Source organism: Streptomyces sp. NPDC005863 (assembly GCF_042871345.1).
GTDB lineage: Bacteria > Actinomycetota > Actinomycetes > Streptomycetales > Streptomycetaceae > Streptomyces.
The window spans coordinates 1-328500 of sequence record NZ_JBIAII010000006.1 but is presented as its reverse complement, the minus strand read 5'-3'; the positions used below and the strand labels follow the sequence as shown (position 1 = coordinate 328500).

The following is a 328500-nucleotide window of genomic DNA, read 5'->3' as shown; positions in this document are numbered from 1 at the left end:
AGCCGTTCCGCCCCCCCTCCCGGCCACCCGGGGCCTTATAGGCCTAAAACCGGGCCCTGGGGGGGCGCGGGCGGGGGGGGGGGGGCCCGGGGCGGGGGGGGGCCCCCCCCCCGGGGGGGGGGGGGGGGGCCCGCCGCCGTGCGTGAACCGGCTGTCGCCTGCTACTTCGCGACGAAGCCGAGCGCCATGTACTCCTTCTCGTCCTTCGAGAAGGGCTTGCTCAGCAGCTTCTTGCCGAGGAACAAGTGGCCGTTGCCGTAGAGGAGTTCGTTGGACTTCGGGACCATGCCGCTGATCGCGTCGGTGACCGTCTGGGTGCCCGGGGTCTCCAGGAGCTTGGTCTCCTTCATCGTCTTGCCGTCGAGCGAGACGATCTGGGCGCCCTTCTGGTAGCTGTGCGTCTTGTACGCGATGACGTTGCCGCCGTCCATGCGGACCGGGAAGATCTCGCCGTTCTCGCCCGCGACGACGCGGTCGCTGGTCGGCTTGCCGGTGGCCAGCGAGAAGGAGACGATCTCGTTGGTCCGGTTGTAGCTCTCACCGCTGCCGTCGTGCTGACGCGTCGGGACGTAGAGGCGGTCGTTGCCGACGGCGATCGCACGGCAGTCGTTGACCATGTTGACGCCGCAGTCGTGGTCGTACTTGCCGTCCTCCAGCGCGATCTTCGTGCGCAGCTTGCCGTGCTCGTCGAGGGAGAAGACGTCGGTCGCGCCGGACGCGGTGATCTCGGTGGTGTCCTGGCCGAAGACGACCGGGTTGGTCGAGATGATCTTCGCGTTGTCGACGCCGGGCGCGATCGGGTACGTCCACTTCTCGCTGCCGGTCTTCGGGTCGAGCAGCTGGACCTTCAGCGTCTCGTCGCCGTACGTGCCGCACTTGCGGACCGCGACGAGCTGGTCGCCGCCGGCGTAGCCGACGTCCTCGCACTTGCCGACCTTGGGCTTCCACAGGCTCTTGCCCTTGACGTCCCAGGCGGCGCCGCCGCTGGACGTGCCGGCGCCCGCGGCGATGGTGGTGCCCGAGATGGTGACTTCCTTGAACGTCGCCTTCATGCCGTTGGTCTCGGCGGACTCGGTCCAGAGCTTTTTACCGGACTTCAGGTCGACCGCGGAGACGTTGCTGCACTGCTCGTAGTCGCCCTTCTTGTTCCGCTTGGCCTCTTCGGTGACGACCGCGGCGATGCCGTCGTCGGTGACCTCGGGCGACATCGCGCAGGCCATGCCGGAGAGCGGGATGGTCCACTTCTTCTTGCCGGTGTCCGGGTCGTAGCCGTTCAGCTCGTTGATGCCCGCCTTGGCGTAGACGTCATCGGTCAGCACCGAGCCGGTGGCGTTCCAGATCTGGTCCTTGGGGATCTTCGGCTGGGGCAGCTGCATGACCACCTTGGCCGAGGTGCTGGCCGGGGCCTTCTCCTTGGCAGAGCCCTGGCCGGGCAGCCCGCCGCCCTTGCCGTCCTTGCCGCCCTTGCCGTCCTTGCCCTTCTCGCCCTGCGCGGTGGGCTTCTTGGGGTCGTCGTCCTTCGTCGAGGCGTAGAAGACGCCGCCGCCGACGATCAGCGCGATCGCGACGACCGCCGCGATGATGATCGTCGTCTGGCCGCTGATCTTCTTGCCGCCGCCGGAGCCGCCGTCGCCGGGCTGCGGCGGGGTCGGCATGGTGGGGGGCTGCTGGTAACCCTGCTGGTAGCCCTGCTGATACTGCGGGTAGCCCTGCTGGGTCTGCGGGTAGCCCTGCTGGGTCTGCGGGTAGCCCTGCTGGACCTGCGGCTGGGCGGGCTGGGTCGGGTAGGCGTAGCTCTGCGGGGGCGCCGGCGGCTGGGGGGCCGGGGGCGCCTGCGGGTAGCCGTAGTTGGGCTGGCCCGCCGGCTGACCTGTCGGCTGTGCCGGAGGTGCCGGGGGCGCGGGCGGGGCCGCGGGCGGCGGGGCCTGCGGGGGCTGGGGGGCCTGCGGGTAGCCGTAGCCGGGGCCGGGCGCCTTGCCGAAGCCGCCGGGCGGGGGGTCCTGCGGGGCGCCGAAGCCGCCCTGCGGGGGCTGGTTCGGGGGCTGCTGCGGTGGCTGGGGAGGCTGAGTCATGACGTCGTCTGTTCCTTGGGGAGGAGAGCGGTCGAGAGGGGGCTGACGCGAGCGGGGGCCGAGCGGATCACTTGCCGTAGGCGAGCATCAGCTTCGCCTGGCCGGAGGTGCTCATGATGTTGGTGGTGGAGATGTAGAAGCGCCCGTCCACGTAGTCGATGTCCTTCGAGTAGAAGCCGCTCTCGATCTTCGACGTGCCCTGCGGGTGCTGCAGAAGGGTCTCGGGCTCGTGCGAGCCGGAGATCTTGATGGAGACGACGCGGCCGCCGGCGTCGTACGACGGCTTGACGTACGCGATCAGCGCGCCGTCCTCGGTCTTCATCGGGACCATCGCCTCGTCCACCGGCGACTTGACGCGCCAGGCCTCCTTGCCGGTGGCCAGGCTGATCGCGACGATGTCGTTCGCGCCGCTCTTCGCCTCGGTCGGCAGGTAGAGGTACGAGTCGTCGGCCACCGCGCCCAGGCAGCCGTTCAGTTCACCGTCGAGGAACGAGTAACCGCACTCCGGGGCGAACTTGTCCTTGGAGACGACCTGCGAGCGCGTCGTGTCGCTGTTCGCCTTCAGGACCGTGATGTTCGACCGGTCCTTGTCCTCGTTCTTGAGGTACACGACCGTCGGGCTCACCGAGTAGAGCTTCTCGATGCGCCAGCCCTTGGGGAACTTCTTGGTCCACAGGGCCTTGCCGGTCTTCGGGTCGAGCTGCTGCAGCTCCTCGTGCTGGGTGGGGGTGCTCGCCCCGCAGGACAGCGCCATGAGGAGCTTTTCGCCGCCGGCGAACCCGTTGGGGTAGCAGCTGCCCTCGTCCTTCCTCTTCGCGATGTAGAGCTGCTTGCCGTCGCTCATCCGCAGCGCCGTGCCGGACTGTTCGCGGCCGACCATCACCACGTCGCCGACGAGCGCCAGCTGGCTGGAGAGCGAGGAGTCGAACAGGCCCTGGTTCTTGACCGGCTTGCCCCAGCCCTTGTCACCGGTCTTCAGGTCGACGACCTGGAGCTGGTTGCACTCGGCGCCGGACTGCGAGCCCTCCTTGTACGCCACGACGATCTTCTTGTCGTCGGTGGCCGACTGGGTCGCCGCGCAGATCTTCTCCGGGAACGTGATGGCGTCCCAGGCGATCTTGCCGGTCTTCACGTTGTACGCGAGGAGCTGCTTGTACGCGGCCTTCACCACGATGTCGCCGTCGATCCACATGCCGGGGGCGTCGCCGCCGGAACCGGGGACCTTCGGCGCCTCCTTGTACCAGAGGACCTTCGCCTCGCCGGCCCGGCGGCCCGCGTTGAGGTCCTCCTTGCCCTCGTGGCCGTCGCCGCTGCCGTTGCCCGGGTTGACCGGGGCGGACGCGTGCGGCTCGGGGTCCTTGTTCTTCGCCTGGGACTTCTTGCCGCCGCCGCTGTCGTCGTCACCGCCGACGACGGCGTAGGTGACACCGCCCGCGACGAGCAGAGCGGCCACGGCCGCGGCGACGACCAGCACGAGCTTGTTGCGCTTCTTGCCGTCGCCGGGCGGCGTGCCGGGACCGGGCGGCATGCCGGGCCCGGCCGGGAACTGCGGCTGGGTGGGCGGCTGCTGCGGGTACCCGTACTGCGGCTGGGCGGCGTAGGGCCCCGGCTGGGCCGGCTGCGTCGGCTGGTTGTACGGGCCCGGCTGCTGCGGCGAGGCGTAGGGACCCGGCTGGGCCGGCTGGGTCGGCGGGTTGTACGGGCCCGCGGGCGGCGGGGTGGCGGGCGGCGGATTCTGCGGGTAGCCGTAGCCGGGCTGCGGCCGCGGTGGATCCTGCGGAGCTCCGAAGCCGCCGGGCGGCGGCTGGTTGGGCGGCTGAGACATCAGCGCTTCCCCCTTCACTGATTTTCGGCACGCCAAATGGTGCTGAGGGCAGCCTTTCTATCACCCTGGCGCCCTATCACACGGGGCCGGTCCTGTCCCTGTTCCCAAGGGAGAACCGGCCCGTGACGCCTCCGTTATGGGAGCTCCACGGGAGCTCTACGCGTCCTCCGCAAGCTCCAGCCAGCGCATTTCCAACTCCTCGCGCTCACCGATCAGTTCACGGAGTTCGGCGTCCAGTTTGGCCACCTTCTCGAAGTCCGTGGCGTTATCGGCGATTTGCGTGTGGAGCTTGGCCTCCTTGTCGGAGACCTTGTCCAGCTGCCGCTCGATCTTCTGCAGTTCCTTCTTGGCGGCGCGGGCCTCGGCGGCCGACACGGTCTTCCCCGCGGAGGACGCCGTGGACGCCGCGGGCGCCGGCTGCGCCGCGGCGGGAGCGGCCGTCTGCGCCATCCGCTGCCTGCGCTCCAGGTACTCGTCGATGCCGCGCGGCAGCATCCGCATGGTGGCGTCGCCGAGCAGCGCGAACACCTTGTCCGTGGTGCGCTCGACGAAGAACCGGTCGTGGGAGATGACGACCATGGAGCCGGGCCAGCCGTCGAGCACGTCCTCCAGCTGCGTCAGGGTCTCGATGTCGAGGTCGTTGGTGGGCTCGTCGAGGAAGAGGACGTTGGGCTCGTCCATCAGCAGCCGCAGCAACTGCAGCCTGCGCCGCTCGCCGCCGGAGAGGTCGCCGACCGGCGTCCACTGCTTCTCCTTGTTGAACCCGAAGGTCTCGCAGAGCTGGCCCGCGGTCATCTCCCGGCCCTTGCCGAGGTCGACCCGCTCGCGCACCTGCTGCACGGCTTCGAGCACCCGCAGCGTCGGCTTCAGCTCGACGACCTCCTGGGAGAGATAGGCCAGCTTCACCGTCCTGCCGACGACGACCTTGCCGGCCGCGGGCTGTACGTCGCCGTCGCTGCGGGCGGCGTCCGCCATGGCGCGAAGCAGCGAGGTCTTGCCCGCGCCGTTCACCCCGACCAGGCCGATCCGGTCGCCCGGACCGAGCTGCCAGGTCAGATGCTTGAGCAGCAGCTTCGGGCCGGCCTGGACGGACACGTCCTCCAGGTCGAAGACGGTCTTGCCGAGCCGCGTCGTCGCGAACTTCATCAGCTCGCTGGTGTCCCGCGGCGGCGGCACGTCGGCGATCAGCTCGTTGGCCGCCTCGATGCGGAACTTCGGCTTGCTGGTGCGGGCCGGGGCGCCGCGCCGCAGCCAGGCCAGCTCCTTGCGCACCAGGTTCTGCCGCTTGGTCTCCTCGGTGGCGGCGATGCGCTCACGCTCCGCGCGCGCGAAGACGTAGTCGGAGTACCCGCCCTCGTACTCGAAGACGGAGCCCTTCTGCACGTCCCACATGCGGGTGCACACCTGGTCGAGGAACCAGCGGTCGTGCGTCACACAGACGAGCGCCGAGCGGCGCGTGCGCAGATGCTGGGCCAGCCACGAGATGCCCTCGACGTCGAGGTGGTTGGTCGGCTCGTCGAGCACGATCAGGTCCTGCTCGGCGATGAGCAGCTTGGCCAGCGCGATGCGGCGCCGCTCGCCGCCGGAGAGCGGGCCGATGACGGTGTCGAGCCCCTGCGGGAACCCCGGCAGGTCGAGCCCGCCGAACAGCCCGGTCAGCACGTCCCTGATCTTGGCGCTGCCCGCCCACTCGTGGTCGGCGAGGTCGCCGATGACCTCGTGCCGGACGGTGGCGGCGGGGTCAAGCGAGTCGTGCTGCGTCAGCACGCCGAGGCGCAGCCCGCCGTTGTGCGTGACGCGCCCGGTGTCCGCCTCCTCCAGCTTGGCGAGCAGCCGGATCAGGGTGGTCTTCCCGTCGCCGTTGCGCCCCACCACGCCGATCCGGTCGCCCTCGGACACGCCGAGTGAGACGCCGTCGAGCAGGGCACGGGTGCCGTACACCTTGCTGACAGCCTCGACATTGACGAGATTGACGGCCATTTCTCTCCTGACAGGGGGGATCGATCGATCCTCCAGCGTAGTCGCCCGCGGGGACGGGCTCCGGCCCGCTCCGGGGTACGGGGTCGCTCACTCTTTGTGATGACGGATCAAGGAACCCGCGGCTACGGTTGAGGGCGGGCCGCAGAATCCCGTCCATGGGAGGAACCATGACCGCCGAGCCGATTCCCGAACCGTTCTCCGAGTCGGCGTCCGACACCCGGTGGCCGGTGCCGCCACCGGAGGGCTGGACCGTGGACGACCTGCGCACGCTGCCCGGCCTCCCGCCGCACACCGAGCTGATCGACGGGAGCCTGGTCTTCGTGAGTCCGCAGCGCTACTTCCACAGCCTCGCCATCGACCTGTTGGTGAACGGGCTCCGTGGCACCGTGCCTGCGGACTTGCGGGTGGGGCGGGAAATGACGGTGGTCATCGATCGCCACAACGGCCCCGAGCCAGACATCAGTGTCGTCCGCAAGGAAGCCGTCGTAAGCCGTAGCCAGACGTCCTTCCCCGTAGCCGATGTCCTGCTGGCGGTGGAAGTCGTCTCCCCCGACTCGGCGGCACGCGACCGCGACAGCAAACCGCTCAAGTACGCCGCCGCCGGCATCCCCCACTTCTGGCTGGTGGAAATGGCAGGCCAGGACGATCACCCAGTCGTCCAGGTATACGAACTCGGCACGGCGTCCGGCACGTACGCCCTCACGGGCATCCACCACCATCACCTGAAGGTCGCCGTCCCGTTCGACATCGACATCGACCTCACCGCCATCGACCTGCTCTGACCCGGGCGCTCAGAGCAGGACCGCTCCCGGCGCCGGGGCCTGGGCGACGCGCGCGGTGCGGCACGTGCCGGACGCCGTCAGGGCGTCGGCCACCTTGCGGGCGGCGGCGGCGTCGGCGGTGAGATACGCGGTGGTCGGTCCCGAGCCGGAGACGAGCGCGGCCAGGGCGCCCGCCGCCGTACCGGCCGCGAGGGTGTCGTGCAGCCGCGGGAAGAGGGAGAGCGCGGCGGGCTGCAGGTCGTTGGTGACGCTCGCGGCGAGCGCCCGGGCGTCGCCCGTGCGCAGCGCGTCGAGCAGCGCGGGGGACGCCTCGGGCGCGGGCGCGCAGGGGGTGAGCCGGTCGAACTCGCGGTACACAGCGGGTGTGGAGAGCCCGCCGTCGGCGACGGCGAAGACCCAGTGGAAGGTGCCGCCGACCTCCAGCGGCGTCAGCTGCTCGCCGCGCCCGGTGCCGAGCGCGGCGCCGCCGACCAGGCTGAACGGTACGTCGCTGCCCAACTCGGCGCAGATGTCGAGCAGTTCGCCCCGGGACGCCCCGGTCCCCCACAGCGCGTCGCAGGCCACGAGCGCGCCCGCGCCGTCCGCGCTGCCGCCGGCCATGCCGCCCGCGACGGGGATGTCCTTCTTGATGTGCAGGTGCACGGCGGGCTCGACGCCGTGCCGCGCGGCGAGCAGTTCCGCGGCGCGGGCGGCGAGGTTCGTGCGGTCCAGGGGGACCTGGTCGGCGCCGGGGCCCTCGCAGGTGATCCGGAGCGTGTCGGCGGGGGCGACGGTGACCTCGTCGAAGAGGCCGACGGCGAGGAAGACGTTGGCGAGGTCGTGGAAGCCGTCGGGGCGGGCGGCGCCCACCGCCAGCTGGACGTTGACCTTCGCTGGCACCCGTACGGTCACGCTCACGCGGCGGCCTCCTTGTGCTCCGCGATGCGGGCGAACTCCTCGACGGTGAGGGCCTCGCCGCGGGCCTGCGGCGAGACCCCGGCGGCGACGAGGGCGGCCTCGGCGGCGGCCGCGGAGCCGGCCCACCCCGCAAGGGCGGCCCGCAGCGTCTTCCTGCGCTGCGCGAAGGCGGCGTCGACGACGGCGAAGACCTCGCGCTTGGACGCGCTGGTCTTCACCGGCTCGGCGCGGCGCACCAGCGACACGAGGCCGGAGTCGACGTTCGGCGCGGGCCAGAAGACGTTCCGCCCGATGGACCCGGCGCGCTTGACGTCCGCGTACCAGTTGGCCTTCACGGAGGGCACGCCGTAGACCCGCGAGCCGGGCCCGGCGGCGAGCCGGTCGGCGACCTCGGCCTGCACCATCACGAGCGTGCGCTCGATGGTCGGGAAGGTGTCGAGCATGTGCAGCAGGACGGGTACGGCGACGTTGTACGGGAGGTTCGCGACCAGCGCGGTCGGGGCGGGCCCCGGCAGCTCCCCCACGAGCATGGCGTCGCTGTGCACGAGCCCGAAGGAACCGGCCTTCTCGGGCAGCCGCGCCTCGACGGTCGCGGGCAGCGCCCCGGCCAGCACGTCGTCGATCTCCACGGCGGTGACGTGGGCCGCGGTCTCCAGCAGGGCCAGGGTCAGGGACCCGAGCCCCGGGCCGACCTCGACGACGACGTCGTCCGGGCGGACCTGCGCGGTGCGGACGATGCGGCGCACCGTGTTGGCGTCGATGACGAAGTTCTGGCCGCGCTGCTTGGTCGGGCGTACGCCCAGGGCAGCGGCCAGTTCGCGGATTTCGGCGGGGCCGAGGAGGGCGCCGTGCTCAGTGCTCACGGCACAAGGTTACGGGTCCTGGCCCCTGGGCCTCGCGCGGTCCTTCGCCCCCCTGGGCGGGTGGGTTCTGCCTCGTCTTTGGGTGCGCGTCCGAACAGGGCCGCCGCTGCGCGGCGGATGCCTCCCGCCCACCCGCCCGTTCACCCCGCGACGCCGGGTTGGAGTAGGGGCGGGTGGGTGGGGATGGCTGTGCGCCGGGGGTGGGCACGTGGGGGCGGGCGGGTGGGGATGGCCCGTGCGTCCGGCTGGGCGGGTGCGCGGTGCCATGGGGGCTGGGGTTACAGCCTGCGGCCGCAGTGGGGCCAGGGGGTTGCTCCTCGTTGTACGTAGAGTTTCTTCGCCCGGAACGTCTGTTCCGATGCCGACGCGTCCTGGGGGCGGCCCGAGCCGCCCAGTGCCTGCCACGTCCGCGTGTCGAACTGGTACAGGCCGCCGTACGTGCCGGACGGGTCCACCGCCGCGGGCCTGCCGCCCGACTCGCAGTGGGCGAGGCCACCCCAGTTGAGGCCGTCCGCCCCCGCCACCGACGACGGCATCCGCTTCGTGCCCACCTTCACGATCCGCTTCTGCGGCTCCCGCACCACTTCCGTCCGCACCCGCCGCGGCTTCTGCTTCACGCCGTTCACGGACCGCACCGTGTACGTGACCCGCCGCACCCCCGGCCGCCCCGCCTGCGCCACGACCTCCGTGCCGCGCAGCACCGTCGCGTCCTCGGTCTTCTCCACCTCGAAGGGGATCGGCTCCTCGCGGACCTCCTTCGTCCCGGTGATCCGCATGACCGTCACGGTCTGCCCGTCGCGCGGAAAGCTCTCCGGCGCCACCGACGTCGTGTCCTGGCCCCGCAACGTCACCCCGGCCTCGGCGACTGCGTCCCGCACGCTCGCCGCGTTCGTGCGGATCGTCCGCTCCCGCCCGTCCGCCATGATCGTGACGGTGCGTTCGGTCAGGACGTCGAGGGCGAGCCCGTCCCGGTCGATGCGCCGGGAGCGCGAGGCCGACAGCTGCGCGCCCTCCGCCCGCACCCCGAGCTGCCGCAGCGCCCCGTCCACGGTCCGCGCCGTGGTCCACACCTTGCGCCGCTGCCCGTCGAGGGTGAGGTGGACGGGTCTGCCGTACCGGACGGCGATCTCGTCGCCGCTGGCGAGCGTCGTCGCCGACGCGGGCGCCACGATGTCGTGCGTGCCGACGTCCACGCCCTCGTCGGCGAGGAGTTCGCCGACGTCGTCCGCGAAGGTGTGCAGCGTGCGGGGCTTGCCGTCGACGATGAGTTGCACGGCCTTGTCGTTGGCGACGAACGCGGAGGTGCCGCCCGCGAGGAACGCGACCACGAGGGCCTGCGGCACCAGCTTGCGCATCGCCTCTGGCGGCCGCATCGCCTCGGACGGCCGCGGTGCCTCGCCCCGCTGCGGCCCCGCGGGAACGGCGCGCCCGCCTGCCCTGCGCCGGCGCGCGGCCCGCCCCTCCGACGCGGGCCTCCCGGACTGCCGGGGAAGCCGCCCCCCGACGGCTTCATCCGCGTCGGCGTCGACACCGGCGCCCACGTCGAGAAGGGTGGCCTCGTACGGCGCCGAGCCCTGGTACGGGCCGCCGCCCCCGTACACCTCGCCCGGCTGCGTCACCTCGCGCCAGGGCGCCTCGTACGTAGGCGCCCCGTACGCCGGCGCCGCGTAGGCCGGCACCGCATACGTCGGCGCCTCGTACGTAGGCAACGCATACGTCGGCTCCGCATAGACCGCCGACTGACGCGGCGATGGCTCGAAGGGCGGCTCAAAGGGCGGCTCGTACGTCTCGTACCGCGCATTGCTCACGACGACGCTCCAGGGGTCCGTACCGGGCGGACAGAACCTAGCGGAGCCACCGTCACTCTCCAAAGCAACGCGACTACACAGTGTCGTCGCGTTGACCCGAGCCGTGCCACGGGAGCGGCCGGCGCCGCCCCGTACCGTTATCGGTCAGTAAGCAAACGCGCGCGCCGTGTTCGCCGAGACGGCCGTGGCCATGGCGTCCTCGTCGATGCCCCGCATCTCGGCCATCGCGCGCAACGTGACCGGAATGAGATACGGCGCGTTGGGCCGTCCGCGGTACGGCGCGGGCGTGAGGAACGGCGCGTCCGTCTCGACGAGCACGAGTTCGAGCGGCGCGACGGCCAGCGCGTCCCGCAGATCCTGGGCGTTCTTGAAGGTGACGTTGCCTGCGAAGGACATGAAGTAGCCGTGTTCCGCGCAGACTCGGGCCATCGCGGCGTCGCCGGAGTAGCAGTGGAAGACGGTGCGCTCGGGGGCGCCCTCCTCCTTCAGGATCCGCAGCACATCCTCGTGCGCCTCGCGATCGTGGATGACCAGCGCCTTGCCGTGCCGCTTCGCGATCTCGATGTGCGCGCGGAAGGACCGCTCCTGCGCGGCCATGCCCTCCGGCCCGGTGCGGAAGTAATCGAGGCCCGTCTCGCCGACGCCGCGCACCTGCGGCAGCGCCGCGAGCCGGTCGATCTCGGCGAGCGCCGCGTCGAGCGCGGCGTCGCCGCCGGCCTCGCGCGCGCCCTGCCGGGACCAGCCGTCGGGGTCGCCGAGGACGATGCGGGGCGCCTCGTTGGGGTGCAGGGCGACGGTCGCGTGCACGCTGTCGTGCGCCGCGGCGGTCTCGGCCGCCCACCGGGAGCCGCGGACGTCGCAGCCCACCTGCACGACCGTGGTGACGCCCACGGACGCGGCCTTGGCGAGGCCCTCCGCCACCGAGCCCGACTGCATGTCGAGGTGGGTGTGCGAGTCGGCGACCGGGACCCGGAGCGGTTCGGGCAGCGGCGGGGGGACGTCGGCGTTCTTCGAAGGCATGCCTCGATCCTACGAAGCCTCCGGTCCTGCGAAGCCCCCCCGCACCCGGGACCGCCCGGTCTCAGTGCGCCTTGCGGTGCTGGAACGGGTGGAGCAGGTCGGAGAGGTGCCAGTGGTGGTCGGACGCGGGCGCCGCGGTGGCGCCCCCGGCGGCGACCACGTCCGCGTCGACGTCGGTGTCGGGATTGGCCTGCTTGCCCACGTGCTTGCCCTCGTGCTGGCGCCGCATCATGTCGAGGACCGAGGACACCTGGCCCGCCCGCATGATCCGCACCACGTGGCCACCGCAGTTCGTGCACGTGGGCCGGGTCAGCGGAGAGGGCACGCGCGAGCCGTCCGCCAGGTACGTCACGAACGCGTGGCCCGAGGCGTCCACGTGGTGCTCTATCTCGTACGACTGCTCCCAGCCGTGCCCGCACCGCATGCAGGCGAAGGCGTACGACTCGTGAACGACGTTGGTCGCCGTGGTGGGGTGGCCCGTGTCTGCGATGTCACTCATGCCAGCTGCTCCTCTTGCCCGAGGGACAAGCACTGCCGGGTCCGGGGATTATCCCGGCCGGAAGCGTGGGGACGGGTGCGTCCCTTCAACCAGTGGACGCCTTTCCCGGAGCGAGCGCATCAGACCTGTCGAGCATTGGAGCCGTTTTGGCCTTTCCATAGGAAAGGCGCCTGGTGCGCGGCCCGCGCTTTGCCTTTCACGATAGTCCTTTGCCTTCCGATGGGCCGCCCCGATCCGCATTCTTTGCCGCCACGACGGCATCGAAGACCTCGCGTTTGGGAAGCCCCGCGTCGGCGGCCACCGCGGCGATGGCCTCCTTGCGCCGCTCGCCCGCCTCCTCGCGCACCCGCACCCTGCGCACCAGCTCCTCGGGGCCGAGCTCCGCCCCGCTCTTCTCCGGCGCGCCCTCGACGACGACGGTGATCTCACCGCGTACGCCGTCGGCCGCCCACTCGGCGAGTTCCTTCAGGGAGCCGCGCTTGACCTCCTCGTACGTCTTGGTCAGCTCGCGGCAGACCGCGGCCCTGCGCTCCTCGCCGAACGCCTCGGCCATCGCGGCGAGCGTGTCGTCGATGCGGTGCGGGGCCTCGAAGTAGACGAGGGTGCGGCGGTCCTCGGCGACCTCGCGCAGCCGGGAGAGGCGCTCGCCCGCCTTGCGCGGCAGGAACCCCTCGAAGCAGAACCGGTCCACCGGGAGGCCGGAGAGCGCCAGCGCCGTGAGCACGGCGGACGGTCCTGGCACCGCGGTCACCCGTACGTCCCGCTCCACGGCGGCGGCGACGAGCCGGTAGCCGGGGTCGGAGACCGACGGCATGCCGGCGTCGGTCACCAGCAGCACCCGCGCGCCGCCGGTCAGCGCCTCGACCAGCTCGGGTGTGCGCGCCGCCTCGTTGCCCTCGAAGTAGGACACGACCCGGCCGCCGACCTGCACCCCCAGCGCCTGGGTGAGCCGGCGCAGCCGCCGGGTGTCCTCGGCCGCCACGACGTCTGCCGCCGCCAGTTCGGCGGCGAGCCGCGGCGGGGCGTCGGCGACATCGCCGATGGGGGTGCCTGCCAGCACCAGGGTTCCGGGGGAATCAGCGCTTCCTGTCACGGATCCATCCTCGCAGGGGCCGGGGGGCGGGACTCGCACAGTCTGGTTCCCTACGATGGCGCGGTGACCAGTACCGCGTCTTCCCCGGACACCCGCGAGGGCCAGGCAGCCGAGGAGCAGCAGCCCTCGTGGCAGCGGCGGCTGCGCCGATTCGGTCATGCGGAGCGCGCCCGGGACGACGTCACGGCCCGTCTCGTCCCCGGATACGCGGAGCCGAGCCCCCGGCTGTGGCTGACGCTCGGCCTGTCCGAGCCGTTCGCCGACCGCCTTGTGCGGTGGTCCGGCTGGGCGGGGCCGCTGCTGATCACGCTCGTCGCCGGGATCACCCGGTTTCTGAACCTCGGCAATCCGAAGGCCGTGATATTCGACGAGACGTATTACGCGAAGGACGCCTGGGCGCTCATCCACCGCGGCTTCGAGGTCAACTGGCCGGAGAAGGTCAACGACGACGTCCTGCGGCAGGGCGGTGACATCGCGATCCCGCACGACGCGGCGTACGTGGTGCATCCGCCGGTCGGCAAGTATGTGATCGGTGTCGGCGAGTGGCTGTTCGGTTTTGATCCGTTCGGCTGGCGGTTCATGACGGCGCTGCTCGGCACTCTCTCGGTGCTGATGCTCTGCCGGATCGGGCGGCGGCTGTTCCGCTCCACGTTCCTCGGCTGTCTGGCGGGCGCGCTGCTCGCGGTGGACGGCCTGCACTTCGTGATGAGCCGTACCGCCCTGCTCGACCAGGTCCTGATGTTCTTCGTGCTCGCCGCGTTCGGCTGCTTCCTGATCGACCGGGACAAGGCGCGGGCCCGGCTCGCCGCCGCGCTGCCGGTGGACGCCGACGGCCGGGTGCGGCCCGATGTGCGGGTCGCGCAGACGCTGCGGCTGGGGTGGCGCCCCTGGCGGTGGGCGGCCGGGCTCTGCCTCGGCCTCGCCTTCGGCACCAAGTGGAACGGCCTGTACGTGATGGTCTTCCTCTGTCTGATGACGGTCCTGTGGGACGTGGGCGCGCGCCGGGTGGCCGGCGCGGTGCGGCCCTACCGTGCGGTCCTGCGCCACGACGTGCTGCCGGCGTTCGTCTCGACGGTGCCGGTGGCGCTCGTCACGTACGTCGTGTCCTGGCTCGGCTGGATCCTCTCGCCGACGGACGGCTCCGGCGGCTACTACCGCAACTGGGCGGTGACGGACGGCAAAGGCGGCGGCTGGACCTGGCTGCCGGACTGGGTGCGCAGCCTGTGGCACTACGAGCACGCCGTCTACGACTTCCATGTGGGCCTGTCCTCGCCGCACACCTACCAGTCGAATCCGTGGAGCTGGCTCGTCGACGGCCGGCCCGTCTCGTACTTCTACGAGTCGCCGCTGCCCGGCAAGGACGGCTGCCCCTCGGACACCACGGAGAAGTGCGCCCGCGAGGTCCTCGCGCTCGGCACCCCGCTGCTGTGGTGGGTGGCGGCGCTCGCGCTGGTCTACGTGGTGTGGCGGTGGGCGTTCCGCCGCGACTGGCGGGCGGGCGCGATCCTGTGCGCGGTGCTCGCGGGCTATCTGCCCTGGTTCTTCTACCAGGAGCGCACGATCTTCTACTTCTACGCGGTCGTCTTCGTGCCGTTCCTGTGTCTGGCCGTGGCGATGCTGGTGGGCGCGCTGCTCGGGCCGCCGGGTTCGGGCGAGGGGCGGCGCGTGGCCGGCGCGGCGGCCTCGGGCGTCCTCGTCCTGCTGATCCTGTGGAACTTCATCTATTTCTGGCCCATTTACACCGGCACCGCGATTCCCATCGATTCCTGGCGGTCACGCATGTGGCTGGACACATGGGTGTAGTCGATACATGGGTGTAGGGCACACCTTGGACACCGTCGGATAACGACCGTCCCGTACGTACCTTCTCCCCCTTAGGGTTCAGGCGAACGCCCCCGCCGGAATGCATTTCGGCGGGGCTCCTGGGGAGGGGGCGCATCGTGCGCAAGGGAATAAAGGCCGCGCTGGTCGGCGGGGTCTTCACCGCGATGGTGGGGACCGCGGGGTACGGCGCGTACAACCTCGTGAACGGCCTGTCGGGGGGCGGCGGTTCGGGGGGACCGGGCTCCGCCGAGGTCAAGACGGGCCCGGTGTCGAGCGATGAAGTGCGTCAGACGGCCGGGAAGTTCCTCGCGGCGTGGGCCGACGGCGACGCCGGGGGCGCCGCCGGGTACACCGACAACAGCACGGCGGCGACCACCGCCCTGACCGGCTTCCGCGAGGACGCGCACCTGACGAAGGTGAAGATCACCCCGAAGCGGGCGTCCGGCGACAGCGTGCCGTTCTCGGTGTCGGCGACGGTGTCGTACCGGGGGAAGAGCAAGCCCCTCGCGTACGACTCACGGCTGACCGTGGTCCGCGGCAAGACCACCGGGCGCCCGCTCGTCGACTGGCAGGCCTCGGTGGTCCACCCCTCCCTGCGCAGGGGCGACACCCTCGTGACGGGTGAGGCCACCGCGCCGCCCATCGAGGCGGTGGACCGGGCCGGCGTCGTCCTGCGCAAGAAGGACTACCCCTCGCTGCGCCCGATCCTGGACAGCCTGCGCGCCAAGTACGGCGAGCGGGCGGGCGGCAAGCCGGGCATCGAGCTGTACGTGCAGCACGAGGACCAGGACGCCGGGTCGCGCACGCTGCTCACCCTCACCGAGGGCACCCCGGGCAAGCTGCCCACGACGCTGAGCGCCGGGGCGCAGAAGGCGGCGGAGCGGGCGGTGCTGCGCAGCGACAACTCGTCGGTGGTCGCGGTGAAGCCGAGCACCGGTGAGATCCTCGCGGTCGCCAACAACCGTGAGGACGCCTTCAACGCGGCGTTCGAGGGCAAGGTGGCGCCCGGCTCGACGATGAAGATCCTCACCGCGGCGATGCTCATCGACAAGGGCGTCACCAAGGCGAGCGGGCCCGCGCCGTGCCCACCCACCGCGACCTGGCAGAGCCAGACCATCCACAACCTCAAGGGCATGGCGCCGAACGAGTCCGCGACGCTCTCGGAGAGCTTCGCGCGCTCCTGCAACACCGCGTTCGTGAAGCTCATCGACGAGGACGGCATCACCGACGAGTCGCTGACCGAGGAGGCGCAGAACAACTTCGGCCTCGGCCAGGACAACTGGAAGGCCGGCGTCGTCACCAGCGACGGCACGGTCCCCGCCTCCACGGGCCCCGACCGGGCGACCAACGCCATCGGCCAGGGCGAGGTCCTGATGAACCCGCTCAACATGGCGTCGGTGACGGCGACGGCGATGACGGGCACCTTCCACCAGCCGGTGATCGTGCCGAAATCCCTGGACGACCGTGAACTGGCCACCGCGCGGGGCCTGCGCGCCTCCACCGTCGCGCAGCTGCGCCAGATGATGCACCGCACCGCGGTCAGCGGCACCGGGGCGCGGGCCATGGCGGGGCTCGGCGGCGACATCGGCGCGAAGACCGGTTCCGCGGAGGTCGACGGGCAGGAGAAGTCGGACAGTTGGTTCACCGGTTACCGGGGTGACGTCGCCGCGGCCGCGATGGCGCAGCGGGGCGGGCACGGCGGTGACGCGGCGGGCCCGATCGTGGCGGCGGTGCTGGGCGCAGGGTAGACGGTCCGCCGGGCCGGTGCCCGGGCGGACGGCGAAGTGGTCGGGTGCTTCCCCGTACGCCTCTAAGGTGGCCTTCCGGTGCGGAGCCGGGGGTTCTGGGGAACTGCGGAGGGTTTGTGGGCAAGCGAAGGCGCGCCGCCGAGCGCAAGGGCGTCGGCGGCGTCAGAAACACGAAGGTGCACCCGGGTGTGCTCGGCGGGGCGGCGGCCGTGGTCGTGGTCGGCGTGGGGGCCGCCGCGTTCGCGCTCTCCGGGGGCGCCGGCTCCGACGGGGACGGTTCGAGCGTCGACGAGAAGCAGGTCGCGACGGGCCCGCCGACGGCGGCCGAAGTCCGCACCACCGCGCGGGCGTTCCTCACCGCGTGGGCCAAGGGCGATGTGGCGCGGGCCGCGGCGCTCACCGACGACCGCGCGGCGGCGCTGACGTCCCTGACCTCGTACCGCAAGGACGGCCACCTCACGAAGCCCCGGCTGACCCCGGGCAGGCGGGCGGGGGCCACGGTGCCGTTCAAGGCGGCGGCCACGGTCTCGTACGAGGGAAAGACCAAGCCGCTGTCGTACGCGTCCGAACTGACCGTCGTGCGCCGCAAGAGCGACGGCAGGACGCTGGTCGGCTGGCAGCCCTCGGTCCTCCACCCGGAGCTGAAGCGGGGCGACCGGCTGGTCACCGGGGAGGCGGGCGACCCGCCGATCAAGGCGGTGGACCGGGACGGCGGCGCGCTGACGGCGGCGAAGTACCCGTCGCTGGGCACGGTGCTGGACGGGCTGCGCGAGAAGTACGGCAAGAAGGCGGGGGGCAAGGCGGGCGTGGAGCTGCGGGTGGTACGGGCGGACGCCGACGGAAAGTCTGCGTCGACGTCGGACTCCGCCTCGAACTCGGCCTCGGACTCGGCCGCGGCGAAGAAGAAGGACGACGCGAAGGCGCTGCCCGACAAGACGCTGCTCACGCTGTCGCCGGGGACGCCGGGCACGCTGAAGACGACGTTCAGCGGGTCGTTGCAGGCGGCCGCGGAGCGCGAGACGGCGAAGCGGCAGCGGGCGTCCGTCGTGGTGGTCAAGCCGAGCACCGGCGAGATCCTGGCGGCCGCCAACTCCAATCCGGGCGGCTTCAACACGGCCTTCCAGGGCTCGATCGCGCCCGGCTCCACGATGAAGGTCATCACCTCGTCGCTGCTCCTGGAGAAGAAGCTCGCCGGGGTCGACAAGAAGCACCCGTGCCCCAAGTACGTGACGTACGGGGGCTGGAAGTTCCAGAACGACGACAAGTTCGAGATCAAGGGCGGTACGTTCCGCGCGAGCTTCGCCCGGTCCTGCAACACGGCCTTCATCAGCCAGGCCGAGAAGCTGGAGAACGACTCCCTCACCCGGCAGGCGCAGGAGGTCTTCGGGCTCGGCAGGGACAACTGGTCGATCGGCGTGTCGTCCTTCGACGGCGCGGTGCCGGTGCAGAGCGACGCGCAGATGGCGGCGTCGTTGATCGGGCAGGGCGGGGTGCGGATGAATCCGCTGAACATGGCGTCGGTGGCGGCGACGGTGAAGTCCGGCAAGTTCCGCCAGCCCTACCTGGTCTCGCCGGACGTCGACGACCGCGAACTGGCCACCGCGCCGCGTGCGTTGTCGGGCTCGACGGCGGCGTCGCTGCGGGAGCTCATGCACTACACGGCGGTCGCCGGCACGGCGGTCGAGCCGATGTCGGGGCTCGGTTCCGACATGGGCGCGAAGACCGGCTCCGCGGAGGTCGACGGCCAGAAGAAGCCGAACGGCTGGTTCACGGCGTACCGGGGTGACCTGGCGTCGGCGGCGGTTGTCCAGGAGGGCGGCCATGGGGGGGACTCGGCGGGGCCGGTGGTACGGGCGATGCTGTTGGCCGGAGGCTGAGGGGTCCCGGGCGGCGCCTTCGGTGCCCCGGAGACGTTGAAGGTCACCGGGGCCGCCCGGGGTTTTGCGAAGTGTGGCGCCTCCGGGCCGGCAGTAAAGGGCGCCCTTCGGGCGTCGGCTTCGCCGATTCCGCTGCGCTCCACCCTTGACTCCCGTCCCTCCACCGCGACTTGACCTTCGACCCGGACGGCCAGGGGTGAGGCGGCGGGGTCTGGGGGTTGGGTCATCACGTTTCGCTGCCGGGTGCGGACCGGTCCAACGTGTGCCGACGCCACGGTGCGAGCTCGGCCCACGGCCGGCGTGGTCGGGTCATCGGCTCTCGCTGCCGCGTGCGGACCGGCCCATCGTGGGCGCGGCCACGGTACGAGCGCGGCCCACGACCAGTCTGCTCAGGTCATCCGCTCGCGCTGCCGGGTGCGGCCCGCCCTATCGTCGGCAGAGGCGACGTTCGATGCGCTGGCCGGGGGCAGAGGTCGGCCGCCCCCGGGGGGTCTGTCACCTACTTTGGAAAAGTTGCGAATGAATATGCCGCACGCCCCCCTCCCACACCCCAAGCGCCCCCGGAACCGGACAGTCCACCGAGGGGGATGAGGTGGGTGGGTGCTCTGCGGGAGGTGGGATTGGCGGGGCTGCCGGGATCTGGTGGCGCACGAGGTGTGTGGGGCGAATGGGTTCGGTGGCGCGCCACCGGGCCCGGCGGAGGGGCAGAACCCGCCCGCCTACCACCGGTCCGACGGCGCGCGGGGCGCGGCAGGGGGGCGCGCGGAGTTCCACTTCGCAACTTTCCCAAAGTAGGTGCCAGACCCCCAACAGAGTTCTCGTGTGGGACGAACGAAGGGGTTCGGTAGGGCCACCGGGTTCGGCGGAGGGACCGGATCCTGCGATCGGGCACCCACCAGGCGGCGCGCGGGGTGTGGCAGGGGGCGCGCGGGCTTCTGCTTCGCAACTTTCCCAAAGTAGGTAACCGAGGGGGAAGGGATGGAGCGCGGACGGGCCTGGCGTCAGGAGGCGGGCTTACGTCCCCGGGGGCGCATCCGGTCTGGCGAGGGGGCGCGCGGCGTCTCGATTCGCAACTTTGCCGAAGTAGGTACCCGACCACGAGAACCCGCCCCGCGCCCCCGCCCCCTCGACCGCGACAGCCAGACACGAGGCCCCCGACCACCGCACCCGGCCACGGAGGCTGATGGCCCGCGCGGCGTGGCCGGGCGGCTGGCCCACCGTGGCCGCCGCCCGCGATGAGCCGGACCGCACCCGCCAGCGCAAGCCGATGGCCCGGGCAGCGATGCCGCGTGGACGGCCGAGCCGCAACCCTGGCCCGCGCCCGCGATGGGCCGGACCGCACCCGGCGGTGAAAGCTGATGGCCCGAGCAGCGTGGCCGCGTGGCTGGCCGAGCGCGCACCGGGGCGTCGGCGCACGATGGGCCGGTCCGCACCCGGCAGCGAAAGGTGGTGACCCGACCACACCGGCCGTGGGCCGAGCTCGCACCGGGGCCTCCGCCCACGTTGGGCCGGTCCGCACCCGGCAGCGAGACGTGATGACCCATCCCAGCAGAGCCCGCCGGCCCCACCCCTGGCCGTCCGGGTCGAAAGTCAAGCTGCGGTGGAGGGACGGGAGTCAAGGGTGGAGCGGAGCGGAATCGGCGGAGCCGACGCCCGAAGGGCGCCCTTTACTCGCGGCCCGGAGGCGCCACACTCCGCAAAACCCCGGGCGGCCCCGGTAAGAATCGAAGGCACCGGCCCAGCGAAGGGTGACCTCCAGGCCCCACCCCTACCGTGGCCCATGCCGACCGACCCCGTCGAACGGCTCGCTGCGGTAGCGCCCTTTACCGGCGGGCCGGAGCCGCCACGCTCCGCAGAACCCCGGGCAGCCCCGGTCGGAATCGAAGGTGCCGGGTCGCCGAAGACGCCGGACCCGTCCGCTCTGCGGATACACGGTCGCGTGCCCCGTACACAGACCGCTAGCGTGCCCCGCATGAGTGACAGCACAACCCCGCCACCCACCACCGCCGCCCACCCCCGCTTCGCCGAGGCCCTGCTCCAGTTGGGGCTCGGTGACCTGATCGCCCGGGTGCGCCGCTTCCCGGAGCAGACCCGTACCGCCCAGGAGGCCGCCGCGGCCATCGGCTGCGAGCTCAGCCAGATCTGCAAGTCCCTGATCTTCGCGGCGGACGGCGTCCCGGTCCTGGTCCTGATGGACGGCGCGTCGCGCGTCGACCTCGACCTCGTGCGCCGCGAGCTCGGCGCCGAGAAGGTCACCCGCGCCAGGGCGGACGTCGTCCGCGAGGCCACCGGCTACGCGATCGGCGGCGTACCGCCCTTCGGTCACGCCACCCGCACCCGCGTCCTCGCCGACCGCTCCCTCCTCCACCACGAAGTGGTATGGGCGGCGGCCGGCACGCCCTACGCCGTCTTTCCGATGGCCCCCGAGACGCTGGTCGCCCACGCCGGCGGCACCCTCGTGGACGTGCGCGAGACCGCCGAGTGACCCCGCTGGTCGCGGCCGCGGTGCTGCTCGCCGCCGTCACCCACGCCAGCTGGAACGCGATCGCCCACCACATCACGGACAAGCTGGTCGGCTTCACCCTCATCTCCGGCGGCGGCACGCTGATCGGGCTGCTCCTCGCCCCCTTCGTCCCGCTCCCGGACGCCGCGGCCTGGCCCTACCTGGTCCTCTCCGCGGCCCTGCACGTCGGCTACTACGCCCTGCTCATGACGTCGTTCCGGCTCGGCGACTTCGGCCAGGCCTACCCCATCGCCCGCGGCACGGCCCCCCTCGTCGTCACGGTCCTCGCGGCGCTCTTCGCGGGCGAGGTCCCCGACGGCTGGCAGGCGGCGGGCGTCGCGGTCTCCTCCGCGGGCCTGACCGGGCTCGCCCTGTGGGGCATACGGGGCACGGGCCGCCGCCCCGACTGGGCGGCCATCGGCGCGGCCCTCGCGACGGGCGTCTCCATCGCGGGCTACACGGTGGTGGACGGCCTGGGCGTACGGGCCTCCGGCTCCTCCATGGGGTACATCGCGTGGCTGATGGTCCTGGAGGGCATCACGGTCCCGCTGTACGCGGCGTACCGCTGGCGCGGCGAACTGATCCCGCGCCTGCGCCCGTTCGCGGCGGTGGGCCTGCTCGGCGCGGCGCTCTCGGTCCTGGCGTACGGCCTGGTCCTGTGGGCCCAGACGCGAGCGGACCTGGCCCCGGTCTCGGCGCTGCGGGAGTCCTCGATCATCGTCGGGGCGGCGATCGGCGCGATCTTCTTCAAGGAACGGTTCGGGGCGCCGCGGCTGGTCGCGGCGGGGCTGATGGTGGCGGGGATCGGGCTGATGCTGCACGCCGGGTAGCGAGGGCAGCGGGGGCGTCTTCGGCGTCACACCGACGCGCGGGCGTCACACCGTCGCGCGCAGCGCCCGTACCAGCGCCTGCGCCCTGGGGTCCGCCGTCACCCCCTTGTTCATGCCGTTCGTGACGTAGCCGAAGGCCAGCCCCGACTCCGGGTCCGCGAAGCCCAGCGCGCCGCCCCGGCCGGGGTGGCCGAAGGAGCCGGGGGACAGCAGCGGTGCGGCGGCACCGTGCAGCATGTAGCCGAGGCCGAAGCGGGTGCCGACGACCAGGACACGGTCAGGCCCGGCCGACGCCTCGCCGCGTGCCAGCGCCACCGTCTGCGGCGTGAACAGCGCGCGGCCGCCGTCGACTTCACCGGTCAGGGCCGCGTAGAAGCGGGCGAGGCCGTCCGCCGTAGCGACGCCGTTGGACGCGGGCAGCGCCGCCGCCCGGTAGGCGGAGTCGTTCTCGTCCGGCAGCGGGTCGATCGCCGCGAAGGCGCGACGGGTCAGCGAGGCGGGATCCTCGTACGCCTGCGCCACGTTCCGCTTGGGGCGGACCCGCAGGCCGCCCGGCGCCGCGGGCGGCTCGATCCGGCCGAGGCGGCCGACCCGCCCCGCCTCCGCTTGCGGCAGCCCGACCCACAGGTCGAGACCGAGCGGGCGCGCGACCTCGGCGGCGATCCACTCCCCCACGCACCGGCCCGTCACCCGCCGCACCAGCTCACCGGTGAGCCAGCTGTACGTGTGCGCGTGGTAGCCGTGGTCCTCGCCCGGCGTCCAGAAGGGGGCCTGTGCGGCGACGACCGCGGCGGCGAGGTCGGGGTCGTACGCCTCGCCGGGCGTCAGCGGCCGGTCCAGGGCGGGGACGCCCGCGCGGTGTGCGAGGACGTGCCGGATCAGGGTTCGTTCCTTGCCGCGCGCCTTGAACTCCGGCCAGTACGCGCCGACCGGCGCGTCCAGGTCCAGCTCCCCGCGCTGGTGCAGCAGGAGCAGCGCGGCTGCCGCGACACCCTTGGTGGCCGAGCGGACGATCTGCGCGGTGCCGGACTCCCACGGCGCGGCACCGGCGTCGAGATCCCCGTCGACGTCCTTCGCGCCGCCCCACAGGTCGACGACCTTGCGCCCGTCGCGGTACACGGAGACGGCGGCGCCGCGCTCGCCGCGCTCGGAGAAGTTACGTGCGAAGGCGTCCCGGACCGCCTCGTATCCGTCGGCCACCGTGCCGCGTATGAAATCGCCCATGAAAAGGTCAACCCCCGACAACAGCCACCGATTCCCTACCGGCTGACCTTACCGACCTTGGGATCAAAGCCGAAGGGCAGTTCCAGTCGATGCGCACGCATCAGGTCGTCGTCGGCGAGCAGGTCGCCCGTGGCCCCGTCGGCCGCGATGGCCCCGTCGCTGAGGATCAGGGCGCGGGGGCAGAGCTCCATGGCGTACGGCAGATCGTGCGTGACCATCAGGACGGTCACGTCCAACGACCGCAGAATGTCCGCCAGTTCGCGCCGCGACGCGGGGTCGAGGTTGGAGGAGGGCTCGTCCAGGACGAGGATCTCCGGCTCCATGGCGAGCACCGTGGCGACCGCCACCCTGCGCCGCTGCCCGAAGGAGAGGTGGTGCGGCGGCCGGTCCGCGAACTCCGCCATGCCGACCTGAGACAGCGCCTTCATGACGCGCGCCTCCAGCTCCGGACCCCGCATCCCCGCGGCCGCGGGGCCGAAGGCGACGTCCTCGCGCACGGTCGGCATGAACAGCTGGTCGTCCGGGTCCTGGAAGACGATGCCGACCCGGCGCCGGATCTCCGCCATGTGCCGCTTGCCGACCGGCAGCCCGGCCACGGTGACCGTGCCGGCGCCGCCGGTCAGGATGCCGTTGAGGTGCAGCACGAGGGTCGTCTTGCCCGCGCCGTTCGGCCCGAGCAGGGCGACGCGCTCGCCGCGTCCGACGGTGAAGTCGACGCCGAAGAGCGCCTGGTGGCCGTCGGGGTAGGCGAAGGCGAGGCCGGCCACTTCGAGCGAGGGCGCGGAGGCCGGCGAGGGTGCAGGGGTCACAGGGTCCATCCCAACAGGCAGACGAGGAGGGCGGTCAGCGGCAGGGCCAGCGCGTACGTCCACTGCCCCCGGGAGGCGGTCACCTCGTCGATGACCGGCATCGATCCCGCGTAACCGCGGCTGACCATGGCCAGGTGCACCCGCTCGCCCCTCTCGTACGAGCGGATGAAGAGCGCGCCCGCGGACTTGGCGAGGACGCCCCACTGCCGCACGCCCCGCGCCGCGAAGCCGCGCGACTCGCGGGCGATCTTCATGCGGCGCATCTCGTCGGTGATGACGTCGCCGTAGCGGATCATGAACGAGGCGATCTGGACGAGCAGCGGGGGGAGCCGCAGCCGCTGCAGGCCGAGGAGCAGCGCGCGCAGCTCGGTGGTGGCGGCGAGCAGCACCGACGCGGCGACGCCGAGCGTGCCCTTGGCGAGGACGTTCCAGGCGCCCCAGAGGCCGTTGACGCTCAGCGAGAGGCCGAGCACGTCGACCCGTTCGCCCTGGGCGACGAAGGGCATCAGGACGGCGAACGCCACGAAGGGGATCTCTATCAGGAGCCGCTTGAGCAGGAAGCCGGCCGGGACACGGGCGGCGTAGGCGACGACGCCGAGCAGTACCGCGTACAGACCGAACGCCCACATCGCCTCGCGCGGCGTGGAGACCACGACGATCACGAAGCAGAAGACGGCGGCGAGTTTGGTGTGCGGGGGCAGCGCGTGCACCGGTGAGCGGCCGTGCCGGTAGAGCCGGTGGGCGTGGCCCGCACCCATGTCAGGCCTTCTCGGAGGTGACGCTCTCGGGCACGGCGGCCGGCGAGGTGTCGTTCGTACGGCGTCGGCGCAGCGCCCAGAAGATCCCCGAGCCCGCGGCGACCGTGACGCCCACGCCGATCACGCCGGCCAGGCCGCCGGAGAGGCGGGCGTCGGCGATGTCCTTGACGCCGTAGTCGGCGAGCGGGGAGTCCGCGGCGGCGTGGTCCTCGGCCTTCTTGTCGATGCCCTTGTCGTGGGCGACCTTCTCCAGGCCGTCGGGGGAGGTCGCGGCGTAGAAGCTGACGAAGCCCGCGAGGACGAGGGAGGCGACGATGCCCGCGATCCACACCGGGCGGGCCGAGCGGGCGGCGGCCGGGACCGGGGCCGGCTCGGCGGCCGGCGCGTCCACCAGCTCGCCGCCGACCCGCAGCTTCAACGGCTGAGTCAGGCCCCGCGCCCCGTACACCAGGTCGGGCCGTACGGCGATGACGGCGCCGACGGTGAGCGCAGTGATGGCGGCCTCGCCGATGCCGATGAGGACGTGCACGCCGACCATGGCGGTGGCGACCTTGCCGATGGAGACGTCGGTCGTGCCGCCGAGGGCGTAGATCACGGTGAAGGCGACCGCGGCTGCGGGCACCGAGAGCAGCGCGGCGACGAAGGAGGCCACGGTGATCGAGCGGCGCTTCCTGGGCAGCACCTTCACCAGGCCGCGGAAGACGAGGTAGGCGACGACGGTGGTGACGATCGCCATGTCGGAGATGTTCACGCCGAGCGCGGTCAGGCCGCCGTCGGCGAAGAGCACGCCCTGCATGAGCAGGACGACGGAGACGCAGAGCACCCCGGTGAAGGGCCCGACGAGGATCGCCGCGAGCGCGCCGCCGAGGAGATGTCCGCTGGTCCCGGCCGCGACCGGGAAGTTCAGCATTTGCACCGCGAAGATGAAGGCCGCGACCAGACCGGCGAGCGGGGCGGTCCGCTCGTCCAGCTCGCGCCGCGCCCCCTTGAGGCTGACGGCCACGGCCGCGGCCGCGACGACCCCGGTGGCCGCGGACACCGGGACATTGATGAACCCGTCGGGGACATGCATGCGCTCGCTCCTGGGCAGGGGCCCCTGGACAGGGCAGATCGCTCGTGAACCGTTCAATGATAGGGCCTTGTTGCAAACGGTTTGCAAGAGCACTGCGGTCCCGAATCGGCTACGCCTCCGCCGGGGGCGATATGCCGGACATATGGGACATTGGTGAGGAAGGTCCCGGGTCACGCACCCGGCTGGATGAGGAGTCCGAGGAGTTCAGTGATGTCCGCAGTCGAGCAGTACGCACGCGCCCACCTCGTCACGGACTCCTCCGAGGGCCACCGCGCCGTCCCCGTCATGCTGCACTACGACCCGGAGGCCGACCCGCACGCGGTGCGGATCGGCCTCCCCGGTGCGCCGCAGCGGGTCTGCGACCGGGCCCTCCTGGAGCAGGGGCTGCGGGCCCCGGTCACCGCCGACGGCGTGCACGTCTGGCCGTGCGGCCGGGTCCAGACGGTCGTGGAGTTCCACGCCCCGGACGGGGTGACGGTCGTCCAGTTCGACGCGTCGGCGCTGATCCGCTTCCTGCGCCGCACCCACGTGGCCGCCACCCCGGTCACCCACTAGGGCGAGCCGCCCCGGTCGGGCTAAGTGGGCGCCCTTGAGGTCAGACGCGTGCCGGCTCGCGTTCCGTCTCGGCGGACCTCGCGTCCTTCTCCGCCTCCGTGCGCAGGCCCTCGCCCTCGACGTCCACGTTCGGCAGCGCGCGGTCCAGCCACTTCGGCAGCCACCACGCCTTCTTGCCGAGCAGCGCGAGGACCGCGGGGACCAGCGCCATGCGGACCACGAACGCGTCGAAGAAGACCGCGATGGCGAGGCCGAAGCCGATCATCTTGACCATCTGCTCGGACGAGCCGATGAAGCCGGCGAACACCGCGATCATGATGACCGCCGCCGCCGAGACCACCCGGGCCCCGTGCCGGAAGCCGGTCACGATCGCCTGCCCGGACCGCTCCCCGTGGACGTACGCCTCCCGCATACGGGTCACGAGGAACACCTCGTAGTCCATCGCGAGGCCGAAGACGACGCCCACCATGAAGATCGGCATCATCGACATGATCGGGCCGGTCTGCTCGACGCCGAAGAGCGAGCCGAGCCAGCCCCACTGGAAGACCGCGACGACCGCGCCGAGGGCCGCGAGGACCGAGAGCAGGAAGCCGAGGGCCGCCTTGAGCGGGACCAGGATCGAACGGAAGACGACGATCAGGAGCAGGAACGCCAGGCCCACGACCAGTGCCAGATAGGGCAGCAGGGCGTCGTTGAGCTTCTGCGAGACGTCGATGTTCATGGCCGTGGTGCCGGTGACCATGATGTCCGCGCCGGTGTCGGACTTGATCTTCGCGCCGGTGTCGCGGATCGAGTGGACCAGGTCCTCGGTCTCGATGCCGCTGGGCTTGGAGGACGGGACGACGCTGATGATCGCGGTGTCGTCGGTCTTGTTGAACACCGGCTCGGCGACGGTCAGGACGTCGTCCAGCTCGGCGATCGTCTTCTTGATCTCGCCGGCCGCGGCCTTCGGGTCGGCGACACCCTTGAGGTCGTTGACCACCATCAGCGGGCCGTTGAAGCCGGGGCCGAAGCCCTCGGAGACCAGGTCGTACGCCTTGCGCTGGGTCGTGGACGTCGGCTGCGCGCCGTCGTCCGGCAGGCCGAGCTCCAGCTGCGAGACCGGCAGCGCCGCGGCGCCCAGGCCCACGATGCCGACGAGCAGCACGGCGATCGGGCGGCGGACCACGAAGCGGGCCCAGCGGGTGCCCATGTTCTGCTTCGGCTCGGCGCCGTTCTCCGCGCCGGCCTTCTCCGCGGCCGCCTTCTCCGCGGCCGCCTTCTTCTTGCCGCCCCCGAAGAGCCTGCTCTTCTCGCCCATCGGCATGACCCGCTTGCCCGCGTACCCGAGCAGCGCCGGGATGAGGGTGAGCGCGATGAGGACGGCGATGACGACCGTGCCGGCCGCGGCGAAGCCCATCTTGGTGAGCATCGGGATGTTCACCACGGCGAGGCCGACCAGCGCGATGACCACGGTGAGCCCGGCGAAGACGACCGCGGAACCCGCGGTGCCGACCGCGCGGCCCGCCGCCTCCTCGCGGTCGCGGCCGTCGGCGAGTTCGCCGCGGTAGCGCGAGACGATGAAGAGCGCGTAGTCGATGCCGACCGCGAGGCCGATCATCATGGCGAGCGTCGAGGTGGTGGTGCCGAGGTCGAGCGCGTTGGCGAGCGCGGTGATCGACGAGACGCCGATGCCGACCCCGATCAGCGCGGTGAGCAGCGGCAGACCGGCCGCGATCAGCGAGCCGAAGGTGATGATGAGGACGACCGCCGCGATGGCGATGCCGATGATCTCGGTGGCCCCGGTCTCGGGCATGGCCTGCAGCGCGTCGCCGCCGACCTCGACCGTGAGCCCGGACTCCCGCGCCTTGTCGGTGGTCTTCTCCAGCGCGTCGCGGTCGTCGTCGGTCAGCTCCATCGAGGTGACCTTGTACGAGACGGAGGCGTACGCCGTCGAGCCGTCCTTGCTGACCGTCTTGGTCTCGAACGGGTTGTCCGCGCGGGCCACCTGGTCCGAGCCGGACTTCAGGGCGGCGACGGTCTTGTCGATCTCGGCCTTGTTGGCCTTGTCGGTGACCTTCTGGCCGTCCGGCGCCTTGAAGACGACGCGGGCGCTCGCGCCGTCGGCGCTGGCATCGGGGGCGCGCTTCTCCAGGAGGTCGAAGGCCTTCTGGGCCTCCGTCCCGGGTATGGAGAAGGAACTGGAGGCGGCGGTGGGCGCGGACGCGGCGCCGACCCCGGCGAGCGTCAGGAGCGCCACCCATATCAGGGCGACGAAGTGGCGTCGCCTGAAGGCGAGTTTGCCGAGTTTGTAGAGGAAAGTGGCCACGGGGGCGTACTCCCGGTCAGGTCGTGGTGTCCGGATTGGGCAGAAGGGATCGGCCCGACGACTTGAGCGGCGACGTCAGGTGCGGGTGTTGCGGGTGTTGCGGGTGGGTCAGACGCCGAGGGCGGGGAGAATCACGGCGTCGATGTACGCGGCGAGGAAGGCTCGGTCGACCGGGCGGTCCTCGATGAGGTCCCGGGCCGCGAAGCCGCCGACCATCATGTGGACGACGAACTCGAGCGCCGGATTGTCCGCGGCGACTTCGCCGCGCTCCACCGCTCTGCGCAACAGGTCGTTGAGGCCGGTGAGCTCCGGCTCGATGAGCAGGTTCCGCAGCGCCTGGTGGAGTTCGGGGTGGTCGTGGACGGCATGGAACAGACCCCGCATCAGCGCGGCGTCCTTCTCCATCTGGCAGTCGTCCGAGCGGGCCACCATCTCGTTCAGGTCGCCGCGCAGCGTGCCGGTGTCGATGTCCGCGAGGGACGCCGGCTTGTTGTGCCGCAGCGCCTTGGCGATCAGCTCCGGCTTGCTCCCCCACTGGCGGTAGAGGGTGGCCTTGCTGGAGCGAGTGCGGGCGGCGACGGCGTCCATGGTGAGGGCCTCGTAGCCGACCTCACGGAGCAGGTCGAGCACGGACCCGTACAGCTCGGCCTCGCGCTCGGGGGTGATCCTGGTGCGCCGCGCCGCGGTCGTATCGGTCACGGTCTCCACCTCCTGCTCGCCACTGCCCGGTACCGCCTCGGAACGAAACGGTTTCGTACACCACGACTGTACGCCCGCCCCCGAGCGAAACGAAACCGTTTCGTACGTGTGCTGCGTCACGCCCCCCGTTCCTCCCGGCGCATGCCGTTTTCACCCTCGGCACGAGTTGCCGCCGCCTGCGGAGCGGAAAAGCATGGTGAGGTGACCGACGCGCGCGACGATGCCCAGGACGACCGCTCATACCTGCGTTTCCCGCACCTCAGCGGCGACCGCCTCTGCTTCGCCGCCGAGGACGACCTGTGGGTGGCGCCCCTCACCCCGGAGGGCTCCCCGGCCGGCCGGGCCTGGCGGCTCACCGTCGACCGTACGAAGGTGAGCCACCCCCGCTTCTCGCCGGACGGCCGCCACATCGCGTACACGACCTGGCGCAGCCTCGACCCGGAGATCCATCTCGCGCCGGTCGACGGCGGCCCCGCCCGCCGCCTCACCTACTGGGGTAGCACCGACACCCGGGTCTGCGGCTGGTCCCCCGACGGCGACATCCTCGCCGTCTCCTCGCACGGCCAGCCCTTCTCGTACTTCTGCTGGGCCTACAGCGTGCCCGTCGACGGCTCCCCCGGCGGCAAGCTGCCCTGGGGCCCGGTCTGGGACATCGCGGTCACCGACTCCCTCGCCGAGGGCGCCGGTGGCGCCGACGACACCAACGCCGCCGCCGCCGACGCCGACGCCGACCGATGCGAACGCAAGACGCTGCTCCTGACCGGCAAGCCGCCGCACGAACCCGCCGCCTGGAAGCGGTACCGGGGCGGCGCGACGGGCCGGCTGTGGATGCACGGGCAGCAGATCCTCGGCGACCTGGACGGCCATCTGGACTCCCCGATGTTCGTGTCCGGCCGGATCGCCTTCCTCTCCGACCACGAGGGCGTCGGCAACCTCTACTCGTGTCTGCCCGACGGCACCGACCTGCGCCGCCACACCGACCACGACACCTTCTACGCCCGCCACGCGGCGTCCGACGGCACCCGTGTCGTCTACCAGTGCGCGGGCGACATCTGGCTGGTCGACGGCCTCGCCGCGGACTCCGTGCCGCGCCGGCTCGACGTGCGGCTCGGCGGGCCGCGGGCCGGGCGGCGGGTCTACCAGGTGCCGGCCGCCCAGCACGTCGACTCGATCTCCGTGGACACGACGGGCCGGGCCAGCGCCGTCGTCGTGCGCGGCTCCCTCTACTGGCTCACCCACCGGGACGGCCCGGCCCGCACCATCATCGACACCCCGGGCGTACGGGTCCGTCTCCCGGAGATGCTCGGCACCAGCGGGCAGGTCGCCTACGTGACCGACGCCGAGGGCGAGGACGCCGTGGAGATCTCCTGGCTGCCCCGGGTCAGCGGCGACCGCAGGCCACGCAGGCTCGCGAGCGGCCGGCTCGGCCGGGTCCAGGAGCTCGTCGCCGACCCCGACGGCCGGCGGCTCGCCGTCGCCTCGGACGACGGCCGGCTGCTCCTCATCACGGTGTCCGACGGGGCGGACGGGGCGGAGGAGGCCGACGGGACAGACGAGGCGGGGGGCGCCGAGGGTGAGGTCACCGAGTTGATCCGGTCCCTCAACGGGCCCGTGCGCGACCTCGCCTTCTCTCCGGACGGCACCTGGCTGACCTGGTCGCACCCGGGCGTCGGCCGCTCCCTGCGCCAGATCAAGCTGGCCCGCATCGAGGGGCCCGGCTCCCGCGTCGTCGTCGACGTCACCAACGGCCGCTTCGAGGACGAGAACCCCGTCTTCACCCGTGACGGCCGCTATCTCGCCTTCCTCTCCTGGCGCGGCTTCGACCCCGTCTACGACGTGCACACCGGCGACCTGTCCTTCCCGCTCGGCTGCCGCCCCTACCTCGTACCACTGTCGTCGGCGACCCCGTCGCCCTTCGCGCTGCTGCCCGACGGGCGCCCGGCCGCGGGCGGTCTCGACCCGGCCGACGGCGGCGCGGGGTACGGCACCACGACGGTGGAGGTGGAGGGGCTGGAGTCGCGGGTCACGCCGTTCCCGGTCGCCGCGTCGAAGTACTCGGCGCTGCACCCCGTCAGCGGCGGCGGCCTGGTCTGGCTGCGCTGGCCGATCTCGGGCGCGCTCGGCGAGACCTTCGCCAACCCGGCCGACACCTCGGGACGCCCCACCCTCGAACACTTCAGCATCACCAAGACGAAGAAGTCCCAACTCGTCGACCACCTCGACTGGTTCGCGCTCAGCGGCGACGGCTCACGGCTCGTCGTCGTCGACGAGGGCGACCTGAGCGCCGTGCCCTCCACCGAGGTCGGCGACGGCGACACGACCGTCTGGATCGACCTGCGCCGCATCCTGCACGAGGTCGACCCGGCTGCCGAGTGGCGTCAGGCGTACGAGGAGGCGGGCCGCATCATCCGCGCCTACTTCTGGGACCCGGGGATGTGCGGCATCGACTGGGACGCGGTGCTCGCGCAGTACCGGCCCCTGGTCGAACGGGTCGCGTCGCCCGACGAGTTCGCGGATCTGCTGCGCGAGGTCCTCGGCGAGCTGGGCACCTCCCACGCGTACGTCACGGCCGCCCGCCGCAACGAGGGGCCGCCGCACTACCAGCGGGCCATGGGGCTGCTCGGCGCCAACCTCGTGCACCGGGACGAGGGGTGGATGGTCAAACGGATCCTGCCCGGCGACTCCTCCGACTCCAAGGCGCGCTCCCCGCTGGCCGGCGCGGGCATCCGGGAGGGCGCGGTCCTCACCCACATCGACGGCCGCCCGGTCGACCCGGTGACCGGCCCCTACCCGCTGCTCTCGGCGGCGGGCGGCACCACGGTCGAGCTCACCTTCCGGCCCGCGGAGGGCGACGGCAGGCCCCGCCGGGTCGCGATCGTGCCGCTCATCAACGAGCGCCCGCTGCGCTATCAGGACTGGGTGGCCAAACGCCGGGACGTCGTACGGGAGTTGAGCGGCGGCAAGTGCGGCTATCTGCACATCCCCGACATGGGCGGCTCGGGGTGGGCCCAGTTCAACCGGGACCTGCGCATGGAGGTGGACCGGCCGGCGCTCATCGTGGACGTGCGGGGCAACGCGGGCGGCCACATCAGCGAGCTCGTCATCGAGAAGCTGACCCGCAAGATCCTCGGCTGGGACCTGACGCGCAACGCCGTGCCGGTGTCGTACGCCTCGAACGCGCCGCGCGGCCCCGTGGTCGCCCTCGCCGACGAGGCGACGTCCTCCGACGGCGACATGATCACCGCCGCGTTCAAGCTGCTCGGCCTCGGACCGGTCGTCGGCCAGCGCACCTGGGGCGGCGTGGTCGGGATGACCGGGCGGCACCGGCTCGGCGACGGCACGGTGATCACGGTGCCGATGAACGCGGGGTGGTTCGACGCGTACGGGTGGAGCGTGGAGAACCACGGCGTCTCCCCGGACCTGGACATCCTGCGGACGCCGCTTGACTGGGCGGAGGGGCGGCACGCGCAGCTGGACGACGCGGTGCGGCTGGCGCTCGATCTGCTGGAGCAGCGGCCCGCGGCGACGCCGCCGGACCGCTCCGATGTGCCGGACCGGCGGCGGCCTCCGTTGCCGCCTCGGTGAGGGGGCGGCCCCTTCGCCGCGTCTGCGCCCCCTGCGCCGTTGCGCTCACGCGTCGCCGCTTCGCGGCGTCTTACCCACCCACCCGCCCCTCTGTCCCGTCCCGTCGGCCCGCACCGGGGCGGGCTCCCGCCGCGACCACTCCACCTGCGCCGTCCCGCTCACGCGTCGCCGCTTCGCGGCGTCTTACCCACCCACCCGCCCTGAATTCGCCTCGCGCGCCCTCTCGTCCGCCGAACCCCCCGCCCCCACCAACCCCGTCGAAACCCCCGCCAGCCTCGGTTCGAAGCGCTGCATCTCCCTGCGGCCCACCGAGCCGATGATCCCCGGCAGGTAGCCGCGGACACCCTGCATGCCCCGCAGCCACCACTGCGCGTACACATGGCCGGCGCGGCGTTCGATGCCCGCGACGATGCGGTCCACCGCCGGGCCGAGGGGGTACGTCTTGTTGGACGGCCACGGCAGCCGCTGGCGCAGCTCCCGCATCACCTCGTCCTGGTCCGCGCCCCGCACCATGTCCGTGTCGGTCCAGGAGAGATAGCCGACGCCGACCTTGACGCCCTTGTAGCCGACCTCGGCCCGCAGCGCGTGCGCGTACGCCTCCACGCCCGACTTCGACGCGCAGTACGCCGTCATCATCGGCGCCGGCGTGATCGCGGCGAGCGAGGCGATCTGCAGGAGGTAGCCGCGGCTCTCCATCAGGACGGGCAGGAAGGCGCGTCCCGTCACCGCGCTGCCGATGAGGTTGACCTCGATGACGCGGCGCCACGCGTCGGGGTCGGACTCCAGGAACGGCCCGCCGCCGGCCACGCCGGCGTTGGCGACGACGATGTCGACCTTGCCGAACCGCTCCTTGACCTCACCGGCCACCCGCGCCATCGCCGCGTGGTCGGTGACGTCGGCGTACCAGTGGCCGGACTCGGTGTGCAGCCGCTCCGACACCTGCTTCAGCTCGTCCGGCTCCAGGCCGACGAGGGCGACCTTCGCGCCGCGCGCCGACAGCTTGCGCGCGAGCAGTTCCCCGACGCCGCGCGCCGCTCCGGTGACGACCGCGACCTGTCCCTCCAGGCTGACCCTGCTCATGCGCCCTCCTTGACCTGTACGTACGTTGCGACGAGTTCGGTGATCCGCGCGGTGACGGCGTCCGGCGCCTCGATGGGCGTCATGTGGCCGACGCCGGCCAGCTCGGTGAGGCCCACGCAGTGCGGCAGCGCGGCGGCGATCCGGCGCGCGTGGACGACGGGGGTGAGCCGGTCCGCCGTGCCGGCGACGACGGCGGTGGGCGCCTGCAACTCCCCCACCGCGACGTCCAGTTGGAGCGCTTCCAGCACGCCGGACCAGCCGTGCCGCACGATGCGGGGGCAGGCGTGCACGATCCGGGCGCACGCGTCGACCTTGTCCGGCGCGGCGCCGGGGCCCATCGTCGCGTACTTGAGGATCCGCCGGGCCATCGGCGTGACGGGCCCGAGCGGCGCGCGCGAGCCGAGCACCGACCGGGTGATCCGGGTCCGCACCCGCCCGGCGCGCAGCAGCGGCACCACCGTCGCCTCGGCGACCAGCGCCGAACTGCCCGTGCTGCACAGCAGAACCGCCGCGGTGCGCTCCCGCACCGCCTCCCGCCCACCGGCCGCCATGATCGTCATGCCGCCCATCGAGTGGCCGACGAGCACGGCCTTCTCGCCCGGCGCGAGCGTCGCCGCGAGCACCGCCTGGAGGTCGTCGGCGAGCGCCTCGGTGCTGTACCCGTCGGCCTCCGACGGCGCGGCGCTGCGCCCGTGCCCGCGCTGGTCGTACGCGATGACGCGGTGGTCGAGCGCGAGCGCGCGGATCTGCGCCGCCCAGAAGGCGGTCGAGCAGGTCCAGCCGTGGGTGAGCAGCACCGCGGGCGCGCCCTCGGGGCCGTGCACCTCGACGTGGACGCGGGAGCCGTCGGCGGAGACGGCGGTCAGTTCGCGGGTGGCGACGGGCGGCGCGTAGGGGCCGCTGATCGCGTGGGTCAGGCGGCTCATGCCCCGGCCTCGACCTTCTCGGTCCCGGGCTGCTTCTTGGCGCCGGAGCCGGTTGCGGCCTCCAGCGGCTTCGGGGGCCGCAGCACCTCGTACTCGGAGAGGTCGACGCGGCGGGTGGCCGCCCGGAACTCGGTGGTCGTGCCGGGCCACACCGTGGTGTTGACCCCGTTCTCGTCGAGGTACCAGCTGTTGCAGCCGCCGGTGTTCCACACGGTGCGCTTCATCCGCTCCTGGACGCGGGTGTTCCAGGCGGTGACGGCGGCGGGGCGGGCGGCGAGCGCGGCGCGGCCCCCGAGCACGTTCAACTGCCGCAGATAGTCGGCCATGTAGTTCAGCTGGGACTCGATCATCAGGATCATCGAGGAGTTGCCGAGCCCGGTGTTCGGGCCGATGATCGTCATCCAGTTGGGGAAGCCGGCCGCGGTCGCGCCGCGCAGCGCGTTCATGCCGTCCTTCCAGGTCTCCATGAGGGAGAGCCCCTCGTCGCCGACGACCCGGTCGGCGATCGGCATGTCCGTCACATGGAACCCGGTGCCGAAGATGATCGCGTCGACCTCGGTCTCGGTGCCGTCGGCGGCGACCACGGTGCTGCCCCGCACCTCGGTCAGGCCGCTCGCGACGACGTCGACGTTGGGCTTGGCGAGCGCCGGATAGTAGGTGTTGGAGAGCAGGATGCGCTTGCAGCCGATGCGGTACGTGGGCGTCAGCTTGGCCCGCAGCGCCGGGTCCTTGATGGCCCGGTACATGTTCCGCTTGGCGATCCTCTCGACCATGCCGAGCTCGTTGGGCCGCTTGGTGAACGCCTGGACCTGCAACTCCCTGATGCCCCACAGGAGTCCGCGCCGGGCCTGGGTGGTGAACGGCAGCTGGCGGTGCAGCCAGCGCTCGGCGCCGGTGATGGCGCGGTCGGCGCGCGGCATCACCCACGGGGGCGTGCGCTGGAAGAGGGTGAGCCTGCCGACCTTCTTCTGTATCTCGGGGACGATCTGGATCGCCGAGGCGCCGGTGCCGATCATCGCGACGCGCTTGCCGCGCAGGTCGTAGTCGTGGTCCCAGCGGGCGGAGTGGAAGACCTTGCCGGGGAAGGCGTCGATGCCGGGGATGTCCGGGGTCTTGGGGTCGGAGAGCGGCCCGGTGGCGGAGACGACGACGTCGGCGGTGAGGGTGCCGCGGCTGGTCTCGATCTCCCAGCGCAGCTGTCCGGCGTCCCAGCGCATCAGCTTCACCTCGGTGTCGAGGCGGAGGTGCGGGCGCAGCCGGAAGGTGTCGGCGACGTGCTCCAGGTACTCGCGGATGCGCTCCTGGCCGGAGAAGGTGCGCGGCCAGTCCGGGTTGGGCGCGAAGGAGAAGGAGTACAGGTGGGAGGGGACGTCGCAGGCGCAGCCGGGGTAGCTGTTGTCCCGCCAGGTGCCGCCCACCGCGCCGGCCCGCTCCAGGACGACGAAGTCGGTGATGCCCTCACGGCGCAGCCGCACGGCGGCCCCGAGGCCACCGAAGCCGGATCCGATCACCGCCACTCGTACGTGCTCGTGCTCGCGCCCCTGCTCAGGGCTCCGCTCGCGCTCGGCCATGCCGCCGCCTCCCGAAGTACACGACTCTGCCAGTAACCACTGGCGCAATGGGAGCGTAGAACACCCGCGTACTGATGAGTAGGGGTCGGCCGGCGAAACTTACCGGCGGTACGACATAGGCTTCCCCCGTGGCAGAGCAACCGGAAGGCGCAGGCGGCGTACGCGAGTACCGCATGGCGGAGCTGGCCAAGGAGGCCGGCATCACCGTGCGCACCGTGCGCTTCTACCGCGAGCGCGGGCTGATCCCGCCGCCGCGCCGCGAGGGCCGCATCGCCTGGTACGACGAGCACCACCTGGCCCGGCTGCGCACCATCGCCGCCCTCCTGGAGCGCGGCCACACCCTGAACGGCATCGCCGAACTCGCCGACGCCTTCGACAAGGGCCGCGACGTCGGCGAACTCCTCGGCCTCGGCGAGCCGACCGAGGAACAGCCCGTCCGCCTCACCCCGGAGGAGCTCGCCGACCACTTCGCGGGCGAGGTCACCCCGGAGAACCTCGTCGCCGCCCTCGACCTCGGCTACCTCGGCACGGACGGCGACGAACTGGTGCACATCAGCCGCCGCCTCCTGGACGCCTCATCCACCCTGGTACGCAAGGGAGTTCCGCTCGCCGCGGTCCTGGAGGCCGGCCAGCGGGTCCGCGAACACGCCGACGCGCTCGCGGAGTTGTTCACCACCGTGCTGCGCGAACACGTCCCCACGACGGCCGAGATGGACATCGAGGAGCTCCGCCCGGTCGCCAAGGCCGTGGTGGAGGCGGAGCTGTCGATGGCGCTGGACCGCCGCGTCAAGAAGGACTGAGCCGCGCAAGGGCTTACGGAGGGGCCCACGGAGGGGGTTGCGGAGGCGTTTGCGGAGGCGTTTGCGGGCGGATCAGCGCGGCAGCCACCAACGGGCCTTGTAGATACCGCCGTTCACGTATTTGTACGAGCTCTCGGGCCGGTGGACGCCCACCGTCGTGGTCCACCAGGTCTCCTCCAGACCGCTCTCCGGCACGGTGGTCAGGACCTGCCCGGTGCGCGGGTCGTCACCGACCGTCTTCACCGACTTCCGCGAGATGGTCTCGTGCCCGGCGAAGTCCTGCCGGAAGGTCCCGTCGCGCGTCTCGTACTGGAACACCGCGGCACTGGCCGTCACCCACAGCCGCCCCGGCCGCCCCGCCACCGGGAAGAGGTCGTGCCCGCCCGGCGTCTTCCCCGGCGTAGCGACCGGCAGCCCCACCGCGGAGCGCCGGACCAGCTCGGGCCGCCCGGCCGCGCCGCCCACCTCGTACGACACCAACTCGTCGTCGCCGAGGGCCCACAGCACCCCGCGCCCGTCGTCCCAGTGCAGCCCGTGCGCGCCCTTGAGCTCCGCCTCCGTGTACCGCGCGGACCGCGGGCCCCGCGACGCCGCGTACAGCCGGACCCGCGCGCCCGTGCTGCACGCGACGGCCACGTCGCCGTCGGGCAGCAGCTCGGCGGTGTGCGGATTGAACAGGTCGTCCCCCGGCCCGATCGCCGTGCCCCAGTACCGCCGGCCCGTCGGGTACTCGACGACGGCCACGAACCCGAAGGACGCCGTGGTCAGCACGTACGGGCGCTTGCGGCGCAGCCGCACCCTGGCCTCGCACGGGTAGCGCCAGCTCTCCTCCGGGAGCAGGTCCCGGTAGCGCGGGTCGCCGAGCGGCGAGAACTGCCACCGCACCGGGGACGGGTCGACCGCCGGGTCCCAGACGCGGCGGCGCGGGTCGAGCACGAGGAGCCGCCGGCTCGCCTGCTCGGTCAGCAGCACGGGCGGCGTACCCCGGGGGACACTGCCACCGCCACCCGCGCCCCCGCGATCCGCTCCGTACGCCCCGGCGACCGGCAGCGCCGTCGCGATCCCCGCACCCGCGGCGCCCAGCAGCATCGCGCGCCTCGACGGCATGGCAGACATGAAGTCCCCCCGAACCCTAGGGAGTTGGACATGACGCGACCGCAATCTGCCATGCCTTCGGGGCCCGGGACAGCCCTCTGCCGGACTTTATGACCGTGCGCCGCATCCGCCGCGGACGCCGCGCACGGCAGGGGCCGTCAGAGGTCGTAGACCACCGTCACGGGCGCATGGTCGCTCCACCGCTCGCCGTGGCTCGCGGCCCGCTCCACGTACGCCTTCACCGCGCGCTCGGCGAGCCCCGCCGTCGCGACCTGGTAGTCGATGCGCCAGCCCGTGTCGTTGTCGAAGGCGCGCCCGCGGTAAGACCACCACGAGTACGGGCCCTCGACGCCCGGGTGCTGCCGGCGCACGACGTCCACGTACTCCGCGAAGACCTCGTCCAGCCAGGCGCGCTCCTCGGGCAGGAAGCCGGAGTTCTTCTTGTTGCCCTTCCAGTTCTTGAGGTCGGCCTCCTGGTGGGCGATGTTCCAGTCGCCGCAGACGACGACGTGCCGCCCCTCGGCGGCGGCCCGCGCCTTGAGGTCCTTCAGATACACGAGGAACTCGGCCATGAACCGGATCTTCTCGTCCTGCCGCTCGGTGCCGACCTCGCCGGAGGGCAGATACAGGCTGGCCACGGTGACGCCCGGCAGATCGGCCTCGACGTACCGGCCGCTGCCGTCGAACTCCTGCGACCCGAAGCCGACCCGCACCCGGTCCGGCTCACGCCGCGTGTACAGCGAGACGCCGGCCCGGCCCTTGGCGGCGGCGGGCGCGTGCAGCACGTGCCAGCCCTCGGGCTCGCGCACCTCGTCCGGCAGCTGGTGCGGCTCGGCGCGCACCTCCTGGAGGCAGAGCACGTCGGCGGAGGTGTCGGCGAGCCACTCCACGAAGCCCTTCTTGGCGGCGGCGCGCAGGCCGTTCACATTCACGGAGGTCACAGTGAGCATCCGGGCACGATACCGGCACACTGGATGACCGAGCCCCCACCCGTATCGCATAGAAGTACGATGGAGCGCATGACTATCCAAGCCCGTGAGGCCACCGCCCCCGTCGAGCTGCGCACCGTCACCTTCGCGCACCCCGACGCGGTCCTGCTCAACGACCGCGTCCAGCTCGAATACGCCGAGCGGTACGGCGACGAGGGCGACGTCACACCCCTGGACCCGACCATGTTCGAACCGCCGCGCGGCCACTACCTCATCGCGTACGACGAGCACGGCACCGCCCTGGCCACGGGCGGCTGGCGCAGCATGGACGAGGACGGCGAGGGCTACCGGGACGGCGACGCCGAGCTGAAGCGGATGTACGTCACTCCGGAGGCGCGCGGTCTCGGCCTCGCCCGCCGGATACTCGCGGAGCTGGAGGCGGACGCGAGGGCGGCGGGCCGCGTCCGCATGGTCCTGGAGACGGGCGCCAAGCAGCCCGAGGCGATAGCCCTCTACACCTCCAGCGGCTACACCCCCGCCCCGGCGAAGTTCGGCCACTACCGCTTCGACGACCTGAGCCGCTGCTACGCGAAGCAGCTCTGATTCGGGCAGCTCTGATTCGGGCAGCTCTGATTCGGGCAACTCTGATCCGGCGGGCGCCGACCATCGGCCCTGCTACTCGCCCGCGCCATACGCCCACCCGCGCCGTACGCCTACCCGCCCCGTACCGCCGAGCGCAGGTCGAACTCCGCCAGGGCGCCGCCGCCCGGCGGATTGCTGAAGCGCAGGCCGGCGCAGGCCCGCCTTCAGGACCTGCGCCTGGCCCTGCGCGATCGTCAGGCCGAGCCCGAGGCCGACCCCCTTCTCCCCGCACCCGCTCCGGAACCGCTGCGGGCCGCCGGAGAGCAGGGACTCCGGAAAGCCGCCCCCGGAGTCCCGCACCCGCACCACACCGCCGTCGACCTCGACGGCCACCGGCGCCGCCCCGTGCCGCAGCGCGTTGCTGACGAGGTTGGCGATCACCCGCTCCACGCGGCGCGGATCCGTCACCACCTCCACGTCCCGCACGACGTCGACCGTCACCCCGCAAGCGCCGGAAGCACCGGCCGCACCGGCCGCCGCCGACCGCCGCACCAGCGCCCCCAGTTCACGGCGCTCGGCCGCGACCTGCTCCCCCGCCCCGTCGAGCCGGGCCACCTCGATGACGTCGTCGACCAGCTCCCGCAGCCGCTGCGCGGACTCGCGCACCAGCTCCGAGGGGCGCCCCGGCGGCAGCAGCCCGGCCGCCGTGACCATGCCGGCCACCGGCGTGCGCAGCTCGTGCGCGATGTTCGCCGTCACCTCGCGCTCGGCCTGCAGCCGCGCCGCGAGCGCGTCGGCCATGGTGTTCACCGCGGCCGCGAGCCGGGTGATCTCGTCCTTGCCGCGCAACGGCAGCCGCGCCGTCAGATCGCCCTCCGCGATGCGCGTCGCGGCCCCCGCCTTCGCCCGCAGCCGCCGCCCCAGCCGGGTCGCGACGACCAGCCCCGCCACACAGGCGAGCGCCGTCCCGAACCCGCCGGAGATCCACAGCACCCGGTCGACGTCCCGCACCGTCTCCGCTTCCCTGTCGTAGGGCCGCTTCAGCGCGACGACCTCCTTGCCGTACTTGCTGGCCGCCCAGAGCTGCGGCACCCGCCCCGTCCGGTCCAGGTAGACGCCCCAGTTCCCGTTGGCCACGGCGCCCGCGAGCGGTCCCGGCAGATCGGGCGGGTCGACGAGGGTGCGGTCCCCGTCGATCCCGGCGGCGTGGTCCTGCACGGCGGTCTGCAGCCGGTCGCCGATCTGGGTGCGCGCACCGGCGTACTGCGCCTCGACGGTGCGGTGGTGGACGAGGAGTCCCATCACGACGGACACCAGCGCCGCGGTGCCCGCGATGGCGATACCGATCTTGGTGCGCAGACCCATGCCGACCCCGCTCACACGTCCGGGACGGACAGCCGGATCCCCTGGAACTGCACGTTCACCGCGGCGGCCGGCAGCTCCTCGGGGTCCTTCGGCTCAACGGCGGCCCGCCGGTAGTACGCCACGTGCTCCTGCCGTTCGAGACTGCTGAGCGTCAGCGTCGCGTCGTACGGCTTCTTCGCGCACCCGGGCAGACACCAGGCACCGCTCAGCTTCCCGGTGGCGTGCGCGGTCGGGCCGCCCCAGTCCCGCCAGCTCAACTCGGTGAGCGCCACGTACTCGGTGAGCGCCACGGACGCGGGCTGCTGCAGCGGCTGCCCCATCGCGTCGGCGAGATAGACGGGGCCGGCCACCCGCGAGGGCAGCAGCGCGGGCCCCTCCACCCGCAGCCCCCGGGGCTCGGCGCACCCGGCCACCAGCAGGGCGGCAAGTGCGGTGCCGCACACGGCGGCACCCCTCGAAGGGGACAACATGGGTCAAATGTATCCGTAGCGCGGCAATCCACACCCGGGGTCGACCGAAGGGGGACCGCGGGGGGCCACGGGGGCGCGGGCGGGGCGCACAACGCAAAGATCCCGCCCAGTTCGATGAACTGGACGGGATCTCATGTGCAGTGGACCTGTGGGGATTTGAACCCCAGACCCCCTCGATGCGAACGAGGTGCGCTACCAGACTGCGCCACAGGCCCTTGCAACGAGTGAAACTCTAGCATCCCGATCGGGGTGCTCGGAAATCCGGTCCTGGCTGGTCAGCAGGGGCAACCTCACGGCGCCTCACTCGTTGGCCGCGCGCGGCCGTCCGCCGTCCTCGTACTGGTCGAAGAGCGGCGTGCGGCCGCGCTCGCGGGCCCGTCGCGCGGACGCGGCCCGGCGCCGGTCGCTGCGGCCGCCGCCGGCGTCCGCACCCTCCGCCCCGTCGATGTCGTCCGCCCGCTCGGCCGGCAGCTCACGCTCGGCCGCGCGCTCGGCGGAACCCTCCGCGGTGCTGGAGCGCGCCGCGCTCCAGGTGTCCGGCGAGCTCAGGTCGACGCTGCCGGTGGCGCGCGGGGCGACCGGCGCGGTCACGTACGTCGGCAGCGGCACCGGGACCGGGTCCCAGCTGTCGCCGCGGCCGGGGCCGCGCTGCCGCTCGCGCTGCTGGTCGACCCACTCGGCGTGGTCGGTCTGCTCGACGAGGGCGCGGCGGTCCGCGGCGAGCGCGGACAGACCGGTCTCCGTCTCGGGCCCGGGGCCCTCGTCCGCCGTCTCGTCCACCGGCTGCTCCGCTCCCGCGGGCCTGCGCCGGGGCTGGCGCTCGCGCAGCCGCTGCGCGGCGACCTCGGCCCTGCGCCGGTCCATCGTGTACGTGAAGCGGCGCCGCTCCTGCCCGCGCAGATAGACGATGTACGCGCTCAACAGCACGGCGGGCGCGGCGGGCGCCCACAGGAAGGCGAGCCCGCCGACCCCGGCGACGATCGCGCCGACCGTGAAGGCGAGGAAGAGGAGGACCGTCGTCCGGCGGCGCCGCGCGAGGACCTTGGAGCGCCGGGCGCGCGCGGCGGCCTCCGCCGACGCGGCACGCTGGGCGGGCGTCGCCGCCCGGCCCGGAGCCTTGGACGAACCGGTGGCCGGCCCTGCGGCCGAGGCCTGGACCGAGGCCTGACCCGGTGCCTGGACCGGGGACTTGGCCTGCGACTTGGCCTGATGAGGCTTGGCCTGGGACGCGGCCGACACCCTGGCACGGGCGGCCGGGGCGGCTTCGCGCTCACGTTCGGGTTCGTGCTCACGTTCGGGTTCGCGTTCGGGCGCCCGGTCCGCCCGGAGCTCCGTCCCGGACGCGGGCGCGACGAAGGACCGGACGTCCACCGAGCCGGTGACGCCGTCCGGGTCGTCGCGCGACTCCCCGTCCTCGGGAGAGCGCGCTTGCAGGTCCTTGGCGTATCGGCGCTCCATGCCCGCCCGTCCGGACAGCAGCCGGATGGCGGTGCTGAAGCGTTCCGTCGGACGGGCTTCGTTCAGCTCGTCCTGCCTACGGAGCCACATCGGCACCAAGTAGGCGGCCCAGGCCCCGACGATGACTGCGTAGATGAGGCCGCTGCTGCTCACGCTCACACGGTAGAGGGGTTTCCGTGAGGCCATCTGCCAATTGAGCCGGTGTGTCGCACGATCCGGCTGATATCTCGAACTTTTTTTGCGACTGATGCGATCAACAGGCCGCCGTCGGTGTGAAATTAATGCCTGAGACAAGACTCATACGCGTCTCGGACGGTCGATCGTCGACCAATTTCGAACATACATTTCATTTATGGCGGCCGGGAGGGGTTCTAGGCCGTGTTCCGAGGTCGCGCCTGGTGCCAGCGGCGCAACAACCCTTCCGGTACCTCTTCGGCCGTCAGCGCGAAGACGAGATGATCGCGCCAGGCTCCGTCGATGTGGAGATAGCGGGGCCGGATCCCTTCCTCGCGGAATCCGAGTTTCTCCACGACCCGCCGGCTCGGCGCGTTCTCGGGGCGAATACAGACCTCGATACGGTGCAGCCCGACCGAGCGGAAGCAGTGGTCGACGGCGAGGGCGACGGCGGTCGGCATGACCCCGCGGCCCGCGACGGACTCGTCGACCCAGTACCCCACGTGGCCCGAGCACATCGAGCCCCAGGTGATCCCGGCGACCGTCAACTGCCCGACGAGCCGCCCCTGGTACTCGATGACGAACGGCAGCATCCGGCCCGCGCCCGCCTCCGCCCGCAGATGGCGGACCATCTGACGGTACGTGGGACGGTGCACGATGGGGCCGCTCGGCGTGGGCGGCGGGATCGTGGCCTCCCAGGGGCGCAGCCAGTCGCGGTTGCGCCGGTTGACCTCGCGCCAGGCCCGCTGGTCGCGCATCTTTATGGGACGCAGGACGACGTCACCGTCCGTCAGCTCCACGGGCCAGGAAGGGCTGTTCAGCTCGCACCCCCCGGCGGAGGACTGGGGTGGTCGCCGCCGCGCAGCTGGTCGACGGCGTGCCGCAGGAGCGGCTCCAGGACGGCGAGACCGTCCCGTACGCCACCGCTGGAACCCGGCAGGTTCACGATGAGCGTGCCGCCCGCGACCCCGGCGAGCCCGCGCGAGAGGACGGCCGTGGGCACCTTGTCCCTGCCGTACGCGCGGATCGCCTCGGCGATGCCCGGCACTTCGTGGTCGATGACGCGGCGGGTGACGTCTGGGGTGCGGTCGGTGGGCGAGATGCCGGTGCCGCCGGTGGTGAGGATGACGTCGTAGCCGGCGGCGACGCCCGCGCGCAGCGCCGCCTCCACGGGGTCGCCGTCCGGGACGACCTGCGGCCCGTCGACGGCGAAGCCGAGTGCGTCGAGGCCCTCGGCGAGGATCGGGCCGCCCTTGTCGGCGTAGACCCCGGCGGCGGCGCGGTTGGAGGCGGTCACGACGAGGGCGCGATAGGGCGCGGGCCCGGCGCCGGTGGCCGTGGTGGCGCGGTCCTGGCTCATGCCTGCTCCCCCTCGCGCGTCCAGTGCCCCGACTTGCCGCCGGTCTTCTCCTCGACGCGTACGTCGGTGATGACGGCGCCCTTGTCGACGGCCTTGACCATGTCGACGACCGTGAGGGCCGCGACGCTCACCGCGGTGAGGGCCTCCATCTCGACGCCCGTGCGGTCGGTGGTCTTCACCGTGGCGAGGATCTCGACGGCGTCGTCCGCCACGGAGAGGTCGAGCTTCACTCCGGAGACGGCCAGCGGGTGGCAGAGCGGGATGAGGTCGGGGGTGCGCTTGGCGCCCATGATCCCGGCGATCCGCGCGGTGGCCAGGGCGTCGCCCTTGGGCACGCCCTCGCCGCGCAGCAGTTCGATCACGCGCGGCGAGACCCGTACGCGACCGCTGGCGCGGGCCGTGCGCGCGGTCACGTCCTTGGCGGACACGTCGACCATGCGGGCCGCGCCCGCCTCGTCGATGTGGGTCAGTCGCTGCTGCTCAGGGGCTCCGGGGGTATCCCCCCGGGAAATCGCGGTCATGTGCTTGGCGCTCCCGGTCCGGGCCCCGCGCGGTGCGGCGCGCGGGCCTGTTGTGCGCGACACGGTACCCCGCGGCCGGCCTGTTCAGCCGAGCAGGACCACCTCGACATCCGCGCCGGGCTCCACCGACGTGGTGTCCTCGGGGACGACGATCAGCGCGTCCGCGTGCGCGAGGGCGGCGATCAGATGCGAGCCGGTGCCCCCGACCGGCGTCACCCGCCGCGCCTGCGCGTCGTACCGCCCCCGCAGGAACTGACGGCGGCCGGCGGGCGAGCTCAGCGCCTTGTCCACGAGCAGCTCCGCGCGCGTGGTGGGCCGCTGGACCTCGGGCAGGCCCATCAGGGTGCGGATCGCGGGGCGCACGAAGAGCTCGAAGGAGACGTACGAGGAGACGGGGTTGCCCGGCAGCGCGAGCAGCGGGGTGTGGTCGGGGCCGATGGCGCCGAACCCCTGCGGCTTGCCCGGCTGCATGGCGAGCTTGCGGAACTCCACGCCGCTGCCCGCCCCGATGCCGCCCTCGGCGTCCGGGTCGCCGATGGAGCTCAGGGCCTCCTTGACGACGTCGTACGCGCCGACGCTGACGCCGCCCGTGGTGACGATGAGGTCGGCGCGGATCAGCTGGTCCTCGATGGTGGAGCGCAGCGTCTCTGCGTCGTCGGCGACGGCTCCCACGCGGTAGGCGATGGCCCCGGCGTCGCGGGCGGCGGCGGTCAGGGCGAAGCTGTTGGAGTCGTAGATCTGACCCTCGGCCAACTGCTCGCCGGGCTGGATCAGTTCGCTGCCGGTGGACATGACGACCACGCGCGGGCGGGGGCGGACCTTCACGGTGCCGCGGCCGATGGCGGCGAGCAGGGCGATCTGCGGGGGTCCGAGGACGGTGCCCGCGGTCAGGGCGCGGTCGCCGCTCTGCACGTCGCTGCCGCGCGCGCGGACGTGCGCGCGGGCCTCGGCGGGGCGGTGCACGGCGACCTCGCCGGACGCGCCCTCGGGTGCGGCGCTGTGGGCGCGCATGCCGGAGACGGGGCCTTCGCCGAGGCCCCCGTCGGTCCACTCCACGGGGACGACGGCCTCGGCGCCGGGGGGCAGCGGGGCGCCGGTCATGATGCGGGCGGCCTGGCCGGCGCCGACGGTGGGCTGCCGGCCCGCGCCCGCGGCCACGTCGCCGATGACGGTGAGGACGGCGGGGAACTCCTCGCTGGCGCCCGCCACATCGGCGACCCGGACCGCGTACCCGTCCATGGAGCTGTTGTCGAAGGGCGGCAGCGAGACGGGCACCGTGACGTCCTCGACCAGGACACAGCCCTGGGCGTCGAGGAGTTGGAGCTCGATGGGTTCGAGCGGGCGGACGGTCTCGAGGATGTCGTCCAGATGCTCGTCCACCGACCAGAACGGCTGCCGGTCGGTGGTCGGTGTCGTCGTGCTGCTGCTCAAAGTGCTACATCTCCTCGGTGACGTAACGGCGAAGCCAGGCCTTGAAGTCCGGGCCCAGATCTTCACGTTCGCACGCGAGTCTGACAATGGCACGCAGATAGTCGCCGCGGTCGCCGGTGTCATAGCGGCGGCCCTTGAAGACCACGCCGTGCACCGGGCCGCCGACCTTCTCGTCGGCCGCGAGCTGCTGGAGGGCGTCGGTGAGCTGGATCTCGCCGCCGCGGCCCGGCTCGGTCTTGCGCAGTATGTCGAAGATGTGGGGGTCGAGGACGTACCGCCCGATGATCGCGTAGTTCGAGGGGGCGTCGGCCGCGTCGGGCTTCTCGACCAGGTCGGTGACCTTGACGACGTCGCCGTCCTCGGTGGCGTCGACCGCCGCGCAGCCGTACAGGTGGATCTGCTCGGGGTCCACCTCCATCAGGGCGATGACGCTGCCGCCGTGCCGCTCCTGGACCTCGACCATGCGGGCGAGGAGGGGGTCGCGGGGGTCGATGAGGTCGTCGCCGAGGAGGACGGCGAACGGCTCGTGACCCACGTGCGGTGCGGCGCACAGGACGGCGTGACCGAGCCCCTTGGGGTCGCCCTGGCGTACGTAGTGCATCGTCGCGAGGTCGCTGGACTCCTGGACCTTGGCGAGGCGGGCCTCGTCGCCCTTCTTCAGGAGGGCCGACTCCAGCTCGTAGTTGCGGTCGAAGTGGTCCTCCAGGGGGCGCTTGTTGCGACCCGTGATCATGAGGACGTCATCGAGGCCCGCGGACACGGCCTCCTCGACCACGTACTGGATCGCCGGCTTGTCTACGACCGGCAGCATCTCCTTGGGGGTCGCCTTGGTGGCGGGCAGGAAGCGCGTGCCCAAGCCCGCCGCGGGGATGACCGCCTTGGTGATCCGGGGGTGGGGGGGGTGAGACTCAGTCATGCGGCCACCATATCCGGTGCGTATGTGCGGAATCTGTGGGTCCGGATAATTCGGCGGCATATGTGCCGATCAGGAAGGAAAGGGGAGATCTCCATGAACGGAACCAGTGGTACCGAGCCCGAGGGCCAGCCAACCAAGCGCACGTTGCGGCGCGACTTCCTCGCGGTGAGAAGCGGGTTGACTGGGGATGACGCGCAGAAGGCGGCCGCGGTTCTCGCCGAGCGCGCACTGGAACTCCCGGAGCTCGCCGGCGCGCACACCGTCGCGGCGTATGTCTCCGTGGGCGGCGAGCCCGGCACCCGCGCCCTGCTCGACGCCCTCCACGCGCGCGGGACCCGCGTCCTGCTGCCGGTGTTGCTCCCCGACAACGACCTGGACTGGGGCGGGTACGAGGGTCCTGGCTCGCTGGCCCGCGTACAACACGAGCGGAAGATGGCGCTGTTGGAGCCCTCCGGGGCGCGGCTCGGGCCCGACGCCGTCCTGACGGCGGACGCCGTGCTGCTGCCGGGGCTCGCCGTCGACACGCGCGGCATGCGGCTCGGGCGCGGCGGCGGCAGTTACGACCGGGTCCTCGCCCGGCTGGAGCGCGCGGAGGCCGATCCGGCGCTGGTGGTGCTCCTGTACGACTCCGAAGTGGTCGCCCACCTCCCCGCGGAGCCGCACGACCGTCCGGTGCACGCCGTGGTGACGCCCTCCGGGGTACGGCGATTCCGCTGAGGGAGCCTGCCCGAGGGGGCCGGGGCCGAGGGAGCCGAAAGGGCCCTCCACGCGCGCGTGGAGGGCCCTTTCAAGTGCTGTCGTGGGCGGCCGTCAGGGCCGCAGCACCAGCGTGTCGCTCGTGCTGCCGTCGACCGCTTCCTTGTTGAAGGCCCACGGCAACAGTTCGCCCTTGGCCCACTTGTCCGTCTGGTCGGTGTAGTGGGCGTTGTACGCGTGCCCCGATGCGCCGGTGAGGTTGATCCACTTGGACTTGTCGAGGTCCTTGAGGTTGACCACCATCCGCATGGAGGGCACCCAGATCACTCCGTAGCCGCCCGCCGCGTTCCAGCCGGTCGCGTTGACCGCGGCCTCGCCGCCGCCGAGGTTCCACGGGCCGCGGTTCAGGACGAACTGCAGCCAGCCGGGGCCGTCGGTGCCGAGCGTCTGGTTCTTCAGCGTGAGCCGGTGCAGACGGCCCCAGCTCCAGGTGTCGACGTCCTTGCCCAGCTTGGCCGTGAGGTCCCAGCGCGCGTCCTCCAGGGCCCGCTTGAACAGCTGGTCGCGGTTCTTGGTCTCCGCGTCCGTGCGGGTGGCGGGCGCCTTCCACCAGTCGTTGGTCCGGTCGTCGATGATCCTGCGGACCACCTCGTAGTAGCGGTCGCCGCCGTCGGGCTGGGCGGAGTCCGCGTCGCGCTCACCGCACTCGCGCACCTTCTCGCCCTCGTCGGCCGGGCCGGTGTTGCCGGCCGGCTCCACGTTCAGGCACTGCCCCTTGACGCGCAGCTCCTTGGGGAGCTTGTTGCCGAAGGCCAGCTTCAGGATGTTGCGCCAGACGGAGTTGAAGTACGCGGCGGCCGCCGAGTCGGCGTCCTGGGTGTAGTCCCAGCCCTCCAGGAGCTTCTGCGCCTCGCGTACGTACTTGTCCTTGACGTCGATCTTCAGCAGCTTGGGCACGAGCAGCTTGGCGATCTCGCTGCTGTTGTCCATCTGCATGAGGCGCATGTCCTCGGTGGAGATCTTGCCGCCGTTCTTGATCTTCGACTGGATGAGGTCGTCGATCCGCTGGCTGCGCGCCCCGTAGCCCCAGTCCGAGGTGAGCTTGTACGGGTACTTGTCCTCGTCGACCACGGCCTGGTTGGCGGTGACGATGTAGCCGCGCTTGGGGTTGTACTCGTAGGGCAGCGCGCCCTGCGGGATGTAACCGGTCCAGCGGTACTCCGGGTCCCAGCCCGGCGCCGGGAGCGAGCCGTCGCCCTTGCCGCGGGTGGGGATCTTGCCGGGCGCCTGGTAGCCGATGTTGCCCTTGGTGTCGGCGTAGATCAGGTTCTGCGACGGCACCTCGAAGGAGGCGGCCGCCTTGCGGAACTCCGTGAAGTTCTTCGCGCGGTTGAGCTGGAAGACGGCGTCCATGGACTTGCCGGGGGACAGCGCGGTCCAGCGCAGCGCCACTCCGTAGCCGTCGCCCCGGTCGGGCGCGGCGCTGTCGACGCCGGCCTTCTTGCCGACCTTGACCAGTTCGTCGTCGCGGTCGGAGATGAGCGGGCCGTTGTTGGTCTCTCGGACCGTGATCTTCTTCGACGCGCCGCCGGCGACCTTGATGGTCTCCTCGCGCGTGGTGAACGGCTTCACCTTCTCGCCGTACTGGTACCCGTCCCCGGTGAACTTCTCCAGGTAGAGGTCCGTGACGTCGGCGCCGAGGTTCGTCATGCCCCAGGCGATGTCCTGGTTGTGGCCGATGACCACGCCCGGCATGCCGGAGAAGGTGTAACCGGTGACGTCGTAGCCGCACTTGTCGGAGACCGCGCGGCAGTGCAGACCCATCTGGTACCAGACGGAGGGCAGCTGCGGGGCCAGGTGCGGGTCGTTGGCGAGGAGCGGCTTGCCGGTGATCGTGTGCTTGCCGGAGACGACCCAGGAGTTCGAGCCGATGCCGTTGCCGTTCGGGCCGAGGATGGCCGGGACCTCGTCCAGGGCGTCGGAGAGGCCGGAGAGCTGCGAGTTCATCCCGGAGGGCGCCTGGGTGCCACCGGCGACGCCGGAGCCCGCCGTGCCGCCGCTGGTGCCCGATCCCGACCCGGTTCCGGTGCCGGACTGGGTGTTGGTTCCTGTTCCTGTTCCGGTACCCGTACCGGTGCCCGTACCCGTTCCGGAGCCCGTCCCCGTGCCCGTACCGGTACCCACGCCGGATTCGGTGCCCTCGGGGTCGTACTCCTTGGTGGCGGCGCTGTAGGCGCCCTCCTGGACGATCGGCTTGTTCCGCTTGTACGGGTACTCGGGGTACAGGTCCTTGATCTGCGACGGGCCTAGGCGGCTCGTCATCAGGGAGCGGTCGATCTCGTCCTGCATGTTGCCGCGCAGGTCCCAGGCCATGGCCTTGAGCCACGCCACGGAGTCGACGGGCGTCCACGCCTGCGGCGCGTAGTCGTTCTCGAAGCCGAGCGCCGCGTACTCGACGGAGATGTCCTTGCCGTCCTTGCCGTCGAGGTAGGCGTTGACTCCCTTGGAGTACGCCTGGAGGTACTTCTTCGTCTCCGGCGAGAGCTTGGAGTCGTACTCCTTCTGCGCCACCCGGTGCCAGCCGAGCGTGCGCAGGAACTCATCGGTCTTGACCTGGCCCTTGCCGAACATCTCGGAGAGCCGCCCGGAGGTCATGTGACGACGGACGTCCATCTCCCAGAAGCGGTCCTGCGCCTGGACGTAGCCCTGCGCCATGAACAGGTCGGCGTCGGAGTCGGCGTAGATCTGCGGGATTCCGTTTCCGTCCCGCTTCACGTCGACGTTGCCGTCCAGGCCGTCGAGCTTGATCGACCCCTTGGTCTGCGGGAAGGAGGCGCGCACGGTGCTGACGCTCCAGTACGCGCCGAAGCCGATGCCTCCGACGATGGCCAGGACCAGGACGATCACGACGAGTCGGGCTCGGCGCCCCTTCTTCTTGCCGGACTTATGACCGGAAGAGGCGGTGGTGTTGGAGGGCATCGCTGTCCTTGCTGTCCTTACGCGAGCGGCAGGGCGGGCTTGGCGGGCTGTGCTGTCGACTTGGGCGGCTCCGAGAGCGCTGGAGCAACCATAGGCGCAGGGCGTTGCGGCTCCGGACGCGGAGTCAGGAACCCGGCCCTCCTGAGATCGAATAGTCATTCGACCGCGTCAAGAAAGCGTTAACAATTAGGTAAGGTAACGAAGTACCAGGATCCGCAGGATCCACGGAGGAAGGAACGGCCCCTGACTGTCCATCACCTCAACCAGCTCCTGCTCGTCTGCTCGCTCGTCCTGCTCGTCGCGGTGGCGGCGGTCCGCGTCTCGTCGCGCAGCGGGCTCCCCAGCCTGCTCCTCTACCTGGGCATCGGCGTCGCCATGGGCCAGGACGGCGTCGGCGACGTCCACTTCGACAATGCCGAACTGACCCAGGTCATCGGCTATGCCGCGCTGGTCGTGATCCTCGCCGAGGGCGGCCTCGGGACGAAGTGGAAAGAGATCAAACCCGCCCTGCCCGCCGCTGCCGTCCTGTCGACGGTGGGCGTCGCGGTGAGCGTCGGCGTCACCGCCGCGGGCGCCCACTACCTCGTCGGGCTCGAATGGCGCCAGGCGCTGATCATCGGCGCGGTGGTCTCGTCCACGGACGCGGCGGCGGTCTTCTCGGTGCTGCGCAAGGTGCCGCTCCCCTCGCGCGTCACGGGCGTCCTGGAGGCGGAGTCGGGGTTCAACGACGCCCCTGTGGTGATCCTGGTGGTGGCGTTCTCCACGGTGGGCCCGGTCGACGACTGGTACGTACTGCTCGGCGAGATCGCCCTGGAGCTGGCGATCGGCGCCGCGTTCGGCCTCGCGGTCGGCTGGCTCGGCGCGTACGGCCTGCGGCACGTGGCGCTGCCCGCCTCCGGCCTCTACCCCATCGCCGTGATGGCGATCGCCGTCACCGCCTACGCCGCGGGAGCCATGGCGCACGGCAGTGGCTTCCTCGCCGTCTACCTCGCCGCGATGGTGCTGGGCAACGCCCGGCTGCCGCACTGGCCCGCCACCCGCGGCTTCGCCGAGGGGCTCGGCTGGATCGCCCAGATCGGCATGTTCGTCCTGCTCGGCCTGCTGGTCACCCCGCACGACCTGCTCGACGACACCTGGCCCGCGGTCCTCATCGGCCTGGTCCTGACCGTGGTGGCGCGGCCCCTGGAGGTCGTGCTCAGCCTGTTGCCGTTCCGCATGCCCTGGCAGGAGAAGGCGCTGCTGTCCTGGGCCGGCCTGCGCGGCGCCGTGCCCATCATTTTGGCGACGATCCCGATGGTCAGCGACGTCGAGGACAGCCAGCGGATCTTCAACATCGTCTTCGTCCTGGTCGTCGTCTACACCCTCATCCAGGGCCCCACGCTGCCCTGGCTGGCCAGGAAGCTGCGGCTGGGCGACTCCTCCGAAGCCGCCGACCTCGGCGTGGAGTCCGCTCCCCTGGAGCGACTGCAGGGGCACCTGCTGTCGGTGGCCATCCCCAAGGGCTCGCGCATGCACGGCGTGGAGGTCGGCGAGCTGCGGCTGCCCCCGGGCTCGGCGGTCACGCTGGTCGTGCGGGACGGCGAATCGTTCGTGCCGCTGCCGACCACGGTGCTGCGGCGCGGCGACGAGCTGCTCGTGGTGGCGACGGACCCGGTGCGGGACGCCGCCGAGCGGCGGCTGCGCGCGGTCGGCCACGGCGGCAAGCTGGCCAGTTGGCTGGGAACCGACGGAGAAAAGCACCAATCGTAGGTGGCGGGGGTCTCATCGGCTGCGATCACACGGCCAAATGGGACCCTCCCCTGTACGATGAAGGCACCTGATCGAACCAACTCTGCCTGAAGCAGAGCTGGCGCGACCGTATGGCGGCCGGTGACGCCCTCGCAGTGGGCCCCGGCATCTACCGCAGTTCCGCGCAAGAGGACAGCTCTCGGCACCGTCTCCCGCACAACGGGAGGACGCGCTACCAGGCGGCAGAAAGGCACGGGCCGTGGCATCCACGGTCACCGAATCCCGCCCCGGCTACGGACAGCTGCTGCGCACCCCGCGCGCCTGGACGTTCCTGCTGCCCGGCTTCGCGGCGCGTCAGCCGTTCGCGATGCTGACCATCTCCATCGTCCTGCTCGTCCAGCACACCACCGGCTCGTACGGTGCCGCCGGCGCCGTCTCGGCCGCCACCGGCGTCTCCATGGCGCTCTTCGCGCCCTTCAGCGGCAAGCTCGCCGACCGCTTCGGCCAGCGCGCCGTGCTGCTGCCCGGCGTCCTCGTGCACTCCGCGTCCGTGGTCACCCTGACGGTCCTCGCGCTCTCCGACGCGCCCCTGTGGGCGCTCTTCGTGGCCGCGGTGCCCGCGGGCGCCTCCACGCCGCAGATCGGCCCCATGGTGCGGGCCCGCTGGGGCGTCAAGCTCCAGGACTCCCCCCTGGCCACGACCGCGGCCGCCTTCGAGTCGGTCACCGACGAGCTGACCTTCGTCCTCGGCCCGCTGGTGGCGACCGCGCTGTGCACCACCGTCGACCCCTCCGCCGGCCTGCTCACCGAGGCCGGGCTCACCCTGGTCGGCGGTCTGCTCTTCGCCGCGCAGAAGAGCACCCAGCCCAAGCCGTCCGCGCACGACGACGGGCACGCGCGCGTGGAGCACGTTTCCGCACTGCGCGTCCCCGGCATCCGCGTCCTGATCGCCACCTTCCTCGGCATCGGCGCCGTCTTCGGCGGCATGCAGGTCTCGCTGGCCGCCTTCACGGAGTCCATCGGCGAGCCCGGCCTGAACGGCGTCCTGTACGGCACGTTCGCGGCGGGCAACATGCTCTCCGGAGTCGTCTGCGGCGCCATCGCCTGGAAGGTCTCCCCGCAGCGGCGCCTGCTCGTCGGCTACACCGCGCTGACCCTGATGGCCGCCGGCCTGTGGGCCGCGCACTCCGTGCCGCTGCTCGCCGGCCTCGGCCTGCTGGTCGGCGTCTGCATCGCGCCCGCGCTGATCACCGGCTACACGCTGGTCGACAAGCTGGTCGCGCCGACCGGCCGCACGGAGGCCTTCACCTGGCTGACCGGTGCGGTCGCGCTCGGTCAGGCGGCGGCCGTCACGGTCGCCGGTCAGCTGGAGGACCGCCTCTGGGACGGGGCCGGATTCCTGGTCCCGCTGGGCGGCACGGCACTGGCCCTCGCGGTCCTCGTGTCCCTCCGTTCGCGGCTCGTCCCCAAGGCCTCGGGCCGCACCGTGGCACGTGGCGTCGGTCACCGCGTGCCGGTGACGGTGGACTGATCCCGCGGAATAGGTCACTATGGAGCGTCGTTAGCACTCATCGAGTGAGAGTGCCAGGAGGAAGCAAGTGCCGACGTACCAGTACCAGTGCACCGAGTGCGGCGAAGGCCTCGAGGCGGTGCAGAAGTTCACCGATGACGCCCTGACGGAGTGCCCCAACTGCAACGGACGCCTCAAGAAGGTGTTCTCGGCAGTCGGCATCGTCTTCAAGGGCTCCGGTTTCTACCGCAACGACAGCCGCGGCTCGTCGTCGAGCAGCACGCCGTCGACCTCGTCGTCGAAGTCCGCCTCGTCCTCCTCCTCGGCGGACTCGAAGGCTGCTTCGTCCTCCTCGTCCTCGGATTCCAAGTCCTCCGGCTCCTCCTCGTCGACGTCCACGTCGTCGAGCTCGGCCGCCTAGGACTCGGCGCACGCTCCTTCGTACGACCCCGCCGTCCTGTGACGGCGGGGTCGTCGGCGTTCCCCGCCCCGGCTGCCGTCCCCGGTTACTGTGCGGCCATGGTGAACACGGCGAACCCCGCGCGGGCCGAGATCGGCGTGATCGGCGGCTCCGGCTTCTACGCCTTCCTCGACGACGTGACCGAGATCCAGGTCGACACGCCCTACGGAGCCCCGAGCGACTCCCTCTTCCTCGGGCAGCTCGCGGGCCGGTCCGTGGCCTTCCTGCCCCGCCACGGCCGCGGCCACCATCTGCCGCCGCACCGCATCAACTACCGCGCCAACCTGTGGGCGTTGCGCTCGCTCGGCGTACGGCAGGTGCTCGGACCCTGCGCGGTCGGCGGGCTGCGGCCCGAGTTCGGGCCCGGCACGCTGCTCGTGCCCGACCAGCTCGTGGACCGCACCCAGGCGCGCGCCCAGACGTACTTCGACGGGATCCCGCTGCCCGACGGGAGCGTCCCCGACGTCGTGCACGTCTCGCTCGCCGACCCCTACTGCCCCGCCGGGCGTGCGGCCGCGCTGCGTGCGGCACGCGGCCGTGACTGGCGGCCGGTGGACGGCGGGACGCTCGTCGTGGTCGAGGGGCCGCGGTTCTCGACCCGGGCGGAGTCGCGCTGGTACGCGGCGCAGGGCTGGTCGGTGGTGGGCATGACCGGCCACCCCGAGGCGGCGCTCGCCCGGGAACTGGAGCTCTGCTACACGTCGTTGACGCTGGTCACGGACCTGGACGCGGGCGCGGACACCGGTGAAGGCGTCTCGCACGACGAGGTGCTCCGGGTGTTCGCCGCCAACGTGGACCGGTTGCGGGGCGTCCTGTTCGACGCGGTGGCGGCGCTTCCGGCGGAGGAGGAGCGGCGGGGCTGCCTGTGCGCCGGGGCGCTGGGCGGGATGGATCCGGGGATTCCGCTGCCGTGAGGGTGCCCGCGGGGCGCTGAGGGCCCTGGCTGAGGGAGCGGGGAGGCCGCGGACTCGGGGAGCGAGGTGGCAGCGAGGGCTGCGGAACTTCCCCTTCGGGTGAGGCGGTTGTCCACAACCGGTGGGTAGTCCACGGGCGTCAGCGGGAATCGGCGCGGACCTGCATCGTGAGAGCGCAAGCCCAGTTCCTCGCACCGCAGGCGGTGGTCGTCGTGACGCTCGTTCCTCCTCAGACCCGGCCGGCAGACGGCTGCCCGGTCCCTCCCTTCCCTCCCGTGCGGGTGCGCGGCGGGCATCCGCGGCTGCGCCGGCTGCTGCGGCACAGACGGCGGGCCCTGGCGGTGGGGCTGGCGATGACCGCCGCGGCCCTCGCGGCCGGCACGCCTCGCTCTTCGGCGCCGGACCCCGCCCAGCAGGCCGCGGCCGCGGTGGGACCGGTGCGGGAGCGAGGGGTGGCCGGGGACGCGTCCGGTGGTCTCGCGGGGCGGGCGACAGTGACCGCCCCGGTACGGATCGCGGACGCGGACGCCGTGCGCCTGCTGCGCCCCGGCGACCGGGTCGACGTGATCGCGGCCGACGGTTCGCCCGGCGGTGGTGCGGAGCCGCGCGTGGTGGCGGCCGACGCGCGGGTGGCCGCGGTGCCCGAGCCGACCGAGGGCCCCGCCGAGAGCGGCGCGCTGGTGGTCTTCTCGGTGCCGGGCCCGACCGCGGCGCGGCTCGCCGGAACCGCGGCGACGACCCGGCTGGCGGTGACCCTGCGGTGAATGACCTCGGGATGAACGCCGTCGCGATGCATTCGAAGGTTCGCGATCGCACTGACAGCCTGTCAAGTAATCCGTTGGGGAGGTCCAATTGGACAGGTCGGCCCGGGTCTGACGTAGGTTGCGAAGTTGTTTGTTCCGCAACCCGCACATGCAACGAAAGGCCTCGTGGTGAGCGAGAAGAAGGAACCGGGCGTCTGGGACGGCTTCAAGGCCTTCCTGATGCGCGGCAATGTCGTCGACCTGGCGGTCGCGGTGGTCATCGGCGCCGCGTTCACGAACATCGTGAACTCGGTGGTCAAGGGTGTCATCAACCCGCTCGTCGGCGCCTTCGGCACGAAGGACCTCGACCACTACCACTCGTGCCTGAAGTCGCCCTGCAACATGAACGACGCGGGCGAGGTCACCAAGGGCATCCCGATCATGTGGGGTTCCGTGCTCAGCGCGGTCCTGAGCTTCCTGATCACCGCGGCCGTCGTGTACTTCCTGATGGTGCTGCCCATGGCCAAGTATCTGGCGCGGGTGGCGGCCAGGCGGGCCGAGAAGGAGGGCACCAAGGAGGTCATGGAGATCACCGAGTTGGAGGTGCTCAAGGAGATCCGCGACGCCCTGGTGGCGCAGCGCGGCACGGGTCACCGCGAGGAGTAGCGCGGCGAGCTGAACGGGGGGCCGAACGGGGAGCGGCGCGGGGGCCGGCGCGGGCTCAGAGGTGGTGGGGCGGCTTCTCGTCGAGGAAGCGCGCGAGGTCGGCGGCGCTGTCGCGGCCGGTCTCGGCCCGCTCGCCCCACCCTCGGTCCGTGTCGTCCGAAGACTGCTGCGACAGCGGGTCGTCGAAGATCAGCGCGTTCCCCGGCTGCTTCTTCGGGTCCTCGGGGGTCTTCGGCTCTTCCGGATCTCGCGGTTCGGGGGCGGGGGCGGGGCTCATGCCTCCAGGGTACGCCGGGGTCACGGACGGCTTCCGCGAGCAGCCGCCGTCAGACGGCCTTGAGGCCCTGAGCTGCGAAGATCTCCTTGGCATCGGCCACCTGCGCCGGGGTGGGCGAGGGGGTGTCGCGGAGCGTGAAGTCCTTGCCGAGCGCGTCCCACTTCGCCTCGCCCAGCTTATGGAAGGGCAGCACGTCGACGCGCGAGACGTTGCCGAGCGAGGCGGCGAAGCGGGCGACGCCCTCGATGTTCGCCGGGTCGTCGGTCAGTCCGGGGACGAGGACGAAGCGCACCCAGGCCTCCTTGCCGAGGCCGGCCAGCCGGTGGGCGAAGTCGAGGGTGGGCCGCAGGGGACGCCCGGTGACGTGCTGGTACGTGACGGGGTCCCAGGACTTGATGTCGAGCAGGACCAGGTCGGCGTCGCGGAGCAGCGCGTCGGTGGCGCGTGCGCCGAGGAAGCCGGACGTGTCGAGTGCGGTGTGCAGGCCCAGTTCGTGCTTGAGGCGGTGCAGGAGTTCGCCGGTGAAGACGGGCTGCAGGAGGGGTTCGCCGCCGCTGACGGTGGCTCCTCCCCCGGCGGCGGCGATGAACCGGGTGTACTTGGCGGCCTCGGCGATCACGTCGTCGGCCGTGGTCCGCTTGCCGTCGCGCATCCGCCAGGTGTCGGGGTTGTGGCAGTACAGACAGGACAGCGGGCACCCGGCGAGGAACGTGACGAAGCGCGTCCCCGGCCCGTCCACACCGGTGGACAGGTCCCAGGAGTGGACCGAGCCGGTGACGGGGCGGTGGGTGGCGGCCGCCGCGGGGGTGGCCGCGTCCTCGTCGCCGCCGCGGGGGCGTACGGGGATGTCGGTACCGAGCAGAACAGCCATGACGGAACTCCTGGACTACTGGCGGAGCGTGGTGTGCGCGGCGCCCGGGGCCGGGGTGAGGGCCCGGCCCCGGGGCCGCGGATCGGGGGCGGCCCCCTGGTGGGGGCCGGGGGCTCAGAGGGAGCCGTGGAAGGTGCGGTTGATGACGTCGAGCTGCTGGTCACGGGTGAGCCGGATGAAGTTCACCGCGTATCCGGAGACCCGGATGGTCAGCTGCGGGTAGTTCTCCGGGTGCGCCATGGCGTCCTGCAGCGTCGCCTTGTTCAGCACGTTGACGTTCATGTGGAAGCCGTCGCTCGCCATGAAGCCGTCCAGGACACCAGCGAGGTTCGCGGTCCGCTCCTCGGGGGTGCGGCCGAGCGCGTCCGGGGTGATGGTGTTGGTCAGCGAGATGCCGTCCTCGGCGTCGTCGTAGTCGAGCTTGGCGACCGACATCGCGGAGGCGATGTAGCCGTGCTCGTCGCGGCCGTTCATCGGGTTGGCCCCGGGGGCGAACGGCTCGCCCGCGCGGCGGCCGTCGGGGGTGTTGCCGGTCTTCTTGCCGTAGACGACGTTCGAGGTGATGGTCAGCACCGACTGGGTGTGCACCGCGTCGCGGTAGGTCGGGTGCTTGCGGACCTTCTCCATGAAGTCGTGCACGATACGGCGGGCGATGTCGTCGGCGCGGTCGTCGTTGTTGCCGTAGGCGGGGTAGTCGCCCTCGATCTCGTAGTCGACGGCGAGGCCCGTCTCGTCGCGGATCACCTTCACCTTGGCGTGCTTGATCGCCGAGAGGGAGTCGGCGGCGACCGAGAGGCCCGCGATGCCGCATGCCATGGTGCGCAGGATCTCCTGGTCGTGCAGCGCCATCTCGATGCGCTCGTAGGCGTACTTGTCGTGCATGTAGTGGATGACGTTGAGGGCGTGGACGTACGTCTTGGCGAGCCAGTCGAGCATCCTGTCGTAGCCGCGCACGACCTCCGCGTAGTCCAGGTACTCGCCCTCGATGGGGGTGAAGCCCTCGACGATGGTCCGGCCGGACTTCTCGTCACGGCCGCCGTTGATCGCGTAGAGGAGGGCCTTGGCGACGTTGACGCGGGCGCCGAAGAACTGCATCTGCTTGCCGACGGCCATCGCCGAGACGCAGCAGGCGATGGCCGTGTCGTCGCCGTACTTGGGCCGCATCAGCTCGTCGGACTCGAACTGGATGGCCGAGGTGTCGATGGCGACCTTGGCGGCGAACTCCGCGAAGCCCCGCGGCAGTCGCTGCGACCAGAAGACCGTCAGGTTCGGCTCGGGGGCCGGACCGAGGTTGTAGAGGGTCTGCAGGGCACGGAAGGTGGTGCGCGAGACGAGCGGGCGGCCGTCCTCGCCGATGCCGGCCATCGACCAGGTGACCCAGGTGGGGTCGCCGGAGAAGCCCTCGTTGTACTCGGGGGTGCGCAGGAAGCGGACGATGCGGAGCTTGATGACGAAGTCGTCGATGAACTCCTGGGCCCCGGCCTCGGTGAGGCGGCCCGCCTCGATGTCGCGCTGCAGGTAGATGTCGAGGAAGTTGTCGATGCGGCCGATCGACATGGCCGCGCCGTTCTGCTCCTTGACCGCGGCGAGGTAGGCGAAGTACAGCCACTGGATGGCCTCGCGGCCGGTGGTGGCGGGCTGTGCGATGTCGTAGCCGTACGACATCGCCATGGCCTTCAGTTCGTTGAGCGCCTTGATCTGCTCGGAGATCTCCTCGCGGCCGCGGATGACGTCCTCGGTCGCCCACCGCTCGCCGAGGGCGGCCTTGTCGGCCTCCTTCGCGGCGATCAGGCGGTCGACGCCGTAGAGGGCGACGCGGCGGTAGTCGCCGATGATGCGGCCACGGCCGTAGGCGTCCGGCAGGCCGGTGATGATGCCGGACGAGCGGCAGGCACGGATCTCGGGCGTGTAGGCGTCGAAGACACCTTCGTTGTGGGTCTTGCGCAGGTGGGTGTAGACGTCCCTGACCTCGGGGTCGGCCTCGTATCCGTAGGCGTTGAGTGCGCCTTCGACCATGCGCCAGCCGCCGTTGGGCATGATGGCGCGCTTGAGCGGGGCGTCGGTCTGCAGGCCGACGATCAGGTCCCGGTGGTCGGCGGCGGTGCCGTCGACGTAGCCCGGCTTGAAAGCGTCGATGCGCGAGGGGGTCTTCACGTCCACGTCGTGGATGCCGCGCTCGATCTCCGTGGGGAACATCGCGAGGAGCTTCTGCCAGACCCCGGTGGTGCGTTCGGTCGGGCCGGCGAGGAAGGAGTCGTCCCCTTCGTACGGGGTGTAGTTCTGCTGCACGAAGTCGCGGACGTCGATGGCGTCCCGCCACAGACCGCCCTTGAAGCCCTCCCAGGCCTCGCCGTTCACTGTCGTTTCCGCAGGAGTGGCAGTCATGACGCGCACCTTCCGTATCGCTTCTTCGCTACGCCTCCATTCCACTCCTGTTCACCCCGACAAAGGGGCCGCAATGGTCCTCCTTCGGGGGACGGAGGTCCCTTTCCGTGGCGGGGAAATGCGTCCACACCCCCGCTGAGCTGGTGTTTCTTTCGGGACTTTGGACCCAAGTTCGCTTGTGAACACATTCACAAGAATTTCCCCGAAATCCCGTGGTACGCACCGGAAGGGTCGAAGACACCGCACGAAACGACAAAAAGAGGGCGGGCCGAGTGCTCCCACACTCGGCCCGCCCGGACCGTGTCGCTCACGCCTCCCGGGGCGTCAGCTCGGCGACTCCGCGCCCTTGCGGGCGTAGCACCACCAGGTGACCGCGATGCAGCTGACGTAGAAGGCCACGAAGCCCCACATCGCGCTGGTGACCGCGAAGTTGGCGAACATCGCCGGGATGAAGAAGAAGCCGTACGCGGCGATGGCGGAGGTGAAGCCGGTGACGGCGCCCGCCTCCATCTCCGACTGCTTCAGCGCCTTCGTGTACTCGGGCGTGCCCTCGGTCAGGCCCTTCAGGTGCTGGTTGCGGAAGATCACCGGGATCTGGCGGAACGTGGAGCCGTTGCCGATGCCCGAGAAGAAGAACGCGCACAGGAAGCAGGCGAAGAAGCCCCAGAAGTTGCCGCTGCCGCCGCCGGCGGGCAGGAAGTTGATCACGCCGATGATCGAGAGCGCCATGCCGACGAACGAGATGATGGTGACCCGCGCGCCGCCGATCTTGTCCGCGATCCAGCCGCCGGCCCAGCGGGCCAGCGCGCCCACGGCCGGGCCCATCCAGGCGTAGGTGGCCGCGGAGTAGGCCGCGTCGATCGGGGTGAACGTGGTCTTGATGAGCATCGGCAGGGCAGCGGCGAAACCGATGAAGGAGCCGAAGGTGCCGACGTAGAGCCAGGTCATCAGCCAGTTGTGCTTGCGCTTGAAGATGATCTTCTGCTGGCTGAAGGGGGTGGAGGCGACCTTGAGGTCGTTCTGGCCGAACCAGGCGACGACGGCCAGGATCACCAGGACAGGCACCCACAGGAACGCGGCGTTCTGCAGCCAGACCGGTGTGCCGTCGGCCTTGTGCTGGGCCGAGCCGACCGCGATGACCGAGCTGGTGATGACGATCGGGGTGAGCAGCTGGACCACGGAGACGCCGAGGTTGCCGAGGCCGCCGTTGATGCCGGTGGCGTTGCCCTTGTCCTTCTTCGGGAAGAAGAAGCCGATATTGGCCAGAGACGAGGCGAAGTTGGCGCCGCCGATGCCGCACAGGGCCGCGATGGCGATCATGACGCCGTACGAGGTGTCGGGGTTCTGGACCGCGATGCCGAGCCAGATCAGCGGGACGACCAGGACGATCGTGGAGAGCGCGGTGAACCGGCGCTGGCCGATCATCGGGCCGAGGAAGGTGTAGAGGATGCGGGCCGTGCCGCCGGTCAGGCCCGGTACCGCCGTCAGCCAGAACAGCTGGGAGGTGGAGAAGCCGAAGCCGACGTCCTTGAGGTTGGTCGCGGTGACCGACCACACCTGCCACACCACGAAGGCGACGAGGAGGGCGGGCACCGCGATCCACAGGTTGCGCGCGGCGACCCTGCGGCCGGTGGACTTCCAGAAGAGTTCGTTCTCCGGCTCCCAGTCGGTGATGGTCTTGCCGGGCCGGTACTGCGCGGGGTCGTACGAGGTGCCCGTCGGCGCGGTCCGCGTCGCTTGGGCGGCAGGCGATCTCATGTTGGTTCCCAGTTCGCTCAGGGTCCCGACCTTGCTCCGGGGCCTGACACATCCACGATCACGCGCGCGGGCTCGCGGCAGCAGAGGCGTAGGGCACGTTGTGGGCAGGCCAAAGAGGGGGAAGGTGCCGGGACTTCAGGCCCCGTCCCCGCAGGCTCGATGCCATCCCAAACCCGGTGCCGCCCCGAAGGCTCACCGTGCGGGCGTCGCACCCCGGTTGCCGGCGAGCGGGGGTGGTACGCCTACCTCATGACCTCTGAGCCCCACTCCGCGACGCCCTCCGACCCCGCGCCGCCCTCCGACCCCACCCCCGCCCCCGGCTCCCTCACCGACGTAGCCGGGCTTCGGGTCGGGCATGCCACGTGGGCCGGGGGCGGGCGGCTCACCGGGACCACTGTGGTCCTCGCGCCCGAGGGCGGTGCCGTCGCCGCCGTGGACGTGCGCGGCGGCGGGCCCGGCACCCGAGAGACGGACGCCCTGGACCCGCGCAATCTGGTGCAGCGCGTCGAGGCCGTCGTCCTCACCGGCGGCAGCGCGTACGGACTGGACGCCGCCTCCGGGGTGATGGGGTGGCTGGCGGAGCGGCACCGGGGCGTGCGGGTCGGCCCGGATCCGTCCCACGTCGTCCCTGTCGTCCCGGCCGCCTGCGTCTTCGACCTGGGGCGGGGCGGCGACTTCGGGGCGCGGCCCGACGCGGGGGCCGGCCGGGCGGCGGTCGAGGCGGCCGCGCGCACGGCGGAGTTCGACCCCGTCGAGGAGGGCAACGTCGGCGCGGGCACCGGCGCGGTGGTCGGCAGGTTCAAGGGCGGTGTCGGCAGCGCGAGCGTCCGCCTCGACTCGGGGGTCACGGTCGCCGCGCTGGTGGTGGCGAACGCCGCGGGCGCGGGGGTCGATCCGGAGACGGGCGTGCTGTACGGGAGGTACTTCGCGGGGCGGCGGGTGGCCTACCCCGCACCCGAGGTCCACGCGGCGGCGACGCGGCGCCTCGACGAGGCCGCGGCGGCGAACGGGGCGCCGCCGTTGAACACCACGCTGGCCGTCGTCGCCACGGATGCCGAACTCACCAAGGCCCAGGCGCAGAAGCTGGCCGGCACCTCGCACGACGGCATGGCGCGGGCGGTGCGGCCCGTCCACCTCCTCAACGACGGCGACACGGTCTTCGCCCTCGCCACCGGGGCGCACGCCCTGCCCGCCGAACGCCCCCTCGCCCTCAACGAGATCCTCGCCGCGGGCGCGGACATGGTGACGGCGGCGATCGTGCGGGCGATGCTCGCGGCCGAGTCCGTGCGGACGCCGGGCGGCACCTTCCCCGCGTACCGCGACCTCTACGCAGACGAAGCCGAGGGGGTGGTGCAATAAGAGCTGCAATACGGGCAAATCCCCTTCACTCGGCGCCCGTTGAGGCCCCGCGGAGTCCCCGAGATGTGCCCACACTCACACCGTGCCGCGGGAACCTCTGACCCGCACAGGTCGCTCTTTACTCGTACTGGATCAGAACGTACTGGATCAGAACACGTACTTGGAGCAGCCCGTGACAAGGTCGGTCATAGTCAACCCCCGGCGCCGTGCCCTGCTGGCCGCCACCGCGCTCGCCGCCGTGGGCGCGCTGACCCTGTCGGCCTGCGGGGGTGACGCGGACGCCAAGGACGACAAGCAGGGCGGGGCTTCGGCCGCCAAGGGCGCCGACATCACCATCTCGTCGAAGGACGGCGCCACCGACGCCTCGATCAACGCCACCGGCGTCAAGGTCGCCGGCGGCAAGCTGACGAGCGTGAAAATGACGTCTGTGACGTCCGGCACCGCGGTCGAGGGCACCATCTCCGGCGACGGCACCAGCTGGAAGCCCAAGTCCCAGCTGGAGCGCGGCACGAAGTACAAGGTGACCGCCGACGCCAAGGACGCCAAGGGCAACGCGGCGACGGAGAACGCGACGTTCACGACGGTCTCCTCGGCCAACAGCTTCATCGGCACCTACACGCCGGACGGCGGCGCGACCGTCGGCGTCGGCATGCCGGTCTCCTTCACCTTCGACAAGGCGATCACGGAGAAGAAGGACGTCCAGTCGCACATCACGGTGACGTCGAGCAGCGGCCAGCAGGTCGTCGGCCACTGGTTCGGCAACCAGCGACTGGACTTCAGGCCGGAGGAGTACTGGAAGGCCGGCTCCAAGGTCACGATGAAGATCGACCTGGACGGCGTGAAGGGCTCGAACGGCGCCACCGGCGTGCAGAACAAGACGGTCACCTTCACGGTGGGCCGGGCGCAGGTCTCCACCGTCGACGTCCAGGCCAAGAAGATGACGGTCGAGCGGGACGGCAAGGTCATCAAGACCGTCCCGATCTCCGCGGGCAGCCCGTCGAACCCGACGTACAACGGCAAGATGGTCATCTCGGAGAAGTTCACCCAGACCCGGATGAACGGTGACACGGTCGGTTTCGGCGGCGAGTACGACATCAAGGATGTGCCGCACGCGATGCGCCTGTCCTCGTCGGGCACGTTCATCCACGGCAACTACTGGGGTTCGCCCTCGATCTTCGGCAGCGCCAACACCAGCCACGGCTGCGTCGGCCTGCAGGACGCGCGGGGTGCGGGCGACCCGAACACCCAGGGCGCCTGGTTCTTCAGCAACTCCCTGATCGGTGACGTCGTGACGGTCAAGGGCTCCCCCGACAAGACCGTCGCCCCGGACAACGGCCTCAACGGCTGGAACATGTCCTGGAGCGAGTGGACCGCGGGCAGCGCGAGCTGACCCGAACCGCCTGCGAGACCGGGCGGGCACGCCTGTGACCTGGGCGGCAATGCCTCGGCGGCGTCCCCCAACTGAGCGAGCCACGCGGGAACTTCCCGCGTGGCTCGCGCGTTTTCCCGTTCCCGGGCATGATGTCCGACCCAGGGGCTACGGTATGCACTCACCAGGTGACATGTAGCAACGCCGGGAGAAGCCTTGAGCGTTCCGTACGACACTTATGACACCGCGTACGAGCCACCCGAGTCGCCCGAACCACACTCCCCGGAGGAACACCTCGAGCGACTCCTCGGCCGTGCGATGAACTCCTTCGACCTGCCGGACGAGGTCGTCGCGCGCCTCGAATCGGCGCTCGCGCACGACAGTTCGCTGCACTCGGCTCACCACAGCTCGGGCCTGCACCGCGAGACGTACCGGCACACCTGGCTGCTCACGGACGCGTCGGTGCTCACGCTCTGGGAGCTGGTCCACAACACGGCACCGGGCGGCCCGCCGACGCACGAGATCTACACCGACGAGGAGGAGGCCGGCGTCGCCACGTCGCGGCTGCCGCTGCCGCCCGATCCGCCCGCGTGCGGCCGGCCGGTCGTGCTCCAGCCCCCGGCCGACCCCGGCCCCCGGCACACGTACGTGCCGGACGGCTCGGCGGACCACGCGCGCCGGCTGCTGCGCCGCGCCGAGAACCCCGACGCGGACCGGCCGGGCACGAGCGTCGAGCGGCTGCTGCGTACGGCGTTCGCGCACCAGATCACGCAGGCCTTCGGCCGCCCCTGCCTGGCCGGCGAGATCCGGATGTGCTTCTCGCTCTACGAGCACGCGTTTCTGCTCTTCGACGGCGGCGAGACCAGCCTGTGGGAGGTCGAGCACACCCTCACGCCCGACGGGCGGCACAGGTGTGAGGTGTACGACACCGAGGCGGCGGCCCGCGCCGCGATGGAGCGCAGGGCACGCGCCTGGACCCAAGAACACGGACGGGAGCGGGGACGGGAACGGGGGCGGGGCCAGGGGCAAGGGCGGGGACAACGGCGGGCGGCGGAGGCGTAAGGGTCGGCCGCGGCCGCGGAACCCGGCGGGGCCTGCGGAGTCGGCAGAGCGGGCAGAGCCGGCAGCACCCAGGCTGGACCGGCACGCCCCGTGGCGTCAGGCTCGCCCGCGGCCCTCGCCGAACTGCCGTACCAGACCGGCGAAGGCGTCCCGCTCGTCCGCCGTGAGCTCCACGGTCTCCGCGCGCGGCGGCCCCTGCTGGACCGGCAGCGCGTGGAGCGGCTGCGCCTGGCCCCACCCCTCCACGTCGAGGCGTTCGAACCGCTCGAACCGGTCGAACCCGCCCGAACGGCCGGGCCGCTCCCTGCGCATCACCCGCACCAGGCCGACGGCCCAGACCGCGGTCGCCACGGCGAGCACGGCCACGCCTATCTGCTGAATGGTCGATACATCCTGGAGCATGCGGCCCAGTAGACAACAGGGGCGGGGGCTTACGACAGGGGGTAATAGGACTTAGGTCCCGAAGTGACGCAAGTCGCACACTCCGGATTCCCGAGTTCCGCACTCCCCTGGGCCTCTTGAGGGCCTTTTGATGGTCTTTTGAGGCCCAGGGGGCATCGCTCACCCGGCCATCGATCAGGCCGTCACGGACTCCCGCTTCCCGTCGGGTGCCTCCCCGAGCGGGGCGCCACCCTTCGGCTCCACGCCCACTCCCTCGCCCGAAGGGGCCGTCTTCCTGGCCCCCTTGAGCAGCACGACCACGGCCGTCGAGACACCGACACCCGCGGCGACGGCGACCAGGTACAGCAGCGGCTGGCCGATCAGCGGGACCACGAAGACGCCGCCGTGCGGGGCCCGCAGTGTGCAGCCGAACGCCATCGACAGGGCGCCGGTGACCGCGCCGCCCGCCATGGACGCCGGGATGACGCGCAACGGGTCGGCCGCCGCGAACGGAATCGCGCCCTCCGTGATGAAGGAGGCGCCGAGGAACCAGGCCGCCTTGCCGTTCTCCCGCTCGGTCTTGGTGAAGAGGCGGCCGCGGACCGTCGTGGCGAGCGCCATGGCGAGCGGCGGGACCATGCCGGCCGCCATCGCCGCGGCCATCACCTTCAGGGATCCGTCGGTCGGGTGGGTGAGGCCGCCGACCGCGAAGGCGTAGGCCACCTTGTTGAGCGGGCCGCCGAGGTCGAAGCACATCATCAGGCCGAGAATCACGCCGAGGATGATCGCGTTGGCCCCGGTGAGCCCCTCCAGCCAGTCGGTCAGCGCGCTCTGCAGGGACGCGATGGGCTTGCCGACGACGAGGAACATCAGGAAGCCGACCACCGCCGAGGAGATCAGCGGGATCACCACCACCGGCATGATGCCGCGCAGCACGGCCGGGATGCGGACACGCTGGATCCCCATGACGACGGCGCCCGCGAGCAGACCCGCGGCGAGACCGCCGAGGAACCCGGCGTCGATCGTTACGGCGACCGAACCGCCGACGAAACCGGGCACGAGGCCCGGCCGGTCGGCCATCCCGTACGCGATGTAGCCCGCGAGGACCGGGACCAGGAAGGCGAAGGCGAGCCCGCCGATCTGGAAGAGCAGCGCGGCCCAGCTGGTGTGGTCCGTCCAGATGAAGTGTTCGGCGACGGACGGGGCCTTGTCGATCTTCCAGCCGCCGATGGCGAAGCCGAGGGCGATGAGGAGGCCGCCCGCGGCGACGAACGGCACCATGTAACTGACGCCGGACATCAGCCATTTGCGCAGCTTGGTGCCGTAGCCGTCCTCGGCGTCGCCGGCGTGGTCGACGGGGGCCGTGCCGGTGGGGGCGGTCGTCTCGCCGCGCGCCGCCTTCTCCCGTACCTCCGCGATGAGTTCGGCGGGACGGTTGATGCCGGCCTTCACGCCCACGTCGACGGTGGGCTTGCCCGCGAAGCGGGGCTTGTCGCGTACGGGGACGTCGTGGGCGAAGATCACCGCGTCCGCGGCGGCGACGACCGCCGGGTCGAGGCGGGTGAACCCTGCCGAGCCCTGCGTCTCGACCGTCAGCTCGACGCCGGCCTCGCGGGCGGCGTTCTCGAGCGACTCGGCGGCCATGTAGGTGTGCGCGATGCCGGTGGGGCAGGAGGTGACGGCGACGATACGGAAGGGGGGTGCGGGGGCGCCGAGCCCCCCGGTGCCGGGCCCCTCGGCGTCGGGCTCGGTGCCGTCGCCGTCCTCATCCCGCCCGGCGCCGGGGCTCGCCTCGCCCCGGATCAGCGCCGCCGCCTCCTGGGCCGTCGAGGTCGACCGCAGCGCCCCGGTGAACTCCGCGTCCATCAACTGCCGTGCCAGCGAGGAGAGGATCGTCAGGTGGGCGTCGTCCGCGCCCGCCGGGGCCGCGATCAGGAAGATCAGGTCGGCGGGGCCGTCCGGCGCACCGAAGTCGATGCCGCGCGCCGCGCGCCCGAAGGCGAGGGTCGGCTCGGTGACGTGGGCGCTGCGGCAGTGCGGGATGCCGATGCCGCCGTCCAGGCCGGTCGGCATCTGCGCCTCGCGGGCCGCCACGTCGGCGAGGAACCCGTCCAGGTCGCTGACACGCCCGAGGGCCACCATGCGCTCGGCGAGCGCACGCGCCGCGGCTTCCTTGGTTCCGGCGGACAGGTCGAGTTCGAGGTCGACCAGGTCCGCGGTGATCATCTCGGTCATCGCGGGCTCCTTCGCACGCGTATCGCCCGGGGGGCGGGGGCTGGGGCTGGGGCAGGGGCTGGGGTTGAGGGGAGGACGGTGGCAGTCGGCAGGGCGGAGGCATCGGCAACGGACCGCAGGGGCGCCCTCACGAGCCGGCTCCCGTCACCGCGCGGTCCAGCGGGACTTCGGCCGTCACGGTGACCACACCCGGGACGAGGTCCACCGGCGCCGGCATCACGCCGCCCGGCAGCTGAACCACGGCTGACCCGTGCGCCACAGCCGAGGCGAACCCGAGCAGCCCCGGTGACCGAAAGGAACGCGGCAGCGGACCGCACCGACATCCGCGCCCTCACGAGACCGGCTCCCTCAGCGCGCGGTCCAGTGGGACCTCCGCCGTCACCGTGACCGCGCCCGGCACCAGGTCCGCCGGTGTCGGCATCGCGCTGCCCGGCAGTTGGACCGCCGCGGCTCCGTGCGCCACGGCTGAGGCGAGCGCCAGCGGGCCCGTACCGCCCGCGATCAGGAAGCCGGCCAGGGAGGAGTCGCCGGCGCCGACGTTGCTGCGGACTGTGTCGACGGGTGCGCTCGCGAAGTAGGCGCCCGTCTCGTCGACCAGGAGTTGGCCGTCGGCGCCGAGGCTGGCGAGGACCGCGCGGGCGCCGAGGCCCCGCAGCTCCTCCGCGGCCTTGACCGCGTCGCCCACCGTGGCGAGCGGACGGCCGACCGCACCGGCGAGCTCCTCGGCGTTGGGCTTGACCACGTCGGGGCGTTCGGCGAGCGCGGCGAGCAGCGCGGGGCCCGAGGTGTCGAGGGCGATCCGGGCACCGGCCGCGTGCGCGCGGGCCACCAACTCCGCGTACCAGGACGGCCGCAGGCCGCGCGGGAGGCTGCCGCAGCAGGCGATCCAGTCCGCACCCGCCGACCGCTCGCCCACGGCGCTGAGCAACAACTCCCGCTCGCCGTCGGACAGTTCGGGGCCCGGCGCGTTGATCTTCGTGAGCGTGCCGTCCGGCTCCGCGACCGCGATGTTGGAGCGGGTCTGCCCGGCCACCGGCACCGGGGCGACCTCGATGCCCTGCTCGTCCAGGAGTTGGGCGACGAGCGCGCCGGGCGCGCCGCCCAGCGGAAGCACGGCGACCGTCCGCACGCCCGCCGCCGCGACGGCCCGCGAGACGTTGACGCCCTTGCCGCCCGGGTCCATGCGGTCGCCGGTGGCGCGGACGACCTCGCCCCGGTCGAGCGCGGGCACCTCGTAGGTGCGGTCCAGGGAGGGGTTGGGGGTGACGGTGAGAATCATGCGGGTACCGCTGCTGCTTCCTGGTTCGTGCGCGTGCGCGTGCTCGTACTCGGGGTGGTGCCATTGCTCGTACTCGTACGCGTACTCATGCGCGTACGACTTCCGTGCCCGCCGCCTCGATCTCGGCCGCCTCGTCCTGGCCCAGGCCCGTGTCGGTGATCAGCAGGTCCACGTCGGTGAGGTCGCCGAAGCGGGCGAAGTGTTCCTGGCCGTGCTTGGCGGAGTCGGCGAGCAGTACGACGCGGCGGGCCGCGGCGACCGCCGCCCGCTTCACGGCGGCCTCCGCGAGGTCGGGCGTGGTGAGGCCACCCTGCGCCGAGTAACCGTTGGCGGCCAGGAAGAGGACGTCCGCGCGGATCTCCCCGTACGCCCGCAGCGCCCACGCGTCGACCGCGGCGCGGGTGCGCTGCCGGACGCGGCCGCCGATGAGGTGGAGCTGGATGCCGGGGTGGTCGGCGAGGCGCGCGGCGGTGGGCAGACCGTGGGTGACCACGGTGAGCGTCGACTCCAGCGGGAGCGCCGCCGCGAGCCGCGCGACGGTCGAGCCCGCGTCGAGGATGACGCTGCCCTCGGCGGGCAGCTCGGCGAGGGCGGCGCGGGCGATGCGGTCCTTCTCGTCGGCGGCGGTGCCCTCGCGCTCGGCGAGGTCAGGCTCGAAGTCGAGCCGCCCGGCCGGTATGGCGCCGCCGTGCACGCGGCGCACGAGTCCGGCCCGGTCGAGGGCCTTCAGGTCGCGCCGGATGGTCTCGGCCGTGACCCGGAACTCCTCGGCCAGCGACAGCACGTCGACCCGCCCGCCGTCACGCGCCAGGCGCAGGATCTCCTGCTGTCGCTCCGGTGCGTACATGTCCGTTTGCCTCCGCCGAATGTCCGAGCATGTGGTTTCACGCGCAGAGTACGGCTGGGATACGGGAAAGTAAACGGGTTCGGACCCTCATCGGACACAAACGGACTTTCGTACGGTGGGCGGGGCCCCCTTGGACCTCACCCGAGGCCGACGTAAGTCCCCTCGTAGCGGGAGGTTCCGTAGGGCCGGCCCTACGGCCACCGGAACCCGTCGAGCGCGCCGAGGCACCGCTCCGCCAGCGCCGCCGGGCCTCCCGCACCCCGCGCCGGCTCCTCCCCCGCAGCCCAGCTCTCCACCGCGACCCGCACGGCCGCACTCGCGACGCCCGCCGCGAGCCGCAACACCATCCCCGCCTCCCCCGGCCCGGGCAGCTCCTCCGGCCCGGGCAGCTCGGCCCCTCCCGCCTGTTCCGCCCCTGCGGCCCGTTCCGCCCCTGCCGCCCGTTCCGCGAGGACCGCCAGAAGTGTCTGCTCCGAGGCGTGGCAGGCGTCCGCCCAGACCGAGCGGAGCGCCGCGCTCCGCTCCGACATGCGCAGCAGCGACCGGACCCAGTCGAGGGACTCCACCGCCGCCGCGTCCCCGGCGCCCAGCGCGTCGGCCACCGCGTGCCGCAGCGCGTCCGGAACCGGCAGATCCGCCGGCGCCCGGCGCACCGCCTCGGCCCACTGCTGCGCGCCCGCGGCGAAGAGCGGGGCGACCGACTCCTCCTTGGTGGCGAAGTAGCGGTAGAAGGTGCGCGGCGCGACGCCGGCCGCGCGGGCGATGTCCTCGGCGCGGGTGGCCCGCAGCCCGTCCGCGACGAAGAGCGCCGCGGCGGTGCGGGCGATCTCCAGGCGGGTCTCGTTCTTACGGCGCTCCGTCAGCGAACTTGCAGGCATGCCTGGCAGGTTATGCCAGCGTCCCCTACCGGGCGGTGACGTCACGTACTGCCCGTATGGCAGAATCTGCCACCATCATCCGCGGGACGGGTGTCAGCGGCCCTCCCAACTGGATGGCGCTCTCGCAACGGGGCGGTGCTTCCCTTGTGGGGCAGTGCTCTCGCGGCGAAACGGCGCCGGAGCGCTGCTCTCGCAATGGGTCGGGCGCTCCCTCAGCGGAGCACTGCTCTCGCAGCGGGACGGCGCTCTGCCAGCAGAGCAGTGCTCCCCCAGCAGAGCACCGCTCTCCCCACGGGACAGCACTCCCCCGCTGGACGCAGTCGGCCCCTCACCGGGCAGGCCGCGGCCACGAGGACGCGAAGGTACGCACGCCCCCGCGGCTCACGCACCCCGCGCCTCTTCTGCAACAAGGACCTCTTCAAGCGCGCCCGCGTCACCGCGCCCCGCTCCTGGGCCGAACTGCGCGACGCGGCGCGGGCGTTGAAGGCGGCCGGCGTGCCCACCCCCTATGGGCTGCAGCTGGGCCCGGAGGCCGCCGAGGACGAGGCGCTCGCCTGGCTCCTTGCCGACGGCGGCGGCTACGCGGGACTCACCGGCTACGACTTCGCCACCCCCGGCAACATCGCAACCCTGACCTGGCTCCGCGACCACCTGGTCCGGCCCGGGCTGGCGGGCGCCGACCCCAAGTCGCTGACGAGGACGGACGCGTACGCCCAGTTCCTGCGCGGGAAGATCGGCATGATGATCGCGCACCCGGTCCTGATGGGCGCCGCCGACAAGGCCCAATTCCCGTACGCGCACGCCCCGTTCCCCGAGAAGACCGGTGGGGCCGCGCCGCCGGTGGGCCTCAACGACTGGCTGATGGCGTTCCGGCGGAACGGGCGGCGCGAGCAGTGCGGCGCGTTCCTGGGCTTCCTCTACGGCCGCAAGTCCGCGCTGGAGTACGGCGGCAGCCGAACCGCGCTGCCGGTGACGAGTTCGGCGGCGCAGGCGCTGCGCGAGAATCCGGAGCAGCGGCCGATGCGGGAGTTCATCGACCAGATGCCGCAGGCACGGTTCCAGCCGACGAACCTCGGTTCGTGGCCCAAGGTGAGGAGCGCCCGTCCGCCGGCACATCGGCGAGGCGGTGGCGAAGGGCGGTGACCCGAGGGCCGTCCTGGAGGCCCTGGACACGACGGCGACCCGGGCGGAGCTCTGAGGCTCCCCACCGGGTCGCGGCCGATCCACCGACTGCCCCTGACCGTGACCGTCGAACCCCTGGCTCAAGAGGTCAACGCGGGCTCCTTCTCGGGCAGTTCGTCCTGCGACGGCTCCTCGCCGGCACCGCCCTCGACATGCTGCCGCGGCTTCGCGGGCAGCGCGAACATCAGCAGGAAGATGACCACGAGGACGCCGGTCACCCACCACAGGGCGTTCTGGAAGCCGTCCGCGTACTCGGCGGGAATTCGGTACGGCGCGACCCGCTCGTCGATCACTCCGAAGAAGGCGACCGAGACCAGGCCGAGGCCGAGCGCGTTGCCCATCTGCTGCACGGTGTTGATGAGACCGGAGGCCGAACCGGCGTGCTCCTGCGGTACGTCGGAGAGGACCGCGTCGGTGATCGGGGCCACGATCAGGCCCATGCCGACACCCATCACCACGAGGGGCAGCGCCATCTGCCAGGGCGCGATGTCCGCCCCGTACCGGTCGGCCTCCCAGATGTAGAGGAGCACGCCGGCCGCCATCGTCAGGGCGCCGGCCTGCAGCACCTTGCGCCCGAAGCGGGGCACGAGCTTCTGCACGGAGAGCCCGGCCGCGGCCGAGACCGCGATGGAGAACGGCACCCCGGTCAGACCGGCGCGCAGCGCGCTCCAGCCGAGGCCGACCTGCATGTACAGGGTCCAGACCAGGAAGAAGATGCCGAGCGCGACACCGAACACGGTCTGCACCGCGATGCCCGCCGCGAAGCTCTTCACCTTGAACAGCGACAGTTCGACGAGCGGCGAACCGTCCTTCGCGGCCTTCCGCTTCTCGTACGCGACGAGGGCGCCGAAGACGACGAAGGCGCCGCCCATCATGACGTATCCCCACACCGGCCAGTCCAGCTCGCGCCCGCGGGTGAGCGGGTAGAGCAGCATCAGCAGGCCGAGCGTGACCATGACGACGCCGACGAGGTCGAGCTTGAGGGCCCGGGGCGCCTTGGACTCGGTGATGAACTTCCGGCCGAGGATCACGCCCGCGACGCCCACCGGCAGGTTGATGAGGAAGATCGGCCGCCACTCCAGGCCGAAGATGTTCCACTCGGTGAGCAGCGCGCCGAGCAGCGGCCCGGAGACCGCGCCGAGGCCGACGACCATGCCGAAGAGACCGAAGACCTTGCCGCGCTCGTGCGCGGGGAAGGTGGCGTGCACGATCGAGAGGACCTGCGGCACCATCAGCGCGGCCATGCCGCCCTGGAGGATGCGCGAGGCGACCAGCATCTCCGGGTTGGCCGCGAAGCCGCAGAGCGCGGAGGCGACGGTGAATCCGGTGATCCCTATGAGGAAGAGCCGCTTGCGGCCGTGGATGTCGCCGAGCCGTCCGCCGGTGATGAGGCCGGCGGCGAAGGCGAGCGCGTACCCCGCGGTGATCCACTGGATCTGGCTGAACGAGGCGCCCGTGTCCTGCTTGATGGACGGGATGGCGATGTTGACGATCGTGACGTCGACCAGGTCCATGAAGGCAGCGGTCATCACGATGGCCAGGGCGAACCAGCGCCGCCGGTCGCCGGCGGCCACCGGCGTCCCGGGTACGGAAGTGGGGCTAGGTGAAGTCATGCCGGTCAGGCTAGAGGCCATATAGGCCAGTCCATGACCTATATCTCCGGCATCCTGAACGTATGACGACGACGGACGGTACGGCGGCCGGCACCGACACCCCGGCCCGGCTCTTCCAGCTCCTCTCGCTCCTCCAGACGCCCCGCGAGTGGCCCGGCGCCGAGCTCTCCGAGCGGCTCGCGGTCAGCAGGCGCACGGTGCGGCGCGACATCGACCGGCTGCGCGACCTCGGCTATCCGGTGCGGGCCAGCCAGGGCGCGGCCGGCGGCTACCGCCTCGTGGCGGGCAAGGCCATGCCCCCGCTGGTCCTGGACGACGAGGAGGCGGTGGCCATCGCGGTCGGCCTGCGGGCCGGGGCGGGCCACGCGGTGGAGGGTGTGGAGGAGGCGTCGGTACGGGCGCTGGCCAAGCTGGAACAGGTGCTGCCCGCCAGGCTGCGCCACCGGGTCTCCGCGCTGCAGATCGCCACGACGCCGCTGACCAGCGGGGACGGGGCGAGTATCGCGCCGGAGACGCTGACCGTGATGGCGTCGGCGGCGGCCGGGCACGAGCGGCTGCGGTTCGCCTACCGGTCGGGCGACGGTACGCAGTCGCGCCGGCTCACCGAGCCGTACCGGCTGGTGTCGACGGGGCGGCGCTGGTACCTCGTGGCGTACGACATCGACCGCGAGGACTGGCGGACGTTCCGGGTGGACCGGGTGAGCGAGCCCTTCGCGACGGGCGCGCGGTTCGCGCCGCGGGAGCTGCCGAAGGGGGACGCGGCGGAGTTCATCCGCGACGCGATGTGGCGCGGGCGGCAGACGCACGACCTGGACATCACCTTCGCGGCGCCCGCGGCGTTCGTCATCGCGCGGCTGCCCTCGGCGCTCGGCCCGGTGGAACCGCTGGACGAGCACAGCTGCCGACTGCGCTGCACGGCGTCGGACTCCGTGGAGTGGCTGGCGGTCCGCCTGGCCGTCATGGACTGCGACTTCACGGTGCACGGGCCACGGGAGCTGAGGGCCTGCATCACGGACATGAGCACCCGCCTGACCCACTCGCTCAGGCCACACGGGCAACAAGGGCGGGCGGGTGGGTAAAACGCGCGAAGCGCGACGCACTCGCAAAAACGGCGTACCAGGACGTGGCAGACAGACCCCCGGCGCCGGGGGCCCGACACCGGGGCAGGAGGAGTGACCGCACAAGGCCGGCCGCCTAGGCCGCCGCGTCGAACCCCGTGTCCCGCGCCAACTTCTTCAGTTCGAGCAGCGCGTGCTTCTCTATCTGACGGATCCGCTCACGGGTAAGCCCGTGCTCCTTGCCGACCTCCGTCAGCGTCCGCTCGCGGCCGTCCTCGATGCCGTACCGCATCTTGATGATGGAGGCCGTGCGCTGGTCGAGGCGGCCGAGGAGGCTGTCGAGCTCCTCGCTGCGCAGCAGCGAGAGGACGGACTGCTCGGGCGAGACGGCGGAGGTGTCCTCCAGGAGGTCGCCGAACTGGGTGTCGCCGTCGTCGTCCACGCCCATGTTCAGCGAGACCGGGTCGCGCGCCCAGTCCAGGACGTCCGTGACGCGGGCGGGCGTCGAGGACAGCTCGGCGGCGATCTCCGCGGGCTCCGGATCCCGGCCGTTCTCCCTGTTGAACTCGCGCTGCACGCGGCGGATCCGGCCCAGCTCCTCGACCAGGTGGACGGGGAGGCGGATGGTGCGGGACTGGTCGGCGATGGAGCGGGTGATGGCCTGGCGGATCCACCAGGTGGCATAGGTGGAGAACTTGAAACCCTTGGCGTAGTCGAACTTCTCGACCGCGCGCACCAGGCCGGCGTTGCCCTCCTGGATCAGGTCCAGCAGGGGCAGGCCGCTGCGCGGATAGCGGCGGGCGACCGCGACGACCAGGCGGAGGTTCGACCGGATGAAGACGTCCTTGGCCCGCTCGCCGTCGGCGACCAGCGCCTGAAGCTCCTCGCGGTCCGCGGTCACCTTGCTGTCCTCGACCTCGCCGGCCAGGATCTTCCCCGCGTACACCCCCGCCTCTATGACCTGGGAGAGCTCCACTTCCTTGGCTGCGTCCAACAGTGGCGTACGCGCGATCTCGTCGAGGTACATGCCGACCAGGTCGCGGTCGGCGATCTCCCCGCCTACGGCGCGAACACTGCGTGCCGCGTCGGTCTCGCCGGAGGCGGACTTACGACGGGCGACGGCACGGGTTGCCATGCGTGCTCCCTTGCGATCTATGGGGTTCCTGGTCGGCCCACTGGTGGGGCCTCTGTGGTGGATGGCACACCCTCGGGTGCCCGGCATCCGATGGAAACAACGACTGGAATCAGGACAGAATTCCCAAGCCGCGCATCTTTTTTCCTGACGGTGCAGTACCCTGTGGCGCCACATGGGAGGCCAGATGCCGTCGGAACGCACGGAGGTGCAGGTCAGGCCGGGCGATGAGGCCGACCTCGAAGCCCTGACGGACCTCTACAACCACTACGTGCGTGAGACGGCCGTCACCTTCGACACCGTCGTCTTCCGTCCGGAAGAGCGCCGCCCTTGGCTGCTCTCCCACCCCAAAGACGGCCCGCACCGTCTCTTGGTTGCTCAGGGGTCGGATTCCGGTCTCCGCCCCTCTCGGGTGCTCGGTTACGCGACGAGTAGTCCTCTCCGTCCGAAGTCCGCGTACGCCACCTCCGTGGAGGTCAGCGTGTACTGCGCACCCGACGCCGCGGGCCGGGGCGTCGGCACCCTCCTCTACCGGGCGCTTCTCGACGCCCTGGCCGGCGAGGACCTGCACCGCGCGTACGCGGGCATCGCCCTGCCGAACGAGGCGTCGGTCCGTCTGCACGAGCGCTTCGGCTTCCGGCACATCGGCACGTACGGGGAAGTGGGCAGGAAGTTCGGGCGGTACTGGGACGTCGCCTGGTACGAGCGGCCGCTCGGTCCGGGGACCTAGGGCGCGAACTAGGTCGCGAACCAGGCCGCGGACTAGGTCGTGCGGCCCGTCAGGATGCCGGTTTCTCGGACCCGCGCCCGATACGTGCGACCGCCCGCGGCGCCTACCGTCCCCGCATGACCGACACCACAGGCACCCTCGACGAAGCCCTGCAGCGGCTGCACGCCTCCGGGCCCGAGCGGCTGGGGCGGCTCACCAACCACGCGCCGATGGCCGTCGAGGCGCTCACCGCGCGCGGGCAGGCCGGCGCCGTCCACCGGTGGCTCGATCTCTACGCCCCGAAACTGGAGGACTTCCCCGCCTCCGTCGAGCCGGTCACCGACGCAGGCTGGCGGGCCGCGCTGGGTGATCCGCGCCGGGCCGCGGACTGGATCGCGTACTTCCGCCGGAAGCTGGCGGCGGAGCCGTGGCGTGACGTGCTCGCCACGTGGTGGCCCCGGCTGCTGCCCGGCCTGTACGGGGGGTCCACGCATCCGGTGATCCGGGTGGGGCATGCGGTGCGGGCCCTGGAGCAGGGTGCTGGGCAGGGCTCGGAGCAGGGTGACCTCACCGGGCCGCGGCTCGCCGAGCTCGCGCACGGGCTCGGCTACTGGGCGGCCCGGCACCGGCCGCTCGGCGCCCTCGCCCCGTTGCCGGGCGCCCTCAGCGCGGCCGACGCGCTGGAGGCGGTGCCGCCCATCGCCGAGCGCGCGGCCGGCAGCTTTCCGGAGCGGCTCGGCCGGGTGGGCGCGCTGCCGCGGTGGGGCTCCGCGGTGACGGACCCCGAGGAGGCGCGGCGGCTGCTCGCCGAGCTCGTCCGTGCGGCGACGCACCGGTACGCCACGCACGGGCACGGCGAGGAGACGATGCTGGTGCACGCGGCGACGGCGCCCAACGCCGTGCTCCGCGTGCTTCCCGCGTTGCCGCGCGGGTTGTGGGTGCCGAGCCTGCGGGCGGCTTGGACGGCGTCGGCTGCCGTCACCGCCATGTACGCGCCGGATGAGGCCGTCGCGTACGAGCCCTCCGGTGACCTCGTCGCCGAGGAGGTCTTCGCGCGGGCGCTCGCTCATGGGGACGAGCATGTGATCAAGTTCGCGGACACGGCGTTGGATGTCGGCGATCAGCGGGCGCTGGGGGCGGCCCTATGGGCGGTCGAGCTGAGCGTGCCGCTTCGCTGAGGGTGGCGGTTCTTCGTCGTGCGGGGTGGTGTGTGGCCGGTCGCGCAGTTCCCCGCGCCCCTGGCCGCACCGCCGCCCGGCGACGTCATCCCCCTGCCCCACCGGGCCGTTTTTCGCCTGCGGGCCGTGTGTGGCTGGGCGCGCAGTTCCCCGCGCCCCTGGCGGCACCACGGCGTCCGGCGACGTCATCCCCTGCCGCACCAGGCGGTTTTGCACCTGCGGGCCGTGTGTGGCTGGGCGCGCAGTTCCCCGCGCCCCTGGCCGCACCACCGCGCCCGGCGACGTCATCTCCCCCCGTACCCCCTCAGCCGAACTGCACCGATCTCTTCGCCAAGCCCATCCAGAAGCCGTCGATCACGCTGTGCTGGGCGGTCAGGTCGCCCGTCGCATCCGCCGCGCCCAGGGTGACGAAGAGGGGGGCGAAGTGTTCCGTGCGCGGGTGGGCCAGGTGGGCCGCCGGGGACGTGTGGGCGAAGTCGAGGAGGGCGTCCACGTCGCCCGACTCCAGGGCCTCGTGGCCCCACGCGTCGAACTCCGCCGACCAGGCGGGGACGCCGCCCTGCCGCAGCGCGGCCAAGTTGTGCGTGAAGAAGCCGCTGCCCACGATCAGTACGCCCTCGTCCCGCAGCGGGGCGAGCCTGCGGCCGATGTCCATGAGGCGGCGCGGGTCGAGGGTCGGCAGCGACATCTGGAGCACCGGGACGTCCGCGTCCGGGTACATCTCCACCAGCGGGACGTACGCCCCGTGGTCGAGCCCGCGGTCCGGCACGTCCTGCACCGGCGTGCCGGGTGCGTGCAGCAACTTCCGTACGGAGGCGGCGAGTCCGGGCGCGCCGGGCGCCGCGTACGTCACCTCGTAGTAGCGCTCGGGGAAGCCCCAGAAGTCGTACACGAGGGGCAGCGTCTCGGTGGCGGACAGCGCGAGGGGGGCCTCCTCCCAGTGGGCGGAGACCATCAGGATCGCGCGGGGCCGCGGCAACCGCGCCGACCAGGCGGCCAGCTCGCCGGGCCACACCGGGTCGTCGGCGAGCGGCGGGGCCCCGTGGCTGAGGTACAGGGCAGGCATGCGGGTCATCGCGCACCTCATCCTCTGGCGTGAAGTCTCGCTTGGAGACCTATGAGTCCTACTGCTTACTTGAAGTCTCAAGTAGCTTCACTGGCAACCGTACGCCTGGTTTGTTCAATGTTCAAGGACAGGCCTCGTACAGTGGGGTACATGGATACGGCAGCGACCTCTTCCCCGGCCGACGAGCCGCGCTGGCTGGACGGCGACGAGCAGCGCGTCTGGCGGGCCTACCTCCAGGCGACCACGCTTCTCGACGACGTCCTCGACCGGCAGTTGCAGCGCGACGCGGGCATGCCGCACATGTACTACGGCATATTGGTCCAGTTGTCCGACGCCTCCCGGCGGCGGCTTCGGATGACCGAACTGGCCAAGATCATGAAAATCACCCGGTCCCGTCTCTCGCACGCGGTCGCCCGCCTGGAGAAGAGCGGCTGGGTCCGGCGCGAGGACTGCCCGTCGGACCGGCGCGGCCAGCTGGCGATCCTCACCGACGAGGGGTTCGAGGTGCTGCGCAGGACCGCACCCGGCCACGTCACCGCCGTCCGCCAGGCCCTCTTCGACCGGCTCACCCCGGAACAGCAGAAGTCCCTCGGCGAGATCATGACGATCGTCGCCGAGGGACTTCAGCCGAAGGAGGCCGGGGCGGACCTCCCCTGGCTCCGCTAGGTGCTGCCCACGAAGCTGCCCACGAACCGGGTCAGTGCGCCAGCACCGGCACCTTGACCTCGTCCTCGACGCCGTCCTGCGACGAGGCCGAGGAGTTGCCGCCCTGGGCGCCGGTGGTGATGAACGTCGCGGCGATCAGCGCGGAGACCGCGAGGATGCCGACCGCCCACCAGATGGCGCTGGTGTAGCCCTCGACCATGGCCTGCGCCTGGAGGAGCCTGGGGTTGGAGGCGGCCAGGGACGCGTGGTCCGTGAGGTACGCGGTGGTCGCCGACGCGGCGATGGTGTTCAGCAGGGCCGTGCCGATGGCGCCGCCGACCTGCTGCGAGGTGTTGACCATCGCGGAGGCGACACCCGCGTCACGGGCCTCGACGCCGTGCGTGGCAAGGGACATCGCCGGCATGAACGCCGTACCCATGCCCAGACCCAGCATCAGCTGCGCGGGCAGGATCAGACCGGCGTACGAGGTGCCGATCTCCAGCTGCGTCAGGAGCAGCATGCCGAGGGCGGCGAGCAGGAAGCCCGGGGCCATCAGCAGCCGCGGCGGGACGCGGGTCATCAGGCGGGCGCCGATCTGCGTGGAGCCCGTGATCATGCCGACGATCATCGGCAGGAAGGCGAAGCCGGTCTTGACCGGCGAGAAGCCCTTGACGATCTGCAGGTAGTACGTGAGGAACAGGAACAGGCCGAACATCGCGATGACGGCGAGACCGAGCGACAGGTAGACGCCGCCGCGGTTGCGCTCGGTCAGGACGCGCAGCGGCAGCAGCGGCGACTTGACCTTGCCCTCGGTGAGGACGAACGCGGCGAGCAGCACGGCCGACGCGACGAACATGGCGATGGTCACGGAGTCGGACCAGCCGGCGGACTCGGCGCGGGTGAAGCCGTAGACCAGCGAGACCAGGCCGAGGGTGGAGAGGACCACGCCGGGGATGTCGAGCGGCGAGCGGTTGCGGCCGCCGGCCGGCTCACGGATGACGAAGTACGCGCCCAGGGCGGCGATCACCGCGAACGGGATGTTCACGAAGAAGGTCCAGCGCCAGTTCAGGTACTCGGTGAGGAAGCCGCCGAGGATCAGGCCGACGGCGCCGCCGCCACCGGCGATCGCGCCGTAGATGCCGAAGGCCTTGGCGCGCTCCTTGGCGTCGGTGAACATCACCGCGAGCAGCGAGAGGGCGGCGGGCGCGAGCAGCGCGCCGAAGACGCCCTGCAGGGCGCGGGCGCCCAGCATCATGGCCTCGCCGGTCGCGGCGCCGCCGAGCGCGGAGGCCGCGGCGAAGCCGATCAGGCCGGTCACGAAGGTGCGCTTGCGGCCCCACAGGTCGGCGATGCGGCCGCCAAAGAGCAGCAGACCGCCGAAGGCGAGCGCGTAGGCCGTGATGACCCACTGGCGGTTGCCGTCGGATATGCCGAGGTCCTGCTGGGCGGAGGGCAGCGCGATGTTCACGATGGTCGCGTCGAGCACGACCATCAGCTGCGCGAGAGCGATGAAGACCAGCGCTCTCCAGCGGTTGGCGTCGGGCCCGGTGCCGGGCTTCAGAGCGGTTTCGGACATGGGAGTAGCCACCTAGCGGTACGGAGTGGTGAAGAACGAACGACGTACGGGATGAAGCGGTGAAGCGGGTGAGAGTCGGGGGCGGGCGGGTCAGTCCTGCCGGAGGTCCTGCAGGGTCGCCGCCTCCCCCGGGAGGTCGGAGCGGGCGGGCGCCATCAGGCCGTCGAGGAACAGCTGCAGATGGCGGTGGATGAAGCGGTCCATGCTCGGGCAGGCCGTGCCGGGCAGGGGCCGGGTGAGCTGGGAGAGGGCGACCATCAGGTCTCCGACGGCGATGTCGGTGCGCAGTTGCCCGGCCGCGCGGGCCCGCTCCATGAGGTCTTCGATGGACCGCTCCAACTGCTCGCGGGCATCGAGGAGTTCGGGGTGGAAGGGGTCGAATTCGGGCGAGAGGATCGGGCACATGGCGCCGATCCGCTCCTCGGCCGCGGCGTGCACGAAGGTGCGCAGCGCGCCGTACGCGTCACCCTCGTCGGCGTCCGCCGTGGCGATGCCCTGTTCGGCTAGGGCCGTGACGCGCTCCATCACCGTGCGGACGACCTGGCGGACCAGTTCGCCGCGGTCGGCGAAGTGACGGTAGACCGTGGCGTTGCCGACGCCGGCCCGGCGCGCGACCTCGTCGAGGGGTACGTCGGCCCCGTACTCCACGAACATCTCGCGCGCCGCGGCGACGATCCGCTCCCGGTTGCGCAGGGCGTCGGCCCGCGGGCGGGTGGCGCGGCGCTGCGGCGCGGTGGCGGTGTCCACGGCTGCTCCTCGGTCGGTGGGTCTTCGTCCGGGGCCCCGCTGGGTCCCGGCTCCGGCGATCCGGGGAGTGCTTCCCCGTTTCGCGCGGACACAGGTCTAAACGGGGAGACAGTCCCCGGATATTTCCCGTCACCCACCTGGATCCATGTGAGCCGGGTCACACCTGTTCCGGCGAGAAACCCACGATCGGTCGCACCCAGCGAGCGCACGCGCACCCCCCGGCAGAGGGTGATCGGACAGGGTGCAGCCAGGACCGGCGGCTGCCGCGGAGCGGAAGGCCACGCATGCAGCAGCCGACCTGGCGACACATACGCAGCGCCGCCCTCGCCTCCTTCTCGGCGTTCGCCCTCGCGGTCACCACGTCGGCGAGCACCGGCCGCCTGATGGAGAAGTCGCCCAGCGCGGCGGGACCGGTGGCCCTGGCCCGCGGCGCCACGCTCGCACCCTGCATGATCAGCGGCGCGATGGGCGTGCAGATGTCGGAGGGCGTGCCCACATCGCCCGGCTACGCCCGCTCCACCGGCACCGTCCGGGCCCTGAACCTCATGATCGACTTCTCCGACGCACAGGGCCGGGGCAGCGCCCTCGACCGGCTCGCGGAGTTCTTCCCGCAGACGTCGAAGTGGTTCAGGACCAGTTCGTACGGGCGCCTCGACTACCGCCCCGAATCCCCGATCAAGCACTGGCTGCGGATGCCCAAGAGCTTCGCGAAGTACGGCATAGAGCGCGGCGCCCCCTTCGACCCCGGCTACCGCACGCTCGTCGAGGACATCGTGGCGACCGCCGACCCGGACGTGGACTTCCGCTCGTACGACCTCGTGAACATATTGATCACCCCGAACGCGGGCCCCTCCGCCCTCGACACCGTCCTGTCGGTGACCTTCGCGGGCAACCACGAGGCCCCCATCGCGGACGGCGTGCCCGTCTCCAACGCGTCGTTCGTCTACAGCCGCCAGGACGACGGCTCGGGCAGCTACGGCGAGACGGGGTACCGCGTCCTGCCCCACGAGAACGGCCACGTCTTCGGCCTGCCCGACCTCTACACCCAGGAGGGCGGCGGCGCGGCGGGGCACTGGGACATCATGAGCGAGGACTGGGGGGCCAACAACGACCTGGTGGCCTGGCACAAGTGGAAGCTGGGCTGGCTCGACGACGACCAGGTCAGCTGCGCCGCGAGCTCCGGCACGACCGAGCACGTGCTGTCCCCGCTGTCCCGCACCGGCGGTACGAAGCTGGCGTTCGCCCCGCTCGACGAGAAGGCGGGGTTCGCGATCGAGGCCCGCACCGAGGGCGGCAACGACGAGGCGGTGTGCAAGCCGGGCGTCCTGATCTACCGGGTGGACGCGGAGGTCGACACCGGCCACGGCCCGGTCACGGTGTCGGACTCCAAGCCCGACAGCGGCGGCTGCACGCACCGCCCCAACGTGCACGCGGAGCTGTCCGACGCGACGTACGGCGTCGGCGAGACCTTCACCGACCGCAAGACGGGGATCCGGGTGACGGTGGCGGGCGTGAACGACGCCGGCGAGTACCGCGTGCACGTCACGCGGCCGTAGCGTCGCGTGCACGTCACGCGGCCGTAGCGTCCCCGCGGATGTGCGCCCCCGGTACGGTCTGCCGGACCTGGCGCAGGAACGCCGCGTTGCTCGGGGTCTTCGCGAGCTGTTCGAGCAGCGCCTCCAAGGAACTCTGCCCGTCCCGGCCGCGCAAGGCCCGGCGCAGCCCGCGCATGGCCGTCAACTCCTCGCCGGGCACGAGCAGTTCCTCGCGCCGGGTGCCGGAAGGGGTGACGTCGACGGCGGGGTAGACGCGGCGCCCGGCGATGGAGCGGTCGAGCCACAGCTCCATGTTGCCGGTGCTCTTCAGCTCCTCGAAGTAGTAGTCGTCGGCGCGCGATCCGGTCTCCACGAGCGCCGTCGCGAGCAGGGTGAGGGAGCCGCCCTCCTCGGCGAGCCGGGCGGCGCCGAAGAGCCGCTTGGGCCCCTGCACGGCTGAGGCGTCGACGCCACCGCTGAGGGTGCGGCCGCCGCTGGAGGCCGCGTTGTTGTACGCGCGGCACAGCCGCGTCAGCGAGTCGAAGAGCATGACGACGTCCCGCCCGTCCTCGACCATGCGCCGGGCGCGCTCGACGGCGAGTTCGGCGAGGGCGATGTGTTCCTTGGCGGGCCGGTCGAAGGTGGAGGCGAGCACCTCGCCGCGGACCGAGCGCCGCATGTCGGTGACCTCCTCGGGCCGTTCGTCGAGGAGGACGACCATGAGGTGGCACTCGGGGTGGTTGCGGGCGACGGCGGCGGCGATCTGCTGGAGCAGCACGGTCTTGCCGGTGCGCGGCGGGGCGACGATCAGCCCGCGCTGCCCCTTGCCGAGGGGCGCGACGAGATCGACGAGCCGCCCGGCGACGGGCCCGCCGGGCATCTCCAGGTGGAGCCGTTCGCGGGGATGCAGCGGGGTGAGGTCGGCGAAGCGTGGCCGGCCGCGCAGGGCGCCGACCGCCCGCCCGTTGACCCGCTCGGCCCCGGCGATCACGCGCGGCCGCCCCACGACGCCCTCGACGAAGTCGCCGGTGCGCAGCCCGAGTTGACGGATGACGGCGGCGGGTACCTGCACGTCATGAGGTCGGGGCAGGCAGTCGGACTCCCGGAGGGACCCTCGCCCGTCGCGCCCGACGTCGAGAACTCCCGTACAGGCAATGGCAGTTGCAGGTGATTCAGTGATGGTCATGAGAGGTGTGCCCTTTCGCGGACAGGCGGGCCCGGCGCGGGTCGGCACATGACCACGCCCCGCAACGACGGACGAAAAGAGAACTGCGTTTCAACAGCAGAGGAAAAAGGACCGAAGCGACGGTCCGGCAGATCCCGACAGAGGCCGGGAGGCACGGGCGCCCGAGACGGGGCGTACACACGTACCACTCGCAAGGTAACACAGGGAACCGCGAAAGACCCCCGCCCTAACCCACCACCAACGACCCACCAGACCGATAAGTTAGGTTAGGCTCACCTAACGAGTTGGGAGAGGCACCATGCCCGAGCACATACCGAACGCGTCACCCACAGACGAGTTCGCCGGGCGCACGGCGCTGGTGACCGGCGCGGGCCAGGGCATCGGCGCAGCGGTCGCCACCGCCCTCGCGGCACGGGGCGCACACGTCGTCGCCACGGACCGTGCAACGCACGGCATCAACGAACTGGCCCACGCCACAGGCGAGTCGACCGGCACGGTCACCCCCCGAGTCATGGACGTAACCGACGCGACCACCGTCAGCACCGTCATCACCGACATCGTCCGCGACCACGGCGCACTCGACCTCCTGGTGAACGTCGCAGGCATCCTCCGCAGCTCCCCCGCGCTAGAACTGACCGACGCAGACTGGGCCGAGACCTTCGCCGTCAACGCCACCGGCGTCTTCCACACCTCCCGCGCGGCCGCGGCACACATGACGGCGCGCGGCTCCGGCTGCATCATCACCGTGGGCTCCAACGCCGCGGGCATCCCCCGCACGGGCATGGCCGCGTACGCAGCGTCCAAGGCAGCGGCGACGGCCTTCACCAAATGCCTCGGCCTGGAGGTCGCCCGCAGCGGCGTGCGCTGCAACGTCGTGGCCCCCGGCACCACGGACACCGCGATGCAGCGCGCCCTCTGGCCCGACGCCACGTCCCCCGAACCCCCGCCCGGCGTCCTGGACGGCGACCTCAAGACGTACCGCACAGGCATCCCCCTGGGCCGCATGGCCACCCCCCAGGACATAGCCGAGGCAGTCCTGTTCCTGTCCTCGGACCGCGCCCGCCACATCACACTCCAGGAGCTGTACGTGGACGGCGGAGCAACCCTGCGCTGAAAAGCAACCGCCCCACCGAGCCGCACCCGCCCACGCTCGGGAGGGGACGCGGGGGTATGTGCGCACGGAGCACCGAGCACACGGTGGCCTCGTTGCCCACGAGGCGTGGCGAACAGTGGATGGCGAGTACGCACATACCCCCGCGGCCCCGCACCCAAAAGCGAACCCAAGGCGCAACGGACGCACCCGCAGCCAAGACAGAAACCCGCCCCGCACCCGGAACCCGCACCCACACCCGCCCCGGGACCCGCACCCGCACCCGCACCCGCACCCAAGATTGGAGCCCCCGTGCCGACCGCACCCGAGGTCGCCCCACCCGCCCAGACCCCCGAGCACCCGCACCCGCACTCGCACCCCCACCCCCACCCCGTCGCAGGCGCAGCCACCGCGCTCCTGGCCGCCTACACCCCGCCCGCCCGCTTCCTGGGCACCCCCACCCGCACCCTGCTCACCACCGGCGTACACGCGGAAGTCCCGCACGACGAGAGACCGTTGCCGCACCGCGTCACCGCCACCCTGACCGCCGCACACCGCGCCGGAGTCGCGGACCCGTACGTCATCGGCGCGGTCCCCTTCGACCACACCGCCCCCGCCGCCCTCACCGTCCCCGAAACGTCGCACACCGCGCCCCCGCTCGCCGCGGACCCCCTGATCGCCCTGCCGACGGAGACTCCGGACGCGACCGGCTGGCGCATCCGCCCGGTCCCCGCTCCGGAGGAGTACCGCGCGGGCGTGGCCGCCGCGGTGGACCGCATGTGGCGCGGCGACTTCAGCAAGGTCGTCCTCGCCCGCACCCTCGAACTCACCGCGCCCGCCCCGCTGGACCTCCCCGCGATGCTCCAGCGCCTGGCCCGCCGCGACCCGGCCGGTTACGTCTTCGCGCTGCCCACGGCCCCCGGCCGTACCCTGATCGGCGCCAGCCCCGAACTCCTCGTCTCGCGCCGCGGCCACAAGATCGTGGCGAACCCGCTCGCCGGCTCGGCGCCCCGCAGCGCCGACCTCGCCGAGGACGTGCGCAGGGCGGCCGCCCTCCTGGAGTCGGCCAAGGACCTGCACGAGCACGCGGTCGTGGTGGACGGCGTGCACCAGGCGCTGGCCGCCCACTGCACGGAGCTGACCGTGCCGGCCCGCCCCACCCTCGTCCGCACCGCGACGATGTGGCACCTGTCGACCACGGTGACCGGCACGCTCACCGACCCGGCCGTGTCCGCGCTGGAACTGGCCTGCGCCCTGCACCCCACCCCCGCGGTGTGCGGCACGCCGACGGCGACCGCGCGGGAGGTGATCCGTGCGACGGAACCGTTCGACCGCGGTTTCTTCACGGGTGTCGTCGGTTGGGGCGACGCGAAGGGGGACGGCGAGTGGGTGGTGACCATCCGCTGCGCGGAGGCCGGGGAACGGAGTCTGCGGCTGTACGCGGGCGCCGGCGTGGTCGCCGCGTCGGATCCTGAGGCGGAGACGGCGGAGACGGGCGCGAAGTTCCGTACGTTCCTGAACGCGGTGGGAGCGACCCTGTGAACGCGTACACCCCCGAAGCCCCCACCTGGCCCGAGGAGTTCGCGTCCCGCTACCGTGCCGCGGGCTGGTGGCGCGGGGAGACCTTCGGCCAGATGCTGCGCGAGCGCGCGGCCGACCACCCCGACCGCGTGGCGATCGTGGACCCGGCGGGCCCGGCGCCACGCCGCTGGACCTACGCCGAGCTCGACGACCGGGCCGACCGCCTGGCGGCGGGCCTGCTGGCCCGAGGGATCGCCAAGGGCGACAAGGTGGTCGTCCAACTGCCCAACATCGCCGAGTTCTTCGAGACCGTCTTCGCCCTGTTCCGCATCGGCGCGCTCCCGGTCTTCGCGCTGCCCGCGCACCGCGAGACGGAGATCCGCTACTTCTGCGAGTTCACGGAGGCCGCGGCGTACGTCATCCCGCAGGAGCTCGGCGGCTTCGACCACCGGGGGCTCGCGGCGAAGCTGGTGGACGAAGTCCCCACGCTGCGGCATGTGTTCGTGGCCGACGGCGACCCGGGACCGTTCGAGGCGCTGTCGGACGTCACCGCCGAACCGGCCGGGATCACGGATCCCCCGGCCCCATCCGACCTGGCGTTCCTCCAGCTCTCCGGCGGCAGCACGGGCGTACCGAAACTGATCCCGCGCACCCACGACGACTACATGTATTCGTTGCGCGGCTCGAACGGCATCTGCGCGGTCGACGAGGACAGCGTCTACCTCGTGGCGCTGCCCGCCGGGCACAACTTCCCGCTGTCGTCACCGGGTTCGCTGGGCGCGCTGTACGCGGGCGCCCGCGTCGTGCTCTGCCCCCGGCCGGGCCCCGAGACCGCCTTCCCCCTCATCGAGGCCGAGGGCGTCACCCTCACGGGCCTGGTCCCGCCGCTCGCCCTGCTCTGGACGGATGCGGCGACCACCACCCCGTACGACCTGAGCAGCCTGGAGGTCCTCCTGGTGGGCGGCGCGAAGTTCAGCGAGGAGGCGGCGCGCCGGGTGAAGCCGGCGCTGGGCTGCACGCTGCAGCAGGTCTTCGGCATGGCGGAGGGCCTGGTCAACTACACGCGCCTGGACGACGACACGGAGACGATCGTCACCACGCAGGGCCGCCCGATCTCGCCGGACGACGAGATCCGCGTCGTCGACGACGAGGACAACGACGTGCCGACGGGCGGGACGGGGCATCTGCTCACCCGCGGCCCGTACACGATCCGCGGCTACTGGAAGGCGCCGGAGCACAACGCGCGTTCCTTCACGGCGGACGGCTTCTACCGCACGGGCGATGTCGTACGCCGCACCGAGACCGGCCACATCGTCGTCGAGGGCCGGGCCAAGGACCAGATCAACCGGGGCGGCGAGAAGATCGCGGCCGAGGAGGTGGAGAACCATCTCCTCGCCCACCCGTCCGTGCACGACGCCAACGTGGTCGCCGAGCCCGACCCGTACCTGGGCGAGCGGACCTGCGCGTACGTGATCCTGCGCGCGGACGCGGAGCCGCTGAAGCCGGTCGCCGTCAAGAAGTTCGTACGCGAACGGGGCCTCGCCTCCTACAAGGTGCCGGACCGGGTGGAGTTCGTGACGGCGTTCCCGCAGACGGGGGTCGGCAAGATCTCGAAGAGGGACCTGCGCGCGGCGTCGGCCCGCACCCCCGCGTCCGCCGCGCCTTCTCCGTCCACCGTATCCACCTCGTCCATCCCGTCCATCCCGTCCTCGTGCTCCTCCCCCTCCTCCCCCGCCCCATCCGCCTGACCGGAACGGAACACCCCACCACCATGGCCCTGCCCGCCATCACGCCCTATCCGATGCCGTCGGCCGACGCGCTGCCGGCGAACCGCGTCGACTGGAAGGTCGACCCGTCCCGCGCCGTCCTCCTCGTACACGATCTGCAGAACTACTTCCTCTCCGCGTACGACCGGACGGCCTCACCCGTACCCGAACTGCTCGCCAACGTCGCGGAGTTGAAGCGGTCGGCGACCCGGCTCGGCGTGCCGGTCCTGCACACCGCGCAGCCGGGCGGCCAGACCCCCGCCGAGCGCGGACTCCAGCAGGACTTCTGGGGTCCCGGGCTGCCCGACGACGCGCACGCGGCGGCCATCGCGGCCGAGATCGGCCCGGCGCCCGCCGAGACGGTCCTCACCAAGTGGAAGTACAGCGGCTTCGTCCGCACGGACCTGCTGGAGCGGATGCGCGAACAGGGCCGCGACCAGCTGGTGATCACCGGCGTCTACGCCCACATCGGCGTGCTGATGACGGCGTGCGACGCGTGGATGCAGGACATCGAGGCGTTCGTCGTGGCCGACGCGGTGGCGGACTTCTCGGCGGACGACCACGCGATGGCGCTGCGCTGGGCGGCGGGGAAGTGCGCGGTGGTGACGACGGCGGGGGCGGTGTTCGGGGCGGGGGTGTAGGGCGGCTCGCGTCGAGGGGGTCGCTCGGCTCGGGCCGGCTCGGGCTCCCCTTCGACGCCCCCCGACGGACCCGACGCGGTCAGCCCGCGCAGACGTCCGACGCTCGCCCGGCCCGGAGGCCGGCGCCGGACCCCGCCCCGTCGAGGGCAGCGGTCAGCGCGTCGAGCCGGGCTCGCAGGTCCCTGACCTCCCCCAGGGACAGCCCCGTGGCCTCGGCGATGGCGCGGGGCACGGCCCGCGCCTTCTCGCGGAGCGCGACCCCGTCGTCGGTGAGCCGGACGGTCACGGACCGCTCGTCCTCCGGGCTCCGCCGCCGCTCCACGTGGCCGGCCGCCTCCAGGCGCTTGAGCAGCGGCGAGAGCGTGCCGGAGTCGAGCCGCAGCCGCTCCCCGATCCTCTTGACGGGGAGCTCGCCGTGCTCCCAGAGCACGAGCATCACCAGGTACTGCGGGTAGGTGAGCCCCAGATCCTTGAGCGCGGTGCGGTAGACGCCGTTGAAGGCGCGGGCGGCCGCGTGCAGCGAGAAGCAGATCTGCTCGTCGAGCCGCAGAAAGTCCTGCTCGTCCCGTACACCGTCGCCGCTCGACCCGGCCTGTGCCTTCTCCATGAGGCCAGGCTACCTCGACGCCCCATTCAGTTGTGCACAACTTAATTGCGTGCTCTACTTCTCGTACGCACCACACAACGACGTACGCACCACACACCGACGTACGCAGCACACAACGAGGAGAGGGACACCATGGACGCGCTGTACACCGCCGTGGCCACCGCCAACGGGCGCGAAGGCCGTGCCGTCAGCTCGGACGGCCAGATCGACCTGCGGCTCGGCTTCCCCGTGGCCCTGGGCGGCGACGGCCAGGGCACCAACCCCGAGCAGCTCTTCGCCGCCGGGTACGCCGCGTGCTTCGCGAGCGCGATGGGCAACGTCGCCCGGCAGGAGAAGATCGACGTCACGGACGTGTCGGTGACCGCCGAGGTCAGCATCGGCAAGGACACCGACGGCGGCTTCGGCCTCGCCGTGGTCATGCGGGCCGAGCTCCCGGACCACCTGCAGGGCCCCGCGGGCGAGGAGCTCCTGCGCAAGACGCACGCGTTCTGCCCCTACTCCAAGGCGACCCGCGGCAACATCCCGGTGGAGCTCGTCATCGAATAGCGGGCGTCACGGGGTACGGGGGTACGGGCGTGAGCCCGCGGGTCACGAAGCCTCGCTCAGCGCCAGGCCCGACCCGGTCCCGAGCCCCGGCCCCGCGCCCTCGTCCGGGGCGACGCGCCAGACGCGGGCCAGCTCGGAGAGTGGCACGCCGAGCACCTCGCTGAGGCGGACGACGGTGCCGAAGGCCGGCGTGGGCAGCCGGCCGGTCTCGATCTTGCGGAGGGTCTCCGGCGAGATCCCGGCCGCGAGGGCCACGTCGACGGGGCTGCGCCCGGCCCGGGCGGCGCGCAGCGCGGCCCCGAGGCGTCGGCCCGCCTCGATCTGTTCGGGGGCGAGCGGGTGGCGAACCATGCGGACAGGGTAGGGGCGCCCGTCTTCGACCGGCAACCGTCCGGCCCCTCGGCGCCCCCTGGTATAAATATACCGGCCAGCAGCCGACCACTCATGGCCGGACACACCTCGGGGAACAGAGGACCGCAGTGATCGAACACAAGTCGCCCAGGGACATCGAGCGCATGCACGTGACCGGCCGGTTCGTCGGCCAGGTCCTCGAAGAGCTCGGCGATCTCGCCGCGGTGGGGGTCGACCTGATGGACCTGGAGCACCACGCGCGGCGCCGCATCGAGGAGCGCGGCGCGGTGTCCTGCTACTGGGACTACGCCCCGTCGTTCGGCAAGGGCCCGTTCCGCAACGTGGTGTGCCTGTCGGTCAACGACGCGGTGCTGCACGGACTGCCGCACCCGTACAAGCTGCGCGACGGCGATGTGCTGACCATGGACATGGCCGTGACCATCGACGGCTGGTCGGCGGACTCGGCCCACACCGTCATCGTCGGCACGCCGGCGGCGGAGGACGTCCGGCTGATCGAGGCCACGGAGGTCGCCCTCGACTCCGCGATCCGGGTCGCCCGCCCCGGCAACCGCATCGGCGACATCTCGGCGGCGATCGGCGCGGTGGCCGCGGAGTACGGCTACCGGGTCAACCTGGAGTTCGGCGGCCACGGCATCGGCCGCACGATGCACGAGGACCTGCACATCCCCAACGACGGGCGTGCGGGGCGGGGTTGGAAGCTCCGGCCGGGCCTCACCATCGCGATCGAGCCCTGGTTCGCCCGCGGCACCGACAAGATCGTGTACGACCCGGACGGCTGGACCATCCGCTCGGCCGACGGTTCCCGCACGGCCCACTCGGAGCACACGGTCGCCGTCACGGAGGACGCCCCGCTGATCCTGACGACCCGCCCGCGCCGCCTCGCGGAGGAACAGGGCACGGCCACCGCCCCCAACTCCCGTACACCGTCGTCCTGAAGCACGACAATGGCGAGGCCCGCGCGAGGACCGTACGAAGGACGTACGAGGCCGTGCGGGGAGAGGGCAGGGGACGAAGTGACTGGGAACGAGCGCCCGTCGGACGTGCCGGACAGGCTGAACACCGGGATCGCCCACAACGCGCGGGTGTGGAACTACTGGATCGGCGGCAAGGACCACTACGAGGTCGACCAGCAGGTCGGCGACCAGGTCGCCACGATGTTCCCGGTGATCCGGGACGTCGCGCGGGCGGACCGCGAGTTCCTGGGCCGCGCGGTCCGCTTCCTGACCGCGGAGCGCGGGGTGCGCCAGTTCCTGGACATCGGCACGGGGCTGCCGACCCTGGACAACACCCATGAGATAGCGCAGCGGGTCGCCCCGGAGTCCCGCATCGTCTACGTGGACAACGACCCGATCGTGCTTGTCCACGCCCGCAGCCTGCTGGTCGGCACGCCGCAGGGGGCGACGGACTACATCGACGCCGACATCCGCCGCCCGGACGACGTCATCGCGGGCGCCTCGTCGACGCTCGACCTCGAACGCCCCGTGGCCGTGATGATGTTGGGCATCCTCAACTTCGTCACGGACACGGACGAGGCACGGGACATCGTGCGCCGCTTCATGGCCGCGGTCCCCTCCGGCAGCTTCCTCGTCCTGACCCATCCGACCACGGACGCCGACCTCGACGGCGAGGGCAACGTGGAGGCCATGCGGTTCTGGAACGAGAACGCCACCCCGCCGATCACCGCCCGCACCCGCACGGAGATCGCCGCGTTCTTCGAGGGCCTGGACCTCCTGGCGCCGGGCCTGGTCTCCTGCTCGCACTGGCGCCCCGACGGCGGCTCCGCCCCGACGCTCCCCCAGTTCGGCGCCGTGGCGGTGAAACCCTGAGGCCCGCGACGACCCCTAGTACCGGTCGTCGTCGTAGTCCGTGGTGTCCTGGCCGTAGGAATCGTCGTCCGCGGGCAGCGGCGGGAGCACCATGTCCCGCTGCAACGGTCCCGGGTCCTGCTGGCGTTGGTAGCGGTGCATGCGGACCCGCAGATGCATCTTCCGCTCCTGCACCCTCAGCCGACGCCGCTCACGCCGCCCGGCGTCGTCGTCGTCCAAGTCCTGGATGAGGCGCCGGTTCTCGAAGTAGTCACGCTCCTGGCCGGCCACGTCCTCCCCGGGCGAGGGGGCGTCCTCGTGGTCACCGTCGTCATCCGAGTGGGCAGTCATACGGCTCACGGTACCGGCTGCCCCCGACGCCCACATGTGGTGTCCGCCACTGCGGCCGTGCCGCGGTGGCGGCCGCGTGGGCCGCCACCGCCGTGCTCAGACGACAAGGCGTCCCGCGGCGGAGTCCCGCGCGGAGCGCGACCTGCGCAGGTCACGGGTGACCACGGCCTTCTGCAGCCAGCGGTCGGTGCCGTCGTACCGTGCCGTGAAGGCCCGACGGCCGTGCACGGCAAGGTAGTTGTCGACGACCAGCAGGTTGCCGGCCTCCACCACCACGTCCTGCTGCGCGCGCTCCAGCTCCGTCACCAGCTCCTTGAGCGCCCGCTCCGCCTCGGCGTCACCGTCGACGCAGCGCATGAAGAACGGGTCGATGCGCAGGTACGGGGAGTCCGCGGCGCCGAAGAGCACGGCGACCGGCGTGGGGTCCTCCCGCATCGCGCGCACCCGCAGCAGCCCGGGGTCGTTGGGCCGCTGAACGGCGAGCTGACGCAGGTGCTCGTCGTCGGGCAGGATGTAGAACCGCTGCTCGGACAGCACCTGCCGGGCGTCCGCCGAAAGCTCCACGTCCCGGACCGAGGCCAGGGTCGTCGGCACCCGGTCGTGATTGCGGACGCCGAAGAGGGCGAGATAGTCACAGCGGTAGGGGTGGAACGCGTCCTCGGTGTGCCATTCGAGGAGCACATCGCTGCCGTGCCCGCTCTGCTCGCCCTCCTCGCCGGCGATGGGCAGCACGTTCTGGATCAGCCGCCCGGACTGCAGGGTGGGCCAGCTGAACACCTCGCCGAGGCACTCGCCCATCAGCGCGAGGAAGAGCTCCTCCCTGCGGGTGCGGCCCGCGGCGGCGGCCTCCGCCCAGTTGCGGGGCGTCGGGCCGACGGCGTCGTCGTCGACACCGAAGCCGCGCAGCATGAACGCGGCGGCCGCGTCGTTGCGCCGGAACTCCTCCAGGAACCGGCGCAGTCCGACCGGTACCCGTGCCACCAGCTCCCAGGCACTGTCGTAGAACGCCGGGTCGCCCGGATCGTTCCGTGCCACGTCCGGTGCGTCGAGCAACCGGTGCAGGGAGGATATTTCCTCGGTGGACAGGTCGTAACTCAAAATGCCGTGGTACTGACTCATGAAATTCTCGTTTCTGGTCTCGTGCGCGCCCACGCCACAGCTACTTTCCCGCTGCGCCGTCTTCCGTTTCCCACCACGCGATGTGACGGTCGAGGGGGGCTATCGGCATGACCGCCTTGAACATGTCGTTCGGCACATTGGCCAGTCGCGCGTCGTACGGTTTGCCGACCGCGGCGAAAGCACGCTGGATTCCCACGCGTTGCCGGTCGATCGCTTTGGCCTGCCGCTCGAACGTGCTGCAGGGTTGCACCAGGAAATAGGTCCGCTGATCGCCGTACGTGTACCGGGGCGAGGTCTCCGGATAGCAGGGGGCGAAGGACACGACGAAGAACAGTTCGCCCTCGATCATCGCGTACCAGCGTTCGTCGGGCCGCGGATCTTCGGGGATGTAGACGCTGACGAACATCTCGTCGAGCGTGGTGTAGAAGCACCGCGTCAGGTCCACCAGGGCGTCCAGCGTGCCGCCGAGGGACGGGTCCTCGAAGGTGAGGATCATGCCGTCCTTGGAGAGCTCGGCGGCGGTGCGGAAGAATTCCGCTATGACCTCCCGGTGCTCCTTCAGCTCACTCTTGACGTCGGCGGTCTTGATGGTGATTCCGGGGCCCATCTTCGACGGCTTGGCGAAGGGGCAGTACGTCTTCTGGGTGATCTCCTCGAAGCTCATGCGGAAGTCTCCACCTTCACTGATGCACGAACAGGTGTCGTGGCCCGGCAGCCGATGACGTAGAACCACCAGCTGGCCACGACGATCGCGATCAGGACGTAGAACATGACGACCGGCGCGAAGTGCTGGAGGAGGAAGCCGCACAGGATCGGGCCCAGGGAAATGCCGATGTGAATGAGGTTCTGTGCGCCGAAATAGCTGCCGCGCAGCTTCTCGGGCGCGATGGAGTCGATGAAGGTGAACTCGGCGGGCACCACGACGACCTCGCCGAGACTGAAGACCGCCACGGCGACGACGAGGACGATGGCGTTCGTGGAGAGCGACATCGCGAGCAGCCCGACGACGAAGGCGGCGCTACCGATGGTCAGCCACCTGAGCAGGGTGTCCTGCTTCAGCCGACTGCCGAGGACGTACTGGGAGGCGATGACCACCACGGCGTTGGCGGCCGAGATGTAGGCGACCAGCTCATAGGCGGTGGCGCGGTCCTCGACCATGATGAGGTACTGCGACATGAAGGTCAGCAGCGGCCCGTACGCCACGATGCTGAGAATGCCGCCGATGGTGAAGTACATGAGGCGGCGGTCCGTCCCCATCACCTTCAGGACCTGGCGGAACTTGGGGGTCTCCTCCTCGCTCTCCTCTTCGACCCGTTCGGGTACCGGCTCCGCGGCCGGCTCCTCCACCGCGGAATCCGTCTTCTCACCGACGGCGGTCAGGAACCGCTGGCGGAAGAGAATGAGGGGCAGCAGGGAAGCACCGATGATGCCGACACTGAGGACGAACGGGCCGCCGGATCCGACCGCCACCGCGGCGACGCCCAGGAAAGGACCCACCGCCGCGCCGATGTTCTGCAGCGAATAACGCAGCGAGAACACCTTGGTGCGATTCTCCGGCGGCACCAGATCGGAGAGCAGGGCGCTGCCCGCGACCCCCATGGTCGAGGAGGCGACATTGGTGAGCAGCAGCACGGCCGTGACCGTGAACGGATCGTGGATCACCGTGAGGCTGAGATAGAGCAGGATGATCACGATGTCGAGGACGATGACCAGGTTGATCTTCGTGACCCGGTCCGCGAGATAGCCGCCGTACACACTCGCGATCGTGCCGACGAGTACGCTGCCACCGATCACATAGCCGATGGTCGAACCGCTCATGCCCACCGTGTCGTACAGGTAGATGGGCATGTAGGCGAGGATCGCGAAGAAACTCAGGCTTCTCGCGGCATTGCAGGCCAGCAGGACCTTCATCGCGAACGGAAGTTCGCGGACCATTGTCAGAAAGTTCTTCATTCGTTTCCTGCCGCGATCGATTCGAGCGTACCGATGAGGGACTCCTTGAGCGCACTGATCTGGTGGTCGTCGAACACCTCGGGGTGGTATCCGACGGTGATGTCGAGTTCCCGGCCCGGAATCACCGTGATGCTGAGCGGGTAATGCGGGAGCCCTCTCGTGTCCTGCGGGTTCTGCGCCTGTTCCCGCACCCGCAGTCCGTCGGCGCCGGTCTCCTCCAGGGTCCCCGCGGGGTAGTTCTGGAAGACGTAGCAGGCGTCGAACAGTTCACCCGCCCCCACCAGCCGCTGGATCTCGGAGAGTTCGAGGGAGCGGTGGGGCAACGTCTCCAGCTGCGCCTCGTGCACCCGGGCCACGGTGTCACCGAGCGGTTCGCCCGGCCGGCCGTTCACCCGCAGCGGCACGGTGTTGAGCAGGAGCCCGACCATGGACTCGATGCCGTCGAGGTCCACGGGCCGTTCGGAGACGGTGTTGCCGAACACCACGTCGTCGCGTCCGGTGAGCCGGCCGATCGCGAGACCCCACGCGGTCTGGACGGCCGAGCTGAGCGTCACCCCGGCCCGCGCGCACCGCAGTTGCAGCGCGCCGGTCAGCTCCGCAGGGACCGTGACACCCGTGGCGCGCAGCGCGACATCCGGCGACGGCTTGGCCGCACAGACCCGGGTCGGCCCGTCGACGCCCGCCAGATAGCCGCGCCACGCCGCGACCGCGGCCTCGCGGTCCCACGCCGCGAGCCACGCCAGGTAGTCGCGGAAGGGCGGTGCCTTCGGCAGCTCCTCGCCGCGGTACAGGGCGAAGAACTCCTGCCACACCAGCAGCGTCGACCATCCGTCGAGCAGCATGTGGTGGTCGCTGACGAGCAGCCGGTGCCGCTCGGCGCCCAGGCGCAGCAGGGTGAAGCGCATCAGCGGGGCCACCGCGAGGTCGAAGCGCAGGCCCAGGTCCGCGGCGAGGATCTCCGCCTCCGCGCGCTCCTGCTCCGCGGGGGTGAGCCCGGACAGATCGTGCACGGTCCAGGGCACCTCCACCCGGTCGCACACCACCTGCATCGGGGCCTGCGAACCGCGGTGGATGAACGCGGCGCGCAGGTTGTCGTGCCGCATCAGGAGCGCGTGCGCGGTCCGCCGCAGCCGCTCGGCGTCCAGCGGCCCGTCCAGGTCGAACACGGTCTGGCTCTGGTACGGGTCGGGGCCCTCGCCGGTGACCGCGGTGTGCAGCAGGAGCCCCTGCTGTAGAGGGGCGAGCGGCAGGATGTCGCCGAGGCCGGGGTAGTCGGCCTCCAGCTGGTTGATGGCCGGCTGCCTGACGTCGACGAGCGTGACGTCCGAGGGGGTCAGTCCGCCGAGCTCCGGGTGGTCCGCGAGGTCGGCCAGCGCGCCCAGGAAGAGCGTCCACCGGTCGGCGAGCGCGCCCACGGCGGCCTCCGTGAACCGGGTGGCGTCCCAGTGCCACACGGTCTCCAGGGCGGTGCCGTCCGCGTCCGGCCGGACATCGACGCGCAGGGCGTGGCCCGCGCCGCCATCGTCCCCGGCCCCCGGCACGCCGTCGCCGTCGCCGTCATCGGCCGCACCGGCGGGCAGCAGCCTCAGGCACACCTGGGACGCCCCGTACGCCGACAGCCGCCGCGCGGCCTCCGGGTCGGCGAGCAGCGCCGGATAGCCGCGGCCGCCGTCCGGCACCGCACGCACCTGCTCCTTGACCCGCTTCAGGACGCGCGCCAGGTACGGCGGCTCGGCCAGGGCCTTGTCCAGGTCCGGGGCTCCCGGGTTGAGACGTACCGGATGCGCGCGCCGCGGCGTCGCCGTGGCCACGTCCAGCCGCAACCAGGCCCCCGCCTGCGGGAGATACGTGCGGCGCCACTCGATGAGCACGGGCGCGAGCGCGGCCAGTGCGATGTGTTCGGGGGCGCAGCGGTAGAGGTGCGGCAGGCCGGTGAGCAGCTGCTCGGCGTCCCGGCCGGCCACGCGCCGGGCGATACGACCGCGGCCCGGGGCGAGCGGGGCGCCGGACACGGGGTGCTCGGACACCGGGTGCTCGGACACGGGGTGCTCGGACACCGGATACGCCGGGTCGGGCGTCCCGAGGATCTTCTCCCAGGCGTCCACGTCCACGGCCGCCTCGTCGTCCGCGGGGCGCGCCTCGGCGTTCTGCGCGGCCCGGGCCACCAGGGCCTCGACCGTCTGGTCGTGGAAGACGTCGCGGGGCGTGAGCAGGAAGCCCTCCGCGCGTGCCCTGCTGACGAGTTGGATGGACCGGATGCTGTCGCCGCCGAGGTCGAAGAAGCGGACGTCGGCGCCGGCCTCCGCCAGGCCGAGCACGTCGGCGAAGAGCGCCGCCATCGTCTTCTCCCGCGGTGTGGCCGGCGGCCGTCCCGCCCCGGATCCGAAGTCGGGCGCGGGCAACTGCCGCATGTCCAGCTTGCCGTTGGGCGTCAGCGGCAGCGTGTCCAGGACGACGACGGCGGCGGGCACCATGTGGGCCGGAAGGCGTCGTGCCGCGTGGCGGCGCAGTTCGGTGGCGAGCCCGTGCTGCCCGCTGCTCGCGTCGTGCGCCGGGGAGACCACGTAACCGACGAGCTGCTGATGGCCCGGGGTGTCCTCGCGGACGACGACGGCGGACCGGGTCACCTGCGCGTGGTCCTTCAACACCGCGTCGATCTCGCCGAGTTCGATGCGCATCCCGCGGATCTTGACCTGGTCGTCGGCGCGGCCGACGAAGTCCACCACCCCGCTCTCCCCGTGCACACGCCAGCGCGCCAGGTCGCCGGTGCGGTACATCCGCGCGCCCGCGGGCCCGAACGGGCAGGCCACGAACCGCTCGGCGGTCAGGCCCGGCCTGCCGAGGTAGCCGCGGGCCAGACCCGCGCCGCTGATGTACAGCTCACCGGTGACGCCGGGCGGCACCGGACGCAGCGCGGCGTCCAGGATGTACACGCCGGTGTTGCTCAGCGGGCGGCCCACCGGCACCGACGCGTCCTCGAAGCCGTCCGGGCCGCTGCCGCACTCCCAGTACAGGGTGTCGACGGTGGCCTCGGTCGGCCCGTACGCGTTGATCATCCGGCGGCCCGGCGCCCAGGCGGCGGCCAGTGCGGGCAGGCAGGCCTCGCCGGCGACCATCACGTTGCCGCACTCCGCGAGCGCGTCCTCGGCCATGCCGCCGAGGATGGTGGGCGAGAAGGTGATGTGCGTCGGCCGGTATCTGGCCATGACCTCGCGCTGCCGGTCGGCGGAGAGCAGGTCGTCGGGCGAGGTGAGCACGACCGTCGCGCCGGCCAGCAGCGTGCAGCACAGCTCGCAGAAGGTCGGGTCGAAGTTGATCGAGGAGAACTGCAGGAACCGCGAGCCCTCCTCCAGGCGGAACCGCTCCAGGTAGCTGAGGGCGAGGTTGGGGATGCCGCGGTGCGTGACCGCGACGCCCTTGGGGCGCCCGGTGGAGCCTGAGGTGTAGATGACATACGCCAGGTCGTCGAGGCGCAGCTGCGCGCGGCGGTCCGCGTCCGTCGGCGCGTCCGTGCGGCAGCGCGCCACCTCGTCCAGCGCGGCCGGATCGTCGAACTCCAGGCGCGGCACCCGGCGCGCCTCCTCGGGCAGCTTCGCGACGACGTCGCCCGTGGTCAGGAGCATCCGGGGCGCGCTGTCCGCGACCATGAAGGCCAGCCGGTCCGGCGGGTAGTCCGGGTCGAGCGGCAGATAGACGCCGCCCGCCTTGAGGATGCCGAGGAGCGCGGGCAGCAGCTCGGGGCGGCGCCGCATCGCGAGGCCGACCACGTCGTCGCGGCCGACGCCGCGGGCGATCAGCCAGTGGGCGATCCGGTTCGACCGGCGGTCGAGGTCGGCGAAGGTCAGCTCGGTGTCCTCGTGGACGAGCGCGACGGCGTCGGGGGTACGGGCCACCTGGTCGGCCAGCAGCTGCGGGTAGGTCGCGCCGGACAGCTCATGGCCGGTGTCGTTCCACTCCCGCAGGATCCGGTGCTCCTCGGCGGGGCCGAGGACGTCGACGGAGGTCAGCGGGCGGGCCGGGTCGTCGGTCACCGACCGCAGCACCCGCAGCAGCCGCTGCGTCAGGGCCTCGGCGGTGGCGCGGTCGAACAGGTCGGTCGCGTACTCGATCTCGGCGCCGAGCCCGTCGGGGCGGCCGTCGGCGGTGAACCGCTCGGTCAGCTCGAAGGTCAGGTCGAACTTCGACGTGCGGGTCGCCACCACCTCGTGCGCGGCCGTCAGCCCGTCGAGGCGCCACTGCGGGGCCACGTTGTTCTGCAGGACCAGCAGGACCTGGAAGAGCGGGTGGTGGCTGGTGCCGCGGGCCGGGTTGAGGACCTCGACGAGGTGCTCGAACGGCAGGTCCTGGTGCTCGTACGCGGCCAGGTTGGAGCTCCTGACCCGGGCAAGCAGCTCGGTGAAGGCCGGGTCGCCGGAGGTGTCGGTGCGCAGCACCAGGGTGTTGACGAAGTAGCCGACGTTGTCGTCGACGGCGCGGTCGCCGCGCCCGGCGAGGACGCTGCCCAGCGGGATGTCGGTGCCCGCGCCCAGCTTGGTCAGCAGGGTCGCGAGGGCCGCCTGGAGGACCATGAACAGGCTGACGCCCTCGCGCCTGGCCAGCTCCGCGAGACGGCCCGCCAGCTCCGCGGACACCTCGAAGGGCAGCACGTCACCGCGGTACGTCGCCGTGGCGGGGCGTGGCCGGTCGGTGGGCAGCTCCAACAGCTCCGGTGCACCCGCGAGTTGCGCCCGCCAGTAGCCGACCTGCCGCGTCATGAGGCTGTCCGCGTCGTCGGCCGAGCCGAGCAGTTCGCGCTGCCACAGCGTGTAGTCGGCGTACTGGACGGTCAGCGGCGGCGCCGTGGGGGCCGTGCCCGCGCGGTGGGCCGCGTACGCGTCGCAGAGGTCGCGCACCAGCGGGGCCAGCGACGCGCCGTCGCTGGCGATGTGGTGGACGCACAGCAGCAGCACGTGTTCACCGGCGCCGGTGCGGAACAGCTCCACGCGTACCGGGATGTCGGTGGTGAGGTCGAAGAGGTGACCCGCCGCGATGTCGAGGGCGGCCGGCAGTTCCTGGTCCGTGATCTCGTGCACGGCGAGGTCGGCGGCGGCCGCCACGGCGGGGTCCGACGCGTCCACCACGACCTGTTCGGCGCCGGCGGGCCCGTCCGCGAACCGGGTGCGCAGGCTCTCGTGCCGCCGCAGCAGGTGGGCGACGGCCGCGCGCAGCGCCGCCGGGTCGAGCTCGCCGGTCAGCCGGACCGCGACGGGCAGGTTGTAGGTGGCGCTCGGCCCTTCCATCCGGTGCAGGAAGTACAGGCCGCGCTGGGCGTACGACAGCGGCAGCGTGGCCCCGCGGTCCATCGCCCGCAGGGCGGGCCGGGCCTGCTCGGCGTCGGTGAGCCGCAGCGCGAGGGCCGCGGGGGTGGGCTCGTCGAAGACCGTACGGATCGGTATCTCGACGCCCAGTTCGGCCCGGACGCGGGAGACGAGACGGGTGGCCAGGAGCGAGTTGCCGCCGAGGTCGAAGAAGCCGCTGTCGGCGCCGACGCCGTCGAGCCCCAGCACCTCGCCGAACAGCGCGGCGACGGCCCGCTCCTGCGGGGTGCCGGGAGCGCGGCCCGCGGCGGCGGTGGAGAAGTCCACCGGCGGCAGGGCCTTGCGGTCGACCTTGCCCGCAGGGGTCAGCGGGAAGCGGTCGAGCACGCCGATGCCGGCGGGCACCATGTACGCCGGGAGCCAGGCGCCGAGGGCGTGGCGCAGCTCGTCCGCCGTGGGGGTGTGGCCGGCCGCCGGTACGACGTACCCGGTCAGCCGGGCCGGTCCGGGGCCGTCCTCGCGCATCACCACGCGCGCCTGGGCGACCTGCGGGAGCCGGCGCAGCGCCGCCTCGATCTCGCCGAGCTCGACGCGGTAGCCGCGGATCTTGACCTGCTCGTCGACGCGGCCGACGAAGTCGACGGTGCCGTCCGCGCGTTGACGCACCAGGTCCCCGGTGCGGTACATCCGGCTTCCGGTGCCGCCGAACGGGCAGGCCACGAACCGTTCCGCGGTGAGGGCGCCGCGCCCGTGGTAGCCGCGGGCCAGGCCGTCACCGGAGAGGTACAGCTCGCCCGTCTCGCCGTGTGCCACCGGCGCCAGACGGTCGTCGAGGATGTGGACCCCGGTCTTCCACAGCGGGGTCCCGACGGCGACGGGCTCCCCGGCGACCACCGGTGCCAGGAGCGACCAGATGGTGGTCTCGGTCGGGCCGTAGAGGTTCCACACCGCGGCCGTACCCGTGGCGAGGAAGTCGGCGAGATCCTGCGGCAGGGCCTCGCCGCCGCACAACAGGCGCGCGGCGCCGGACAGTTCGGCGGGCTGCCAGCCCGCCTCCCGCAGCAGCTGCCACAGCGCAGGGGTGCCCTGCACCAGCGTGGGCCCGGCCTCGGCCAGGTACCGGCGCAGCGCCACCCCGTCCACGGCGGTCTCGCGCGGCACCAGATGCACCACGGCGCCGTTCACCAGCGGCAGGTACAGCTCAAGCCCCGCGATGTCGAAGGAGATCGAGGTGGTGGAGAACACCACGTCGCCGGAGTGCACCTGGAACCGGTCCGAGAGGCAGTCCAGGAAGTTCGTCAGGGAGCGGTGCGTGACGACGACGCCCTTGGGGCGTCCTGTCGAGCCCGAGGTGTAGATGGTGTAGGCGCCGCGGTCCGGCTCGTATGCGGTACCGGTACCGCTACCGGCACCGGCACCGTCGGGCGGGCCGTCCACGTACAGGACCGCGCCCGCGCCCGTCACGACCGGGCCGTCGAACGCGGCCGCAGCGGCCTCGGTGGTGAGCAGCGCGCGCGGCGCGGCGTCGGCCACCATGTACGCGAGGCGGTCCGGCGGGTAGTTGGGGTCAAGGGGCAGGTACATCGCCCCGGCCTTGAGCGTGCCGAGGAGCGCGGCGACCAGGTCGGGGGAGGTCGGCAGGAGCACCCCGACGACGTCCTCCGGGCCGACGCCGCGCTCGCGGAGCCGGTGCGCCACCCGGCTGGCCCGCTCGTCGAGTTCGCCGTACGTGACGACGGTGTCCCCGGCGATCAGGGCCGGCGCGTGCGGGGCGTGCGCGGCCCGCTCCTCGAACCGGCCGACGAGACCGGTCGCCGGCGCCGCACCCCTGGCATCGGCGTCCGAGCGCCGCACTTGCGTGGTCATGAAGCCACTTCCCCCGACGCGACGCCCCGGCGCACGGGCGCCAGGTCCGTCCAGTTCCGCTCGATGTGCTCGGCGCAGGCCGTCTTCGGGCCGGGACCGAAGACGGTGTTCCAGCCGGCCGGTACGTCGGCGAAGTCCGGCCACAGGGAGTACTCGCCGGCGGTGTTGCGCAGCACGAGGTACACGCCGGCGGCGTCCTCGAACGGGTTGGTGGCTGTACTGTCCATGCTGCTCAGTTCTCGCCCAGGTAGTCGATGGTGCGGGCCGCGAGGTAGGAGGCCTCCTCGATGCAGAGCCGCTGGCCGTAGAACTCGGAGTCCAGGACCTCCGCCGTCAGCTCGCCCTTGATGACCGAACGCCAGTCGTCCAGCGTGTAGTTGTCCTTGGCGAGCAGCATGAGCAGGTCGACGTCGGCGGGCTCGGGACGGTACGCGGCGAGCGCCTGCGAGGTGTTGATGAAGGAGGTGTAGAGGCGGCGGCAGAACGCCTCGGCCCGGTCGTCGAAGCCCAGACCGGTGCCGAACATCGCGGCGGCCGAGTTGCGCAGCGCCACTTCAAGGTCGGCGTTCTCCGGCGTCATCCCGGGGAACTGCTCCGTCGTCCCCGACATGCGCAGGACACCCTCGTAGAAGTCCACGAGCAGCTCGTCGTCGGACATCACGCTGGCCGGGTTCAGTTCGAGGTAGCCGTCGACCACGACCGTCCGGCCGATGCTGAGCCCGCGGTCGGCGGCCATGCGGCCGAGTTCCACGCAGATCGCGCCGCCGGCGCAGGAGCCGAAGAGGTGGAACTCGTCCTCGCCGAACTCGTCCTGCAGCACGTCCGCGTAGAGCTCGGCCAGGCCCTGGATGTCGTCCGGCACGTCCGAGGCGCCCTCGACAAGCAGGGGCGACTGCAGCCCGTAGCAGGCGCGGTCCGCCCCCAGCTCCCGGATCAGCCGGCCGTAGCCGTCGACCATGCCGTGCCCGGCGTGGACGAAGACGATCGGCGTGCGCGAACCCTGGTTGCTCATCCGGATCAGCGCGTGCTCGGCGTTGGCGGCCTGCGGCTGCGCCTTCTCCGCGCTCAGCGCGGCGATGGACTGGAACCGCATCAGGTCGCCCATGTTGAGCTGCCAGCCGAGGCGCTGGTTGATCTGCTCGATGGTCGCGAGGGCCGTCAGCGAGTCGCCGCCGGCCTGGAAGAAGTTGTCGTGCACGCTCACGTCGTGCTTGAGCGTGGTGCTCCAGATGTCCAGGAGTATGTGTCGCACCAGGCTCGGTTCCACCGGGCCGGCCGACGGGTTGGCGGCCGTCTCCGCTGCGGTCATGTGCGGTGTCCTTTTCGGAAGTCTCGCGGGGCGGTTGACTGGGAGGGGCCCTAGGCCAGTACGGGTCCGGGGCCGATCCGGTGCGACAGGCTGCGCCGCCCGTCCAGATGGACGTAGACCCGGTGGAGCCAGCGGTCCTTGCCGTCGTAGCGCGGGGTGAACTCGGTGCGCCCGTGCACCACCAGGCGGTTGTCGAGGAAAGCCATGTCGCCCGGGCGCAGCACCAGCTTCGACGCCACCTCGGTCAGTGCGTCGCCGAGCCTGCCCAGCGCCGCGGCGGCCTCGTCGTCAACGGCCCGGGTCGCGTTGAAGTCGACCTGGATGTCCGGGTCGTCGGCCGAGCCGTTCAGGACGCGGTGCGCGACGGTCGCGTCGCCCGAGCGGAACGACGGCGGCGCCTCGGTGACGAACCGCGGCTGGCGCAGCACCGCCAGGTCGGCGTCGTCGAGCAGCACCCGGGCCCTGCGGATGGAGGAGAACGAGGTGCCCGCCGTGCCCTCGTGGTCGCTGCGCAGGCACAGCAGCCCGATGAGGTCCGGCCGGTGCGGGTGGAAGGCGTTCTCGTTGTGCAGTTCGAGCTCGACGGAACCGGCGTTGCTCTGCGAGTCGGCGAGTGCCGGGACCGGCACGACGTTGTGCACCAGCGCGCCGTGCTTCTCGTTGCGGAAGGCGAACACGTCGCCGAGCTGCTGGCCGATGAGCATCGCCGTCGCGGCCGGGACGGTGGCCCTGCGCTCCACCGAGTCCGGCACCGACGGGGTGTCGGGCAGCTTCTCCGCGTCGACGGGAAGGTTCCCGATCAGCAGGGTGCCGCCGAGGCCGGGCTCGGTGCGGAAGGTGCGCAGGGCCTCCAGCAGCCGGACCGGGAGGCGGCAGCTGTACTGCCGTACGCGCGCCAGCCATCGGGGATCGTCGACCGGACCGACGGCCGGAGCCCGGCGCAGCTCCTCCGCCAGGGCGTGCACCTCGGTGCGTTCCCGGTCGGTCAGGGTCAGGCTCGACTGCTCGATGTCCTCGGGGGTTCGGTGATCCAACACGTGCAAGGGCATGTCTGGTCCTTTGGGCGTTTCCGCAGCCTCGCTGCGACACGTCGCGCCGCGTTCGTGCGCGGGCTCTGGCCGTCACGGTCCGCCGCGGCGGCCTACTCGTTGCGTACGGCGGTCATCTCCTGCTCGATGAGGTCGCGCAGCGCCCGGGGAAAGCGGAGGAACTCCCAGTGGTCGCCCTCCAGGACGTGCAGCGTGGCATCGGCGCACTCGTCCCAGCCGGGCCAGACCTCGGCCCGGGGCACGACGGCGTCCTCGGTCCAGGCGATCACCGATACGGGGACGTCCCTGCTGGGGAGCGCCTCCGCCCGGTAGCCGCGCTGCAGCCGCACGTCGGAGAGGAGCGTGTCCGCCGCCATCTCGACGAATTCGGGGGGCAGTCGGTACCCGAGCGCCGTGCTGCGTTCCTCGATCTCGGCGGCCATGTCGACCTCGTCCAGATCGACGAAGTTCAGCTTGCCGTAGAGCCCCCGGTGCGGGGCGCCCCACCCGGAGGCGAAGATCCGCCGGGGCGCCGGCAGGCCCTGCTTCTCCAGATGGGCCGCGGTCTGCAGCAGGAACGGCACGGCACCGCAGTGCCCGATCAGCGCGTACGGCCGGTCGAGCCGGTCGGCGATCTCCGCCACCAGGCCCTCGGCGAACTCCTGGTGGCTTGCGACGTTCTCCTCGCCGAACCGGTTCTCGCGGCCCGGCGGCTGCACGGCGCAGAACCGGCCCGCGCCGAGCTCGCGCGGCCACGCCTTGAACGACGAGGCCCCCGTGCCCGCGTACGGCACGCCGAAGACCAGGTAGTCCCCGTCGTCCGGCACGGGCTGCAGGGTCCAGCGGGTCATGACGGTCATGCCGCGGTCACCCCGACGGGCACGCTCTTGTACTCCAGCATGAAGTTCGACCGGAGCCGGACCGTCGGACCTGCCGGGACCAGCCTGCCGGGCCGCTCGCGCAGGCCCTGGAGCAGGGCGGCGAGTGCGGTGCGGCCCATGGCGGCGCCGATGCAGTGGTGCGGTCCGCTGGCGAAGCCGACGTGCCGGTTGGGCGTGCGGCCGAGGTCGAACCGGTCCGGGTCGGGGAACTGGTCCTCGTCGCGGTTGGCGGACGCCGTCCACAGTGTGACCGAGTCGCCCTCGGCCATCTCGACGCCGCGCACCACGACCGGCCTGGTGGTCTGCCGCTGCACGTACGAGGCGGTGGACGTCCAGCGGACGAACTCCTCCAGGCCGGTGCCGACCAGCTTGGGGTCCGCCCGCAGCCGCTCCCACTCGGCCGGGTCGTCCATCAGGGCGAGCAGGCCGCCGCTGGCGCTGTGCTGGGTCGTCTCGTTGCCGCCGATGGCCAGGTTCATCAGGTTGAACAGGAGCGAGTCCTCGTCGAGTTCACGCTCCCCCGGCTCCGGCTTGAGCAGGATGCTCACCGCGTCCTCGCCCGGGTTGACCCGGCGGTCGGCGATCAGGTCGAGGAAGAAGTCGAAGATGTCCGCCTGGGCGGTCGCGAGCCGCAGCCCCTCGTGGTCGATGCCGAGGCTGTGCTCGTGGTCCCGGTAACCGATCATGGTCTGGGTGAGGCGCAGCAGGTGCAGCGCGTCGGCGTGGCCGATGCCCAGCTGGGCCATCAGTCCGCCGGCGGGCAGCTCGCGGGCCACGTCGGCGGCGAAGTCGCCGCCGCCGTCCTCCCACATCTTGTCCAGCGAGACGGCGACCCGCTCGCGGACCGTCTCCGTGACCCGCTCGATCATCTTCGCGGAGAACACCCGGTGCATGCGGCGGCGCAGCTGCCGGTGGCGCTGCGCGTCGGAGGTGACGAGCATGCGCCCGGACGCGGTGTCGACCTCGTTGCGGAACGAGCCGCCGATGACGGTGCCGTGCTCCGAGCTGAACGTCTCGGTGTCCCGGAAGGCCATCAGCACGTCGTCGAACTTGGTCAGGGCCCAGAACCCGCCCTCGGGCGTGGGGTTCCAGTGGACCGGGGCCTCCTTGCGCAGCCGCGCCCACAGCTCGTGGGGGTCGCCGGTGACGAAGGCCTCGGTGTCGTTGAGGTCGACGTCGGGGGCCGGACTCAGCATCTGCGTCATTCGCCCTGTCCCTTGCTCTGCGCCGCGTCGACGGCGAGCGCCATGTCGGAGAGCACGGTGCTGCCCAGCACGTCCTGCAGGCTGATGCCCTTGGCCTGGTCGCGGCTGATGCGCCGGCTCATGCGGAAGGCCAGCATCGAGTTGCCGCCGAGCTCGAAGAAGTCGTCGTTGACGCTGATCCGCTCGGTGCCGAGCAGCTCCTCCCAGACCTCGGTGAGGTAGCGCTCGCTGTCCGTGCGCGGGGCCACGTAGTCGCTGCGGCGCCGGTCCCGGTCGGCAAGGAGCGAAAGGAGCGCCGCCGTGTCGCGCTTGCCGTGCGGCGTCGACTGGATCTCCGGCACCTGGACGAACTCGGAGGGCACCTGGTAGTCCGGGACGGTCGCCTCGGCGTACGCGCGCACCTCGGGCATGGTGGTCCTGCCCTGCGGCACGACGAACGCGACGAGCCGCTTGTCCTGGCCCTCGCCCTGCGGCAGCACGGCGGCGTCGAGGACGCCGGAGCAGGCCAGGAGCGAGCGCTCCACCTCGCGCGGCTCGACCCGGTAGCCGCGGATCTTCACCTGGTCGTCGTTGCGGCCGAGGTAGTCGAGGACGCCGTCGGGGCGCTCGCTGACGAGGTCGCCAGTGGCGTACATGACGGATCCGGGGGTGCCGAACGGGTCGGGCAGGAACCGCTCGGCGGTACGGGCGGGATCGTGCAGGTAGCCGCGGGTCACGCCGGCTCCGCCGATGTGCAGCTCGCCCGGCGTGCCCTTGGGCACCGGCTGCAACCGCGCGTCCAGGACGTGGAGTTGGACGCCGGCGAGTCCGGCGCCGATGGGCACGCTCGTCGCGTCCGGCGCGACCTCGGCGATGGTGTACGCGGTCGCCGCGGTGGTGCCCTCGGTGGGCCCGTACAGATTGACGAGCTGCCCCTTGAACTTGCTGGCGAGCACGTCGCGGCAGGCGGCGGGGCGGACCACGTCGCCGCCGGTCTGCAGCACACGGAGCGAGGAGAAGACGTCGGCGTCCTCGGCCGCGATGTGGTTGAAGGCCATGGTCGGCGAGAGCAGCGCGGTGATGCGGCGGCGGCGCAGCTCGCGGCCCGGGTCGCCCTTCACCAGGTCGGGCACCGAAGGCATCATCACGATCTCGGCGCCGAACCAGAACGAGCTCCACAGCTCCCAGTGGAAGGTGTCGAAGGAGATGTTGGCGATCTGGGCCACCCGGTCGGCGGGGCTGAGCTCGGGCAGCAGCGGGTTCACCGCGAAGTGCACGAGGTTGTGGTGCTCGACCACGACGCCCTTGGGGGTGCCGGTGGAGCCGGAGGTGAACAGCACGCACGCCGCGTCCTGCGTCGCGGGCTCGGGCAGGTCGGCCGCCGGTGCGGCGGTCCGGGCGCGCTCGGCGTCGTACTCCCAGACCAGGGTCGGCACATCGGCGCCGAGCTGCTCCCGCTCGCCGGGCCCGATCAGGGTGACCCGGCCGTCGGCGGCGCGGAGCATGAGCTCGCGGCGGGCCTTGGGGTAGCGCAGGTCCACGGCCACGTAGGCCGCGCCGGCCCGCAGGACGCCGAGGATGTTGATGATGAGGTCGACGTCGCGCTCGCGGTGGATGCCCACCCGGTCCTCGCGGCGCACCCCCTCGGCGATGAGCCGGTGGGCCAACTCTGCCGAGGCGCGGTCGAGTTCGGCGTAGGTGAGGCGGCGGCCCGAGTCGTCCGACACGGCCGGGGAGTCGCCGTGCTCGGCGGCCGACCGGGCGAAGAGCTCGGTGAGGGTGAGAGGGGTGGCCGGTCCAGGCCGGTCAGCTGTCTTCACGGTGTGCGCGTTCCTCCTCATGCGGGGATACCGTCTGCGATGACCTGAAGCAGGTCCGCTGGTGCCGATCGGTGGGTGGAGTCGTCCCCCGGCAACAGGACTTGGCGCACGTTTCCGTACGCCTCCCACTCGTCCATCTCCTCGGGACGCATGTGGGTGTCACCGGTCCAGGAGATGGTGGTGACGTCCAGGGGGGTGCTGTCCGGGCCCGGGGGCTGGTAGCCGCAGGTCAGTTCGATGTCCGCGCGCAGCACCATGATGGACAGTTCGAGCAGTTCGGGCGGGGGCGTGGGCTCGCCGCGCAGTTCGCAGCCGTACCGCAGCTCCGCCATGTACTCCTCGTCCGTGGTCTCAGGGGTGAAGGGGCCCGAGCGGCCGCCGCCGAAGTAGCCGCCGCGGTGCGGGGCCAGACAGGAGGAGGCGAAGAGCTGGACGGGCAACGGGCCGCCGCGGGAGGCGAGTTCGACCGCGAGGCCGTAGCTCAGGCGCGCCCCGAAGCAGTGCCCGAAGAAGGCGAAGGGCTTGTCCAGGTACGGCTGGAGCGCGTCGGCCGCGTCCTTGACGAACTCCTCCATGGACGTGTGCGCCGGCGCGGTGATCCGGTTCTCACGGCCCGGGAGCTGTACGGGGCAGATCTCGACGTCGTCGATCCGGGTGGGCCAGTCGCGATAGGCGGAAGCGCCCATTCCGGCCACCGGGAAGCAGAACACCCGGGCCCGCGCATCGGGGTCGATATTGCGGACGAGCCATTTGCGGCCGCCCTCCCGGGTGCTCAACTCTGCACCCGGCCCACACCGGCCGGGCGCGAGTCCACCCAATTCTGTGAAATCCATTCCAAGCAACTGGTTTTGTCGCCGCGGTGTCCGGTCTCGCTCCAGCCGGTGGGCACGGAAAGCCCGGCGGGCCAAATGCTGTGCCGCCCTTGTTCACTGCGCACGGTCAGCCATGCGGCGCTCTCCGCCGCATCCAAGGAGGTTTCGCTCATCATTGCTCCGGTCGGGATAAAGGTGGGTGAGCTCGAGGATGGTGGCCCTGCCTGGTGGAGCCCGGAAATCCAAACTAGAACCCGCCGTTGACGGGCACCGGCACCTCATGAGGCAGAACGGAGGCAACTAGGGGGCGCCCGACTTACCCCCTTTTGATGGGCGGTGCGACGTCGGTGGCGGCGTCGGCCACCGCACCGGCACTCGGCTGCCGCTTTCCCCTCGCTCCGGAATGAATGAGTCCGGCTGAAGGGGAATCCTGGTGATCGTCGGGGCGCGTACGCGGGCAGGCTTCGCCTACCCCGTGATCGGCCGATGAGTCGGGCGGACTTCCGGGTTCGGTCCGGAATTCACATTCTTTTGTGGCCGACGACGGGGAAATGCGTCATCCCTGCGATGAAAATCGACCGCAGATGCTGCGTCTCCCCCACGACCTCGATCGAACTGAACCGCTGGAGCAGTTCCTCGAAGAAAACGCGCAGGGTCACACGGGCCAGCGGCGCGCCGATGCAGAAGTGCGGTCCGAAGCCGAAGGCGACCTGGCGCTTGGCGCCGTCGCGCGTGATGTCGAACGTGTGCGGGTCGGGGAACCGGGACGCGTCGCGGTTGGCCGAACCGATCCACGCGACGACCGCCCCGCCGGCCGGCACCGTGCCCCCGGCGATCTCGACGTCCCGCACCGCGTACCGCATGAAGTTGCACGCGGACGACGTCCAGCGCAGCCCCTCCTCGACGAGGTTGGGGACCAGGGACAGATCGGCCGCGGCCTTCGCGTACTGCTCGGGATGGTCGATGAGCGCCTGCACCGTGCCCGAAATGGTGTACGGAGTGGTGATATTGGCGCCCAGGAGGATGCTGTAGCCGTCGAGGGCGATCTCCTCGTCGGTCAGCGGCGCGTCGCCCGCGCGGACGCTCATCAGATGGTCGAGCAGGCTGCCGTTCTCCTCGTCGGCCCCGTCCGACCTGCGCCGCTTGACCCACTGGGTCACGTAGTCGACGAGCTCGTGGTGGGAGATGGCCAGCGTCGCCGCCTCGCTGCCCAGCTTGAAGTGCGGGTCCGAGGGGGCCATCACCATCGAGGTCAGCTGGACCAGTTCGTCCCAGTCCTTCTCCGGGATGCCCAGGAGCGGGCCCGTGACGATCGCCGGCAGGCGCTGCACCTGTTCGCCCAGGTCGAAGGGGGCGCCGTCGAGGGCGGGTGCGAGGAACCGTACGACCGCGCGCCGGATGCCGTCCTCCCAGGACCTGACCGCCCGCGCGGTGAGCTTGGGGGCGATCGGCCTGCGGACCTCGGTGTGCCGGGGCGGGTCGGTGGAGGTCAGGAGCACGCCCGCCGCCACGTCGTCCTGTCCGAGGTGGGTGATCACCGTGCCGCGCTCGGAGGTGAACTCCCGGTGGTCGCCGAGGACGCGGCAGACGTCGTCGTAGCGGGTCACCGACCAGAACTCGCGGCCGTCCGGCAGGGTCTGGTGGTGCAGCGGCGCCTTCTCCCGCATCGCGTCCCAGATCAGGTGCGGGTCGCCCGAGGTGAAGAGGTCCAGGTCGAGGAGATCGACGGCGTCGAGGTCGATGTCGCGGCCGGCGCCCGGCGTCAGCCTCACGTCAGCGCCTTCGCCCGCTCGATCAGCTCGGCGACCCGAGCCGGCGTCTGCGCGAGATAGAAATCGCGCACGGACAACTGGACGCCGTACTCCTGTGACAGCCGTTCAAGGATGCGGATACCGATGAGTGAATTCCCGCCGATCTCGAAGAAGTTGTCGTTCACCTCGACTTCGTGATCCTCGATGAATTCTCCCCATAGCTTTGCGATTTCCTGTGCCAGCGGTGACGATTCCATTGCCTGTATTTCCTTCCATGGCCGACTCACTGCCATTGCAGTCGTCAGGGAGATGTGCGTCGCCTGCCGGAGGGATCAATTCCCGAGAAGGACCGAACAGGCCGCTGCGTCCGGCGTTATCCGCCCGAGGCGGTCGCGACGCACGTTGAATGATCGGGGAAACCGAGCGCGAGAAGTGATCGCGCTTCGAGATACCAGGCAAGGTGTTGCCCCGCTGGCACGACAGTACGCAGAGCGACGACCGTTGTCCAGGGTGTTGATAAAGCCAGGTGGCCGCCGGTAAGTTGGGCGACCTCAGTGACCTGCCGCCTCGCAGACAGAGGCAAAGACGTCGCCTTTCGGGGGAAAATGCGACGGAGTGCGCATTCGCGATGGTTTTGCCTTCAATGGCAAGGGACACACCAGCGAGGACCTTTGAATTCGTCACAGAACCACGACGAGTGCACGAGAGCGGTGGACCAGCAGGCGTCGCCGAGTCTCGGGTCTGTACTCAAAGCAGCACGCAGGCGCATCGGCGTCACCCAGAGTCAGCTCGCCGACCTGTCGTCCGTGAGCGTCCGGGCGATTCGCGATCTCGAACTCGATCTCACCCAGAACCCGCGCAGGGAAACCCTCAGGCTGCTGCTCGACGGCCTGCGGCTGACCGGCGCCCAGCGGGCCAGAGTCGAGGAAGCGGCCGCGGGGCCGTTCCCTCGCGGGATGCTGGACTCCCTGGCCCCGCCGCCCGCCGCGCTCGGACCGATCATCGGCCGCGAGCGCGACATCGAGGCCCTCACCGACCTCATCGAGCTCGGCGGACACCGGCTGATCCGTGTGGTCGGCATGGCCGGTGTCGGCAAGTCCCGGCTCATCCAGGAGGTCGCCGGGGCCATGCACGCCTCCGCCCAGATGCCGGTGGTCTGGGTCGAACCCGACGCGGGACCGGCGGGCAAGCCCGCGGATCCCGTGCGGGACCGCATCACCGCCCTGCTCGGCGGCGACCCCGAACTCGACTATCTGGCAACGGCCTTCGGCACCAACGACGTGCTGCTCGTGCTGCACGACGTGACCGTGGGCCCCGGCCCGGAGGCGGCGCTGCGCCGTCTCCTGGAGCAGTGCCGGGGGCTGCACGTCCTGTGCGAGGCCCGGGAGGGCTCGCAGTGGGGCGCGGGCACCGATCATCCCGTCTTCCCGCTGGCCGTGTCGGAACGGCCGGTCAGCATCGCGGGACGTGAACCGACCTCGGCCGTCAGCCCCGCCCTGCAGCTGATGCTCTCGCGCCGCAGCTCCCTGGAGCGCGAGGCGCTGGCCGACAGCCGCACCGCGGCCGCCCTGGCCGGCATCTGCCACAGCCTCGACGGCATCCCGCAGGCGATCGAGGCCGCCGCCGCCTGGCTGCTCCTGTACGAGCCGGCCCAGCTCCTGGACCTGGCGCGGCGCGATCCGTTCAAGCTCGCCACCTCGCCCGGCAACGACTCGGGCGATCTGCGGTCGGCGCTGGAGCGTTCCGTCAACGCGCTCGACCCGCGGGACGCCGACATCCTGCACCGGCTCGCCACCCAGCCGCATCCCTGGACCATGGCCCAGGCCTTCGCCTGCCTGGGGCACGTCGGGGACTCGGCGCTCAGCGCGATCCATCTGCTGTGCACCCGGGGCCTGGTGCGCCCGTCCGGCTGGGACGCCGGCGGCACCCCCAGGTTCACCGTCCTCAACATGGTCCGCCCGCTGCTGGCCGAGCGGACCGCGCCGACGGTCCCCGCCGTGGTGGCCGCGTCCACCGCATGAACAGGGAGCCCGTGTCCGGGCCTCCGTTCGTCCCCCTCACGGGGCGGACGACGAGGCCCGGACACGGGCTCCTGTGGTTCTTCGGGTCTTATGACTCTCGGGGGTCGAGTGCGGAGATTCCTCAGTCGACGGTGGGGCCGGCCTCCGCCGGAGTCGCGTCGTCCAGCGGCCGCAGGAAGCGGCGCTCGTAGCGCTTGACGCAGCCGGTGGCGCGGGCCAGTTCGAAGGCCGCCCGGCACTCCGGGTCCTCGAAGCTGGCGTTGCGGTACACCTCGTACGCGGCGAGGCTCGGGAACGAGAAGAGCGCGTAGGCGATGTCGCTGTCCCCCTCGCTCGGCAGGAAGTAGCCGTGGTGGACGCCGCCGAGGCGGTTGACGAGCCGCACCCACCGACGGCCGTACTCCTCGAAGTCCTCCAGCTTGTCGGTGTCGATCTCGTACTTCAGGTGCACGGTGATCACGTCTGTGCGGTCTCCTTGACCTTGTCGATGTCCTCGGCCATGTACCGGGCCAGGCTCTCCGCCTGCTCGAACAGATAGAAGTGCCCGCCGGGCAGCGTGCGAAAGCGTACGGGCCGGGTGCAGTACGACTGCCAGTCGTCGATCAGCTCGGGCTTGTTCAGCTCGTCCTCCACCCCCATGAAGACCGACATCGGCACCGAGACGGGCGGCCCCGCCGCGTACTCGTAGGTGTCCACCAGGTGGAGGTCGCCGCGCAGGATGCCGACCATCCAGTCCGCCATGTCGGGGTCGTCCAGCATCTCCTCGGGGGTGCCGCCCAGCCGCCGCATGAAGTCGAGCAGGCGCTCCGACGGCCACAGGTCGCGCCGCTCCGAGAAGTACTCGCTGGCCAGTTGGGGCGCCGGCATCGCCGACACCCCGAACCAGACGGGTGGTTGGGCGGAGCGCTCCAGTTCACGGATGAGTTCGTACCCGATCAGGGCGCCCATGCTGTGCCCGAACACCGCGTAGGGGCCGCTGACTTCGTCCAGGATGGCGGGCGCGAGCAGCTTGACGGCTTCCGCCGCGTCCTGGCAATGCGTCTGGTCGGAGGCCGTGCCGCGGGCCGGCAGGTCGACGGCGCGCAGCCGCCAGCCGGGCGGGAAGGCCCGGGCCAGCGGCATGAAGCCGACCGCGGAACCGCCGGCGTGATGAAGGAAGTAGCAGGTCAGTTCCTCGGCCGTCCCGTCGGACGACGTCGCGGGACGCTTCCGGAGATCTCTGAACATCGTTGTTTCGCCTATCTCATGGGGCCCGTCCACCTCGACGGTGCCATGGCGGGGCGCCCCGGTCGAGACCGGGGCCCCCGCGCTGTCAGAGGGACGCCCGGTTGACCGCGGAGGCGACGGCGCGCACGGCCGCCCCGGCCTCGTCGGCGTGGCGGCCGACGCCCCAGACGCTCTCGCCGCCGATCTCGCACTCGGCGTAGACGACCACCGAGGAGTCGTCGGCGGCGGGCTGGACGCTGAGGGACCGCGCCACCACGTCCGTCCCCGCGCCCCGCAGCGCCTCGGCGAACGTCTCACCGCAGTCGGCACGGAAGGTGCGGGCCGCTCCGTCCAGCTCCACCTCGACCACGCCGGCCGCCGCCCCGGTCACCCGCAGCCGGGCGCCCTCCGTCAGGAACTCCCGGGTGAACAGCTCCCACACCTGCGCCGACCCGACCTCGGCTGCGCTGGCCTCGCTGTAGCTCTGGACCAGGCGGGAGAACTCCACCTGGAGGCGGCGCGGCAGGTCGAAGCCGCGCTCCGTCTTGAGCAGGTACGCGACCCCGCCCTTGCCCGACTGGCTGTTGACGCGAATGATCGCCTCGTAGGAGCGGCCCGCGTCCTTCGGGTCGATCGGCAGGTAGGGAACGCCCCACGGGACCTCGCCGACGGGCGTGCCGGCGCGCCGCGCCGCCTGCTCCATCCAGTCGAACCCCTTCTTGATCGCGTCCTGGTGGGACCCGGAGAAGGCCGTGTACACCAGGTCGCCCGCGTACGGGTGGCGGGGGTGGACCGGCAGCTGCGTGCACTCCTCGGCGACCCGCCGGATCGTCTCGACGTCAGAGAAGTCGATCATCGGGTCGACGCCCTGCGAGAAGAGGTTCAGGCCGAGGGTCAGCAGGTCCACGTTGCCGGTGCGCTCGCCGTTGCCGAACAGGCAGCCCTCGACCCGGTCGGCCCCGGCGAGGAGCGCGAGTTCGGCGGCGGCGACCCCGGTGCCGCGGTCGTTGTGCGGGTGCACGGAGAGGCTGATGTGCTCGCGGCGGCTCAGGTTGCGGTCCATCCACTCGACCTGGTCGGCGAACTCGTTGGGCAGGGTGCACTCGACGGTCGCCGGCAGGTTGATGATGATCGGGCGGCCCTTGGCGGGCTGCCAGACGTCCATCACGGCCTCGCAGATCTCCAGCGCGTAGTCGGCCTCGGTCGCGGTGAACGACTCCGGCGAGTACTCGAACAGGAGCTCTCCGCCGATGTGTTGCTGGGCGAGCTTGGTGATGAGCCTGACCGCCTGCACCGTCAGGTCGAGGATCCCCTCGCGGTCCGCGCCGAACACCACCTGGCGCTGCAGCGGCGAGACCGAGTTGTACAGGTGGACGATGGCGCGCGGGGCGCCCCGTACCGACTCGAAGGTGCGCTCGATCAGTTCGGTCCGTGCCTGCACGATGACCTGGATCGTCACGTCGTCGGGGATCAGGTCCTGCTCGATCAGCTCGCGCACGAAGTCGAAGTCGACCTGGCTCGCCGACGGGAAGCCGACCTCGATCTCCTTGTAGCCCATGGCGACGAGCTGCCGGAACAGCCGGTGCTTGCGCGCCAGGTTCATGGGCTCGGGCAGAGCCTGGTTGCCGTCGCGGAGGTCCACCGAGCACCACAGGGGCGCCGTGCGGAGTTTGCGCGTCGGCCACCGGCGGTCCGGCAGGTCCGGGGCGCCGAAGGGCTTGTAGCGGTGCACCGGCATGCCGCTGGGCTGCTGCACGGTGCCGGTCAGGGAGGTGGCGGCCTCGGTGGCGGGCCGTCCTGCAAGTGTGCTTGACATTGTCGGTCCTCTGCCCGAATCGGAAAGAAATGTCTGTGCATTGAGGGGTGTCGCCCGGGATGCCGGCCTGGGGCGCGTCGCGGGCGCCCGGCCTGGTGTGTGTCGCGAGTTGCTCGCCATGCACGACGAAGCTCGACCTTAAAAGGGCCGGGGCCCCGGGATCGGCAGCACCAGGGGCGACCGGGCGGCGACTTCCCTGCCGTGGCCGCCGGTTGGGCCCCGCGAGAGGCCTCGGGCATCAGGAGACGGCGGCCGCGGTGTGGTCCGGCGGCACGTCGCGCAGGCGGCGCAGCGGCGAGAAGAGTACCCAGAGGCCGCCGAGGCTCGCGCCGACGACGCCGACCCACAGGGTGGGGCGCAGCCCGATCCAGGTCGCGAGCGCGCCTCCGACGAGCGCGCCCAGCGGGATGGTCCCCCAGACGATCCACCGCACGGCGGCGTTCATCCGGCCGAGCAGCTCCGGCGGGCAGAGCTGCTGCCGGTAGGTGACCTGCGCGGTGTTGTAGACGATGGCGCCGAAGGTGAAGGCGAACCAGCCGATCCCGAAGAAGACGACCCGCCAGCCGTTGTACGCCAGCGGTACGAGGTAGGAGGGGACGCCGCAGGCGAGCGGCGCCAGCCAGATGATCCGGGCGGAGCCGACCCTTCGGGCGAGGCGGCCCGCGAGCAGTCCGCCGAGGACGCCGCCGACGGGTCCGAGGGCGAGCAGCAGACCGGCCTGGCTGGAGGAGAGTCCCAGCTCGCGCACGAGGAAGGGGATCTCCATCGCCGAGGCCATGTGGGAGAAGAGGTTCACCGTGGCGGTGCAGGCGACGATGCGGCGCAGCACCGGGTGCCGGACCACGAAGCCGAGGCCTTCGCTCATCTGCTCGCGGAAGGTCGTCCGGGGACCGTCCGGGCGGGCCGGCTTCGGCTCCGGGGTCCTGATCAGGAACAACGAGACGGCGGACACGAGGAACGACAGCGCGTCGGCGACCAGCGCCCTGGCCCCGCCGATGGCCGCGACGAGCACGCCCGCCACCGTGGGCCCGAGCGTGGCGGCGGCCGAACTGGTGGTGCCCAGCTTGCCGTTGGCGTCGATCAGCTGTTCCTTGGTGACGAGCGCCGGCACATAGCTCTGGTACGCGACGTCGAAGAACACCGTCAGGGAGCCCGTGACGAGCGCCACCACGCACAGGTGCGTCAGCGTGAGCGTGTCCAGGTACCAGGCCACCGGCACCGTCGCGACGACCGCCGCGCGCACCAGGTCGCACCACATCATCAGCCGGTGCCTGGCGACCCGGTCCACGATCACGCCGGCCGGCAGCGCGACGAGCAGGAAGGCCAGTGTGCCGAGCGCGGTGAGCAGGCCGACCTCGAAGTTGGAGGCGTCGAGCGCGGTGATGGCGAGGAACGGCAGCACGAACGGTGTGATCATCGAGCCGACTTCGCTGACCGTCTGGCCGCCCCACAGCAGCATGAAGTCGCGGTGGCGCAGCAGGGAGGGGCGTGCGGTGTCGGCGGCGGGCTCGGCCTCGGTCACGGCATCAGTCCGATGGGTCGTAGGGGCTCGGCGACGGCGGCGGCGAGCAGGGTGGTGTACCGCGCGGCGAGCCGCCGCGCGGTGGTCTCCTGGAAGAGGTCCGCGCTGTACTCCAGGCGTCCCCGGCAGTCCGCGCCGTCCTGGACGAGCGAGAGGGACAGGTCGACCTTGGCGGTCCGGGTGTCGCCGAACTCCCTGGTCACCCGGCAGCCTTTCAGCCGCAGTCCGGGCGCGGCCACCCGCTGGAGGCTGAACATCAGCTGGAACAGCGGATTGGCGCCGGGGTCCCGCTCCGGGTTCAGCTCCTCCACCAGGAGTTCGAACGGCATCGCCTGGTGGGCCAGGGCCGCCCGGCTCTCGTCGCGGGCCCGCAGCACCAGGTCGCGGAAGCTCGTCCCGTCCGGCACGTCGAACCGCTGCACGACCGTGTTGCCGTACATGCCGATCAGCGCGAACTGGCTCTCCCGGCTCCGCAGCGCCACGGGCGCGCCGACGACGACCTCCGGGGCGCCGCTCTCCTCCCGTACCAGCGCGACGAACGCGGCCAGCATCACGACGTACGGCGTGGTGCCGCAGGCCCGTGCCAGCAGGCCCGCCCCGGCGACGGTCCCGGGCCCGATCGTCACCGGCACGTGGGCGCCCGCGAAGCTCCACACCGCGGGGCGCGGGTGGTCGGCCGGGATGCTCGCCAGCGGCGGCAGGCCGGCCAGGTGCTTGGTCCAGTGCTCCCGCGCCCGGTCCAGGGCGGTCCCCTCGACCTGGTCCGCCTGCCACCGGGCGAAGTCCGCGTACTGCTCGGTGAGCTCGGGCGGTTCGGGGACGCGTCCCGCCGCGAACGCCTCGTACAGGAGCGAGAGTTCGCTCTCCAGGACGGTGAGCGACCAGCCGTCGCACGCGATGTGGTGGAGCGTCAGGCAGAGCACGTGCCGGTCGGGCGCGACGGTGAGGAGCAGCGGCCGCAGCACCTCACCGGCCGCCAGGTCGAACGGCCGCCGCGCCTCGGCGGCGGCGAGCCGCTCCGCCTCGCCCGCCGGGTCCTCGTGCCCGGTCAGGTCGACGCGCGGCAGGCGTACCGGCTCCGCGGGCCCGATGACCTGGCGCACGGTGCCGCGGGACATCCGGTAGCCGGTCCGCAGCACCTCGTGCCGTCGGACCAGCTCGGTCAGGGCCGCTTCGAGGGCCGGGGCGTCCGGCTCCCCGTCGATGCGGTGGACGACGGGGACGGAGTAGGCCGGGCTGTCCGGGTGGAGCCGGTCGAGGATCCACAGCCGCTTCTGCGCGTACGAGACCGGGGGGTCACCGGTCACGGGACACCTCGGCGGGCGCCGCGCCGGACAGCCCGGCGGACACCTCGGCGGCGAGCCGCTCGATCGTCGGGTCGTAGACGTACGCGCCCAGCTCCACCCGCACCCCGAAGCGGGCGTTGACGCGGGACAGCAGCCGCATCGCGAGCAGCGAGTGGCCGCCGAGCGCGAAGAAGTCGTCGGTGACGCCGACCGAGGGCAGGCCGATCAGCTCGGCGGCGATCGCGGCGAGCTCCCGCTCCAGGTCGGTGCGGGGGGCCACCGCGGCCGTGTCCTCGCCGTCCACCGGCACCGGCGGCAGCGCCGCCCGGTCCACCTTGCCGGTCGTCGTCAGCGGCAGCGCGGGCACCACCGCGAAGGCGGACGGGATCATCCACTCCGGCAGCGTCGCGGCCAGGAACTCCCGCAGGCCGGTGGGCGTCCGGCCGGGCTCGGCGGGGGACACATGGGCCACGAGCCGCGCCTCGCCCGAGGAGCGGTCGGCGACCACGGCGACCTCGCGGACCTCCGGGTGCTGGCCGAGGACCGCCTCCACCTCGCCCGGCTCGACCCGGAAGCCGCGGATCTTCACCTGGTCGTCGATCCGCCCCAGGTAGTCGAGCCGCCCGTCCGGCAGGACCTTCACCAGGTCCCCCGTGCGGTACATCCGGGCGCCGGGCTCCTTCGCGTACGGGTCCGGCAGGAAGCGCTCCTCGGTCAGGTCGGGCCGTCCCGCGTACCCCTGAGCCACGCCCGGGCCGCCGATGTACAGCTCGCCCGTCTCCCCGGCGGCGACCGGCTCCCGGTCCTCGCCGAGCACATAGCAGTCGGTGTTCGCGATGGGCAGGCCGATCGGCACCGAGCGGGCGTCCTCGGGGAGTTCGGTCAGCTCGCCGCAGACCGCGTAGGTGGTGGCCTCGGCCGGGCCGTAGCCGTTCACCAGGCGGGCGGGGCGTACGGCGGGGTCAGCGGCGAGCAGGCGGCGCACGGCGGTGACGCTCAGCGCGTCGCCGCCGACCATCAGGGTGTGCAGCCCGGCGAAGGTGTCCGGCCGGTCGGCCATCACGGTGGTGAAGAGCGCGGAGGTCAGGAACATGGTGGTGATCCGGTGCTCCGTGAGCGCCGCGGCCAGCGCGAGGGGCGAGAGGACCGTCGCGGTGGGGATCACGACGACCGTGCCGCCGTTCAGGAGCGCCCCCCACACCTCGAAGGTGAAGACGTCGAAGGAGGAGTTGGACACCTGGGCGATGCGCTGGTGGGGGCCGAACTCCAGGTAGTCGGTGTCGCGGACGAGCCGCAGCACCGAGCGGTGCTCGATGACGACGCCCTTGGGGCGGCCGGTGGATCCCGAGGTGAACAGGATGAACGCGGGGTCGCGGGGCCCGGTCGCGGCCTGCGGCAGACCGGCCGGGTCCTGCCGGAGCCCGGCCTCGCGCAGCTCCTCGGCGGTGACCGTCACGGCCGCCTCCGCGGTCGCCAGCATGTACTCCTTGCGCTCCGCCGGGTACTCCGGGTTGATCGGCACATAGGCGCCGCCCGCCTTGACGATGGCGAGCACCGCGGTGACCAGTTCGTGGCCGCGCTCCAGGAGCACGCCCACCCGGGACCCGTCCCGCACGCCCCGCTCACGCAGCAGCCCCGCGAGCCGGTCGGAGCGGGCGTCGAGTTCCGCGTACGAGAGGGTGTGGGCGCCGTCCACGACGGCGGGCGCGTCCGGTCCCGCCTTGACCTGTGCGGCGAAGGCCGCGGGTATGGACGTGTCGGCCGGGTAGGGGGTCACGGCCCCGCGCAGGATGCTCACTTGCTCTTCTCCAGTTCGCTGTCGAGGGACTCGGCGTGGGTGGTGGCGCGTTCGCGCAGCTCGTCGTCGTACCGGATGCGGCCGCCGGGACCGGCGAGGCGGGGCGAGGCGACGGCGGTCCTGCGGATCATCGTGACGCTGTTCTGCCGGAGCTTGTGCGCTTCGAGGAGGTTGAGGACCTCCAGCTCGCCGGGCCTGGCCCGTTGCAGTCCGGCCAGATAGCGCAGGATCGCCTCGCCCTCCGGGTAGGTCATCAGGTAGTGCAGGACCACCACACCGCCGGCCGGGTTGACCCGGTCCAGGAAGTGGTCGAGGAAGTACAGGCAGTCCCACGCGTCGACCCAGGCGAAGTCGATGGGCGCGAAGTCCTCGGGCAGCGCGGCGTCGGCCTCGCGCAGCGCCGCGTCCACGAAGGTGACCCGGCCGGTGAGCCCCAGCTCGTCGAGGACGTCCTCGACCTGCCCGGCCGACGACTCCGGGATCGACCGGTCGTCCACGGCCACGAACCGCGGCCGGTACGGCTCCAGGTAGGCGGCGGGGGCGGCGAGCGCGGGCTCCGCGCGCAGCCAGTCGTCGTCCAGCGGGGTGCCGGCGCGCAGATACGGGCGGGTCTTGGCGGCGAGCTGCCGTGACTCCTCGGCGGCCTGCTCCTGGGCGTCGGCCAGGGCGGCCGCGAGGAACGGGGTGGTGTAGCCGGAGCCGACCTCGAGGACCCGGCGGGGCCGCGTCATCCGGATCAGCCCGGCCAGGAAGGGGGCGACGGCCTCGGTGCCCATGCCGGGCACCCGCAGCCGGGCGACGGCCCGCGCGAAGGCGGGGCTGTCGACGGTCGTGCCGGTCCGCTCAGCCATGGGAGTGCTCCGCCGCGTTCAGGTCGGCGATCCGTTCCAGGCCCTTCATGACGGTCCCGGGCGGCAGTCCGAAGTCGATCAGGCAGGCGATCTCGTCCACGCCGATCCCGCGCAGCCGCTCCACCGCGCGCGCCGCGGTCTCCGGCGAGCCGAGCAGCCCGCAGTCGTCGACGTAACGGTCGAAGGAGCGCTGCACGATGAACTCCACGTCGGCCTCGTGCAGTTTGGCGGGGTCGATGCGGCGCCTGCCGTCGAACCCCGAGCCGAGGAGCAGCCCGAGCGAGCCGCGCAGATAGCGCAGGAGCGGTTCGCGCACCAACTCCCGTACGTGGTCCGCGTCGTCGTCCAGATAGGTGTGCACCATCAGGACCACGTGCCGGCCGCCCGCCGCGCGGTACTCGGCGATCTTGTGCGCGAGGTCGTCCAGGTCCTGGCCGAGCAGATGGGTCAGGACGCCCGCGCCCATGGCCCCGGCGGCCCGGAAGGTCTCCACGCTGCCCGAGCTGGTGATCCAGGTCGGCAGTTCCGGCTGTACGGGCCGGGGGTGGACGGACACCTCGCGCTCGGTACCCGCCCCGTCCGGGAAGGCGAGCGGGGCACCCCGCCAGAGCTCCTGGACCTGGCGCACCTGGTCGGCCATCAGCCGGCGGCGGTCCGCGTACGCCTCCGGGCGCAGCGCGAAGTCGGCGGCGTGCCAGCCGGACGCGAAGGAGATCCCGACGCGGCCGCCGGAGAGGTTGTCGACGACGGACCACTCCTCGGCGATGCGCAGCGGGTGGTGCAGGGGCGCCACGACGCTGCCCGCCCGGATCGCCACGCGCTCGGTGACGGCGGCGACGGCCGCCCCGGTGACGGCCGGGTTCGGGTACAGGCCGCCGAAGGGGTGGAAGTGCCGCTCCGGCGTCCATACGGCGGCGAGGCCGTGGGCGTCCGCGAACCGGGCGCCGTCGAGCAGGAGTTGGTACCGGGGCCCGGCGAACTCCTCGCTGTCGCTGGCGAAGTAGAAGAGGCTGAAGTCCATGCCGGGCCGTTGCGCGGCCGGGGTCCGGGCCGGGGCGGGGGGTTCAGGCGAGTGCGCCATCGTTGACCTCACTGACGATGCGGCGGAGCGCGCCGCGGTCCACCTTGCCGTTGGCGTTGCGGGGCAGGGAGTCGAGATGTTCGAAGCGGCGCGGCACCAGGTGGATCGGCAGCGTCGCGCGCAGCGCGCGGATCAGCTCCATCCGCCCGGTGGCGCGCCCGGTGTAGCAGGCCACCAGATCGGTGACGCCGTCCCGGCCGATGCCGAGCACCACGGCCTCCGTCACCGCGTCGAGGCGCCGCAGCGCGGCCTCCACCTCGCTGGGCTCGACCCGGTAGCCGCGGATCTTCACCTGGTCGTCGAGCCGGCCCCGGTGGACCAGCTGCCCGTCCTCGACCCGGACACGGTCGCCGGTGCGGAAGTACCCGTCGGCCGTGAACCGGCCCTCGTCGTCGCCCGGGTCCAGATAGCCGTCGAACCGCTGGGGCCCGCGCACCCACAGCTCGCCCGTCTCCGGGACGACCCGGTGCTCCAGGCCCGGGTAGATCCGGCCGATGGGCACGGTGCCGTTGGAGGTCACCGGCCACCGCGCGGGGTCTGCCGGCAACCGGAACTCGGCGCAGGCGACGGTGAGTTCGGTCGGCCCGTAGAGGTTGTCGAGGGTGGCGTCCGGCGCCACGGCGTGCCAGGCCCGCGCCTGGTCCAGGGTGAGCTGTTCGCCGCAGAAGACGCTGTGGCGCAGGGCCGCGGGGCGTCCCGCGGCGAGCTGCCCGAATCCCGCGCTCACCGAGACGGCCGAGGGTACCGAGAACCAGTGGGTCAGCCCCCGGCCGCTCAGGTAGTCGACCGGGGCGAACAGCTCGGCCCGTGACGGCACCACGAGCGTCGCCCCGCCGCCCCAGGTGACGAACAGGTCGTACACCGACAGGTCGAAGGTCAGCTCGAAGGTGTGCGACATGCGACAGCCCGGGCCGACCCCGTACCGCGCGATGTTGTGGGCCAGGAACGGCAGCACCTGGCGGTGCCGGATCGGGATGCCCTTGGGCCGGCCGGTCGTGCCGGAGGTGAAGAGCAGATACGCGGGACGGTCCGGATCCGGCGCGTACGGCGTGAGCCGCCCCTCCGGCGCCGCCGCCCGGACCCCGTCGTCGTCGAGGAGCAGTACGGGGCGCTCGCCCGCCCACTCGGTCCCGCCACGTGCGACGGCGGCCGCCTCCGCCACGACCACGTCGACGCCGGCCGTCTCGCAGATGCCCTGATTCCGCGGAGCCGGATAGTCCGGGCCCAGGGGTACGACCGCGGCGCCGAGCCGCAGCGCCGCGAGGTAGCCCGTGTACGCGACGAGGCTGCGGGCGGCGAGCAGGCCGACGCGCTCCACCGTGCCGTGCGCGGCCGCGATCTTCTCCGCGAGAGCCTCGGCGCCCCGCAGCAGCTCGCGGTAGGTCACCGCGCCGCCTGCCGCGCCACCGTCTGCCGTACCGCTCTCCCCCGTACCGCTCTCCCCCGTACCGCTGTCCGGGAACTCGACCGCGGGGGCGTCCGGCAGCCGTGCGGCGGTGGCCGCGAACACCTCGTACAGGCTGCGGGTCATGCGCCGCTCCGCAGGAACTCCGCCTGCCGCCGCACGGTCGGATGCTGGAAGAGGTCGGTGGCGCGCAGCTCGCCCGGCGTGAGCTCGTTCAGCTGCTCCCAGAGCAGGAGCAGCAGCAGCGAGTTGCCGCCGGCGTCGAAGAAGCCGACGTCCAGGGGTATCTCGGTCTCGTCGTAGCCCAGGGTCTCGGCCCAGGCCGTCCGCACCGGGCCGATCAGCTCGTCCGCGTCGCTCACGTCATGCCTCCTGTCGCCGGCCGGCGCCGGTCAGCGCTGAAATCCTGGTGTCCGGGGCCGCGGTCACCGCGGCGAGCAGCCCCTCGTACCGCTCGGCGGCCCGGGCGACGGTCGCGGCGTCGAAGAGGTCCCCGTCGTACTCCCAGATGAGCTCGACCGCCTGGGTCGTGGCCTGGCCCCGCTGCCCGATCGACTGCTCGGCCCGCGGGATCGCGATGATGTTCAGGTCGAACTTGGCGCTCTTGTTGCTGACGCCGGGCACGACCTCGATCTCCAGGCCGGGGATCCGCACGGCGCGCGTCGGCGAGTCGTGGAAGGCGAACAGCACCTCGCACAGCGCCTGGCGGCCCGCCACCCGGGGCGGCCGCAGCGCCGCCACCACCCGGTCGAAGGGCAGCTCCTGGTTCTCCAGGGCGCCGAAGGTCGTCCTGCGCACCCGGCCGAGCAGTTCGCGGAAGGTCGGGTCGCCGCGCACGTCGGCGCGGAGCGCCACGGTGTTGACCAGCATGCCGAACATGCCGTCGACCTCGGGCCGGGTGCGGGCCGCCATCCCGGTGGCGACGCAGAAGTCGTCCTGCCCCGACCAGCCCGCGAGCAGTACCTCGAACGCGGCGAACATCACCGTGAACAGCGGCACCCGCTCCCGTGCGGCGAGCGCGCGCGCCGCGTCGGCCAGCTCGCCCGGCACCGTGAAGCGCGGCGCGTCACCGGTGAACCGGCGCACCGGGGTGCGGGGCCTGTCGGTGGGCAGGTCGAGGAAGTAGGGCACGCCGTCGAGCTGCTCGCGCCAGTACGCGAGCTGCTTGTCGGCGTCCGGCCCTTCAAGCCAGGACCGCTGCCAGACCGCGTAGTCGGCGAACTGCACCTCGGGTTCGGGCAGCGGCGAGGGCTCGCCGTTCACGTACGCCTGGTAGAGCACGCACAGTTCGTCGACGAAGAGGTTGAACGCCCAGCCGTCGTGCACGAGATGGTGTTCCTGGTGCAGCAGCACATGCCGCTCGTCGGCGGTCCGCAGCAGCCGCCACTTCACCAGCGGCAGCTGCTCCACCGGGATCTGCTCGGCGACCGCGGCCCGGATGACATCGGCCTCGTCCGCCGCGCCGGGTCCGCGCAGGTCCTGGACCGGCAGCTCGACCTCGTAGGGCGGGTGGACCACCTGGACCGGGCCGTCGGGGCCGTCGGAGAAGGTCGTGCGGTAGGCCTCGTGCCGCCGCACCACCTCGGTGAGGGCGGCGGCCAGGGGCGCGGCGTCCAGCTGCCCGGTGAACACGATCTTCGCCTGGAACTGGTAGGCGAGCATGCCGGGCCGCAGCTGCTGCATGAACCAGAGCCGTTCCTGCGCGCTCGACAGCGGCAGGGGCGTGGTCCCGTCGCGCGGCACCGGACGGATCTCGGTCATGTCGTTCATGCGTGCTCCTTCGTGGCTGCTGACGGGTCCTCGGCGAGCGCGGCCCAGTCGACCGCCGCACCCGCCACCCACAGCCGGCCGGTGGCGGCGAGCAGCAGCTCCCACTCCGTACGGCTCTCCAGACGGCCCGGCAGGGTCTGCACGACCGAGGCCAGGGCGTTCGACGGGCGGTCCGGGTGCCCGAGGGCGAGCCGGTTGAGCGCCTGGCCGGGGCCGAGCTCGACGAGCTGCGGGTCCGGCAGCCGCCAGATCTCGGCGAGCTCGTCCGAGAAGCGCAGCGTCCGGGAGAGCTGACCGGCCCAGAAGGCCGGGCTCGTCGCCTCCTCGGCGCGCAGCCAGGTTCCGGTCACGTTGGAGAGCAGCGGGACCTGCGGCGGGGCGAGCGGCACGGCGGCGAGCAGCTCCTCCAGGGGTCCGGCCAGCACCCCGGTCATCGTCGAGTGGTAGGCGTGCGCGGTCGCGAGCCGCTGGGAGGGCAGCCCCGCCCCGGTCAGCCGACCGACGGCCGCGTCGACGGCGTCGGCCGGGCCGGAGAGGACCGTCTGCTGCGGGCCGTTGAGCGCGGCGAGCGACAGCGGCCCGGGGAGCAGCCCGTCCAGCGGCCCGGCCAGGGCCTCCGGTGCGGCCGCGACGGCGAGCATCGCGCCCGGCGGCAGCTCGTCGACGAGCCGCGCCCGCCCGGTCACCAGGCCGAGGGCGTGCTCGACGGGGAACACCCCGGCCAGGCACGCGGCCGTGTACTCGCCGACGCTGTAGCCGGCGAGCGCGGCAGGCGGGGCGCCGAGCGAGGTGAGGGCGCGGGCCAGGGAGTACTGGAGCGCGAACATCAGCGGTTGCGCCACGACCGTGCGGTGGATCTCCTGCGGCGCCGTGTGCCGGTCGAAACCGCCCGCCGGGGCGGGGCTGCCGGGAAGCTCGGGTTCGGGCGGGAAGAGGACGGGGTGCAGGTCGAGGCCGTGTTCGTCCGCGAGCACCCGGAAGCAGCGGTCGAGCTCCTGCCGGAACACCGGCAGACACCGGTACAGGCCGGCGCCGAGCCCCGGGTACTGGTCGCCGACCCCGGAGAACAGGTACACCCGGGAGGTCTCTTCGCCGCCGCCGGTGAACACCCGCCGCAGGTCCCGCTTGCGCAGCCACCGCGCGGCGTCGCGCGGCGAGTCGGCGAGGACGGCGCGCCGTGCCGTGCCGGGCTCCGCCGGGGGCGCGGGCACCGCGGGCAGCCGCGCGAAGGCCGCGTCGTCCATCGCGTCGAGACGGTCGGCGAGGTCGTCCGTGGCCCGCTCCAGCAGCTCCGCGGTCGGCGCGCACAGCGTGAGCAGCCGCGGCGATACGGGTGTGGGTATGGATGCCGGTTGCGGCGAGGGTTCGCGTACGGTCACGGCGCCACCGCCGCCCGTACGGATTCCGGCCAGTTCGCCGGGTCCAGACCGTGCCGGCACAGGAACGCGTAGGCGAAACGCTCCAGGCCGAACCCGGCGCATCCGGTGAAGACCGGCTCGCCCGTCTCTCCGGCGATCCCGAAGGACCGGCCGAAGAACTGCTCGTGGTAGTTGAACGAACCCACGGAGACGTCGCGTTCACCGTCGAGCGGCAGCCGCAGCTCGTACTTCAGCTCAAGGAGCCGCTGCGACCAGGCGCGCGCCGCGGTCGTGTCGTTGAGGAAGAACGGATCGCCCGCCACCTCGCACCGCCCGCCCAGGCCGAGCGCGTCCACCAGCTCGTACGCACGCTCCATGAGCCTGCGACGCGCGTCGAGGACGAACTCCGGCGTCCCCAGGAAGACGATCTCGCGGATCGTGAAGTCCCACAGCCGCTCCAGGGAGCGCCGGTAGCGGGACTCGTTGCGGAACGACTTCCCGCGCGCGGTCACCACCATCGACGGCCGCGGCAGCGGGCCATCCGCGAACTGGTGGTAGGTGTGGAAGCACATGGTGGGCGGCAGACAGTGGTCGTGGCCGCCGCTGTGCGCGGTGAGCGCCGCCTGCAGGCCGCCGCCGGACGCGAGGTCGTCGAGGAAGCCGCGGTAGCTGTCGACGTCGCCGTGCAGCCGCGTCACGGTCATCACCATCTGCGGGAACGACTCGAAGTAGCCGGTGCGGCGCAGCGCGTCGGCGGTGATCAGCGTCGGGTAGCGGAACTCCTGGGCGCCGAACTCCTCGGCGACCAGGGCGCGGAGCAGCGCGTCCAGGTGGTCCATCAGCGACAGGACGGGCTCGCCGACGCCGATCTGGCCCGCACCCGCCTCGACGGCCGCGCCGCGCGCCACCAGCTCGTCGTACACGTCCTTGGCCGGCCCGGTGTCGGCGGCGCGCCAGACCACCTTGGGCTCCAGGAAACGCTGCCCGAGCAGGTCGTTCGCGGTCACCAGGTTGAGCTTGCGGGCGAGCTCGGCCGGGTCGGCCGGGGCGCTCCCCTCGGGGCCGTCGAGTTCCACGTCCACGGCGGTGATGTCGCCGGACGCGTCCGAGCGGACCAGGGAGAAGCCGGTGATCGTGTCGGAGACGAAGTAGACGCGCTGGGCCAGTTCCTGGGCGAGTTCGCCGGGCAGCGCCGGTTCCAGAGCGAGCCGGATGTTCGTCACCGCGACTCACCCCCGGACCCCGGCCCACCCGCGACCGGCCTGCCCGCAACCGGCCCGCCCGACAACGCCCCGCTCACGCCGAGGAGTTCGGCGAGGATGCCGCGCTGCACGGAGTTGGACCCGGCGTAGATCGGCCCGGCGAGCGCGTCGCGCAGCTCGCGCTCAAGTCCGTACTCTTCCAAATAGCCGCGGGCGCCGTGCAGTTCGACGGTGGCCCGCGCCGTCTCGACCAGGCCCTCGCTGATGAAGATCTTGGCCATGGTGGCCTCCTGGAGAGCGAGGCGGCCCTGCCGCTTCAGCCAGCCGACCCGGTAGAGCAGCATCCGCGCCAGTTCGAGACGGATCTTCATGTCCGCGATGGGGTGCGACACCGCCTGGAAGGTCCCGAGCGTCCGGCCGAACTGGCGGCGGGAGTTGGCCTGCCGCACCGAGGTCTCCAGGAGCCGCTCCATGGCGCCCACGTGCGGGGCGAACATGAAGGAACGCTCCCACTCGATGGTCGAGGTGAAGACCGGATAGCCGGCGCCCTCGTGGCCGAGCAGGTTCGCCGCGGGCACGTGCACGCCGTCGAACTCGACGACGCCCATCGGGGTGGTCCGCAGCCCCATCTTCGGCATCTCGCGCTTCTTCACCACGCCGGGCATGTCCGCGATGACCAGGAACGCCGACAGCTGGTCCTGCCGGCCGGGACCCGCACCCGTACCGGTGCGGGCGATCGTGACGTAGACGTCCGCCACCGGGCCGTTGCTGATGAAGCACTTGGTGCCGTGCAGCCGGTAGCCGTCGCCGTCGCGCTCCGCCGTGGTGGTCATGGCGAGGATGTCGGAGCCCGCCTCAGGCTCCGAAAGGGCGTGCGCGCCGACGAGCGAGCCGTCGCACAGGCCGGGCAGGAAGCGCCGCTTCTGCTCGTCCGTGCCGTGCAGCAGCAGATAGATCACGCAGCCCCAGAGGTGGTTGTTCACCGCGAACACCAGGCCGTTGTCGGGGCAGGCGTAACCCAGCGCCTCCAGCGCCATCATCGTGGTCAGCGGGTCGAACCCGCGGCCCCCGTACTCCTCGGGCACCGGCCAGCCCAGCACGCCGAACTCGGCGCACCGCCGCCAGTCCTCCCGCGGGAAGCGGGCGCCGCGGTCGGCCTCGGCCGCGTCACGGCCGAGCTCCGCCCGGGCGAACGCGATGATCTCCCGGCGCAGCCGCAGCTGTTCGGGCGTCGGCTCGACGATCACGCGCCGCCTCCGGCGAGCGCCTTCTTGTGCTCCACGAACTCCGATATGGCCGTGATGGAACGGAAGTTGGTGAAGGCGAGGTCCTCACCGGCGACGGCCAGACCGTAGGTCCGCTCGACCCACATCACCAGCTGCACCGCGAAGAGCGAGTTCACCAGACCCGAGGCGAACAGGTCCTCGTCGTCGTCCACCTCGACGCCGTGCACGTGCTCGGCGAGGAACTCCCGGATCAGGACCTTGTCGTCCTCGGTCGTCACATCAGCCATGGGTCACTCTCCCGACTCGTAGGAATGGAAGCCCTGTCCGGTCTTGCGCCCGTGGAGACCCGCGTCGACCAGCCGGGTGAGCAGGGGGCAGGGGCGGTACTTGGGGTCGCCGAAGTTGTCGTACAGGACCTTCAGGGACAGCAGGACGGTGTCGAGACCGATGAGGTCCGCGGTCTCGAGCGGCCCCATGGCGTGCCCGAAGCACTCCTTGAAGAGCCGGTCGACGTCCGCCGCCGTGGAGACACCTTCGTGGAGGAGGAAGACCGCCTCGTTGATGGTGAGCATCGCGACGCGGTTCGTCACGAAGCCCGAGGAGTCCTCCACCAGGACGTGCCCCTTGCCGACCCCGTCGAGCAGCGCCCGGGTCCGCGCGATCGTGGCGTCCGACGTGTGGTGGCCGCGGATCAGCTCGACGGTGGGCTTGAGGTGCGCCGGGTTCATGAAGTGCATGCCGATCACGTGCTCCGGCCGGCCGGTGAGCCCGGCGACCCGCGTGATCGGAATCGCGGAGGTGTTGACGCCGAAGGGCACGCCGGGGCGGCAGAGGGCGTCGAGCTCGGCGTAGAGGGGCCGCTTGACGTCCCAATCCTCGGTGACGTTCTCGACCAGGAAGTCCACGTCCCCAAGCCGCTTGAGGTCCACGGTGAAGTCGATCCGCCCGGTCACCTCCAGCGGTTCCCGTACGGGAGTCCCGGGGCGGACCAGCGGAGCGAACCGTACGTTCCGCGCGATCTCGTCCCGTGCGGATGCCAGGGCGGCCTCCGTTACGTCCACCAGCACGACCTCGTGCCCGTGTTCCGCGAACAGCTCGGCCACGCCGCGCCCCATCGTGCCGGCGCCCACCACCCCTATGCGGTCCACCCGTTGCTCCCCCTCATGTCGTCTTATGCAGTCGGTGTCGGTATGGCTTCACGGAGGGTGCGCAGGAGATCGTCGCGCCCCTGCCCTCCGCGGAAGTAGAAGTGCCCGCCGGCCGCGACCGTGAGGTCGGTGGCGGCGCTCGTGTGCCGCGCCCACTGCTCACGCCAGGGCGCGTACGCCTCCTCGCGGCCGGCGAGGACGGTGACCGGCCGGTCCAGCGGCGGCTCGGAGCTCCCCGGCACGTACCGCTCCAGGAGCGCGTAGTCGGCCCGGAAGCACGCGAGCGCGTGCGCGCGCAGGTCGGCGTCGGCCCGCAGATGGTCCATGGGCTCGCCCGTGCCGCGCTCGATCGCGTCGAGCAGCTGGTCGTCCGACAGATCGCGCACGGGCCGCGCGACGGGCGGCAACGGGGGTGCGGGACAGGAGGAGACGATGAGCCGTTGCGGCAACTCCCGGTTGCGCGCCTGGAGTTCGCGTGTGACCTCAAGGGCGACGAGGGCGCCCAGACTGTGACCGAAGAAGAGGAACGGGCGTTGGACCGGCCCACCGTCGGGGTTCTCGAAGTCGACGGCCGAGACGAGGGCGTCCACCAGGGCGTCCATCCGCGTGTGCGCCGGTTCGGCCTGGCGGGTGGTCCTTCCGGGCAGGTGTACGCCCCGGACCTCGACCCCCGGCAGGTCGTCGGACCAACGGACGTACTCGCCCGGCAGCCCGCCCGCGTGCGGGAAGCAGTAGAGGACGGCGACGGCGTCCGGACGGCGGTGCCGGCGGACGGTCCACCGCGTCACGGCCTGCGGCCGGGGCCGGAGGCGAGCCTCGCCTCGATCAGCGCGGCGAACTCCTCCGCCGTGGGTGCCGTGATCAGCTCCTTGGGCGCGAGCTCCACCGGGTACGTCTCGCGGATCCTGGCCACGAGGCGGGTCGCGATGAGGGAGTCGCCGCCGAGGTCGAAGAAGCTCTCGTCGGGCTCCACCTCGGGGAGATCGAGGATCTCGGCGAAGTACTTCGCGATGAGGTCGTACGTGACTTCGCCGGCGGGCGCGGATGCCGGGGGCGCGACGGGTGTGGCGGGTGTGGCGGGTGTAGCGGGTGCGGTGGGCGGGGCGGCTGCGGCGGGCCGGTGGGGCCGGTGGGGCCGTTCCACCGTGAACAGCCGGCGCTCGAAGGGGTACGTGGGCAGGGCGACCTTGCGGGGGCGCCGGCCCCGGTGCAGGGCCGCCCAGTCGACGGCGGCACCGGTCAGCCAACGCCGCCCAAAGTCGACGGGATCGCCCTGCGACTCCTTGTCCTCCCCGGACGCCCCGGCCACCCCGGCCGTCCCGCCCGACGGCCAGACCATTCTGGGGGCGGTGACGAGCCGCTCGGGGTCCTCGCCCGCCAGCACGCGTACGGCGTCCGCGACGTCCCGTACCACCGCGATCCGCCGGTACGGGAGCTCCCGCCGCCCGGTCTGCAACGTCCAGGACACATCGGCGAGTACGGTGCCGGGCTCGGCCCGCAGCCGCCCCGCGAGCCGGTCGGTGACGGCGTCCAGCGCGGCAGCGGACTTCGCCGAGAGCGGCAGCACGTACGGACCGCGCGCGCTCGGCGTCCCGCTCGGCTCCGCTTCGGCGGGGGGCTGTTCCAGGACGACATGGGCGTTCGTACCGCCCACGCTGAAGGAGCTCACGCCGGCCCGGCGCGGCACGCCCGCCGGCCGCCAGTCCTCGGCGCGGGCGACCACGCGGAACGGGCTGTTGGCGAAGTCGATCTCCGGGTTGGGCTCGGTGAAGTGCAGGCTGGGCGGGATGACCCCGTGCTTGAGCGCGAGGACGGTCTTGATCAGACCGGCGACGCCGGCGGCGGCATCGGTGTGCCCGACGTTGGTCTTGACGGAACCGATTCCGCAGTAGCCGAGGCGAGGGTTGCCGCGGTCGTCGCCGCTGTCACCGTCATGACCGCTCTCGCTCGCGCTGTCGCGGCGGAAGGCTTGGGTGAGGGCGGCGATCTCGACGGGGTCGCCGAGCCGGGTGCCGGTGCCGTGGGTCTCCACGTAGGTGCAGGACTCCGGTGTCACGCCCGCCACCCGCTGGGCGCGTTCGATGACCGCGGCCTGACCGGCGACGCCCGGGGCGGTGAAGCCCATGCGGTCGGCGCCGTCGTTGTTGACCGCCGTCCCGAGGATCACGGCGTCGACGCGGTCGCCGTCGGCCAACGCGTCCGCGAACCGCTTCAGGACCACGACGCCGACGCCGTCGCCGCCGACAAGCCCGGTCGCGGCGGCGTCGAAGGCCCGCAGCACGCCGTCCGGCGCCTGGATGCCGACCTCGTCGGAGCCGCCGACACCGGACGGCAGCCGCACGGTGACGCCACCGGCGAGCGCCAGGTCGCAGTCGCCGGTCAACAGCCCCTGGACGGCGGCGTGCACGGCGACCAACGAGGTGGCGCAGGCGGCCTGCACGGTCATCGTCGGACCGGTCAGACCGAGCCGGTGGGCCACCCTGCTGCACAGGAAGTCGGGCCCGTTGGCGACGCGTATCTCCCAGTCGGAGGCGGCCGACGCAGCCGATTCCGAGGGGCGCTCGGCCCGGTCCGCCTTGAGCAACTGCGCGTACGCGTTCTCGCCGCCGCCCCCGTAGACGCCGACCGCTCCGGTCACCCGCTGCGGATCCTGGCCTGCGTCCTCGAGCGCGGCCAAGGCGCTCTCCAGGAAGAGTCGAGCCTGTGGGTTGATGATGCGGGCCTCGCGTGGCGAAATACCGAAGTAGTCGGCGTCGAACCACTCGGGATCGTCGATGAGCCCCCGCGCCGCGACCCCGTCGGGACCACTGATTCGAGTGATCGAATCCTTGCCGTCGAGCAGATTCCGCCAGAACGCCCCTGGGCCGTCCGCGTTGGGAAACTTGCAGGTCATACCTATGACCGCGATCCGTCTGTCCACCGTAATCACGGGGCCCCGCCTCTGTTCGGTGTTCGGCTCGGCGAGCTTAACCAGCGCCCTGACGGGTCACAAGGGTTGACTCGACGCACGGGAGGGAGTAGGCGGGGAGCGGGGTTCGGGGGGCTGGAAATCACTGCTGGCGGCGGCGACTTGCTGCTCCGAGAGGAGTGGCGCGGCCCAACTCGGCGCGCGGGCGCGGTGGTTTCCTCGGGGCCGGCGGAAGGGCAGCCCGAGAACCGCCCCATCAACCGGCGTAGGTTGTCCGGGTGATGCACGACGACGCCGGCACGGCCTGCCACGCGGCCCCGAGAGAGGTGCGAAGCCCGCGCCCAGTCGCGGGGGCCGGTACCTGGGCCGAAGCCCCCCGGGACTTCGACCCGGAGCGCCTGCCGACGGCAGCGACGACCGGTGGCCGCCACCACTGGGAACCGCGCCTCTGGGTGGCGCGGGTGGACACGTTCCGGCCCGACCTCTCGGTACTCGACGCCGGGGAACGGGAGCGGGCGCGGGCATTCCGACGCGAACGGGACCGTTCGCTGTACGAAGTGGCCCACGTGGCACTGCGGCAGCTGCTGGGCGCGGAGCTGGACGTCGATCCGGCCGGGGTCCGCCTGGCGAGAGCGGACTGCCCGGGCTGCGGCGGTCCGCACGGACGCCCGATCGTCGACCCCCGCCACCACCCACTGGACCTGCACTTCTCCCTCTCCCACGCGACGGACACGGCACTCATCGCGCTGGCCGGCCGCCCGGTAGGGGTGGACGTGGAGGAGCTGCCGTCACCGGAGGTGGTGTCGGAGGTCGCCACAGCCCTGCACCCCCAGGAGTCCACGGAACTCGCCGCCCTGCCGCCGTCCGCCCGCCCGGCGGCGTTCGCCCGCTGCTGGACGCGGAAGGAGGCGGTGCTCAAGGGAACCGGCGAGGGCCTGTCCGCCGGAGCGGCGACACTACGGGTGGGCACGGACCCCCACCCACACCCGGTGCCGGGCTGGCACGTCACGGACGTCCCCGCCCCGCCGGGCTTCGCGGCGGCGGTGGCGGTGTCAGCCCCGGAGTCGACGTCGGCGTCGGCGTCGGCGTCGGCGTCGGCGTCGGCGTCGGCGTCGGCGTCGGCGTCGGCGTCGATCGCGGCGACGCCGACACAAGGGGCCGGGCCCGCCAGGCCCCGCCACCCCTCGCCCCCCTGACCAGGCCGGGGGCCGACACTCCCGGAACGGCCACCCGCTATACTGTCGGCGGTATCGCAGACCGCAGCGCCTGCTCACCACAGACCGGCCGGAAACGGCACGGCCTGGACCGCCTTCGTAGCTCAGGGGATAGAGCACCGCTCTCCTAAAGCGGGTGTCGCAGGTTCGAATCCTGCCGGGGGCACAAGATCAGAACGGGAAAGGCCCAGGTCACGGAGTGAATCTCCGGTCCTGGGCCTTACTTGCGCGCACCCTGGCTACACGCCCGCACAGCAATGCGCCGCCGCCCTCGGCGTCCCGCTCCTCCCGACGAGGCCGCGGGTGCAGATCAGGGGGTGCGGCGGACGTAGGCGGGTGGCTTCGGGCACTGCTCGTGCACGACGGCGACGTGGCCGCCGGCCGAGATCGACACCTTCATGGACGTCACGACGGCCTGCCCGTGCAGGATCGGCTCGTCGCAGCGCCAGCAGTACCGCGTGCCCTCACTCATCACAGTCTCCGTAGAAACAGACTCGGCCCACGACTCTGTCAACGTCTTGTGCGATGCCGAGGACTGCGACGGTGCCGCAGCCGTGCGGGCCTGCGGGGTCTGCCGTGAGGAGTTGCCGCAGGCACGGCGCGCACGGGACAAGAACCGGATCCGGCGCGTCGGTCATCGCCGCACCTGTCGACTGATCCGCACGGCCGCGCCGAACAGCCTCTGACCCGTGGTGCACCAGGGGAGGCCGGTGGAGCACTGCTTGCAGCCCTGCCGATGTTGGTCGGACGCCTCGCAGAAGTGGGCGTAGGCGCAGGCACGGCAGCCCCGGGGGAACCAGCGTGCCCCGCTGCCGTGGGCGTCGACCTCACGCGCTCCCAGGTCGACGGCGGTGGAGTTGTTCAGGCCGGCCGCACACCAGACGCAGCGTCGACCGCACACCTGCTCCTCGGCGAGGCTGCCGGGATCGGGCAGTTCGAGGGGTGCCTGGAGAGTTCCTGCACTACTTCCTGTGCCGGAGGGTAGGACCGGAATGTCGGCCACGTCGACTCCTTACCAGTCGGCCATGCCCTGGAGCCGTTCACGCGGTCCGCCGGGGCTTCGCTGTGTTTCCGACGCTAGAAGCGTGACGTGCGCCAACTCCACTGTCGTGCACGGATGTGCATAGATTCCGCCGGCCAGGTCCGATGGCGCGTTGTAGGCCTTGACCGCGAAACGTGATGGGTCGACGGTGGTGCACAACTGAGCACAGCTCACGAAGAGAGGGCAGCCATGGCCTTAGAGTTCATCGGCATTGACCCGAACACAGGACAGAGCGGATCCCCGACAGTCTGGGTCGACACGGCCACGGCTGACATCGTCCTGCAGAGTTACACCGCCGACGCAGCGACCTTGTCCGAGTGCGCCGAGAACACCGCACCCGGACACGCCAAGGGCATCCCCGCCCACGAAACGGTGATCCGAATTCCGGCTCACCTCGTAGTCATGTTGAGGGAGGCATGTGATGCCGCCGAGTGGCGAGCTCAACTTCAACGACCTGCTTGAGGCCAGCACGCGGTCAGCCGTCCACTTGGAGATGCGCGACGTGTACGGCGTCGGCGACGAGGCCGAGGACTTCGACCACTGGCGCAGGACCGGACGGAGGGATGCCGATCCAGCCTCCGCGTACTGGGCGCCGTGGGTCGACCTCATCACCAGGGCGACCGCCCGTGGCGTGCGGGTCCGGCGGGCGCGCATCGTGTCGGAGCCGGTGACCGACTACATCCGTTACGAGCACGCGGGCACGGCCATCAACGTTCACGCCGGCGAGGACGTCCGGTGGCTGTCGCGCCGCCAGGCCGTCGACCTTCTCGTGCCCGGCTGCGATCTGTGGATCTTCGACGGGGCGCGAGTGCTGTTCAACCACTTCACCGGTGACGGTGAATGGTCCGCTCCGGGGCTGGAGTTGCGCACCGACCCTGCGGTGGTGCAGCAGTGCGTTGACGCGTTCGAAGCGGTCTGGGACAGAGCCATCCCGCACGCCGAGTACAAGATTCGCTGAAGGAGGACCGGACGGTCAGCCCATGCCCAACTCCCCGTCGTCATCCGCCCAGACCGCCCGAAAAGCTGTGGCCGCGCGGCTCCGCGGCATACGCAAGAGCGCGGGACTCACGGTTGTCGAGCTGGCCCACCGGTGCGGCTGGCACCACGCCAAGACCTCGCGCATCGAGCACGCCAAGACTCCTCCGTCGCCCACCGACATCCGGCTGTGGTGCAGGCACTGTGAGGCCCACGATCAGATCGACGACCTGATCGCCGCCTCACTCAACGCGGAGTCCCTGTACAGGGAGTGGCGGCAGCGGACGAAGCAGGGGCTCCGCCAGCTGCAGGACAGTTACCTCGACCTGTACCGGTCGACCCGGCTCTTCCGCGTCTACTCGCCCACGTTGGTCCCCGGCCTGCTGCAGACCGAGGGATACGCCAAGGCTCTGCTGAGCGCGAATGCGGAACTGCTCGACGTGCCGAACGACGCAGAGGACGCAGCCCGGGCGAGAGTTGAACGCTCCGGCATCGTCCACCAGGTCGGTCACCGCTTTCTCCTCGTGGTGGAGGAGGGAGTTCTCCGCTACCAGTTGGGCGACCGCGCAGCGATGGCCGCCCAGTTGGGCCACCTGCTCACGGCTGGGGCAATGCCCGCCGTGTCCCTCGGCGTCATTCCGTCCGGCACGCCGGAGCGCGCCCTGTGGCCGCAGGAGCTGTTCCACATATACGACGACACCCTCGTCTCGGTGGAACTGCTGTCGGCACAGGTGAACGTGACGCAGCCGTCGGAGATCGCCCTGTACCTGAAGGCATTTGAGCAGCTGCGCGGCATGGCTGTGTATGGCGCAGACGCACGCGCTCTGATCACCCGTGCGATCGGCGCGCTCGACGGCGACGAGGCTTGACGAAGAGCCTTAGAACGGGGCGTGCTCCCGCCCCCGCTCCCGCCGGCGGGGACATCGCGTCACGCCTGGCGACCCTCGATCAGCTTCGGGCCGCCGGGGCGATCACGGACGAGGAGTACCGGGACCGCCGGGAGAAGATCCTGGACAGCCTGTAGGGGTGGGCCCGCCGGGCCCCCGGCCATGGATGTCGGCTGGGGGCCCGGCCCGGCTCCGTCAGGTACGCGGGCTGTTCAGTGAGCCCTGCACTTGTTGCCGACCGCCGGGTTCAGCAGGCCGACGACGTTGACCGTGTTGCCGCAGAGGTTGAGGTCGACGTTGACCGGGACCTGGATGACGTTGCCGCTCAGGAGGCCGGGGGAATGCGCCGCCACGGCCTTGGCGTGGGCGCCGGCGTCCGGGCCGGGGGACGCGACGGCGGCGGTGGCGCCGCCGATGACGGTGACGGTGGCGAGCGCGGCGGTGGCGAGGATCGTGCGCATGCGCATGGGGTACCTCCGGGGTGGGGCGGGCCTGAGGAACGGGCCTGCGGAACGGACCTGTCAGGTCTCGCCCGTCGCGCGTGCCGGTAAAGCTGTCGTGGGCCGTCTGCCGGTACGGAACCGTCCGTCCGTGGGACTCCGGGCCCCGCCGTACGCCCCGTGCGGCGCGAGCAGGCGGGGTGCGGCGGTCCCTTCAGCTGTGGGAGGGGCGCGATTCCCGTACGGCGTTGGCAGCGCTGGTCGAGGCCGTGAGCCACAGCAGGGCCGACGCGATGGCGAGCTGGCTCTCCACGTGGGCCGCGGTGGTCGCCGCTATGTAGACGGCGGCTCCTACGACGACTCCGACGGCGATCGAGGTCGTGTCACGCCACGGCGGCACCACCGAGTTCCGCCCCAGGACCAGCCGGATCGCGATGGACAGGAAGACGGCGATACAGGCGCCGTACAGAACCCACATGTTCAAGAACCCCAGCTTCTACGTGCAGTGATCGCCAGAGTACTCACCGGACAGGAAGCGTCCCGCGGCGGACTTGATCTTGATACAGGCCCCCTCTACGGTCGACCGGCGATAAGGTCCGCCATGGAGTGGATATCCCCCGTCAGTACGGCACTTGGCGCGGCCATCGGGATCGGGTCGACGTTGGTCACCGATCGGCTCCGCTGGCGCAGGGAGCGCGCCGGGCAGAGCCTCGACGTACGTAGGCAGCTCTACGCCGAGTACACCGCCGCGCTCTCACGCACGCGAACGGCGCTCGACGAGTGCGTGCACGACCACATGTCCGTCGAGGAGCGCCCACAGCGGGTGCGGGAACTGTTCCTGGCGCCCGGTGCGTACGAGCTCCGGCACCAGTTGGCCATCACCGCGCCGCACGAGGTCGTCGAGGCCGCGCGTACCGCGTTCGTGGCCCTGAGGGACACGCGGGATCTGCTCATGGGCGGCACCGCGGTCGACAGCCCTGCCTATCGGGAACTCGAGGACGAGTTCGACGCGGCGGTGGGCGAGCTCCGCACCCTCATGCGCAGGGACCTCGGTGCCCCCGGGGCCCTCCCGCGGGGTTGACGCCGGGGAGGGAGGAGCGGGTGGACACGAGGCAGAGCCCCGCCCTCAGACCCGCACCCGCACCCCATACCGCGTCCGCATCCGGTGGAGTTCCCAGAGGGCCACCGCCGTGACCGAGATCGGGCCGCCCAGGACCGCGCACCACTGGGCCGCCGGCGGGCCGTGGGGGAGGCCGCCGTCCAGGGCGAGGCTGCTGAGCATCAGTTCCCAGACGAGTACGACGGTCAGCGCGGCCGGCAGGGCCGCGTGGACGTTGGACGTGTTGAAGGCGTAGCGGGCCGCGTACGCCGAGGAGAACAGCATGAACGGCAGCAGCCAGATGAGGCCGATGAGCAGGGCGAGGGCGATGAGGCCGTTGATCAGCGTGCCGTAGTTCTGCTTCAGGATGAGCGCGCTGCCCACCAGGACGAGGACCACGCCGACCAGGATGCCGACGTACCAGCCCACCGCCTTCAGCGGCGCCCGCAGCCGGGAGCGGAGCACGGGGCGGTGCTCGGCGGGGGCGTAACGGATGAAGCCCATCACCACCAGCGGGCCCGTGATGATGAGCAGGATCGGAGCCATGATCAGCTTGACCACGCCGTCGTTGGCGACGCCGCTCCAGCCGTCGTCCGCGCCGTAGGCGTAGATCAGGTAGAGCGTCGCGGCCGCGCCCACCAGCGCGCGCCACAGCTGCACCTTCGACACCAGCGGGTCCGGGATGTGACCGGCACCCGGCTGGTTGAAGATCGCCTCCGCCCGGCGGCGGGCGGAGCGGATCACCGGGATGAGCGGCGAGACGAAGAGGAAACCGCAGCCGGAACGCCGCCGGCGGACCGGCTGCGGCGGCAGCGGATACGGGTGGGGGTGGGGCTGCGGGTGGGTGTAGGGGTACGGGTTCGGGGGCGGGGGCGCGTACGGGTGCGGGGCGCCCTGCGGCGGGATGTTCGGAGGCGGCGCGCCGCCTCCCTGCGGTGGTGTGCCGCCACCCTGCGGCGTACCCCCGCCCTGCGGTGGCGTGTTCCGCGGTGACCAGCCCTGATATCCCCCGTGAGCCACTGTTCTCCCTGCCTTCCCGCGGCCTTCCCGCGACGCCTTTCGAGCGCGCGCAGTTTACTGGCCTGAATCCGACGGGTGTCACCACTGCGCGGTGGCCGTGGGGAACCCGTGACCCATGAGGGGCAGTTGCGCCGCATACGCCCTCCTGTACGGTCCGGGGCACGGCGCAGCAAGCGCGCCGTGCCCCGACTCCGCATCAGTTCAGAACGCTCGGCTCAGAACTCCTCGGCCCAGAACTCCTCGGCTCAGAACGCCTTGTTAGTGACGAGGGCGTTGCCGAAGACGTCGTACACCGAGACGTGGCCCTCCTCGGAGTCCTTCCAGTCGTCGAAGGCCGCGGCGAGCACGCGTGCGGTGGCCATGGGCTCCTTGACCGGCGTCGTCCCACCGTTGATGTCGGTGGAGATGTAGGCGTTTCCGGTTCTGTCGTCCCACTCGCCGATGACGCGCCGTACGCGGGACGCCGCCTTCTTCTGCTCCTGGGTGCCGTGTGCCTCGACCCACGCGCGGAAGTCGTCGGCGTTCTTGCTCGACTGCTTCTTGTCGGTGTCGGGCGGCAGGGTCTCCTGCTCGGTGGCGGTGCCCTGGGCCGTCGTGTCGGTCCACTCGCAACCACTCGTGAGGCCGATGGCGACGCACGCGCCGAGGGCGAGCGCCGCGGATCGGATCAGCCGGGGGCGCATCACGCGCTCCTCCCTCTCAGACCGCTCAGAACTTGATCGCGTCGGCCTTGTCGTTCCAGTTGCCACCGTAAGCGTAGGAAATCTTCTTGAAGTTCGGGTACCGGGTGTATCCGGCCCCGAGGAAGAGGTGCGGGTCGGGCATGCCGCTGCGGAAGTCGTACAGCTCGACACCGCGCTGGGGGCGGTTGACGTACGCGGAGGACGCCTTGTCCCGGAAGCTCGGGCTGTACTGGTCCAGGTGGCGGGTCTTCGCGGTGTCGTACGTCGGCCACTGCAGGCGACGGCCCTTGAAGTCCGCGTCCTGCCACAGGCACACCCAGCTCTTGGGGCAGTCGAGCCAGCTGCTGCGCAGGGCGGCGGCGCGCGCCGCCTTCGGGGCGCTCCGGTCGGCCGCGCCCTCGCGCGCCTGCGGAGTCGGCGCGTGCTCGGCGAGGTAGGCGTCGGCCTCGGCCTGGTCGTCGAAGCACTCCATCGTGCCGTCCTGCGACACCTCGGCGCAGACCTGCGCGCCGCCGAGGTCGTCGGACCGGGAGTCGATCCTCTCGCCGTGGTAGTACATCTCGACCTTCGGCGCGTTCTCCACCGCCTGGCGGACCTGCGCCTCCTCTTCGGGGGTCGCGGTGCCGGAGACGGCGCCGGGCACCTCGGGGAGGGAGCTGTCGGCGAAGGCCGGAGCGGCGGTGATGCCTGCGGTCGCGAGGGCGAGGGTGGCGGCGGCCATGGTGGTGCGGGCGCCGATGTGCACGGGTGTTCCCCAGAAAGACGTCATGTTCGAGCGGACCCACGGAGCTCCGGGTTCTCCGGAGCGCGGATCCGATCAAGGAACGTATTGCGTGGAGCGCGCACCGACCTAGCGGATGAATCCGCTTAAAGGCGACAAGTGCCACCCACCCCATCTGTGGCGTTAAGCATGGTTGTACGGCGAGGGATCACAGCCTCATCAAGATCGACTCACGGCACGGTCAAGCACGTCGTGACGCGGCGTCAAGTGGTGATGGGTCCTCATATATCGGTCGTGGCGCCCGGTTTACAGCTGCCCTTATCCACGCCTTACGATGATCAATCCCATTTCCCCCACACCTCACAGCTTGACCGGCAACGCACCGACATCACGGGAGAAGACCCGTAACACACCATCGGTGCTGCTTTGCCATGCGCCAACTGTGAGAGGAAGAGCATGCGTTGACATCGCACATACCGAGACCGGCACGCGCCGGGATCGCGGGCCTCGCGGCCGCCGCGATCCTGGCCGGGCTGATCCAGACCGGCACGGCCCACGCCGCGCCCGACGGCACGACCGTCGCCTCCCGGCCGAAGTCGGCCGCAGACGGGCCCGGTTCGGGTGCCGTCGTCGACCCCGACGAGAAGCTCGGCAAGGACTGGGACACCTCGAAGGACCGGGCCGTCACCGCCGCCGCCGACTCCGAGGGGCTGCGCATCCTCGCCGCCGCGTCGGACGAGGCGTACGCGTGGAAGACCGCCGCCGTCCTCAACGAGCCCGGAATGCCCGCCGATTCGTGGATCGGCAACCAGTGCGTCATGGACGACTCCCATGTCGCCGCCGTGTACGCGCCGCGCGCGTTCACCAACAAGCCGGACCTGATGCAGGGCGGCGCGTTCACCGCGATCGTGAACACGAGGACGGGGGATGTGACGAAGCTGCCGTTCACCGGCACCCTCGCCTACTTCGACCCCACCTGTAACACCACCACGCACACCGCGGCCTTCACCCAGTACCGCGACATGAACGACGTGTCGCAGGTGAAGACGCGGGTGATCACGGTGGACACGGCGGGCAGGGCCATCGCCGAGACCGGTGAGCTGCGCGGCCAGGTGTCGTCGGCGGCGCCCGTGAAGGACGGTGTGGTCGCCGGTCTCGGCCGCGACCTCGTCCACGTCGACGGCAAGGGCAGGATCCGCAAGGTCGCCGAGGGCGACAGCGTCCCCTTCGACATCCGCCCCATGGGCGGCGACCGCGTCGGCTTCGTGGACCGCAGGGGCACGAGGACGGCGCGGGCGAAGGTGTACGACGGGCACGGCGAGCCCCGCACGATCGCCACCGGCCGCCTCGGCGACCTCGGCCTCGAACCCGGCGCGCGGGGCCGCACCTTCCTGACCGGCGAGGCCAAGGACGTACGGCTGCGGGACAGCGGGGTCACCCGGGTCGACGCGCCCGCCGACACCGACCTCTCCTCGCACGGCCGGCTCGCCGTCGAGCCCGTCCTCACCCCCGGCGTCCGCGCCGGACTGACCCGCATCAAGGGCGCGGGCAAGGGCTTCGACAAGGCGAACGAGCCCGAGGCGGGCGTGCGTTCGCGCTCCGGCCGGGCCCCGGGCACCGCGGACGACGAGACCACCCTCACGGTGACGTCGACCGCGACGACCACCGGCGAGGAGGTCGAGCAGCGGGTCGAGTCGGCGCAGCCGCGCACCACCGCGGGCCTCTCCCCCGCCCTGACCGGCGACAGCGAGCCGCGCACGCTGACCCGCGTCTCGGCCGTCAAGACCGCGGCCGCATCCACGCCCGTCTCGCACGATCCCGTCGACACCGACCGCTGGTGCTCCGTCTCACGCAACGACATGAGCGCCCAGGCGTTGCAGCCGACGCCGAACCAGGTGGAGTGGGCGGTGGACATGGCCGTACGCGGTGAGCTGCGCGCCAAGTGGATCCGCCAGGGCGACTACCGGGGCCAGGCGGGGCTCGGCACGATCGACCCACAGGGCCTGTTCCCGCTGCCGAAGCTGAACGGGGGCGGCCGGATCCCGGCGAGCGTGCTCCTCGGCATCCTGGCGCAGGAGTCCAACCTGTGGCAGGCCGAGTCCGGCGCGATCCCGGGCCAGATGGGCAATCCGCTGGCCGCCGTGGACGGCTACTACGGCCACAAGGCGAAGGACACGCTCCTCGGCTACTGGCGCATCAACTGGGACAAGTCCGACTGCGGTTACGGCGTCGGCCAGGTCACCGACGGCATGCGCCTGAAGGGGCACGAGAAGAAGGACGAGACGAGCCTCGACCCGAAGCTGCAGAAGGTCATCGCGGTCGACTACGCGACCAACATCGCCGCCTCCATGAAGATCCTCGCCGACAAGTGGAACGAGGTGCACAAGGACGGGCAGAAGATCACGGTCAACAACGACGATCCGTCCCGCATGGAGAACTGGTTCACCGCCGCCTGGAACTACAACCTCGGCTTCAACCCCAGGTCGGAGTCGGGCAAGAACGGCGGACACTGGGGCCTCGGCTGGTACAACAACCCGGCCAACCCCATGTACAAGAAGGGTGCCTGGGACCACCCGTTCATGGATGTCAGCCTCAATGCGGACAACATCCGTGACGCGGCGCACCCGCAGGACTGGCCGTACGAGGAGAAGGTGATGGGCTGGTCCGCCTGGTCCATCGACACCGGCTTCTCCTACGGCACGGACGGCAGGCAGGACTGGAAGGGCGAGTCCGGCTTCAACACCGCCGGGTTCCGTCCCGCGTGGTGGGCGAGCATCGCCGACCGCTCCCGCGTCAGCCCGCCGCTGGACACGTTCTGCAACAAGAAGAACAACTGCGACCCGGCCAACCCGGTCGACTGCCCGGACGAGGCCTGCTACCGGCAGTTCTGGTGGACGCAGGAGAAGGCGGTGTGGAAGCCCGACTGCGACCAGACGTGCGGGCACGAGAGCATCAAGTACGTCACGCTGCGCTCCGAGCCGGGCCGCGGCTACCGGCTGAAGAACGGCGACCCGGTGTGCGGGGGCGCCCCCGCGGGCTCCGACGTCGTCGCCTCCGTACCCAATGGGACGCCGACCTGGTCCACGTGCGGCAAGGCGTCCTCGACGGGCTCGTTCCGGTTCACCTTCCATCCCGACTGGGACAAGCACTACGAGGCGAAGGCCGATCTGCACTCCATCGGCGGCGGCCACGGCGGCCACTTCTGGTACACCCACACCCGTAACGAGGACCACCTCGGCGGCGCCGGCAACCGGATGACGGTCGAGGGCGAGTGGACGGCGGGCAAGAAGTACGACCTCGCCGCCGTCTACGCCTACGTCCCCGACACCGGGGCGCAGACCAGGCACGCGACGTACGTCGTCAGCGGCGCGTCCGGCGGGCCCTACGAGCGGGTCGTCGACCAGAACGCGAACAACGGCAAGTGGGTGCCGCTGGGCGCCTACAAGTTCACGGGCACGCCGAAGGTGACGCTCACGAACTACACGAAGACGGGCACCGCGGACCGCGACATCGCCTGGAACTCCGTGGCGTTCAAGCCGATCAAGGGCAAGTTCGTGCACCGCTCGCTGACCGCCGCGGCGATCTTCGACCCGAACCAGGAGCTGAACTCCAACTGGCCGGTGTCGACCGAGATCAACTCGCCGGTGCAGTCGATGAAGGCGCTCTACGACTGGGGTCTCGGCCTCGCCGACCACGGTCCGCTGTGGAACAACCCGGAGGGCGCCGACGCCGTCGGCATGTCCTCCAAGGCGCGCTGCCCCTCGGCGAAGGCCGTCGGCGAGTGCACGGGCCAGAAGACGTGGGACGCGGCCGACAAGTGGGCCAAGGAGATCAAGGCGGGCGGCTGGAAGCCGCGTGCCGACGGCTCCGCCCCCGCCCACTCCATCCCGCGCTGGATGGCCATGTCCAACGAGCGGCCCGACCCGGCCGCGCCCGCGTCCAAGGCGTACGCGGACCCGAACAGCTACAAGATCAAGTCTGATGTGAACGTGACCTTCGTGGTCGGCGAGGACGGGAAGATCGTCGACGGCAGCGTGGGGTCCGACTACCGCGCCCGCGTCGGCAACGCCCACCTGCCGCACTTCGTCACGGACATCATGCAGGCGATCGAGAAGGAATACGGCATCCCGGCGCCGGACATCGACTACACCACGCAGGACGCGCTCGAATACGGCAACGTCCACACGTCCCACCCCTACAAGGACGGTGACACCCCTGGTCAGGCGTACTTCCCGCACTTCCGCGGCGCACGTCTGGACGACGCCAAGCAGTGCGTCGACTTCCGCGGGGTCGGCGGCGGTGTGCACGGCTACCGGGCGATGATCGGCCACAAGTCCGTCAACGACAACGTCAAGGCGTGGGTGGACCGGGTCAACGACGACCTGGAGACCAACCACACCGTGCGGCGGTTCGCCGGGGACGTCTACTCGATGTTCTTCAAGAACACCGGGAAGTGGAACAACAACATGTTCGGTTCCATGATCGGCAACGCCCCGCCGATCTGGCAGGACATCGCCGCGGCCTTCTGCGCCGACGGCTCCGTGAAGCCGACGCACCTGCAGAAGAACAAGGACGCCGACCCGTCCGACGGCATCGTCTTCCAGTCGTACATGCCGGACCTCTACCTGTACGTGGACGACCGGCTGACCGACAACCTCGGCCGGAAGTCGAACCACCGCATCAGCGGCGGCGACTGGCGGAACTTCTCCAACTTCCCCGCCACCGCGCCGAACGGCAACGCCTTCGCCTCCTGCTCCGTCTTCCACCGGGGCAGCGGCGGCAATCCGTGGGGCGTGGACGCTCCCGTTCCGTTCCTCGGGGACGGGCCGGGGAACCGGCCCGGCAGTGTGGTGCACTGTGACGAGCCGGCGAACAAGTTCACCGAGAACCTCACCCGGTGACCCAGTGACCCGGTGAGGGTGAGTGAGCGCATGACCACCGACTGATCCACTGCACGAAGAGGGGGACGGACCGGCCCGGACCGGCCGGCCCGCCCCCCTCCGCACGTCTAGGGAGAAATCCTCATGGGCTTTCTGTACTTGGCCTTCTTCGCCGCGTTCCTCTACCTGGTGCCCGTGGCCCTGCTGTGCAGGAAGGTCGCGATCAGGACAACGGCGAAGATGGGCTGGACCATGGCTTCCCTGCTGATCGGCTTCCCCGTCGTCCTGCTGGTCATCGGCGGCGTGGTGGACGCCAAGGGCGCCGCCTCGTAGCGGGCCTCGCCCACCGGTCCGTCCGCTCGGCCGCTCAGCCGCTCAGCCGCTCAGCCGCTCAGCCGAGATCCTCGCCGTACACCCGGTCGACCGTCATCGTCATCAGCACCCGGCGGTCGGCCACCATCGCCGCGCGGTACTCGGCCCAGTCCGGGTGCTCCCCCGCCGCCGTCCGGTAGTACGTCACCAGGGCCTCGACCTCGGGGCCGTGCGGGTCGGTGCCCGGGCCCGTGAGGGTCGCGATGCCCTCGGCGGTGGCCCAGGAGCGGCCGTCGGGGCCGGTGACCTCCAGCGTGGCCCGCGGGTCCCGGCGCAGGTTCGCCGTCTTGGCCCGGCCCTCGGTCATCGACACGTGGAGGAGCCCCGTCTCCGCGTCGTAGAAGGGCATGACCGGCGACAGCTGCGGGCGGCCGTCCGACTTGATCGTGGCGAGGACCCCGAGCCGGCTCTTCGCGAGCAGCGCGTACGGGTCGAAGACCGGCCGGGCGGTGGTGCCCGAAGTGCCGGGCGTACCAAGGGTGTTCGTCATATGCGGGGCCTCCGAGGACAGGGCGATCGTACGGACGGGACAGTGCGGACCGCGTGGGCGGTACGACGTCCACCCCCGCGTCGGCAAGGGCACGCACGTCATACGCCGCATCATCAGCAAGCCCCCACGGACCCACCGCATTCCCCGTCCGCCCCCCCTTAAGCTGCCCGCCACACCGAACCACCCGTCCGCGAGCCCCGGGGGACCATGACCAACGCCACGGAAGCGGCCACCGGGCAGACGCCACCGCCACCGCTACCTCCATCTCCCCCGCCGCCACAGCCGTCTCCCCTCCGCACCCTCGCCTTCCGGCGGTTCGTCCTCGCTCAGCTCGTCTCCGCCACCGGTTCCGCCATGGCCCCGCTCGCCCTCGCGTACGCGGTGATCGGCGCGGGCGGCGGGGCCGGGGCGCTCGGGATCGTGCTGGCCACCAACACCGTGCCGACCGTCGTCTTCCTGCTGGTCGGCGGCGTCCTCGCGGACCGGGTCTCGCGCAGCCGGCTGCTCTTTCGCGGCAACCTGCTCGCCGCGGCCGCGCAGGGCGCCCTCACCCTGGTCGTGGCCTGCGGGTACGCGGGCACCGGCTCGATCGCCGCCTGCGGCTTCGTCTCGGGCGTCGCGGTGGCCCTCACCTCGCCCGCCGCGCAGGGCGTCGTCGCCCAGCTCGTCGCACCGGGACAGTTGCAGCAGGCCAACGCCCTGCTCCGGCTGCCCACCAACGCCGTCAAGGTGGTCGGGCCCGTCGTCGGCGGCATGGTCGTCGCGGTCAGCGGCCCGGCGTGGGCGCTCGGCTTCGACGCGGTCACCTTCGCGGTCGCGGCGCTGCTCCTGCTCGGGCTGCGGCTCGGCGCGCCGACCGACAGGGGCAGCGTGCTCGCCGACCTCCGAGCGGGCTGGGCGGGGTTCCGGTCGCGGACCTGGCTGTGGACGTACACCGCCGCGGGCACGGTGCTCGTCGCCGCCTGGCTCGCGGGCTACCAGCTGCTGGGGCCCGTCATCTCCGAGGAGCGGTACGCGGGGGCCCGCACCTGGGGGCTCATCCAGGGCGCGTTCTCGCTGGGACTCCTCGCCGGGACGGTCGTCTGTCTGCGGTGGAAGCCGATCCGGCTGCTCACCGTCGCCGTCACCGCCGGCGCGGGGCTCGCCGTGCCGCTCGCGGGTCTCGCGCTCGGCCTTCCGCTGCCCTGGCTGCTGCTCGCCGCGGCGGTCGCCGGCGTCACCCTGGACATTGCGGTCGTCACCTGGGTCACTGCCTTCCAACAGCACGTACCGGAGGCGGAGTTGGGGCGCATGAGCTCCTTCAACCAGGTCGGCGAGCGGCTCGCGATCCCGCTCGGCTATCTCCTCGTCGCCCTCGCCTCGTCCGTGTTCGCCGACCGGTCGGTCCTGCTGGTCTGTACGGGCGTCATCGTGGCCGCCACTCTGCTCAACCTGTGCGTACGCGACGTACACCGGATCCGGCGGCTGACGTGATCCGGCGGGGCGCTCGCGTGGCCGCGGTCCTCAAGTTGCCCTCCCCGCAACCCCGTTGATGCCATGGCGCTATCGCCAGATGGCATCGGCTCAAACACGCCCCGCCCTCCCGATACTCGTCCCGACCGGAGGCCGCACCCGCAGGCCCCCGCCCGGAAGGGACACACCCCCATGAACCGAACCAGAACCAGCCTCGCCGCCACCCTCGGCGCGACCGCGCTCCTGGCCTCACTCGCCGCCGCCCCCACGGCGTTCGCGGCACCGGCACCGGCGCACGAGTCGGTGCAGCCCTCGTCCGCCCCTGCCGTGTCCGGGTACACCGGATCCGCCGAGGACAAGACCGCCACCCGGCAGTTCTTCGACGCCGTCATGAAGTCGGCGCTGAAGCAGCAGGCGGCGAAGCCCGGCATCCAGGTCGTCACCGTCCGGTACAGCACGAGCCGGGCGCCCAGCTTCCGCAGCCAGATAGCCCAGAGCACGCAGATCTGGAACTCCTCCGTCAGCAACGTGAAGCTCCAGGAGTCCTCCTCGGGCGCCAACTTCGAGTACCGCGAGGGCAACGACTCGCGCGGCTCGTACGCCTCCACGGACGGGCACGGCCGGGGTTACATCTTCCTCGACTACCGGCAGAACCAGCAGTACAACTCCACCCGCGTGACGGCCCACGAGACCGGCCACGTCCTCGGTCTGCCCGACCACTACTCGGGCCCCTGCAGCGAGCTGATGTCGGGCGGCGGCCCCGGCACGTCCTGCACCAACCCCTACCCGAACGCGCAGGAGCGGCAGCGCGTCAACGCCCTCTGGGCCAACGGGATCGCGGCCCTCCAGGACAAGGGCGTACTGACCAAGGTCCGCTGACCCCGGCCGGCCCCGCCGACTCCCCTCGGCGGTCTGTTACGTGACGCAAACAGCCTCCGGGGAACTCCCGCGCTGTTACGCACCGCAAACAGCCTCGGGGCCAACCCGGCCGCGCACGGCGCGCTCTCCCCCGGCATGGGTACACATGCTCAGGGGAACAGGGCGCGCCGGCGCGGCCGGCGCCGGTTCGTGGACTATCCGCGCTCCGGCCGCGGCGGCATCCGGCGCTGGCTCCCGTCATGGCGCCAACTGCTCGGCGCCGCCGCGCTGTTCACGGCCGCCGTCGCCGGACTCTTCGTCTGCGTGTACGTCAGCGTGGACATCCCCGACGCCAACGCGTCGGCCCGCCGCGAGGCCAACGTCTACTACTGGTCCGACGGCACCCAGATGGTCAGCACCGGCGAGGTCAACCGGCAGAACGTGGAGCTCGACCAGATCGCCCCGGCCGCCGTGCACGCGGTGATCGCCGCCGAGAACGAGACGTTCTACCGGGACTCCGGGGTGTCCCCCAAGGGCTTTGTCCGCGCCGCCGTCAACATGGTGCGCGGCCGCGAGACGCAGGGCGGCTCCACCATCACCCAGCAGTACGTGAAGAACACCTACCTCTCGCAGGACCAGACGGTCACCCGGAAGGTCAAGGAGTTCGTCATCGCGCTGAAGCTGGACCGCGGCACGAGCAAGGACGAGATCCTCAAGGGCTACCTGAACACCAGCTGGTTCGGGCGCGGCGCCTACGGCATCGAGGCCGCCGCCCACGCCTACTACGGCATCCCGGCATCCCGGCTCGACCCGAGCCAGGGGGCGTTCCTCGCCGCCATGCTGAAGGGCGCCGAGCAGTACGACCCGGCGGGCGGCGCCGCCAACCACCGGCGGGCCCGCGCGCGCTGGGCGTGGATCCTGGACCGGCAGGTCGGGGTCGGCCTGATGACGAAGAAGGAGCGGGCCGGCTACCGCACCTTCCCCGAGCCGCGCAGCCGCTCGCGCTCCACCAGCCTCGGCGGACAGACCGGCTACCTCGTCGACATCGCGAGCCGGTACGTCAAGGAGCACACCGGCCTCACCGACGAGGAGCTCGCCCGCGGCGGCCACGAGATCCACACCACCTTCGACCGGCACAAGGTGCGCCGCCTGGAGCGTGCCGTACGCCGCGTCCTGGACCGTGACACCGACCCGAAGAAGCGGGCCGCCGACCGGTATCTGCAGGCCGGCGCCGCCTCCGTGCGGCCCTCCGACGGGGCGATCGTGGCGCTGTACGGCGGCCCTGACGCCACCGAGCACTTCACCAACAACGCCGACACCGCGGGGGTGCCCGCCGGTTCGGCCTTCAAGCCGTTCGTGCTGGCCGCCGCGTTGCAGTACGGGGCGCCCGTGCACGACGAGCCGCTCACCGAGGCCGCCGGATACCCGGCCCGCGCCCCCGACCTGCGCCCCGGCCGGCTCGCCGACGCGCACTACGCGGCCGACGGCATCCTGCGCCAGGACCGCGGCGCCCCCGACCCCGACCGTCCCACGCTCGGCCGGGCCCTGCTCTTCGGCGGCAACGCCACCTACGTACGCCTCGGCAAGGACGTCGGCCGGGACAAGGTCCGCCGCACGGCCGTCGACGCGGGCATGCTGCGCCGCAGCATGGGCCGCCTGGAGCCGACCTTCTCCATCGGCACGTCGACGCCCAGCGCCATCCGCATGGCCACCGCGTACGCGACGTTCGCCAGCGCCGGGATCCGGCACGACCCGTACTCGGTGACCAAGGTCGTCAAGGACGGCGAGGAGCTGCCCGGCCTGGAGCGGCCCGCGTCCCGGCGGGCGCTCGACGGGGACGTGGCCCGGCAGGTCACCGACGCGCTGCGGGCCGGCGGCCGGGGCCTCGGCCCTGAGGTCGCGGCGGGCCGCACCGGCGACCAGGACCGGCTCAGGTCGGCCTGGTTCGCGGGGTACACCGAGGACCTGTCGACGGCGGTGACGCTGTTCCGGGTGCGCCCCGAAGTGCCCCGGCTGCTGCCGATGTCGGGCGTCGGCGGCCCGACGTCCCGGCACGGGAGCGCGCTGCCGCCGCGGATCTGGAAGGAGTACATGCGGGGGGCGGGCCGCTGAGCGAGCACGCGGGCGCGCGAGGGGCGGGCCGTTGACCTTGCCCCTGGGGCAGACCCCATCGTCTGCGTCACCGGGCCGCACGGCCCGGTGACGGAGGATGATCCCGTGAGCGAGACACCAGCAGGGCCGGTGCGGGCCGGCGGCGAGCTGCTCTCCATCGGCGAGTTCGCCACCCGCGCCCGGCTCTCCCCGAAGGCGCTGCGGCTGTACGACCGGCTGGGTCTGCTGCCGCCCGCCCACGTCGACGAGGTCAACGGCTACCGCTACTACCGGCCGGACCAGGTCGAACGTGCCCGCACGGTCGCGCTGCTGCGCCGACTCGACATGCCGCTCGCGGCGGTCGCCGAGGTGGTGGCGCTGGACGGGGAGCGGGCGGCGCGCTCGCTCGAACGGTACTGGGCCGGGATCGAGGAGCGCTTCGCGGAACAGCGGACGCTCGCGCGTTACCTCCGTGGCCGACTGTCGGGAAGGAACACCGAGTTGTACGCGACATTCGAGATGCGCGTCGTGGACGTGCCGGAGCGGTACGTCCTCAGCGAGACCAGGCATGTGCGGGGCGATGAGCTCTCCGCGTGGATCGGCGCGTCCGCCGAACGTCTGGAACGGGCCGCCGCCGAGGAGTGCGGGGGCATCGCCGCCCCGCACTTCGTCGTCTACCACGCGGAGGTGACCGAGGAGAGCGACGGGCCCGCCGAGTCCTGCGTGCCCGTCGTCGACGTGGCGGCCGCCCGCGCGTGGGCGGCGCGGCAGGGCAGAGCCCAGGACGTCAAGGTGCGCAAGGAGCCCGCGCACCGGCTCGCCTGCTCCAGGATCACCAAGGCGCAGGTCTCCTATCCGCAGATCATCGCGGCGTTCGACGCCGTGGAGGCGTGGGTCGCCGAGCAGGGGCTCACCGTGACGGGACCCTGCCGTGAGGTGTACTTCGCGGACTGGACGCGGACGGGGCCCGAGGACGAGGTGTGCGACGTGGCGTTCCCGGTGTCGGGGGCGTGATCGTCCCTCCGTGGCGCGGTGTGCCCCTGCCTCCCCCTGCAGCCCAGGAGCCTTTGACCGTCTCCGCACCTATCCTCAGGAAGCATGGAGGGAGCTGCGGAGGCTGCGGACGGGGGCGTCAACTCTCCCATGGACCATGCGAGTTGGCGGGTGCGGCTGCGGCGGTGGGCGGCCTCGGGCAGCGGTGACGTGCTCGGCGCCGGCGTCCTGTTCGGCGCCGATCGCGTCCTCACCTGCGCCCATGTGATCCGTGACCCGGCGACGGGGCTGCGACCCGACCGCGTCCAGGTCGAGTTCCCGCTGCTGCAGGGCCTGGAGCGCACCCCGTGGCGGACCGCGACCGTGGCGGCCGGGCACTGGGCGCCGCCCTTCGGCAAGGCGCAGGGCGACCTCGCGGTGCTCGTCCTGGACGCCCCCGCGCCGCTCCCCTCGCCCGTCACGCTGCACCGCACGCTCGACTACCGGGGCGCCACCGTCCTCATCGACGGCTTCCCCGAGCACCGGTCGGGCGGCCAGTGGCTCACCGGGGTCTGCCGGGGGCCCGGCGGCGAGGGCGACGAGCGGGTGCAGATCGACCTCACCGGGGCGGGCGCCGAGGCCGGCGGGGCGGCGCGGCTGCGGGGCGGGTTCAGCGGGGCAGGGGTGCGCGAGGAGGGCACGGACCGGCTGCTCGGCATCCTGGTGCAGGCCGACGAGCGAGGCGAGCACGGGTACATGATCCCGGCGGCCACCGTCGCCAAGTACTTCCGGCGGTTCGCCGAGCGGTACGTGAGCGGGCCGCACGCCATCCCGGGCCACCGCGTCGTCTCGGCGGACGCGGCCCGCGCGGCCCGCCCGCACGGGCTGCAACGCACCGTCACCCGCTGGCTGAACGGCGAGGCCGACGCGTGGGACACCGAGGTGCTCTTCGTCGCCGAGGACGACGACCGGGCCCGCCAGGCCCTGTACGTCGTCCTGAACATGGCCGACCGCGAACAGTCCCCCCAACTCGCGGTGCGGCCCGTCGAGCACGGGGCGGGCGGCGACTCGCTGCTGTCCCGGGCCGGCATCGCACCCCGGGTCGGCTCCATCGGCCTCGTCCTCGACCTGGAGGGCGCCGCCCTCGACGACCCAGGGCGGCCGGAGCTGCGCGAGGCGCTCGCCGTCCTGCGGCACGAACTGCGGCACGCGGCCCGCCCGCACACCGCGGCGCGGCGGCGCCCCGCCGTCGCCGTGCTCTACGCCGACCGGTCCGCCACCGAACCCGCCGACGCGGCCCGTGTGCTGGCCGAACTGGGCGACGGGGGCGCCCGGTTGCTCCTCGTGGTCCGCTCCAGCACGCACGGCTTCACCTACGCGCTCGCCGAGCGGCTGCTGCCCGCCGAGCGCGCCGCGCAGTGGCTGCAGCGGATCGGTGCGCGGGTGGATGTCCTCGCCGACACCGAGCGGCGCGCCCGGCACCTGTTCCACCGGGTGGAGCCGTACGTCGTCGACCCGCCGGCCGCCACCGCGTACGCGGCGCGGGCCGCGCTGTGGACCGTACAGCTCAGCGGCGAACTGCGGCCGCTGTCGGAGCGGGGCGGACCCCGTTTCCTGGAGAAACTCTCGTACGCCGAACAGGCCGTGGAGACCTACCTGTTGCGGGCCGAGCGCGCCGAGGGCGAGCTGCGCGACGTGCTCGACGCGCATCTGCGGCTGCGGGGGCTGCTCCGCGACCACCTGGCCCGCCTCGCCCGGCGGGGCCTCGCCGAGCACCCGGACGCGGTGGGCCCGTACCGCGAGGCGCAGCGGCTCCTGATGGCGGGCCCCTGCCCGCTGCCCGACGCCGAGCGGGCCGTCACGGCGTTCACCCGGGTGGTACGGCGCCTGACCGACGCGGGCGGCGACCCGTGAGCCCGGCCATGCCCTGCCCCCACCCCGGCTGCTCGGGCGCGGTGACCCCGACCGGGTACTGCCTGTCCAGCGGCGAACGCGTGGACGCCGATACCGGCCTGCACTCCGCTCCCGGCTTGCCCTCCGCCGAAGCCGCCCCGGCCCCGGTCCCGGCCACCGTGGTCCCGGCGGCCCCCCGGCCACCCCGCTCCGAGGACCGCGAGTCCTCCGAGCTGTGGGTCGTCGAGGCGGGGGTCGTCGGGGCGGCGGGGCGGGACGCACGGGTCGTCCTGCCTCCCGAGCACCCCGACCCCACCGTGCTGCCCGAGATCACCCTCCTGGACCGGGCGGACACCGCGGGGCCCGCGCCGGACGGGGGGCTTCCGTTGCCGTCCGGCACGCTGCTCGCCGGCCAGTACCGGCTGGTGCGGCCGCTCGGTTACGGCGGGATGGGTGAGGTCTGCCTCGCCCACGACACCAAGGTCGACGACCGTGCCGTCGCCGTGAAGATGCTCCACGCCGACCTCGCGACCACCTCGTACAGCCTCCTGGAAGGCGAGCGGCGCGAGCTGGTCGAGCTCAACCACGACGGGTTCATCCGCGTCTTCAACTACGGGCACCACGACGGCGTCGGCGACTTCCTCGTCCTGCAGTACGTCGACGGGCTCAACCTCGAAGAGGTGCGGGCCCGCGCCCGCGAGCGCCCCGACGAGTTCGGCCGGGAACGCTTCCTGGAGTTCGTGCTCGCGTACGGCGTGCGGATCCTCGCCGCGCTCGCGCATCTGCACGCGCCCGAACGCGGCAAGGTGTACGGCGACCTGAAGCCGCCGAACGTCATGCACGACGGGTCCACCACCAAACTCGTCGACGTCGGCAGCGTGCGCCGCGCGGGCGCGCCCGGCCTCACCACCGACCTCTACCGGGCGCCGACCGTCGGCGACCGCGGCGAATCGGCGCCGCAGGACGACCTGTTCAGCCTCGGCGAGACCCTGCGCACCCTGTGCGGCATCGGCGGGACCCGCCACGACCTCGCCGGGCTCGCCGCGCTCGACCCGCTGGACGACGCGGCCGCCGGCCACCGCGGCCTCGGCCCGGTCTCCCTCGCCCGGGTCCTGCGCCGCGCCACCCGCACCCGGCGCGAGGGCCGCTTCGCCACCGCCCGCGAGATGGACGACCAACTGCGCGGCGTCTTCCGCGAACTGCGCTCGCTGCGCACCGGCGCGGAGACCTTCGAGCCCTCCCCCCTCTTCCTGCAGTCCGCGCACGCCCTGGACGCCGGGCTCGGCTCGGCACCCGAGGTGTCCCGGTGGGCGGCCCCGCCGGCGGCGCCCCACCACCCCGCGCCCGCACCGGCCGAGGTGGCGGGGCGGCTGCCGGTGCCGCGCCCCGACCCCGACGACGACCACCACGGCGAGCTCAGCAGACTCAGCGACGACGACCCCGAGGCGCTGCTCCAGCACACCGGTGACTGGCGCGGCTCCCCCGAGGTGCACCTGCTGCGGTGCAGGCTGCGGCTGCGGGTGCCGCGCCCGGACCCCGACGACGGGCCGCTCACCGGTGCCGAGACCGCGCTCGCGCTGGCCGAGGACGCCATCGGGCCCGCCGCCGCCCCGTACGACTGGCGGCTCGACTGGCACCGCGGGCTGCTCGCGCTCGCCCGCGCCCGGGTGGCCGAGGCGCGCGGCCACTTCGACCGGGTCTACGGCGCGATCCCCGGCGAGTACGCGCCCAAGCTGGCCCTCGGCTACTGCGCGGAGCGGCTGGGGCGCGGGCACGAGGCGCTGACCTTCTACGAGGCGGTGCGGCTGCGCAACCCCTCGCTGGGCAGCGCCGCGTTCGGGGCCGCGCGGGCCCGGCTCGCGCTGGGCGGGCCCGCCGCCCTCGCCGACGCCATCGCCGCGCTCGACGCGGTGCCGCAGCACTCACGGCACCGCACCGCCGCCCGTACGGCCGCCGTGCGCGTCCGCGTCGACCACGCGTGGGACGCGGCCGAACTCGGGGCGGCGGTACGGGCGTTGGCCCAGCTGTTCTCCGCGCACGGGCTGACCGACGCGCAGGCGCGGGTACGGATGAAGGCGGAGGTGTGGGGCGCGGCGCACCGGCTCCTCGGTACGGCGGCCGGGCCTCCGCCCGCGTCCGGCGCGGCGGCGCCCCGCATGATGACCGCCGCCGAGCTGCGCGCCGTCGCCGCGCACGCCGATCCGCTGCTCGCCTTCCCGGCGGACGAGCGGGCGCTGCGCACCGATCTGTCCCGCTTCTACCGGGGCCTCGCCCACCAGGCGGCCCGCGACGCACCGGCCGCACCCGACGACGACGGCGCGCCGCCCCTCGCCGAAGTCCTCCTGGACCGCGCGTACGCGGTGCGTCCCCTCGGACTCCGGCACTCCCGATTCGGCAAGGACACGCCATGGCTGGGCACGAAGATCAGGAACTGGCCGCCTCGGTCACCCTTGAGGTGAACCAGGTGCTTGAGCTCCCCCGCCCTCACCTTCACCCTCGCGCGGCCGGTGCACGGGAGACGGCCCGGATGTACGCGGTGGTCACGGTCACCGTCCGCAGGACGGCCGGGGCGGTACGGGGACCGGCGCGGGCTCCGGCACCGGCTCCGGCATCGGCTCCCGCTCCGGCGGGGGTGACCCGGGCCGGGGCGGTCGGTGCGCGGCTCGCCGAGGTGTTGCTCATCGATCACTCCTCGTCGATGGTCATGCCGCCGAGCCGGCTCGTCGCCGCCCGTGCCGCCGCCGTCGGCGCGCTGGCCCGTATCCCGGACGGCTCGCTGTTCGCGCTGGTGGCCGGTGGCGACAGGGCCGCCATGATCTACCCCCGACGGCCCCAACTCGCCGTCGCGCACGCCGAGTCCAGGGCCGCCGCCGAGGCCGCGCTGCGGGACTGCACGCCCGGTGGCGGCACCGCGATGGGCACGTGGCTCGAGCGTGCCCGGCACCTCTTCCGCGACCTGCCCGGCGCGGGCGGTGCGGGCGGCATGGATGACGCGGGCGACCGTCTCGTACGCCATGCCCTGCTGCTCACCGACGGCAAGAACGAACCCGGCTACGAGACCCGTGCGGAGCTGCGCGAGCGCGTCGAACGGTGTGCGCACGCCTTCACCTGCGACGTCGTCGGCATCGGTGACGCCTGGGAGACCGAGGAACTCCTGCTGATCGCGGGGGCGTTGGGCGGGCGCGCCCGCGCCGTCGACGATCTGACCCGGCTGCCCGACGAGGTGGCTGCACTCGCCGGGCGCGCGGCCGACCGTGACGTCACCGGGCTGCGCCTGCGGCTGACCCACCGCGCGGGGGTGCGCCCGTACTCCTTCGAGCAGGTCCACCCGACGCGGGCCGCGCTCGAACCCGACCACGTCGACCTGTCCGGCGTGCGGGCGGGTGCGGGCGGGCCCGTCCAGGAGTACGGGCTCGGCCCGTGCGGGGACGAGGCCCGCGCCTATCTGCTCTGCGTCGGCGCGCCCTACGACCCCGCCCAGCTCGGCAAGGAGCTCCTGCTCACCGAGGTGGAACTCGTGGCCGACGACCCGGCGCCCCTCGAACTGCCCGCCCCCGAGCCCGTGTTGATGCGCTGGACGGACGACCCCGACCTGTACAGCAGGGTCGACCCGCAGGTCGCGCACTACCGGCACGAGGAAGAGCTGCACCGCACGTTCGAGGAGGCCTGCGCGGCGCTGAAGGGCGGGCGGCGCGCCGAGGCCGAGACCCTGCTCGGCACCGCGTGGCGGCTCGCCGCCGAGGCGGGCGACACGGCCATGCAGGCCCACCTGCGCCGCCTCGTCCGCGTCCGCGACGCGGTGCGGGGCACCGTGGAACTACGTGACCGTATCGCCCGGTTCGACGTGGAGGCGGCCCGCATCCAGTCGAGCATGACGGTCCTGCCGGGCACCACCGGGCCGGGGGGCGGCACCGGGCCGAGGGGCGGCACCCTATGACGGACCCCCGCCCCGCCCCCGGACAGCTCCCCACCGCCACCCCGCACGACGGGCTGCGCCCCACGCACCCGGCCCGCCCCGCCAACCACCCGCCCGACGCCTCCGCCCCCGCCCCCAGCGCCCCACCCGGCGGCACCCCATGACCAACCCCCGCCGCACCCCCCGACAGCTCGCCGCCGTCACCCTGCGCGCCCTGCGCCGATACCTCTGGCCCGCCCCGCTCACCCCCCGTATCCGCAACCGCGGCTACCTCCGCGAGCGGCTGATCTCATTGCCCCTGCTCACCGTTGTCGCGGCCGTCGCGTTCGGGTGGGCGTACGCCGACATTCGTACCGACTCCACGGCGCTGCGCGACAGCTTCGCCCCCGCCCTCGTCGGGCTCGCCGAGGCCGAGACGTCGTTGCGCATCGCCGACCGCGAGGCCGGCGAGAGTCTGGACGCCGGGGAGGCCGTGCAGCTCAGCGGGTTGAGCAAGCGGTACAGCACCCGCACCACGCGGGCCGTGCAGCGCCTCAACCAGGTCGCCCGCAGCGGCGCCCTGACCACCGCCGAACGCCAGGAGCTCGACGTCGTCTCCGGCCTCGTCGTCGACTACGGCACCTGGATCACCTTCGCGCAGAACAACGTCGCCGACCCCACCCTGCGCAACGCCGGCCTCTCCTACGCCCGCAGCATGCTCTGCCCGGAAGCGGAACCGGAACCGGAACCAGAACCGGAACCGGAACCGGCCCCCACGACGGGTGAGTCGGCCGGGGCGGGTGGCGGTTACCCACCCTGCGACACCGGAACCGGCACCGGAACTGGCACCGGAACTGGCACCGGCTCACGCCCCCGCTCCGACGCCACCGCCGTCGTCGACCGCATCTCCGCCCTGGAGGACCATCTGCGCGACCGCCTCACCGACCGGGCCGCGCTCGGCGCCCCGGTGCTCGCCGCGGCCGTCGTCGCCGCGCTCGCCCTCGTCCTGCTCGTCCGCGGGCTCTGGCACACCCAGCTGTTCCTGCGCCGCCGGCTGCGCCTGCACCTGAGCGTGCCGCTCCTGGTCGCCGCGCTGCCGCTGCTCGGCGTGCCGTTCCTGACCGTCGACGCCGTGCTCGCCCACCGGGCGCAGCAGCGGGTGGTGGCCGTCGCGGGCGACCTCGTCGGCCGGACCTCACCGGCGATCGAGTCGGCGGCCGAGGAGCGCCCCTTCGCCGCCCGGCCCCGGCTCCTGATCGCGTCCCTCGACGCCCGCGCCCGCCACGACCTGGCCGCAGGCCGCCTCGCGTCCCTTGACGGGGCCGCGCCGTGGGTGACGCCCGCCGGACTCCTCGGCGCCGCCCTGACCGGCGCCACCCTGCACGCCTACCGACGCGAGTACGTCCTCGTCTCCCGCTCGGGAGCCGCCGTATGAGCCGGACACGCACCCCACGCACGCAACGCCCCCCACGCACCGCACTCGCCGTGGTCCGGGCGCTCCTCGTCGCCTGTCTGCTCGCCGTCACCGCGGGCGCCTGCGGAGGCGGGCGGCCCGAGACGCTCGTGGTGCTCGGCCCCTGGACGGGCCCCGAGGGCGAGGCCTTCGAGTCGATGCTGCACCGGCTCGACGACGGCACCGGCAAGACGTACACCTACCAGGGCACGCGTTCCCTGCGGGAGACGCTCGTCGCCCAGCTGGAGGCGGGCGACCCGCCGGACGTGGCGATCCTCAACAGCGTCGGCGAGCTCACCGAGTACGCGCGGGCCGGCCGCCTCACCCCGCTCGACCGCGCCGCCACCGGCCGCGCCTATCCGCCCTGGAGCCTGCCGCTCTCGGTGAACGGTCAGCGCCGCACGTATTGGGTGCCGTTGAAGGTCGACCTCAAGAGCCTGGTGTGGAGCGAGGAGGAGCGCTCGACCGGCGCCCCCGACTGGTGCGTGGGCCTCGCCTCGCAGGCCACCTCCGGCTGGCCCGGCACCGACTGGGTCGAGGACATCCTGCTCCACCAGGCGGGCCCCGCCGCGTACACGGAGTGGGCCACCGGGCGGCTCAGCTGGCACGACCGGCGGGTGCGCAGGGCGTGGACGACGTGGGCCGCGCTGCTCGGCGACCGCTCCAAGGCGTCGATCGACCGCTCGCTGACCACGAGTTACGTGGGAACGCCCGACCCGGCCAAGGGCGGCGGCCCGCGCGGCCTGCTCCGCTCCCTGACACCCCGCTGCACGCACGAGCACCAGAGCGCGTTCATCCGCTACGTGTACGCGGGCGAGCCGGTCCGCGTCGACCCGGCGGCGGGCTTCCTGCGCGGCCGCTCCAGCTACGACGGCGCCTACGAGGTGGCGGGCGACATGGCCGCCGTGTTCAGCCGTGATCCGGCGGCGCGCGACCTCGTGGACCGGCTGTCGTCGCCGCGGGCGCGCACGCTGTGGCGGGACCGGGCGAAGCCGGAGCTGCGGCCGCTCTTTCCCGACGCGAGCGACCCGCAGCCCGCCGACCCCACGGGCCGGCGCATCGCGCACATCCTCACCGGCCGGGCACGCACGCTCTGCTTCGACGCGTCGGACGTGATGGCGCCGGGCGTGCGCGACGCGTTCCACCGGGCCGTCCTGCAGTACTTCAGGGACCCGGCGGGCGACCGGCTCGACGCGCTCCTCGACCAGCTGGAGACCGTGCGCGCCCAGGCCGCCGCGGGCGCAGGACCCGGCCGGCTGCCGGTCTCGGGGATCTGCGCGCCGCCGGGCGGCTGACGGACCCGTCGTACGGCCCGCGCCCGGTCAGCGGCGCATCTCCTCCGGGCACGGCGTGCCGCGGGGCAGCTGGTAAGGCGAGCCGAGCCGGTAGGTGCCGGCCTTCGGGGCGAGCAGCTCGACCCACTCGTCGCCGTTGTGGTCCTCCTCGGCCTCCAGCAGACAGCCGTTGACGTTGGCGTACTCCTTGGGCCGCCGCTCGTCCGTCTCGCGCTGCCGCTTCGAGGCGTCCGTCTCGCGGGGCTGCTCGACGCCCTTGCCCTTGGCGTCGACGACGCTCAGCCACGGCGAGTACGGGATGCGGATGAGGACGCGGCCCGGCTGCTGCACGCGGACGGTCATCTCGCCCTGTTCGGCGCGTTCCACGACGGCGTGCGGCTCGGCCATCGGCGTCGGGTCGGTGACCTCGTACAGCTTCCAGTTGGAGTCGACCCACACCTGCCGCAGATACGGCAAGCCGTCCGAGATGAGCTGCGTCTCGCGCTTGCCGCCGTCCCCGTCGGGCTCGCCCTTGGGGACCGCCACGTAGTGCACGGCCCAGCGCCGCAGCCACTCGTGGTAGTTCGCGGAGTTCAGGGTGTCGTCGTAGAAGAGCGGGTTGCGCTCCATGTCGGCCTGCCGGTTCCAGCCGCGGGCCAGCTGTACGTACGTGGGGAGCGCGGACGCCTCGCGGTGGCTGCGGGCCGGCACCACCTCGACGCGGCCCTTGGCGGCGCCCCGCTCCTTCAGCTCGTGCACCAGCGGCGCGACCTCACGCGTCCAGGAGGCGTCCGACCTGGTGTGCACGATGTCGTCGACGGCCTTGAAGCCGATCCACCCGGTGAAGCCGGCGAACGCCAGGACGATCACGTACCACTTGCGGGACTTCGGCACGGTGTACGGCAGCGCGGCGAGCAGCGCGACGCCCGCGAAGGACATCGCGAGGCGCGAGATGTTGGAGCCGATCTGCGAGCTGATCAGCCAGACGCCGAGCACGAACGCCCCGTACACGGCCGTCGTGATCCGCACGGTCTTCCACTGCCGCGGCACCGCGTAGTAGACGAGGAGGGCGCAGATCAGCGGCAGCGACGCGGAGCCGAACGACATCGGCTGGGTGCCGGAGAACGGGAACAGCCACGCGGACAGGCCGACGACGACGGCGGGCGCGAGGCCAAGGGCGTAGGCGCCCGGGTAGCGCTTGCTGAGGAACAGCGCGACGGCGACGAGCCCGACGAAGAGGCCGGCCACCGGGCTGCCCATCGTCGCGAGCGCCGCGAACGGCGCGGCGGCCAGCGCCTTCGCCCACCGCTTGTAGCGCCAGCGGTGCGGCCAGCAGAAGACGGCGGCGACCGCCATCAGCGCGAACATCTGGCCGAGGCCGTAGGTCACGCGCCCCGACACGGCGTTGCACAGCAGCGAGAAGACACCGGCGGCGGTCGGCCACAGCAGCCGCTTCACGGCGCGGCTGCGCATCAGGATCATGGTGAGCAGCGCGGCGGAGACGGTCCCCGCGATCATCATCGTGGTCCGCACGCCGAGCACCGACATCAGATACGGCGAGATGACGCTGTACGACACCGGGTGCATGCCGCCGTACCAGCCGAGGTTGTACGCGGAGGCGGGGTGCCGTCCGACGAACTCGGCCCAGGCGTCCTGCGCGGCGAGGTCACCGCCGCTGTTGGCGAAGACGAAGAACCAGACGATGTGCAGCACCGCGGCGACGACGGTCGTGACCGTCACGGGGTGGCGCGCGAAGCGCCGCTGCCACGGCTCGACCGGTCCCGTCCCGGAGGTGCGGCGCTGGGCCGGCAGCTTTATTCGCGCAGCGCCTCGGCCACCACCGCCCGTCTCAGGCGCGGCGGCGTCGTCCTCGGCGCGCGTCGGCTCCGCTGTGGCCACTGGAGGTTCTCCCCGTGTCGTCCGTGTTTCCGGAGTGCCCCGGGTCCGTGCCGACGAGAGTTCGTCCCGGAACACTCGTCCTCCGCCCCGGCGTACTACCCCCCGAGTTTGTGACGCTAGCACGCGGCCGCGAGGGGCGGCCCCGGGTGGGGCCTCCCCTCGCGGTCCGCGCGGCCCGCCTTCGGCGGGTGTCCTTCGAAGGTCAGCCGACGCGGGTCAGCTTGGCGCCGAGCCCCGGCTCGGTCAGCCCCTTCTGGAGCGCGACCGGCACCTCGACGGCGTCGCCCTTGCCCTTGCCGTCGCCGACGTGCAGGACGCCGACCACGGTGCCCGCCTTCGCGGCGTGCGGGACAGTCTTGCCCTTCTCGTCGTCGAGCATCAGCTTGACGGTGAGGCCGGACCAGCCCACCGCGGAGACGTCCTTGGTGGCGACGACGGGGGTCGTGCCGCCCAGGCCGTCGTCGACCTGGCCGACGACGGTCCCCTTCTTCACGACGGTCTTGGCGGTCAGCGCGCCCTGCCCGGCCTCGATGAGCTTGCGGGTGACCCCGGTGACCTCGTCGATGTTGGCGACGCCGTTCTTGCCGTACTGGCCGAGGGCGGCGCCGATGATCGTCTGCTTCTTGCCGCCGACGGTCTTCTCCGCGGCGAAGAGGATGTTGCCGCCGGCCGCGGTGGTGGTGCCGGTCTTGATGCCGACGGCGATGCTCGGGACGAGGCCGAAGAAGTTCCGCTGCTTGTCGCCGTTGAGGTCGACGTAGCTGGGCTGCCGGGAGATCTCGTTGAAGACGGGGTTCTCCATCGCGGCGCGGCCGAGCTTCACGAGGTCCTCGGCGGTCGAGACGGTGGTCTTGTCCAGGCCGCTGGGGTCCGTGTAGTGGGTGTTCTTCATGCCCAGTTCCTTGGCCGTCTTGTTCATCTTCGCGACGAACGCGTCCTCGGAGTCGCTCTTGGTGTCCCAGCGGGCCAGAAGCTTGGCGACGTTGTTCGCCGACGGGAGCATGACCGCCTGGAGGGCCTCGTACTGACGGATCTTCTGGCCCTCGGTGACCTTGACGACGGACTCGTTGGCCGGCTTGCCGGTCTCGTAGTGCTTCTGCGCGGCGGCGTCGACGGTGATCTCCGGCCCCTTCTTGCCCACCTTCAGGGGGTGGTCGCGCAGGATCAGGTAGACCGTCATGACCTTCGCGATGCTCGCGATCGGCACGGGCTTCTGGTCACCGGACGTACCGAAGGTGCCGATGCCGTTGACGTCCATCGCGGCCTGGCCCTGGCCCGGCCACGGGATGGACGGCTTGCCGCCGTCGAAGGAGACGCTCTCCTCGGCGGTGAGCTTCAGGGTCGGCGTCGGCAGCGGCCGCACGGCCTGTACGACCGCAAAGACGACGACCAGGAGCAGCACCAGCGGCGTCCAGATCTTGACCCGGCGCACGGCGGTGCGGACGGGCGTCTCGGGCGGCGGCGGGGTGTTGGTCAGCTCGGCGAGCAGGTCGATGGGCGGCTTGGGCGGCAGCGGCTGCTGGGTGGTGCGTTCCACTGGCGGGGGCGCCTGGGGGGTGGCCGCCTGGGCCGGGGCCTTGGCCTGGGTCGCCGGGGCGGGGGGCGTCGCGTTTGCCGCTGCGGCGCCGGCCGCTGCGGCTCCCGTGGCCTTGGGAGTGGTCTTGGGTGCCGGCTTCGGCTCTTCGGCGGGGGTGGCCCTCGGGGTGCCCTTGGGGGCGGTCTTGGGAGCCGTCCTGGGGGTGGCCGTCTTCGCGGACGGCTCGTCGAGCGGCTTCAGGGCGACGAACTTGCTGGTCCGCTCGGCGTCGCTCTCCGGCGCGCCGGTTCCCTTCGGCGCACCCTTTGCCGAGTCCTTTGCGCTGCCCTTTGCACTCTCGCCTTCGGCGCTCTTCTGGTCGCCGATCTTGAGCATGGTGGTGGGCTGGTCGACGTCCTTGCCGGGCTTCTTGACCGGGCCCTTGGCGGCGTCCTTCGCGGGGAGCGCCTTGAAGACCGCGGTGGCCTGGTCGACGCCGGTGGACTTGGCGTCGCCGGTGGACTTCGCGTCGCCGGCCGGGGTCTCGCCCTCGGCCGGGTTCTCGCCGGCCGGAGTCTCCTCGGCGGGGGCGTCGTCCTTCACGGGGCCCTTGGCGGCGTCCTTCGGGGGCAGCGCCTTGAAGACCGCCGTCGCCTTGTCGCCGCCGGGGGACTTGGCGTCGCCGGCCGGAGTCTCGTCCTTGGCCGGGGTCTCCCCCGTGGCCGGGGTCTCCCCCGAGGCCGGCGTCTCACCCTTGGCCGGTGACTCGTCCTCGGCGTCGTCCGCCGCAGAAGCGTCACTGCCGGGGGCCTCGGAGTCGGCCTGCGCCGCCGCCTGGTCCTGCGCCTCGCCCTGCGGCTCGTCCTCCGGTTCGTCCGAGGTCGCGACCCACGCCGCCACCGCGTCCCGCAGCCGCGCGTCGCCGTTCGCCTCACCCTTGGGGGCGGCCTCCCCCTCGGGGGCGGCCTCACCCTTGGCCTCCGACGCGGACTTCACGTCGCCCTCGTCCGCCCCGGACTCCCGTTCCGCGTCCTCGCCGGAACCGGTCGCCTCGTCGGCGACGTCCTTCGTCGAGAAGACCGCGGTAGCGGTGTCCTCCCGCACCTGCGGCGTCTCGCGGGTCATCGCGAGGCGCGGGTCCCGTTCCTCCGGCGCCGACTCGGAAGAGTCCGCCGTAGTCGGGTTCCCCGACGACTTCCGCTGCTTCGACCTGTCGGGGGTCTCGCCCGCCACCGATGCCTCCTCGTACGCCATGCCGTATGCCGATGCTGAATGCTTGCCGTGTGCTGGCCGTGCGCCAAATCCGGTCGGACCCCCCTGTCCGAACCGTGTACCAGTGTCCTGTGTGAGGGCTTAACCCCCGTGGTAGACGAGAACGACATACCTACTGGTTCCCGTACATCCCGCCCACGCGCTCTCGACAGACCAATGTGAGAGGGGTCACCCTGTCATTCATCCACGCGGGGAGGCATGGATGGGCAGGAGCCGCAGAACAATTCCGGAGGAGCTTCTGCTGCTCGCTTTGGACCCGGCCACGGGTACCACGGCGCAGCCGCAGTCGCTCGACCTCGGTCTGGCCGGAGCACAGCTAGTGGAGCTGGCGCTGGCCGGACGGATAGCCCCTGACGGGGATCGTATCGCCGTGGTGATGCCACGGCCGACCGGAGATCCGACTCTGGACTCCGCACTGGAACTGCTGCGCAGGCGCGGCAGCCCGGTCCGGGCGGTCCACTGGATCGGCGGGCCCCGACTGGGGCTGCGCCAGATTTACCTCGCGCACCTGGAGCGGTGCGGCATGGTGCATGCCGTGTCGGGCCAGATGTGCGGAGTGCTGCCGACGACTCGCTACCAGGCGACGGACACGGCGATCAGCAGGGACATCAGGTCCCGGCTCGACAGTGCGATCCGCACCGGTGTACCGCCGGACCCGCGGACCGCGGCGCTCGCCGCGCTGGCCCACGCGGTCGGTCTCGGCAAGCATCTCTACCCCGGGAACGAGGGGCGTTCATCGCGCTCCCGGCTCCGGGACCTCATCAGGCACGACCCGATGGGCGGCCTCGTGGCGCACGCCGTGATGGACGTCCAGAACGGCGTCGCGGCCCAGCCGCGTCGCAGCGCCGCACCGGCGGGCCCGCCCGGGCCGGGCGGTGGCAGGCAGCCGGCGAGGGCGACAGCGGACCCCGGCGGGGTGCCACTGCAGCCGCGCCGCGGATCCATGGCACGCGCGGTCGCTCACTGATTCAGGTACCGCACCGCTCTCGCGCGACCGCCCAGCACCACACCGCTCAGTACCAACACCTCAGCACCACACCGCTCAGCACCACCGCATCACCCGTATCACGCGCATCACCCGCACCAACCGCACCAGCGCCGCGCCGCAGTCCCCAGACCCGGTTCGGGAGCCGCTGGGCCGCGCGGGGCGGGGTGCCGGACCGTCCGGACGACGGCACCCCGGCATCCCGTCCCGCGCGGCCGCTCGCGTCCGGGCGCCGCAGGGCAGGGCCGTACCCCCTCGCACCCGTCCTCACGTCCGCATATCCGCTGTTTCCCAGCGGTGCCGGTCTCGTTGGTGGCACTCTGCTGAGCAGTAGATACGCAAAACAGAGGCAGGCAAGCCGGAGGTGCACGTCCCGTGGCGTCCAATGTCAATCCCACTGTCAGGCGACGCCGGTTGGGCCAGGAGCTCCGTCGGCTCCGCGAGCTCAAGGGCATGACGGCCGAGGAGGTCGCCGAGCGGCTGCTCGTCTCACAGTCGAAGATCAGCCGCCTCGAGAACGGCCGCCGCTCCATCAGCCAGCGCGACGTCCGCGACCTGTGCGGTGTCTACGAGGTCGAGGACCACCGCGTCGTCGACTCCCTGATGCAGATGGCCAAGGACTCCCGCCAGCAGGGCTGGTGGCACTCCTTCGGCGACATCCCCTACAGCGTGTACATCGGCCTGGAGACCGACGCGGCGTCGCTGCGCGTGTACGACCCGCAGGTCGTGCCCGGCCTGCTGCAGACCCGCGCGTACGCGGAGGCGCTGGTCACCGGCGCCCTCCCGGAGACCACGCCGACCGACATCGAGAAGCGCGTCCAGGTGCGCATGCGCCGGCAGGACCGCATCGCGGCGCCGGACAACCCGCTGCGGCTGTGGACCGTGCTCGACGAGTCGGCGCTGCGCCGCGTCGTCGGCTCCCGGCACCTCATGCGCGACCAGCTGGAGCACCTCGTAGAGCAGTCCCAACTGCCGCACGTGACCGTCCAGGTGATCCCCTTCGAGATGGGCGCGCACCCCGGCCTCAACGGTCAGTACGCGATCCTGGAGTTCCCCGACGCCGCCGACTCCAGCGTGGTCTACATCGAGGGCGTCACCAGCGACCTGTACCTGGAGAAGGCGAACGACGTCCAGCAGTACAGCGTCATGTACGAGCATCTGCGGGCCCAGGCGTTGAACGTGGAGCAGTCCCGCCAGCTCATCTCCGAGATCTCGAAGGACTACGCCCGCTGAGGCACGGGGGAATTCCGGGGATTTCCGGGGTCACCGAGTGAAAGCGCCGCACGGTACACCCTCGCCGCGTCGGGGCGGAAGACCCCCCTGGTATATGCCATCCGGTCGAGTGAACGACCCCTTCACGTCGCGATGTTGGCGAGTAGCGTCATTCACGCCATCGAGCAAGAGCGTTGGCGCGAGCCGCAGCGATGCGGTGTCAGCTACTCGTCGACTGGAAAGACCGGAGCAGAACATGGCAATTCAGCAGGGTGCCTCGCACACGTGGGTCAAGTCCTCGTACTCCACCGGCAACGGCGCGTGCGTCGAGGTCAAGTCGCCCCTCGCGCAGGGCATTTCCGTGCGCGACTCGAAGGTGGCCGAGGGCCCGGTCCTCGCCTTCCCCGCCGCGTCGTGGAACGCGTTCGTCGGCGAGGTGAGCAAGGGGGCTGCCGACCTCGCGTGAGACTGCCACGAATCCCGAAGGAACAACCGCACAGGCACCACCGTATGAGCCCTCTCGACTGGCCCGCCGTCCCGGCCGAGGGGGCTCGGCCCTGCCCCCCGCCCACCATCCGCCACTCCTGCCCCCTCGCCCCGGGGACGTCAGCGCAGCTGATCGACGTACGTGTCCGTCCCCGGCACGGTCGGAATGAACGGCGCCACCAGCTCCACCCGCCCGAGCCCCGACTCCGCCACCGCCTCCCCGCGCCCGGCGAAGTGCGCCTCCCAGCACTCCCGCGGGTCCTCCGGCAGGAACCAGAGCAGCGTCAGGCGGGTGTCCACGCCCTCGACCTGCTTCACGTACGTCATCCGGTCCCCCGGCAGCGGCGTCGGACGGAACAGCGTGACCATGGCGGCGGGCGACCCCGCGAGCGCCTGCGGCAAGTGCCGGGCCACCAGCCACTCCAGCAACTGGGCGCGCTGCTCGGGCCCTTCGGCGTCGATGACCTCAAGGACCAGGCCCCGATACGGGTGGTCGAGCGCGTGGAAGTCGCGCGGGCCCGCCGCGCCGTCACGGTAGACGGTCGCCTCGTGGTCCTGGAAGGCGGTGAAGACGTGGGTGCGGTCGCGGTAGACGCGGCCGTCGCGGTTGAGCCGCCGGTTGATGCCGACGGTCCACTTCATGTGGTCGTCGTAGCGCCCTCGCGTCACCCAGTACGTGGAGAGGTAGCACCCAGCGGTGACCGGCTCGGCGACGGCGGACTTCTCCGGGGCGCGCAGGAGCTGGAGTTCGCGCGTGGCGACCCAGCGGCGCCCCGCGTACATCCAGGGCATGGCCATCGCGCCGGCGTAGTAGTGGTCGTCCTCGTACCAGCGGTTGTACGCGTACTCGTGGCCCGGGTGCGGTTCGACCATGGTGATCAGGGCGTGCCCGGGGTGGACGCCGTAGGGACCGACGGCGGCCAGCTCAGCGTAGACGTCGCTGCGGGTGTCCTCGCTCATGCTCGGCTCCTGCCTCCCTCTTCCTTCCTCCGGTGGTCGCCCATACTCTGACGCCCCGTCAGCAAAACTGCCAGAGCCGGGAGGCGCTCCATGCCGTCGTCGCTCCTTCAGGGAAAGACCGTCGTCGTCTCGGGCGTCGGCGCCGGGCTCGGCCATCAGGTCGCGGCGGCCGTGGTGCGCGACGGCGGGAACGCCGTGCTCGGGGCGCGCACGGAGGCGAACCTCGCCAAGACCGCCGCCGAGATCGACCCCGAGGGCACCCGCACCACCTTCCGGGCCACCGACATCACCGACGAGCGGCAGTGCGAGGCCCTCGTGGAGCTGGCAGGCCGGCGCTTCGGCGGGATCGACGCGGTGGTCCATGTCGCCGCGTGGGACAGCTACTTCGGCGGCCTGGAGGACGCGGACTTCGCCACCTGGGAGCAGGTCGTCAACGTCAACCTCCTCGGCACCCTGCGCATGACGCGGGCCTGCCTGCCCGCACTCAGGGAGCGCACCGGCGGTTCGGTGGTGTTCATCGGGACGCAGTCGGCGATCGCGGCGCCCTCGCAGGTGCGCCAGGCGGCGTACGGGGCGTCGAAGGGGGCGCTGACCTCGGCGATGTACGCGCTGGCGCAGGAGCTCGGCCCGGACCGGATCCGGGTCAACACCGTGCTGCCGGGCTGGATGTGGGGCCCGCCGGTCGAGGCGTACGTCCAGTTTACCGCGCACACCGAGGGCGTACCGGAGGACGCGGTGCGGGACCGCCTCGCGGCGCGCATGGCCCTGCCCGATCTGGCCACGGACGGGGACGTGGCGGACGCGGTGGTGTTCCTCGCTTCGGACCGGGCGCGGTCGATCACGGGGCAGTCGCTGCTGGTCAACGCGGGGGAGATCATGCGGTAACGCTTCGCTGTGATGGGGCGGTTCGTGTTCGGCTGCGGGTTGTGCGTGGCTGAGCGCGCCGTTCCCCGCGCCCCTTACGGGGCGCTTTTTTGTTGCCCTGGACCGCCAAGATGGCGACTATGTATGTGAACGAAGGTCAGTAAAGCGAACGAATTTACTTGCTCTTGACCTTGCGGACGGTTGTCGGCGCACCGCGCCCGAACCCACGATGAGCGGGCACTTCTGGGCCGCTCTCGTCCCCACCGGCCCGTTCACCGGGCGGACCCCTGGAGGGCCATATGAACAGTCTCGACTGGGCCGTGCTCATCGGCTACTTCGGCGTGATGGTCGCGATCGGCCTGTGGTCCCACAAGCGGGTCGACAACGTCTCCGACTTCTTCACCGCCGGCGGCAAGATGCCCTGGTGGCTCTCCGGCATCTCGCACCACATGTCCGGCTACAGCGCGGTGATGTTCACCGGGTACGCGGGCATCGCCTACACCTACGGCGTGACGTCCTTCGTCACCTGGTCCTTCCCCATCGCGCTCGGCATCGCCATCGGCGCGCGCCTCTTCGCCCCCCGCATCAACCGGCTGCGCTCACGGCTGCACGTCGCCTCGCCGCTCGAGTATCTGAAGAACCGCTACAACCTGCAGACCCAGCAGGCGCTCGCCTGGTCCGGCATGCTGCTCAAGATCGTGGACGTGGGCGCCAAGTGGGCGGCGATCGCCACCCTGTTGTCGGTCTTCACCGGCGTCTCCCTCAACCAGGGCATCCTCGTCACCGGCGTGATCACGGCGTTCTACTGCACCATCGGCGGGCTGTGGGCCGACGCGCTGACCGAGCTCGGCCAGTTCGTCATCCAACTCCTCGCCGGTGTCGCCATGTTCGTGGCGGTCGTCGGCAAGCTCGGGCCGCACGGCGGCTTCTTCGGCGTGTGGGACGAGCCGGCGCTCGCGGGCCACGGCAAGCCGCTGGTCGGCCCGTACGGCACGGTCTTCCTGCTCGCGTTCCTCTTCATCAAGCTCTTCGAGTACAACGGCGGCATGCTCAACCAGGCGCAGCGGTACATGGCGACCGCCAACGCCAAGGAGGCCGCGCGCTCCGCGAAGCTCTCCGCGGCGCTGTGGCTCATCTGGCCGGTCGTCCTCTTCTTCCCCATGTGGATGTCGCCGCTGCTCGTCGACGCGAAGAAGCCGGACGGCTCGGACGCGTACGCCCTGATGACCGAACAGCTGCTGCCGCACGGCCTGTTGGGCCTGGTCGTCGTCGGCTTCTTCTCGCACACCATGGCCATGTGCTCCTCCGACGCCAACGCCATCGCGGCCGTCTTCACCCGGGACGTGGCGCCCGCGATGTCCGCGCGGGCCCGGGGCTGGGACGAACGCGGGGGGCTGCTCGCGGCCCGCCTCACCACGGTGATCTTCCTGGGGCTCTCCATGGCGGTCGCCACGCAGGTGGACTCCCCCACGTTCAAGGACATCATCACGGTCGTCATCAAGTGGGTCGCCGGGCTGATGGGGCCGATCGCGATCCCGATGATGCTGGGTCTGCTGCGCACGTTCCGCAAGTCCGGGCCGACGGCGGCGCTGACCAGCTGGGCGCTCGGGCTCTTCGCCTTCTACCTGGTCAACTACCCCATCGACGACGCGGTCGCGGGCGGGGTCGCCCTCCAGTACCAGGTGTCGATCCCGCTGGCGGTCTCGCTCGTCCTCTTCGTCGTCATCGGCTACGTGAAGCCCGAGGACACGCCGGAGCGGGATGCGCTCATCGAGCGGATCAACACGGATGGCGACGGCTCTGGGGGAGCCGTTGTGCCCACTCCTGCGGAGCCTTGGGACGACGTGGCGCCGTCGCCGTCGAAGGACGCCCCGTAAGGGGCGCGGGGAACTGCGCGAGCAACCAAAAGGAAAGCCGCAGACGCGTCTGCGGGGAACTCGGCAGACGCGTCTGCGGCTCTTCGTGGGCTGAGCGCGCAGTTCCCCGCGCCCCTAACGGGGCACTCCGGCCGGCCGCGACCCCTAACGGGCCCCGCAGGGCGTTATCCCCGGGGGTAGCGGGTCAGCCAACCCGGGGAGGCGAGGGCGGGGCCGTGCAGTGCGGGGCCCTGGGTCATTTCCATGGCGAAGTCGTCCGAGAGTTCGAGGATCGTGGGGCGGCCCTCAAGTTCCGTGAGCCACCCCGGCGGCAACGCGGTCTCCCCGTGCAACGCCCCCAGCAGGGCCCCGCACAACGCCCCGCACGCGGCCGACGCCCCACCGTGGTTCACGGCGAGCCGCAACCCGTGCCGGATGTCCTCGCCGACCAGGGTGCAGTACACGGCGACGGCCAGCGCGCCCTCCGCCGTCCCCTCGTCCGTGTCGAGCTCCTCGACCCGCGCCGGGGTCGGCATCCCCTGCCGTACGGCGCCCAGCGCGTGCCGGAGCGCGTCGGTGACGGGCCGGTGGCCGGGGCGGGCGGCCAGCAGGGCCAGGCACCGCTGGATCGCCCCGTCCAGCGACTCCCCGCGGGCAAGCCCGTGCACGATCACGGCGTGCGCGCCGGCCGCCAGATACGCGGTGGGGTGGCCGTGGGTCTGGACGGCACACTCGACGGCGAGCTGCAGCACGAGCTGCGGCTCCCAGCCGACGAGCAGCCCGAAGGGCGCGGACCTGACGGCCGCCTCGGGGCCGCTCTCGTCCGGGTTCTTGGGGGTGTCCAGGGTGCCCATGACCGTGTTGCCGAGCCCGAGCAGACAGGCGCGGGCCGGAGCGCGCCGCGCGTACAGCCACTCCTCGCGGGCCAGCCAGCCGTCCTCCGCACGCCGTTCGTCGGGGCCCCAGTCGCTCTGGGTGGCGGCCCAGCGGCGGTAGGCGCGGAACAGATCGGTCGGCGGGTGCCAGGCGCCGGTGTCGCGGCGCACCTGGGCGCGGATGAGCCCGTCGACGGTGAAGAGGGTGAGCTGGGTGGCGGCGGTGACGGCGCCGCGCCTGCCGTACGCCGGGGCCGGCTCGGTGAGGCCGTCGGCGCCGTGGGCCTCGCGTATCGCGTCGAGGGTGAGGCCGTCGACGGGCGCGCCCAGGGCGTCGCCGACCGCGGCGCCGAGGAGGGTGCCGCGCACCCGGCTGCGGAAGTCCTGCTGCTCGGCGCGGCCCCAGACGCCGGTGGCTGCTGCGGTCCCCACGTGGGCCTCCCTCCGTGCAGTGACGTCCTCGACGTGCGGTGACGTCCTCGACGTGCCTCGACCGGTTGCGACTTTGCAGCACTGTAATCGACCGCGAACGATCGATTCAGTCGCCAAGTGGAATGCGAAGAGTCGCCCGTGAGGCGGCTTTTGAACGACGTTCACCGGAGCTTCGCAGTTGCTACGGAATCCACCATTCCGGAGAGCGGGAAGGCCTCCGGCCACGTAGAACGCGAAGTACGCGCGAACACCGCCGAGTTCGCACCGCCCGCCGGCGAACTCCACCGGCTCCCGAGGTGAACAGCGGGCGTCACCCGTCAAACGTCCGGATCACGTAACGGAGTTCATGGTGCAGACAACCATCGTCCACGAGCGCCTGTCTCCTCCTACGTCACAGACGTTCCCGACAGGAGGACCCGTGCCCCGCCGCACACTCATCAGCGCCGTCGCAGTCGTCGCGCTGACCGCACCTCTCGCCGTCTCCGTCACCGCCGGTACCGCGACCGCGGCCCCCCAGCCGCCCCGCACCCCGGTCACCGACTTCAACCACGACGGATTCGCCGACCTCGCGCTGAGCGCGCCGCACGGCACCGTCGACGGCGTCGAGGGCGCGGGCTACCTCTCCATCGTGTACGGCACCGCCTCCGGCCCCGGCACCGGGCGCCACCAGCGCATCAGCCGCGCCACCGAGGGCGTCCCCGGCGAGCTGCGGGGCACGTTCGCCTTCGGGTACCAGACGGTCCCCGCCGACCTCGACGCCGACGGCTACACCGACCTGCTCGTGACCGGCGGCGACGACAACGGCAACAAGGCGACCGTCCTGTGGGGCTCCGCCTCCGGACTGACCGGCGCGGACACCCTCCTGCCCCACGAGAACTCCGAGTTCGCCACCGGCGACTTCAACGGCGACGGCAAGCGCGACCTGGTCGTCAACGACGTGCCGAGCGACGACCCCGACGTCTCCGGGATGACCGTCCAGTACGGCCCGTTCACCCGCGCCGGCAAGCCCGCGTCCAAGGACAGCGTCGTCACGAGCAACGGGCCCACCGGACTCCGCTCCTTCATCACCGGCGACCTGACCGGCGACGGCGTCGACGACATCGTCACCACGCACGGCTTCGAGGAGATGACGCACGACGCCCGCTTCTTCAAGGGCGGCCGCGGCGGCGTCGGCCACAGCTCCAGCACGCTCGGCACGGCCTACAGCGGCACGGTGGGCGACGTCGACGGCGACGGGTACGGCGACCTGATCACCCGCGACATCGGCAGCGTCACCGAGGTCATCGACTCCGACCCGGGCAGCATCACGATCCAGTACGGCAGCCCGGCAGGCCCGACCGACGCGCGCAAGAAGGTCATCACCCAGGCCACCGCGGGCGTCCCCGGCGCCAGTGAGGCCGACGACGCGTTCGGCGCCTCGCTCAGCGCGGGTGACGTGGACGGCGACGGCAGGGCCGAGGTCGCCGTCGGCGTGCCCGGCGAGAGCCTCGACGCGGCCACCGGCACCGGTGCGGTCGTCCTGCTCAAGGGCGCGTCCAAGGCCGCGGGCGGCATGACCGGCAAGGGCGCCGTCGCCTACAACCAGACCACCACCGGAGTGCCGGGCGTCGCCGAGACCGGCGACGACTTCGGCCGCCAGGTGCTCCTCACCGACCTGAACAAGGACGGCCGCGCGGACCTGACCGCCGCGGCCCCCGGCGAGGACGGCACCTTCACCGACTCGGGCGCCCTGTGGAACCTCTACGGCTCCACGGGCGGCCTGACCACCACCGGCGCGGGCACGCTCGCGCCGGCGAAGCTCGGCGACCCCGAGAAGGGCGCCAAGTTCGGTCACCGGCTCGCCGGCTGACCACCGCACCACCCCACAACCGCAGCACCGCACCACCGCAGCACCGCACCACCACTCGACCATTTGACCGTCGGTCGCGTGGCCCCTCGGCCACGTGACCACACGACACGATCTCTCTGGAGGATCAGTGCGCCGCTCTCTCATCACCGCCGTGGCCGTCGCCTCGCTCACGGCGCCGCTCGCCCTCGCCACCGCGGGGACCGCCTCCGCCGCGCCCACCCCGCCGAAGGCCCCGATCACCGACTTCAACCACGACGGTTACGCCGACCTCGCCATAGCGGCCCCGGGCAACTACGACAACGATGTCCCGGGCAGCGTCTCGATCGTCTACGGCTCGGCCAACGGCCCGGACAAGGCGCACGCCGTCACCATCAGCCGCGCCACCGCCGGCGTCCCCGGCTCCGCGGCCGACGGCGGCCACTTCGGCAACCAGACGGCCGCCGCCGACCTCGACGGCGACGGCTACACCGACCTCGTCGTCAACGGCGGCAAGAAGGCCGTCGTCCTGTGGGGCTCCGCCCAGGGCCTCTCCGGCACGGGCAGCGTCGAGCTGGACTCGAACGGCGCGCACGTCATCGCCGGCGACTTCAACGGCGACGGCAAGCGGGACCTGGTCACGGCCGAGTACCCCGAGCCCGAGGACCCGATGGACAACGACGACGCGGGCATGACCATCGCGTACGGCCCGTTCAAGCGGGACGGCAAGGCCGCGAGCAGCCAGCAGGTCGTCACGAGCCAGACCTTCGGCCCCGGCGACTTCGTCGCGGGCGACGTGAGCGGTGACGGCATCGACGACATCGTCTCCAGCCACGGCTTCGAGGAGTCGGCGTACAAGAGCCAGCTCTGGAAGGGCGGCAAGGACGGGGTGGCCACCACCGCGCAGAAGCTCGTGCCCTCCGTCGGCGGCGCGATCGCGGACATCGACGGCGACGGCTACGGCGACTTCGTCACCCGCGACATCGGCGACAACTTCGAGGACATGCCCTCCCAGAAGGGCGCGATCATCGTCCGCTACGGCGCGGCCTCCGGCCTCTCGGACCGCACCACGAAGCTCACCCAGGACAGCGCGGGCGTGCCCGGCGCCGGTGAGGCGGGCGACGAGTTCGGCGCCGCGATCAGCGCGAGCGACGTGAACGGCGACGGCTTCGCGGACGTGGCCGTCGGCGTCCCCGGCGAGGACATCGAGACCACCGCCGACGCCGGCAGCGTCGTCCTGCTCAAGGGCTCCCGCACCGGCCTGACCGGCACCGGCTCGCAGGCCTTCGACCAGTCCAAGCCCGGTGTCCCCGGCGCCTCCGAGAAGGGCGACAAGTTCGGCGCCCGCGTCCTGCTCTCCGACCCGAACAAGGACGGCAAGGCCGACCTGACGGTGGCCGCGCCCGACGAGGACGGCGACGTCGCGAACACCGGAGCGGTCTGGCACCTGCGCGGCTCCGCGGCCGGCCTCACCACCACCGGCATCGACTCCTTCGGCCCGGCGGCGATCGGCGCCCCGGCGACGGCCGGCGTCCGCTTCGGCGACGGCCTGACCGGCTGACCTCCGCGTCACCCGGGCAACCCGGACAACCCGGGCAACCCGTAGGACCTGAGTAACCCGTAGAACCCGTAGAACCGGTCGGCGCCCGCGAGCGAACCTGCTCGCGGGCGCCGTCGTGTGCGCGCCTCAGGGCTCAAGGACCGGCAGCAGCTCCGGCAGATGACCGTCCGACGCGGCGGCGGCCCGCTGCCGCTCCTGCGGGACCTCCCCGTACAGCGTGGTCCGCGGTTTCGCCGGGCGGCCCGCCGCCTCCGCGATGGCGACGAGGTCCTCGACCGAGCGGTACGAGCCGTAACTGGAGCCGGCCATCCGGGAGATGGTCTCCTCCATCAGCGTGCCGCCGAGGTCGTTCGCGCCGGACCGCAGCATCTCCGCGGCGCCCTCCTGGCCCAGCTTCACCCAGCTGGTCTGGATGTTGGGGATGTGCGGGTGCAGCAGGACGCGCGCCATCGCCGTCACCGCGCGGTTGTCGCGGGTGGTCGGCCCCGGCCGGGCGATGCCGGCGAGGTAGACGGGCGCGTTGGTGTGGATGAAGGGGAGCGTCACGAACTCCGTGAAGCCGCCGGTCTCCTGCTGGATGGCGGCCAGTGTGCGGAAGTGGCCGAGCCAGTGCCGGGGCTGGTCCACGTGCCCGTACATCATCGTCGAGCTGGAGCGGATGCCCAGCTCGTGCGCGGTCTTGATCACCTCGATCCAGGTGGCCGTCGGCAGCTTGCCCTTGGTGAGGATCCAGCGGACCTCGTCGTCGAGGATCTCGGCGGCCGTCCCCGGGATCGAGCCGAGGCCCGCCTCCTTGGCCGCGCTCAGCCACTCCCGGATGGAGAGGCCGGTCCTGGTCGCGCCGTTGACGACCTCCATCGGCGAGAAGGCGTGCACGTGCATGCCCGGCACCCGCTCCTTCACCGCGCGGGCGATGTCGAAGTACGCGGTGCCCGGCAGGTCGGGGTGGATGCCGCCCTGCATGCAGACCTCGACCGCGCCGACGTCCCAGGCCTGCGCGGCCCGGTCGGCGACCTGGTCCAGGGAGAGCGTGTAGGCGTCCGCGTCGGTCCTGCGCTGGGCGAAGGCGCAGAAGCGGCAGCCGGTGTAACAGACGTTGGTGAAGTTGATGTTGCGCGTGACGATGTACGTGACGTCGTCGCCGTTGACCGTCTTGCGGATGTCGTCGGCGACGGAGCACAGCGCGTCGAGCGCGGGCCCGTCGGCGTGCAGCAGGGCGAGGGCCTCGTCGTCGGTGAGCTTCGTCGGGTCGTCGGCGGCCTGCTTGAGCGCGGACCGTACGTCGCCGTCGATGCGGGACGGCACCATGCCGGGCGCGGCCTGCTCGCGCAGCGCCTCCCAGTCGCCGTACACCTCGTCGAAGTCGTCGCGCCGGTCGCCGGTGCGGCCCTCGGTGTCGATGGTGCGGTGCAGGTCGGTGCGGCCGGAGGCGGCGACGTACCCCTCGTCGGGCTCTTGCCAGGGGTGGCCCTCGACCGTGGCGTCGGGCCGGGCGAGGCCGGTCTCCGGATCGGCGAGCGCGCGCACGTGCGGCAGCAGCCGCGGGTCGAGCCAGGGCTCGCCGCGAGTGACGAACTCCGGGTAGACGCAGAGCCGTTCGGCGAGTGTGAAGCCCGCGGCGGCGGACCGCTCGGCGAGCTCGTCCAGCCTCGGCCAGGGCTTCTCGGGGTTGACGTGGTCGATGGTGACCGGCGAGACGCCGCCCCAGTCGTCGATACCGGCGCCGATGAGCCGCTCGTACTCGCCGGCGATCAGGTTCGGCGGCGCCTGCAGATTGCCGGCCGGGCCCATGATGTGCCGGGCGACGGCGATGGTGGCGACCAGGTCGTCGATCTCGGCGTCGGGCATGCCGCGCATCGCCGTGTCCCGCTTGGCGCGGAAGTTCTGGATGATCAGTTCCTGGATGCCGTGGTACGAGCGCGCGACGCGGCGCAGCGCGAACAGCGCGTCGGCCCGCTCCTCGTACGTCTCGCCGATGCCGATGAGCAGCCCGCTGGTGAACGGCACGGACGAGCGGCCCGCGTCCTCCAACACCCGCAGCCGCACGGCCGGTTCCTTGTCGGGCGAGCCGTAGTGCGGCTGACCCGGCTCCGACCACAGCCGCGTCGCCGTCGTCTCCAGCATCATGCCCATGCTGGGCGCGACGGGCTTGAGCCGCTGGAAGTCCGTCCAGCTCATGACGCCCGGGTTGAGGTGCGGGAGCAGCCCGGTTTCCTCCAGGATGCGGATGGAGATGGCGCGGACGTAGGCGAGGGTGTCGTCGTACCCCTCGGCCTCCAGCCACGCGCGGGCCTCGGGCCAGCGGTCCTCCGGCTTGTCGCCGAGGGTGATGAGGGCTTCCTTGCACCCCATCGCGGCGCCGCGCCGCGCGACGTCGAGGACCTCGTCCGGGGACATGAACATGCCGTGGCCCTCGCGCCGCAGCTTGCCGGGCACGGTCACGAAGGTGCAGTAGTGGCACTTGTCACGGCAGAGCCGGGTGAGCGGGATGAACACGCTCTTCGAGTACGTGATGACGCCCGGGCGGCCCGCCGCGGCGAGCCCCGCGTCGCGCACCCGCGCCGCGGACGCCGTGAGGTCGTCGAGGTCCGCGCCGCGCGCCTGCAGCAGGACGGCGGCCTCGGCGACGTCGAGCGCGACGCCGTCCCGCGCCCTTCTGAGCGCGCGCCGCATGGCGTTGGCGGTGGGTGGTCCGGCGGGCGGTCCTGCGGGTCGTCCGGCCTCCGGGGGCTGCGCGCTGTTGGTCATGTCTCCGAGCATACGAGCGACAACACGTGCCTCCTACGGATACTTCCACCTGCACGAACCTGCTCGTACGCACGGGTCACCCGGGCCGGGCCTACAGGTCACCCGGCCGTGCCCGCAGATCACCGCGGCGTCCCGCGCGAGGTCACGCGTCCAGGTACCGCCGAGGTCACGCGTCCAGGTACCGCCCGAGCCCGTCGAGGGCCCCGCACACCTCCTTCTCCCCGCCCGGCGGCAACTGCACGATCACCTCGTCCACGCCCAGCTCCCGGTAGTGGGCGAGCTTGCCGGGGTCCGGCTCGACGGCTGTCACCGCCACATACAGGTCGCCCTCCGCGCGCCCCGCCGTCGCCCACGCCGACCGCAGCACCGGCAGCGCGTCGCGCAGGCCCCTGCCGCCGACCGGCATCCACCCGTCCGCGTACTCCGCGATGTGCGCGAACAGCCCCGGCCCCGCGGCCCCGCCGACGAGCGTGCGCGGCCCGAACAGCGGCCCCTTGGCGAGCCGCGCGCGGGGCGCCCGCCGCGGCTTCGGATACGTCTCGCTCGCCCGCACCGCCCCGAACTCGCCCTCGTACGGCATCGGTTGGTCCGCCCACAGCGCCCGCATCACCGCCATCCGGTCCCGCACGACCTCCCGGCGCCGGGCCCACGGGACGCCGTGGTCCTCGGCCTCCTCGCGGTTCCAGCCGTAGCCGATGCCGAGGGAGACCCGGCCGCCGGACAGGTGGTCGAGGGTGGCGATCTGCTTGGCCAGGTCGATGGGGTCGTGCTGGGCGACCAGCGCGATGTTCGTGCCGAGCACGAGCCGCTCGGTGACGGCGGCGGCCTGCGCGAGGGCGATGAACGGGCTGAGCATGCGGGCGCATTCGGGCGGCAGGTCACCGCCCGGGTAGGGGGTCTCGCGCGGGAGGGGGATGTGGGTGTGCTCAGGGAGGTGGAGCCCGGCGAAACCGCGCCGCTCCAGTTCCTGGGCGAGGCGTACCGGGGTGATCGTCTCGTCGGTCATGTAGAGCGTCGCGGAGATGCGCACGATTCAGTCCTCCGAGCGTGTCCGGGGGTGACGGCCGTCGGGCGGTCCGGGCCGGTGGGCCCGAGCCCTCTTCCTATCCCCGGAAAGTCGGTTGGTCCATGCCCGTGCGCTCATTACCCTGGCGCCGGTGAACGAACGGAAGCGGAACCGGTGAACAGACGGAAGCAGAAGAAGCTGACCCACCGGCTGGTGTGGGCGGCGGCGGTCGGCGACACGTACACCGTGCGCCGCGTGCTGCGCACCGGCGTCGACCCGGAGCTCCCCGAGGCCGACGGCACGACGGCCCTGTACGCCGCGTCGGTGCACGGCGCCGCCTCCACGGTGCGGGCCCTGCTGCGGGCGGGCGCCCGCCCCGACACCGAGAGCACCGGCCTCACGGACGGCACCCCGCTGTGCGGCGCCACCGCGTGGGGCCACCTCGCCGCGGTCCGCGAACTCCTCGCCCACGGCGCCGACCCCAACCTCCGCGAGGACCACGGCACGGGCAGTACGCCGCTGCGCTGGGCGCGCCAGGGGGCGGGGGGTCCGTACCCGGAGACCGAGGCGGTCCTGGTGGCGGCGGGGGCGGTCTAGTCACCCCGTCGGCCGGGCGTCGCACACCCCCTGGGACACTGCGGGCAGGTGTGCGACACGAGCCGCCCGGGGGCGGGGAGAACACGGTGCGGGGAACGCGGAGAGCTCGGACAGCCGGGACAGCTAAGCCAGCCCGGACAGCTCGGACAGCTCGGCCGGCCCGGTCAGCCCGGTCGGCCCGGCGAACGGTCGCGGCGTGCGCCGGGGTCACGGCACTGGTCCTGCTCGGCACGCTGACGACGACCGGCTGCATGGCCCGGCTCGTGCGGTGCGGTCCGGAGGGCGACACCCCGGCCGGCCTCTCCGCCGCCGATCTGGTGGGCAGTTGGCGCGGCGACCCCCTGGGCACCCTGCGCCTCGCGGCCGACGGCACCTTCACCGCCGAGGACTGGCCGGTACTCGAGGACTTCGAGAAGATCAGCAAGACGACCAAGGGCATCTCGGGCAAGGGCACCTGGTCCGTGGAGCGCGGGATGGGCGACGACAAGGACGACCGCGACCTCGACCTGCAATTCGACTTCACGGGCGAGCTTCCCGACGGCCTGCTCAACGGGTACGACATCGCGGGCGAGAAGGACTCCTTGCGGGTCTACACCTACTCCGGCGACCCCGACCTCTGCGAGTTCCACACCCTGACGCCCGCCTGAACCGGCGCCTGAACCGGCTCCCGTGCCACCGCCTGCCCGCGCCGACACCCGTCCATCGGGGGTAAGTCCGTCAATCGCCTTCCCTTGACGCACCGTTCACGGCTCAATACCAGGGTTGCACGCACCACCCATGTCAGCACCGACACCCTGGGAGCCGCAGCATGTGCGAGGACCTCCACCCGCGACACGCGGGACTGAACCGGCGCGGACTGTTCGTGACGGGAGCCGCCGCCGCGCTTACGTTGGGAACCGTGAGCTTCGCCGAAGGCGCCGAGGGGCGCGGCCCCGCGCAGGGCGGGGCGCCGGGCGCCAAGGAGACGAGAACGGTGCGCGGCACGCTGCCCACCGGATCCCCCGACTACGTGTACCTGCCGGTCGAAGTGCCGCGCGGGGTACGGGAGTTGCACGTCTCGTACACCTACCAGAAGCCGGCCGTGCCGCCCGGCACCCAGGGCAACGCCCTCGACATCGGCGTCTTCGACGAGCGCGGCACGGGGCTCGGCGGCGAGGGGTTCCGCGGCTGGTCCGGCGGCGCCCGCACCGAGTTCTTCGTCCGCGCCGACGACGCGACGCCCGGCTACATTCCCGGCCCCGTCCGCGCGGGCACCTGGCACATCGCCCTCGGCCCGTACACGGTGGCGCCCGACGGCCTCCCCTACGAGGTGACGATCACCCTCACCTACGGGGCGCCCGGCCGGACCCCGAAGCCGGTCTACCCGCCCGAGCGCGCGAAGGGCCGCGGCCGCGCCTGGTACCGCGGGGACTGCCACCTCCACTCCGTCCACTCCGACGGCAAACGCACCCTCGCCGAGATCGCCGCCCTCGCCCGCGCGGCGGGCCTGGACTTCATCAACAGCTCCGAGCACAACACCCATGCCGCGCACGCCCACTGGGCCGAACACGCGGGCGGCGACCTCCTGATCATGCTCGGCGAGGAGGTGACGACCCGCAACGGCCACGTGGTCGCCCTCGGCACGGACCCCGGCACGTTCATCGACTGGCGCTACCGGGCCCGCGACAACCGCTTCGGCAAGTACGCCCGCGAGGTTCGCGAGGCCGGCGGCCTGGTCGTCCCCGCCCACCCGCACGCCACCTGCGTCGGCTGCAACTGGAAGTTCGGCTTCGGCGAGGCGGACGTCATCGAGGCGTGGAACGGCCCCTACACCCCCGACGACGAGATCGCCCTCGCCGACTGGGACAGCACACTCGTCGCCTCCGTACGCGGCGGCCGCCGCTGGATCCCGGCGATGGGCAACAGCGACGCGCACCGCGACCCCGACCCCGTCGGCGGCCCGCAGACCGTGGTCCTCGCCGACGACCTGACCCGCGAGGCCATCCAGGAGGGCCTGCGCCGCGGCCACTCCTACGTGGCGGAGTCGAAGTCGGTCGAACTCGCCTTCACGGCGGCCGGCGGAAAGGGCCGCCACGCGGGCATCGGCGAACGCCTCGACGTCGACCGCGACGCCCCGGTGACGGTCCGCCTGACCGTCAAGGGCGCCCCCGGCTGCACGGCCCGCTTCGTCACCGACCAGGGCGTCCTGTACACGAGCCCACCGCTGCCCGACTCGGGCACGGGCACGGTGGAATGGCGCACCACGGCGGCCTACGCGGCCTACGTCCGAGCAGAGGTCCGCCACCCCGCAACCACCCCACCACTCCCCGGCGCCCTGACGGCATTCACGAACCCGATCTTCCTGGGCGACTGATCCGAGCCACCCCTACCCCGGAAGCCGGAGCGTCCGCGCGAAGGCGTCCAGCGGCTCCACCACCGCGGCGATCAACTCCGGATCGTCGTGGTGCCCGCGGAGCTGGACATCGGGGAGGCCGGCCGGGGTGTGCCAGTGGTACGACACCGAGGTCATCATGAGGGAGCTGTCGGCGGGGTAGGAGCGGGTGACCCGGACCCCGTCCGCACCGAGGTGGGGCGAAGCGAACGGAACGCTGCCGCTGCGCTGCTGCCACTCGGGGATTTCCGGATGCGGCACCGTGAGCGCGGTGGGTCCCTCGCAGGAGGCCGCGTCAGGGGCGTCGCAGTTAAGACGGGTGGCGTGCACGACCAGCGGCATATAGGTCAGCGGAACGGGGTGGTAGATGAACGCCTCGTCGACCTGGAGCGTGTCCCGGAGCGTGACGATCATCCGCTCGTAGAAGCTCTTGTGGAACCGGCGGATTTTACGGGTGAGTTCGACGCCCTGAACCATGGCCATGCCGGTCAGGTGCAGGCCGAGCCATTCCTTGAAGGTCTTCTTGTCGATCTGAAGGTGGAGATAACCCCACAGAATGGGATCGGCATCCGTGTCGACGTGGAGCGGAGCACCGAGATCGGCGCTCCACAGAATGCCGTCGGACATGAGCGGTCTCTTTCGTCGGGTCGTGAACAGGCGGGGCGACGCTCAGGCGTAACTCCAGCGGAAAGTGCTCATCACGGCGTCGTACAGCTCCACGAGCGTGTCGGAGAAGGCGGGATCCGAGCCGGGCGCGATCAGCGCGCTGAAGGTAAAGGCGAGGTACTGGTCAGGCGTGCTGTCCGGGACCGGCACGAAGTACTCGACGCGGCGGTGAGCGACGTCGACGTCCTGGGCGGGGTCCGCGGGTACATCCCGCTCCGAGCGCAGGGCCGCGGTGTCGTCCAGCTCCCGCATCTCGGCACCGGGGGTCCCGGAGGCGAGCGCCGCCAGGACCGCTTCCGGGCCGCTCCCGGCCCTGACCCCCGGAACCTCGATCGGTTCGGAGGCCACGATCGAGACGGGCAGCGCGACACCGTGGAGGCGTTCGGTGGGGAGGTAGAGGGTCATGCCGCCCTTGGCCCGGGCCCGCCGCACGACCTTCTTCATCTCCTGGAGGAGCTTCAGCCGGGCTTTTGGAATGTCGTCCTTGGGAAAACCGGCGGGGAGTTGCCCGACCGCCTTGCGGACGATGCGGTCCATCGCGTCCTGGGTGCCCGTGCGCAGCGGAATCACGTCCCAGCCGGGCGGCGGCACCAGATTGAACCCGTTCGGGGCCCGGCGTCGCTCAGCGGTTGTCATTGCGCCCCCGTGCCACTTCCACGGCGTACACCGCGCCTACGAAGAGCGCCCACGCCGGGGCGGCGATCATGCCCGGCCAGAAGCCGAAGAAGAGCGAGGGCAGGAAGAAACCACCGCCCATGGCCAGATCCCGGGTGAGGTAGGGCGGACGGTCCGCGTGGCGGGGGTATTTCGCGAACACCCAGACGTAATGCAGGAGGCAGCCGACGATCCCGGCCTCGTAGACATGGAGCACGTCGCGCATCAGGGACTTCGGCACCAGGATCATGATTCCCAGGACCGGCAGGAACAGCGGCATGCCGATGAGCAGCGTCAGCCGGAGCCGCCGGTTGGGGCCGGTGCCGAGTCCGGTGCGGCCGGCTTCTGCCTCGGCAATGCGTCGCGCCGAATACAGGTCCATGGTCTTCCTCACCAGTGGGTGTCGGGGGCGGGCTTCAGGGTGTTGTCCTTCCAGTCCGAGTACGCCGCGTTGTACGGCTTCTCACCGCTTCCGAACTTCTCCTGGGTCAAGCTTGTCAGGTCGCTCTTCCCCAGCGCCTTGTCCGTGACGTCCATCCCCATGCCGGTCCAGGCGACGCCGAGGCCCGCTTGATAGGACCTGTACGCCTTGTCCGCAGCGGCCCCGGCGGCTTCCGGGAAAGCGGCCTTGTTCGCCTTCAGCAGCTTCCCCATACCTGCCATCTCCTTGTCGCCGAGGTGCCCGATCGTCGACCAGGGGCTGACTCCCAGCGGGTTCTTGGCGACCAGGCCGACATTCTGGGAGATGGACTTGCGCATCGCGTTACGGGACGCTCCGACGGCCTGCCGTCCCGGCCCTTGCGGCAGTTTGGTCATCAAGCGGCCCGTGTCGTCCAGGATGCCCTTGACGCCGCTGAGCCCTCGGCTCAGGCCGGCGGTCCGGGCGGTCTGAGCGGCACCCACGGTGGCCTTGGCGCCGCTGGCGAGCTTCGCGGCGGCCCCGAGGCCGCCCACGACGAGCAGCCCGCCCACGACGTCGAAGATGACATCCGTCCAGGTGGCGTCGCCGGACGCCACCAGCAGGAGTCTCAGTCCGATCGTGACCACCGCGATACCGAGGACGAGGAGGTTCAACCCGGGGATGGCGAGCGCCAGAAAGCCCGCGGCCGTCGCGATCCAGCCGAGAACATCGATGAACGCCTTGATCAGGTCGGCGTTGTCATGGGCCCAGCCCTTGACGTCGTCCCACCACGAATCCTCGATCACGTCGTCGATCTCGTCACGGATCTCGCTCGTGTAGTGGTCGGCGCGGGTGTCCCGGTCGCCGGTGACGGTGTGCAGGCGGGTCCGGTACGACTCGAGGGGGTCGTCGGCGGGACTGTCCTCCGAGCCGGACTTCTTGGCCTTGTCGGCTTCGACCTCGTCCTGCTTCTCCTTGGCCTGGCGCAGGATCTTGTCCGCGTCGCCCTGGAAGTCCTCCAGCTCGTTGGACCACTTGGTCAGATGACCGTGCACCCGCTCATACCGCCCGGCCACCTCCCGCATGTGCTTCTCCAGCGTCGAGGACTCCTCGCGCAGGGACTTCACGTACTTGCCCTTGAGCGTTTCGTCGTCGCTGATCGCCTTGAGGTTCTTCGCCTGGTCCCGGAGCTTCTTGGCCACCGAGATCATGTGCTTGACCTCGTCACGGATCTCCTCCGGATCACCGGGAACGGGATCGGAGTCGCACAGCGGCTGCCAGTCCACCGGACGGCGCTTGGATGTCGGTGTCATGGCGTCACTTCTTCTGCTGCTTCTTGCCCGTCTTGGCCAGCTTCTCGTCGAGATCCTCGAACGCCTTCTTGCTGCCGGTCACGAGCTTGCCGACCGATTCGATGGACTCGACGAGCTTGGTGCGGTAGTCGTCCCAGTTGTTGACGAAGTCCTCCATGGCCCCGGCGACGGAACCGGAGCCCCAGTGCTCGTTCATGTCGTCCCGGCGGTTCTCGATGTCCTCGAAGGTCCTCTTGAGCTGGCCGAGCTTGCGCTCGCAGTCCGCGAGGAACTCATAGTCGACCGTCAGGTCCGGGTCACCCATGCCGTTCCGTTCCCCCAGTTCGATCCCGCTGTGGCGCAGTACGCCGTCAGGCAAAGTTCTGACCAAGACGACTGACGCTAACGGTGGGGGTATCGGTTTCGCCAGGGCGAACTTCCGCACGGGGGCGGCAAAGCGGGGCATACGGAACAGATGCTGCTACCGCGTCTCACCCCGGCCAGACGATCGACTGGAGTTCGCTGTAGGCGTGCAGGGCGTATGAGCCGACGTCGCGGCCCACTCCGCTTTTCTTGAAGCCGCCGAACGGGGCCTCCATGTTGCGGCCGATGGTGTTCACGCCGACGCCGCCCGCGCGCAGCCGCCCGGCCACCCGGAAGCCGCGGGCCACGTCGCCGGAGAAGACATAGTCGATGAGGCCGTAGTCGCTGTCGTCGGCGAGGGCCACCGCGGTGTCCTCGGCGTTCTCGGGGCCGTCCGCGTCGAAGGGGACCACGACGACCACCGGGCCGAAGATCTCCTCGCGGACCACCCGCATGTCGGGGGTGCAGTCGGCGAGGAGTGTCGGGGCGACGTAGAAGCCCCGGGTGAGCGCGGGGCGTTCGCCGCCCGCGACGAGCCGGGCGCCCTCCTTGCGGCCGGCCTCGACGTACCCCTCGATCCGGTCGCGGTGGGCGGCCGAGATCACCGGCCCGACCACCGTGCCCTCGGCGGCCGGATCACCGACCTTGGCCTTGAGGTGCCCTGCGTACGCCGCGAGCCGCTCGACGAGCCGGTCGCAGATGCCCCGTTGGGCGATGACGCGGGTCGGTGCCGTACAGATCTGGCCGCTGTAGAAGGAGAACGTCGTGCCGATGCCCGCCACCGCGGCGGCGAGCCCGTCCTCGCCGACGTCGTCGAAGACGATCGCCGCGCCCTTGCCGCCCAGCTCCATCAGCTGCCGCTTCATCGTGCGGCCGCACACCTCGCCGATGCGCTGCCCGACGGCCGTCGAACCGGTGAAGCTCACCATGTCGACGTCCGGTGCGGCGACCGCCGCCTCGCCGACGGCCGGGTCCGTCCCGGAGACGACGTTCACCACGCCGGGCGGCACCCCCGCCTCCTCCAGCGCCGCCGCCATCCCGTACACCGACAGCGGGTCCTGCGGGGCGGGCTTCACGACGACCGTGTTGCCCATCGCGAGGGCCGGCGCCACCTTGCCGGCGGGGTTGGCCCAGGGGTTGTTGTACGAGGTGATGCAGGTGACCACGCCGACGGGCCGGCGGACGGCGAGCGCCCCGATGATGCCCGCCCTCCCCATCGGCCCGGCATCGTTGATCTGCGGCGGCAGCGCCTCCTCGACCGGCTCCAGGGCGCCCTTGGCGTACCGCTGGAAGCGCGCCACCGCGACCGCGACCTGCATGCCGCGCGCCGTGCCGGTCGTCGCGCCGCTCTCGGCGCGGGCCAGTGCGGTGTACGTGTCCGCGTCACGCCGCAGCACTGCCGCGGCGCGCTCCAGGATCGCCGCCCGCTCCTCCGGCTTCGTGCGCGACCAGCCCGCGAAGGCCTCACGGGCCGCCGCGGCCGCCGCGTGCACCTGCGCGCCGCTCGCCTCGGGCGCGAGGCCGACGACCTCCTCGGTGGCGGGGTTCACCACCTCGTAGTGCCCGTGGTCGGGCTCGGTCCACTCGCCGCCGATGAACAGCCGCCGGGCGCGCGGGCCCCCCGCCCCGACACCGGTGCCGCTCACTTGGTGCTCACCGTCCTGGTGTCGCGCCCGGAGCGCAGCACCTTGCCCGGCACCGCGCCGGTCACCACGTCGCCGCGGATCGCCTCGACGCCGTTGACCCACACCGCCTCGACTCCGATCGCCTTGGAGTCAAGGCGGGGGCTGTCGCCGGGCAGGTCGTGCACGAGCGTCGCCTTGCCCGCGTCGATCCGCTCCGGGTCGAACAGGACCAGGTCGGCGTGGAACCCCTCGACGATCCGGCCCCGCTCGCGCAGCCCGAAGAGCCGCGCCGGATCGTCGGTGAGCATCTTCACGGCCTGTTCGAGCCCGACGAGCTTCCGCCCGCGCAGACAGTCGCCGATGAACCGGGTCGTGTACGGGGCGCCGCACATGCGGTCCAGATGCGCGCCCGCGTCCGAGCCGCCCAGCATGACGTCCTCGTGCTGCCAGGTCTCGGCCCGCAGCGCCCAGGAGTCGGGGTCGTTGTCGGTCGGCATGGGCCACAGGACGGTGCGCAGCTCGTCGTGGGCGCAGATCTCCACGAGGCAGTGGAAGGGCTCCTGCCCCCGCTCGGCGGCGATGTCCCCGACCACCCGCCCGGTGAGGCCCTCGTTCGCCTCGGAGTACGTGTCCCCGATGACGTACCGGTCGAACCGGGCGAGCCGCCGGAAGACGCCCGCCTCCTTGCTGCTGGCGTGCGCCAGCATCTCGGCGCGCACGCCGGGGTCGCGCAGCTTCGCGATCCGCTCGGGCACGGGCAGTCCCAGTACCTCACCCCACCCCGGGATGAGGTTGAGGGCGCAGAACGTGCCGAGCGACATGTTCATGGGGGTGAGGATCGGCATGGTCAGCGCGACGATGCGGCCGCCCGCCTTACGGGCGCGCTCGCTCGGCACGAGCTGGCGCGGCACGCGTTCGGGGACGGCGGCGTCGATGGTGAGCACGTTCCAGTTGAGGGGCCGTCCCGCGGCCGCGCTCATCTCCACGAGCAGATCGATCTCGTCGTCGCCGAACTGGTCGAGACACCCGGCGACGATCGCCTCCAGCTGCGTCCCCTCGTGCTCGGCGACGGCCCGGCTGAGCGCGAGCAGCTCGGCGGGGCGGGCGTGGCGGGACGCGACGGGCTGCCCGTCGCCGTCGGAGTGGGTGGAGGACTGGGTGGTGGAGAGCCCCCAGGCCCCGGCGTCCATGGCCTCGTGGAAGAGCCGCACCATCTCGTCGAGCTGCGCACCGGAGGGCTGCCCTCCGACGGCGTCGGCGCCCATGACGTACCGGCGCAGCGCGCAGTGCCCGACCATGAAGCCGGCGTTGACGGCGATCCGCCCTTCGAGGGCGTCGAGATACTCCCCGAACGAACTCCACGTCCAGGGCGCGCCCTCCTCCAGGGCGACCAGCGACATCCCCTCGACCTTCGACATCATCCGCCGCGTGTAGTCGGCGTCACCGGCCCGCTCCGGATGGAGCGGCGCGAGCGTGAACCCACAGTTGCCGCCGGCGACGGTGGTCACGCCGTGGTTGAGGGAGGGCGTGGCGTACGGGTCCCAGAAGAGCTGGGCGTCGTAGTGCGTGTGCGGATCGACGAACCCGGGAGCGAGGACTCGCCCCTGGGCGTTCTCACGGCTCCGCGCCTCCTCGGTGACGGTACCGGGCTCGGCGATGACAGCGATCCGCCCGTCCCGAATCCCGACGTCGGCGACGTAGGCGGGTCCACCGGTCCCGTCAACGACGGTGACGCCCGCAATGAGGTGATCAAGCATGACGGGTCCCCTTCCGAGGAGCGGGGTGGGTATGGGGGTAGGGGGGTAGGGGGGTATGAGGGGGCGTTGCGGTTTGGGGGGGGCGGGATTTCGGCCCGTACGGGGGTCTGTCAGCCCGTTCGGGAGGGCTTTCAGCCCGTACGGGGTTCTCCTCAGCCCGTCCGGGAGGATCTTTCAGCCCGTACGGGGTCTCTCAGCCCGCCCGGGGGCTTTCAGCCCGTACGGGGTTCTCTCAACCCGCCCGGGGATCTTTCAGCCCCTCCAGGGGACTCTCAGCCCGTACGGGGTTCTCTCAGCCCGTACGGGGGTCTCTCAACCCGTACGGGGGTCTCTCAACCCGTACGGGGGTCTCTCAACCCGCCCGGGATTCTCTCAGCCCCGCCCGGGGGGATCTCTCAGCCCGTCCGGCGTTTGAGGACGAGCCCGGAGGGCGATGAACGGCCCACCGGCGGGCGGACATACGACACACCGTGGGGGCGAACGTTTCAGCCCGTCCGGCGCTTGAGGACGAGCCCGAAGGGCGACGATCCGGGGGCCCGGGGGCAGCGCCCCCGCGACGGCACCCCCGTGACACCGCCCTCCGCCCGGGAAGGGCCCCGGCCTCCATCCGGGAGAGGAGGCCGGGGAGTAATGAGGTCCAAGCCCGGCGGGCTACGCCCCCGCCCCCGCCCGGAACCGCGAGGTCCGATGCACAGGATCCGTATCGATCTTGGGAATCACATGCTCCCCGATCAACTTGATCGTGTTCTTCGTGTCCTCGGGCGAGATCCCGATCGGCAGCCCGAAACTGAGCTGATCCGCCCCCGCCTGCTCCCACCGCTTGCACTGCGTGAGCACCTCGTCCGGGTCGCCGCAGATCATCAGCTCCTCGGCGATGAGCAGCTCGATGATCTCCGCGCTGTACTCGGGGAGCAGCTCGGGCCACTCGGGGATGCCCTCGGGCCGGGGGAAGGTGTCGTGGTAGCGGAAGAGCAGCGACTGCAGGTAGTTGAGCCCGCCGCCGACCGCGATCTCGACCGCCTTCTCGTGCGTCTCCGCGCAGATCGCCGTGGAGGTCACCATGACGTTGTCGTTGACGAAGTCGCCGACCGCCTCGGCCTCCTTGACGGCCGACTTGTAGGACTCGACGACCCACTCCATGTCGGAGACCTTCTGCACGCTGAACCCGAGGACGCCGAGCCCCTTCTTGCCGGCCATGGCGTACGAGGACGGGGACCCGGCGGCGTACCACATCGCGGGGTGCGACTTCCCGTACGGCTTGGGCAGGATCTTGCGGGGCGGCAGCGACCAGTGCTTGCCCTGGAACCCCACGTACTCGTCCTGCAGCCACATCTTGGGGAACTCGGCGATGGTCTCTTCCCATATCTCCTTGGTGTGGTTCATGTCCGTGATGCCCGGCATGAAGCCGAGGATCTCGTGCGAACCGGCACCGCGCCCCGTGCCGAACTCGAAGCGTCCTTCGGAGAGATGGTCGAGCATGGCGACCTTCTCGGCGACCTTCACCGGGTGGTTGACCGGGGCGAGCGGGTTGAAGATGCCGGAGCCCAGGTGGATGCGGTCGGTCGCGTGCGCGAGGTATCCGAGGTAGACGTCGTTGGCGGAGAGGTGGGAGTACTCCTCCAGGAAGTGGTGCTCGGAGGCCCACGCGTACTTGAAGCCGGACTTGTCCGCCTGGATGACGTACTCGGTCTCCTCGATGAGCGCCTTGTGCTCCGCTTCGGGGTCGACCTTAGCCCGCTGGGCGGGCACGTATCCCTGTACAAAGAGACCGAATTCCAAGGAGGTTCACCGTCCTCGTGAGGTTCTGACGGTTTCTGACGACCCGTCAGATCGTGATGCGTCGACTGTTTCACCGGGGGGTCGGGGCGTCAATACCTGATACGGCGTCAGCTGAGCCGCGCACCCGCCGGACCGCAGGTGACTCCCCGGCCGGCCGGCGCCCTGCGCCACCGTCACACGATGCCGTCACACGACGCTGACGCCCGCCAGCCACCCTCCGTCGATGACGAACGGCTGGCCCGTGATGTACGCGGAGTCGTCCCCCGTCAGAAAGAGCGCGAGCGCGGCGACCTCTTGAGGCCGTCCGATCCGCCCGAGCGGCACCAGCTTCTTGTACAGCTCCGCGACCGCCTCGCCCGCCGCCTGCGGGTCGGCGTCCGGGTCGAGCTGGGCGGGGTTGGTCATGGGGGTGTCGACGGCGCCGGGGCACACGGCGTTGACGCGGACGTTCCGCCCGGCGAGCTCCACCGCGGCGACCCGGGTGAGGCCGAGGATGGCGTGCTTCGTCGCGGCGTACGCGCCGACGAAGGCCATGCCCGTGAGGGCGGTGTAGGAGGCGGTGTTCACGATCGTGCCGCCGCCGGCCGCGGCGATCTCGGGGGCGACGGTGCGGATGCCGAGGAAGCAGCCGATCTGGTTGACCTGGATGATCTGCTGGAACTCTTCCAGGGGGGTGCTGACCAGTTCGTTGAAGCGGAGGATGCCCGCGTTGTTGACGAGGCCGTCCATCTTGCCGAAGGCGTCCTTCGTGGTGGCTACGGCTGTCCGCCACTGCTCTTCGTCGCCCACGTCCAGGTGGACGTAGCGCGCGCTCTTCTCTCCCAACTCCTGGGCGAGCGCCTCTCCTTGCTCGTCGAGCACATCGGCCACGACGACCTTCGCGCCCTCCTCGACGAAGAGGCGCGCCTCCTGCTCGCCCTGCCCGCGCGCCGCGCCGGTCACGATGACGACGCGGCCGTCCAGCTTGCCCATGGGTGCTCCTTTGCCCTGGTGAGAGGGAGGTCGTGGCGCTGTCAGTAGTTTGAATGGCTACGGTGGCTTCAGTCGTTGTTGAGGTGGGGGGCCACGTCCGCGGCGAACGCGGCCATTTGGTCGGTGAGTTCGGTACGGCTGCGGCTGCGGAACCTCACCTGGATCTGGTCGACGCCCATCGCCCCGTACTCCCGCAGGGACTCGGCGAGCGCGTCGGGTTTGCCGGTGAGGGTGCGGCGGCCCACGGACCAGGCGGGCTCGCCGACGTAGAGGGCCTCGGTGATGGCCCCGACGACGATCCGTTCCGTGATGCCCGCGTCCTCCCTGAGCCGGCGGAGGCGGGCGATCTGGGCGGGAAGCTTGTCGCGCGGGTCACCCTGCGGGAGCCAGCCGTCGGCGCGGGTCGCGGCGCGGCGGACGGCGGCGGGTGAGGAGCCGCCGACCCAGAGGGGGACGTGCGGCTGGGCGGGGCGGGGGAGCTGGCCGAGGTCGCTGAAGTCGTAGTGGTCGCCGTGGTGTTCGGGGTACTGGTCCGGGCCGAGGGCCGCCCTGAGCGCGTCGACGGTCTCGTCGAGGAGGGGGCCGCGCCGCTCGAAGTCGACGCCGAGCGCCTCGAACTCCTCCGGTACGTGTCCGGCGCCGACCCCGAGGATCAGCCGGCCGCCGCTGAGGTGGTCGAGGGTCGCGTACTGCTTGGCGGAGAGGAGGGGGTGGCGCAGGCCGACGATGGCGACGTGGCTCATGAGGCGGACGTGCCGGGTGGCGGCGGCGAGGAAGGCGAGGGTGGCGACGGGGTCGTACCAGGTGGTGCTCATCGCGTCGGCGAGACGGCGGGGGATGGCGACGTGGTCGCAGCTCGCGATGTAGGCGAAGCCGGTGCGGTCGGCGGTGCGGGCGATTTCCAGGAGGTCTTCGGGGGCGGCGCGGGCCTCCCAGGGCTCGGCGTAGAGGGAACTCTGGGACTGGACGGGAAGCTGCATCCCATAGACGACCCGCCCCACCGGAAAGCTCATGGTTGCCCTACTCCCTGTGTATGGGTGCGTGAAGGTAAATCTGACGGCACGTCACATGCTGCTACCTGACGGGGTGTCAGGCAAGGGCTGGGGGCGGGTGCGCTTGCGGGGCTGTCTTGGGTGGTGCGGGTGCGGGGGCGTGGCGTCTGCGCCTTGGGTTCGTCTGTGGGTGCGGGGCCGCGGGGGTATGTGCGTACTCGCCATCCACTGTTCGCCACGCCTCGCGGACAACATTGCTATTGCTGGCTCGGTGCTCCGTGCGCACATACCCCCACGTCCCCTCCCGTCTCGTACGCGGCTGCGGCCCGGTGGGGCAGCTCCCCGCGCCACCGCACATGGAGGCGGACGTCTGTCCGCCAGCGCTCCCACCGCGGCGTCACGGGGCGCAGCAGCCCGCAGAGGGGGCGGGAGGCCCTCGCTGCGCCCCGCGCGCGGATGTACCAGCAGCGAGCGCCCGCAGGGTGCATCTGGCATCCGTGGGCGGCTCAAAGAGTTCGACGACTGGAATGACCCCTTCCCTGCGGTGCCCCACTCCGGGATGATCGGACCGCAACATGGCGCAACTCTCCGGACGCAGGAGGCGGTCATGGCACTACTTCTCATCGGGCTCGACCCGGACACCGGTGGAGGCAACTGCCCGGCAGTGTGGGTGGACCAGCCCGAAGGCCCCGGTACAGAAACCGAGTTGGTCATCCAGGGGTGGCTTGCTGACGCCGCCACACTGGAGCGTTGTGCAAGCGACAGCCCGAAACCCGACACCGAGGCCGTCATCCGCGTTCCCGCGCGAATGGTGGCGCAGATCAGGGAGGCATGCGACGTTGTCGAACGTTCCCGGCTTTGACGAACTCCTCGACAGCACCCAACACCGGGCCCTGCATCTGGAGATGCGCGACAGCTACAGGGTGAGCGAGGAGGCGGACACCGTCGCCGCTTGGCGCGCCACCGGGCAAGTACCCGGTTTCGAATCGGACTTCTGGCGCCCCTGGGTCGAGCTGGTACAGCGCACAGTCGCCCGAGGCGTCGAGGTACGCCGTGCCCGTGTGGTGTCAGAACCTGTTACGGAGTACATCCGTTTCGAGCATGCGATCACCGGCGCGAATCTGTTCGCCGGAGAGCAGGTGCGCTGGCTGCCCCGCGCGAAGGCGTCGCATCTATTGCTGCCGGGCAACGATTTCTGGCTGATCGACGAACGCATCATCCGCTTCAACGTATTCACCGGTGACGGCCTGGCAATTGAGCCGCAGGTCAGCACCGACCAGGCCGTGATCAAGCAATGCGCGGACGCCTTCGAGACTGTCTGGGAACTAGGGGTCGACCACTCCCGGTTCTCCGTCTGAAGCGGCCGCACTCCGCGCAACCATGACGAGTACGCCTTCCTCGGCCGCGCAGGCGGCCCGCGCCCAGGTCGCCGCACGCCTGGTCGACGTGCGTAAGAGCGCCGGCCTCAAGGCGATCGAGGTCGCGGCCGCCTGCGGCTGGCACAAGTCGAAGGTGTCGCGGCTGGAGAACGCGCGGACGCTGCCCACGGACGCGGACATCCGCACCTGGTGCGCCGCCTGCCGCACGCCCGGCGTCGTGGAGGAGTTGATCGCCCGGACACGGGACGCGGATCTGCTGTACGTGGAGTGGAAGCGGCTGCACCGCACCGGCATCCGCCACATGCAGGAGAGCGCTGTGCCGCTGTACGAGCAGACGCGGCTGTTTCGCGTGTACTGCTCCAACGTCGCCCCCGGCCTGTCCCAGGTGCACGGTTACGTCGAAGCTCTCCTGGCGACGATCAGCAACTTCCAGGGCACCCCCAACGACGCCCCGGAAGCGGCCACCGCACGCCTGGAGCGGTCCCGCGTCATCTACGAGCCCCAGCACCGCTTCGTGTTCCTCATCGAGCAGGCCGTGCTGGCCTACCGGTTCGGGACACCGTCCGTGATGGCCGGGCAGCTCGGTTACCTGCTGGAAATCATGTCTCTGCCGTCCGTCGCGTTCGGCATCATCCCGCAGAACGCAGAGCGGGCCATGTGGCCGCTGGAGACGTTCATGATCTTCGACACCAGCCGTGTGCAGGTCGAGACGCTCACGGCGGAGATCAACATCAAGGACCCCGAAGAGATCCAGGTCTACGCGCGCGCCTTCGACCGGCTGCGGCAGATGGCAGTCTTCGGGCCTGCGGCCCGCGCTCTGGTGACCGCGCAACTCACCGCCCTTGGTTGACCCTGCCGCGCAACTTCGCGCAACTTCCTGGCACCCTCCCTTCGGCCATCTCTAGCGTCATTGCTGTCTCCACGCTCGCCACGACGACGGAGCGCGAACGACTCAGCCCTGACCGACATCGGGAGGCCCCGCATGAGTTCCCCCGCTCCGAGTTCCGCGCGCCGCGATGGTGAGCCGGTGGACCTGGCTCGCCTCGACAACGCCGTCCACCGCGCCGAAGGCCTCGCCGTCGCCGACCCTGCCGGTCCGCTCGCCGACGAGGTCGCCGCCGAGCTGTCCTCCTATCTGCCACCGCTGCTCACCCAGGCCGAGAGCCGTCTCGTCGCCATGGGCGGCAGCACTCCGGCCGCGCAACGCGCCCGCGACGTCCTGGCGGACTCCATCCGCCACGGCCAGGCCGTCCACGAGGACCAGCGGGCGGCCGTCTTCACCAACCCCGTCGCCCGCCTGTATCTGCTCACCGGCGCGTGCCGGCTGCTGAAGAACGCGGTCGTGCCCCGGTGGTGAACGGCTGGGAGCGCCACCACGCCCGGCGCCCGCACCGCTCGCGTCCGGTCGAGACCCTCATCACCACGGGGTTCATCGCGCTGGTGATCGTGTCGTTCAGTACCGCCCTGTACGCGGTGCTCTCCCGCTCCTGAACCATCACCGATCCGGAGGTGCCTCCGTGAGTACGCCCACCGGGCCCGTGCCCGGGCCGGATCCGCCGGGAGGCCCAGCCCCTCACCCCACGCACGCACGCACCACCACCACCCCGCCACGAAAGGCCACACGCCATGGGTAAGCACCAGGGAGAGCCGTCCGACAAGCCGTGGACGCCGCCGCCGACACCGCCGTCCCCGGACGGCAGCGGCCCGCGGACATAGCGGGCGGGCTCGTGGACCACCGTCACATCGCCGCGCAAGAGCTCGAGGTCATGGGGGCCTTCAGGTCCCCGTGGCTTCGGCCCGCCTTCCACGCCGTGGACCGCGAGGCGTTCGCGCCCGCCCGTTTCTGGAGCCCTGTCGCCGACAGCGAGGGTCTGTACCCGGTCATCGACCGTGACCTGGACGAGGACGTCTGGCGGCGCACCGTGTGGGGTACTCACGCCTCACTGGTCACGCAGATGAACGACGGGGCAACTCGCGTCGAGGACGGGCCCGCCCGCGGGGACTTCTCCTCATCGATCTCCGCCCTGGACATCGTCTTCGAGAAACTCCATCAGCTCGACCTCGCGCCCGATCACCGGGTGCTGCACCTGGGCACCGCGTCGGGCTACGACTCGGCGCTGCTGTGCGAGCGCGTCGGCCCCGGCCGTCTGACCACGCTCGAATGCGACGGCGCGCTCTCCGCGTGGGGGCGGAAGAACCTGCGCGCGGCCGGGTACGCGCCCACGGCGGTGTGCGGGGACGGCCTGGACGGGTGGGAGCCGACCGCCCCCTACGACAGGATCATCGCGACGGCCTCCGTGTGCCGCGTTCCCGACGCCTGGCGCCACCAAGCCGCCGAAGGCGCCGTCATCGTCACGCCGTACACCACCGCATACGGCAGCGGCGGCGCGCTGTTGAAGCTCACCGTCGACACCGAGGGCATCGCCACCGGGCGTTTCGTGGGCTCCGCCTTCTACATGCTCGCCCGCGCCCACCGCCCCGCCCGCCACCTCAGAAGCTGTGTCGGGTCCTGACATGACAAGTTGAGTCGGCTTTCTGCGCAGGTCTACGTCGTCCGGCCGGAGCCGGGGTCAGCGTCCCAACTGCCGTTCCTTCGCCACGTCAGCAGCGGGAACGACGCGAATCTCACGCTGGCTACGTGAGTGAGCATCGCGTTGTTCCCGCTAGTTCTGGCGATGTCCAGCCCCTCATGTGGGCGGCGGCGCAAGGCGGCTCGCCGTCGGTTAGCCCTTGTCCGCACGATGGCCTGAATGATCATATCCCGATTGACGGTGCACGGAGTGACATGGTCCGATCACGCTCGGTCTCGGAGCCGAGGCCGATCGCGCCTCTCATTACCACGGAGGCCAACCACAAGGGGGATCTTTGCTCGGCAACACATCCCGCAACGTCAAGGCGGCGCTTACCGCTGGCGTCGTTGCGTCGGCCCTGCTCATTCCGGCAGCTGGATCCGCTACGGCTTCTTCGAGCGGACCAGACGTGACGGTGCAGGCCGTTGATCCCAACACGGCCTGCAGGAGTCACGGTAAGAACTACGTCGTGCGCACGTACTTCCGCGGGCCTGAGAAGTACACGTTGCGCTGCGGCACCCGCACGTGGGGTTGGAAGCACATCAAGGCGGGGCACGGCTGGAACAGCACGATGGATAGGAAGACCAGTGCCGCCATATGGTCCGGCAAGTGGAACGGAGGTGGGTACTCGACCTGGAGCGCTTCCTGCCCAAGCCGCGAAACGTTCCGTACCAAGATCGGAACGCCCGCCGGCACCAACGACCTGCGGACCGCTTACCGGGTCACGAGCCTCGCCGCCGCCAGCTGCTAGCGACTAACGTGGGCTATCCGCGGACGAGGTGAGAGGTGCATATGGTGGCTTACACACCGGCTGAGCGCGTCCTGGCTCGCTCATACACCTCCGATGATGGCGGGACCAGGTTCAACGTCACCGACCTGACGGTAGACCATCACCCGGACCGCAGCGTCACGTTGACCTACCGGCTCAGCATCGAGCGGAAGGGTCACGCCGACGAGTGCTGGGTGTTCACACTGCCATGGAGTGACAGGTCCTTTGTGGACGTGTTCACCTCGTCAGCCCCTGATCCTGAGCGTCTTCGTCAACTGGTTCAGCTGGTGCGTGGCCTTTTGGAAGAGTGGTGGGATACCAAGGGGTACAACCGTAAGTTCGCGAAGATGGGGAGCCGGTGTTCCTGAGCTGCCTCTATGGGCAGTAGGTGAGACTGTCGTCGCCACCGAGCTCGCCACGTTCGCGAGGACCGAAGTTGCCCCCCTGCATGGCCGCTATAGCTGCGCGGCCTGTGTAGGCCCTCACCGTTCCACGTTGGGTCGACGTGTGCGTAATCGCTCGGCTGTGCATGGCCGGCTGATACATGGCGAAGGGCCGGGCGGCCGCTGGTGAACGGCTGCCCGGCCCTTCGCCGGTTGTGATGGTCATCGGCCACCCTGCCCTGGGCGACTTCCACGAGCGCCGAGCCCATCTGCCGTCGTCGTGCGTACGGTGCCGGTATGACCGGGAAGAGGGCGCCTCGGCTGCGGCTGGTGGCGTCCGTGGACGTCGCTGCGGGCCCGCGGTTGTGCCGTGGGTGCGGTGAGCCGTTGATGCCGAAGGCGAAGGCGACGGCGGTGTTCTGCTCGTCGAAGTGCCGTTCGCGGAGCTGGCGCGAGGGCCGGCGGATGCGGGCGCGGACCGAGGCGGTGCAGGCCGGCCGGAGAGCCGAGTGCCCGCAGTGCGGGCAGGCGTGGACAGTCGGTGTCGAACGTCCTGCCTCGGCAACGTACTGCTCTCCCCGCTGCCGCAAACGGGCCTGGCACAGGCGGCGCACGCGGCAAGCCGGGGTGTGAGCCGCGCGCCCAGCACGGCCGGGGCCGCTCCACGCGCCGGGACATGCGCCCTGGATGGCCTTCCGGGTCTGCCTCATGGTGCCAAGTGCCGGTATTGCAGGGCGAGTTGACGGTGCAAGGGGTGCCGCGCCCTAAACCGTGGGGGTGGTCCGGATGACCGCGATGGTCGGGAGTGTGAGCCGGGAACGCTACGACGAGCTGGTCAAGCTGGGGCGGGACTGGGTGGCCACGATGAGCGCGGCCCAGTGGCAGGTCGGGGACGCGGCCGGGGAGATCGAGCCGATGCGCTCCTATGGAGGCGCGAACCCATTCGGGAAGGACGACCTGTTCACCGTCAGCGAGGCCATCCGGATGTTCGCGGAGGACATCGGCCTGGCCTACTCCACGGTCCGCGACTACCGGTGGGTTGCCTCGCGCTGGCCAAAGCAGCACCGCCGGGCGGACGTCTCCCACACGATCCACAAGATCCTGGCGTCCATCCCCGATGAGCAGGAGCGTTTCGAGGCGGTGAACAACCCCCCGCCCTATCCGCGCGGCGGGCCGCCACGCTGGACGCACGACAGTGCCAAACGCGTGGTCGGCTGGAAAGTCGACTCCCCGCAGAACATTCAGGAGAAGGTCGAGGCGATCCACGACCTGGCCACCGACGACTCGGTCGCCGCAGTGGTGACCACCGACTTCCTGCGCCGCCCCGCGGTCGCCACGAAGGCTATGGCCGACGACACCGCTCGGCATGCGGTGAATGAGGCGCAGTTCGACCGGTTCCGCCAGCAGGCCCAGTACGTGCACGAGGAAGCTGCCCCGCAGCTGCAGCGCATGGAACACAGTACACAGTTCATGGACCTGGTCGCGGCCTGCGCCCAGTTCGTCGCGACGGCCGGCCGTATTGTCCCGAACCTGAAGGGCGAACGCTACGACGACGCCGAACGCGACACCATCGAACGCGGCCTCTCCCGTGTTCGCGCCGCGGCGGACTGGATCGAGAACGCCGTCACTCGCGGCGAAGTCGACCTGGACGAGCAGCTGGAAAAGCTGCTGAAAGGCTCGGGTGAATAGGCGATGGGGCGGGGCCTCCCCGCTCACGTCCACGCCGAAGCCGTCCTCAAGGCCCTCCAGGAGGCCCGCCCCTCCGGGCTGACGATCACCCAGATGATGGCCGCCACCGAACGCACCCGCTCCCAGGCATACACCGGGATCGCGAGCCTGCGGAAGATCGCGGCCGCCCGCGGTCTTCCGCCGGTGACCTGGGACAAGACCTGGGGCTACCGGATGCTGGAGGACGCGCCGGAGGTCTGGATCGGCTACGAGCGGGCGTTCTTCGACATCCTGCGCCACCGCGTGACCAACTTCATCGAGGGCATCCTGCTCGCCCACGAGAAGAAGGCACCCGACGACCCCTACATCCGCACCGTGATCACGCAGATGAGGGCCGTCGAATCCACCTTCGAGCTCCTGTCCCACCTGGAATAACTCATCACGGAAAGGTAACGGGCCGCGACCGCACGGCAGTTTCCTCCCCTCCCCGCGGTCGCGGCCCGGCCTCGCCATGCTGCCGCGCTACCACTACCCCTCCGACCTGTCCGACTTCGAATGGACGCAACTGGAGCCCCTCCTGCCGACCCCCGCATGCCAGACCACCAAGGGCGGAGCGCCGGAGAAGTGGCCGCGGCGCCGTGTCGTCGACAGCATCCGCTATATCGTCGACAACGGAGCGAAATGGCGCGCTCTGCCCGCCGACTTCGCCATCCCCTGGCGCACGACCTTCGGCTACTTCGCCCGCTGGGCGAAGGCGGGCGTGCTCACGAAGATCCTCGACCAACTCAGGCGCCGCATCCGTCTGAACAGCGACCGCTGCCCCTGGCCGGTCCGCGTGATCATCGACGCGCAGTCCGTCAAGGGCGCCGAGACCGTCTCCAGCGCCACTCGCGGATACGACAAACGCAAAGACATCAATGGGAGGAAGCGCCACCTCATCGTTGACCAAGACGGGCTCTTCGTCGATCTGCTCGTCACTCCCGCTGACGTCCAGGAGCGGGCCGCCGCCCGCATCCTGCTCACCCGCCTGCACGCCGCCCACCCTGAGATCGTCCTGGTCTGGGCCGACAACGGCTATAGCCGACAACGGCTATAGCGGAGCGGAGTTCGCCGCCTGGGCCCAGACCACACTCGGCATCACCATCAAGGTCGTCCCCCGCCCCGAGGACGCCGTCGGATTCGTCCTGTTGCCCAAGAGGTGGGTGGTGGAGCGCAGCAACTCGTGGACGATGCGGGCCAGGCGCAACGCGAGGGACTACGAACGCCTCATGTCCCACGCCGAAGCACACATCCAGTGGGCCTTCATCACCCTCATGACCCGCCGACTCGCCCGCCAACACCGCCGCGGAGCGCCTGCGTTGGCCCAGAAAGAGCTCGCAGCAGCCGCCTGATCGATCCTGACGTTCGCCTACCCGTCCATTGACGCCGAACCGAACGGCAAACGGGATCACCACCGCAGATCATGCCCCTGAACTGCAGAAAGAGATGTGAAACAGCTTCTCACCCCGCCCGCCGAGTTCACCAGGACCAGTTCCCGCATCGACCCCGCGGAGCTGCTGGGCGGCACCTGGGGGCAGGACTTCATCCTCGGCCTGGCCCTCCCGGACATCAGCCTGACCGAACGCGGAGACGGCGAGGGGCGGCAGGTCCAGTTCTGGGATGCCACCGGCGCCAACGTCACCATCGTCAACCACCACCGGTGGTGGGAACCGGACGCCGTGACCGTCTACGGGCCGCGCAACCTGTGGGAGGACGTCGTCGGCGCCTATTCCCGGTGGAAGCACGCCGGGGGCCCGCACTACACGCGCTACGGCCTCACAGTCGATGACACCGGCACCCGGCTGTGGCTCGACGAGCCCGACCACGGCACCGGCGCCGGCACCCCCTGACGACTCCCGCGCCGGGCCCCCGCCCCTACCCCGCCCTGCGTCGCGGGGCAAACGGGTGGGTGGGTGGGAGACATCCGCCGCGGAGCGGCGGGCCTGTTCGCAGCCCGCGGAGAGGAGCCGGGGCCCCGCCCCCACCCGAGCCGCACCTCGCGGGGTGAGCCACCCGCCCCACCCGAACCGCACACCGCAGGGAACCTCACCCACCAGCCCGGCCCCGCAGGGAAACGCAGCACCTCACCCCCCACCGCCCAAGGCCCCCGGCCAGCTCACGGTGCCCACAACCCCTCCCCCGTAAGACCAAGAAGCTCCACCGCGTTGCCGCGTACGATCCGTTCCACCACGTCCGGTGCCAGGTGGCCCATCTGGTCCTCGCCCACCTGGCGGGACTTCGGCCAAGTGGAGTCGGAGTGCGGGTAGTCCGTCTCGTACAGGACGTTTCCCACCCCGATGGAGTCGAGGTTCTTCAGGCCGAACGCGTCGTCGAAGAAGCAGCCGAAGACGTGTTCCGTGAAGAGTTCGGACGGCGGGCGCGTGACCTTGTCCGCGACGCCGCCCCACCCACGGTTCTCCTCCCAGACGACGTCCGCGCGCTCCAGGATGTACGGGATCCAGCCGATCTGGCCCTCCGCGTACATGATCCTGAGGTTGGGGAAGCGTTCGAACTTGCCGCTCATCAGCCAGTCCACCATCGAGAAGCAGCAGTTGGCGAAGGTGATGGTGGAGCCGACCGCCGGCGGCGCGTCCGCCGAGGTGGACGGCATCTTGCTGGACGAGCCGATGTGCATGGCGACGACCGTGCCGGTCTCGTCGCAGGCGCGCAGGAAGGGGTCCCACGCGTCGGTGTGGATGGAGGGCAGTCCGAGGTGCGGCGGAATCTCGGAGAAGGCGACCGCCCGTACCCCGCGTGCGGCGTTGCGCCGTACCTCCGCCGCGGCGAGCTCGGCATCCCAGAGCGGGATGAGGGTGAGTGGTATGAGGCGGCCGTGCGCCTTTGGCCCGCACCACTCCTCCACCATCCAGTCGTTGTACGCCCGGACGCAGAGCAGCGCGAGCTCGCGGTCCTTGGCCTCGGTGAACGTCTGGCCGCAGAAGCGCGGGAAGGTCGGGAAGCAGAGGGCGGACTGGACGTGGTTGACGTCCATGTCGGCGAGCCGGTCCGGCACGTCGAACGAGCCGGGCCGCATCTGCTCGTACGTGATGACCTCGAGTTTGATCTCGTCCCTGTCGTAGCCGACCGCCGTGTCGAGGCGGGTGAGCGGGCGGTGCAGGTCCTCGTAGATCCACCAGTCCCCGATGGGTCCGTCCTCGCCCTGCTCGCCCATGACGGGGGCGAACTTCCCGCCCAGGAACGACATTTCGCGCAGGGGGGCGCGGACGATGCGGGGGCCGCGGTCCCGGTACCTCGACGGGAGCCGGTCCTGCCAGACATGAGGGGGTTCGACCGTGTGGTCGTCCACCGAGATGATCTTCGGGAAGCTCTCCGGGCCCGCCGGGGCCGCCGGGCTCTGGGTGGTCGGCGTCGTCTGCGTGGTCTCCATACGGCTCACGGTAGCGTCGATCTGACGGGTCGTCAGCTACTCGTACGGGAATCGGCGGCCGACACATCGCCGCCGTCCGGCCGCCACCCCTCGGCCACCCGGGCGCCCCCGTGGCGGGAAAGCGATCCGGAATGTCGTGCGAGGACCCTGTGAGAGCCGTCTCGCACGGCTGACGCATCCGCCATGAACAAGGCAAACTGGCGGCTAGCAAGAACCGAGCACGGTTTACGGAGCACCACCGCGGGCGGGCAGACCCGCGACCGGCAGGATTGGGAACAGCAGGGCGGCAGGGGGAGCGATGGTCGATGTACCGCGAGTACCGGAGCAGCGGCGTCCGGCCTCGGGGAACGGCCCCGAGGCGCGGACCGAGGGGCATCCCCCCGAGGTCCGGACGCCGCGCTTCAGCGTGCTCGGACCGGTGCGCGCCTGGCACGGCCCGGATCAGCTCAACACCGGCTCCCCGCAGCAGCGGGCACTGCTCGCCGCCCTCCTGCTGCGGGACGGCCGCACCGCCACGGCGTCGGAGCTGATCGACGCCCTGTGGGGCGACGAGCCGCCGTCGCAGGCACTTGCGGCGGTACGGACGTACGCCTCCCGGCTCCGCAAGGTGCTGCCCCCGGGAGTCCTCGTCAGCGAGTCCGGCGGCTATGCGATCCAGGCCGGCGACGGCGCCCTGGACCTCGCCGAGGCGGAGGACCTCTGGACCGCCGCCGAGAAGGCCCGCGGCGTCGGCGACCTGTGCCGGGCGCGCTCCCTGGTGAACGAGGCCCTCGACCTGTGGGACGGCGAGCCGCTGGCCAACGTACCCGGCCCCTACGCCGACACCCAGCGCACCCGCCTCGACGAGTGGCGCCTCCAACTCGTCGAGACCCGGCTCGACATGGACCTGGAACAGGGCTGCCACGCCGAGGCGGTCTCGGAGCTGACCGCCCTGACCGCGGCCCACCCGCTGCGCGAACGGCTGCGCGAACTGCTGATGCTCGCCCTGTACCGCAGCGGGCGCCAGGCGGAGGCCCTGGCCGTGTACGCGGACACGCGCCGGCTGCTCGCCGACGAACTCGGCGTCGACCCGCGGCCCGGGCTCAAGGAGCTCCAGCAGCGCATCCTGCAGGCCGACCCCGGTCTCGCGGAGCCCTCGGCCCCCGCCCAGGAACCGACGTCGGCGGCGGTGCGACCGGCCCAACTCCCGGCGACCGTCCCGGACTTCACCGGGAGAGGCTCGTTCGTCGACGAGCTCAGCGACATCCTGTCCGCCGCCGAGGGCCGCGTCATGGCGGTCTCCGCGCTCGCGGGCATCGGCGGCGTCGGCAAGACCACCCTCGCCGTGCACGTCGCCCACGCGGCGCGCACCCACTTCCCCGACGGCCAGCTGTACGTGGACCTGCAGGGCGCGGGGGCGCGGGCGGCGGAACCGGAGACGGTCCTCGGCGCCTTCCTGCGCGCCCTCGGCACGGCGGACTCCGCGATCCCGGACTCCCTGGAGGAGCGGGCGGCCCTGTACCGCTCGGTGCTCGACGGCCGCCGGGTCCTGGTCCTGCTGGACAACGCCCGGGACGCGGCGCAGGTCAGGCCGTTGCTGCCGGGCATGGAGGGCTGCGCCGCCCTCGTCACGAGCCGCGTGCGCATGGTCGATCTGGCGGGCGCGCACCTGGTGGACCTGGACGTGATGTCCCCCGAGGAGGCCCTCCTCCTCTTCACCCGCATCGTCGGCGAGGAGCGGGTCACCTCCGAGCGGAAGGCGGCGCTCGACGTGGTGGCGGCGTGTGGGTTCCTGCCGCTGGCCATCCGGATCGCGGCGTCCCGGCTCGCCTCGCGCCGCACCTGGACGGTCTCCACGCTCGCGGCGAAGCTCGCGGACGAGCGGCGCCGCCTGGACGAGCTGCAGGCGGGCGACCTCGCGGTGAAGGCGACGTTCGAACTGGGCTACGGCCAGCTGGAGCCGGCCCAGGCCCGCGCCTTCCGCCTCCTCGGCCTCGCGGACGGCCCCGACCTCTCCCTGGCGGCGGCCGCGGCGGTCCTCGACCTCCCCCTGGAGGAGACCGAGGACCTCCTGGAGTCCCTGGTCGACACGTCCCTGGTCGAATCGGCGGCCCCGGGCCGCTACCGCTACCACGATCTCGTACGCCTCTACGCCCGCGCCTGCGCCGAACGCGACGAACAGCCCCCCACGGAGCGGGACGCGGCGATGTCGCGCCTGCTGGACTTCTATCTGGCGTCGGCGGCCCGGGTGTACGCGATCGAGCGGCCGGGCGACCGCACGGTGGACCACCTGGAGACCACCGGCCACGCGGGCCAGGACTTCACGGACGACACGAGGGCCCTGGACTGGCTGCACTCCGAGGCGGCATGCATCCTGGCCTGCGTGCAGCAGTCGCTGGGGGCGAGGACGCTGCGCCGGGCGGTGGACCTGCTCCTCGCGTCCAAGGACCTGGCGGAGTCGGGAGCGAGTTCGCTCCGCTACGAGGCGGCGACGTGCGCGGCGCGGGATGCGGCGGCGGCGTTGGGGGACACGCATGCGGAGGGGCGGGCGCGGGTCACGCTCACGCAGGTGCTCAACAACGCCGGGCGCTTCGAGAAGGCCGAGCCGGAAGCCCGGCGCGCGGCGGAACTCGGACGGGTCTCGGGAGACCCGTGGACCAGCGGCAATGCCCCGAACGAGCAGGGAATCATCGCGAACTGCATGCACCAGCACGCAGCGGGCGAGGCCTTCCTGGTCACAGCGATCGAGGCGTTCCGAGCAGACGGCAACCGGCCCGGGGAAGCCAGCGCTCTGTGCAACCGTTCCCGCAGCCTCGACTCGATGGGCCGCACCTCCGCGGCGATCGACCTCGTCAAGCAGGGCATGGCCATCTACGACGAGCTCGGCCTCACCTTCCGGCTGGCCAACGCGAGGTACGCCCTCGGGATCGCCCTCACTCATGCGAAGCGCCATGCGGAGGCGCTGGACCAGCTCGATCAGGCATTGGTGGTGTTCGCGGAGAACCGCCAGCGCCTGTGGGAGGGGACCACGCACTACCGCATCGCGCACGTCCACCTGTCGGAACGGCATCACGCCCTGGCGGCACGGCACGCCGAACAGGCGCTCACCACCGGGTACATCGGGGGCGACTGGATGCGGGCCAACGTGTTGACCCTGTTGGGAAGGGCGCTGGACAGTCTCGGCCAGGTCGACCGGGCGCGGGCCTGCTGGCACGAGGCCCTGGTGCTGCACACGAACGCCGGGTCCACGGAGATGGACGAAGTCCGCGAGCTCCTCCACCCGATCGCGGCGGCCTGACCCGGCGGCTCCGGGGCGTTCATCGAACGTTTATGGGCGGCTGTCACTCTCTACTCATCGATCCGTCGCGTCGGGGGGCAGACGGGTCGCCTTGGGCCTCACGGATAGGGTGAGCGGCCCTGGAACGCCCGCTCGGCGACCCTCGGGGGAGTTGCCGAGCGGGCGTTCTGCCCCAGCGAACCGTCTACTCCACGGGAGTTCGACCATGAGCGACGCCAAGAAGAACCTGGACATCACCACCATGGGCGACAGCCACCAGCCCGCCCCGCCGAAGGACGGAACGGCCACGACCCAGGGTGACAGCCACCAGCCGGCCCCGCCGGCGGCCCTGGACGACAGCCACCAGCCGGCCCCGCCGGCCACGGACGTCTGAGACGGCGATTCCGACGGGGGAACGTTCGGCCGCGACGGCGCGGAGGGGGAGCCGTCGCGGCCGACGCATGTGCGGTTCCGGGTAAGAGCAGTAGGACGAGGCGAACGCCCGCCGTCGGCGGAATCGAACGTTCAGCCGCCTTGTCAGTAAGGTCACTTGACGTTGCAGACCCACCCCGTCAAAGGAGTTGGAATGACACGCGCCAAACACATCCTCGTCACCGCCGCCATCGCGGCCGCCACCGCGGCCGGAGCCGCGACGCCGGCACTAGCCGACAGCCACTCCCCCGCCCCGCCCGCCGACAGCCACACCCCGTTCGTCGCGCAGGACGGCCACCTGCCGACCACGCCCCAGGGCGACAGCGACATAGCGGCGCCCCCGCACAGCTGACGCCGCGCGCGGCGCCACGTCGGCGCGGAACGGGGCCGGGCCACCGCTCGGCCCCGTTTCGGCCATGCGACAGTCAGACCCATGACCCACTCCATACCGGCGCGCCGAAGACACCTCACCACCCCCGCCCTCCTCCTCTGCGCCGCCCTCGCCCTCACCGCATGCGGCAGCGAGAAGGCCGGCCCCTCGGACGCGGCGGCCCCGCCACCCGCGGCCACCCCCACCAGCCCCACCAGCCCCGCATCCGCCGCTCCCGGCCCCTCCCCCTACGTGGACCCCGACGTCGCCGACGGTGCTCCGCACGAGGGGGAGAACAACGCCTACCGGCGGCCCGGCGAGATGTCCCCCGCCGACCTCAAGGACGCGCAGGCCGAGACCGCCCGTATCGAGCCCGTGCTGAAGCGGCTGTGGAAGCGGAAGACGTGGGACCCCGACAGCGTGCGGAACGCGCTCACCGAGGAGTTGGGGTACGAGGAACGCCGGACGACCGGCGGGGGCAAGCTGCTCGGCGGGGAGCTGGAGGTCCGGGCGATGTACGAGCGGTACGAGAACGGTGAGTCCGTCACGCCCGAAGGCGCACGGATCGGCCTCTACGTGGGAGACCACGGCTGCGTCACCGCGTTCGTCCAGGAGACCAACTACGAGGCGTCGGCCAACGGCCGCTTCCCGGAGACCGGTTGCCTCTCGCCGCCCGTCGGGCACTGAGACGGGCCGCACGCCGAGGCCGCGCGTCCCGTCCCCGTAATCCCGTGGACACCACATCCCTCCCCGCCCCATAGTCCCCCATGACCTCCCGCGTGCGCCACCTCACGATCGACTCCCACGACGCCTATCGCCAGGGGGCCTTCTGGGCCGAGGTCCTCGGCGGCAAGCTCGCCGACGACGACTTTCCCGGCGATCCGGAGGCCTCCGTCGAGGCGGACGGGATCACCCTGCTCTTCGTGACCGTGCCGGAGACGAAGACGCTCAAGAACCGGCTGCACATCGACCTCCAGCCGCAGGACCGCACCCGCGACGAAGAGGTCGAACGCCTCCTCGCCCTCGGCGCGAAGCCGTACGAGGACCACCGCCGCCCCGGCGGCCTCGGCTGGGTCAGCCTCACCGACCTGGAGGGCAACGAGTTCTGCGTGGAGCGCAGCGCCGACGAGCGTGCCGCCACCGCGGGTTCTACCGGGTGAGGTCGCCCCGCAGCTTGCCCTTCACCACCTTCCCGCTCGCGTTCCTCGGCAGCTCGCCGACGAACTCCACCGACCTCGGCACCTTGTAGTTCGCCATCTCGCGGCGTGACCACGCGATCAGGTCGTCGGCCGTCGTCAGCGCGCCCGGGCGCCGCACCACGTACGCCCTGCCCACCTCCCCGAGGCGCGGGTCGGGGACGCCGATGACCGCCACGTCCGCCACATCCGGGTGGCAGCCCAGGAGTTGCTCTATCTCCGCGGGGTAGGCGTTGAAGCCGCCGACGATGAACATGTCCTTGATCCGGTCCGTGATGCGGAGGTTGCCCTCCGCGTCGAGGACGCCCACGTCGCCCGTGCGCAGCCAGCCGTCGGGCGTCAGGCACGCCTTCGTGGCGGCCGGGTCCTCGAAGTAGCCCCGCATGACGTTGTGTCCGCGCACCATGACCTCGCCCGGGTGGCCCGGCGGCAGGGTTTCGCCCTCGGCCGTGACGACCCGTACCTCCGTGTCGGGGATGGCGCAGCCCGACGTCGCCGCGACGACCTCGACCGGGTCGCCGCGGCGGCACATCGTGACGATGCCGCTCGCCTCGGAGAGGCCGTACGCCGTCAGGACGGTGGCGATGCGCAGCTCCGCGCGCAGCCGCTCCACCAGTTGCAGCGGCACCACCGCCGCGCCGGTCACCACGAGCCGCAGCGCGGACAGGTCGTGCTGGTCGCGGGCGGGGTGGTCGAGGATCGACTGGTGCAGGGTGGGCGGGCCCGGCAGGACGGAGACGCGTTCGGCGGCGACGTTCGCGAGGACCGTGTCCACGTTGAAGACCGGCTGCGGGATCATCGTCGCGCCGCGCATCAGGCACGCGATGATCCCGGCCTTGTAGCCGAAGGTGTGGAAGAACGGGTTCACGATCAGATAGCGGTCGCCCTCGCGCAGGCCCGCCAGGTCGCTCCACACGTCGTAGCAGCGCAGCGTCTGCGCGTGGGTGATGACGGCGCCCTTGGGGCGGCCGGTGGTGCCGGAGGTGAAGACGATGTCCGAGGGCGCCGATCCGTCGACCGCGTCCGCCCTGGTGCGGACCGCCGCCGCGGCCACGCCGTCGCCGCCCGCGAGGAAGTCCTTCCAGGTGCGGAAGGAGCGCGGGGCGTCGTCGGAGAGGACCACCGCCTGCTCCAGGTGCGGCAGGCCCGGCAGCGGTCCTTCACCGGGTCCCTCGGCCGCCGCGCGCCGCAGCGAGGCGACGTACGACGTGCCGAGGAACGTGCCGGTGACGAAGAGGACCTTGGCGCGGCTGCGGGCCAGGACGTACGCCGCCTCGGAGCCCTTGAAGCGGGTGTTGAGGGGGACGAGGACCGCGCCGGCGGTGACCGCGCCGAGTGCGGAGACGATCCAGTCGAGGGTGTTGGGCGCCCAGACGGCCACGCGGTCGCCGGGTTCGACGCCGGACGCCATGCACGCGGCCGCGGCCCGCTCCACGCGCGCGCCCAGCTCCTCGTACGAGACGCGGGTGCGGCCCTCGACGACCGCCTCGCGCGGGCCGTACCGCTCGGCGGCCGCCCGCACAAGTCCCGGGATGCTGCCCCACTCCAGGTCGCCGCGCATCGCAAGCCCCTCCCGACGTGTAGCTGACTGCCCGTCAGATTAACGGTAGCCTGACGACCTGTCAGCAGACCGCGCACGGCGGTGATATGGCCCGCTCTCCCGGAGGTGCCGCTGCCCATGGCTTCACTCAAGGACGCTACAGCGATCGTCGGGATCGGCCAGACCCCGTTCGCGAAACAACTGCCGCAGAGCGAGAAGGAACTGGCCTGCCGCGCCATCCTCGCGGCCCTCGGCGACGCCGGCATCGCACCCTCCGAGGTCGACGCCTTCGCCTCGTACACGATGGAGGAGACCGACGAGGTCGAGGTCGCCAAGGCCGTCGGCGCGGGCGACGTCACCTTCTTCAGCAAGGTCGGCTACGGCGGCGGCGGTTCCTGCGCGACCGTCGCGCACCTCGCGTCCGCCATCGCCACCGGCCAGGCGCACGTCGGCATCGCCTGGCGCTCGCGCAAGCGCGGCAGCGGCCCGCGGCCCTGGAAGAACACCACCGTGCAGCTGCCCACCCCAGGCCAGTGGACGCGGCCCTTCGGCCTCCTGCGGCCCGCCGACGAGATCGGCATGCTGACCCGCCGCTACATGCACGAGTACGGCGCGACCCGCGACCACCTCTTCAACGTCGCCCTCGCCTGCCGCAACCGCGCCAACCAGAACCCGGCCGCGATGATGTACGAACGCCCGCTGACCCGCGACATGTATATGACCTCCCGCTGGATCAGCGAGCCGCTCTGCCTCTTCGACAACTGCCTGGAGACGGACGGGGCGTTGGCGTGCGTGCTCGTCTCCGCGGAGCGCGCGCGGGACTGCCGGCAGCGGCCCGTGTACGTGCACTCCGTGGCGCAGGGGCTGCCCTCGCAGCACCACGGCATGGTCAACTACTGGAACGAGGACCCGCTCTCCGGCCCGGCCTGGACCGCGGCCCGACACCTGTGGAAACAGGCGGACTTCGGCCCGCAGGACGTGGACGTCGCGCAGATCTACGACGCGTTCACGCCGCTCATACCGCTCTCCCTGGAGGGCTACGGCTTCTGCGGGCGCGGTGAGGGCGGCGCCTTCACGGAGGGCGGGGCCCTGGAGAGCGGCGGACGGCTGCCGATCAACACCGGGGGCGGCGGGCTCAGCGAGGCGTACGTGCACGGCTTCAACCTCATCAACGAGGGCGTGAAGCAGCTGCGGGGCACGTCCACGGCGCAGGTGCCGAACGCGTCGACCTGCCTGGTGACGGCGGGCGAAGGGGTCCCGACGTCGGCGCTCCTGCTCCGGTCCCCCTGAGGGACGCGGGGAACACGCGACGGGCCACCGAGAGACCCACATCCCCGCACCCCCACTTAGGGACACCCACATGGCAGACGCGACACCGGCAGAAACCCTCCTGACCCCCACCGTCGACGACGACGGCGCCCCCTTCTGGACGTACGCCGCCCGAGGCGAACTCCGCGTACAGGCCTGCGCGGAGGCGCCCTGCGGCGAACTCCGCTTCCCGCCCCGCCCCTGCTGCCCGCACTGCGGTTCCTTCGACAGCGAGTGGCGCAGGATGAGCGGCCGGGGCCGCATCTGGTCCTACGTCTTCCCGCACCCGCCCCTGCTGCCCGCCTACGCCGAGCAGGCCCCGTACAACGCGATCGTCGTCGAACTGGCCGACGCCCCCCGCATCCGCCTCGTCGGCAACCTCGTCGCGGCGCCCGACGCCGCGCTGAACTCGGTGCCCCCGGAGCGGCTGCGCATCGGCGCGAAGGTGCAGGTCGTCTTCGCGGACGTCGGCGGGACCGTGGTGCCGCGCTGGATCCTGGAGCGGCCGTGACGACGGCGAGGCGGCGGCCCGGGTCCGGCCTGCGCACGGCGGTCGACAAGGACACGGGCGTAGCGGTCCTCACCCTGGCCCGCCCCGCGCGCCACAACGCGATCGACCTGGAGACGGCCGCACAACTGAGCGCCGCTTGGCGTGAGTTCCGCTTCGACGAGGCCGTACGGGCGGTGGTCGTGACGGGCGCGGGTGAGGCGGCGTTCTGCACGGGCATCGACCGCGACACGGACGTGCCGCAGCCGAACTCCCCGTACACGATCGACGATCCGCTCATCGCGATCGGCCCCAAGGCGAACGACTGCTGGAAACCGGTGATCGCCGCCGTCAACGGCATGGCGTGCGGCGGCGCCTTCTACCTCATCGGCGAGGCCGAGTTCGTGGTGGCGGACGAACGCGCCACGTTCTTCGACCCGCACACCACGTACGGCATGGTCAGCGCGTACGAGGCGATCCACATGGCGCAGCGCATGCCGTTCGGCGAGGTGGCGAGGATGGCGCTGATGGGCACGGCGGAGCGGGTCTCGGCGCGGCGGGCGTACGAGACGGGCCTGGTCTCCGAACTGACGCCGCCCGGCGCCGCGCTGGACGCGGCGCTGCGGGCGGCCGCCACGATCGCCTCATATCCGACGGAGGCGGTGCAGGGCACGGTGCGGGCCCTCTGGTCGGCGAAGGAGGCGGCCCGCAACCAGGCGCTGGCGCACGCGCCGCACCTGATCACGCTGGGCAACGTGCCGCCGGAGCGACAGGCGGAGCTGTTCGCGGGGCGGCGGGGTGGCGGGGGGTTCCGTACGCGGTAGGGGCCCCACCCCCGCGGCCCGCTCTCCTCGCGTCGCGCGGTGTCGGCACCCGGCGTAGCGTCGGTTCCGCGAGACGCGCACGCCCCCTTCGGCCGGTGCGCACACGAGGAGGCCCGTCATGGTCCGCAACGTCCTCGGGTCGGTCCTCGCTCTCGTCGGAGCGACGGCCGCCGTATGGAGCCCCTTCCGAGCCTGGTACGACGGCCGTCACGGGCGTGACTTCCGCATCGGGGACCTGTTCTCCGGCGGCGGGGTCACCGACGCGGGGGCGGAACTGTTCGGTTCGCTCTTCCTCCCGTTCGCCGTCGCGGCGCTGCTGACGCTGGCGGGACTGCTGCTGAGGTCGCGGCTGCTGGTGGCGGTGGCGGGCGTGCTGGTGCTCGGCTTCACGGTGCTGTGGATGGTCCGCCAGGGCCAGGCGGAGGGCAGCCTGGCCGTCGCGGGCGACGGCTCGGGCCTGGGTCAGGGAGCGCTGGGGGCGTTCGGGGGCGGGGTACTGCTTCTGCTGGGTGCGGCGGTGATGTCCGGGCGGGCCCGGCGCGGACGGAGGGCGTCGCGGGCCCCTTACGCGGAGGACACGGCTCCGGGCCCGTACGCGGACGACCCCACGCAGGCGCCGTACGCGGGGACGCCGGATCGGGCCCCCTACGCGGACGACCCCACGCAGGCGCCGCACGCCGGGGCACCGGGCCGGGCCCCCCACGACGACGATTCCACCCGCACGATGTACGTGGACGATTCCGCGGGAGCGCCGTACGGGGACGATCCCGCGCAGGCACCGTATCCGGACGACGGGGCGCAGACGCCGTACGCGGGGACGCCCCGCGTGACGCCGCCCGGCGACGAGGCGCGGCCGACCCAGTACCCGTATCCGGAGCCGTACGAGGACCCGTACACGGACCCGTACGCGGAGCCGCCGGAGCGGTCGCGGCAGGAACCGGAACCCGGACCGGCCCCGGATCAGCCCCGGACGGCAGGACCCAGGCACCCGGAGGAGCCGCCCACCCCCACGCCTCCGCCCTGGCAGACGCCGCCAGACCGGTGAGGTAGCCCTGGCAGACGCCGCCGGGCCGGTGAGGTAGCCCTGGCAGACGCCGCCGGGCCGGTGAGGTAGCCGCCCGACTCCGGGCCCCCAGGCCCGCCGCTCCGCGGCGGATGTATCCCACCCACCCACCCGTTTACCCCGCGACACAGGGCGGGAGTAGGGGCGGGCGGGTGTACCCCGTGCCGTGGGCTCAGGGGCGGGCGGGTGGGTGAGCACGCACAACGGGCCGTGGGCTCAGGGGCGGGTGGGTGAGTGCGCGTCCCGCGACGGCCGTGGGCATAGGGCAGGTGGGTGCGTGTACCCCGTGCCGTAAGCGCAGTGGGCGGGTGGGCGTGTCTCGCAACGTGCCGTGGGCGCAGGTGACGGTCAGTGGGTGCGCCACGCACAACGTGTCGTGGGCTCAGGGGCGGGCGGGCGAGTGCGCGTCCCGCGACGGGCCGTGGGCCCAGGGGCAGGCGGGTGGGTGCGCCACCCACAACGTGCCGTGAGCTCAGGGGCGGGCGGGCGAGTGCGCGTCCCGCGACGGGCCGTGGGCCCAGGCACAGGCGGGTGAGTGCGCCACCCACAACGTGCCATGGGCCTAGGGGCAGGCGCGCGGGTGCGCCACCCACCCGCCTGCCGCTGGGCGCAGGGAGCCGCCCCACCGGGCCGCACCCGCGTACGAGACGGAAGGGGACGTGGGGGTATGTGCGCACGGAGCACCGAGCCAGCAATAGCAACGTTGTCCGCGAGGCGTGGCGAACAGTGGATGGCGAGTACGCACATACCCCCGCGGCCCCGCACCCACAAACGAACCCAAGGCGCAGACCCCGGCCCAAAGCACACCCGCACCCAGCCACCGCCCACCCCACGGCGCGGGGCAAACGGGTGAACGGGTGGGAGACACCCGCCGCGCAGCGGCGGACCAGACCAAAACCCACAGGCCCGGGCCCCCCACTGAGGCCACCCACACAGACGACCCCCACCCTCCCCACCCCCCAAGGCCTCCGGCCTACCCCCGCGCAGTCCCCGTCCCCCGCTCCGCATCCAACGCGTACACACACCGATCCTTGCTGCACGCGTACACCACGCCATCCCGCACCACGGGCGCCCCCGTGATCTCGCCGCCCGTCGCCAGCTTCCAGCGGAGGCGGCCGTCGTCCGCCTTCAGGGTGTAGAGGAGGTGGTCCGTGGAGCCGAAGTGGATGCGGCGGTCGGCGACGACCGGCGTGCCGACGACCTCGCCGCCCGCCTGGAAGCGCCACTTCGGCGTGCCCGTGACCGCGTCGAGGGTGTAGAGCCCCTTGCCGCTGCCCACGTGCACGTGGCCGTCCGCGACGAGGACCGGTTCGATCGAGGAGCGGGACTCCGTGGCGATGCGCCACCGGTCGCGGCCGTCCGTCGCGTCGAGGGCGTACACCGTGCCGAGGTAGTCGGCGAGGTAGACGCCGCCGCCCGTCACCGCGGGCCCGGGCGCGAACGCGGGCGGGCAGAGGAACGCGGCCGGCGCCTCGAAGTGCCAGCGCACGTGCCCGCCGGCCACGTCGATGGCGAGGACCCGTGAGCCCGCGGCCACGTACACGTATCCGTCCTGCGCCTGGGCGAGCCGCACCGGCACGCCCCCGCAGGAGGCCGCGTCGCCGACCGGGTAGGACCAGCGTTCCTCGCCCGTACGGGCCTCCAGGGCGCGCAGCCGGGCGCCCTTCCACACGTACACCGTGCCGTCGTGGACGACGGGTCCTGCCTCGGGCGTCTCGAAGTCGGTCTGGGCTCCGGTGATCTCCCAGAGCTTCTCGCCGTTGGCCGCCTCCCAGGCCTGGACGCCGCCGCCGCGCGTGCCGGTGACGACGGTGCCGCGGTCGGCCTGGAGGGAGTACACCCAGGCGTCGGTCGGCAGCCGCCAGAGGTCGGATCCCTCGGCGCCGTCGAGGGCGTAGAGCGTGGGGCCGTCGGAGGCGTGGATGCGGCCGTCGGCCACGGCCATGGACCAGGCGACGTCCCGCGTCTTGAAGCTGCGCCGGCCGGTGGCGACGTCCAGGGCGTGGACCTCGAAGGACGTCACGTAGACGAGGTTCCCCGCGACGGCGGGGGTGCCCCAGACGTCGTTGGACATCCGGAAGCGCCAGGGCCGCCACGACGTGGGCGCGGCGTCGGGCGCCGGGGCCGGCGCGGGCACCCCGGCGGCGGCCGGGTCGGTGCCGTTGGTGCCGGCCCGGTGCGGGGCGGAGCGGGACCAGGACGCGGCGAGCCCGGAGGCGCCGGGCGGGACGCTCGCGCGGGCGGCGGAGACGCGCGGCCCCGGCCCGATCGGCACCTTCGCCCCGGCGAGCCGCACCGGCCCGGCGTCCGGCGTCACCGCGAACGGCGGCTGGGACGGCGCGGGCGGCGGCTGCTGCGGGAGCGGCGGCGCGGTGACGGGCGCGGCGGGCGCGGCCGCTGCGGCGCCCCGGCCGCCGCTGCGCGCGGCGGACGCGGCGACCCGGGCGGGCGGCCGGCCCCCGCGGCGGGCCTCGATGAGGGCGACGGCCCGCTCGGGCAGCCACGCGGACGCCGTCCCGCTGTCGTCGTTGTCGGCGCTCTCGGAGGCGAAGAGGTGCGGGGCGAGCTGCGCCTGGAGGTCGGCGGGGGTGGGCCGGAGCGCGGCCTCCATCTGCATGCAGGACTCGATGAGGGGCCGCAGCTCGTCGGGCAGGCCCGCCAGGTCGGGGCCCTCGCGGAGCAGCATGAAGACGGTCTCGACGGGGTTGGCGCCGTGGAACGGCGCGTGCCCGGTGGCGGCGAAGACGAGGGTGGAGCCGAGCGAGAAGACGTCGCTGGCGCCGGTGACGCTGCGCGAGTCCTTCGCCTGCTCGGGTGACATGTACGCGGGCGTGCCGACGGCGACGTTGGTCATGGTCAGCCGGGTGTTGGAGACGCCGGACGCGATGCCGAAGTCGATGACGCGCGGCCCGTCCTCGACGACGAGGACGTTGGAGGGCTTGAGGTCGCGGTGGACCAGGCCCGCGCCGTGGATGGACTCCAGGGCCTCGGCCACGCCCGCCGCGAGCCAGCGCACCGCCTGGGTGGGCAGCGGCCCGTGTTCATTCACTATTTCCTCGAGGGAGGGCGCCGGCACGTACGCCGTGGCGAGCCAGGGCACGGCGGCCCGCGGGTCGGCGTCCACCACCGCGGCCGTGTAGAAGCCGGACACGGCGCGGGCGGCCTCGACCTCGCGCGTGAAGCGGACACGGAACAGCTGGTCCTCGGCGAGCTCGGTCCGCACCGTCTTGATCGCCACGCGCCGCCCCGACGCGGAGCGCGCGAGATAGACCAGACCCATGCCACCGGCACCAAGTCGGCCGAGGACCTCGAACGGCCCGATCCGCCTCGGATCGTGCTGCGTCAGCTGATCCACCACTTGCCTTGCCACCTCCCCGTACGCGGCCGTCGAAGAGGACGGCCCCGTGCAGCGTCTCACCACCGAGCCGCTACGGCGGCACGCACCCTGATTCTTCCTGTCCGAGGCGGCCGTTGCGAACCCGGGGCGGGATCGGGGTGTCTGGGGACAAAACCCCACCCTCAGTCCTGGAGGACCGCGAACGTCGCCCCCTGATTGTCGGTGAGCACCGCGATCCTGCCGTACGGGGTGTCGGCGGGCGCCCTGCGGATCCGGCCGCCGAGCCGGGGCACCGCGGCGGCCACGGCGTCCGTGTCGGTGACGGCGAAGTAGACGAGGAAGTGCGGGGGCATCCGCACCTCGGACGCGGTGTCGGTGAGCAGGGCGCGGCCGCCGACGGCCGTTTCGGGGCCGGGCTCGGTGCCCGCGGGCGACCAGGCGCGGAACTCCTCGCCGTCGAGATCCAGGTCGAAGCCGCGGTAGCCGAGCACGCCCTCGTAGAAGGGGTCGACCAGCTGTTTGTCCCGCGAGTACACCTCGGTCCAGCAGTACGAGCCGGGCCGCTGCCGCCGTCCGAATCCGGGGTGCGTGCCGCCCTGCCAGAGGCCGAAGACGGCGCCTTCGGGGTCGGCGGCCAGGGCCATCGTCCCGTAGGGGCCAATCGGCAGCGCCTCCCTGATCATCGAGCCGCCTGCGGCCCTGATCCGCTCGCCGAGCGCGGCGGCGTCGGGCGTGGCCAGGTACACCGTCCACACGGTGGGCATGCGGCCGTCGGCCTTGGGGGCGAGCGCGGCGACGGGGGTCCCGTCGGCGTACGCCTGGGCGTAGTGCCCGTACTCCGGCCCCGCGCCCTCGTCGAAGGTCCACCCGAAGAGCTCACCGTAGAACCGCTTGCCGCCCGCGACGTCGGGGAGCATCGCGTCGACCCAGCAGGGCACGCCCTCCGCGTATCCGTCCGCTGTGTCCTGCTCTGCGTAGTCCATGCCGTCAAGCTAACGGCCAGCCGACGGCTCCGCAGCGCGTATATTCGAACATCTGTCCCACCTCGAAGGGGTGCCCCTTCCGCCGCGCCCACGCGCCCCAACCCCATTTGCACTCGGCCGAATCGCGCTCCGATCACCCCTCGGTAAGCTGACGGCATGACAGGACAGGTACGTACCGTCGACGGCCGCGTGGCCGGTCGGCGCGGTCAGGCGACGCGTCAGAAGCTGCTCGACTGCCTCAGCGAGATGCTCAGCTCCTCGCCCTACCGGGACGTCAAAGTCATCGACGTCGCCCGGAAGGCGGGGACTTCACCCGCGACCTTCTACCAGTACTTCCCGGACGTCGAGGGCGCCGTCCTGGAGATCGCGGAGCAAATGGCCGCGGAGGGCGCCGAATTGACCCAGCTGCTCGACGGGCGCTCATGGGTCGGCAAGGCGGGCTGGCAGACCTCGCAGGATCTCGTCGAGGGATTTCTCGACTTCTGGCGCAGGAACGACGCGATCCTCCGGGTCGTCGACCTCGGTGCGGCCGAGGGCGACAAGCGCTTCTACAAGATCCGGATGAAGATCCTCAACTCGGTCAACAACTCCCTTACGGACTCCGTCAAGGAGCTCCAGGACAAGGGCAAGGTCGACAAGGACGTCAGCCCCGCGGCCATGGCCGGCTCCCTGGTGGCGATGCTCGCGGCGGTCGCCTCCCACCAGCGCGGCTTCCAGACGTGGGGCGTCAAGCAGGCCGAACTGAAGCCCAACCTGGCACAGTTGGTGCATTTGGGCGTAACGGGCAAGAAGCCGACGAAGTAGCCCTGACGGGCACACTCCTCACCTCTTTGCTCCGCTCCCCTCTTTCGTCCCCTTCCTCCTTTCTCCCTCTCCCCAAGTCCTGTCAGCCTGGCGGCGGATCACCCCGGTGATCCGCCGCTCTGGTCTGTAGGACCCCTTCTGCGCGCCGCTCCAGCCGGAACAGCCGTATCTCCCGGTCGATGCGGGCCTGGTACGCGGCGTACGGCGGCCAGAACGCCAGCGCCGCCGCCCAGACCGCCTCCCGTTCCGCCCCGGCGAGCAGCCGTGCCCGCACCGGTATGTCGGCGCCGCGCCAGCTGACCTCCGCGTCCGGGTGGGCGAGCAGATTGGCGGTCCACGCGGGGTGGCCGGGCCGCCCGAAGTTGGACCCGATCAGCACCCAGGTCCCCGCCTCCTCCTCGGGCATGCACGCCAACGGCGTACGCCGCGGCAGCCCGCTCTTCGCACCCCGCGCGGTCAGGACGACGCCGGGCAGCATCCGCGCGCTGAGCAGCACCCGGCCGCGGGTGAGCCGGTGCACGGTGCGGTCCATCGCGGGGATGAAGTGCGGGGCGATCCTGCCGAAGGCGCGGGTGGCGGACACCTTCTGCACGAGCCGCAGTCCGGGCGGCATCAGACGGCCTTTCCGAGGGAGGCGGGGCCGGGGCCCGGATCGGGGTCGAGGTCGAGGTCGAGGTCGGAGGGGACGAGGTCAGGGGAGACGGGGCCTGAGGCGACGGCGTCGGCGTCCCCGCCCTCCGCGAACAGATCGGCCCGTTCCGCGGCCCGCGCCCGCAGCCGGTGCACCGGACCGAAGAGCAGCTCGTCGCTCGACGCACGCTTGAAGTACAGGTGGGCCTCGTGCTCCCAGGTGAAGCCGATCCCGCCGTGCAGCTGCACCCCCTCCGAAGCGGCCGTCCGCAACGCGTCGAGGGCCTGCGCGAGCGCGAGCCCCCCGGCCCGTTCGGCGCCCTGCCCCCCGAACCCGGCGGCCTCCGCGCCCGCCGCCCACGCCGCGTAGTAGGCGGCGGACCGCGCCGCCTGCACCTGTACGTACACGTCGGCCAGCCGGTGCTTCACCGCCTGGAAGGAGCCGATCGCGCGCCCGAACTGCTCGCGCTGACGCACATACGCGACGGTGCTCTCCAGCGCCCGGTCGGCGGCGCCGACGGCCTCGGCGGCGACGACCGTGGCCGCGACGTCCCCGACGGCGGCGAGCGCGGCCGGCACGTCGGCATCCTCGTCGCCCAGCAACTCCGCCTCGACGTCGCGCAGTTCGACCCTCGCCTGGGTGCGGGTCTCGTCCAGCGCGGCCTGCCGGGCCCGCGTCATGCCGCGCGCGTCCTCCCGTACGAGGAAGAGGAGCGTACGGGACCGGGCGAAGCCGCCCGCGTGCGCGGCGACCACGAGCAGCCCGGCGCTGTGCCCGTCGATGACCTGTTCGGCCTGCCCGTACAGCCGCCACGCCCCCTCGGCGGCCCTGCGCGCCTGCACGCCGCCCGCGCGGCCGCCGCCCGCCCAGTCGCCGCGGTTGTCCCCGACGAGGCCGAGCGCCGTGGCGAGCCCGGTGCCGGGAACGGCGAGGGCGGCGGTCAGCTCACCGGCGGCGATGCGGGGCAGCAGCTCGGCGCGCTGCCCCTCGGTGCCGAGGGCGAGGACGAGCGGGGCGGCGAGGACGGCGGTGGCGAAGAGCGGCGTGGGGGCGAGGGCGCGCCCCACCTCCTCGCATCCCAGGGCAAGTTCCGCTGTCGTACAGCCAACGCCCCCGTACGCCTCCGGGATCGCGAGGCCGGGCAGGCCGAGCTGGTCGGCGAGGGCGGTCCACAGCCCGGCGTCGTGGCCGGCGGGTGTGCGGGCGGCCGCCTTGACCTCGTCGGGGCCGCACCGTTTGGTGATCACTTCGCGCAGGGTGCGGCGGATCTCGCCCTGTTCCGCACTGAAGGCGGCGTCCATCGGCAGGCTCCTCCCCCGGGCGCGACGGCCCGGACCCAGATCTGACGGGTCGTCATATTAGAACCGCGCACTCCATAAGCACAGACCGAGGACACCACCACACACGCCGGCGCCACCTTCGGGGTGAGCGCCGGCGCCTACCCCGAAGCACGAGGACCGCCACCCTCACTCCGGGACCTGATGTACCGTCAGATTCATGCCTGTAGACACCCGTTCCACTTCCCGCAAGGTCGCCGTCGTCGGTGTCGCCCTCTCGGACTGCGGCCGGGTCGACGAGGCCACGCCCTACACGCTGCACGCCCAGGCGGCCCGGCGCGCGCTGGCCGACTCCGGGCTCGGGCGCGACGTCATCGACGGCATCGCTTCGGCGGGCCTCGGCACCCTGGCGCCGGTCGAGGTCGCCGAGTACCTCGGCCTCACCCCCCGCTGGGTGGACTCCACCTCGGTCGGCGGCGCCACCTGGGAGGTCATGGCGGCGCACGCGGCGGACGCGATAGCGGCCGGGCGGGCCAACGCCGTACTGCTCGTCTACGGCTCGACCGCCCGCGCGGACATCAAGGCGGGGCGCCGCACGTCGAACCTCTCCTTCGGCGCGCGGGGCCCGCTCCAGTTCGAGGTCCCCTACGGGCACTCCCTGATCGCCAAGTACGCGATGGCGGCCCGCCGCCACATGCACGAGTACGGCACGACGCTGGAGCAGCTCGCCTCGGTGGCCGTGCAGGCCCGCGCGAACGCCGCCACCAACCCGGACGCGATGTTCCGCACCCCCATCACGGTCGACGAGGTCCTGGACGGCCCGATGATCGCGGACCCGTTCACCAAGCTGCACTGCTGCATACGTTCCGACGGCGGCTGCGCGGTCCTGCTCGCGGCCGAGGAGTACGTACGGGACTGCGCGTCCGATCCGGTATGGATACTCGGCGCAGGCGAGCACGTCTCGCACACGACGATGTCGCAGTGGGAGGACTTCACGGTCTCCCCGGCGGCGGTCAGCGGCCGCCTCGCCTTCGAGCGGGCGGGGGTGCGGCCCGCCGACATCGACGTCGCGCAGATCTACGACGCCTTCACGTACATGACGCTGGTGACCCTGGAGGACCTGGGCTTCTGCGCGAAGGGCGAGGGCGGCGCCTTCGTGGAGAAGGGCCGCCTGCTGCGGACGGGCGACCTGCCGACGAACACGGACGGCGGTGGCCTCTCCGCCCAACACCCGGGCATGCGCGGCCTGTTCCTCCTGGTGGAGGCGGTACGCCAACTCCGCGGCCAGGCAGGCGACGGCCAGGTCCGCCGCCCCGACGGCTCCCTGCCCGAACTGGCCGTGGCCTCCGGGACGGGCGGTTGGTTCTGCTCGTCGGGGACGGTGGTGCTGGGACGGGGGTGAGGCCCTGCCCGGAGGTAGGCTCCGCACATGACGGAAGGCGCGCGGCTCGGCCGGACCGAGGCGACCAGGCGGTACGACGTGTTCCGCATCGACTGCCCCGCGCGCGACGTGGTCGACCACGTGACCAGCAAGTGGGGCGTGTGGGTGCTGATCGCCCTGCGGAGCGACGACCTCCGGTTCTACGAACTGCGCGAGAGCATCCAGGGCATCAGCGAGAAGATGCTCGCGCAGACCCTGCGCGCGCTGGTCCAGGACGGCCTGGTCCGGCGCGAGGTCGAGCCGACGACACCGCCCCAGGTCACGTACGGCCTGACGGAGTTCGGCCGGGCCGTGGGCGAACCGCTGCGGGCGCTGTTCGACCGGATCACACAACTGATGCCACCGCGCGAGACGGAATAACGGACCGAAGAGCCGGCACCCCCGCGGCCGCCCCCGCCCCGACCGACCACAACCAGCGCACCACGACCGACCGGCCACAACCACGGCATCACCACCGACCGGCCACAACCACCGCATCACCACCGACCGGCCACAATCGCCGTATGACGACGACACCCGCACCGCCGCCCCCCGAGCCGTCCGAGTTCCAGAAGCTGCTGATGTCGCAGCGGGTCTGGGACGTGGAGCTGCCCGACTTCGACCCGGCGGCGGCACCCGCGGCCCCGCTCCCCCTCTTCCACGCCTGGTTCGCGGAGGCGGTGGCCGCCGGGCAGCCCGAGCCGCACACCATGGGCCTGGCGACGGTGACGGAGGACGGCGGCCCCGACGTGCGGACCGTGATGCTGCACGACGCGGACGACCGCGGCTGGCACTTCGCCTCGCACGCGACCAGCGCGAAGGGACGCCAGCTCGCGGCCCGCCCGGAGGCCGCCCTGCACTTCTACTGGCCGGCGCAGGGCCGGCAGATCCGGATCAGGGGCCGGGTCACCACGGCCCCGCACGCCGAGAGCCTCGCCGACCTGCACGCGAGGTCGACCGGCGCACTGGCGGCAGCACTGGTGGGCCGCCAGAGCGAAGTCCTGTCCGCCCAAGCCGAGTTGGACGGGGCGTCCACCGCCGCCTGGGACCGCGCCCACGCCGACCCGGACGCCGACGCCCCCACCTGGACGCTGTACGTCCTGGACCCGGTGGAGGCGGAGTTCTTCCAGGGCGACACCCGCCGCCGCCACGTACGCCTGCGGTACCGCAGGAGCGAGGAACCCGCGGACGCCACCACCCCCTGGATCAGGGAGCTGCTGTGGCCGTGACGGCCGCGTCCCCGCGGTGGAAGTCGTACTGCGTGAAGTCCTCCACGGCCCGATACCCGATGCGCTGATAGAGGCCGTTGCTCGTGGGGTTGGCCAGATCCGTGAAGAGCAGGACCTCGGCCACCCCCGCGTCGAGCGCGGCACGGGTCACCGCGGCGGTCACCGCACCGCCGTACCCACGCCCCCGCTGCTCCGCCGGGGTGTACACGGGCGCTACCCGGACCTGCCCCGCGACCCGGGGGGTGACACCGGCCATGGCGACGGGGACGCCGTCGGGGGCCTCCCAGAGGGTGACGCCCCCGTAGGCGATCCGGGCATCCGCCCAGGCACCGGCATCCGCGGGGGAACGCTCACCGACGGCCTCCCCGAACTCGTCGTGCCAGCGCGCCAGCAGCGCCCGGTCGGCGGCCGTGGCGACCCGGGCGCGGCCCGCGGGCGCGGGGACGGGCGGCGTGAGGGTGCCGAGCCGATACAGACGCTGCCGGACACCGGCCGAGACGCGAGCCCCGGTGCGCCGCTCCCAGGCCCGCGCGAACGCCTCGGCGGCGGCGTGGTGGGCGCCGACCCCGGGCAACTCCGGACTGACATCGACGAGCCGCGCGGCGAGCGCGTCGGCGGCCTCGGGACCCAGAGGGCTGAGAACGACCCGATGGGGCGGCGTCCGCACGAACGCCCCCCGCACCACCCCATCGGCACCGGCATACGTACCAAAGAGGGGCACCCCGTCCCCGTACGCGTAAGGCCCCCGTACTCGAAGGACCTCGGTGACGCTCAACAGCGCGGTGTGCAGGGCGGGCTCGGAGTGCAGAAACCCCCGGGCCCGAGCAAGAAACCCCTCAAGATCAGAGGTCAACTCCCACCTGAACACGGACGGTTGACGAACATGCGCATAGGCATGCGCGCCCGCGGACGCGGAATTTCCTGAGGACATGCCCCATTGTTCCCCCGAGGAGCCACCCTCGCCTCCGAATTACCACGCACACGCACCCGCACACGCCCAGGCCGCCCCTACCCCCTGGCAATCACCTTGGCGATCTTCTCGGCGTCGCGCGAGAGCTCACGAAGCATGCCGCTGACGGGATTCGTGAAGCCGGTGAAGTAGAGCCCGGGAACCCCCCGGGCCGTATGGCGGCCGTGCGGGACCGGCCGGCCGCGGGAGTCCAGCACCCCTAGGTGGCCGACGAGACCCTCGAGGGCGCGCCGGTACCCGGTGGCCGCGATGACGACCTCGGGCCCGATCCGGCTGCCGTCGGCGAGGATCACCTTGCCCTCCTCGAACGACTCCACGGCGGCGACGGGCTCGACCCGCCCCTTCCGCACGGCGTCGATCAGACCGACGTCCTGCACCGGGATGGCACCCTCCCTGGCCCGCGAGAACAAGCCGGTGTCGGGACGCGGCAGCCCCTTCGACGACAGATCGGGAACGCCCGCGCGGGTGACCGGCCGAGCGAGCCGGTCGGCGAGGGCGACGGGAAGCCGCCGGCACAGGATCCCGGACATCTGCGCGGGCCACCCGGCGGTGGAACGACGCACGATGTGAGGGGCGGTCCGCACAGCGAGCCGCACCCGCCCGGCGCCCCCTTCGGCAAGGTCGACGGCGATCTCGGCGCCGGTGTTCCCGACACCCACGACGAGGACGTCCTTCTCCGCATAGGGGCGGGGATTGCGATAGCGCCCGGCGTGCAGGAATTCACCGCTGTAACCATCAAGGCCGGGCCAGTCCGGCACACAGGGAGTGTGGTTGAACCCGGTGGCGACGACCACCGCACGCCCCCTCAACTCCCGCCCCCCGCTGGCCCGCAACAGCCACCCGTCCCCGACAGGTTCGAGCCCGGTCACCTCGACCCCGGTGACCACATCAAGCTGGTGGTACTCGGCATACGTCTCCAGATAGGCGACAACACCGTCGCGCGAGACCCACCGCCCGAACGCCCGCGGAATCGCGAGCCCCGGCAACCCGGAAAGCCGACGCGTGGTGTGCAGATGGAGCCGGTCGTAATGCCCGCGCCAGGAGGCACCGAGACGCTCGGCCTTCTCCAGGACGACGGCCCGCACACCCCGTACGCCCAAGGCGGCCGCGACGGCGAGACCACCCGGACCACCGCCGACGACGTACACGGGATGGTCCTGCGACGGCGAAAGCGGAGCGGTCGAGTCAGCCATGACTGGAGAGTAACCGCGCGACTACTTGATGGGTGACGGTCAAGTTCCGAAACCGATTGCGATCCCATCACGGCCCCGAACGCCACCCACCCCCTTGTGTGCCCCAGCCGACTGCGCTGAACTGACGCCCCGTCACCTCACGCGCACATGCACCCACACCACGATCGGACACCCACCATGAGCCCGACCCACCCCCCTTCCCCACGCTTCGACGTGCCCGAGATCGACACGTTCACCCGCCCCTACTGGGAGGCAGCGGCCGAGGGCCGCCTACTGATCCGCCGCTGCGGAGCCTGCGGAACGGCCCACCACTACCCGCGCGAATTCTGCCCGCACTGCTGGAGCGAGGACGTCACCTGGCAACAGGCCGACGGCCGAGCCACCCTCTACACCTGGTCGACCATCCACAGAAACGACCTCCCCCCCTTCAACACCCGCACCCCCTACACCGCGGCGGTGGTCGACCTGACCGAGGGCCCCCGCATGATGACGGAGATCGTCGACTGCCCCGAGAGCGACCTGCACATCGGAATGCGGCTCAAGGCGACGTTCCGAGCCGCGACCGAAGTGACCCCGGCCATCGCGGTGTTCCGCCCGGCCTGAGAGACCAAGGGGCCGGACGCCCCCGCGACCGACGGCCGAAAATGGCCGGGAGGGGACGTGGGGGTATGTGCGAACGGAGCACAGAGCAAACAATGGCGCCATTGTCCGTGCAGCGTGGCGCAGGGATGGCGAGTACGCACATACCCCCGCGGCCCCGGCACCCCCACACCCCGGCCAAAAGAGACAGTCAGCCGCCTGACAACACCAACAGACCCCCCTCCCTTCATCGCGCCCACCGAAGTCCAATTCGCGACCTTGGCAACCCCCCACCCCCTACGGTTCCGTAGACCCCACACCCCCACACCCCCACACCCCCACACCACCCCGCCGCCCCACCCCCACCGCCAGGCTTTACGCGCAGCCCCATTCCTGACAGGGCGTCAGTTCAGTAATCTGACAGTGCGTCAGGTAACCGTTAGCGCAAGCGCTAGCGCAACGTGCTGTCACACAGGAGCGGGCGGACCGATGCTTGGATCGACTCACGGCACCTTCACCACCGACCCCCGCCGCGCCCAAGTCGTGGCCTGCGGCGAACTCCCCCCCAACACCGTCCACGGCCACAGCCACGGCCGCGCCCCGGACGACCTCGACCTGGACGTCAGCGGCCGACCGCTGTACACCGACGTACCCGACCTCGACCGCTTCTTCCGCCCCACCTCCGTCGCCGTCATCGGCGCCTCGGACACAGAGGGCCGCCCCAACACCGGCATCACCCGCCAACTCCTCACCTGGGCCACCCGCGTCGGCGCCCGCCTGCACCCCGTACACCCCACCCGCCCCACCGTCTTCGACCTCCCCTGCTTCCCCTCCGTCGCGGACCTCCCGGAACAGGTCGACCTCGCCGTACTCCTCCTCGTCGACCCGCTCCCCGTCGTCGAGCAACTCGCCGAGCAGAAGGTCAAGTTCGCCGTCGCCTTCGCCTCCGGGTTCGCCGAGACCGGCGAGGAGGGCGCGGCCGCCCAGGCCCGCCTCGCCGCCGCCGTACAGCGCTCCGGCCTCCGCCTCCTCGGCCCGAACACCAACCTCAACGCCTTCGAGGCGTTCCGCGAGGACCTCGAAGGCCCGGCGATCGCCCTGATCACCCAGTCCGGCCACCAGGGCCGCCCCGTCTTCACGATGCAGGAACTCGGCGTACGCCTCTCCCACTGGGCGCCCACCGGCAACGAGGCCGACCTGGAGACCTCCGACTTCATCTCCTACTTCGCCGAGCGCCCCGAGGTCGGCGCCATTGCCTGTTACGTCGAGGGCCTCAAGGACGGCCGCGCCTTCCTGCTCGCCGCCGACCGGGCGGCCCGCCGCGGCGTCCCCGTGGTCGCCGTGAAGGTCGGCCGCACCGAGACCGGCGCCCGCACGGCGGCGTCACACACCGGCAAACTGACCGGCGCGGACACGGTGGTCGACGCGGCGATGCGGCAGTTCGGCGTGATCCGCGTCGACGGCCTGGACGAACTCCAGGACACGTCCGCCCTGTTGGCGAGGGCGCGCACGCCCCGGGCCGACGGCGTCGCCGTCTATTCGATCTCGGGCGGCACGGGCGCGCACTTCGCGGACCTGGCGGCCGAGGCGGGCCTGCGCCTGCCCACGCTCTCCGACGCCAAGCAGGCGGAGCTGCACGAGTGGATACCCGCCTACCTGAACGTCGCGAACCCCATCGACAACGGCGGCCACCCCGTCGGCGACTGGCGCGGCCGCAAGATCATCGACGCGATCCTGGACGACCCTGAGGTGGGCGTGCTGATCTGTCCGATCACCGGCCCCTTCCCGCCGATGAGCGACAAGCTGGCGCAGGACCTGGTGGACGCGGCGGAGCGCACGGACAAGCTGGTGTGCGTGGTGTGGGGCTCGCCGGTGGGGACCGAGGACGCGTACCGCAAGACGCTGCTCGGCTCCTCGCGGGTCGCGACCTTCCGTACCTTCGCCAACTGCATCACGGCGGTGCGCGCCCATCTGGACCACCACCGCTTCACCACGAACTACCGCTCGCCCTTCGACGAGGCGCCGCGCACCCCGTCCCCCTCCTTCCGCAAGGCGCAGGCGCTCATGCGGCCCGGCCAGCAGCTCAGCGAGCACGCGGCGAAGCAGCTGCTGCGCGCGTACGGCATCAGGGTGCCGCGGGAACAGCTGGTGACGAGCGCGGCGGCGGCCGTGCGGGCGGCCGGCCTGGTCGGCTACCCGGTCGTCATGAAGGCGTCGGGCCCGCAGCTCGCGCACAAGACCGAACTGGGCCTGGTGAAGATCGGGTTGACCTCGGCGAGCCAGGTGCGCGACGCCTATCGGGAGCTCACGGACATCGCCCGCTACGAAGGGGTCGCGCTGGACGGGATCCTGGTCTGCCAGATGGTCGAGCGCGGCGTCGAGATGGTCGTCGGCGTCACGCACGACTCGCTCTTCGGGCCGACGGTGACGGTCGGGCTCGGCGGTGTGCTCGTGGAGGTCCTGCGGGACGCGGCCGTGCGGGTGCCGCCCTTCGGGGAGGACCAGGCGAAGGCGATGCTCCGCGAACTGCGGGGGCGGGCCCTGCTCGACGGGGTGCGGGGCGCGGCTCCCGCGGACGTCGACGCGCTGGTCGAGGTGGTGCTCCGGGTGCAGCGGATGGCGCTCGAACTCGGCGACGACCTCGCGGAGCTGGACATCAACCCGCTGATGGTGCTGCCGCGCGGGCAGGGGGCGGTGGCGCTCGACGCGTTCGCGGTCTGCCACTAGGTCCCCTTGGCACCGCGTCCCCGCAGGTACCCGCACCTGCGCGCGGACCCGCACGGGCACTCGTGCACGGACCCGCACGGGCACCCGTGCACGGACCCGCACCCGCACTCGTGCGCGCACCCGCACCGCCATCCGCCTCCACGCGAAACGGAGCCACTCCCCCATGACAGCCTCCCCCGAGCCTCACGACGCCCTCGACTCATTGATACGGCACACCACTGACAACGGCGTCTCGTGGATCACGCTCAACCGCCCCGAAGCCATGAACGCCCTCACGTGGGACCAGCGCGAACGCGTCATCGCGCTGCTCGCCGCGGCGTCCGGCGACCCCGCGGTACGGGCCGTGGTGATCACCGCGACCGGCAGGGGATTCTGCGCGGGCGCGGATCTGCGCGGGACGCCGTCGACGGGGACGGCGTCGGGCGCTTCCGGCACGGCGGGGGCGGCGGGCACGTCGGGTGCGTCGGGTGCGTCGAGCGGGGCCCGGGTGCCGGGCGACGTGGCCCGCACCATCCGGCAGGGCGCCCAGCGGCTGATCTCCGCGGTCCTCGACTGCGAGAAGCCGGTGATCGCCGCGGTGAACGGCACGGCGGCCGGCATCGGCGCCCATCTGGCGTTCGCCTGCGACCTGGTCCTCGCGGCCGAATCCGCGCGGTTCATCGAGGTGTTCGTCCGCCGCGGCCTCGTACCGGACGGCGGCGGTGCCTATCTGCTGCCCCGCCTGATCGGGCCGCAGCGCGCCAAGGAGCTGATGTTCTTCGGCGACGCGGTGTCGGCGGCGGACGCGGAACGGCTGGGCCTGGTCAACCGCGTCGTACCGGCCGAAGAGCTGGAGAAGACGGCGCGAACGTGGGCGGACCGCCTCGCCACCGGCCCGACCCGCGCCCTGGCCCTGACCAAGCAGCTGGTCAACGCGTCGCTGGACACGGACAGAGCGAGCGCGTTCGCCGCGGAGGCGGCGGCACAGGAGATCAACATGACGACGAAGGACGCGAACGAGGGCGTCACGGCCTTCGTGGAACGCCGCACCCCGAGGTATCGCGGCCGCTGAGGCCTGCCCGGCAGGTGGTGCGCCCGCTCCCGGACCAGCGCCGTCACTCGGTACGCCCGGGCGGCGGCGGGGCGCACCACGGCGGTGAGCGGCGGTTGGGCGCGCCACGGGCCCGTGGGCAAGGGACGGCGAGCAGCGGAGCTCACCACAGGCGGCGGGTGGTGGCGAGACGCGCCACCGGCGGGGAGCGGCGGCGAGGTGCGCCACGGGCAGCGGGCACGGGGCAGGGGGCAGCGGGCAGCGGGCAGGGGGCAGGGGGCAGCGGGATGCTGCGACGTACACCGGGGGTGTGGGCCCCGAGGTGCGCCACGGGCAGCGAGCAGCGGGGTGCTGCGACGTACACCGTGGGCGTGGGCCCCGAGGTGCGCCACGGGCAGCGGGCAGCGGGGTGCTGCGACGTACACCGTGGGCGTGGGCCCCGAGGTGCTCCACGGGCAGCGAGCAGCGGGATGCTGCGACGTACACCGTGGGCGTGCGCCCCGACGTGCCCCACCCGCGCCGGGCAACGGCTGGGCGTACGACACGAGGTGGCCCCGGCTCCCGTTCTCCGGGCCGTACAACGCGAGGGCCCAACCCCGGTTCTCCCGGGCGTACGACGCGAGACTGCGCCCCCCCGTCCCAGCCCTGTCGAACCGCGGGCGCCGGCCCCCTCACCCTCCCCGGTGCAGCGTCTCTATGTCCGGGTCGTCCATGCTGCCCAGGTTCACGAACAGTTCGGGGTCGTCCTCCGTGCCGCCCACGGTCCAGGTCTGCGCGTTCTCACACCCCCCGGCGTCAGCGTCCACATCCAGGACCGGGCGGGCCGGGGAATCGGCGCCGAGGGTCAACGCCCACGTACCCGTGGCGTCGCCGCACGAAGGGACGTCCGCGCGGCCGTTCTCGTGCAGGCGGAACCGGACCTTCCCATCCTCGTCCCGCCACGCGCCCGCCACCTGCCCCGGTGCCAGGCGCGGCGGCTCGTACTCCTTGAGCAGGCCCGTCTCCGTGGCGACGACCGCCGCGCCGAAGACGGTCGCGCACAGGGCGAGCGAGACCAGGCCCGACAGGATCCAGACCTTGCGCAGCGGCCGGCCGAGGCGTTCCTCGCGGCGCCTGCAGTACGCGACGTTCAGCGCGGGCACGACGCCACTCGCCGTGATCCACCCCGCGGGCCCCGCGAAAGGCGCGCCCAGCGCGGCGAAGAATCCCGCCCACGCGACGCCGACCGGCACCAGGCACCCCACCGACCACGCCCACTCCGGCCCCCGCCCGCATCCCGCTGCCGCCCGCCGCCCCAGCCAGACGGCCGGCAGCGTGAGCACCCCCGAGTGCACCACGCCGAGGACCGGCAACAGCAGCGGCGCGAAGAGGATCGCGCAGGCCAGACCGAAATCCGGGCCGCCCCCGACCCCGTGATCGTCCTGGCCGAGCGTCACGATGAACGACACGAGCCCGGCCACCGGTAGCTGTGCCGCGCTCGCCGCCCCCGCGGCCCGCATCTCCACGTCGCCCCAGGTCCGACGCGTTTTCCCCCGCTTCATGAGGCTGAAGATACGCCTGGGTCTGCAGCGTTTCGGCCACGCCCTTCACATCTGATGCCCCGTCAGCTTCAATGGTCGATGTGATGGGACACGCAGGGATGGCGGCCACCGCCGTCCGATACCTCAGGTCGGTCGGGGCCCGCACCACCACCGCCCCCCTCGACGTACTGCCGCGCCCCCAGCTGCGCGCGGTCGGCTACGACGAGCGGGCACCGCTGGACCGGGACGAATTCCGCCGGGTGCTCGGGAACTTCGCGACGGGCGTCACCGTGATCACGGCCCCGGCCGAGACTCCGGCTCCTGCCGAGACCCCGGCCACCGAGAGCGCACCAGTAGGCACGGCCGGCCCCACAGACCCCACCAGCCCCGCAGGCCCCACAGGCCCCACAGGCCCCGCAGGCTTCGCCTGTCAGTCCTTCTCCTCGCTGTCCCTGGACCCGCCCCTGGTCTCCTTCATGGTGGCGCGTACGTCGACGACGTGGCCGCGCATCGCGCGCGCGGGCGTCTTCTGCGTGAACATCCTCGGCGCCGACCAGGGCACCCTGTGCCGCGCGTTCGCGGTGAGCGGCGGCGACAAGTTCGCCGGGGTGAGCTACGACGCGGCGCCGGTCTCCGGCTCCCCGCGGCTGACCGGCGCCCCGGCCTGGGTCGACTGCACGATCCAGGCCGTCCACACCGGCGGCGACCACCTCATCGTGGTGGGCCGGGTGGACGCCCTCGGCACGGCGGAGACCGAAGGCGACCCGCTCCTGTTCCACCGGGGCAAGTTCGGCCGCTTCACCCCCTGACTCCGCGCCGCACCCTCGCACTCGCGCCGCACCCCTCGTACTCACACCGCACCCGCCCCCACCCTCGCGGCCACCGCCACACGCCCCGGCCCCCGCCGCCGTATCACCAGCACCATCAGCGCCGCCGCCGCGCACAGCGCCCCCGAGGCGTACCAGACGACGTCGTACGAGCCGAAGGCATCCCGTGCCACGCCGCCCAGGAACGCCACCAGGGCCGCGCCCACCTGGTGCGAGGCGAGGACCCAGCCGAAGACGATCGCGCTGTCGTCGCCGTACTGCTCGCGGCACAGGGCCAGGGTCGGCGGGACGGTGGCCACCCAGTCCAGGCCGTAGAAGACGATGAAGAAGATCATCGGCGGGTGGACGTTCGGGGCGAGCAGCATCGGCAGGAAGAGCAGGGAGACGCCGCGCAGCGCGTAGTAGACGGCGAGCAGCCGGCGCGCGTCGAAGCGGTCGGTGAACCAGCCCGACGCGACCGTTCCGACGATGTCGAAGATGCCGATGACGGCGAGCAGGGAGGCGGCCGCCCGGACGCCCATGCCGTGGTCGTGCGCGGCGGGCACGAAGTGGGTCTGGACGAGTCCGTTCGTCGAGGCGCCGCAGATCGCGAAGCTGCCCGCGAGGAGCCAGAAGGGGCCGGTGCGGGCGGCCTTGGCGAGCACCCTGATCGCGCGCCGTCCCGCGCCCGTGACGGGCGCCGGCTTGGGCACGAACTCCTCGGCGCCGTACGGCTTCAGGCCGACGTCGGCCGGGTGGTCGCGCAGCAGCAGCCAGACGAAGGGGACGACGACGAGGGCGGCGAGCGCGACCGTCACGGAGGCGGGCCGCCACCTGTACGTCTCGACGATCCAGGCGAGCAGCGGCAGGAAGATCAACTGTCCGGACGCGGAGGCCGCGGTGAGGATCCCGCTGACGAGCCCGCGCCGTTCGGTGAACCAGCGGTTGGTGACGGTGGCGGCGAAGGCGAGCGCCATCGACCCCGAGCCGAGCCCGACGAGGAGCCCCCAGCACAGCAGCAGCTGCCAGGCGGACTGCATCCACACCGTCAGACCGGACCCGGCGGCGATCACGACCAGCGCGACCGCGACGACCTTGCGGATGCCGTAGCGGTCCATGAGCGCGGCGGCGAACGGCGCGGTGAGCCCGTACAGCGTGAGGTTGATGGAGACCGCGAGCCCGACGGTGCCGCGCGACCAGCCGAAGTCCTCCTTGAACGGGTCGAAGAGGAGACCGGGCAGCGAGCGGAAGGCGGCGGCGCCGATGATCGTGACGAAGGTGACGGCGGCGACGAACCATGCGCGATGGATACGGGGAGTACGGCGACGCCCGCCCTCACCCTCGCCCGTCCGCGCGGGGCTCCGCACGGTCGCCTCGACCGCGCCAGGCGCGTCGGGCGCTACGGACGCGTCGGGCACCTCTGACACCCCCGGCACCTCTGACACCCCCGGCACCACCGGCACCACTGGCACCGCGGGCGCCTCGGGCATCTCAGGTGTCTCAGGCGTCTCAGGCGTCTCGGTTGTCTGGTTCACGTCACCCAGCATCGAGAAATGGTCCGTACCGAACGAGTGGCCCGAGGGACAGCATTCGCTAGGATCGGGCCATGACCTCTCGCGAGCACGCGACCGCACCCGAACCGCACCGCGTCGTCGTCCTCGCCCTGGACGGCGTGATCCCCTTCGAACTGGGCATCCCGCAGCGCATCTTCAACGGCGCGCGCACCCCCGCGAGGCACCCCCTCTACGAGGTCATCACCTGCTCGGTCCGCCCGCCGGGACCGGTCCGCACGGACGCCGACTTCGCGATCCTCGTCGAGCACGGCCCCGAGGCGCTGGCCACGGCGGACACGGTCGTCATCCCGGCCTCGTACGAGCTGGGGCCGGTGCACACGGAGGGCCGCCTCACCCCCGAACTGGCCTCGGCGCTCGCCCGGATCCGGCCGGGGACGCGGCTCGTCGCCATCTGCACGGGCGGGTACGTGCTGGCCGCCGCCGGCCTCCTCGACGGCCGCCCGGCGACCACGCACTGGTCGTCGGCCGAACACTTCCAGCGGCTCTTCCCGCGGGTACGGGTGGACGCGGACGTCCTGTTCATCGACGACGGCGACATCCTGACGTCGGCGGGGGTGGCCGCGGGCATCGACCTCTGCGTGCATGTCGTACGACGGGACCACGGCACCGCGGTCGCCAACGAGGTGGCCCGCCGCACGGTGGTGCCCCCGCACCGGGACGGCGGCCAGGCCCAGTACATCCAACGCCCGGTGCCGGAACCCCAGTTGGCGACGACGCGCTCGGCGCGGGCGTGGGCCCTCGACCGCCTGGACCAGCCGTTGCAGCTGCGGGACATGGCCGAGCAGGAGTCGATGTCGGTCCGCACGTTCACCCGTAGGTTCCGCGAGGAGGTGGGCGTCAGCCCCGGGCAGTGGCTGACGCAGCAACGCGTGGAGCGAGCACGGCACTTGCTGGAGTCCACGGGCCTGTCCGTGGACCAGGTGGCGCGGGACGCGGGCTTCGGGACGGCCCAGTCGATGCGGCAGCATCTCCAGAGCGCGGTGGGGGTCACCCCCACGACGTACCGCCGAACCTTCCGCGCGGTAACCTCCGCCTGAGCCCTCGACGCGGGCGCGCCGCGGGGAGGCCCGGGGGCCCGGGGAGGGCGGGCGTAACCCACGCCGTTCGGCCGGGGGTCGGGGCGGTGGATGGGTGAACGCCAGCGATCTCCAGGGGGAGCGCGGGCGGGCGCGAGCTGCGAGTCCCGTCATGACTGGACAGGGTTACGCTCACCAGCATGGCCGACTACGTACAGGTATCAACCGCGACCGAAACCCGTGCCCAGGCAGTCGAGTTGGCGCGGATCGCGGTACAAGAACGCCTCGCCGCAGGCGCGCAGATCATCGGTCCCGTCACCTCCGCGTTCTGGCACAACGGAGAGTTCGGTACCGGAGAGGAGTGGCAACTGCTCGTCAAGACCACGACCGAGCGGTATCCCGAGCTGGAAAAGCGCCTCGTCGACAGTCATCCGTGGCAGAACCCGGAGCTGTGTGCCACACCGATCGTGGCCGGGGCGGGCCCCTGCCTGCGGTGGATCCGGGCGTCCACCACTCCCGAAGGCTAGAAAGCCAGTCGTGGCGCCCAATTCATCATGCACTGCCCAGTGATTGCTGTCCAAAGCCCTCACACCAGAAAGGCACCGCCTCATACCCTGACTGGGCGACCTGCTCAGAGATTGGGGCGAGACCGTGTCATCTGATGCCACCCCGGACCCTTACGTCGACCCGCTGCGCTTCGGCCAACGCACGCAAATTCTCCGCGAGCGCCGCGGCATGACACGCATCCAGCTGGCTGACTTCATCGCCATCTCACCTCACACCTTGCGCAAGATCGAGAATGGTCAACAGCAGCCGCCAGGGCTAGACATGGTGCTGCGCATCGCCGAGGCGCTGCGGGTCCGCGACCTCTCCGAGTTGACAGGCCACCCCGATATGCGGGTCGACCTCTTCATCGGCCCCGGCCACCCCCGCCTCGGCGCGGTGAAAGCCGCAGTCGACAGCTTCTCTCTCGGCGCCGGCACCGAGCCGCCTCCCGTCGAGCACGTCGAGGCGCGGCTGCACGCTGCGTGGAAGTCCCGCCACTCCGCGAAGAACCACCGCGAGGTGATCGGCAGGCTGCTACCGGATCTGATCCGAGACGCACAGTCCCTCGTTCGACACGCGGACACGGCAGCCGAGCGTCGCGCCGCCCAGGCGCTCCTCGCGGAGGCATACAGCCTGTCTCAGTTCTTCATCGCCTATCAGCCCGACTCGGCGCTGCTGTGGCGCGTCGCGGAGCGCGGCATGGTCGCGGCGCAGGACTCCGGGGACCCGCACACGATCGGCGTGGCCGCCTGGCTGCTGGCGCAAGCCCACCGCGACAGCGGGCCCCGGCACTTCGATGCCGCCGACGCCATCAACTTGCAGGCGGTGCACTTCCTGCAGCCGCTTCTGCCCGACGCGGATGACGAGCTCCTCGCCATCGCGGGGGCCCTGGAGTTCGAGCTCGGGTATACCGCCGCCCGGCGTCGCGACACCGGAACGGCGTGGCGGCACTGGGACAAGGCGAACAGCATGGCGAACCGGCTGGCAGCCGACTACTACCACCCGGTCACGTCGTTCTCGCGGGCCATCATGGGGGCGCACGCGGTCACTGTGGCGGTGGAATTGCACCAGGGCGGGGAGTCCGTGCGGCAGGCGGCGAAGGCAGATGAGTCCGTGATCACATCACGGCCGCGGCGGGCCCGGCACCGCATCGAGGAGGCACGCGGGTTCCAACTGGACGGCCAGCCTGACGTGGCGATCGCGACGCTGCAAAAGGCGTTCGAGGCCGCGCCGGAGACGATCCGGTACAACGGGTACGCCCGCCGGATCATCTTGGAAGAGGTGGAGTCGAAGGTGGCGGCGCGGCGGCACCGCGCGTCCGAACTCGCTGTGGATGTGGGCCTGCTGTCTGCCTGAACGAGGTGACCGTATTCCGGTCATCGATCCGCGTACCTCGCTCTTACCGTCGTCATCAGACCTGATCACCGCTGATGACGGAGCGCCATCGTGACGCAGCAGCAAACGGACAACGCGATCTTCGACTGGCTGGCGCGCGCCCAGCAGGAGCCGGGTCAGGCTCACCGGGAGTGGGCAGAGCGCGGTGTCGCCCTGTTGCCGCTCGGCAGGAGGTTCAATTCCGTCTGCCTGCCGGCACGGATCGTGTACGCAGGAGTCGGCACCGACGATCTCACGATCGTGACCCGGACACTGGCCGAACTCCTGACTGGCCCAGTGATCTACAACCGGCCCACACACCAGTACCACGCCCTGGTCGAGACATACCCGCCGGCGCGATGGGCCTACGCCGACGCCGCCCCGATGCTCGGCGGCGGACAGTTCCTCAGCGTCCCCGCCTCCGACCTCACCGGCCCCATCGGCCTGCACTGGGCAGTACTGCCACACCTGCCCGGAGACCTGTGCGCCATCCAGTCCGTCGCCGCGCTCGTCCACATCGCTCACGGCACGCACGCCGGGGGACACCGGTGAGCCTCATGGCGAAGCCCGAACTGCGGCAGCACGAGCAGCAGATCTACGCGATCCTCCTCCTGCACACCGTGGAGTGCACCATCTGCCGAGCCGAGGAAGACTGCACCCAGGCGGCACAGATCCGGCGAGCACTACGGGTGATCCGACTCGTCCTCCAGCACACCGACGAGCTCATCGCGGCCGACGACGAGTGAGCGGCAATAGCCCATCATCATCAGCCGTGAGTTGGGGCGTCAGAGGCGTTCGCCGCCACCGGCCCGCACCCGCAAACGCTCGGGAGGGGACGTGGGGGTATGTGCGCACGGAGCACCGAGCACGCTCTAGCAAAATTGTCCGCGAGGCGTGGCGAACAGTGGATGGCGAGTACGCACATACCCCCGCGGCCCCGCACCCAACGACGAACCGCAGGCGCAGACGCCGGCCCAAAGCGCCCCGCACCCAGCGACGGGCAGTAGGCGCAGACACCCGCCCCCCACGCGCCCCGCACCCACAGACGGGCAATAGGCACACCCGCCGGCCCGCACCCGCCTCAGCCCTCCCCCCCCTCCCCCTCAGAACGTCAACACCCCCCGCGCCACCCTCCCCGCTCTCGCATCCCCCACCGCCGCCCCGAAGTCCTCCACCGGGTACGTCCTCGTCACCAACTCGTCCAGCAGCAACCGCCCGCTCCGGTACAGCTCCGCGTACAGCGCGAAATCCCGCTGCGGACGCGAACTCCCGTACCGGCACCCCAGAATCGACTTGTCCAGGAACATCGACGCCACCACGAACGACGCCTCGGCCGTCGCCCCCGGCATCCCGAGCAGCACCGCCTGCCCCCGCCGGTCCAGCAGCTCCACCGCCTCCCGCACCAGCTCCACCCGCCCCACACACTCGAACACGTGGTCCGCCCCGTGCGGCAGCACCCCCCGCACCGCCTCCGTCGCCCCGAAAAAGTGCGTCGCCCCGAACCGCCGCGCCACCCCCTCCTTCGCCGGGTTCGCGTCGACCGCCACGATCGTCCCGGCCCCCGCGATCCGCGCCCCCTGCAGCACATTGAGCCCGATCCCACCCGTACCGATCACCACCACGGAGTCCCCGAGCCCCACCTCCGCCCGGTTCAGCGCGGCCCCCACCCCCGTCACCACGGCACACCCGATCAGCGCCGCCGACGCGAACGGAATGTCGTCCGCGATCTTCACGGCCTGCACCGCCCGCACGATCGTCCGTTCCGCGAACGCGGAGTTCGCCGCGAACTGGTACACCGGCTTGCCGCCCCGCGAGAACGGCTGGTCCGGCGCCCCGATCGCCTTCCGGCACATCGTCGGCCGCCCCCGCCCACAGTCCGCGCACGCCCCACAGCTGGCGATCGTGGACAGCGCCACGTGATCCCCGGGCACCACGTGCGTGACCCCGGCCCCCACCGCCTCCACGACCCCCGCCCCCTCGTGCCCAAGCACCACCGGCGGCGGAAACGGAATCGTCCCGTCGATCACCGAGAGGTCGCTGTGGCACAGCCCCGCCGCGGCGACCGCGACCAGCACCTCCCCCGGCCCCGGCTCCCGTATCTCCAGGTCGTCGACCACCTCGGCCCGCGTACCGTCGAACACGACACCCCGCATCACGCACACCCCTTCACCGAGGCCCCCTGGCCTCTCTCGGCAGACCGAGCACCCGCTCGGCGATGATGTTCCGCTGCACCTCGTCCGAGCCGCCGTAGATGGTGTCGGCACGGCTGAAGAGGAAGAACCTCTGCAGGGCGTCGAGTTCGTACGGGGATACGGCCCCCCAGTCCCCCGGCCCCACCGCCGCGGACGCGCCCCGCACGGCCATGCCCAGCTCCCCGAGCCGCTGATGCCACCGCCCCCACAACAACTTGGCGACACTGGGCGCCCCGACGTCACCACCCGAACCGGCACGCGCACCCGCACCCACAGTCACACCCGCACCCGCACCGGAGCCCCCGACCCCACCCCCACCCCCCAACGTCCGCAACGCGTTCCACCGCATCACCCGCAACTCGGCCCACTGCCGCACCAGCCGCTCCCGCACCACGGGATCCCCCGCCGCCCCCGACGCGACCGCCTGCCGCACCACCTCCGCCAGCTCCTCCGCGAAGCCGATCTGCTGGACCAGCGTGGACACGCCCCGCTCGAATCCGAGCAGCCCCATGGCGACCCGCCACCCGTTGCCGACGCCGCCCACCACATGCGCCGCACGCGCGCGTGCACCGTCGAAGAAGACCTCGTTGAACTCACTGGTCCCGGTCAACTGCCGGATGGGCCGCACCTCCACGCACCCGGGTTGGTCCATCGGCACCAGCAACAGGGACAACCCTTCATGCGGCCGCCCCGCCCCCTCCCCCGAACCGGGGCCCGCACCTGCGCCCACACCGGGGCCCGCCCCAACCCCCGTACGCGCCAGCACAAAACACCAGTCCGCCTCCCGCGCCAGCGACGTCCACACCTTCTGCCCGGTGACCCGGAACCAGTCGGGACCGTCCCGTACCGCCCGCGTCCGCACCGCGGCCAGGTCGGACCCCGCGCCCGGCTCGCTGTACCCCTGGCACCACAGCACCTCGCCGCGCGCGATCGGCGGCAGGAACTCGTCCCGCTGCTCCTGGCTGCCGTAGGCGAGCAGCGTCGGCGCGAGCAGGTTCTCGCCGATGTGCCCGTACCGGCCCGGCGCCCTGGCCCGCGCGTACTCCTCGGCCCAGACGACCTGCTGGGTCAGCGAGGCGCGCCGGTTGCCGAAGGCGTCCGTGTCCCAGCCGAGCCCGATCCACCCGCCGCGCCCCAACTCCCGTTCCCACGCCCGCCGGACGGCACCGGCCTCATGCTCGCTGCCCGGCCCGCCCCGCCCCACCACCGCCGTGAACTCACCGGTGAGATGTTCACCCAGCCAGGCCCGCGCCTCGGCACGGAACGCCTCGTCCTCGACCCCGAACCCGAAATCCACCGCCCGCCCCTCTCCTGCGCCCCGACTCCCCCGACCCGTCCCCCCAGTGGCCCGTCCCCACCGCCCCGCCCCCGGGGGCTACGCGTTGGGCCGCTCGCCCTCCGCCGCCGCCTTCGCCATCGCCTCCAGCTGCGCCAGCATCGGCATCGGGTCCGTCCCCACCGTCCCCGGCAGGAAGTCCGCGATCCTCTCGGGCGTCCAGGATCCGTCCGCGTACCCGGCGCGCAGTTCGCGCGGCTGGGCCCAGACCGCGATCTTGGGGCCCGCGATCGTGTAGACCTGGCCGGTGATCTGCTGCTCGCGGGCCCGCTCGCTCAGGAGATACGTGACGAGCGCGGCGACGTCCTCCGGCTCGCCGATCTCCGTCAGCTCCATCGGTACGTTGGCGGACATCCGCGTACGGGCGACGGGCGCCACCGCGTTGGCGGTCACCCCGTACTTGTGCAGGCCCAGCGCGGCGCTCCGTACCAGCGAGATGATCCCGCCCTTCGCCGCGCTGTAGTTGGCCTGCGCCACGGAGCCCTGGTGGTTGCCGCTGGTGAAGCCGATCAGCGTGCCCGTGCCCTGCTTGCGCATCACCGCCGAGGCCGCGCGGAAGACGGTGAACGTGCCCTTCAGGTGGGTGGCGACGACCGGGTCCCACTCCTCCTCGGACATGTTGAACAGCATCCGTTCGCGCAGGATCCCGGCGACGCACACGACCCCGTCGATCCGCCCGTACTCGGCGAGCGCGACGTCGACGATCCGCCGGCCGCCCTCCATGGTGGAGACGTCGTCGGCCACGGCGACGGCCTCGCCGCCCGCGGCCTGGATCTCCTTGACCACCGCGTCGGCTATCTCGCTGCTCGGCTCGGAGCCCGCCATGGAGACGCCGTAGTCGTTGACGACGACCTTCGCCCCCTCGGCCGCCGCGGCGAGCGCGACGGCCCTGCCGATGCCGCGCCCCGCGCCGGTCACGGCGACCACCTTGCCTGCCAAGAAGTTCCCCACGTCCGGCCCCTTCCCGCGGTTTCTGACGGACCGTTAGATTCTATGACCCGTCAGATACCGAAAGACAAGCCCCGCGGAGGACTCATGTCACGTCCGGACGCTCTGCCGGCGGAGTTCCACGACATCGCCAAACGCGTGAACAACTGGGGGCGTTGGGGGAGCGACGACGAGATCGGCACACTCAACCTCGTCACCGACGAGGTGGTCCGCGCGGCGTCCCGCGAGGTCCGCTCGGGGCGGCGCGTGCCGCTCGCGCTGCCGCTCAGGGAGGACGGCGTCCAGACGGGCATGATCCCCGGCCGGGTGAACCCGCTGCACACCATGGTGCAGATCAACCACGAGCTGTTCGGCCCCGGCACCGTCGCCACCAGCGACGACGCGGTGACGATGGGGCTGCAGACGGCCACCCACTGGGACGCCCTCACCCATGTGTCGCACTCGGGGAAGATCTACAACGGCCGCCCGGCGGACACCATCACGGCCCACGCCGGCGCGCGGTTCAGCGGCATCGACAAGGCACCGCACATCGTCTCGCGCGGCGTCCTGCTCGACGTCGCGCGCGCCAAGGGGCTCGACCGGCTGCCCGGCGATCACGCCGTCACCCCCGAAGACCTCGACGAGGCAGCGGAGTTCGGCGGCGTCACCGTCCGCGCCGGCGACATCGTGCTGGTCCGCACGGGGCAGATCCAGGTCTACCTCGCCGGCGACAAGCACGCGTACGCCTACCCCTCGCCCGGCCTCTCGCTGCGTACGCCCGAGTGGTTCCACGCCCGGGACGTGGCCGCCGTCGCCAACGACACCCTCACCTTCGAGATCTTCCCGCCGGAGGTCGAGAACCTGTGGCTGCCCGTGCACGCCCTCGATCTGGTCGAGATGGGGATGCTGCAGGGCCAGAACTGGAATCTGGAAAACTTGTCCACAGCCTGTGCAGAAGTTTCCCGGTACGCCTTCCTGCTCTCCGCGATGCCGGAGCCCTTCGTCGGCGGCACGGGCACCCCGGTGGCGCCGGTCGCGCTCCTCTGAGGCCGGCCGTCTCCGCTGAAGCCGACCGCCGGGCCTGCCGCCGGGCCGACCACCGGGCCTGCCGTCTGCGCGCCGGACGGCGGCGCCTCGGCGTTCGCCCCGAGCGCGCCGCCGTACACGCCACCGTCCGGCTCCGGCGCTCGCCCCTGTCCGTGCGGCCACGAAGGGACCCGCGCCGAAATCGCGACCCACACCTCGTCAAGGACCCGCGGCTGTCCCGCCGAGCGCCCTCGACGTCCCCTCGCGGCGAATCGCTGCACCCCAGCGTGATCAACCGGACACGGCACGTCAACACCCACTCGGGGATTGGTGAGCAATGCCCGGTTCACCCCGCCCGCGCACGCGTGCGCGCACCGGGGCACGCAAGGGCGCATACGGGGGCGGGGGCACCGCCCGGCCCGCCCGGGCGCCCCGGGCGGGCAGGGCGTCGCGTGGACGCTCAGACCGCCTCGTAGGCGACGTCCGCGTCGCCGTAGGCCGTCCGGTTGTAGGCCGCCCTGGCCGCTCCGGCCGCACGCCCGGAGGCCGCCCCCATGTGGGCCGCGCCTCCGTAGGCCGCGCCGTCGCACGCCGTGATGCCACGAGGGGTCGCCTCGTAGACCGTCGCGCCGTAGAGCGACTCCCCGTAGGCCGGCTCCCCGTATGCAGGCTCCCCGTAGGCCGACTCCTCATGGCCGGACGCCTCGCGGGCCGCCGTCTCGTAGGCCGCGATGTCGCAGACCGAGCCGTCGTGGGTGGTGCCCTCGAAGGTGGCCGCCGCGACACCGGCGTCACACCGGTCGACCTCGCACCAGATGCTCTTGCCCGAACCCTCGGGCTGCCAGCCCCAGCGGTCGGCGAGGCCGTCGACGAGCTCCAGGCCGCGGCCGTTGGTGTCGTCGCCGTCCGCGTGCCGCTGGGCGGGCGGGCGGGCGCTGCTGTCGGCCACCTCGACCCGGACCGTCCCCGGCACGTCCGCGGGGACGCCGGGCAGCAGCATGCGCAGCACGGCCGGGCAGCCGGTGTGCACGACCGCGTTGGTCACGAGCTCCGAGATCAACAGGATCAGCGTCTCGGCAACCGGCTCGTCGGCCTCTATGCCCGAGCCCGCGAGTCGTGAGCGGGCCCACCGCCTGGCCCGTCCCACCTCGGCGGGGTCAGCCCCGACCTCCAGCTGAACTTGAAGCACCTGCACCGCTCACACCATCCGAACCGGCGGACACATCGCCTCGCGACTCCACAGGGTCACCGAACGTGATCCCCTTGGGAGACAGCATGATTGACGTTCAGTCACCCCAACAAGCGCTTCGGGCATATTCCAGCGCGAAGGAGTACGCGTACTGCATACTGTGCGACGCGCACCGCAGGGGGTCGAACAGGCGGGGGCGTAACCCCGTCCTGCGCTGCGAGCGGCACGCATTGCCGGGTCCGGCGCCGCCACCTGGGCAACACCGGCATGGCTCCACCTCTGAACCACTCGCATCCCACACAAGGTACCCGAGCCGGGCGCCGACTCCATGCCGTGACGAGTCACGCGTAGGACACAACCCGATATCGACGCTCAGTAGCCTTCGTGCAGGGGCACTTCGTTCGATGAAACAACGGACAAAGCGCACGATATCGGGCAGACCAATTTTTGGGAACCCCCGATTTCCCCCTCCTCAGAGCGCCGCCGCGAGCTCCTCCTCGGCGTCCCGCGCCGTACAGCCCAGCTCGGCCCGCACCCAGGCCCGCTTGAGGTGCAGATGGACGTCGGACTCCCAGGTGAACCCCATGCCGCCGTGCACCTGCAGACAGTCACGGGCGTTGCGCACGGCCGCGTCGTCGGCCAGCAGCTTGGCCGCGCGGGCGTCCAGGGCGTCGCCGGTCACGGCCGCCGCGTAGACCGCGGCACGGGCGAGTTCGGCCCGCACCAGCATCTGCGCGCAGAGGTGCTTGACCGCCTGGAACGCACCGATCGGGCGGCCGAACTGCTCGCGCCGACGGGCGTGTTGGACGGCCGCCTCACAGGTGCGCGACGCGCTGCCGAGCTGTTCCGCCGCGTAGAGCAGGGCGCCCCGGGTGAGCCCCCCGGCGTCGGGCACCCGGTGCAGCGGCGTCAGCGGGTCGACGGACCGCAGCGGCACCGCGCCGGTCACATCCCCCTGGACCACGTCCGCCTCCGCCAGCCACGGCACAAGGGCGCCGTCGACCGCGGTCACCACCACCTCTCCCGCCGCCGCGCCCGGCACCACCCCCGCCGCCAGGAACGACGCCACCGCCGGCCCCGGCAGCAGCGCGCGCCCCGCCTCCTCGAAGATCAACACGGCCTCCGGGAGCCCCAGTCCGACCCCGCCGTCGGCCTCGGGCAGCGCGAGCGAGAAGAAGCCCGCGTCCCCCAGATCGCGCCAGAGCGCACGGTGGACGCGGTCCGTGGCGTCACGCAGCGTGAACCGGGCCTCCAGGAGCTGCCGCATGCCGGACCGCAACGCTGTGTGATCTTCGGTCAGTTGGAAGTCCATCCGGATCGTCACCGGCCCTTCGGGAGGCCGAGGATCCGCTCGGCCACGATGTTCTGCTGGATCTGCGAGGTCCCGGCGGCGATCGTGTACGAGAGCGAGGACAGGCGGTCAAGCACCCAGTCCTGGTCGAGGTCGAGGGCGCCCGCGCCGAGGACCTCCGCGGCGGCGTCGTACAGCTCCTGGCGGGCGTGCGAGTACCGCAGCTTGAAGACCGAGCCGCCCACCCCCGGCACCCCGCCGGTGCGCTGCGCCTCGCTCACGTTCCACTGCGTGAGCCGCCACAGCGCCCCGAACTCGGCGCTCAGCCGCCCCAGCCTGCGGCGCAGCTCCGGGTCGCCCCAGCGGCCGTTGCCGCGCGCCTCGCGGGCCAGCTCGCCGAGGACCCGCCGGCAGGCCACCACCTCCCCCACGAAGGCGGTGCCCCGCTCGTAGGAGAGCGTCACCATCGTCACGCGCCAGCCGTCGTTCTCCGCGCCGACGCGGTTCGCCACCGGGATCCGCACGTCGTCGAGGAACATCTCCGCGAACTCCGTGGACCCCGCGAGGGTGCGCAGCGGCCGCACGGTGATGCCGGGGGCGTCCATCGGCATCGCGAGCCAGGTGATGCCGCGGTGCTTGGGCACGGCCTCACCGACCGGCGTCGTGCGCACCAGGAGCTCGCACCAGTCGGCGACCTCCGCGTGCGAGGTCCAGATCTTGGAGCCGCTCACCACGTAGTGGTCGCCGTCGCGTCGCGCGCGGGTGCGCAGCGACGCCAGGTCGGAGCCGGCGTCGGGCTCGCTGAAGCCCTGGCACCACACCGCGTCGCCGCGCAGGACGGGCGGCAGCCACCGGGCGCGCTGTTCGGCGGTGCCCTCGGAGGCGATGGTCGGGCCCGCGTGCAGCAGGCCCACGAAGTTGGCGCCCACGTAGGGGGCGCCCGCCTTCTCGGTCTCCTCCAGGAAGATCAGCCGCTGGGTCGGGGATGCGTCCCAGTGGACCTCCCCGTATCCGGCGTCGTACAGCAGGCGCTGCCACGCCGTGTCGTAGGCGCGGCGTCCCGGCCAGTCCTGGGGGGACGGCTTGGCGGGGAGCTTCGGCAGCACCGCCGCGAGCCAGTCGCGCAGCCCGGCACGGAAGGCTTCCTCCTCGTCGGTGTACGTGAGGTCCATGCGGCTCCTACGGGTCCCTGTATCTGACGGGTCGTCAGGACGCAGGCTAGCCCCGCGCCTCTGGACCGGCAAGGCGCCGGGGCCTACGCTCACGGGCACGATCTGACTGTCCGTCAGTTCTCGTCGTGGGACCGGGAGGGGATCTCATGAGGCCCGCGCGCAACGAGACCGCGTACGCACTGGGCGAGTCCCGCACTCTCTGGGAGCTGGTCGCGCGCCGCGCCGCCCTCACCCCCGACCGCCCCGTCCTCCTGGAGGCCGCGGCCGACCCCGCCGACGACCGCGCGCTCACCTTCGGCGGGCTCAGGGACCGCGCCGAGCGCGTCGCCGCGGGCCTGTACGGCATGGGGGTGCGGCCCGGCACCGTCGTCGCCTGGCAGCTGCCCACCCGTATCGAGACCGCGCTGCTCTCCTTCGCGCTCGCCCGTATCGGCGCCGTACAGTCGCCGCTCATCCCCTTCCACCGGGACCGCGAAGTCGGCTACGCGCTGCGGGAGTCGAAGGCGGAGTTCTTCGCCGTGCCCGGCACCTGGCGCGGCTTCGACCACACGGGGATGGCGCAACGGCTCGGCGCGGGCACGGCGTCGCGGGTCTTCGAGGCGTACGACGCGCTGCCCGAGGGCGACCCGGCCGTCCTGCCCCCGCCGCCCTCCGACGGCACGGCGGTGCGCTGGATCTACTGGACGTCGGGCACCACGTCCGACCCCAAGGGCGTGCTGCACACGGACCGTTCACTGATCGCGGGCGGCTCGTGCCTGGCGCACGCCCTGCATCTGACGGCGGCGGACGTCGGCTCGATGGCGTTCCCCTACGCGCACATCGCGGGCCCCGACTACACCGTGATGCTGCTGCTCTACGGCTTCCCCGCGGTCATGTTCGAGCACTTCGCGCTGCCCGCCGCGCTCGACGGCTACCGGCGGCACGGGGTGACCGTGGCGGGCGGGTCGACGGCGTTCTACTCGATGTTCCTCGCCGAGCAGCGCCGGCTGCCGGACGGGGAGAAGGTGATCCCGACGCTGCGGCTGCTCGCGGGCGGCGGCGCGCCCAAGCCGCCCGAGGTCTACCACGCGGTGGTGCGCGAGATGGGCTGTCAGCTCACCCACGGCTACGGCATGACGGAAGTGCCGATGATCACCATGGGCGCCCCGGACGACACCGCGGAGAACCTCGCGACCACCGAGGGCCTGCCCCCCGAGGGCATGGAGATCCGGGTCACCGACGCCGACGGCAAGCGGGTGCCGGCCGGAGTGGACGGCGAGGTGCGGCTGCGCGGCGAGGCCGTCTGCCGGGGCTATCTGGACCCGGCGCAGAGCGCGGACGTCTTCGACGCCGACGGGTTCCTGATCACCGGGGACCTCGGGCATCTGCGGGAGAGCGGCCACCTCGTCCTCACCGGGCGGGCGAAGGACATCATCATCCGCAAGGGCGAGAACATCTCCGCCAAGGAGATCGAGGACCTGCTCCACCGGCACCCGGCCGTCGGCGAGGCGGCGGTCGTCGGCCTGGCCGACCCCGAGCGCGGCGAGCGGGTCTGCGCGGTGGTCGAACAGCGGCCGGACACCGGCGAGTTGACGCTGAGGGAGATCACCTCGTACCTGCGCGCGGAAGGCCTCGCCCTCTACAAGCTGCCGGAGCAACTGGAGGTGGTCGAGGCCCTTCCGCGCAACGAGACGCTGCGCAAGGTGCTCAAGTACAAGCTGCGCGAACGCTTCTCGGACCGATCGAACTGACGGGTCGGTACGGCCGCCCTACTCGGGGACCGTGAAGTACTGCGCGAACGCGCTCACGATCTCGTCCTCGGTGACCCGGCCGTCGCCGTCCGCGTCCAACGCGGCGGCGGCGCCCGAGGCGATGTCGTCGGGCACGCCGAGCGCCCGCAGCGCGCGCCCGGCCTCCTCGGGGCTCGCGGTGCCGTCCGCGGCGCCGCCGGCGACGCCGATCACCGCGTGCAGGAACGGCCGGGCGATCTCCGCGAACCGCGCGGGGTTGTCCCGCAGCCGCTTGACCGCGCCGCCCACGAACTCGTCCCGGGTGATCCGCTGGTCGCCGTCGCGGTCCGCGATCCCGGCCATGCCCTGCCAGAACGCCTCGGCCCCGATGTAGAGGGCCTGCCCCTGCTCGGACCGCGCCGTCGCGCCGAACTCGGAGCACAGGGCGGCCGCCGCCGTACTGAAGTCCTCACGGGAGATGTAGCCGTTGCCGTCCTGGTCGAAGGTGGCGAACCGGGCCGCGATCCTACGCTCGTACTCGGCACTGTCCATGATCTTCGGGCCGCCTCACTTCCGCGGTTGGGTGCTTGCTCGGGGGAGTGTTCCCCGGCTGTGAGCGTACGACGTGACGAGTGCCCGGAGACGGGAAAGCGATGCTTGTGTCAGGACCGGGGGAATTCCGGGACAAGGGTGTGCCACGGAATGCGTGAGTGCGGTGATCGGGGGCACAGGGACGGCATGACGACCACGCTCGGTGCCTTCGTTCTCGGCACCCCCGACCCTCCGGCGCTGGCCGACTTCTACCGCGCCCTGCTGGGCTGGGAGGAGGCCGAGCGCGATCCGGAGTGGGTCCGGCTGCGCGCTCCGGGGGAGCACCGCCCCTGCCTCAGCTTCCAGTTGGAGAGGGACCACACGCCCCCGGTGTGGCCCCAGGGTCCGGGCACCCAGCAGATGCAGGCGCACCTGGACCTGCGGGTCGACGACCTGGAGGCGGAGACCGAGCGGGCCCGCGCCCTGGGCGCGACGGTGGCGGAACACCAGCCGCAGAAGGACGTACGCGTACTGCTCGACCCGCACGGCCACCCGTTCTGCCTCTTCCTGCCGGGCGCGTGAGCGGGGCTGTGGGCGGACGGCTGGAGGGGCTCTAGGCGGACAGCGGGCTCTAGGCGGACAGCGGGGTCGCCTCGTCGTCCAGCGCCGCCGGCACATCGGGGAAGACCTCGAAGAGCCTGCGCACGCCGAGCGCCGCGAGGACGCGGTTGACGTGTGAGCCGTCCTCGGCGCCCTTGGCGGGCAGTATGAGCCGCAGCCGGCCCTGGAACGAGCGGATCAGCCGGCGCGTGGCGATCAGCACGCCGACGCCGCTGGAGTCGCAGAACAGCACTTCGGAGAGGTCGAGGACGATGCGCCTGCGGCCGTCGGCCACGGCATCGTGCACGCGCTGGCGCACCACGGGCGACGTCAGCAGGTCCATCTCGCCGGACACGCACAGCACGGCCCAGCCTGCCTGCTCGCCCACCGTCACCTTGAGCGTCACGCGTCACGCCTCTCGCTCGCCCTGCTGTCCGTCGTAGCCGTCCGTGGTTCCGGAGCGATCCGGAAGCAGTCCCTACGTTTCGTTCTGCTTCGGCTGCCCCACCCGTACCCCATGAAACACCAGGGGACGCGCGGCAATATCATCCGGTCTCCGGCAAGCAGTGCGCTTTGCCGCAAACCGAAGTGCGTTGTCAGTGGCCCCGACTACATTCGAGGGGGCGTCAGGAACACGAACCGCCGCGCGGGAAGTACGGTCGGAGAAGGCAGCACGAGAAGGCGCACGAGAAGGCAGCACGAGAAGGCAGAACAGGGCAAGCGCACGAGGGGGCCGCATGCCGAAGGACGCGCCGCGGCGCTGGGACCGCCGGATGCAGCAACGCCTCGCGCACGGCGAAGCGGCCGCACTCGGAGAGCTCTACGACACGTTCGCCTCGCTCGTGCACAACCTCGCCCACCGCGTCCTCGGCGACGAGCCGGCCGCCGACCGTGTCACCCGCGAGGTCTTCACCCACGTCTGGGAGAACCCCGACGCCTACGACCCCCGCCAGGGCCCGCTGCGCTCCTGGATCGCCACGCTCACCCACCGGCAGGCCGTCCGCAGACTGCGCCAGACCGAGTCCGCCGCCCTCGCCCGCGGCGGCGAGGGCACCAGGGAGGACCTGGAGCGCAAGGTCCGCCGCGCCTCCGTGGCCGCCCGCGCGGACTACATCGTCACGGCCATGCCGACCCCGCTGCGGGCCGCCCTGGAGCTCGCGTACTTCCAGCGCCGCGACTACCGCCAGACCGCCGCCGACCTCGGCGTCACCGAGGACGAGGCCCGCCGCAGGCTCCGCCTCGGACTGCAGCTGCTCTCCACGGCCAACGACGCCGCCGCCGACCCGTCCGCCGACCCACGCCGGAGCGCCCGCCGCGGCGCCTCGCCCGGCCCCGGGACCGCGCTGTGACCGGCGCCGACCGCCCCGAACCGCACGACGAGCCGGACCGCACGGGCGGTACGGACGGTTCCGGTGGCTTCGGCGGCGGGGCATACGGGAGCGGTGCCGGGCCGCGCATACCGATGCCGCGCGCCTCCGTCGAGGACACCGGCCTGCCCCTGCCCGGTCTGCCCGTGCCCGGCCAGCCCATGCCCGGTCCGGCCGTACCCGGCCCGCCCCCGGAAGCCGCGCCCGCCGCCCCGCCGCTCGTCCTCGACCATGCCGTCCTGAAGTCCCTCCTCGGCGCGTGGGCGCTCTCCGCCTGCTCCGCGGAGGAGGCCCTCGCCGTCGAGGAGCACCTGGGCGACTGCGGCCCCTGCGCCGAGGAGGCGCTGCGGCTGCGCGACGCCGTCGGCCTGCTGCGTCCCGAGGAGAGCCTCGACCTCGACCCGGGCCTGCGCACCCGCGTCCTGGAGAGCTGCCTCGGCCGCCGCCCGCCCCGCATCCCGGTGCCGGAGTGGGCCGTTCCGTACGACGCGGAGACCGCCCGCCTCGACGCCCTCCTGAAGGACATCGGCGACGCGGAGTGGCACGCCCCGGTGCGGCTGCGCTGGTTCGACGACGAAGGGCCGGTCAGCAGGAAGACCACCGTCGCCGGGGTCATCGCGCACCTCATCGCCGTCGACGGCATGGTCGGGCTCGCCCTCGGCCTCGACGACCCGCTCGGCGCCGAGGTCAGGGTCCCGCGCGACCCCGACCACCGCACGGAGGCGTACTGGCGCGCCTCGTACTTCCCGCCCACCCGCGCGGTGCGCACCCCCTGGCGCGAGCAGACGCACGAACTGATCCGCACCGTGTCGTTCGCCGGCGACGGCTCGGGCCGCCTCCCGGTGCCGTACGGGCCGGTGCCCGCCCCCGGTGACGGCGCGGGGCCCGAGGCGCGGGCGGTCGAACTGCCGCTGCGCGACGCGATGACGGACCGCGCCTTCGAGTGCTGGATCCACGCGGGCGACATCGCCGACGCCGTCGACTATCCGTACGCGCCGCCCGCGCCCCGGCACCTCCACCACATGATCGACCTCGCCGCGCGCCTGCTGCCGGGGACGCTCGCCGGGCGGCGCCGCTCCGGGCTCGCCACGCCCTCCCGCGGCCTGGTCGCGGCGGGCGCGCCGGGCCGCAGCCTGCGTCTGGAGATCGAGGGGCACGGCGGCGGCGAGTGGCTGATCCCGCTCGACTCGCCCGCGGCGACCGCGTCCCGGGACCACGAGGTGGCCCATGTGGCGCTGGACGGCGTCGAGTTCTGCCGGCTCGCCGCGGGCCATGTCTCGCCGGAGGAGGCGGCCGCCGGGCAGGACGGCGACCGCGAGGCCATCCGCGACGTGCTGTTCTCGGCGGCCTCACTGAGCCGGATGTAGCCGCCCTGCCGGCACGGTTTACGCGAAGACGACCGTGCGGCGGCCGTTCAGCAGGATCCGGCGCTCCGCGTGCCACTTCACGGCCCGCGCCAGCGCCTGGCACTCCACGTCACGGCCGATCGCCACCAGCTGGTCGGGGGTGACGCCGTGGCCCACCCGCTCGACCTCCTGCTCGATGATCGGGCCCTCGTCGAGGTCGGCCGTCACGTAGTGCGCGGTCGCGCCGATCAGCTTCACACCGCGCGCGTGCGCCTGGTGGTAGGGCTTCGCGCCCTTGAAGCTCGGCAGGAAGGAGTGGTGGATGTTGATGATCCGCCCGCTGAGCGCCTTGCACAGGTCGTCCGAGAGCACCTGCATGTAGCGGGCGAGGACGACGAGCTCCACGTCCTCCTCGCGCACGATGTCCAGGAGCCTGGCCTCGGCCTCCGGCTTGTTCTCCCGGTTCACCGGAATGTGGTGGAAGGGGATGTCGTACGAGGCGACGAGCTCGGCGAAGTCCGTGTGGTTGGAGACGACCGCGGCGATCTCCACCGGCAGCGCGCCGATCCGGGAGCGGAACAGCAGGTCGTTCAGGCAGTGCCCGAACTTGGACACCAGCAGGACGACCCGCATCCTGTCCTCGGCGCGGTGGATCTGCCAGTCCATGTGGAAGGAGTCGCCGATCGCGGCGAAGCTCGCCCGCAGCTTCTCGACGGTCACCGGGGACTCGGCCGAGAAGTGGACGCGCATGAAGAACAGTCCGGTGTCGTGGTCGCCGAACTGCTGACTGTCCTCGATGTTGCAGCCGGTCATGAAGAGGTAGCTCGACACGGCGTGCACGATGCCCTGCTTGTCGGGGCAGGAGAGGGTGAGGACGTACTGCTCAGCGGGGGCGGCGGCGGTGGACTGCTCGTTCATGGAGCCTAGGTTCCCACACGTGACAGCCGCCGTGCGCGGGCCTTCCGCGCGGCGGACTCAGGCCGAGCGGGTCAGGATCCGCAGCACTTCGAGGGTCTTCGGCTCCACGTCCGGGTCCTCCCCGTCGCCCGCCGCGAGGCGTACGTGCGCGTCGCGCGCGGCGCGGACCGCCTCGGGCCACCCCGGGTGCTCCAGATAGACGGAGACCAGCGCGTCCGGCCCCACCTCGTGCATGATCCGCAGGACCCGCAGCACGGCCGTGTCGACGAGGGCCGCCTCCTGGGAGTCGCGGAAGATGGTCCCCACGTACTTCTCCGCGGACCAGTTGTCGAGCCAGGTGTCCTCGACGAGCCGGTACACGGCGTCGGTCACGTCCCCGTACTCCTCGCGCCCCGCGAGCCAGCACTCCCGCTGGAAGGCGGGGTCGGAGAGCATGTGCAGCGCCGAGCGCACGTTGCTGCGCCAGCGCCACCACGGCATGTCGTTGGTCGGCATGCCCCCCATGGTGCTGGAGCGACGGCCGCGACGGGAAGTGTTCTCCGAACCTTGCACGGTCATGGATCGTACGTTCCCACCCCGGGCGCGCGAACCGGGCCCCGCCCGTTCACCTTCCTGTCACTTTCCGTTGAGGGCGAGTCACTCCACGGTTGGCCGCGCAACGGCATCGTGCAGGGACATGACCGGCCGGCGACGCACCTTCCTCCCCCGCCCCACCCGCACCGCTCTGCTCTCCGCGGCCGCCGTGGCGGCGTGTACGTCCCTGATATCCGGTTGCGGGGTCATCCCTGGCACCACGGGGGGTTCCAGGGACGACCCCATCACCGTCATGACCTGGGCGCCCGAGAAGACCAAGGCCACCAACAAGCCCGGCATGCCCGCCATGGCGCAGGCCTACGCCCGCTGGGTCAACGCGCACGGCGGCCTCGACGGCCACGAGCTGAAGGTCCTCACCTGCAACGACCACAACGACACGGTCGGCGCCGCCGCCTGCGCACGGGAGGCGGTCGACAACGACGTGGCGGCGGTCGTCGGCGCGTACAGCCAGCACGGCAGCTCCTTCCTCGCCCCGCTGGAGGGCGCCGGCATCCCCTACATCGGCGGCTACGGCATCACCGACGACGAGTTCAGCAGCCCGCTCTCCTACCCCGTCAACGGCGGCGAGCCCGCCCTCCTCGCGGGCAACGGCCGCCAGCTCGCCGCCCGCTGCGACCGCGTCTCCCTGGTCCGCCCCGACACCCTCGCCGGCGACGAGCTGCCCAAGCTCCTCAACCAGGGCCTCGCCGACGGCCACCACCGCCCCGTCGCCGACATCCGCGCCCCCGAGGACGGCACCGACCTCACCCCGCAGGCCGAGCAGGCGCTGAAGTCCGCCGGCACCCCGAAGGGCTGTGTGACGGCGGCGCTCGGCGCGCGCACGGACACCTTCTACGACTCCTTCCGCCGCACCAGGGACGACTATCCGCCGGTCCGCATCTCCTCGGTGCTCGGCAGCGTCGACCAGTCCCTCGTCGACCGCACCGGCGGCGCGAGCGGCCCGTACGAGGGCGCGTACGTCACCGGCTGGTACCCGGCGACGACCGACGCCCGGTGGGACCGGATGCGCGACGTCATCCGCGAGCACGCGTTCGGCGACAACCGGGTCGACCCGGCCGACGCGGGCGTGCAGACGACGTGGATTGCGTACACCGTCCTGAAGCAGGTCGTCGAGTCGCTCGACGGCGGCGAGGTGTCCTCGCGCACCCTGCGCCGCGCCCTGGACGGCGGCCTGCGGGTCGGCACGGGCGGCCTCACGCCCAGGCTGAGCTGGCGGTTCGAGGACCTGCTCGCGGCCAGCGAGTTCCCGCGCCTGATCAACTCGGCCGTCACCTTCCAGGTGGTGCGGGACGGCCGCCTCGTCCCGGCCCGCGAGGGGTTCGTGAACGTGCAGAAGACGCTGGAGCAGACGGTCTAGCCGCCGCTCCTCCCCGGGCTCGGGCCCGGGCGGGACCCGGTCAGAGCTGGGTCCTGTTGCGCTCCGTCAGCTCGTACTTGCGGGCGATCGCGTTCCAGTGGCCGCTGGCCTGCTGCTTGGCGGTCGTCGCGGTGTTGCTCTCGCGGTTGCCCGCGGCGGCCTGCGGGGTGTTGCGGGCACGCCCCTTGTGGCAGCCCTTCTTGCCCGCCACCTGGTCCGCCCACGCCGCGTAATGGTTGTCGGCCGCGGCCGACGCCTTCCACGCCTTGTTGAGGGCGGCGGTCAGCTGGTCGTTGGCCGGGAGCTTGTCGACCTTCAGCGCGGCGAGCCGGGTGACCAGTCCACCCCGCTGCTTGGCCGCACCGCGCAGGTCCTTCGCGGCCTGGCCGAGGTTCTGGCACTTGCCCACGTTGCGTACGGAGGCGATGACCGTGTCACGGCTGTTGTTGCTGTCGGCCAGGAGCCGGTCGAGGGCGACGGCCTGCGCCTTGGCCGGGTCGGCGGCGGGCGAGGGCCGCTCGTCGGGGTCCGCGGACGCGGAGACCGCCTTGTCGTCGCCCTTCGCCTCGTCGTCGTCCCCGCCGCCCGAGCTGAGCAGCGCGCCCGCGCCGATGCCGAGCACCGCGATGCCCACGCCCGCGGCGGCGATCAACGGCACCTTGGAGCCGGTGCGGCCGGTGCGGGCACCGCGCCGGGGCCCGCCCCGGCCGCCGCCCGCGGGCTCGGGGGCGGGCACGCCGCCCGGCGCCTGGACGCGGGGCATCTGCTGCGTGGAGGCGGGGCCTTCGGACTCCGGCTCGGTACGGAAGAGACTGTCGAACTCGGCGGGCGGCTGCCGGTCGCCGGGCGCGCCCGGGCGGATCCCGTAGGGGGCACCGGACGGCTCGGGCGGCGCGCCGTGGCCGGTGGGGGCGGGGGCGGCGGCGCCGGGGATGGGCGCGATGAACTGGGTGGGCTCGCTGTCGGATGCGGCGCCGGGGGCGGTACCGCCGGGCATGGCGCCAGGCAGCGGGCCGGGGGCGGCGCCGAGGGCGGGGCCCGACGCGGGGGTGCGGCCCAGGAACTGTGTGGCGTCGGCGGCGGGAGCGGGGGCGGTGGGAGCCTCGGGCGGCAGGGCGCCGGGTCCCACCGGGGGTATGTACTGCGTGGCCCCCTCGTCGCCGCCCGGGCTCGCGGGCACGGGGGCGATGTACTGGGTGGCCTCGCTGTCCGGGGACGCTCCCGGCGCGGCGACGGGCGGCAGCGGCATGCTCGCCGGGCGCGTGACCGAGGGCGTGGCCGAGGGCGTGGCCGAGGGCAGCTGTGCCTGTGGCTCCGAGGCCGCGGGGGGCAGCGGCTGGGCGCCGCGGCCGCCGGGCAGGGGCTGTCCGGCCGGTGGCGCGGCGTGCGCGCCCGGTCTCGCGGGCGGCGCGGCGTGGGCGCCATGGCCTTGCTGCGGCGCAGCGTGGGCGCCGTGCGCCTGGTGCGCCCCGTACGCGCCCTCGCCCTGCGGGGTGCGGTCGCCCTGCGGGGTGCGGTCGCCCTGCGGGGTGCGGTCGCCCTGCGGGGTGCCGTACGGGTCGGTGCCGTACGAGCCGGTGGGCTGGGCCCCGTAGGAGGGGTCGTTCCGGGCCGGGTACGGGGACGGGTCCTGCTGGCCGTGGCGCCCGGTGGGGGCGGGTTGGCCGGGGTAGGCCTGCGGTTCCGGCTGGCCCGCCTGGGCCGCGTATCCCTGCGGGGCCTGCTCGCCGTACGGGTTCGGCCGGCCCTGCTGAGCCCCGTATCCGTAACCCTGCGGGTCCTGGTACCCCGCGCCGTAGCCCGGCTGCTGAGGGGCGCCGTACCCCTGGCCCCCGTAGCTCTCGCCGCCGTAACCCTGCTGCGTGCCGTACTGGCCGGACGCGTACGGGCCCGCGGGCTGGGTCGTCGTGCCCTCCGGGGGGAGGGGCTGGGCCGTGGGCTGGTGGACCGGCGTGCCCCACTCCTGGCCCTGGCCGGGCGGCGGGCCCGCCGTCTCGGGCCCCCAGGGCTGCCCCCACGGGTCGCCGCCCGCCGGGGCGCTGTGCCGGCCCGCGGCGTCGGGGAAGAGCGGCTCACTGCCGTCCGCGGGCAGCACGACGCCCTCGTGGGCGGGCCGGGCCGCGGGCTGCTGCGGATCGGAGGAAGCAGCGCCCTGACCGCTCTGCTGCGTCACCGGGACTCCTACATATGGGGGACCTACGGAACCGTCGGGTCACGCTACCGGGTCGCCACATCCCTCTGCCACGCAGCTCGGATCACCGCCCTCCGCGTTTGGGCGGAAGTAACAAAACCTTCCGCCCAAACGCTGTTCCGGGGTGCGTTCACGCGCTCCTCACGCCGCCTGGACGTCGACCCGCGCCCCGAACTCCCGTACCACCGGCTCGTCCCGGTACGGCTCCAGGCGGTCCTGGAGGTCCTCCAGGTACTCCGCGCCGCGGTTGGAGCGCAGCGTGCCGAGCAGCTCGACGGCCTTCATGCCGGTGTGGCAGGCCTGTTCCACCTCGCGCCGCTGCACCTGCGCCGTGGCCAGCAGGACCAGGCCGATCGCCCGGCGCCGCGCCCGCGTCTCGGGGTGCCCGTCGAGGGACTCCTGGGCGCTGCGGGCCGCCGCCTCCGCCTGGCCCAAGTCCCGGTGACAATGCGCCATTTCATCGGCCAGATACGCGTGGTCGAAGTGCCGGATCCACACCGGGTCGTCACCGGATTCGCCCTCGCCGGACGCCCGGTCCATCGCCTCCACCGCGCGGCCCGCCACGACCTGCGTGGCCCGCGCGTCACCGAGCAGCGCGTGCCCGCGCGCCTCGGCGGCGTAGAACATCGCCTGCGCGCGGGGCGTGACCCTGCCGCGGGTGCCCTCCTGCGCCGCCCGCGCCAACTGCGCGATCTCGCGCGGGTTCCCGAGCTGCGCCGCGAGGTGGCTCATGGACGCGGCCAGCACATACCCGCCGTATCCCCGGTCGCCCGCCGCCTGGGCCAGCCGGAGCGCCTGGATGTAGTAGCGCTGGGCGAGGCCCGGCTGCCCCGTGTCGACCGCCATGTACCCGGCGAGTTCCGTCAACCGCGCGACGGCGGCGAAGAGTTCACGCCCCACCGCCTCCCGGTAGGAGCCCGCGAGCAGCCCGGAGACCACGGAGTTGAGGTAGTGCACGACGACCGGCCGCACATGGCCGCTGCCGAACTGGTGGTCCAGCTTGGTCAGCGCCTCCGTCATCGCCTTGACCGCCTCCACGTCCGACATCCCGACGCGCGGCCCCGCGCTCCTGCCGACCTGCGAGTCCGGCGAGGAGATCAGCCAGTCGCGGCTTGGCTCCACGAGCGCGGAGGCCGCCACGGACGAGCCGGAGAGGAAGTCGCGGCGGCCCACGTCGCTGCGCCACAGCTCGCAGACCTGCTCGATGGCGCCGAGGACGGTCGGCGAGAACTGCAGGCCCACGCCCGAGGCGAGGTTCTTGCCGTTCGCCATGCCGATCTCGTCGATCGTGACGGTCCGGCCCAGCTTGCGGCCGAGCGCCTCCGCGATGATGCCGGGCGCCCGCCCGCGCGGCTGCTGCCCGCGCAGCCAACGGGCCACCGACGTCTTGTCGTAGCGCAGATCGAGACCGTGCTCCGCGCCGCACATGTTGACCCTGCGGGCCAGCCCGGCGTTGGAACAGCCGGCTTCCTGGATGAGCGCCTGCAGCCTTTCGTTGGGCTGTCGCGCGACGAGCGGCCTTGCGGCCATGGCGTAACCCCCTGAGTGCACCGTGGACCATCGGAACCGGACGGCCGCGGTGGACCGCCACACGATGATCAATGCCCTTGAGGCAAGGCGAAGATGCGCCACAGAAGAAGCAAAAGAAGCCATGAAGTACTACAAGTGCCGATCTGTACGGACCTGTCGGTCCCCGGGCTTCCTCCGAGGCGTCCTCTGCTTGCCCGTGACCTGGCTACCCGCACCCGGCAGCCAATCCCCCTGCGCGCCCCCACCCATGCACCCATGCGCCCCAAGCGCAGGATCGATGCTCCTCCCCCGCCCACGCGTGCGCCCGTATCCCGACCCCTGTCCCGACCCGCGTCCCGACCCGTAACCCGAGGTGGCACCGGGAGTTGAGAACTGCGTGGAAGAGACCATCGGAGTCACGTCAGCCGCGCAGATCCCGAAGCAGCGCGGAGAAGGCTTGCCGGACACGGCCGTCCGGTACGCGGAGGAGCGGCACTGGGACGTGTTCCCCGGCACCTGGCTCGAGTCGGTCGACGGCGTCGAGCGGTGCTCGTGCGGGGAGACCGCGTGCGACGCGCCCGGCGCGCACGCCGCCAGGGAGGACTGGGCGACCCAGGCCACCGGCAGCGCGACCGTGGCCCGCAGGCTCTGGCAGAAGCAGCCGACCGCCTCGATCCTGCTCCCCACCGGACGCACCTTCGACGCCATCGACGTGCCCGAGACCGCCGGATTCCTCGCGCTCGCCCGCATGGAGCGCATGGAGCTCACGCTCGGCCCCGTGACGTGCACCCCCGACCGCCGCATGCAGTTCTTCGTGCTCCCCGGCGCCGCCGCCAAGGTGCCCGACCTCGTGCGCACGCTGGGCTGGCCGCCCGCCGCCATCGACCTGGTCTGCCACGGCGAGGGCGCCTACGTCGCCGCACCCCCCACCCGCTACGGCGCCACCGGCTCCGTCCAGTGGGCCTGCCGCCCCACCGCCGCCAACCGGTGGCTGCCGGACGCCGAGGAGATCATGTCGCCGCTGGCGTACGCGTGCGGCAGGGAAGCGCGCCGCTGACCCTCTGACCCACTGACCCGCTGACCCGCTGACCCGCTGACCACGGACCGGACCGCCGCCGACGTATCGTGCGGGCACGGCGGAAGCGGCGAAGGGCGGCAAAGGTGACCGAAGCGACGGCGGTACGGATCCAGGGGCTCTGGAAGCGGTTCGGCGAACAGATCGCGGTGGCGGGCATCGATCTGAGCCTGCCCGCGGGCCAGTTCATCGGCCTCGTCGGCCCCAACGGCGCCGGCAAGACCACCACCCTCTCCATGGTCACCGGCCTGCTCAGGCCCGACCACGGCACCGTCGAGGTGGTCGGGCACGACGTGTGGCGCGACCCCGTCGAGGTCAAGGCCCGCATCGGCGTCCTGCCCGAGGGCCTGCGCCTCTTCGAACGGCTCTCCGGCCGCGAACTCCTCGCGTACACCGGCCGGCTGCGCGGCCTGCCCGGCGCCGAGGTCGACAAGCGCGCCTCCCAGCTCCTCGACGTGCTCGACCTCGCGGGCGCCCAGCACAAACTCGTCGTCGACTACTCGACCGGCATGCGCAAGAAGATCGGGCTCGCCGCGGCGCTGCTCCACAACCCCGAAGTCCTCTTCCTCGACGAGCCGTTCGAGGGCGTCGACCCCGTCTCCGCGCAGACCATCCGCGGCGTCCTTGAGCGCTACACCGCCTCCGGCGCCACCGTCGTCTTCTCCTCCCACGTCATGGAGCTCGTCGAGTCGCTCTGCGACTGGGTCGCCGTCATGGCCGCGGGCCGCATCCGCGCCCACGGCACCCTCGCCGAGGTGCGGGGCGCGGCGCCCTCGCTGCAGCAGGCGTTCCTCGAACTCGTGGGGGCCGGGGGCCGCGACACGGGCTCCGACCTCGACTGGCTGGGCGGCTCCGGTGCGGGTGACGGCGTGGGCGGCGGCCTGGGTGGCGGCCTGGGCGGTGGCAGCCGGTGACCGCGCCCCGCCCCGCAAGCGCCACCGCCGCTCCCCGCACCGGAGGCACCCACCCGGCGATCACCCCGGTCTTCGTCCGTCTGAAGCTGTCCCTGCTGCGCAACGGCCTGCGCCAGTCCGCGGGCCGCCGCGCCGCCTACCTCGCGTCCGTCGTCGCCGCGCTCCTCGTCGCCGCGCTCCAGCTCCTCGGCCTCGTCGCGCTGCGCGGCAACGCCCACGCCGCCACCGTGTGCGTCCTGCTCGCCGCGGTGCTCGCCCTCGGCTGGGCCGTCATGCCGCTGTTCTTCGCGAGCGGCGACGAGACCCTCGACCCGACGCGCCTGGTGATGCTGCCGCTGCGCCCCCGCCCCCTCGTACGGGCGCTGCTCGTCGCCTCCCTCGTCGGCATCGGCCCGCTGTTCACGCTCTGCCTCGCCGTCGGCTCGGCGATCGCCCTGGCCCACGGGGCCGCGGCGGCCGTCATCGGCGTCGTCGCGGTCGCCCTCACCGTGCTGATCTGCGTGGCGCTGGCCCGCGCGGTCGCCGCCGCCAACACCCGCCTGCTCACCAGCCGCAAGGGGCGCGACCTCGCCGTCCTGAGCGGGCTCGTCATCGCGGTCGGCGCGCAGGTCGTCAACTTCGGTGCGCAGCGGCTGGGTTCGTCCGGCCTGTCCACGCTCGACCCGGCGGCGGACGTCGTCCGCTGGATCCCGCCGGCCGCGGCGCTCGGTGCGGTGGACTCGGTGAGCGACGGCGCGTACGCCACCGGCGCGGCACAACTCGCCGTCGCCGCCGCCGCCCTGGCCGCACTGCTCGCGCTCTGGCAGCGCAGCCTGACCCGCCTGATGACGGCGCCGGACGGCTCCACGCTCGCGGCGGCCGAGCCGGACAAGGGCACGTCGCGCGCCTCGGGCGTCCTCGGCGGGCTGCTCCCCGCGGGCCGCACCGGCACCGTCATGGAGCGCAGCCTGCGCTACGTCTGGCGCGACCCGAAGACCAAGGCGGCCTGGGTCACGTCCCTGGCCATCGGCCTGATCGTGCCGCTCTTCAACGCCCTGCAGGGCACCGGTTCCGGCTACTTCGCCTGCTTCGCGGCGGGCATGCTCGGGATCCTCATGTACAACCAGTTCGGCCAGGACACGTCGGCGTTCTGGATGGTGGCGACGACGATCTCCTCGACGCGCGACGCGTACGTGGAGCTGCGCGGCCGGGCCCTGGCGCTGCTGCTCATCACCGTCCCGTACGCGGTGCTGGTGACCGTCGTGACGGTGGCGGTGCTCGGCGAGTGGCCGACCCTGCCGGAGATCCTGGGCCTCTCCTTCGCGCTGCTCGGCGCGATGCTGGCCACGGGAGCGTGGTCCTCGACGCGCTTCCCGTACTCGATCCCGCAGGAGGGCTACAAGAACGTGGCCCCCGGCCAGGCCGGGCTCGCCTGGATCTCCATCTTCGGCGGCATGGTCGCGGCGGCCCTGCTGTGCGCGCCGGTCCTCGCCCTCACGATCTGGCTGCACGCGTCGGGCGCGGCCTCGTGGAGCTGGCTCCTGCTGCCGGTGGGCACGGTGTACGGGGCGGTGATCACGGAACTGGGCCTCCACCTGGCGGCCCCGCGCCTGGCGGGCCGACTGCCGGAGATCCTCACGGCGGTGAGCAGAGGCTGACAGCCCTCAAGAGCCCTGAAGGGCCCTGAACGCAGACGACCCGCGAGCCGTGGTTCCTGCCGCACCGGACACATCCGGGCGAAGGAAGCCGGCCGGACGTACCGGCGGCTCGCGGGTCGGGTGACTGCTTTGGGATTGGGCCGGCTGCACGCTCGTCTCACGTGCTGGTCCGGCACCGCACTGGGTGTGGTGGCAGGCCGCTAGCCCGCAGCCACCTCTCGCGTCCGCAATGAAATCACTGCCGGATCACCTCCTTTCTTCGAGTGATGAACACCCTAGGAAGCAACCCCGAGACGCTCAACCGGTTTTTTCGCTGCCGGAGGCTGTGCTTTCCCTTCGCATGCCGTACGCGTATCCGTCCCCTCGCTGCAGGAGACGCAGGTGCGCATGGGAGACGTTGATCCGGCCCGCAGGGGTGAGGAGGCTGTGCTGCCCCCTTGCACGCACGGCCACGCGGCCCTGGTGAACGCCCGCCCACTTCCCTGAGGGGATCGTGGCGCAAACGGTGTCTCCTGTGACGAAGCCGAAGTGTTCTTTCGTGCGGGACCGCAGAAGACGGGGGAAGCCGAAGCGGTCCGAAGTGGTGCGGGCGTAGGAGCCGCGTCCGACGGCCTTCACCACGAGGGTCCGTGCGGGCACCCGGGCCAGCACGTCCCCCCCGCTCGTGGTTCAAGGCACCGACGCAGAGGGCGTCGAGCGTGTGCGACTTCTCCAGCCCCATCGCGATGCGGGTGGCTGCCGTCTCGCGTCCGGGCCACGTCAGGACCGGCGACCCCAGAGTGCGAAGCACGCAGACGAGCCGCGCGGTGACGGAGTTCATGACTGCCGCGTCCCGCAGGGGAGGGCTTGTCTGTTCCCGGATCCGTGCTAGTCGCTCGGGCTCGTCACCGAGGTACTCACCGACGCGACGGCTGCCCTTCCTGCGGTTGCAGGCGCCGCAGGAAGGGACCAGGTTGGCGACCCTCCCGGTCCCGTTCCGGCCGCGGGGATGAATGTGATCGAGGTTCAACGCAACGTCGGTGGCTCCGCAGTAGACGCAGGACTTGCCCCATCGTGCGTAGAGGTAGGTGCGGGCATCGGTGCCTGTGAGAGGACCAAGCTGATGCTCGGCCCCCCGGAGCTGTCTGCCGACGCTCAGGGAGTGAGTGTCGAACCGCGCCGTCTCTACGTGGATCTCCGTGATGGGCGCATGGCGAAAGAGGCGGCGGGCCATGGAGTGGGTGGTGTCCACCCGGTGCTGGAGCGACGGGGCGAGCCACCCATCGGGGCGGCGTCTGTTTTCCGATCTTGGCGCCCGGTAGCGGCAGTTGGCGGATCTCCTCCGGTGCCGGTACCCCCTGCGCCGCGTCAAGCCGTGCTGGATCTGGTCGCCCCGGTGCCGGACCTCCCACGAAACAAGACCTCGCCGCACGGTGACCTCCCGCCCGGCTCCGTCGAGCTCCCGCTTCTCGTCGGTCAGCGCGATGCCGGTCCCCTTCGATCCAGGATCGATGCGCAGCTGCACACCCTCGACTTCCGCTTCCTCGTACGTTCGGTCCTTCAGCCGGATCACGAAGGGCACTTGCCGGACGACGACCGCACGGCCCTTGGCGAGGAGCTCACGGGCACGGGCAGGATGACAGGGCATCAAGGGCTTTCCGTCCGTGGCGAGCACGAAGACCCTGCTCGCCGCTATGCCTCCTTGGTAGGTCTGGGTCGGTGTGGGAGCGTCACCGCTCCCGGTCTCTGCCGTTCCCGCCGCTCCAGCGGCAGGGCCGGCGTGACGCCGACGGGCCTCGGTGCCCGGCCCCTCGGTCTCCCCTCGCCCAAGTTCCCTGCCGGTGCCCCGCGCCGTGGCGGGGTGCCCGCGAGCCGTTTCGTCCCTGCTCCTGGGGGTGTCTGCTCTCACGGGTTCCAGTGCCGGGCGCTGAGGAAGCACACCCGGGTGGGTCGGCTCGCCCACAGGAAACGTAGCCATCGAATCGCACCTCTTTGACCTCGCGGTCGTGACGACTTGGGCTGGCCACCCGGCCCGTCCACTACGTGACCGGACCCCGGCCGTGCGGCCGAGGAGCGAGCGGCCTCCCTTCTCGTGTGCCACCGACGCTAACGACCACTTCGCACCGGCGCTGCCGTTTTCGGGCCTGGACCATCGATCGAGTGCACAACGATTTCTCACCGACTTCCGGGAACTACCTGTGGGGTGGGTCACGTTCCAGTTGAATGATCTGACCTGCGATACAGGGAGATCGCGCAGCGTAGGGGGTTCCAGGTGAGTGCTTCGCGGCAGAGCGGAACTACTGACGAACTGGGTCCTGAAGAACCCGAGCCCGGCGGGGCCGAGTTGCTCGCGGCGCTGTTGGACGGGATGGACGCCGCGTTGTGCGCGTTCGACGCCGACGGTGTGGTGACGCACTGGAACCGCGAGGCGGAGCGGATCCTCGGGTGGTCGGCGGCGGAGGCCGTCGGGCGGCGGGGGTTCACCGGGTGGGCGGTGCGGGCCGCGGACGCCGGGGACGTCGAGGGGCGGCTGATGGCCGCGATGGACGCGCCGGGGCGGCAGGTGCACGAGTTCGCGCTGGTGACCAAGGACGGCGGGCGGGTGCTCGTACGGATGCAGTCGGCGGCCGTGCGGGGTGGTGACGGCAAGACCGCGGGGATGTACTGCGCCTTCAGCGAGGTCCACGCCCAGATCGACCTGGAGCGGTCCATCGCCCTGAGCGAGGCGCTCTTCGAGAACGCCTCGTGGGGCGTGGTGCTGGTCGACGCGGACCTGCGCCCCGCCGTGGTCAACGAACACGCCGCCCGCGCCTTCGGCATCGGCCGCACCGCCGTCCTCGGCCGTCCGCTCGCCGATCTGCTCGGGCAGGGCGTCGAGGAGCTGGAGAGCGCGCTGACCCACGTCCTGGCCGAGGGCACGCCGCCGGCGCCGGCCGAACTGTGGGTGTCGGTACGGGCCGGGGCGGGCCAGGAGGAGCAGCCGGAGCGGCGTTGCTGGCGCAGCGGGTTCCTGCGGCTCGCGTCGCCGCTCGCGGAGGAGCCGGTGCCGTTGGGGGTGGGCTGGCTCTTCCTGGACGTGACGGAGGCGAAGCAGACCGAGCAGGTGGCCTCGCAGCTCCGCTTCCGCTCCCAGCAGCTGCATCGGGCGGCGCGGGCCACCGCGGAGTGCGAGGACCCCACGGAGGCGGCCACCGTTCAGCTGGACTTCGCGCTCGCCGGCTTCGCCGACCACGCGCTGGTGGACCTGCTCGCGGGCGAGAGCCCGGTACGGCTGGTGCGGGTCGCCGCGACGCCCGCGGGGCCGCCGGGTCCCTGCCTTCCGGTCGCGACGGCGGGCATCCCGGTCCGCTACCCCGAGGGGCATCCGGCTCCCCAGTGCGTGGAGCGCACCGGTTCGGTGCGGGCCAGCGCGGGCGTGGCGGCGTCGCCGGAGCGGATACGGGAGTGGTCGGCGGCCCGGCAGTGGCCCGAGGACTCGGTGCACGCCCTGTGCGTGGTGCTGCGCAGCCGGGGGCGGACGCTGGGCGTGGTGACGTTCTTGCGGGGGCCGGGGCGGGGGCAGTTCGACGGGGGTGACGCGGCGTACGCGGAGAGCGTGGCGTCTCGGGTGGCGGCGTCGCTCGATTTGGCGGGGGTGTTGGGGGTGGGCCGGTGAGGGTCCGCTGGGCGCGGGGCCTGAGCGAGGGCGTCCCTGTCGTCCCCCTGCGGGGGCGGGCCTAAGGGTGTGGGCCGGAGACGTTGAAGGTCACCGGGGCCGCCCGGGGTTTTGCGGAGTGTGGCGCCTCCGGGCCGCGAGTAAAGGGCGCTCCTTCGTCGCGTCGGCTACGCCGATTCCGCTCCGCTCCACCCTTGACTCCCGTCCCTCCACCGCGACTTGACCTTCGACCCGGACGGCCAGGGGTGAGGCGGCGGACCTCTCTGCTCGGGTCATCACGTCTCGCTGCCGGGTGCGGACCGGCCCAACGTGGGCGGAGGCCACGGTGCGCGCTCGGCCAGCCCGGCGGCATCGCTGCTCGGGCCATCACCTCTCGCTGCCGGGTGCGGACCGGCCCATCGTGGGCGCGGGCCACGGTCCGAGCTCGGCCCACGGCCCGTCTGGTCGGGCCATCGTCGGCAGGTGCCACGTTCGATGCGCTGCCTGGGGACAGGGGTCGGCCGCCCCCGGGGGCTGTCACCTACTTTGGGAAAGTTGCGAATGAATATGCCGCACGCCCCCCTGTCACGCTTCAAGCGCCCCCCGGAACCGTTCCATCCGCCGAAGGGAATGGGGTGGGCGGGTCCTCTGCGAGTCCTGGAGATTGTGGGACTGGTGGGTTCGCGTGGCGCAGGAGGTCTGTGTGACGAATGAGTTCGGTGGGGCTGGTGGGTACGGGGGAAGGGGCTGGATCCTGCGATTGCGCACCCGCTGGGCGGCGCGCGGGGTGTGGCAGGGGGGCGTGCGGAGATCCGCTTCACAACTTTCCCAAAGTAGGTGCCAGACCCCCAGCAGCGTTCTCGTGTGGGACGAACGAAGGGGTTCGGTGGGGCCACCGGGTTCGCGGAGGGACCGGCTCCTGCGATCGGGCACCCGCCGGGCGGCGCGCGGGGCGCGGCAAGGGGGCGCGCGGGCCTCTGCTTCGCAACTTTCCCAAAGTAGGTAACCGAGGGGAAGGGTGGAGCGCGGACGGGCCTGGTGTCATGAGGCGGGCTTACGTCCCCGGGGACGCATGCGGTGTGGTGAGGGGGCGCGCGGCGTCTCAATTCGCAACTTTGCCGAAGTAGGTACCCGACCACGAGAACCCGGCCCACGCCCCCGCCCCCTCGACCGCGACAGCCAGACACGAGGCCCCCGACCACCGCACCCGGCCACGGAGGCTGATGACCCGCGCGGCGTGGCCGAGCGGCTGGCCCACCGTGGCCGCCGCCCGCGATGAGCCGGACCGCACCCGGCAGCGCAAGCCGATGACCCGGGCAGCGACGCCGCGTGGACGGCCGAGCCACAACCCTGGCCCGCGCCCACGATGAGCAGGACCGCACCCGGCGATGAAAGCTGATGACCCGAGCAGCGTGGCCGGGCGGCTGGCCGAGCTCGCACCGAGGCCCCCGCTCACGATGGGCCGGACCGCACCCGGCAGCGAAAGCCGATGACCCGAGCAGCGTGGCCGGGCGGCTGACCGAGCCCGCACCGGAGCGTCGGCCCACGTTGGGCCGGTCCGCACCCGGCCGCGAAAGTGCATGACCCATCCCAGCAGAGTCCGCCGCCTCACCCCTGGCCGTCCGGGTCGAAGGTCAAGTCGCGGTGTAGGGACGGGAGTCAAGGGTGGAGCGCAGCGGAATCGGCGAAGCCGACGCCCGAAGGGCGCCCTTTACTGCCGGCCCGGAAGCGCCACACTCCGCAAAAACCCGGGCGGCCCCGGCAAGAATCGAAGGCGCCGAGCCAGCGAAGGGTGACCTCCGGGCCGAGCCCCGACCGTGGCCCCCGCCCACAATGGGCCGGTCCGCACCCGGCCATGAAAGGAAATGACCCGAGCGGCGAGGCCTCCGGGCTGGCCGAGCCCGTACCGAGGCCTCTGCCCACGATGGACCGGTCCGCACCCGGCAGCGAAGCCGATGACCCGACCACACCGGCCGTTGGCCGAGCTCGCACCGTGGCCCCCGCCCACGATGGACCGGTCCGCACCCGGCAGCGAGACCTGATGACCCGACCAGAGAGGTCCGCCGCCTCACCCCTGGCCGTCCGGGTCGAAGGTCAAGTCGCGGTGTAGGGACAGGAGTCAAGGGTGGAGCGCAGCGGAATCGGCGAAGCCGACGCGTAGCGCAGCGGAGCGCCCTTGACTTCCGGCCCGGAACCGCCACACTCCGCAAAACCCCGGGCGGCCCCGGGCACCGGCAAAGGCACCGGGCCACCGAAGACACCGGCCACCAGCAGAGGTGCCGGGCCACCCGAACCCGTCCGTCCCCCTACACCGCGTGCAGCGCCAACGTCGGGGACAACCGCGCCGCCCGCACCGCCGGATACAGACCCGCCACCGTCCCGATCGCCAGCGTCGCTCCGAAGCCGCCCGCCATCGCCCACGGTGGGACCACCCACGGCAGGTCGCCGGAGAGCGCGTACGCCGCCGTCGCCGCCGCGCCCAGCGCCACGCCCGCCATGCCGCCCAGGCCCGACAGCATCAGCGACTCCGTCACGAACTGGATGCGGATCTGGCCCCGCGTCGCCCCGAGTGACCTGCGCAGGCCGATCTCGTAACGCCGTTCGAGGACCGAGATGATCATGGTGTTGGCCACCCCGACCCCGCCCACAAGGAGCGCGATCCCACCCAGACCGAGCAGCAGCGTGGAGAACGCGCCCTCCGTCGCCGCCTTCGCCTGGAGCGCCGACGACGGGTCGGTGACCTGGACGTTGCGCGGGTTCTCCGGGTCGATGGACGGGGCAAGGAGTCGCCGTACGTCGCCCACGGTCGCGTCGGTGGAACGTTCGTACACCGACGTCGGGTGGCCGTCGAAGCCGAGCAGCTTGCGCGACGCGTCCCAACCGGTCAGGGCCGAGCGTTCGATGTCGGACGCCAGCGGCAGCGGGTCGAGGATGCCGATCACGGTGAAGTACCGGTCGTCGATCCACACCTGCTGACCCGGCGACGTGATGCCGAGCCGCTTCGCCGCGACGTGGCCGAGGACCACCGACGGATAGCGGCTGTTCGCCGCGTTGAACCAGCTGCCGTGCGCCATCCTGCCGCGCAACACCTTCAACAGCCCCTCCGTGGACGCCTTCACGGAGATCCCGCCGGTCTCGTCCTCGGGGATCTTCTCGCTGCGCCGCACGGAGCGTTCGAGATCGCCGGTCGCCCCGACGTCCTCGACGCCGTCGACCCGCCCGACCCGCCCCGCCGCGTCCTTCGGCAGGCTCACCTTCTCGCCGGAGAACATCGCCTCACCCGGCGAGGCGATGAGCATGTTCGTGCCCAACGAGTCCAGTTCCTCCATCAGTTGGGCCTTGCTGGAGGACGAGATGCCCACCACGGCGACCATCGTCGCGATGCCGATGGCGATGCCGAGCGCGGAGAGCACGACCCGTACGGGCCGGCTGCGCAGCCCCGCGGAGCCGACGTGCAGGACGTCGCGCGGGCTCAGCCGTGCCGCCCTGAGGGCCCCGCGGCGCGCCTTCGTACGGTCACGGTCACGGGCCCTCACGCGGCGACCTCCGCGCCCCGCGTGTCCGCGACGACCTGGCCGTCCCTGATCCGGACCTGCCGCGGCAGCCGGTCGGCGATCTCCGTGTCGTGGGTGATGACGGCGATGGTCGCGCCCTCCGCGTTGAGGTCGTACAGCAGGGCCATGACGGCCTCGCCGGACGCGGAGTCCAGCGCGCCGGTGGGTTCGTCGGCGAGGAGCAGGTCGGGTTCGCCGACGACCGCGCGGGCGATGGCGACGCGCTGTTTCTGGCCGCCGGACAGTTCGTGCGGGCGGTGCCGCATGCGGTCGGCGAGGCCGACGCGCTCCAAGGCGTACGCGGCCCTGCGGCACCGTTCCGCGCGGGAGAGGCCGGAGTAGAGCAGGCCCTCGGCGACGTTGTCGCGGGCGCTGATGCCGGGCACGAGGTGGAACGCCTGGAAGACGAAGCCGATGTGCCGGGCGCGCAGCGCGGACAGGCTGCGGTCGGTGAGCGCGGCGACGTCGTGCCCGGCGATGGCGACGGAGCCCGCGGTGGGCCGGTCGAGGGTTCCGACGATGTGCAGGAGGGTGGACTTGCCGGAGCCGGACGGGCCGACGATGGCGAGGAGTTCACCGGCGCCGACGGTCAGGTCGACGCCGCGCAGGGCGGCGACCCCGCCCGGGTACTCCTTGGTGACGCCCGCCAGTTCCACGACGGTGGGGGTCACCTGGCTCATGACGGTAGGGGTGTCCCGGTGGTCGTTCATACCTTCGGCACCCCCACCTTCATGCCGGCCCGCAGCCCCCCGCCGCTCACCTCGACCCGGCCCTGCCCGAACATGCCGAGCTCGACCTTGACGTCCCGGGTGCGGCCGCCCTCGACGAGCTGGACGCCGAACCCGCCGCCGGGCAGCGCGAGGAGCGCGTTGACGGGGACGGAGAGGACGTCCTCGCGGGTCTCGCCGGTGAGGTTGACGGTGACCGGCGACTGGTCGAAGCCGTCGACCTTGCCGGGGTCGTCGAAGGTGACGGTCACCGGGATCTTGGGGGTCTTGTCGTTGGGGTCGTCCCCCGGCTCGGCGGTCCTGCCGACGGAGGCGACCTTGCCCTTGACCGTGCTGCCGTCCGGCAGCGACACCGTGACCTTGGTGCCCTTCTTCGCCGAGTCGCCCTCCGCGACGTCGAGTTCGACGCGTACGACCCGTTCGGAGCCGGTCGTGGAGAGCACCGGCCTGCCGGGCGCGACCTGGTCGCCGACGGTCGATCCGGCGGACTTCACGCGGAGCGCGGACGGCTGGAAGGAGATCTGCTCGGGCCCGACGCGGCCGGTCTGCTTGCGGTCGTGGGCCTTCTGCCAGCGCTTGACGGCGGCCGCGGTGCCGTCGGTGTACGTGTCGTCGACGGCGAGCCCGGACCCGTAACCGAGGGCCACCAGGTTCTGCTCCAGCTGGCGCACGTCGTTGCCCTTGTCGCCGCTCTTCAGGGTGCGGTACATGGGCTCGGTGCCGTACATCAGGCGGACGGGGGCGCCGTTCACCTCGTACAGCCGCCCGTCGCGTCCGATGGTGGAGCCGGTGTCGGCGCGCCACGTCAGGGTGCCGGTGGTGCCCGCGTTGACCTTGCGTTCCTTGGCGTAGCCGAGGGTGCCGTCGACCTGGGTGCCGCTGCTGAGGTCGCCCTTCTCGACGGCCGCGGTGGCGGGCGGCAGGCCGGCCTCGCGGTGGCCGGAGTCCTCCTTGCCGCCGCCGTCGGCGAGTGCGGTGACGGCCACCCCGCCGCCGGTGATCGCGAGGAAGGCGACGACGGTGGCGACGACCGCGGTGCGGCGCCTCATCCGACGATGCCCTTGCACGCGTCCGCGGCCTTCTCCATCTTCTTGGCCTCGGCGCCCTTGGGCATGGGCTGGGCCTGCATCGCGCCGCCGTCGAATTTCGGGTCGGGCATGTTGAAGCCGTTCTTGCGCATGCACTGGGCGTACTTGAGCATCTTGTCCTTGTCGGCCTGCGAGATGCCGCCGCCCTTGGAACCGCCGCCCATGCCGCAGTCCTTCATGGCCTTCTGCATCTTCTCCTTGCTCATGTCGCCGCCGATGGTGATGCCGCGGACGTCCTCGCCGGACTTGGGCTCGGCGACCTTCAGACCGTGCTTGCGCAGGCACTCGCGCTCCTTGAACGCCTTGTCGGCGTCGGCGCCCTTGCCGCCGTCGGCGCTGTCGGACGAGCCCTTGTCGGAACCGGAGCCGGAACCGGAGTCGGAGCCGGAGTCGTTGGAGCAGGCCCCGGCGAACAGGGCGAGTGCGGCGAAGGCCGACGCGGCGGCCACTGAACGGGTGCGGGTGGTCCGGACGGTGCGGGTGGTGCGGGCAGTGCGGGCGGTCCTCATGCGGCTTCCCCTTACATGTGGCGTGACTGACGCGCACAGGCTGGCGGGGAGCCCGGTTTCGTTTCTCTCAACGGGGACGCTTACACCGGCGAAAGGTCACTCTCGGGTACACAGGGCCCCATGCGCGTACTGCTGGTGGAGGACGAGGAATTCCTGGCCGAGATGATCGCCGACGGGCTGCGCCGTGCCGCGCTCGCCGTCGACGTCGCGGCCGACGGGCTGAGCGCGCTGCGGAAACTGCAGCTCGGCGAGTACGACGTGCTCATCCTCGACCGCGACCTGCCGGGCGTGCACGGCGACGAGGTGTGCCGCCGCGTCGTCGAGCAGCGGCTGCTGACCCGGGTCCTGATGCTGACGGCGTCGGGCACGGTGCGTGACCGGGTGGCCGGTCTGGGGCTGGGTGCGGACGACTACCTCACCAAACCGTTCGCGTACGACGAGCTGCTCGCCCGCGTGCTCGCGCTCGGCCGCAGGGCCCGGCCCGCGCTGCCTCCGGTGATCGAACGGGCCGGCCTCGTCCTGGACACCGCGCGCCGCCAGGCCAGCAGGGACGGGCGCCATCTGTCGCTGTCCCGCAAGGAGTTCGCGGTCCTGGAGGCGCTGTTGCGGGCGGACGGCGCGGTGGTCAGCGGCGAGGACCTGATCGAGCAGGTGTGGGAGGAGGACACCAGCTACCGCACCAACGCGGTCCGGGTCACCCTCTCCAAACTCCGCGCGAAGCTGGGCGAACCGCCCGTGGTGGAGACGGTGCCGGGCGCCGGGTACCGGATCACGGGGCGCTCGCTGTGAGGGCCCGCGGGGCGTTCGCCGCACGGGCCCGCGGGCCGCTCGTACAGGTAAGGATGGGCAGCGAACGGTCCCGGCTGACCGCGCTGTACGGGGGGCTGCTCGTGCTGGCCGGGGCGCTGCTGACCGGCCTGGTGTACCTGCTGGTGCAGCAGGGCCTGTACACGTCGATCAGTACGGCGGTGACGACGGCCGTGCCGCGGGGGCCGGTCCCGCCGTGGAACACCGTGCCGACGGTGATGGCGTCCGCGGTGCCCGCCCAGCGGGTGAAGGGGGCGCCGGTCGACACCGACAAGGGGCTGGCCGTCACACAGATCAGCGACCTCGCCGGAGAGGCCGCGCTCAACCGGCTCCTGACGGTCTCGGTGATCGTCCTCACCGTGTACGCGGTCCTGTCGATCGCCCTGGCCTGGTGGATGGCGGGCCGGGTGCTCCGCCCGGTGTCGGTGATCGCCGGGACCGCGCGGCGGCTCTCGGCGGCCAATCTGCACGAGCGGATCGCGCTGGACGCGCCGCCGGGCGAGCTGAAGCACCTCGCCGACACGTTCGACGAGATGCTGGACCGGATAGAGCGCCTGGTCGGGGCGCAGCAGCGGTTCGCGGCCAACGCGGCGCACGAGCTGCGCACCCCGCTGGCGGTGCAGCGGGCAGCGGCGGAGATCGGTCTCGCCGGGGAGCCGGACCCGGAGCGGGTGGCGAAGATCCGTACGAAGCTCATCTCGGTCGCCGACGACAGCGAGCACCTCATCGAGGGCCTGCTGCTGCTCGCCGCCTCGGAGCAGGGCCTGGAGCGGCGTGAGCCGGTCGCGGTGGACGTGCTCGCGCACGCCGTGGCGGACGGGCTCGGCGAGGAGGCGGCCGCACGGGACGTCACGGTGTCCGTACGCGCGGACCCGCTGACCGTGGAGGGAGACGGTGTCCTGCTGGACCGGCTCGTCCACAACCTGGTGGCGAACGCGGTGCGGTACAACGTCCCCGGGGGCCGGGTGGACGTCGTCATCGGCGGTGGCGGTGGCGAGGGCGACGGCTCGCTGGAGGTGGCGAACACCGGGCCCGAGGTGCCGCCGGACACCGTCCCGCACCTCTTCGAGCCCTTCCGGCGGCTGCAGGAGCGCACGCACGCGCGCGGGGAGGGCGCCGGGCTCGGCCTGTCCATCGTGGCGGCGATCGCGCGGGCGCACGACGCGGAGGTCACGGCGGAGGCGAACGGGCAGGGTGGCGGGCTGACGGTACGGGTGCGGTTCGCGGGGCGGAGGGGGCGGGGGCAGAGCCGGTGAGGTCGGTCAGTGACGGTAGAAGATCCGGTCGCCGTACTCCTGGAGGATCCGCCCGTTCCACTCGTGTCCGCCGTCCACGTTCCCCGAACGCAGCAGCGGCGGCTGGATGCCGCGCGCGGCGAGCCGCTCGACGGCGGAGGCGATCATGGCCTGCATCAGCGCGTTGGTGACGACGCTGGAGGCGGGCCCGAAGGGCGCGTCGACGCCGTCGAGGGTGAGCTCGGCGTCGCCGACCGAGATCTTGGAGTCGACCACCACGTCGCAGTGGTCCCTCAGGAAGGTGCCGGACACGTGCCGCGACCTGGTCTCGCTCGCGTACGCCACCGACGTCACGCCGATGACCTTCAGGCCCAGGGCGCGGGCGTTCATGGCCATCTCCACGGGCAGGGAGTTCCGCCCGGAGAGCGAGATGATCACCAGGACGTCGCCGGGGCGGGCCGGCGAGGAGTCCAGGACGGCGCCCGCGAGCCCGTCGACCCGCTCCAGGGCGGAGCCCAGCGTGGCGGGCATGACGTCGATGCCGACCACTCCGGGGACGGCGAGGAGGTTGACCACGGCGAGGCCGCCCGCGCGGTAGACGACGTCCTGCGCGGCGAGGGAGGAGTGCCCGGCACCGAAGGCGAAGAGGCGGCCGCCGGCCTCGACCGCGTCGGCGAGCAGCGTGCCCGCCTCCGCGACGTTCCCGGACTCCTCGTCGCGGACCCGCCGCAGCAGGTCGATCGCGGCGTCGAAATACTGACCTGCCATCTTGCCCTCGCTCTTCGAGCTCATTCGCATCACGTTGCGGTCTGGACCAGCACCGTGTCAACACCGTCGGAGGCCGGTTCTGCCCGGTCACGGGCGGGAATTCCACCGGCGCGGCACGGTTGTCAGTGGTATGCGTCAGAATTGAGGGCAGGGCCAGCGCACGAGCGAATTCTGAGGGGCACCCATGTCGGGGCTGATTGACACCACTGAGATGTATTTGCGCACCATCCTCGAGCTCGAGGAGGAAGGTGTCGTCCCCATGCGCGCCCGGATCGCCGAGCGGCTCGACCAGAGCGGGCCGACGGTGAGCCAGACCGTGGCGCGCATGGAGCGCGACGGCCTGGTGGCGGTCGCCAGCGACCGGCACCTGGAGCTCACCGAGGAGGGCCGCCGTCTCGCGACCCGCGTGATGCGCAAGCACCGCCTCGCGGAGTGCCTGCTCGTCGACGTGATCGGGCTCGAATGGGAGCAGGTGCACGCCGAGGCGTGCCGCTGGGAGCACGTGATGAGCGAGGCGGTGGAGCGCCGTGTCCTTGAGCTGCTCCGCCACCCCACCGAGTCTCCGTACGGCAACCCGATCCCGGGCCTGGAGGAGCTGGGCGAGAAGGACGGCGCGGACCCGTTCCTGGACGAGGGCATGGTCTCCCTGACGGAGCTCGACCCGGGCTCCGAGGGCAAGACGGTCGTGGTGCGCCGCATCGGCGAGCCGATCCAGACGGACGCCCAGCTGATGTACACGCTGCGGCGGGCCGGCGTGCAGCCGGGCTCCGTGGTGAGCGTGACGGAGTCGGCGGGCGGCGTCCTGGTGGGCAGCAGCGGTGAGGCCGCGGAGCTCACCGCGGAGGTCGCCTCGCACGTCTTCGTCGCCAAGCGCTGACGCCGCGGGGCCGGGCACCGGCGCCGTAAGCCTGTAAGCACTGACGTCGCGCTCCGGCGGTTCCGCCGGAGGGCTGTGGTCAACTCCCGTTGCCGGAGGGTTGGTTGACAGGGCTCCACGATCTCCACGAGATCTTGCGGAGTCCAAGATTCAGTGTGCGGAATCGCAGCGCCCGAGCGTTTTGCGTGCAAGGCTGTCGCGAGAGGCATATGACCTGAGGGCTCTTGACCGTGTCGGACCGTGTCGGCGCCGGGTCTGGCCGCACGGCCGGAGAGGGGGCTGTAGATGTGCCCGTCTGGTGAGCGCGAACGCCCGCCCGGCGAGCGCCTGCGCGCGCCCCGCCGGCGGCGAGGACACGGCGAGGGCCCCGGCGCCCTGAAGCGCCGGGGCCTGTCCTCCCCTGTGCTGACCCGGAGCCCCGAGCTCTCAGGGTCATTCCCCTCGGACCGGTTTCCCCGAGCGGTCCGCCTCCCGTTGAAGATCTCCCCTCGGCCGCGCCGGTCAATCCTTGAGTGCGGTCACTCGAATGAGGGGTGTTATCGGCGAAGCGGCCGCTTTCGAACGAGGGTTCGATAGCGTGCGGGGGCGTGGAGCAGGGCCAGGCGTGGATCCCGAGCGAAACCCAGGGGGGTGCCAGCAATCATGGTGCGGCGCATCGACGTGACGGGCACGGACGGCGTACGCCTCGCCGCCTGGGAGTACGCCGACCCTCCCAAGCTGCGGGAGGCCGAGGCGGCGCCGGGCGGGGTGCTGTTGCTGCACGGCCTGATGGGCCGCGCCTCGCACTGGGCGGGCACCGCCCGCTGGCTGGCCGAGCGGCACCGCGCCGTCGCCCTCGACCAGCGCGGCCACGGCAGGAGCGAGAAGCCCGCCGCGGGCCCCTTCAGCCGGGACGCCTACGTGGACGACGCCGAGGCCGCCCTGGTCCAGCTCGGCCTCGCGCCCGCCGTCCTCATCGGCCACTCGATGGGCGCCCTCACCGCCTGGCAGCTCGCCGCCCGCCGCCCGGACCTCGTCCGGGGCCTGATCATCTGTGACATGCGGGCGTCCGCGCTCGGGGCGGCCTCGCAGCGCGAGTGGGAGGACTGGTTCAAGTCCTGGCCGGTGCCGTTCGCGACGCTCGCCGACGTCCGCAAGTGGTTCGGCGAGGACGACCCCTGGGTGGAGCGGCCCAATCCGGCGCGCGGCGAGTTCTTCGCCGAGGTGATGCGGGAGGGCACGGACGGCTGGCGGCCCGTCTTCGACCGCGCCCAGATGCTGGAGTCCCGCGAGACGTGGGTGCACGACGCGCACTGGGAGGAGCTGATCCAGGTCCGCTGCCCCGCGCTGGTCGTACGCGGCCAGGACGGCGAGCTCGGCCGGGCCGAGTCCCAGGAGATGGTCCGCGTCCTGCCGCGCGGGGAGTACGCGGAGGTGGCCGACGCGGGACACCTCGTGCACTACGACCAGCCGGCGGCTTGGCGGGCCGCGATCGAACCGTTTCTGGACGGGGTCCTGACGGGGTGAGTGGTGGGCCCGCGCGATGTTGGGCGCCGTTTGTCGTGGCCTTCGGCCTACTCGTCCTCAAGCGCCGGACGGGCTCAATCCGTCGGCTGAATCCGCCACCGGTCACCTCACGGGCTCAGACGCTCCACTCGCCACGCGGCGGCCCCCGCCTCGGCGCGTACGTACCGCAGGCGGTCGTGCAAACGGTCCGCCCTGCCCTGCCAGAACTCCACCGTCAGCGGGCGCACCCGGAAGCCGCCCCAGTCCGGGGGGACCGGGACCTGTTCGCCCTCTGGATAGCGGGCCGCCAAGTCGGCGTACGCGCGGTCCAGTTCCGCGCGTGAGGCGAGTACGGAGGACTGGGCGCTGGCCCAGGCGCCGAGCTGGGAGCCGTGCGGGCGGGTGCGGAAGTAGGCCACCGTCTCCTCGCGGCCGACGCGCTCCGCGAGACCGGAGACGATCACCTGGCGGGCCACCGCGTGCCAGGGGAACAGCAGCGAGACGTACGGGGTGGCGGCGAGCTCGCGGGCCTTTTGCGAGCCGTAGTTGGTGAAGAAGACGAAGCCGCGCTCGTCGAAGCCCTTCAGGAGCACCGTGCGGGAGCTGGGGCGGCCCGCGGCGTCGGCCGTGGAGACGACCATGGCGTTCGGTTCGTGGACCGCGTCCCGGTCGGCGGCCGCCTCCTTGAACCAGAGCGCGAACTGGTCCATCGGGTCCGCGGGCAGCTCGTCCTCGGCGAGCCCCCGGGTGACGTACTGCTCCCGCATGTCGGCCGGCTCGGGCGGGGGTGCGGGAAAGGCGGCGCTGGCGTCGGTCACACAGTCATCCTGCCGTATGCCGTACGCCGGAGGGGCGGAGCGTGGGAACGCCGGGGTGACGTGTGGCACTGAGTGCCGCACGGCATCGCGAAAGGTGGCACCAAGGGATATCGTCCTGCTGCCGGATCGGTGGGGTGACCGCGTGCCCCACTGGGCATCACCGGGAAGAACGTTCCGGACCGCGAGTCGACGAATTCGCCACACTTGGGCGGATTGGACCGCGTAACCGGACCGTGTTCGCCCAGTTTTGACCGATGGTCACGAGGTTGACCGATGGTCATGAGCTGATCGCTTGCCGCACTCGACAACCATCATGTCGAACCCATCACGAGGAGCCGCCTGATGTCCGACTTCGTACCTGGTCTCGAAGGAGTCGTCGCGTTCGAGACGGAGATCGCCGAACCGGACAAGGAAGGTGGCGCGCTGCGCTACCGCGGCGTCGACATCGAGGACCTGGTCGGCCACGTCTCCTTCGGGAACGTGTGGGGCCTGCTCGTCGACGGCGCCTTCGATCCCGGCCTGCCGCCCGCCGAGCCCTTCCCGATTCCGGTGCACTCCGGCGACATCCGCGTCGACGTCCAGTCCGCGCTGGCCATGCTCGCCCCCGTCTGGGGCCTGCGGCCGCTGCTCGACATCAGCGAGGAGCGGGCCCGCGAGGACCTGGCGCGCGCGGCTGTCATGGCCCTCTCCTACGTCGCCCAGTCGGCCCGTGGGCAGGGCCTGCCGATGGTGCCGCAGCGGGAGATCGACACGGCCGAGACGGTCGTCGAGCGGTTCATGAAGCGGTGGCGCGGCGAGCCGGACCCCAAGCACGTCCAGGCCGTCGACGCGTACTGGACGTCGGCCGCCGAGCACGGCATGAACGCGTCCACGTTCACGGCGCGGGTCATCGCCTCCACCGGCGCGGATGTGGCGGCGGCGCTGAGCGGTGCGGTGGGCGCGATGTCCGGTCCGCTGCACGGCGGCGCCCCGTCCCGGGTCCTCGGCATGATCGAGGAGATCGAGCGGACGGGTGACGCGGTCGCGTACGTGAAGCGGGCGCTGGACAAGGGTGAGCGGCTGATGGGCTTCGGGCACCGGGTGTACCGGGCCGAGGACCCGCGTGCGCGGGTGCTCCGGCGCACCGCCCGCGAGCTGGGAGCGCCGCGCTTCGAGGTCGCGGAGGCGCTGGAGAAGGCGGCCCTCGACGAGCTGCACGCCCGCCGGCCCGACCGGGTGCTCGCCACGAACGTGGAGTTCTGGGCGGCGATCGTCCTGGACTTCGCGGAGGTGCCGGCGCACATGTTCACGTCGATGTTCACGTGTGCGCGGACGGCGGGGTGGTCGGCGCACATCCTCGAACAGAAGCGGACGGGGCGGCTGGTCCGCCCCTCGGCCCGCTACGTGGGCCCTCCGAGCCGCTCTCCTCAGGAGATCAGCGGGTACGGGGAGATCGGGGGCTGAGGGTCTCCGGTACGGGGGCTTCGGCGGGCCGGCACGGGTCATCGACCCACGCGGCCGGGGCGCGGCCCGGGGGTCACGCTTCGGTGGGCCGGTGCCTTCGATCCGTACCGGGGCCGCCCGGGGTTTTGCGGAGTGTGGCGCCTCCGGGCCGGCAGTAAAGGGCGCCCTGCGGGCGTCGGCTTCGCCGATTCCGCTCCGCTCCACCCTTGACTCCCGTCCCTCCACCGCGACTTGACCTTCGACCCGGACGGCCAGGGATGAGGCGGCGGGCAACTCTGCTCGGGTCATCACCTTTCGCTGCCGGGTGCGGCCCGGTCCAACGTGCGCCGACGCCCCGGTGCGCGCTCGGCCAGCCGCCTGGCCACGGTGCTCGGGTCATCACCTTTCGCGGCCGGGTGCGGACCGGCCCATCGTGGGCGGGGCCACGGTACGAGCTCGGCCAGCCCGGCGGCCTCGCTGCTCGGGTCATCATCTCGCGTTGCCGGGTGCGGCCCGGCTCATCGTGAGTGGGTGCCTCGGTGCGCGCTCGGCCAGCCGCCCGGCATCGCCGCTCGGGCCATCATCTCTCGCCGCCGGGTGCGGACCGGTCCATCGTGGGCGGGGGCCACGGTGCGTGCTCGGCCAGCCCGGCGGTGTCCCCGCTCGGGTCAGCGCCTTTCATCGCCAGGTGCGGTCCGGTCCATCGTGAGCCGACGTCAGGGTCTGGGCTCGGCCGGGCGAGCGGCCTTACTTCAGGTGCGGGGGCAGGGGGCAGGCACCAACTTCGGCAAAGTTGCGCATCGGTTCGTCGCGCGCCCCCTCTCATACCGAGTGCGCCGCCCCCCCCCAGGCCCCTAGACGGCCGACCGCCGTGGGGAGGAGCCACGGCGGTCGGCCAGCCGTGCGGCATCGCCGCCGGGGGCGTCGGCTTGCGTTGCCGGGTGCGGGCCGCCCATCGTGGGTGGGTCTCAGGGGCTGGGCTCGGCTCGTCGCTCGGCATCGCGGCTCAGGTCATAGGCTTTCGCGGCTGGGTGCGCTCCGGCCTGGCGCGGGCCGATGTCCGGGTGCGTGCTCGGCCACCCCGGCGGCTTCCCGGGGCCCCATGGTTGGGGTGCGTGTTGGGCCGCCGATGTGGCCCGTGGCGCTGGGGGGTCTGGCACCTACTTTGGGAAAGTTGCGAAGCGGATCTCCGAGCGCTCCCCTGTCACGCCCCGTGCGCCGCCCGGCGGGTGGTCGATCGCGGGGTTCGGCCTTCCGCTGTGCCCGGTGTCCCCGCTGAACCCATCCGTCCCACAGGCTTCATGGGTCACGAGAGCTTTGCAGGGGGGGTCTGGCACCTACTTTGGAAAAGTTGCGAGGCGGATCTCCGCGCGCCCCCCTTCACACACCCCCCGCGCGCCGCCCAGCGGGTGCGCAATCGCAGGATCCAGCCCCTCCCCCGTACCCATCAGCCCCACCGAACTCATCCATCCCACAGGCCTCCTGCGCCACGAGAACCCACCAGTCCCACGACTCCCACGGCCCGCAGAGGACCCACCCGCCCCATTCCCTTCGGCGGATGGAACGGTTCCGGGGGCGCTTGAGGTGTGGCAGAGGAGCGTGCGGCATATTCATTCGCAACTTTCCCAAAGTAGGTGACAGCCGCCGGGACGGCGGTCCCCTGCCCCCGGGCAGCACATCTAAGTTGACCTCGGCCGACGATGTGCCGGAGCGCACCCGGCGATGAAAGGTGATGACCGGAGCGGGGACACCGCCGGGCTGGCCGAGCGCGCACCGGAGCCCCCGCCCACGATGGACCGGTCCGCACTCGGCGGCGAGAGGTGATGGCCCGAGCAGCGTGGCCGGGCGGCTGGCAGGGCGCAGACCCTGGCTGCGCCCACGATGGGCCAGCCCGCGCCCGGCCACGAAGGTGATGGCGCGAGCAGCGATACCGGGCGGCTGGCCGCGCCCACACCGTGGCACCCACTCACGATGGACCGGGCCGCACCCGGCCGCGAAGCCGATGACCCGACCAGGCTGGCCGTGGGCCGAGCCCACACCGTGGCCTCCGCCCACGATGGACCGGGCCGCACCCGGCAGCGAGACGTGATGACCCGAGCAGAGAGGTCCGCCGCCCCACCCCTGGCCGTCCGGGTCGAAGGTCAAGTCGCGGTGTAGGGACGGGAGTCAAGGGTGGAGCGCAGCGCAATCGGCGAAGCCGACGCGACCGCAGGGAGCGCCCTTTACTGCCGGCCCGGAACCGCCACACTCCGCAAAACCCCGGGCGGCCCCGGTGACCGTCAACGCCACCGGCCCACCAAAGGGTGACCTCCAGGCCCCACCCTTGGACCGCACCCGGCAGCGAAAGGTGTGCCGGCCCGGAGGCGCCGCACTCGGCACAACCCCGGGCGGCCCCGGTCAGAATCGAAGGCGCCGGCCCGCCGGAGGTGCCGAAGAGAAGGCCTCGGTCCGTCAGCCCAGCGCTGCCTCCACCAGTACCGTCCATTGCGCCACCACCCGCTCCCGCCTCCCCCCGTCATCCGTCAGGAGATTCGCCAGGCCCAGGCCGCGTGCCATGTCCAGGAGGCCCTGGATCGTTTCGCGGGCGCCTGGGCGGGACTCGTCCGCGTTCAGGAGTTCCACCGCGATGCGGTGGGTCTCGCGGCCCACGCGGGACTCCAGTTCCGTGACGCGGGAGCCCAGCTGCGGCTCGTTCGACGCGGCGACCCACAGGTGGAGCGCCGCGCGGAACAGCGGGCCCGTGTAGAGGTCGACCAGGGCCGCGACCACCGAGGCGCGGTCCTGCGCCGGGAGGGCGCGCAGGGCGGTGGAGCGTTGCTCGGCGACGTACTCGACGGCCGCCGTGAAGAGGTCCTCCCGCGTCGGGAAGTGGTGCTGCGCCGCGCCCCGCGAGACACCCGCCCGCTCGGCGACCACCGAGACCGTCGACCCCGCCCAGCCGTGTTCGGCGAGGCAGGACACCGCGGCCTCCAGGAGTTTCTGGCGGGTCACACGGCTGCGGTCCTGCTTGGGCGAGCGGTCCGGGACGCCCCGGTCCGCGGCGGTCACAGCACCCATGGGCGCTCCCGTCGTTCGAGGAACGCCGTCATGCCCTCGCGCGCCTCCGCGGAGGCGAAGAGGCGGGCGGACAGGGCGGTCAGAGCGTCCGAGTGGTCTTCGAATGCGTCGAGCACCCTAGCCGTGAGCAGCTTCTTCGTCGCGGCCAGGGCGCCCGGCGCCGCCGCCCTGACCCCGTCGAGCAGCGGCCCGAGGACCACGTCCACGTCACGCCCGTACGCCGTGATCAGGCCGATCCGTGCCGCCTCCGCCGCGTCGAACCGCTCCCCGGTGAGGTAGTAGCGCGACGCCGCGCTCGGGTCGAGGCGGGGCAGCAGGGGCAGGGAGATGACGGCGGGGGCCACGCCGATGTGCACCTCGGTGAACGCGAAGGACGCGGCCGGGCCCGCCACCGCCAGGTCGCAGGCGCCGAGCAGCCCGAGCCCGCCCGCCCGCACGTGCCCGTCCACCCGGGCGAGGACCGGCTTGGGGAGCTCGACGAGCTGACGCAGCAGCCGTACGAAGTCGAGCGGGTCCGGCGGCGCCTTCAGGTCGGCGCCCGAGCAGAACGTCGTGCCGGTGTGGGTGAGCAGCACCGCCCGGGTGCCCGGGTCCTTGCCGAGGCCGTCGAGCACCTCGGCGAGGGCGCCGACCAGCTCCGCGGAGAGCGCGTTGCGGCGGTCGGGGAAGTCCAGGGTGACCGTGGTGACGCCGCGGTCCGGTGCGGAGACGACGAGGCTCATGGGTCGCTCCTCGGGCTAGTAGGACTTGGGCAGGCCGAGCGTCTGGTGGGAGACGTAGTTGAGGATCATCTCCCGGCTGACGGGGGCGATCCGGGCCACGCGGGACGCGACGATCAGCGACGCGAGGCCGAACTCCTTGGTCAGGCCGTTGCCGCCGAGGGTGTGCACGGACTGGTCGACGGCCTTCACACACGCGTCGGCGGCGGCGAGCTTGGCCATGTTGGCGGCCTCCCCGGCGCCGATGTCGTCGCCCTCGTCGTAGAGGCGGGCGGCCTTCTGCATCATCAGGCGGGCCAGTTCGATCTCTACGTGCGACTGGGCCAGCGGGTGCGCGATGGCCTGGTGGGCGCCGATCGGGGCCTTCCACACGCTGCGTTCCTTGGCGTACTCGACGGCGCGGGACAGCGCGTACCGGCCCATGCCGAGCGCGAACGCGGCCGTCATGATGCGCTCGGGGTTGAGGCCGGCGAAGAGCTGGAGCAGGCCCGCGTCCGAGTCGCCCACCAGGGCGTCCGCGGGCAGCCGTACGTCGTCGAGGACGAGCTCGAACTGCTTCTCGGCCGCCTGGAGTTCCATGTCGATCTGCCGCCGCTCGAAGCCCGGCGCGTCGCGCGGGACGATGAACAGGCACGGCTTGAGGTTGCCGGTGCGCGCGTCGGACGTACGGCCGACGATGAGCGTCGCGTCGGCGATGTCGACGCCGGAGATGAAGACCTTGCGGCCGCTCAGCAGCCAGCCGCCGGAGTCGGAGTCCGGGTCGCGGCGGGCGGTGGTGGTGATGCGGTGGGAGTTGGAGCCCGCGTCGGGCTCGGTGATCCCGAAGGCCATCGTGCGCGAACCGTCGGCGAGGCCGGGCAGCCAGGCCCGCTTCTGCTCCTCCGTGCCGAAGCGGGCGATGACCGTGCCGCAGATCGCGGGCGAGACGACCATCATGAGCAGGGGGCAGCCAGCCGCGCCCAACTCCTCTAGGACGATGGAGAGTTCGGCCATGCCACCGCCCCCTCCGCCGTACTCCTCGGGCAGGTTCACCCCCAGGTAGCCGAGTTTGGCGGCGTCCGCCCACAGCTCGTCGGGGTGGCCGCCGTCGGCGGCGACGCGGGCGAGGTAGTCGCGGCCGTACCGGCGGCCGAGGGCGGCGACGGCGGAGCGCAGGGCCTGGTGCTCTTCGGTTTCGAGGACGGTGCTCAGGACGGTGCTCATGACGACTCTCCCTCTTGTACGACGGCGAGCAGTGCGCCGACCTCGACCTGGCGGCCGGTTACGGCGTGCAGGGCGGTGAGCGTTCCGGAGGCGGGAGCGCTGATGCGGTGCTCCATCTTCATGGCCTCCAGCCAGACGAGGGGCTGCCCGGCCGTGACCGGCGCCCCCTCGGCGACGCCTTCGGCGACGCGCACGACGGTGCCGGGCATCGGGGCGAGCAGCGAGCCGGGCGCGCGGCGGACGGTGGGTTCGGGCAGCAGCGGGAGCGGGGTGAGGGCGGTGTCGCCCCGAGGGGTGGTGACGTGGATGCGGTCCGCGTACCGCGTGATCGTGTACGTCCGCCGTACGCCGTCGGCCTCCAGCACCACGCGCCCCGCCGTCACCTCCAGGACGGCCACACCGTCGGCGGCGGGTCCCTGCCGGGTGTGGTGGTAGCGGACCTCGTGCTCGGTGCCGTCGGGCTCGGCGCGGTAGCGCTTGAGGTGGGGCTGGGAGCGCAGGTTGCGCCAGCCGCCGAGGCCGAAACGGGAGCGGCCGTGCGCGTCGGCGAGCGCGGCGGCCAGCGGGGCGTGCGGGTCGGGGGCGGGCGCGGTGAGCGTGGCGGCGTGCCGGTCGTAGAAGCCGGTGTCCATCCGGGCGGCGGTGAACTCGGGGTGGCGCAGGGAGCGTACGAGCAGCTCGCGGTTGGTGACCGGGCCGTGCACGGCGGCGCGTTCCAGGGCCCCGGCCAGTTTCCGCACGGCTTCGGCGCGGGTGGGGGCGTGGGCGACGGCCTTGGCGAGCATCGCGTCGTAGTGCACGCCGATGGTGTCGCCCGCGGTGTAGCCGGTGTCCAGGCGGACGTCGCCGGGCACGTCGATGCGGTGCAGGGTGCCGGTCTGCGGCGCCCAGCCGGCCGCCGGGTCCTCGGCGTAGAGGCGGGCCTCGACGGCGTGGCCGTGCGCGGCCGGCGGGTCCTCCGCGAGGGCGAGTCCCTCGGCGACGCGGATCTGCAGGGCCACGAGGTCGATGCCGAACACGGCCTCGGTGACGGGGTGTTCGACCTGGAGGCGGGTGTTCATCTCCAGGAAGTGCGCCCGCCCGTCGGCCACCAGGAACTCGACGGTGCCGGCGCCCCGGTAGTCGGTGACGCGGGCGGCGCGCACGGCCTGCGCGTGCAGGTCGGCGAGGAGTTCCGGGGCGAGACCGGGGGCCGGGGCCTCCTCGACGACCTTCTGGTGGCGGCGCTGCAGCGAGCAGTCGCGGGTGCCGAGCGGCCACACGGTGCCGTGCGCGTCCGCCATGATCTGCACCTCGACGTGCCGCCCCGCCTCCAGGTACGGCTCGACGAACACCTCACCGTCCCCGAAGGCGCTCGCCGCCTCGGCCCGCGCGGCCGCCAACTCGCCGTTCAGCAGAGCCAGTTCTCGTACGACACGCATGCCGCGCCCGCCGCCCCCGGCCGCCGCCTTCACCAGGACGGGCAGGTCGGCCTCGGTGACCTCACCGAGCGGTTCGACGCCCATCAGCTCCTTGGCGCGGGTCTTGGACGCCATCGCCTCGATCGCCTCGGGGGGCGGCCCGATCCAGGTCAGGCCCGCGTCCAGGACGGTGCGCGCGAAGCCGGCGTTCTCGGAGAGGAAGCCGTAGCCGGGGTGGATGGCGTCCGCGCCCGCGGCGAGCGCGGCCTTCACGACGAGGTCGCCGCGCAGATACGTGTCGGAGGGCGCCGCACCCGGCAGCCGTACCGCCGTGTCGGCCTCGCGCACGTGCAGGGCGTCCGCGTCGGCGTCGGAGTACACGGCGACGGTGGCGATGCCGAGCTCGCGGCAGGTGCGGAAGACGCGGCAGGCGATCTCGCCGCGGTTGGCCACAAGGATGGAGCTGATCATGAAGGGTTTCCTCACATCCGGAAGACGCCGAAGCCGCCGCGCGCGCCCTCGTAGGGGGCGGTGTGGATCGCGGAGAGGCAGAGGCCGAGGACGGTGCGGGTGTCGCGCGGGTCGATGACCCCGTCGTCGTAGAGCCGCCCGGACAGGAACATCGGCAGCGACTCGGACTCGATCTGCTGCTCGACCATGGCGCGCAGTCCGGCGTCCGCCTCGGCAGCGGCCTGATCGTACGGCTGCCCCTTCGCCGCGGCGGAGGCGCGGGCGACGATCGACAGGACGCCCGCGAGCTGCTGCGGGCCCATGACCGCGGACTTGGCGCTGGGCCAGGCGAAGAGGAAACGGGGGTCGTAGGCGCGCCCGCACATGCCGTAGTGCCCGGCGCCGTACGAGGCGCCGATCAGGACGCTGAGATGCGGCACCCGCGAGTTGGAGACGGCGTTGATCATCATCGCGCCGTGTTTGATGATGCCGCCCTGCTCGTACTCCTTGCCGACCATGTAGCCGGTGGTGTTGTGCAGGAAGAGCAGCGGGATGTCGCGCTGGTTGGCCAGCTGGATGAACTGGGCGGCCTTCTGGGACTCCTCGCTGAACAGGACGCCCTGCGCGTTGGCGAGGATGCCGACCGGGTAGCCGTGCAGGGCGGCCCACCCGGTGACGAGCGAACTCCCGTACAGCGGCTTGAACTCGTCGAAGTCGGAGCCGTCGACGACGCGGGCGATGACCTCGCGCGGGTCGAAGGGCTTCTTCAGGTCGTCGGGGACGATGCCGAGCAGCTCGTCCTCGTCGTACCGGGGCGGCTCGACCGCGAGCGGGTCCGGATCGGCGTACGCCTTGCGCCAGTTGAGCCGCTTCACGATCCGCCTGGCCTGCCTGAGCGCGTCGCGCTCGTCCTGCGCGAGGTGGTCCGCGAGACCCGAGGTGCGGGCGTGCATCTCGGCGCCGCCGAGCGACTCGTCGTCGCTCTCCTCGCCGGTCGCCATCTTCACCAGGGGCGGGCCGCCGAGAAAGACCTTCGCCCGCTCCTTGACCATGATGACGTGGTCGCTCATGCCGGGGACGTAGGCGCCGCCCGCCGTGGAGTTGCCGAAGACGACGGCGATGGTGGGGATCCCGGCCGCCGAGGACCGGGTGAGGTGCTTGAAGAGGGCGCCGCCCGGGATGAAGATCTCCTTCTGGGAGGGGAGGTCCGCGCCGCCCGACTCCACCAGGTGGATCGACGGCAGCCGGTTGGCGTGCCCGATCTCGTGGGCGCGGAACGCCTTCTTCAGCGTCCAGGGGTTGGACGCGCCGCCCCGTACGGTCGGGTCGTTGGCGGTGATCAGGCACTCGACGCCCTCGACGACGCCGATGCCGGTGACCATGGAGGCGCCGACGGGGTAGTCGCTGCCCCAGGCGGCGAGCGGCGACAGTTCGAGGAAGGCCGTGTCCGGGTCGAGGAGCAGCTCGATCCGCTCGCGGGCGAGCAACTTGCCGCGCTCGCGGTGCCGTTGGACGTACTTCTCGCCGCCCCCTTCGAGCGCCTTGGCCTGCTCGGTGTCAAGCGCGGCGAGCCGGTCCAGCATGGCCCTGCGGTGCTCGGCGTACTCGGCGCTCGCGGGGTCGAGCGTGGAGGCGAGGACGGTCACAGCAGTACCTCCGGTATGTCCAGGTGGCGGGCGCGCAGCCACTCGCCGAGGCCCTTGGCCTGCGGGTCGAAGCGGGCCTGGGCGGCCACGCCCTCGCCGAGCAGTCCCTCGACGACGAAGTTCAGGGCGCGCAGGTTCGGCAGGTCATGGCGTACGACGGTCAAGTCCGCCGCCTCCGGTAGGAGTTGGCGGAAACGATCGACGGTCAGTTCGTGGGCGAGCCAGCGCCACGCGTCATCCGTGCGCACCCATACGCCGACGTTGGCGTCGCCGCCCTTGTCGCCGCTGCGGGCCCCGGCGACGAGGCCGAGGGGGGCGCGGCGGGTGGGGCCCGGCGGGAGCGGGGCGGGCAGCGGGGGTGCCGGGAGGTCCTGCGGTACGAGGGTGTCGTCGCCCGGCGGGACGGCGACGCGTTTGCCGCCGGGCAGGACGGCGACGTGGTCGACGCCGGCGCGCTCGACGTACGCCGCCTCGAAGACCCCGTACGGGGAGCCCTTCCCGGGTGGTGCCGTCACATGGAAGCCGGGGTAGCCGGAGAGGGCGAGCTCGATGGCGGCGCCGCTGAGGGTGCGGCCCACGGTGTCCGCGTCGGCGTCCCGTACGACGAGGCGCAGCAGGGCGCTCGCGCCCTCCTCGGTGGGCGCGTCGGGGCGGTCGGTGCGGGCCAGCTCCCAGCGCACGTCGGCGGGGCGGGCCGGGGCGCGGTCGAGGGCGTCCTCCAGCTGGGCGCGGACGAGGTCGGCCTTGGCGTCGATGTCGAGGCCGGTGAGGACGAAGACGACCTCGTTGCGGAAGCCGCCGAGCCGGTTGAGGCCCACCTTGAGGGTGGGGGGCGGCGCCTCGCCGCGCACGCCGTCGACGCGGACGCGGTCGGGTCCGTCCCGGGTGAGGGTGACCGTGTCGAGGCGGGCGGTGACGTCCGGGCCGAGGTACCGGGCGCCTTGGGTTTCGTAGAGGAGCTGCGCGGTGACGGTGCCGACGTCGACGAAGCCGCCGGTGCCGTCGTGCTTGGTGATGACGGACGAGCCGTCCTCGTGGATCTCGGCGAGCGGGAAGCCGGGGTGCCGCAGGGCGTCCAGGCCCTTCGCGTGCTCGGCGAAGAAGGCGTAGTTGCCGCCGGTGGCCTGCGCGCCGCACTCCAGGACGTGCCCGGCGACGACGGCGCCCGCGAGCTTGTCGTACTCCGCCGGGCTCCACCCGAAGTGCGCGGCGGCGGGCCCGGTGACCAGGGCGGCGTCGGTGACGCGGCCGGTGACGACGACGTCGGCCCCGGCCTCCAGGCAGGCGGCGATGCCGGCGCCGCCGAGGTAGGCGTTGGCGGTGAGGGCGCCGGGGAAGCGGGCGCCGAGGTCGTCGCCCTCGACGTGCGCGACCCGGACCTCGCCGAGCCCGAGCCGGTGGGCCAACTCCCGTACGGCGTCGGCGAGTCCGGCCGGGTTGAGCCCGCCCGCGTTGGCGACGATGCGCACGCCCCGCTCGCGGGCGAGCCCGAGGCACTCCTCCAGCTGGCGCAGGAAGGTCTTGGCGTAGCCGCGGGCGGGGTCCTTGAGCCGGTCGCGGCCGAGGATGAGCAGGGTCAGCTCGGCGAGATAGTCACCGGTGAGGACGTCGAGGGGGCCACCGGTGAGCATCTCGCGCAGGGCGCCGAACCGGTCACCGTAGAAGCCGGAGGCGTTGCCGATGCGCAGGGGCGGGGCGGGGCGCGGGGGTGGGGTCGGGGCCGCTTTCGGGGTCAGGGCCGGGGTCGCATGGGACGTCGGGGTCACCGGGCGTCCCCCTCAGGGGTACGGGCGGGGGCGCGGCCCGCACCCGGTGGGCCCGCGAACGCCTGGGCGATGTCCAGCCACCGGTCCGCGTCCGCCCCCTCCGCGCGCAGGGCGAGGTCGGCGCGGTGGGCGCGCTGCGTCACGAGCAGGCAGAAGTCGAGTCCGGGCCCGGTCACACGCTGGGCGGCGCCCTCGGGCCCGTACGTCCACACCTCCCCCGACTCCGGCGCGGTCAGCTCGACCCGGAACTCCTCGCCGGGCGCGCTCAGCCCCCGTACCGCGAAGGAGAAGTCACGGGTGCGCACCCCGATCCGCGCCACGTGCCGGAGCCGGTCGGTCGCGGCCCGCCGCACGCCGAGCGCGTCGGCGACGTCCTGGCCGTGCGCCCAGGTCTCCATGAGCCGTGCGCTCGCCATGGACGGCACGGCCATCGGCGGCCCGTACCAGGGAAGGCGGGTGCCGGCGGGTGCCTCGCGCAGGATCCGCGACAGTTCCTCGCGGCCTGTGCGCCAGTGTGCGAGCAGCTCGGCGGGCGGCAGCGCGGCGCCCTCCTCGGCGCCCTCGTCCACGAACGAGCCAGGGGCGGCGGCCGCCTTCTCGACCTCGACGGCGAAGGCGTCCGGGTCGGTGGCGGCGAGCACGGCCGCCCGGTCGGTCCAGGCCAGATGCGCGATCTGGTGGGCGACGGTCCAGCCGGGCGCGGGGGTCGCGAGGGACCAGCGCTCCCGGCTCAACTCCGCTACGAGGCGGTCGAGTTCCTCGCTCTCGCCGCGCAGATCGTCGAGCACGGACAGGGCATCGGGCACGGAACGCTCCCCTCGGGGCAGGGCGATGTGCCTGGGAGCATGGCAGCGCTCGTAGAAACAATCAAGCGTGCTTGCATTACTTTTCGGACGGCTCCGGGAGGGGTTCCTGGCGGGTCTCCGCCCGTGCGCCGACGTCCACCCCGGCCGCAGGCCCCGCCGCCACCGCCCCCGCCCCCTTCGCCCCGCGCCGGCCCACCTGCGTCCGCACCGCGCCCATGCTCGCCGCGATGACCAGGGCGATGGCGAGGGCCTCCGTGACGGACAGGGCCTGGCTCAGGACGAGGAACCCGGCGACGGACGCGATGGCCGGTTCCAGGCTCATCAGGATGGCGAAGGTGTGCGCGGGCAGCCGCCGCAGCGCGAGGAGTTCGAGGGTGTACGGCAGCACGGACGACATCACCGCGACGGCCGCGCCCAGCGCCAGCGCGTCCGGCCGGACCAGCCGCGAGCCGGTCTCGACGATCCCGAGCGGCAGGAACAGCACCGCCGCGACCGCCATCGCGAGGGCCAGACCGTCGGCCTGCGGGAAGCGGCGTCCGGTGCGGGCGCTGAAGAGGATGTACGTCGCCCACATCGCGCCCGCGCCGAGGGCGTAGGCGATACCGGCCGGATCCAGGCCGTCGAGGCCGCCCCCGCCGCCGAGCAGGAAGACGCCGCCGAGGGCGAGCCCGGCCCAGACCAGGTTCATCGCGCGGCGCGAGGCGAGGACGGAGAGCGCGAGCGGGCCGAGGACTTCGAGCGTGACCGCGGGGCCCATGGGGATACGGGCGACGGCCTGGTAGAAGAGGCCGTTCATGCCGGCCATGGCGACGCCGAACGCGACGACCGTGCCCCAGTCGGCGCGCGAGTGGCCGCGGACCTTGGGGCGGCACACGACGAGCAGCACGAGCGCGGCGAAGACGAGGCGCAGCGTGACGATGCCGATCGCGCCGACCCGCGGCATCACGCTCACGGCGACGGCGCCGCCGAACTGGACGGAGATCCCGCCCGCGAGGACGAGCCCGACGGGTCCGAGGTGACCCAGCCGGCCGCGCAGCCCGCCCTCGGCCGCTGCCGCGGGTGCTGCGGCGGGCGATGCGCCGGGCGTTGCGGCGGGCGCTGCCTGGTCGCTGCGGGAGACGTTCACGGGCGAGCCTTTCTGGTGTGCGGTCCGCACTTCCCGGGTTCCCCGGGGGGCCGGGGTTCAGGGTTCAGTTTCCTGGACTGCACCGTTCACGACAGTGCACTAAGACAGGATTGTGGGGCCCGTTGACTGCTGTACGCAACCCACGTCCACATATCGAAGCTACGGCGCTCGGCACGGCTTGTGAAATGCCGATTGTGCTGTCGTTATGCTCCACGGACATGACTGATCCGCCCGTCGAACTGCGCCACCTGCGCTGCTTCCTCGCCGTCGCCGAGGAAGGCAGCGTCACCCGGGCCGCCGCGCGGCTGCGCATCACCCAGCCCGCCGCGTCCCGCACCCTCGCCGCCCTGGAGGACGCGCTCGGCACGCGGCTCGTCGACCGCTCCACGCACCACCTCACGCTCACCGCGGCGGGGCATGCCTTCCGGGACCGGGCGGCGGTCGCCGTCGCCGCGTTCGAGGACGCGCTGGACGCGGGGCGCTCGGTGCGGCGGCCGCTGCGGCTCGGGCACGCGTGGGCGGCGGCGGGTCCCGCCACCACGCCGCTGCTGCGCCGGTGGCGCGCGGCGCACCCCGACGTACCGCTGGAGCTCCTGCGCATCGACGACCGCACCGCCGGGCTGGCCCGCGGCGCGGTCGACGTGGCGCTGCTGCGCGGGCCGGTGGACGTGCCGGGCCTGGTCACCGAGCTTCTGCACGTCGAGCGCCGGGTGGCGGCGGTTCCGGGGGATGGCCCGCTCGCGGAACGTACGACCCTGCGGCTCGCGGATCTGGCGCCGCACACCATCGCGCTCAACGCGGTCTCCGGTACGACCACGCTGGAGCTGTGGCCCGCGGACGTGCGGCCCACGTCCACGATCACTGTCGCCAACACCGACGACTGGCTGGCCGCGATCGCGGCGGATCGCGCGGTGGGCGTCACGACGACGGCGACCCCCGGGATGCACCCGCACCCCGCGGTCGCCTACCGTCCCCTCATCGACGCGCCGCCCCTGCCGGTGGTTCTGGCCTGGCGCGATGGTGCCGCGCGGCACCCGGCGGTGGGGGCGTTGGTGGTGCTGGCCCATGAGGTCCTGGCGGACACGGGCGGCACGTGACGGGCCGCCTCCCGGCCGGCTCGGGAGCGGGGGCGGTTTGCGCCGTTCACCGCGCCCCTGGGTGGGCCGCCTGGACGTTCCCCGCGGGGCTCTGGAGCCGGGGGTTTGCGCAGTTCCCCGCGCCCCTGGGTGGGCCGCCTCAACGTTCCCCGCCCGGCCCCCGGAACCGGGGGATTGCGCAGTTCCCCGCGCCCCTGAATGAGCCACCTCAACGCCCCCCGCGCAACCCCCGGAACCGGGGCATTGCGCAGTTCCCCGCGCCCCTGAATGAGCCACCTCAACGTCCCCCACACGGCCCCCGGAACCGGGGTGTTGCGCAGTTCCCCGCGCCCCTCAATGAGCCACCTCAACGCCCCCCGCGCAACCCCCGGAACCGGGGCATTGCGCAGTTCCCCGCGCCCCTGGGTGGGCCGCCTCAACGTTCCCCGCGCGGCCCCCGCCGCCCCCTCACCCCCGTCCCAACCCCTCCGCCAGCACCTCCGCCAAATGGCGGCCCCGTACTCCGGCCATCTGCGTCAGCTGCGTGCGGCAGGAGAAGCCGTCGGCCAGGATTACCGTGTTCTCGGTGGACGCCGCCCTCACCGACGGCAGCAGTTGTTCCTCCGCGCAGGCCTTCGACACCTCGTAGTGGCCGCGTTCGAAGCCGAAATTGCCCGCCAAGCCGCAGCAGCCGCCCGCCAACTCGCCTTCCAGGCCCGCCTTTTCGCGCAACCTGCGCTCCGCCGCGTCGCCCAGTACCGCGTGCTGGTGGCAGTGGGTCTGGCCGGTCGCGGGGCGGTCGATGCGTGGCGGCTGCCAGTCGGGGGCCAGTTCCTCCAGGGCCTGGGCGAAGGTGCGGACGGAGGTCGCGAGGCGGGCCGCGCGCGGGTCGTCGCCGAGGAGTTCCGCCAGGTCCGAACGCAGGGTCGCGGCGCAGCTCGGCTCCAGGACGACGACCGGCGTACCGGCGTCCAGGAGCGGTTCCATGCGGTCCAGGGTGGTGCGCAGGGCCGTACGGGCTCGGTCGAGTTGGCCCGTCGATACGTACGTCAGGCCGCAGCACACCCGGCCCCGCGGCACCGTCACCGTGAGTCCGGCGGCCTCCAGGACCGCCACCGCGGCCCGGCCCACCGACGGCGAGAGGTGGTCCGTGAAGGTGTCGGGCCAGAGCACGACATCGGGCGGGCTCCCGGCGCCCGGGCCCCCGGCGCGCGGCCTGCCGCGCCACCACCGGCGGAACGTGCGCGGCGCCACCTCAGGGACCGCCCGCTCCGGGGCGATCCCCCCGACCCGCTTGCCGAGTGCGGCCAACGGGCCGACCCGGGCGAGGGTGTTCACGAGGCGTGCCGTGCGCGTCGCCGCCACCGCCCGCAGCCAGCGCGGCAGCCACCCCATGGCGTAGTGCGCGGCCGGCCTGCGACGGCCCCGGTAGTGGTGGTGCAGGAACTCCGCCTTGTACGTGGCCATGTCGACGCCCACCGGGCAGTCCGAGCGGCAGCCCTTGCAGGAGAGGCAGAGGTCGAGCGCGTCCTTGACCTCCGTGGAGCGCCAGCCGTCCGTGACCACCTCGCCCGCGAGCATCTCGTGCAGCAGCCGGGCCCGCCCCCGCGTGGAGTGCGCCTCCTCGCCGGTGACGCGGAAGGACGGGCACATCACGGCGGTGGGTGAAGCGGGCGTGGCGGTACGGCACTTGGCGACGCCCACACATCTGCGTACCGCCGCCGAGAAGTCGCCGCCGTCATGCGGATAGCCGAAGGCGACGTCGACCGGCTCACGCGGCAGCGGGGTGAAGCGCAGGTTCGCGTCGAGCGGGGCGGGCCGTACCAGCATGCCCGGGTTGAGCAGGCCCGCCGGGTCCCAGAGGTCCTTCACGCGCTCGAAGAGGCCGACGAGTTCGGTCCCGTACATCTTCGGCAGGAGTTCCGCGCGGGCCTGCCCGTCACCGTGCTCACCGGAGAGGGAGCCGCCGTGCGCGACGACGACGTCGGCGAGCTCCTCGGAGAAGCGGCGGAAGCGGGCGATGCCGTCCCCGGTGAGCAGGTCGAAGTCGATGCGGACGTGGATGCAGCCGTCCCCGAAGTGCCCGTACGGGGTGCCCCGCAGACCGTGCTCGGCGAGCAGCGCCCTGAAGTCCCTGAGGTAGCCGCCCAGTCGGGCCGGCGGCACCGCGCAGTCCTCCCAGCCGGGCCAGGCCTCCGAGCCGTCCGGCATCCGGGTCGCCGTACCGCTGGCGTCCTCGCGCACCCGCCACAGCGCCCGCTGACCCGCCGGGTCGTCCACGACCAGCGCGTCCACCGTCTCCCCCGCGGCGGCCCGCACCAGCGTGCCGGCGTGCGCGCGGGCCTCGTCCCGGCTCGCGCCGCCGGTCTCGACGAAGAGCCAGGCGCCGCCCCTGGGCAGCCCGTTCGCGCCCTTGACCAGGTCGGCCGCCATGCCCTCGACGGTCAGCGGCCCGTACGGGAGCAGTGCGGCCGCGGTCTCGGCCGCCGCGCTCTCGTCGGCGTACCCGAGCACGGCGAGCGCGCGGGCGCGGGGCGCCTCGACGAGGCGTACGACGGCTTCGGTGAGGACGCCTAGGGTGCCCTCGGAGCCGCAGAAGGCGCGGGCGAGGTCCGGGCCGCGCTCGGGGAGCAGCGCGTCGAGCGCGTAGCCGGAGATGCGGCGCGGGAGGTGGGGGAAGCCGGTGCGCAGCAGCGCCAGGTCGGCGTCGACCAGCGCCCGCAGGCCGTCGGGGGCGCCGTCCCAGCCACGGGCGAGGCGGCGGGGCGTGCCCCGGCCGTCCGTCACGGTGAGGGAGTCGACGTTGTCGGCGGTCGTGCCCCAGGCCACCGAGTGCGAGCCGCAGGAGTTGTTGCCGATCATTCCGCCGAGGGTGCAGCGGCTGTGGGTGGAGGGGTCGGGGCCGAAAGTGAGGCCGTGCGGGGCGGCGGCCGCGCGCAGGTCGTCGAGGACGACGCCCGGCTGGACGACGGCCGTGCGCGCCTCGGGGTCGAGGGACACGATGCGGTTCAGGTGCCGGGTGCAGTCGAGGACGACGCCGGTGCCGGTGGCCTGCCCGGCGATCGAGGTGCCGGCGCCGCGCGGCACGAGCGGCACGTCGTGCTCCCGGCAGACCGCGAGGGCCGCCGCCACGTCGTCCGCGTCGCGCGGGGCGACCACCGCGGCGGGGATCCGGCGGTAGTTGGAGGCGTCCATGGTGTGCAGGGCCCGCGCGGTGACGGAGAGGTCCACCTCGCCGCGCACGGCGGCGCGCAGTTGCCGCGCGAACCCTTCCGGATCGGCCGGGGCGGCCGGGGCGGCCGGGGCGGCCGGATCCCGTTGGCCGGTACGGCCGTCGGTACGCCCGTCGGCACGCCCGTCGGCACGCCGTGCGGGTCCTTCGAAGGCGCCGTCGCGATCGCTCATACGGTCCAGGATGCCCCCGCACCGGCCCCTCGTGACCACCCCGCCGCACCCGTTATCCACCGTTCCGGACGGGAAGATTCCCACCTCGGTCGACAACTCTCCTATAGTGATCCTTACTTGAGCAGAACTTGAGCAGAGTGTGTCGCTTCCGATCGAGGACCCCGATTGATGACCGCGCAAACCCCCCTAGCGCGCCCCGGGACGGAGCACCCTCCGCTGCGTCCCACCGCCTTCGTCCTGCTGGCCTGTGCCGTGGCCTGCGCCGCGCTCACCGGGGCCGCCGTGGCCCTCGCGCCCGCCTCCGTGCGCGCCCCGCTGGCCTGGGGCTCGGGCGCCGCCGCCCTCGCGCTGACCGCCGCGGTGACGCTCGCCTTCCACACCGTACGCACCAACACCCTGTTGCGCCGACGCGTCGAGACGGTACGTCAGGACGCCGGGCGGCTCGTACAGGAGCAGGCCGCACGGACCGACGAGTTCACCCGCGAGCGGACCGCGCTCACCGAGTACTTCGCCCGGGAGCGCACCGAACTCACCGTGCGCGCCCGCCGCGCCGAGTCCGAGCGCGCCGCCGCCCTCGCCGCCTGCGCCAACGCCGCGGGCCGCATGCAGGCGCTGGCCACCGGCATGCTCGCCGACCTGCGCGAGATGGAGGGCAGGCACGCCGACGAGGACGTCCTGACCGACCTCCTCCACCTCGACCACCGCACCGCGCAGGCGGGCCGCATCGCCGACTCCGTGGCCGTGCTCACCGGCGCCCGCTCGGGCCGCCGCTGGGCCCGCCCCATCATCATGGAGTCGATCCTGCGCGGCGCGATGGGCCGCATCGGCGGCTACCAGCGGGTGCGCGTCCACTCGGCCAGCGAGGTCGCGGTCGCCGGCCACGCCGCCGAGGGCGTCATGCACGCCCTGGCCGAACTCCTCGACAACGCCACGAACTTCTCGCCGCCCACCTCCGAAGTGCACGTCTACATCGAGGAGGTCGCGGCCGGCGTCATCATCTCCGTCGAGGACAGCGGCCTCGTGATGGGCCCCGTGCAGCAGCGCCGCGCCGAGCACGCCGTGTCCGGCGAGACGAAGGGGCTCGGCGGTCTGTCCGGGACCCGGCTCGGCCTCGCGGTCGTCGGCAGGCTGGCCCGCAAGCACGGCCTGACGGTCTCGTTCCGCCCCTCGGCCCGCGGCGGCACGGGCGTACTCCTGCTGATACCCCAGGAACTCCTCTCCCGCCCCTCGGAGACGACCCCGGCGCCGGTGCCGACTCCGGTCCCGGCATCCCGCCCGGCCGCGACGGCCCTCCCGGCACCCGCGAGCGCGCCGGAGGAGGCGCGAGGAGAGCCGCGGGGAGAGGTGCGCACGGAGCACCTCGCCGACACCGAGGTCCGGGAACTCCCGACGCGGCGCAGGGACGGCGAGCACGGGCATCCCCCCGCGGCCCCGCAGCCACGGACGAGCCCCGGGCGCCCCACCGAAGACGTCACCGGCACCGGCACCGACGCCCCCCTCCCCAAGCGCCCCCGCGGCCGCACCCTCGCCGCCGCCGAGCGGGCCCGCGCCGACAGCGACACCGGGGAGACCCCGATCCGGTCCCACGCCGCGGCCGCCGCGAGCACCGCGGCCCGCTTCAGCAGCTTCCGCCAGGCCGTCCGCACCACGCCCACGGCCACGGACGCCGGCACGGACACCGGCACGGACGCCTCGGCCCCGGCTGAGGACGCAGACGCAACTCCCCCGCACCCGGAAGGCGACACCCCCCGATGACCACCGGCACCACCTCCGGCAGCTCCACCCCCGGCAGCTCCACCCCTGGCGGCACCACCCCCGGCACCACCACCGACGAAAAGCTCACCTGGCTCCTCGTCGGGCTCCTGGAGCGCACCCCCGGCGCCCGGCACGCCCTCGTGCTCTCCCGGGACGGCCTCAAGCTGTGCCGCACCCCGGAGCTCTCCGTCGACCAGGCCGACCAGCTCGCCGCGATAGCCGCCGGCATCCAGTCCCTGTCACACGGCGCGTCCGCCGAGTTCGGCGACGGCAGCGGCGGGGTCCGCTCCGCGATGGCCGAGTTCTACGGCGGCATCCTCTTCATCGTCGAGGCCGGCGAGGGCGCGCACCTCGCGGTCATCGCCGCCGAGGACGCCGACGCGGGCCTCGTCGGGCACACCATGAGCGAACTCGTCGAGCAGCTCGGCGAGTACCTGCGCGCCGCGCCCCGCGCCGACGACGGCCCCCGCACCCCGCCCGCCTCATGAGCCGCCCCGGCCGGGACGACACCCCCGACCGGCTGTACACCCTCACGCAGGGACGCAGCCGGTCGGCGCCCGACACCCCCTTCGACCTGGTGACCCTCGTCGTCGCCGAGTCCGGCCCCGTCCCCGGCATGCAGTCCGAGCACACCGCCATCCTGCGGATGTGCCGGCTGCCCACCGCCGTCGTGGAGGTCGCCGCCGAACTCGGCCTGCCGGTGAGCATCACCCGCATCCTGCTGTCCGACCTGCTCGACGCGGGCCGGATCAGCGCCCGCCACCCGCGCCCCACCGGCGACCACAGCCTTCCCGACCCCGACATCCTGGAGCAGGTGCTCGTTGGACTCCGCAATCTCTGAACGCAGCGCCGCCGGGGCCTCCCGAACGGAACTGACCGCCACCGCCGACAACGGCCTGAAGATCGTCGTGGTCGGGGGCTTCGGCGTCGGCAAGACGACGCTCGTACGCTCCGTCAGCGAGATCCGTCCCCTCAACACCGAGGAGACGATGACGCAGGCCGGGCGGGGCATCGACGAGACCGGCGGCCTCGACGGGCTGCGCGCCAAGACGTCCACCACCGTGGCCTTCGACTTCGGCCGCATCACCCTCGACGCGCACAACGTCCTCTACCTCTTCGGCGCCCCCGGCCAGGAGCGCTTCTGGTTCCTGTGGGACCGCCTCTTCTCCGGCACGCTCGGCGCGGTCGTCCTCGTCGACACCCGCCGCCTGGAGGACTCCTGGTACGCGATCGACCGCCTGGAGCACCACGGCACGCCGTTCATCGTGGCCCGCAACACGTTCGACGGCGGCCCCGCGCACACCCCCGAGCAGCTGCGCGAGGCGCTCGACCTCGACCCCGGGGTGCCGCTCGTCGACTGCGACGCCCGCTCCCGCGCGTCCAGCAGGGACGTGCTGATCACGCTCGTGGAACACCTCACGTCGCTGTACGCGGCGCAGCGCAACGCCTCCCAGGAGACCCCCCAGTGACCTGCCCCGTAACCGGCGCCGGAGCCGCCGCGCCCGGCCCCGTCCCGCTCTCCGGACCGCGGTTCGCCACCGACCCGACCCGGCTGTACCGGGAGATGCGCCGCGACCACGGCCCCGTCGCCCCCGTACTCCTGGACGGCGGCATACCGGCCTGGCTGGTGCTCGGCTACCGCGAGCTGCACCAGGTCACCGGCGACCCGGCGCTCTACAGCCGCGACTCCGAGCTGTGGAACCAGTGGCCGAACATCCCCGCCGACTGGCCGCTGCTTCCGATGATCGGCCACCGGCAGCCGTCCATCCTCTACACCGTCGGCGAGCGGCACACCCGGCGCGCCGCGATGATCGCGCACGCCCTCGAAGGCGTCGACCCCTTCGAACTCAAGGCGCACGCCGAGCAGTTCGCGGACGAGCTCATCGACCGGTTCTGCGGCAAGGGCGCCACGGAGATCGTCGCCGAGTACGCGATGCTGCTCCCGGTCCGCGTCCTGGCCCGTATCTACGGCTTCTCCGACGAGCAGGGCCCCGGCCTGGTCACCGCGTTGAACGACATGATCGACGGCCGCGAACGGGCGCTGGCGGGCGCGCAGCACCTGGCCGAGTCGATGGCACGGCTCATCGCCGACAAGCACACCGCACCGGGCGACGACGTCGCCTCGTACATGCTGGAGACCCAGGCCGCCGACGGCGACGAGGGCTTCACGGACGAGGAGATCGCCCAGGACCTGATGGTGATGATGGCCGCGGGCCACCAGCCGACCGCCGACTGGATCGGCAACTCGCTGCGCCTGATGCTGACCGACGACCGCTTCGCCGCGTCCCTCTTCGGCGGCCGGCACAGTGTCGCCGAGGCCATGAACGAGGTCCTGTGGGAGGACACCCCGACGCAGAACGTCGCAGGCCGCTGGGCCTCCCGCGACACCCAGCTGGGCGGCCGCCGCGTCAACGCCGGCGACCTGCTCCTGCTCGGCCTCGCCGCCGCCAACTCCGACCCGCAGGTCCGCACCGACGGCTCGGCGCTGACCGGCGGCAACAGCGCCCACTTCTCCTTCGGGCACGGCGAGCACCGCTGTCCCTTCCCCGCCCAGGAGGTCGCCGAGGTCATCGCGCGGACCGGCATCGAGGTCCTCCTCGACCGGCTGCCCGACCTCGACCTCGCGGTCCCGGCCGACGCCCTGACCCGCCGCCCGTCCCCCTGGCTGCGCGGCCTCACGGACCTCCCGGTGAGCTTCACCCCGACCCCGACCTCAGCGTTTGGAGACCTCAGATGACGCGCATCGCCCTGGATCCGTTCGTCACCGACCTCGACGCGGAGAGCGCCCGGCTGCGCGCGGCGGGCCCCCTCGCCGAGGCGGAGCTGCCCGGCGGCGTCCCCGTGTGGGCGGTCACGCACCACGCCGAGGCCCGCCAACTCCTCAACGACAAGCGGCTGGTGAAGGACATCGAGGTCTGGGGCGCCTGGCGGCGCGGCGAGATCCCCGCCGACTGGCCGCTGATCGGCCTCGCCAATCCGGGCCGTTCCATGCTGACGGTGGACGGCGAGGAGCACCGCAGGATGCGCACGCTGGTCGCGCAGGCGTTGACGCCGCGCCGGGTGGAGCGGATGCGGGAGCGCGTCGCGGAGCTGACGACGGCCCTCCTGGACCGGCTCCCCGAGGGCCCCGGCCCCATCGACCTGAAGGCGGAGTTCGCCTACCCCCTGCCCATGTACGTCATCAGCGACCTGATGGGCATAGAGGAGGCGGACCACCCCCGCCTCAAGATTCTCTTCGACAAGTTCTTCTCGACGCAGACGCCCCCCGAGGAGGTCATGGCGACGCTCGGCGAACTCGCCGAGATGATGGGCAAGGTCGTCGCGGCCCGCCGCGCGGAGCCGGGCGACGACCTGACGAGCGCGCTGATCCTGGCCTCGGAGAACGGCGACCACCTCACGGACGCGGAGATCCTCTCCACGCTCCAGCTGATGGTCGCGGCGGGCCACGAGACGACGATCTCCCTCATCGTCAACGCGGTGGTGAACCTCTCCGCCCACCCCGACCAGCTCGCCCTGGTCCTCGCCGGCGAGGTGGGCTGGGACGCGGTGATCGAGGAGACCCTGCGCTACGCGACCCCCACGTCGCACGTCCTGATCCGCTTCGCCGCGGAGGACGTCCCCGTAGGGGACAAGGTGATCCCGAAGGGTGACGCGCTGATCGTCTCGTACGGCGCGATAGGCCGCGACGAACGGGCCCACGGCCCCACGGCGACCACGTTCGACATCACCCGCACGTCGCCGACCCGCCACATCTCCTTCGGCCACGGCCCGCACGTGTGCCCCGGAGCGGCACTCTCCCGCCTGGAGGCGGGCGTGGCCCTCCCGTCCCTGTACGCCCGCTTCCCGAACCTGACCCTGGCGGTCCCCCACGGTTCCCTCCGCAACAAGCCGGTGGTGACGCAGAACGACTTGTACGAGTTGCCGGTGCTCCTCGGCGGCGAGGCGCAACAAATCAGCCCCTCCGGCGCTTGAGGAGCGGGGTCCGGGGCGGAGCCCCGAGGCGTCCACCGGTGGGGCGCGGGGCACGGGATCCCGAGCCCGTCCGGCGATTGAGGACGAGCGCGCAGCGCGAGGAATCAGCCCCTCCGGCACCTGAGGAGCGGGGCCCGGGGCAGAGCCCCGAGACGCCCACCGGTGGGGCGCGGGGCACGGCATCCCGAGCCCGTCCGGCGATTGAGGACGAGCGCGCAGCGCGAGGAATCAGCCCCTCCGGCGCTTGAGGAGCGGGGTCCGGGGCGGAGCCCCGAGACGTCCACCCCGGGTGACCGAGGATCTCAGCCGACGGACACCACCAAGACGGCGAGCCCTGAGCCGCTAGGCTCCCCCCGTGGCTGAGATCCAGATTCCCGCTGACATGAAGCCCGCCGACGGCCGTTTCGGCGCGGGCCCCTCCAAGGTGCGTACGGAGGCGCTGGACGCCCTGGCCGCCACCGGCACCTCCCTCCTCGGCACCTCCCACCGCCAGGCCCCGGTCAAGAACCTGGTCGGGCGCGTGCGCGAGGGCATCGCCGACCTCTTCTCCCTCCCCGAGGGATACGAGGTGATCCTCGGCAACGGCGGCTCTACCGCGTTCTGGGACGTGGCGACGCACGGCCTGATCGAGAACAAGTCGCAGCACCTCACCTTCGGCGAGTTCTCCTCCAAGTTCGCGAAGGCGTCGAAGCTCGCCCCGTGGCTGGCCGAGCCGACCGTGATCAAGAGCGACCCGGGCACGCACCCGGACCCGAAGGCGGAGGCGGGCGTCGACGTCTACGCCTTCACGCACAACGAGACCTCGACCGGCGTCGCGGCGCCGATCAAGCGGGTCGAGGGCGCCGACGCCGGCTCCCTCGTCCTCGTGGACGCCACGTCCGGCGCGGGCGGCCTGCCGGTCGACGTCGCCGAGACGGACGTCTACTACTTCGCCCCGCAGAAGTCGTTCGCGTCGGACGGCGGCCTGTGGCTGGCCGCGTTCTCCCCGGCGGCGATCGAGCGCGCCGAGCGCATCCACGCGTCCGGCCGGCACATCCCCGAGTTTTTCTCGCTGCCCACGGCGATCGACAACTCCCGCAAGAACCAGACGTACAACACCCCGGCCCTCGCCACGCTCTTCCTGCTCGCCGAGCAACTGGACTGGATGAACTCGCAGGGTGGCCTGGAGTTCACGACGGGCCGCACGGCCGCGTCCTCGCGCACGCTGTACGGCTGGGCCGAGGAGTCCAAGTACGCGACGCCGTTCGTGACGGACCCGGCGAAGCGGTCGCAGGTCATCGGCACGATCGACTTCGCGGACGAGATCGACGCGGGCGCGGTGGCGAAGGCTCTGCGCGCGAACGGGATCGTGGACACGGAGCCGTACCGGAAGCTGGGCCGCAACCAGCTCCGCGTGGCGATGTTCCCGGCGATCGATCCGGCGGACGTCGAGGCGCTGACGAAGTGCATCGACTACGTGATCGACAAGCTCTAAGGATGTGCTGCGCGACCGGCCGCGGGTTCGTCGTGGCTGGTCGCGCCCACGCGGCGGAGCCGCAATTGTCAGAGCCCCGCGCCCCTTACGGGGCGTCCCCGCCCCTCAGCGGCTCAGCCCCCTGAACCTCCGTACCGCCAGCGGCAAAAACACCAGCGAGATCACGACCGGCCACACCACGGCCATCAGCACCGCGTGCTGTTCGACCCAACTGCCGCCGCCCGCACCGGGGTTGCCGAAGAGCTCCCGGGTGGCTGTCCCCGTCGAGGAGACGGGGTTCCACGCGGCGACGGGCGCCAGCCAGTCCGGCATCAGGGACGGCGCCACGAACACGCTGGAGATCATCGTGAGCGGGAAGGCCACCGCGTAGAGGCCGCCCGCCGCCTCCGGGGTCGGGACCACGAGCCCCAGGAACACCCCCACCCAGATCAGGCTGAACCGCAGGAACAGCAGCAGCCCGAAGGCGAGCACCGTGTCGGCCACGCCCGCGCTGGAGCGCCAGCCGATGGCGAGCGCGGTCAGCGCGAGGATGGTCAGCTCGGCGCAGGCCACGACGAGGTCGGCGAGGCCGCGCCCGGACGCCACGGCCGACGGGGCCATCGGCATCGAGCGGAAGCGGTCGATGACCCCCTTCGTCGAATCCGTCACCACCCCCATCGCCGTGTTCATGAACCCGAAGGCCATCGTCATCACGAACATGCCGGGCATCAGGAACTGCAGGTAGTCCCCGTCCTCGCCGTCGCCGGGCACCTTCATCGCCTCGCCGAACACGAACCCGTACAGCAGCACGCTGATGATGGGGAAGCCCAGCTGCCAGGCGATGTTGACGGGCTGGCGGCGGAAGTGGGTGAGGTAGCGCCGGGTGACGTTCCAGCAGTCGGCGAGGGCCCAGAAGAGCCGCCCGCGCGAGGCGTCGGCGGTGAGGGTGACACTCACGCGGCGACCTCCGTCCCGTGGCTCCCACGGCTCTCGCCGCCCTCAAGACCCCCGCGACTCCCCCGGCTCTCGCCGGTCAGCCGCAGGAACACGTCGTCCAAGCTCGGCCTGCGCAACCCGATGTCCTCGACCGCGACGCCCTCGTCCCGCAGGGTGCGCGCCACGTCGGTGAGGGCGCCGACCCGGTCGGTCACGGCGGCCTGCACCCGGCGCTCCAGGTCGAAGGTGACCGGTTCGCCGTCGCAGACGCGGGCCACCGCCTTGGCGACCGCGGGCAGGTCGGCCGCTTCGCGCACCACGACGTCGAGGTGGCTGCCGCCCACCGTGTTCTTCAGGCCGTCGGGGGTGTCGTCGGCGATGGCCCGGCCGCGGTCGATGACGGTGATGCGGGAGGCGAGCCGGTCCGCCTCCTCCAGATACTGGGTGGTGAGCAGCACCGTCGTACCGCCCGCGACCAACTCCCGTACGGAGTCCCAGACTTCGAGGCGGCTGCGCGGGTCGAGTCCGGTGGTCGGCTCGTCCAGGAAGAGCACGGCGGGGGCGAGAATCATCGAGGCGGCGAGATCGAGCCTGCGCCGCATGCCGCCGCTGTACTGCCCCGCACCCTTCTCGGCCGCGTCCTCCAGGTGGAACTGTTCCAGGAGTTCCTGCGCGCGCCGGGCGGCCCGCCTGCCGCCGAGGTGGAAGAGGCGGCCGAACATCTCCAGGTTCTGCCGGCCGGTGAGCACCTCGTCGACCGCCGCGTACTGCCCGGTGAGGCCGATGCGGCCGCGGACCAGCGCGGGCTCGCGCACCACGTCGGCGCCCGCCACCTCCGCGCGGCCGCCGTCGGGGCGCAGGAGGGTGGCGAGGATGCGTACGGCGGTGGTCTTGCCCGCGCCGTTCGGGCCCAGGAGGCCGTGCACGGTGCCCTGTTCGACGTGCAGGTCGAAGCCGTTGAGGGCGTACTTCTCGCGGCGCTCGCCCTGATGCCGCTCTCCGTAGCGTTTCTCGAGCCCTTCGGCCCGTACCGCGAAGCCGTTCCCGTTCATCGCCGCCCCTTCCCCGAACCCCTCGCGCACCTCACTGGGTACGCCGTACTCAAATGAGGGTACACCGTACTCAGTTTTACGGGTACGCCGTACCCAGTTCCTGATGTGCCGCCGATTAGGGTGAGGGCCATGACGAGCACCAACGGCGAGGACCGGCGCACCGGCAGCGACATCACCCGCAGCCTGGAGCTGCTCTGGGGCGAGGGCGAGCGGCCGGCCCGGGGCCCCAAGCCGGGCCTCACCCTGGACCGCATCGTCACCGAGGCGGTCCGGCTCGCGGACGCCGAAGGGCTCGCCGCGCTCTCCATGCGCCGCCTCGCCACCGAGCTCGGCACCGGCACGATGTCCCTCTACCGGTACGTGCCGGGCAAGGGCGAACTGGTCGATCTGATGCTGGACCACGTGTCCACGCCGCCCGCCGACGACGGCTCATGGTCCGGCGGCTGGCGCGAGGGCATCGAGGAGTTCGCCCGCGAGACCCTCGTCCTCTACCGGCGCCACCCCTGGCTGCTGCACGTCAACCCGGCCCGCCCGGTGCTCGGCCCCGGCTCCATCGCCGGCCTCGACCGCACGCTGTCCCGGATCACATCGATGGGCCTGACCGACCCCGAGCTGGTCGGCGTGATCATGATGACCGAGGGGTACGTCACCGGGGTCGCCCGCACCCAGGTGCACGAGGCCGAGTCGGCGAGGACCGGCCTGACGGACGAGGCGTTCTGGGCGGCGCAGCTGCCCGCACTGGACAAGGCCATGAGCAGCGGCCGCTATCCGACCCTGGCCGGGCTCACCGGTGACCCGTTCGGCTCGGACTTCGACCACTTCGAGTTCGGGCTGCAGCGGCTCCTGGACGGCCTGGACGTACTGGTGGCCCGACGCGCCGGAGAGCGCTGAGCCCCGGCCCCCGGGCCCCCGCCGGTCACCTCAGCCGCCACCCCGCTACCGTCGCTGCCCCCGCCGCCCCAGCCTCTTCAGCCCGAACACGGCGAACAGGACGGCGCCGACCACGATGGCCCCGGTCTTGACGCTCCCGCCGAGGAAGGGATCGTCGTCGCCCTCGCGGGCCGTACCCCCGTTGTCCGAAGGGGAGTTGGACCCGCCGCCGCCCCCGCCGGGCGCCTCCACCGGCTCCACCTGGCTCTGCCGGCCCTCGGTGCCGTACATCAGGGTCGTGCCGTCGGTCGTGTACGTGACGGACTCGCCCTGGCGTTGCAGCGGCACGCTCAGCCGCCCCTTGCGCTGCGGCTTCTTGCCGTCGCCCTGCCACGCGTACCAGATGCCGCCGAAGTACCCGCGTACGGCGAGCTGTTCGCCGTTCGGCGAGAAGGCGGCGTCGGTCACCCACAGGTCGATCTCGGCGACGCGCCGGAAGACGTTGGTGCCCGAGGCGGACATCCGCGCCGGGCCCTCGTAGAGGCCGCCGCCCTCCTCGTTCTTGCTGACGATGTAGATGCGGCCGGTCTTCGGGTGCACCATCAGCGCCTCCGCGTCGCGCGCGCCGTCGGCGTACTTCACGACGTACTGGGTGGCGCGGACCGTCTGGTCCTTCAGCCGCTTCGGCTCGGGCAGCTTGTAGACCCAGACGTTCTTCCAGGTGCCGTTGAGGTTGTCGCCGATGTCGCCGACGTAGATGTTGCCGTCGCTGCCGACGGAGATCGCCTCGACGTCGCGGGGCGCGCCGACCCCGGTCATCGTGATCGTCGCGACGGTCTCGCCGGTCCTGGAGTCGACCGCGTACAGGAACGCACCCTTGTCCTGGTCGTTGTGCGTCCAGTAGATGCCGGGGTGGGCGCGGGAGGCGGCCAGGCCGCTGGACTCAACGATCCGCGCATCCTTGAGGGTGAACCCGTCGTGACCGTCGGCCGCGGCGGGCACGGCGAAGGCAACGGCCAGCACGGCAGCGGCGAGAACAGACGGAACAGCCCGAAGCGAACGCATGCGCCCAAGAGTGCCATCCGCCCGCGCGGGCGGCGTGCGCAGCCTCGCCTCGGGCCGGCGGGGGCAACCGTGCACGGCCTCACCCCACGGGCAGCGTGCGCAGCCTCACCTCACGGGCAGCGTGCGCAGCCTCACCTCACGGGCAGCGTGCGCAGCCTCACATCGCAGGGGCCGTCCCCGATCCGCGAGAATGAGCGGATGCTCAGGTTCATGTTCGTCGGCGACTCGATGACGATCGGAAGCGCCGGGGAACACACCTGGCGGCTCCGCATGTGGCAGCACCTGCGCGCCACTCTCGGCCCCGAGGGCGTCGCCGTGGTCGGCCCGCGCACCGCGCTCCACGACAAGGCGGCGGGCGAGCCCGTCTCGTACGACTACGCGGATGCCGCCGCACACCCCGACTTCCCCCGCCACCACCTGGCCGGCTGGGGCGAGGGCTGGCTGCACATGGCGCCGCAGATCGCGGACGCGCTGCACCGCGACCCCGCGGACGTGCTCCTCATCTCCCTCGGCCTGATCGACCTCGGCTTCTACACGAACGCGGAACAGACGGCGGCCAACGTCCGCGCGTTCGTGACGGCGGCCCGTTCGGCGAACCCGGCCGTCCGCATGGTCCTGCTCCCGGTGATACCGAACATCCGGGCGGCCTCGGACGCCCCCTTCGCCGCCGAGGTCACCCGCTTCAACGAACTCCTGGCGAAGACGGTGGCCGACCTGGACACGTCCCGCTCCCCGCTCCTCCTGGCCTCGCGCCCGCGGTCGTACGACATCGACGCGGACACGTACGACGGGACGCACCCGAACGCGAGCGGCGAACACAAACTGGCCTCCGCCTTCGCGGAGGCGCTCTCCCAGGCCTGGGGCATCGGCGGCCCCTACGCACCACCGGCCGCGCGCCGCGTCGCCTCGTGCAGCAACTGGGCGTTCACGTAGGGGTCTTTGGCCGTGGGGTAGGACTGCCAGTCCAGGGGCCAGGTGTAGCCGTCGAGGGCGGGTACGCCGACGTACGCGAGGACGCCCGCGTCGCGGCTCAGGGGGCGCACCCCGGCCGGCCAGTCGTACGGGGCCGCTTCCCGCGGGGGCAGCAGGAAGTAGAAGTAGCGTCCGCCGGTCGCCTCGCGGACGATCGGGCCCGCGCGGAAGTCCGTGAACTGCAGGAGTTCGAAGGCGGTTTGCTCACCGAAGGCGCCGCCGATCCGCACGGCGTCGAAGTGGATCCCCGCGTGACGCAGGGCGTGGCCCGACGCGGGGATCCAGTCGTGGACCCTGAGTGATGAGGTTTCCCAGTTCATGCGGCATATCGTCACGGCCGCTCACATACTGTGACCAGGGCTGCGCGAGGGTGGTGCGGGGCTGTGTACTTGGGGAGGACGTTGTGCACTCCGGTGAACGTGGTTCGGAGTCGTTCGGCGCGCTGCTGCGGTTCTTCCGCGAGCAGGCCGAGATGACCCAGGAGACGCTGGGCACGCATGTCCAGTACTCCAAGTCGCAGGTGGCGATGGTGGAACGGGGGGAACGGCCGCCGAGGGGGAAGCTGGTCGAGATCGCGGATGAAGTCCTCAACGCGCGGGGCGCGTTGGTGCTACTCGCCGAGAAGGAGTTCGGGTCCCGCGTGATTCCTCCGTGGACGGCGGACTACCTGGCCGAGGAGAGGAAGGCAGCCGCCGTCCACGCCTACCAAACGCTCGTGCTCCCCGGACCGCTCCAGACCGAGGATTACGCGCGCGCGGTCTACAACAGCAACTGTTATCCCTCCCTGGACGACGACGAGGTGGAGAAGCGGGTCACCGCCCGACTCGAACGGGTAGAGCTGTTTCGCCGTAAACCCCCGCCAGACATCAGCTACGTAATTGAGCAGAATTTGCTCACCCGGCCCCTGGGCGGACCCGGGGTCCTGAAAGAGCAGTTGCTCCACATCCTCAGGATCGGCGAGTTGCGCCACGTCGAGATCCAGGTCATGCCTCATGCCTGCCAGTCGCACGCGGGGCTGACGGGCCCCATGATCCTTCTGGAGACGGACACACGCCGTCAGCTCGCCTACGTGGAAGCCCCGAGCGGCGGCTACTTCGTGACCGAACAACCCGACCTGGGCAACCTGTTCGGAAAATATGGCATTCTGCGGGCGCAGTCGCTCACACCCGAAGCCTCGGCGAAGCTGATCGAGAAGGTGGCGCAAGATCTATGAGCTTGGCCCTCCACTGGTTCAAGAGCAGTTACAGCAGCGGCGAAGGCGAATGCCTGGAGGCGGCCCTCGCGTGGACCAAGTCCAGCCACAGCACCGACGAAGGCGAATGCCTGGAGATAGCCCCCACCCCCACCGCCATCCACATCCGCGACTCCAAGAACCCCCCGTCCTCCGGCGGCCCCACCCTCCACGTCTCCCCCGCCACCTGGACCGCCTTCCTGACGCACCCGCACGCGCACGCGCACGCGACCCGCAACTAAGCGCCAGCCCCCTCACACCGCCCGCGTGAGCCGATTCGCCAGGGTCGACATCGTGTACGTACCGATGCCGAGGACGACTTCGAGGGCGTTCCGCTCGCTGTAGCCCCGCGCGAGGAACGCCGCGAGCCGCTCCTCCGCAACGGCGCCCGCGGCGACAAGCACCTCCAGCGTGAACATCCGCACCGCGTCCAGGCGTTCGTCGTCCAGTGCGCGCCCCGCGCACAACGCGGCGGCGACCTCCGGGGCCGCGCCCAGCGCCCGGAGCTTGCCGGTGTGCAGGGCGACACAGACGTGGCACTCGTTGCGGACGGCGACCGTCATGATGACGACCTCGCGGGCGAGGGGATCGAGCGTCGAGCCCTCGAAGGCCGCGCTCAACTCCACGAACCCGTTCAGGAGTTCCGGCGACTCCGCCAGCCGCGCCACCGCGTCCGGCACCTTCCCGAAGGCGGCCGCCGTCTTCCGCATGGCCTGCCGCGAGGCTTCCGGCGCGGTTTCGAGTGTGTGCCCAGCGAACATCACGTACCCCCTGGAGGCCCGCTCGGTCGATGCGCGGACCCGTAAAATGGACAACATGGTTGACGACAAGAAGGTAAACCAGGTTGTCGATAACAGCAAGGGAGATGGCGGCAAGGGAGATGAGGGCAAGAGGGATGAAGGCAACGGAGATGACGGCAGGGGATACGAGCTGCCCCTGCTCCTCTTCGCGGGATTCCGCACCCTGATCGACCGCCTGCACGCCGAACTCGCCCGCCAGGGCCACCCCGACCTCCGCCCCGCCCACGGCTTCGCGATGCAGGCCATCGGGGCCGCGGGGGCCACCGCCAGTGAGGTCGGACGCCGACTCGGCGTCTCCAAGCAGGCGGCCGGCAAGACGGTCGACCGGCTCATCGCCCTCGGCTACGCGGCCCGCACCGACGACCCCGACGACGCCCGCCGCAAACTCGTCCGCCTCACCCCGCACGGCATCGACGCGCTGCGCCGCTCGGCGGCGGTCTTCGACGAACTGCGCGCGGAGTGGGCGCAGGCGATGGGCCCGCACCACCTCCGTGACCTGGAGGCCGGCCTGCGCGGGGTCGTCCCCGCGGACGCGTTCCGGCTCGACGCGGCGGGCTGGCTGGGCGGCTCGTGACCGGACGTGACCCCGCCTCCGTGCGTATCGTTGTACCGCGCGGCCGCACTCGACCGAGGGCGGCCGGGGAGGAGCGCCACGATGACCGTCGTAGAGACCGACAGGATCGAGATGGCCGACAACGACGTCGAATGGGACTTGGACCGATGGTTCGAGCTCATCGAGCGGATGGTCCCCGAAGGAATCAAGGCAGAGGTCGTCGAGGGGGCTGTCTTCATGGTGCCGCAGCGGGACAATCACTGGGAAATCATCCGCAGGATCGTGCGGGCACTGGAGGACCAGTTCGGTATGGACGTCCGGGTGATGTCCGACGTACGCATCGACTTTCCGGGCCATGACAACGGCTTCTGCCCGGACGTGGCAAAGCTGCGCGGAACGGCCAAGAAGGACGAGCGCGGCCGCTGGCGGTACCAGGACGTCGAGTTCGTCGCCGAAGTCATCTCCCGTGGCACCGGCCTGAACGACTACGGCCCGAAGAAGGCCGCGTACGCCGCGGCCGGGGTTCCCGTGTACCTCGTCGCCGACCCGTACCAGGGCCGCTGCCACGTCTACACCGACCCCAAGGACGGCGAGTACCGCACGCAGTCGAAGTCCGACTTCGGCGAGGAGATCGACCTGACCGGCACGGTCGTCGACCTCATCCTGAAGACCGACAGCTTCCCCCGCGACTGATCCGGCATCCCGGCGCATCCCGGCGCATCCCGGCTCGGCGCGCGACGGGCCGGCCGGACGGCCCGTGACCGGACGTGACCCGGACACCGCGCATATCGTTGTACCGCGCGGCTGTACTCGACCGAGGGCGGCCGGGGAGGAGCGCCACGATGACCGTCGTAGAGACCGACAGGATCGCCATGGCCGACGACAACACCACGCGCTTGGACAAGATGTTCGACGCGCTTGAGCACGGGCCCTTCCTCGAGGGATACAAGATCGACATCATCGAGGGGGCCGTCCACACGACGCCGCAGCGGGCCAACCACTGGGACATCATCGCGGGTATCTACGAGCAGCTGAGGACCAAGTACGCTCGCCGCCGCCTCCTGTCCGACGTCCGCATCGACTACCCCGGTGAGCTCAACGCCTTCTGCAGCGACGTCGCGCTGGTCGCGGACACGGCCGAGCGGAACGCGCGCGGTGGCTTTCACTGCGACGACGTCGAGTTCGTCGCCGAGGTGATCTCCCGTGGCACCGGCCCGAACGACTACGGGCCCAAGAAGACCGGTTACGCCACGGCCGCAGTCGCCGTCTACCTGATCGTCGACCCCTACCAGGGCAAGTGCCACGTCTACACCCGGCCCGAGGACGGCGACTACCGCGTCGAGACGACGGCCGACTTCGGTCAGAAGATCGATCTGACCCACACCTTCATCGGCCTCACCCTCGACACCTCCGACTTCTCCCGCGACTGACCCACCCCCCTCCCGCCGCTCCCCCTTGCCTAGAGCCCACTCCACCCCCTTGGCTGGGGCCCCATGAAGTACACGCAGCTGGGACGCACAGGGCTCAAGGTCAGCCGGCTCACGCTCGGCACCATGAACTTCGGGCCTTTCACCAACGAACCCGACAGCCACTCGCTCATGGACACCGCGCTCGACGCGGGCGTCAACTACTTCGACACCGCCAACGTCTACGGACAGGGCGCGGGCAAGGGCCGTACCGAGGAGATCATCGGCACCTGGTTCGCGCAGGGCGGCGAGCGGCGCGACAAGGTCGTGCTCGCCACGAAGGTGTACGGGAAGATGGCTCCCCAGGAGGAGCCCGCCTGGCCCAACCACGACCGGCTCTCCGCGCTCAACATCCGCCGCGCCGTCGAGGCCTCGCTGAAGCGGCTGCAGACCGACTACATCGACATCTACCAGTTCCACCACATCGACCGGACCACCCCGTTCGAGGAGATCTGGCAGGCCGTCGACGTCCTGGTCCAGCAGGGCAAGATCCTCTACGCCGGCTCCTCCAACTTCCCCGGCTACAAGATCGCCCAGGCCAACGAGACGGCCGCACGACGCGGCAGCTACGGCCTCGTCAGCGAGCAGTGCCTGTACAACCTCGCCGCCCGCGACGCCGAGATGGAGGTCATCCCCGCCGCCCAGGAGTACGGCCTCGGCGTCATCCCCTGGTCGCCGCTGCACGGCGGGCTGCTCGGCGGCGCGCTGAAGAAGCAGGAGGGCGCGCGGCGCAGCGGCGGACGCGCCGCCGCGGAACTCGCGAAGCCGGAGGTCCGCGCGCAGGTCCAGGCGTACGAGGACCTGCTCGACAAGCACGGTCTCGAGCCCGGCGAGGTCGCGCTGGCCTGGCTGCTCACCCGGCCCGGCGTCACCGCGCCCATCGTCGGTCCGCGCACCGCCGAACAGTTCGACTCCGCGCTGCGCGCCGTCGAGCTGGAACTCTCCGCGGAGCTGCTCGACGCGCTGGACGAGATCTTCCCGGGCCCCGGCCCGTCACCGGAGTCGTTCGCCTGGTGATTCCCGGTCGCCTGGTGACTCCCGGCGGGAGACAGCACCCGGCGGGCTCGTACGGGAGATGAGCGGCCGCACGGAAGACGAGCGGCCGTACGGGAGATGAACGGGGCGGCCCGCGTCGGCTGGGGGCCTACCGGCCCTAACCGCCGACCGCGGCCGCCACCGCCACCACGACGAACATCAGCACGAGCACGCCGGCCATGATCCGGTTTCTGGTTTTCGGGTCCACACCGTCGAGGTTAACCGGCGCCGCCCGGCTCCCCCGCGCCGCCTCCCAGTACCCAGCGCCCCACCGCCTCGTACCGCGGCCGCTCCCCCGGCACCCCGCTGCGCGGCAGATTGCTGCGGACGAGCGTCAGCTCGCCCACGGTCCACGCGGTGCCCTCGAAGGGGGCGAGCGCGTCCACGTACGGCCGGAGGTCCGTGCCGGACGGACGGAGGTCCGTACGGGCGCGGGTGCGGGCGAGCGTCAGGTGCGGGCGGTAGGACCGGTGCTCCTCCATCGCGATGCCCGCCTTGCGGGCCGCCGCGTCCGTGCGCTGGGCGAGCAGCCGCAGCGCGGCCACGTCCCCGGCGGCCCCGGCCCACAGCGCCCGGTCCCCGAAGTGCCCGCCGCCGCGCAGGGCGAGCGGGAAGGGGGCCGTGCGGTGCGCGGCCCGCTCAAGGCGAGCGGCGAGGTCCGGCACGGCCGCCTCCTCGACGTCCGCCATGAAGGCGAGCGTGAAGTGCCAGCTGTCGCGAGCCGTCCAGCGCAGCTCGCCGGCGCCGGGCAGCCGCTGCAACGCGCGGGCGGCGTCGGCCAGTTCGGCGGTCGCGGAGTCGGGCGGGAGGACCGCGGCGAAGAGTCTCATGGAGGTGACGCTCTCATGACGGGTGCCGCTAGCCTCCACCCATGGATGACATGACCACCGACATGAACACCGGCACGAACACCGCCACGAACACCGCCACGAACACCACCACGAAGTCGCTGACGATCAGGAAGGGCGGCCCCGACGACATCCCCGCCGTCACCGCCCTCTTCGACGGGGCGGTTAAGTGGCTGGCCGCGCAGGGCCGCACGGGACAGTGGGGCACGACGCCCTGGTCCGAGAACCCCAGGGCCGTCGCGATGATCGAGAAGTACCTGACGACGGGCGAGCCCTGGATCGCGGAGATCGACGGCGAGGTGGCGGGCACGGTGACGCTCACGGACGGCCCGGGCGGCGACTTCATCCCGCGGGCCGACGAGCCCGAGCGCTACGTCCACCTGCTGGCCACCGACCACCGCCGCCCCGCCGCCCGCGGCGTGGGCCGCGCACTGCTCGCCCACGCGGCCGAGGAGACCCGCCGACAGGGCGTCTCCCTGCTCCGGGTCGACTGCTACGCGGGCGACGACGGCAAGCTGGTCGCGTACTACGAGAGCAACGGCTTCGAGCGCACGACCCCCTTCACGGGCCCGGACGGCACCTGGCCGGGCCAGGTACTGGCCCGCCGCGTCTGACGGCGGCGACGGGCCGTGTCCCCTCCGGCGTCCAGACGCCGTGGTCGGGGCGGCCCGGATACGCGGCGGCGAGATGGTCGCGCAGGGCGGCCAGTGAGGGATGCGTGTTGCCGGTGCGCCAGATCAGGGAGTGGGGGTAGAGCGGGACCGGGTCCCTGAGGGGGATGCGGCGCAGGTCGTGGCCGGCCGGCCACACCAGGGGCGTCTGTTCGCTGACGAAGGTGGCCAGCGCCGTGGATCCCGCGATGGTGTCCAGCAGGGATTCGATGCCGAAGTCCGGGCCGACCGAGTCGATGGTGAGGCCGAAGGCGGCGGCGAGTTCCTCGTAGTAGGCGGCCCATTCGGTGCCCGGCAGATTGCCCGGCATCCAGATCCGCCGCCCGGCGAGATCGGCGGGAGTGAGCGCGGGGGCGTTCGCGAACTCGTGCCGCGGTCCGGTGAACAGGTGCAGGGGCTCGTCGAAGACGGGCGTGGCCTCCACACCCGGGGGCAGCGGCCGCCCCGGCACGGTGACGGCGCGGAACGTCACGTCGATGGTCCCGTCCCGGACGGCGGCGACGGCCGTGTCGGAGTCGAACAGTGTCACGACGTCCAACTCGACGTCGGGGTACGCGCGGTGGAAGCCGCGGAGCAGCCCGGTCAGGGAGAGCTGCCGGCCGATCACGTCGACGCGCAGCGCCCGCCCGCCCGGCCGTACGGAGGCGACCGCGCACTCGGATGCGTGCAGGAAGGTCCGGGCGTGGGGCAGGAACGCCTGTCCGTCGATGGTGAGCCGCGCCCCGCGGGCGTCCCTGGTGAAGAGCTGGACCCCCAGCTCCTTCTCCAGCCCGGCGACACGCTTGGACACGGCCTGCGGCGTGACCGACAGATCGGCGGCGGCTTCCTGAAACTGTCCCGTGTCCACGACGGCGACGAAGGTGCGCACGGCCATGACGTCCATGCGGCTCATCCTAGGCGGACAACCAAACGTTGTTCTTGACGGCCCGAACGTTGTTTGATCCCCGGTGTCCCGCGCCGCTTTGATGGCCACGGCCAACCTCCGGTTGACCAGCTCTGGTTGCTCCCCCGCCGTATCCCGACGGCCGCCCTCGTGAGGAATCCCCGTGCCCGACCAAGACCGGAACCAAGTCCAGAACCGAGACCGGAACCGAGACCAGGATCAAGAACAGGACCGTCTCTACGTCCGCACCCCGGAGTTCGCGCGGGTGGCCGAGCGGATCGAGTACGTGACCACGCTCACGTCACGGCTGAACGTCCTGCCCTTCGACGACAAGGCCGGCCGCGCGGCCCTGCTTTCCGACATCTTCGGCAAGCCGGTGCCCGACTCCGTCACCGTCTACCCGCCCTTCTACACCGACCACGGACTCCGCACCGAATTCGGCGGGCACGTCTTCGTCAACCACGGCTGCACCTTCTACGACCAGGGCGGCATCCGCCTGGGGGACGGGGTCCTGATCGGGCCGAGGACCCATCTCATCTCCTCCGACCACCCGCTGCCGGCCGCCGACCGCAGGGACTTCATCACCCGGGCGCCCATCACCATCGGAGCCGACGCCTGGATCGGCGGCGGGGTGACCGTGCTTCCCGGAGTCACGATCGGTCCCGGCGCCGTGGTCGGCGCCGGGACCGTCGTCACGAAGGACGTGCCGGCCAACACGCTGGTGACCGGAACCGCCGCGTCCGCACGCAGACAGTGGGACGGCTGACGGCGGCCCTCACGCCGCCGTAGCCAGCTCCCGTTCCCTCGGTACGAACTGCACGTGCCTGCGGCCCCTGCGCAGGTCCACCTTCAGGCGGAGGTTGGCCGCGCGGGCCAGCATCAGGGCGACGCCGAGCGCTGCGAGGGCGCAGATCAGGCCGCCCAGGGCCATGCTCACGCGGACGCCGTACGCGTCGGCCAGCCAGCCGAAGAGCGGGCCGCCCAGCGGGGTGCCGCCGGTGAAGACCATCATGAACAGGGACATGACGCGGCCCCGCATCTCCGGGTCCGTGGCCATCTGCACCGAGGAGTTCGCGGTGACGTTCACCGTCAGGCCCAGGATGCCCATCGGCACGATCAGCGCGACGAACATCCAGTACTCGGGCGCGAGGGCCGCCACGATCTGCAGCACTCCGAAGGCGACCGCCGCCCCCGCGAGGAGCCGCAGCCGCGAGGAGCCGCGCCGGGCCGCGAGCAGCGCGCCGGCCAGTGAGCCGACCGCCATCAGGGTGTTGAAGAGCCCGTACATCCCCACGCCGCCGTGGAAGATGTCGTCCGCGAACGCGCTCAGCCAGATCGGGAAGTTGAAGCCGAAGGTGCCGATGAAGCCGACGAGGACGATCGGCCAGATCAGCTCGGGGTTCTTCGAGACGTAGTTCAGGCCCTCCCGCAGCTGCCCCTTGCCGCGCGGCCTGCGCGGCGTGCGGTGCAGCTCGCCCGTGCGCATCAGGAGCAGACCGGTGAGCGGCGCGAGGAAGGACAGGCCGTTGGCGAGGAACGCCCAGCCGGGCCCGACCGCCGCGGTCAGCGCGCTCGCCACGGCGGGGCCGATGAGACGCGCGGACTGGAAGTTGGCGGAGTTGAGCGAAACGGCGTTGCGGACCTGGTCGGGGCCGACCATCTCGGACACGAAGGACTGCCGCGTCGGGTTGTCGACGACGGTCACGAGACCGGTGAAGAACGCCGCGAAGTAGACGTGCCAGACCTGGACGTGGCCGCTGAGCGTGAGGGCGGCGAGGAAGAGCCCGCTGAGGCTCATCGCGCCCTGGGTGACGAAGAGCAGGTTCCGCTTGGCGAAGCGGTCCGCGATCACCCCGCCGTACAGACCGAAGAGCAGCATCGGCAGGAACTGCATGGCCGTGGTGATGCCGACGGCCGCGGAGGATCCGGTCAGGCTCAGGACCAGCCAGTCCTGGGTGATCCGGGCCATCCAGGTGCCGGTGTTGGAGACGACCGCCCCGGACGCGAAGAGCCGGTAGTTGCGGATCTTCAGCGAGCTGAACATCGAGGCTTTACGGGGGCGGACGGACTCGTCGAGGGCGGTTGGTGCGGGGGCGGAGTCTGCTCCGGATCCCGTACTCAAAGTGGGTTCGCCTCCTTTGGCGTACGTAGGGCTCCCGCGGTGGGCGGGAGTGCCCGCGGGGTTCCGCGGGACTGCCGGCGTGCCGCGCGGGGGTACCGCGTGACCAGCCGCGTGGCTACAGGTGCGCGAGCTTCTCCAGGACGGGAGCGGCGGCGCGCAGGCGCGCCCACTCGTCGTCGTCGAGCTCCGCGGCCAGACCGGCCAGCCAGGCGTTCCGCTTGCGGCGGCTCTCCTCGAGCATGGCCTCGGCCGTCTCGGTCTGGGTCACCACCTTCTGGCGGCGGTCCTCGGGGTGAGGTTCGAGACGGACCAGCCCCTTCGCCTCGAGCAGGGCGACGATGCGGGTCATCGACGGCGGCTGCACGTGCTCCTTGCGGGCGAGTTCGCCCGGCGTCGCGGAGCCGCAGCGGGCAAGGGTGCCGAGCACCGACATCTCGGTGGGGCTCAGCGACTCGTCGACGCGCTGGTGCTTGAGTCGACGGGACAGGCGCATCACAGCGGAGCGCAAGGCGTTCACGGCGACGGCATCGTCACCATGGGAGAGGTCCGGCATGTTTGTTAGCGTAACTCATTACCCTAGCTAAGGACCACCCGGATTCCCAGCCGACCCACGCCGAACCATTTCCTCACCCGAACGAGTGAGGTGACTTCGGAAAGTGACGCGTCGGCCGTGGGGCGCCGTGACCCTGGCACGCATGGGATCGCCAGTGCTCAGCCTGCGCATAGACGGTGAGCTGCTCGACCGGCTCCGACAGCACGCGGCCAAAAGAGGAATGAGCGTCCAGGACTATGTGGTCCGGACGCTCATTCGGGACGACTTCGACGAACGCTTCAAGACGTCCGTCGAGGAGACGGCGAGGTTCTACGGGGCTGCGTGAGCACCGATTACGGGGACTTCGGCTACGTGAGGTTCAGCGCCGGCATCAGGTAGTAGAAGGCGAACACGGCCGACACCGCGTACATCGCGACCGGCACCTCACGGCCGCGCCCGGCCGCGAGCCGCAGCACGGTGAAGGTGATGAAGCCCATGCCGATGCCGTTGGTGATCGAGTATGTGAACGGCATCATCAGCATCGTCACGAACGCCGGGATCGCGATCGTGTGGTCGGCCCAGTCGATCTGCCGGATGGAGCCGGACAGGATCAGGAAGCCCACCGCGAGCAGCGCGGGCGTGGCGGCCTGGGACGGGACCATCGTGGCGAGCGGCGTGAGGAAGAGCGCGACGGCGAAGAGCCCGCCGGTGACGACGTTCGCGAAGCCCGTACGGGCGCCCTCGCCGACGCCCGCCGTGGACTCCACGAAGCAGGTGGTGGCGGAGGAGGACGAGGCGCCGCCCGCGGCGACCGCGATGCCGTCGACGAACAGCACCTTGTTGATGCCGGGCATGTTGCCGCGGGAGTCGGTCAGTCCCGCCTCGTCGCCGATGCCCATGATCGTGCCCATCGCGTCGAAGAAGCACGAGAGCAGCACGGTGAAGACGAAGAGGACGCCGGTCAGGACGCCGACCTTCTGGAAGCCGCCGAAGAGGCTGATCTGGCCGACGAGCCCGAAGTCCGGGGAGGAGACGGGGTTGCCGGGCCACTCCGGGCTGGTCAGGCCCCAGGACTCGGTCGGGAGGCCCGCCGCGGAGTGGATGATCATCGCGACGATCGTCATGACGACGATGCTGATGAGGATGGCGCCGGGCACCTTGCGCACGAGCAGCACGAGGGTGAGCAGCACGCCGAGCACGAAGACGAGGACGGGCCAGCCGTTGAGGTGTCCGTCGCCGCCGAGCTGGAGCGGGACGGTGGTGTGCGCGGCGTCCGGCATGCGCGAGACGAAGCCGGAGTCGACGAGGCCGATCAGCATGATGAACAGGCCGATGCCGATCGCGATGCCCTTGCGCAGGCCCAGCCGCACGGCGCTCATCACGCGTTCCCGCAGCCCGGTCGCGACGAGCAGCATCACGACGAAGCCGGCGAGGACGACCATGCCCATCGCGTCCGGCCACGACATGCGGGGCGCGAGCTGGAGGGCGACGACGGTGTTCACGCCGAGGCCGGCCGCGAGCGCGATCGGGACGTTGCCGATGACGCCCATCAGGAGCGTGGTGAACGCCGCGGTCAGCACGGTCGCGGTGACCAGCTGCTTGTTGTCGAGCTGATGCCCGTACATGTCCTTGGCGCTGCCCAGGATGATCGGGTTGAGCACGACGATGTAGGCCATCGCGAAGAAGGTGGCGAAGCCGCCGCGGACCTCACGGGCCAGGGTCGAACCCCGCTCGGAGATCTTGAAGAAGCCGTCGAGCCCGTTCTTCGGGGACTTCGGCGGCTCTTTGCTGGCGTCGACCGGGGCGGTGGCCGAGGAAGGCATGCGGGACCTCGTGGACTCAGAGATGGGGAAGATCGTTCGGCGAGTTGCGGAAGATCGTTCGGCGCCGATTTCGCTTCGACTTGTTTATTCGTACGAAAGCAATCGGCCATTAACGAGCCGTTTCAGTATGAATACATGAGAGAGAAATCGCTATCTCCGCGCGTAGACCCAGCGCGCGCAACGGATGTACGCAGGCCCGGCGCCGCCTCGTAAGCTGTCCCCATGGCGAAGTGGACCCCCAAGCACGAGGCGCCGGAGCCCCTGGAGGGCCCCGTGGTCGCCACCATCACCGGCGGCACGATCCTCTGGTTCGTCCTCTTCCTGGTCCAGCTCCCGTTCTACGGCTGGTTCGACGACCGCGACGCGACCTGGTGGGTGTGGACCTGCCTGGCCGGCGGCGGCCTCGGCCTCATCGGCATCTGGTACGTCCGCACGCGGGACGCGGCGATCAAGCGGGCGAAGGCGGCGCAGGCGCAGCCGCAGCAGTAAGGCTGGGGGCCTGAGCGGCAGGGCCGAAGGTCCCGGACCCCCGAGGGCCGAACGTCCCACGCCCGCGGTACTCCCGTACGACCACAGGACCGCCCCCATCCTCCCGAGGTCGGATCTTTCGGGCACTCAGGGGGTGAAGCCGCAAGACCGCCCTTACCGTCGAATGCATGACGGATATCGACGCGGGCGCAGAACTCGACCCGGTCCACCCGGTGCGGCTCCCTGCGGGCCGGGCCGACCGGGCCACCGGACTGACGGCGGCGGAGGTCGCCGAGCGGGTCGCCCGCGGCGAGGTCAACGACGTGCCCGTGCGCAGCTCGCGCTCGCTCGGCGAGATCGTCCGGGCCAACGTCTTCACCCGCTTCAACGCGATCATCGGCGTGCTCTGGGTGATCATGCTGTTCGTCGCGCCGATCCAGGACAGCCTCTTCGGCTTCGTGATCGTCGCCAACACCGGCATCGGCATCATCCAGGAGTGGCGCGCCAAGAAGACCCTGGACTCCCTCGCCGTCCTGGGCGAGGCCAAACCGACCGTGCGGCGCGACGGCACCGCCGCCGAGATCTCCACCTCCGAGATCGTCCTCGGCGACCTGGTGGAGCTCGGCCCCGGCGACAAGATCCCGGTCGACGGCGAGACCGTGGAGGCCGACAGCCTGGAGGTCGACGAGTCGCTGCTCACCGGCGAGGCGGACCCGGTCATCAAGAAGCCCGGCGACCGGATGATGTCGGGCTCGTTCGTCGTCGCGGGCGGCGGCGCGTTCACCGCCACCCGCGTCGGCCGCGAGGCGTACGCGGCGCAGCTCGCCGAGGAGGCCAGCCGCTTCACCCTCGTCCACTCCGAGCTGCGCTCGGGCATCTCCACGATCCTCAAGTACGTGACGTGGCTGATGATCCCGACCTCCATCGGCCTGGTGATCTCCCAACTCGTCGTCAAGGACGACAACTTCAAGGAGTCCGTCGCGTACACGGTCGGCGGGATCGTCCCGATGATCCCGGAGGGCCTGGTCCTCCTCACCTCCGTGGCCTTCGCGATCGGCGTGATCCGGCTGGGCCGCCAGCAGTGCCTCGTCCAGGAACTCCCCGCCATCGAGGGGCTCGCCCGCGTCGACACCGTCTGCCTCGACAAGACCGGCACCCTCACCGAGGGCGGCATGGACGTCACCGAGCTGCGCCCGCTGGGCGACGACGACGAACAGCGCGTACGCGAGGTCCTCGGCGCCCTCGGCGAATCCGACCCGCGCCCCAACGCCTCCCTCCAGGCGATCATCGACGCCTACCCCGACAGCGAGGAGTGGCGCTGCACCGAGTCGCTGCCCTTCTCCTCGGCCCGCAAGTACAGCGGCGCCTCCTTCAGCGAGGGCGACGGCACCACCTCGACGTGGCTCCTCGGCGCGCCCGACGTGCTGCTGCCCGACGGCGACCCGTCGCTCGCCGAGATCGAGGAGCTCAACCAGCAGGGCCTGCGCGTGCTGCTGCTCGCCCGCGCGTCCTGCGACCTCGACGACCCGGACGTGGCCGCGGGCGCGCGGGCGAGCGCCCTGGTCGTCCTGGAACAGCGGCTGCGCCCCGACGCCGCCGACACCCTGCGCTACTTCGCGGAGCAGGACGTCGCGGCCAAGGTCATCTCCGGCGACAACGCGGTCTCGGTGGGCGCGGTCGCGGGCAAGCTCGGGCTGTCCGGCGCGGACGACACGGTGGACGCCCGCAAGCTGCCCGCCGAACGGGACGGGATGGCGCAGGCGCTCGACGACCACACGGTCTTCGGCCGGGTGACCCCGCAGCAGAAGCGCGACATGGTGGGCGCCCTGCAGTCGCACGGGCACACGGTCGCGATGACCGGTGACGGCGTGAACGACGTGCTTGCCCTCAAGGACGCCGACATCGGCGTCTCGATGGGCTCGGGCTCGGAGGCGACCCGCGCGGTCGCGCAGATCGTGCTGCTCAACAACAGCTTCGCGACGCTGCCTTCGGTGGTCGCGGAGGGCCGCCGGGTCATCGGCAACATCACCCGGGTCGCCACGCTGTTTCTGGTGAAGACCGTCTACTCGGTGGTCATCGCGCTGCTCGTGGTCTGCGCACAGGTCGAGTACCTCTTCCTGCCGCGCCACCTGACGCTGCTGTCCACCCTCACCATCGGCATCCCGGCGTTCTTCCTCGCCCTCGCGCCCAACAAGGAGCGGGCGAAACCGCACTTCGTGCGCAGGGTGATGCGGTACGCGCTCCCGGGCGGCGTGATCGCGGGCGTCGCCACCTTCGTGACGTACCTGCTGGCCCGGCACCATTACGACGGCGCGGGCGCGCGGGAGGCCGAGACCAGCGCGGCCACGCTGGCGCTGTTCCTGATCGCCATGTGGGTACTCGCGATCATCGCCCGCCCCTACACGTGGTGGCGGGTCGCTCTGATCGGCGCGATGGGTCTCGGCTTCCTGCTCGTGCTGACCGTGCCCTGGCTCCAGGACTTCTTCCAGCTGAAGCTGGTGGGCACGACGATGCCGTGGGCGGCGGTCGCGATCGCGGCGGTGGCCTCACTGGCCGTGGAGCTCGTCTACCGCTGGGTGGACCGCCGCTTTCCGGCGTAGCCCCTTACGGGGTGGACTAGTTGACGTCGACGAAGTCGCTGGTGGACGTCACGGCCGGGGTGGTGGACGTACCGGCGAAGACGTACCGGAAGTAGCCGTCGGCGGAGGCCTTCACCGTGGTCTTCAGGTTGCCCTTGGTGTCGGACTTGATCGTCTTGAGGGTGGTGTAGCTGCTGGCACCCTTCTTCTTGTACTGCAGCTTCACGCTCTGCTTGGTGTAGCCGGCGTACTTCGAGGTCTCCCAGTTGGCGCGGGTGAGGGCGCCGGTGACCGTGAGGGTCTTGCCCTTCTTGATGGGCTCCGGGGAGGCGTTGGTGGTGAGGCGGGAGGCGCGCAGGATGCTCGCGTCGGCCTTGGCGTCCTCGACGCCGGCCCCGGTCCCGTCCTCGGCCCCCACGTTGGCGAAGACCTTCCAGCCGCCGCCGGCCGCGGTGTTCGCGAAGATGTCGATCTTCGGGTCGGCGACGACGGTGACGGTGCAGGTCGAGGTGGTCGCGTTCACGACCACGCACGTGCCCTCGAAGTCCTCGGGGGCGAGAACGGCGTCGGCGTGGTTCTTGTCCGGGCCGTGCCAGAGGAAGGCGCTGCCCGCCACGATGCCCGACGGGGCGGTCGCGGTGACGGAGACCTTGAACTTCTTCTTCTCGGTGGTGCCGATCGACACGTCCTTGCCGCCGTTGACGGACACCTTGGTGATCTTGGCGGTGTCCGCGGCGCGGGCCCCGGCGCGGGTGTCGGCGGGGGTGTCGGCGGCCTGAGCGGCCTTGGCGACGGAGGCGGCGAGCTGCGGAGCGGCGGCCGGGCCGTCGGCGGCCTGGGCGGCCGGGACGGCGAGTGCGGAAAGGGCCAGGGTGCCGGACAGTGCGGCCACGGTGGCACGGATGCGCATGTGTTTCCCCAGGTGGAGAAGGGGACCCGCGGTGCGTTGCACGCCCTCACGCGGGACCCAGTGATCTAGGAGTCTGTTGACTCGCAAGATCAGACTCGCGTCCTTGGCCAATGGTTGTACGGAGAGTGTGAGTTCTGCGGAGAACGCGTGACCTCACGGGACGGGCAGCGCCGGCCCCCTCCGCAGCACGGCAGAGGGACCCGTCGCAGCCGACAAACCCTTGGATCAGGCGCCGGAGGCGCGCACGGCCCGGCGGTAACGCCGGACCGCGTACACGATGAGCGCGACCTGCGCGGCCGCCCACAGCGAGAGTTCGAGCGTGCCGAGCCCCGACCCCAGCACGGTGAGCAGGCCGAGGAAGACGAGCAGGATCACGGCGATCTGCGCGAGGAGAGACGTCATCGGATCTCCCCGGTGCCCGGCGCGGCGGCCGGCGCCCTCCGCCCGGTCCCCACGGTCTGCCCACCACACGGTGTGCGCATTGTTCCCCCACCCACATGGATTCCATGGAATGCGGGTGGTCAGCCCGAATTCCCCATTGGCCTAAACCTTACTCAAAGTATTGGATCAAGCACAACGCGGACAGAAACGCTCGCAACCGCCCGAGGAGGAACCATCAGTCGAACCAGCGGCCCCGTGCCGTCTCCGCGCGGGGTCGTTCGCTTCTGGGCGCGGCCTCCCAGAAACAGGTCGCGCGGGCGTCGCGCGGGGGGGGCATCCGGTTTCCGTCAGGGATGAATTCGTAGCGGCGAGAGCGTCTGAAGCGTGCGGACGACGTGCGCGATGGCGGGGCGTCGCTCTGGGGCATGACGGAGCATCTGTTCGATGAGCAGCTTCAGTGGGCCCTTGACGTTCACTGGGCGGCGGTTGCCCTGGACGATCGCGGCGCGCTGTTCGGTCCGGTCGACGTGGTCGGGGTAGATGACGACGCGGCGGCCGGTGGCGGCCATCAGCAGACTCGCACCCAGCGCGTACACGTCACCGGCCTGAGTAGGCGTGGCCCACCCGTGGTCGAGGATGCGAGCGGAGATCTCCGGTGCTTCGTAATGGACGAGACACCCCCGAAAGGGGAAGTCGACATCACCGGGGACGGGCTTGCCGTGGGCCAGGGCGAGATCGATCAAATGGACGGTGCGGTCGTCGAGGATCAGGTGAGCGGGCTGGACGTCACCGTGCGCCCACCCCTGCGCGTGCAACCCGGCAAGCGCGCGGGCACAGCGCAGGGCCACCGTCAGATCAGGCCGGGTGCCCTGCTCGCGTACCTCTCTCCAAGCATGCTGGAGGTCGGGGCCCTCGTGCCAGGACTGCATGTTCCACGTGCCCCGCTCCCACTCGCCCGACGGTACGGGGCGTCCGAGCTGGTCGAGGACCGCGGCTTCCCGTGCGGGGGCGAGCGCGGTCCACGGCTGGGCGGGCCAGTGCTCGGTCTCGGCGATGGGATGGCCGAGCTTCAACGCGTACCGGCGCGCACCGACGTGGACGTCCCAGATCATCGAGCCACGCCGGTCCAGCACCAGCGACACGTCACCGATGCCGAGTTGAGCGGCCAACGTGGGCGGAAGTTCGGGCACAAGGGCTCCCGGCATCAGGCTTGACCGTAGGGGCGGCCGCAGTCGGAATCGCACTGCGCGAGATTCTCGCCGTTGACCGTCCACAGCTCATCGCAGACGCGGAATCCTGCCGTCTTCATCGCGCGCGCCGATCCGGCCACGATCTCCGGGTCACGGCCGCCGCCTCCCGGCGCCGGATTGTGGTGCAGGAAGCGCCCCGCGTACTCCTGGCAGATCCCGGCATACGCCCGGGTGTGCAAGATCAGGGCGTGCAGCCCCAGGTCGACTTCGTCGGAAGGCATCATCGGTACGCTCACGGTGGCGGCGGTGACGACGAACGCCACGGCCTGGTCAGCGATCAGCTCCGCGCGCCGGCGCTCGATGTGCTCCTGGACGACGAGGAACCGGGCGAGGCTGTCGAACAGCTCTTCCCCGGCCGTCGCGCGGCCGGTCTTCAGCTCGTGCTCGGTGATGGTCATCGACTCTCCTTGGGTGTTGACG

Annotated in this window: 286 protein-coding genes, 2 tRNA genes and 1 pseudogene; 133 read left to right on the top strand and 156 right to left on the bottom strand. The window is 72.0% G+C overall.

What is annotated here, in order from left to right; all coding sequences use genetic code 11:
• Positions 1 to 161: 161 nt before the first annotated feature.
• The 3 genes from ACFYO9_RS22965 to ACFYO9_RS22955 all read right to left on the bottom strand — a co-directional run bounded on the left by ACFYO9_RS22965 (position 162) and on the right by ACFYO9_RS22955 (position 5877).
• Positions 162 to 2072 (bottom strand): PQQ-binding-like beta-propeller repeat protein, encoded by a 1911-nt coding sequence (locus ACFYO9_RS22965; RefSeq protein WP_358774790.1) that lies wholly within the window; start codon positions 2070 to 2072, stop codon positions 162 to 164.
• Between the two features lie 67 nt (positions 2073 to 2139).
• Complete coding sequence (locus ACFYO9_RS22960; protein ID WP_358774792.1) at positions 2140 to 3897, bottom strand: PQQ-binding-like beta-propeller repeat protein; 1758 nt, start codon at positions 3895 to 3897, stop codon at positions 2140 to 2142.
• A gap of 156 nt (positions 3898 to 4053) precedes the next feature.
• Positions 4054 to 5877: an ABC-F family ATP-binding cassette domain-containing protein gene (locus ACFYO9_RS22955; RefSeq protein ID WP_355807445.1), complete on the bottom strand. Its 1824-nt coding sequence runs from the start codon at positions 5875 to 5877 to the stop codon at positions 4054 to 4056.
• A gap of 167 nt (positions 5878 to 6044) precedes the next feature.
• Between ACFYO9_RS22955 and ACFYO9_RS22950 the strand changes: the two genes are divergently transcribed.
• Complete coding sequence (locus ACFYO9_RS22950) at positions 6045 to 6659, top strand: Uma2 family endonuclease (protein ID WP_358775066.1); 615 nt, start codon at positions 6045 to 6047, stop codon at positions 6657 to 6659.
• Between the two features lie 9 nt (positions 6660 to 6668).
• Here the strand turns inward: ACFYO9_RS22950 and ACFYO9_RS22945 are convergent, their stop codons facing one another.
• The 6 genes from ACFYO9_RS22945 to rsmI all read right to left on the bottom strand — a co-directional run bounded on the left by ACFYO9_RS22945 (position 6669) and on the right by rsmI (position 12839).
• On the bottom strand, positions 6669 to 7556 hold the full coding sequence (locus ACFYO9_RS22945; RefSeq protein WP_358774794.1) for a 4-(cytidine 5'-diphospho)-2-C-methyl-D-erythritol kinase: 888 nt from the start codon (positions 7554 to 7556) through the stop codon (positions 6669 to 6671).
• On the bottom strand, positions 7553 to 8419 hold the full coding sequence (gene rsmA, locus ACFYO9_RS22940) for a 16S rRNA (adenine(1518)-N(6)/adenine(1519)-N(6))-dimethyltransferase RsmA (RefSeq protein WP_355807451.1): 867 nt from the start codon (positions 8417 to 8419) through the stop codon (positions 7553 to 7555). Before rsmA ends, ACFYO9_RS22945 begins: the two co-directional genes overlap by 4 nt.
• Positions 8420 to 8697: 278 nt before the next feature.
• Positions 8698 to 10227 (bottom strand): ubiquitin-like domain-containing protein, encoded by a 1530-nt coding sequence (locus tag ACFYO9_RS22935; protein ID WP_358774796.1) that lies wholly within the window; start codon positions 10225 to 10227, stop codon positions 8698 to 8700.
• 144 nt (positions 10228 to 10371) lie between these two features.
• Positions 10372 to 11247, bottom strand: a complete 876-nt coding sequence (locus tag ACFYO9_RS22930; protein ID WP_358711413.1) for a TatD family hydrolase — start codon at positions 11245 to 11247, stop codon at positions 10372 to 10374.
• A gap of 61 nt (positions 11248 to 11308) precedes the next feature.
• Positions 11309 to 11746 (bottom strand): hypothetical protein, encoded by a 438-nt coding sequence (locus ACFYO9_RS22925; protein WP_358774798.1) that lies wholly within the window; start codon positions 11744 to 11746, stop codon positions 11309 to 11311.
• A gap of 196 nt (positions 11747 to 11942) precedes the next feature.
• On the bottom strand, positions 11943 to 12839 hold the full coding sequence (gene rsmI, locus ACFYO9_RS22920) for a 16S rRNA (cytidine(1402)-2'-O)-methyltransferase (protein WP_355807459.1): 897 nt from the start codon (positions 12837 to 12839) through the stop codon (positions 11943 to 11945).
• Positions 12840 to 12902: 63 nt separating this feature from the next.
• Between rsmI and ACFYO9_RS22915 the strand changes: the two genes are divergently transcribed.
• The 5 genes from ACFYO9_RS22915 (at position 12903) to ACFYO9_RS22895 (ending at position 21621) form a co-directional block, all read left to right on the top strand.
• Positions 12903 to 14642: a phospholipid carrier-dependent glycosyltransferase gene (locus tag ACFYO9_RS22915; RefSeq protein WP_358711409.1), complete on the top strand. Its 1740-nt coding sequence runs from the start codon at positions 12903 to 12905 to the stop codon at positions 14640 to 14642.
• A gap of 137 nt (positions 14643 to 14779) precedes the next feature.
• The gene (locus ACFYO9_RS22910; RefSeq protein ID WP_358774800.1) at positions 14780 to 16411 is read left to right on the top strand and encodes a penicillin-binding transpeptidase domain-containing protein; all 1632 of its coding nucleotides are present in this window, start codon (positions 14780 to 14782) and stop codon (positions 16409 to 16411) included.
• Between the two features lie 116 nt (positions 16412 to 16527).
• A complete protein-coding gene (locus ACFYO9_RS22905) occupies positions 16528 to 18288 on the top strand; it encodes a penicillin-binding transpeptidase domain-containing protein (RefSeq protein ID WP_358774801.1) in 1761 nt (586 codons plus the stop codon).
• 1972 nt (positions 18289 to 20260) lie between these two features.
• Positions 20261 to 20773 (top strand): YbaK/EbsC family protein, encoded by a 513-nt coding sequence (locus tag ACFYO9_RS22900; RefSeq protein ID WP_358711404.1) that lies wholly within the window; start codon positions 20261 to 20263, stop codon positions 20771 to 20773.
• Complete coding sequence (locus ACFYO9_RS22895; protein ID WP_358711402.1) at positions 20770 to 21621, top strand: DMT family transporter; 852 nt, start codon at positions 20770 to 20772, stop codon at positions 21619 to 21621. Before ACFYO9_RS22900 ends, ACFYO9_RS22895 begins: the two co-directional genes overlap by 4 nt.
• 45 nt (positions 21622 to 21666) lie before the next feature.
• Here the strand turns inward: ACFYO9_RS22895 and ACFYO9_RS22890 are convergent, their stop codons facing one another.
• From ACFYO9_RS22890 to ACFYO9_RS22875, 4 genes are read right to left on the bottom strand one after another with little or no spacing between them, the layout of a single operon-like run.
• Positions 21667 to 22845 (bottom strand): serine hydrolase domain-containing protein, encoded by a 1179-nt coding sequence (locus ACFYO9_RS22890; protein WP_358774803.1) that lies wholly within the window; start codon positions 22843 to 22845, stop codon positions 21667 to 21669.
• A 35-nt stretch (positions 22846 to 22880) separates the two neighbouring features.
• Positions 22881 to 23663: an energy-coupling factor ABC transporter ATP-binding protein gene (locus ACFYO9_RS22885; protein ID WP_388666519.1), complete on the bottom strand. Its 783-nt coding sequence runs from the start codon at positions 23661 to 23663 to the stop codon at positions 22881 to 22883.
• Complete coding sequence (gene cbiQ, locus ACFYO9_RS22880) at positions 23651 to 24412, bottom strand: cobalt ECF transporter T component CbiQ (protein ID WP_358711396.1); 762 nt, start codon at positions 24410 to 24412, stop codon at positions 23651 to 23653. Before cbiQ ends, ACFYO9_RS22885 begins: the two co-directional genes overlap by 13 nt.
• Position 24413: 1 nt before the next feature.
• Positions 24414 to 25484: an energy-coupling factor ABC transporter permease gene (locus tag ACFYO9_RS22875; RefSeq protein ID WP_358774807.1), complete on the bottom strand. Its 1071-nt coding sequence runs from the start codon at positions 25482 to 25484 to the stop codon at positions 24414 to 24416.
• A gap of 210 nt (positions 25485 to 25694) precedes the next feature.
• Here ACFYO9_RS22875 and ACFYO9_RS22870 point away from each other — a divergent pair, with 210 nt between their 5' ends.
• Entirely contained in the window at positions 25695 to 26039 is a 345-nt protein-coding gene (locus ACFYO9_RS22870) for an SsgA family sporulation/cell division regulator (protein WP_355807476.1), read from the top strand.
• 40 nt (positions 26040 to 26079) lie between these two features.
• Here ACFYO9_RS22870 and ACFYO9_RS22865 read toward each other — a convergent pair whose 3' ends face one another.
• On the bottom strand, positions 26080 to 28347 hold the full coding sequence (locus ACFYO9_RS22865) for an MMPL family transporter (RefSeq protein WP_358774809.1): 2268 nt from the start codon (positions 28345 to 28347) through the stop codon (positions 26080 to 26082).
• Between the two features lie 108 nt (positions 28348 to 28455).
• Entirely contained in the window at positions 28456 to 29046 is a 591-nt protein-coding gene (locus ACFYO9_RS22860) for a TetR/AcrR family transcriptional regulator (protein WP_355807478.1), read from the bottom strand.
• 201 nt (positions 29047 to 29247) lie between these two features.
• Here ACFYO9_RS22860 and ACFYO9_RS22855 point away from each other — a divergent pair, with 201 nt between their 5' ends.
• Positions 29248 to 32631, top strand: a complete 3384-nt coding sequence (locus ACFYO9_RS22855; RefSeq protein WP_388666516.1) for a S41 family peptidase — start codon at positions 29248 to 29250, stop codon at positions 32629 to 32631.
• Positions 32632 to 32814: 183 nt separating this feature from the next.
• Here the strand turns inward: ACFYO9_RS22855 and ACFYO9_RS22850 are convergent, their stop codons facing one another.
• From ACFYO9_RS22850 to ACFYO9_RS22840, 3 genes are read right to left on the bottom strand one after another with little or no spacing between them, the layout of a single operon-like run.
• Positions 32815 to 33711 (bottom strand): SDR family oxidoreductase, encoded by an 897-nt coding sequence (locus ACFYO9_RS22850; RefSeq protein ID WP_358774813.1) that lies wholly within the window; start codon positions 33709 to 33711, stop codon positions 32815 to 32817.
• Positions 33708 to 34637: an alpha/beta hydrolase gene (locus tag ACFYO9_RS22845; RefSeq protein WP_358774815.1), complete on the bottom strand. Its 930-nt coding sequence runs from the start codon at positions 34635 to 34637 to the stop codon at positions 33708 to 33710. The genes ACFYO9_RS22850 and ACFYO9_RS22845 overlap by 4 nt, the downstream gene beginning before the upstream one ends.
• On the bottom strand, positions 34634 to 36208 hold the full coding sequence (locus ACFYO9_RS22840; protein ID WP_358774817.1) for an NAD(P)/FAD-dependent oxidoreductase: 1575 nt from the start codon (positions 36206 to 36208) through the stop codon (positions 34634 to 34636). Before ACFYO9_RS22840 ends, ACFYO9_RS22845 begins: the two co-directional genes overlap by 4 nt.
• Before the next feature lie 173 nt (positions 36209 to 36381).
• Between ACFYO9_RS22840 and ACFYO9_RS22835 the strand changes: the two genes are divergently transcribed.
• A complete protein-coding gene (locus ACFYO9_RS22835; RefSeq protein ID WP_355808037.1) occupies positions 36382 to 37008 on the top strand; it encodes a MerR family transcriptional regulator in 627 nt (208 codons plus the stop codon).
• A gap of 72 nt (positions 37009 to 37080) precedes the next feature.
• On the opposite strand, the gene ACFYO9_RS22830 is transcribed toward ACFYO9_RS22835, so the two are convergent.
• Both ACFYO9_RS22830 and ACFYO9_RS22825 read right to left on the bottom strand, forming a co-directional pair.
• Positions 37081 to 38115, bottom strand: a complete 1035-nt coding sequence (locus ACFYO9_RS22830) for a DUF6528 family protein (RefSeq protein ID WP_358774818.1) — start codon at positions 38113 to 38115, stop codon at positions 37081 to 37083.
• A gap of 146 nt (positions 38116 to 38261) precedes the next feature.
• Positions 38262 to 39053 (bottom strand): exodeoxyribonuclease III, encoded by a 792-nt coding sequence (locus tag ACFYO9_RS22825; protein ID WP_355807489.1) that lies wholly within the window; start codon positions 39051 to 39053, stop codon positions 38262 to 38264.
• A 69-nt stretch (positions 39054 to 39122) separates the two neighbouring features.
• Between ACFYO9_RS22825 and ACFYO9_RS22820 the strand changes: the two genes are divergently transcribed.
• Complete coding sequence (locus tag ACFYO9_RS22820; protein ID WP_355807491.1) at positions 39123 to 39635, top strand: GNAT family N-acetyltransferase; 513 nt, start codon at positions 39123 to 39125, stop codon at positions 39633 to 39635.
• Positions 39636 to 39707: 72 nt separating this feature from the next.
• Here the strand turns inward: ACFYO9_RS22820 and ACFYO9_RS22815 are convergent, their stop codons facing one another.
• The 9 genes from ACFYO9_RS22815 to galU all read right to left on the bottom strand — a co-directional run bounded on the left by ACFYO9_RS22815 (position 39708) and on the right by galU (position 47309).
• Positions 39708 to 40979 carry a HAMP domain-containing sensor histidine kinase gene (locus ACFYO9_RS22815; protein ID WP_358774821.1) on the bottom strand — a complete coding sequence of 424 codons (1272 nt, stop codon included), beginning with the start codon at positions 40977 to 40979 and terminating at the stop codon, positions 39708 to 39710.
• Between the two features lie 11 nt (positions 40980 to 40990).
• A complete protein-coding gene (locus tag ACFYO9_RS22810; RefSeq protein ID WP_355807494.1) occupies positions 40991 to 41449 on the bottom strand; it encodes a hypothetical protein in 459 nt (152 codons plus the stop codon).
• A gap of 141 nt (positions 41450 to 41590) precedes the next feature.
• A tRNA-Ala gene (locus tag ACFYO9_RS22805) sits at positions 41591 to 41664 on the bottom strand.
• Positions 41665 to 41749: 85 nt separating this feature from the next.
• Positions 41750 to 43060, bottom strand: a complete 1311-nt coding sequence (glpR, locus tag ACFYO9_RS22800; protein WP_358774823.1) for a gephyrin-like molybdotransferase receptor GlpR — start codon at positions 43058 to 43060, stop codon at positions 41750 to 41752.
• 218 nt (positions 43061 to 43278) lie between these two features.
• Entirely contained in the window at positions 43279 to 43839 is a 561-nt protein-coding gene (locus ACFYO9_RS22795) for a GNAT family N-acetyltransferase (protein ID WP_388666528.1), read from the bottom strand.
• A 59-nt stretch (positions 43840 to 43898) separates the two neighbouring features.
• A complete protein-coding gene (locus ACFYO9_RS22790; protein ID WP_358774825.1) occupies positions 43899 to 44441 on the bottom strand; it encodes a MogA/MoaB family molybdenum cofactor biosynthesis protein in 543 nt (180 codons plus the stop codon).
• The gene (gene moaC / locus ACFYO9_RS22785) at positions 44438 to 44962 is read right to left on the bottom strand and encodes a cyclic pyranopterin monophosphate synthase MoaC (protein ID WP_355807502.1); all 525 of its coding nucleotides are present in this window, start codon (positions 44960 to 44962) and stop codon (positions 44438 to 44440) included. The genes ACFYO9_RS22790 and moaC overlap by 4 nt, the downstream gene beginning before the upstream one ends.
• A gap of 84 nt (positions 44963 to 45046) precedes the next feature.
• A complete protein-coding gene (gene glp / locus ACFYO9_RS22780; RefSeq protein WP_358711368.1) occupies positions 45047 to 46393 on the bottom strand; it encodes a gephyrin-like molybdotransferase Glp in 1347 nt (448 codons plus the stop codon).
• A 4-nt stretch (positions 46394 to 46397) separates the two neighbouring features.
• Entirely contained in the window at positions 46398 to 47309 is a 912-nt protein-coding gene (gene galU, locus ACFYO9_RS22775; protein WP_358774827.1) for a UTP--glucose-1-phosphate uridylyltransferase GalU, read from the bottom strand.
• A gap of 93 nt (positions 47310 to 47402) precedes the next feature.
• Here galU and ACFYO9_RS22770 point away from each other — a divergent pair, with 93 nt between their 5' ends.
• Positions 47403 to 48026 (top strand): 5-formyltetrahydrofolate cyclo-ligase, encoded by a 624-nt coding sequence (locus ACFYO9_RS22770; RefSeq protein ID WP_358774829.1) that lies wholly within the window; start codon positions 47403 to 47405, stop codon positions 48024 to 48026.
• Between the two features lie 93 nt (positions 48027 to 48119).
• Here the strand turns inward: ACFYO9_RS22770 and ACFYO9_RS22765 are convergent, their stop codons facing one another.
• A complete protein-coding gene (locus ACFYO9_RS22765) occupies positions 48120 to 50984 on the bottom strand; it encodes a penicillin acylase family protein (RefSeq protein WP_358774831.1) in 2865 nt (954 codons plus the stop codon).
• Positions 50985 to 51227: 243 nt separating this feature from the next.
• Here ACFYO9_RS22765 and ACFYO9_RS22760 point away from each other — a divergent pair, with 243 nt between their 5' ends.
• The 6 genes from ACFYO9_RS22760 to mscL all read left to right on the top strand — a co-directional run bounded on the left by ACFYO9_RS22760 (position 51228) and on the right by mscL (position 57005).
• A complete protein-coding gene (locus tag ACFYO9_RS22760; protein ID WP_358775068.1) occupies positions 51228 to 52733 on the top strand; it encodes a potassium/proton antiporter in 1506 nt (501 codons plus the stop codon).
• A 238-nt stretch (positions 52734 to 52971) separates the two neighbouring features.
• Entirely contained in the window at positions 52972 to 54243 is a 1272-nt protein-coding gene (locus ACFYO9_RS22755) for an MFS transporter (RefSeq protein WP_355807512.1), read from the top strand.
• Between the two features lie 67 nt (positions 54244 to 54310).
• Positions 54311 to 54643: an FmdB family zinc ribbon protein gene (locus ACFYO9_RS22750; protein ID WP_355807514.1), complete on the top strand. Its 333-nt coding sequence runs from the start codon at positions 54311 to 54313 to the stop codon at positions 54641 to 54643.
• A gap of 98 nt (positions 54644 to 54741) precedes the next feature.
• Positions 54742 to 55596, top strand: a complete 855-nt coding sequence (locus ACFYO9_RS22745; RefSeq protein ID WP_358774833.1) for an S-methyl-5'-thioadenosine phosphorylase — start codon at positions 54742 to 54744, stop codon at positions 55594 to 55596.
• A gap of 167 nt (positions 55597 to 55763) precedes the next feature.
• Positions 55764 to 56360 (top strand): hypothetical protein, encoded by a 597-nt coding sequence (locus ACFYO9_RS22740; RefSeq protein WP_359326062.1) that lies wholly within the window; start codon positions 55764 to 55766, stop codon positions 56358 to 56360.
• A 168-nt stretch (positions 56361 to 56528) separates the two neighbouring features.
• Positions 56529 to 57005, top strand: a complete 477-nt coding sequence (gene mscL, locus ACFYO9_RS22735) for a large conductance mechanosensitive channel protein MscL (RefSeq protein WP_358774836.1) — start codon at positions 56529 to 56531, stop codon at positions 57003 to 57005.
• A 55-nt stretch (positions 57006 to 57060) separates the two neighbouring features.
• Here the strand turns inward: mscL and ACFYO9_RS22730 are convergent, their stop codons facing one another.
• From ACFYO9_RS22730 to ACFYO9_RS22715, 4 genes are all read right to left on the bottom strand, one after another.
• Positions 57061 to 57282, bottom strand: a complete 222-nt coding sequence (locus ACFYO9_RS22730; RefSeq protein WP_355807522.1) for a hypothetical protein — start codon at positions 57280 to 57282, stop codon at positions 57061 to 57063.
• 49 nt (positions 57283 to 57331) lie between these two features.
• Positions 57332 to 58153 (bottom strand): pyruvate formate-lyase-activating protein, encoded by an 822-nt coding sequence (gene pflA / locus ACFYO9_RS22725; RefSeq protein WP_358774838.1) that lies wholly within the window; start codon positions 58151 to 58153, stop codon positions 57332 to 57334.
• Between the two features lie 114 nt (positions 58154 to 58267).
• Positions 58268 to 60538 carry a formate C-acetyltransferase gene (pflB, locus tag ACFYO9_RS22720; RefSeq protein WP_358774840.1) on the bottom strand — a complete coding sequence of 757 codons (2271 nt, stop codon included), beginning with the start codon at positions 60536 to 60538 and terminating at the stop codon, positions 58268 to 58270.
• 324 nt (positions 60539 to 60862) lie between these two features.
• A complete protein-coding gene (locus tag ACFYO9_RS22715; RefSeq protein WP_358774842.1) occupies positions 60863 to 62296 on the bottom strand; it encodes a NarK family nitrate/nitrite MFS transporter in 1434 nt (477 codons plus the stop codon).
• A 249-nt stretch (positions 62297 to 62545) separates the two neighbouring features.
• On the opposite strand from ACFYO9_RS22715, the gene ACFYO9_RS22710 reads away from it, so the two are divergent.
• The 3 genes from ACFYO9_RS22710 to ACFYO9_RS22700 all read left to right on the top strand — a co-directional run bounded on the left by ACFYO9_RS22710 (position 62546) and on the right by ACFYO9_RS22700 (position 66086).
• Positions 62546 to 63655 (top strand): P1 family peptidase, encoded by a 1110-nt coding sequence (locus ACFYO9_RS22710; RefSeq protein ID WP_358774843.1) that lies wholly within the window; start codon positions 62546 to 62548, stop codon positions 63653 to 63655.
• 172 nt (positions 63656 to 63827) lie between these two features.
• On the top strand, positions 63828 to 65045 hold the full coding sequence (locus ACFYO9_RS22705) for an Ig-like domain-containing protein (protein ID WP_358774845.1): 1218 nt from the start codon (positions 63828 to 63830) through the stop codon (positions 65043 to 65045).
• 195 nt (positions 65046 to 65240) lie between these two features.
• Positions 65241 to 66086, top strand: a complete 846-nt coding sequence (locus ACFYO9_RS22700; protein ID WP_358774847.1) for a DUF6227 family protein — start codon at positions 65241 to 65243, stop codon at positions 66084 to 66086.
• A 96-nt stretch (positions 66087 to 66182) separates the two neighbouring features.
• Here the strand turns inward: ACFYO9_RS22700 and ACFYO9_RS22695 are convergent, their stop codons facing one another.
• The 5 genes from ACFYO9_RS22695 to ACFYO9_RS22675 form a co-directional block, all read right to left on the bottom strand.
• Positions 66183 to 66488: a hypothetical protein gene (locus ACFYO9_RS22695; protein WP_355807536.1), complete on the bottom strand. Its 306-nt coding sequence runs from the start codon at positions 66486 to 66488 to the stop codon at positions 66183 to 66185.
• 174 nt (positions 66489 to 66662) lie between these two features.
• Complete coding sequence (locus ACFYO9_RS22690; RefSeq protein ID WP_358774848.1) at positions 66663 to 68702, bottom strand: fructose-specific PTS transporter subunit EIIC; 2040 nt, start codon at positions 68700 to 68702, stop codon at positions 66663 to 66665.
• A 331-nt stretch (positions 68703 to 69033) separates the two neighbouring features.
• Complete coding sequence (gene pfkB, locus ACFYO9_RS22685) at positions 69034 to 69981, bottom strand: 1-phosphofructokinase (RefSeq protein ID WP_358774849.1); 948 nt, start codon at positions 69979 to 69981, stop codon at positions 69034 to 69036.
• 85 nt (positions 69982 to 70066) lie between these two features.
• Positions 70067 to 70828 (bottom strand): DeoR/GlpR family DNA-binding transcription regulator, encoded by a 762-nt coding sequence (locus ACFYO9_RS22680; RefSeq protein WP_355807541.1) that lies wholly within the window; start codon positions 70826 to 70828, stop codon positions 70067 to 70069.
• Positions 70829 to 71019: 191 nt separating this feature from the next.
• Entirely contained in the window at positions 71020 to 71706 is a 687-nt protein-coding gene (locus ACFYO9_RS22675) for a TetR family transcriptional regulator (RefSeq protein WP_358774851.1), read from the bottom strand.
• A 261-nt stretch (positions 71707 to 71967) separates the two neighbouring features.
• Here ACFYO9_RS22675 and ACFYO9_RS22670 point away from each other — a divergent pair, with 261 nt between their 5' ends.
• Positions 71968 to 72849: an extracellular solute-binding protein gene (locus ACFYO9_RS22670; RefSeq protein WP_358774852.1), complete on the top strand. Its 882-nt coding sequence runs from the start codon at positions 71968 to 71970 to the stop codon at positions 72847 to 72849.
• 119 nt (positions 72850 to 72968) lie between these two features.
• Here the strand turns inward: ACFYO9_RS22670 and ACFYO9_RS22665 are convergent, their stop codons facing one another.
• The gene (locus tag ACFYO9_RS22665) at positions 72969 to 74501 is read right to left on the bottom strand and encodes an MFS transporter (RefSeq protein ID WP_358711334.1); all 1533 of its coding nucleotides are present in this window, start codon (positions 74499 to 74501) and stop codon (positions 72969 to 72971) included.
• Between the two features lie 62 nt (positions 74502 to 74563).
• On the opposite strand from ACFYO9_RS22665, the gene ACFYO9_RS22660 reads away from it, so the two are divergent.
• Entirely contained in the window at positions 74564 to 75580 is a 1017-nt protein-coding gene (locus ACFYO9_RS22660) for a YafY family protein (protein WP_358774854.1), read from the top strand.
• 115 nt (positions 75581 to 75695) lie between these two features.
• Here the strand turns inward: ACFYO9_RS22660 and ACFYO9_RS22655 are convergent, their stop codons facing one another.
• Complete coding sequence (locus ACFYO9_RS22655) at positions 75696 to 76694, bottom strand: sigma-70 family RNA polymerase sigma factor (RefSeq protein ID WP_358774856.1); 999 nt, start codon at positions 76692 to 76694, stop codon at positions 75696 to 75698.
• A gap of 184 nt (positions 76695 to 76878) precedes the next feature.
• On the opposite strand from ACFYO9_RS22655, the gene ACFYO9_RS22650 reads away from it, so the two are divergent.
• A complete protein-coding gene (locus ACFYO9_RS22650) occupies positions 76879 to 77421 on the top strand; it encodes an N-acetyltransferase family protein (protein ID WP_358774858.1) in 543 nt (180 codons plus the stop codon).
• 116 nt (positions 77422 to 77537) lie between these two features.
• Positions 77538 to 78578 carry a questin oxidase family protein gene (locus ACFYO9_RS22645; protein ID WP_358774860.1) on the top strand — a complete coding sequence of 347 codons (1041 nt, stop codon included), beginning with the start codon at positions 77538 to 77540 and terminating at the stop codon, positions 78576 to 78578.
• A 304-nt stretch (positions 78579 to 78882) separates the two neighbouring features.
• On the opposite strand, the gene ACFYO9_RS22640 is transcribed toward ACFYO9_RS22645, so the two are convergent.
• Positions 78883 to 79644, bottom strand: coding sequence for a class III extradiol ring-cleavage dioxygenase (locus ACFYO9_RS22640; protein WP_355808041.1), 762 nt, complete (start codon positions 79642 to 79644; stop codon positions 78883 to 78885).
• A 150-nt stretch (positions 79645 to 79794) separates the two neighbouring features.
• Here ACFYO9_RS22640 and ACFYO9_RS22635 point away from each other — a divergent pair, with 150 nt between their 5' ends.
• Positions 79795 to 80310 carry a MarR family transcriptional regulator gene (locus ACFYO9_RS22635; RefSeq protein WP_355807555.1) on the top strand — a complete coding sequence of 172 codons (516 nt, stop codon included), beginning with the start codon at positions 79795 to 79797 and terminating at the stop codon, positions 80308 to 80310.
• Positions 80311 to 80341: 31 nt separating this feature from the next.
• On the opposite strand, the gene ACFYO9_RS22630 is transcribed toward ACFYO9_RS22635, so the two are convergent.
• Both ACFYO9_RS22630 and ACFYO9_RS22625 read right to left on the bottom strand, forming a co-directional pair.
• Positions 80342 to 81865 (bottom strand): MFS transporter, encoded by a 1524-nt coding sequence (locus ACFYO9_RS22630; protein ID WP_355807557.1) that lies wholly within the window; start codon positions 81863 to 81865, stop codon positions 80342 to 80344.
• Positions 81866 to 81955: 90 nt separating this feature from the next.
• Complete coding sequence (locus ACFYO9_RS22625) at positions 81956 to 82612, bottom strand: TetR/AcrR family transcriptional regulator (protein WP_358774862.1); 657 nt, start codon at positions 82610 to 82612, stop codon at positions 81956 to 81958.
• Positions 82613 to 82896: 284 nt separating this feature from the next.
• On the opposite strand from ACFYO9_RS22625, the gene ACFYO9_RS22620 reads away from it, so the two are divergent.
• Positions 82897 to 84168 carry a M6 family metalloprotease domain-containing protein gene (locus ACFYO9_RS22620; protein ID WP_355807561.1) on the top strand — a complete coding sequence of 424 codons (1272 nt, stop codon included), beginning with the start codon at positions 82897 to 82899 and terminating at the stop codon, positions 84166 to 84168.
• Positions 84169 to 84181: 13 nt separating this feature from the next.
• On the opposite strand, the gene rho is transcribed toward ACFYO9_RS22620, so the two are convergent.
• Positions 84182 to 85333: a transcription termination factor Rho gene (gene rho, locus ACFYO9_RS22615; protein WP_358774864.1), complete on the bottom strand. Its 1152-nt coding sequence runs from the start codon at positions 85331 to 85333 to the stop codon at positions 84182 to 84184.
• Positions 85334 to 85631: 298 nt separating this feature from the next.
• Between rho and ACFYO9_RS22610 the strand changes: the two genes are divergently transcribed.
• The 4 genes from ACFYO9_RS22610 to ACFYO9_RS22595 all read left to right on the top strand — a co-directional run bounded on the left by ACFYO9_RS22610 (position 85632) and on the right by ACFYO9_RS22595 (position 90351).
• Positions 85632 to 86447, top strand: a complete 816-nt coding sequence (locus tag ACFYO9_RS22610; protein WP_358774866.1) for a 2,3-dihydro-2,3-dihydroxybenzoate dehydrogenase — start codon at positions 85632 to 85634, stop codon at positions 86445 to 86447.
• 288 nt (positions 86448 to 86735) lie between these two features.
• Positions 86736 to 87965 (top strand): isochorismate synthase DhbC, encoded by a 1230-nt coding sequence (dhbC, locus tag ACFYO9_RS22605; RefSeq protein ID WP_388666513.1) that lies wholly within the window; start codon positions 86736 to 86738, stop codon positions 87963 to 87965.
• Positions 87962 to 89692, top strand: coding sequence for a (2,3-dihydroxybenzoyl)adenylate synthase (locus ACFYO9_RS22600; RefSeq protein WP_358774867.1), 1731 nt, complete (start codon positions 87962 to 87964; stop codon positions 89690 to 89692). Before dhbC ends, ACFYO9_RS22600 begins: the two co-directional genes overlap by 4 nt.
• 23 nt (positions 89693 to 89715) lie before the next feature.
• Positions 89716 to 90351 (top strand): isochorismatase family protein, encoded by a 636-nt coding sequence (locus ACFYO9_RS22595; protein WP_358775073.1) that lies wholly within the window; start codon positions 89716 to 89718, stop codon positions 90349 to 90351.
• A 79-nt stretch (positions 90352 to 90430) separates the two neighbouring features.
• On the opposite strand, the gene ACFYO9_RS22590 is transcribed toward ACFYO9_RS22595, so the two are convergent.
• The gene (locus tag ACFYO9_RS22590; RefSeq protein ID WP_358711310.1) at positions 90431 to 90958 is read right to left on the bottom strand and encodes a MarR family transcriptional regulator; all 528 of its coding nucleotides are present in this window, start codon (positions 90956 to 90958) and stop codon (positions 90431 to 90433) included.
• Positions 90959 to 91090: 132 nt separating this feature from the next.
• Here ACFYO9_RS22590 and ACFYO9_RS22585 point away from each other — a divergent pair, with 132 nt between their 5' ends.
• A complete protein-coding gene (locus tag ACFYO9_RS22585; protein WP_355807573.1) occupies positions 91091 to 91504 on the top strand; it encodes an organic hydroperoxide resistance protein in 414 nt (137 codons plus the stop codon).
• A 42-nt stretch (positions 91505 to 91546) separates the two neighbouring features.
• Here ACFYO9_RS22585 and ACFYO9_RS22580 read toward each other — a convergent pair whose 3' ends face one another.
• The gene (locus ACFYO9_RS22580) at positions 91547 to 91855 is read right to left on the bottom strand and encodes a helix-turn-helix transcriptional regulator (RefSeq protein WP_358711308.1); all 309 of its coding nucleotides are present in this window, start codon (positions 91853 to 91855) and stop codon (positions 91547 to 91549) included.
• 128 nt (positions 91856 to 91983) lie between these two features.
• Between ACFYO9_RS22580 and map the strand changes: the two genes are divergently transcribed.
• A complete protein-coding gene (map, locus tag ACFYO9_RS22575) occupies positions 91984 to 92811 on the top strand; it encodes a type I methionyl aminopeptidase (RefSeq protein ID WP_358711306.1) in 828 nt (275 codons plus the stop codon).
• Between the two features lie 78 nt (positions 92812 to 92889).
• The gene (locus ACFYO9_RS22570) at positions 92890 to 93702 is read left to right on the top strand and encodes an SAM-dependent methyltransferase (protein WP_358711304.1); all 813 of its coding nucleotides are present in this window, start codon (positions 92890 to 92892) and stop codon (positions 93700 to 93702) included.
• 15 nt (positions 93703 to 93717) lie between these two features.
• On the opposite strand, the gene ACFYO9_RS22565 is transcribed toward ACFYO9_RS22570, so the two are convergent.
• From ACFYO9_RS22565 to ACFYO9_RS22495, 15 genes are all read right to left on the bottom strand, one after another.
• The gene (locus tag ACFYO9_RS22565) at positions 93718 to 94032 is read right to left on the bottom strand and encodes a hypothetical protein (protein WP_358774869.1); all 315 of its coding nucleotides are present in this window, start codon (positions 94030 to 94032) and stop codon (positions 93718 to 93720) included.
• 96 nt (positions 94033 to 94128) lie between these two features.
• Positions 94129 to 95151 (bottom strand): guanitoxin biosynthesis L-enduracididine beta-hydroxylase GntD, encoded by a 1023-nt coding sequence (gene gntD / locus ACFYO9_RS22560; RefSeq protein WP_358774871.1) that lies wholly within the window; start codon positions 95149 to 95151, stop codon positions 94129 to 94131.
• Between the two features lie 40 nt (positions 95152 to 95191).
• Positions 95192 to 95815 carry a hypothetical protein gene (locus ACFYO9_RS22555; protein WP_358774873.1) on the bottom strand — a complete coding sequence of 208 codons (624 nt, stop codon included), beginning with the start codon at positions 95813 to 95815 and terminating at the stop codon, positions 95192 to 95194.
• A complete protein-coding gene (locus ACFYO9_RS22550) occupies positions 95812 to 97104 on the bottom strand; it encodes an MFS transporter (protein WP_358774874.1) in 1293 nt (430 codons plus the stop codon). Before ACFYO9_RS22550 ends, ACFYO9_RS22555 begins: the two co-directional genes overlap by 4 nt.
• Complete coding sequence (locus ACFYO9_RS22545) at positions 97101 to 104267, bottom strand: amino acid adenylation domain-containing protein (protein WP_358774876.1); 7167 nt, start codon at positions 104265 to 104267, stop codon at positions 97101 to 97103. The genes ACFYO9_RS22550 and ACFYO9_RS22545 overlap by 4 nt, the downstream gene beginning before the upstream one ends.
• A complete protein-coding gene (locus ACFYO9_RS22540) occupies positions 104264 to 104494 on the bottom strand; it encodes an MbtH family protein (RefSeq protein WP_358774878.1) in 231 nt (76 codons plus the stop codon). The genes ACFYO9_RS22545 and ACFYO9_RS22540 overlap by 4 nt, the downstream gene beginning before the upstream one ends.
• A 5-nt stretch (positions 104495 to 104499) precedes the next feature.
• Complete coding sequence (locus ACFYO9_RS22535) at positions 104500 to 105576, bottom strand: alpha/beta fold hydrolase (protein WP_355807591.1); 1077 nt, start codon at positions 105574 to 105576, stop codon at positions 104500 to 104502.
• 50 nt (positions 105577 to 105626) lie between these two features.
• Positions 105627 to 106625: a TauD/TfdA family dioxygenase gene (locus ACFYO9_RS22530; protein ID WP_358774880.1), complete on the bottom strand. Its 999-nt coding sequence runs from the start codon at positions 106623 to 106625 to the stop codon at positions 105627 to 105629.
• Positions 106626 to 106717: 92 nt separating this feature from the next.
• Entirely contained in the window at positions 106718 to 107464 is a 747-nt protein-coding gene (locus tag ACFYO9_RS22525; protein WP_358710687.1) for a thioesterase domain-containing protein, read from the bottom strand.
• Complete coding sequence (locus tag ACFYO9_RS22520; RefSeq protein ID WP_355807597.1) at positions 107461 to 108690, bottom strand: cytochrome P450; 1230 nt, start codon at positions 108688 to 108690, stop codon at positions 107461 to 107463. The genes ACFYO9_RS22525 and ACFYO9_RS22520 overlap by 4 nt, the downstream gene beginning before the upstream one ends.
• Complete coding sequence (locus tag ACFYO9_RS22515) at positions 108687 to 110489, bottom strand: non-ribosomal peptide synthetase (RefSeq protein WP_358710685.1); 1803 nt, start codon at positions 110487 to 110489, stop codon at positions 108687 to 108689. The genes ACFYO9_RS22520 and ACFYO9_RS22515 overlap by 4 nt, the downstream gene beginning before the upstream one ends.
• A 17-nt stretch (positions 110490 to 110506) precedes the next feature.
• Positions 110507 to 111265 (bottom strand): thioesterase domain-containing protein, encoded by a 759-nt coding sequence (locus ACFYO9_RS22510; RefSeq protein ID WP_358774882.1) that lies wholly within the window; start codon positions 111263 to 111265, stop codon positions 110507 to 110509.
• Positions 111262 to 111474, bottom strand: a complete 213-nt coding sequence (locus ACFYO9_RS22505) for an MbtH family NRPS accessory protein (protein WP_358710720.1) — start codon at positions 111472 to 111474, stop codon at positions 111262 to 111264. Before ACFYO9_RS22505 ends, ACFYO9_RS22510 begins: the two co-directional genes overlap by 4 nt.
• A 348-nt stretch (positions 111475 to 111822) precedes the next feature.
• Entirely contained in the window at positions 111823 to 113073 is a 1251-nt protein-coding gene (locus ACFYO9_RS22500) for a cytochrome P450 (protein ID WP_358774885.1), read from the bottom strand.
• Positions 113070 to 113309, bottom strand: a complete 240-nt coding sequence (locus ACFYO9_RS22495; RefSeq protein WP_355807607.1) for a phosphopantetheine-binding protein — start codon at positions 113307 to 113309, stop codon at positions 113070 to 113072. The genes ACFYO9_RS22500 and ACFYO9_RS22495 overlap by 4 nt, the downstream gene beginning before the upstream one ends.
• A 414-nt stretch (positions 113310 to 113723) precedes the next feature.
• Here ACFYO9_RS22495 and ACFYO9_RS22490 point away from each other — a divergent pair, with 414 nt between their 5' ends.
• The gene (locus ACFYO9_RS22490) at positions 113724 to 115073 is read left to right on the top strand and encodes a helix-turn-helix domain-containing protein (RefSeq protein ID WP_358774887.1); all 1350 of its coding nucleotides are present in this window, start codon (positions 113724 to 113726) and stop codon (positions 115071 to 115073) included.
• Positions 115074 to 115194: 121 nt separating this feature from the next.
• On the opposite strand, the gene ACFYO9_RS22485 is transcribed toward ACFYO9_RS22490, so the two are convergent.
• The 18 genes from ACFYO9_RS22485 to ACFYO9_RS22400 all read right to left on the bottom strand — a co-directional run bounded on the left by ACFYO9_RS22485 (position 115195) and on the right by ACFYO9_RS22400 (position 135662).
• Positions 115195 to 115533, bottom strand: a complete 339-nt coding sequence (locus ACFYO9_RS22485; protein WP_358710679.1) for an NIPSNAP family protein — start codon at positions 115531 to 115533, stop codon at positions 115195 to 115197.
• Entirely contained in the window at positions 115530 to 116300 is a 771-nt protein-coding gene (locus ACFYO9_RS22480) for an alpha/beta fold hydrolase (RefSeq protein ID WP_355807613.1), read from the bottom strand. Before ACFYO9_RS22480 ends, ACFYO9_RS22485 begins: the two co-directional genes overlap by 4 nt.
• An 85-nt stretch (positions 116301 to 116385) precedes the next feature.
• Positions 116386 to 118095, bottom strand: coding sequence for a 2-isopropylmalate synthase (gene leuA, locus ACFYO9_RS22475; RefSeq protein ID WP_358774889.1), 1710 nt, complete (start codon positions 118093 to 118095; stop codon positions 116386 to 116388).
• 238 nt (positions 118096 to 118333) lie between these two features.
• A complete protein-coding gene (locus ACFYO9_RS22470) occupies positions 118334 to 119617 on the bottom strand; it encodes an MFS transporter (RefSeq protein ID WP_358710675.1) in 1284 nt (427 codons plus the stop codon).
• Complete coding sequence (locus ACFYO9_RS22465) at positions 119614 to 120924, bottom strand: condensation domain-containing protein (protein WP_358710673.1); 1311 nt, start codon at positions 120922 to 120924, stop codon at positions 119614 to 119616. Before ACFYO9_RS22465 ends, ACFYO9_RS22470 begins: the two co-directional genes overlap by 4 nt.
• Positions 120914 to 122701 carry a non-ribosomal peptide synthetase gene (locus ACFYO9_RS22460; protein ID WP_358774891.1) on the bottom strand — a complete coding sequence of 596 codons (1788 nt, stop codon included), beginning with the start codon at positions 122699 to 122701 and terminating at the stop codon, positions 120914 to 120916. Before ACFYO9_RS22460 ends, ACFYO9_RS22465 begins: the two co-directional genes overlap by 11 nt.
• Entirely contained in the window at positions 122698 to 123552 is an 855-nt protein-coding gene (locus tag ACFYO9_RS22455; RefSeq protein ID WP_355807623.1) for a hypothetical protein, read from the bottom strand. Before ACFYO9_RS22455 ends, ACFYO9_RS22460 begins: the two co-directional genes overlap by 4 nt.
• Complete coding sequence (locus ACFYO9_RS22450; protein ID WP_355807625.1) at positions 123545 to 124633, bottom strand: MupA/Atu3671 family FMN-dependent luciferase-like monooxygenase; 1089 nt, start codon at positions 124631 to 124633, stop codon at positions 123545 to 123547. The genes ACFYO9_RS22455 and ACFYO9_RS22450 overlap by 8 nt, the downstream gene beginning before the upstream one ends.
• The gene (locus tag ACFYO9_RS22445; RefSeq protein ID WP_358774893.1) at positions 124617 to 126164 is read right to left on the bottom strand and encodes an AMP-binding protein; all 1548 of its coding nucleotides are present in this window, start codon (positions 126162 to 126164) and stop codon (positions 124617 to 124619) included. The genes ACFYO9_RS22450 and ACFYO9_RS22445 overlap by 17 nt, the downstream gene beginning before the upstream one ends.
• On the bottom strand, positions 126161 to 126400 hold the full coding sequence (locus tag ACFYO9_RS22440) for an acyl carrier protein (protein WP_355807629.1): 240 nt from the start codon (positions 126398 to 126400) through the stop codon (positions 126161 to 126163). The genes ACFYO9_RS22445 and ACFYO9_RS22440 overlap by 4 nt, the downstream gene beginning before the upstream one ends.
• A 1-nt stretch (position 126401) precedes the next feature.
• Positions 126402 to 127808, bottom strand: coding sequence for a condensation domain-containing protein (locus ACFYO9_RS22435; RefSeq protein WP_358774895.1), 1407 nt, complete (start codon positions 127806 to 127808; stop codon positions 126402 to 126404).
• On the bottom strand, positions 127805 to 129187 hold the full coding sequence (locus ACFYO9_RS22430; protein ID WP_358774897.1) for an acyltransferase domain-containing protein: 1383 nt from the start codon (positions 129185 to 129187) through the stop codon (positions 127805 to 127807). Before ACFYO9_RS22430 ends, ACFYO9_RS22435 begins: the two co-directional genes overlap by 4 nt.
• On the bottom strand, positions 129184 to 130389 hold the full coding sequence (locus tag ACFYO9_RS22425; RefSeq protein WP_358774898.1) for a hypothetical protein: 1206 nt from the start codon (positions 130387 to 130389) through the stop codon (positions 129184 to 129186). Before ACFYO9_RS22425 ends, ACFYO9_RS22430 begins: the two co-directional genes overlap by 4 nt.
• Positions 130386 to 131615, bottom strand: a complete 1230-nt coding sequence (locus ACFYO9_RS22420) for an acyl-CoA dehydrogenase family protein (protein ID WP_358774900.1) — start codon at positions 131613 to 131615, stop codon at positions 130386 to 130388. Before ACFYO9_RS22420 ends, ACFYO9_RS22425 begins: the two co-directional genes overlap by 4 nt.
• A complete protein-coding gene (locus tag ACFYO9_RS22415) occupies positions 131612 to 131881 on the bottom strand; it encodes a phosphopantetheine-binding protein (protein ID WP_358774902.1) in 270 nt (89 codons plus the stop codon). Before ACFYO9_RS22415 ends, ACFYO9_RS22420 begins: the two co-directional genes overlap by 4 nt.
• Positions 131882 to 131884: 3 nt before the next feature.
• Positions 131885 to 132742, bottom strand: coding sequence for a 3-hydroxyacyl-CoA dehydrogenase NAD-binding domain-containing protein (locus ACFYO9_RS22410; RefSeq protein WP_358774903.1), 858 nt, complete (start codon positions 132740 to 132742; stop codon positions 131885 to 131887).
• Between the two features lie 23 nt (positions 132743 to 132765).
• A complete protein-coding gene (locus ACFYO9_RS22405) occupies positions 132766 to 133530 on the bottom strand; it encodes an alpha/beta fold hydrolase (RefSeq protein WP_358774905.1) in 765 nt (254 codons plus the stop codon).
• Positions 133527 to 135662 carry a beta-ketoacyl synthase N-terminal-like domain-containing protein gene (locus ACFYO9_RS22400; protein WP_388666510.1) on the bottom strand — a complete coding sequence of 712 codons (2136 nt, stop codon included), beginning with the start codon at positions 135660 to 135662 and terminating at the stop codon, positions 133527 to 133529. The genes ACFYO9_RS22405 and ACFYO9_RS22400 overlap by 4 nt, the downstream gene beginning before the upstream one ends.
• Positions 135663 to 135931: 269 nt before the next feature.
• On the opposite strand from ACFYO9_RS22400, the gene ACFYO9_RS22395 reads away from it, so the two are divergent.
• Both ACFYO9_RS22395 and ACFYO9_RS22390 read left to right on the top strand, forming a co-directional pair.
• A complete protein-coding gene (locus ACFYO9_RS22395) occupies positions 135932 to 136846 on the top strand; it encodes a 4'-phosphopantetheinyl transferase superfamily protein (protein WP_358775075.1) in 915 nt (304 codons plus the stop codon).
• Positions 136847 to 136957: 111 nt separating this feature from the next.
• Positions 136958 to 137030: transfer RNA gene (locus ACFYO9_RS22390), tRNA-Arg, on the top strand.
• A gap of 144 nt (positions 137031 to 137174) precedes the next feature.
• On the opposite strand, the gene ACFYO9_RS22385 is transcribed toward ACFYO9_RS22390, so the two are convergent.
• Both ACFYO9_RS22385 and ACFYO9_RS22380 read right to left on the bottom strand, forming a co-directional pair.
• A complete protein-coding gene (locus ACFYO9_RS22385) occupies positions 137175 to 137336 on the bottom strand; it encodes a hypothetical protein (protein WP_358774908.1) in 162 nt (53 codons plus the stop codon).
• A 162-nt stretch (positions 137337 to 137498) separates the two neighbouring features.
• A complete protein-coding gene (locus tag ACFYO9_RS22380) occupies positions 137499 to 137867 on the bottom strand; it encodes a hypothetical protein (protein ID WP_358774910.1) in 369 nt (122 codons plus the stop codon).
• 228 nt (positions 137868 to 138095) lie between these two features.
• On the opposite strand from ACFYO9_RS22380, the gene ACFYO9_RS22375 reads away from it, so the two are divergent.
• Genes ACFYO9_RS22375 through ACFYO9_RS22360 form a run of 4 tightly spaced genes read left to right on the top strand, consistent with a single transcriptional unit; the run spans position 138096 to position 139905 of the window.
• On the top strand, positions 138096 to 138368 hold the full coding sequence (locus ACFYO9_RS22375) for a hypothetical protein (protein WP_355807649.1): 273 nt from the start codon (positions 138096 to 138098) through the stop codon (positions 138366 to 138368).
• A complete protein-coding gene (locus tag ACFYO9_RS22370; protein WP_355807651.1) occupies positions 138328 to 138864 on the top strand; it encodes a DUF6879 family protein in 537 nt (178 codons plus the stop codon). The genes ACFYO9_RS22375 and ACFYO9_RS22370 overlap by 41 nt, the downstream gene beginning before the upstream one ends.
• Positions 138865 to 138886: 22 nt before the next feature.
• A complete protein-coding gene (locus tag ACFYO9_RS22365; RefSeq protein ID WP_358774912.1) occupies positions 138887 to 139750 on the top strand; it encodes a helix-turn-helix transcriptional regulator in 864 nt (287 codons plus the stop codon).
• Positions 139747 to 139905: an SHOCT domain-containing protein gene (locus tag ACFYO9_RS22360; RefSeq protein WP_355807655.1), complete on the top strand. Its 159-nt coding sequence runs from the start codon at positions 139747 to 139749 to the stop codon at positions 139903 to 139905. Before ACFYO9_RS22365 ends, ACFYO9_RS22360 begins: the two co-directional genes overlap by 4 nt.
• A gap of 75 nt (positions 139906 to 139980) precedes the next feature.
• Here the strand turns inward: ACFYO9_RS22360 and ACFYO9_RS22355 are convergent, their stop codons facing one another.
• Together ACFYO9_RS22355 and ACFYO9_RS22350 are read right to left on the bottom strand one after the other, a co-directional pair.
• Positions 139981 to 140235: a chaplin gene (locus ACFYO9_RS22355; RefSeq protein ID WP_358774914.1), complete on the bottom strand. Its 255-nt coding sequence runs from the start codon at positions 140233 to 140235 to the stop codon at positions 139981 to 139983.
• Positions 140236 to 140422: 187 nt separating this feature from the next.
• Complete coding sequence (locus tag ACFYO9_RS22350) at positions 140423 to 140692, bottom strand: hypothetical protein (protein WP_355807658.1); 270 nt, start codon at positions 140690 to 140692, stop codon at positions 140423 to 140425.
• Positions 140693 to 140809: 117 nt separating this feature from the next.
• Here ACFYO9_RS22350 and ACFYO9_RS22345 point away from each other — a divergent pair, with 117 nt between their 5' ends.
• Complete coding sequence (locus tag ACFYO9_RS22345; protein WP_355807660.1) at positions 140810 to 141289, top strand: hypothetical protein; 480 nt, start codon at positions 140810 to 140812, stop codon at positions 141287 to 141289.
• A 45-nt stretch (positions 141290 to 141334) separates the two neighbouring features.
• On the opposite strand, the gene ACFYO9_RS22340 is transcribed toward ACFYO9_RS22345, so the two are convergent.
• The 3 genes from ACFYO9_RS22340 to ACFYO9_RS22330 all read right to left on the bottom strand — a co-directional run bounded on the left by ACFYO9_RS22340 (position 141335) and on the right by ACFYO9_RS22330 (position 143779).
• Positions 141335 to 142327, bottom strand: a complete 993-nt coding sequence (locus ACFYO9_RS22340; protein WP_358774917.1) for a hypothetical protein — start codon at positions 142325 to 142327, stop codon at positions 141335 to 141337.
• Positions 142328 to 142572: 245 nt separating this feature from the next.
• The gene (locus ACFYO9_RS22335; protein ID WP_355807664.1) at positions 142573 to 143010 is read right to left on the bottom strand and encodes a hypothetical protein; all 438 of its coding nucleotides are present in this window, start codon (positions 143008 to 143010) and stop codon (positions 142573 to 142575) included.
• A gap of 25 nt (positions 143011 to 143035) precedes the next feature.
• Positions 143036 to 143779, bottom strand: coding sequence for a peptidase inhibitor family I36 protein (locus ACFYO9_RS22330; protein ID WP_358774919.1), 744 nt, complete (start codon positions 143777 to 143779; stop codon positions 143036 to 143038).
• Between the two features lie 413 nt (positions 143780 to 144192).
• Here ACFYO9_RS22330 and ACFYO9_RS22325 point away from each other — a divergent pair, with 413 nt between their 5' ends.
• Positions 144193 to 148632 carry a hypothetical protein gene (locus tag ACFYO9_RS22325; protein ID WP_358774921.1) on the top strand — a complete coding sequence of 1480 codons (4440 nt, stop codon included), beginning with the start codon at positions 144193 to 144195 and terminating at the stop codon, positions 148630 to 148632.
• A 123-nt stretch (positions 148633 to 148755) separates the two neighbouring features.
• On the top strand, positions 148756 to 148944 hold the full coding sequence (locus ACFYO9_RS22320; RefSeq protein WP_355807668.1) for a hypothetical protein: 189 nt from the start codon (positions 148756 to 148758) through the stop codon (positions 148942 to 148944).
• Between the two features lie 58 nt (positions 148945 to 149002).
• Here the strand turns inward: ACFYO9_RS22320 and ACFYO9_RS22315 are convergent, their stop codons facing one another.
• On the bottom strand, positions 149003 to 149473 hold the full coding sequence (locus ACFYO9_RS22315; RefSeq protein WP_358774922.1) for a PPOX class F420-dependent oxidoreductase: 471 nt from the start codon (positions 149471 to 149473) through the stop codon (positions 149003 to 149005).
• Positions 149474 to 149680: 207 nt separating this feature from the next.
• On the opposite strand from ACFYO9_RS22315, the gene ACFYO9_RS22310 reads away from it, so the two are divergent.
• From ACFYO9_RS22310 to ACFYO9_RS22265, 10 genes are all read left to right on the top strand, one after another.
• A complete protein-coding gene (locus ACFYO9_RS22310) occupies positions 149681 to 150946 on the top strand; it encodes an MFS transporter (RefSeq protein ID WP_358774923.1) in 1266 nt (421 codons plus the stop codon).
• A 171-nt stretch (positions 150947 to 151117) separates the two neighbouring features.
• A complete protein-coding gene (gene snpA, locus ACFYO9_RS22305) occupies positions 151118 to 151804 on the top strand; it encodes a snapalysin (protein ID WP_358774925.1) in 687 nt (228 codons plus the stop codon).
• A gap of 135 nt (positions 151805 to 151939) precedes the next feature.
• Positions 151940 to 153895 (top strand): transglycosylase domain-containing protein, encoded by a 1956-nt coding sequence (locus ACFYO9_RS22300; RefSeq protein WP_358774926.1) that lies wholly within the window; start codon positions 151940 to 151942, stop codon positions 153893 to 153895.
• Positions 153896 to 154000: 105 nt separating this feature from the next.
• Complete coding sequence (locus ACFYO9_RS22295; RefSeq protein ID WP_358774928.1) at positions 154001 to 154888, top strand: MerR family transcriptional regulator; 888 nt, start codon at positions 154001 to 154003, stop codon at positions 154886 to 154888.
• Between the two features lie 84 nt (positions 154889 to 154972).
• Entirely contained in the window at positions 154973 to 156760 is a 1788-nt protein-coding gene (locus tag ACFYO9_RS22290; protein WP_358774930.1) for a serine protease, read from the top strand.
• 8 nt (positions 156761 to 156768) lie between these two features.
• Positions 156769 to 159198, top strand: a complete 2430-nt coding sequence (locus ACFYO9_RS22285) for a tetratricopeptide repeat protein (RefSeq protein WP_358774932.1) — start codon at positions 156769 to 156771, stop codon at positions 159196 to 159198.
• Complete coding sequence (locus ACFYO9_RS22280) at positions 159147 to 160676, top strand: vWA domain-containing protein (protein ID WP_358774933.1); 1530 nt, start codon at positions 159147 to 159149, stop codon at positions 160674 to 160676. The genes ACFYO9_RS22285 and ACFYO9_RS22280 overlap by 52 nt, the downstream gene beginning before the upstream one ends.
• A complete protein-coding gene (locus ACFYO9_RS22275) occupies positions 160673 to 160819 on the top strand; it encodes a hypothetical protein (protein WP_358774935.1) in 147 nt (48 codons plus the stop codon). Before ACFYO9_RS22280 ends, ACFYO9_RS22275 begins: the two co-directional genes overlap by 4 nt.
• The gene (locus tag ACFYO9_RS22270) at positions 160816 to 162069 is read left to right on the top strand and encodes a hypothetical protein (protein WP_358774936.1); all 1254 of its coding nucleotides are present in this window, start codon (positions 160816 to 160818) and stop codon (positions 162067 to 162069) included. The genes ACFYO9_RS22275 and ACFYO9_RS22270 overlap by 4 nt, the downstream gene beginning before the upstream one ends.
• Positions 162066 to 163382, top strand: a complete 1317-nt coding sequence (locus ACFYO9_RS22265) for an extracellular solute-binding protein (protein WP_358774938.1) — start codon at positions 162066 to 162068, stop codon at positions 163380 to 163382. The genes ACFYO9_RS22270 and ACFYO9_RS22265 overlap by 4 nt, the downstream gene beginning before the upstream one ends.
• Positions 163383 to 163409: 27 nt before the next feature.
• On the opposite strand, the gene ACFYO9_RS22260 is transcribed toward ACFYO9_RS22265, so the two are convergent.
• Both ACFYO9_RS22260 and ACFYO9_RS22255 read right to left on the bottom strand, forming a co-directional pair.
• Positions 163410 to 165260, bottom strand: a complete 1851-nt coding sequence (locus ACFYO9_RS22260; RefSeq protein ID WP_358774940.1) for an MFS transporter — start codon at positions 165258 to 165260, stop codon at positions 163410 to 163412.
• Between the two features lie 202 nt (positions 165261 to 165462).
• Positions 165463 to 168030 carry a D-alanyl-D-alanine carboxypeptidase gene (locus ACFYO9_RS22255; protein ID WP_358774942.1) on the bottom strand — a complete coding sequence of 856 codons (2568 nt, stop codon included), beginning with the start codon at positions 168028 to 168030 and terminating at the stop codon, positions 165463 to 165465.
• A gap of 220 nt (positions 168031 to 168250) precedes the next feature.
• On the opposite strand from ACFYO9_RS22255, the gene ACFYO9_RS22250 reads away from it, so the two are divergent.
• The 3 genes from ACFYO9_RS22250 to ACFYO9_RS22240 all read left to right on the top strand — a co-directional run bounded on the left by ACFYO9_RS22250 (position 168251) and on the right by ACFYO9_RS22240 (position 170711).
• On the top strand, positions 168251 to 169015 hold the full coding sequence (locus tag ACFYO9_RS22250; RefSeq protein WP_355807695.1) for a GPP34 family phosphoprotein: 765 nt from the start codon (positions 168251 to 168253) through the stop codon (positions 169013 to 169015).
• A gap of 393 nt (positions 169016 to 169408) precedes the next feature.
• Positions 169409 to 170266 carry a helix-turn-helix transcriptional regulator gene (locus ACFYO9_RS22245; protein WP_355807697.1) on the top strand — a complete coding sequence of 286 codons (858 nt, stop codon included), beginning with the start codon at positions 169409 to 169411 and terminating at the stop codon, positions 170264 to 170266.
• 235 nt (positions 170267 to 170501) lie between these two features.
• Complete coding sequence (locus ACFYO9_RS22240; RefSeq protein WP_355807699.1) at positions 170502 to 170711, top strand: DUF397 domain-containing protein; 210 nt, start codon at positions 170502 to 170504, stop codon at positions 170709 to 170711.
• Positions 170712 to 170851: 140 nt separating this feature from the next.
• Here the strand turns inward: ACFYO9_RS22240 and ACFYO9_RS22235 are convergent, their stop codons facing one another.
• Positions 170852 to 171691 carry a hypothetical protein gene (locus ACFYO9_RS22235; RefSeq protein WP_358774943.1) on the bottom strand — a complete coding sequence of 280 codons (840 nt, stop codon included), beginning with the start codon at positions 171689 to 171691 and terminating at the stop codon, positions 170852 to 170854.
• 90 nt (positions 171692 to 171781) lie between these two features.
• Between ACFYO9_RS22235 and ACFYO9_RS22230 the strand changes: the two genes are divergently transcribed.
• A complete protein-coding gene (locus ACFYO9_RS22230; RefSeq protein ID WP_358774945.1) occupies positions 171782 to 172576 on the top strand; it encodes an SDR family oxidoreductase in 795 nt (264 codons plus the stop codon).
• 278 nt (positions 172577 to 172854) lie between these two features.
• Positions 172855 to 174432 carry a sodium:solute symporter family protein gene (locus ACFYO9_RS22225; RefSeq protein ID WP_358774946.1) on the top strand — a complete coding sequence of 526 codons (1578 nt, stop codon included), beginning with the start codon at positions 172855 to 172857 and terminating at the stop codon, positions 174430 to 174432.
• 164 nt (positions 174433 to 174596) lie between these two features.
• On the opposite strand, the gene ACFYO9_RS22220 is transcribed toward ACFYO9_RS22225, so the two are convergent.
• Positions 174597 to 175718, bottom strand: a complete 1122-nt coding sequence (locus ACFYO9_RS22220; protein ID WP_358774948.1) for an ADP-ribosylglycohydrolase family protein — start codon at positions 175716 to 175718, stop codon at positions 174597 to 174599.
• Positions 175719 to 176136: 418 nt separating this feature from the next.
• Between ACFYO9_RS22220 and ACFYO9_RS22215 the strand changes: the two genes are divergently transcribed.
• Entirely contained in the window at positions 176137 to 177567 is a 1431-nt protein-coding gene (locus ACFYO9_RS22215; RefSeq protein ID WP_358774950.1) for an FG-GAP and VCBS repeat-containing protein, read from the top strand.
• Positions 177568 to 177694: 127 nt separating this feature from the next.
• The gene (locus ACFYO9_RS22210) at positions 177695 to 179104 is read left to right on the top strand and encodes an FG-GAP-like repeat-containing protein (protein ID WP_358774952.1); all 1410 of its coding nucleotides are present in this window, start codon (positions 177695 to 177697) and stop codon (positions 179102 to 179104) included.
• Between the two features lie 126 nt (positions 179105 to 179230).
• On the opposite strand, the gene ACFYO9_RS22205 is transcribed toward ACFYO9_RS22210, so the two are convergent.
• A complete protein-coding gene (locus ACFYO9_RS22205; protein WP_358774954.1) occupies positions 179231 to 181852 on the bottom strand; it encodes a bifunctional FO biosynthesis protein CofGH in 2622 nt (873 codons plus the stop codon).
• Positions 181853 to 182018: 166 nt separating this feature from the next.
• Positions 182019 to 182882, bottom strand: coding sequence for a TIGR03619 family F420-dependent LLM class oxidoreductase (locus tag ACFYO9_RS22200; protein WP_358774956.1), 864 nt, complete (start codon positions 182880 to 182882; stop codon positions 182019 to 182021).
• A gap of 150 nt (positions 182883 to 183032) precedes the next feature.
• Here ACFYO9_RS22200 and ACFYO9_RS22195 point away from each other — a divergent pair, with 150 nt between their 5' ends.
• The 3 genes from ACFYO9_RS22195 (at position 183033) to ACFYO9_RS22185 (ending at position 185808) form a co-directional block, all read left to right on the top strand.
• Positions 183033 to 183455, top strand: a complete 423-nt coding sequence (locus ACFYO9_RS22195) for an ankyrin repeat domain-containing protein (protein WP_358774958.1) — start codon at positions 183033 to 183035, stop codon at positions 183453 to 183455.
• 251 nt (positions 183456 to 183706) lie between these two features.
• Positions 183707 to 184102, top strand: a complete 396-nt coding sequence (locus ACFYO9_RS22190) for a hypothetical protein (RefSeq protein ID WP_358774960.1) — start codon at positions 183707 to 183709, stop codon at positions 184100 to 184102.
• A gap of 161 nt (positions 184103 to 184263) precedes the next feature.
• On the top strand, positions 184264 to 185808 hold the full coding sequence (locus tag ACFYO9_RS22185) for a CehA/McbA family metallohydrolase (protein WP_358774961.1): 1545 nt from the start codon (positions 184264 to 184266) through the stop codon (positions 185806 to 185808).
• Between the two features lie 12 nt (positions 185809 to 185820).
• Here the strand turns inward: ACFYO9_RS22185 and ACFYO9_RS22180 are convergent, their stop codons facing one another.
• The 10 genes from ACFYO9_RS22180 to ACFYO9_RS22135 form a co-directional block, all read right to left on the bottom strand.
• Complete coding sequence (locus ACFYO9_RS22180; protein WP_358774963.1) at positions 185821 to 186453, bottom strand: hypothetical protein; 633 nt, start codon at positions 186451 to 186453, stop codon at positions 185821 to 185823.
• A 42-nt stretch (positions 186454 to 186495) separates the two neighbouring features.
• Positions 186496 to 187128 (bottom strand): hypothetical protein, encoded by a 633-nt coding sequence (locus ACFYO9_RS22175; protein WP_358774965.1) that lies wholly within the window; start codon positions 187126 to 187128, stop codon positions 186496 to 186498.
• Positions 187115 to 187528, bottom strand: coding sequence for a hypothetical protein (locus tag ACFYO9_RS22170; RefSeq protein ID WP_358774967.1), 414 nt, complete (start codon positions 187526 to 187528; stop codon positions 187115 to 187117). Before ACFYO9_RS22170 ends, ACFYO9_RS22175 begins: the two co-directional genes overlap by 14 nt.
• Before the next feature lie 8 nt (positions 187529 to 187536).
• A complete protein-coding gene (locus tag ACFYO9_RS22165) occupies positions 187537 to 188859 on the bottom strand; it encodes a hypothetical protein (RefSeq protein ID WP_358774969.1) in 1323 nt (440 codons plus the stop codon).
• A 4-nt stretch (positions 188860 to 188863) separates the two neighbouring features.
• Positions 188864 to 189163 (bottom strand): hypothetical protein, encoded by a 300-nt coding sequence (locus ACFYO9_RS22160; RefSeq protein WP_358774970.1) that lies wholly within the window; start codon positions 189161 to 189163, stop codon positions 188864 to 188866.
• 166 nt (positions 189164 to 189329) lie between these two features.
• Complete coding sequence (locus tag ACFYO9_RS22155) at positions 189330 to 190847, bottom strand: aldehyde dehydrogenase family protein (RefSeq protein WP_358774971.1); 1518 nt, start codon at positions 190845 to 190847, stop codon at positions 189330 to 189332.
• Positions 190844 to 192583: a D-aminoacylase gene (locus ACFYO9_RS22150; RefSeq protein WP_358774973.1), complete on the bottom strand. Its 1740-nt coding sequence runs from the start codon at positions 192581 to 192583 to the stop codon at positions 190844 to 190846. The genes ACFYO9_RS22155 and ACFYO9_RS22150 overlap by 4 nt, the downstream gene beginning before the upstream one ends.
• 651 nt (positions 192584 to 193234) lie before the next feature.
• Positions 193235 to 194362, bottom strand: a complete 1128-nt coding sequence (locus ACFYO9_RS22145) for an LLM class flavin-dependent oxidoreductase (RefSeq protein WP_355807726.1) — start codon at positions 194360 to 194362, stop codon at positions 193235 to 193237.
• Between the two features lie 186 nt (positions 194363 to 194548).
• Complete coding sequence (locus ACFYO9_RS22140) at positions 194549 to 195334, bottom strand: glucose 1-dehydrogenase (protein WP_358774974.1); 786 nt, start codon at positions 195332 to 195334, stop codon at positions 194549 to 194551.
• Positions 195335 to 195402: 68 nt separating this feature from the next.
• Positions 195403 to 196347, bottom strand: coding sequence for a TIGR03619 family F420-dependent LLM class oxidoreductase (locus ACFYO9_RS22135; protein WP_358774976.1), 945 nt, complete (start codon positions 196345 to 196347; stop codon positions 195403 to 195405).
• A 586-nt stretch (positions 196348 to 196933) separates the two neighbouring features.
• Between ACFYO9_RS22135 and ACFYO9_RS22130 the strand changes: the two genes are divergently transcribed.
• The 12 genes from ACFYO9_RS22130 (at position 196934) to ACFYO9_RS22075 (ending at position 204984) form a co-directional block, all read left to right on the top strand.
• Positions 196934 to 197188 (top strand): hypothetical protein, encoded by a 255-nt coding sequence (locus tag ACFYO9_RS22130; protein ID WP_358774978.1) that lies wholly within the window; start codon positions 196934 to 196936, stop codon positions 197186 to 197188.
• Between the two features lie 43 nt (positions 197189 to 197231).
• Positions 197232 to 197684 carry a DUF6879 family protein gene (locus ACFYO9_RS22125; protein ID WP_358710716.1) on the top strand — a complete coding sequence of 151 codons (453 nt, stop codon included), beginning with the start codon at positions 197232 to 197234 and terminating at the stop codon, positions 197682 to 197684.
• A gap of 22 nt (positions 197685 to 197706) precedes the next feature.
• Positions 197707 to 198555, top strand: coding sequence for a helix-turn-helix transcriptional regulator (locus ACFYO9_RS22120; protein WP_358774980.1), 849 nt, complete (start codon positions 197707 to 197709; stop codon positions 198553 to 198555).
• A 132-nt stretch (positions 198556 to 198687) separates the two neighbouring features.
• The gene (locus ACFYO9_RS22115; RefSeq protein WP_358774982.1) at positions 198688 to 199062 is read left to right on the top strand and encodes a hypothetical protein; all 375 of its coding nucleotides are present in this window, start codon (positions 198688 to 198690) and stop codon (positions 199060 to 199062) included.
• The gene (locus ACFYO9_RS22110) at positions 199056 to 199196 is read left to right on the top strand and encodes a hypothetical protein (protein WP_358774983.1); all 141 of its coding nucleotides are present in this window, start codon (positions 199056 to 199058) and stop codon (positions 199194 to 199196) included. The genes ACFYO9_RS22115 and ACFYO9_RS22110 overlap by 7 nt, the downstream gene beginning before the upstream one ends.
• Before the next feature lie 170 nt (positions 199197 to 199366).
• A complete protein-coding gene (locus ACFYO9_RS22105) occupies positions 199367 to 200218 on the top strand; it encodes a protein-L-isoaspartate(D-aspartate) O-methyltransferase (protein WP_358774985.1) in 852 nt (283 codons plus the stop codon).
• Between the two features lie 352 nt (positions 200219 to 200570).
• Positions 200571 to 201026 carry a hypothetical protein gene (locus ACFYO9_RS22100; RefSeq protein WP_355807742.1) on the top strand — a complete coding sequence of 152 codons (456 nt, stop codon included), beginning with the start codon at positions 200571 to 200573 and terminating at the stop codon, positions 201024 to 201026.
• Between the two features lie 1187 nt (positions 201027 to 202213).
• Positions 202214 to 203116: a DUF6192 family protein gene (locus tag ACFYO9_RS22095; protein ID WP_355807744.1), complete on the top strand. Its 903-nt coding sequence runs from the start codon at positions 202214 to 202216 to the stop codon at positions 203114 to 203116.
• Positions 203117 to 203119: 3 nt separating this feature from the next.
• Entirely contained in the window at positions 203120 to 203530 is a 411-nt protein-coding gene (locus ACFYO9_RS22090; RefSeq protein WP_355807745.1) for a hypothetical protein, read from the top strand.
• A 76-nt stretch (positions 203531 to 203606) separates the two neighbouring features.
• Positions 203607 to 204191, top strand: a complete 585-nt coding sequence (locus ACFYO9_RS22085; RefSeq protein ID WP_358774989.1) for an IS5 family transposase — start codon at positions 203607 to 203609, stop codon at positions 204189 to 204191.
• Positions 204079 to 204486, top strand: a complete 408-nt coding sequence (locus tag ACFYO9_RS22080) for a transposase (RefSeq protein ID WP_388666525.1) — start codon at positions 204079 to 204081, stop codon at positions 204484 to 204486. Before ACFYO9_RS22085 ends, ACFYO9_RS22080 begins: the two co-directional genes overlap by 113 nt.
• 96 nt (positions 204487 to 204582) lie before the next feature.
• The gene (locus ACFYO9_RS22075; protein WP_358774991.1) at positions 204583 to 204984 is read left to right on the top strand and encodes a hypothetical protein; all 402 of its coding nucleotides are present in this window, start codon (positions 204583 to 204585) and stop codon (positions 204982 to 204984) included.
• Between the two features lie 266 nt (positions 204985 to 205250).
• Here the strand turns inward: ACFYO9_RS22075 and ACFYO9_RS22070 are convergent, their stop codons facing one another.
• The gene (locus ACFYO9_RS22070; protein ID WP_358774993.1) at positions 205251 to 206522 is read right to left on the bottom strand and encodes an amidohydrolase family protein; all 1272 of its coding nucleotides are present in this window, start codon (positions 206520 to 206522) and stop codon (positions 205251 to 205253) included.
• A gap of 298 nt (positions 206523 to 206820) precedes the next feature.
• On the opposite strand from ACFYO9_RS22070, the gene ACFYO9_RS22065 reads away from it, so the two are divergent.
• From ACFYO9_RS22065 to ACFYO9_RS22045, 5 genes are all read left to right on the top strand, one after another.
• Positions 206821 to 209799, top strand: a complete 2979-nt coding sequence (locus tag ACFYO9_RS22065; RefSeq protein ID WP_358774995.1) for a BTAD domain-containing putative transcriptional regulator — start codon at positions 206821 to 206823, stop codon at positions 209797 to 209799.
• A 205-nt stretch (positions 209800 to 210004) separates the two neighbouring features.
• Positions 210005 to 210172 (top strand): sigma-like protein, encoded by a 168-nt coding sequence (locus tag ACFYO9_RS22060; protein WP_355807755.1) that lies wholly within the window; start codon positions 210005 to 210007, stop codon positions 210170 to 210172.
• A gap of 192 nt (positions 210173 to 210364) precedes the next feature.
• The gene (locus tag ACFYO9_RS22055) at positions 210365 to 210562 is read left to right on the top strand and encodes a hypothetical protein (protein ID WP_355807757.1); all 198 of its coding nucleotides are present in this window, start codon (positions 210365 to 210367) and stop codon (positions 210560 to 210562) included.
• An 81-nt stretch (positions 210563 to 210643) separates the two neighbouring features.
• On the top strand, positions 210644 to 211267 hold the full coding sequence (locus tag ACFYO9_RS22050; protein WP_358774997.1) for a hypothetical protein: 624 nt from the start codon (positions 210644 to 210646) through the stop codon (positions 211265 to 211267).
• A gap of 80 nt (positions 211268 to 211347) precedes the next feature.
• Complete coding sequence (locus tag ACFYO9_RS22045) at positions 211348 to 211740, top strand: VOC family protein (RefSeq protein WP_358774999.1); 393 nt, start codon at positions 211348 to 211350, stop codon at positions 211738 to 211740.
• On the opposite strand, the gene ACFYO9_RS22040 is transcribed toward ACFYO9_RS22045, so the two are convergent.
• Positions 211730 to 213337: a FadD3 family acyl-CoA ligase gene (locus ACFYO9_RS22040; RefSeq protein WP_358775000.1), complete on the bottom strand. Its 1608-nt coding sequence runs from the start codon at positions 213335 to 213337 to the stop codon at positions 211730 to 211732. The two genes, ACFYO9_RS22045 and ACFYO9_RS22040, sit on opposite strands and share 11 nt — an antisense overlap.
• Positions 213338 to 213454: 117 nt before the next feature.
• Here ACFYO9_RS22040 and ACFYO9_RS22035 point away from each other — a divergent pair, with 117 nt between their 5' ends.
• The 4 genes from ACFYO9_RS22035 (at position 213455) to ACFYO9_RS22020 (ending at position 216980) form a co-directional block, all read left to right on the top strand.
• Positions 213455 to 214606: a lipid-transfer protein gene (locus ACFYO9_RS22035; protein WP_355807765.1), complete on the top strand. Its 1152-nt coding sequence runs from the start codon at positions 213455 to 213457 to the stop codon at positions 214604 to 214606.
• 70 nt (positions 214607 to 214676) lie between these two features.
• Complete coding sequence (locus ACFYO9_RS22030) at positions 214677 to 215135, top strand: OB-fold domain-containing protein (protein WP_358710554.1); 459 nt, start codon at positions 214677 to 214679, stop codon at positions 215133 to 215135.
• Positions 215132 to 215935 (top strand): enoyl-CoA hydratase/isomerase family protein, encoded by an 804-nt coding sequence (locus ACFYO9_RS22025; RefSeq protein ID WP_358775002.1) that lies wholly within the window; start codon positions 215132 to 215134, stop codon positions 215933 to 215935. The genes ACFYO9_RS22030 and ACFYO9_RS22025 overlap by 4 nt, the downstream gene beginning before the upstream one ends.
• Positions 215936 to 216053: 118 nt before the next feature.
• Positions 216054 to 216980, top strand: a complete 927-nt coding sequence (locus tag ACFYO9_RS22020) for a hypothetical protein (RefSeq protein WP_388666507.1) — start codon at positions 216054 to 216056, stop codon at positions 216978 to 216980.
• A gap of 991 nt (positions 216981 to 217971) precedes the next feature.
• Here ACFYO9_RS22020 and ACFYO9_RS22015 read toward each other — a convergent pair.
• Entirely contained in the window at positions 217972 to 220356 is a 2385-nt protein-coding gene (locus ACFYO9_RS22015) for a serine/threonine-protein kinase (protein ID WP_358775004.1), read from the bottom strand.
• Positions 220357 to 220517: 161 nt separating this feature from the next.
• Positions 220518 to 221318 (bottom strand): VOC family protein, encoded by an 801-nt coding sequence (locus ACFYO9_RS22010; protein ID WP_358775006.1) that lies wholly within the window; start codon positions 221316 to 221318, stop codon positions 220518 to 220520.
• 156 nt (positions 221319 to 221474) lie between these two features.
• On the opposite strand from ACFYO9_RS22010, the gene ACFYO9_RS22005 reads away from it, so the two are divergent.
• On the top strand, positions 221475 to 222122 hold the full coding sequence (locus ACFYO9_RS22005) for a TetR family transcriptional regulator (RefSeq protein ID WP_358710546.1): 648 nt from the start codon (positions 221475 to 221477) through the stop codon (positions 222120 to 222122).
• A gap of 82 nt (positions 222123 to 222204) precedes the next feature.
• On the opposite strand, the gene ACFYO9_RS22000 is transcribed toward ACFYO9_RS22005, so the two are convergent.
• Both ACFYO9_RS22000 and ACFYO9_RS21995 read right to left on the bottom strand, forming a co-directional pair.
• The gene (locus ACFYO9_RS22000) at positions 222205 to 222735 is read right to left on the bottom strand and encodes a nitroreductase family deazaflavin-dependent oxidoreductase (RefSeq protein WP_355807777.1); all 531 of its coding nucleotides are present in this window, start codon (positions 222733 to 222735) and stop codon (positions 222205 to 222207) included.
• Positions 222735 to 224054, bottom strand: a complete 1320-nt coding sequence (locus ACFYO9_RS21995; protein WP_358775008.1) for an acyl-CoA dehydrogenase family protein — start codon at positions 224052 to 224054, stop codon at positions 222735 to 222737. Before ACFYO9_RS21995 ends, ACFYO9_RS22000 begins: the two co-directional genes overlap by 1 nt.
• Before the next feature lie 196 nt (positions 224055 to 224250).
• On the opposite strand from ACFYO9_RS21995, the gene ACFYO9_RS21990 reads away from it, so the two are divergent.
• The 3 genes from ACFYO9_RS21990 to ACFYO9_RS21980 all read left to right on the top strand — a co-directional run bounded on the left by ACFYO9_RS21990 (position 224251) and on the right by ACFYO9_RS21980 (position 226679).
• Positions 224251 to 225432, top strand: a complete 1182-nt coding sequence (locus ACFYO9_RS21990) for an acetyl-CoA acetyltransferase (protein WP_358775010.1) — start codon at positions 224251 to 224253, stop codon at positions 225430 to 225432.
• Between the two features lie 27 nt (positions 225433 to 225459).
• Positions 225460 to 225831, top strand: a complete 372-nt coding sequence (locus tag ACFYO9_RS21985) for a helix-turn-helix domain-containing protein (RefSeq protein WP_358775011.1) — start codon at positions 225460 to 225462, stop codon at positions 225829 to 225831.
• Between the two features lie 143 nt (positions 225832 to 225974).
• Positions 225975 to 226679: a pyridoxal 5'-phosphate synthase gene (locus ACFYO9_RS21980; protein ID WP_358775012.1), complete on the top strand. Its 705-nt coding sequence runs from the start codon at positions 225975 to 225977 to the stop codon at positions 226677 to 226679.
• Here the strand turns inward: ACFYO9_RS21980 and ACFYO9_RS21975 are convergent.
• Both ACFYO9_RS21975 and ACFYO9_RS21970 read right to left on the bottom strand, forming a co-directional pair.
• Positions 226657 to 227532 carry a GNAT family N-acetyltransferase gene (locus ACFYO9_RS21975; RefSeq protein WP_358775014.1) on the bottom strand — a complete coding sequence of 292 codons (876 nt, stop codon included), beginning with the start codon at positions 227530 to 227532 and terminating at the stop codon, positions 226657 to 226659. The genes ACFYO9_RS21980 and ACFYO9_RS21975 overlap by 23 nt on opposite strands.
• 155 nt (positions 227533 to 227687) lie before the next feature.
• Entirely contained in the window at positions 227688 to 228842 is a 1155-nt protein-coding gene (locus ACFYO9_RS21970; RefSeq protein ID WP_358775016.1) for an NAD(P)/FAD-dependent oxidoreductase, read from the bottom strand.
• 177 nt (positions 228843 to 229019) lie between these two features.
• On the opposite strand from ACFYO9_RS21970, the gene ACFYO9_RS21965 reads away from it, so the two are divergent.
• The 3 genes from ACFYO9_RS21965 to ACFYO9_RS21955 all read left to right on the top strand — a co-directional run bounded on the left by ACFYO9_RS21965 (position 229020) and on the right by ACFYO9_RS21955 (position 233199).
• On the top strand, positions 229020 to 229445 hold the full coding sequence (locus tag ACFYO9_RS21965) for a Zn-ribbon domain-containing OB-fold protein (RefSeq protein ID WP_358775018.1): 426 nt from the start codon (positions 229020 to 229022) through the stop codon (positions 229443 to 229445).
• 465 nt (positions 229446 to 229910) lie between these two features.
• Entirely contained in the window at positions 229911 to 232148 is a 2238-nt protein-coding gene (locus ACFYO9_RS21960) for an acetate--CoA ligase family protein (RefSeq protein WP_358775020.1), read from the top strand.
• 163 nt (positions 232149 to 232311) lie between these two features.
• A complete protein-coding gene (locus ACFYO9_RS21955; protein ID WP_358775022.1) occupies positions 232312 to 233199 on the top strand; it encodes an enoyl-CoA hydratase-related protein in 888 nt (295 codons plus the stop codon).
• 650 nt (positions 233200 to 233849) lie between these two features.
• Here the strand turns inward: ACFYO9_RS21955 and ACFYO9_RS21950 are convergent.
• Entirely contained in the window at positions 233850 to 234719 is an 870-nt protein-coding gene (locus tag ACFYO9_RS21950; RefSeq protein ID WP_358775024.1) for a hypothetical protein, read from the bottom strand.
• Between the two features lie 83 nt (positions 234720 to 234802).
• Here ACFYO9_RS21950 and ACFYO9_RS21945 point away from each other — a divergent pair, with 83 nt between their 5' ends.
• Complete coding sequence (locus ACFYO9_RS21945) at positions 234803 to 235507, top strand: flavin reductase family protein (RefSeq protein WP_358775026.1); 705 nt, start codon at positions 234803 to 234805, stop codon at positions 235505 to 235507.
• 41 nt (positions 235508 to 235548) lie between these two features.
• Here the strand turns inward: ACFYO9_RS21945 and ACFYO9_RS21940 are convergent, their stop codons facing one another.
• On the bottom strand, positions 235549 to 236931 hold the full coding sequence (locus ACFYO9_RS21940) for an MFS transporter (RefSeq protein WP_388666504.1): 1383 nt from the start codon (positions 236929 to 236931) through the stop codon (positions 235549 to 235551).
• A gap of 179 nt (positions 236932 to 237110) precedes the next feature.
• Here ACFYO9_RS21940 and ACFYO9_RS21935 point away from each other — a divergent pair, with 179 nt between their 5' ends.
• The 5 genes from ACFYO9_RS21935 to ACFYO9_RS21915 all read left to right on the top strand — a co-directional run bounded on the left by ACFYO9_RS21935 (position 237111) and on the right by ACFYO9_RS21915 (position 240760).
• Positions 237111 to 238115: a helix-turn-helix domain-containing protein gene (locus ACFYO9_RS21935; protein WP_358775027.1), complete on the top strand. Its 1005-nt coding sequence runs from the start codon at positions 237111 to 237113 to the stop codon at positions 238113 to 238115.
• A 179-nt stretch (positions 238116 to 238294) separates the two neighbouring features.
• Positions 238295 to 238621 (top strand): divalent-cation tolerance protein CutA, encoded by a 327-nt coding sequence (gene cutA, locus ACFYO9_RS21930; RefSeq protein WP_355807805.1) that lies wholly within the window; start codon positions 238295 to 238297, stop codon positions 238619 to 238621.
• Positions 238622 to 238745: 124 nt separating this feature from the next.
• Entirely contained in the window at positions 238746 to 239996 is a 1251-nt protein-coding gene (locus tag ACFYO9_RS21925) for a helix-turn-helix domain-containing protein (protein ID WP_358775029.1), read from the top strand.
• A 90-nt stretch (positions 239997 to 240086) separates the two neighbouring features.
• Positions 240087 to 240566 carry a hypothetical protein gene (locus ACFYO9_RS21920; protein ID WP_358775031.1) on the top strand — a complete coding sequence of 160 codons (480 nt, stop codon included), beginning with the start codon at positions 240087 to 240089 and terminating at the stop codon, positions 240564 to 240566.
• 5 nt (positions 240567 to 240571) lie between these two features.
• Entirely contained in the window at positions 240572 to 240760 is a 189-nt protein-coding gene (locus ACFYO9_RS21915; RefSeq protein ID WP_358775033.1) for a hypothetical protein, read from the top strand.
• Positions 240761 to 241117: 357 nt separating this feature from the next.
• On the opposite strand, the gene ACFYO9_RS21910 is transcribed toward ACFYO9_RS21915, so the two are convergent.
• From ACFYO9_RS21910 to ACFYO9_RS21900, 3 genes are all read right to left on the bottom strand, one after another.
• On the bottom strand, positions 241118 to 242167 hold the full coding sequence (locus ACFYO9_RS21910; protein WP_358775035.1) for a Zn-dependent alcohol dehydrogenase: 1050 nt from the start codon (positions 242165 to 242167) through the stop codon (positions 241118 to 241120).
• Between the two features lie 13 nt (positions 242168 to 242180).
• The gene (locus tag ACFYO9_RS21905) at positions 242181 to 243503 is read right to left on the bottom strand and encodes an acyl-CoA dehydrogenase family protein (protein ID WP_358775037.1); all 1323 of its coding nucleotides are present in this window, start codon (positions 243501 to 243503) and stop codon (positions 242181 to 242183) included.
• Positions 243504 to 243581: 78 nt separating this feature from the next.
• Positions 243582 to 244493, bottom strand: coding sequence for an SDR family NAD(P)-dependent oxidoreductase (locus ACFYO9_RS21900; RefSeq protein ID WP_358775039.1), 912 nt, complete (start codon positions 244491 to 244493; stop codon positions 243582 to 243584).
• A gap of 84 nt (positions 244494 to 244577) precedes the next feature.
• Between ACFYO9_RS21900 and ACFYO9_RS21895 the strand changes: the two genes are divergently transcribed.
• Positions 244578 to 245516, top strand: coding sequence for a cyclase family protein (locus ACFYO9_RS21895; protein ID WP_355807818.1), 939 nt, complete (start codon positions 244578 to 244580; stop codon positions 245514 to 245516).
• 712 nt (positions 245517 to 246228) lie between these two features.
• On the opposite strand, the pseudogene ACFYO9_RS21890 reads toward ACFYO9_RS21895, so the two are convergent.
• The 3 genes and pseudogenes from ACFYO9_RS21890 to ACFYO9_RS21880 all read right to left on the bottom strand — a co-directional run.
• Positions 246229 to 246690 (bottom strand): annotated as a pseudogene (locus ACFYO9_RS21890) (ATP-binding protein); the annotation flags it as partial.
• Between the two features lie 466 nt (positions 246691 to 247156).
• The gene (locus ACFYO9_RS21885; protein ID WP_358775041.1) at positions 247157 to 247996 is read right to left on the bottom strand and encodes an acyl-CoA dehydrogenase family protein; all 840 of its coding nucleotides are present in this window, start codon (positions 247994 to 247996) and stop codon (positions 247157 to 247159) included.
• A gap of 8 nt (positions 247997 to 248004) precedes the next feature.
• Positions 248005 to 249147: an acyl-CoA dehydrogenase family protein gene (locus ACFYO9_RS21880; RefSeq protein WP_358775043.1), complete on the bottom strand. Its 1143-nt coding sequence runs from the start codon at positions 249145 to 249147 to the stop codon at positions 248005 to 248007.
• Between the two features lie 146 nt (positions 249148 to 249293).
• Between ACFYO9_RS21880 and ACFYO9_RS21875 the strand changes: the two genes are divergently transcribed.
• Positions 249294 to 250877 (top strand): AMP-binding protein, encoded by a 1584-nt coding sequence (locus ACFYO9_RS21875; protein WP_358775045.1) that lies wholly within the window; start codon positions 249294 to 249296, stop codon positions 250875 to 250877.
• 18 nt (positions 250878 to 250895) lie between these two features.
• Here the strand turns inward: ACFYO9_RS21875 and ACFYO9_RS21870 are convergent, their stop codons facing one another.
• Positions 250896 to 251408, bottom strand: a complete 513-nt coding sequence (locus ACFYO9_RS21870; RefSeq protein ID WP_358775047.1) for an EF-hand domain-containing protein — start codon at positions 251406 to 251408, stop codon at positions 250896 to 250898.
• A gap of 186 nt (positions 251409 to 251594) precedes the next feature.
• On the opposite strand from ACFYO9_RS21870, the gene ACFYO9_RS21865 reads away from it, so the two are divergent.
• The gene (locus tag ACFYO9_RS21865; RefSeq protein WP_355807828.1) at positions 251595 to 251969 is read left to right on the top strand and encodes a VOC family protein; all 375 of its coding nucleotides are present in this window, start codon (positions 251595 to 251597) and stop codon (positions 251967 to 251969) included.
• Positions 251970 to 252018: 49 nt separating this feature from the next.
• On the opposite strand, the gene ACFYO9_RS21860 is transcribed toward ACFYO9_RS21865, so the two are convergent.
• Positions 252019 to 252393: an STAS domain-containing protein gene (locus ACFYO9_RS21860; RefSeq protein WP_358775049.1), complete on the bottom strand. Its 375-nt coding sequence runs from the start codon at positions 252391 to 252393 to the stop codon at positions 252019 to 252021.
• A 331-nt stretch (positions 252394 to 252724) separates the two neighbouring features.
• On the opposite strand from ACFYO9_RS21860, the gene ACFYO9_RS21855 reads away from it, so the two are divergent.
• Together ACFYO9_RS21855 and ACFYO9_RS21850 are read left to right on the top strand one after the other, a co-directional pair.
• Positions 252725 to 253336: a sigma-70 family RNA polymerase sigma factor gene (locus ACFYO9_RS21855; RefSeq protein ID WP_358775051.1), complete on the top strand. Its 612-nt coding sequence runs from the start codon at positions 252725 to 252727 to the stop codon at positions 253334 to 253336.
• Positions 253333 to 254721 (top strand): zf-HC2 domain-containing protein, encoded by a 1389-nt coding sequence (locus tag ACFYO9_RS21850; protein ID WP_358775053.1) that lies wholly within the window; start codon positions 253333 to 253335, stop codon positions 254719 to 254721. The genes ACFYO9_RS21855 and ACFYO9_RS21850 overlap by 4 nt, the downstream gene beginning before the upstream one ends.
• A gap of 18 nt (positions 254722 to 254739) precedes the next feature.
• Here ACFYO9_RS21850 and purU read toward each other — a convergent pair whose 3' ends face one another.
• Both purU and ACFYO9_RS21840 read right to left on the bottom strand, forming a co-directional pair.
• Positions 254740 to 255618 carry a formyltetrahydrofolate deformylase gene (gene purU, locus ACFYO9_RS21845; RefSeq protein WP_355807835.1) on the bottom strand — a complete coding sequence of 293 codons (879 nt, stop codon included), beginning with the start codon at positions 255616 to 255618 and terminating at the stop codon, positions 254740 to 254742.
• A 57-nt stretch (positions 255619 to 255675) separates the two neighbouring features.
• Positions 255676 to 256176, bottom strand: coding sequence for a hypothetical protein (locus tag ACFYO9_RS21840; RefSeq protein WP_358775055.1), 501 nt, complete (start codon positions 256174 to 256176; stop codon positions 255676 to 255678).
• Positions 256177 to 256294: 118 nt separating this feature from the next.
• On the opposite strand from ACFYO9_RS21840, the gene ACFYO9_RS21835 reads away from it, so the two are divergent.
• Positions 256295 to 257569, top strand: a complete 1275-nt coding sequence (locus tag ACFYO9_RS21835; protein ID WP_358775056.1) for an ABC transporter substrate-binding protein — start codon at positions 256295 to 256297, stop codon at positions 257567 to 257569.
• Positions 257570 to 257609: 40 nt separating this feature from the next.
• Here the strand turns inward: ACFYO9_RS21835 and ACFYO9_RS21830 are convergent, their stop codons facing one another.
• Both ACFYO9_RS21830 and ACFYO9_RS21825 read right to left on the bottom strand, forming a co-directional pair.
• On the bottom strand, positions 257610 to 259742 hold the full coding sequence (locus ACFYO9_RS21830) for a hypothetical protein (RefSeq protein WP_358775058.1): 2133 nt from the start codon (positions 259740 to 259742) through the stop codon (positions 257610 to 257612).
• 159 nt (positions 259743 to 259901) lie between these two features.
• Positions 259902 to 261290, bottom strand: a complete 1389-nt coding sequence (locus tag ACFYO9_RS21825; RefSeq protein WP_355807843.1) for a transcriptional regulator — start codon at positions 261288 to 261290, stop codon at positions 259902 to 259904.
• Positions 261291 to 261666: 376 nt separating this feature from the next.
• Here ACFYO9_RS21825 and ACFYO9_RS21820 point away from each other — a divergent pair, with 376 nt between their 5' ends.
• The 3 genes from ACFYO9_RS21820 (at position 261667) to ACFYO9_RS21810 (ending at position 264895) form a co-directional block, all read left to right on the top strand.
• Complete coding sequence (locus ACFYO9_RS21820) at positions 261667 to 262326, top strand: bifunctional DNA primase/polymerase (RefSeq protein ID WP_358710492.1); 660 nt, start codon at positions 261667 to 261669, stop codon at positions 262324 to 262326.
• Positions 262327 to 262430: 104 nt separating this feature from the next.
• Positions 262431 to 263258 (top strand): ABC transporter ATP-binding protein, encoded by an 828-nt coding sequence (locus ACFYO9_RS21815; RefSeq protein ID WP_358775060.1) that lies wholly within the window; start codon positions 262431 to 262433, stop codon positions 263256 to 263258.
• Complete coding sequence (locus ACFYO9_RS21810; protein ID WP_388666501.1) at positions 263255 to 264895, top strand: transporter; 1641 nt, start codon at positions 263255 to 263257, stop codon at positions 264893 to 264895. The genes ACFYO9_RS21815 and ACFYO9_RS21810 overlap by 4 nt, the downstream gene beginning before the upstream one ends.
• A gap of 235 nt (positions 264896 to 265130) precedes the next feature.
• Here ACFYO9_RS21810 and iscB read toward each other — a convergent pair whose 3' ends face one another.
• Positions 265131 to 266522, bottom strand: a complete 1392-nt coding sequence (gene iscB, locus ACFYO9_RS21805) for an RNA-guided endonuclease IscB (RefSeq protein WP_388666522.1) — start codon at positions 266520 to 266522, stop codon at positions 265131 to 265133.
• Between the two features lie 624 nt (positions 266523 to 267146).
• Between iscB and ACFYO9_RS21800 the strand changes: the two genes are divergently transcribed.
• Positions 267147 to 268529 carry a PAS domain-containing protein gene (locus ACFYO9_RS21800; RefSeq protein WP_358775064.1) on the top strand — a complete coding sequence of 461 codons (1383 nt, stop codon included), beginning with the start codon at positions 267147 to 267149 and terminating at the stop codon, positions 268527 to 268529.
• Positions 268530 to 270814: 2285 nt separating this feature from the next.
• On the opposite strand, the gene ACFYO9_RS21795 is transcribed toward ACFYO9_RS21800, so the two are convergent.
• From ACFYO9_RS21795 to ACFYO9_RS21780, 4 genes are read right to left on the bottom strand one after another with little or no spacing between them, the layout of a single operon-like run.
• Positions 270815 to 272044 (bottom strand): ABC transporter permease, encoded by a 1230-nt coding sequence (locus ACFYO9_RS21795; RefSeq protein ID WP_355807851.1) that lies wholly within the window; start codon positions 272042 to 272044, stop codon positions 270815 to 270817.
• Positions 272041 to 272742, bottom strand: a complete 702-nt coding sequence (locus ACFYO9_RS21790; RefSeq protein WP_355807853.1) for an ABC transporter ATP-binding protein — start codon at positions 272740 to 272742, stop codon at positions 272041 to 272043. The genes ACFYO9_RS21795 and ACFYO9_RS21790 overlap by 4 nt, the downstream gene beginning before the upstream one ends.
• A gap of 26 nt (positions 272743 to 272768) precedes the next feature.
• Positions 272769 to 273839, bottom strand: coding sequence for a peptidoglycan-binding protein (locus ACFYO9_RS21785; protein WP_355807855.1), 1071 nt, complete (start codon positions 273837 to 273839; stop codon positions 272769 to 272771).
• Positions 273836 to 274387, bottom strand: a complete 552-nt coding sequence (locus tag ACFYO9_RS21780) for a hypothetical protein (protein WP_355807857.1) — start codon at positions 274385 to 274387, stop codon at positions 273836 to 273838. The genes ACFYO9_RS21785 and ACFYO9_RS21780 overlap by 4 nt, the downstream gene beginning before the upstream one ends.
• Before the next feature lie 120 nt (positions 274388 to 274507).
• Between ACFYO9_RS21780 and ACFYO9_RS21775 the strand changes: the two genes are divergently transcribed.
• Both ACFYO9_RS21775 and ACFYO9_RS21770 read left to right on the top strand, forming a co-directional pair.
• Entirely contained in the window at positions 274508 to 275176 is a 669-nt protein-coding gene (locus ACFYO9_RS21775; protein ID WP_355807858.1) for a response regulator transcription factor, read from the top strand.
• Between the two features lie 53 nt (positions 275177 to 275229).
• Positions 275230 to 276450, top strand: a complete 1221-nt coding sequence (locus ACFYO9_RS21770; RefSeq protein WP_355807860.1) for an ATP-binding protein — start codon at positions 275230 to 275232, stop codon at positions 276448 to 276450.
• A 6-nt stretch (positions 276451 to 276456) separates the two neighbouring features.
• On the opposite strand, the gene ACFYO9_RS21765 is transcribed toward ACFYO9_RS21770, so the two are convergent.
• Entirely contained in the window at positions 276457 to 277221 is a 765-nt protein-coding gene (locus ACFYO9_RS21765) for an SIS domain-containing protein (RefSeq protein WP_355807862.1), read from the bottom strand.
• Positions 277222 to 277381: 160 nt separating this feature from the next.
• Between ACFYO9_RS21765 and ACFYO9_RS21760 the strand changes: the two genes are divergently transcribed.
• Positions 277382 to 278074, top strand: coding sequence for a metal-dependent transcriptional regulator (locus tag ACFYO9_RS21760; protein ID WP_355807864.1), 693 nt, complete (start codon positions 277382 to 277384; stop codon positions 278072 to 278074).
• A gap of 642 nt (positions 278075 to 278716) precedes the next feature.
• Positions 278717 to 279580: an alpha/beta hydrolase gene (locus tag ACFYO9_RS21755; protein ID WP_355808050.1), complete on the top strand. Its 864-nt coding sequence runs from the start codon at positions 278717 to 278719 to the stop codon at positions 279578 to 279580.
• Between the two features lie 107 nt (positions 279581 to 279687).
• Here ACFYO9_RS21755 and pdxH read toward each other — a convergent pair whose 3' ends face one another.
• Entirely contained in the window at positions 279688 to 280326 is a 639-nt protein-coding gene (pdxH, locus tag ACFYO9_RS21750; protein ID WP_355808051.1) for a pyridoxamine 5'-phosphate oxidase, read from the bottom strand.
• A 393-nt stretch (positions 280327 to 280719) separates the two neighbouring features.
• Here pdxH and ACFYO9_RS21745 point away from each other — a divergent pair, with 393 nt between their 5' ends.
• Positions 280720 to 281820 (top strand): citrate synthase 2, encoded by a 1101-nt coding sequence (locus ACFYO9_RS21745; RefSeq protein ID WP_358778713.1) that lies wholly within the window; start codon positions 280720 to 280722, stop codon positions 281818 to 281820.
• 2430 nt (positions 281821 to 284250) lie between these two features.
• Here ACFYO9_RS21745 and ACFYO9_RS21740 read toward each other — a convergent pair.
• The 8 genes from ACFYO9_RS21740 to ACFYO9_RS21705 all read right to left on the bottom strand — a co-directional run bounded on the left by ACFYO9_RS21740 (position 284251) and on the right by ACFYO9_RS21705 (position 293972).
• Positions 284251 to 284856 carry a TetR/AcrR family transcriptional regulator gene (locus tag ACFYO9_RS21740; RefSeq protein ID WP_355807868.1) on the bottom strand — a complete coding sequence of 202 codons (606 nt, stop codon included), beginning with the start codon at positions 284854 to 284856 and terminating at the stop codon, positions 284251 to 284253.
• On the bottom strand, positions 284844 to 285578 hold the full coding sequence (locus tag ACFYO9_RS21735; RefSeq protein ID WP_355807870.1) for an enoyl-CoA hydratase family protein: 735 nt from the start codon (positions 285576 to 285578) through the stop codon (positions 284844 to 284846). The genes ACFYO9_RS21740 and ACFYO9_RS21735 overlap by 13 nt, the downstream gene beginning before the upstream one ends.
• A 15-nt stretch (positions 285579 to 285593) precedes the next feature.
• Entirely contained in the window at positions 285594 to 286778 is a 1185-nt protein-coding gene (locus ACFYO9_RS21730; RefSeq protein ID WP_355807871.1) for an acyl-CoA dehydrogenase family protein, read from the bottom strand.
• The gene (locus ACFYO9_RS21725; RefSeq protein ID WP_355807873.1) at positions 286775 to 288649 is read right to left on the bottom strand and encodes a biotin carboxylase N-terminal domain-containing protein; all 1875 of its coding nucleotides are present in this window, start codon (positions 288647 to 288649) and stop codon (positions 286775 to 286777) included. The genes ACFYO9_RS21730 and ACFYO9_RS21725 overlap by 4 nt, the downstream gene beginning before the upstream one ends.
• Before the next feature lie 11 nt (positions 288650 to 288660).
• Positions 288661 to 290274: a carboxyl transferase domain-containing protein gene (locus tag ACFYO9_RS21720; RefSeq protein ID WP_355807875.1), complete on the bottom strand. Its 1614-nt coding sequence runs from the start codon at positions 290272 to 290274 to the stop codon at positions 288661 to 288663.
• Positions 290271 to 292010, bottom strand: coding sequence for an acyclic terpene utilization AtuA family protein (locus ACFYO9_RS21715; protein ID WP_358778740.1), 1740 nt, complete (start codon positions 292008 to 292010; stop codon positions 290271 to 290273). The genes ACFYO9_RS21720 and ACFYO9_RS21715 overlap by 4 nt, the downstream gene beginning before the upstream one ends.
• A 26-nt stretch (positions 292011 to 292036) precedes the next feature.
• Positions 292037 to 292846, bottom strand: coding sequence for a TIGR03084 family metal-binding protein (locus tag ACFYO9_RS21710; protein ID WP_358778714.1), 810 nt, complete (start codon positions 292844 to 292846; stop codon positions 292037 to 292039).
• Between the two features lie 76 nt (positions 292847 to 292922).
• Entirely contained in the window at positions 292923 to 293972 is a 1050-nt protein-coding gene (locus ACFYO9_RS21705) for an EamA family transporter (protein WP_358778715.1), read from the bottom strand.
• 218 nt (positions 293973 to 294190) lie between these two features.
• Between ACFYO9_RS21705 and ACFYO9_RS21700 the strand changes: the two genes are divergently transcribed.
• Positions 294191 to 295069, top strand: a complete 879-nt coding sequence (locus ACFYO9_RS21700) for a LysR family transcriptional regulator (protein WP_358778716.1) — start codon at positions 294191 to 294193, stop codon at positions 295067 to 295069.
• A gap of 447 nt (positions 295070 to 295516) precedes the next feature.
• Here ACFYO9_RS21700 and ACFYO9_RS21695 read toward each other — a convergent pair whose 3' ends face one another.
• A complete protein-coding gene (locus ACFYO9_RS21695; RefSeq protein ID WP_358778741.1) occupies positions 295517 to 298243 on the bottom strand; it encodes an FAD-binding and (Fe-S)-binding domain-containing protein in 2727 nt (908 codons plus the stop codon).
• Between the two features lie 378 nt (positions 298244 to 298621).
• Between ACFYO9_RS21695 and ACFYO9_RS21690 the strand changes: the two genes are divergently transcribed.
• The 7 genes from ACFYO9_RS21690 (at position 298622) to serC (ending at position 305654) form a co-directional block, all read left to right on the top strand.
• Complete coding sequence (locus tag ACFYO9_RS21690) at positions 298622 to 300208, top strand: ATP-binding protein (protein WP_358778717.1); 1587 nt, start codon at positions 298622 to 298624, stop codon at positions 300206 to 300208.
• Entirely contained in the window at positions 300205 to 300696 is a 492-nt protein-coding gene (locus tag ACFYO9_RS21685; protein WP_358778718.1) for a roadblock/LC7 domain-containing protein, read from the top strand. Before ACFYO9_RS21690 ends, ACFYO9_RS21685 begins: the two co-directional genes overlap by 4 nt.
• Positions 300693 to 301049, top strand: a complete 357-nt coding sequence (locus ACFYO9_RS21680; RefSeq protein WP_355807886.1) for a DUF742 domain-containing protein — start codon at positions 300693 to 300695, stop codon at positions 301047 to 301049. The genes ACFYO9_RS21685 and ACFYO9_RS21680 overlap by 4 nt, the downstream gene beginning before the upstream one ends.
• Positions 301030 to 301677, top strand: a complete 648-nt coding sequence (locus tag ACFYO9_RS21675) for an ATP/GTP-binding protein (RefSeq protein WP_355807888.1) — start codon at positions 301030 to 301032, stop codon at positions 301675 to 301677. Before ACFYO9_RS21680 ends, ACFYO9_RS21675 begins: the two co-directional genes overlap by 20 nt.
• A complete protein-coding gene (locus ACFYO9_RS21670; RefSeq protein ID WP_355807890.1) occupies positions 301674 to 302945 on the top strand; it encodes a cytochrome P450 in 1272 nt (423 codons plus the stop codon). The genes ACFYO9_RS21675 and ACFYO9_RS21670 overlap by 4 nt, the downstream gene beginning before the upstream one ends.
• Entirely contained in the window at positions 302942 to 304180 is a 1239-nt protein-coding gene (locus tag ACFYO9_RS21665; protein ID WP_358778719.1) for a cytochrome P450, read from the top strand. Before ACFYO9_RS21670 ends, ACFYO9_RS21665 begins: the two co-directional genes overlap by 4 nt.
• Positions 304181 to 304535: 355 nt before the next feature.
• On the top strand, positions 304536 to 305654 hold the full coding sequence (gene serC, locus ACFYO9_RS21660; protein ID WP_358710466.1) for a phosphoserine transaminase: 1119 nt from the start codon (positions 304536 to 304538) through the stop codon (positions 305652 to 305654).
• 105 nt (positions 305655 to 305759) lie between these two features.
• Here serC and ACFYO9_RS21655 read toward each other — a convergent pair whose 3' ends face one another.
• Both ACFYO9_RS21655 and ACFYO9_RS21650 read right to left on the bottom strand, forming a co-directional pair.
• Entirely contained in the window at positions 305760 to 306590 is an 831-nt protein-coding gene (locus tag ACFYO9_RS21655; protein ID WP_358710465.1) for an ABC transporter permease, read from the bottom strand.
• On the bottom strand, positions 306587 to 307621 hold the full coding sequence (locus ACFYO9_RS21650; protein ID WP_358778720.1) for an ATP-binding cassette domain-containing protein: 1035 nt from the start codon (positions 307619 to 307621) through the stop codon (positions 306587 to 306589). The genes ACFYO9_RS21655 and ACFYO9_RS21650 overlap by 4 nt, the downstream gene beginning before the upstream one ends.
• A gap of 129 nt (positions 307622 to 307750) precedes the next feature.
• Here ACFYO9_RS21650 and ACFYO9_RS21645 point away from each other — a divergent pair, with 129 nt between their 5' ends.
• Positions 307751 to 308512 (top strand): TetR/AcrR family transcriptional regulator, encoded by a 762-nt coding sequence (locus ACFYO9_RS21645; protein ID WP_358778721.1) that lies wholly within the window; start codon positions 307751 to 307753, stop codon positions 308510 to 308512.
• Between the two features lie 45 nt (positions 308513 to 308557).
• On the opposite strand, the gene ACFYO9_RS21640 is transcribed toward ACFYO9_RS21645, so the two are convergent.
• A complete protein-coding gene (locus ACFYO9_RS21640; RefSeq protein WP_358778722.1) occupies positions 308558 to 309556 on the bottom strand; it encodes a WD40 repeat domain-containing protein in 999 nt (332 codons plus the stop codon).
• Positions 309557 to 309754: 198 nt separating this feature from the next.
• On the opposite strand from ACFYO9_RS21640, the gene ACFYO9_RS21635 reads away from it, so the two are divergent.
• Positions 309755 to 310489 carry a GDSL-type esterase/lipase family protein gene (locus tag ACFYO9_RS21635; RefSeq protein WP_358778723.1) on the top strand — a complete coding sequence of 245 codons (735 nt, stop codon included), beginning with the start codon at positions 309755 to 309757 and terminating at the stop codon, positions 310487 to 310489.
• Here ACFYO9_RS21635 and ACFYO9_RS21630 read toward each other — a convergent pair.
• The gene (locus ACFYO9_RS21630) at positions 310432 to 310848 is read right to left on the bottom strand and encodes a hypothetical protein (protein ID WP_358778724.1); all 417 of its coding nucleotides are present in this window, start codon (positions 310846 to 310848) and stop codon (positions 310432 to 310434) included. The two genes, ACFYO9_RS21635 and ACFYO9_RS21630, sit on opposite strands and share 58 nt — an antisense overlap.
• 83 nt (positions 310849 to 310931) lie before the next feature.
• On the opposite strand from ACFYO9_RS21630, the gene ACFYO9_RS21625 reads away from it, so the two are divergent.
• Together ACFYO9_RS21625 and ACFYO9_RS21620 are read left to right on the top strand one after the other, a co-directional pair.
• Positions 310932 to 311741: a helix-turn-helix transcriptional regulator gene (locus ACFYO9_RS21625; protein WP_358778725.1), complete on the top strand. Its 810-nt coding sequence runs from the start codon at positions 310932 to 310934 to the stop codon at positions 311739 to 311741.
• Positions 311738 to 312001 carry a DUF397 domain-containing protein gene (locus ACFYO9_RS21620; RefSeq protein ID WP_358778726.1) on the top strand — a complete coding sequence of 88 codons (264 nt, stop codon included), beginning with the start codon at positions 311738 to 311740 and terminating at the stop codon, positions 311999 to 312001. The genes ACFYO9_RS21625 and ACFYO9_RS21620 overlap by 4 nt, the downstream gene beginning before the upstream one ends.
• A gap of 12 nt (positions 312002 to 312013) precedes the next feature.
• On the opposite strand, the gene ACFYO9_RS21615 is transcribed toward ACFYO9_RS21620, so the two are convergent.
• Positions 312014 to 312520 carry a carboxymuconolactone decarboxylase family protein gene (locus ACFYO9_RS21615; protein ID WP_358778727.1) on the bottom strand — a complete coding sequence of 169 codons (507 nt, stop codon included), beginning with the start codon at positions 312518 to 312520 and terminating at the stop codon, positions 312014 to 312016.
• Positions 312521 to 312566: 46 nt separating this feature from the next.
• Between ACFYO9_RS21615 and ACFYO9_RS21610 the strand changes: the two genes are divergently transcribed.
• From ACFYO9_RS21610 to ACFYO9_RS21595, 4 genes are all read left to right on the top strand, one after another.
• A complete protein-coding gene (locus ACFYO9_RS21610) occupies positions 312567 to 313133 on the top strand; it encodes a MarR family transcriptional regulator (protein WP_358778728.1) in 567 nt (188 codons plus the stop codon).
• Positions 313134 to 313214: 81 nt separating this feature from the next.
• Positions 313215 to 313805, top strand: coding sequence for a Uma2 family endonuclease (locus ACFYO9_RS21605; RefSeq protein ID WP_358778729.1), 591 nt, complete (start codon positions 313215 to 313217; stop codon positions 313803 to 313805).
• A 149-nt stretch (positions 313806 to 313954) separates the two neighbouring features.
• Positions 313955 to 314542 (top strand): Uma2 family endonuclease, encoded by a 588-nt coding sequence (locus ACFYO9_RS21600; RefSeq protein ID WP_358778730.1) that lies wholly within the window; start codon positions 313955 to 313957, stop codon positions 314540 to 314542.
• 63 nt (positions 314543 to 314605) lie between these two features.
• Positions 314606 to 315595, top strand: a complete 990-nt coding sequence (locus ACFYO9_RS21595) for an aldo/keto reductase (RefSeq protein WP_358778731.1) — start codon at positions 314606 to 314608, stop codon at positions 315593 to 315595.
• 236 nt (positions 315596 to 315831) lie between these two features.
• On the opposite strand, the gene thpR is transcribed toward ACFYO9_RS21595, so the two are convergent.
• Entirely contained in the window at positions 315832 to 316443 is a 612-nt protein-coding gene (gene thpR, locus ACFYO9_RS21590; RefSeq protein WP_358778732.1) for an RNA 2',3'-cyclic phosphodiesterase, read from the bottom strand.
• 62 nt (positions 316444 to 316505) lie between these two features.
• Here thpR and ACFYO9_RS21585 point away from each other — a divergent pair, with 62 nt between their 5' ends.
• Positions 316506 to 317075 carry a GNAT family N-acetyltransferase gene (locus tag ACFYO9_RS21585; protein ID WP_358778742.1) on the top strand — a complete coding sequence of 190 codons (570 nt, stop codon included), beginning with the start codon at positions 316506 to 316508 and terminating at the stop codon, positions 317073 to 317075.
• Here ACFYO9_RS21585 and ACFYO9_RS21580 read toward each other — a convergent pair.
• The gene (locus ACFYO9_RS21580) at positions 317023 to 318015 is read right to left on the bottom strand and encodes a LysR family transcriptional regulator (RefSeq protein ID WP_358778733.1); all 993 of its coding nucleotides are present in this window, start codon (positions 318013 to 318015) and stop codon (positions 317023 to 317025) included. The two genes, ACFYO9_RS21585 and ACFYO9_RS21580, sit on opposite strands and share 53 nt — an antisense overlap.
• 163 nt (positions 318016 to 318178) lie before the next feature.
• Here ACFYO9_RS21580 and ACFYO9_RS21575 point away from each other — a divergent pair, with 163 nt between their 5' ends.
• Complete coding sequence (locus ACFYO9_RS21575; RefSeq protein ID WP_358778734.1) at positions 318179 to 318781, top strand: sugar O-acetyltransferase; 603 nt, start codon at positions 318179 to 318181, stop codon at positions 318779 to 318781.
• 9 nt (positions 318782 to 318790) lie between these two features.
• Here ACFYO9_RS21575 and ACFYO9_RS21570 read toward each other — a convergent pair whose 3' ends face one another.
• Complete coding sequence (locus ACFYO9_RS21570; RefSeq protein ID WP_355807923.1) at positions 318791 to 320137, bottom strand: MFS transporter; 1347 nt, start codon at positions 320135 to 320137, stop codon at positions 318791 to 318793.
• A gap of 115 nt (positions 320138 to 320252) precedes the next feature.
• Positions 320253 to 320690 carry a MarR family transcriptional regulator gene (locus ACFYO9_RS21565; RefSeq protein WP_355807925.1) on the bottom strand — a complete coding sequence of 146 codons (438 nt, stop codon included), beginning with the start codon at positions 320688 to 320690 and terminating at the stop codon, positions 320253 to 320255.
• 142 nt (positions 320691 to 320832) lie between these two features.
• Here ACFYO9_RS21565 and ACFYO9_RS21560 point away from each other — a divergent pair, with 142 nt between their 5' ends.
• The gene (locus tag ACFYO9_RS21560) at positions 320833 to 321015 is read left to right on the top strand and encodes a ribbon-helix-helix protein, CopG family (RefSeq protein WP_355807927.1); all 183 of its coding nucleotides are present in this window, start codon (positions 320833 to 320835) and stop codon (positions 321013 to 321015) included.
• Positions 321016 to 321037: 22 nt separating this feature from the next.
• On the opposite strand, the gene ACFYO9_RS21555 is transcribed toward ACFYO9_RS21560, so the two are convergent.
• On the bottom strand, positions 321038 to 322492 hold the full coding sequence (locus tag ACFYO9_RS21555; protein ID WP_358778735.1) for an NCS2 family permease: 1455 nt from the start codon (positions 322490 to 322492) through the stop codon (positions 321038 to 321040).
• 222 nt (positions 322493 to 322714) lie between these two features.
• Here ACFYO9_RS21555 and ACFYO9_RS21550 point away from each other — a divergent pair, with 222 nt between their 5' ends.
• Both ACFYO9_RS21550 and ACFYO9_RS21545 read left to right on the top strand, forming a co-directional pair.
• Complete coding sequence (locus ACFYO9_RS21550) at positions 322715 to 322981, top strand: DUF2530 domain-containing protein (RefSeq protein ID WP_355807930.1); 267 nt, start codon at positions 322715 to 322717, stop codon at positions 322979 to 322981.
• Between the two features lie 167 nt (positions 322982 to 323148).
• Positions 323149 to 325560, top strand: a complete 2412-nt coding sequence (locus ACFYO9_RS21545; protein ID WP_358778736.1) for a cation-translocating P-type ATPase — start codon at positions 323149 to 323151, stop codon at positions 325558 to 325560.
• Positions 325561 to 325576: 16 nt separating this feature from the next.
• Here the strand turns inward: ACFYO9_RS21545 and ACFYO9_RS21540 are convergent, their stop codons facing one another.
• The 4 genes from ACFYO9_RS21540 to ACFYO9_RS21525 all read right to left on the bottom strand — a co-directional run bounded on the left by ACFYO9_RS21540 (position 325577) and on the right by ACFYO9_RS21525 (position 328478).
• Positions 325577 to 326449, bottom strand: coding sequence for a calcium-binding protein (locus tag ACFYO9_RS21540; RefSeq protein ID WP_358778737.1), 873 nt, complete (start codon positions 326447 to 326449; stop codon positions 325577 to 325579).
• A 225-nt stretch (positions 326450 to 326674) separates the two neighbouring features.
• The gene (locus tag ACFYO9_RS21535) at positions 326675 to 326851 is read right to left on the bottom strand and encodes a hypothetical protein (RefSeq protein WP_358778738.1); all 177 of its coding nucleotides are present in this window, start codon (positions 326849 to 326851) and stop codon (positions 326675 to 326677) included.
• A 326-nt stretch (positions 326852 to 327177) separates the two neighbouring features.
• Positions 327178 to 328035 carry a protein kinase gene (locus ACFYO9_RS21530; RefSeq protein WP_388666498.1) on the bottom strand — a complete coding sequence of 286 codons (858 nt, stop codon included), beginning with the start codon at positions 328033 to 328035 and terminating at the stop codon, positions 327178 to 327180.
• The gene (locus tag ACFYO9_RS21525) at positions 328035 to 328478 is read right to left on the bottom strand and encodes a hypothetical protein (RefSeq protein ID WP_359325567.1); all 444 of its coding nucleotides are present in this window, start codon (positions 328476 to 328478) and stop codon (positions 328035 to 328037) included. The genes ACFYO9_RS21530 and ACFYO9_RS21525 overlap by 1 nt, the downstream gene beginning before the upstream one ends.
• Positions 328479 to 328500 lie beyond the last annotated feature (22 nt).

What these genes read in the sequence shown, in the direction of transcription:
- ACFYO9_RS22435 (WP_358774895.1), bottom strand. Translation starts at nt 127,808, where the DNA reads ATGAACGACATGACCGAGATCCGTCCGGTGCCGCGCGACGGGACCACG.
- ACFYO9_RS22850 (WP_358774813.1), bottom strand. Translation starts at nt 33,711, where the DNA reads ATGAGCAGGGTCAGCCTGGAGGGACAGGTCGCGGTCGTCACCGGAGCG.
- ACFYO9_RS22540 (WP_358774878.1), bottom strand. Translation starts at nt 104,494, where the DNA reads ATGGACAGTACAGCCACCAACCCGTTCGAGGACGCCGCCGGCGTGTAC.
- ACFYO9_RS22135 (WP_358774976.1), bottom strand. Translation starts at nt 196,347, where the DNA reads ATGAGCTTTCCGGTGGGGCGGGTCGTCTATGGGATGCAGCTTCCCGTC.
- ACFYO9_RS21580 (WP_358778733.1), bottom strand. Translation starts at nt 318,015, where the DNA reads ATGGACGTCATGGCCGTGCGCACCTTCGTCGCCGTCGTGGACACGGGA.
- ACFYO9_RS22690 (WP_358774848.1), bottom strand. Translation starts at nt 68,702, where the DNA reads ATGACCGAGATGATCACCGCGGACCTGGTCGACCTCGAACTCGACCTG.
- ACFYO9_RS22870 (WP_355807476.1), top strand. Translation starts at nt 25,695, where the DNA reads ATGTCCGCAGTCGAGCAGTACGCACGCGCCCACCTCGTCACGGACTCC.
- leuA (WP_358774889.1), bottom strand. Translation starts at nt 118,095, where the DNA reads ATGTCAAGCACACTTGCAGGACGGCCCGCCACCGAGGCCGCCACCTCC.
- ACFYO9_RS22545 (WP_358774876.1), bottom strand. Translation starts at nt 104,267, where the DNA reads ATGACCACGCAAGTGCGGCGCTCGGACGCCGATGCCAGGGGTGCGGCG.
- ACFYO9_RS22810 (WP_355807494.1), bottom strand. Translation starts at nt 41,449, where the DNA reads ATGTTGTCCCCTTCGAGGGGTGCCGCCGTGTGCGGCACCGCACTTGCC.
- ACFYO9_RS22170 (WP_358774967.1), bottom strand. Translation starts at nt 187,528, where the DNA reads ATGGACCTGTATTCGGCGCGACGCATTGCCGAGGCAGAAGCCGGCCGC.
- ACFYO9_RS21835 (WP_358775056.1), top strand. Translation starts at nt 256,295, where the DNA reads ATGACCGGCCGGCGACGCACCTTCCTCCCCCGCCCCACCCGCACCGCT.
- ACFYO9_RS21740 (WP_355807868.1), bottom strand. Translation starts at nt 284,856, where the DNA reads ATGGGTGCTGTGACCGCCGCGGACCGGGGCGTCCCGGACCGCTCGCCC.
- ACFYO9_RS21870 (WP_358775047.1), bottom strand. Translation starts at nt 251,408, where the DNA reads ATGGACAGTGCCGAGTACGAGCGTAGGATCGCGGCCCGGTTCGCCACC.
- ACFYO9_RS21790 (WP_355807853.1), bottom strand. Translation starts at nt 272,742, where the DNA reads ATGAGCCAGGTGACCCCCACCGTCGTGGAACTGGCGGGCGTCACCAAG.
- ACFYO9_RS22300 (WP_358774926.1), top strand. Translation starts at nt 151,940, where the DNA reads ATGGGTACACATGCTCAGGGGAACAGGGCGCGCCGGCGCGGCCGGCGC.
- ACFYO9_RS21540 (WP_358778737.1), bottom strand. Translation starts at nt 326,449, where the DNA reads ATGCGCATCCGTGCCACCGTGGCCGCACTGTCCGGCACCCTGGCCCTT.
- ACFYO9_RS21945 (WP_358775026.1), top strand. Translation starts at nt 234,803, where the DNA reads ATGGGACACGCAGGGATGGCGGCCACCGCCGTCCGATACCTCAGGTCG.
- ACFYO9_RS21690 (WP_358778717.1), top strand. Translation starts at nt 298,622, where the DNA reads ATGACCGCGCAAACCCCCCTAGCGCGCCCCGGGACGGAGCACCCTCCG.
- thpR (WP_358778732.1), bottom strand. Translation starts at nt 316,443, where the DNA reads ATGAGACTCTTCGCCGCGGTCCTCCCGCCCGACTCCGCGACCGCCGAA.
- pflA (WP_358774838.1), bottom strand. Translation starts at nt 58,153, where the DNA reads ATGGCTGTTCTGCTCGGTACCGACATCCCCGTACGCCCCCGCGGCGGC.
- ACFYO9_RS21760 (WP_355807864.1), top strand. Translation starts at nt 277,382, where the DNA reads ATGTCGGGGCTGATTGACACCACTGAGATGTATTTGCGCACCATCCTC.
- ACFYO9_RS22505 (WP_358710720.1), bottom strand. Translation starts at nt 111,474, where the DNA reads ATGAGCGAAACCTCCTTGGATGCGGCGGAGAGCGCCGCATGGCTGACC.
- ACFYO9_RS22595 (WP_358775073.1), top strand. Translation starts at nt 89,716, where the DNA reads ATGGCCCTGCCCGCCATCACGCCCTATCCGATGCCGTCGGCCGACGCG.
- ACFYO9_RS22285 (WP_358774932.1), top strand. Translation starts at nt 156,769, where the DNA reads ATGCCCTGCCCCCACCCCGGCTGCTCGGGCGCGGTGACCCCGACCGGG.
- ACFYO9_RS22115 (WP_358774982.1), top strand. Translation starts at nt 198,688, where the DNA reads ATGAGTTCCCCCGCTCCGAGTTCCGCGCGCCGCGATGGTGAGCCGGTG.
- ACFYO9_RS22730 (WP_355807522.1), bottom strand. Translation starts at nt 57,282, where the DNA reads ATGAGCCCCGCCCCCGCCCCCGAACCGCGAGATCCGGAAGAGCCGAAG.
- ACFYO9_RS21585 (WP_358778742.1), top strand. Translation starts at nt 316,506, where the DNA reads ATGAACACCGGCACGAACACCGCCACGAACACCGCCACGAACACCACC.
- ACFYO9_RS22035 (WP_355807765.1), top strand. Translation starts at nt 213,455, where the DNA reads ATGGCTTCACTCAAGGACGCTACAGCGATCGTCGGGATCGGCCAGACC.
- ACFYO9_RS21765 (WP_355807862.1), bottom strand. Translation starts at nt 277,221, where the DNA reads ATGAGCTCGAAGAGCGAGGGCAAGATGGCAGGTCAGTATTTCGACGCC.
- ACFYO9_RS22445 (WP_358774893.1), bottom strand. Translation starts at nt 126,164, where the DNA reads ATGACCCGCAGCCTGTACGAGGTGTTCGCGGCCACCGCCGCACGGCTG.
- ACFYO9_RS22385 (WP_358774908.1), bottom strand. Translation starts at nt 137,336, where the DNA reads ATGAGTGAGGGCACGCGGTACTGCTGGCGCTGCGACGAGCCGATCCTG.
- ACFYO9_RS22480 (WP_355807613.1), bottom strand. Translation starts at nt 116,300, where the DNA reads ATGTTCAGAGATCTCCGGAAGCGTCCCGCGACGTCGTCCGACGGGACG.
- ACFYO9_RS22745 (WP_358774833.1), top strand. Translation starts at nt 54,742, where the DNA reads ATGGTGAACACGGCGAACCCCGCGCGGGCCGAGATCGGCGTGATCGGC.
- ACFYO9_RS22160 (WP_358774970.1), bottom strand. Translation starts at nt 189,163, where the DNA reads ATGGGTGACCCGGACCTGACGGTCGACTATGAGTTCCTCGCGGACTGC.
- ACFYO9_RS22835 (WP_355808037.1), top strand. Translation starts at nt 36,382, where the DNA reads ATGGCGGAGCTGGCCAAGGAGGCCGGCATCACCGTGCGCACCGTGCGC.
- ACFYO9_RS22580 (WP_358711308.1), bottom strand. Translation starts at nt 91,855, where the DNA reads ATGGTTCGCCACCCGCTCGCCCCCGAACAGATCGAGGCGGGCCGACGC.
- galU (WP_358774827.1), bottom strand. Translation starts at nt 47,309, where the DNA reads ATGACTGAGTCTCACCCCCCCCACCCCCGGATCACCAAGGCGGTCATC.
- ACFYO9_RS22825 (WP_355807489.1), bottom strand. Translation starts at nt 39,053, where the DNA reads ATGCTCACTGTGACCTCCGTGAATGTGAACGGCCTGCGCGCCGCCGCC.
- ACFYO9_RS21780 (WP_355807857.1), bottom strand. Translation starts at nt 274,387, where the DNA reads ATGAGGACCGCCCGCACTGCCCGCACCACCCGCACCGTCCGGACCACC.
- ACFYO9_RS22050 (WP_358774997.1), top strand. Translation starts at nt 210,644, where the DNA reads ATGACCCACTCCATACCGGCGCGCCGAAGACACCTCACCACCCCCGCC.
- ACFYO9_RS21630 (WP_358778724.1), bottom strand. Translation starts at nt 310,848, where the DNA reads ATGAACTGGGAAACCTCATCACTCAGGGTCCACGACTGGATCCCCGCG.
- ACFYO9_RS22030 (WP_358710554.1), top strand. Translation starts at nt 214,677, where the DNA reads ATGGCAGACGCGACACCGGCAGAAACCCTCCTGACCCCCACCGTCGAC.
- ACFYO9_RS22150 (WP_358774973.1), bottom strand. Translation starts at nt 192,583, where the DNA reads ATGCTTGATCACCTCATTGCGGGCGTCACCGTCGTTGACGGGACCGGT.
- ACFYO9_RS21950 (WP_358775024.1), bottom strand. Translation starts at nt 234,719, where the DNA reads ATGAAGCGGGGGAAAACGCGTCGGACCTGGGGCGACGTGGAGATGCGG.
- ACFYO9_RS22815 (WP_358774821.1), bottom strand. Translation starts at nt 40,979, where the DNA reads ATGGGTCTGCGCACCAAGATCGGTATCGCCATCGCGGGCACCGCGGCG.
- ACFYO9_RS22280 (WP_358774933.1), top strand. Translation starts at nt 159,147, where the DNA reads ATGGCTGGGCACGAAGATCAGGAACTGGCCGCCTCGGTCACCCTTGAG.
- ACFYO9_RS21735 (WP_355807870.1), bottom strand. Translation starts at nt 285,578, where the DNA reads ATGAGCCTCGTCGTCTCCGCACCGGACCGCGGCGTCACCACGGTCACC.
- ACFYO9_RS22335 (WP_355807664.1), bottom strand. Translation starts at nt 143,010, where the DNA reads ATGCGCCCCCGGCTGATCCGATCCGCGGCGCTCGCCCTCGGCGCGTGC.
- ACFYO9_RS22660 (WP_358774854.1), top strand. Translation starts at nt 74,564, where the DNA reads ATGACGACGACGGACGGTACGGCGGCCGGCACCGACACCCCGGCCCGG.
- ACFYO9_RS21915 (WP_358775033.1), top strand. Translation starts at nt 240,572, where the DNA reads ATGGCGAAGCCCGAACTGCGGCAGCACGAGCAGCAGATCTACGCGATC.
- ACFYO9_RS22275 (WP_358774935.1), top strand. Translation starts at nt 160,673, where the DNA reads ATGACGGACCCCCGCCCCGCCCCCGGACAGCTCCCCACCGCCACCCCG.
- ACFYO9_RS21600 (WP_358778730.1), top strand. Translation starts at nt 313,955, where the DNA reads ATGACCGTCGTAGAGACCGACAGGATCGCCATGGCCGACGACAACACC.
- ACFYO9_RS21610 (WP_358778728.1), top strand. Translation starts at nt 312,567, where the DNA reads ATGGACAACATGGTTGACGACAAGAAGGTAAACCAGGTTGTCGATAAC.
- iscB (WP_388666522.1), bottom strand. Translation starts at nt 266,522, where the DNA reads ATGCCCTGTCATCCTGCCCGTGCCCGTGAGCTCCTCGCCAAGGGCCGT.
- ACFYO9_RS21785 (WP_355807855.1), bottom strand. Translation starts at nt 273,839, where the DNA reads ATGAGGCGCCGCACCGCGGTCGTCGCCACCGTCGTCGCCTTCCTCGCG.
- cutA (WP_355807805.1), top strand. Translation starts at nt 238,295, where the DNA reads ATGGCCGACTACGTACAGGTATCAACCGCGACCGAAACCCGTGCCCAG.
- ACFYO9_RS21650 (WP_358778720.1), bottom strand. Translation starts at nt 307,621, where the DNA reads ATGAACGGGAACGGCTTCGCGGTACGGGCCGAAGGGCTCGAGAAACGC.
- ACFYO9_RS22230 (WP_358774945.1), top strand. Translation starts at nt 171,782, where the DNA reads ATGCCGTCGTCGCTCCTTCAGGGAAAGACCGTCGTCGTCTCGGGCGTC.
- ACFYO9_RS21960 (WP_358775020.1), top strand. Translation starts at nt 229,911, where the DNA reads ATGCTTGGATCGACTCACGGCACCTTCACCACCGACCCCCGCCGCGCC.
- ACFYO9_RS22790 (WP_358774825.1), bottom strand. Translation starts at nt 44,441, where the DNA reads ATGAGCCAGGACCGCGCCACCACGGCCACCGGCGCCGGGCCCGCGCCC.
- ACFYO9_RS22175 (WP_358774965.1), bottom strand. Translation starts at nt 187,128, where the DNA reads ATGACAACCGCTGAGCGACGCCGGGCCCCGAACGGGTTCAATCTGGTG.
- ACFYO9_RS21615 (WP_358778727.1), bottom strand. Translation starts at nt 312,520, where the DNA reads ATGTTCGCTGGGCACACACTCGAAACCGCGCCGGAAGCCTCGCGGCAG.
- ACFYO9_RS21640 (WP_358778722.1), bottom strand. Translation starts at nt 309,556, where the DNA reads ATGCGTTCGCTTCGGGCTGTTCCGTCTGTTCTCGCCGCTGCCGTGCTG.
- ACFYO9_RS22455 (WP_355807623.1), bottom strand. Translation starts at nt 123,552, where the DNA reads ATGGCTGAGCGGACCGGCACGACCGTCGACAGCCCCGCCTTCGCGCGG.
- ACFYO9_RS21970 (WP_358775016.1), bottom strand. Translation starts at nt 228,842, where the DNA reads ATGGCTGACTCGACCGCTCCGCTTTCGCCGTCGCAGGACCATCCCGTG.
- ACFYO9_RS21685 (WP_358778718.1), top strand. Translation starts at nt 300,205, where the DNA reads ATGACCACCGGCACCACCTCCGGCAGCTCCACCCCCGGCAGCTCCACC.
- ACFYO9_RS22610 (WP_358774866.1), top strand. Translation starts at nt 85,632, where the DNA reads ATGCCCGAGCACATACCGAACGCGTCACCCACAGACGAGTTCGCCGGG.
- ACFYO9_RS22930 (WP_358711413.1), bottom strand. Translation starts at nt 11,247, where the DNA reads ATGCCTTCGAAGAACGCCGACGTCCCCCCGCCGCTGCCCGAACCGCTC.
- ACFYO9_RS22770 (WP_358774829.1), top strand. Translation starts at nt 47,403, where the DNA reads ATGAACGGAACCAGTGGTACCGAGCCCGAGGGCCAGCCAACCAAGCGC.
- ACFYO9_RS21855 (WP_358775051.1), top strand. Translation starts at nt 252,725, where the DNA reads ATGCCGAAGGACGCGCCGCGGCGCTGGGACCGCCGGATGCAGCAACGC.
- ACFYO9_RS22185 (WP_358774961.1), top strand. Translation starts at nt 184,264, where the DNA reads ATGTGCGAGGACCTCCACCCGCGACACGCGGGACTGAACCGGCGCGGA.
- ACFYO9_RS22060 (WP_355807755.1), top strand. Translation starts at nt 210,005, where the DNA reads ATGAGCGACGCCAAGAAGAACCTGGACATCACCACCATGGGCGACAGC.
- ACFYO9_RS21755 (WP_355808050.1), top strand. Translation starts at nt 278,717, where the DNA reads ATGGTGCGGCGCATCGACGTGACGGGCACGGACGGCGTACGCCTCGCC.
- ACFYO9_RS21620 (WP_358778726.1), top strand. Translation starts at nt 311,738, where the DNA reads ATGAGCTTGGCCCTCCACTGGTTCAAGAGCAGTTACAGCAGCGGCGAA.
- ACFYO9_RS22290 (WP_358774930.1), top strand. Translation starts at nt 154,973, where the DNA reads ATGGAGGGAGCTGCGGAGGCTGCGGACGGGGGCGTCAACTCTCCCATG.
- ACFYO9_RS22140 (WP_358774974.1), bottom strand. Translation starts at nt 195,334, where the DNA reads ATGGGCAAGCTGGACGGCCGCGTCGTCATCGTGACCGGCGCGGCGCGC.
- ACFYO9_RS21645 (WP_358778721.1), top strand. Translation starts at nt 307,751, where the DNA reads ATGACGAGCACCAACGGCGAGGACCGGCGCACCGGCAGCGACATCACC.
- ACFYO9_RS21525 (WP_359325567.1), bottom strand. Translation starts at nt 328,478, where the DNA reads ATGACCATCACCGAGCACGAGCTGAAGACCGGCCGCGCGACGGCCGGG.
- ACFYO9_RS21880 (WP_358775043.1), bottom strand. Translation starts at nt 249,147, where the DNA reads ATGGACCTCACGTACACCGACGAGGAGGAAGCCTTCCGTGCCGGGCTG.
- ACFYO9_RS22650 (WP_358774858.1), top strand. Translation starts at nt 76,879, where the DNA reads ATGCCGTCGGAACGCACGGAGGTGCAGGTCAGGCCGGGCGATGAGGCC.
- ACFYO9_RS22565 (WP_358774869.1), bottom strand. Translation starts at nt 94,032, where the DNA reads ATGACTGCCCACTCGGATGACGACGGTGACCACGAGGACGCCCCCTCG.
- ACFYO9_RS22840 (WP_358774817.1), bottom strand. Translation starts at nt 36,208, where the DNA reads ATGGCCGAGCGCGAGCGGAGCCCTGAGCAGGGGCGCGAGCACGAGCAC.
- ACFYO9_RS21775 (WP_355807858.1), top strand. Translation starts at nt 274,508, where the DNA reads ATGCGCGTACTGCTGGTGGAGGACGAGGAATTCCTGGCCGAGATGATC.
- ACFYO9_RS21885 (WP_358775041.1), bottom strand. Translation starts at nt 247,996, where the DNA reads ATGGACTTCCAACTGACCGAAGATCACACAGCGTTGCGGTCCGGCATG.
- ACFYO9_RS22055 (WP_355807757.1), top strand. Translation starts at nt 210,365, where the DNA reads ATGACACGCGCCAAACACATCCTCGTCACCGCCGCCATCGCGGCCGCC.
- pflB (WP_358774840.1), bottom strand. Translation starts at nt 60,538, where the DNA reads ATGACTGCCACTCCTGCGGAAACGACAGTGAACGGCGAGGCCTGGGAG.
- ACFYO9_RS22265 (WP_358774938.1), top strand. Translation starts at nt 162,066, where the DNA reads ATGAGCCGGACACGCACCCCACGCACGCAACGCCCCCCACGCACCGCA.
- ACFYO9_RS22925 (WP_358774798.1), bottom strand. Translation starts at nt 11,746, where the DNA reads ATGAGTGACATCGCAGACACGGGCCACCCCACCACGGCGACCAACGTC.
- ACFYO9_RS22180 (WP_358774963.1), bottom strand. Translation starts at nt 186,453, where the DNA reads ATGTCCGACGGCATTCTGTGGAGCGCCGATCTCGGTGCTCCGCTCCAC.
- ACFYO9_RS22000 (WP_355807777.1), bottom strand. Translation starts at nt 222,735, where the DNA reads ATGCCGCCCGGACTGCGGCTCGTGCAGAAGGTGTCCGCCACCCGCGCC.
- ACFYO9_RS22010 (WP_358775006.1), bottom strand. Translation starts at nt 221,318, where the DNA reads ATGGACTACGCAGAGCAGGACACAGCGGACGGATACGCGGAGGGCGTG.
- moaC (WP_355807502.1), bottom strand. Translation starts at nt 44,962, where the DNA reads ATGACCGCGATTTCCCGGGGGGATACCCCCGGAGCCCCTGAGCAGCAG.
- ACFYO9_RS22495 (WP_355807607.1), bottom strand. Translation starts at nt 113,309, where the DNA reads ATGGAATCGTCACCGCTGGCACAGGAAATCGCAAAGCTATGGGGAGAA.
- ACFYO9_RS22070 (WP_358774993.1), bottom strand. Translation starts at nt 206,522, where the DNA reads ATGGAGACCACGCAGACGACGCCGACCACCCAGAGCCCGGCGGCCCCG.
- ACFYO9_RS21825 (WP_355807843.1), bottom strand. Translation starts at nt 261,290, where the DNA reads ATGGCCGCAAGGCCGCTCGTCGCGCGACAGCCCAACGAAAGGCTGCAG.
- ACFYO9_RS22065 (WP_358774995.1), top strand. Translation starts at nt 206,821, where the DNA reads ATGGTCGATGTACCGCGAGTACCGGAGCAGCGGCGTCCGGCCTCGGGG.
- pfkB (WP_358774849.1), bottom strand. Translation starts at nt 69,981, where the DNA reads ATGATTCTCACCGTCACCCCCAACCCCTCCCTGGACCGCACCTACGAG.
- ACFYO9_RS22555 (WP_358774873.1), bottom strand. Translation starts at nt 95,815, where the DNA reads ATGAGCTTCGAGGAGATCACCCAGAAGACGTACTGCCCCTTCGCCAAG.
- rho (WP_358774864.1), bottom strand. Translation starts at nt 85,333, where the DNA reads ATGACCATCACTGAATCACCTGCAACTGCCATTGCCTGTACGGGAGTT.
- ACFYO9_RS22355 (WP_358774914.1), bottom strand. Translation starts at nt 140,235, where the DNA reads ATGCGCATGCGCACGATCCTCGCCACCGCCGCGCTCGCCACCGTCACC.
- ACFYO9_RS22395 (WP_358775075.1), top strand. Translation starts at nt 135,932, where the DNA reads ATGCACGACGACGCCGGCACGGCCTGCCACGCGGCCCCGAGAGAGGTG.
- ACFYO9_RS21730 (WP_355807871.1), bottom strand. Translation starts at nt 286,778, where the DNA reads ATGAGCACCGTCCTGAGCACCGTCCTCGAAACCGAAGAGCACCAGGCC.
- ACFYO9_RS22795 (WP_388666528.1), bottom strand. Translation starts at nt 43,839, where the DNA reads ATGCGCGACCAGCGGGCCTGGCGCGAGGTCAACCGGCGCAACCGCGAC.
- ACFYO9_RS22365 (WP_358774912.1), top strand. Translation starts at nt 138,887, where the DNA reads ATGCCCAACTCCCCGTCGTCATCCGCCCAGACCGCCCGAAAAGCTGTG.
- ACFYO9_RS21745 (WP_358778713.1), top strand. Translation starts at nt 280,720, where the DNA reads ATGTCCGACTTCGTACCTGGTCTCGAAGGAGTCGTCGCGTTCGAGACG.
- ACFYO9_RS21555 (WP_358778735.1), bottom strand. Translation starts at nt 322,492, where the DNA reads ATGCCTTCCTCGGCCACCGCCCCGGTCGACGCCAGCAAAGAGCCGCCG.
- ACFYO9_RS21770 (WP_355807860.1), top strand. Translation starts at nt 275,230, where the DNA reads ATGGGCAGCGAACGGTCCCGGCTGACCGCGCTGTACGGGGGGCTGCTC.
- ACFYO9_RS22020 (WP_388666507.1), top strand. Translation starts at nt 216,054, where the DNA reads ATGGTCCGCAACGTCCTCGGGTCGGTCCTCGCTCTCGTCGGAGCGACG.
- ACFYO9_RS22235 (WP_358774943.1), bottom strand. Translation starts at nt 171,691, where the DNA reads ATGAGCGAGGACACCCGCAGCGACGTCTACGCTGAGCTGGCCGCCGTC.
- ACFYO9_RS22645 (WP_358774860.1), top strand. Translation starts at nt 77,538, where the DNA reads ATGACCGACACCACAGGCACCCTCGACGAAGCCCTGCAGCGGCTGCAC.
- ACFYO9_RS22630 (WP_355807557.1), bottom strand. Translation starts at nt 81,865, where the DNA reads ATGTCCGAAACCGCTCTGAAGCCCGGCACCGGGCCCGACGCCAACCGC.
- ACFYO9_RS21965 (WP_358775018.1), top strand. Translation starts at nt 229,020, where the DNA reads ATGAGCCCGACCCACCCCCCTTCCCCACGCTTCGACGTGCCCGAGATC.
- ACFYO9_RS22240 (WP_355807699.1), top strand. Translation starts at nt 170,502, where the DNA reads ATGGCAATTCAGCAGGGTGCCTCGCACACGTGGGTCAAGTCCTCGTAC.
- ACFYO9_RS21875 (WP_358775045.1), top strand. Translation starts at nt 249,294, where the DNA reads ATGAGGCCCGCGCGCAACGAGACCGCGTACGCACTGGGCGAGTCCCGC.
- ACFYO9_RS22900 (WP_358711404.1), top strand. Translation starts at nt 20,261, where the DNA reads ATGAGTGACAGCACAACCCCGCCACCCACCACCGCCGCCCACCCCCGC.
- ACFYO9_RS21535 (WP_358778738.1), bottom strand. Translation starts at nt 326,851, where the DNA reads ATGACGTCTCTCCTCGCGCAGATCGCCGTGATCCTGCTCGTCTTCCTC.
- ACFYO9_RS22640 (WP_355808041.1), bottom strand. Translation starts at nt 79,644, where the DNA reads ATGCCTGCCCTGTACCTCAGCCACGGGGCCCCGCCGCTCGCCGACGAC.
- ACFYO9_RS22040 (WP_358775000.1), bottom strand. Translation starts at nt 213,337, where the DNA reads ATGCGCGGCGACCTGGAGTGGGGCAGCATCCCGGGACTTGTGCGGGCG.
- ACFYO9_RS22830 (WP_358774818.1), bottom strand. Translation starts at nt 38,115, where the DNA reads ATGCCGTCGAGGCGCGCGATGCTGCTGGGCGCCGCGGGTGCGGGGATC.
- cbiQ (WP_358711396.1), bottom strand. Translation starts at nt 24,412, where the DNA reads ATGGGTGCGGGCCACGCCCACCGGCTCTACCGGCACGGCCGCTCACCG.
- ACFYO9_RS22310 (WP_358774923.1), top strand. Translation starts at nt 149,681, where the DNA reads ATGACCAACGCCACGGAAGCGGCCACCGGGCAGACGCCACCGCCACCG.
- ACFYO9_RS21990 (WP_358775010.1), top strand. Translation starts at nt 224,251, where the DNA reads ATGCCTGTAGACACCCGTTCCACTTCCCGCAAGGTCGCCGTCGTCGGT.
- ACFYO9_RS22655 (WP_358774856.1), bottom strand. Translation starts at nt 76,694, where the DNA reads ATGGCAACCCGTGCCGTCGCCCGTCGTAAGTCCGCCTCCGGCGAGACC.
- ACFYO9_RS21910 (WP_358775035.1), bottom strand. Translation starts at nt 242,167, where the DNA reads ATGCGGGGTGTCGTGTTCGACGGTACGCGGGCCGAGGTGGTCGACGAC.
- ACFYO9_RS21865 (WP_355807828.1), top strand. Translation starts at nt 251,595, where the DNA reads ATGACGACCACGCTCGGTGCCTTCGTTCTCGGCACCCCCGACCCTCCG.
- ACFYO9_RS22045 (WP_358774999.1), top strand. Translation starts at nt 211,348, where the DNA reads ATGACCTCCCGCGTGCGCCACCTCACGATCGACTCCCACGACGCCTAT.
- ACFYO9_RS21560 (WP_355807927.1), top strand. Translation starts at nt 320,833, where the DNA reads ATGGGATCGCCAGTGCTCAGCCTGCGCATAGACGGTGAGCTGCTCGAC.
- ACFYO9_RS22250 (WP_355807695.1), top strand. Translation starts at nt 168,251, where the DNA reads ATGGGCAGGAGCCGCAGAACAATTCCGGAGGAGCTTCTGCTGCTCGCT.
- ACFYO9_RS21605 (WP_358778729.1), top strand. Translation starts at nt 313,215, where the DNA reads ATGACCGTCGTAGAGACCGACAGGATCGAGATGGCCGACAACGACGTC.
- ACFYO9_RS22205 (WP_358774954.1), bottom strand. Translation starts at nt 181,852, where the DNA reads ATGACCAACAGCGCGCAGCCCCCGGAGGCCGGACGACCCGCAGGACCG.
- ACFYO9_RS22820 (WP_355807491.1), top strand. Translation starts at nt 39,123, where the DNA reads ATGACTATCCAAGCCCGTGAGGCCACCGCCCCCGTCGAGCTGCGCACC.
- ACFYO9_RS22370 (WP_355807651.1), top strand. Translation starts at nt 138,328, where the DNA reads ATGCCGCCGAGTGGCGAGCTCAACTTCAACGACCTGCTTGAGGCCAGC.
- ACFYO9_RS22520 (WP_355807597.1), bottom strand. Translation starts at nt 108,690, where the DNA reads ATGACGCAGATGCTGAGTCCGGCCCCCGACGTCGACCTCAACGACACC.
- ACFYO9_RS22165 (WP_358774969.1), bottom strand. Translation starts at nt 188,859, where the DNA reads ATGACACCGACATCCAAGCGCCGTCCGGTGGACTGGCAGCCGCTGTGC.
- ACFYO9_RS21635 (WP_358778723.1), top strand. Translation starts at nt 309,755, where the DNA reads ATGCTCAGGTTCATGTTCGTCGGCGACTCGATGACGATCGGAAGCGCC.
- ACFYO9_RS21725 (WP_355807873.1), bottom strand. Translation starts at nt 288,649, where the DNA reads ATGATCAGCTCCATCCTTGTGGCCAACCGCGGCGAGATCGCCTGCCGC.
- ACFYO9_RS22845 (WP_358774815.1), bottom strand. Translation starts at nt 34,637, where the DNA reads ATGAGCCGCCTGACCCACGCGATCAGCGGCCCCTACGCGCCGCCCGTC.
- ACFYO9_RS22320 (WP_355807668.1), top strand. Translation starts at nt 148,756, where the DNA reads ATGGGCTTTCTGTACTTGGCCTTCTTCGCCGCGTTCCTCTACCTGGTG.
- ACFYO9_RS22585 (WP_355807573.1), top strand. Translation starts at nt 91,091, where the DNA reads ATGGACGCGCTGTACACCGCCGTGGCCACCGCCAACGGGCGCGAAGGC.
- gntD (WP_358774871.1), bottom strand. Translation starts at nt 95,151, where the DNA reads ATGAGTCAGTACCACGGCATTTTGAGTTACGACCTGTCCACCGAGGAA.
- ACFYO9_RS22190 (WP_358774960.1), top strand. Translation starts at nt 183,707, where the DNA reads ATGGCCCGGCTCGTGCGGTGCGGTCCGGAGGGCGACACCCCGGCCGGC.
- purU (WP_355807835.1), bottom strand. Translation starts at nt 255,618, where the DNA reads ATGAACGAGCAGTCCACCGCCGCCGCCCCCGCTGAGCAGTACGTCCTC.
- ACFYO9_RS22635 (WP_355807555.1), top strand. Translation starts at nt 79,795, where the DNA reads ATGGATACGGCAGCGACCTCTTCCCCGGCCGACGAGCCGCGCTGGCTG.
- ACFYO9_RS22225 (WP_358774946.1), top strand. Translation starts at nt 172,855, where the DNA reads ATGAACAGTCTCGACTGGGCCGTGCTCATCGGCTACTTCGGCGTGATG.
- ACFYO9_RS21595 (WP_358778731.1), top strand. Translation starts at nt 314,606, where the DNA reads ATGAAGTACACGCAGCTGGGACGCACAGGGCTCAAGGTCAGCCGGCTC.
- ACFYO9_RS21545 (WP_358778736.1), top strand. Translation starts at nt 323,149, where the DNA reads ATGACGGATATCGACGCGGGCGCAGAACTCGACCCGGTCCACCCGGTG.
- ACFYO9_RS22965 (WP_358774790.1), bottom strand. Translation starts at nt 2,072, where the DNA reads ATGACTCAGCCTCCCCAGCCACCGCAGCAGCCCCCGAACCAGCCCCCG.
- ACFYO9_RS22120 (WP_358774980.1), top strand. Translation starts at nt 197,707, where the DNA reads ATGACGAGTACGCCTTCCTCGGCCGCGCAGGCGGCCCGCGCCCAGGTC.
- ACFYO9_RS21985 (WP_358775011.1), top strand. Translation starts at nt 225,460, where the DNA reads ATGACGGAAGGCGCGCGGCTCGGCCGGACCGAGGCGACCAGGCGGTAC.
- ACFYO9_RS21995 (WP_358775008.1), bottom strand. Translation starts at nt 224,054, where the DNA reads ATGGACGCCGCCTTCAGTGCGGAACAGGGCGAGATCCGCCGCACCCTG.
- ACFYO9_RS22450 (WP_355807625.1), bottom strand. Translation starts at nt 124,633, where the DNA reads ATGGCGCACTCGCCTGAACCCCCCGCCCCGGCCCGGACCCCGGCCGCG.
- ACFYO9_RS22960 (WP_358774792.1), bottom strand. Translation starts at nt 3,897, where the DNA reads ATGTCTCAGCCGCCCAACCAGCCGCCGCCCGGCGGCTTCGGAGCTCCG.
- ACFYO9_RS22875 (WP_358774807.1), bottom strand. Translation starts at nt 25,484, where the DNA reads ATGCATGTCCCCGACGGGTTCATCAATGTCCCGGTGTCCGCGGCCACC.
- snpA (WP_358774925.1), top strand. Translation starts at nt 151,118, where the DNA reads ATGAACCGAACCAGAACCAGCCTCGCCGCCACCCTCGGCGCGACCGCG.
- ACFYO9_RS22695 (WP_355807536.1), bottom strand. Translation starts at nt 66,488, where the DNA reads ATGCTCCAGGATGTATCGACCATTCAGCAGATAGGCGTGGCCGTGCTC.
- ACFYO9_RS22530 (WP_358774880.1), bottom strand. Translation starts at nt 106,625, where the DNA reads ATGCCCTTGCACGTGTTGGATCACCGAACCCCCGAGGACATCGAGCAG.
- ACFYO9_RS22525 (WP_358710687.1), bottom strand. Translation starts at nt 107,464, where the DNA reads ATGACCGTCATGACCCGCTGGACCCTGCAGCCCGTGCCGGACGACGGG.
- ACFYO9_RS22885 (WP_388666519.1), bottom strand. Translation starts at nt 23,663, where the DNA reads ATGGACCCTGTGACCCCTGCACCCTCGCCGGCCTCCGCGCCCTCGCTC.
- ACFYO9_RS22095 (WP_355807744.1), top strand. Translation starts at nt 202,214, where the DNA reads ATGACCGCGATGGTCGGGAGTGTGAGCCGGGAACGCTACGACGAGCTG.
- ACFYO9_RS22590 (WP_358711310.1), bottom strand. Translation starts at nt 90,958, where the DNA reads ATGGAGAAGGCACAGGCCGGGTCGAGCGGCGACGGTGTACGGGACGAG.
- ACFYO9_RS22675 (WP_358774851.1), bottom strand. Translation starts at nt 71,706, where the DNA reads ATGCCTGCAAGTTCGCTGACGGAGCGCCGTAAGAACGAGACCCGCCTG.
- ACFYO9_RS22090 (WP_355807745.1), top strand. Translation starts at nt 203,120, where the DNA reads ATGGGGCGGGGCCTCCCCGCTCACGTCCACGCCGAAGCCGTCCTCAAG.
- ACFYO9_RS22375 (WP_355807649.1), top strand. Translation starts at nt 138,096, where the DNA reads ATGGCCTTAGAGTTCATCGGCATTGACCCGAACACAGGACAGAGCGGA.
- ACFYO9_RS22890 (WP_358774803.1), bottom strand. Translation starts at nt 22,845, where the DNA reads ATGGGCGATTTCATACGCGGCACGGTGGCCGACGGATACGAGGCGGTC.
- ACFYO9_RS22315 (WP_358774922.1), bottom strand. Translation starts at nt 149,473, where the DNA reads ATGACGAACACCCTTGGTACGCCCGGCACTTCGGGCACCACCGCCCGG.
- ACFYO9_RS21565 (WP_355807925.1), bottom strand. Translation starts at nt 320,690, where the DNA reads ATGCCGGACCTCTCCCATGGTGACGATGCCGTCGCCGTGAACGCCTTG.
- ACFYO9_RS21895 (WP_355807818.1), top strand. Translation starts at nt 244,578, where the DNA reads ATGTCACGTCCGGACGCTCTGCCGGCGGAGTTCCACGACATCGCCAAA.
- ACFYO9_RS22710 (WP_358774843.1), top strand. Translation starts at nt 62,546, where the DNA reads ATGACCTCTGAGCCCCACTCCGCGACGCCCTCCGACCCCGCGCCGCCC.
- ACFYO9_RS21935 (WP_358775027.1), top strand. Translation starts at nt 237,111, where the DNA reads ATGACCTCTCGCGAGCACGCGACCGCACCCGAACCGCACCGCGTCGTC.
- ACFYO9_RS22345 (WP_355807660.1), top strand. Translation starts at nt 140,810, where the DNA reads ATGGAGTGGATATCCCCCGTCAGTACGGCACTTGGCGCGGCCATCGGG.
- ACFYO9_RS21665 (WP_358778719.1), top strand. Translation starts at nt 302,942, where the DNA reads ATGACGCGCATCGCCCTGGATCCGTTCGTCACCGACCTCGACGCGGAG.
- ACFYO9_RS21680 (WP_355807886.1), top strand. Translation starts at nt 300,693, where the DNA reads ATGAGCCGCCCCGGCCGGGACGACACCCCCGACCGGCTGTACACCCTC.
- ACFYO9_RS22005 (WP_358710546.1), top strand. Translation starts at nt 221,475, where the DNA reads ATGACAGGACAGGTACGTACCGTCGACGGCCGCGTGGCCGGTCGGCGC.
- ACFYO9_RS21700 (WP_358778716.1), top strand. Translation starts at nt 294,191, where the DNA reads ATGACTGATCCGCCCGTCGAACTGCGCCACCTGCGCTGCTTCCTCGCC.
- ACFYO9_RS22665 (WP_358711334.1), bottom strand. Translation starts at nt 74,501, where the DNA reads ATGACTTCACCTAGCCCCACTTCCGTACCCGGGACGCCGGTGGCCGCC.
- ACFYO9_RS22955 (WP_355807445.1), bottom strand. Translation starts at nt 5,877, where the DNA reads ATGGCCGTCAATCTCGTCAATGTCGAGGCTGTCAGCAAGGTGTACGGC.
- ACFYO9_RS21530 (WP_388666498.1), bottom strand. Translation starts at nt 328,035, where the DNA reads ATGCCGGGAGCCCTTGTGCCCGAACTTCCGCCCACGTTGGCCGCTCAA.
- pdxH (WP_355808051.1), bottom strand. Translation starts at nt 280,326, where the DNA reads ATGCGGGAGCAGTACGTCACCCGGGGGCTCGCCGAGGACGAGCTGCCC.
- ACFYO9_RS22550 (WP_358774874.1), bottom strand. Translation starts at nt 97,104, where the DNA reads ATGAAGAACTTTCTGACAATGGTCCGCGAACTTCCGTTCGCGATGAAG.
- ACFYO9_RS22130 (WP_358774978.1), top strand. Translation starts at nt 196,934, where the DNA reads ATGGCACTACTTCTCATCGGGCTCGACCCGGACACCGGTGGAGGCAAC.
- ACFYO9_RS22765 (WP_358774831.1), bottom strand. Translation starts at nt 50,984, where the DNA reads ATGCCCTCCAACACCACCGCCTCTTCCGGTCATAAGTCCGGCAAGAAG.
- ACFYO9_RS21955 (WP_358775022.1), top strand. Translation starts at nt 232,312, where the DNA reads ATGACAGCCTCCCCCGAGCCTCACGACGCCCTCGACTCATTGATACGG.
- ACFYO9_RS22950 (WP_358775066.1), top strand. Translation starts at nt 6,045, where the DNA reads ATGACCGCCGAGCCGATTCCCGAACCGTTCTCCGAGTCGGCGTCCGAC.
- ACFYO9_RS21695 (WP_358778741.1), bottom strand. Translation starts at nt 298,243, where the DNA reads ATGGACGCCTCCAACTACCGCCGGATCCCCGCCGCGGTGGTCGCCCCG.
- ACFYO9_RS22255 (WP_358774942.1), bottom strand. Translation starts at nt 168,030, where the DNA reads ATGGCGTACGAGGAGGCATCGGTGGCGGGCGAGACCCCCGACAGGTCG.
- ACFYO9_RS22415 (WP_358774902.1), bottom strand. Translation starts at nt 131,881, where the DNA reads ATGGCTGATGTGACGACCGAGGACGACAAGGTCCTGATCCGGGAGTTC.
- ACFYO9_RS22125 (WP_358710716.1), top strand. Translation starts at nt 197,232, where the DNA reads ATGCGCGACAGCTACAGGGTGAGCGAGGAGGCGGACACCGTCGCCGCT.
- ACFYO9_RS22620 (WP_355807561.1), top strand. Translation starts at nt 82,897, where the DNA reads ATGCAGCAGCCGACCTGGCGACACATACGCAGCGCCGCCCTCGCCTCC.
- ACFYO9_RS21550 (WP_355807930.1), top strand. Translation starts at nt 322,715, where the DNA reads ATGGCGAAGTGGACCCCCAAGCACGAGGCGCCGGAGCCCCTGGAGGGC.
- ACFYO9_RS22680 (WP_355807541.1), bottom strand. Translation starts at nt 70,828, where the DNA reads ATGTACGCACCGGAGCGACAGCAGGAGATCCTGCGCCTGGCGCGTGAC.
- ACFYO9_RS21840 (WP_358775055.1), bottom strand. Translation starts at nt 256,176, where the DNA reads ATGACCGTGCAAGGTTCGGAGAACACTTCCCGTCGCGGCCGTCGCTCC.
- ACFYO9_RS22715 (WP_358774842.1), bottom strand. Translation starts at nt 62,296, where the DNA reads ATGAGATCGCCTGCCGCCCAAGCGACGCGGACCGCGCCGACGGGCACC.
- ACFYO9_RS22270 (WP_358774936.1), top strand. Translation starts at nt 160,816, where the DNA reads ATGACCAACCCCCGCCGCACCCCCCGACAGCTCGCCGCCGTCACCCTG.
- ACFYO9_RS22535 (WP_355807591.1), bottom strand. Translation starts at nt 105,576, where the DNA reads ATGACCGCAGCGGAGACGGCCGCCAACCCGTCGGCCGGCCCGGTGGAA.
- ACFYO9_RS21980 (WP_358775012.1), top strand. Translation starts at nt 225,975, where the DNA reads ATGACGACGACACCCGCACCGCCGCCCCCCGAGCCGTCCGAGTTCCAG.
- ACFYO9_RS22085 (WP_358774989.1), top strand. Translation starts at nt 203,607, where the DNA reads ATGCTGCCGCGCTACCACTACCCCTCCGACCTGTCCGACTTCGAATGG.
- ACFYO9_RS22330 (WP_358774919.1), bottom strand. Translation starts at nt 143,779, where the DNA reads ATGACGTCTTTCTGGGGAACACCCGTGCACATCGGCGCCCGCACCACC.